The 382,521-nt window shown below is 70.3% G+C and carries 328 protein-coding genes, 3 tRNA genes, 1 pseudogene and 1 riboswitch (1 of these 333 running past the window's edge); of the genes and pseudogenes, 113 read left to right on the top strand and 219 right to left on the bottom strand.

What is annotated here, in order from left to right:
- Positions 1-195 (bottom strand): annotated as a pseudogene (locus tag FB561_RS34095) (thiamine-phosphate kinase); the annotation flags it as partial.
- 138 nt (positions 196-333) lie between these two features.
- On the opposite strand from FB561_RS34095, the gene FB561_RS34090 reads away from it, so the two are divergent.
- The 4 genes from FB561_RS34090 to FB561_RS34075 all read left to right on the top strand — a co-directional run bounded on the left by FB561_RS34090 (position 334) and on the right by FB561_RS34075 (position 2,788).
- On the top strand, positions 334-570 hold the full coding sequence (locus FB561_RS34090) for an Lrp/AsnC family transcriptional regulator (protein WP_184806149.1): 237 nt from the start codon (positions 334-336) through the stop codon (positions 568-570).
- Positions 549-1,037, top strand: coding sequence for a DUF3515 domain-containing protein (locus FB561_RS34085; protein WP_145814134.1), 489 nt, complete (start codon positions 549-551; stop codon positions 1,035-1,037). The genes FB561_RS34090 and FB561_RS34085 overlap by 22 nt, the downstream gene beginning before the upstream one ends.
- Positions 1,038-1,153: 116 nt before the next feature.
- Complete coding sequence (locus FB561_RS34080; RefSeq protein WP_170284922.1) at positions 1,154-1,570, top strand: YciI family protein; 417 nt, start codon at positions 1,154-1,156, stop codon at positions 1,568-1,570.
- 9 nt (positions 1,571-1,579) lie between these two features.
- A complete protein-coding gene (locus FB561_RS34075; protein ID WP_145814133.1) occupies positions 1,580-2,788 on the top strand; it encodes an RNA polymerase sigma factor in 1,209 nt (402 codons plus the stop codon).
- A 9-nt stretch (positions 2,789-2,797) separates the two neighbouring features.
- On the opposite strand, the gene FB561_RS34070 is transcribed toward FB561_RS34075, so the two are convergent.
- Positions 2,798-3,928, bottom strand: coding sequence for a D-alanine--D-alanine ligase family protein (locus FB561_RS34070; RefSeq protein WP_145814132.1), 1,131 nt, complete (start codon positions 3,926-3,928; stop codon positions 2,798-2,800).
- 144 nt (positions 3,929-4,072) lie between these two features.
- Between FB561_RS34070 and FB561_RS34065 the strand changes: the two genes are divergently transcribed.
- On the top strand, positions 4,073-4,675 hold the full coding sequence (locus tag FB561_RS34065; RefSeq protein WP_145814131.1) for a TetR/AcrR family transcriptional regulator: 603 nt from the start codon (positions 4,073-4,075) through the stop codon (positions 4,673-4,675).
- 99 nt (positions 4,676-4,774) lie between these two features.
- Positions 4,775-5,881 (top strand): trans-sulfuration enzyme family protein, encoded by a 1,107-nt coding sequence (locus tag FB561_RS34060; RefSeq protein WP_145814130.1) that lies wholly within the window; start codon positions 4,775-4,777, stop codon positions 5,879-5,881.
- Here the strand turns inward: FB561_RS34060 and FB561_RS34055 are convergent.
- Both FB561_RS34055 and FB561_RS34050 read right to left on the bottom strand, forming a co-directional pair.
- Entirely contained in the window at positions 5,863-7,068 is a 1,206-nt protein-coding gene (locus tag FB561_RS34055) for an MFS transporter (RefSeq protein ID WP_145814129.1), read from the bottom strand. The genes FB561_RS34060 and FB561_RS34055 overlap by 19 nt on opposite strands.
- On the bottom strand, positions 7,065-7,886 hold the full coding sequence (locus tag FB561_RS34050) for a DeoR/GlpR family DNA-binding transcription regulator (RefSeq protein WP_145814128.1): 822 nt from the start codon (positions 7,884-7,886) through the stop codon (positions 7,065-7,067). Before FB561_RS34050 ends, FB561_RS34055 begins: the two co-directional genes overlap by 4 nt.
- A gap of 107 nt (positions 7,887-7,993) precedes the next feature.
- Between FB561_RS34050 and FB561_RS34045 the strand changes: the two genes are divergently transcribed.
- Together FB561_RS34045 and FB561_RS34040 are read left to right on the top strand one after the other, a co-directional pair.
- Positions 7,994-9,151, top strand: coding sequence for an MFS transporter (locus tag FB561_RS34045; RefSeq protein ID WP_145814127.1), 1,158 nt, complete (start codon positions 7,994-7,996; stop codon positions 9,149-9,151).
- Complete coding sequence (locus FB561_RS34040) at positions 9,144-10,346, top strand: MFS transporter (protein ID WP_145814126.1); 1,203 nt, start codon at positions 9,144-9,146, stop codon at positions 10,344-10,346. The genes FB561_RS34045 and FB561_RS34040 overlap by 8 nt, the downstream gene beginning before the upstream one ends.
- Before the next feature lie 15 nt (positions 10,347-10,361).
- Here FB561_RS34040 and FB561_RS34035 read toward each other — a convergent pair whose 3' ends face one another.
- Both FB561_RS34035 and FB561_RS34030 read right to left on the bottom strand, forming a co-directional pair.
- Positions 10,362-11,369 (bottom strand): sugar phosphate isomerase/epimerase family protein, encoded by a 1,008-nt coding sequence (locus tag FB561_RS34035; RefSeq protein ID WP_145814125.1) that lies wholly within the window; start codon positions 11,367-11,369, stop codon positions 10,362-10,364.
- A gap of 45 nt (positions 11,370-11,414) precedes the next feature.
- Positions 11,415-12,503 (bottom strand): Gfo/Idh/MocA family protein, encoded by a 1,089-nt coding sequence (locus tag FB561_RS34030; RefSeq protein WP_238335290.1) that lies wholly within the window; start codon positions 12,501-12,503, stop codon positions 11,415-11,417.
- A 77-nt stretch (positions 12,504-12,580) separates the two neighbouring features.
- Between FB561_RS34030 and FB561_RS34025 the strand changes: the two genes are divergently transcribed.
- Positions 12,581-13,726 carry an ROK family transcriptional regulator gene (locus FB561_RS34025; RefSeq protein WP_145814123.1) on the top strand — a complete coding sequence of 382 codons (1,146 nt, stop codon included), beginning with the start codon at positions 12,581-12,583 and terminating at the stop codon, positions 13,724-13,726.
- A gap of 15 nt (positions 13,727-13,741) precedes the next feature.
- Here the strand turns inward: FB561_RS34025 and FB561_RS34020 are convergent, their stop codons facing one another.
- The gene (locus tag FB561_RS34020; RefSeq protein WP_145814122.1) at positions 13,742-14,746 is read right to left on the bottom strand and encodes an NAD(P)H-dependent glycerol-3-phosphate dehydrogenase; all 1,005 of its coding nucleotides are present in this window, start codon (positions 14,744-14,746) and stop codon (positions 13,742-13,744) included.
- A complete protein-coding gene (locus FB561_RS34015; RefSeq protein WP_145814121.1) occupies positions 14,743-15,567 on the bottom strand; it encodes a lysophospholipid acyltransferase family protein in 825 nt (274 codons plus the stop codon). The genes FB561_RS34020 and FB561_RS34015 overlap by 4 nt, the downstream gene beginning before the upstream one ends.
- 16 nt (positions 15,568-15,583) lie before the next feature.
- Here FB561_RS34015 and cofC point away from each other — a divergent pair, with 16 nt between their 5' ends.
- Positions 15,584-16,255, top strand: coding sequence for a 2-phospho-L-lactate guanylyltransferase (cofC, locus tag FB561_RS34010; protein ID WP_145814120.1), 672 nt, complete (start codon positions 15,584-15,586; stop codon positions 16,253-16,255).
- 12 nt (positions 16,256-16,267) lie between these two features.
- On the opposite strand, the gene FB561_RS34005 is transcribed toward cofC, so the two are convergent.
- The 6 genes from FB561_RS34005 to leuC all read right to left on the bottom strand — a co-directional run bounded on the left by FB561_RS34005 (position 16,268) and on the right by leuC (position 21,251).
- Positions 16,268-16,474 carry a hypothetical protein gene (locus tag FB561_RS34005; RefSeq protein ID WP_145814119.1) on the bottom strand — a complete coding sequence of 69 codons (207 nt, stop codon included), beginning with the start codon at positions 16,472-16,474 and terminating at the stop codon, positions 16,268-16,270.
- 149 nt (positions 16,475-16,623) lie between these two features.
- Positions 16,624-17,220, bottom strand: coding sequence for an HU family DNA-binding protein (locus FB561_RS34000; protein ID WP_145814118.1), 597 nt, complete (start codon positions 17,218-17,220; stop codon positions 16,624-16,626).
- Positions 17,221-17,453: 233 nt separating this feature from the next.
- Entirely contained in the window at positions 17,454-17,639 is a 186-nt protein-coding gene (locus FB561_RS33995) for a hypothetical protein (RefSeq protein ID WP_145814117.1), read from the bottom strand.
- 45 nt (positions 17,640-17,684) lie between these two features.
- A complete protein-coding gene (gene corA / locus FB561_RS33990) occupies positions 17,685-18,851 on the bottom strand; it encodes a magnesium/cobalt transporter CorA (protein ID WP_145814116.1) in 1,167 nt (388 codons plus the stop codon).
- Between the two features lie 356 nt (positions 18,852-19,207).
- Positions 19,208-19,807 carry a 3-isopropylmalate dehydratase small subunit gene (gene leuD / locus FB561_RS33985; protein ID WP_145814115.1) on the bottom strand — a complete coding sequence of 200 codons (600 nt, stop codon included), beginning with the start codon at positions 19,805-19,807 and terminating at the stop codon, positions 19,208-19,210.
- A 13-nt stretch (positions 19,808-19,820) separates the two neighbouring features.
- On the bottom strand, positions 19,821-21,251 hold the full coding sequence (leuC, locus tag FB561_RS33980) for a 3-isopropylmalate dehydratase large subunit (protein ID WP_145814114.1): 1,431 nt from the start codon (positions 21,249-21,251) through the stop codon (positions 19,821-19,823).
- A gap of 109 nt (positions 21,252-21,360) precedes the next feature.
- On the opposite strand from leuC, the gene FB561_RS33975 reads away from it, so the two are divergent.
- Positions 21,361-22,080: an IclR family transcriptional regulator gene (locus tag FB561_RS33975; protein WP_012922430.1), complete on the top strand. Its 720-nt coding sequence runs from the start codon at positions 21,361-21,363 to the stop codon at positions 22,078-22,080.
- Positions 22,081-22,092: 12 nt separating this feature from the next.
- Here the strand turns inward: FB561_RS33975 and FB561_RS33970 are convergent, their stop codons facing one another.
- Together FB561_RS33970 and FB561_RS33965 are read right to left on the bottom strand one after the other, a co-directional pair.
- Complete coding sequence (locus FB561_RS33970) at positions 22,093-22,617, bottom strand: 2'-5' RNA ligase family protein (RefSeq protein ID WP_145814113.1); 525 nt, start codon at positions 22,615-22,617, stop codon at positions 22,093-22,095.
- 13 nt (positions 22,618-22,630) lie between these two features.
- Positions 22,631-23,014 (bottom strand): VOC family protein, encoded by a 384-nt coding sequence (locus FB561_RS33965; protein ID WP_145814112.1) that lies wholly within the window; start codon positions 23,012-23,014, stop codon positions 22,631-22,633.
- Positions 23,015-23,109: 95 nt separating this feature from the next.
- Here FB561_RS33965 and FB561_RS33960 point away from each other — a divergent pair, with 95 nt between their 5' ends.
- Both FB561_RS33960 and FB561_RS33955 read left to right on the top strand, forming a co-directional pair.
- Positions 23,110-23,922 carry an alpha/beta fold hydrolase gene (locus FB561_RS33960; RefSeq protein WP_202880990.1) on the top strand — a complete coding sequence of 271 codons (813 nt, stop codon included), beginning with the start codon at positions 23,110-23,112 and terminating at the stop codon, positions 23,920-23,922.
- Positions 23,923-23,931: 9 nt separating this feature from the next.
- Positions 23,932-24,774 (top strand): AraC family transcriptional regulator, encoded by an 843-nt coding sequence (locus tag FB561_RS33955; RefSeq protein ID WP_238335289.1) that lies wholly within the window; start codon positions 23,932-23,934, stop codon positions 24,772-24,774.
- Here FB561_RS33955 and FB561_RS33950 read toward each other — a convergent pair.
- The 7 genes from FB561_RS33950 to FB561_RS33920 form a co-directional block, all read right to left on the bottom strand.
- A complete protein-coding gene (locus FB561_RS33950) occupies positions 24,765-26,651 on the bottom strand; it encodes a multicopper oxidase family protein (RefSeq protein WP_145814111.1) in 1,887 nt (628 codons plus the stop codon). The genes FB561_RS33955 and FB561_RS33950 overlap by 10 nt on opposite strands.
- Positions 26,648-27,100 (bottom strand): DUF6220 domain-containing protein, encoded by a 453-nt coding sequence (locus FB561_RS33945; RefSeq protein WP_202880989.1) that lies wholly within the window; start codon positions 27,098-27,100, stop codon positions 26,648-26,650. Before FB561_RS33945 ends, FB561_RS33950 begins: the two co-directional genes overlap by 4 nt.
- 106 nt (positions 27,101-27,206) lie before the next feature.
- Positions 27,207-27,282, bottom strand: a tRNA-Glu gene (locus FB561_RS33940).
- A gap of 82 nt (positions 27,283-27,364) precedes the next feature.
- Positions 27,365-27,436 (bottom strand) — tRNA-Gln (locus FB561_RS33935).
- 115 nt (positions 27,437-27,551) lie between these two features.
- Positions 27,552-28,529 (bottom strand): CPBP family intramembrane glutamic endopeptidase, encoded by a 978-nt coding sequence (locus FB561_RS33930; protein WP_145814110.1) that lies wholly within the window; start codon positions 28,527-28,529, stop codon positions 27,552-27,554.
- A 4-nt stretch (positions 28,530-28,533) separates the two neighbouring features.
- Positions 28,534-30,069 carry a glutamate--tRNA ligase gene (gene gltX / locus FB561_RS33925; protein ID WP_145814109.1) on the bottom strand — a complete coding sequence of 512 codons (1,536 nt, stop codon included), beginning with the start codon at positions 30,067-30,069 and terminating at the stop codon, positions 28,534-28,536.
- Positions 30,062-30,850, bottom strand: a complete 789-nt coding sequence (locus FB561_RS33920; protein WP_145814108.1) for a fumarylacetoacetate hydrolase family protein — start codon at positions 30,848-30,850, stop codon at positions 30,062-30,064. Before FB561_RS33920 ends, gltX begins: the two co-directional genes overlap by 8 nt.
- A gap of 68 nt (positions 30,851-30,918) precedes the next feature.
- On the opposite strand from FB561_RS33920, the gene FB561_RS33915 reads away from it, so the two are divergent.
- Together FB561_RS33915 and FB561_RS33910 are read left to right on the top strand one after the other, a co-directional pair.
- The gene (locus FB561_RS33915) at positions 30,919-31,407 is read left to right on the top strand and encodes a GNAT family N-acetyltransferase (RefSeq protein ID WP_145814107.1); all 489 of its coding nucleotides are present in this window, start codon (positions 30,919-30,921) and stop codon (positions 31,405-31,407) included.
- Positions 31,404-32,285 carry a 3-methyladenine DNA glycosylase gene (locus FB561_RS33910; protein ID WP_145814106.1) on the top strand — a complete coding sequence of 294 codons (882 nt, stop codon included), beginning with the start codon at positions 31,404-31,406 and terminating at the stop codon, positions 32,283-32,285. The genes FB561_RS33915 and FB561_RS33910 overlap by 4 nt, the downstream gene beginning before the upstream one ends.
- Here the strand turns inward: FB561_RS33910 and FB561_RS33905 are convergent.
- Positions 32,278-32,973: an ABC transporter permease/ATP-binding protein gene (locus FB561_RS33905; RefSeq protein ID WP_145814105.1), complete on the bottom strand. Its 696-nt coding sequence runs from the start codon at positions 32,971-32,973 to the stop codon at positions 32,278-32,280. The two genes, FB561_RS33910 and FB561_RS33905, sit on opposite strands and share 8 nt — an antisense overlap.
- A gap of 114 nt (positions 32,974-33,087) precedes the next feature.
- Here FB561_RS33905 and FB561_RS33900 point away from each other — a divergent pair, with 114 nt between their 5' ends.
- The gene (locus FB561_RS33900) at positions 33,088-33,585 is read left to right on the top strand and encodes a MarR family winged helix-turn-helix transcriptional regulator (RefSeq protein ID WP_145814104.1); all 498 of its coding nucleotides are present in this window, start codon (positions 33,088-33,090) and stop codon (positions 33,583-33,585) included.
- Positions 33,586-33,702: 117 nt separating this feature from the next.
- Here FB561_RS33900 and FB561_RS33895 read toward each other — a convergent pair whose 3' ends face one another.
- A complete protein-coding gene (locus tag FB561_RS33895) occupies positions 33,703-34,671 on the bottom strand; it encodes an IS481 family transposase (protein ID WP_145808826.1) in 969 nt (322 codons plus the stop codon).
- A gap of 299 nt (positions 34,672-34,970) precedes the next feature.
- Entirely contained in the window at positions 34,971-35,861 is an 891-nt protein-coding gene (locus FB561_RS33890) for a class I SAM-dependent methyltransferase (RefSeq protein ID WP_238335288.1), read from the bottom strand.
- A gap of 312 nt (positions 35,862-36,173) precedes the next feature.
- Here FB561_RS33890 and FB561_RS33885 point away from each other — a divergent pair, with 312 nt between their 5' ends.
- The 4 genes from FB561_RS33885 (at position 36,174) to FB561_RS33870 (ending at position 42,371) form a co-directional block, all read left to right on the top strand.
- Positions 36,174-37,454, top strand: a complete 1,281-nt coding sequence (locus tag FB561_RS33885; RefSeq protein ID WP_145814103.1) for a Fic family protein — start codon at positions 36,174-36,176, stop codon at positions 37,452-37,454.
- 76 nt (positions 37,455-37,530) lie between these two features.
- A complete protein-coding gene (locus FB561_RS33880) occupies positions 37,531-38,112 on the top strand; it encodes a DinB family protein (protein ID WP_145814102.1) in 582 nt (193 codons plus the stop codon).
- Between the two features lie 83 nt (positions 38,113-38,195).
- Positions 38,196-38,311: riboswitch (cobalamin riboswitch) on the top strand.
- 242 nt (positions 38,312-38,553) lie between these two features.
- Complete coding sequence (locus FB561_RS33875; RefSeq protein ID WP_238335287.1) at positions 38,554-41,304, top strand: ribonucleoside-diphosphate reductase subunit alpha; 2,751 nt, start codon at positions 38,554-38,556, stop codon at positions 41,302-41,304.
- The gene (locus FB561_RS33870; protein WP_145814101.1) at positions 41,301-42,371 is read left to right on the top strand and encodes a ribonucleotide-diphosphate reductase subunit beta; all 1,071 of its coding nucleotides are present in this window, start codon (positions 41,301-41,303) and stop codon (positions 42,369-42,371) included. The genes FB561_RS33875 and FB561_RS33870 overlap by 4 nt, the downstream gene beginning before the upstream one ends.
- Positions 42,372-42,476: 105 nt before the next feature.
- Here the strand turns inward: FB561_RS33870 and FB561_RS33865 are convergent, their stop codons facing one another.
- From FB561_RS33865 to FB561_RS33855, 3 genes are all read right to left on the bottom strand, one after another.
- Positions 42,477-42,746 (bottom strand): hypothetical protein, encoded by a 270-nt coding sequence (locus FB561_RS33865; protein WP_145814100.1) that lies wholly within the window; start codon positions 42,744-42,746, stop codon positions 42,477-42,479.
- Positions 42,743-44,332: a citramalate synthase gene (gene cimA / locus FB561_RS33860; protein ID WP_145814099.1), complete on the bottom strand. Its 1,590-nt coding sequence runs from the start codon at positions 44,330-44,332 to the stop codon at positions 42,743-42,745. Before cimA ends, FB561_RS33865 begins: the two co-directional genes overlap by 4 nt.
- A 224-nt stretch (positions 44,333-44,556) precedes the next feature.
- Positions 44,557-44,955: a hypothetical protein gene (locus FB561_RS33855; protein WP_145814098.1), complete on the bottom strand. Its 399-nt coding sequence runs from the start codon at positions 44,953-44,955 to the stop codon at positions 44,557-44,559.
- Between the two features lie 103 nt (positions 44,956-45,058).
- On the opposite strand from FB561_RS33855, the gene FB561_RS33850 reads away from it, so the two are divergent.
- Positions 45,059-45,550, top strand: coding sequence for a hypothetical protein (locus FB561_RS33850; protein WP_145814097.1), 492 nt, complete (start codon positions 45,059-45,061; stop codon positions 45,548-45,550).
- Between the two features lie 47 nt (positions 45,551-45,597).
- Here FB561_RS33850 and FB561_RS33845 read toward each other — a convergent pair whose 3' ends face one another.
- From FB561_RS33845 to FB561_RS38080, 3 genes are read right to left on the bottom strand one after another with little or no spacing between them, the layout of a single operon-like run.
- Positions 45,598-46,689: a branched-chain amino acid aminotransferase gene (locus tag FB561_RS33845; RefSeq protein ID WP_145814096.1), complete on the bottom strand. Its 1,092-nt coding sequence runs from the start codon at positions 46,687-46,689 to the stop codon at positions 45,598-45,600.
- Positions 46,690-46,729: 40 nt separating this feature from the next.
- A complete protein-coding gene (locus tag FB561_RS33840; protein ID WP_145814095.1) occupies positions 46,730-47,779 on the bottom strand; it encodes a 3-isopropylmalate dehydrogenase in 1,050 nt (349 codons plus the stop codon).
- Positions 47,776-47,940, bottom strand: coding sequence for a hypothetical protein (locus FB561_RS38080; RefSeq protein ID WP_170284921.1), 165 nt, complete (start codon positions 47,938-47,940; stop codon positions 47,776-47,778). The genes FB561_RS33840 and FB561_RS38080 overlap by 4 nt, the downstream gene beginning before the upstream one ends.
- Before the next feature lie 250 nt (positions 47,941-48,190).
- On the opposite strand from FB561_RS38080, the gene FB561_RS33835 reads away from it, so the two are divergent.
- The gene (locus tag FB561_RS33835; RefSeq protein ID WP_145814094.1) at positions 48,191-48,757 is read left to right on the top strand and encodes an O-methyltransferase; all 567 of its coding nucleotides are present in this window, start codon (positions 48,191-48,193) and stop codon (positions 48,755-48,757) included.
- 28 nt (positions 48,758-48,785) lie between these two features.
- Here FB561_RS33835 and FB561_RS33830 read toward each other — a convergent pair whose 3' ends face one another.
- The 10 genes from FB561_RS33830 to FB561_RS33785 all read right to left on the bottom strand — a co-directional run bounded on the left by FB561_RS33830 (position 48,786) and on the right by FB561_RS33785 (position 61,678).
- Complete coding sequence (locus tag FB561_RS33830) at positions 48,786-50,318, bottom strand: DUF222 domain-containing protein (protein ID WP_145814093.1); 1,533 nt, start codon at positions 50,316-50,318, stop codon at positions 48,786-48,788.
- Positions 50,319-50,569: 251 nt separating this feature from the next.
- A complete protein-coding gene (serA, locus tag FB561_RS33825; protein WP_145814092.1) occupies positions 50,570-52,168 on the bottom strand; it encodes a phosphoglycerate dehydrogenase in 1,599 nt (532 codons plus the stop codon).
- A gap of 118 nt (positions 52,169-52,286) precedes the next feature.
- Positions 52,287-53,465 carry a S1 family peptidase gene (locus FB561_RS33820; protein WP_145814091.1) on the bottom strand — a complete coding sequence of 393 codons (1,179 nt, stop codon included), beginning with the start codon at positions 53,463-53,465 and terminating at the stop codon, positions 52,287-52,289.
- A gap of 100 nt (positions 53,466-53,565) precedes the next feature.
- Entirely contained in the window at positions 53,566-54,585 is a 1,020-nt protein-coding gene (ilvC, locus tag FB561_RS33815; protein WP_145814206.1) for a ketol-acid reductoisomerase, read from the bottom strand.
- A 42-nt stretch (positions 54,586-54,627) separates the two neighbouring features.
- Positions 54,628-55,284, bottom strand: a complete 657-nt coding sequence (gene ilvN / locus FB561_RS33810) for an acetolactate synthase small subunit (protein ID WP_145814090.1) — start codon at positions 55,282-55,284, stop codon at positions 54,628-54,630.
- Positions 55,284-57,032, bottom strand: a complete 1,749-nt coding sequence (locus FB561_RS33805; RefSeq protein ID WP_145814089.1) for an acetolactate synthase large subunit — start codon at positions 57,030-57,032, stop codon at positions 55,284-55,286. The genes ilvN and FB561_RS33805 overlap by 1 nt, the downstream gene beginning before the upstream one ends.
- A 400-nt stretch (positions 57,033-57,432) precedes the next feature.
- Positions 57,433-59,121 carry a dihydroxy-acid dehydratase gene (ilvD, locus tag FB561_RS33800; protein ID WP_145814088.1) on the bottom strand — a complete coding sequence of 563 codons (1,689 nt, stop codon included), beginning with the start codon at positions 59,119-59,121 and terminating at the stop codon, positions 57,433-57,435.
- Positions 59,122-59,263: 142 nt separating this feature from the next.
- Positions 59,264-59,548, bottom strand: coding sequence for a ubiquitin-like small modifier protein 1 (locus tag FB561_RS33795; protein WP_145814087.1), 285 nt, complete (start codon positions 59,546-59,548; stop codon positions 59,264-59,266).
- Complete coding sequence (locus tag FB561_RS33790; protein ID WP_145814086.1) at positions 59,545-60,636, bottom strand: WD40/YVTN/BNR-like repeat-containing protein; 1,092 nt, start codon at positions 60,634-60,636, stop codon at positions 59,545-59,547. The genes FB561_RS33795 and FB561_RS33790 overlap by 4 nt, the downstream gene beginning before the upstream one ends.
- Before the next feature lie 112 nt (positions 60,637-60,748).
- Entirely contained in the window at positions 60,749-61,678 is a 930-nt protein-coding gene (locus FB561_RS33785) for a 2-hydroxyacid dehydrogenase (RefSeq protein ID WP_145814085.1), read from the bottom strand.
- A gap of 120 nt (positions 61,679-61,798) precedes the next feature.
- Here FB561_RS33785 and FB561_RS33780 point away from each other — a divergent pair, with 120 nt between their 5' ends.
- Positions 61,799-63,178 (top strand): FAD-binding oxidoreductase, encoded by a 1,380-nt coding sequence (locus tag FB561_RS33780; protein ID WP_238335286.1) that lies wholly within the window; start codon positions 61,799-61,801, stop codon positions 63,176-63,178.
- 44 nt (positions 63,179-63,222) lie between these two features.
- Positions 63,223-64,461 (top strand): cyclopropane-fatty-acyl-phospholipid synthase family protein, encoded by a 1,239-nt coding sequence (locus FB561_RS33775; RefSeq protein WP_337692337.1) that lies wholly within the window; start codon positions 63,223-63,225, stop codon positions 64,459-64,461.
- A gap of 103 nt (positions 64,462-64,564) precedes the next feature.
- On the opposite strand, the gene FB561_RS33770 is transcribed toward FB561_RS33775, so the two are convergent.
- The gene (locus FB561_RS33770) at positions 64,565-65,020 is read right to left on the bottom strand and encodes a DUF4240 domain-containing protein (protein WP_145814083.1); all 456 of its coding nucleotides are present in this window, start codon (positions 65,018-65,020) and stop codon (positions 64,565-64,567) included.
- A gap of 355 nt (positions 65,021-65,375) precedes the next feature.
- On the opposite strand from FB561_RS33770, the gene FB561_RS33765 reads away from it, so the two are divergent.
- Both FB561_RS33765 and FB561_RS33760 read left to right on the top strand, forming a co-directional pair.
- Complete coding sequence (locus FB561_RS33765) at positions 65,376-66,341, top strand: PQQ-dependent sugar dehydrogenase (RefSeq protein WP_238335285.1); 966 nt, start codon at positions 65,376-65,378, stop codon at positions 66,339-66,341.
- Between the two features lie 210 nt (positions 66,342-66,551).
- Positions 66,552-67,001: a general stress protein gene (locus FB561_RS33760; protein WP_145814081.1), complete on the top strand. Its 450-nt coding sequence runs from the start codon at positions 66,552-66,554 to the stop codon at positions 66,999-67,001.
- A 54-nt stretch (positions 67,002-67,055) separates the two neighbouring features.
- Here FB561_RS33760 and gatB read toward each other — a convergent pair whose 3' ends face one another.
- The 3 genes from gatB to gatC are packed head-to-tail and all read right to left on the bottom strand — an operon-like array spanning position 67,056 to position 70,350.
- Positions 67,056-68,552, bottom strand: a complete 1,497-nt coding sequence (gene gatB / locus FB561_RS33755) for an Asp-tRNA(Asn)/Glu-tRNA(Gln) amidotransferase subunit GatB (RefSeq protein ID WP_145814080.1) — start codon at positions 68,550-68,552, stop codon at positions 67,056-67,058.
- Complete coding sequence (gatA, locus tag FB561_RS33750) at positions 68,549-70,054, bottom strand: Asp-tRNA(Asn)/Glu-tRNA(Gln) amidotransferase subunit GatA (protein WP_145814079.1); 1,506 nt, start codon at positions 70,052-70,054, stop codon at positions 68,549-68,551. The genes gatB and gatA overlap by 4 nt, the downstream gene beginning before the upstream one ends.
- Positions 70,054-70,350 carry an Asp-tRNA(Asn)/Glu-tRNA(Gln) amidotransferase subunit GatC gene (gatC, locus tag FB561_RS33745; protein ID WP_145814078.1) on the bottom strand — a complete coding sequence of 99 codons (297 nt, stop codon included), beginning with the start codon at positions 70,348-70,350 and terminating at the stop codon, positions 70,054-70,056. The genes gatA and gatC overlap by 1 nt, the downstream gene beginning before the upstream one ends.
- Before the next feature lie 213 nt (positions 70,351-70,563).
- Between gatC and FB561_RS33740 the strand changes: the two genes are divergently transcribed.
- Positions 70,564-71,211, top strand: a complete 648-nt coding sequence (locus tag FB561_RS33740; protein WP_145814077.1) for an ACT domain-containing protein — start codon at positions 70,564-70,566, stop codon at positions 71,209-71,211.
- A gap of 58 nt (positions 71,212-71,269) precedes the next feature.
- Here FB561_RS33740 and FB561_RS33735 read toward each other — a convergent pair whose 3' ends face one another.
- From FB561_RS33735 to FB561_RS33705, 7 genes are all read right to left on the bottom strand, one after another.
- A complete protein-coding gene (locus FB561_RS33735) occupies positions 71,270-71,491 on the bottom strand; it encodes a hypothetical protein (protein WP_145814076.1) in 222 nt (73 codons plus the stop codon).
- A gap of 78 nt (positions 71,492-71,569) precedes the next feature.
- Entirely contained in the window at positions 71,570-73,015 is a 1,446-nt protein-coding gene (locus FB561_RS33730; RefSeq protein ID WP_145814075.1) for a hypothetical protein, read from the bottom strand.
- Positions 73,016-73,120: 105 nt separating this feature from the next.
- On the bottom strand, positions 73,121-75,250 hold the full coding sequence (gene ligA, locus FB561_RS33725) for an NAD-dependent DNA ligase LigA (protein ID WP_145814074.1): 2,130 nt from the start codon (positions 75,248-75,250) through the stop codon (positions 73,121-73,123).
- Positions 75,251-75,308: 58 nt separating this feature from the next.
- Complete coding sequence (locus tag FB561_RS33720; protein WP_145814073.1) at positions 75,309-76,295, bottom strand: uroporphyrinogen decarboxylase/cobalamine-independent methonine synthase family protein; 987 nt, start codon at positions 76,293-76,295, stop codon at positions 75,309-75,311.
- Between the two features lie 36 nt (positions 76,296-76,331).
- On the bottom strand, positions 76,332-77,420 hold the full coding sequence (gene mnmA, locus FB561_RS33715; protein ID WP_145814072.1) for a tRNA 2-thiouridine(34) synthase MnmA: 1,089 nt from the start codon (positions 77,418-77,420) through the stop codon (positions 76,332-76,334).
- Positions 77,420-78,622, bottom strand: coding sequence for a cysteine desulfurase family protein (locus tag FB561_RS33710; protein ID WP_145814071.1), 1,203 nt, complete (start codon positions 78,620-78,622; stop codon positions 77,420-77,422). The genes mnmA and FB561_RS33710 overlap by 1 nt, the downstream gene beginning before the upstream one ends.
- A gap of 60 nt (positions 78,623-78,682) precedes the next feature.
- A complete protein-coding gene (locus FB561_RS33705) occupies positions 78,683-81,403 on the bottom strand; it encodes an ATP-binding protein (protein ID WP_145814070.1) in 2,721 nt (906 codons plus the stop codon).
- 114 nt (positions 81,404-81,517) lie between these two features.
- Here FB561_RS33705 and FB561_RS33700 point away from each other — a divergent pair, with 114 nt between their 5' ends.
- Positions 81,518-82,105, top strand: coding sequence for a dihydrofolate reductase family protein (locus tag FB561_RS33700; RefSeq protein WP_145814069.1), 588 nt, complete (start codon positions 81,518-81,520; stop codon positions 82,103-82,105).
- A gap of 10 nt (positions 82,106-82,115) precedes the next feature.
- Positions 82,116-82,601, top strand: coding sequence for a pyridoxamine 5'-phosphate oxidase family protein (locus tag FB561_RS33695; RefSeq protein ID WP_145814068.1), 486 nt, complete (start codon positions 82,116-82,118; stop codon positions 82,599-82,601).
- Between the two features lie 680 nt (positions 82,602-83,281).
- On the opposite strand, the gene FB561_RS33690 is transcribed toward FB561_RS33695, so the two are convergent.
- Entirely contained in the window at positions 83,282-84,229 is a 948-nt protein-coding gene (locus FB561_RS33690) for an electron transfer flavoprotein subunit alpha/FixB family protein (RefSeq protein WP_145814067.1), read from the bottom strand.
- A 14-nt stretch (positions 84,230-84,243) separates the two neighbouring features.
- Complete coding sequence (locus FB561_RS33685; RefSeq protein ID WP_145814066.1) at positions 84,244-85,026, bottom strand: electron transfer flavoprotein subunit beta/FixA family protein; 783 nt, start codon at positions 85,024-85,026, stop codon at positions 84,244-84,246.
- Positions 85,027-85,168: 142 nt separating this feature from the next.
- Here FB561_RS33685 and FB561_RS33680 point away from each other — a divergent pair, with 142 nt between their 5' ends.
- Together FB561_RS33680 and FB561_RS33675 are read left to right on the top strand one after the other, a co-directional pair.
- Positions 85,169-85,891 (top strand): class I SAM-dependent methyltransferase, encoded by a 723-nt coding sequence (locus FB561_RS33680; RefSeq protein ID WP_145814065.1) that lies wholly within the window; start codon positions 85,169-85,171, stop codon positions 85,889-85,891.
- Positions 85,892-86,050: 159 nt separating this feature from the next.
- Positions 86,051-87,316: a delta-60 repeat domain-containing protein gene (locus FB561_RS33675; RefSeq protein WP_145814064.1), complete on the top strand. Its 1,266-nt coding sequence runs from the start codon at positions 86,051-86,053 to the stop codon at positions 87,314-87,316.
- A gap of 86 nt (positions 87,317-87,402) precedes the next feature.
- Here FB561_RS33675 and FB561_RS33670 read toward each other — a convergent pair whose 3' ends face one another.
- The 9 genes from FB561_RS33670 to FB561_RS33630 form a co-directional block, all read right to left on the bottom strand.
- Positions 87,403-88,365: a hypothetical protein gene (locus tag FB561_RS33670; RefSeq protein WP_238335284.1), complete on the bottom strand. Its 963-nt coding sequence runs from the start codon at positions 88,363-88,365 to the stop codon at positions 87,403-87,405.
- Entirely contained in the window at positions 88,358-89,242 is an 885-nt protein-coding gene (locus tag FB561_RS33665; protein WP_145814062.1) for an acyltransferase, read from the bottom strand. Before FB561_RS33665 ends, FB561_RS33670 begins: the two co-directional genes overlap by 8 nt.
- Before the next feature lie 20 nt (positions 89,243-89,262).
- Positions 89,263-90,210, bottom strand: coding sequence for a class I SAM-dependent methyltransferase (locus tag FB561_RS33660; RefSeq protein WP_145814061.1), 948 nt, complete (start codon positions 90,208-90,210; stop codon positions 89,263-89,265).
- Positions 90,210-90,989 (bottom strand): enoyl-CoA hydratase/isomerase family protein, encoded by a 780-nt coding sequence (locus FB561_RS33655; RefSeq protein ID WP_145814060.1) that lies wholly within the window; start codon positions 90,987-90,989, stop codon positions 90,210-90,212. The genes FB561_RS33660 and FB561_RS33655 overlap by 1 nt, the downstream gene beginning before the upstream one ends.
- A 468-nt stretch (positions 90,990-91,457) precedes the next feature.
- On the bottom strand, positions 91,458-92,501 hold the full coding sequence (locus FB561_RS33650) for a Gfo/Idh/MocA family protein (protein ID WP_145814059.1): 1,044 nt from the start codon (positions 92,499-92,501) through the stop codon (positions 91,458-91,460).
- Entirely contained in the window at positions 92,498-93,568 is a 1,071-nt protein-coding gene (locus FB561_RS33645) for a Gfo/Idh/MocA family protein (protein WP_145814058.1), read from the bottom strand. The genes FB561_RS33650 and FB561_RS33645 overlap by 4 nt, the downstream gene beginning before the upstream one ends.
- Positions 93,569-93,589: 21 nt before the next feature.
- A complete protein-coding gene (locus FB561_RS33640; protein WP_145814057.1) occupies positions 93,590-94,465 on the bottom strand; it encodes a carbohydrate ABC transporter permease in 876 nt (291 codons plus the stop codon).
- On the bottom strand, positions 94,458-95,414 hold the full coding sequence (locus FB561_RS33635; RefSeq protein WP_145814056.1) for a carbohydrate ABC transporter permease: 957 nt from the start codon (positions 95,412-95,414) through the stop codon (positions 94,458-94,460). The genes FB561_RS33640 and FB561_RS33635 overlap by 8 nt, the downstream gene beginning before the upstream one ends.
- Positions 95,411-96,700 carry an ABC transporter substrate-binding protein gene (locus FB561_RS33630; RefSeq protein WP_145814055.1) on the bottom strand — a complete coding sequence of 430 codons (1,290 nt, stop codon included), beginning with the start codon at positions 96,698-96,700 and terminating at the stop codon, positions 95,411-95,413. Before FB561_RS33630 ends, FB561_RS33635 begins: the two co-directional genes overlap by 4 nt.
- 233 nt (positions 96,701-96,933) lie before the next feature.
- Here FB561_RS33630 and glgX point away from each other — a divergent pair, with 233 nt between their 5' ends.
- Together glgX and FB561_RS33620 are read left to right on the top strand one after the other, a co-directional pair.
- Positions 96,934-99,030: a glycogen debranching protein GlgX gene (gene glgX / locus FB561_RS33625; protein WP_238335283.1), complete on the top strand. Its 2,097-nt coding sequence runs from the start codon at positions 96,934-96,936 to the stop codon at positions 99,028-99,030.
- A gap of 79 nt (positions 99,031-99,109) precedes the next feature.
- Positions 99,110-100,096, top strand: coding sequence for a hypothetical protein (locus FB561_RS33620; RefSeq protein WP_145814053.1), 987 nt, complete (start codon positions 99,110-99,112; stop codon positions 100,094-100,096).
- Here FB561_RS33620 and FB561_RS33615 read toward each other — a convergent pair.
- A complete protein-coding gene (locus FB561_RS33615; protein ID WP_145814052.1) occupies positions 100,028-101,050 on the bottom strand; it encodes a hypothetical protein in 1,023 nt (340 codons plus the stop codon). The two genes, FB561_RS33620 and FB561_RS33615, sit on opposite strands and share 69 nt — an antisense overlap.
- A 91-nt stretch (positions 101,051-101,141) precedes the next feature.
- Here FB561_RS33615 and FB561_RS39065 point away from each other — a divergent pair, with 91 nt between their 5' ends.
- Both FB561_RS39065 and FB561_RS33605 read left to right on the top strand, forming a co-directional pair.
- A complete protein-coding gene (locus FB561_RS39065) occupies positions 101,142-102,002 on the top strand; it encodes a MerR family transcriptional regulator (protein WP_145814051.1) in 861 nt (286 codons plus the stop codon).
- A complete protein-coding gene (locus tag FB561_RS33605; RefSeq protein ID WP_145814050.1) occupies positions 102,002-102,886 on the top strand; it encodes a transglutaminase-like domain-containing protein in 885 nt (294 codons plus the stop codon). The genes FB561_RS39065 and FB561_RS33605 overlap by 1 nt, the downstream gene beginning before the upstream one ends.
- A gap of 56 nt (positions 102,887-102,942) precedes the next feature.
- Here the strand turns inward: FB561_RS33605 and FB561_RS33600 are convergent, their stop codons facing one another.
- Entirely contained in the window at positions 102,943-104,262 is a 1,320-nt protein-coding gene (locus FB561_RS33600; protein ID WP_145814049.1) for a helix-turn-helix domain-containing protein, read from the bottom strand.
- Positions 104,263-104,468: 206 nt separating this feature from the next.
- Between FB561_RS33600 and FB561_RS33595 the strand changes: the two genes are divergently transcribed.
- Complete coding sequence (locus FB561_RS33595; protein ID WP_202880988.1) at positions 104,469-105,323, top strand: fumarylacetoacetate hydrolase family protein; 855 nt, start codon at positions 104,469-104,471, stop codon at positions 105,321-105,323.
- A gap of 12 nt (positions 105,324-105,335) precedes the next feature.
- Entirely contained in the window at positions 105,336-106,364 is a 1,029-nt protein-coding gene (locus FB561_RS33590; RefSeq protein ID WP_145814048.1) for a Gfo/Idh/MocA family protein, read from the top strand.
- A gap of 3 nt (positions 106,365-106,367) precedes the next feature.
- On the opposite strand, the gene FB561_RS33585 is transcribed toward FB561_RS33590, so the two are convergent.
- Both FB561_RS33585 and FB561_RS33580 read right to left on the bottom strand, forming a co-directional pair.
- Positions 106,368-107,984 carry a twin-arginine translocation signal domain-containing protein gene (locus FB561_RS33585; protein ID WP_145814047.1) on the bottom strand — a complete coding sequence of 539 codons (1,617 nt, stop codon included), beginning with the start codon at positions 107,982-107,984 and terminating at the stop codon, positions 106,368-106,370.
- Between the two features lie 73 nt (positions 107,985-108,057).
- Positions 108,058-109,359: an aspartate aminotransferase family protein gene (locus FB561_RS33580; protein WP_145814046.1), complete on the bottom strand. Its 1,302-nt coding sequence runs from the start codon at positions 109,357-109,359 to the stop codon at positions 108,058-108,060.
- Positions 109,360-109,510: 151 nt separating this feature from the next.
- Here FB561_RS33580 and FB561_RS33575 point away from each other — a divergent pair, with 151 nt between their 5' ends.
- Positions 109,511-112,678 carry a heparinase II/III domain-containing protein gene (locus FB561_RS33575; protein ID WP_145814045.1) on the top strand — a complete coding sequence of 1,056 codons (3,168 nt, stop codon included), beginning with the start codon at positions 109,511-109,513 and terminating at the stop codon, positions 112,676-112,678.
- A gap of 78 nt (positions 112,679-112,756) precedes the next feature.
- On the opposite strand, the gene glgP is transcribed toward FB561_RS33575, so the two are convergent.
- Entirely contained in the window at positions 112,757-115,351 is a 2,595-nt protein-coding gene (gene glgP, locus FB561_RS33570; protein WP_145814044.1) for an alpha-glucan family phosphorylase, read from the bottom strand.
- Between the two features lie 229 nt (positions 115,352-115,580).
- Here glgP and FB561_RS33565 point away from each other — a divergent pair, with 229 nt between their 5' ends.
- Together FB561_RS33565 and FB561_RS38390 are read left to right on the top strand one after the other, a co-directional pair.
- A complete protein-coding gene (locus FB561_RS33565; RefSeq protein ID WP_145814043.1) occupies positions 115,581-117,569 on the top strand; it encodes an alpha-1,4-glucan--maltose-1-phosphate maltosyltransferase in 1,989 nt (662 codons plus the stop codon).
- A gap of 79 nt (positions 117,570-117,648) precedes the next feature.
- The gene (locus FB561_RS38390; protein ID WP_202880987.1) at positions 117,649-118,308 is read left to right on the top strand and encodes a hypothetical protein; all 660 of its coding nucleotides are present in this window, start codon (positions 117,649-117,651) and stop codon (positions 118,306-118,308) included.
- Positions 118,309-118,315: 7 nt separating this feature from the next.
- Here FB561_RS38390 and FB561_RS33555 read toward each other — a convergent pair whose 3' ends face one another.
- Entirely contained in the window at positions 118,316-118,945 is a 630-nt protein-coding gene (locus FB561_RS33555; protein ID WP_145814042.1) for a winged helix-turn-helix domain-containing protein, read from the bottom strand.
- Between the two features lie 314 nt (positions 118,946-119,259).
- Between FB561_RS33555 and FB561_RS33550 the strand changes: the two genes are divergently transcribed.
- Both FB561_RS33550 and FB561_RS33545 read left to right on the top strand, forming a co-directional pair.
- Entirely contained in the window at positions 119,260-123,630 is a 4,371-nt protein-coding gene (locus FB561_RS33550; protein WP_238335282.1) for a S8 family serine peptidase, read from the top strand.
- Positions 123,631-123,942: 312 nt separating this feature from the next.
- Positions 123,943-124,791, top strand: a complete 849-nt coding sequence (locus FB561_RS33545; protein ID WP_145814040.1) for a hypothetical protein — start codon at positions 123,943-123,945, stop codon at positions 124,789-124,791.
- A 1-nt stretch (position 124,792) separates the two neighbouring features.
- On the opposite strand, the gene FB561_RS33540 is transcribed toward FB561_RS33545, so the two are convergent.
- Both FB561_RS33540 and FB561_RS33535 read right to left on the bottom strand, forming a co-directional pair.
- Positions 124,793-125,329: a winged helix-turn-helix domain-containing protein gene (locus FB561_RS33540; RefSeq protein WP_145814039.1), complete on the bottom strand. Its 537-nt coding sequence runs from the start codon at positions 125,327-125,329 to the stop codon at positions 124,793-124,795.
- Positions 125,330-125,591: 262 nt separating this feature from the next.
- A complete protein-coding gene (locus tag FB561_RS33535; RefSeq protein WP_145814038.1) occupies positions 125,592-126,869 on the bottom strand; it encodes a glycoside hydrolase family 18 protein in 1,278 nt (425 codons plus the stop codon).
- A gap of 258 nt (positions 126,870-127,127) precedes the next feature.
- Here FB561_RS33535 and arfA point away from each other — a divergent pair, with 258 nt between their 5' ends.
- The 7 genes from arfA (at position 127,128) to FB561_RS33500 (ending at position 133,274) form a co-directional block, all read left to right on the top strand.
- Complete coding sequence (arfA, locus tag FB561_RS33530; protein WP_145814037.1) at positions 127,128-128,153, top strand: channel-forming protein ArfA/OmpATb; 1,026 nt, start codon at positions 127,128-127,130, stop codon at positions 128,151-128,153.
- A 76-nt stretch (positions 128,154-128,229) separates the two neighbouring features.
- Positions 128,230-128,871, top strand: a complete 642-nt coding sequence (locus tag FB561_RS38385; protein WP_202880986.1) for a sunset domain-containing protein — start codon at positions 128,230-128,232, stop codon at positions 128,869-128,871.
- 56 nt (positions 128,872-128,927) lie between these two features.
- On the top strand, positions 128,928-129,140 hold the full coding sequence (locus tag FB561_RS33520) for a hypothetical protein (RefSeq protein WP_145814036.1): 213 nt from the start codon (positions 128,928-128,930) through the stop codon (positions 129,138-129,140).
- Positions 129,140-129,520 carry a type II toxin-antitoxin system HicA family toxin gene (locus FB561_RS33515; protein WP_145814035.1) on the top strand — a complete coding sequence of 127 codons (381 nt, stop codon included), beginning with the start codon at positions 129,140-129,142 and terminating at the stop codon, positions 129,518-129,520. Before FB561_RS33520 ends, FB561_RS33515 begins: the two co-directional genes overlap by 1 nt.
- Positions 129,521-129,581: 61 nt before the next feature.
- Positions 129,582-129,788 (top strand): hypothetical protein, encoded by a 207-nt coding sequence (locus FB561_RS33510; protein ID WP_145814034.1) that lies wholly within the window; start codon positions 129,582-129,584, stop codon positions 129,786-129,788.
- 352 nt (positions 129,789-130,140) lie between these two features.
- The gene (gene treS / locus FB561_RS33505) at positions 130,141-131,862 is read left to right on the top strand and encodes a maltose alpha-D-glucosyltransferase (RefSeq protein WP_145814033.1); all 1,722 of its coding nucleotides are present in this window, start codon (positions 130,141-130,143) and stop codon (positions 131,860-131,862) included.
- The gene (locus tag FB561_RS33500) at positions 131,859-133,274 is read left to right on the top strand and encodes a maltokinase N-terminal cap-like domain-containing protein (protein ID WP_145814032.1); all 1,416 of its coding nucleotides are present in this window, start codon (positions 131,859-131,861) and stop codon (positions 133,272-133,274) included. The genes treS and FB561_RS33500 overlap by 4 nt, the downstream gene beginning before the upstream one ends.
- 42 nt (positions 133,275-133,316) lie before the next feature.
- Here FB561_RS33500 and FB561_RS33495 read toward each other — a convergent pair whose 3' ends face one another.
- Positions 133,317-133,685 carry a PH domain-containing protein gene (locus tag FB561_RS33495; RefSeq protein ID WP_145814031.1) on the bottom strand — a complete coding sequence of 123 codons (369 nt, stop codon included), beginning with the start codon at positions 133,683-133,685 and terminating at the stop codon, positions 133,317-133,319.
- A 153-nt stretch (positions 133,686-133,838) separates the two neighbouring features.
- Between FB561_RS33495 and glgB the strand changes: the two genes are divergently transcribed.
- Positions 133,839-136,118 (top strand): 1,4-alpha-glucan branching protein GlgB, encoded by a 2,280-nt coding sequence (gene glgB, locus FB561_RS33490; RefSeq protein ID WP_145814030.1) that lies wholly within the window; start codon positions 133,839-133,841, stop codon positions 136,116-136,118.
- On the opposite strand, the gene FB561_RS33485 is transcribed toward glgB, so the two are convergent.
- From FB561_RS33485 to FB561_RS33470, 4 genes are all read right to left on the bottom strand, one after another.
- Positions 136,115-137,422, bottom strand: a complete 1,308-nt coding sequence (locus tag FB561_RS33485; protein WP_145814029.1) for a hypothetical protein — start codon at positions 137,420-137,422, stop codon at positions 136,115-136,117. The genes glgB and FB561_RS33485 overlap by 4 nt on opposite strands.
- A gap of 84 nt (positions 137,423-137,506) precedes the next feature.
- On the bottom strand, positions 137,507-138,817 hold the full coding sequence (locus FB561_RS33480; protein WP_145814028.1) for a hypothetical protein: 1,311 nt from the start codon (positions 138,815-138,817) through the stop codon (positions 137,507-137,509).
- A 9-nt stretch (positions 138,818-138,826) separates the two neighbouring features.
- On the bottom strand, positions 138,827-140,110 hold the full coding sequence (locus FB561_RS33475; RefSeq protein ID WP_145814027.1) for a hypothetical protein: 1,284 nt from the start codon (positions 140,108-140,110) through the stop codon (positions 138,827-138,829).
- Positions 140,111-140,177: 67 nt separating this feature from the next.
- Positions 140,178-141,497: a hypothetical protein gene (locus FB561_RS33470; protein WP_145814026.1), complete on the bottom strand. Its 1,320-nt coding sequence runs from the start codon at positions 141,495-141,497 to the stop codon at positions 140,178-140,180.
- Between the two features lie 103 nt (positions 141,498-141,600).
- On the opposite strand from FB561_RS33470, the gene FB561_RS33465 reads away from it, so the two are divergent.
- Positions 141,601-142,626 carry an NUDIX hydrolase gene (locus tag FB561_RS33465; protein WP_238335281.1) on the top strand — a complete coding sequence of 342 codons (1,026 nt, stop codon included), beginning with the start codon at positions 141,601-141,603 and terminating at the stop codon, positions 142,624-142,626.
- On the opposite strand, the gene FB561_RS33460 is transcribed toward FB561_RS33465, so the two are convergent.
- From FB561_RS33460 to FB561_RS33440, 5 genes are all read right to left on the bottom strand, one after another.
- The gene (locus FB561_RS33460) at positions 142,596-143,402 is read right to left on the bottom strand and encodes a hypothetical protein (RefSeq protein ID WP_145814025.1); all 807 of its coding nucleotides are present in this window, start codon (positions 143,400-143,402) and stop codon (positions 142,596-142,598) included. The two genes, FB561_RS33465 and FB561_RS33460, sit on opposite strands and share 31 nt — an antisense overlap.
- Positions 143,403-143,453: 51 nt before the next feature.
- Positions 143,454-144,338, bottom strand: coding sequence for a phosphotransferase family protein (locus FB561_RS33455; protein ID WP_202880985.1), 885 nt, complete (start codon positions 144,336-144,338; stop codon positions 143,454-143,456).
- On the bottom strand, positions 144,335-144,718 hold the full coding sequence (locus tag FB561_RS33450) for a DUF4870 domain-containing protein (protein ID WP_238335280.1): 384 nt from the start codon (positions 144,716-144,718) through the stop codon (positions 144,335-144,337). The genes FB561_RS33455 and FB561_RS33450 overlap by 4 nt, the downstream gene beginning before the upstream one ends.
- Before the next feature lie 7 nt (positions 144,719-144,725).
- A complete protein-coding gene (locus FB561_RS33445) occupies positions 144,726-145,970 on the bottom strand; it encodes an RNA polymerase sigma factor (protein WP_145814024.1) in 1,245 nt (414 codons plus the stop codon).
- Positions 145,971-146,052: 82 nt separating this feature from the next.
- Complete coding sequence (locus FB561_RS33440; protein ID WP_145814023.1) at positions 146,053-146,418, bottom strand: YciI family protein; 366 nt, start codon at positions 146,416-146,418, stop codon at positions 146,053-146,055.
- Positions 146,419-146,617: 199 nt separating this feature from the next.
- On the opposite strand from FB561_RS33440, the gene FB561_RS33435 reads away from it, so the two are divergent.
- Positions 146,618-148,060, top strand: coding sequence for a flavin-containing monooxygenase (locus FB561_RS33435; protein WP_145814022.1), 1,443 nt, complete (start codon positions 146,618-146,620; stop codon positions 148,058-148,060).
- A 12-nt stretch (positions 148,061-148,072) separates the two neighbouring features.
- Here the strand turns inward: FB561_RS33435 and FB561_RS33430 are convergent, their stop codons facing one another.
- Positions 148,073-149,215 (bottom strand): citrate/2-methylcitrate synthase, encoded by a 1,143-nt coding sequence (locus tag FB561_RS33430; RefSeq protein ID WP_145814021.1) that lies wholly within the window; start codon positions 149,213-149,215, stop codon positions 148,073-148,075.
- Between the two features lie 75 nt (positions 149,216-149,290).
- Here FB561_RS33430 and FB561_RS33425 point away from each other — a divergent pair, with 75 nt between their 5' ends.
- Positions 149,291-150,463: a citrate synthase gene (locus FB561_RS33425; protein ID WP_145814020.1), complete on the top strand. Its 1,173-nt coding sequence runs from the start codon at positions 149,291-149,293 to the stop codon at positions 150,461-150,463.
- Here the strand turns inward: FB561_RS33425 and FB561_RS33420 are convergent.
- Positions 150,460-151,842 carry a hypothetical protein gene (locus tag FB561_RS33420; protein WP_238335279.1) on the bottom strand — a complete coding sequence of 461 codons (1,383 nt, stop codon included), beginning with the start codon at positions 151,840-151,842 and terminating at the stop codon, positions 150,460-150,462. The two genes, FB561_RS33425 and FB561_RS33420, sit on opposite strands and share 4 nt — an antisense overlap.
- Positions 151,843-151,875: 33 nt before the next feature.
- A complete protein-coding gene (locus tag FB561_RS33415; RefSeq protein ID WP_145814019.1) occupies positions 151,876-152,760 on the bottom strand; it encodes a MurR/RpiR family transcriptional regulator in 885 nt (294 codons plus the stop codon).
- Positions 152,761-152,878: 118 nt separating this feature from the next.
- Here FB561_RS33415 and FB561_RS33410 point away from each other — a divergent pair, with 118 nt between their 5' ends.
- Together FB561_RS33410 and FB561_RS33405 are read left to right on the top strand one after the other, a co-directional pair.
- Positions 152,879-154,015, top strand: a complete 1,137-nt coding sequence (locus FB561_RS33410; RefSeq protein WP_145814018.1) for an L-talarate/galactarate dehydratase — start codon at positions 152,879-152,881, stop codon at positions 154,013-154,015.
- The gene (locus FB561_RS33405; protein ID WP_170284920.1) at positions 154,015-154,722 is read left to right on the top strand and encodes a FadR/GntR family transcriptional regulator; all 708 of its coding nucleotides are present in this window, start codon (positions 154,015-154,017) and stop codon (positions 154,720-154,722) included. The genes FB561_RS33410 and FB561_RS33405 overlap by 1 nt, the downstream gene beginning before the upstream one ends.
- 3 nt (positions 154,723-154,725) lie before the next feature.
- On the opposite strand, the gene FB561_RS33400 is transcribed toward FB561_RS33405, so the two are convergent.
- Genes FB561_RS33400 through FB561_RS33390 form a run of 3 tightly spaced genes read right to left on the bottom strand, consistent with a single transcriptional unit; the run spans position 154,726 to position 157,716 of the window.
- The gene (locus tag FB561_RS33400; protein ID WP_145814017.1) at positions 154,726-156,225 is read right to left on the bottom strand and encodes a tripartite tricarboxylate transporter permease; all 1,500 of its coding nucleotides are present in this window, start codon (positions 156,223-156,225) and stop codon (positions 154,726-154,728) included.
- A gap of 10 nt (positions 156,226-156,235) precedes the next feature.
- The gene (locus FB561_RS33395; RefSeq protein WP_238335278.1) at positions 156,236-156,694 is read right to left on the bottom strand and encodes a tripartite tricarboxylate transporter TctB family protein; all 459 of its coding nucleotides are present in this window, start codon (positions 156,692-156,694) and stop codon (positions 156,236-156,238) included.
- A gap of 14 nt (positions 156,695-156,708) precedes the next feature.
- Positions 156,709-157,716, bottom strand: coding sequence for a Bug family tripartite tricarboxylate transporter substrate binding protein (locus FB561_RS33390; RefSeq protein WP_238335277.1), 1,008 nt, complete (start codon positions 157,714-157,716; stop codon positions 156,709-156,711).
- 112 nt (positions 157,717-157,828) lie between these two features.
- Here FB561_RS33390 and FB561_RS33385 point away from each other — a divergent pair, with 112 nt between their 5' ends.
- The 3 genes from FB561_RS33385 to FB561_RS33375 all read left to right on the top strand — a co-directional run bounded on the left by FB561_RS33385 (position 157,829) and on the right by FB561_RS33375 (position 161,125).
- Positions 157,829-158,749: a LysR substrate-binding domain-containing protein gene (locus FB561_RS33385; RefSeq protein ID WP_145814014.1), complete on the top strand. Its 921-nt coding sequence runs from the start codon at positions 157,829-157,831 to the stop codon at positions 158,747-158,749.
- A gap of 139 nt (positions 158,750-158,888) precedes the next feature.
- Positions 158,889-159,800 (top strand): 5-dehydro-4-deoxyglucarate dehydratase, encoded by a 912-nt coding sequence (kdgD, locus tag FB561_RS33380; protein WP_145814013.1) that lies wholly within the window; start codon positions 158,889-158,891, stop codon positions 159,798-159,800.
- Positions 159,801-159,802: 2 nt separating this feature from the next.
- Entirely contained in the window at positions 159,803-161,125 is a 1,323-nt protein-coding gene (locus tag FB561_RS33375; protein WP_202880983.1) for an enolase C-terminal domain-like protein, read from the top strand.
- Position 161,126: 1 nt separating this feature from the next.
- On the opposite strand, the gene FB561_RS33370 is transcribed toward FB561_RS33375, so the two are convergent.
- The 4 genes from FB561_RS33370 to FB561_RS33355 form a co-directional block, all read right to left on the bottom strand.
- Positions 161,127-161,942 carry a tetratricopeptide repeat protein gene (locus FB561_RS33370; protein ID WP_238335276.1) on the bottom strand — a complete coding sequence of 272 codons (816 nt, stop codon included), beginning with the start codon at positions 161,940-161,942 and terminating at the stop codon, positions 161,127-161,129.
- A gap of 199 nt (positions 161,943-162,141) precedes the next feature.
- Positions 162,142-163,980 (bottom strand): NAD-binding protein, encoded by a 1,839-nt coding sequence (locus tag FB561_RS33365; RefSeq protein ID WP_145814010.1) that lies wholly within the window; start codon positions 163,978-163,980, stop codon positions 162,142-162,144.
- Positions 163,901-165,574 (bottom strand): coenzyme B12-dependent isobutyryl-CoA mutase large subunit, encoded by a 1,674-nt coding sequence (locus FB561_RS33360; RefSeq protein WP_145814009.1) that lies wholly within the window; start codon positions 165,572-165,574, stop codon positions 163,901-163,903. The genes FB561_RS33365 and FB561_RS33360 overlap by 80 nt, the downstream gene beginning before the upstream one ends.
- A gap of 166 nt (positions 165,575-165,740) precedes the next feature.
- Positions 165,741-166,241, bottom strand: a complete 501-nt coding sequence (locus tag FB561_RS33355; RefSeq protein ID WP_145814008.1) for a MarR family winged helix-turn-helix transcriptional regulator — start codon at positions 166,239-166,241, stop codon at positions 165,741-165,743.
- Between the two features lie 29 nt (positions 166,242-166,270).
- Between FB561_RS33355 and FB561_RS33350 the strand changes: the two genes are divergently transcribed.
- The gene (locus FB561_RS33350; protein ID WP_145814007.1) at positions 166,271-166,717 is read left to right on the top strand and encodes a DUF4231 domain-containing protein; all 447 of its coding nucleotides are present in this window, start codon (positions 166,271-166,273) and stop codon (positions 166,715-166,717) included.
- 36 nt (positions 166,718-166,753) lie between these two features.
- A complete protein-coding gene (locus FB561_RS33345) occupies positions 166,754-167,500 on the top strand; it encodes a maleylpyruvate isomerase family mycothiol-dependent enzyme (protein WP_145814006.1) in 747 nt (248 codons plus the stop codon).
- A gap of 13 nt (positions 167,501-167,513) precedes the next feature.
- Here the strand turns inward: FB561_RS33345 and FB561_RS33340 are convergent, their stop codons facing one another.
- The 8 genes from FB561_RS33340 to FB561_RS33310 all read right to left on the bottom strand — a co-directional run bounded on the left by FB561_RS33340 (position 167,514) and on the right by FB561_RS33310 (position 174,723).
- Entirely contained in the window at positions 167,514-167,984 is a 471-nt protein-coding gene (locus tag FB561_RS33340) for a carboxymuconolactone decarboxylase family protein (RefSeq protein WP_145814005.1), read from the bottom strand.
- Positions 167,985-168,057: 73 nt separating this feature from the next.
- Entirely contained in the window at positions 168,058-168,918 is an 861-nt protein-coding gene (locus tag FB561_RS33335; RefSeq protein WP_145814004.1) for a sigma-70 family RNA polymerase sigma factor, read from the bottom strand.
- Between the two features lie 67 nt (positions 168,919-168,985).
- On the bottom strand, positions 168,986-169,702 hold the full coding sequence (locus tag FB561_RS33330) for a PH domain-containing protein (protein ID WP_145814003.1): 717 nt from the start codon (positions 169,700-169,702) through the stop codon (positions 168,986-168,988).
- Between the two features lie 99 nt (positions 169,703-169,801).
- Positions 169,802-169,960, bottom strand: a complete 159-nt coding sequence (locus FB561_RS38075; RefSeq protein ID WP_170284919.1) for a hypothetical protein — start codon at positions 169,958-169,960, stop codon at positions 169,802-169,804.
- 302 nt (positions 169,961-170,262) lie between these two features.
- Complete coding sequence (meaB, locus tag FB561_RS33325; RefSeq protein WP_145814002.1) at positions 170,263-171,219, bottom strand: methylmalonyl Co-A mutase-associated GTPase MeaB; 957 nt, start codon at positions 171,217-171,219, stop codon at positions 170,263-170,265.
- A 21-nt stretch (positions 171,220-171,240) separates the two neighbouring features.
- Positions 171,241-172,458: an acetyl-CoA C-acetyltransferase gene (locus FB561_RS33320; protein WP_145814001.1), complete on the bottom strand. Its 1,218-nt coding sequence runs from the start codon at positions 172,456-172,458 to the stop codon at positions 171,241-171,243.
- 43 nt (positions 172,459-172,501) lie between these two features.
- Positions 172,502-173,872: an AMP-binding protein gene (locus FB561_RS33315; protein WP_145814000.1), complete on the bottom strand. Its 1,371-nt coding sequence runs from the start codon at positions 173,870-173,872 to the stop codon at positions 172,502-172,504.
- On the bottom strand, positions 173,872-174,723 hold the full coding sequence (locus FB561_RS33310) for an SDR family NAD(P)-dependent oxidoreductase (RefSeq protein ID WP_202880982.1): 852 nt from the start codon (positions 174,721-174,723) through the stop codon (positions 173,872-173,874). Before FB561_RS33310 ends, FB561_RS33315 begins: the two co-directional genes overlap by 1 nt.
- Positions 174,724-174,791: 68 nt before the next feature.
- Between FB561_RS33310 and mce the strand changes: the two genes are divergently transcribed.
- The 8 genes from mce to FB561_RS33270 all read left to right on the top strand — a co-directional run bounded on the left by mce (position 174,792) and on the right by FB561_RS33270 (position 186,306).
- Positions 174,792-175,229, top strand: coding sequence for a methylmalonyl-CoA epimerase (mce, locus tag FB561_RS33305; protein ID WP_145813999.1), 438 nt, complete (start codon positions 174,792-174,794; stop codon positions 175,227-175,229).
- A 116-nt stretch (positions 175,230-175,345) separates the two neighbouring features.
- A complete protein-coding gene (locus FB561_RS33300; RefSeq protein WP_238335275.1) occupies positions 175,346-176,215 on the top strand; it encodes a sensor histidine kinase in 870 nt (289 codons plus the stop codon).
- 158 nt (positions 176,216-176,373) lie between these two features.
- Positions 176,374-177,705: a crotonyl-CoA carboxylase/reductase gene (gene ccrA / locus FB561_RS33295; protein WP_145813997.1), complete on the top strand. Its 1,332-nt coding sequence runs from the start codon at positions 176,374-176,376 to the stop codon at positions 177,703-177,705.
- Between the two features lie 222 nt (positions 177,706-177,927).
- The gene (locus FB561_RS33290) at positions 177,928-179,724 is read left to right on the top strand and encodes a transposase (protein WP_238335274.1); all 1,797 of its coding nucleotides are present in this window, start codon (positions 177,928-177,930) and stop codon (positions 179,722-179,724) included.
- A complete protein-coding gene (locus tag FB561_RS33285; protein WP_145813996.1) occupies positions 179,721-181,112 on the top strand; it encodes an AI-2E family transporter in 1,392 nt (463 codons plus the stop codon). Before FB561_RS33290 ends, FB561_RS33285 begins: the two co-directional genes overlap by 4 nt.
- Positions 181,113-181,123: 11 nt before the next feature.
- The gene (locus FB561_RS33280; protein ID WP_238335273.1) at positions 181,124-182,047 is read left to right on the top strand and encodes a GNAT family N-acetyltransferase; all 924 of its coding nucleotides are present in this window, start codon (positions 181,124-181,126) and stop codon (positions 182,045-182,047) included.
- A gap of 163 nt (positions 182,048-182,210) precedes the next feature.
- A complete protein-coding gene (locus FB561_RS33275; protein ID WP_145813995.1) occupies positions 182,211-184,679 on the top strand; it encodes a DUF4091 domain-containing protein in 2,469 nt (822 codons plus the stop codon).
- 16 nt (positions 184,680-184,695) lie between these two features.
- Positions 184,696-186,306, top strand: coding sequence for a hypothetical protein (locus FB561_RS33270; RefSeq protein WP_145813994.1), 1,611 nt, complete (start codon positions 184,696-184,698; stop codon positions 186,304-186,306).
- A gap of 36 nt (positions 186,307-186,342) precedes the next feature.
- Here the strand turns inward: FB561_RS33270 and FB561_RS33265 are convergent, their stop codons facing one another.
- The 10 genes from FB561_RS33265 to FB561_RS33220 all read right to left on the bottom strand — a co-directional run bounded on the left by FB561_RS33265 (position 186,343) and on the right by FB561_RS33220 (position 196,161).
- Positions 186,343-187,035, bottom strand: a complete 693-nt coding sequence (locus tag FB561_RS33265) for a PIG-L deacetylase family protein (protein WP_145813993.1) — start codon at positions 187,033-187,035, stop codon at positions 186,343-186,345.
- Between the two features lie 17 nt (positions 187,036-187,052).
- A complete protein-coding gene (locus tag FB561_RS33260; protein WP_145813992.1) occupies positions 187,053-187,931 on the bottom strand; it encodes a carbohydrate ABC transporter permease in 879 nt (292 codons plus the stop codon).
- Positions 187,928-188,833 (bottom strand): carbohydrate ABC transporter permease, encoded by a 906-nt coding sequence (locus tag FB561_RS33255; protein ID WP_238335272.1) that lies wholly within the window; start codon positions 188,831-188,833, stop codon positions 187,928-187,930. The genes FB561_RS33260 and FB561_RS33255 overlap by 4 nt, the downstream gene beginning before the upstream one ends.
- Positions 188,834-188,868: 35 nt before the next feature.
- The gene (locus FB561_RS33250; RefSeq protein WP_145813991.1) at positions 188,869-190,143 is read right to left on the bottom strand and encodes an extracellular solute-binding protein; all 1,275 of its coding nucleotides are present in this window, start codon (positions 190,141-190,143) and stop codon (positions 188,869-188,871) included.
- 1 nt (position 190,144) lies between these two features.
- A complete protein-coding gene (locus tag FB561_RS33245; RefSeq protein WP_145813990.1) occupies positions 190,145-191,110 on the bottom strand; it encodes a GNAT family N-acetyltransferase in 966 nt (321 codons plus the stop codon).
- Entirely contained in the window at positions 191,107-192,246 is a 1,140-nt protein-coding gene (locus tag FB561_RS33240; protein WP_145813989.1) for an exo-beta-N-acetylmuramidase NamZ family protein, read from the bottom strand. The genes FB561_RS33245 and FB561_RS33240 overlap by 4 nt, the downstream gene beginning before the upstream one ends.
- Before the next feature lie 185 nt (positions 192,247-192,431).
- Positions 192,432-193,199 (bottom strand): alpha/beta fold hydrolase, encoded by a 768-nt coding sequence (locus FB561_RS33235; protein ID WP_145813988.1) that lies wholly within the window; start codon positions 193,197-193,199, stop codon positions 192,432-192,434.
- A gap of 22 nt (positions 193,200-193,221) precedes the next feature.
- Entirely contained in the window at positions 193,222-193,521 is a 300-nt protein-coding gene (locus FB561_RS33230; RefSeq protein ID WP_145813987.1) for a hypothetical protein, read from the bottom strand.
- Between the two features lie 74 nt (positions 193,522-193,595).
- Complete coding sequence (locus FB561_RS33225; RefSeq protein WP_145813986.1) at positions 193,596-194,987, bottom strand: M28 family peptidase; 1,392 nt, start codon at positions 194,985-194,987, stop codon at positions 193,596-193,598.
- A gap of 118 nt (positions 194,988-195,105) precedes the next feature.
- Entirely contained in the window at positions 195,106-196,161 is a 1,056-nt protein-coding gene (locus tag FB561_RS33220) for a fatty acid desaturase family protein (protein ID WP_145813985.1), read from the bottom strand.
- Between the two features lie 236 nt (positions 196,162-196,397).
- On the opposite strand from FB561_RS33220, the gene FB561_RS33215 reads away from it, so the two are divergent.
- The 4 genes from FB561_RS33215 to FB561_RS33195 all read left to right on the top strand — a co-directional run bounded on the left by FB561_RS33215 (position 196,398) and on the right by FB561_RS33195 (position 201,083).
- Complete coding sequence (locus FB561_RS33215) at positions 196,398-197,699, top strand: sensor histidine kinase (protein ID WP_145813984.1); 1,302 nt, start codon at positions 196,398-196,400, stop codon at positions 197,697-197,699.
- Entirely contained in the window at positions 197,651-198,298 is a 648-nt protein-coding gene (locus FB561_RS33210) for a response regulator (protein ID WP_145813983.1), read from the top strand. The genes FB561_RS33215 and FB561_RS33210 overlap by 49 nt, the downstream gene beginning before the upstream one ends.
- A gap of 242 nt (positions 198,299-198,540) precedes the next feature.
- Complete coding sequence (locus FB561_RS33205; RefSeq protein WP_145813982.1) at positions 198,541-198,957, top strand: YciI family protein; 417 nt, start codon at positions 198,541-198,543, stop codon at positions 198,955-198,957.
- An 839-nt stretch (positions 198,958-199,796) separates the two neighbouring features.
- Positions 199,797-201,083: an IS256 family transposase gene (locus FB561_RS33195; protein WP_145806194.1), complete on the top strand. Its 1,287-nt coding sequence runs from the start codon at positions 199,797-199,799 to the stop codon at positions 201,081-201,083.
- A gap of 897 nt (positions 201,084-201,980) precedes the next feature.
- Here the strand turns inward: FB561_RS33195 and FB561_RS33190 are convergent.
- The 4 genes from FB561_RS33190 to FB561_RS33175 all read right to left on the bottom strand — a co-directional run bounded on the left by FB561_RS33190 (position 201,981) and on the right by FB561_RS33175 (position 205,365).
- Positions 201,981-202,724: an amino acid ABC transporter ATP-binding protein gene (locus tag FB561_RS33190; RefSeq protein WP_145813981.1), complete on the bottom strand. Its 744-nt coding sequence runs from the start codon at positions 202,722-202,724 to the stop codon at positions 201,981-201,983.
- Positions 202,721-203,602, bottom strand: a complete 882-nt coding sequence (locus tag FB561_RS33185) for an amino acid ABC transporter permease (protein WP_145813980.1) — start codon at positions 203,600-203,602, stop codon at positions 202,721-202,723. The genes FB561_RS33190 and FB561_RS33185 overlap by 4 nt, the downstream gene beginning before the upstream one ends.
- Positions 203,603-203,615: 13 nt before the next feature.
- A complete protein-coding gene (locus tag FB561_RS33180; protein ID WP_145813979.1) occupies positions 203,616-204,485 on the bottom strand; it encodes an ABC transporter substrate-binding protein in 870 nt (289 codons plus the stop codon).
- Positions 204,486-204,549: 64 nt separating this feature from the next.
- On the bottom strand, positions 204,550-205,365 hold the full coding sequence (locus FB561_RS33175; protein WP_238335271.1) for a helix-turn-helix domain-containing protein: 816 nt from the start codon (positions 205,363-205,365) through the stop codon (positions 204,550-204,552).
- Positions 205,366-205,456: 91 nt separating this feature from the next.
- On the opposite strand from FB561_RS33175, the gene FB561_RS33170 reads away from it, so the two are divergent.
- Positions 205,457-206,245 carry a phytanoyl-CoA dioxygenase family protein gene (locus FB561_RS33170; protein WP_145813977.1) on the top strand — a complete coding sequence of 263 codons (789 nt, stop codon included), beginning with the start codon at positions 205,457-205,459 and terminating at the stop codon, positions 206,243-206,245.
- A 12-nt stretch (positions 206,246-206,257) separates the two neighbouring features.
- On the opposite strand, the gene FB561_RS33165 is transcribed toward FB561_RS33170, so the two are convergent.
- The 8 genes from FB561_RS33165 to FB561_RS33130 all read right to left on the bottom strand — a co-directional run bounded on the left by FB561_RS33165 (position 206,258) and on the right by FB561_RS33130 (position 213,405).
- Positions 206,258-206,551, bottom strand: a complete 294-nt coding sequence (locus FB561_RS33165; protein ID WP_145813976.1) for a DUF1330 domain-containing protein — start codon at positions 206,549-206,551, stop codon at positions 206,258-206,260.
- A gap of 33 nt (positions 206,552-206,584) precedes the next feature.
- The gene (locus FB561_RS33160; RefSeq protein ID WP_202880981.1) at positions 206,585-207,973 is read right to left on the bottom strand and encodes an MFS transporter; all 1,389 of its coding nucleotides are present in this window, start codon (positions 207,971-207,973) and stop codon (positions 206,585-206,587) included.
- A gap of 40 nt (positions 207,974-208,013) precedes the next feature.
- On the bottom strand, positions 208,014-208,376 hold the full coding sequence (locus tag FB561_RS33155) for a MarR family winged helix-turn-helix transcriptional regulator (RefSeq protein WP_145813975.1): 363 nt from the start codon (positions 208,374-208,376) through the stop codon (positions 208,014-208,016).
- A 180-nt stretch (positions 208,377-208,556) separates the two neighbouring features.
- Positions 208,557-210,335, bottom strand: a complete 1,779-nt coding sequence (locus FB561_RS33150) for a 3-hydroxyacyl-CoA dehydrogenase family protein (protein WP_145813974.1) — start codon at positions 210,333-210,335, stop codon at positions 208,557-208,559.
- 130 nt (positions 210,336-210,465) lie between these two features.
- Positions 210,466-210,951 (bottom strand): NUDIX domain-containing protein, encoded by a 486-nt coding sequence (locus FB561_RS33145; protein ID WP_202880980.1) that lies wholly within the window; start codon positions 210,949-210,951, stop codon positions 210,466-210,468.
- A complete protein-coding gene (locus tag FB561_RS33140) occupies positions 210,915-211,826 on the bottom strand; it encodes a class I SAM-dependent methyltransferase (RefSeq protein WP_145813973.1) in 912 nt (303 codons plus the stop codon). Before FB561_RS33140 ends, FB561_RS33145 begins: the two co-directional genes overlap by 37 nt.
- Before the next feature lie 159 nt (positions 211,827-211,985).
- Positions 211,986-212,441: a hypothetical protein gene (locus FB561_RS33135; RefSeq protein WP_145813972.1), complete on the bottom strand. Its 456-nt coding sequence runs from the start codon at positions 212,439-212,441 to the stop codon at positions 211,986-211,988.
- Positions 212,442-213,081: 640 nt separating this feature from the next.
- Positions 213,082-213,405 carry a TfoX/Sxy family protein gene (locus FB561_RS33130; RefSeq protein ID WP_145813971.1) on the bottom strand — a complete coding sequence of 108 codons (324 nt, stop codon included), beginning with the start codon at positions 213,403-213,405 and terminating at the stop codon, positions 213,082-213,084.
- A gap of 109 nt (positions 213,406-213,514) precedes the next feature.
- On the opposite strand from FB561_RS33130, the gene nucS reads away from it, so the two are divergent.
- From nucS to glmS, 3 genes are all read left to right on the top strand, one after another.
- Positions 213,515-214,174 carry an endonuclease NucS gene (gene nucS, locus FB561_RS33125; protein ID WP_145813970.1) on the top strand — a complete coding sequence of 220 codons (660 nt, stop codon included), beginning with the start codon at positions 213,515-213,517 and terminating at the stop codon, positions 214,172-214,174.
- Between the two features lie 892 nt (positions 214,175-215,066).
- Entirely contained in the window at positions 215,067-215,342 is a 276-nt protein-coding gene (locus FB561_RS33120) for an HU family DNA-binding protein (RefSeq protein ID WP_145813969.1), read from the top strand.
- 27 nt (positions 215,343-215,369) lie between these two features.
- Positions 215,370-217,190: a glutamine--fructose-6-phosphate transaminase (isomerizing) gene (glmS, locus tag FB561_RS33115; protein WP_145813968.1), complete on the top strand. Its 1,821-nt coding sequence runs from the start codon at positions 215,370-215,372 to the stop codon at positions 217,188-217,190.
- Here the strand turns inward: glmS and glsA are convergent, their stop codons facing one another.
- Positions 217,191-218,537: a glutaminase A gene (glsA, locus tag FB561_RS33110; RefSeq protein ID WP_145813967.1), complete on the bottom strand. Its 1,347-nt coding sequence runs from the start codon at positions 218,535-218,537 to the stop codon at positions 217,191-217,193. It abuts the gene before it with no gap.
- A 202-nt stretch (positions 218,538-218,739) separates the two neighbouring features.
- Here glsA and FB561_RS33105 point away from each other — a divergent pair, with 202 nt between their 5' ends.
- Together FB561_RS33105 and FB561_RS33100 are read left to right on the top strand one after the other, a co-directional pair.
- Positions 218,740-219,825 carry an esterase-like activity of phytase family protein gene (locus FB561_RS33105; RefSeq protein WP_145813966.1) on the top strand — a complete coding sequence of 362 codons (1,086 nt, stop codon included), beginning with the start codon at positions 218,740-218,742 and terminating at the stop codon, positions 219,823-219,825.
- Positions 219,826-219,907: 82 nt separating this feature from the next.
- On the top strand, positions 219,908-220,834 hold the full coding sequence (locus FB561_RS33100; RefSeq protein WP_145813965.1) for an FAD-dependent oxidoreductase: 927 nt from the start codon (positions 219,908-219,910) through the stop codon (positions 220,832-220,834).
- Here FB561_RS33100 and pdxR read toward each other — a convergent pair.
- Positions 220,831-222,219, bottom strand: a complete 1,389-nt coding sequence (gene pdxR, locus FB561_RS33095) for a MocR-like pyridoxine biosynthesis transcription factor PdxR (RefSeq protein ID WP_145813964.1) — start codon at positions 222,217-222,219, stop codon at positions 220,831-220,833. The two genes, FB561_RS33100 and pdxR, sit on opposite strands and share 4 nt — an antisense overlap.
- A gap of 46 nt (positions 222,220-222,265) precedes the next feature.
- Between pdxR and FB561_RS33090 the strand changes: the two genes are divergently transcribed.
- The 3 genes from FB561_RS33090 to FB561_RS33080 all read left to right on the top strand — a co-directional run bounded on the left by FB561_RS33090 (position 222,266) and on the right by FB561_RS33080 (position 224,525).
- The gene (locus tag FB561_RS33090) at positions 222,266-222,724 is read left to right on the top strand and encodes a carboxymuconolactone decarboxylase family protein (RefSeq protein WP_145813963.1); all 459 of its coding nucleotides are present in this window, start codon (positions 222,266-222,268) and stop codon (positions 222,722-222,724) included.
- Positions 222,725-222,763: 39 nt separating this feature from the next.
- The gene (locus tag FB561_RS33085) at positions 222,764-223,468 is read left to right on the top strand and encodes an isocitrate lyase/PEP mutase family protein (RefSeq protein WP_145813962.1); all 705 of its coding nucleotides are present in this window, start codon (positions 222,764-222,766) and stop codon (positions 223,466-223,468) included.
- Positions 223,469-223,565: 97 nt separating this feature from the next.
- Positions 223,566-224,525, top strand: a complete 960-nt coding sequence (locus FB561_RS33080) for an RNA polymerase sigma factor (protein WP_238335270.1) — start codon at positions 223,566-223,568, stop codon at positions 224,523-224,525.
- Here the strand turns inward: FB561_RS33080 and FB561_RS38865 are convergent.
- Genes FB561_RS38865 through FB561_RS33060 form a run of 4 tightly spaced genes read right to left on the bottom strand, consistent with a single transcriptional unit; the run spans position 224,522 to position 228,186 of the window.
- A complete protein-coding gene (locus FB561_RS38865) occupies positions 224,522-224,683 on the bottom strand; it encodes a hypothetical protein (protein ID WP_238335269.1) in 162 nt (53 codons plus the stop codon). The two genes, FB561_RS33080 and FB561_RS38865, sit on opposite strands and share 4 nt — an antisense overlap.
- 40 nt (positions 224,684-224,723) lie before the next feature.
- Positions 224,724-226,646, bottom strand: coding sequence for a hypothetical protein (locus tag FB561_RS33070; RefSeq protein ID WP_145813960.1), 1,923 nt, complete (start codon positions 226,644-226,646; stop codon positions 224,724-224,726).
- A 38-nt stretch (positions 226,647-226,684) separates the two neighbouring features.
- Positions 226,685-227,671, bottom strand: coding sequence for an NAD-dependent epimerase/dehydratase family protein (locus FB561_RS33065; RefSeq protein WP_145813959.1), 987 nt, complete (start codon positions 227,669-227,671; stop codon positions 226,685-226,687).
- Positions 227,668-228,186 carry a cupin domain-containing protein gene (locus tag FB561_RS33060; RefSeq protein ID WP_145813958.1) on the bottom strand — a complete coding sequence of 173 codons (519 nt, stop codon included), beginning with the start codon at positions 228,184-228,186 and terminating at the stop codon, positions 227,668-227,670. The genes FB561_RS33065 and FB561_RS33060 overlap by 4 nt, the downstream gene beginning before the upstream one ends.
- A gap of 143 nt (positions 228,187-228,329) precedes the next feature.
- Between FB561_RS33060 and FB561_RS33055 the strand changes: the two genes are divergently transcribed.
- Positions 228,330-228,830 (top strand): pyridoxamine 5'-phosphate oxidase family protein, encoded by a 501-nt coding sequence (locus FB561_RS33055; protein WP_238335268.1) that lies wholly within the window; start codon positions 228,330-228,332, stop codon positions 228,828-228,830.
- 6 nt (positions 228,831-228,836) lie between these two features.
- On the opposite strand, the gene FB561_RS33050 is transcribed toward FB561_RS33055, so the two are convergent.
- Positions 228,837-230,813, bottom strand: a complete 1,977-nt coding sequence (locus tag FB561_RS33050) for a protein meaA (RefSeq protein ID WP_145813957.1) — start codon at positions 230,811-230,813, stop codon at positions 228,837-228,839.
- Positions 230,814-230,922: 109 nt separating this feature from the next.
- Positions 230,923-231,270 (bottom strand): STAS domain-containing protein, encoded by a 348-nt coding sequence (locus tag FB561_RS33045; protein WP_145813956.1) that lies wholly within the window; start codon positions 231,268-231,270, stop codon positions 230,923-230,925.
- 121 nt (positions 231,271-231,391) lie between these two features.
- Between FB561_RS33045 and FB561_RS33040 the strand changes: the two genes are divergently transcribed.
- From FB561_RS33040 to FB561_RS33025, 4 genes are all read left to right on the top strand, one after another.
- Positions 231,392-231,724, top strand: coding sequence for a hypothetical protein (locus FB561_RS33040; protein ID WP_145813955.1), 333 nt, complete (start codon positions 231,392-231,394; stop codon positions 231,722-231,724).
- A 95-nt stretch (positions 231,725-231,819) separates the two neighbouring features.
- Positions 231,820-233,823, top strand: coding sequence for an RCC1 domain-containing protein (locus FB561_RS33035; protein ID WP_145813954.1), 2,004 nt, complete (start codon positions 231,820-231,822; stop codon positions 233,821-233,823).
- Between the two features lie 55 nt (positions 233,824-233,878).
- Positions 233,879-234,703 (top strand): ATP-grasp domain-containing protein, encoded by an 825-nt coding sequence (locus FB561_RS33030; protein ID WP_145813953.1) that lies wholly within the window; start codon positions 233,879-233,881, stop codon positions 234,701-234,703.
- A gap of 55 nt (positions 234,704-234,758) precedes the next feature.
- Positions 234,759-237,263 (top strand): DEAD/DEAH box helicase, encoded by a 2,505-nt coding sequence (locus tag FB561_RS33025; RefSeq protein WP_145813952.1) that lies wholly within the window; start codon positions 234,759-234,761, stop codon positions 237,261-237,263.
- 3 nt (positions 237,264-237,266) lie between these two features.
- On the opposite strand, the gene fabV is transcribed toward FB561_RS33025, so the two are convergent.
- The 3 genes from fabV to murA all read right to left on the bottom strand — a co-directional run bounded on the left by fabV (position 237,267) and on the right by murA (position 240,214).
- Positions 237,267-238,451, bottom strand: a complete 1,185-nt coding sequence (fabV, locus tag FB561_RS33020; RefSeq protein ID WP_145813951.1) for an enoyl-[acyl-carrier-protein] reductase FabV — start codon at positions 238,449-238,451, stop codon at positions 237,267-237,269.
- Between the two features lie 38 nt (positions 238,452-238,489).
- Positions 238,490-238,843 (bottom strand): hypothetical protein, encoded by a 354-nt coding sequence (locus tag FB561_RS33015; protein WP_145813950.1) that lies wholly within the window; start codon positions 238,841-238,843, stop codon positions 238,490-238,492.
- Positions 238,844-238,924: 81 nt separating this feature from the next.
- Positions 238,925-240,214 (bottom strand): UDP-N-acetylglucosamine 1-carboxyvinyltransferase, encoded by a 1,290-nt coding sequence (murA, locus tag FB561_RS33010; RefSeq protein ID WP_145813949.1) that lies wholly within the window; start codon positions 240,212-240,214, stop codon positions 238,925-238,927.
- A gap of 50 nt (positions 240,215-240,264) precedes the next feature.
- On the opposite strand from murA, the gene FB561_RS33005 reads away from it, so the two are divergent.
- A complete protein-coding gene (locus FB561_RS33005) occupies positions 240,265-240,849 on the top strand; it encodes a cob(I)yrinic acid a,c-diamide adenosyltransferase (RefSeq protein ID WP_145813948.1) in 585 nt (194 codons plus the stop codon).
- 49 nt (positions 240,850-240,898) lie between these two features.
- Here FB561_RS33005 and FB561_RS33000 read toward each other — a convergent pair whose 3' ends face one another.
- Positions 240,899-241,807 (bottom strand): helix-turn-helix domain-containing protein, encoded by a 909-nt coding sequence (locus FB561_RS33000; RefSeq protein ID WP_145813947.1) that lies wholly within the window; start codon positions 241,805-241,807, stop codon positions 240,899-240,901.
- Positions 241,808-241,912: 105 nt separating this feature from the next.
- Here FB561_RS33000 and FB561_RS32995 point away from each other — a divergent pair, with 105 nt between their 5' ends.
- On the top strand, positions 241,913-242,725 hold the full coding sequence (locus FB561_RS32995) for a phytanoyl-CoA dioxygenase family protein (protein WP_145813946.1): 813 nt from the start codon (positions 241,913-241,915) through the stop codon (positions 242,723-242,725).
- A gap of 170 nt (positions 242,726-242,895) precedes the next feature.
- Positions 242,896-244,131 carry an SGNH/GDSL hydrolase family protein gene (locus FB561_RS32990; protein WP_145813945.1) on the top strand — a complete coding sequence of 412 codons (1,236 nt, stop codon included), beginning with the start codon at positions 242,896-242,898 and terminating at the stop codon, positions 244,129-244,131.
- A 6-nt stretch (positions 244,132-244,137) separates the two neighbouring features.
- Here the strand turns inward: FB561_RS32990 and FB561_RS32985 are convergent, their stop codons facing one another.
- From FB561_RS32985 to FB561_RS32930, 12 genes are all read right to left on the bottom strand, one after another.
- Positions 244,138-245,079: an MBL fold metallo-hydrolase gene (locus FB561_RS32985; RefSeq protein ID WP_145813944.1), complete on the bottom strand. Its 942-nt coding sequence runs from the start codon at positions 245,077-245,079 to the stop codon at positions 244,138-244,140.
- Positions 245,080-245,082: 3 nt separating this feature from the next.
- Positions 245,083-245,856 carry an enoyl-CoA hydratase/isomerase family protein gene (locus FB561_RS32980; protein ID WP_145813943.1) on the bottom strand — a complete coding sequence of 258 codons (774 nt, stop codon included), beginning with the start codon at positions 245,854-245,856 and terminating at the stop codon, positions 245,083-245,085.
- Positions 245,857-245,860: 4 nt separating this feature from the next.
- Positions 245,861-246,985, bottom strand: coding sequence for a carbohydrate ABC transporter substrate-binding protein (locus FB561_RS32975; protein WP_145813942.1), 1,125 nt, complete (start codon positions 246,983-246,985; stop codon positions 245,861-245,863).
- Positions 246,982-248,220: a CaiB/BaiF CoA transferase family protein gene (locus FB561_RS32970; RefSeq protein WP_145813941.1), complete on the bottom strand. Its 1,239-nt coding sequence runs from the start codon at positions 248,218-248,220 to the stop codon at positions 246,982-246,984. Before FB561_RS32970 ends, FB561_RS32975 begins: the two co-directional genes overlap by 4 nt.
- A gap of 25 nt (positions 248,221-248,245) precedes the next feature.
- Positions 248,246-249,004 (bottom strand): SDR family NAD(P)-dependent oxidoreductase, encoded by a 759-nt coding sequence (locus tag FB561_RS32965; protein ID WP_145813940.1) that lies wholly within the window; start codon positions 249,002-249,004, stop codon positions 248,246-248,248.
- Between the two features lie 5 nt (positions 249,005-249,009).
- Positions 249,010-250,941 carry a right-handed parallel beta-helix repeat-containing protein gene (locus FB561_RS32960; protein ID WP_202880979.1) on the bottom strand — a complete coding sequence of 644 codons (1,932 nt, stop codon included), beginning with the start codon at positions 250,939-250,941 and terminating at the stop codon, positions 249,010-249,012.
- Positions 250,942-251,095: 154 nt separating this feature from the next.
- Positions 251,096-252,967, bottom strand: coding sequence for a right-handed parallel beta-helix repeat-containing protein (locus FB561_RS32955; RefSeq protein ID WP_145813939.1), 1,872 nt, complete (start codon positions 252,965-252,967; stop codon positions 251,096-251,098).
- A gap of 33 nt (positions 252,968-253,000) precedes the next feature.
- Positions 253,001-253,804, bottom strand: coding sequence for an RraA family protein (locus tag FB561_RS32950; protein ID WP_202880978.1), 804 nt, complete (start codon positions 253,802-253,804; stop codon positions 253,001-253,003).
- Positions 253,805-253,850: 46 nt separating this feature from the next.
- Positions 253,851-255,806 (bottom strand): DUF8034 domain-containing protein, encoded by a 1,956-nt coding sequence (locus FB561_RS32945; RefSeq protein ID WP_202880977.1) that lies wholly within the window; start codon positions 255,804-255,806, stop codon positions 253,851-253,853.
- Positions 255,803-256,687 (bottom strand): carbohydrate ABC transporter permease, encoded by an 885-nt coding sequence (locus tag FB561_RS32940; protein WP_145813938.1) that lies wholly within the window; start codon positions 256,685-256,687, stop codon positions 255,803-255,805. Before FB561_RS32940 ends, FB561_RS32945 begins: the two co-directional genes overlap by 4 nt.
- On the bottom strand, positions 256,684-257,580 hold the full coding sequence (locus FB561_RS32935; protein WP_145813937.1) for a carbohydrate ABC transporter permease: 897 nt from the start codon (positions 257,578-257,580) through the stop codon (positions 256,684-256,686). Before FB561_RS32935 ends, FB561_RS32940 begins: the two co-directional genes overlap by 4 nt.
- Complete coding sequence (locus FB561_RS32930) at positions 257,577-258,845, bottom strand: ABC transporter substrate-binding protein (protein WP_145813936.1); 1,269 nt, start codon at positions 258,843-258,845, stop codon at positions 257,577-257,579. Before FB561_RS32930 ends, FB561_RS32935 begins: the two co-directional genes overlap by 4 nt.
- A gap of 174 nt (positions 258,846-259,019) precedes the next feature.
- On the opposite strand from FB561_RS32930, the gene FB561_RS32925 reads away from it, so the two are divergent.
- Genes FB561_RS32925 through FB561_RS32915 form a run of 3 tightly spaced genes read left to right on the top strand, consistent with a single transcriptional unit; the run spans position 259,020 to position 263,558 of the window.
- Entirely contained in the window at positions 259,020-260,252 is a 1,233-nt protein-coding gene (locus FB561_RS32925; protein ID WP_145813935.1) for a GntR family transcriptional regulator, read from the top strand.
- Positions 260,245-261,075: an amidohydrolase family protein gene (locus tag FB561_RS32920; RefSeq protein ID WP_145813934.1), complete on the top strand. Its 831-nt coding sequence runs from the start codon at positions 260,245-260,247 to the stop codon at positions 261,073-261,075. The genes FB561_RS32925 and FB561_RS32920 overlap by 8 nt, the downstream gene beginning before the upstream one ends.
- Positions 261,076-261,116: 41 nt before the next feature.
- Complete coding sequence (locus tag FB561_RS32915; protein WP_145813933.1) at positions 261,117-263,558, top strand: glycoside hydrolase family 95 protein; 2,442 nt, start codon at positions 261,117-261,119, stop codon at positions 263,556-263,558.
- A gap of 155 nt (positions 263,559-263,713) precedes the next feature.
- Here the strand turns inward: FB561_RS32915 and FB561_RS32910 are convergent, their stop codons facing one another.
- Genes FB561_RS32910 through FB561_RS32860 form a run of 11 tightly spaced genes read right to left on the bottom strand, consistent with a single transcriptional unit; the run spans position 263,714 to position 275,082 of the window.
- Complete coding sequence (locus tag FB561_RS32910) at positions 263,714-264,751, bottom strand: LacI family DNA-binding transcriptional regulator (RefSeq protein WP_145813932.1); 1,038 nt, start codon at positions 264,749-264,751, stop codon at positions 263,714-263,716.
- Positions 264,748-265,833 (bottom strand): Gfo/Idh/MocA family protein, encoded by a 1,086-nt coding sequence (locus tag FB561_RS32905; RefSeq protein WP_145813931.1) that lies wholly within the window; start codon positions 265,831-265,833, stop codon positions 264,748-264,750. Before FB561_RS32905 ends, FB561_RS32910 begins: the two co-directional genes overlap by 4 nt.
- On the bottom strand, positions 265,833-266,681 hold the full coding sequence (locus tag FB561_RS32900; protein ID WP_145813930.1) for an amidohydrolase family protein: 849 nt from the start codon (positions 266,679-266,681) through the stop codon (positions 265,833-265,835). Before FB561_RS32900 ends, FB561_RS32905 begins: the two co-directional genes overlap by 1 nt.
- Positions 266,678-267,166: a VOC family protein gene (locus FB561_RS32895; protein WP_145813929.1), complete on the bottom strand. Its 489-nt coding sequence runs from the start codon at positions 267,164-267,166 to the stop codon at positions 266,678-266,680. Before FB561_RS32895 ends, FB561_RS32900 begins: the two co-directional genes overlap by 4 nt.
- Before the next feature lie 3 nt (positions 267,167-267,169).
- A complete protein-coding gene (locus FB561_RS32890) occupies positions 267,170-268,342 on the bottom strand; it encodes an ABC transporter permease (protein WP_145813928.1) in 1,173 nt (390 codons plus the stop codon).
- Positions 268,332-269,873: a sugar ABC transporter ATP-binding protein gene (locus tag FB561_RS32885; RefSeq protein WP_145813927.1), complete on the bottom strand. Its 1,542-nt coding sequence runs from the start codon at positions 269,871-269,873 to the stop codon at positions 268,332-268,334. The genes FB561_RS32890 and FB561_RS32885 overlap by 11 nt, the downstream gene beginning before the upstream one ends.
- A 4-nt stretch (positions 269,874-269,877) precedes the next feature.
- Positions 269,878-270,876, bottom strand: a complete 999-nt coding sequence (locus FB561_RS32880) for a sugar ABC transporter substrate-binding protein (RefSeq protein ID WP_145813926.1) — start codon at positions 270,874-270,876, stop codon at positions 269,878-269,880.
- Positions 270,873-271,889 carry an alpha-ketoacid dehydrogenase subunit beta gene (locus tag FB561_RS32875; protein WP_145813925.1) on the bottom strand — a complete coding sequence of 339 codons (1,017 nt, stop codon included), beginning with the start codon at positions 271,887-271,889 and terminating at the stop codon, positions 270,873-270,875. Before FB561_RS32875 ends, FB561_RS32880 begins: the two co-directional genes overlap by 4 nt.
- Positions 271,882-272,850, bottom strand: coding sequence for a thiamine pyrophosphate-dependent dehydrogenase E1 component subunit alpha (locus tag FB561_RS32870; RefSeq protein WP_238335267.1), 969 nt, complete (start codon positions 272,848-272,850; stop codon positions 271,882-271,884). Before FB561_RS32870 ends, FB561_RS32875 begins: the two co-directional genes overlap by 8 nt.
- Positions 272,843-274,294: a class-II fumarase/aspartase family protein gene (locus tag FB561_RS32865; protein WP_145813924.1), complete on the bottom strand. Its 1,452-nt coding sequence runs from the start codon at positions 274,292-274,294 to the stop codon at positions 272,843-272,845. The genes FB561_RS32870 and FB561_RS32865 overlap by 8 nt, the downstream gene beginning before the upstream one ends.
- On the bottom strand, positions 274,294-275,082 hold the full coding sequence (locus tag FB561_RS32860) for an SDR family NAD(P)-dependent oxidoreductase (RefSeq protein ID WP_170284918.1): 789 nt from the start codon (positions 275,080-275,082) through the stop codon (positions 274,294-274,296). The genes FB561_RS32865 and FB561_RS32860 overlap by 1 nt, the downstream gene beginning before the upstream one ends.
- A 223-nt stretch (positions 275,083-275,305) precedes the next feature.
- Here FB561_RS32860 and FB561_RS32855 point away from each other — a divergent pair, with 223 nt between their 5' ends.
- On the top strand, positions 275,306-278,086 hold the full coding sequence (locus FB561_RS32855) for a glycosyl hydrolase family 95 catalytic domain-containing protein (RefSeq protein WP_145813922.1): 2,781 nt from the start codon (positions 275,306-275,308) through the stop codon (positions 278,084-278,086).
- On the opposite strand, the gene FB561_RS32850 is transcribed toward FB561_RS32855, so the two are convergent.
- From FB561_RS32850 to FB561_RS32830, 5 genes are all read right to left on the bottom strand, one after another.
- Entirely contained in the window at positions 278,059-279,033 is a 975-nt protein-coding gene (locus FB561_RS32850) for a TRM11 family SAM-dependent methyltransferase (RefSeq protein WP_170284917.1), read from the bottom strand. The two genes, FB561_RS32855 and FB561_RS32850, sit on opposite strands and share 28 nt — an antisense overlap.
- A 180-nt stretch (positions 279,034-279,213) precedes the next feature.
- Positions 279,214-282,186: a glycoside hydrolase family 2 TIM barrel-domain containing protein gene (locus tag FB561_RS32845; protein ID WP_145813920.1), complete on the bottom strand. Its 2,973-nt coding sequence runs from the start codon at positions 282,184-282,186 to the stop codon at positions 279,214-279,216.
- Positions 282,186-284,252 carry a beta-galactosidase gene (locus FB561_RS32840; RefSeq protein ID WP_145813919.1) on the bottom strand — a complete coding sequence of 689 codons (2,067 nt, stop codon included), beginning with the start codon at positions 284,250-284,252 and terminating at the stop codon, positions 282,186-282,188. Before FB561_RS32840 ends, FB561_RS32845 begins: the two co-directional genes overlap by 1 nt.
- Before the next feature lie 93 nt (positions 284,253-284,345).
- Complete coding sequence (locus FB561_RS32835) at positions 284,346-285,362, bottom strand: LacI family DNA-binding transcriptional regulator (RefSeq protein WP_145813918.1); 1,017 nt, start codon at positions 285,360-285,362, stop codon at positions 284,346-284,348.
- A 34-nt stretch (positions 285,363-285,396) separates the two neighbouring features.
- The gene (locus tag FB561_RS32830) at positions 285,397-286,809 is read right to left on the bottom strand and encodes a glycoside hydrolase family 28 protein (protein ID WP_145813917.1); all 1,413 of its coding nucleotides are present in this window, start codon (positions 286,807-286,809) and stop codon (positions 285,397-285,399) included.
- A gap of 166 nt (positions 286,810-286,975) precedes the next feature.
- Here FB561_RS32830 and FB561_RS32825 point away from each other — a divergent pair, with 166 nt between their 5' ends.
- From FB561_RS32825 to FB561_RS32815, 3 genes are read left to right on the top strand one after another with little or no spacing between them, the layout of a single operon-like run.
- Positions 286,976-288,376 carry a glycoside hydrolase family 28 protein gene (locus tag FB561_RS32825; protein ID WP_145813916.1) on the top strand — a complete coding sequence of 467 codons (1,401 nt, stop codon included), beginning with the start codon at positions 286,976-286,978 and terminating at the stop codon, positions 288,374-288,376.
- Between the two features lie 31 nt (positions 288,377-288,407).
- A complete protein-coding gene (locus FB561_RS32820) occupies positions 288,408-289,850 on the top strand; it encodes a glycoside hydrolase family 28 protein (RefSeq protein ID WP_202880976.1) in 1,443 nt (480 codons plus the stop codon).
- Positions 289,847-291,157 carry a glycoside hydrolase family 28 protein gene (locus FB561_RS32815; RefSeq protein ID WP_145813915.1) on the top strand — a complete coding sequence of 437 codons (1,311 nt, stop codon included), beginning with the start codon at positions 289,847-289,849 and terminating at the stop codon, positions 291,155-291,157. Before FB561_RS32820 ends, FB561_RS32815 begins: the two co-directional genes overlap by 4 nt.
- A 148-nt stretch (positions 291,158-291,305) precedes the next feature.
- On the opposite strand, the gene FB561_RS38070 is transcribed toward FB561_RS32815, so the two are convergent.
- Together FB561_RS38070 and FB561_RS32805 are read right to left on the bottom strand one after the other, a co-directional pair.
- On the bottom strand, positions 291,306-292,568 hold the full coding sequence (locus tag FB561_RS38070) for a hypothetical protein (protein ID WP_170284916.1): 1,263 nt from the start codon (positions 292,566-292,568) through the stop codon (positions 291,306-291,308).
- A 4-nt stretch (positions 292,569-292,572) separates the two neighbouring features.
- A complete protein-coding gene (locus FB561_RS32805) occupies positions 292,573-295,062 on the bottom strand; it encodes a pectinesterase family protein (protein ID WP_145813914.1) in 2,490 nt (829 codons plus the stop codon).
- A gap of 187 nt (positions 295,063-295,249) precedes the next feature.
- Here FB561_RS32805 and FB561_RS32800 point away from each other — a divergent pair, with 187 nt between their 5' ends.
- Positions 295,250-296,704 (top strand): glycoside hydrolase family 28 protein, encoded by a 1,455-nt coding sequence (locus FB561_RS32800; protein WP_145813913.1) that lies wholly within the window; start codon positions 295,250-295,252, stop codon positions 296,702-296,704.
- A 40-nt stretch (positions 296,705-296,744) separates the two neighbouring features.
- Positions 296,745-297,779: a LacI family DNA-binding transcriptional regulator gene (locus tag FB561_RS32795; protein WP_145813912.1), complete on the top strand. Its 1,035-nt coding sequence runs from the start codon at positions 296,745-296,747 to the stop codon at positions 297,777-297,779.
- Positions 297,780-297,975: 196 nt separating this feature from the next.
- On the opposite strand, the gene FB561_RS32790 is transcribed toward FB561_RS32795, so the two are convergent.
- Both FB561_RS32790 and FB561_RS32785 read right to left on the bottom strand, forming a co-directional pair.
- On the bottom strand, positions 297,976-300,702 hold the full coding sequence (locus FB561_RS32790) for a glycoside hydrolase family 78 protein (RefSeq protein WP_238335266.1): 2,727 nt from the start codon (positions 300,700-300,702) through the stop codon (positions 297,976-297,978).
- Entirely contained in the window at positions 300,699-302,423 is a 1,725-nt protein-coding gene (locus tag FB561_RS32785) for a glycoside hydrolase family 127 protein (RefSeq protein WP_145813911.1), read from the bottom strand. Before FB561_RS32785 ends, FB561_RS32790 begins: the two co-directional genes overlap by 4 nt.
- A gap of 123 nt (positions 302,424-302,546) precedes the next feature.
- Here FB561_RS32785 and FB561_RS32780 point away from each other — a divergent pair, with 123 nt between their 5' ends.
- The 3 genes from FB561_RS32780 to FB561_RS32770 are packed head-to-tail and all read left to right on the top strand — an operon-like array spanning position 302,547 to position 306,146.
- Positions 302,547-303,566 carry a zinc-dependent alcohol dehydrogenase gene (locus FB561_RS32780; RefSeq protein WP_145813910.1) on the top strand — a complete coding sequence of 340 codons (1,020 nt, stop codon included), beginning with the start codon at positions 302,547-302,549 and terminating at the stop codon, positions 303,564-303,566.
- Positions 303,563-304,825: a RuBisCO large subunit C-terminal-like domain-containing protein gene (locus FB561_RS32775; protein ID WP_145813909.1), complete on the top strand. Its 1,263-nt coding sequence runs from the start codon at positions 303,563-303,565 to the stop codon at positions 304,823-304,825. The genes FB561_RS32780 and FB561_RS32775 overlap by 4 nt, the downstream gene beginning before the upstream one ends.
- Positions 304,818-306,146 carry a four-carbon acid sugar kinase family protein gene (locus tag FB561_RS32770; RefSeq protein WP_202880974.1) on the top strand — a complete coding sequence of 443 codons (1,329 nt, stop codon included), beginning with the start codon at positions 304,818-304,820 and terminating at the stop codon, positions 306,144-306,146. The genes FB561_RS32775 and FB561_RS32770 overlap by 8 nt, the downstream gene beginning before the upstream one ends.
- Here the strand turns inward: FB561_RS32770 and FB561_RS32765 are convergent.
- Genes FB561_RS32765 through FB561_RS32710 form a run of 12 tightly spaced genes read right to left on the bottom strand, consistent with a single transcriptional unit; the run spans position 306,111 to position 323,256 of the window.
- Positions 306,111-307,256, bottom strand: coding sequence for a glycoside hydrolase family 28 protein (locus FB561_RS32765; protein WP_145813907.1), 1,146 nt, complete (start codon positions 307,254-307,256; stop codon positions 306,111-306,113). The genes FB561_RS32770 and FB561_RS32765 overlap by 36 nt on opposite strands.
- On the bottom strand, positions 307,256-309,310 hold the full coding sequence (locus FB561_RS32760; RefSeq protein WP_202880973.1) for a hypothetical protein: 2,055 nt from the start codon (positions 309,308-309,310) through the stop codon (positions 307,256-307,258). The genes FB561_RS32765 and FB561_RS32760 overlap by 1 nt, the downstream gene beginning before the upstream one ends.
- Positions 309,310-310,542 carry a DUF5605 domain-containing protein gene (locus tag FB561_RS32755; RefSeq protein WP_145813906.1) on the bottom strand — a complete coding sequence of 411 codons (1,233 nt, stop codon included), beginning with the start codon at positions 310,540-310,542 and terminating at the stop codon, positions 309,310-309,312. Before FB561_RS32755 ends, FB561_RS32760 begins: the two co-directional genes overlap by 1 nt.
- Complete coding sequence (locus FB561_RS32750) at positions 310,539-311,975, bottom strand: DUF5060 domain-containing protein (RefSeq protein WP_238335265.1); 1,437 nt, start codon at positions 311,973-311,975, stop codon at positions 310,539-310,541. Before FB561_RS32750 ends, FB561_RS32755 begins: the two co-directional genes overlap by 4 nt.
- A complete protein-coding gene (locus tag FB561_RS32745) occupies positions 311,972-313,063 on the bottom strand; it encodes a sialidase family protein (RefSeq protein WP_238335264.1) in 1,092 nt (363 codons plus the stop codon). Before FB561_RS32745 ends, FB561_RS32750 begins: the two co-directional genes overlap by 4 nt.
- Positions 313,060-314,610 (bottom strand): ABC transporter substrate-binding protein, encoded by a 1,551-nt coding sequence (locus tag FB561_RS32740; RefSeq protein ID WP_145813905.1) that lies wholly within the window; start codon positions 314,608-314,610, stop codon positions 313,060-313,062. The genes FB561_RS32745 and FB561_RS32740 overlap by 4 nt, the downstream gene beginning before the upstream one ends.
- Before the next feature lie 42 nt (positions 314,611-314,652).
- Positions 314,653-315,717: an ABC transporter ATP-binding protein gene (locus tag FB561_RS32735; RefSeq protein WP_238335263.1), complete on the bottom strand. Its 1,065-nt coding sequence runs from the start codon at positions 315,715-315,717 to the stop codon at positions 314,653-314,655.
- Positions 315,714-316,712: an ABC transporter ATP-binding protein gene (locus tag FB561_RS32730; protein WP_145813904.1), complete on the bottom strand. Its 999-nt coding sequence runs from the start codon at positions 316,710-316,712 to the stop codon at positions 315,714-315,716. The genes FB561_RS32735 and FB561_RS32730 overlap by 4 nt, the downstream gene beginning before the upstream one ends.
- 9 nt (positions 316,713-316,721) lie before the next feature.
- Positions 316,722-317,861, bottom strand: coding sequence for an ABC transporter permease (locus FB561_RS32725; RefSeq protein ID WP_145813903.1), 1,140 nt, complete (start codon positions 317,859-317,861; stop codon positions 316,722-316,724).
- 6 nt (positions 317,862-317,867) lie between these two features.
- Positions 317,868-318,866, bottom strand: a complete 999-nt coding sequence (locus FB561_RS32720; protein WP_145813902.1) for an ABC transporter permease — start codon at positions 318,864-318,866, stop codon at positions 317,868-317,870.
- A complete protein-coding gene (locus tag FB561_RS32715; RefSeq protein ID WP_145813901.1) occupies positions 318,867-320,861 on the bottom strand; it encodes an ABC transporter substrate-binding protein in 1,995 nt (664 codons plus the stop codon).
- Between the two features lie 22 nt (positions 320,862-320,883).
- Positions 320,884-323,256 carry an Ig-like domain-containing protein gene (locus FB561_RS32710; protein ID WP_145813900.1) on the bottom strand — a complete coding sequence of 791 codons (2,373 nt, stop codon included), beginning with the start codon at positions 323,254-323,256 and terminating at the stop codon, positions 320,884-320,886.
- 286 nt (positions 323,257-323,542) lie between these two features.
- Here FB561_RS32710 and FB561_RS32705 point away from each other — a divergent pair, with 286 nt between their 5' ends.
- Complete coding sequence (locus FB561_RS32705; protein WP_145813899.1) at positions 323,543-325,417, top strand: glycoside hydrolase family 127 protein; 1,875 nt, start codon at positions 323,543-323,545, stop codon at positions 325,415-325,417.
- A 74-nt stretch (positions 325,418-325,491) separates the two neighbouring features.
- On the opposite strand, the gene FB561_RS32700 is transcribed toward FB561_RS32705, so the two are convergent.
- Together FB561_RS32700 and FB561_RS32695 are read right to left on the bottom strand one after the other, a co-directional pair.
- Complete coding sequence (locus FB561_RS32700) at positions 325,492-326,433, bottom strand: sugar phosphate isomerase/epimerase family protein (RefSeq protein ID WP_170284915.1); 942 nt, start codon at positions 326,431-326,433, stop codon at positions 325,492-325,494.
- 176 nt (positions 326,434-326,609) lie between these two features.
- Complete coding sequence (locus FB561_RS32695; protein WP_202880972.1) at positions 326,610-327,617, bottom strand: sugar-binding transcriptional regulator; 1,008 nt, start codon at positions 327,615-327,617, stop codon at positions 326,610-326,612.
- A gap of 141 nt (positions 327,618-327,758) precedes the next feature.
- Here FB561_RS32695 and FB561_RS32690 point away from each other — a divergent pair, with 141 nt between their 5' ends.
- From FB561_RS32690 to FB561_RS32675, 4 genes are read left to right on the top strand one after another with little or no spacing between them, the layout of a single operon-like run.
- Positions 327,759-328,640, top strand: a complete 882-nt coding sequence (locus tag FB561_RS32690) for a transketolase (protein ID WP_145813897.1) — start codon at positions 327,759-327,761, stop codon at positions 328,638-328,640.
- Positions 328,637-329,611, top strand: a complete 975-nt coding sequence (locus FB561_RS32685; RefSeq protein WP_202880971.1) for a transketolase family protein — start codon at positions 328,637-328,639, stop codon at positions 329,609-329,611. Before FB561_RS32690 ends, FB561_RS32685 begins: the two co-directional genes overlap by 4 nt.
- Entirely contained in the window at positions 329,598-331,082 is a 1,485-nt protein-coding gene (locus FB561_RS32680; RefSeq protein ID WP_145813896.1) for an FGGY family carbohydrate kinase, read from the top strand. The genes FB561_RS32685 and FB561_RS32680 overlap by 14 nt, the downstream gene beginning before the upstream one ends.
- Positions 331,079-333,961, top strand: a complete 2,883-nt coding sequence (locus FB561_RS32675) for a glycoside hydrolase family 2 TIM barrel-domain containing protein (protein ID WP_145813895.1) — start codon at positions 331,079-331,081, stop codon at positions 333,959-333,961. The genes FB561_RS32680 and FB561_RS32675 overlap by 4 nt, the downstream gene beginning before the upstream one ends.
- Positions 333,962-334,495: 534 nt before the next feature.
- On the opposite strand, the gene FB561_RS32670 is transcribed toward FB561_RS32675, so the two are convergent.
- The 26 genes from FB561_RS32670 to FB561_RS32545 all read right to left on the bottom strand — a co-directional run bounded on the left by FB561_RS32670 (position 334,496) and on the right by FB561_RS32545 (position 360,784).
- Complete coding sequence (locus FB561_RS32670) at positions 334,496-336,145, bottom strand: HNH endonuclease signature motif containing protein (protein WP_145813894.1); 1,650 nt, start codon at positions 336,143-336,145, stop codon at positions 334,496-334,498.
- Positions 336,146-336,208: 63 nt separating this feature from the next.
- Positions 336,209-337,654: a cellulase family glycosylhydrolase gene (locus FB561_RS32665; protein ID WP_145813893.1), complete on the bottom strand. Its 1,446-nt coding sequence runs from the start codon at positions 337,652-337,654 to the stop codon at positions 336,209-336,211.
- Positions 337,655-337,715: 61 nt separating this feature from the next.
- A complete protein-coding gene (locus FB561_RS32660; RefSeq protein ID WP_202880970.1) occupies positions 337,716-339,302 on the bottom strand; it encodes an FAD-dependent oxidoreductase in 1,587 nt (528 codons plus the stop codon).
- Between the two features lie 27 nt (positions 339,303-339,329).
- Complete coding sequence (locus tag FB561_RS32655) at positions 339,330-340,355, bottom strand: LacI family DNA-binding transcriptional regulator (protein ID WP_145813892.1); 1,026 nt, start codon at positions 340,353-340,355, stop codon at positions 339,330-339,332.
- The gene (locus FB561_RS32650; RefSeq protein ID WP_145813891.1) at positions 340,352-341,392 is read right to left on the bottom strand and encodes an ABC transporter ATP-binding protein; all 1,041 of its coding nucleotides are present in this window, start codon (positions 341,390-341,392) and stop codon (positions 340,352-340,354) included. Before FB561_RS32650 ends, FB561_RS32655 begins: the two co-directional genes overlap by 4 nt.
- On the bottom strand, positions 341,389-342,429 hold the full coding sequence (locus tag FB561_RS32645) for an ABC transporter ATP-binding protein (protein ID WP_145813890.1): 1,041 nt from the start codon (positions 342,427-342,429) through the stop codon (positions 341,389-341,391). Before FB561_RS32645 ends, FB561_RS32650 begins: the two co-directional genes overlap by 4 nt.
- Positions 342,426-343,337 (bottom strand): ABC transporter permease, encoded by a 912-nt coding sequence (locus FB561_RS32640; protein ID WP_145813889.1) that lies wholly within the window; start codon positions 343,335-343,337, stop codon positions 342,426-342,428. Before FB561_RS32640 ends, FB561_RS32645 begins: the two co-directional genes overlap by 4 nt.
- Before the next feature lie 7 nt (positions 343,338-343,344).
- Positions 343,345-344,355 carry an ABC transporter permease gene (locus FB561_RS32635; protein WP_145813888.1) on the bottom strand — a complete coding sequence of 337 codons (1,011 nt, stop codon included), beginning with the start codon at positions 344,353-344,355 and terminating at the stop codon, positions 343,345-343,347.
- A 131-nt stretch (positions 344,356-344,486) separates the two neighbouring features.
- Complete coding sequence (locus FB561_RS32630; RefSeq protein ID WP_202880969.1) at positions 344,487-346,022, bottom strand: ABC transporter substrate-binding protein; 1,536 nt, start codon at positions 346,020-346,022, stop codon at positions 344,487-344,489.
- A gap of 343 nt (positions 346,023-346,365) precedes the next feature.
- Entirely contained in the window at positions 346,366-346,875 is a 510-nt protein-coding gene (locus FB561_RS32625; protein WP_145813886.1) for a hypothetical protein, read from the bottom strand.
- A gap of 18 nt (positions 346,876-346,893) precedes the next feature.
- On the bottom strand, positions 346,894-347,169 hold the full coding sequence (locus tag FB561_RS32620; RefSeq protein ID WP_145813885.1) for a hypothetical protein: 276 nt from the start codon (positions 347,167-347,169) through the stop codon (positions 346,894-346,896).
- 40 nt (positions 347,170-347,209) lie between these two features.
- Positions 347,210-348,871, bottom strand: coding sequence for a signal peptide peptidase SppA (gene sppA / locus FB561_RS32615; protein WP_145813884.1), 1,662 nt, complete (start codon positions 348,869-348,871; stop codon positions 347,210-347,212).
- Between the two features lie 35 nt (positions 348,872-348,906).
- A complete protein-coding gene (locus tag FB561_RS32610; protein WP_145813883.1) occupies positions 348,907-349,824 on the bottom strand; it encodes a hypothetical protein in 918 nt (305 codons plus the stop codon).
- 97 nt (positions 349,825-349,921) lie between these two features.
- Positions 349,922-350,353 carry a DUF2550 domain-containing protein gene (locus FB561_RS32605; protein ID WP_145813882.1) on the bottom strand — a complete coding sequence of 144 codons (432 nt, stop codon included), beginning with the start codon at positions 350,351-350,353 and terminating at the stop codon, positions 349,922-349,924.
- 98 nt (positions 350,354-350,451) lie between these two features.
- The gene (locus FB561_RS32600) at positions 350,452-350,856 is read right to left on the bottom strand and encodes a F0F1 ATP synthase subunit epsilon (protein WP_145813881.1); all 405 of its coding nucleotides are present in this window, start codon (positions 350,854-350,856) and stop codon (positions 350,452-350,454) included.
- 1 nt (position 350,857) lies between these two features.
- Entirely contained in the window at positions 350,858-352,312 is a 1,455-nt protein-coding gene (gene atpD / locus FB561_RS32595) for a F0F1 ATP synthase subunit beta (protein ID WP_145813880.1), read from the bottom strand.
- 5 nt (positions 352,313-352,317) lie between these two features.
- On the bottom strand, positions 352,318-353,229 hold the full coding sequence (locus FB561_RS32590) for a F0F1 ATP synthase subunit gamma (RefSeq protein ID WP_145813879.1): 912 nt from the start codon (positions 353,227-353,229) through the stop codon (positions 352,318-352,320).
- Positions 353,230-353,235: 6 nt separating this feature from the next.
- A complete protein-coding gene (gene atpA / locus FB561_RS32585) occupies positions 353,236-354,873 on the bottom strand; it encodes a F0F1 ATP synthase subunit alpha (RefSeq protein WP_145813878.1) in 1,638 nt (545 codons plus the stop codon).
- 89 nt (positions 354,874-354,962) lie between these two features.
- Positions 354,963-355,760 (bottom strand): F0F1 ATP synthase subunit delta, encoded by a 798-nt coding sequence (locus tag FB561_RS32580; RefSeq protein WP_145813877.1) that lies wholly within the window; start codon positions 355,758-355,760, stop codon positions 354,963-354,965.
- A complete protein-coding gene (locus FB561_RS32575) occupies positions 355,760-356,329 on the bottom strand; it encodes a F0F1 ATP synthase subunit B (protein ID WP_145813876.1) in 570 nt (189 codons plus the stop codon). Before FB561_RS32575 ends, FB561_RS32580 begins: the two co-directional genes overlap by 1 nt.
- 29 nt (positions 356,330-356,358) lie before the next feature.
- Positions 356,359-356,595, bottom strand: a complete 237-nt coding sequence (atpE, locus tag FB561_RS32570) for an ATP synthase F0 subunit C (RefSeq protein WP_145813875.1) — start codon at positions 356,593-356,595, stop codon at positions 356,359-356,361.
- Positions 356,596-356,665: 70 nt separating this feature from the next.
- A complete protein-coding gene (gene atpB / locus FB561_RS32565; protein ID WP_145813874.1) occupies positions 356,666-357,448 on the bottom strand; it encodes a F0F1 ATP synthase subunit A in 783 nt (260 codons plus the stop codon).
- 97 nt (positions 357,449-357,545) lie between these two features.
- Positions 357,546-357,758 carry an AtpZ/AtpI family protein gene (locus FB561_RS32560; protein ID WP_145813873.1) on the bottom strand — a complete coding sequence of 71 codons (213 nt, stop codon included), beginning with the start codon at positions 357,756-357,758 and terminating at the stop codon, positions 357,546-357,548.
- Between the two features lie 114 nt (positions 357,759-357,872).
- Entirely contained in the window at positions 357,873-358,337 is a 465-nt protein-coding gene (locus FB561_RS32555) for a Cg1360 family ATP-synthase-associated protein (RefSeq protein WP_145813872.1), read from the bottom strand.
- 237 nt (positions 358,338-358,574) lie between these two features.
- Complete coding sequence (locus FB561_RS32550) at positions 358,575-359,693, bottom strand: glycosyltransferase family 4 protein (RefSeq protein ID WP_145813871.1); 1,119 nt, start codon at positions 359,691-359,693, stop codon at positions 358,575-358,577.
- Positions 359,693-360,784, bottom strand: a complete 1,092-nt coding sequence (locus FB561_RS32545; RefSeq protein ID WP_145813870.1) for an L-threonylcarbamoyladenylate synthase — start codon at positions 360,782-360,784, stop codon at positions 359,693-359,695. Before FB561_RS32545 ends, FB561_RS32550 begins: the two co-directional genes overlap by 1 nt.
- Before the next feature lie 118 nt (positions 360,785-360,902).
- On the opposite strand from FB561_RS32545, the gene FB561_RS32540 reads away from it, so the two are divergent.
- The 5 genes from FB561_RS32540 (at position 360,903) to FB561_RS32520 (ending at position 367,701) form a co-directional block, all read left to right on the top strand.
- Positions 360,903-361,913 carry an adenosine deaminase gene (locus tag FB561_RS32540; protein WP_145813869.1) on the top strand — a complete coding sequence of 337 codons (1,011 nt, stop codon included), beginning with the start codon at positions 360,903-360,905 and terminating at the stop codon, positions 361,911-361,913.
- A 26-nt stretch (positions 361,914-361,939) separates the two neighbouring features.
- Positions 361,940-362,845, top strand: a complete 906-nt coding sequence (locus FB561_RS32535; protein ID WP_145813868.1) for an endonuclease/exonuclease/phosphatase family protein — start codon at positions 361,940-361,942, stop codon at positions 362,843-362,845.
- 64 nt (positions 362,846-362,909) lie between these two features.
- Positions 362,910-363,731, top strand: a complete 822-nt coding sequence (locus tag FB561_RS32530; RefSeq protein WP_145813867.1) for an endonuclease/exonuclease/phosphatase family protein — start codon at positions 362,910-362,912, stop codon at positions 363,729-363,731.
- 84 nt (positions 363,732-363,815) lie between these two features.
- Positions 363,816-366,680 (top strand): AfsR/SARP family transcriptional regulator, encoded by a 2,865-nt coding sequence (locus FB561_RS32525; protein ID WP_145813866.1) that lies wholly within the window; start codon positions 363,816-363,818, stop codon positions 366,678-366,680.
- Between the two features lie 46 nt (positions 366,681-366,726).
- A complete protein-coding gene (locus FB561_RS32520; protein WP_145813865.1) occupies positions 366,727-367,701 on the top strand; it encodes a 2-succinylbenzoate--CoA ligase in 975 nt (324 codons plus the stop codon).
- A 3-nt stretch (positions 367,702-367,704) separates the two neighbouring features.
- Here the strand turns inward: FB561_RS32520 and prmC are convergent, their stop codons facing one another.
- The 12 genes from prmC to FB561_RS32460 form a co-directional block, all read right to left on the bottom strand.
- Entirely contained in the window at positions 367,705-368,538 is an 834-nt protein-coding gene (gene prmC / locus FB561_RS32515) for a peptide chain release factor N(5)-glutamine methyltransferase (protein WP_145813864.1), read from the bottom strand.
- A complete protein-coding gene (prfA, locus tag FB561_RS32510; RefSeq protein WP_145813863.1) occupies positions 368,535-369,611 on the bottom strand; it encodes a peptide chain release factor 1 in 1,077 nt (358 codons plus the stop codon). The genes prmC and prfA overlap by 4 nt, the downstream gene beginning before the upstream one ends.
- 96 nt (positions 369,612-369,707) lie before the next feature.
- The gene (gene rpmE, locus FB561_RS32505) at positions 369,708-369,914 is read right to left on the bottom strand and encodes a 50S ribosomal protein L31 (RefSeq protein WP_145813862.1); all 207 of its coding nucleotides are present in this window, start codon (positions 369,912-369,914) and stop codon (positions 369,708-369,710) included.
- Between the two features lie 177 nt (positions 369,915-370,091).
- Positions 370,092-372,236 (bottom strand): transcription termination factor Rho, encoded by a 2,145-nt coding sequence (gene rho / locus FB561_RS32500; protein WP_145813861.1) that lies wholly within the window; start codon positions 372,234-372,236, stop codon positions 370,092-370,094.
- 304 nt (positions 372,237-372,540) lie between these two features.
- A complete protein-coding gene (thrB, locus tag FB561_RS32495; RefSeq protein WP_145813860.1) occupies positions 372,541-373,473 on the bottom strand; it encodes a homoserine kinase in 933 nt (310 codons plus the stop codon).
- A 1-nt stretch (position 373,474) separates the two neighbouring features.
- Positions 373,475-374,539, bottom strand: a complete 1,065-nt coding sequence (gene thrC / locus FB561_RS32490; protein WP_145813859.1) for a threonine synthase — start codon at positions 374,537-374,539, stop codon at positions 373,475-373,477.
- Positions 374,540-374,541: 2 nt separating this feature from the next.
- Entirely contained in the window at positions 374,542-375,840 is a 1,299-nt protein-coding gene (locus FB561_RS32485) for a homoserine dehydrogenase (protein WP_145813858.1), read from the bottom strand.
- Entirely contained in the window at positions 375,837-377,240 is a 1,404-nt protein-coding gene (gene lysA, locus FB561_RS32480; protein WP_145813857.1) for a diaminopimelate decarboxylase, read from the bottom strand. The genes FB561_RS32485 and lysA overlap by 4 nt, the downstream gene beginning before the upstream one ends.
- On the bottom strand, positions 377,237-378,895 hold the full coding sequence (argS, locus tag FB561_RS32475; protein WP_145813856.1) for an arginine--tRNA ligase: 1,659 nt from the start codon (positions 378,893-378,895) through the stop codon (positions 377,237-377,239). The genes lysA and argS overlap by 4 nt, the downstream gene beginning before the upstream one ends.
- 69 nt (positions 378,896-378,964) lie before the next feature.
- Entirely contained in the window at positions 378,965-379,456 is a 492-nt protein-coding gene (locus FB561_RS32470; RefSeq protein WP_145813855.1) for a hypothetical protein, read from the bottom strand.
- Between the two features lie 60 nt (positions 379,457-379,516).
- Complete coding sequence (locus FB561_RS32465; RefSeq protein WP_145813854.1) at positions 379,517-380,044, bottom strand: hypothetical protein; 528 nt, start codon at positions 380,042-380,044, stop codon at positions 379,517-379,519.
- A 61-nt stretch (positions 380,045-380,105) separates the two neighbouring features.
- Entirely contained in the window at positions 380,106-380,291 is a 186-nt protein-coding gene (locus tag FB561_RS32460; RefSeq protein WP_145813853.1) for a PspC domain-containing protein, read from the bottom strand.
- Between the two features lie 187 nt (positions 380,292-380,478).
- Here FB561_RS32460 and FB561_RS32455 point away from each other — a divergent pair.
- Positions 380,479-380,550 (top strand) — tRNA-Arg (locus tag FB561_RS32455).
- Between the two features lie 78 nt (positions 380,551-380,628).
- Here the strand turns inward: FB561_RS32455 and FB561_RS32450 are convergent.
- A complete protein-coding gene (locus FB561_RS32450) occupies positions 380,629-381,996 on the bottom strand; it encodes a DUF2252 domain-containing protein (RefSeq protein ID WP_238335262.1) in 1,368 nt (455 codons plus the stop codon).
- Positions 381,997-382,158: 162 nt separating this feature from the next.
- Between FB561_RS32450 and htpX the strand changes: the two genes are divergently transcribed.
- On the top strand, positions 382,159-382,521 hold the 5' portion of the coding sequence (htpX, locus tag FB561_RS32445; RefSeq protein WP_145813851.1) for a zinc metalloprotease HtpX. The gene runs 534 nt beyond the window's last position; the window shows 363 of its 897 coding nt (coding positions 1-363); its start codon is at positions 382,159-382,161; its stop codon lies beyond the right edge, outside the window.

Here is a 382,521-nt window from a genome sequence, read left to right as displayed (position 1 = left end):
CGCCGACGACCAGTCCTGGCGGAAGTGCCGGCCCTCGACCAGCAGGTCCGTAGTGATCACCATCCGGCCGTCCGGGACCGCCACCACGGCGGCGTCGTCGCCGGGCCCGACGAGCACGTCCTCACTCTTGGACAACCCCCGGGTGACGGCCGCGATCAGGCCGAACTCGCCGGTGCTCCCCAACGTCTCTGTCACGTCAACAGACCTCCCATGTACCCACCCGGAGTCTAGGCGGTACGGTGACCGGGCAACGAAGAGTACGCCCGGCCGCTCCGCAGTACGCTCGCGGAGTCACGCCCGGTGCCAGCTGAGGACGACTGAGTGGAGAACGCCGTGGTGGTCCAGGCCTACATCCTGATCCAGACCGAGGTCGGCAAGGCGGCCGACGTCGCAGCGCAGATCGCCGAGGTCCAGGGCGTCACCCTGGCCGAGGACGTGACCGGTCCGTACGACGTGATCGTCCGCGCCGAGGCCCGCAACGTCGACGAGCTCGGCAAGCTGGTCGTCGCCCGGGTGCAGAACGTCCCCGGGATCACCCGCACGCTGACGTGCCCCGTCGTCCACATCTGATCATCCACCGGTTCGTCACCGCCGTCGCCGCGGTTCCACTCCTCGCCCTGCTCGCCGGTTGCGGCTCCGACCCGGTACCCGTCGCGGTGCCCGAGCCCGCACCGGAGGTCGCCGACGCCTGCGCCGCGCTGGTGAAGGCGCTGCCGGAGAAGGTCCTGGACGCGGAACGCCGCGACACCGAGCCGGTCAGCCCGTTGACCGCGGCGTACGGCGACCCGCCGATCGAGGTGACCTGCGGGGTCGCCCCACCGGCCGGGATGGCGCAGGCGCAGTCGCAGTGTTTCGAGGTGAACGGCGTCGGCTGGTACGCCCAGGAGGTGACCAACGGCGTCCTCTTCACCACGATCGGGCGCCGGATCTACCTGGAGATCGCGGTGCCGTCCAAGTACCGGCCGGAGGCGAACGCGCTCACCGACGTGTCGGACGCGGTCAAGGCGCACAACACCCTGATCACGCCCTGCACCTGAGGTTCGCGGGCCGGGGAAAGTTCCTGCTGAGGGCATGTCCGGTTCAGGCTGAGGTCATCGACGTCCCGGGTGAGCAGGCGCCACAGTGGTGTCACTCGCAGAGACGGGAGACCGCGATGAAGTACATGATCCTGACCTACGCCTCGCAGCAGGACTACGACGGCATGGCCGGCAAGGAGACTGGCAAACCGGCCTGGACCGGCGAGGACTTCGCCGCCATGGGCGCGTTCATGGAGAAGTTCAACGCCGACCTGGCCGAGTCCGGCGAGCTGGTCGAGACCCGCGCCCTGGCCGCGCCGGTGCTGACCCGCCGGCTCGGCTCGAAGGACGGCGCCTCGGTCGTCACCGACGGGCCGTACGCCGAGACCCAGGAGGTGCTGGCCGGCTACTGGATCGTCGAGTGCGACAGCTTCGATCGCGCCACCGAGCTCGCCGCCCGGCTCGCCGACACCCCGGCCCCCGAGTTCGTCCGCGCCACGGCGTACGCCGACGTCCGGCCGATCGTCGAGGGCAGCGGCGACCTGCTGGACTGAGGTTCGGCGATGGGTGCGGGTGACCTCGAGGACGTCCTGCGGCAGCTGGCGCCGCAGGTGCTGGGCGCGCTGGTCCGGCGGTACGGGCACTTCGACACGGCCGAGGACGCCGTGCAGGAGGCGCTGCTCGCCGCGGCCCGGCAGTGGCCGGACGAGGGGTGGCCCGACAACCCGCGCGGCTGGCTGATCACGGTCGCCTCCCGGCGGTTGACGGACCTGCTCCGCGGCGAGCAGGCGCGGCAGCGCCGGGAGGACCAGGTCGCCGGGTGGCGGACGGTGCCGCCGGAGCCGGTGACCGATTCGGACGACACGCTGATCCTGTTGTTCCTCTGCTGCCACCCGTCGTTGTCACCGGCTTCTCAGATCGCGCTCACCCTCCGCGCGGTCGGCGGTCTCAGCACCCTGGAGATCGCCCGTGCGTTTCTGGTGCCTGAGGCAACGATGACGCGGCGGATCACCCGGGCGAAGCAGAGCGTGCGGGACAGTGGGGCCCGGTTCTCGCTGCCGCCCGACCACGCCGACCGGCTCGACGCGGTGCTGAAGGTCGTCTACCTGATCTTCACCGAGGGCTACACCAGTACGGCCGGGCCGCGGCTGCACCGGGTCGAGCTGTCGGCCGAGGCGATCCGGCTGGCGCGGATGATCCGGACGCTGCTGCCCGACGATCCCGAGGTCGCCGGGTTGCTCGCCCTGATGCTGCTCACCGACGCACGGCGCCCGGCCCGGGCCGGTCCGGGTGGCGAGCTGGTGCCGATGGACGAGCAGGACCGCTCGCGGTGGATCCGCCCGTTGATCGACGAGGGGATCGCGTTGATCACCGAGACGCTCCCCCGCGGACCGGTCGGGCCGTACCAGCTGCAGGCCGCGATCGCGGCGGTGCACGACGAGGCCGCGTCGGCCGGCGAGACCGACTGGCCGCAGATCGTCGCGCTGTACGGGGTGCTGCTGCAGTTCAGCGACAACCCGATGGTCGAGCTGAACCACGCCGTCGCGGTGGCGATGGCGCGGGGTCCGGCGGCCGGGCTGGAGCTGGTCGGCCGGCTCGAAGCCGGCGGCCGCCTCGCCGACGACCACCGGCTGTACGCCGTCCGGGCCCACCTGCTGGAGCGATCCGGGGATCACGCGGGCGCCCGCACGGCGTACGAGCGAGCGGCGACCCTGACGACCAGCCTCCCGCAACAGCGCTACCTCAACACCAAGGCCGCCGCCATGGGGTGATGCAAAGGGTCAGCGGAGACCGGTGGGGCGGTCGAGGGCGAGGCGGAGGAGGCGTTCGACCAGGGCGGGGTAGTCGATGCCGCTGGCGGCCCACAGCCGGGGGAACATGCTGGTCGGGGTGAAGCCTGGCATGGTGTTGATCTCGTTGATGATCACCTTGCCGTCGGCGTCGACGAAGAAGTCGACCCGGGCCAGCCCTTCGCCCTCGATCGCGTCGAACGCGGTCAGCGCCTTCGCGCGCACCTCCGCGGCCAGCTCCTCCGGCAGCTCAGCCGGCACCGAGAGCGCGGTGTACTCCTCGCCCTCCGGCAGATACTTGGTCTCGAAGTCGTAGAAGTCGTGGCCGCCACCGTTCACCGCGACCTCGCCGCAGACGCTGACCTCGGGATTCGCGCCGTCGAGACCGCCGAGCACGCCGACCTCGATCTCGCGCGGGTTCTTCGCGGACGCCTCGACGATCACCTTCGGATCGTGCGCGCGCGCCTCGCCGACGGCGGCGTCCAACTCGTCGAGGGAGTTCACCTTGCTGATGCCCAGGCTCGACCCACCCCGGGACGGCTTCACGAAGACCGGGTAGCCGAGCCGGTCGACCGCCTCCCGGCAGGCCTGCGGGTCCCGGCGCCAGTCCCGGTCCCGGATCACCACGTACGGCGTGACCTCGAGGCCCGCCGCCTGGAAGACGACCTTCATGTAGTGCTTGTCCATCCCGACCGCGCTGGCCAGCACCCCGGACCCGACGTACCGGATGTCGGACATCTCCAGCAGGCCCTGCAGTGTGCCGTCCTCGCCCCACGGGCCGTGCAGCAGCGGGAAGACCACGTCCACCTCGCCGAGGGTGCCGGGCACCTGGTCCGGCTCGGTGACGACCAGTTCGCGGTCCGCGCCGAACAGCACCGGCAACGCGGTCACGTCGACCTCCGGGAGCTTGCCGTCGGTGATCGACAGCCGCTCCGGGTCACCGCTCTCCAGCACCCAGTGGCCGCCGGTGGTGATGCCGATCGGTACGACCTCGTACTTGTCCCGGTCGATCGCCTGCAACACGTTGGCCGCGGTCACGCACGAGATGGCGTGCTCGCTCGACCGGCCGCCGAACACCACGGCGACGCGGGGCTTGCTGGGTTCCCTCGAGTGCTTACTCACCGGCTCGACGATAGCGGCACGGCCGTGGCCGCTTGACCGGGGTTTGGTAAAGAAGTCTTCAGATTGCTGTCAGTGACTCCCTCGCGGCACGAGCCGGACCCGGAGCGTCGGTAGGCTGCGCGGCACCGCGGACGAGGGGGTGGGATGGGACTACGCGAACTCAAGCGGGAACGCACCCGGCGGCTGATCGCCGACAAGGCGTTCGAACTGTTCACCGACCACGGCTTCGGCCGGACCACGGTCGAGCAGGTCGCCGCGGCCGCGGAGGTCGGGCCGAGCACGGTGTACCGGTACTTCCCGACCAAGGAGACCCTGGTCCTGGAGTTCGTCGAGCAGAGCCTGTTCGGCGCGCTCGACTGGTTGCGCGAGCAGCCGGCCGACCTCGCGCTGCCGGTGGCGCTGGAGGAGGTGATCGAGCGAGTCCTCGACCACTTCGAGCGCAGTCCGGACCGGGTCCGCGCCGTCTACGACCTGGCCGAGCAGACGCCGTCGCTGGGCGCGCACCTCACCGACGCGATCTGGCGCTGGCGCAAGGAGCTGACCACCGAGCTCGGCCGGAGATTGTCCCTCGCCGACGGCACGGCAGAGCTGACGGCAGCGCTCGCGGCCGGCGTGACGATGAACATCATCGAGATCACCGTGCACCTGTGGGTCGGCAACCCGGACGGCCCGACCGCCAAGGAGCTCACCGCGCAAGCGCTCACCCTGCTCCACAACGGACTGCCCCTGCCCGGCTCCCGCGGCTGACCCTTCCCGCGCCCCAGCCAGGCCGGCCCGGCGGACCGCGGTCGGCCCGGCATCGGACCTGGGCGCCGGCGGCGATGCCATGGTTGACACAATCCGGGCATGACCCCTGACCTGGATCCCTCCACCGTCGTCGTGCACGCCGGCCGTCCCGAACGGGTGCCGAACGCGCCGCTGGGCGAGTCGCCGGTGTTCAGCTCGACGTACATCGCCGGTGGGGATCGCGGGTACGGCCGGTTCGGCAACGACGCGTGGACCGCCTTCGAGGAGACGCTCGGCGCCCTTGAAGGCGGCCGGGCGCTGACGTTCGCGTCCGGGATGGCGGCCGCCGCGACGGTGTGCGACCTCGTCCCCGTCGGTGGTCGCGTCGTCGCGCCGCAGCACGCGTACAGCGGGGTCCTCGCGATGCTCGACCAGCAGGCGGAGTCCGGCCGGCTGACCGTGGTCCGGGTGGACGTCTCGGACACCGAGCGGGTCGTGGCCGCCGTCGCCGGTGCGGACATGCTGTGGATCGAGTCGCCGACGAACCCCGCGATGGAGGTCGCCGACCTGCCCGCACTCGCGGCGGCCGGGCACGCGGCTGGTGCGACGGTCGTCGTCGACAACACCTTCGCGACGCCGCTGCTGCAACAACCGCTGAGCCTGGGCGCGGACATCGTGATGCACTCGGCGACCAAGTTCATCGCCGGTCACTCCGACGTCGTCCTCGGCGCCGTGATCACCGCGAACGACGACCTCTGGGCCGCGATCGAGCTCCGCCGCCGCTCGGTCGGGTCGATCCCGGGACCGATGGAGGCCTGGCTCGGACTCCGTGGGCTCCGCACCCTGGCCCTGCGGCTGGAGCGGGCCCAGTCCAACGCCGCGTTCCTCGCCGACCGCCTGCTCGCCCATCCACGGGTCAGCCGGGTCCGGTACCCGGGCCTGCCGGACGACCCCGGTCACGCCCGGGCCGCGGCGCAGATGTCCGGGTTCGGCGCGATCCTCGCGATCGAGCTGGGCGGTGACGCCGAGGGCGCCCAGCGGGTCTGCGAGAGCACCCGGCTCTGGGTGCACGCGACCAGCCTCGGCGGCGTCGAGTCGATGCTGGAACGCCGCCGGCGCTGGCCGATCGAGGTACCGACGATCCCCGAGGACCTGATCCGGCTGTCGGTCGGCATCGAGCACCCGGACGACCTGTGGGCCGACCTGGATCAGGCGCTCAAGGTCTGATCCACCTTCTTCTCCTCGGCCGGTACGCCGGACTTCAGCACCGGCGCCGCAATGAAGGTGAGCACGCACAGCACGACCGGCAGCACGAACGCCACGTTGAGCGGCATCCAGTGCGCCAGTCCGCCGATCACGGCCGGGCCGGCGAGCAGACCGACGTACCCGAGTCCGACGACGCGGGCCATCAACGCCCCCGACGCGCGGGTGTCCAGGTTGCCCGCGGCGGTGAACAGCTGCGGTACTCCCCCGGCCAGGCCGAGGCCGAACAACGCCCAGCCGACCAGCGCGACCGGGATCCACGGCACCACGATCACCGTGGTCAGGCCGATCGCGGCGAGGCCGGCGCCGTACCGGACGATCGCCGCCGGTCCGATCAACGCGGCCACCCGGTCGGTGGCGAACCGTCCGATCGTCATCGCGACCGCGAACGAGCCGTACGCGTAGGCCGCCGTACTGGTCGAGGTGCCGAGCACGTCGCGGAAGTGCAGCGCGGCCCAGTCGTTCGCGACACCCTCGGCGAGCATCAGGCCGAAGGCGAGCGCGCCGAGCTGCCAGACCAGCTTGGCCGGCGTCTTCGCGCGCGGCTCGTCGGTCTCCTCGACCTCGGCCGGTGCGGGTTCGTCGGCCTCGATCAGGAACCGCGCGGTCGCCAGCGACACCACGATCAGCAGGACGCCGCACGCGCTCATCGAGACCGCGGTCGGCACCCCGGCCTTCAGCGTGGCCGCACCGATCAGCGCGGCGAAGGCCCCACCGATCGACCACATGGCGTGGAAGGCGGCCATGATCGGCCGCGGGTACGCCCGCTCGACGACGACCGCGTGCGCGTTCATCCCGACGTCGAGGGACCCGTTCGCGAAGCCGAGCACCAGCAGGGTCAGCCCGAGCGACCACCAGCTGTCGGCGAGCCCGGGACCGAACAGGGACAGGCCGAGCAGAACCCCGGCCGCTGGGACCAGGCGGCGCTGGCCGACCCGGTCGGCGAGCGGCCCGGCGACCTGCATCCCGGCGAACGCGGCGCCGCCGAGGACGAGCAGGAGCAGGCCCAGAGTGCTGTGCGAGATCCCGGCGGCGTGCTCGATGTTCGGGATGTGCACGACCCACAGGCCGATCGCGAAACCGTTCAGGGCGAAGTAGACCCAGGTCGCCACGCGCGCCGCACGGGGAAGGGCCGAAACGGCGGTGGTCAACGGGAAGTGCCTTCCAGCTCTCGGGTGGGTTCTGACGAAATTCCGGTGCGGAGTTCGGCGCCGACGACCTCGACGAGGACGCCTCGCTGGGACAGCGCGGCCCGTTGCTCCTCGGGCGCCGCGGTGTCGGTGACGATGACGTCCGGCCGGTCGGCCGGACAGATGTAGGCGAGCGCGGACCGGTCCCACTTCTCGCCGTCCACGAGCACGATCGACCGGGTCGCCACCTCGAGCGCCTGCCGCTTGACCTCGGCGTCGCCCAGGTCGTACGCGGTCATCCCGTTGTCCAGGCTGTACGCGCAGGGGCTGAGCACCGCGACGTCGAACCGCAGCGCCCGCAACGACGCCAGGGTCAGCGGACCGACCAGCGACAGCTCACCCCTGCGCGGTTCGCCGCCGGGGACGAGCAGCCGGATCCCCGGCGCGTCCGCGAGCTCGTGCGCGATGTGCAGGGACAGCGGCATCACGGTCATCGAACGGTGCCGGAGCAGCCGGGCGACCTCGAGCGCGGTCGTCCCGCTGTCGAGCAGGATCGTCTCGCCGTCGCGCAACCGCTCGACCGCCGCGGCCGCGATCGCCCGCTTCGACGCCACGGCCGCCTCGGACCGGGCCGCGAACGGCGGCTCGGCGCCCGACGGCAACAACGGCACGGCGCCACCGTGGACCCGCTTGAGGATCCCCTGTGCGGCCAGGTAGTCGAGATCGCGGCGCACGGTCATATCCGACGCGCCGGTGGCCTCGACCAGCTCGGCCACGGCGACGCGCGGGACCTCGCGCAGCCGGTCAACGATCACCTGGTGTCTCTCGGCACTTCTCACGTTCGAAAAATCTAACATCTGGATGTTCGATCAAACAAAGCCGGGTCCGGGGTAAGGTCTCCGGTGGTTCGTGAGTGAGAGCGTTTTCCGTGGAGAGAGTTCGCCAGATGGCCGACGAGGTACGCCGGGCCCGGGTCGCGGTCGCGGTGGTCTTCGCAGTACACGGCGCGGTGACCGGATCGTTCGCGACCCGGGTGCCGTGGATCCAGGACCACGCCGGCGTCAGCGCGGGCCAGCTCGGGATCGCGCTCGCGTTCCCCGCGCTCGGCGCAGCGTTGGCGATGCCGCTCGCGGCCGGGGTGAGCCACCGCCTGGGCAGCCGCGCCGCGCTCCGCGTCCTGCTCGCGCTCTGGACCCTCGCGCTGGTGCTGCCGTCGCTGGCGCCGAACCTGCCCACCCTCTGCGCCGCCCTGCTGGTGTACGGCGCGACCGCGGGGATGGCCGATGTCGCGATGAACGCGCTCGGCGTCGAGATCGAACACCGGATGGCCAAATCGATCATGTCCGGTCTGCACGGGATGTGGAGTCTGGGCGCCCTGATCGGTTCGGCCGTCGGCACCGTCGCCGCCCACCACGAGCTCTCCGCGCAGGTCCACCACGTCGCGGCCGCCGCCGTCCTGACCGTGGTCGGGATCGTCGCCTGCCAGTTCGTGCTCAACCTCCGGCCGACCGAGGACGAGGAAGCGCCGCCGCGGTTCGCGCTGCCGCCGAAGTCGGCGCTGCTGATCGGCGCGGTCGGCTTCTGCGCGGTGTTCGCCGAGGGCGCGAGCCTCGACTGGTCCGCGGTGTACCTGGAGGACGTGCTGACCAGCTCGGCCGGAGTGGCGGCTGCCGCGACCACCGGGTTCACGTTGACGATGGCCGTCGCGCGGCTCGCGGGTGACTCGGTGATCGACCGGTTCGGCGCGGTCGCCACGGTCCGGGTGAGCGGGGTGATCGCGACACTGGGCGGCCTGCTGGTCGTGCTCGCACCGCATCCAGCGGTCGCGATGGCGGGCTTCGGCCTGCTCGGCCTCGGGATCGCGGTCGTCGTCCCGCTCGCTTTCGCCGCCGCCGGGCACACCGGTCCGAACCCGAGCCAGGCGATCGCGGGCGTCGCCACCGTGACGTACGCCTCCGGGCTGGTCGCGCCGTCGATCATCGGTGGCATCGCCGAGGCGAGCAGCCTCGTCGTCTCGTTCGTCGTGGTCACGATCCTGACCCTCGGCCTGTCCCTGTTCGCCCAGGTCCTGCGCACCCGAACCCGTACCAGCGTCGATGGCTGACCTGAAGCCGGAGACGGTGACACGCTGGGCCCCGGTCGTCACGGCGACCGTGTTCCTGGTGGCGCTGTGCCTGCGTCCGGCGCTCACCGCGGTCGGTCCGGTGCTGCCGCGGATCGGCGCCGACGAAGGCCTCGGCGAGGCGGCGCAGGGCGTACTGGGTGCCCTGCCGCTGCTCGCGTTCGCGGCCGCGTCGCCGTTGGTCCACTTCGCCTCCCGGCGGATCGGGATGGAGCGGACCGTGCTGGTCTCGTTGGTCGTGCTTGCGGTGAGCAGTGTGCTCCGCGCGTACACGGGGCAGGCCGGGCTGTGGATCGGGACTGTCGTCGTCGGCGCCGCGATTGCCGTTGGCAACGTTCTCGTCCCGGTCATCCTGAAACGCGACTACGCCGCCCACGTGTCCCGGGCGACCGGGATCTACACGGCCTTCATCACCGGTGGCGCCGCACTCGCCTCGATCCTCGCCGTACCGATCGCCGACGCGGTCGACTGGCGCCTCTCGCTGGCGGTGTGGGGTGGGCTCGCCGTCCTCGCCGCGGTGATCTGGTTGCCGCGATCGATCCGGCCCGCGCCCTTGCCTGTCACGACGACCGAGGACGCCGCTCCCCCGGTGAGCGTCTGGCGACAGCCGATGGCCTGGCTGGTCACCGGGTACATGGGACTGCAGTCGACCAGCTTCTACCTGCTGGTGAACTGGTTGCCGACGATCGAGATCAGTCATGGCGTCGCGGAGCGGACGACCGGTGTGCATCTGTTCCTGTTCCAGGGGTTCGGGCTGATCGGCGGGCTGACCATCCCACGGCTGATGCGGCATCCGCTCGACCAGCGCGCGGGCACGATCACGGCCAGCGTCCCGATCGTGATCGCCTTGCTGGGGCTGTTGCTGGCGCCGGAACTCGCGGTCGTCTGGGCGATGCTGGCCGGCCTCGGTCAGGGCGCGGCACTGGTCGCCGCGCTCACGCTGATCAGTCTGCGCGGCCGGAGCCACCACGAGACCACGCAGCTGTCGGGGATGGCGCAGGCCGTCGGCTATCTGCTGGCCGCGACCGGGCCGGTGATCGCGGGGTACCTCGCCGAGCGGACCGGGGGCTGGGACGCGACGCTGATCGTGTTCGCCTGCCTGGCCGCGGTCCAGGTCGGGCTGGGGATCGCGGCCGGTCGCGACACCCGCGGTACCGCGCAGGTGTCGCGACCGTAAGCCGCTGATGGTGCCTTACTTGTCGGTGGCGAAGGCCGCGTCGAAGGCCGCGGTGGGCTTGTCGAAGGCGAGCTTGCGGATCACGTCCACCGCCTCGGCGGCGCCGACCTTGCGCTCCATCCCGGCGTCCTCCCACTCGACCGAGATGGGGCCCTGGTAGCCGATCGAGTTCAGTACCCGGAAGCAGTCCTCCCAGTTCACGTCGCCGTGACCGGTGGAGTAGAAGTCCCAGCCACGCCGCGGGTCGCCCCAGGGCAGGTGCGAGCCGAGCCGGCCGTTGCGGCCGCCGCCGGTGCGCATCCGGGTGTCCTTGCAGTCCACGTGGTAGATCCGGTCCTTGAAGTCCCACAGGAACGCGACCGGGTCGATGTCCTGCCAGACCATGTGGCTCGGGTCCCAGTTCAGCCCGAACGCCTCCCGGTGCCCGATCGCCTCCAGGGTCAGCGTGGTGGTCCAGTAGTCGTACGCGATCTCCGACGGGTGCACCTCGTGCGCGAACCGGACGCCCTCGGTGTCGAACACGTCGAGGATCGGGTTCCACCGGTCGGCGAAGTCGGCGTACCCGGCGTCGATCCGGTCGGCCGGGACCGGCGGGAACATCGCGACGTACTGCCAGATCGAGGACCCGGTGAAGCCGATCACGGTGTCGACGCCGAGCTTGGCCGCGGCCCGGGCGGTGTTCTTCAGGTCCTCGGCCGCGCGTTGCCGGACCCCTTCGGCGTCACCGTCGCCCCAGACCCGGGACGGCACGATCGCCTGGTGCCGGAAGTCGATCGGGTCGTCGCAGACCGCCTGGCCGACCAGGTGGTTCGAGATCGCCCAGACCTTCAGGTTGTACTTGTCCAGGATGTCGCGCCGGCCCTGCACGTAGGAGTCGTCGTCGATCGCCTGCTGGACGTCGAAGTGGTCGCCCGAGCAGGCGATCTCGACCCCGTCGTAGCCGGACTCGGAGGCGAACTGGCAGACCTCCTCGAACGGCAGGTCGGCCCACTGGCCGGTGAACAAAGTGATCGGGCGTGGCATCCGCGCGTTCCTCTCGGTCTGGCAGTACTGGGGTGATGGACGGGGCTAGTGCTCGACTGCGGTCCAGGTGGCGTCCGCGGCGGCGGAGCGCAGTACCGCGTCGACGATGCGGGCGGAGCGGGCACCGGCCGCGAAGTCCGGGAGACCGTCCGGCCGGTCGTCCTGCTCGACCGCGGCGTAGCTGTCCGCGACGAAGAAGTCGAAGGCGTCCTGGTACCCCTGGGCGTGGCCGGCGGGCAGCCGGTTGATCCGGGCGGCCGGCGGGCTGAGCGTCTCGGGATCGCGGAAGAGCACCTGGTTCCCGGCGCGCCGGCCGACCCACAGCCGGTCCGGGTCCTCCTGGTCGAAGCCGAAGCTCGCGTCGGTCCCGGACACCTCGAGGTACAGCCGGTTCTTCCGGCCGGCCGCGACCTGGCTCACCACGACCGTGCCGACGACGCCGCCCTCGGTCCGGAACTGCGCGGTCGCGAGGTCCTCGGTCCGGACCTCCACGCCACCGCGGTTCGCGCGGACCGTGCGGGTCTGCGCGCTCACCGCCACGATCCGGTCTCCGGTGACGAACTCGGTCAGGTCGCACCAGTGCGAGCCGATGTCGGCGAACGCCCGGGACGGTCCACCCGCGGCGTCGTCGACGCGCCAGTTGTCGTCGTCGGCCCCCGCGAGCCAGTCCTGCAGGTAGCTGCCGTGCAGGCTGGTGATCTGCCCTGCCTCACCGGCGGCGACCTTCGTCCGCAGCTCCCGCACCATCGGGTGGTAGCGGTAGACGAACGGCACCGTGGCGACCAGGCCGGCCTCCTCCGCGGCGGCCAGCAGCCCGGCCGCGTCCTTGGCCGAGGTGGCCAGTGGCTTCTCGCAGATGACGTGCTTACCCGCGTCCAGCGCCTGCAGGGTGACCGGCAGGTGGGTGTTGTTCGGCGTACAGACGTGGACCACATCGATGTCGGCGGCCAGCAACTCGTCCAGGGTGGCGAATCCGCGCTCGGCCCCGGTCGCCGCGCGAGCGGCCTCGGCCCGGTCCGGGCTGGAGCCCACCGCCCCGACCACCGTCGCTCCCGACACCAGCGCGGCTCGGCCGTGCACCTGGCCCATGAATCCGCCGCCGACGATCCCGACCCTCAGCTTGTCTGTGGACACGCTCGGGACGCTATGTGACACTTTTGAACCCTGTCAAGCAAAAGTCCAGCGACCTCGTGACGAAAGTGGCCCGGCCGATGACCGACCTCAGCAGTTCCGCCGCCGACGCGGGTTCCCTGCTGCGGTGGTTGCTGGACGGGCAACCCCGGACCCGGGCCGAGCTCATCGACCTCAGCGGCCTGGCCCGGTCCACGGTGACCGGCCGGATCGAGGCCCTGCTGGCGACCGGTCTCGTCGTACCGTCGGGCGAGGCCGCGTCCACGGGTGGCCGGCCGCCGGCGCGGTTCCGGTTCAACCCGGTCGCCCGGCTGGTCCTCGCGGCCGACGTCGGTGCGACCCACCTGTCGGTCGCGCTCACCGACCTGACCGGCGAGCTCGTCGACCGGACCACGATGCCGCTCAACATCGCCGAAGGACCCGAGGCCGTGCTCGGCGCGATCACCCGGACCGGACGTGATCTGCTCGCCGCCGCGGGCCGGGCGACCGGCGACCTGGCCGGCGTCGGCGTCGGGCTCCCCGGTCCCGTGGACCACCGGACCGGGCGGCCGAACCACCCGCCGATCATGCCCGGCTGGGACTCCTACGACGTGGTCGGCCGGCTCGTCGAGGACTTCGCCGTCCCCGTCCTGGTCGACAACGACGTGAACGTGATGGCGCTCGGCGAGCACAGCACCCAGTACGCCGAGGTCGAGCACCTGCTCTTCGTCAAGGTCGCCACCGGGATCGGCGCCGGCGTGGTCAGCGGTGGCCGCCTCCATCGCGGAGCGCAGGGCGCGGCGGGCGATATCGGCCACATCCAGGCACCGGGGCAGACGGCGCAGTGCCGCTGCGGGAACGTCGGTTGCCTCGAGGCGGTCGCATCAGCGGCGGCGATCGCCCAGCAACTCCGGGCCGAAGGGCTGGCCGCCGAGACCAGTCAGGACGTCGTCGACCTGGTCCGGGCGGGCAACGCGACCGCGACCCAGGCGGTACGGCAGGCAGGACGCGAGATCGGGACCGTCCTCGCGGCCTGCGTCAGCCTGCTGAACCCGTCGGTGATCGTGATCGGCGGATCGCTCGCCCAGGCCGGGGACAGCCTGCTGGCCGGGATCCGGGAGGCGATCTACGCGCGATCGTTGCCGCTGGCCACTACCGAGCTGCGGGTGGAGCCGTCCCGGGCGGCCGGCGACGCCGCGGTCCGGGGCGCGGCGACGATGATCCTGTACCACGCCCTCGGACTCTGAGAACTCGCCGGGAACTCAGCCCCAGCGTTCGGACTTGGCGGACCGGGAGACCAGGCTGAACAGCATGTCCTTCGGCGTCATCTCGCCGGCCACCACCTTGGTGACGTGTTCGGCGATCGGCATCTCGACGTCGTGGTGGTGGGCCAGCTCGGTGATCGACGAGCAGGACTTCACCCCTTCGGCGACCTGCCGGGTGCCACCGGCGATCTCGGCGACCGTCATCCCCTGGCCGAGCTTCTCCCCGAAACTCCGGTTCCGCGACAACGGCGACGAGCAGGTCGCGACCAGGTCGCCCAGCCCGGCCAGCCCGGAGAACGTGTGCTCGTCGGCGCCGAGCGCGGTCCCCAGCCGGGCCGTCTCGACCAGGCCGCGGGTGATCACCGAGGCGCGGGCGTTGTCGCCGAAACCGAGACCGACCGCCATCCCGACGGCCAGCGCGATCACGTTCTTGGTCGCACCACCGAGCTCGCAGCCGATCACGTCGTTGTTCGTGTACGGGCGGAACGCCGGCGAGTGGCACAGCTTCTGCAACCGGGTCGCCGTCCCCTCGTCCGCGCAGGCGACGACGGACGCGGCCGGCTGACCCTCGGCGATCTCGCGGGCCAGGTTCGGGCCGGAGACGACCGCGATCCGCTCCGGACCGGCGCCGGTGAGCTCGGCGATCACCTCGCTCATCCGCAGGGTGGTGCCGACCTCGACGCCCTTCATCAGGCTGACCAGCGGGACCGCGGACGGCAGGACGTCCGCCCACTCGGCCAGGTTGTCCCGCAGCGACTGGCTCGGAACCGCGAGCACGACGGCCTCGGCTCCCTCGGCCGCGGCGGCGGGATCATGGGTCGCGGTGATCGCGTCCGGCAGCCGGAGACCGGGCAGGTAGTCCGGGTTCTCGTGCCGGCTGTTGATCGCCTCGCACAACGACTCCCGGCGGCCCCAGACCGACACCTGGTTCCCGGCGTTGGCCAGGACGGTGGCGAAGGCGGTCCCCCAGGATCCGGCGCCGAACACCGCGACCTTCGTCATACGTTCTCCTCGTCCTCACGGTTCTTCCGGTCCTGCTCGGCCGCCTTCTCCTCGGCCCGGGCCCTGCGCAGGTCGTACAGCTCCTTCGGCGGCGTCTCACCGCGCAGTTCGCCGACACCGGCGGCGACCGCCTTCATGATCACCTCGGTTGCCTCGTGCAACAGCTCGTTGGTGATCGGCCGGTCCCGGAAGGCACTCAGGTCGACCGGCGGCCCGGCCTTCACCCGCATCGTCTTGCGCGGCAGCAGCCCGATCCGGATCCGCTTGCCGTAGGACTCGAACACCTCCTGCGCGCCCCAGTTCGCGATCGGGATCAGCGGGCAGCCGGTCATCAGCGCGATCCGGGCGGCGCCGGTCTTGCCGGTCATCGGCCACAGACCGGGATCGCGGGTGATCGTGCCCTCCGGGTACACCCCGACGCACTCGCCCTTCTCCACCGCGGCGACCGCGTCCCGGAACGCGTCCGCGGCCTGGGCCGAGTCGCGGTACACCGGGATCTGGCCGGCGCTGCGGATGATCCGGCCGGCGATCGGCAGCTTGAACACCGACGCCTTGCCGAGCAGCCGCGGGATCCGCCGGCACTCCCAGATGAAGTAGCCGAGCACGAACGGGTCGAAGTGCGAGATGTGGTTGGTGACGAACACGACGCCGCCGCTGCGCGGCATGTTCTCACGGCCCTGGAAGTCGGTCCTGGTGAAGACCAGCATGAACGGCTTGACGATCGCCACCACCAGGCCGAACCAGAAACCCCGCCGCGGCCTGGGGTCCTTGTGCTGGCCGTCCACTACTGCCTCCTGGTGCTCGTCACTGCCCTGACTCATGGGAGAATCCTGCCTGATGGCAGACCTACAGGTCGCGCCCTGGATCCTGGTGATCCCGGTGAAGCGTACGGCGATCGCGAAGAGCCGGCTCGCTGCGGCCTACCCACAGCACCGGCCGGAGCTCGCCCGCGCCTTCGCCGCCGACACTACTGCGGCCGCGCTGGCCTCTCCCCTGGTCGCCGCTGTTCTGGTCGTCACCGACGATCCCGTGGTCGCCACCGATGTCACCGCCGCCGGGGCGAAAGTACTCCCGGACGTACCGGCCGCCGGTCTCAACGAAGCGCTCGAGCACGGCGCCGCCGCGGCCGCCGCGGAGTACAGGGGGCATGGTGTGGTGGCGTTGTCGGCCGATCTGCCGGCCCTGCGTCCGGCCGAGCTGACCGCCGCTCTCGCTGCCTGTGTGGCCGACCGGAGCTTCGTCGTCGACCTGCCCGGCACCGGGACGACGTTGCTCGCGGCGCGACCCGGGGTCGAGCTCGATCCGCGGTTCGGGGTCGGTTCGGCGCTCGCGCACCAGGCGTCCGGGGCGGTCCCGCTCGGACTCACGGCGATCGACTCGGTCCGCCGCGACGTCGACACCGCGGCCGATCTCGCGCACGCGGTCCAGCTCGGGGTCGGGCCGCGGACGGCGGACGTGATGTCGCTGGTTCTCGGTGCCGCGACCGGGACCGAAGGCCTTGCCTGCTGAGCCTTCCGGCGGTCAGGGCATCGTGATGAAGTACACGGCGGTGATCGCCAGACCGGCGCCCGAGCCGGTCGTCTCCAGCCGGACGCGCTGACCGATCCGCAGCGACCGGAGCGACGTGGAGGTCAGCTCCTCGGCGGAGAACGGCAGCTCCACACCCTGGTCGGTCAGCACCGCACCGGACCGGGTCCCGGCGTCGTAACGGCTCACGGTTGCCTGCATGGGTTCACGGTATCCCGGCACCCTGCCGTCCGCGACAAGTTGCCCACGACACCCTTCCGCCGGTGCTGCTCCGGACACGGCGAAGGCCGGTCGCCCCTGGAGTGGGGAGACCGGCCTTCGCTGGTACTGCGGTGTCGCGGTGCCGAAGGTCAGCGCGACGCGGCGCGCTTGGCCGTCGTCTTCTTGGCCGTCGTCTTCTTGGCGGGGGCCTTCTTGGCCGGCGCCTTCTTCGCGACGGTCTTGGCCGGAGCCTTCTTCGCGACGGTCTTCTTGGCGGCGGCCTTGACCGGGGCCTTCTTGGCCGGGGCCTTCTTGGCGACCGTCTTGGTGGCGGCGGCCTTGGCCGGCGCCTTCTTGGCGGCGGTCTTGGTCGCGGCGGCCTTGGCCGGCGCGGCCTTCTTGGCCGGAGCGGCCGCCTTGGTGGCGGTCGCGGCCGGCTTCGGAACGACGAGCTTCGGCAGCTTCTTCGCACCGGAGACCACGGCCTTCAGCTCCGCACCCGCGCGGAACTTCGGAACCACGGTCTTCTTGGCGCGCTTGGTCTCGCCGGTCCGCGGGTTGCGCACCATCCGGGCGCCGCGCTCGATGGCCTCGAACGCACCGAATCCGGTGATGGCGACCTTGCCGCCCTTCTTGGTCAGCTCACGCTGGACGGTGTCGATCACCGATTCCAGCGCGTGCTGGGCCTGGCGGCGGTTTCCGTCGAAGTGCACTGCGAGCGCTTCGACCAACTGGCTCTTGTTCACTGCTTCCCTCCGTGAACGTAGGCGTCGAGCACAGCGCTCGATCTCACAGGAACGTTATGGACTCAACCCGCTGTTCACAAACACCAACGCGGCAATTCGGCCTTGTTTTGGGCGATTTTGGCCCGAAAAAGCCCCGATTCGGCCCCGATCGGCCCCGGATTCCCTGCTCAGCAACGATCCGGCGACCTTCGGTGACCCCGTCCGAAGGGCCCCGAAGAGCCGCCCCGAGGGCCTCAACGACCCTTGCCGCGCAGGGTCCGAAGACCCGATCGGGCAGTGTCGAGGCCCTTGGTCACAGTGCTTTCACCGCGCCGTTCGCGCAGTGCCGTGCTGACCTTGCCGAGCAGCCACTCCAGCAACGGCACCGCGATCGCCAGCACGGCCCACATGATCAGCCGTCGCCGTAGGAACAACCACATCGCAGTCTCCTCGTCGTAGGGGTTGCCCGAAGAGTACCGCTCGGCTCACAGCCAGCCGCGACGCTTGAAGATCCGGTGCAGGCTGCCGCAGACGACGCCCATCAGCCCGACGGCGAACGGGTACCCGAACTGCCAGTGCAGCTCCGGCATCACGTCGAAGTTCATCCCGTACACCGTGCCGATCAGCGTCGGCGCGAACAGGATCGCCGCCCAGGCCGAGATCCGCTTCACCTCTTCGTTCTGGGCGTTGCTGGCCACCGCGAGCGACCGCATCTCCTCGTTCTGCTGCTGGGCCACCAGGGTCGCGTTCACGGTGAGGATGTCGCGCAGCAGTTCGCGGAACCCGTCCACCTTCTCCACCACCTGGGTGACGTGGTCGGCGACGTCACGGAGCGACCGCTGCAGTTCCTCGTCCACGCCGTACTTGTCGAACCCGGCCCGCAACGAGTCGAGCATGCCGACCAGCGGCCGGGTCGCGCGCTGGAACTCGATCACCTCACGGGACAGCTCGTAGATGCGCCGGGACACCTGCGGGTCGCCGCGGAACACCTCGGTCTCGATCTCGTCGATGTCGTTCTCCAGCCCGGCGACCACCGGCGCGTACCCGTCGACGACCTTGTCCATGATCGCGTACAGCACGGCCTCGGTCCCCTGCCGGAGCAGCTCGGGATCGCGTTCCACCCGGCGCCGGACGGCGGCCAGGTTCGGCGCTTCGGCGTGCCGGACCGTCACCACGAAGTCCGGGCCGACGAACACGTGCACCTCACCGAACTCGACCTCCTCGGTCGCGTCCCGGTAGCGCGCGGCCTTCAGGACCACGAAGAGGGTGTCGCCGTAGCGCTCCAGCTTCGGCCGCTGGTGGGCCTGGATGGCGTCCTCGACGGCCAGCTCGTGCAGGTCGAACTCCTGCGCCAGCGAGGACAGTTCACGCCGGTCCGGCCGGTACAGGCCGATCCAGGCCAGACTCCGCGGCGCCTCGTGCAGGACCTGGTAGGTGTCCGCCAGCGACTCCGGCGACGCGACCCGGGAACCGTCGCAGTAGATGGCGCTGTCGACGACGCTGTGGCCCTTGGGCTTCGGGCTGCCGGCATGGTCGGCCGGCTTGGTCTCCACGGCGGACGGCGCGGCCGTACCGGAGTAGCGACGGGCGGCGGCGCGCAGGGACGGCGTACGGCTGAACGCACGGAGCGTGCGCAGGCGCAGGTCGGACATGAGTCCTCCAGGAACGTGATGCGGTGGTGAAGTGATGGGCGTCGTCTGCCCGGCCCCCGCGGCTCACGGCCGCGCACCACAGCACACCCCTCGGCGATCTCGCGCCGGGGTGGGCTGACCTGGAAGAGGAAAGTTCAGTTGCCTCGAGGTCGAGCGAGATCGGTATGTCTGGAGGGGTCGCTCATGGGCGCCTCACCTCCTGGATCTCGCAAGCCTTGTCCGGACAACCACGCAAGGGTAACACCGGAGTTATCGCTGTTCATGTGCACTCCGTTACGCCGAGGTTTCCGGCGGACGGACAACAGAACGCCCGGACCACAGTGGGTCCGGGCGTCCGTTGCCGGAACTGCCGTGGATCAGGCCTTGGCGGGCAACGTGGCCGGCTTGAACGACGGCCGGGTCGCCTCGTACGCCTCGATCTCGTCCGCGTGCGACAGCGTGATGCCGACGTCGTCGAGACCGTTCAGCAGCCGGTAGCGGGTGTAGTCGTCGATCTCGAACGGCGCGGACACGTCACCGGCCGACAGCGTCTTGTGCTCCAGGTCGACGGTCACCTTGGTGCCCGGGTCGGCCTCGATCGCGGCCCACAACTGCTCGACCACGTCCTGGGTGACGAGCGCCGCGAGCAGCCCGGCCTTGCCGGAGTTGCCCCAGAAGATGTCGCCGAACCGGGACGACACGACGACCCGGAACCCGTAGTCCATCAAGGCCCAGACGGCGTGCTCCCGGGACGACCCGGTGCCGAAGTCCGGACCGGCGACGAGCACCGAGACCCCGCCGTACTCGGGCTGGTTCAGGACGAAGGCCGGGTCGTTGCGCCAGGCAGCGAACAGGCCGTCCTCGAACCCGGTCCGGGTGACCCGCTTCAGGTAGACGGCGGGGATGATCTGGTCGGTGTCGACGTTGCTGCGGCGCAACGGGGCCGCGGTGCCGATGTGCTGGGTGAAGGCTTCCATGGTTCCTCTGTCCTCAGACGTTCTCGGGTACGGCGACGTTCAGCGGCTGCAGGTCGGCCGGCGCGGCCAGGGTGCCCTGGACCGCGGTGGCGGCGGCGACCAGCGGCGAGACCAGGTGGGTCCGGCCGCCCTTGCCCTGCCGTCCTTCGAAGTTCCGGTTGGACGTCGAGGCACTGCGCTCCCCCGGGGCCAGCTGGTCCGGGTTCATCCCCAGGCACATCGAGCAGCCGGCGCCACGCCACTCCGCGCCCGCGTCCTTGAAGATCACGTCCAGGCCCTCGGCCTCGGCCTGCAGCCGGACCCGGCCCGAGCCCGGGACCACCAGCATCCTGGTGCCCTCGGCAACCTTCCGGCCGGCCAGCACCCCGGCCGCGGCCCGCAGGTCCTCGATCCGGCCGTTGGTGCAGGAACCGAGGAAGACGGTGTCCACCTTGATCTCGCGCATCGGCGTCCCGGCGGTCAGGCCCATGTACTGCAGCGCCCGCTCGGCCGCGACCTTGTCGTTCTCGTTGTCGAAGTCGTCCGGCGACGGCACCCGCTCCGACAGCGGGATGCCCTGGCCCGGGTTGGTGCCCCAGGTGACGAACGGCGCGATGTCCTCGGCGCGCAGCACGACCTCGCGGTCGAACGTCGCGTCCGCGTCGGTGGCCAGGCTCTTCCAGTACTCGACCGCGGCCTCCCAGTCGGCCCCCTGCGGCGCGTGCGGCTTGTCCTGCAGGTACGCGAACGTGGTCTCGTCCGGCGCGATCATGCCGGCCTTGGCGCCCCACTCGATCGACATGTTGCAGATCGTCATCCGGGCTTCCATGCTCAGCGACCGGATCGCCTCGCCGCGGTACTCCACGATGTACCCCTGGCCGCCGCCGGTCCCGACCTGCGCGATCAGCGCCAGCACCAGATCCTTGGCCGAGACGCCGTCGGGCAGGACGCCGTCGACGGTGACCGCCATCGTCTTCGGCCGGGCCTGCATCAGCGTCTGGGTGGCCAGCACGTGCTCGACCTCGCTGGTGCCGATCCCGAACGCGATCGCGCCGAACGCGCCGTGCGTCGAGGTGTGGCTGTCACCGCAGACCACGGTCATCCCGGGCTGGGTCAGGCCGAGCTGCGGGCCGATCACGTGCACGACGCCCTGGTCCGGGTCACCCAGGGTGTGGATCCGGATACCGAACTCCTCGGCGTTCTTGCGCAGCGTGTCGACCTGGGTCCGCGAGACCGGGTCCGCGATCGGCTTGTCCACGTCGAACGTCGGGACGTTGTGGTCCTCGGTGGCGATCGTCAGATCCGGGCGGCGGACCGGCCGGCCGGCCAGCCGGAGCCCGTCGAACGCCTGCGGACTGGTCACCTCGTGGACCAGGTGGAGGTCGATGTAGAGGAGGTCGGGTTCTCCGTCGGCTTGGCGCACGACATGTGCGTCCCAGACCTTTTCCGACAACGTCCTACCCATCAGACTTCTCCTTCGAGGTGTGTGGTGCGGTGTTCTCTCGCTCACACTGCTCCGGATTGGTGCGCACAAGCGACTTGCGTTCCACGATTCGAGACGGCAATATCGTCTCATGGACAACTCTAGCGGAGTCGGCGTTCTCGACAAAGCAGCTCTCGTTCTGTCCGCCCTGGAGTCCGGCCCGGCGACCCTGGCCGGTCTGGTGGCGGCGACGGGACTGGCCCGGCCGACGGCGCACCGGCTGGCGGTCGCGCTCGAGCACCACCGGCTGGTCGGCCGCGACATGCAGGGCCGGTTCGTCCTCGGCCCCCGGCTGAGCGAGCTCGCCTCGGCCGCCGGCGAGGACCGCCTGCTCGCCACCGCCGGCCCGGTGCTGGCGAGGCTCCGCGACATCACCGGGGAGTCCGCCCAGCTCTTCCGCCGCCAGGGCGAGTACCGCGTCTGTGTCGCCGCCGCGGAGCGCCCCTCCGGTCTCCGCGACACCGTCCCGGTCGGCAGCCAGCTCACCATGGCCGCAGGGTCGGCAGCCCAAATACTGCTGGCCTGGGAGGACCCGGAGCGGATGCACCGCGGCCTCCACAACGCGACCTTCAACGCGGCCGCCCTGGCCGGCGTCCGCCGCCGCGGCTGGGCCCACTCCGTCGGCGAACGCGAACAAGGCGTCGCCTCGGTCTCCGCCCCGGTCCGCTCCCCCTCCGGCAAGGTGATCGCCGCCGTCTCCGTCTCCGGTCCGATCGAACGCTTGTCCCGCCAGCCCGGCCGCATGCACGCCCCCGCTGTGATGGCGGCCGCCGAGCGCCTCTCCGAAGCCCTCCGCCGCGCCTCCGAGTAGTCAGGCGTGTAGTCAGGGCAGGTGGTCGAGCAGCCACCGCTGCCCCGTACCGCTGTCGATGAGGGCGGCGCGGTCCGCCTCCACCTCGAGCGGCAGTACGTCGTACACCGCGGCCGCCAGGACAGGGAGCGCACTGAGCGGTACGCGCGGCGCGAGGGTGCAGTGCGGCACCCAGACGCCTGGTTGGTAGTGCCGGTGCAGATCCGCGCCGGTCTCGACGACAGCTGACACCGCGCGCTCCTGGCGGGTCAGAACGTCCGCCGTGACGGCAGGGACGAGCCAGGCACGGCCACGGCGGAAGGTGCCCAGCGCATCGAAGTGCAGGCGGACCGATCCACCGTCCGGCAGCCCCGCGGCGGCCTTCGCCACCGCGTCCTGCCGCCACTCCCGCAGAACCGCCAGCGACAGGTGTGGCACGTGCCGACCGTGGGTGTGCGACCGCAGCGTCGGGACGCCGAGCTCCTCCAGCCGGACCCACAGGTTGCGGAGCATCCGTTCGGACCGCCGGTCGAACAACCAGCACACCGCGAGCGCCACAGCGCTCAGGCCTTCACTGCCCGCCGCCGTACGGCACGGTGAGGATCTCGAGGTTGTGTCCGTCCGGGTCGTCCCAGTAGAGACCGCGCCCGCCGTCGTTGGTGTTGATCTCTCCCTCGTGCCGGTGGAACGGGTCGGCCCAGTACGTCAGGCCACGCTCGACGATCCGCCCATGGATCTGGTCGAACTCCTCCTCGCTGACGAGGAACGCATAGTGCTGCCGGTGCGGCCGACCGTGGTCGTCGGCGAAGTCCAGCGTCGTCCCGTTCCCCAGCTGGACGACGGCGAACGGCCCGTAGCTGGTCGGATCGCCGAGTCCGAGGATCCCGGCCAGGAAGCGTGCGGACGCCTCTTTGTCACTGCAGCTCACGATGGTGTGGTTGAAGTCGACGGCCATACCTCAGCGTAGGGGGCGCGTCGTGCCTTCGGGTACGACGAGTGAGCGGACATTCGTCCAAGACCGGCCGGCGGCAGCCCTTTAACGTCTCGCGCATGGTTCGACATGTGCCCAGAATGCAGGTGGTCCACGACGGCCCCGAGAACGCGTCGCCGTTGCTGCTGATTCATGGATCGGGGGCTTCCGGCGCCACCTGGGCCCCGATGGTCGGCACACTCGCCGGCCGGCATCACGTCCTCCGGGTCGACCTTCCCGGATGTGGGCAATCGTCACCGGCACCGACGTACGACGTACCCGATCAGGCGGCTGCGATTGCTGCGCTGCTCGACGACCTCGCGCTGCGGAACGTGCCCGTGGCCGGGCACTCGAGTGGCGGCTGGGTCGCGATCGCGCTGGCCGACAAGCGCCCCGACCTGGTGGGCTCGCTGGTGCTGATCAGTACAGCGACCGGACTCGATGCTCAGCAGCCGCAGCCCTTCATCCTGCGCGCCCTGCTGGCGCCACCCTTCGGGCCACTGCTCTGGCCCCTGCGGTCGGACTCGATGATCCGCAAGGGCATCGGGGCAACGACAGCTCGCCCGGTGGAGATCCCGGACGACGCGATCGCCGATCTGAAGAACATCACCTACCGCACGTTCCGGAAGGTCCTACGCTGCAACGGCGCGTACGTCGCCGAGCGGAGCACGCCCGATCGCCTCGCCGACCTCGACGTCCCGGTGCTCGTGATCTTCGGCGCCGCCGACCCGCGGTACTACCCGGAGTCGGCGCGGCAGTACGAGGCGGTACCGAACACGCGGCTCGAGATGCTGCCCGGCGTGGGGCACATCCCCATGCTCGAAGCGCCCGAGGCGACGAGCGAACTGCTGCTGGGCTTCACGGCGGCGGCCGCGGACAGTCCCACTTCGTAGACTGATCACGTGCTGTCGACCGAGGCATCGCCCAGCTGGAGCTGGTCGGACGTGGACATCACCCTCCCACGCCTGTCCGCTCGGCTGCCGGGCATCAGCATGGCCGGGTTCGGCGTCCGTTCGTCCGCGTTCGTGGACATCGCGATGGTCGCGCACCCGTCCGTCACCCTGATCGTCGATCTGAGCGACGCCGGCGGCATCGTCTACGACGCCGAGGGTGGGCGCCGACGGGGCAGCGTCGTCGCTGGCCTGCTCCCCGGTCAGCTCCGGGCCGGCGGATGGCGCGGAGAGTGTCTCCAGATCCGGTTGTCGCCGGTCATCGCGGCGGCGGTGCTCGGCGCCTCGACCGAGCTCACCGGGACCGTGGCCGCCCTGGACGAAATCTGGACCCGCGATGGCAGCCAGTTCGAGGACCGACTGCGCTCCACCACCTCGTGGGCCGAACGGTTCACGATCGCCGCCGACGTCCTCAGCCGCCGGCTGGACGCGCGGCCGTCGGTCGATCCGGAGGTCGTCCACAGCTGGCAGCGGACTGTCGCGCACCGAGGTCGGGTCCGGGTCGACGGCCTGGCCGACGAGGTCGGCTGGAGCCGGCAGCGCCTGTGGTCCCGCTTCCGGTCGCAGCTCGGGCTCACGCCCAAACGCGCCGCGCAACTGGTGCGCTTCGACCACGCCGCACACCTGCTCGCGGCAGGTCACCCGCCCGCGAGCGTCGCCGCCCAGAGCGGGTACGTCGACCAGTCCCACCTCCACCGCGACGTCAAGGCCCTCACCGGAATCACTCCCGCTGCCGTAGCCACAGCGCCCTGGCTCGCGATCGACGACCTCGCCTGGCCCGCACGTCACCTGTGACCCGTCCCCGTGTGGGCGAATGGTGACGTGATGGCGTCGTAGCCGAGGCGAAGCATCATTCCCTGATCTGCGTGCGGCAGGTTGTGGCAGTGGTTCATCCACAGGCCGGGGTTCGTGGCTCGGAACGCGACCTCCCAAACCTCGCCCGGCCGGACGTCGAAGGTGTCCACCCACAACGGACTTCCGGTACTGCGCCTGCCGTCCCGGGACAGGATCAGCACGGGGTGTCCGTGCAGGTGCCACGGATGATTGGCGAGGCCGCGGTTCACCACTGTGAACCGGACGAGGTCGCCCTCGGCGACCAGGTGATCGGGGATCGACGGATGACCCCGCCCGTTGGCGTACGCCGGCCGCCCGTCGACCATCGCCAGCCCTCGGTCCAGGACCAGGGTGAAGTGCCGATCAGTGGCGAACGGCGCGGCTGTCCGCGTACCGTATCCGAGCAGGTCGAGCTCAGCACCGGTCCGGTACGACGGTTCGGCCGTCGCGTCGTCCTCCGGCCGCAACAGCAGCCCCTGGCGCGGGTCGTCGTCGACCACGAGAGCCACCGAGGTGGAGGGCATGGCGAACGTGACGTCGTACCGGCCGCCTGCGGGCAGACGGAGGGCCACGTCGCTGACTTCGCCGGGTCCGTCGAGGTCTCGTCCGTCCACCGCGACGACCCGGAACGGAGTGCCGGCCAACCCGAACCGATGAGGCTCGGAATCGGTGTTGACCAGCCGCAGCCGAACCGCGGTACCGGGCGTGATGGTGCGCTGCATGCGACCGTCCTGCCCTCCGATGAGCAGCGTGCCGTCGAGGGTGTGGACCGGCAGCGTCAGGTCAACGGACTCAGCAGGCGGAGTCCGCGGACGGACCACGAGAGTGCCGTACAGCCCCATCCGCACACCGACGGCAGATGCCTGGTGGGTGTGGTACCAGTACGTCCCCACCTGGTCTGCCCTGAAGTGGTAGACGAACTCCTGGCCTGGAGCCACCCAGTCCTGGGTGAGACCTGGAACGCCGTCCTCGCCACAGGCCACGTCGTAGCCGTGCCAGTGGATCGTGACGCCGTCGTCGATGTCGGCGTTCCGGAGAGTCACCTCGATCAGGTCGCCCTGGTTCGCTGTGATCGCGGGCCCGGGCAGTTGCCCGTCGTACGTCCAGGCCCGGAGCCGGCGGCCCGACGGAAGTCGCACCGTCGTCTTCTGGGCGGTGAGGACATGGCGTCGAGTAGTGCCGCCCAGAGCCGGAGTGAGCTCTCCGCGCAGGTCCGCCACCGACAGCAGGTGATGGTGAGCAGGGCCTTTGGCCGACTGAGGAGCCCTGAGAGACAACGCTGCCCCACCGGCCACGACCACACCTCCGGCCAGCGTCAGGACCTGCCGACGGGAGAAACGGGGCGTCTTGCCGGAGGTTGGGGCCGTGTCGCCGTCCAGGACACGAGCTGTCAGCAGGACGGCGAAGCCGACAAGCGCGACGGTGATCAGGGCTGCGCCCCACGTGAGCGGGTAGCCGACGAGATAGGTCACCGCGAGCCCGGCCAGCGCGGTATAGGCAGCCGTCAGCAGCGCCAGGACGCCGCCCGCCGGTACCTCGCTCGTCCCGGCCCGCCAGGCCGCCATGAGCGGCCGCCCGGCGGACAGAGCGGCCACCAGGGCGGACGCTACGAGCAGCGGCAGGCCGAGCAGCACCTTGTCCTGGACGAACCACCAGCCGGCGCTCGCAAGTGCGGCAACACTCGCCGCTTTGGCCACCGTGGTGACCAGAGCCGCCGCGAGCAGGGCCAGCGCCGGCCGCACCCGGCCGAAGGCGGTGGTGATGCCGGCGGCGAACCAGAGCGCGACGTTCAGCACGTCGATGCCGTTGGCCAGCAGCATCCAGTGCAGCGTCGTCATCGCGCCGGCCGGGCCGACCGCTCCCGCGATCGGGTCGGGCTCGGTTCGCCACCCTTGCCGAGTGCGCCGACCTGGGCCTCGACCCGGCTGATCGTGAAGGCGATGGCGACGGCGTTGATCGCATGCAGCCCGAAGACGAGTTTCGCCGTCGTGCTGGTGGTGCCACCGGAGCCGTCGATCGCTCCCGCGGTGACCGCGATCACGATCTGGAGCAGCACGAGACCGGCCACCAGGCCGGTCCCGCCGATCAGCCGCCCTGGCAAGCGGGCCGCGGCGGCCAGCAGGGTGAGGAGGACAGCGATCAGCAGAATCCCGTAGCCGAGCGCGCGATGTGGCGCGAACGACTCGTCGCGGCCGGCGGCGTCGAAGGCGCCCATCCCGGCGAGGAAGAACTGCAGGACGATCGCGAGGACCAGCAGCGTGGACAGTGCGGAGAAGAGCTTGCGCATGGCAGCCATGCTCAGGGCCGGACCGGCTGCCTGGCTTGGACGAATGTCCACCCCCGCGGACAAGACAACAGCCGGATCCCCTAAGGGATCCGGCTGTTACTTTCTCTGGTAGCCCCGACGGGATTCGAACCCGCGCTACCGCCTTGAGAGGGCGGCGTGCTAGGCCGCTACACAACGGGGCCAGAGGGTTGTTGTCCGGACCCTTGCGGGCCGGGCAACGAGGATGGACTCTACCGATTTTCTTCGGCTGGGTCCAATCGCTCGCTGGGGTACTAGGACTCGAACCTAGACTAACTGAACCAGAATCAGACGGGCTGCCAATTACCCCATACCCCAAGGCATTTCACCGTGGTTGAGAGTTTGTTTCCGCCCTCACAACCTGGCTCGGAGAGCATACCCATGTCGGGGCCCAGACAGCAAAACGAGCCCCGCCCGGCGATTGTCACTCCCGTCACACCAGCCTCTTGCCGGGCCCGTCCAGGCCCTTCCCGCCGAGCGGCGCCGGGACCAGCGGCAGGTCGCACGTGGTCGCCAGCCGCTGCTTGCGTGCCAGCCAGATCGCCACCGCGCCGAACAGCGCGAACTTCGCCACGTCGACCGCCACCAACGACCAAGGCGCGTCCTGGGCTCCCAGGCTGTCGCCCACACTGTCGGTCAGGGCCGCGTAGATGAAGGTGATCACGTTGTTCGCCGCGTGCGCCGCGATGGCCGCCTCCAGACCGCCGGTACGGACGACGAGCAGCCCGGCCACCAGACCGAACGCGAACCGATCCAGGAACAGCGCAGGGCTCTCCCAGGGCCAGATCCCGTGCGCCATGGTGAACAGCACCGTGGTCACGAGTACGGCGACCAGCGAGCTGCGGACCAGGGTGCCGACGGCCTGCAGCAGGTAGCCGCGGAAGAAGTACTCCTCCCCCGCAGCCTGGAAGGTCGACGTGAGCAGCGTCACCGCGATCACGGCCGCGGCGTCCGACGCGACCCCGCCGCCGCTGCCGCTGTTGTCGAGCAGGGCGACCCCGCCGACCTTGATGACGCCGAGCATCACCAACTCGATCGCGACGGCCGCGACGGCGAACCAGGCCAGCGGCTTCCACCGCAGCCTGGCGGTCACCGACGACAGCAGGCCCGGGGTCTGATGGTTCAGCCGGGTCGCGACGAGGAGGCAGAGCGGGATCAGCGCGATCAGCGACAGGTTCGTCGCGAGCAGGCCGAACCACGACACCGTGCCCTCGGGATCGGGGCGGATCGCCTGCTGGATCGACAGGATCACGACGCTGGCGAACATCCAGCCCGCCAGGATCGCGAACGCGCCGAGCACCACGGTCCAGGACGCCGTGACCGGATTGCGGAGCAGCCGGTGGTACGGCTGCGGTCCCGCGTCCCGGACGTCCGTCGTGGACCCGGGACGCGGTGTCGCGTCGTACGCCATCAGGTCACTCCGCCGGCAGCAGCGCGCGGGCCTGCTCGAGCCGGCGCAGCGCGCGCTCCCGGCCGAGCAGTTCCAGCGACTCGAACAGCGGCGGCGAGATCCGGCGGCCGGAGATCGCCACCCGGACCGGGCCGAACGCGTTCTTCGGCTTCAGCCCGAGTCCCTCGATCAGCGCGGACCGCAGCGCCGCCTCGATCGCCTCGGTCTTGAAGTCGGCCAGCTCGGACAGCGCCTTCTCGGTCGCCGCCAGCACCGCGCCGGCGTCGTGCGTGAGCACCTTCGCGGCCGCGTCCGGGTCGATCGTGAACGCGTCGTCGGCGACGAACAGGAAGCCCACCATGTCGACGGACTCCGACAGCGTGTTCATCCGCTCCTGCACCAACGGCACCGCGGCCGCGAGGACCTGGCGCTGCTCGTCGGACGGATCGGCCGGGAGCACCCCGCCCTTGGCCAGGAACGGGATCATCCGCTCGGCGAACTCGGCGGCCGGCAGCAGCCGCATGTGCGCCGCGTTGATCGCCTCGCACTTCTTCGGGTCGAACCGGGCCGCGTTCGCGTTCACCTTGCGGATGTCGAACGCGGCGACCATCTCGTCGATGGTGAACACGTCCCGGTCGTCCGCGATCGACCAGCCGAGCAGGGCCAGGTAGTTCAGCAGCCCCTCGGGCAGGAAGCCGCGCTCCATGTACTCGCCGAGGCCGGAGCCCGGGTCGCGCTTGGACAGCTTCTTGTTGCCCTCGCCCATCACGAACGGCAGGTGCCCGAACAGCGGGGTCCGGCCGTTGCCGACACCGATCTCGGCCAGCGCCTCGTACAGGGCGATCTGGCGCGGCGTCGACGGCAGCAGGTCCTCGCCGCGCAGGACGTGGGTGATCTCCATCAGCGCGTCGTCGACCGGGTTCACCAGCGGGTACAGCGGGTGGCCGTTGGCCCGGACCAGGACGTAGTCGCCGAGGTTCTCCGGCAGGAAGGTGATCTCGCCACGGACCAGGTCGTCGAACGTGATCGGCCGGTCCGGCATCCGCAAGCGGACGACGGGGCGCCGGCCCTCGTCGACGTACGCCTTCACCTGCTCCTCGGTGAGCGTGCGGCAGTGACCGTCGTACCCGCTGTGCTGGCCGGCCGAGCGGGCGGCCTCACGGCGCTGGTCGAGCTCCTCCTGCGAGCAGTAGCAGTGGTACGCCTTGCCGGCGGCGAGCAGCTTGGCCACGACGTCGGCGTACACGTCCATCCGCTCGGACTGCAGGTACGGCCCGTACTCGCCGCCCACCTCGGGGCCCTCGTCCCAGGTCAGGCCGAGCCAGCGCAGCGAGTCGAGCGTGTACTGCAGGGCTTCCGGGGTGTTGCGCGAGGTGTCGGTGTCCTCGATCCGCAGCACCAGCTTGCCGCCGTAGTGGCGGGCGAAGGCCCAGTTGAACAAGGCGCTGCGGATGTTGCCCACGGTCAGCAGACCGGTCGGCGACGGTGGGAACCGCACTCGGACCTGGGTCGGTTCGATGCCGCCGGGAACGTCGTCGGTCGGGGCAGGCCGGTCAGTCACGCACGATCACCTTGTTCGTCAGAGTTCCGATTCCTTCGACGCCGACCGACACCTCGTCGCCGGGCAGCATCGGACCGACACCCGCGGGGGTACCGGTGAGCACCACGTCGCCGGGCAGCAGCGTGGTGAAGGAGGTGATGTAGGCCAGCACCTCCGGGATGCCGAAGATGAACTGCGACGTCCGCCCGTCCTGCTTCAGCTCGCCGTTCACCTCCGTGGTGACCCGCAGGTCGGACGCGTCCAGCTCGGTGCTGATCCACGGGCCGAGCGGGCAGAACGTGTCGTACCCCTTGGCCCGGGCCCACTGGCCGTCGGACTTCTGCAGGTCGCGCGCGGTGACGTCGTTGCCGATCGTGTAACCGAAGATCACCTCGTCGACCCGTTCCTTCGGGACGTCGCGGCAGATCCGGCCGATCACGATCGCGAGTTCGCCCTCGAAGTGCAGCTCGTTGGTCTGCTCGGGGTAGACGATGCCGTCGCGCGGGCCGATCACCGAGGTGTTCGGCTTGTAGAAGATCAGCGGCTGCGCCGGGACCTCGTTGCCGAGTTCCTCGGCGTGCGCGCGGTAGTTGCGGCCGACGCCGACCACCTTGCTGCGCGGGATCACCGGGGCGAGCAGCCGGACGTCGGCCAACTGCAGCTTCTCGCCGGTGAACTGGACCGGCCGGTAGAGCGGATCCGAGTCGAGCACGCTGACGGTGCCGACCAGTCCCTCGGGGTCGTCGGTCTCGACGACGCCGTACTTCGGTTCGTCGTCGACGGAGAATCTGGCGATACGCACGGGAGGCCTTCAGTCAAGGGAATGAACGGCCCGAGCCTACCGCCGTGCGGGGATGAGACAGTTATCCGGTGACGACTGACATCCGGCTCGCCCGGCCGGCCGAGTACGAGGCCGTCGGCGAGCTCACCGTCGAGGCGTACTCGAGCGACGGCTTCATCCCGGTCCGGTCCGAGTACCGCCTGACCCTGCTGGCCGCTGCGGACCGCGCGGAGAAGGCCGAGTTGTGGGTTGCCACGAACGGTACGCAGTTGCTCGGCACGGTCACTTTCTGTCCCCCGGGCTCGGTGTACCGCGAGATCGGCGCGGACGACGAAGGCGAGTTCCGGATGCTCGGGGTCTCGTCGAAGGCGCGCGGCCTCGGCGTCGGTACGGCGTTGTCCGAGCACTGCGTCGAGCGGTCCCGCGAGCTCGGTCTGCGCCGCGTAGTGCTGTCCAGCGCGACCTACATGACCACGGCTCACCGCATCTACGAGCGGCTCGGCTTCACCCGTCTCCCCGAGCGCGACTGGTCGCCCGTCCCCGGCGTCGACCTGTACGCCTTCACCCTGGACCTGTGACCGTCTTCACCGACCAGCAGGTCCTGGCACCGCACGAGTGGGAGCCGCTCGCCGCCGCGCACGCCGCCCGGGTCGACGACCTGATCGCCGGTCACCTCGCCCGACGGAAGCGCCGTGAGCCCCATCCCGTCGAGGACTTCCTGTTCACCTACTACCCGACCCGGCCGAACCAGCTGAGGATCTGGCACCCCGGACCCGGGATCCGCCTGCTCGGCGCCACCCGGTACGAGGGCAAACGCGGCTACCGGTACGCCGAGGGCGCGGCGCAGCTGGATCCGGACGAGGTGACGCGGCGCGAGGACAGCATCCGCTGGATCCGCCGGCTGCTGGCGTCGACACTGGATCGCCCGGCGCAGTTCGGGTGCTTCGGACTGCACGAATGGGCGATGGTCTACCGGCTGGAGCCAGGTGAGGTCCGGCACGAGAAATGGCCGCTACGGTTGGGATCCGACGGCACGGACCGGGTGGTCGAGTCCCACAAGATCGGGTGCTCCCACTTCGACGCGTTCCGCTTCTTCACCGCGCCGTCCCGGCCGCTCAACCTGCTGCAACCGGCCCGGGAAACCCAGCCCCAGTTGGAACAAGGGGGCTGTCTGCACGCCAACATGGATCTCTACAAGTGGGCGAGCAAGCTGATGCCGTTCACCCCGAGTTCGCTGGTGCTGGACTGCTTCGAACTCGCCAAGGACATCCGCACCCTCGACATGCGCGCGTCCCCGTACGACCTGTCCGCGCTCGGGTACTCGCCGGTGCCGATCGAGACCCCGGCCGGCAAAGCGGAGTACGCCGCGGCCCAGCGCGGGTTCGCCGGCCGAGCGCGGCCACTCCGGCTGCGACTCGTCGACCTCTGCGACGAGCTGCTCGCATCGATCAGCTGATCGTGGCACCGATCGTGCGCTCGTCGCGGTCGGTGATTCCTTGCTGGGCCTGGCGATGCGCGGGCCGCAGGAACGCCGCGATCAGGAACAGCACGAACATCACCATGAGCAGTGCCCACCGCGGATCGTCGAGCATCAGATCGCCGGCCGCCTGAGTCCGATCGGCCGGGGTGAGTACCTGCGTCGAGTGCGCGGAGTCCGCCCAGTCCAGGCGAGCGGGAGCGAACGCGACGTACGTCCAGACCCGCATTCCGAAGTAGAGCGCGGCCGCCGCGAGGATCAGGATCCGGCGCCGCCCGGGACGCCAGGAGACGTACAGGACCAACGGGATGATCAGCATCTCCAGCAGGCTGTTGACGATGATGTAGTACGGGATCGAGGGCAGGAACATCTGCTCCAGCGCCTCGCCGCTGAGCGACGTGCTCCTCATGGCCCCGTTCAGCAGCAGGATCGCCATCAGGCCCCCGCAGGCCGCGAACGCGAGCGCGGTGGTGGCGACGCCGATGAGGACGTCCTCGGACCAGCGGCCGCGGCGCGGATTCCGCCGGAGCCAGTGAGCGATCAGGCCCATCAGGAGCGCCCACGCCGCGCCGATCAGGATCGCCGGCGGCCAGGGCACCACCTTCCCGGCGTTGAACAACCCGGTGATCAACGCGCTGAACGGAACCACCAGCAGGTACGGCTTCATGACACCGTCTCCTCTCTCTTGTCGATACGAGGAGTCAAGCATTTCGCTGCTTTAAGCAGCTACTGCTTGGAGCAGTTACCAGGGTGTGGTCAGGGGAACCCGTAGGTTTGGCTCATGGCGAGCAAGCGGTCGGACCTGCGGGAAGCCCTGGCCCAGGAGATGCCCCAGTACGTCTCGGCCGCGGTGCGCTTCCAGATCGCCGTCGCCGATCAGCTCGGGATGCCGCTGACCGACGTCCACGCGATCGGCGCCCTGCTCGAGCTCGGCCCGTCGGGCGCACGTCAGCTCGCGGACCTGATGGGCCTGACCACCGGCGCGGTCACCCGCCTGCTCGACCGGCTCGAACGCGCCGGCTACGTCCGCCGCGAACCCGATCCCACCGACCGCCGCCGCATCCTCGTCCACGTCGTCCCCGAACGCCTCGACGACATCGCGGAGTACTACCGCTCGATGGACGACCGCTGGCGCAAGCAGGTCGCGCAGTACTCCGACGACCAGCTGGAGTTCCTCGTCGACTTCCTCCGCCAAGGCCGCGATCACGCCAACGCCGAAACCAGAACCCTCCGCACCGAAGGCCGCCCCCACGCCACCCGCCGCCGCCCCGCCCCATAACTGTTCGGAGCACCTCAGCACCGGCGGCGTCGAGCCCCCCGCCACGACTAGCAGGTTGTTCGACGACTGACGCGTTGCAGGGCGTCAGCCATCAAACAAGGCGCTAACTGTACCCGGTCATGAGGTTGGTTGCAGTCGGGTGATGGGTGGGTGTCCTCCGAGTGCGGTGTGTGGGCGTTGAGTGTTGTAGGACTCGAGCCAGGGTGCAAGTGCGGCGGTGCGTTCGGTGTTGGTGGTGAAGACCTGCCGGTAGGCCCACTCTGTTTGCAGGGTCCGGTTGAGGCGCTCGACCTTCCCGTTCTGCCAGGGGCAGTGGGGTTTGATGAATTTCTGGGTGATGGCGTGGGTGGCGCAGACCTCGCGCAGTGACCAGCGGTAGGACCAGGCGTTGTCGGTCATCAACCGTTCGATCCGGGTGATGCCGTGCGCGGCGAAGAAGGCGATGGCGCGGGTCAGGAAGCCGGCGCAGGTGGGGCCTTTCTCGTCGGGCAGGATCTCTGAGTAGGCCAGCCGGGAGTGGTCGTCGACGAGTGAGTGCACGTAGTCGAACCCGACCCGGGTGCTGCGGTCGCGGCGGGTCGAGGCGCTGGCGCGGCCGTGTGCGCGCCAGCCGCCGCCGTCGGGGATCCGGCCGATCTTCTTCACGTCCATGTGGACCAGTTCGCCTGGCCGGTCCCGCTCGTACCTGATCGCGGTGGTCTTGGAGGCCCGGATCACCTGACCGGTGATCGGGTCACACACGGCCAGATGCGGCACCCGGTGGCGGCGCAGGATCCGCGACACCGTCCGGGCCGGTACCCCGGTCTGGGCCGCGATCGGTTCCGGACCGAGCCGCAACCGCTCCCGCGCGTCCAGGACCCGCTGCTCGACCTCGGCCGGCGTACGCCGCGGACACCGATGCGGCCGCGACGACCGGTCCCGCAGACCCGCCTCGCCTTCAGCCTCGTACCGATCGAGCCAGGTCTTCACACACTTGCGCGACACACCCATCGCCTTCGCGATATGCGCCTGCGCCCACCCGGCCCGGTGCCGCTGCACGATCAGCAACCGGCCATGAAACGTCGTACGCGCGTTACGGTGGGACACGAGAACCTCCGGTGAGTGTGAAGCCTTCGACAAGCCACACCCCAACCGGAGGTTCTCCTCACGTCAACCCCACCCCACCTGCCACCAACGTCTCGACCCGGTACAGCTAACCGCCCGATAACCCGCCAGCGGCCACACCGGAGCCCCCGGGCCGACGCGAGCAGCGACCGGCGCGCGGCGACGCGGCGGGCGCGCGGCGATGCGGCGGGCGCGAGGCGATGCGGCGATGCGGCGATGCGGCGATGCGGCGATGCGGGCGCGAGCGCTCCAGCCGCCGGGCGCGGCAGCGCGGCTCGTGTTCAGATCTTGGTGGCCTTCAGGGCGAACAGGAGAGGGATGCGGGGTGCTTCGTCCGGCAGGCGCCACCAGCCCTCGGGGGTCTGCACCATGGAGGGCCAGCGAGGCCACTGGAGTACCTCGGACTCGCGCAGCACGTCGATCCGCAGACCCGCGGCAGCGAGGGTGGTGACGAGTTCGCCGAGACCGTGCATCCACTCGTAGCTGCGCTGGCGCCCCGGGACGACGTCGCCCGTGTACGTGACGTCGGAGTCGTGCGCGATCGGACCACGACCCTCCAGGTAGTCGTTGCGCAGAACGAGATCCTCGGACTCCCCCGGCAGCGAAACCGGCCGCAACGAGTTGAGCAGCGGATGGAACTCCGCGATGTAGACGAACCCACCCGGCTTGAGCAGTCGCGTCACCACGTCGGCCCAGCGAGCGAGATCGGGGAGATAGCAAAGCGCACCCTTGCCCGTGTAGACGACATCGAACTGCCGTCCACCCAGAGCACCCGCGGCGTCGTACACGTTGGCGTGCACGTAGTCGACGTCCACGTCGGCCGCCGCTGCGATCCGTCGAGCTTCGTCCAGCGACTTCGCCGAGAGGTCCAGACCGGTGGTGTTCGCACCTCGGCGGGCGAACGCGATCGTCTCGGTCCCGAGGTGGCACTGCAGATGGACGATGTCGCGCCCGCGCAGCTCGCCCAGGTCCTCCCACTCGTAGTCGGCGAACCAGTACTCGGCCGGCCGGCCGTAGAACGCACTGGCCGCGTGCAGAGGCGCCCGCGCATCCCAGTCCGCCTCGTTGGCCGCGACCATGCCCAACACCTCAGCGCCCAGCACCCCGGCATCCAGCGCATCGGCGTCCAACCCCACCGCGCCCGCACTCGACCCGTTCGCGTCCGACCCCACCGGTTCCTCCGTCCGTCGGCTGTCCACCTCCGTCCAGTGTTCCCAAGCCCAGGTCCACACGTCCGCACTCAGACTCATCGCCCAATCACTTTCTGTGACGATCTCGATCCGGTGCGGAGCCGATCCGCACGGTTCATCCGAGAGTTCCTCCCCATTAACCCGGCGAAAGCCACCGCGATCCACGCGATGTCCCCCGGTTCGTTCACGCTGGGTAACTCTACCGGGCTCGACCACGCTCAGTAATCACGGGCTGATCTCGATCCGTCTTGTTCAAGGTTGCCAGCCAACCTTGAACAAGCGATCATCGAAGTCATGGCACGCGTGGAGCTCCACCGCTGGCCGGGACACCCCGACGGGTTCACCCGGGCCGAGCGCCTGGGCGGCTCGTACGAGCTGTACTTCCCGGATCCGCTGGTGGGCCGGGAGTTCGACCTGAGCGCGGAGGTCGTGGCCGCCCTGGAGGACGCGGCCGGGGACCTGGCCAGGCTGGACGCGACGGCGGCGGTCCTGACGAACAGTGAGGCGCTGGCGCGACTGCTGTTGCGGGCCGAGGCCGTCGGCTCGTCGCAGATCGAAGGTCTCGTCGTCGGGGCCCGCCGGCTGCTCAAGGCCGAGGTGTTGCGCGGGACCGCGCGGCACCACGACGTCACCGCGGAGGAGGTGCTCGGCGCGGTCGACGCGATGACCTGGGTGACCGAGTCGGTGCGGGCCGGCGACAAGCTGGAGGTCGAGCATCTGCTCGAGGCACACCGCCGGTTGATGGCGCATTCGCCGACGCCGGAGCTGGGCGGCGAGATCCGCTACCTGCAGAACTGGATCGGTGGCCGCTCCCCCGCCGAGGCGTACTACGTGCCGCCGCCGGCCCACCTGGTCCACGAACTGCTGGCCGACCTGATGCAGTTCGTCCGGGAGGCGCCGCTGCCGGTGCTGGCGAAGACCGGGATCGCGCACGCCCAGTTCGAGACGATCCATCCCTTCGCCGATGGCAACGGCCGGACCGGGCGGGCGCTGATCCACCTGATCCTGCGCGCCGAGGGACTGGTCGAGCGCACGGTGCCGCCGGTCTCGCTCTCGCTCGCCACGCACGCGACCCAGTACGTCGAGGCGCTCACCGCCTTCCGGCACACCGGGCGGGCGACCAGCTCGCGGGCGCGCTCCGCCGCCAACCAGTGGCTCGTCATGTTCGCCACGGCCTGCAGTCACGCCACCGCGGAGGCGGCCCGGTTCGAACGGACCGCGGCCGAGCTCAAGACCGCCTGGCGCGAACGAGCCGCTCCGGTGCGGGCCGGGTCGGCCACCGAACTGCTGATCGAAACGTTGCCTGCGGCCCCTGTCTTGACGCTCGCGGCGGCGGCGCGCCTGATCGACCGCTCGGCGCAGGCCGCGAACCAGGCGCTGACCCGGCTGGTCGAGGCCGGCGTGCTGCGCGAGGTGACGGACGGCCGCCGCAACCGCGTTTACGAGGCGCCCGAGCTGATCGACGCCTTCACCCTGCTGGAGCGGCGGTTCGCCAGCCCGGTGGCCGACACCCGGGCCGAACCGCCTAACAGACCAGCACCTTCCGCGCCAGCACCGACACGCACCGTTCATTGACTTTCTCCTCCCCGGCGGGACACAATTCGAACACGTGTTCGATCGTGAGACAAATCGGGGAGCGTGAGGATCTGTGATGCCGGAGCCGTTCGACTGGGACATCCTGCAGCGACCATCGGCGATGGCGATGGTGCGCGGCCAGCTCGGTTTCAGCTGGATGGTGCTGTCCGGCCGGCTCGCGCGGCTGACCGACGAGGAGTACTTCTGGCGCCCGAGCTCGGAGGCGCTCACCGTCGTCCGGCGGCCGTACGCCGGCCGGTTCCGCTCCCTCGGGTCGGGCGAGTGGGTGGCGCAGTGGCCGGACGAGCCGGACCATCGCGGCCCGCGGACGATCGCCTGGCTGATCGCGCACCTGACCGAGACCTTCTTCTGGCGCTGGGAGTGGACCTTCGGCGAGAGCCGGCAGGGTCGCGCCGACATCACCCTGCACGGCAACGCCCAGGACGCGGTCGCCTGGCTGACGCACTGGGTCGACGCCTGGCAGCACTCGATCGCCGAGCTGGACGAGGAGCAGGCGATGACGGTCGGGCTGAGCCAGGCGACCGAGCTGGACGCCGCCGAGCCGTTCGGCCACGTCGTGCTGCGGCTCAACCGCGAGCTCATCCACCACGGCTCCGAGATCATGACGCTGCAGGACCTCCATGCCCTCGCCGCCTGAGCCTCTCCGCCGATTTCGTGCCGGACACCACAAGATGTGCGACATGCGGCGTGTCGCGACACAAGATCTGGGGGTGCCGCCCTAGTCTCTTGCGTACTGGTGGTCAGGGGAATCCGGTGGAACTCCGGGGCTGCCCCGCAGCGGTCAGCGGGGAATGTGCCCCGTGAGCCCGAATACCTGCCACCGGCGCGCGTACCGCCGGTACGCGCTGTCCGAGGCCTCGAGGGCGGGCCGCAGGGCGTAACAGGAGCAGATCCACATGACCGCTGGTCCGGGCTCTGTGCTGCCTGTTTCGTCGTGCGCTCGCCGCGGGTCCCGGTCGATCAAGAGACTCGCGTGGAGAGAGCGCTTGTGACCATTGCTTCAGCAACCCAGTCAGGCCCCGGCCGGACAGCCGCGGACCCCGCGGATCCGTCGGCGGCCCCGATCCAACTCACCGTCGTGCGTCGCGACGGCGGCAGTACCAGCTTCGACCAGACCAAGATCTCGGTCGCGCTCAGCAAGGCCTTCCTCGCTGTCGAGGGCCCCGAGGCCGGTGGCAGCCACCGGGTCCGGGACCTCGTCGTCGAGCTGACCGAGCGGGTCGTGGCCGCTCTGACCTCCCGCGGTGACGCGCGGCGCAGTGTCCAGGTCGAGGACATCCAGGACCAGGTCGAGCTCGCCCTGATGCGGGCCGGCGAGCACCAGGTCGCCCGGGCGTACGTGCTCTACCGCGAGGAGCGCACCAAGGCCCGCACCCCGGAGGACGCGGCCGAGCTCGGCAGCGAGCGACCGGGGCTGACGGTCCGCGCCGCCGACGGCAGTACGGCGCCGTTGGACGTCGAGCGGCTGCGCGTCGTCGTCGCCGAGGCGGCCGCCGGACTCGACGCGGTCGACGCCGAACTGATCCTGAACGAGACCCTCGGCTCCTGCTACGACGGCATCGCCCAGCACGAGGTCGAGCTCGCGCTGGTGATGGCGGCCCGCTCGTACGTCGAGACCGAGCCGGAGTACAGCTACGCCGCCTCGCGGTTGCTGCTCGACCAGATCCGTCGCGAGACGCTCGGCCGGGTGCACGGTGAGCCCCGGCAGGCAAGCCAGGCCGACATGGCCACGGCGTACGTCGAGTATTTCCCGCGGTACATCGAGACCGGGATCGAGGCCGGGCTGCTCGATCCGGAGCTGGCCACGTTCGACCTGCCCAAGCTGGCCGCGGCGATCCGGCCCGAGCGGGATCTCGACTTCGCGTTCCTCGGTCTGCAGACCTTGTACGACCGCTATCTGCTGCACATCGACAAGGTGCGGTTCGAGCTTCCGCAGGCGTTCTTCCTCCGGGTCGCGATGGGGATCGCGCTCGAGGAGGACGACCGGGAGGACCGGGCGATCGAGTTCTACGAGTTGCTCAGCTCGTTCCGGTTCATGTCGTCCACGCCGACGCTGTTCAACTCCGGGACCACCCGGCCGCAGCTGTCGTCGTGCTTCCTGACCACGGTCGACGACGACCTGGCCGGCATCTTCGCCGGGATCCGCAACAACGCCCTGCTGGCCAAGTACTCCGGTGGCCTGGGCAACGACTGGACCCCGGTCCGCGGGATCGGCGCGAAGATCCGCGGCACCAACGGCGAGTCCCAGGGCGTCGTGCCGTTCCTCAAGATCGCCAACGACACCGCCGTCGCAGTCAATCAGGGAGGAAAACGTCGGGGTGCCGTCTGCGCGTATCTGGAGACGTGGCACCTGGACATCGAGGAGTTTCTCGATCTCCGCAAGAACACCGGGGACGAACGCCGCCGGACCCACGACATGAACACCGCGAACTGGGTGCCCGACCTGTTCCTGCAGCGGGTCGAGGCCGGCGGCGAGTGGACGCTGTTCTCGCCCGACGAGGTGCCGGAACTGCACGACCTGTACGGGACCGCTTTCGCCGAGGCGTACGTCGGGTACGAGCAGGCAGCGGATCGTGGTGAGATCCGAGTGCTCCGGCGGATCAAGGCCGTCGAGCTGTGGCGCCGGATGCTGACCGTGCTCTTCGAGACCGGGCACCCGTGGATCACCTTCAAGGACGCCTGCAACCTGCGGTCGCCGCAGCAGCACGACGGCGTCGTCCACTCGTCGAACCTGTGCACCGAGATCACCCTGAACACGACGGTCGACGAGACCGCGGTCTGCAACCTCGGCTCGGTCAACCTGGTCGCCCACCTGACCGGGTCCGGCCTCGACGCCGACCTGCTCCGCGCCACGGTGAAGACCGCGGTCCGGATGCTCGACAACGTGATCGACGTGAACCTCTACACGACCCCGGAGTCCGAGCGGGCCAACCAGCGGCACCGTCCCGTCGGACTCGGCCTGATGGGCTTCGCCGACGCGCTCTTCGCGCTGCGGATCCCGTACTCCTCCGACACCGCGGTCGCGTTCGCGGACAGCTCGATGGAGCAGATCAGCTACCACGCGATCGAGGCGTCGAGCGACCTGGCGGCCGAGCGCGGCCGGTACGAGTCGTACGACGGGTCGCTGTGGAGCCGGGGTGTGCTGCCGGTCGACTCGATCGAGCTGCTGCGGGAGGCCCGGGGCGGTGACCTGACCGTCGACACCAGCCGGCAACTCGACTGGGACACGCTGCGCGCCAAGGTCCTGCGGGACGGGATGCGGAACTCGAACGTCCTCGCGATCGCCCCGACCGCGACCATCTCGAACATCTGCGGCGTGAGCCAGTCGATCGAACCGATCTACCGCAACCTGTTCGTGAAGTCGAACATGTCCGGCGAGTTCACCGTCGCCAATCCGTACCTGGTCGCCGACCTCAAGGCACGCGGGCTGTGGGACCAGGTGATGGTGTCGGACCTGAAGTACCACGACGGGATCCTGTCCCGCATCGACCGGGTGCCGGCCGATCTACGCGAGCTGTACGCGACCGCGTTCGAGGTGGAGCCGGCCTGGCTGGTGAAGGCGGCGTCCCGGCGGCAGAAGTGGCTGGACCAGGCGCAGTCGCTGAACCTGTACATGTCCGCCCCGTCCGGCAAAGCGCTCGACGAGCTCTACCGCTCGGCCTGGCGGCACGGGCTGAAGACCACGTACTACCTGCGCTCCCAGTCCGCCACCCACGTGGAGAAGTCCACCCTGAAGGGCACCGACGGCCGCCTCAACGCGGTCCCGGTCACGCCGGAAACACCCGCTGTCTGCAAGATCGACGACCCCGACTGCGAGGCCTGCCAGTGACCACCACCAGCAGCAACGTGACCGGACTGGGCGAGATCGCCGTCGGCGCGTCCCGGATCGAGGTCGCCGACAAGGCGATGATCAACGCCCGCGCGGACGTGAACCAGCTGCTGCCGCTGAAGTACCAGTGGGCCTGGGACAAGTACCTGGCCGGCTGCAACAACCACTGGATGCCGACCGAGGTCTCGATGCAGGCCGACATCGCGCTGTGGAAGAGCACGGACGGCCTGACCGAGGACGAGCGGCTGATGCTGAAGCGCAACCTCGGCTTCTTCGCCACCGCGGAGTCCCTGGTCGCGAACAACATCGTGCTCGCGGTCTACCGGCAGCTGACCAACCCCGAGTGCCGGCAGTACCTGCTCCGCCAGGCGTTCGAAGAGGCCGTGCACACGCACACCTTCCAGTACATCTGTACCTCGCTCGGACTGGACGAGGGCGAGCTGTTCAACATGTACCGGGAGGTGCCGTCGATCTCCGACAAGGACGCCTGGGCGCTGAAGTACACCCGGCACCTGGAGGACCCGGACTTCAAGACCGGGACGCCGGAGTCGGACACGGACTTCCTGCGGGACCTGATCGCGTTCTACGTGGTGTTCGAGGGGATGTGGTTCTACACCGGGTTCGCGCAGATCCTGTCGCTCGGCCGGCGCAACAAGATGGTCGGGATCGCCGAGCAGTACCAGTACATCCTGCGCGACGAGTCGATCCACCTGAACTTCGGCATCGACTGCATCAACCAGATCAAACTGGAGAACCCGCACCTGTGGACCACCGCGTTCCAGGCCGAGGTGCGGCAGATGCTCACCGAGGCGTGCGAGCTCGAGGTCGCGTACGGCCGCGCGACGATGCCGAACGGGATGCTCGGCCTGACCGCGGACCTGTGCGAGCAGTACATGCACTTCGTCACCGACCGGCGCGCCGAGCAGATCGGCCTGGCCCCGATCTTCGGCGAGACCCGGAACCCGTTCGGCTGGATGTCGGAGGTGATGGACCTGAAGAAGGAGAAGAACTTCTTCGAGACCCGCGTGATCGAGTACCAATCGGGCGGCGGCCTCAGCTGGGACTGAGCCTAGATCTGTGAGGGCGTCGGCGGACCAAAGTTCGCCGGCGCCCGGGGATCAGGCGGGCGTCCTCTCCGGCCAGGGGGATCAGGCCGGCATCGAAGCTCGAGCTCAGTGCGAGACCGTGACGTCCAGCACGCCGACGACCTTGTCCAGCCGGGCAGCGACCCGCCCGGCGTCGAATCCGGCGCCCTCGACCGCGACGTACAACGTGCTCTCGTCGAGCGACAACCTCAGCTCGCGCACGTCGTACGGGTTCAGCAGCACGGCGATCCGGGCGATCAGGCCGCGCGTCTCCACGACCTTCGCGGTGAAGACCGTGACCGTGCGCTCGACCAGCGCAGGGCGCTCAACCTCGGGTTCGGCGATCACCAGGCTCACCGGACCACCTCCTTGTGCCGGAGCAGACCGAACGTGACCCCGTCGACGAGCGCCTCCCAGGACGCCTCGACGATGTTGTGCCCGACGCCGACCGTGACCCAGGACCGCTCCCCGTCCGAGGTCTGGATGAGCACTCTGATCACCGCGTCCGTGCCGTGGCCCTGGTCGAGGATGCGGACCTTGTAGTCGACCAGCTCGAACTTGTTCACCACCGGGTACGCCCGCTCGATCGCGACCCGGAGCGCGTGGTCGAGCGCGTTGACGGGACCGTTGCCCTCCCCGGTCACCACCTCGCGCTCACCGCCGGCGACCAGCTTGACCGTCGCCTCCGACACCGCCTCGCCGTCCGCGCGGGACTCGGTGATCACCCGCCAGGACTCGACGTCGAAGAAGCTCGCCCGGTGGCCGGCGACCTCCTCGCTGAGCAGCAGCTCGAACGACGCGTCGGCAGCCTCGAAGGTGTAGCCGCGGGACTCCATCTCCTTCACCCGGTCGGTGACCCGGCTGACCAGTTCGCGGTCGTTGCCGAGGTCGAACCCGAGCTCCTTGCCCTTCAGCTCCACGCTCGCCCGGCCGGCCATCTCGGACACCAGCATGCGCATGTCGTTGCCGACCAGGCCCGGATCGGTGTGCTGGTACAGGTCCGGGTCCACCTTGATCGCGCTGGCGTGCAGCCCGGCCTTGTGCGCGAACGCGGACAGCCCGACGTACGGCTGGCGGGCCGACGGTGGCACGTTCGTCACCTCGGCGATCGCGTGCGCGATCCGGAACGACTCGGCCAGGTTGCCTTCGGGCAGCAGCTTCATCCCGCGCTTGAGTTCCAGGTTCGCCACGACGGCGAGCAGGTCGGCGTTGCCGGTGCGTTCGCCGTACCCGTTGACGGTGCCCTGGACGTGGGTCACGCCGGCCTCGACCGCGGCGATCGAGTTGGCGACCGCGCACCCGGAGTCGTTGTGGCAGTGGATCCCGAGCCGCGCGCCCGTGGACTCCAGCACGTCACGGACGATCTCCTGCAGCTCGCGCGGCAGCGTCCCGCCGTTGGTGTCGCAGAGCGCGACCACGTCCGAGCCCGCCTCCGCGGCGACCCGGACGACCTCCAGCGCGTACGCGCGGTTGGCGCGGTACCCGTCGAAGAAGTGCTCGGTGTCGAGGAAGACCCGCTGCCCGTTCTCGCGGAGGTGCCGGACCGTGTCGGCGACCATCGCCAGGTTCTCGTCCAGGCTGGTCCGCAGCGCCCGCTCCACGTGCGCGTCGTGGCTCTTGGCAACCAACGTGACGACCGGGGCTCCCGACTCCCGCAACGCGGCGACCTGCGCGTCGTCGGCCGCCGCGACCCCGGGCTTGCGGGTCGCACCGAACGCGGCGAACGTTGCGTTGCGCAAACGCAGCTCGGTTTTCGCACGGGCGAAGAACTCGGTGTCTTTCGGCACCGCACCCGGCCAGCCACCCTCGATGAATCCGACGCCCAGGTCGTCCAGGTGCTGCGCGATGGCGATCTTGTCGGCCACGGACAGCGCGAGCCCCTCCTGCTGCGCACCGTCGCGCAGAGTGGTGTCGTAGACGTGGAATTCGTCGGATGTGCTCATGGTCGCCTTCCGATGGGCTGAGGAGTGCCGCGGGCAAACAAAAAACCTCCCGCAAGGTGCGAGAGGTCTGCGCGCTCAGGTACTGCCGGCTGAGCGCGCCTAGATAATGATGCCCCGGTGGTTCTTCATGACATTTCGCAGTCTGCCACAGCTGGTCCGCGAACAGGACTTTCTGTCTCGCGAAGCGAACATCCAGTACTCGGAGGTCACCGAGAGTTCAGCTGTCAGGCGGTGAGGGACCATTCCGGCGTGTCCCAGGCGGTGTAGAAGTCCTCCCGGTCGAGCGGCCGCAGACCCCACTCGTCCCGGTCCAGCGCGTCGTCGGTGAGCGAACCCTCGTCGTCCTCCACCCGCTGCCACCAGTACCGCCGGATGGTGCCGTCCTCGGCGACCTGGAGCTGGCGGACCACGACCCACTCCCGCTCGTGCCAGACCGCCTCGTACAACCAGTCGGTCCCGTCCTCGTCCGCGCGGGCCCCGAACGTCCGGGCCGCGGTGCTCCGGTCGAGGTCGCGGATCAACTCCACGGTCGAGCGGAAGGCGTGGGCGGTGTCGCCCTGCCAGCCTCGCCGCTGGGCGAGTTCCGCGTAGTACGTCTCGACCTCGTCCGGAAAGCCGCTCATGTCGCCAGACCCTATCGAATCGAAGCGAAGAGGCCGACCAACTGCCCAACCCCTAAACCTGAAAAGATGCTGTGAGTTCGACACCGCGAGAAGGGACGTACCTGTGAGCGAGGCCGGCAGTCATGGCACCTCCGAGGAAGACCTCCGTACCGCGCTGTTCCGGCCCTCGGGCACGCTCAGCCGGCTTCAGTTCCGGCTGATGGGATTCGGCATCGGGCTCGCATTGCTGGTGACGCTCGCACCGACCTGGCTCATCAGCCGGACGGGGTCGAGGGACGAGATCCGCCTCTACAGCGGGATCAGCTTGCTGGGCCTCACTCCGGACAGCAACTCGCCGATGGACGCCCAAGGCACCATCCTCTTTCTGCTATACCTTCTGTCGGCGCTCGGGTTCCTGCTGGTCCGGCCGGAGACCGGTGCCACGGTCCTGATGGGCATCGGCGGGCTGGCGGTGACGATCGTCATCGTCGCGAACCAGCCGGACGACACCTTCCGGACGTCGGTCTCCTGGACCGGCGCGCCGGCCGTCGCCCTCGGCCTCTGGTCCATCGCGACCGTCGTCTCTGTCGTCGCCCTCAAGAAGATCCGCTCCTGACAGCAGACGGCCCGGCACAGCGCGCCGGGCCGTCTGGGGATCGGAGTTCAGCAGATCCGGGTCATCCAGCCGTGCGGGTCGGCGGTGCGGCCGTACTGCAGGTCGAGCAGCGCGGCGCGGACCGCGGCGGTGACGGGGCCACCGTTGCCGTCGGCAACCTGCACCTCGCCGTCCTTCCACTTCAGCGACGCGACCGGCGTGATCACCGCGGCGGTGCCGCAGGCGAAGACCTCGCGGATCCGGCCCGAGGCGGCACCCTCGCGCCACTCGTCGATCGAGATCTTCCGCTCGGTCACGTGGTGGCCGAGATCGGTGACCAGCTTGAGGATCGAGTCGCGGGTGACACCCTCGAGGATCGTGCCGGACAGTTCCGGGGTGACCACCGAGTTGTCGTCGAGGACGAAGTACAGGTTCATCCCGCCGAGTTCCTCGACCCACTTCTTCTCGATCGCGTCGAGGAACGCGACCTGGTCACAGCCCTGCTCGATCGCCTCGGCCTGGGCGAGCAGCGACGACGCGTAGTTGCCGCCGGTCTTCGCCGCGCCGGTACCACCGGGGGCCGCGCGGGTGTACTCCTCGCTGAGCCAGATCCGGACCGGCTTCACGCCGTTCGCGAAGTACGAACCGGCCGGCGACGCGATCACGCAGTACGTCACCCGGGCGGACGGGCGGACACCGAGGAACGGGTCCGAACCGAACATGAACGGCCGCAGGTAGAGCGACGTCTCCCCACCGCTGGGGACCCACGCCTTGTCGATCTCGACCAGCTTGACCAGCGACTCCAGGAAGGCGGACTCGGGCAGCTCCGGCAGCGCGAGCCGCCGCGCGGACCGGGCGAACCGGACCGCGTTCGCCTCCGGCCGGAAGGTGTGGATCGAGTCGTCGGGATGCCGGTAGGCCTTCATCCCTTCGAAGATGGTCTGGGCGTAGTGGAACACCGAGGTCGCCGGAGACAGCTCCAGCGGCCCGAAGGCGGTGATCCTCGCGTCGTGCCAGCCGTTCTCCTGGGTCCAGGTGGCGATCGCCATGTGGTCGGAGAAGTACTGCCCGAATCCCGGGTTCGCCAGGATCGTGGCGCGCTGGTCGTCGCTGGCCGGATGGGTGTTTGGCTCAACGGTGAAGTGCAGATCGGCGCTCATGAGCGCACCGTACCTCTTGGCCGAGTGGTCATGCGAGTACTCAGCCGGCCGCGCGCTTGGCGATGGCGTCGCCGATCTCGGCGGTCGCTCGCGGGGCGCCGGTGCGCTCCTCGATGTCCGCCGTCACGGCCGCCTCGATGGCCGCGGCCGCCTCGGTCAGGCCCAGGTGGTCCAGCAGCAGCGCCGCCGACAGGATCGCCGCGGTCGGGTCCGCCTTCTGCTGGCCGGCGATGTCGGGGGCCGACCCGTGGACCGGCTCGAACATGCTCGGCGCGGTCCGGTCCGGGTTGATGTTGCCGCTCGCGGCCAGCCCGATTCCGCCCGAGATCGCGGCCGCCAGGTCCGTGAGGATGTCGCCGAACAGGTTGTCGGTGACGATCACGTCGAACCGGGCCGGGTCGGTGACCAGGAAGATCGTCGCGGCGTCTACGTGCAGGTAGTCCACCGTGATCTCGGGGAACTCCGCGGCGACCGCGTCGACGGTGCGCTTCCACAGGTGACCGGCGTGCACGAGCACGTTGTTCTTGTGGACCAGGGTGAGCTTCTTGCGCGGCCGCGCCTGGGCCCGGGCGAACGCGTCGCGCACGACCCGCTCCACGCCGTACGCGGTGTTGACCGACACCTCGGTGGCGATCTCGGCCGGCGTGCCGACCCGGAGCGCGCCGCCGTTGCCGACGTACGGGCCCTCGGTGCCCTCGCGGACGACGACGAAGTCGACCTCGCCCGGGGCCGCCAGCGGGGAACCGACGGAGGGGTAGATCTTCGACGGGCGCAGGTTCACGTAGTGGTCGAGGGCGAACCGCAGCTTCAGCAGCAGGCCGCGCTCGAGCACGCCGGACGGCACCGACGGGTCGCCGACCGCGCCGAGCAGGATCGCGTCGTGCTTGCGGATCTCCTCGAGCTCCGCGTCCGGCAGCGTCTCGCCGGTCGCGTGCCAGCGCTTGGCGCCGAGGTCGTACTCGGTCCGGGTGAAGGTCACACCGTGGACCGCGCTCACCGCGTCGAGCACCTTGAGTGCCTCGGCGGTCACCTCGGGCCCGATCCCGTCGCCCCCGACGACGGCCAGCGTGAAGGTCTTCTGCGTGCTCACTTCTTGGGTTCTCCCCCGTTGTCGCGGCGGTTGATGGCTTCCTGGACCGCGCGGACCTCGGCCCGGCGGTCGGCGTTGTTCGGTACCGGGCGGCGGCGCCGGGCCGCCTTGCGTTCGCGCCCGTCGACGGCCGGCCAGTTGGCCGGGTACATGTCGTACATGCTGGTCTCCCGTTGATCTCGCTGTGTGAGGAACGGCCGACAGCTGCGGGCGGGGGAACGCCTCGACTCCGCGCCGGGTGGGTCGGCCTCAGCGAACCCCGGCGCGGCAGCGAATGAGACGTACCGCGAACTGCATGATGGGCTCGAAGATACTCTGACGTCCGACTAATTCGCCACAATGCGGGCAGTCTGTCCCGAAATGTGAGATACCAGTGACACCACTGGACCGAAGCTGTGCAACTCTCACCCCGTGAGCGCTCCTCCAGAACTGCCGCCGCTGGTTTCGGCGGCCCTCAGCCTGTCCGGCCGGCGCGGATTCGTCAGCTCGACCCGCAACGAGACCGGCCGGCTGCTCGCCACTTTGGCGGCGTCCCGGACCGGCATGCTCGGCGAGATCGGCACCGGTTGCGGTGTGGGCTCGGCCTGGCTGCGCAGCGGCGCGGCCGAGGGTACCCAGATCCTGACCGCCGAGAGCGACCCGCAGCTGGCCAAGGCCGTCGCGGAGCTCTTCGGCGACGACCAGCGGATCGAGGTCATCGAGGCCGACTGGACCGCGCTGATCGAGCGCGGGCCGTTCTCGCTGCTGTTCGTGGACGCGCGGGAGGCGAAGCTGTCCGCGCGGGACGTTATTGCCGAGGCGGTCGAGCCCGGCGGTTTCGTGGTGCTCGACGACTTCACCCCGTCGGCGGTCTGGCCGCCGATGTACGAGGGGCGCGTCGACACGCTGCGCCAGGAATGGCTGCAGGACAAGCGCTTCACGACCGTCGAGGTCATGGTCGCGCCCGACGCTGCGGTACTGCTCGCCACCAAGCGCTGACCCCGACAGAAGCTGGCGCACAACGCTCTCACCCAGAGCGTGGGTCAGCGCGACGGGTGCCCGTGTGGTCGACGTGAAAAGCGAACCCGCTGGGGCTGGTCCATTCCAGGACGCCGTCGGGACTCCTCCGCACCTGCCAGCGGCCGTGCGTCTTCACCCGGTGGCCGAAGCGCCGCAGGGGAACGAGGTTGGTGGTACTGGTCTGACCCGGTGGGCCGTTCGGGTCATACGGTTCGACGTGATCGAGGTCGGTGCCAAGCCTGGTTTCCACAGTTCCGTACGGGAACTGCTCGACCGGATGGATGAGCGCGAGTTGTTCGCGCAACCTGCGGGGGATTTCGTAGGCGTCGACGCTGATCTTGTCGTTGAGGTCGATCACCGGCCGCACCGCGTACGGGCGATGACCGATCAACTCGGTGAGCTGGGAGGCGAGCAGCGGGCCCGCGCCCTCGACACGGACGACGCCTTCGCCGGCCGCCAGGGTGTGGTCGGTCAGGTGTACGTACAACTCGGTGCGACTCGACCGGCCACCCGCGATCCCGTCCAGCTGAGCCAGCTCGGCGTTGAACGCCCGGCGTGCGAACGCGTCGGTCGAAGCGGCCGCCCGGCCGTCGTCAGTGCCGGCATCCCACGGCTCGCGCTGCTCGGCCCCCGAAGGCAGATCCGGAACGGGCGGCACGTCGCTCAGCGATGACGCGGCGTCCGGCGGCACGGAGGCGATCTGCGCAGCCCCGCCAGCAGTCGGCGGCAGGACTGTGGCCCCGGCCTCCGCCGGTTCGGCCTGAGATTGGTTGGCCGCGCGGCCGGCAGCGAGGATCGCGAGGGCATGAGCCGGGTCGGCGAGGATCCCCACGGCGCGAGCTCGGCGGAGGCGCAGCGGGTCGGGGTCGCCCAGCGCCTTCAACGCCCGGGCCAGCGAGTGGATGGTGGCGTCGAAGCGCAACACGTCACCGGTCGCTGCCAGGATCCACACAGACTTGGTGCCGTGGTCATCGGCGCGGCCGACGTACACACCGCGCTCGCGCGCCTTCCGCTCGGCGGCCGCGCGAGCCGCCTCCCGGTCGGCCTGGAACTTGGCCGCCGTGACGATCTTCTGCAACCGGATCGGCGTCACCGTGTCCACCAGCCCAACGACCCGTTCGTCGACGATCGCGACAGCGTCCTCGGACAGCTCCAGGCACGCGGTGGCGATCTTGCAGGCCTTCCAGGGCGTCGCCTCCCCCGCCAGCACTGTCGCCCAGATCCGCGGCAAGCGATGGCGCAGTGCCAGCGCCTGACCGATGTACGCCGACGCCGCGCCGGCGGAGATCCCGAGCATCGCGCCGAACTCCACCGGCGCGAACTCCGCAATCGCGGGACATCCCGCACCACCGAACACGACGGCCCGCTCCCGGCCGTCCCGGCGATCCCCGAGCGGCAACCCGGCGGCGCCGTGGAGGTCGGCGAACCGCTGAGCATGCAGAAGAAGACGCGCCTCGACCCGATCCCGCTCGGCACGATGCTCCGCGGCCGAGGTCAGCACCTCGGTCGCGTCGAGCTCGGCGACATCCCCTTCGAACATGTCTTCGATTCTAGATCACGCAGCGTAGTCCCACGCAAATCCGTCATCCACAGACCCCTTGAAATGCAGGTGGGCCCGAGCCCATCCCCGGGTGGGGACGAACTCGGGCCCTGGCCGGCCGCCATGCGCCTGCGGGCGGCAGGCCGGTCTTGTGCTTCCAGTGTGGTGCTTGCTCAGGTCACCCGCTCATCTGCGAGTGTCCGGTGGTCCCGGACGACCTGCGGTGAGCAGGTAGCCCGGGACCGATCGACTCAGAGCTCCAGGTCGACCGCGCGCGCGGTGTCGGCCTGGACGGCCTTGGCGATGTCGTCGAGCACGGTCGTCGCGATCGTGGAGTCGACGGCCAGCGCGACCAGCGCCTTGCCACCCTTGCGGTCCCGGCTGACCTGCATGCCGGCGATGTTGACGTCGGCGTCGCCGAGGATCCGGCCGACCTGGCCGACGATGCCCGGACGGTCCTCGTAGCTCAGGAACGCCAGGTGCGCGCTCAGCTCGATCTCGACGTCGAAGCCGTCGATCTCGACCAGCCGCTCGGACTGCTTGACGCCGACCAGGGTGCCGGAGACCGAGACCTGCTCGCCGTCCGCGAGGGTGCCGCGCAGCGTGATCAGGTTGCGGTGCTCGGGGCTGTCGTGGTCGGTGACCAGGCGGACCTCGAGACCACGCTCGGCGGCGAGCAGCGGGGCGTTCACGTACGAGACGTTGTCCTCGACGACGTCGGCGAAGACCCCCTTCAGCGCGGCCAGCTCGAGCACCTTCACGTCGTACTGGGTGATCTCGCCGCGGACCTCGACGTCGAGCTGCTGCGCGACGCCGCCGGCCAGCGCGGTGAAGATGCGGCCGAGCTTCTCGGTCAGCGCGATGCCCGGCCGGACGTCCTCGGCGATGACGCCGCCCTGGACGTTGACCGCGTCCGGGACCAGCTCGCCCGACAGCGCGAGCCGGACGGACTTGGCGACCGCGATGCCGGCCTTCTCCTGCGCCTCGTCGGTGGAGGCGCCCAGGTGCGGGGTGGCGACGACGTTCTCGAACTCGAACAGCGGGGAGTCGGTGCACGGCTCGGTCGCGAACACGTCCAGGCCGGCGGCCGCGACGCGACCCTCCTTCAGCGCGGTGTAGAGCGCCTGCTCGTCGACGATGCCGCCGCGGGCCGCGTTGACGATGATGACCTCGGGCTTGACCTTGTGCAGCTGCTCGTCACCGATCAGGCCGATCGTCTCCGGCGTCTTCGGCAGGTGCACGGAGATGAAGTCGGACGCGGCCAGCAGCTCGTCCAGGGAGGCGAGCCGGACCCCCATCTGGGCGGCGCGGCCGGCCTGCACGTACGGGTCGTACGCGATCACGTTCATGCCGAAGGCGGCCAGCCGCTGCGCGACCAGGACGCCGATCCGGCCGAGGCCGACGATGCCGACGGTCTTCTCGAACAGCTCGACGCCGGTGTACTTGCTGCGCTTCCACTCGCCGTTCTTCAGCGACTGGTCGGCGGCCGGGACCCGGCGGGCCGCGGCGAGCAGCAGCGCGACGGCGAGCTCGGCGGCGCTGGTGATGTTCGAGGTCGGGGCGTTGACGACCATCACGCCGGCCTGGGTGGCGGCCTTGACGTCGACGTTGTCCAGGCCGACCCCCGCGCGGGCGACGACCTTCAGCTTCTTCGCCGCGGCCAGCGCCTCGGCGTCCACCTTGGTGGCGCTGCGGACCAGGATCGCGTCGACGTCGGCGATGGCGGGGATCAGTTCGGCGCGATCGGCGCCGTTGGTGTGCCGGATCTCGAAGTCCGGGCCGAGGGCCTCGACGGTGGCCGGGGAGAGCTCTTCGGCGATCAGGACGACGGGTCGGGTGGCGTCAGTCATGGGAAGACAACTCCTGCAGAAGCGGTAGGGGCTCGAAAGGTCAGAGCACCGCGCTGTGCCCGCTGGCTCCGATGCTACCAGTCGCCCGGTGGCACCTTCGGGCGCGTGTCAGTCCGTGTCAGTCCGTGTCACAGCCCGGGCTGCCGGTGAGGGTGGCGGTGCTGTCGATCCGCAGCCGCTGCTGCTCGCGGACCAGGTGGTACCGGATGTCCAGCCGGCTGCAGGTCTGGCCGCGGGCGCCGGCGCTGTTCGGCGAGAACAGCACCGTGAAACTCATCCGCGCGTCCGCCGCATCGCCACCGTCGCCCGCCGTGACCTCGGTGATCACGGCACCGAACGCGTACGACGTCCCGTGCTTCCTCGCGTCCACCTTCGCGTCACCGCGGTCCTTCAACCGCTCCGAATACGTGTCCTGCATCGCGTCGAAGTCGTGCCGGTTCAGCGTGTCCAGGTACTCCCCCAGCGTCGCCCGGACCTCGCCCGCCAACGGGGTGTTCGCCACCGCCAGATCCGGCTCGGCGGCGTGCTGTGGTCCGCGGGCGAACTGGCAGCCGCCCGTCGGTTCCGGCGTGATCGCCGCGTCCGGACCGGCGTACCCGCGCAGCTCGGTCAGGCCGATCACCTTGCCGGTGGCAACGGTCTCACCGGCGAGCAGGCCGATCACGTCGCCGTCGTGGTCGACCAGGGGCGCACCGAGGGCGCCGTCGTCGAGGATGTCGGTGAGCGCGCGCGGCCGGTTCGCGGTACCGGCCTGGCGGATCACCTGGTCGCCGTCCCCGTCGTACGCCACGAACGCGCGCTCGGCCGCATCCCGGGGCGGCCCTTCCGCGATCGTGGCCGTCGGGAACTCGAGCCGGCCACGGACCCGCAGTACGCCGATGCCGTCGCGGGTCACCCCGAGGACGTTGGCCTGCCGGACGCGGCCGTTGTCGGTGAGCAACGCGACCGAGACCGGGGTACGGATGGCCGAGGCGGCCGTGAGGACGAGTCCGCCGGGCAGGAGTACGCCGGACGCCTGGCCGGTGCCGTCGCACGTGGTGGCGAGGACGCGGACCACACTCGGTCCGGCCAGGCCGAGCACCTTCTCGGTGTCCAGGCCGAGGCTCTGCTCGCGGACCAGCCAGCCCGCACCGGCCCCCAGTACGAGCACGAACACGACCAACGGGACCAGGAACCGGAACCGCAGCTTCGGCGGTAAGGGCTCCGGTGAGACCGGGCGGCGTGGCTCGATCGTGGTCTGCGGCCCACTCGGGATCCGCCGAGGTGGCCTGGGCAGCTCGCGCCTGCCGTCCCCCATCAAGGCCTCCCCCGCACGCTCCGTGCCCTGATTCTGTCAGAAACGAGCAGTTGGCCCCCACCGTGTCGCACGGTGGGGGCCAACGTCACGCTGCCGGTGCTCAGCGAGCGGCGGTGCCTTCGGTGTAGTCGTCGTCGTGCGACTTCACCCACGCCATCAGGGCGCGCAGCTCGCGGCCGGTCGCCTCGATCGGGTGCGCCTCGCTCTTCTTGCGGAACTCGGCGAACTCCGGCGCGCCGGCGTCCTGGTCCGCGATGAAGCGGTTCGCGAAGGTGCCGTCGGTGATGTCGGACAGCACGTCCTTCATCCGGGCCTTCACCGAGTCGTCGATGATCCGCGGGCCGGACACGTAGTCGCCGTACTCGGCCGTGTCGGACACGGACCAGCGCTGCTTGGCGATGCCGCCCTCGTACATCAGGTCGACGATCAGCTTCAGCTCGTGCAGGCACTCGAAGTACGCGACCTCCGGCTGGTACCCGGCCTCGGTCAGCGTCTCGAAGCCGGCCTGGACCAGCGCCGACACGCCACCGCAGAGGACGGCCTGCTCACCGAACAGGTCGGTCTCGGTCTCCTCGGTGAAGGTGGTCTTGATGCCGCCGGCCCGCAGGCCACCGATGCCCTTGGCGTAGGACAGCGCGACGTCCCAGGCCTTGCCGGTCGCGTCCTGCTCGACCGCGACGAGCACCGGCACACCCCGGCCCTCGGAGTACTCCCGGCGGACCAGGTGACCCGGGCCCTTCGGCGCGACCATGAACACGTCGACACCCGCCGGCGGCTTGATGTAGCCGAACCGGATGTTGAAGCCGTGACCGAAGACGAGCGCGTCGCCGTCCACCAGGTTCGGCTCGATGGCCTCCTTGTAGAGCGCCCGCTGGGCCGGGTCCGGCGCCAGCACGACGATCACGTCGGCCTCCTCGCAGGCCTCCGCCGGGGTCAGCACCCGCAGCCCCTCGGCCTCGGCCTTGGCCCGGCTCTTCGAGCCCTCCGGCAGACCGACGCGCACGTCGACCCCGGAGTCGCGCAGGGACAGCGCGTGGGCGTGGCCCTGGCTGCCGTAGCCGAGCACGGCCACGTTGCGGCCCTGGATCACCGACAGGTCGGCGTTGTCGTCGTAGAACATTTCAGCTGCCACTGGTAGAACTCTCTCCTCGATATCGGCTGCTCAGGCCTGGGTAGACGCGGACTGGGCAGTACTGCTGGGTGCCGCGCGGTGACCCGGCGGCGGCGCCGGCACCGGGTGATGGGGACGCTCGGCGGGCTTCGCCTGCAGGACGGGACCGCCGGTCGCCACGTGCGGCGGCGGGACCGGGACCGGGCGCAGGGTGCGGTCGGAGATGGAGCGGCCGCCCCGGCCGATCGCGACCATGCCGGACTGGACCAGCTCGCGGACGCCGAACGGCTCCAGCACCCGCAGCATCGCCTCGAGCTTGTCCGGGTTGCCGGTCGCCTCGATCGTGATCGCGTCCGGAGCCACGTCCACCACCTTGGCACGGAACAGCTGGACGGTCTCCAGCACCTGCCCGCGGGTGAGGGTGTCGGCCTTCACCTTGACCAGCAGGAGTTCCCGTTGGACGGTCTGGGTCGGCTCCAGCTCGACGATCTTGATCACGTTCACCAGCTTGTTCAGCTGCTTGGTGATCTGCTCCAGCGGCTGCTCGTCGACGCTCACCGCGATCGTCATCCGGGACACCTCGGGGTGCTCGGTCGGGCCCACCGCGAGCGAGTCGATGTTGAACCCGCGCCGGGAGATCAGGGCGGCCACCCGGGCCAGCACACCGTGCTTGTTCTCGACCAGGATGCTCAACGTGTGCTTGGTCATCACAGCTCCTCGGAGTCCCACGTGGGGGCCATGTCGCGGGCGATCTGGATCTCGTCGTTGCTGACGCCGGCGGCAACCATCGGCCAGACCATCGCGTCGCGGTGCACGACGAAGTCGACCACGACCGGCGCGTCGGTGACGGCCATCGCCTTCTCGATCGTCGCGTCCACGGAGTCCTTGTCCGAGCAGCGCAGCCCGACACAGCCCATCGCCTCGGCCAGCTTGGCGAAGTCCGGGATCCGGGTCGAGTGCAGGTCGGTGTTGGAGTACCGCTTGTCGTAGAACAGCGTCTGCCACTGCCGGACCATGCCGAGCGACTGGTTGTTGATCACCGCGACCTTGATCGGGATGCCCTCCAGCGCACAGGTGACCAGCTCCTGGTTGGTCATCTGGAAGCAGCCGTCGCCGTCGATCGCCCACACCGTGTTCTCCGGCCGGGCCACCTTGGCGCCCATCGCGGCCGGCACCGAGTACCCCATCGTGCCGAGACCGCCGGAGTTCAGCCAGTGCCGCGGCTTCTCGAACGGCAGGAAGTGCGCGGACCACATCTGGTGCTGGCCGACGCCCGCGGTGTAGATCGCGTCCGGGCCGGCCAGCTGACCGATCCGCTGGATCACGTACTGCGGGGACAGCGTGCCGTCGGCCGGCTCCTCGTACCCGAGTGGGTACTTGGCCTTCACCGTGTCCAGCTGCTTGCGCCAGGCGTCGTACGACGGGGTGCTGCCGGCCGCGCCGATCTCGGTCCGCAGGGCGGCGATCAGGTCGGAGATGACCTCCTTGCAGTCGCCGACGATCGGCACGTCGGCGGCCCGGTTCTTGCCGATCTCGGCCGGGTCGATGTCGGCGTGGATCACCTTCGCCTCGGGCGCGAACGAGTCGAGATTGCCGGTCACCCGGTCGTCGAAGCGGGCGCCCAGCGTGATCAGCAGGTCGGACCGCTGCAGGGCGCCGACCGCGGAGACCGAGCCGTGCATCCCCGGCATACCGAAGTGCAGCTCGTGCGTGTCGGGCAGCGCGCCGCGAGCCATCAGGGTGGTGACGACCGGGATCCCGAGCAGCTCGGCGAGCTCCTTCAGTTCGGCCTCCGCCTGGGCCCGGATCACGCCGCCGCCGACGTACAGGACCGGCTTCTCGGCCGCGACGATCAGCCGGGCCGCCTCGCGCACCTGCTTGGGGTGCGGGCGGGTCACCGGGCGGTAACCGGGCAGCGACAGCTCGGTCGGCCACTGGAAGTCGACCTTGGCCTGCATCGCGTCCTTGGTCACGTCCACCAGGACCGGACCGGGCCGGCCGGTGTTGGCGATGTGGAACGCCTCGGCGATCGTGCTGGCGATCTCGTTCGGGTCGTTCACCAGGAAGTTGTGCTTGGTGATCGGCATCGTGATGCCGCGGATGTCGGCCTCCTGGAACGCGTCCGTGCCGATCGCCGCGCTGGCGACCTGACCGGTGATCGCGACCAGCGGCACCGAGTCCATGTAGGCGTCCGCGATCGGGGTGACCAGGTTGGTCGCGCCCGGGCCCGAGGTCGCCATGCAGACGCCGGTCTTGCCGGTGGCCGCGGCGTAGCCCTGGGCGGCGTGGCCGGCGCCCTGCTCGTGACGTACCAGGATGTGGCGGATCTGGGTCGAGTCGAGCATCGGGTCGTACGCCGGGAGGATCGCCCCGCCCGGGATGCCGAAGACGGTGTCCACTCCGGCATGTTCCAGTGCGCGGATCAGAGCCTGTGCCCCGGTCAGCTGCTCACTCATGAGTGCCTTCCCTGTTCGCTGTCACGCTTGCTGTCACGGTTGCTTTTCGCGACCGATCCGTCCTCGACCAGTGGCCTGTCGTCGCCGCGGTCCGGGGTGTGGAACCGTGCCCTGACAACAGAAAACCCCCTCCGCCGGGTGGGCTGAAGGGGGCGCGCTCGACTCGGGGTCGCGTCAGTCGGCGCGCCGCACAAGTACGAGGAGAATCGATCGCATGCAGTCACCATTGCCGACTCCCCTCGATCCGGTCAAGCGTGCCGCCCGACTGTCCCACTGAGTGAGACGGGCGTCTTACTTCTGATCAGTCTAGGCCGGGCCCCCGAAGCACGGCGCCGCCGGGGGCCTCCGGGTCACCAACCAGTACTGGCCGGTATCACGCAGTACTGCGGTGGGTTCGCGGTCAGATGCAGACCGCGCCTTCGGACGCCGAGCGGACCAGCCGGGTGTACTTGCCGAGCACGCCCTTGGTGATGTTCGGCGGCTTCGGGGACCAGCCCTGCCGGCGGCGCTCGAGCTCCTCGGGCTCCACGTGCAGTTCCAAGGTCCGGTTCTTCACGTCCAGGGTGATCCGGTCACCGTCCTGGACGAACGCGATCGGCCCGCCGTCGACGGCCTCCGGGGCGACGTGGCCGACACACAGGCCCGTCGTACCGCCGGAGAAGCGCCCGTCGGTGAGCAGCAGCACGTCCTTGCCGAGACCGGCGCCCTTGATCGCCCCGGTGACGGCGAGCATCTCGCGCATCCCGGGACCGCCCTTCGGCCCCTCGTACCGGATCACCACCACGTCGCCGGCCTTCATCGACCCGTCCTCGACCGCGTCCATCGCGCCGCGCTCGCCGTCGAACACGCGGGCCGTGCCCTCGAACACGTCCGAGTCGAAGCCCGCGCTCTTGACCACGGCGCCCTCCGGAGCCAGCGAGCCGTGCAGGATCGTCAGGCCGCCGGTGTGGTGGATCGGCCGGTCCAGCTCGCGGAGGATCACGCCGTCGAGGTCCGGTGGCGCGATGTCGGCGAGGTTCTCGGCCATCGTCTTGCCGGTGACGGTCAGGCAGTCGCCGTTCAGCAGGCCCGCGTCGAGCAGGGCGCGCAGGACCACGGGGATCCCGCCGACCCGGTCGACGTCGGTCATCACGTACCGGCCGAACGGCTTCAGGTCGCCGAGGTGCGGAACCTTGTCGCCGATCCGGTTGAAGTCGGACAGCCGCAGATCGACGTCGGCCTCGCGGGCGATCGCGAGCAGGTGCAGCACCGCGTTCGTCGAACCGCCGAGCGCCATCACGACGGCGATCGCGTTCTCGAAGGCGCCCTTGGTGAGGATCTGCCGCGCCGTGATCCCCTGCCGGAGCAGGCCGACGACCGCCTCGCCCGACCTGCGCGCGTACCCGTCGCGGCGCCGGTCGACCGCGGGCGGCGCCGCCGAACCGGGCAGCGACATCCCGAGCGCCTCGGCGGCTGCGGCCATCGTGTTCGCCGTGTACATCCCGCCGCACGCGCCCTCACCGGGACAGATCGCCCGCTCGACGGCGTCGACCTCCTCCCGGGTGATCAGGCCGCGGACACACGCTCCCACCGCCTCGAACGCGTCGATGACGGTGACGTCCTTGTCGCCCAACCGGCCAGGCATGATCGACCCGGCGTACAGGAACACGCTCGCCAGATCGAGACGCGCGGCCGCCATCAGCATGCCGGGCAACGACTTGTCACAACCGGCCAGCAGGACGGAACCGTCGAGCCGCTCGGCCTCCATCACCGTCTCGACCGAGTCGGCGATGATCTCCCGGCTCACCAGCGAGTAGTGCATGCCGACGTGGCCCATCGAGATGCCGTCCGACACGCTGATCGTGCCGAACTCGAGCGGGTACCCACTGGCCGCGTGCACGCCGTCCTTGACCGCCTTCGCGAGCCGGTCGAGGGACAGGTTGCACGGGGTGATCTCGTTCCAGCTGGACGCGACGCCGATCTGCGGTTTGGCCCAGTCCTCGTCGCCCATCCCGACCGCCCGGAGCATGCCCCGGGAAGCGGTGGCCTCGAGCCCGTCGGTGACCGTCCGGCTCCGCGGTTTGATGTCGGGTTCGCTCTGCGCAGACATGGGACTCACTCTAGGACCCCACCTTCCGCAGTCAACGAACTACCCAGGGTTGCGTTCTTGGTGAACTCGACCTCCCCGACCACGGACGCGCCGACGTGGTAGTTGCCACCAGCAACGGCTGGGTCTCCGCCGAGTAGCCGACTCAGCCGCCTGCCACGCTGGGGAGGATCAGCAGTTCGGCGCCGTCGGGGAGTGGGGTGTGGAGGCCTTTCAGATCGCGGATGTTGTCGCCTGCGAGGAAGACGTTGACGTGGCGGCGGAGTTCGCCTTGGTCGTCGGTGAGGCGTCGGCGGAGGGCCGGGTGGTCCTGCTCGAGCTGGGCGAAGACCGCTCCCACCGTCGCGTCGCCGTCCAGGTCCAGTCGCACGCACTCGGCGCCGCCGGCGAACGGTCGCAGGACGGTCGGGATCTTGACGGCGACGGTCATGGCAGCACGGCCGCGCGAACGGTGAGGACGTCCGGCAGGTGCCGTGCGACCTCGGTCCAGGTGTCGCCGGCGTCGGGGCTCGCGTAGACACAGCCGTCCCGCGTCCCGAGGTACACGCCGGCCGGGGTGCCCTGGTCGACACAGAGCGCGTCGCGCAGCACCGGGGCGTACGACGGGACGTCCGGCAGGCCCTTGGTCAGCGGCTCCCAGGTCGCTCCGGCGTCGCGGGACCGGAACACGCGGCAGCTCGCGTCGGTGGGGATGCGGTTCCCGTCGGCGATCAGCGGGAAGACGTACACGGTGTCTGGCTCGTGCGGGTGGACCGCGATCGGGAAGCCGAAGTCCGACGGCAACCCGTCCGCGATCGACTTCCAGATGGCGCCACCGTCGTCCGAGCGGTACACGCCGTGGTGGTTCTGCGCGAACAGCCGGTCCGGGGCGTCCGGGTGGCCGGCGAGCTTGTGCACGCACTGGCCGAAGTCCGGGTCGGGGTCGGGCATGAAGTACGCCTTGATGCCGTGGTTCGCCGGCGACCAGGACGCGCCGCCGTCGGTGGTCTGGTACACGCCGCCGGTCGACATCGCCACGCTCATCCGGTCCGGGTCGGTCGGATGCGGCAGCACGGTGTGGATCGCCTGGCCGCCGAACCCGGCGCCCCAGTCCTGCCGATGCGGGTGGTCCCACAGCGCGCGGACCAGGTCGAACGTCACGCCGCCGTCGGTCGACTTCCACAGCGAGGACGGCTGCGCCCCCGCGTACACGACACCTGGCTGGTCCGGTGGCCCCGGCTGGATCTGCCAGACCCGCTCGACCGAGGCGTCCGCGTCCGCGGGGAAGCCGATGGAACCCTGCGGCGGCTCGTCCCAGGTCTTGCCGAGGTCGTCGGAGTGGAAGACGGCCGGACCCCAGTGCTCGCTGGTCCCACCGGCGAACAGGCGCGGCTGCTCACCCCGGGTGTCGATCCCGACCGAGTAGACGCCCTGCATCTCGAACTGCGGGCCCTCCACAGTCCAGAGCCGGCGAGCTTCGTCGCTGCGGCCGATCCAGAGCCCCTTCTTGGTGCCGATCAGCAGTACGGTCTCGGACATCGTCGTCCACTCCCCTAGGTCGTCGTCCAGGTTGTCAGGGGTACGTCGGAGCACCCGTACCCTGATTCGACAAACCTGCCACGACCCGCCGACATTTTCAGCCGGCGACGACCTACCGTTGCGGGCCGGCCACCACGTTGATCAGCGGCTCACCCTTCGCGTACCGCTCCAGCTGGGCCTTCACCAGCCGGGCGACCCGTGGCGCGAACGCGGTCGAGGCGCCGCCGCGATGCGGGTTGATCAGCACGTTCGGCGCGGACCATAACGGGTGCCCGGCCGGCAACGGTTCGGGGTGGGTCACGTCCAGCGCGGCCCGGAGCCGGCCGGTCGTCAGCTCCGCCAGCAGCGCGTCCGTGTCGACGATGACACCGCGAGCGACGTTGACCAGCAGCGCCCCGTCCTTCAGCCGGCCGAGGAACTCGGCATCCACCAGCCCCCGGGTCTGCGGAGTCGCCGGAGTCAGCAGGACGACCACGTCGGCGCGCGGGAGCAACGCGGGCAGGTCGGTGATCGGCGAGACCCCCTCGCGGGCCCGCCGGGCGACGCGGATGACCTCGCACTCGAACCCGGCCAGCCGCCGCTCCAGCGCCTCACCGATCGAGCCGTACCCGAGGATCAGGACCGTCCGGTCCGCGAGCGAGTCGTCCAGCCCGGGCTCGGCCGGCCACAGCCCCTGCTCCTGGTTTTGCACGGCGCGCGGCAGGCGGCGGTACATCGCCAGCGTCAGCGCCACGGCCAACTCGGCGGTCGACGCGTCGTGGACGCCGCGGGCGTTGCACAGCGTCACGCCCTCGGGCAGGTGCTTCTCGAAGTTCTCGTACCCCGCGGTCTGGGTCTGCACCACCTTGAGCGACGGCATCTCCGCGACGATCTCGACGACCTCCGACTTGCCCATGTAGTCGGGGACGTAGAACTCGACCTGGTCCAGCGACGCCGGCCGGTCACCGCCCGCGTAGTACTCCGTGTCGAGTCCCACCGGAACCCCGCCGAGGAAGCTGTCCGGGTCCTCCCACGGCAGCCACGTCTTCACCGCATCAGCCATGCTCCGAACCTACCCCGCCGACCCGGACCCGTTGCCACACAGCCCGAGGACCGGACCGGCCTGGCGATGGGTGACTGGTAATCACGTGCCGCGTCCGGAGCGTCGTCGTACTCTGAATGGGTGCCTTCGACATCGGGTCTGGCGTCGAGTGTGGAACACGAGCAGGCGGTCGGGATGCTCCGAGCGTCCTACCAGCGCATTCCCCCGGGCGATCCGGTCCGGCTGGCGAAGCGCAGCTCCAACCTCTTCCGGCCCCGGACCGCGGTGGACTCTCCCGGCCTCGACGTCTCCGGCCTGACCGGCGTCGTTGCCGTCGACCCCGTCGCCCGGACCGCCGACGTGCAAGGCATGTGTACGTACGAGGACCTGGTCGACGCGACGCTCCCGCACGGCCTGGTACCGATGGTGGTGCCCCAGCTCCGCACGATCACGCTCGGCGGCGCCGTGACCGGTCTGGGGATCGAGTCGTCGTCGTACCGGGCCGGGTTGCCGCACGAGTCGGTGCTCGAGCTGGACATCCTGACCGGCGCCGGCGAGGTGATCACGGCCCGGCCGACCGGCGAGCACGCGGACCTGTTCCGGACCTTCCCGAACTCGTACGGCTCCCTCGGGTACGCGACCCGGCTGCGGATCGAGCTGGACCGGATCTCGCCGTACGTCGCGCTCCGGCACGTCCGGACCGGGCTGGACGAGCTGGCGCCCACGATCGAGGAGATCATTGCCGCAGGCACCTATGACGGTGCGCCGGTGCACTTCCTCGACGGGGTCGCGTTCAGCCCGTCCGAGGCGTACCTGACCCTGGGCCGGAATAGCGACACCGCGATCCGTCCGAGCGACTACACCGGGCAGCAGATCTTCTACCGGTCGATCCAGCAGCGCCCGACCGATTCCCTCACCGCGTACGACTACCTGTGGCGCTGGGACACGGACTGGTTCTGGTGCTCCCGGGCGTTCGGCGCGCAGGTCCCCTGGGTCCGCCGGGTCTGGCCGCGGCGGTGGCGGCGCAGTGACGTGTACTACAAGATCGTCGCCTTCGAGAACCGTCATCAGGTTGCCGCCGGCATCAATCGTCGTCGCGGCCGGCCGGACCGGGAACGCGTCGTCCAGGACGTGGAGATCCCGGCGGATCAGCTGGCCGGGTTCCTGCGCTGGTTCGACGCCGAGGTGGGGATGCGGCCGGTCTGGCTGTGCCCGTTGCGGCTGCGCTCGGACCAGGCGTGGCCGCTGTACCCGCTGGCTCCCGCGACGACCTATGTGAACGTGGGCTTCTGGGGCACGGTACCGATCGTGCCCGGCGCCTCCGACGGTGACGTGAACCGGCGGATCGAGGCAGCTGTCGCCGACTTCGGCGGCCACAAGTCCCTGTACTCCGACGCCTACTACGACCGGGACACGTTCGACCAGCTGTACAACGTCCCGGCCCTCACCGAGGTGAAGCACAAGTACGACCCCGACGCCCGGCTCACCGGGCTCTACGAGAAGGCGGTGACGCGCCGATGACTGCTACAGCGACGCAGGTCTCGATCGCAGGCGCACTCACACGGGTGGCGCCTGACGGACTCCCTTTCCGGTTCACGGCGTACGACGGCAGCGCGACCGGGCCGGCGGACTCCCCGATCCACATGCACCTCGCCACCGAGCGAGGTCTTTCGTACATCTTGACCGCGCCGGGCGACCTGGGGATGGTCCGGGCGTACGTGATGGGCGACCTGGAGATCGAGGGCATCCACCCCGGTAACCCGTACGACCTGATGAAGATGATCCTCAACCAGGTCCACTTCGAGCGCCCGACTCCCGCGGAGGCACTGCGCATCGTCCGCGGCCTCGGCTGGTCGCACCTCAAGCCACCGCCGCCCCCGCCGCAGGAGCACCTGCCGAAGTGGCGCCGGACGTTCGAGGGACTGCGGCACTCACGGACCCGGGACAGGGCCGCTATCCATCACCACTACGACGTGTCGAACGCCTTCTACGAGTACATCCTCGGCCCGTCGATGACGTACACGTGTGCCGTCTTCCCGACCGCCTCGGCTTCACTGGAAGAGGCGCAGTACGAGAAATACGACCTGGTCGCGCGCAAGCTGGACCTCAAACCCGGCATGCGGCTGCTCGACGTCGGCTGCGGCTGGGGCGGCATGGTCCGGCACGCGGCCCGCGAGTACGGGGTGAAGGCGCTCGGCGTGACCCTCTCGTCGGCACAGGCGGAGTGGGCCGCCGACGCGATCAAGCGCGAGGGCCTCGACGAGGTGGCCGAAGTCCGCTTCAGCGATTATCGCGACGTCACCGAGTCCGACTTCGACGCGATCAGCTCCATCGGCCTGACCGAGCACATCGGTGTCCGCAACTACCCGGCGTACTTCGGCTTCCTGCTGGACCACCTGAAACCGGGCGGCCGCCTGCTGAACCACATGATCACCAGGCCCGACAACCGCCACCGCCCCACCGGCGCCTTCATCGACCGCTACATCTTCCCCGACGGCGAACTCATCGGCTCCGGCCGGATCATCGCCGAGGCCCAGGACGCCGGCTTCGAGGTGAGGCACGAGGAGAACCTCCGCGAGCACTACGCCCTGACTCTGGCCGGCTGGTCCAGAAACCTCCAGGCCAACTGGGACGCGGCCGTCGCCGAAGTCGGCTTCGCCACCGCCAAGATCTGGGGCCTCTACCTAGCCGCCTGCCAAGTAGGTTTCGAAAGAAACAACACCCAACTCCACCAGATCCTCGCCGTAAAACTGGACGACGACCACAACGCCCATTTTCCTTTGCGCCCCACGTGGGGCAGCTGAAGAAAATCAGCCCGCCAGGCTTAATTCCGAGGCGGCTACCGCACCTCAGCGCCGACGGACGTCCTTCCGCTGGCATCGTCGCAACGACCCGCTTACGGCGGGCCTACTCGGTCCAGCCTTGGACATTCGATGTCGACTCAAGAGGAAACATTGCCTTCAAGCTCGATTCTTCGCCGACCTTCTTCTCGTATGTCCCGGAGGCCAGATAGAGAAGTTCTTCCGCGGCCTGGGCGTACGGCCGGACGAACCGGGAGAACTCTGACGCGGCCAGCAGAACGGCGTCGTAGGCGTCCTGGCCGGACAGAATGCAGGCACAACGCGCGTACAGGAAGTGATCGCTGGTTTGAGGCAGTTCCAGTCCACCCGCCAATGACACCGGGATCTCAGCGAGTTCCCGCCTGTCGATCGTATGAGGAGCCTCGCGGAGCTTCCCCTCGAACTGGACCAGACCGTCCGGATCCAGCTCGCGAAGTTGCCCGGAGACCTGCTCAAGGGCCGACTGCACCTCACTGGCCGACCGCACGGAGTTCGATCCGACGATGCGCCAGAAAGCGGTCATCTCTCCACAGCTCCACCTGCTGAGGTCCTGTCTCGGCGAGGGCCGAGTCTCCGGGCTTCTCCGTCAGGCACGCTCGGGAGACTACGCAATGCCGCCCTTGGGGGAACCTTCGGTTGGTTTTCGGTGGGGGTCGTTACCTTGGGGGGAGGTTCCAGCTGGCGAGGGAGATGGCGTGAGGGTTGGCGCTCGTACTGCGGGTGTTGTGGTGGTTGTGGGGTCTTTGGTGGCCGGTTGCTCTGGTTCCGGGGACGGGGACTCGGGGGCCGCGCCTTCGATGACGCCGCCGGTGAGCAGTGCTACCCCGTCGGGTACGCCGTCCTCGCCTCCCGCTTCCAGTCAGGCGCCGCAAGGTCCGGTGAAGCTCGCCGTGGCCGGGACCGTGGCTACTGGGATCGAGGTGCCGTGGGGGCTCGCGTTCCTCCCTGACCGGTCCGCGTTGGTGACTGAGCGGGACTCGGGGAAGGTCAAGCGGATCGCCAACAACCAGGTGACCGAGGTCGGCACGGTGGACGGGGTGGATCCGTCCAGCGAAGGCGGGCTCCTGGGTATCGCCGTGGACCCGCAGTACCCGGGTCGCCCCTACGTCTACGTGTACTACTCGACGGGTGACGACAACCGGATCGCGCGGATGACGTACCAGGGGAATCGGCTCAGTGATCAGCAGGTGATTCTCGACGGGATCCCGGTCGCGGCTGTGCACAACGGGGGCCGGCTTCGGTTCGGGCCGGACGGGTACTTGTACGTCGGTACCGGGGACGGCCGTGAGGAGCCGAACTCGCAGAACGACGACTCGCTCGGCGGGAAGATCCTGCGCATCACCACCGACGGCAAAGCGGCACCCGGAAACCCCGGCAACAAGCTGTGGTTCTCCAAGGGGCACCGCAACGTCCAGGGTCTCGCGTTCGGAGGGAGCCAGTTGTACGCGGCCGAGTTCGGGCAGGACACCTGGGACGAGCTGAACGCGATCACCAGCGGGGCGAACTACGGGTGGCCGGCGGCCGAAGGGGTGAGCAACCTCGACGGGATGGTCGATCCGATCGCGCAGTGGAAGACCGACGACGCGTCGCCGTCCGGGATCGCGTTTGCCCAGGGCCACATCTTCATGGCCGGGCTCCGGGGTGCGCGGTTGTGGGCGATCCCGGTCGAGAACGGGAAGCGCACCGGGGAGCCGCAGGCATTCTTCACCGGCGAGTTCGGGCGGCTGCGGACCGTGGAGACGGCGCCGGACGGGTCCCTGTGGCTGACCACCTCGAACACCGACGGCCGCGGGGACGTCCGCGCCGGCGACGACCGCATCCTCCGCATCACCATCAGCCGCTGAGGCCGCGAAGGCCAATGATGCCGCTGGCACGCGACGGCGCGCGAAGTTGTTCACCCAGGTGACGTACGCCGCCTCCCGCACCGATCGCTGACGTTTCACCCTTCCGTGCTCTGGTACTAGTGGAAGGAACTCGTCGGCGATTCCAGGGAGGGGAACGTCTTGCGGCCCAGCAGGCCCAGTAGGGAGCCCATCGTCCACACCACCGTGCTCGTGTCCGCCAGCAGCTTCGGCGAAGCGCAGCAGACGGTCGAGGAGTTGCACGCGGCCGGGATCGGCCGAAGCAGCCTCGACATCGTCGGCGCCGATCTCCGGCTGGCCGACAGACCGAGCCGTGGGACCGTCTGGCGCTCCACCCGAACAGCCGCGGCGTACGGCGCCGCGGTCGGCCTGCTGCTCGGCGTGTTCATCACCCTGGTCGCCGAGACCAGCCTGACCGGGTTGTACGTGGTGGCCTGGGGCCTCGTGTACGGCGTGCTGCTCGGCACCCTCTTCGGGTTCTTCCACGGGCTGATCCGCCATCGCCCGGACCTGGAGAACCAGGAGGTCGTCGCGACCCGCTACGAGGTCCGCTGCGTCGAGGCGGAGGCGTCCGTAGCGAAGGCGGTCTTGCTCACTTCACGGCACGAGCCCACGGACGACAGCCTCACCGACGCCGCATAAACGAACGCCGGGCCCGAGGAGTACTCCCCGGGCCCGGCGACACGCGGTACGAACTCAGATCCCGAGCTTGGCGTTCAGCAGCTCGCGGACCTTGGCGGCGTCGGCCTGGCCACGCATGTCCTTCATCACCGCGCCGATCAGCGCGCCGGCCGCGGCGGGCTTGCCGGAGTTGACCTTCTCGACCACGTCCGGGTTCGCCGCGATGGCACGGTCGATCGCCTCGATCAGCGCCGAGTCGTCCGACACCAGCGCGAGCCCGCGGGCCTCGATGATCTCGGCCGGCGTGCCCTCGCCCTTGAGCAGGCCGTCGAAGACCTGCCGCGCGAGCTTGTCGTTCAGCGCGCCCTCGTCGACCAGCTTCTGCACCTCGGCGACCTCGGCCGGGCCGACCCCGAGCGCGTCGAGCTCGGTCCCGGTCTCGTTCGCCGAGCGGGCCAGCTCACCGAGCCACCACTTCTTCGCCGCCGCCGGGGTGACCCCCAGCTCGACGGTGGCGACGATCGGCTCGAGCGCGTTGCCGTTGACGACGTCGCGCATCTCCAGGTCGGTGAAGCCCCACTCCGCCTGCAGCCGGGCCCGCCGGGTGGACGGGGCCTCCGGCAACGTGCCACGGATCTCCTCGACCCACTCGCGCGACGGCGCGACCGGGACCAGGTCGGGCTCCGGGAAGTACCGGTAGTCCTCGGCGTCGGACTTCTCCCGGCCCGAGGTGGTGATGCCGGTGTCCTCGTGCCAGTGCCGGGTCTCCTGGACGACCTTGCCGCCCGAGTTCAGCACCGCGGCCTGCCGGGTGATCTCGTACGTCACCGCGCGCTCGACCGAGCGGAACGAGTTCACGTTCTTGGTCTCGGTCCGGGTGCCGAAGGTGCTGGACCCGCTCGGCTTGAGTGACACGTTCGCGTCGCAGCGCAGCGAGCCCTGGTCCATCCGCACGTCGGACACGCCGAGGGCGAGCAGCAGGTCGCGCAGCATGCTCACGTACGCCCGGGCGACGGCCGCGGCCTTCTCCCCCGGGACCTCGATCGTCTTGGTGACGATCTCGATCAGCGGGATCCCGGCCCGGTTGTAGTCGACCAGCGAGTGCGAGGCACCGTGGATCCGCCCGGTCGCGCCGCCCACGTGGGTCGACTTGCCGGTGTCCTCCTCCATGTGCGCGCGCTCGATCTCGATCCGGTACGTCTCGCCGTCGACGACGACCTCGGTCCAGCCGTTGAACGCGATCGGCTCGTCGTACTGGGAGGTCTGGAAGTTCTTCGGCATGTCCGGGTAGAAGTAGTTCTTCCGGGCGAACCGGCACCACTCGGCGATCTCGCAGTTCAGCGCGAGACCGATCTTGATCGCGGACTCCACGGCGCGCGCGTTCACCACCGGCAGCGCGCCCGGCAGCCCGAGACAGACCGGGCAGGTCTGCGTGTTCGGCTCGGCGCCGAACGTCGTCGGGCAGCCGCAGAACATCTTCGACACGGTGTTCAGCTCGACGTGGACCTCGAGGCCCATCACCGGGTCGTACTGCGCGAGCGCGTCGTCGATCTCGACCACGTCCACGGTCATCGGGTCACCTCCAGCTCCGGAGCCTTCGTCATCAGCACGCCACCCCATTGGTCGGCCAGCGCGGCCTCCAGCGCTCCGCCGACCTGGTAGCACAGGTCGTCGCGCAGCACCGGCGCCATCACGTGGAAGCCGACCGGCAGGCCGTCCTCGTCGGCCAGGCCGCACGGGAACGACGCGGCCGCGTTGCCGGCCAGGTTGGACGGGATCGTGCAGAGGTCGTTCTTGTACATCGCGATCGGGTCGTTCACCCGGTCGCCGATCGCGAACGCCGTGGTCGGGGTGGCCGGCGAGACCAGCACGTCGACCTGCTCGTACGCCTTCTCGAAGTCCCGCGCGATCAGCGTGCGGACCTTCTGCGCCTGACCGTAGTAGGCGTCGTAGTACCCGCTGGACAGCGCGTGCGTGCCGAGCATGATGCGCCGCTTGACCTCGGCACCGAAGCCGGCCTCCCGGGTCAGGCTCATCACCGTCTCGGCGCTGTTCGTACCGTCGTCGCCGACCCGCAGGCCGTACCGCATCGCGTCGAACTTGGCCAGGTTGGACGAGGCCTCGCTCGGCAGGATCAGGTAGTACGCGGGCAGCGCGTACTGGAAGTGCGGGCAGGACACCTCGACCACTTCGGCACCGAGCTTGGTGAGCAGCTCGACGGCCTCGTGGAACCGGGCCTCGACGCCCGGCTGGTACCCCTCGCCGCCGAGCTCCTTGACGACGCCGACCCGCAGGCCGGCGACGTCGGCCCGGCGGGCCGCCTCGACGACCGGCGGGACCGGCTGCTCGATCGAGGTGGAGTCCATCACGTCGTGGCCGGCGATCACCTCGTGCAGCAGGGCCGCGTCCAGGGTGGTGCGGGCACACGGACCCGGGGTGTCCAGGCTCGACGCCAGCGCGATCAGCCCGTACCGCGAGGTGCCGCCGTAGGTGGGCTTGACGCCGACCGTGCCGGTGAACGCACCGGGCTGCCGGATCGAGCCGCCGGTGTCGGTACCGATCGCGAGCGGTGCCTCGTACGCGGCGATGGCGGCCGAGGAGCCACCCCCGGAACCACCGGGGATCCTGGTCAGGTCCCACGGGTTGTGGGTGGTGCCGTAGGCCGAGTTCTCGGTGGAGGAGCCCATCGCGAACTCGTCCATGTTGGTCTTACCGAGGATCACGACGCCGGCCGCCTTCAGCCGCTGCACGACGGTGGAGTCGTACGGCGGCTTCCAGCCCTCGAGCATCTTCGAGCCGGCCGTGGTCGGCACGCCCTCCTGGGTCAGCACGTCCTTCAGCGCCAGCGGGACACCGGCCAGTGGGCCGAGGTGCTCACCAGCCGCGCGCTGGGCGTCCACGGCGGCGGCCTGCGCGAGCGCGCCCTCGGAATCGACGTGCAGGAACGCGTGCACCGCACCGTCGACGGCCTCGATCCGGTCCAGGTGGGCCTGGGTGATCTCCACCGCGCTGGCCTGCCCGGACGACATCAGCTCGGCCAGCTCGACCGCGGTCTTGCGGATCAGGTCGTTCATCAGTCCTCCTCCAGGATCCGCGGCACCCGGAAGCGCTGCTCCTCCGCGGCCGGCGCGCCGGACAGCGCCTGCTCCGGCGTCAGGCACGGCACGTTCACGTCCGCGCGCATCACGTTGGTGAGCGGCAGGGCGTGGGAGGTCGGCGGGATGTCGTCGGCGGCCACCTCGCTGACCTGGCCGACCAGGGCGATGATCTGGTCGAGCTGGGGTGCGAGGTGGTCGAGCTCGTCGTCGGTGAGCTCGATCCGCGCCAGTCGCGCCAGATGCGCGACCTCTTCGCGGGTAATGGATGGCATGAACGTGATCCCAAAGGTGCTCGAGGAAAACACCGAGAGGTTCCCGGTGTCACCCGAGCAATCCTAGAGGGCGCGGGTCGCGGGTCCGCACCGAGTTCCCCGGTGAATGGTTCACCAGCTGAACGGGCCCGGCGTGTCACTTTGTTCCGCTCTGTAACATTGGCCGCGACAGGGTGTGATGTGCGTGGTACAGGGCTGGGAGATGATCGTTCGGTGTTCCTGCTGCGATTGATTCTCCCGGACCGTCCCGGGTCGCTCGGCACGGTGGCCACCGCCCTCGGTGCGGTGAACGCCGACATCCACGCGATCGAGATCGTCGAGCACCGGCGTGAGAACGGCACCGCCGTCGACGACGTCGTGGTCGACCTGCCACCCGGCGTCTTGCCCGACCGGCTCGTCTCGGCCTGCAACAGTGTCGAGGATGTCGAGGTGATCTGGTTCTCCCGGTACGGCGCCGGCGGTGGCCTGCACATGGACCTCGAGGCCGTGGAGCAGATGACATCCGCGCCGCGTGAGGCGATCGACATCCTGGTCGAGCAGGCGCCCGCCGTCCTGCACGCCGACTGGGCCGCGCTGCTGGACGGTACCGGCGGCGAGGTGAAGGTGGCGCTGGAGACCAGCGCGACACCGGAGTTCGACGGCCTCGCCGATCCGTGGCTGCCGTTGGCGAAGGCGACCACCCTCGCCCCGCCCGCCAACCACAAGGGCCTGTCCGAGTCGGTCCTGGTCGCGTCGCCGCTGGAGTCCGACCAGCGCGTCCTGGTGATCGGCCGTCGTGGCGGGCCCGAGTTCCTCGGCTCCGAGGTGGCCCGGCTGAGCTACCTGGCCAGCCTCGCGGTCACCATCCACACCACCGCCTGAACCCCCGACGAAAAGAAGGCCTCCTGTCGGCGACAGGAGGCCTTTTCCGTGGCTGTGATCAGGTGAACTTGAAGTAGGCGAGGGTCCAGAGCCCGGCGATGACCAGCAGCACGAACGTGCCGACCAGCGCCACGATCAGGATCGCCTGGCTGTTACCGCCCCGCTCGGGCAGATCGAACTGGGTCGGTCCCCAGGGTCCGCCACCGTCGACCCGGTGCAGCGCCTCGGGCGGCGGCTTCGCCACCTCGCGGGACTCCCGCTTCTCCCGCTCGAACTTCATCCTGCCTCCCGGTCAGCGGAACGCCCGCCGGCCGGGTCCCGGTGGTGGTACCGCTGCACCACCACCGGGCCGGGCCGATCAGACGTAGAACGACTCGTAGCCGATCTCGGCTTCCATCGACAGGTAATCGCTCGAACTGTTCCGAGCGGTCACCTCGACGCGCCAGCCGGCCACGTACCCAGCGTACGACTTGCCGTCCTTGCGGGCGTCGAACCAGGCCTTCAGCGCCGCCTGGTCCGGGCTCTTCACCGCGCCGAACGCGTCGCCCAGCACCGCCGGGTACGCCGGCTTCGCCTCGCTCGCGTTCCCGGAGACCCGGGCGCTGAGGATCCGGATGCCACCGCTGGAACCGATCCCGGAGATCGACTGCGAGCCGTACTCACCGATCTTCTTGCGGCACAGCACCTGGCAGTCGTACTTCTTCGCCCGGAGCGCGGCCTGCAACTGCGCCGCGGTGGTCTGGAACTCCTTGCGCGGCAGCTCGAACGAATCGGAGCCGGACTTGCCGCCGGCCAGCTGCAGCCGCTCGCCGTCGTTGCGCAGCTCGAACTCGCCCCAGGTGCTGCCGATCTTCTGTTCCTTCTGGCCGCTCTTGACCGCCTGCTGCACCTTGGCGACCTCGGACCCGCCGAAGGCGTCGTTGCCGACCGCCTGCAGCGCGGCGTCGAAGGTGACCGCGGCGTTGTTGACGTTCTCGGAGTCGTCGGACTTCAGGATCACGCCGATGATGGTGCCGTCGGACTGGAACTGGAAGACCGCCTCGGCCTGGGTCGGGCCGTCGTACTTGAAGCACCCGCGGTGCGCACCCTGCGCGCCGTTGAACAGGTCGCTGCACTGGTACCCGCTGCCCTGCAGCTTCTCGGTCGCGGTCTTCGCCTGACCGGTCGCGTTGCCGAGCTCACCGGGCGGCGCGCTGGTCGGGTCCTCCCCCGGGGACTCCGGCGCGTCCGTCGGCTGCGTGTTCGTGGTCTCCGGACCGGCCTCCGGCTCGTCGTCACCGCCGAGTGCGCGGATGCCGAGGAAGACGAGCAGACCGATCAGCACCACACCGATGACACCGCCACCGATGAACAGCGGCATCTTGTCCTTGCCGAAGCCGCCACCGCCGCCGGGACCGTTCGGCCCGTTGGTCTTCCACGGCTGCTGCTGTTGCTGGTGCTGCCAGCCCTGCTGCTGACGGTCCTGCTGGCCCCACGACTGCTGCTGGTAGCCACCCTGCTGAGGGCTCTGCTGGCCGGGGCGCTGGCCCCAGCCGCCACCCTGCTGACCGCCTTGCTGGCCACCCTGTCCGGGTTGGCCCTGCTGTGGCTGTTGCGGCTGCCCCTGCTGCGGCTGCTGGTGACCGGGCTGCTGACCCCAACCGCCGCCTTGCTGCGGCTGCTGCGGCTGCTGGCCCCATCCACCCTGGCCGGGCTGCTGTGGCTGTTGTCCCCAGCCGCCGCCCTGACCCTGTCCCCCTTGCTGCCCGCCCGGCTGGCCCCCCGGCTGCCCAGGACCCCACGGTCCCTGTGGCGGCGTCGTCATAGTCTCTCCTTCGGAAACCCACGTGTAGACGTTGCAAACTAACAGTCCGACGGGCCAGCACTCCCGCCGGATCCCTTCAGAAGCAAACTGTTGACCGAACCGGTATCAGCCGTCGCCCGGCTCGGGCCGGACCGCCACTTCCGCGGCGGCGTCGGAGCCCCGCTCCAGCAGCACCCGGAAGCCGGCCGCGTCCAGGATCGGCACGCCGAGCTGGACCGCCTTGTCGTACTTGGATCCGGGCGAGTCGCCGACGACCACGAACGAGGTCTTCTTCGACACCGAGCTCGCCGCCTTGCCGCCCCGGGACACGATCGCCTCGGTCGCCTCGTCCCGGCTGAATCCCTCGACCGTGCCGGTGACCACGACCGACAACCCGGTCAGCGTCTGCTCGACAGTGGGGCCGGTCCGCTCCTGGCGCAGCTGGACGCCGGCCGCCTTCCACTTCCGCACGATCTCGGCGTGCCAGTCCACTCCGAACCACTCGATCACGGCGTGCGCGATGGTCGGCCCGACGCCCTCGATCCGGGCCAGCTCCTCCTCGCTCGCGGCCTCGATCGCGTCGATGTCGTCGTACGCCGCGGCGAGGGCGGCGGCCGCGGTCGGTCCGACATGGCGGATCGACAGCGCGACCAGGCCGCGGGACAGCTGCTGGGTCTTGGCCTGGTCGAGGTTGGCGAGCAGGCGCTTCGCGTTCGCGGACAGGGCGCCGGCCTTGGTGGTGAAGAAGGCGCTGCGGTTCAGGTCCTCCTCGGTGATGCCGAACAGGTCGCCCTCGTCGGTGATCAGGTCGTCGCCGATCAGCGCGTCGGCGGCCTTGAACCCGAGCACCTCGATGTCGAACGCGGACCGGCCCGCCAGGTGGAACAACCGCTCCCGCAGTTGCGCGGGGCAGGACTGCGCGTTGGGGCAGCGGATGTCCACGTCCGCTTCCTTCATCGGCCGCAGCGTGGTCTCGCAGGACGGGCACTCGGTCGGCATCACGAACTGCCGCGCGTCGTCCGGCCGCAGCTCGACCACCGGGCCGAGGATCTCCGGGATCACGTCACCGGCCTTGCGCAGCACCACGGTGTCGCCGATCCAGACGCCCTTGCGCTCGACCTCCTGCGCGTTGTGCAGGGTCGCGAACTCCACCGTGGACCCAGCCACCCGGACCGGTTCCATCCGCCCGTACGGGGTGACCCGGCCGGTACGGCCGACGTTCACCTCGATGTCGAGCAGCTTGGTGGTGACCTCCTCCGGCGGGTACTTGTACGCGATCGCCCAGCGCGGCGCGCTCGACGTGGACCCGAGCGCGCGCTGCAGGTCCACCTCGTCGACCTTGACCACGACGCCGTCGATCTCGTGGTCGACGGAGTGCCGGTTCTCCCCGTAGTACGCGATGAACTCGTTGACCTGGTCGAGCGTCTCGACCTTGCGGGCCCGGTCGCTGACCGGCAGCCCCCACGCCTTCAGCTGGTCGTACGCCGAGGAGAGCCGGCCCACGCGGTACCCCTCGACCTTGCCGAGGCCGTGGACGACGAAGCGCAGCGGGCGTTGGGCCGAGACGCGCGGGTCCTTCTGCCGGAGCGATCCGGCGGCGCTGTTGCGCGGGTTGGAGAACGGGTCCTTGCCGGCCTCGACGAGCTGGGCGTTCAGCTGCTCGAAGTCCTCGACCCGGAAGTACACCTCGCCGCGGACCTCGAGGAACGCGGGCAGGTCGTCGCCGTGCAGCTCGTTCGGGATGATCGCGATGGTGCGGACGTTCGGCGTGACGTCCTCGCCGGTCCGGCCGTCGCCGCGGGTGGCGCCGCTGACCAGGACGCCGTCGCGGTAGATCAGGTCGAGCGCGAGACCGTCCACCTTGAGCTCGCAGAGGAACCCGGAGTCGTGGATCTGCCGGCCGGTGACCTCGCGCTCCAGCCGCTTCGCCCAGGCGTCCATCTGCTCGGCGGAGAACGCGTTCGCCAGGCTCTCCATCCGGGTCGGGTGCTCCACCGGGGCGAACAACGTGGAGATCGGCACCCCGACCTTCTGCGTCGGGGAGTCCGGCGTCCGGAGCTCCTGGTACTCCTCCTCGATGCCCTGCAGCTCGTGCATCAACGCGTCGAAGTCGGCATCGGAGATCGTCGAGGTGGCCAGGTAGTAGCGGAACCGGTGCTCCTCGATCTCCCGGCTCAACGCGGCGTGGCGCTGCCGCACGTCGGGCGGAGCGGCCGGCTGGTCGGCGGCGGAAGTCTCGGGGATCTCCGTGCTCATGGGGAGAACTTACCGCCGACCACCGACGAAACCGGTGATCCTGGTCCGGCCGGAACTCCTACTCCTCGGCGGCTTCGGCGACCACGTCGGCCGTCTTGCGCAGCAGGTCGAGGCGGGTCCTCGCGTCGGCCGGTGACGGAGCGCCAGCAAGTCCGCACGCGGGGGTGATCACGACCCGCTTGAGCAGCTCGGGATCGAGGCCGAGCTGCCGCCACTTGCGGATCAGCGGGTCCGCGGCCTGTTCCTGGTTCGGGATCGTGCCCGTGGTCGGGACCACCCCGGCGTACAGGGTCTTGCCGGCCTCGACCGCGATCGCGATCTGCTCCCAGGCGGGCTCGGTCAGCAGGGCGAGGTCGACGGCGATGCCCTCGGCCTCCGCCTTGGTGAACACCTCGATCGGCGGACGCGCGGCGCAACAGTGGACCACGGTGTGCGCCGGTGCGGCCGCCTCGATCACCCGGGTCAGCAGGTCGACCGCACCAGGGCCGTCCACCGAGCGGTGCTTGCTCCACCCACTCGCCGTCGGCACCGCGCCCGCCAGTACCGCGGGGAGCCCGGGCTCATCCAGTTGGACGATCAGGTCCGCACCGGGGACACGGCGACGTACCTCGGCCGCGTGCTCGTTCACCCCGTACGCGAGCGCCTCGGCCAGGTCCCGCCGAGCGCCGTGGTCCGCGAGCACCTTGTCACCGCGCGGAAGCTCGACGGTCGTCGCCAGGGTCCACGGCCCGGTCAGCTGGATCTTGAAGGGGCCCGTGTACCCGTCGGCCAGCTCCTCCAGGACGTCGAGGTCCTCCTGCACCAGGGACCGCGCCCGCCGTTGGTCCAGGCTCGCCCGCGGATCCGTCCCACCCGTCAACCGCCATCCGGCCGGCTGCAGGTCCACGGCGAGCTCCGTCAGTACCGCCACCGTCCGGCTCACCATGTCGCCGTACGGCCGGGCCGGAAGCTCCGGGAGGAACGGTGTGTCGACCGCCTCGAGCACCACCTTGATCCACTCGCGGATGTCCTCACCCGGGAGCGAACCGAGTCCGGTGGTGGTCATGGGCGGCCCCTTCGCGGAGTGCGGGTCACGGCTGGGTCAGACCTTGGCGGCGGCGCGCTGGATCGTGTCGATGGTGGCGGACCCGATCACGCGGGTGCCGTCGTACAACACGACCGCCTGGCCGGGCGCGACCGCGGACGCGGGCTCGTCGAAGTCGACCAGGACGCGGTCGTCCGCCAGCCGCGCGGTGACCGCGACCTCCTCGCCGTGGGCGCGCAGCTGGGCCTTCACGTGCAGCGTCCCGGCCGGGGTCGGACCGCACCAGCGCGGCTTGGACGCGGTCAGGCTCTCGACCGCGAGCTCCTCGCGCGAGCCGACCGTGACGGTGCGCTCGACCGGGCTGATGTCGAGCACGAACCGCGGCTTGCCGTCCGCGGCCGGGGTGCCGATCCGCAGTCCCTTGCGCTGGCCGACGGTGAAGCCGTGCGTGCCCTGGTGCTCGCCGAGCTTGTTGCCGTCGGAGTCGACGATGTCGCCGGGCGCCTCGCCGAGGTGCTTGCTGAGGAATCCCGGAGTGTTGCCGTCGGCAATGAAGCAGATGTCGTGACTGTCCGGCTTGGCCGCCACCGACAAGCCGCGGCGCTCGGCCTCGGCCCGGACCTCGGACTTGGGGGTGTCGCCGAGCGGGAAGAACGCGTGCCGCAACTGCTCCTGGGTGAGCACGCCGAGCACGTACGACTGGTCCTTGCCGTGGTCGACCGCGCGGTGTAGCTCACGGCCCTCGGGCGTCTCCACGATCTGCGCGTAGTGGCCGGTCGCGACGGCGTCGAAGTCCAGCGCGAGGGCCCGCTCGAGGACCGCGCTGAACTTGACCTTCTCGTTGCACCGCAGGCACGGGTTCGGCGTCCGGCCGGCCGCGTACTCAGCGACGAAGTCCTCGACCACGTCCGCGTGGAACCGCTCGGCCAGGTCCCAGACGTAGAACGGGATGCCGATCACGTCCGCGGCCCGCCGGGCGTCCCGGGAGTCCTCGATCGTGCAGCAACCACGGGCGCCGCTGCGGTACGACTGTGGGTTGCGGCTCAACGCCAGGTGCACACCGACCACGTCGTGCCCTGCCTCGGCCATCCGCGCCGCCGCGACGGCGGAGTCGACCCCGCCCGACATGGCTGCGAGTACCCGCATCAGCTGTTCCTTCCCACGTTCTGCAGTCCCGCGGACATCGCCCGCTCGACCACCGGTCCGATCGTCGTCAGGACCGCGTCGATGTCCGCCTGGGTACTGGTGTGTCCCAGGGTGAAGCGGAGCGACCCGCGCGCCCGCTGGTCGTCGTACCCCATCGCCAGCAGCACGTGACTCGGCTCCGCGACCCCCGCGTTGCACGCGGAGCCGGTGGACACCTCGATGCCCCGGGCGTCCAGCAGGAGCAGCAGCGAGTCACCCTCGCAGTCCTTGAACGACAAGTGTGCGTTACCGGGCAAGCGGTGCACCGGATCGCCCGACAACTTCGCGCCCGGCACCGTACCGGTGACCCCGGCAACGAGCGCGTCCCGCAGTACCGACAACCGCGTCGCCTCGTCGGCCTGGTGCTTCACCGCGTACTCGGCCGCCACCGCGAACCCGGCCGTAGCGGGCGCGTCCAGCGTGCCGGACCGTACGTCGCGCTCCTGGCCGCCGCCGTGCACGATCGGGACCAGCTGGGTCTCCTTGTGGACCACCAGCGCGCCGATTCCGTACGGACCACCCAGCTTGTGCGCGGACACCGTCATCGCGTCGACGCCCAGCGCCGCGAAGTCCACCGGGATCTGCCCGACCGCCTGGACCGCGTCGGTGTGCACGGGGATGCCGTACTCCGCGGCGAGCTCGGCGACCTCGCGGACCGGCTGCAGCGTGCCGACCTCGTTGTTCGCCATCATCAGCGTGACGAACGACACGGACGCCGGGTCCGTCGCGATCGCGGCGCGGACCTCGTCCGGCCGGACCCGGCCGAGCTCGTCGACTCCGAGCCACTCGATCTCGGCGCCCTCGTGCTGCCCGAGCCAGATCGCCGGATCGAGGACCGCGTGGTGCTCGACGCCGCTGAGCAGGATCCGGCGGCGCTTCGGGTCCTCCTTGAGCCGGGCCCACCACAGGCCCTTGAGCGCCAGGTTGTCCGCCTCGGTGCCGCCGGAGGTGAACACCACCTCGCTGGGCTGCGCGTTGAGCGCGGCGGCGATCGTCTCCCGCGACTCCTCCACGGTCCGCCGCGCGGCCCGGCCGGACCCGTGCAGGGACGACGCGTTACCGGTGCGCGCGAGGTGGTGGGTCATCACCTCGATCGCCGCCGGCAGCATCGGAGTCGTCGCCGCGTGATCGAGGTACACCGTGCGGCGGTCGGAAGCAGTCATGTCGGTTTCAAGGGTATGTCCGGGACCGTTGTTCCCGCGCGCCGGGCCGTTCCTGAACCGTTACCAGCCCACCGGCCGTACCCCACCCAGGTCCTCGGCGGCCCGGTCGTCGCCGAGGAGCAGCAGCGTGCAGGCGTACTCGAAACGCGCGCCGATCCCCTCGAATCGGCTCGCTGCCTCGGTCAACAGCGCCTCGTCCCCGGTCAGCCGCCCACGGGCGCGCAGCAGGGTCGCGGCGGCCCAGTCGTTCTCCCCGGCCGTGGTCACCAACTCCAGGTACTGCGCCGGATCCGGCAGGCCGGCCGCGATCGCCAACTCGGCGCCGGCCGCTTGCGCGTACGGGACCCACCACGGTTCGAAGAAGTCCTCGAACGTCCGCGCGACGACCTTCTCCGCATCGTCCGTCCCGAGGTGAAGGGCCAGCCGGGCATCGACGAACGCGGCGGGGGCCGCCAGAGCGGGCGCCTCGGCCGCGTCGCCGACCCGGGCGAGCTCCAGCGCTCGTTGCCGCCAGACCGGCGCCTGCCCGTCGCCGAGCAGGCCGTGCGCGAGTGTGGCCGACGCGGCGGCCGAGGCCATCCACTGCGCGGGCGGGCACCCGGCCGCGCGCCAACCGGTCCACATGATGTCGGCCTCACGAACCGCCTCGTCGAGAAACCCGCTCAGCGCGAACGCCCGGATCCGCCGCGGAGCCGTGATGTACGGATGCCCGCGGACCGGATCGTCGATCCCCCTTGCCAGCCGTACCGCCTCGGTCAGCGCGCCCACGGACACGGCCGTGGTCGACGCGACGTGGAACGCGTCCACGATCTCGGCCACCGCCCGCGGATCGTGCCGCGGCAACTCGGCGGCCAGGGCCAGCCGCTCCTCGGCCGCGCGCCGCGCCTCCCGCAACCGACCGGCCGACGCCGCGGCGACGCAGTACGCGTCGAGCGAACTCATCACCACCAGCGCATCCCCCGTACTCCGTGCCGCGGCAACCGCTGCCTCCGCCGGCGCGAGCTCGGGCCGATCCACCCAGGCGCGCGCGATCGCCGTCAACGCACTCCCGGTGTCGCCCTGCTTGGTCGCGAGAAGTGCAGCACCTCGGTCTGGGAGTTGGTGCTCCTCGACGTCGTACCGGTTGACCGCCGTGACAGCCAGGGCGAGGGCATCGCTGCTGAGGCGCTCGTCGTCGAGCTCCGCGGCCCGCCGCAACAACTGGTACGCCAGGCCGCCGTTCGCCACGACCAGCGCTGCCTCCGCCGCGTCCCGCAGGTCCTCGTACTCCTCGGCCGGTGACGCGGCCAGGTCGGCCGCGGTCAGGTAGTGCTCGCGCGCCTCGACGAACCGCTGCCGCGCGAACGTCAGATGCGCGAGCCCCCGCGCCAACCGATGCCCCTGCTCGTCCGCTTGCTCGGCCGGGTTGGTGAGTGCCGGCTTCGGGGGCGCCGGCTTCGGGAGCGCCGGCTTCGGGAGTGCCGCCTGGGTGAGGGCGGCGCGCAGGTCGCCGGTGACCTGGTCGAACTCGGCCTCCCACTCCCCCGTCGTCAGCCGCAGCTCCAGCCGCTCGACGGTGCCGAGCGCCCACGCGAGGTGCCGAGCCGTGGCCTCCGCCGCCTCGCCGCTGCCGGCCAGCTCCTCGGCGGCGAACGCCCGGACCGTCTCCAGCATCCGCCAGCGGCTGACCGCGCCCTGCTGACCACGGCGCAGCAAACTCTTGTCGGTCAAGCGGCCGAGCAGATCGCTGACCTCACCACGGGACCGGGACGGATTCACGGCGACCGCGGCATCCAGGTCGAACCCGCCGACGAACACCGCGAGCCGCCGGAACACCGCCCGCTCCGCCTCGTCCAGCAACGCGTAACTCCAGCCGATCACCTGGGCCAGCGACCGATGCCGCTCGTCCGGGCCGCGTCCTCCCGCGAGCAACCTGAGCCGGTCGTCCAACGCGGCCAGCAACCCGTCCGGCCCGAGCGACCCGGCCCGCGCCGCGGCGAGCTCGATGGCCAGCGGTACGCCGTCCAGCCCGGCGCACACGTCGGCGGCGAGCTGCGGGTCGATGGCGAACTCCGGTGGGACCCGATCCGCGAACAGTTGCTCCGCGTCCGACCCCAACGCCAGCGGCCCGAGTCCGACCGAGCGCTCCCCGACCACCCCGATCCGCTCGCGACTCGTGACGAGCAAGGTGGTCTCCGGCGCCTGGGCGAGAATCCGGGCGAGCAGGACGCCGACTTCCTCGACCAGGTGCTCGCAGTTGTCCACGACCAGCAGGGTCCGGCCGAGCCGAAGCCGGTCGAGCAGCGATTCCACCGGCTCCTGCGGCGGTTGCTCGGCGACCCCCAACGCGGCGGCGACCGCGGCCACCACGAACCCGGGCCGCACCGGAACCAGGTCGACCACGGCCCCGCCGTACGGGAAGCGCGGGCCGAGTTCGGCGGCGACCTGCAGAGCCAGGCGGGTCTTGCCGACGCCCCCTGGTCCGAGCAGGCTGACCAGACGGTTGCTGCCGAGCGCACCGATCACCTCGGCGCGTTCCCGCTCCCGGCCGACGAAACTGGTGCCCTGGTTCGGCAGGCCGGTGAAGGTGATCTCGGTTTGCTCGGAGCCGGCCACCTCGGCCAGCCGGGCGAGTTCGCGGCGGTCGGTCACGCCGTACTTGCGCAGCAGCGACGAGACGTGGCTCTCGACCGTCCGGACGCTGATCTGCAACCGCCGGGCGATCTGCGCGTTGGACCGGTCGCCCGCGAGCGCCGCGAGTACCTCGGCCTCGCGCGCCGACACCTCCCTCGGACCCGCCATGCGCCCATCATGCCCGCCGCCGGGCCGACTCCGTGGTGAATGGGAGGCGAGCACGGAGGACAGTCCGTACCGCGCGGCGCCAGCCTGGGCGGGACAGCAACCAAGGAGGACATCATGGGACGCGTGATACTCGACATCACCGTGTCGCTGGACGGTTTCGTCACCGCACCCGGCGCGGATCTGGCCCACGGCCTGGGCGTGGGCGGCGAGCCGATGCACGACTGGGTCGTCACCCCGACCGACGCCGACCGGGCCGCCCTGGAAGGAACCGCGGCCGCCGCGGGCGCCGTCCTGATGGGCCGCCGCACCTTCGACTTCATCGACGGCCCGCACGGCTGGGACGCGGAGACCGGCGAAGACGGCAGCCTGCCGCCGATCTTCGTGGTCACCTCGCACCGACCGGCCCGGACCCGCCTGGGCGACCGGTTCCGGTTCGTCACCGACGGACTCGAGGCGGCGCTGAAACTGGCCCAGGAAGCGGCCGGGACGAAAGACGTGGTGATCATGGGCGGCGGCCACCTCTGCCGCCAATACCTCTACGCCGGGCGCACCGACGAGGTCCGGATTCACCTGGCGCCGATCGTGCTCGGCGACGGCACCCCACTGTTCGAACGGACCACGATGCCGCCGATCAAGCTGATCCACCGCGCCACGGTGACGACACCGAACGCCACCCACCTGACGTACGACGTCGCGGCCTGAGGAGAACGCCATGACACAGGAGATCCTCGACCAGCGGGCGGCCGCGGTGATCGACGCCAACAAGTACATGACGCTCGGCACGATCTGCGCCGACGGCACCGCCTGGGTCACGCCCGTCTACTTCACCCCCGACGGCCACAGCTCGTACTACTGGGCGTCCTCGCCGGAGTCCGTGCACTCCCGCAACCTCGCCCGCGACCCGAGGGTGAGCATCGTCATCCACGACTCCAGCGTCGCCATCGGCAAGGCGTCCGCCGTCTACCTCACCGCCATCGCGGAACTGGTCCCCGCCGAAGAACTGGAGGACCGCGCCGCCTTCTACAGCTCGCGCTACCCCGAACTCCGCGGCTTCGAGGTCGACGAACTCCGCGAACCAGAAGGCCTCCGCCTCTACCGCGCCAACTCCCTCGACCACTGGATCCTGATCCGCGGCAGCGACCCCGACCACGGCACCGGCACCGGCACCGACTCCCGCCACCAAGTCTGGCCCACCTGAACCCGAACCCCAGCCCCAGCCCTCACCAGCCAAGCAGATCCCCCACCCCGCTCGCCCACCCCACCTCACCCGGACTTCGCTCACCGCACCACCTCACCCGGCCCCCTCCCCTCACTCACCGCCCCCCACTTTGTGCACGTGCCAACCACCACTCTGAGCACGCACCAGCCACGGACGCCGACCTTGTTCGCGAACCAGCCAACCCACCGCGCCCAGCACGACCGGCCGACGCACAAAGTCGCCACGGTGGCGGGGCGGCCAGAGGCGACGGGGTGGTTGAGGGGTTGCGCACCTGCCGACGTCCACGTTGTGCACGCACCAGCCACCGGCACCGACCTTGTGCGCGAACCAGCCAACCCACCGCGCCCAGCACGACCGGCCGACGCACAAAGTCGCCACGGTGGCGGGGCGGCCAGAGGCGACGGGGTGGTTGAGGGGTTGCGCACCTGCCGACGTCCACGTTGTGCACGCACCAGCCACCGGCACCGACCCTGTGCGCGAACCAGTCGGCTCGCCGCGGCCCCAACGACTGACCGGTGCACAAAGTCGCCAGGGTGGCGCGGGTGTGAGCGACACGTGGGTGGGGCGGACGTGGGTGTGAGGGACACGTGGGCGTGGGTGGACGTGGGTGGACCCGGCTCGTCGGGAAGGACGGGCCGGGTCCGGGGGTGGTGCTGGGGTCAGGACTTGCGCTTGGTGACTTCTTCGGTGGCGGCGGGGAGGACCTTGTGGAGGTCTCCTACGACGCCGAAGTCGACCAGTTCGAAGATCGGTGCTTCCTCGTCCTTGTTCACCGCGACGATGGTCTTCGAGGTCTGCATGCCGGCCCGGTGCTGGATCGCGCCCGAGATGCCGGCCGCGACGTACAGCTGCGGCGAGACCGTCTTGCCGGTCTGGCCGACCTGGTACGCGTGCGGGTACCAGCCCGAATCGACGGCGGCCCGGGACGCGCCGACGGCCGCGCCGAGGGAGTCGGCGAAGGCCTCGACCGGGCCGAAGTCGCCGCCGGTGCCGCGACCACCGGAGACGATGATCGCCGCCTCGGTGAGCTCGGGACGCCCGGTGGCCTCGCGCGGCTTGGAGTCGGTGATCTTCGCGGTCTTCGCGGCGTCGGAGACCGACACGTCGAACTCCTCCACCTCCGGCGAGGTCTCGGCCGCCTCCGGGGTGGCCGAGTTCGGCTTGACCGTGATGATCGGGGTGCCGTGGGTGACCTTGGCCTGGACCGTGTAGTTGCCCGCGAACACCGACTGGGTGGTGACCGGGCCCTCCTGCACGTCGACCGCGTCGGTGATCAGGCCGGAGTCCAGCTTGACCGCCAGCCGGGCCGCGATCTCCTTGCCTTCGGCACTGGACGAGATCAGGATCGCGGCCGGCTCCAGCTTGGCCGCGACCTGCTGGAGCGCCTCGGCCTTCGGCGCCACCAGGTACTGGGTCAGGTCGGGGTCGGTCAGCGCGATCACCTTGGTCGCGCCGTACTGGCCGAGCGCCGGCAGCGCGTCGGAGACCCCTTCGCCGATGAACACCGCGACCGGCTCACCCAGCCGGCGCGCGATGGTGAGAAGCTCCGCGGTGGTCTTGCGGACCGTGCCGCCGGTGTGGTCGACGAGAACGAGAACGTTCGACATGGTTCGGTGGCTCCTCAGAGGAACTTGTTGGTGGACAGGAACTCGACGAGTTGACCGGCACCCGAGCCGTCCTCGTCGGCGACGATCGTGCCCGCGGTCCGCGCCGGTCGCGCGGTCACCTCGACGACCTCGGTCCAGGCGGCGCCCGCGCCGACCTGGTCCGGCGCGATCTCCAGGTCGGCCAGCGACCAGGTCTGCACCGGCTTCTTCTTCGCGGCCATGATGCCCTTGAAGGACGGGTAGCGCGGCTCGTTGGCCTGGTCGCTGACGCTCAGTACCAGCGGCAGCGTGCCCTCGACCGTGTCGCTCGCGGTGTCGCCGTCCCGGCGGATCTTCACCGAGGTCCCGTCGACGGTCACCTCCGAGCCCAGCGTGACGGCCGGCAGCCCGAGCCGCTCGGACACCATCGCCGGGACGACGCCCATGCCGCCGTCGGTCGAGCTCATCCCGAACACGACCAGGTCGGCCTCGAGCTTGCCCAGCGCCTTGGCCAGGATCAGCGAGGTGGCGACCGCGTCGGATCCGTGGATGCCGTCGTCGAGCACGTGCACCCCCGCGTCGGCGCCCATCTGGAGGCCCTTCTTCACCGCATCGGCGGCCTGCTCCGGCCCGACGGTGAGCACCGTCACCTCGGCGTCGCCGGCCTCTTTCACGGTCAGCGCGGTCTCGACGGCGTACTCGTCCAGCTCGGACAGCAGCCCGTCGACACCGGCCCGGTCGACCGTGTTGTCCTCGGAGCGGAAGCGGCGGTCCGCGGTGGCATCCGGCACGAACTTCGCGCAGACGACGATCTTCATAGCGTGTGGGACCCCTTCTGGTTTGCGGTCTCTCCCAGCCTGCCACGGATGTTACTCGCGAGAAACATAAGACGCGTGCGAGTCCCATCACAGTCCGGATCCACGTTCCCGCGCGGACCGGACGCACCCCTAGTGTGGCGGGGTGACCGAGACGTTACCGCTCACCGGCGAGAGAACCGCGCCCGGGATCTGGCACGAGAACTACTGGTTCGCGCGCCACGACGCCGCCTACCGCTGGATCACCGCCACCCTGCCCGTGACCGGCCGCGTCCTCGACGCCGGCTGCGGCGAGGGCTACGGCGCGGAGCAGCTCCGCCTGGCCGGGGCGGACTCCGTGACCGGTCTCGACTACGAAGGTACGACTCTTCGCCACGTCCAAAGGGTTTATCCACAGGTCGAAGTGGTGCAGGGCAACCTCGTCCAGACCGGCTTCCGCGACAACACCTTCGATCTGGTCACGTCCCTGCAGACGATCGAGCACCTGTGGGAGCAGCCGCGGTTCGTCGCCGAGTGCGCCCGCATCCTCGCCCCCGGCGGCACCCTCGTCCTCAGCACGCCGAACCGGCTGACGTTCCCGAGCGGCAACTGGTACCACACCCGCGAACTCACCGCCGCGGAGTTCGTCGAGCTGGTCGAGCCCGAACTGGAGATCACCCACGTCCTCGGCCTGCAGCACGGCGATCGGCTGCGCACCTGGGAGGCGCAGCACGGATCCTGCGTGAACCAGCAGTTGGCAACCGATCACGACACGTGGGACGACGAGCTGGTCCGCCTGGTGACCGGGACGACCCATCAGGATTTCGATCTGCGGAGCGGCGACCTGGACGACTGCCTGGACCTGGTCGTCGTCGCACGGCGAGCGTAATCTTACGCTGCGTGTGCGTTACACAGTAGGGCATTACGTTCTGTTACCTATCCCGTAACCATCGGGCCAAACTGTCTTCCTCGGAAGCCACCGACTGTGCAACAGTCGGCCACCGGCAGCCGCTCGGCGCCCCTGTGATCACGGTTTGGAAGTTGCCGTATGAAGAAACATCTCCTGGGGCTCGGTGCGGTCGTCGCCGCCGCCTCCCTGACGCTGGTCACGGTGCTGACCGGCGGACCCGCGACCGGGTCGCCGATCGCGCACACCGCGGTCGTCTCCCCCAACCCGTCCGACCTGACTCCGCGGGTCCAGGACGGCGCGGTGTACAAGATGCTCCAACTCGGCGGGATCATGTTCGCCGGCGGCCAGTTCAGCCAGGTGAAGCCGTACACGAACGCGGGCACGATCAACCGCAACCGGCTGTTCGGCTTCAACCCGGTGACCGGCGGCCTGACCGCCTTCCAGGCCAGCTTCAACTCCGAGGTCTGGGCGCTCGCCACCGACGGCCGCTCGCTGTGGGTCGGCGGGTACTTCAACTCCGTCAACGGCGTACCGCGGACCGGCGTGGTCAAGCTCAATCCGTACACCGGCGCCGTCGATCCGGCGTTCAACGCCCGGCTCACCGGTTCGGTCACGGACATGGCGATCGTCAAGGGCCGGCTCATCCTCGGTGGCACGTTCAGCAAGAAGCTGATCGCGGTCAACCCGGCCACCGGCGGCGACACCGGATACATCAAGCTCGCGATCACCGGCGCGCCCGGCGGGACCAACGCGGGCCAGACCAAGGTGTTCCGGTTCGCGCCGAACCCGGCCGGCACCCGGCTCGCGATCGTCGGCACCTTCACCTCGGTCGGCGGCCAGGCCCGGCGGCAGGCCGCGATGATCAACCTCGGCGCCTCGTCGGCCACGGTCAGCGGCTGGTACTCGCCGCTGTTCGACAAAGCCTGCTACACCGCCACCCCGACGTACTCGCGGGACGTCGACTTCTCCCACGACGGCACGTACTTCGTCATCGTCACCACCGGCGGCGGCTTCCCGAACGACCGGACCCACCTGTGCGACTCGGCCACCCGCTGGAACACCAGCGACGCGCGCACGACGTACCCGGTCTGGGCCAACTACACCGGCGGGGACACGCTGCTGTCGGTCCAGGTCACCCGCGCGGCCGTGTACGTCCAGGGTCACCAACGCTGGATGAACAACCCGGGCGGCCGTGACTTCGCCGGACCCGGTGCGGTCTCACGGCCGGGGATCGCGGCGCTCAACCCGCACAGCGGCCTGGCGTACTCGTGGAACCCGACCAAGGACCGCGGCGTCGGCGGGTACGACCTGCTGCTCACCGCGCAAGGGCTCTGGGTCGCGTCCGACACCACCCACATCGGCGGCGAGGTGCACGAGCGCATCGCCTTCCTGCCCCTGCCCTAGCCACTGCGCTGGTCACCAGGGCCCGGCAAGACCCGGCGGGTGAGCGGCTGCTACCGCTCACCCGCCGACTCCCGATCAAGCAGTGATCAGGGCCGGACGAAGCGCTCGACGATCTTGCCGGCGATCAGGTAGACCAGCGCCGCGATCCCCCAGTTCACCAGCAGGGTGTTCTTCGCGGTCTCCAGCCGGAACAGGTCCTTGAACGGGCCGACCAGATCCTGCCCGCGTTCCAGTACCCAGCGGACGATCTCGTTGCTCTGGTTCGTCTGGTCCAGCGCGGTGAACAGCGCGCCGAGCGCGAGCACCGCGGCCGCGAGGACCGCGAGCAGCCAGATCAGCGAGGCGATCAGGTTCCGCAGCCGCTTCACGCCGGAGCCGACGGTCGACAGCGCGGCCTTGCCCTTGGGCTGCCCCGCCGATCCCTTGCCCGTGGTCGATCCCTTGCCCGCGGTCGATCCCTGGCCTTCGCGGGCCGCCTTCGCCGCCGCCAGCGGGTTGGCGCCGATCGGCTTGTCCTCCGCCGCTTTGTTGCTGGAGGCATCGGTCTTCGGCCGGGTGACGGTCCTTGTCACCGCGGTGTCGTCCGCGCCGGCGGACTTCGCGGCCGCTTCCCGGGCCCGTTGCGCGGCGACGATCTCGGCCGCGGTCTGGGGTTTGGCCTTCGTGGCCGTCGCGCCGCCACCGGCCGTCTGCTCGGCCCCGGCCGGCGTCGCCGCCTGCTCGGCGTCGCCGTCGGTGGCCTTGGCCGCCTTGTCGTCGTGCGTACCCACGTCGTCCATCTCCTCAGCCGGGGTCGGTTCCTCGTCCGTCTCCGTGACCTGCGGCACCGGTTTCCTCCGCCGGTTGCCCGGGACCGGCCGCGGCGCCAACCGGCGTCGCACCCCGGCGGCCGGGCGGTCCTGACCGCTGTCCCTGCTCTCCAACGTAGCCAACTCGGGACCGTCCGTCACGATCGGCACGGGATCCACCACCTGGTGCCGGGCCGGTGTGATCGAGTCGTCGGCCGCCGCCTGGTCCAGCGCGGACCCCAGATCCGGCCGGTCAGCCACGCTGGATCTCCTCTTCTCCGACGACTTCCGGGACATACTGCCCGACTGACGAGTAACTTGAGAACCCCTCAGGTTCAACTTCGTGACCCGTCTCCGTACCGCCCGCCTGCACCGAACCACCCGTTCGTTCCGTCTCGGCCTGGACCTCCGCGTCCGGACCCGCCGTCTCCGGACCCGCCGCCGTCTCCGGCTCCGGGACCGCCCCGGCGCGCAGCCTGGCCGCCGTCGCCTCGTTGTCGCGGGCCAGGCCCTGCAGGTACGCGCGGCGCTCGGCGTCCGCGGCGTACCGGGCGACCCGGTCGCGCACCACGACGGCCGGGATGCCGGCCGCCACGGCGTACTCAGGAATGTTGCCACGGGCAACGCTGTTCGCGCCGATCACCGCGCCGCGGCCGATGTCGGTTCCGCGGGTCACGGTCACCTTGGTGGCCAGCCAGCAGTCCGGGCCGATCCGGACCGGGGACTTCACCAGGCCCTGGTCCTTGATCGGCAGGTGCAGGTCGTCGGTCTTGTGGTCGAAGTCGCAGATGTAGGTCCAGTCCGCGATCAGGGTCGAGGCACCGATCTCGATGTCCAGGTAGCAGTTCACCGTGACGTCGCGGGCGAACACCACCTTGTCGCCGATCCGCAGCGTGCCCTCGTGCGCGCGCAGCCGGGTCTCGTCGCCCAGGTGCACGAACCGGCCGAGCACGATCCGGCCGTGCCCGGGCCGGGCCACGATCTCCAGCTTCTTGCCGAGGAAGACGAACCCCTCGGTGACCACCTGCGGATGCCGCAGCTTGAACCAGGCGAACCGCCAGTAGCGCTTCAGGTAGTACGGGGTCCACGCCCGGTGGCGGACCACCCAGCGCAGGTTCTCGACCGACAACAACCGCATCCGACCAGTATCTACACCGGCTACTTCGCCACGCCGGTGATCGACACGTTGTAGTAGAGCTCGTCCGGGACGACCGAAGACAGCACCTTGTCCACCTTGGACAGCTGCAGCCAGGACTTGTACGCGAACATCCGCCAGCCGAAGCCGAGCTTCTGCTCCGGTACGGCCGCCTCGAAGGTCCGGATCGGCCAGCCGACCCAGGCGGCGAGCAACTCCTCGGTGACCGTCTTCACATCGGTCGCGCCGGCCCGCTCAGCCATCCGGGCCAGCGTGTCCGGGTCGAACGTGTGCAGGTCGACGACGGCCTCCAACGCGGCCGCGCGGGACGACTCGTCCAGCTCCTCCTGCGGCCGGCGCCAGTGCGTCAGCGCGGGCAGCCGGGTGACGTTCGTGGTGGCCCACCAGGTCAGCCGGGACAGCCGCCGCGCCACGTAGTCGCCGTACCGGGTGGGCTCGCCGCAGATGACGAAGCGGCCGCCCGGCTTGAGGACGCGCAGCATCTCGCGGAACGCCAGCTCGACGTCCGGGATGTGGTGGATCACCGCGTGCCCGATGACCAGGTCGAACGTGTCGTCGTCGTACGGCAGCTTCTCCGCGTCCGCGACCTTGCCCTCGACCGCGAAGCCGAGGGTGTCCGCGTTGCGCTCGGCCGCCTCCACCATGCCCGGCGACAGGTCGGTGACGTGCGCCTCGGCGAGGACGCCGGCCAGCTTGAGGTTGAGGGTGAAGAAGCCCGTCCCGGCGCCGATCTCGAGCGACTTGCCGTACGGCCAGCCGTCCTCGCCGGCGATCGCGGTGAACCGGTCCCGGGCGTAGGTGACGCAGCGCTCGTCGTACGAGATCGACCACTTCTCGTCGTAGGTCGAGGCTTCCCAGTCGTGGTAGAGCACCTGGGCGAGCTTGTTGTCGTTCCAGGCTGCCTCGACCTCTTCGGCGGTCGCGGCCGGCTTCTCAGCGGAGGTGGTCATCAGATTCCCTTGAACTCGGCCTTGCCCGGGCCGTTCTCGACGAAGGACTTCATCCCGATCGCGCGGTCCTCGGTGGCGAACAGCGCGGCGAACTGCTGCCGCTCGATCTCCAGGCCGGTGTGCAGGTCCACGCCCAGGCCGGCGTCGATCGCCTCCTTCGCGGCACGCAGAGCGAGCGCGGCACCCCGGGAGAACTGGGACGCCCACGCGACGGCGGCGGGGTAAACCTCGGCCGCGGGCACGACCTGGTCGACCAGGCCGATCCGCAGCGACTCGCCGGCGTCGACGAAGCGGCCCGTGTAGATCAGATCCTTGGCCTTCGACGGGCCGACCAGCCGGGACAGCCGCTGCGTACCGCCGGCGCCGGGGATGATGCCGAGCAGGATCTCGGGCTGGCCGAGCTTGGCGTCGTCGGCGGCGATCCGGTAGTCGGCGCAGAGCGCGAGCTCACAGCCACCACCCAGGGCGTACCCGGTGATCGCGGCGACCGTCGGCTTCGGGATCGCGGCGACGGCGGACAGGGCGGACTGCAGCGGGCCGGAGCGCTTGACCATGTCGGCGTAGGACATGTCGGCCATCTCCTTGATGTCCGCGCCGGCCGCGAACACCTTCTCGCCGCCGTAGATCACCACCGCGCGCACCTCGTCGGAGTCGGTCGCCTCGTGGGCGGCGGCGCGGATCTCCTCCTGCACCTGGACGTTCAGCGCGTTCATCTTCGGCCGGTCGAGCCGGATCGTGCCGACGCCGTCGGTCACTGTCAGCGTGACGAACTCGCCCATCGCCTCACTCCTCCAGTCGTCGCGACTACCCACGAGTCACATCCCCGGCACCGTACCGGACCAGGCGATCACCTAGTACTACCGGGGAGGCGCCACCGGGCGAGGTCAGGCGGGTGGACCGTCGGTGCGTGTCGGGGTAGCTCCCTCCGGGAGCAGGTGGTGAGAGGGCGGGTATGCGCGGAGTTACCGATGATGGGCACAACAAGACGGGACCTCGGACAGGCTATTTCCTGTTCGAGGTCCCGGGTTGATGGTCAGGCGCGCCTACACGCGACGGAGGACGTGCAGCAGGTACCCAGCTCCCCGAGCCCAGCTGCTCCCGGAGGGAGCTACCTCCCGCTGCGCCCGCCCGCAGTACGCACGCCTCGCCCCGGTGGCACCCGTCGGCACAAGAAGCCGGGACCTCGGACAGGTTTTTTCTTGTCCGAGGTCCCGGGTTGGTGTTCACGTGCGGCTGGATCCGCTGTTCTACAGGTCGACGGGTTGGCCGGAGGTGGCTGAGCGGCGGGCTGCGTCGACGATCTTGAGGGTTCGCAGGCCTACGGCGCCGTCCGGTTGGGGGATGACGGCCGGGCTGGTTCCCGGGACCGGCTTGCCGGACTTGCGGACCGCTGTGAGGAACTCGGTCAGCAGGGCCGCGTCGAGGTTGCCGCCGACGGCCAGGTAGACCTCGCCGGCGGGGTCGGTGCCGCCTACGTGTTGCTGGAAGGGTGCGATCTCGACCGAGCCGTTGGTGCCGGTGACCTGGAGGGTGACGCCGCCCCAGGTCGGGCCGTTGTCGGGGACGCTCCAGGAGCAGTCGATGGTTGCCAGCAGCCCGTTCTCGTACGTGATCGTGACCAGGCCGCCGGTCTCGACGTCGACGCCCTTGTCCTGGTGCAGCACCCGGTTCGCCACCGCGTGGACCCGCGCCGCCTCGACCCCACCGGTCAGGCCGTCGATCAGGTCGGCGCAGTGCACGGTGTGGTCCACCAGCGCTCCCCCACCGGCCAGCTTGGCGTCGGTGAACCACTGCCGCTGGGCGTACGGGATCTTCCCGTTGTTCGTGCCCAGCACCGCGAACACGTCACCGAGGCGACCCGCCTCCACCGACGCCTTCAGCCGCCCGTACGACGGGGCGAAGCGGACCGGGTACGCGGTCATCAGGATCACGCCCGCCGCCTCACACGCGGCCAGCATGGCCTCGCCGTCGGCGACCTCGGTGGCGAGCGGCTTTTCGCAGAGCACGTGCGCGCCGACCGCGGCGGCCCGCTCGACCAGTTCGCGGTGCAGTGCGTTCTCGCTCGTCACCACGACCGCATCCGGGCCCCACCCGAACAGCTCGTCGTACGTGTCGACGTAGTCCACGCCCAGCGACGCGGCGAACTCGGCACCGCGCGGACCGCTGTCCGGAGCGGCGGCGCCGTCCGGGTCGGACGCCAGCACCTCTACATCGGGCAACGCGGCGAGCAGCGACGCGTACGACGCGGCGTGGGTGTGCGCGAACGAGGCGATCGCGACCTTGAGGCTCATGCGACAACTCCTGCGGGGTCAACCTGACCCCGGTGGTGGGACGGGGAAGGTTTCCAGGTGGTCATGTCGATCGTGGCCCCGGTGGCCATCGACTCGCGGGCCGCCTCGGCGAGGTACACCGCGGTAGCGCCGTCGGCGGCGGTGACGCGCGGCTCGGGTCCACCGCGCAGCGCGGCGGCGAGCTCGCGCAACTGGATCAGGTACGGGCTCTCACCGAGCGTGGACGCCGGGATCAGCAGGTCTCCACCGGTCGCGCCGTCCTGGAGCTCCTCGGCGTACCCGGTGTCCTCGGCCGACGAGTACTCCAGCACGCCGGTCGACCCGGCGATGGAGAAGCCGGACTTGAACTGCGTCCCGGTCGCGCCCCAGGTCGCCCGGAGGTGGCTGATCGCACCGGAGGCGTGGGTGAGGGTGACGTGCGCGGCCACGTTGACCGGCGAGATCCCGTCCACGGTCGGCGGACTCTGCACGGCGTACACGCTGGTCACCTCGCCGCAGATCCACCGGGCCTGGTCGAGGTCGTGCACCATCAGGTCCATGATCACGCCGCCGGAGCGGGCCACGTCCCGGTACCAGCCGGCGCCCGCGGGCGAGCTCGCCTGCCGGAAGAACCGGGCCACCGCGACCTCGCCGATCCGGCCGCCCCGGACCGCGGCGTACGCGGCCGAGTACGCCGGGAAGAAGCGGACCACGTGCGCCGGGTAGATCCGCACCCCGGCGGCCGCGGCGGCCTCGAACAGCTCGTGCGAGTCGGCCGCGGTGAGCGTGAGCGGCTTCTCGCAGATCACGTCCCGGCCGGCCTTGATCGCGGCCAGGGTGAGCTCCTTGTGCGTCGCCGACGGCGTGACGATGTCGACGAACTCCACCTGGGCGAGCACCTCGTCGAGCGAGTCGACCGCCTCGAAGCCGTACTGCTCGGCCACTTCGGCGGCGCCCGCGTGCGAGTGCACCAGCACCCGGGCGCCGAGTGCCTTCCACGCGGCGGCGTGCACGTGCGAGATGTTGCCCGCGCCGATCAGGCCCACTGTCGGTCCGGCGGTCGGACCGGACAGGTCTGGTTCACTCATCAGTTTCCTTCTGCTCGAGAACTACTTCAGTCCGGAGAACGCGATCCCCTCGACGACCCGGCGCTGCAGGACGACGAACAGGATCAGCACGGGAGCCATCGCCATCAGCGCGGCGGCCATCAGGACACCGGGCGAGATGCTGCCCTGGTACCCGCTCAGCGTGGCCAGGCCGACCGCGAGCGGCATCTGCTCGGGCGACGAGGTGACCACCAGCGGCCAGAGCAGGTCCGCCCAGGAGGCCAGCACGGTGATGATCGCCAGCGAGATCAGCCCCGGTTTGGCGACCGGCAGGACGACCTTCCAGAACGTCTGCCACGGGTTGCAGCCGTCCAGCCGGGCGGCTTCCTCCAGCTCGGCCGGGATCGACTTGAAGAACTGCATCATCAGGAACGTGCCGAACGCACTGAAGATGCCGGGGGCAACGATGCCCTGGATCGAGTCCAGCCAGCCGAGCTGCTGGACGATCTGGTACTGCGGGATCAGGTACACCTGGCTCGGCACCATCAGGATCGACAGGATCAGCGCGAGCATGACCCCCTTGAACCGGAAAGACATCCGGGCGAACGCGTAGCCGGCCATCGAGCACAGCACCAGCTGGCCGATGGTCCGGCCGGCCGTGACCGCGACCGACACCCAGAACTGATCCAGGAACGGCAGCCGCTCGAACACCTCGGTGAAGTTGCTCCAGCGCAGTTCGCCGGGCAGCAGCTTCGGCGGGATCGCCTGGATCTCGGCCTGGCTGGAGAACGCCATCTTCAGCTGCCACAGGAACGGGAACATCATCACCAGGCTGCCGAGGATCAGCACCACGTGCGCGACCCGGTTGCTGCCCAGCCTGGCCTGGTCGGCCCGCCGGGACGAGCGTGCCGAGGAAAGCTTCGGGGACAGCTCAGCCATAGTTCACCCACCTCCGCTGGAACCGGAACTGGAACAGGGTCAGCACCCCGACCACGGCCAGGATCAGGATCGCCACCGCCGCGGCGTACCCGCGGTCGTTGCCGACGAAGGCGGCGTCGTAGAACAGGAACACCAGCGACTGCGTCTTCGGCATCACCGGGTTGGTCGGGCCGAGCAGCGCGAACAGCTGGTCGAACAACTGGAACCCGGCGATCGTGGTGATCACCGACAGGAAGAAGATCGACGGGCTCAGCAGCGGCACCGTGATCTGGCGGAACTGCTGGGCCGAGCTCGCGCCGTCCAGCGACGCCGCCTCGTACAGCTCGCCGGGGATGCCCTTCAGCCCGGCCGACAGCACGATCATGTTGAAGCCGATCGACATCCACAACCCGAGCAGCGCGACCGCGATCAACGCGAACCACTCCTGCGTGATCCACGACGGCCCGTCCACGCCGACCACGCCGAGCACCTGGTTCAGGACGCCGTAGTCACCGTTGTAGATGAGTCGCCAGACCAGCGAGATCGCGGTCGGCATCGCCACGTACGGCAGGAAGAACAGCGTCCGGTACACCATCGCGAAGCGCAGGTTCGGCCGGTTCAGCAGGCTCGCGAACAGCGTCGCCAGCGGGATCCCGAGCAGCACGATCGCGGTGTAGACGACCGTGTTGACGATGGCCCGGTACACCTCGCCGTCGGTCACCAGCGCGCTGTAGTTCGCCGCGCCGGCCCAGGTGCTGCCGCCGAACGGGCCGGTGTCGGTGAAGCTGGTGTACAGCGTCTTGACCAGCGGCCAGAGGTAGAAGACGACGACGCCGAGGAAGGTCGGCAGGACGAACAGCCACGGCCACCCGCCGTCGCCGGCCGGCCGTCGCCGGACCGGGGCGCGCCGCCCGCCGTCCGGCCGGGTGGTCCGGCCGGACGAGCGGGTCACGTCGGTGGCAGAGCTCATTTCTCCTTGCCCAGTGCCTCGTCCATCTGCTTCGCGACCTCGGGGCCGATCTCGGACATCGGCTTGTCCCCGCCGAAAGCGGCCGCGATCTGGTCGGTCTCCAGCTTGTTCCACACCGCGGTGTCCTTGGAGACCGGGTACGGCTCGGCGTACTGCTCGGCCGCCTCGATGTAGGTCTTCAGGTTGTACCCGGGCACGGAGTTGACGAAGTCGCCCTGGGTGCCGGTGAAGGCCGGGTTGGCGGCGCCCGCCTTGGCCTGGATCAGCGCGGCGTCCTTGCCGCCGAGGAAGGCCAGGAACGCGGCCGACGCCTCGGGGTTCTTGGTCTTGGCGCTCATCACGTTGGCGATCCCGTGGATCACCGTCTTCCGCTCGCCACCGGGGGCCTTCGGCAACGGAACGACGGTGAAGTCGTCCTTGTGCTGGGACTTGATCGCGGCCGAGACGACCCAGTTGCCGTTCCACATCATCGCGGCCTTGCCGTCGAAGAAGCGGTCCTGGCTCTTGGTCTCGGCGTTCTGCGCCGCGGTCGGGGTGTAGCCGTTCTTCACCATGTCGGACCAGAACTGCAGCGCCTCGACCGACTTCGGGTCGCCGTAGCCGGACTTGCCGTCCTTGATCACGTAGCCGCCGTTGCTCAGCATCGCCGGGTAGTAGTCGGCCTGGTTGCCGAGCGTGTCACCGGTGGCGAAGATGCCCTTCGGGCCGAGCGCGGCCTTCAGCTTCGCCGCGGCCGCCTTGTAGTCGTCCCAGGTCCAGTCCGCCGTCGGCGGCTGCACCTTGGCGTCGGCGAAGAGCTTCTTGTTGTACCAGAGGGCGACCGTGTCGTAGTCCTTCGGGACGCCGTACTGGGTGCCGTCGAGCGTGTAGAGGTCGTTCAGCGCCTTCGGGTAGTTCGCCGGGTCGAGCTGCTTGGCCTCGGTCAGGCCGTCGAGCTTGGCGAGCTGGTCGTTCGCGGCGAACAGCTGGAAGTTCGGGCCGTTCATCCAGAACACGTCGGGCAGGTTGTCGGACGTGCCCTGGGTCTTCAGCTTGGTGAAGTACTGGTCGAAGGTGGCCAGCGAGATGGACACCTTGACGTTCGGGTACTTGGCGTTGAACGCCTTCACGATCTCCTGCATCGCGGGCTGCTGGTTCACGTCCCAGATCGCGTAGGTGATGTCACCCTTCACCTGGGACGGGTCGTCGGGGACCTTCGTGTCGCCGGCCTGGTCGGTGCCCCCGCCACAAGCGGTGAGCGCGGTGGCGGCCAGCACGAGTCCGGCCACGACTGATGGGATTCGCATTCTTCTCCTCGGCTCCCCTGGGGAACGTGTCGGGTGGCGACGCCGGCCAGGAGTAGGGCCGGCCAACCTGTCACCTGACGTAGGGTGGGTCAGGTAACTTAGTAACGGTCTTTGCGTTTCTATCATTGCGCACAGGCGTTCGCAACCAGCCTCTCCCGCACATCAGCAAATCGTTACGTGCATCTCAGCACACCCCTGCAGCTTCTTTGACAGGTCATGGGCAGAATGTGCCGGTGACCGAAGCCCAGGCCGCCCCGAACGCGCTCGGCCCCTCCCCCGGACCGGACCCCCGGCTGGGGGCGGTGGTCCAGTCCGACGGCACCACCTTCACCGTGTGGGCGCCGGCCGCCGAGCGGGTCGAGCTGACCCTGATCGACGCCGACGGCGGCCAGCGCAACCTCGACCTCGCGCACACCGGCGAGTACTGGACCGGGTTCGTCGCCGGCGTCGGCCACGGCCAGCGGTACGGGTACCGCGTGCACGGGCCGTTCGACCCGGCGCAGGGGCTGCGGTTCTCCCCGGCCAAGCTGCTGCTCGACCCGTACGCCCGGGCCGTCGACGGCGAACTCGACCACGGCAGCCCGCTGATCTACGACTCCTCCGACGGCGACTCGGCTGGGCACGTCCCGGTCGGCGTGGTGGTCGCGGACTCGCCGCCGCCCCCGCCGATCAGCCGGCCGGTGACGTGGAGTGAGACGGTCGTCTACGAACTGCACACGAAGGGCTTCACCAAGCTCCACCCGGACGTGCCCGAGCACCAGCGCGGCACGTACGCCGGGCTCGCGCACCCCTCCGTGATCCGGTACCTGACCGACCTCGGCGTCACCTCGGTCGAACTGCTGCCGATCCACCACTTCCTCACCGAGCCGTCGATCGCGGCCCGTGGCCTGCCGAACTACTGGGGCTACAACTCGCTGAACTACTTCAGCCCGCACGCGCCGTTCTCGTCGGCGGGTTCGGCCGGTGAGCAGGTGGCCGAGTTCAAGGCGATGGTGGCCGCGTTCCACGCCGCCGGGATCGAGGTGATCCTCGACGTCGTGTACAACCACACCGCCGAGAGCGGGACCGACGGCCCGACGCTGAGCTTCCGCGGCCTGGACAACCGGGCGTACTACCGGCTCGCCCACGGCGGCGCGATGTACGACGTGACCGGCACCGGCAACTCGGTCAACACCGCGCACCCGCAGGTCCGCCGGCTGGTGATGGACTCGCTGCGGTACTGGGTCGAGGAGATGGGCGTCGACGGGTTCCGGTTCGACCTGGCGGTGACGCTGATCCGCAACGAACGGCACGAGGTGGACACCCTCGACCACCCGTTCCTGGCCGAGGTGGCCGCGGATCCGGTGCTCGGCCGGGTCAAGCTGATCTCGGAACCGTGGGACGTCGGCCCGTACGGTTACCAGGTCGGCAACTTCGGCACGCCCTGGTCGGAGTGGAACGGCAAGTTCCGCGACAGCGTCCGCGACGTCTGGCGGAACTCCTCCGACGGCGTCAAGGACCTCGCGTACCGGCTGTCCGGCTCGAGCGACCTGTACGGCGACGACGGCCGGTACCCGTACGCGTCGATCAACTTCGTCACCGCGCACGACGGGTTCACCCTGCGCGACCTGGTCTCGTACGACCACAAGCACAACGAGGCGAACCACGAGGACAACCGCGACGGCACCGACGACAACCGGTCCTGGAACTGCGGGGTCGAGGGCGAGACCGACGACCGGGCCGTGATCGCGCTGCGCAAACGCCAGATGGCGAACCTGATGTCCACGCTGGTGCTGTCCACCGGCGTGCCGATGATCACCGCGGGCGACGAGTGCGGGCGGACGCAGTACGGCAACAACAACGCGTACTGCCAGGACAGCGAGCTCTCCTGGTTCGACTGGTCGCTGCCGGCGCAGTGGGCGGATCACCTGGCGCTGACCAAGAAGCTGCTCGCGCTCCGGGCCGCCCATCCGACGTTGCGGCAGTGGCACTACTTCTCCGGTCAGCCGGTGGTCCCGGGTGGGCGCAAGGACCTGTCCTGGATCGCGCCGCACGGTGGTGAGATGACGGATGCCGACTGGTTCGACGGGAGCCTGCGCACGCTCGGGATGTTCCTGGCCGGCGACGCGCTCCGCGGGACCGATGTCGAGGGCAACGTGTTGGTGGACCACTCGTTCCTGCTGGCGCTGAACGCGACCCCGGAAGCGCGCCAGGTCGTCGTCCCGGACGCGTCCTGGGCCCCGGCGTACGAGGTCGTCCTGGACACCTCCGAGTCCGGCGTCACCGAAGTGGAAGCCGGCGCCGTCGTACCACTCGCACCCCGCTGCCTGGTCCTGCTCCGCGCGCTGTGACCGCGGTCCCTCGCGCGGGTGAGATACGGCACTCGCGGGAGGGAAGTACCGCGCGGTGGGCGGCGACAGACTCGGTGGGGTGAACACCGCCACGGCCAGAGCGATCGGCTACCTCACCGTCGTCGCCATGCTGCCCTACCTCAGCCTCAAGACGGCCTGGCTCCTCGGCAGCGACCTGGGGCTGGCCCAGCCGGACCTGATGAGCTCGCCGGCCTTCGTGACGGGCAACCTGCTGACCGCGGCGATGGAGCTCGTCGCGGCCGTGCTGACGCTGGCCCTGGTGCGGGACTGGGGACGACGGCTGCCGGTGTGGTCGTTGCTGTTCCCGATGTGGGTCGCCGCCGGACTGCTCGCCCCGGTGATGCTGGCGGCGCCACTCGGCCTCGCCGCCGAACTGATCACCGGTGCGGGCACCGCGAGTGGGGATCCGGAGAACGGCCTGCGGGGCTGGGTGTACGCCATCGTGTACACCGGGTTCATCCTGCAGGGCCTCGGGCTTGCCGCCGCCTTCGCCCACCACGTCCGCGCCCGGTGGGGACGGACGCTCAGCGAGCGCGGGGAGTACAGCCCGGCTCGTGAGGTCCAGATCCTGGTGACCGTTGCCGTCGGCATCCTTACCGCCGTGGTCGTCGCCCTGCGGCTGTACTGGGCCCTCGGTGGGCAGGCGGGGCTGCCGGTGGCGGACCGCGATCTTCCTCAGCAGGCGATGGACGCGGCGTCGGCCGTGCTCGCATTCGCCGGACTGTTCGGGCTGGGCGTCCTGGTCTCCGGCCGGAGTCGGCGCATCTGGTGGCCGCTCGGTGCGGCGTGGATCGGCTCCGGCTCGATGCTCTGCTCGGGCCTGTACCAGGTCGTCATCCTGCTCGCTCCGGGGTCACCGTTCGACGCGGCCGGTGGGGGCGGGCTCGCTCTGGTCCTGGTCGCCCAGGTACTGGCCGGGGCGCTCGCGGCGGCCACGGGAGCGTTCCGCCTCGTCGAACTCCGGACGCCGGATCGCTCAGGCCGAGAGGCGGGACCAGCTGGTCGGGTGGGACCAGATCGCGTGCGGGCCGAGGTAGGGCCGTAACAAGGTCGTCAGGGTCGGGTCGCCCTCGCCTCGGAGCTCCGCGGTGGCGATCTGCCGGGCGGCACCGGCCAGCAGGTCGGCGACCTGGACCCGGGGATCGGTCCGCGAGTCGGCCTGTTCGAGGGTGAGCAGGCTGTCCGACTCCACCGTCAGCAGCTGGTTGAGTTGGGCGATCCGGTGGACCGTCAGGGCACTCTGCTCGTCGTGGATCACCGCGACCTGACGGCCCGGACCAGCCCAGTGCAGGCTCGTCTCCAGTAGCGCGGGGATCATCACCTCCAACGGCGGGATCAGGGTCCGGTCGTCGAAAAGCCTGTCCTGCAAGGCGAGCAGGCGCGGCCGGCCGGTCCGGATCAGCCGCAGCGGCTCGCTGATCGGCAGCGCCTCGTCCGCCTCGTACTCCGCGGCGACCGCGAGGAACGCCTCGGTCCGGGTCAGGTACTGGCCGTGGTTCTTGGCCCGCAGCAAGCTGATGAATGCCTTGAGCAACGACTTCCACCGGACCGGACCGAACGTCGCCGGACCTTGATGGTGCAGCACCCGCGCGAGCGCGACGGCACGGTGGTCCCGGTCCAGGCTCGTCCCGGTGACGTAGCTCAACTCCCCGGCGAACAGGCCGCTGATCCGTCCCGCGACCAGGAACCGCTTGTCTGTCAGCTGCACCGCCGCCTGCCCGAGCAACGGTCCGTCCGGACCGAGGAACCAGCTCAGGACCGGCCGCTGGTCGGGCCGCAGCAACTGGGCGGACTTGTACTCCCGGACCGGGTACGGCGAGCTGGCCCGGAGCAGGGCCACGCAGTCGGCGGCCGCCTCGTCATCGATCCGGACGCTGGCGTGCGCGAGTACCCGGGCGTCCTGGTCGAGCAGATTGGTCCCGGAAAACCCGGACTCGTCACAGGCGATCTCCACCACCTGCGCTGGTCCGCACTGCTCGCCTACGGGCTCGGCGGCCATGCACCCCATCATCGACCGGACCCGCGGACTTGACCACGGGTTTTGCGGCCGGACTTCACTTTGCCCCAGGGGCAGGGTGTTGAGTAGGCGCATGGCACAGGTTGTCGAGCTGACGATCAGCGAGTTCGGCCGGCGGGCGGGGCTGTCCCACAAGGCGCTGCGGTTGTACGACGTGTCCGGGCTGCTCGCCCCGGCCCGCGTCGACCCGGTCAGCGGCTACCGCCGGTACGACGAGTCGCAGCTGGAACGGGCCCGCCGGATCAGCGTGCTCCGCCAGCTCGACATGCCGCTGAGCACGATCGCGGAGGTGCTGGCCGGGTCCGACGAGGAGGCCCTGATCCGGCTGGACCGGTGGTGGGCGGCCGAGGAGGCGACCAGCGCGTCCCGGCGGGCGACGCTGGAGTACCTGCGAGACCGGCTGATCCGGGCCGGCTCACCGGGGTTGCCGCCGCGGCCGGTCCGGCTCCGCGAAGTACCGGAGACGAAGATCGCCGCGATCCGGGCCGACACCGACCAGCAGTCGCTGATGGGCGTGATCGTCACCTCGACGATGGAGATCCGGGCCCATCTGGAGGCCGCCGGCGCGGAGCTTCCGGGTGGGTCCTGGGTGATCTACCACGGCTCGGTCACCCCGGAGAGCGAGGCGACCGTCGAGGTGTGCGTCCCGTTCACCGGACTGGTCGACCCGGCCGGGCCGATCACGATCCGGGTCGAGCCCGCGCACACCGAGGCGTACTGCACGATCACCAAGGACGAGTGCGCGTATCCGCGGATCATGCTCGCCTACGACCTGCTCCAGGACGAGGTCCGCCGGGCCGCCTGGCCGGAGACCGGGTCCGTCCGGGAGATCTACCACCGGCACTTCCGCGAGCTGGCCGGCTCCGACCCGGCCGTCGACATCGCCCAGCCGATCCGGGCCGACAGCGCCCGCCCGAACCGAGGAACCGCCTGATGGACCACACCCGCCAGACCGCCTACAGCGACCCCGGCCGGTACGCCGGACTGCTGGACGCGGTCCCCACCGACATCGCCGGCCTGACCGACGTCGTCCGCAACCTGCTGATCCACTACCGAGGGGGCGAGGTCGAGTTCACCCCTGATCGGTTGGAGGAGGTGAACCACCGCTGGGTCGACGAGATCCTCGCCTGCGACCAACAGCGCAACGCGGTCCCGTTGACGACACCCCGCGAGCCGGTCGACCGCGTCGCCGGCTGCTGCCGCGACTTCACCTTGCTGGCCGTCGCGATGCTGCGGCACCAGGGGATCCCGGCCCGCAGCCGGATCGGGTTCGCGTCGTACTTCACGCCCGGGTTCCACCACGACCACGTGATCGTGGAGTACTTCGACCGCGGCCGCTGGAACCAGGTCGACCCGCAGATCGGCCCGGCCGAGCACTGGGGGTTCGACGTGCACGACATCCCGGCGGGCCGGTTCCGGTCGGCGGCCGAGGTGTGGCTGGCGTTCCGCGCCGGGGAGATCGACGGCGACCTGTACGGGGTGGCGCCGGACCTGCCGATCCGCGGCGGCTGGTTCATCCGGGACTACGTGTTCCTGCAGCTCGCGCATCTGCGGGGCGACGAGCTGCTGTTGTGGGACGGGTTCGGCGCGATGGCCGACGACCTGTCGATGGACCTCGGCCCGACCGACGAACTGGCCGCGCTACTGGTCGCCGCCGACGCCGGCGACCGGTCCGCGGACACGAAGCTGGCCGACCTGTACCGGATCGACCCGGACCTCCACCCGGGCCGGCTGATCGAGGTCCGCTCCCCCACCGGCACCCCGCCCTACCGGATCGACCTGGGCACTCGGCGGAAGCTGCCAGGGTTGTCGGACTGAACCGCCCTTTGGTCACGCCGTAAAGCCTTGAGTGGTCGGGCCGGTGAAGTTCAGGGCTACTCGAGGACGAGGCGGAACTGCTGCCGCGGGCGGCCGCCCCGGGAGGACTGGACCGACGGCATCGGCCACGCCAGGCCGGCGTCGACCAGGGTGACGAGCATGCGGCGAGCGCTGCGAGGGGTGACGCCGAGGCCGTCGGCCACGGCTTCCGCGTCGACCACGACCGGTTCGCCTGGTTTCAGCGACAGTACCTCGACGATCCGGGCCAGCGTCTCGGCGGCCTTCGACCAGCTCGTCGGCGGCTCGCTCGAAGCCGGCTGATCCGGCGGACCCGACAGGGCCGTCGCGCTGCCGTCCGGACGGACGAGGTACGCGGGCGCGTCGGTGGACGCACGGGATCGCGCCAGCGCGGCGTACGCGTGCTCCTCGGCGGCCCGGGGCGTCTCCCCTACACCGACACCGAGGTCGGTGATGATGCCCGTCTCCGCGCGGACCCGGTCGACGAACCGCGGCGACTGCAGCCGGTCGGTCAGCTGGGCGAGCGAACCACGGGTCGCCGTGATGACGAACGTGTCCGCGTCTCGCTGGGCGATGGCGACGCCGAGTTCACCGAGCTCGGCGAGCAGCAGCTGGTGCAGGCCGAGGATCAGCTCGAGGTACCGATAGCCCTGCGGCCCGCTGCTGACCGGGCGCGAGGACGGCGCGACCTGGACGACCACCATGACGATCTGCGAGTCGCCGCGGATACTGCCCGCGCCGAGCAGCGCCGCGGTGTTGAGTGCGATCCGGATCGTGTTCGCCGGCGGGATCAGCCGCAGCGCCGGGACGTCGACCTCGCTCAGCCGCTGGGCGACGGACTTCACCGTCGTCAGCGCGGTCGACGTCAGGCCCTCCTCGGACAGCTTGCGGTGGAACTCGACGAACTCGTCCACCGACCCGGTGTCGCGGTACTCCAGGGTGTGCACGCGCTCGGTGCTGACGCCGATGTCGGCGTACGCGACCTCGACCTCGGCCGCCGAGATCGAGTCGATGCTCACCCGGGACGGATCGAGGGTGCCGGCCATCAGGCCCCGGATGATGCTGGAGTACAGCGACGCGCCGCTGACCGGGACGAACGTCGACGGCACGGTGAGCTCACCGGCCTCCCGTGCCAGGTCGTACTGCAGCGGGCCGGTGAACAGGATGACGTCGACACTGCCGGCCACCTTCTGGACCTGGTCGTACGCCTGCCGTTCCCGGTCGTGCGCCGCACCGACCAGCCGCCAGTTCCGGGCGCCGGCCGCCTCCTCCATGAGCAGGATCTGCTGGACCATGTCCCGCGGGCCGACGACGCCGATGCTGACCGGCTCGTCCTCCGTCCCCCGATGCCACTGCAACTGCCGGCGCTCCTCTCTCGGACTGCCTCGGACAGTACTATCCCGGCCGCGCTCCGCCGGTCCCGGCGCGGAGGTGTCGCGGCCGATCATTTGACGGACGTCCGAAATTCCTGAAAGATCCGTCCCTAAGCCTAGGCAGTTCGGCGAGGCGGGGGCAAGAACGTCCCGCGGGACTCGGCCGGACCGACCCGTACGAGGAGGCATCCGTGCAGTTCGCCCGCGTTCGCAGAGCTCCCGGCCACGAGGTGGAGCTGGTGTCCCGCCAGTCCGACGGGAAGCTGGTCCCGCTGTCCGCGCTCGACCGTAGCGGCCTGGCCGACCCGGTCGCGCTCATCGCCCGGTTCCCCGGCGACGAGCTCGCTCGTGCGGTCGAGGAGCTGGGCGCCGCCGAGCTGCTGGACGCGGAGCAGGTGCTGTTCGAGCCGCCGGTCGCGACCTGTACCAAGGTCTGCTGCCTGGCGCTGAACTACCGCGACCACGCCGAGGAGAGCAACCTCGAGGTACCGGTCGAGCCGGTGCTGTTCTTCAAGCCGCCGTCGGCGCTGACCGGGCACCGGACCACCGTGGTCGCGCCGCGCCGGACCCGGCACCTGGAGCACGAGGTCGAGCTGGCGGTCGTCATCGGCCGCCCGACCCGGGACCTGCCGGCCGAGCGCTGGGCCGAGGCGGTCGCGGGGTACACCGTCATCAACGACATGACCGCGCGCGACCTGCAGCTGGTGAACATCGAGCGCAACGTGCCCTGGGACCAGTCCAAGGGATTCGACACCTTCGCCCCGCTCGGCCCGTACCTGGTCACGCCCGACGAGATCCCCGACCCCGGCGCGCTGCAGATGCGGCTCGAGGTCGGCGGGGCCGTCCGGCAGCAGGCGAACACAGCCCAGATGGTCTACGGCATCCCCGAACTGATCGCCAACCTGTCCGACGGCATGACGCTGCTGCCCGGTGACGTGATCGCGACCGGGACCACGGCCGGCCTGGCGCCGCTGGCCGAGGGCGACGTGATGCGCGCGACGATCGACGGCCTCGGCACGCTCGAGAACGACGTCCACTTCGGCTGAGAGGACGCCGCCATGGAGCAGGTCCGGTTCGGGCTGGTCGGGACCGGCGCGATGGCCGCCCTCACCGGCAAGGTCCTCGCCCAGACCCCGTACGCAACCGTCACCGCGGTGAGCAGCCGTACCCGCGCCAGCGCCGACGGGCTCGCCGCCGAGCAGCAGGCGTTGCAGGGCAGCAAGGTGACCGCGTACGACGACTACGAGGCCCTGATCGCGTCCGGTGAGTGCGACGCGGTCGCCGTGATGACGCCGGACCACCTGCACGCGGATCCGACCGTCGCGGCCGCGGCGGCCGGCCTGCACGTCCTCATCGAGAAGCCGCTGGCGACCTCCCTCGCCGACGCGGACCGGATGGTGGCCGCCGTCCGCGACGCCGAGGTCAAGGCGATGTGCCTGTACAACCATCGCTGGCTGCCGGTGAACGCGAAGGCCAAGCAGCTGCTCACCACGATGGGCGCCCCGATCAGCGGGTACTCCCGCAAGCACGACACCATCGACGTCCCGACCTCGATGCTGCGCTGGGCCGAGCGGACCACCTGCGCGTGGTTCCTGTCCGGCCACGACATCGACCTGGTCAGCTGGCTGTTCGGCAGTGAGGTGACCGAGGTACAGGCGATGGGGCGGACCGGGTTGCTCGCGGCCCGTGGGATCGACACCCCGGACGCGATCGTCATCCAGGCCCGGTTCGGCAACGGCGCGGTGGCGACCTTCGAATCGGGCTGGGTCAATCCGGAGACGTTCCCGACCATGATCGACAGCTACCTCAGCGTCGTCGCCGAGGGCGGCACGGTGCACGTGGACCGGCAGAAGGAGGGCGTGCTCGCGGCGACCCCGGAGTCCTTCAGCTATCCGCGGACGATGATCGAGAGCGAGATCCACGGCGTCCTGCGCGGGTCGTACCCGTTCGCCGTCGAGCACTTCGTGGACTGCGTCCGGACCGGCCGCGAACCGCTGGCCGGGATCGAGAGCTCCCGCCACGTCACCGCCGTGCTGGCGGCCGCGCACGAGGCTCTCGACACCGGCCATCGCGTCAGCGTCGGCTGACCGTCAGGCGCCGAACTTCGCGCCCCAGTTGAGGTAGGCGACGTTGCCGAGCAACCAGCCGAACCCGATCGCCTGCTGACCGTCGACCTCGGGCGTCGGCCGGTACCGGTCGTACAGCGCGAGGCTGTGCCGGTGCACCTCCGGGCTCCATGGCGCCACCTGCATCCAGCGCGGCGCCTGGTGCGCGACCGAGGCCGCACCCGTCCCGGTCCCGGCGACCGTGGTGTGGATCGAGGGCAACCCGGCCGCGTCGGTCATCGCCACGTTCTGCGTGTATGTCCGGGCGAGCCGGACCATGTCCTGGCCGGTGAAGCCCAGCTTGGCCCGGAACGCCCGGACCGCGAACTCGACGTCGATCGCACCGTGGCTGATGTCCTCGAACTGCTTCGCGCCCCGGCCCTCCGGCGTGAAGACGGACACGTCGGTCGCCGGCGAACCGGTCTTGGCGAACCCGTCGTAGACGTGACCGCCGGCAGGCCAGTAGTGCCAGCTGTACGCACCACCGGCGTCCACGGCGAGCTGCCGCGACAACATCTTCGCCATCGCCGCGACCTTGCGCCGGTACGTCGGGTCGCCGGTCACGATCGCCAGCTCGACCAGGGTCTGGCCGAGCCCGACCGACTGGTTGAGCGGCTGCTCGCACCCGTCGTACGGCAACGGCTGGCTCTTCGGCCAGATCAGGCACCCCTCGCCGTCGGTCTCGCGGTACTCCCAGTCGTGCACGGCGACCGCGTCCCGGACCGCGGCCAGGTACTCGGCCGCCTTCGCCCGGTACCGCGGATTCGCGAGCAAGGGTGGGCTCTGCCGGACGATCCGGACGAAGCTCGCGATCGGGTACGTGATCATGCCGGTGTGGACGGCGAAGATGACCGGTGCCGACAGCAACGGGAAGCTCCCGGTCACCGGATCGCCCGCGGCCGCCGGACTCTCCCGGACATCGCGAACGGTCACCATCAGCGGGCCGATCGGCGCCTGGTACACCCGCGTGACCGCGTAGTCCGGGCTCGACGGGTCCATCGTCAGGTTCGCAGCCGTCTCGGTCCGGTTGGTCTGCGTGTTCACCAACTTCAGCGTGAAGGTCCCGGCCCGGGACCCGGCCTGGACCGACACGGTCGTGGTGTCGGCGTACGACAAGCCCGACCGGACCTCGAGCGTCGGCCGGCCGTCGGCGTCCTTCAAGGTGGTGAAGCCGACCGTGTACGGGTGGTCGGCGCGCCAGGCCGGTTCGGACCGGCCGCGGTAGTCGGTCACGCCGCGCTCGCTGTCGCGAACCGACAGCACCTGGTCGATGTTCTCGATCAGCCGGTCCAGGTAGTACGGGGCCTTGTAGGTCTCGTACATCCGGACCAGGCCGAGCAGCACGTACGACTGGCTCCACGCCAGCATCCCGGACCGGCCGTCGGCGTTGGTGTTGTCGTTGGGCTGGTCCGGCTGACCGGGTGACCCCTGCTGGAACAGGCGGTCCCAGTCGTCGAAGGTCCGGCGGGCGGTGTAGTCGACCGTCGCGGCGTGCGCGGACGGGGTCAGCAGACTAGAACCGGCCATCACGCCAGCGGCGGTCAGGCCGCTCACGCGCAGGAAGTCACGGCGGTTCGGTCCGGATGGGCGGAAGGACTGCATCGGGCTACCTCCAGCGGATCGGGGTACGGCAGAACTCGAAGGGAACGGCTTCGGTACTCCCCCGTGATGACCGTCAGAGCGCGGCCAGGGCGGCGGTCACCGCCCGCAGCGTCTCCTCGATGTCGTCCTCGGTGTGCGCGGTCGACAACAGCCACAGACCGCGCGGCACGATGTTGACCCCGCGGTCCTGCAGTTCGGCGTGGAACCGGGCCGCCAGCGCGCGGTCGATCCCGGCGAAGTCCCGGTAGTCGCGCACCTCGGTGGCCTCGGTGAAGTAGGTCTGGAACGCGGCCCCGACTCCGTCGACCAGCAACGGGATCCCGGCCGCGGCGGCGGCTTCGCGCAGCCCGGCCATCAGCCGGCGGCCGTTCGTCTCCAGCCGGCCGTACAGCGCGTCGCGCTGCTCGTCCAGGATCGTCAGGGTGGCGTTCGCCGCGGCCATCGCCACCGGGTGCGAGTTGAAGGTACCGGCGTGGCCGACCTTGCCGGACGCGATCGTCTCCATCACGGCGGCGCGGCCGACGAGCGCCGACGCCTGCATGCCACCGGCCATCGCCTTGCCGAAGGTGGCCAGGTCGGGCGTCACGCCGAGGAGTTCCTGGGCGCCACCGGGTGCGACCCGGAACCCGGTGATCACCTCGTCGAAGATCAGCAACGTGCCGTGCTCGTCACACAGGTCCCGGACCCCTTCGAGGTAGCCGGGCGACGGCAGGATCGCGCCGCTGTTGCACAGGATCGGCTCCATGATCACGGCCGCGAGCTCGCCGCGGTGCTCGGCCATGGTGGCTTTCAGCGCGTCGAGGTCGTTCCAGCGGACCACGACGAGATCGCCCTCGGCCGACGGCGGCTGACCGAGGGTCCCAGGCACCGGGACGGGCGCGTCGGCGGAACCGGCCTGGTCGAGCGCGGGGTGCAGGGAGTACAGCACCGGGTCGAACCAGCCGTGGTAGTGCCCCTCGAACTTCAGCACCTTCGGCCGCCCGGTGTGGCCCCGCGCCAGCCGCAGCGCGCCGTGCACTGCCTCGGACCCGACGCTGTTGAACCTGACCAGCTCGGCCGACGGCACCATCGAGCAGAGCCGCTCCGCGACCTCGATCTCGAGCCGGTGCTGCGCGGCGTACGACATGCCACGGCCGGCCTGGTCGGCGACGGCCCCGACCACCTCGGGTGGGCAGTGTCCGAGGACGGACGGGCCCTGGCCCAGCACGTAGTCGAGGTAGGAGTTGCCGTCCACGTCCCAGAGCCGGGACCCGGCCGCGTGGTCGACGTACAGCGGCGTCCCGGCGGAGCGGCGGGCGTCGCTAGATACCCCACCGGCGATCACCTTCCGCGCCGACCCGAACAGGGCCGCGGCGTTCGTCAGATTCCTTGCCATGTGCAACTACTCCTCGTCGGTCGAGCCCGGGCGGCCGGCCCGGCGCGAGCAGCCTGGTGGGAATAATGCGCCCGACACATTGCCTGTATCGGTCGTCCGTAATAGCGTCACACTGCCATCCGTAACTCACTCGGGTCAAGGAGTCCAGCAGATGACTCACGAACCTCCCCTCTCCCGCCGCACGGTCCTGCGCGGCTCGGTCCTGGCCGGCGCCGCCGCGGCCGTGCCGAGCTGGACCGTCCTCGGCACCGCCACCAGCGCAGCCGCCGCCGGACTTCCGGCCACCCCGGCGGCCGGACCGGTCAAGACGGCCACCACCTACTACACGGCCGAGCGGGTCCGTGCCGCCCGCGAGAACGTCGCCCGGTACGCCTGGGCGCAGCAGCTCCGCGACACCGCGGTGACCGGCGCCGACCGGTTGCTCGGCAAGGGCGACGACTGGATCTGGTCAGCGGTGACCACCCAGGGTCTCCCCCGCAGCTACGCCGTGAACCAGCTGCTCGGCTCGCCGATCACGGGCACGGACATCTACGAGTTCGGCAACTACCCGTGGCGGGCGGACCCTTACGGACGTCCGTGGAAGCTGGTCGACCCGTCGAGCGACTACGTGTTCCCCACCAACGACTTCTGGGCGTTCTACCAGAGCGGCCTGGACGAGCACGGCAACTTCGACCGCGACCGGGGCGACCCGCAGTACCTGGTGAACACGCTCTACCCCGAGCGCGGCCCGGACTGGGGCGTCGAGGACGGGTTCGGCTGGATCGATGCCGACGGCAACAAGTGGACGTTCGCGGCGTACTACAACCACTGGTTCGCCTGGTACGGGCCGACCTCGGTGGTGGGCCATCTGGCCACGCTGCGGGACGCGTACCTGCTCACCGGCGACCTGCGGCACGCCCACGCGGGCCTGGTGATGCTGGACCGGATCGCCGACGTCTACCCGGCGATGGACACCGCGCCGTACCCGCGCAGCGAGGGGTACCTGCACTCCGACGGCCTGACCGGTCTCGGCAAGGTGATCGGCTCGATCTGGGAGACCTCGCTGATCCGGGACGTGGCCGCGGCGTACGACGCGTTCTTCCCCGCGATCGCGACCACGGACGAGGCCGGTGTGGTCCCGTTCCTGGCCGCGAAGGCGACCGGGTACGGGCTACCGGCCAAGGACAGCCCGGCCGCGATCCGGGCCAACATCGAGACCGGCGTGCTGCGCCAGATCGAGCCGGCCGTCCGGGCCGCCAAGATCCGCGGCAACTTCGGTATGCACCAGTCGACGCTCGCGATGGCGGCCGTGGTCCTCGACGACCCGGTGGCCTCACCGCAGTGGATCGACTTCGTCTTCCAGCCCGGCGAGTTCATCAACACGCCGACGCGCAAGGAGATCACCGGCGGCGACGTGTCCGGGACCCTGGTCGACGACGTGGACCGCGACGGCAACGGCAACGAGGCCGCGCCGCACTACAACGACCTGTGGATCGACCAGGTCAAGGGCATCGCCGACATCCTGGCCGGGTACTCGCGCTACCCGACCGCGGATCTGTACGCGCATCCGAAGTTCGCGATGATGCACCGGGCCCGGCTCGCACCGACCATGCTGAACCGGTACGTGCCGCCGATCGGGGACAGCGGCTCGACCGGTAACCCGGGTCTGCTCGGCACGGCCCGGGACCACGTGCGCGCCTTCGAGCGGTACCAGCGACCCGAGGACGCGCAGGCGGCGTACCTGCTGAACGGGAACAGTGCCGACGGGCTGTACGGCGATCTCTACAGCACCGACGTCGCCGGGACGGCCGAGAAGATCCAGCAGATCGTCGAGCACACCGGTCCGCTCGCGCTCAAGAGCCACAACCACACCGGGTACGGGTTCGCCGCACTCCGCGACGGCAGCGATGCGCAGGGCCGGGCGGCGAGCCTGTACTACGGGCGCACCGCCGGGCACGGGCACAAGGACACCCTCAACCTGGGGCTGTGGGCGTTCGGCGTCGACCTGCTCCCCGACCTCGGCTACCCGGAGTTCGCGGACCGGTCGAACCGGCGCGCGGAGTGGAACGGCAACACGATCGCGCACAACACGGTGGTGGTCGACGCGTCCCCGCAGAAGCCCAACATCGTCGGCCTGCCGATGGGGTTCGCCGACGGGGAGAACGTGAAGTTCGCCGACGTCGCGGCCCCCGCCGTGTACTCGCAGGCGTCGCTGTACCGGCGGGCGACGGCGCTGATCCGGGTGGACGCGCAGAACGCGTACGCGGTCGACGTCTTCCGCGTTGCCGGAGGCAACCAACACCACTTCTCCCTGCACGCCGCCGAGGGGCCGGTGACCAGTACCGGCCTCGACCTGGTCGCACAACCGACCGGGACGTACGCGGGACCCACCATCCAGCAGCCGCCCGACACCGCGCCCGCCCGGCCGACGGCGAACGGGTTCGACTGGCTCGGCAACGTCTCGCGGGCGACGGCGCCGGCTCCCGGGTTCACCCTCGACTACGCGGTCAAGGACACCTGGAACGTGCATCCGACCGACCCGGACCTGCATCTGCGGGCAACCCTGCTGACCGAGTTCGAGGAGGTCGCGCTGGCCGACGGCGTGCCGCCCCGGAACAAGCCGGGCAACCCGAAGAGCCTGCGGTACCTGATCGGGCGGCGGCGCGGGACGAATCTGGCCAGCCAGTTCGTCACGGTGTTCGAGCCGTACGTCGGGACCCCGGTCATCAGCCGGATCAGCCGGGTCCCGGTGACGTCCGACGACGGCACCTGGGCCGAGCACGAAGTGGCCGCGGTGAAGGTGGAGCTCGCCAACGGCCGGACCGACTACGTGATCGGCTCGCTGCGGACCGACCTGACCTTCCGGGTCGACGGGCAGTTCACCTTCCGTGGTTCGTTCGGGGTGCTCGCGGTTCGGCAAGGGCGTGGGGAGTTCGCGTTCAGCCACGGGTCGACCTTGCTGAATCCGGGGCTGCCGGCTCCTGGTGCCGCGGCCGCGATGACCGCTCCGGCACCGGCTCTCACGGGGACCGTGCAGGACTTCACCCGGGAGCTGAGTTCCACCAACCGGCTGGTCCTGACCCTGCCCGCGAAGCCGCCCGCCGGGACGATCGCCGGTCTCGCCGGGCAGTACGTGTACGTGGACAACGACGGGGTCCGGAACGCGGTGTACCGGATCGTGGGTGCGCGCGAATCCGGTGGCCGGACGGTCGAGCTGGATCTCGGCGAGACCACGTTGATCCGCAGCTACCTCGGGACGGACCCGGACGCCGGCTACCGGTACGACGTCGCCGTCGGCGCGGCGGCCCGGATCCCGGTCACCCGGCAGTGGAGGGCGTGACCACGGCAACCGTGAGGACATGCACGAGGGGCGCCACCCCCGTTGTCGGGTGGCGCCCCTCGTGGTGCATGGGACCTGTCAGAACTCCGAGCCGGCCGGCAGGTCCGGGGACTCCGGGTCGTCGGGGTCGGACGGGCCGGCGGCCAGACCGAGCTCGGCGGAGCTGGCCAGCATGCCGTTCTTCGGCAGCACCCGGACGGTGTAGCCGAACGGGCCGGTGCGGTCCAGCTTCAGCTCGCCCTCGAACCGGTGCCGGTTGCCCTCGTAGGTCTCGGCCAGCCGCAGCGAGACGCCGACCGCGTCCTTGATCTCGTCGGCCGAGTCGACCCGGCCGTGCAGCGCCTCGACGTCGATGTCCTCGGGCGTCAGCTCACCCAGCGACACGAACGCGCGGATGCCGACCGTGGTGCCGAGCTGCGGCACGTCGCCGAGTCCCTGCAGCTCCACGTGGTCGACCCGGACCTGCGGCCAGGCCTCGCGGACCTTGCGCTTCCAGCCGGCCAGGTCCCGAGCGCCGTCGTACGTCGCGTTCAGCTGCCGCGACGAGCGCGCGGCCGGGACGTACAGCTGCTCGACGTAGTCGCGGACCATCCGGGTGGCGAGCACCTTCGGGCCGAGCTCCTTGATCGTGTGCCGCAGCATCTCGATCCAGCGGCCCGGCACCTCACCGTCGTAGAACCGCGGCGCGACCTGCTTCTCGATCAGGTCGTACAGCGCGTGCGCCTCGAGGTCGTCGCGGCGGTCGGTGTCCTCGATCCCCTCCGCGGACGGGATCGCCCAGCCGAACTCGTCGTCGTACCACTCGTCCCACCAGCCGTCCCGGATGGACAGGTTGAGCGCACCGCACAGCGCAGCCTTCATACCGGACGTGCCGCACGCCTCGTACGGGCGGAGCGGGTTGTTCAGCCAGACGTCGCAGCCCGGGTACATCGGCTGGGCCAGCGCGATGTCGTAGTCGGGCACGAACACGATCCGGTGCCGGATCTCCGGGTCGTCGGCGAACCGGACCATCTCCTGGATCAGCTTCTTGCCGCCCTCGTCGTGCGGGTGCGCCTTGCCCGCGATGACGATCTGCACCGGCCGCTCCGGGTGCAGCAGCAGCGCCTTCAGCCGGGCCGGGTCGCGCAGCATCAGCGTCAGCCGCTTGTACGACGGGACGCGGCGGGCGAAGCCCATCGTCAGCACGTCCGGGTCGAGGATCTCGTCGACCCAGCCGAGCTCGGCCTCGCTGGCGCCCCGGTTCAGCCAGGACGCCCGGACCCGGGCCCGGGTGTCGTCGATGAACCGCTGCCGCAGAACCCGCTTGGTCTCCCAGATCTGCGCGTCGGTGGTCTTGTCCAGGCCCTCGAAGATGCCGTCGGACTCGGCCGTGTCGGTCCGGGCGTAGGTCAGGTCGTGGATCTCCCGGGCCACCCAGGTCGGCGCGTGCACGCCGTTGGTGATCGAGGTGATCGGCACGTCGGCCGGGTCGAAGCTCGGCCACAGCCCGGAGAACATCCCCCGGCTGACCACCCCGTGCAGCTTGGACACGCCGTTGGCGCGCTGGGCCAGCCGCAGGCCCATGATCGCCATGTTGAACACACCCGGGTCGCCGCCCTCGAAGTCCTCGGCACCGAGGCCGAGGATCCGGTCGATCGGCACGTCGCCGAACACGTCCGGCGAGAAGTGCTGCTGGATCAGCTCGACCGGGAACCGGTCGATGCCGGCCGGGACCGGGGTGTGGGTGGTGAACACGGTGCCGCCACGGGCCACCTCGAGCGCGGTGTCGAAGTCCAGGCCCTGGTCGGCGGCGAGCTCGCGGATCCGCTCGATGCCGAGGAAGCCGGCGTGCCCCTCGTTGGTGTGGAACACCTCCGGCGCCGCGTGGCCGGTGATCCGGCAGTACGTCCGGACCGCGCGCACGCCGCCGACGCCGAGCAGCAGCTCCTGCAGCAGCCGGTGCTCGGTATTGCCGCCGTACAGCCGGTCGGTGACCTCGCGCTCGGCGGGCTCGTTCTCCTCGATGTCGGAGTCGAGCATCAGCAACGGCACCCGGCCGACCTGGGCGACCCAGATCTGCGCGTGCAGCTGCCGGCCGCCCGGCAGGGTCAGGGTGACCGTGGCCGGCTTGTCGCCATCGCGGAGGAGGGTGATCGGCAGCCCGTCCGGGTCGACCAGCGGGTACCGCTCCTGCTGCCAGCCCTCGCGGTTCAGCGACTGCGCGAAGTAGCCGTGCCGGTAGAGCAGCCCGACACCGATCAGCGGGACGCCGAGGTCGCTGGCGGCCTTCAGGTGGTCGCCGGCCAGGATGCCCAGACCACCCGAGTACTGCGGCAGCACGTGGGTGATGCCGAACTCAGGGGAGAAGTACGCCACCGAGCTGACCGGGGAACCCGCGTCGGCCTGGAACCAGCGGTGGTCGGACACGTACCCGGTCAGGTCGGACACGGCCAGCTCGAGCCGGCGCAGGAACGCGGGGTCGTTCGCCAGCTCGTCGAGCCGGGCCGCCGGGACCTCGCCGAGGAGCTTGACCGGGTCGCCACCGGTGCTGCGCCACAGCTGCGGGTCGACAGCCTCGAAGACGTCCTGGGTCTCGGGGTGCCAGGCCCAGCGCAGGTTGTTCACCAGGGTGCCGAGGCCGGTCAGCGGCTCGGGCAGGACAGGGCGGACGGAGAATCGTCGTATCGCTCGCACCGGGACACCGTACCGGCCCAAGGTGCCCCGGGCACCCTCGGGATGCATCGATTTTGCAACGCGAGCAAGTTCTTGCAGGCTTCGTCGCGGGGTGTGAGCGACGACGTTCCGCAGTGTGGACCGAACCGTGATGCCCGCATGACGTGGTCTGCGTCCGGGAACCGATAACGTCAGACCTGTCACTGCCGTTGTTCCATCCGCGAGTCGGAAAGCGAGTTCATCGACCACCATGACTGGGCGCATCCCGATCACCGACGTCACCCCGACCGTCGACGCCGGAGCGTATCCGGCCAAGGCCTCGGTCGGCGAGACGTTCACCATCGCGGCCACGGTCTTCCGGGAGGGCCATGACGCGGTGAACGCGAACGTCGTGCTGACCTCCCCGTCCGGGCAGACCCGGCGGATGCTGATGAGCCCGGTCGGCCAGGGCACCGACCGCTGGACCGTCGAGGTGACCCTCACCGAGCAGGGCGCCTGGACGTTCGCGGTCGAGGGCTGGAGCGATCCGTACGGGACCTGGCGGCACAACGCCGAGATCAAGGTGCCGGCCGGGCTCGACGTCGACCTGATGTTCGCCGAGGGCGCCGCCTTCTTCGACCGGGCCGCGGCCGGGGTACCGCCGGCGGTGCGGCTGGACCGGGCCACCCTGACCGACGCCGCGCACGCCTTGGCCAACGGCGCGCTGCCGCCCGAGGCCCGGCTCGCCGCCGGCATCTCGCCGCAGGTCCGCGCCGCCCTCGGCCGTTACCCGGTGCGCGAGCTGATCACGTCGTCCGAGACGTACCCGGTCTGGGTGGACCGCGAGCGCGCGCTCTACGGCAGCTGGTACGAGTTCTTCCCGCGGTCGGAGGGCGCCGAGTTCGACGAGTCCACCGGTGCGTGGAAGTCGGGCACCTTCAGGACCGCGGCGAAGCGGCTCGACGCGGTCGCCGCGATGGGCTTCGACATCCTCTACGTGCCGCCGATCCACCCGATCGGGACGGCCTTCCGCAAGGGCCCGAACAACACCCTCGACCCGAAGCCGGGCGACCCCGGGTCGCCGTGGGCGATCGGCTCCGAGGACGGCGGCCACGACGCGATCCACCCCGAGCTCGGCACCTTCGAGGACTTCGACCACTTCGTCGCCCGGGCCCGCGAGGTCGGGCTCGAGGTGGCGATCGACCTGGCCCTGCAGGCGTCCCCGGACCACCCGTGGGTCAAGGAGCACCCGAAGTGGTTCTCGGTCCGCGCCGACGGCTCGATCGCGTACGCGGAGAACCCGCCGAAGAAGTACCAGGACATCTACCCGATCAACTTCGACAACGATCCCGAGGGCATCTACGCCGAGGTGCTGCGGGTGGTGAAGCTGTGGATCTCGCACGGCGTCACCGTGTTCCGGGTCGACAACCCGCACACCAAGCCGGTGAACTTCTGGGAGTGGCTGCTCGGCGAGGTCCGCAAGACCGACCCGGACGTGGTCTTCCTGTCCGAGGCGTTCACCCGCCGGCCGATGATGCGGGAGCTGGCCAAGGTCGGCTTCCACCAGTCGTACACCTACTTCACCTGGCGCAACGAGAAGTGGGAGCTGGAGGAGTACCTGCGCGAGCTGACCGAGGAGACCGGGCACGTCCTGCGGCCGAACTTCTTCGTCAACACGCCGGACATCCTGACCGCCTACCTGCAGTACGGCGGGCCGGGCGCGTTCAAGATCCGGGCCGCGATCGCCGCCACCTCGTCGCCGGCCTGGGGCGTGTACGCGGGGTACGAGCTGTTCGAGCACGTCGCGCTGCGGCCGGGCTCCGAGGAGTACCTGGACACCGAGAAGTTCCAGCTCCGGCCGCGGGACTGGGAGGCGGCCGAGCGCGAGGGCCGCACGCTGGCGCCGTACCTGACGCTGCTCAACAACGTCCGCCGCCGGCACCCGGCCCTGCAGCAACTGCGCAACCTGAGCCTGCACAACGTCGAGGACGACGCGATCATGTGCTACTCCAAGCGCGTGACCGGCGCCGACGGCCACACCGACACCGTCATCGTCGTGGTCAACACCGACCCGCACTCGGTCCGCGAGTCGATGGTGCACCTCGACATGGCCGCGCTCGGCATGCGTCCCGAGGACACCTTCACCGTCTACGACGAGGTCAGCGGCGCCACCTGGCGCTGGGGCCAGCAGAACTACGTCCGCCTCGACCCGAACGGCGACCCGGCGCACATCCTCGCCGTCCGCCGCGGGCAGGCGTAGGCACAGCAAGATCCTGCGGATCGGGGCAGGTCCCTGCCAACAGCGGGGACCTGGCCCGCCGCGTCGCTAGTCTCACCGCATGCACGTATCGAGGCGGTCACGGAAGGCGATGGCCGCCGTGGTGGCGATCGGTGTCGTCCTGGCCGGTACGGCCTGCGGCTCGGACTCCGGCGCGGCGCCTCCGCCGTCGCCCTCGACCCCGACCCCGTCGCCCACCCCCAGTCCTCCGCCGACCACGTCCGCCTTCGATGCGGCCCGGCACGCCGCGTGCGGAGGACAGCCCTTCAACCCGCGCGCCGTCCGTCCGCTCAGCCGCCGGATGCGCGCGTACAAGGGCTCCGGGATCCACCCGGTGCAGCTCGTCCAGATGTACTCCTACGACTTCTCCCCCGAGCTGCCACTGGCCTGGAACGCGGCCAGCGGGCCGATCATGGCGACCCAGCTGGTGCTCTGCGAGTACGTCGACGGCAAGTACCGCGGCAAGATCGTCGACCAGTGCACGTACCAGCAGGCCGACGGGACCACGAAGACGGTGAACGTCCGGCGGACCCGGTTCCTCTACCGGTTGTTCGAGGCGTCGACCGGGCGGCCGGTCACGACCTTCACGGTGATGGGTTCGCAGTCGGCCTGTCCACGGTCGCCGCAGACCACCGCGAAGGAGTATCCGCAGTACGTCGACGGTCCCGACCTCGTCACCAAGCTCAAGCCGTACGCCACCGGACCGGCCCGGCACGCTTGACCTGCCGTCAGCCGGCGCGCAGACCCCTGATGGCCGGCCGCTGGTGATCGGCCAGCCGGAACCCGGTACCGCGGACGGCGTCGATGGTGACCGTCGTGCCCAGCTCGTCCAGCTTGCGCCGCAAGCGCTTCACCAGTGAGTGCACGTCCGCGGTCCCGCGCTGATGCCGGTTCCGCCAGACCGCCTGATGCAGCGCCTCGTACGTCCAGACCCGCACCGGCTCGGTCATCAACCGGGTCAGCAGGTCGTGTTCGAGATCGGTCAACGGCACCTCCCGGCCCCGCCACTGCGCGACCGACCTGGCCGAGTCGATCGCGAGCACGTCCGGTCCGGCCCGGTGCGCGGGTCCCGGACCGCGGGCAGCCGTGGGCCGGGCGACCGGTTCGGCCTCGGGCTCGGGCTCGGGTGGCTCGGGCTGCTCGGGCGGCACCGGGGGCTGGGTGGCCGGCGTGAGGAGTTTGCGGAGTTCGTCGAGGCTGGACACGAGCAGCAGCGGCGCGACGTCGTCGACGAGTTCGGCGAGCCGGACACGTTCGTCCAGCGAGGCGGCGACGGCGATGAGCAGCGGGAACGGCTGCTGGGTCGAGCTGAGATCCAGGGCGCCGTCGCTCGGGGCGGGAACACGGGCGGTGACCATTCGATCACGATGTCAACCGCTGCCTCGAATCGTCAACGGATTGCCAAACTCTGACCGAACTTGCCCAGAATGCCCGAACCGCTAGTGACATCTTGCTCACGAACTGTGCTTGTTCACGTTCACATCTGACACATAAGGTCCCAATCGGGTCCGAGGCGTCACACCTCGCGACCTGGGGGGCACGGTGCGTTCGCAGAACCGGTTCAGCCTGCGAACCCCGATCCTCCGCACGTTGGCTCGGGGGCCGACTCGGGGATGTCAAGTGAGGGGCTGCAATGTCACATCAACGACGAAGGGGACTCGCCAGATCACTGGTGGGTGCCCTCGCGGCGGTCGCGGTCGTCACGACCGGTCTCGCCGCGTCCGGCCTGGCCGCCCAGGCCGCACCGCCCACGAAGCCGGAGGCCACCCCGGCGAGCAAGATCAAGCCTGAGGTGATGGCCAAGCTCGAGGGCAAGGACGCCAAGGAGGCGACGGACTACTGGGTCCGGTTCACCGCCAAGGCCGACCTCAGCAAGGCGAGCACGATCACGGACTGGACCCAGCGGGGCACCGCGGTCGCCGCGGCGCTGAAGAAGACCGCCGCGGAGAGCCAGGCCAAGGTGAAGGCCGAACTGGACTCGCAACACGTGAAGTACCAGGCGTTCTGGGGCACCAACGCGATCCGCGTCTCCAGCGGCTCGCTGACGCTGGCCCAGAACCTGGCCGGGCACGCCGAGGTGGAGGGGATCTACAACCCGACCACGATCGAGGTCCCGAAGGTCACCCAGGGCAAGGACGAGCGGCAGATCAACTCGCTCGAGTGGGGCCTGGCGAACATCAACGCCGACGACGTCTGGTCGCAGTACGGCGACAAGGGCGAGGGCATCGTCATCGCCAACATCGACACCGGCGTCCAGTACGACCACCCGGCGCTGGTCGGCTCTTACCGGGGCAACCTGGGCGGCGGCCAGTTCGACCACAACTACAACTGGTTCGACGCGGCCGGCACCTCGCCGAGCGCGCCCGCCGACAACAACGGCCACGGCACCCACACGATGGGCACGATGGCCGGGGACGACGGCGCCGGTAACCAGATCGGGGTCGCCCCCGGGGTGAAGTGGATCGCCGCGAACGGCTGCTGCCCGAGCGACGCCGCGCTGATCACCTCCGGTGAGTGGATGCTGGAGCCGACCAACCTCGCCGGGCAGAACCCGGACGCGAGCAAGCGGCCGAACATCATCAACAACTCGTGGGGTTCGACGCTGCCCTCCAACGACCCGTTCATGGAGGACATCACGCTGGCCTGGACGGCCTCCGGCATCTTCGGTGCCTGGTCGAACGGGAACAGCGGCCCCGCCTGCCAGACCAGCGGCTCTCCGGGCAGCCTGGTCAGCAACTACTCGGCCGGCGCCTACGACATCAACAACAACATCGCGTCGTTCTCCGGCCGTGGGGTCGGGCAGAACGGTGAGATCAAGCCGAACCTCTCGGCGCCGGGCGTCAACGTGCGCTCCAGCGTTCCGGGCAACGCGTACGCGAGCTTCAACGGCACCTCGATGGCGTCCCCGCACCTCGCGGGCACCGTCGCGCTGCTGTGGGCCGCCTCGCCGGCACTGAAGGGCGACGTCACGGCCACCCGTGCGCTGCTCGACAACTCGGCCGTCGACAAGGCGGACAGCCAGTGCGGCGGCACCACGGACGACAACAACGTCTACGGTGAGGGTCGGCTGGACGCGCTCGCGCTGCTGAACGCCGCCCCGATCGGCGACACCGGCACGCTGTCCGGCAAGGTCACCAAGACCGACGGCAGCGCGCTCCCGGGGGCGACGGTCACCGTCACCGCCGAGGGCCAGCCCGACCGCGCCCTGACCAGCGGCACCGACGGCGCGTACTCCGCCGTCCTGCCCGCCGGTGAGTACGGTCTGACGATCGCCGCGTTCGGCTACAAGGGCCAGACCGCGACCGCGACGATCACCGCGAACGCCACCACCACGAAGAACTTCAGCCTCGAGGCCGCTCCGACGGTCAACGTCGGCGGCACCATCACGGACGGCTCCGGCCACGGCTGGCCGCTGTACGCGAAGGTGAGCGTCGAGGGCCCCGGTGGCGTGTTCGACTACACCACCCCGACCAACGGCCGGTACAGCTTCAAGGTGCCGTCGAGCGCGTCGTACACGCTCAAGGTCGAGGCGCAGTACCCGGGCTACCAGACGGTCAGCCAGCCGATCGCGGTCGGCACCGGCAACCTGACCAAGAACGTCGCGGTGCCGGTCCGCAGTGACGCCTGCACCACCGCCCCCGGTTACAAGTACGGCTCCGACGGGGTCTACGAGACGTTCGACGCGAAGACGACGCCGAGCGGCTGGACCGTGGTGGACAACAAGGGCAACGGCCAGACCTGGAAGTTCGAGGACCTGGGCAACCGGGGCAACCTGTCCGGCGGTTCCGGCGGCTTCGCCATCGTCGACAGCGACGAGTACGGCTCCGGCCAGCAGCAGGACACCTCGCTGGTCAGCCCGGTGATCGACCTGACCGACGTGGCCACCCCGGTGGTCAAGTTCAACCAGGACCTGAACTGGCTCGGCGGCGAGAAGGCCGACGTGGACCTGTCGATCGACGGTGGGACCACCTGGACCACCCTGGTCAGCCAGGCCGCCGACACCCGCGGCGTCAAGGAGATCGCGATCCCGCAGGCGGCCGGCCAGGCCGCGGTGCAGGTCCGCTTCCACTACTACGACGCCCAGTACGAATGGTGGTGGCAGGTCGACAACGTCCTCGTCGGCAGCGCCGTCACCTGTGAGCCAGTCGGCGGCGGCCTCGTCGTCGGCAACGTGAAGGACGCCAACACCGGCGGGTTCGTCAACGGCGCCGTCGTCACCCGTGACGACAAGGCGACCGAGACCGCGACCACGGTCGCGACGCCGGACGACAGCGGCCTGAACGACGGCTTCTACTGGCTCTACTCGGCGGACTCCGGCGCCCACGGCTACACCGCCAAGGCCGGCAACTACGTCGCCTCGAGCCAGAGCGTCGACGTCGAGGCCGACTGGGTCACCGCGGCCGACTTCTCGCTCGCGGCCGGCCGCCTGTCGGTCACCCCGGGCGCGATCGACGCCACCCTGAAGATGCCCACCGGCAAGGTCACCAAGTCCTTCACGGTCAAGAACACCGGCGGCGCGCCGGTGGACGTGAAGTTCGGTGAGCGCGACGGCGGGTTCGAGATCGAGAACGCGGACGGCAGCAGGACCACCAAGGCGGACGTGCTGTCCGGCGACGGTGCCCCGCTGCAGCGGCTCGCGGTGGAGACCTCGTTCGCCAACCAGCTGGCGGGCAAGATGGCCGGCAAGCCGGCCGTCGCGAAGCCGCTCGCGGCGCCGTGGGCCGACATCGCCGACTACCCGGCCACCGTGATGGACAACCGGGTCGTCAACCTGGACGGCAAGATCTACTCGATTGCCGGCGGCAACGGGAGTGCGTCGACCGCGAACAGCTACGTGTACGACCCGGCCACGCTGGCCTGGACCGCGATCGCCCCGCTGCCGGGCGCGCGGAACGCGATCACCGTCGGCGCCGTCGGCGGCAAGATCATCGCCAGCTCCGGTTGGGGCGCTTCCGGACCGGACGCCGGCACCTGGGCGTACGACCCGGCCGCCAACACCTGGACCGCCCTCGCCGCCAACCCGGCGCCGCGGGCCGCCGCGGGCCAGGCGGTCCTGGACGGCAAGCTGTACGCCGTGGGTGGCTGCACCACGTCGTCCTGCACGCCGATGTCCAACACGGTCGTCGCCTACGACGCCGCCAGCAACATCTGGGAGACCAAGGCCAACTACCCGAAGTCGGTGGCGTTCGCTTCCTGCGGCGCGATCGACGGGCAGCTGTACTGCTCGGGTGGTAACGACGGCTCGGCCGCCCACAAGGCGTCCTACGTGTACGACCCGAGCGCGAACTCCTGGTCGCCGATCGCCGACGCCCCGGCCGACCACTGGGCGGCATCCTTCGCCGTCGCCGGTGGCAAGCTGCTCGTCGTCGGCGGTGTCCAGACCGGTGCCGTGACGAACGCGGGCTTCGCGTTCGACCCGGCCGCCGGTACCTGGGCCGCGCTGCCGAACGCCAACATGCCGCGGTACCGCGGTGGGGCGGCGTGCGGCTTCTACAAGGTCGGTGGTTCGTCCGGCGGCTTCACCGCGACCGTGGACAGTGAGGCCCTGCCGGGTCTCGAGGACTGCTCCGAGTCGTCGGCCGACGTCAGCTGGCTGAGCATCGACAAGACCGAGGCCACCCTGGCCCCGGGTGCCAGCACCACCGTCAAGGTGACGCTCAACGCCAGCGTCGACCAGCCGGGCAAGTACCTCGGCTCGGTGACCATCGGCGAGAACACCCCGTACTCCGTGGACGCGGTCGGCGTGACCATGAACGTCACCCCGCCGAACACCTGGAGCAAGCTGCTGGGCACCGTCACCGGGGTAGCCACCTCCGGCGCGACCGCCCCGCTGCCGGGTGCGATCGTCCAGGTCGACTCCTGGGCGCAGTCGTACACCTTCATCACGGACAACCAGGGCAAGTACGCCTACTGGCTGGACCGCCGCAACAACCCCCTCACCCTCATCGCCGCCAAGGACGGCTACAAGCCCCAAACCCGCACCACCCGCCTGCTGGCAGGCGAGCCGGTCGTCGAGGACTTCGCCCTGAAGTCCATCAAGTAACCACGACCTAGCACTCCCCCGGCCCCACCCAGGCACGTCCTGGGTGGGGCCGGGGCCTTTGTCCCTCGCGGCTACCACCACCGCACTCCCCACCACTCGCTAGCGCGTTGTTTCGCCGATAGCGCGTTACACCACGCCATCCATCCAACAACCCGCCATCGGCGCAACTTCGCGGCAGCAGCCAGCAGTCTTCGCGTATCCCCCGCCGCCTTCGGTAGGCGCTGCTCAGATCTGGGCAGCCGGTCGGTCTCATCCTTCCTGGGTGATCCCCGGACGACCTGGTGGGCGTGGAATCCAGGGGGGAGGTCGCCGATGACGCAGTACCCGCTGCCGCCGCCCGGGTCCGCTGCCGTGGAGAGACGGTCGGCCGGTCCGTTCCTGACCCGGGTCACCTACGTGCGGCCCGACGGTTCCCGGGTTCGGTGGAGTTCGCGGGCGCATCGCAAGCACGCCTCGCTGTTGTCGCGCGCCCGGGCCGACGGGGACCACCTGCTCTGGGCCCCGCATCGTGCGTCCTGGTGGATCGCGATCCTCTTCGCCATCGGCTCGCTCTGCTTCGTCGTTGCGCCGTTGCCGTTCTTCCTCGAACTGGTCGGCGGGGACGCGGACGGGATGGTCTTCTTCGTCGGGTCCGTCTTCTTCACCACGGCGGCCGCGCTGCAGTGGCTCGAGACCGTCAACGCGGATCGTGGTCCCGTCGGACATCGGACTCGCCGATTCCGCCTGGTGCGCTGGGAGCCCCGGCGGATCGACTGGTGGAGCAGCGGGATCCAGTTGATCGGCACCGTCTACTTCAACGTCACCACGTTCCGGGCGCTGAGTACCGCGCTCGACTCGTCCTCGTACGACCCGCTGGTGTGGCGGCCGGACGCGGTCGGGTCGGTCTGCTTCCTGGTCGCGGGGTATCTCGCTTTCGTCGAGGTCGCCGGAGGTCTTCGGCGGCTGCCGGCGTGGACCCTCGAAGGCGCGATCGTCAGCGTGAACTTCTTCGGTTGTGTGGCGTTCGGCGTCTCGGCGCTGGCGGCGTACGTGCTGCCCTCGACCGGTGCGCTCGCCGACGCGACCGTGGCGAACGCGGCGACGTCGATCGGCGCATTGGCGTTCCTCGTCGGTTCCGTCCTCCTGCTGCCCGAGGGCGTCCAGACCCAACCAGGGCAGTGACTCAGGCCGCGGGGAGCAGGTGGAAGCCCACGCCGCGGACCGCGTGGATCGTGACGGCGGCGCCGAGTTCGGCGAGCTTCTGGCGGAGGCGTTTCACCACCGAGTGGATGTGCGAGCCGTGGCCGAGGTGTTCGTTGCCCCAGACGGCGTGGTGGAGTTTCTGGTACGTCCAGACCTGGCCGGGATGCCGGACCAGGCAGGTGAGGAAGTCGTGCTCCAGCCGGGTCAGCGGGACCTCGCGGTCCTTCCAGCGGACCACCCGGCGCTGGTCGTCCAGCCGGAGTCCGGCCGGCAGTTCGACGACGTCGGCCGCGTAGTCGGTCTCGTCCTCGTCCGCCGGACCGACCTGGGCGACCAACTCGGCAACCGGTCCGACCGGTCCGGCCGCGGTCGTCAGGTCGAGGAAGGCGCGGGCCTGGTCCGCGCTGGACACGAGCAGCAGCGCCTCGGCCCCGCTCAGCAGGCGGGTCAGGTGCACCCGCTCGGCGGTGGACGTGGCGACACCGATGATCAACGACGAGTCCGGCAGCCTCTCCATGGAGCCCCTCCATCCATCCACGTACCGGGTCAGCGCAGCACAAGTACGCTCAACCGCGAAGGGCAAGTCAAGGGAAAGCCCGCGGACCCGGGTGGCACATATGCGACCTGTCCGACTCCGGCCACCGCTTCGCCCGCGGCACGCCGGGACGGCCGCCGATCCCACGCCGGCCGTAGTAGTGGCGCAACGACCAGCGCCCGATCCCTTGACCAGTTTGGGTCAGGAGGACCGGGCGCCGGATCGGTACCGGGCCGGTGACCGATCAGCCGACGGTCTTGACCGCGGTGATCAGCTCGCCGTTTCCGGTGTCACCGGACAGCTCCCAGAAGAAGGCGCCGCCGAGACCCTGCTCGTTGGCGTACGACATCTTGCCGCGGATCGTGGCCGGGGTGTCGTACCCCCACCACTGCCCGTCGCAGAAGGCGTACGCCGTCCCGCCGGCCGTGCCGTTCGACGGGCACCGGGTGGAGATCAGCTTGTAGTCCTCGATCCCCGCCTCGTACTTGCCGGGCGCCGCGCCGGTCGCCGTACCACCGGGCGCGGCCTGGGTGACGCCGGTCCAGCCGCGGCCGTAGAAGCCGATGCCGAGCAGCAACTTCGAGGCCGGGATGCCCTTCGTCTTCAGTTTCTGGATCGCCGCGTCGCTGTGGAAGCCAGGCGTCGGGATCCCGTCGAACGACGTCAACGGCGAGTGCGGTGCGGTCGGGCCCTGGGCGTTGAACGCGCCGAAGTAGTCGTACGTCATCGGCATCACCCAGTCGAGCTTCTGCGCCGCGGTGGCGTAGTCGGTGGCGTCGATCTTGCCGCCGTCGGTCCCGTCGGCCGTGATCGCGGCCGTCACCAACGCGGACGAGCCGAACCTGGTCCGCAGTGCGCCGACGAGGTTGCCGAAGGCGTCCGGCCCGGACGCGTCGCAGCTGAGGCCGCAGGCGTTCGGGTACTCCCAGTCGATGTCGATGCCGTCGAACACGTCGGCCCAGCGCGGGTCCTCGACCAGCGCGTGGCACGACTCGGCGAACGCGGCCGGGTTCTTGGCCGCCTCGGTGAAGCCGCCGGACCAGGTCCAGCCGCCGAACGACCAGACCACCTTGAGGTTCGGGAACTCCTTCTTCAGTTTGCGCAGCTGGTTGAAGTTGCCGCGCAGCGCACCGGTGTCCCAGGTGTCCGCGACGCCGTCGACCGACCCGGCGGCGTCGTAGAACTTGTCGTACGCCGCGTAGGCGTCACCCATCGAGCACCTGCCACCGGTGGTGTTGCCGAAGGCGTAGACGATCGTGGTCAGCTTGGCCGCCGACCCGCTCGTCTTGATGTTCTTCACGTGGTAGTTGCGGTCGTAGACACCCCACTCGGTGAAGTAGCCGACGACGTGTTTGCCGGCCGCCGGAGTCAGGCTCTGCTGTCCGGTGTCCTGCTGGGCGGCGACCAGGTCCGGGCCGGAGCGGCCGGCGTCGGACGGGGTGGCCGCGGTGGCGGCCGGGACCACACCGGCCCCGAGCAGCGCGATCGCCGCGAGCAGGGTCGGGAGGGGACGGATTCTCATAGTTGTTCCTCCTGGGGGGCGGAGAGGGACAGAGCGCACACTACTCAGTACGAGCGGTTAAGAAAAGAAGCAACACAAATAAAAATGGTCGCGCGTTCATCTCTCGCTTCTCCGGCAACCCCGGCAGCCCGGTTTCCGGACGCTCGGCCAGGCGGGACCTCGGAGCGGTCTCATCACGGTGGTTTCACGTGCGGAGCAGGCGCTCAACGGAGTAGTGTCACCGCGCACGGTCACACCTGACCGCTCGACGGAGGAACAGTGCCTGGATCCGCGGACGACAGCCGGTCCGACACCACTCCGGCCACGGCGAGCAGCAAGCTCGCCCGGCGGCCCGGCGTGGTCTGGCTGCTCGCTCTGCTGATCGTGCCGCTGGTCCTCACGACGCTGCTGGTCGCCTGGAAGGGCGAAGGTCTGCGCGCCGCCAGCGCCGACGACCGGGACACCGGCAGCACCGAAGCCCAGGCGACCTCGACGCCCGTACCGTCCACGCCGGCGCAATCCTCTCCGGCGCAGACGACGGCATCGGACGAGCGGACTATCGCGCCTTTCGCGGTCCGGCGGACCGGGTCGACATTCACCGTCCAGGCCGTGGTCCGGGACCAGGCCGCCAAGGAGACGGTCCTGGCCGACGTGAACTCGTTGCTCCCCGAGGGCACCGAGTTCGTCGACCAGGTCAGCGTCGACGAGGCGACCGGGCTGCCCAGCACGATGGCGTTGTCCGCACTCGTCCGCGCGCTGTCCGCCGCGAAGGGCGACGCCTCGGTCAGCTACGACGGCTCGACCGTCACGCTCAGCGGGCAGGTCGCGGACCAGGCCACGAAGGCGACCGCCGCCCGGGCCGCCGCGAAGGCCGCGCCGGGTGCGGTGATCGCCAACCAGCTGCGGGTGCCGGGGACGGGCAAGCCGCCGGTCAGCGAGGCGTGCCGGACGTTCGAGACCCGGCTGGCCCGGCTGATGAGCCGGAACAAGATCGTCTTCCTTTCCGGGACCGCCCTCGTCAACGAGGCGTCCCGGCCCTCGCTCCCGCGGGCGGCGGCGCTGATCCGCAGCTGCCCCACCGCGCGGATCGAGATCGCCGGTCACACCGACAACCTCGGGGACCCGGCGACCAGCAAGCCGCTGTCGCAGCGGCGGGCCGACACCGCGAAGGCCACCCTGGTCCGGCTGGGTATCCCGGCCGACCGGCTGATCAGCCGCGGGTACGGCGAACTGCTGCCGCTGGCGTCCAACCGGACCGCCGCCGGCCGGATCGCCAACCGCCGGGTCGAGATTCGAGTGCCGTAAGGACTGAGATGAGTTGGCTGTTCGCCCAGGTGTGGTTCCTGCTACTGGCCGCCTTCGCCGCCGGCAGCGCCGCCGCATGGCTCGCGTACCGCATCGCGCCGTCGCGGAACGCCCGGTGATGGGCGGCCTGCTCCGGCAGAACTGGCCATGGGAGCTGCTCGCCTTCCTGCTCGGCGCCGCGATCACCTGGTTCCTCCTCAACCGCCGGCCCCACCCGACTCCGACCGCGCCCGTCGCCCAGGAGGCCGCGGAGGAGAAGGTCCTCGTCGGCGCGGGGATCGCCGCGGGCTCGGCGCCGGCCGCCCGACCCGAGGCGACGGCGCCTGCGCGGGAAGAGCCGGCGCGGGAAGAGGTCGTGCGACCGGTCTTCTCTCGGCGGATGGAGGTACCGGTCACGCCCGAGCCCACGTTGTTCGACGACCCGGCCGAGCTGCTCGAAGACGTGCCCCCGGACATTCCAGCGGAAGCACCGACGGCCGACGAGGTACCGCCCGGCAAGTACGGCCCGGGGTCCGCGGATGCCGTTCCGCACCAGGGACCGCCGGACGGTTTCACCATCAAGGGCAACGCGGGCTCGATGCTCTTCCACACCCCCGATTCGCCGTACTACGGCCGGACCAAGCCCGAGGTCTGGTTCCGCACCGAGGCCGACGCCGAACGCGCCGGATTCACCAAGTACGTCCGCAAACCGCGCAAGTCCCCGCCACGCCGGGATTGACCCCGGCGCCGACCTACGATCTCCGGCAAACAGAGCAGCTGAAGTAGGAGGCGGAAGTGCAGCGTGACATCACGGTTTCCTTCCTCGTCGTCGAGGACGAGAACGGCACCTGGAGTGCCGAGGCGGCGTTGACGCCGAAGTCGTTCGCGAACGGCGAAGGCGCTACCCGCGAGGCCGCGATCGAAGACCTCAAGGAGGCCATCGCCGCGCTCGCCGACGTGGTCGGTGTGCCCGAGCAGCTCACCGTGACCGTCGAGGTGAACGGCTGATGACTCCACCCAAGAAACGCAAGGATGCCGAGAAGGAGCTCAAGGACGCCGGCTTCTCCAAGCTCAAGGATCGCGGCAAGGGCAGCCACGAGGTTTGGCAGGACGAGAAGGGCACGTCGGTCACCGTCCCGAACCACGGTAAGGAGATCAACGGCAACACCTGGAAATCCATCCAGCGCCAAAGCGGCATGGGCAAGGGGGCCGACGACCAGCTGGTGCTCGGGAGTGGGAACGAGCAGGAGGTCGACCACGCCATGCGGCTGGCGAGCGACGGTATTCCTCGGGCCGGCAGCGGCCAGGGGCGCGGTGGCTCCGGCGAGCAGAGCCGTCAGCACGGCGGCCCGTCGTCCCGTGGCCAGGGCCAGGGTCTAGGCGGCTGAGGTTTCGGGTCCGGCGCCGCGCGGGCGCCGGACCCACCGTCACGAACAAGGAGGTACCGGAGTGCAGGAGAACGCCGAGGACTCCGGGAAGAAGCCGGCCGGTCAAGGGTCGGTCGGGAAGAAGCCGGCCGAGGAGAAGGCGCTGGATCCGCGGGACGGGGTCGCGGACGCCCGGGGCGCCACCCGCAAGGGCGCGGGACGGCTGCGGTCCGGTGGCCGGAAGGCGGCCGGACGGATCGGGCGCAACCGCGGTGAGCGAACCCGCTGAGCCGTCCCACGCCGCGAAAAGTGCCCTAGAACAACGGCCGGCGGAGCGAAAAGCAACGCGAATCAGATAACGAATCGATGCCGTGTCAAGGTCTCCGAGCGCCTATTTGCTTGTACTGGCAAAGCACCGTCACACTTGGCGGAACGCCGGCCCGGGCCGCCCCTCCCACGGCGTCAACCACCCACCACGGACACCCTCGGAGTGCCGTGCTGCGGGTCCCCTTTTGAAAGCCCGGCGACCGGGTACGGGAACCGGAGCACCCCTCGGCGCGGTGTCCGCCCGCGCGTCGCCGGTAGCCCCGGTGGCCGCAGCCCGCAGTACCGCTAGGTTTGGACCGAGGGGATGACACCCGATGGAGGTGAGCGTGACCGACATGCTGCCGGAGCAGCACCACGGACTGACGAAGAGTGACCCGCTGTGGTTCAAACGGGCCGTCTTCTACGAAGTCCTCGTGCGGTCGTTCAAGGACTCGAACGCCGACGGCATCGGCGACCTGCAAGGCTTGACCGAGAAGCTCGACTACCTCGAGTGGCTCGGCGTGGACTGTCTCTGGTTACCCCCGTTCTACCCATCCCCGTTGCGGGACGGCGGGTACGACATCTCCGACTACACCAACGTGATGCCCGAGGTCGGCACGATCGCCGACTTCGCCGCGTTCATGGAGGCCGCGCACGCGCGCGGGATCCGGATCATCGTCGACTTCGTGATGAACCACACCTCGGACCAGCACCCCTGGTTCCAGGCGTCGCGTACCGATCCGGACGGCCCGTACGGCGACTTCTACGTCTGGTCCGACGGCGACGACCAGTACTCCGACGCCCGGATCATCTTCGTCGACACCGAGACCTCGAACTGGACCTGGGACCCGGTCCGCGGCCAGTACTTCTGGCACCGGTTCTACTCCAACCAGCCCGACCTGAACTTCGAGAACCCCGCCGTCGGCGACGCGATGATCGAGGCGCTGAAGTTCTGGCTGGACCTCGGCGTGGACGGCTTCCGGCTGGACGCGGTGCCGTACCTGTTCGAGGAGGAGGGCACCAACTGCGAGAACCTGCCGCGGACGCACGAGTTCCTCAAGCGGGTCCGCAAGGAGGTCGACGCCAACTACAGCGACCGCGTGCTGCTGTGCGAGGCGAACCAGTGGCCGGCCGACGTGGTCGAGTACTTCGGTGACCGCGAGGGCGGCGGCGACGAGTGCCAGATGGCGTTCCACTTCCCGGTGATGCCGCGCATCTTCATGGGCGTGCGGCGCGAGTCGCGGTTCCCGATCTCGGAGATCCTGGCGCAGACCCCGGAGATCCCGGACACCTGCCAGTGGGGCATCTTCCTGCGCAACCACGACGAGCTGACGCTGGAGATGGTCAGCGACGAAGAGCGCGACTACATGTGGGGCGAGTACGCCCAGGACCCGCGGATGAAGGCGAACATCGGCATCCGCCGCCGGCTCGCGCCGTTGCTCGACAACGACGTGAACCGGATGGAACTGTTCACCGCGATGCTGCTGTCGCTGCCCGGCTCGCCGATCCTCTACTACGGCGACGAGATCGGGATGGGCGACAACATCTGGCTCGGTGACCGCGACGGGGTCCGGACCCCGATGCAGTGGTCGCCGGACCGGAACGCGTCGTTCTCCACCGCGACCCCCGGCAAGCTCAGCCTGCCGGTGATCATGGACCCGGTCTACGGCTACCAGGCGGTGAACGTCGAGGCCGAGATGGAGAACTCGTCCTCGCTGCTGCACTGGACCCGGCGGATGATCCAGACCCGCAAACAGCACCCCTGTTTCGGGATGGGTACCTTCACGGACCTGGGCGGTTCCAACCCGAGCGTGCTCTCGTACGTGCGCGAGTTCGGCGACGACGTGGTGCTCTGCGTCAACAACCTGTCGCGGTTCCCGCAGCCGATCGAGCTGGACCTGCGCCAGTGGCAGGGCGTGGAGCCGATCGAGATGCTCGGCGGCGTGCACTTCCCGGCCATCGGGGAACTGCCGTACCTGCTCACCCTGGGCGCCTACGGCTTCTACTGGTTCCGTCTGCCGGTGAACCCGGCTGATCGTGAGGAGAGCTCTTCGTGACTTCGCATCTGGACCAGGTCCAGTCCTTCTGTGCCAACCAGCGCTGGTTCGGTGAGAAGGGACACGACGTCCGCGTCGACGCGATGGCCACGTCCGCGTGGCTGTCCGGCGAGGGCGTCTGGCCCGCGGTCCGGATCGGATTCGTGTACTGCTCCGGTCCGCCCGGCGCCGAGTTCCCCATCCGCGTGTACCAGATGCCGCTCAGCTATCACCCGGCGCCGGCCGAGCACCTCGGTCACGCGCTGGTGGGTGACTGGGACGAGCAGGATCTCGACGACGCCCAGGTCTGGGTGTACGACGCGCTGCACGACAAGGAAGCGACGCCGTACTGGCTGGACGCGGTGACGCACGGGCGGCAGCTGGACGGGCTGGAGTTCCATCCGGTGCACTCGCCGGAGCGCACGATCGTGGTCCCGGACGACGCGCAGTCGCTGGTGCTCACGGTCGAGCAGAGCAACACGTCGCTGGTGTTCGGCGACACCGCACTGCTGAAGGTGTTCCGCCGGCTCGAGCCCGGGAGCAATCCCGGCGTCGAGATCGAGTCGGCGCTCACCGAGGCGGGGTCCGAGCTGGTCCCCGAGGTGCTCGGCTGGGCCCGCGGTTCGTGGCCGCGGGCCGGTGGTGGCACCGACACCGGTGACCTGGCGATGATGACGGCGTTCCAGAAGAACGCGACCGACGGCTGGTCGTACGCGACCACCTCGGTCCGGGACCTGTACGCCGAGGCGGACCTGCACGCCGAGGAGGTCGGCGGCGACTTCGCGGGTGAGTCGCACCGGCTCGGGGCGAGTACGGCCCAGGTGCACGCGGAGCTGGCGAAGGCGCTGCCCACCGACGTGTGGGAGCCGAGCCAGATGGTCGAGCACGCGGCGGCGATGCAGCGCCGGCTGGACCACGCCGCGGCGCAGATCCCCGAGCTGCAGCCGTACGTCCCGGGGTTGCGCCGGGCGTTCGACGCGCTGGCGGCGTACGGGCAACCGGTGCCGGTGCAGCGGATCCACGGTGACTTCCACCTGGGTCAGGTGCTGCGCACGATCGAGGGCTGGAAGCTGATCGACTTCGAAGGGGAGCCGGCCAAGTCGCTGCCCGAGCGGCGGGCGCTGGACACCACGATCAAGGACGTCGCGGGCATCCTGCGCTCGTTCGACTACGCGGCCCGGTCGTTGCTCTCCGATCACCACGGCGACCAGCAGATCGCGTACCGCGCGGCCGAGTGGGCGAACCGCAACCGCAACGCCTTCTGCGACGGGTACGCCGAGGTCGCGAACACCGACCCGCGCGACCAGGGCGTCCTGCTCAGCGCCTTCCTGGCCGACAAGGTCGTCTACGAAACCCTGTACGAGGCCCGGAACCGCCCGACCTGGCTGCCGATCCCGCTGGCGGCCGCGGCCCAGCTCAGCGCGGCCGAATAGACGATCCCCGGACGCTCGGCGCGGAGCGTCCGGGGCCGGTGCTCAGCGCATGATGTTCCACAGCACGATGTTGTGCGCGTGCACCGCCTTGTCGTGACTGCGGAACTGCACCTCGTGCAGCGCGCCGCCCACCTGGACGGCGATCGTGCTCGACGACGCGAACTTGCCGAGTACCGACTTGTCCGACACGTAGGACACGGATTGCACCTGCTGGTACGGGATGCTGGTCAGCGCCGTCCGCTTGCCGACGAACGAGTTGTCCTGGATGACGATGCGCTTGTTCGTCAGGCCGATGAACCCGGTCCCCGCCCCGATCGCGTCGTACACCGCGAGCACGGACTCCCCCTGCAGCAGGCCGGCCTCGACCTTGTCGAGCTGGTCCTGCTTGTCGAAGACAGGTTGCTGGTTCACTGAGCTCCCTCGGGCCGGGCGTCGTTTGCGCGGCACGGTACCAACGGTGGCGAGGTGACGACAGAGCGGACCCGGCGCCCGGTTCTGTGTGGTGATCGGCGACTCGGGTACCGGAGCAGGAACATCGAGCTATCGATCGGGCAGGATGTGTTCATGGGATCGAGGGAGCACGACGCCGAGGCGCGAACGCCTTTGTCGGCGGAGATGAGCGAGCCGGCGGTACGGGCGAAGGACGAGGGGCCGCGGGTGGTGCCGGTGGAGCGCGGGGTGCTCGAACGGCTGGTCGCGGGCGTCTACCACGATCCGCACCAGGTGCTCGGTCCGCACGTCGGCGACGGTGGCGTGACGTTGCGCGTACTGCGCCCGTTCGCCCGCAGCGTGGTCGCGGTGTACGACGGTGAGCGCGTCGAGCTGGAGCACGAGTACGAAGGTGTCTGGGTCGGCGTCCTGGCGGTCGACAAGGTGCCCGACTACCGGCTCGAGGTGACCTACACCGACGGGCCCGCGGTCGAGGTGGACGACCCGTACCGCTACCTGCCGTCGCTCGGCGAGATGGACCTGCACCTGATCGGCGAGGGCCGGCACGAGGAACTGTGGACCGTGCTCGGCGCGCACGTCCGCCGGTACGACGGTCCGGCCGGCACCGTGACCGGCACGTCGTTCGCGGTCTGGGCCCCGAACGCGCAGGGCATCCGGCTCACCGCCGACTTCAACTTCTGGGACGGCCGCGCGCATCCGATGCGGTCGCTCGGCGGCAGCGGGGTCTGGGAGCTGTTCGTTCCCGGCGTCGGCCCGGGCACCCGGTACAAGTTCGACATCTGCGGCCGGGACGGCGTCTGGCGGCAGAAGGCGGACCCGATGGCGAACCTGGCCGAGACGCCGCCCGCGAACGCGTCGGTCGTGCACGAGTCGCGGTACGAGTGGCAGGACGCGGACTGGATCGAGCGGCGCGCGTCCTGGCAGGCGTACAAGGAACCGATGAGCGTCTACGAGGTGCACCTCGGGTCCTGGCGCAAGGGCCGCTCGTACCGGGAGCTGGCCGAGGAGCTCGTTGCCTATGTCAACGAGATGGGCTTCACCCACGTCGAGCTGATGCCGGTGATGGAGCACCCGTTCGGCGGCTCCTGGGGCTACCAGGTCACCTCGTACTTCGCACCGACCTCGCGGTTCGGCGACCCGGACGACTTCCGGTTCCTGGTGGACTCGCTGCACGCGGCCGGGATCGGCGTCATCGTCGACTGGGTGCCGGCGCACTTCCCCAAGGACGCCTGGGCGCTGGCCCGGTTCGACGGCACGCCGCTGTACGAGCACCCGGACCCGCGTCGCGGTGAACAGCCCGACTGGGGCACGCTGGTGTTCGACTTCGGTCGGCCGCAGGTCCGCAACTTCCTGGTGGCGAACGCGCTGTACTGGGCCGAGGAGTTCCACATCGACGGGCTGCGCGTCGACGCGGTCGCTTCGATGCTCTACCTGGACTACTCGCGCCAAGAGGGCCAGTGGGTGCCGAACCAGTACGGCGGCCGGGAGAACCTGGAGGCCGTCTCGTTCCTGCAGGAGATGAACGCCACCCTGTACAAGCGGGTGCCGGGCGTCATCACCGTCGCCGAGGAGTCGACCTCGTGGCCCGGCGTCACCCGGGCGACGCATCTGGGCGGACTCGGCTTCGGCTTCAAGTGGAACATGGGCTGGATGAACGACTCGCTGCGCTACCTGGAGCACGAGCCGGTGCATCGCCAGTACCACCATCACGAGCTGACGTTCTCGATGATGTACGCGTACTCCGAGAACTACGTGCTGCCGCTGTCGCACGACGAGGTGGTGCACGGCAAGGGGTCGTTGCTGCGCAAGATGCCGGGCGACCGCTGGCAGCAACTGGCGAACCTGCGCGCGTACCTGGCGATGATGTGGGCGCACCCGGGCAAGCAGCTGCTGTTCATGGGCGGCGAGTTCGGCCAGGAGTCGGAGTGGTCCGAGAAGGGCGAGCTCGACTGGTGGCTGCTGGACCACGCCGACCACCAGGGCCTGCACAAGCTGGTCAAGGACCTGAACACGCTGTACCGGGAGACCCGCTCGCTGTGGGGCACCGACACCGCGGCCGACCGGTTCTCCTGGATCGACGCGAACGATGCCTCCAACAACGTCTTCAGCTTCGTCCGGTTCGGCGACGAGGGCGACCCGACGCTCGCCTGCGTGGTCAACTTCTCCGCCGTCCCCCACCACGGGTACCGCCTCGGCCTGCCCTTCGAGGGGTACTGGCAGGAGGTGCTGAACACGGACGCCCACGAGTTCGGCGGCTCCGGCGTCGGCAACTACGGCGGCGTGGAGGCCAACGGCACCGGCTGGCACGGCATGGCCAGCAGCGCCGAGCTGTCGGTTCCCCCGCTCGGCGCTGTCTGGCTACGCCATCACACCGGCATCCAGCAGGCCGACTAACGCACGGTCAGCGTGAACGGATAGGTGTACCCCGCGTCGACCGGCAGCCCGGTGCTCCCGGTCGACGCGGCCACCCACCAGCGGAACTGGTGCGTGCCCACCCGGTTGAAGGCGAACGGCCCGCTCTCCGCACCACCCCCCACCAGCGTGCGGTACATCAGCCCCTGCCACTGACCACTCGCGTTCTTGAACTGCAGCGCGACCTGATGCGATCCGTACGGCGCCACCACCACCGTCGCGTTCGGCTGCTGGCCGAGCGCGATCTCCGGCTCGACGAAGCGCGCCTCGATCACCTGCGGGATCGCCCGGGTCACCTTCGGGGTGCTGATGCTCTGGTAGTTCGCCAGCCCGGCGCCGGCACTTTCCTTGAGCACCGCCCGGTACTCCCGCGCCCCGGTGTTGGCGATCACGAACGTGTACTTGCCCTGGGCATCGGTCTTGGCGACGCCGATCACGTACCACGGGCTGGTCGCGCTGTTCCGGCCGTGCAGCACCATCTCGCGTCCACCCAGACCGTTCATCCCCGGCGGGAGCGTGCACTCCCCCGGGCCGGTGTGCGCGAGCTCCTGCAGCGAGATCGCGCCGCTCATCGTCAGCCGGCCCCCGTAGACCCCGGCCGCCGGCGTACTGAACGTCGTCGAGGACGTCCGGACCCGCACACTCGCCAGCTTGCTCTCGCCCCATTCGTTCGCGAGGACGAGATCGGCGGTGTACGCCCCGGGCTGTCGCGGCACGGTGCCGCTCAGGCCGGTCGTGGCCGGGAGCGAGACCGACTCGCAGCGGCCCGCGTCGGACCGGAGGAGCCGAGGCTGGATCCGGCCGGGATCGCTGACGTCCAACGGGTCGTTCGGCGTCGTGTCGGTCGCGGTGTCGGGCGCGAACTGCCACTGCAACGCGCCGGCCGTCATCATCGGCGCCAGCGCGGTCTCGCCGCGAACGTACCGGTCGAAGGCCGCCGACGAGGCGCCCGCCGTACTCGGATCCTCGACGTAGATCCGCGCTGTCGAGGCTGGGTCGTGCGACGGCTTCAGGGCCGAGATCGGCACGATCAACTCGTTCGGCGCAGTCGCCGAGGTGACGCCGATCCGCTCGGTCTGCCCGGCCGTCTTCAGGAAGATCGAGTTCTCGCGACCGGCCGGCTCGGTCCAGCTGATCCGCACCTTTCCGGCCCCCGCCCAGGCGAGCCGCACGTCCGCGACGGCCGCCGACGACGGTGCTGCTGGGGCCGCCTGGGCCGCTTGGGCGACCGTCGGCACCGCGAGCGCACCCACCACGGCCATCGCCGCCAATGACTTCTTCACCATGCTGTTTCCCCCAGGTCCGATGAATGCCCCCAAGTGGAGGCACTGACTCAGACGCCGTGAGGGTGAGCAAAGGTTGATAACGAATCAGGTGACTTTCAGGCTGAAGACTCCCGAGTACACCGGGTCGGCCTTCAGCCCGGTCCCGGTCGTGCTGCCCGGCACCCACCAGCGGAACTGGGTCGTGCCCCGGCGGTTCCACGGGAAGGACAGCAGGCCGCGGCCGGCGTACAGGGTCTTGGAGGAGATGCCCTGCCAGGCACCGCTCGCGTTCTTGAACTGGAGCGCCGCCTGCTGGGTCCCGGCGGGATCCACCCACAGGTACGCCTGCGGTTTGGTGCCATAGGCAACCACCGGCTGGATGAACTTGGCCGAGACGACCCGCGTCGAGGCCTTCACCGAGTGGACCGGTGAGGCGGCGCCGTACGTCGCCGAGTTGTACTCCGCGGAGGCGGCGATCACGGCGCGGTACTCGCGGGCGCCGGGGTTGCGGACCGTGAAGGTGTACTTGCCGGTGCTGTCCGTCTTGGTCGTACCGACGACGTACCAAGGGCCGGTCGTGGTGTCGCGCGCGTGCAGGATCACGGTCCGGCCGGCGTAGGTCGCGCCGTTGACCTCGCGACAGGCCGGCGGCATGCCCGACTGATAGATGAAGCACGTGCCCGTGGTCCCGGTCAGGGTGATCGGAGCGCCGAACCCGGTCGCGGCCGGCGCGGTCATCGTGACGGACGACGTGCCCGTGGAGGAGATCGACCCGAGCCGGCCCGCCGGACTCCACTCGTTGACGCTGTACATCATCAGGGAGTACGGCTTGCTCCGATTCGCCACGACACCGGTCAGGGCCGTGGTCGCGGGGAGGTCCACCGCGCCACAGTCCATCACTGTGTGCGGCAGCTCGTCGAGGAGGAGCTGGACCCGGTACCGGGTCGGCTGGTCGACGTCGAGCGGATCGTCCGGCGTGGTGTCCGGGCCAGGCTCCGGTGGGATCGTCCAGCGCACCCCGCCGTCCGTGGTGAAGGTGAGGACCGGATCCGGGAGGTCGCGGAGATATCGGTCGAAGTCGGCCGACCGGGCCTCGTCGCCGCTCGGTTCGGAGACCACGATCCGGGCGACGTCGGCCGGATTCCCGTTCGGTTGCAGGGACGAGCTGGCAACGAGCAGCTCGTTCGGCTGGTCGGCCGGCAGGGTCCCCAGTCGCCGGTCGTCGGTACCGGGGCGTTCGAGCACGATCGTGTTCGGCGCCGGCGCGGTCTCGGTCCAGGTGATCCGGACCTTCTGGTACGTGCTGTCCACCCACGCCACCTGGACACTGGCGGCGAGGATGTCGACCTTGGGGGAAGGTGGTGCGGTGACTCCGCCGCCCAGCAAGGCCAGCGCCACTACGGAATGCGTCAGCATGGTTTCCTCCTAGCGGACGGTCAGGGAGAACGTCGGACTGTAGACAGGCTCGACCGGGAGCCTGGTGCTGGTGGTGCTCCCCGGCACCCACCAGCGGAACTGCGTGACACCTCGACGGTTCCACGGGAAGCTCAGCAGCCCGCGCCCGGAGGCCAACGTCTTGTACGAGACGCCCTGCCAGACCCCGTTCGCGTTCTTGAACTGCAACGCGGCCCGTTGCGAACCAGGCGGGTCCACCCACAGGTACGCCCGCGGTTTGGTGCCGTAGGCAACCGCCGGCTGGATGAACTTCGCCGCCACGACCCGCGTCGTCGCCCGCACGGTCTGCTGGGCGGAAGCGCCGTACCGGACCCCGTGGAAGATCAGCGCGTCGGCGCGGGCGACCCGGTACTCGCGGGTGCCCGGGTTGCGCAGGTCGACGGTGTAGCGGCCGACCGGGTCCGTCTGGACGGTGCCGACCACGTACCAAGCGGAGGTGCTGGAGTCACGGGCCTGCAGGACGAGCTTCTCCTGGTAGACCGACTGGCTCTCCGCGGTGCAGGTGATCGTGTCGTTGAGGGTCACGGTCCGCACCGCACCGGTCAGCCGGAGCTGGGACCCGTACGCCGTGGCGGTCGCGCCGCTCACCGTCACGGTGCTGTGGTCGATCCGGAAGTCGAGATAGCCGACACCACGCGGATTCCACTCGTTGGCCGCGTCGACGGCGAACAGGGCGGACCGTCCGTCGTCGGGGATCGTGCCCGTCTCGTCCCGGATACTCGGGAGCTTCCTGACCTCGCACTTGCCCGACTCAACACTCTGCAGCAGTCGAGGGGTGTATGTGGTCGACGCGGCCAGATCGAGTGGGTCACCGGGGTTGGGGTCCACCGGTGCGGGTGGCAACGTCCAGCGCGCCGATCGGTCCGCCGCGAAGGTGATGGTCGGCCAGGTGACCACTCGGAGATACCGGTCGAACGGGACCGACTGCGCCTCACCACCGGCCGGGTCCGTGACGACGATCCGCGCGTTCTCCTGCTGGGTGCTGTAGCCGAGGTAGCTGGTGTTGATCAGCACCTCGTCGGCGCCCGTGGCCGCGGTGGAGCCGAGATCCAGCCGGGGCTCGCCGCCTTCCACCTCGAGCCAGAGCCGGTTCGCGACCGGGGTCGTCTCGGTCCAGCTGACCCGGATCTTCGCGTGCGACGCATCCGCCCACGCGATCCGTACCCCCGAGATCCCCGGACTCGCCGCACCGGCCGGGAGGGCGGGTGCGGCGAGCAGTACGACGAGTCCTGCCAGCAACGCGGTCTTCTGCATCGGTGATCCCCCAACGGTGAGTCCTTACTCACCCCGATGCGGAGGATCGACCGAAAGTTGCGGCCTGCTACTTCACGGTCAGCGTGAAGACCGGGCTGTAGGTGGCGTCGGCGCCACCGTAGGCCGGGACCCACCAACGGAACTGGAAGGTGCCGCGGGTGTTCCAGGTGAACGGCAGCAACCCGCGCCCGGCGTACAGGGTCTTGTACGACAGGCCCTGCCAGGCGCCGCCGGCGTTCTTGAACTGCAGCGCGGCCTGCTGCGTACCGGCCGGGTCGACCCACAGGTACGCCTGCGGCTGGGTGCCGGACGTGATGGTCGGCGTGATGAACTTCGCCGACACCACCACCGTCGTCGAGCGGACCGCCGTGCTGTCCGACGGCGCTCCCCCGTACGCCGCGAAGCCGACGCCGGCCGTGTTGGAGCGGAGGACGCGGTACTCGCGGTAGCCCGGGTTCTTCACGACGGCCGTGTACTTGCCGGTGGCATCCGTCTTGGTGGTGCCCACCACGGTCCATGCCGCCGTACTCGACGTCCGCTGCTGCAGGACGACGGGCTGGTTCTGCACGGGCGAGGTGACCTCGTCACAGGCCGGCGGGCTGCCACCGATCGGGAGACCCCGGCCGGTGACCTGGCCGGTGATCGTGGTGTTCGACCCGTACTGCGTACTGGCCGGCGCGCTGATCGTGATCCCCGTGGTCACGGTGACGTCGACGGACGGGCCGAGCCGCGCACCCCATTCGTTGTCCGGGTTCACGGACAGCACGGACGGCTTCCCGTTCGAGGTGGCGAGCCCGGTCGGTCCGGCCGCGACCGGGAGATCCTCGGTCTCGCAGTCGACCGACGCCGCGGCCGGATCCGGGTCCGTCCGCCGGATCGGCAGGTACCGGTCCTGCCCGGCCGGCAGGTCGAGCGGGTCGTTCGGGGTGCCGTCGACGCTGGTGTCCGGCGGGACCGTCCAGCGGACCTGGTTGTCGGCGGTGAACGACGCGGTCACGGACGCCGGCTGGTACAGGTACCGGTCGAAGTCCACCGAGCGCGCCTGGACCGCCGGCGTCGCGCTGTCGCCGACCACGATCCAGCTCTTGGACGCGCGGTTCGCGGTGTTGCCCAGGCTGGCCGAGTCGATGATGAACGAGTTGCCCGCGTCGGCCGGGACGGTGCCGAGCTCGGTCGGCGGCCCGCTGTCGGTGACCAGGGCGACCGTGTTCGCGGCCGGGCTGTCCTCGGTCCAGGTGATCTTGAGATTGGTGTGTTCCGGATCGGCCCAGCTGACCTGGACCGCGCTGATCGCGGTGACGCTGCGCGAGTCCGCCACAGCGGTCTGCGAGCCCACTCCCCCCAGCAGCGCGGCGACGCCGGCCACTGCGATCGACCTCTTCAGCATCAATGCTCCTTCCCTCTCCCCACGCCAGATGCCGCCTTCCCCCAGAAGGTTGCGGACAGTCTGCCAAACGGGTCCGCTTCGGTCGTGCGGTACCGTGCCAGCCGTGACTGGTGTGCCGCCGCAACCGACACTGACCGATGGTGAGCTGACGCTCCGCCCGTGGCGGGACGAGGACGTCGACGTCGCCCACGAGCTGGCCGACGACGAGATGGTCCGGTGGTTCGGGCTCCCCGCGAACGCGCCGCGGTCCCGGCTGGCCGCGGCGGTCGAGCGCTGGCGGCAGGGATACGCGGACGACCGCTCGGTAGTGAACTTCGTCGTCGAGCTGGCCGGGGCGACCGGTCCCGTCGGCTCGGTCCAGATCCGGCGGCTGTCGCCCGGCGTCGGCGGCGTCACCTGGACGACGTACAAGCCGTACCGCGGACAGCGGGTGGCCCAGCGCGCGGTCCGGCTGCTGGTGGTCTACGCGTTCGGTGAGCTCGGGCTGGACCGGCTGCAGGTCGAGGTGGATCCGGAGAACCGCGCGTCCGCCCGGATCGCGATCCGGTCCGGGTTCCGCCGGGAAGGGCTGCTCCGCGGCGGCGCCTTCCGGCACGGCGAGCGGCGTGACGTCGCGGTGTACGGGCTGCGTCGTGACGATCCACGCGCGGACACGTTGTCCGGCTGGACCGCGTTGATGGACTCGGTGCTGCCGAAGAAGCGGGTGATCGCGCACGTCGTCGTCCGCGACACCGGCGGCCGGGTGCTGCTCTGCCAAGTCAGCTATAAGAAGGACCTCGAACTCCCCGGTGGCGTGGTCGAACCGGACGAGGATCCGGCGACCGGTGCGACCCGGGAGATGGAGGAGGAGCTCGGCGTCGCGCTGCCGATCCAGGGCATCCTGGCGATCGACTGGCTGCCGCGCTGGGAGGGCTGGGGCGACGCGATCGAGATCCTCTACGACGGCGGTGTCCACGCTCCGGCCCTGCTCGAGGAGTTGCAGCCCGACGGGTTCGAGATCCTCGGCCTCGGCTGGTACCGGCCCGAGGACCTGGCCGGTGTGGTCTCACCGTTGAACGCTCGCCGGCTCCCGTCCCTGCTGGCGAATCCGGGTGCGCTTCACAACTTGCGGGACGGCTCGCCCTTCTGACTCACGGCGAGCCGGTACCGCCCGAGCGCGAGCCCGAGCACCGCCAGCACCGCGACCCCCACGGCCAGGTAGGTCAGGCCGTGCGCGAACGACAGGTCGACGTAGCCCAGGTTCCGGCCGGCGCCGGGATCCTCGGTGTGGATGGCGTACTGCGTGCCGTTGTCCAGCACCGCGTACACGTTGATCGCCGGGAGCCACTGGCCGATGTGGTTCATGGTGCTGCCGCCGGTCCGCTCCGGCTCCCAGACCGTCATCAGCTCCACCGCGGCCCCGAACCAGACCAGGAAGACCACGACGATCGTGTACCGCCAGAAGATCAGGCTGATCAGGACGCCCAGCCAGGACGCCACGACCGTGAGCACCACGATCCCGCCGCCCATCGCCAGCAGCTCACCGGTCGTCGTCACGGCAGGCTTGGCCCCGTTGCCGGCCAGGATCGCCGCGGCCACCGCGGTCGCGACGAGCGTCGGCACTACCACTGCGACCGTCACCACCGCACTCGTCCCCAGCTTGGCGACGACCGTCCGCCAGGGATGCGCCGACGGCTTCACCCCGAGCGGGAGCTTGGGCGCGGACACGCACACGCCGAGCGTCAGGGCCACCAGCATGAGGAAGTAGCCCTGGCCCGGGAAACCCATTTCGAGCTGGCGCCGGAACGGTTCACCGGGGCGGAAGTCGGGCGCTTCCACAGCACAGAGGATCCCGACCAGCACCAGTCCGCCGAGCACCCACGGCAGTCTGAACACCCGCCGCAGATCGTCACCGAACTCGCCCATCTCCGCCTCCCGCCTCGGCCTTCAAGGTAAGACCGAGCAGGTTCACTTCGATCAGAGCGCGGCGCGAACGTCCGGGCGGTTGAGGTTGCCGACGCACCAGGCGAAGTGACCGTCACTGCCGTCCGCGTTGTAGACGGTCGCGGTCGTGATCGCGTACGCCGCGCGGTACAGCAGCATCCGCTCGCGGGAGTGCCCGTCGGCCTCGAAGCGGGCCAGCAGCTCGTCGTCGACCGTGCGGGCATCGGGGCCGTACATGTCGTAGAACCCGGCGGCCGTGGCGGCGTCGAAGGTGTTGTCCCCGGCCGTGGTGAGGAAGCCCCAGTCCAGCACCGCGGTGAGCCGGCCGGTGTCGCCGACCAGGAGATTCGGCGGGCAGATGTCGCCGTGCACCACCCGCGGCGTCTCGACCACGATCTCCGGCAACCGGCGAGCGACCTGGTCCAGCAGCCCGGCGAATCCGTCGACGGCATCCTCCAGGAGCGACCGAGACAGCTGCGCCCGCCGGAGGACCAGGTCGGCGAAGGCCTCACCCCACGGTTTGCGGAACGGCTCGTCCAGCATCGGGAGCGCCGCGGTCGCGGGACCGGCCTCCGTCCGGCCGAGCGCCCGCACCACCTCGGCGAAGGCGTCGAATCCTTGCTCCTGCGTCACGGATCCGTCGGCGAGCGCCTGGTCGAGCGGCCGCCCGGCGAGCTTCGCCTCGACGCTGACGGCGCGCCCGTCCTCGGTCGCGACCGCCCGCAGGTCCGGGGTCCGGAACGGCAGCCGCTGACCGAGCAGCTCGTGCCCGAACGCCTGCAGGGGAAGGACTTCCGTCGCTGTCCGGGTGAACCACCGCTTGCCGACCAGGTCTCCGCCGAGATCGTGGACGGCGCCCTCCATTCCTTGTCCGATCGGCCGGACCGGGCCCTGCGCGTACGCGTCGAAAAGTCTCACTTCACCATCCGGAGGGTCAGCGGGTAGCGGTAGTCGCGGCCGTTCGACGCGGCGACGGTGGCCAGGATGATCAGGACCAGGGCCGCGATCGCGCCGATCGCGGCCAGCGGCAGCACGACGATCACGCCGAGGCCGAAGGTGATCACGATCAGCAGGCCGGCGACGACCGCGTAGATCAGCAACGAGAGCTGGAAGTTCAACGACTCCACCGCGTGCCGGCGGACGAACTCGGAACGGGACCGGTAGAGCAGCCAGACCACCAGCGGACAGAGGAAGCCCATCGCGAACCAGGCCGCGACCAGCACGCCGATGTGGGCGACCATCCCCCACGTCCGCTCCTCCGAGGGCGACAACGGCGCCCCCTCGCCGGGATAGCTCATATCTCAGTCAATCACCCGCTGCCGCCACCGGCAACGCGTTTCGCCGCCGGCGCAGGAACCGTTGCTCCGCCTCGTTCGCGGTCAACGCCACCGCCTCGTCGTACGCCGCGGCCGCCTCGTCCGCGCGGTCGAGCCGGGCCAGCACGTCGGCGCGGGCGGCCGGCAGGTACGCGTAGGACCTCAGCGCCGGTTCGTTGCCGAGAGCATCGAGCTCGGCGAGGACCGCGGCCAGGTCGGCACCGGGGACCAGGCTGTGCGCGGCCGCGCGGTTCAGCGCGACGATGGGCGACGGCCAGCTCAGCAGCATCGCGTCGTACATCCGGACCACCTGGTGCCAGTCGGTCTTCTCCCAGGACGGCGCGGTGACGTGCAACCCGGCGACCGCGGCCTGCAACGCGAACCGGCCCTGCCCCCGCCGCAACGCGCCGGTCGCGCGGGCGACCCCTTCGGCCAGCATCCGCGCGTCCCACCGGGTTCGGTCCTGGTCGGCCAGCAGGACCAGCTCGCCGTCGTCGCTCAGCCGGGCGTCACCCCGAGCCTGGGTCATCAGCAACAACCCCAGCAACGCCTGCGGTTCCGGCTCGGCCGGCATCAGCCGCACCAGCATCCGCGCGAGCTCGATCGCCCGGCCGGTCAGGTCCGCCCGGGTCAGGTCCGGCCCGGCCGCGACATGCCCGGCCGTGTAGACCAGGTGCACCACGGTGAGTACCACGTCAAGCCGCGCGGGCAGTTCCTCGTCGGCCGGGATCCGGTACGGGATACCCGCGGCCGCGATCTTCTTCTTCGCCCGGGTGATCCGCGCGGCCGCCGTCGGCTCGCTGATCAGCAACCCGGCCGCGACCTCCGGCGTACTCAGGCCGCAGATCAGCCGCAACGTCAGGGCGACCTGCGCCTGTCTGGCCAGCGCGGGGTGGCAACAGGTGAAGACGAGGCGCAGCGGATCCGTCGGTTGCTCGTCGTCCTCGCCGGCCGACGGCTCCTCGATCAGCAACGGCAACTTGCGGCGCAGGTTCGTCTCGCGCCGCAACCGGTCCAGCGCCAACCGGCGGGCCACCGTGGTGAGCCAGCCGCCGGGGTTGCGCGGGATCCCGTCCGGCCAGGTCCGCAGCGCCTGGACGAACGCGTCCTGCGTGCAGTCCTCGGCCAGGTCCAGGTCCCGGGTGAGGCGGACGGTCGACGCGAGCACGGTCGACCAGCACTCCCGATGCGCGGCGTCGACCTGCTCGACCACCTCCCGGGCACTCGCGCTCACTGCTCACCTCCTCGGTCCACCTCGTCACGGGAGGGGACCCACGACCGCTCGCGGGTCCCCCACCCTCCCTCCCGGAAGATTCTCAGGCCGGCGGTCCCGCACCCTCCGACGTGTCCATCAACGGCCGGACCTCGACGTTGCCCGCCGGCACCAGCTTGGCCAGCTCGAGCGCCTGGTCCAGGTCCTTGGCCTCGATCAGGTAGAAGCCGCCGAGGGCCTCCTTGGTCTCGATGAACGGCCCGTCGGTGACGAGCGGCTCGCCGCTGCCCTGCCGGACCGTGCTCGCGGTCGACGACCGCTGCAGCGCCTCCCCACCGAAGACCCTCGCACCGGCTGCCTCCACGGCCGCGGAGAACTCACCGTGGAGCTTCATCTGCCGCTCCCACTCCTCGGCGCTGATGTTGTCGTAGTCCTCGGAGTCGTACAGCAGGAACATGTACTGCGTCATGACTGGCTCCCCTTTTCTCAGGCTCTGTCTCAAGCGCTGTCTCGGGCTTCTTCTGACATCTTGCTGACGATCCGCCCGGGACGGAATCGACAGCGCCGACGAAGAACTTTCGGTACGGATTCCGTGACCTCGCGTACACCGCGATCCGGGCGGGTCGCCTACTGTTGAGGAAGCACTCAACAAGCCCCCGGAGGTACTCGTGGAGCACCTGGATGTCCTCGTCGTCGGCGCGGGCCTGTCCGGGATCGGCGCCGCCTACCGGCTGCAGACCCAGGCACCGCACCGCTCGTACGCCGTGCTCGAGGCGCGCGAGGGCCTGGGCGGGACGTGGGACCTGTTCCGCTATCCGGGGATCCGGTCGGACTCGGACATGTTCACGCTCGGCTTCCCGTTCCACCCGTGGAAGGCGGCGAAGGCGATCGCGGACGGCCCGTCGATCCTCGAGTACCTGCACGAGACCGCGGCCAAGTACGGCATCGACCGGCACATCCGCTTCGGCCAGCGGGTCCTACGGGCCTCCTGGTCGTCCGGCGACGCGCTGTGGACCGTGGAGACGAACGCGGGGACGTACACCTGCAGCTTCCTCTACGTATGCAGCGGGTACTACGACTACGACCGCGGTCATGTGGTCGACTTCCCCGGGATCGGCGAGTTCGAGGGTGAGGTCGTGCACCCGCAACACTGGCCGGACGACCTGGACCACGCCGGGAAGCAGGTCGTCGTGGTCGGCAGCGGCGCGACCGCGGTCACGCTGGTCCCCGCGATGGCGGACAGCGCCGCGCACGTGACGATGTTGCAGCGGTCCCCCAGTTACATCGCGTCCCGGCCGGCCCGGGACAAGGTCTCCGACCGGCTCCGCGCCGTCCTCCCCGAAGGCCTGGCGCATCGGGTGATCCGCGGCAAGAACGTTGCCTTCAGCACCCTGGTGTACTCCGCGTTCCGGCGCTGGCCCGGTCCGGCGAGCCGGTTGCTGCGGAAGGGGATCGCCAAGGAGCTGCCCGACTCGATCCCGCTCGACCCGCACTTCCGGCCGCGGTACCTGCCGTGGGACCAGCGGCTCTGTCTGGTCCCCGACGCGGATCTCTTCCGGTCACTCCGGGACGGCACGGCCTCCGTGGTGACCGACGAGATCGACACCTTCACCCCGACCGGGATCAGGCTGCGTTCCGGGACCGAGTTGCCCGCCGACGTCGTCGTCACCGCGACCGGGCTGCGGATGGTGGCCCTGGGCAAGATCGAGCTGACCGTCGACGGCCGGTCGGTCGACGTGCACGACACGTTCGTCTACAAGGGCATGATGCTCAGCGGCGTCCCCAACCTGGCCTGGTGCATCGGCTACACCAACAACTCCTGGACGCTGCGCTCCGACCTCACCTCGCAGTACGTCTGCCGGCTGCTGAACCACCTCGGCCGCACCGGGGCGGCGTACTGCGTCCCCGAGGTCGACGCAGCCGAGTACTCCGCGCCGGCGCGGCCGGTGGTCGACCTGTCGTCGGGCTACATCCGCCGCGCCGCCGCGATCCTGCCGCGCCAGGGCTCGTACGGGCCCTGGCGGTTGCGGCAGAACTACCCCCGCGACCTCGCCGTGCTGCGCTTCGGCCGGATCACCGATCCGGACCTGCACTTCCACCCGGCGGCATGACCGGGGCCGCCGTCAGCGCCGCGGCGGCGGGCCGACGTAGCGGGCGATCGGGCGGATGATCTTCGCCTCGGCCGCCTGCTCGAGGATGTTGGCGGACCAGCCGATGATCCGGCTGGCGGCGAAGGTCGGGGTGAACATGCTCCGCGGCAGCCCACACAGCTCCATCACCACGCCGGCGTAGAACTCCACGTTGGCGTAGAGGTTCCGCCCAGGCTTCAGCTCGGCCAGGATCTCGACGATGCGCCGTTCCACCGTGGTGGCGAAGTCGACCAGGTCGCCGCCGAGTTCCTCGGCGATCCCGCGCAGCATCAGCGAGCGCGGGTCCTCGGTCCGGTAGACCGCGTGCCCGAATCCCATGATCCGGTCCCCGTCGGTGACCTTGCGCCGGACCCAGGCATCGATCCGGTCCGGCGTCCCGATCTCGTCCAGGCTGGCCAGCGCGCGATCCGGCGCACCACCGTGCAGCGGACCCGAGAACGCCCCGATCGCGCCCGCGACGGCGGACACCACGTCGGCGCCGGTCGACGCGATCACCCGCGCGGTGAACGTCGACGCGTTGAACCCGTGGTCCACCGTGGCGATCAGGTAGTGCTCGATCGCGCGCGCCTCGGCGGCCGACGGCTCCCGCCCGGTGACGAGGTACAGCCAGTTCGCCGCGGTACCGAGGTCCGCCCGTGGTGCCAGCGGGTCCAGACCTTCGCGGAGCCGGTACAACGCGGCCAGGATCGTCGGGGTCACCGCGCAGACGAGCATCGCGTCGGCCTTGCGCCGGGCCGGATCCACGTCCCACAACGGTGGCAGCTCCCGCGCCGCGGCCAGCACCGACAACGCGGTCCGCAGACCGGCGAGCGGGTTGAACGACGGTCCCGCCTTCGCCACCGCGGGCAGGATCTCCTGGACCTCGTCCGGCAGCACCCGCAACGGCGCGAGCTCCGCGCCGAACCGGGCCCGCTCCTCGGCGCTCGGCAGGTGTCCCTCGAACAGCAGGAACCACACGTCCTCGACGGTCTTCGTGGTCGCCAGCTCGACCGCGGAGTACTGCCGGTAGTGGTAGAAGCCCTCCTGGCCGCGGACGTCGCCGAGCTCGGTCTCCGTGACGACGACGTTGCGCAGGCCGGGCGGGACGTCGATGGGGTGATCAACAGTGATGGACATGGGCTCAGCGTTGATCCGCGAATCAAGTATTGTCAATGTTGATCAAGTCAATGTCAGAGCCTCCGGGAGCGTGGGATGCCGCCGCCGAGTGACGAGCATTACCTGACCACGGCCGAGGTCGCGGCCCGGCTCAAGGTGAAACCCGAGACCGTGTACGCGTACGTCAGCCGCGGCCTGCTCACCAGTGTCCGGGCTCGCGGCCGCCGCGGCAGCTTGTTCGCCGAGGCCGACGTCGAGCGCCTGGTCAGCCGGACCGTGGACCATCCGGGCGCGATCGAGCGGATCGAGTCCGAGCTCACCCTGCTCACAGCGGACGAGCTGTACTACCGGGGCCGCCCGGTCCGCGAGCTCGCGACAAGCCAGTCGGTCGAGGCAGTGGCCGGACTGCTGTGGTCCGGCGACACGTCTCGCGACCTGTTCGGCGATGAGCCGTTCCCCGGACCACCCGACGCGGTGGAGCTGGCCCGGTCGGCGATGGCCGTGGCCCCCGAAGGTGCCCGGCTGACCGACCAGTTGCGCATCGCCGTCGCCGTCCTCGGTGCGGCTGATCCGTTGCGGTTCGACCTCGCCCCCGACTCGGTCGAGGCGGCCGCGCGCCGGCTGCTCGGCGTCCTCGTGGCCGCGCTACCCGGTCCGGACGGTCGCGGCAGCTTCGGCGCGAAGCTCTGGCCGAAGTTTTCGGGTGCGCGCCCTGGCCGGCCGGAGTTGCTGGACGCCGCGACCGTCCTGCTCGCGGATCACGGCCTCGCGGTGTCCACGGTCGCCGCCCGCGTCGCCGCGAGCGCCCGGGCCAACCTGTACGCCGTGGTCTCGGCCGGGCTCGGCGCACTCGACGGGCACCTGCACGGAGCCGCGACCACGCACGCGTACGAGTTCCTCGGCCGGGCGTTGCAGGATCCCGTGGTGGCACTGTCGGACCAGCTCCGCTCGGGCGAACCGGTCCCCGGGTTCGGGCACAAGGTGTACCGGGACCGGGATCCCCGGGCCGCCGTACTGCTCGAGCTCCTGGGCGACGGGCCGGTCGCCGAGACGGTTGCCGTGCTCACCGAACGGCTGCCCGGCTTCCCGAACAGCGACCTGGCCGTGGCCGCGATGATGCACGCGTACGACTTCCGGCCGGATGCGGGCGAGGCCTTGTTCGCCCTCGCCCGCACCATCGGCTGGACGGCGCACGCCCTGGAGGAGTACGCCCAGCCCGCCTTGCGGTTCCGTGCTCTCGGCGTCTACACGGGACCGCAGCACCTCTAACGAACGTGCAGGCGGAGCAGCTGGGCCGCACCCGGAGCCAGCGTGAGCGGGACCGTCGAGCCGCGGGTCGCGCTGTACTTGCTGGAGACCGGCTGGAAGAAGTCGACCCCGGTGACCTGGTCCGCGTTCAGGGTGAGCGTGGCTCGCGTGGACGTGGAGTGCGAGCGGTTCGCCACCAGGAGCCAGCGGTCCTTGACGGCCGAGTCGCGGCTCCGGAAGGTCCCGATCACCACGGGCTGCCCGCCGACCCCGGTGACCAGGTCGGTCGGCTGGAATCCCGCGGTCCCGTTGGGCAGCGGGGTCTCGTTCGCATGCTCGACGGTCTCGGAGACGAGCGGCTTGAGTTCGCGGCCGACCTGGTGCAGCCAGGTGGTGTTGATCTTCTTCGCCGCCGCGTACCGGGCGGTGCGCTTGCCGTCGACGGTGATCAGGGCCGGACCGAAGCCCTCGCCGCGCGCGGCCTCCGGGGTCCAGTAGGTGAAGTACTGGATGCCCTTCGCACCGTAGGCGAGGCTGATGTTGACCTGCCAGAGCAGCTCGGCCGCGGTCGGTTCCCGATGGTTGTTGTAGGCAAGGGTCTGGATGAACACCCAGGCCGGGACGTTCCCGCGCAACGCGGCGTTGCGGACGATCGCCCAGTTGTGGAAGTAGTTCGCGTCCTCCCGCCCCTCCGACAGCAGCGGGTACCGGTCGAACGAGACCAGCGACGGCTTCACCACGTCCACGAACGCGTCGTAGTACGCCGCGTCGTCGGACGGGAACAGGTTCACGTACGGCAGCAGTTGCGGCGCGAGCTCGCGGGACACGGCCAGCGCCTTCGCCAGCGTGCCGAACCAGCCGGCGCCGGGTTCGTCGTAGAAGTTGAACCCTGCCAGGGACGAGTACGGGCCGTACGCATCCCTGGCCCGGGTGAAGAGCTCGCGCGCCTCGGCCGGGGTGACGCTGAGGTGGTCGGCCGGGTTGTCCGAGATCGAGAACCAGCGGGCCATGTTCCGGATCTGGATGTCGTCGGAGATCAGCATCTTCAGCCCGGCCGTCCGGGCCAGGTCCAGCTGGTACTGGAAGATGTTGCCGTCGCCGGCGTAGTTGCCGGAGATGACGAAGTCGAAGCCGGCCTCGGCGATCTCGGCGAACCGCTGCGGCGTGCTCGCGTACGGATGCGGCGGCCAGAACAACCCGATCGGGAAGTCGGGCCCACCGGTCAGCGGCAGCGTGTCGGGCGACGGGATCGCCACGTCGGCGGCCGCCTGCGCCATCGAGGTCGCCGCGGTCGTCGCCGCCGCGGTCTGGGTCGCCGCGAAGGTCGCGGCGGCGGTGGCACCGGCTCCGAGCAGGAGGGTGCGGCGGCTCGGGGCAAGGCTGTGGTGCGGGCTCTGCATGGTTCCTCCAGGGCGGTGGGGATGTGCGGGGGATCAGCGATGCGGGGTCCGGTGACCGGCGACGGCGTCGGCGGTCAGGTCGAAGGCCTGGGTGGCCAGGGGGTAGTCGCGCTGGGCGACCCCGAGGTAGAGCGCGTCGAGCACGATCATCTGCGCGTGCCGGCCGGCCAGCCCGCCGGTCCGGAAGGTGACGTCGCGGGCCGCGGTGACCAGCACGATGTCGGCGGCCCGGGCCAGCGGCGACCGCGGGTAGTTGGTGATGGCAACGGTCTTCGCGCCCTGCCGGCGGGCCCGGCCGAGCGGTTCGAGCACCTCGTTGGTCTCACCGGTGTGGGAGATGCCGACCGCGACGTCACCGGCCCCGAGCAACGCCGAACTGGCCAAGGCGGTGTGCACGTCGCTCCAGCAGTTCGCACCTCGGCCGATCCGGTGCAGCCGGAGCCGCAGGTCCTCCGCGACCGACGCGGACCCGCCCACGGCGTAGAGGTCGATCCGGCGCGCGTCGGACAGCTCCCGGACGGCCTCACCGAGAGCGCGGACGTCCAGCTCGGCCACGGTGTCCTCGAGCGCCCGGGTGTCGGCGCGCAGCAACGTCTGCAGGACCTCGTCCAGGCTGTCGTCGGGTCCGACCTCGGCACCGGTCCCCCGCTCCCAGCTCGTACTGCTCCGGCCGCTCTCCGCCGCGAGCGCGAGCCGCAGCTCGGCGTACCCGGCGAGTCCGAGGGCCAGGCAGAACCGGGTGACGCTCGGCAGCGACGTCCCGCAGCGGGTGGCCAGTTCGCCGATCGTCGAGGACGCGACGCCGGCCGGATCACGGAGTACTTCCTGCGCGACCAACGCCTGCGCAGGGCTCAACGCCGGCAGCAGCCCGCGGATCCGGGCCTCCAGACTCGGCGGCGGCGACGCGGTGGCACTCATGTGAATGATTCTCAATACGGCTGTGAACGAGTGTCAATCGCTCACAGCCGATCAATCGCTGACCGGATCCGGTCACCGCAGCTTGTCGTACAAGTTGGCCACTCGTATGATCACTTGCATGCCGACCGCCAGCAGTGACCGCATCCGCCATGTCCAGTTGTCCTCCGTCGTCCTGCCGCTGGAGCAGCCGATCAGCGACGCCAAGGTGCTGACCGGGCGGCAGAAGCCGATGACCGAGATCGTCCTGTTGTTCGCGGAGATCCGCACCGAGCAGGACCGGCACGGCATCGGCTTCAGCTACTCGAAGCGGGCCGGCGGACCGGCGCAGTACGCCCACGCCAAGGAGATCGCCGGCAACCTGATCGGCGCCGACCCGTCCGACATCGCCAAGATCTACGACCAGCTGCTCTGGGCCGGCGCCTCGGTCGGCCGGTCGGGCGTCGCCACCCAGGCGATCGCCGCGCTCGACATCGCGCTGTGGGACCTGAAGGCCAAGCGGGCCGACCTGCCGCTGGCCAAGTTGCTCGGCGCGCACCGCGATTCGGTCCGCGCGTACAACACCTCCGGCGGATTCCTGCACGCGCCGCTGGACGAGGTCAAGGAGCGGGCCACCAAGTCGCTGGCCGACGGGATCGGCGGGATCAAGATCAAGGTCGGCCAGCCCGACACCCGCGAGGACCTGCGCCGGGTCCGGGCGGTCCGCGAGCACCTCGGCGCCGACGTCCCGCTGATGGTCGACGCCAACCAGCAGTGGGACCGCCCGACCGCGCTCCGGGTCGGCCGCGCGCTGGAGGAGTTCGACCTGGTCTGGATCGAGGAGCCGCTGGACGCCTACGACGCCGAGGGGCACGCGCACCTCGCCGAGCAGCTGGACACCCCGATCGCGACCGGCGAGATGCTCGGCAGCGTGACCGAGCACGTCCGGCTGATCGAGGCCCGGGCGGCCGACATCATCCAGCCGGACGCGCCCCGGATCGGCGGGATCACGCCGTTCCTGCGGCTCGCGACCCTGGCCGACCACCACGGCCTCCAGCTCGCGCCGCACTTCGCGATGGAGATCCACCTGCACCTGGCCGCGACGTACCCGCGGGAGCCCTGGGTCGAGCACTTCGAGTGGCTGAACCCGTTGTTCAACGAGCGGCTGGAGACCCTCGACGGCCGGATGCTGGTCCCGGACCGGCCCGGCCTCGGCTTCACCACCAGCGAGCAGTGCCGGGCCTGGACCGTCGACGCGGCCGAGTTCGGCACCGCCTGATGACCGAGCTGGACCGGGCGGCCGGCCGCGGCCTCGCGCACGAACTGGTCGAGGCGCTGAAGGCGAAGATCCTCGGCGGCGAGATCGAACCGGGCCGCAAGCTGCCGGCCGAGAGCTCGCTGATGGCCGAGTACGCCGTCAGCCGGACCGTGGTGCGCGAGGCGATCTCGCGGTTGCAGGCGGCCGGGCTGGTCGAGACGTTCCAGGGCCGCGGCTCGTTCGTGCTGGCGGTGCCGGAGCCGAGCCCGTTCTCGCTGCCGGCCGACCGGCTCCGGTCCCACCGCGACATCCTCGACCTGCTCGACTTCCGGCTCGGGCTGGAGGTCGAGGCGGCCGGGCTCGCCGCCCAGCGCCGGACCGAGCACCAGTTGAAGGCGATCGAGCGCGCGCTGGGCGACTTCCGGCGCGCGGCCGACAACCCGGCCCAGGCGGTGGAGGCCGACTACGCCTTCCACCTCAAGGTCGCGGCCGCCTCCGGCAACCACTTCTTCACCGAGCTGCTCGGCTCGCTCGGCCCGATGATGATCATGCTCCCGCGGACCCGGCTGGACGCCGCCTACTCCTACGACGACGCCGCCCACTTCACCCGGGTCACGCTGGAGCACGAGAACATCCACGACGCGATCGCCCGCGCCGATGCCGAAGCCGCGCGCGCCGCGGCCCGCGTACACCTGGCCAATTCCCGGCATCGTCTGCAGGAAGGCTGACCGTCAGAACGAACTGCGTCGCCGTTGCTTCTTCAGGACTAGCTTGACCACCGGCAGCAGCAGTACGGCCAGCAGGATCGCCAGCACCGTGCCGCTGATCGGCCGGGTGACGAAGCCGGTGACGTCGCCCTCGAAGATCAGCAGCGACTGCCGGACCGCGGTCTCCATCACGCTGCCGAGGACGAACGCGAGCACCAACGGCCCCGGCTCGAACCCGAACTTCTTCATCAGGTAGCCGATCACGCCGAACACGATCACCAGGAAGATGTCGAACACCTGGTTGTTCACCGTGTAGACGCCGAGCAACGTGATCAGCACCGTGATCGGGGCCAGCACGGCCGGCCGGATCCGGAGGATGCGGACGAACAACCCGACCATCGGGATGCTCATCACCAGCAGCAGGATGTTGCCGATGTACATCGAGTTGATCACCCCCCAGAACAGGTCCGGGTGGTCCGAGACCAGCTGCGGGCCGGGCGGGATGCCCTGGATCAGCAGCGCGCCGAACATCAGCGCCATCGTCGCGTTCGCCGGGATGCCCAACGTCAGCAGCGGGATGAACGACGAGGTCGCGGCGGCGTTGTTCGCGGTCTCCGGCGCCGCGACGCCCTCGATCGCGCCCTTGCCGAACCGCTCGGGCTGCTTGGCCCGGCGCTTCTCGGTGGCGTACGCGACCAGCGACGACAGGGTCGCGCCACCGCCCGGAAGGACACCGAGCACGAACCCGATCACCGAGCCGCGGCCGATCGCGCCCCGGGCCTCCCGCAGTTCCGCCCGGGACGGCCACACGTTCGCGACCTTGGCCGGCGCCTGCACCTTGTTGTGCCGCTCCTCCAGGTTGTAGAGGATCTCGCCGAGCCCGAACAGGCCCATCGCGATCGGTACGAAGTCGATGCCGTCGGCAAGGTTCAGGCTGTCGAAGGTGAACCGGTTGGCGCCGGTGAAGGTGTCCCGGCCGACCGTCGCGAGCAGCAGCCCGATCGCGGCCGCGATCACCGACTTGGTCTTGCCGCCGTTGCCGACGGTCGCGACCAGCAGCACGCCGAGCAGCGCCAGCGCGGCGTACTCCGGTGGGCCGAAGTCCAGTGCGACAGCGGCCACGATCGGGGCGAGCAGGGTCAGCCCGACGATGGAGATAGTGCCGCCGACGAACGAACCGATGGCGGCGATCCCCAACGCGGTCCCGGCCCGGCCCTGTTTGGCGAGCGCGTGGCCGTCGAACACCGTGACGACCGACGAGGCCTCACCGGGCAGGCGGAGCAGGACCGACGTGATGGTGCCGCCGTACTGGGCGCCGTAGAAGATGCCGGCCAGCATGATGATCGCCGACACCGGCTCCACGCCGTACGTGATCGGCAGCAGGATCGCGATCGTGGCGGCCGGGCCGAGACCGGGCAGAACGCCGATCAGCATGCCGATCACGACACCGACCAGGCAGTACAGCAGGTTGGCCGGTTCGAGCACGACGCCGAAGCCGCCGACGACCGGGGTCAGGAAGTCCATCGCCACCCCCTCAGATCAGCCGCGGCAACGGGATCCGGAGCAGGATCACGAAGACGACGTAGAAGGCGACGACGGTCAGCACGCTGATCACGATCGACGACCGCCAGGACTCCTTGCCCAGGACCCGCAACCAGCAGAAGGTCAGCAGCAAGGCCGGGATCTCGAACCCGATCAACGGCAGCGCGATCGCGAGCAGGACGAGCGTGACGACGGCGAGCGCGGTCTGCACACTGGACCGGGTGAACCGCTCGGTGTCGAGCGCGGACCGCCCGGTGAACGCGAGCACGATCGACAGCACGGTGATCACCACGCTGATGACGAACGGCCACAGCCCGGGACCGGGCGCGGTGAGCTGCCCGAGCCCGAGCCGGACCGAGCCGATCAGCCCGGCGACGCCGATCCCGGTGGCCACCACGGCCGCCGCGAGCTGCGACCTCGGACCGGCCGGCGCGGGCCGGTCGGTCTCCATCGAGGTCTCCATCGCTACGCGGCACCCAGCTTGATGCCGTACTGCTGGATCTGCGCCTGGTACTTCTTGGTCGCGTCCGCCAGCATCTTCTGCACCTCGGCCGGCGGGACCTCGACCGGGGTGAGGAAGTTCGCCTCGTTGAACTTCTTGTAGGCGTCCGTCCCGTACGTCTTCTTCGCCGCCTCGAGCAGCTTGCCCTTCACGTCCTCGGGCGTGCCCTTCGGCGCGGTCAGGAAGCGGTACTGCGACACCACCACGTCGTACCCCTGCTCCTTGGCGGTGGGCACGTCCGGCAGGTACTTGATCCGGTCCGGCGAGAACACCGCCAGCGGGACGAGCTTGCCCGCCTTCACGTTCTCGATCCCCTCACCCAGCTGGAAGGTGGCGACGTCGACCTGCCGGCCGAGCAACGCGGTCATCGCCGGCGCGCCGCCGTCGAACGGCACGTCGGTGGCGGGGATCCCGGCCACCTTGAAGGTCAGCGCGGACGCGAGCTGCGCCCCGGTCCCGACCCCGGTGGTGCCGTACTTGATGTTCTTGCCCGCCTTCTTCAGGTCGGCGATGGACTTGAACCCGGAGTCGGCGTGCGCGGCGAGCATGTAGTCGTCCTGCGACACCCCGCCGATCAGGTCGAAGCTGTCCAGCTTCACCGCCTCGGCCGCGGACACGGCCAGCGGGGTGATGGTGAACAGGGACGCGTTCTGGACGGCGATCTTGTACCCGTCGGCCGGTGCGGCCTGTAGTTCCTTGGCGTTCAACGCGCCGTTCGCGCCGGGCTTGTTCACCACCGGCACCGAGACGCCCAGCTCCTTGCCGAGGCCCTCCGCGATCGCCCGGGTGATCAGGTCGGTACTGCCACCAGGCGAAGCACCGACACTCATCTGGATGTTCCCGGTCGGGTAGTCACCCTCACCGCTGCCCGACGACGTCGTCTTGACCCCGCCGCACCCGGCCACCAACGCGGTGACCGTGAAGCCCGCCGCGGCCAGCACGACGGTACGGCCGATCTGTCCGGATCTCACCTTGTGTTCCCTCCTTCGGACCCCGTGGAGCGAATGAATCCGTGGAGCGTATGAGGGGGCTGTAATGCCAGTCCAAGGCCGTTTGGGTATTGAGTGATACCTTCCGTGAATCATGTTCTCGCTCGACCAAGTCAGCGCGTTCGTCGCCGTCGCCGAGGAACTGCACTTCGGCCGGGCCGCCGAACGGCTGCGGATGACCCAGCCGCCGCTCAGCCGGCAGATCCAGAAACTCGAACGCGCCGTCGGCGCCAAGCTGCTCGAGCGGGACAACCGCCGGGTCGAGCTGACCGAGGCCGGCCGCGCCTTCCTGGACGAGGCACGCCGGCTGCTCGCGTTGGTGGACACGGCCGGCGACCTGGCCCGCCGGGTCGACCAGGGCGCGGCCGGGACGTTGCGGCTCGGGTTCACCGCTGCCTCCGCGATCCGTACGCTCGGCCCGTTGCTCCGCCGGCTCTCCGACGCGCTCCCCGGCGTCGACGTGATCCTGCACGAGCGGGTCACACCGGCCCAGGTCGACGCCCTGCGCCGCGGCGAGCTCGACCTCGGACTGGCCCGGCCGCCGTTCGACTCCGAGCTGCTCGACTCCTTGGTGGTGTTCCGCGAACCGCTGATCGCGGTCGTGCCCAGCGACCACCGGCTGGCCGGGCTCCGGCGGCCACTCCGGCCGAGCGACTTCTCCAACGAGCGGGTGATCAGCTACTCCCCCACCCAGGCGCGGTACTTCCACGAGCTGACCGTGCGCTTCCTGACCAACGCGCATCCGCGGATCGACGAGCAGGTGCAGCAGATCCTCACCGTCGTGCTGCTGGTCGCCGCCGGTCGCGGGATCGCCCTGGTCCCGGCGTCCGCGCGGACCCTGGGGATCGAGGGCGTCCGGTACCGCGATCTCGTCGACGGCGGCAGCGAGTCGGTGGCCGACGCCGAGGTCCCCGGGCTGCCGGTCGAGCTGCACGCGATCTGGCCCCGGGACGCGGCCGGCCCGTTGCTGCGCCGGGTGCTCGCCCTGTTCGACGACCTGCCGTCCACAGGCTGATCGAACGATGCTCTGAGGGCATCACTGCATACAGAACAGGTCTTGGACAGGCATCGCTACGGCTTTCTACCCTTTCGGCATCCCGACTCCCCCGGCGCTCCGCGGAACCCGCGGCCCCCGACCAAAGGATCCGTACAGCGTGACGCTAAGCCCCGACGCCCTCGCCGCCCGGCTCAAGACCGGCCTGTTGTCCTTCCCGGTGACCGCCTTCGCCGCCGACCTCAGCTTCGACGAGGCCGGGTACCGTGACCACCTGGCCTGGTTGAGCCAGTACGACGTGGCCGGGTTGTTCGCGGCCGGCGGGACCGGTGAAGGGTTCTCCCTGACCACGGCCGAGATCGACCAGGTGGTCCGCGCCGCCGTCTCCGAGGTGGCCGGCAAGGTCCCCGTCCTCGCCCCGGCCACCGGTGGGACCGCGACCGCGATCGGGCAGGCCCAGGCCGCCGAGGCCGCCGGCGCCGACGGCCTGCTGCTGTTGCCGCCGTACCTCACCGAGGCGGGCCAGGACGGCCTGGTCGAACACGTCTCGGCCGTCTGCCGCAGTACGAACCTCGGCGTGATCGTCTACAGCCGGGCGAACGCGATCCTCGACGACGTGTCCGTGGCCAAACTGGCCGACCGGAACCCGAACCTGGTCGGCTTCAAGGACGGCGTCGGCAACATCGAGATGATGACCCGGATCTACGCCCGGATCGGCGACCGGCTCACCTACATCGGCGGGCTGCCGACCGCGGAGACGTTCGCGCTGCCGCTGCTGCAACTCGGGGTGAGCACGTACTCGTCGGCGATCTTCAACTTCGTCCCCGAGTTCGCGCTCGGCTTCTACCGCGACGTCCTGGCCCAGGACCGCGACACCGTGTACCGCAAGCTGAACGACTTCGTGCTGCCCTACCTGGACATCCGGGACCGGCAGAAGGGGTACGCGGTGTCGATCGTCAAGGCCGGCCTGACCGCGATCGGCCGCCCGGCCGGCCCGGTCCGGCCGCCGCTGCAGGACCTGACCGCCGCCGAGCTGGCCCAACTGGTTGCCCTCATCAACAAGATCGGCTGACGATGACTCCCACCATCTCCTCCGTCGAGGTCGTCCCGGTCGCCGGGTACGACAGCATGCTGCTCAACCTGAGCGGCGCGCACGGCCCGTACTTCACCCGCAACGTGGTGATCCTGACCGACAGCGACGGCAACACCGGACTCGGTGAGGTCCCGGGCGGCGAGAAGATCACCGCGACGATCGCGGAGGCGGCCGACCTGGTCGTCGGGCAGGACCTGGCCCACTACCGGCAGGTGCTCCGCTCGGTCGCGCGGCAGTACGCGGACCGGGACTCCGAGGGTCGTGGTCTGCAGACGTTCGACCTGCGGACCACCGTGCACGCGGTGACCGGGCTGGAGAGCGCGTTGCTCGACCTGCTCGGCCAGCACCTCGGCGTACCGGTCGCGGAGTTGCTCGGGGACGGACAACAGCGTGACAGCGTCCCGATGCTCGGATACCTCTTCTACGTAGGCGATCCGGGCGCGACGAACCTGCCGTACCGCACCGGTGACGGGGACGGAGATCGCTGGTCGAAGCTGCGCCGGCAGGAGGCGCTGACCCTGGAGGCCGTGGTCGCGCTGGCCGAGGCGGCGCAGGAGCGGTACGGGTTCACCGACTTCAAGCTCAAGGGCGGCGTCCTCCCCGGGGAGCAGGAGCTCGCCGCGGTCACGGCGCTCGCCCGGCGGTTCCCGGAGGCGCGGATCACGCTCGACCCGAACGGCGCCTGGCTGCTCGCGGACGCGATCGAGCTCTGCACCGGCCGCGGCGACGTGCTCGCGTACGCCGAGGACCCGTGCGGCCCGGAGGACGGGTACTCGGGCCGCGAGACGATGGCCGAGTTCCGCCGGACCACGGGCCTGCGGACGGCGACGAACATGATCGCGACGGACTGGCGGCAGCTCGGCCACGCGATCCGGGCCGAGGCGGTCGACATCCCGCTCGCCGACCCGCACTTCTGGACGATGAGTGGGTCGGTCCGGGTGGCCCAGCTCTGCGAGGACTTCGGCCTCACCTGGGGCTCGCACTCGAACAACCACTTCGACATCTCGCTGGCGATGTTCACCCAGGTCGGCGCCGCGGCGCCCGGCGAGATCACCGCGCTGGACACGCACTGGATCTGGCAGGACGGCCAGGCCCTCACCACCGACCCGCTACGGATCAGCGGCGGCCGGGTCGAGGTCCCCCGGGCGCCGGGGCTCGGCGTCACGCTGGACCGCGACGCCCTGGGAACCGCGCACGAGCTGTACCTCAGCCAGGGCCTGGGCGGCCGCGACGACGCGGCCGCCATGCAGTACCTGGTCGACGGCTGGACGTTCGACCCGAAACGCCCTTGCCTCGTTCGATGATCTAGAACAGCGCCGTCATCAGCCGGCGGCGGGCGCTCGTCACCCGCTCGTCGTCGGCGCCGACCACGTCGAACAGCTCCAGCAGGTGCAGGCGGACGGTGTTCCGCTCGTCGCCCGCGGTCTGCTGGATGGTCCGGATCAACCGGTCGAACGCGTCCTCGACGTGTCCACCCATCAGGTCGACATCGGCGACCAACTGCTGCGCCTCGATGTCGGCCGGGTTGTCAGCCGCCCTGGTCCGCACGTCCGCCGGCACGTCGCGGGTCCGCTGCACCAGTTGCGCCCGGGCCAGTCCGACCTTCGCCTCGGCGTCGGCCGGGTTCTCCTTCAGCAACGCCTCGTACGCCGCGATCGCGCCGTCCAGGTCACCGGCGGCCAACGCGTTCTCGGCCGGCTCGTACCGCGGGTCCGGCTCGGGCTCGGCCTCCGCGTCGGCAGCCGGAGCGCCCGGGCCGACCGGCTCGGCGCGCCCGGTGATGCCGTTGGCAACGGCCACGGTGAGCAGCTGCTCGAAGTACTGCCGGGCCTCGTCGTCGCCGACCGCGCCCTGGAACAGCGGCACGACCTGGCCGCGCAGTACCGCGATCACCAGCGGCACCGTCTGCACGCCGACCGCCTGGGCCAGCTGCGGGTTCGCGTCGATGTCGACCCGGACCAGCAGGAACTTGCCGGCGTTCTCGTCGGCCAGCCGGGCCAGGATCGGGCCGAGCGCCTGGGACGCCTGCGACCGCGGCGACCAGAACTCGACCACCACCGGGTGCTGGACCGAGCGCTCGATCACGTCGGCCTGGAAGGTCGCCTCGCCCACGTCGAGCACGTACGCACCGCCGGCGCTCGGCGCCCCGGGTCCTCCGGCCGGAGGTCCACCGGCTGGTCCTGCTCCGGCGGGTCCACCAGGACCGCCGGCCGGACCGGCCGCGGGCGGCCTGCGCAGGGACGAGAGATCGATCGCTCCGGGTCGGGAGAAGTTCGGCTGGCTCACCGCTGACCCCGCCTTCCGGTCACTACGTCACGGTTCATGGTCCTATCCTCCCCGACCGCCCCGGCCGATGGGGAGCGCGGGTCGCCAGCAGCAGTCTGGCCAGCCCGCTGCGGGTGCCGGCGACCGCGATCCGGACGCCCTCGGCCAGTGACTGCTCGAAGTCCGGGGTCCAGTCCCACTCGGCGCCGTCCTGCCGGGCCAGCACCCGCAGGCCGCCCGCCTCGTCCAGTTCGCCGAGCCGCTTGCCGACCGCGACCGAGTCGCGCTCGACGGTGACCTCGGTGAGCAGCAGGACGCGGCGGCCGGCCGACACGGTCGTCTGGCTGCGCCGGTTCGCCACCGCGGCCGCGATCGCCGGCGCCACCAGCATCGACACCGACCGGCTGGACCCGAGCCCGAGCTGCCGCTCGACCCGCTGGGCCAGATCGTGGTCGAACATCCGCATCGTGATCCGGGCCTGGTCGTTCAGGTCCCGGATCACCATCGCGGTCTCCAGGTTCGTGATGTCGCCGTCGGTGAGGGCCAGCACCGCCTGGGCCCGGTGCGCGCCCGCCGACCGCAGCGTCTCCTCCTGGCTGCTGTCGCCCATCACCACCGGGATCCGCAGCCGGTGCGCGGTCTGGACGCCGGGCGCCTCGTCGTCCTGCTCGACCCCGACCACGGCGACCCCGCGCTCGGCCAGGATCTCCAGCACCCGGGCCCCGACCGTCCCGAGGCCGCAGACGATCACGTGGTTGCGGGGCCGGCCGCGGACGCCGCCGATCACCCGGGACAGCCGGGCCCCGATCAGCGAGTCGACGATCACCGCGGTGAGCAGCGCGACCAGCACGATCCCGGTGAGCTGGACGATCACCCCACCGACCTTGGCCCACGGTTCCGCGTCGGCGAAGACGTCGTCCTCGATCCCGGCCGAGGTGACCGCGCCCAGCGCGAGGTACAACGCGCGCCACCAGGGCACCCCGGCGATGTAGTGGGTCAGCCCGGTCCCGATCAGGACCAGGCCGGCCATCACCGCCGCGATCACCCGGACCCGGCGGTCGAGGACGTCCCTGGTCGCCATCACCCAGCCGGTCCGCCGGACGTCGCGGCGCCGCCAGACGTTGCGCATCCCGAGTCCGAGCACCACGTCCCCGGTCGGATCCGTACTGGACGCCGGCAGCAGGTCCGGGGTGGCGGACGAGGTGGCGTCGGCCAGGACGGTGACGGGTTCGCGGATCAGGTCGGCCGGGCCCGCGACCATCCGGCGGCCTCCGAGCTCCAGCCAGGTGAGCTCGTCGTCCTCCAGCGCGTCGGCCACGAACGCGGGAGCCGCCAAGGACGGTCCCGAGATGACCACGCAGTCACCCAGCAGCGAGTGCAGCTGGGCGCCGAGTCGTGGGTTCACCATCTGCACGATGATCCGCAGGTCGGGATCCATCTCGCGGGCGGTCAACGCGGTGTGGACGTTGTGCACGTCGTCCGCGTCGAGCAGCACCAGCGCCCGCGCGGTCGACGGTTTCTTGCCGTCGGCGTCGATCCCGGCGCGGCGCAGGATGGACTCGCTGACCACCCGGACGCCCATCACCTGGGCGCCCAGTTCGCCGATCCGCTCGAAGTGCCGCGAGGCCGGGTTGACGACCGCGGTCACCTGCTCGCCGGAGCCGACCAGCTCGGTGACCACCCGGAGCATGGTGCGATCGGAGCCACAGACAACGACCCCGCGATCGTCCGGGGTCGTGCTGGTCGTTGCCTCGTCGACCTGGGTCGAGGCCCGGCCGCGCCGTCGCCCCGGGGTCGCCGCCTTCGGGGTGGCCTCAGAACCGGGCGGGCTCTCGGTACTCGCCCCATTCGTCCCGAAGAACGTGACAGATTTCCCCCATCGTGGCTTCCGCACGCACCGCCTCCAGCATGGGTTCGATCAAGCCGCCGGTCCCTCTGGCCGCCTCGACCAGCGCGGTTAGCGTACGACGCACACGGTCCTCGTCGCGTTGCGCTTTGCGCGCCGCGAGCACCCGGCACTGCTCGATCTCCACCTCATGGCTGACCCGGAGGATCTCCAGCTCCCCCGCGACGGTGTCGGTCAGCGTGTTCACGCCGACGATCTTCTTCTCGCCCTTCTCCAGCTTCTGCTGGTACTCGAAGGCGGCGTCGGCGATCTCGGCCATGAACCAGCCCTCCTCGATGCCGTGCAGGATGCCGCCGGTCATCGAGCCGTCCGCGCTCATCTCCTGGATCCGGGCGAAGATCTGCTCGGCCTCCGCCTCGATCGCGTCGGTCAGCGCCTCCACGTACCAGGACCCGCCGAGCGGGTCGGCGACGTTGGTGACACCGATCTCCTCCATCAGCACCGACTGGGTCCGCAGCGCGATCTCGGCCGACTCCTCGGTCGGCAGCGCCAGCGTCTCGTCGAGTGCGTTGGTGTGCAGCGAGTTGGTCCCGCCGAGCACGGCCGCGAGCGCCTCGACCGCGGTCCGGACCACGTTGTTGACCGGCTGCTGCGCGGTCAGCGACACCCCGGCGGTCTGGGTGTGGAACCGCAGCCACTGCGCCTTCTCGGTCTTCGCGCCGTACACGTCGCGCAACCACCGGGCCCAGATCCGCCGGGCCGCGCGGAACTTCGCGATCTCCTCGAAGAAGTCCAGGTGGCTGTCGAAGAAGAACGACAGCCCGGGCGCGAACACGTCCACGTCCAGGCCCCGGCTCAGCCCGAGCTCGACGTACCCGAACCCGTCGGCGAGCGTGAACGCCAGTTCCTGCGCGGCCGTCGAGCCGGCCTCGCGGATGTGGTACCCGGAGACCGACAACGGCTTGTACGCCGGGATCCTGGTCGCGCAGTACTCCATCAGGTCGCCGATCAGCCGCAGGTGGGGCTCCGGTGGGAACAGCCACTCCTTCTGGGCGATGTACTCCTTGAAGATGTCGGTCTGCAGGGTGCCGTTGAGCTTGCTCAGGTCGGCGCCCTGGCGCTCGGCGGCGACCAGGTACATGCAGAACGCGGGCACGGCCGGGCCGGAGATCGTCATCGAGGTGGTGACGTCCTGCAGCGGGATGTCGCGGAACAGCAGCTCCATGTCGGCCGCCGAGTCGATCGCGACCCCGCAGTGCCCGACCTCGCCGAGCGACTTCGGGTCGTCGGAGTCGCGGCCCATCAACGTCGGCATGTCGAACGCGACCGACAGTCCGCCGCCCCCGCCGTTCAGGATCATCTTGTACCGCGCGTTGGTCTGCTCGGCGTTGCCGAAGCCGGCGAACTGCCGGATCGTCCAGGTCCGGCCGCGGTACCCGGTCGGGTAGAGCCCGCGGGTGAACGGGTACTCCCCCGGCCAGCCGATCCGCTCCATCCGCGGGTCGTCGTACCCCTCCGGCGGGCCGTACACCGGGGCCACCTCGGACCCGGACAACGTGGTGAAGTCCGCCTCCCGCTTCCGCGCGGCGTCGTACCGCTGCTGCCACCGGCTCCGGCCGTCGGCGATGCCCTGCGCGTCCATCACGAACCTCCGTTGGTCGACCTGCCCCCCAAAATACTAGGACGTCCTACTAAATACCATCCCGGACGCCCAGCACTCACCAAGCTCCCGTCCACCCGCACGGCGGCGCTCCGGCCAGCTGGAGCCGCGGGCCGGTGGAGAGGTTGGTGAGTGCGGGGCGTCCGGGTCAGAAGTCGCCGGCGTTGTGGCGGAGTGGCTCGAGCACGGACCAGAGCATCTTCAGCTGGTCGTCGGTCAGGCCGCGCAGGGCGAAGTCGGCGGCGACCAGGTCGGCGGTGGCGCGTTCGACCAGCTCGCGGCCGGCGGGGGTGATCTCGCAGAGCACCGCGCGGCCGTCGTCGGGATGCGGGGTCCGGGTGACCAGACCGGCCGACTCCAGCCGGCGCACGATCGAGGTGACCGAGGTCGGGTGTACCTGGAGCCGCTCGCCCATCTTGCCCAGCGGCAGCGAACCGCGGCGGGAGAAGGTGAGCAGCACCAGCGCCTCGAACCGGGCGAAGCTCAGCCCGTGCCCACGCAGGATCTCGTCGAGCTCGCCGATGACGATCTGCTGGGCCCGCATCAGCGAGGTGACGGCCCGCATCTGCTCGACCGCACCCCAGCGCCGCCCCCACTGCCGGGACGCCTCGTCGATCGGGTCGAACGGCAACGGTTTCTTCCTCGCCATGACCGGAAGGTTATCTACTGTGACTGCCCATGGCAGGTTCATCCGACCCGGACTTTCCCGCGCTCGGCGAAGCGGTCGCCGCCGAACGCCTGATCGGCATCCGCTTCCGGTGGTACTCCCGGCAGGCCCGGCGCACCCGAGCCGCGTACCTGGGCCTCGGTCTGGTCCAGCTCGTGGCCGCGTTGCTGATCGCGCTGTCGGTCGCCCTGGACGTCCCCGTCTGGTTCGCCCCGGCGCTCGGTGGCGCGATCGCCCTGGCCGAGGGCGTCCGCACCTTGTTCGGTCTCCGGGACGAGTACCCGACGTACCGGCGGACCGCCGAGGACCTGCGCAACGAGGCGTGGCTGTACTCCCAGCGCGCCGGCCGGTACGCGGAGGCGGCCGATCCGGCGTCGTTGCTCGCCGAGCGCGTGGTCGAGCTCAGCACCACGGAAACCGCGCACTGGGCGAGCGCGGTGCGGGAGCGGAGTACCTGATTTCGCCCTGTCGGTGGGACCTGCCATGCTCGCCGCATGCCACTGCCGCCGGAGCGCGCCGCGTTCTACCTCGCTCACCTGACCTCGGACTCCGACCGGCTCGCCGAGGTGGCCCGGCTCGGGCTGACCGCGGCCGTTCCGAGCTGCCCCGGCTGGACCGTCGACGACCTGGTCCGCCATGTCGCGACCGTCTACCTGCACAAGGTCGAGGTACTCCGGACTGGCCGACGGCCCGACCCGTGGCCGCCGGAGCTGACCGGCCGCGGCACCCTCGACCTGTTGACCGAGTCGCGGGACGCGGTCGTCGCCGCCCTCACCGAGGCCGGGACGGACAAGCCGACCTGGACGTTCTTCCCCGGCGACCAGACATCCGCCTTCTGGTACCGCCGGATGGCGCTGGAGACCGTGGTGCACCGGGTGGACGCCGAGCTGGCGCACGCGGTGCTGGCCCCGGTCGACAAGGACCTCGCCGTCGACGGGATCGACGAACTGCTGGTCGCGACGCTCGGCGGACCCTGGTGGGAGGACGGTGACACCGAGCACCCGGTCGACGCCGCGGTCCGGATCACCACGAACGGCAACTCCTGGACCGTCAAGCTCACCGCGACCGCCGCCGAGGTGACCGCGGGCTCGGACGGTGACGTCGACGCCGAGATCTTCGGCGAGCCGGCCGCCGTGTACCTGTGGCTGTGGGGCCGTGCCGACCACAGCGTGGTCCAGCTCGCCGGCGACGAGTCGGTGGTGGAGGAGTTCCACCACCGCCTCGCCGAGTGCACGACCTGACCGGCCTGGCCGGTCAGTGCAGCTGGCCGACCTCGTAGTTGCCGCCGACCTGGCGGGTCATGACGTTGAACCGGTTGAACGCGTTGATCAGCGCGATCTGCGCGACCAGCGCCATCAGCTGCTCTTCGTCGTAGTGCTTGGCCGCGGTCTCCCACACCTCGTCGGAGACGCCGCTGCCGTCGGCCAGCCGGGTGCCGTGCTCGGTCAGTTCGAGCGCGGCCCGCTCGGGCTCGGTGTACACGGTCGTCTCCCGCCAGGCGCCGACCAGGTTGATCCGCAGCGCCGTCTCGCCGGCGTGTTCGGCCTCCTTGATGTGCATGTCCAGGCAGCCCGAGCACCCGTTGATCTGACTGGCCCGGATGTTCACCAGCTGCGCGGTCGTCGCCGGCAACGCCGTCCCGGCGACGACCTTGTGCGCCGAAACCATGTACTTCGCGAACTTCGGGAAGAAGTCGGTGCCGAAGGGGTTGATACGAGCCTGCATGAGAGGTCTCCCTTTGCGTCCGTCCTGGGGTTGTACTCCCTTGGACGAGAGCGCCGGACCAGAGGTAACAGCTCTACCGCAATCCCATCTCGGCAAGGCGTTCCGGGTCGCTCACCGACACGATCCCGACGATCCGGTCGTCGACGATCGTGCACGCCATCACGCCGAGCAGCTCGCCGTCCGCCCGGAAGACCACGACGCCCGGTTCGCCGTTGACGAGTGCGGGACGCGCGTCGGCCGTGGCCCGGGCACCACGCTGCGCCCGGACGGCGACCTCGGCCGCGCCGATCCGGACGACCTCACCCCGCGAGGTGTGCGAGTGCCAGGTGACCTCGGGGTCGAGGACACGCAACAGGCCCTCGAAGTCACCCTGCCGGGCGGCCGCGAGGAACGCCTCGACGACCGCACGTTTCCGCGGCTCGTCGGTGGGCCGGTCGGTGTCCTGGACCTTGCGCCGGGCCCGGCTGGCCAGCATCTTGGTGGCATCCTCGGAGCGGCCGATGATCTGACCGATCTCCGCGAACGGCACCGCGAACATGTCGTGCAGGACGAAGGCCAGCCGCTCGGCCGGCCGCAGGGTGTCGAGCACGACCAGCAGAGCGAGCCCGACCGAATCGGCCAGCAGCGCGTCGTCCTCGGGCTTGCCGGCGTCCTCGATCACGACGACCTCGGGGACGTCGTCGTACGAGGCCTCCGGGTGGGCCTTGCGCGAACGCAGCACGTCGATGCAGACCCGGCCGACCACGGTGGTGAGCCAGCCGTTCAGGTTGCCGATCGATGACGCGTCCTGCCGGGCCAGCCGCAGCCAGGCCTCCTGGACCGCGTCCTCGGCGTCCGCACGCGACCCGAGCATCCGGTACGCCACGGAGATCAGCCGCGGCCGCTGCGCCTCGAAGGTCGCGACCAGCGCGTCGTCAGGCCCGGTTCCGGTCATGGTGTCACCTTCCTCGATCGATCACCGTCATTGCTACGACGGGATCGCCGGGACGAAGGTAACGGGGTCAGTCGTCGTGGTCCTGGTCGGACCAGTTGCCGCGCTCGCTGTTGAAGATCGACTTCGTCCCGCCGCCGGCGACGCGGGTCTGGACCGGGGCCGGGCGCGGGATCGTGGTGGTGACTTCCTGGGCGGAGTCCATCCCGATCGGGCCGGTGCCGTCGTCGTCGGTGTCGTCGTCGTCACCCTGGACGACGTCGACGCTGGCCGAGGCGCGCAGGCCGGTGCGCTGGATGACGCGCTGGATGGTCAGGTCACGGTCGTCGGGCCGGCTGACGAACTTGATCTCGCGGAAGCCCTGGTCCTGCGCGGCGGACTCGAAGATGAAGTGCCCGTATCCGAAGACGCGACCGACGAGCGGCTTGGCCAGGGTGATGTCGAGGATCCGGGCGATCGGGGTGGTCGCGACGGTCTGGGAGAAGACGCCGCGGATCCGCATCACCCGCATGTTGGTGACGACGAACCGGTCCCGGTGCTGGGTGAGGAACTGCCAGAACGCGTGCCCGAGCAGCACCAGCACGATCGCCAGCAGCACCACCCCCGCGCCGGGGGTCTGCCACAGCATCACCGCCAGCAGCGCGGCCGCGAGGAAGACCTCGAGCATCGGAACGATGAACACCACCCAGTGATGGCGTACCTCGTCGATGACGACCTCGCCCTCGTCCGAGATCAGATGCCGCCGGACCTTCGGGTCGAAGATCCGGAACAGGCCTATTCCGGCCATCCACTCACTCCCCTGTTCACCCCGCTGTCGGCCCCTCGGCCACGTCTACAGCCAAGTGTCCCGCACGATCTCTCGCGACGGGACACTCGACACCAAGACTCAGTTGAACAGCGCGGTGAGGAAGGTGATGACGCTCTGGAAGCCGTCACCGACGGCCGAGAACGCACCTCCCACGGCGTCAGCGGCACCTGCCGGCTGGGTGAAAAGATAGAACCCGGCAAAGGCGATGACCGACCAGATCAACAGCTTCTTCGGCATGCCACCACTCCTCGTTCTCAACCTACGGTCGACAGTGTTGTATCACGGATAGTCACCGATTGTCACTGACTGAACACAGCCCACCGCACAATGCTCACCAGCTACAAGACCCATTCTGTAACGGATGGAGGGCCACGGCAGAACCCGGCGCGCCGCCGTGAGACGCACATCGCCCCCTCGGCCACTCGACACGCCGATCCTGCCCGATTCCGGCACCGTCACACCGACGGGCGTTGTTGTGACAGAGCGTGTCGATCTGTCACAGCGACGGCCCTCGACGGACCGAGCACAGAGCGTCGCGATCAGAGCGCCGAGATCAGCTCGTCGGCCGCGGAGTACGGGTCGGTGTCGCCGGTGACCACCTTCGCGGCCAGTACGTCGAGCCGGGCGTCGCCGTGCAGGTGGGCGAACCGGGACCGCAGCGCCGTCATCGCGATCGCCTCGATCTCGTCCCGGGCCCGGCTCCGGCGGCGCTCGTCCAGGACACCGTTCGGCTCCATCCAGGCGAGCCGGTCCTCGATCGCGGCGACCACCTCGTCGACGCCCTCGTTCCGGCTGGCCACGGTCTTCAGGATCGGCGGCGCCCAGGCACCCTCCGGCCGGTCGGCCAGCGCCAGCATCGCGCGCAGGTCCCGGGTGACGTTCTGGACGCCGTCGCGGTCGGCCTTGTTCACCACGTAGATGTCGCCGACCTCGAGGATGCCCGCCTTCGCGGCCTGGATGCCGTCGCCCATCCCCGGCGCCAGCAGGACCAGCGTGGTGTCCGCCATCCCGGCGATCTCCACCTCGGACTGGCCGACGCCGACCGTCTCCACCAGCACCACGTCGAACCCGGCCGCGTCCAGCACCCGCAACGCCTGCGGGGTCGACCAGGACAGCCCGCCGAGGTGACCGCGGGACGCCATCGACCGGATGAACACCCCGCTGTCGGTCGCGTGGTCCTGCATCCGGACCCGGTCGCCGAGCAGCGCGCCGCCGGAGAACGGCGACGACGGGTCGACCGCGAGCACGCCGACCCGCTTGCCGGTCTTGCGGTACGCCGAGACCAGCGCGGACGTCGACGTGGACTTCCCGACCCCGGGCGATCCGGTGATTCCGATGATGTGCGCGCGCCCCGCGTGCGGGGCGAGGGCGGCCATCACCTCCCGGAGCCGGGGCGACTGGTCCTCCACCAGGGAGATGAGCCGCGCGACGGCCCGGGACTCCCCGTCCCGGGCGCGCTCGACGAGTTCGGCGACGGGTGCGGTACGGCGTGGCATCAGGTCAGTATCGGCGCGCCGTCAGCCGGCCGTCGGTACCTTGACGATCAGCGCGTCGCCCTGGCCACCGCCACCGCAGAGCGCGGCCGCGCCGACCCCGCCGCCCCGGCGCTGCAGCTCGAGTGCGAGGTGCAGGACCAGCCGGGCACCGGACATGCCGATCGGGTGGCCGAGCGCGATCGCGCCGCCGTTCACGTTCACCTTGTCCTGATCCAGGTTGAGCTCGCGGCCACTGGCGATGCCGACCGCGGCGAACGCCTCGTTGATCTCGACCAGGTCGAGCGTGGCCGGGTCGATGCCCTCCTTGGCGCAGGCCTTCACGATCGCGTTGGCCGGCTGGCTCTGCAGCGACGAGTCCGGGCCGGAGACGGAGCCGTGCGCGCCGATCTCGGCGATCCAGCTGAGCCCGAGCTCCTGTGCCTTCGCCTTGCTCATCACGACCACGGCACAGCCGCCGTCGGAGATCTGCGAGGCCGAACCGGCCGTGATCGTGCCGTCCTTGCCGAACGCGGGCCGCAGCTTGGCCAGCGAGTCCACGGTGGTGTCGCCGCGAATGCCCTCGTCGGTGTCGACGACGAGCGGGTCGCCCTTGCGCTGCGGGACCTCGACCGGGACCACCTCGTCGGCGAAGACGCCGTTCTTCCAGGCTTCCGCGGCCAGCTGGTGCGACCGGGCGCTGAACTGGTCCTGCTCCTCGCGGGTCAGCCGCAGACCGTCCGCGTTCGCCTGGTCGGTCAGCGATCCCATCGCCTGGTCGGTGAACGCGTCCCAGAGCCCGTCGTAGGCCATCGAGTCGACCAGCGCGGTGTCGCCGTACTTGAAGCCCTCGCGCGACTTCGGCAGCAGGTGCGGCGCGTTCGTCATCGACTCCATCCCGCCGGCCACCACGATGTCGTACTCGCCGGCCCGGATCAGCTGCGACGCCAGCGCGATCGCGTTCAGCCCGGACAGGCAGACCTTGTTGACGGTGATGGCGGGGACGTTCATCGGGATGCCGCCCTTGACCGCGGCCTGGCGGGCGGTGATCTGGCCGCCGCCGGCCTGCAGGACCTGGCCCATGATCACGTACTCGACCTGGTCCGGCGCGAGGCCGGCCTTGGCCAGCGCGCCCTGGATGGCGAAGCCCCCGAGCTCGGCGCCGGTGAAGCCCTTGAGGCCACCCAGCAGCCGCCCGATCGGGGTTCGCGCACCGGCGACGATGACGGTTTCGTTCTGCGAACTACGCGCGGCGTCAGACATGTTTGTCACGATACCTGCGGGGACACTGGTACGCGCCTGTCGATCAGGTCACACGCCGCGCCGGTTTGCCGGTCGAGGTGATCGGCACCACGGCCACGCAGCGCACCGACCGCGGCACCTTGTGGCGGGGCAACCTGGTCCGCGCGTAAGCGAGCAACTCGTCCACGTCCACGGGCGATCGCAGCACCACCGACGCCGCCAGCCGGGTCCCGTACTCCTCGTCCGGTACGCCGTCCACCCGCGCCTCCGCGATCGCGGGATGGGCCAGCAGCACGTCCTCCACCTCGGCCGGGAAGACGTTCTCGCCACCGGTCACGACCATCGCGTCGGACCGCCCGGCCACGAAGAACCGCCCGGCCGTGTCCTGGTACCCGAGGTCGCCGGAGTCCGCCATCCCGCCGAGCCGCGCGCGCCGTCCGCCCCCGGCGTACTGGGCGAACTCCAGCCGGCTCGCGATGCACAGGTGCCCGATCTCCCCTGCCCGCAAAGGGTTTCCGGCCTCGTCGAGGACGGCGACCCGGATCCCGGCCGCGGGTCGCCCGATCGTCCCGGGCGCCGCCGCGAGGTCGTCCGGGGTCGCGATCGTCGACCAGCCGTCCTCGCTCGACCCGTACAGGTTGAACAGCACCGGCCCGTACGCCGAGACCAGCCGCGCCGCGACGGCGGGATGCAGCATCCCGGCCCCGCTGACCACGGCCGCCGGCTCGGCGCGACCACCCGCCCGCTCGATCTTGGCCAGCACGGGCGGTACGCCGACGAGGACGCAGCCGGGATGCGTACCGACGTAGTCCGCCACCTCGGCCGGGTCCCGCAGCAGCACCACCGGCATCCCGAAAGCCAGCCCCACCGCGAGGAACCCGAACCCGAACCCGTGGAACAACGGCGGCGTCACCACCAACGGCGACCCCGACCGCAACGGCAGCCGCCGGACCAGCGTGCTCACCGGGATCCCCTGCGTCGACCGCACTCCCCCGCGTTCGACACCCTTCGCGGTCCCCGTACTCCCCGACGTGAGCAGGATGACCTGGCCCCGTTTTCCGCGCCTCGGTCCCAGCTCTACCTGGGGCGCCGGGGTCCGTGGATCGAGCAGCACCACATCGGCGTTCCCGCGCAGTCCGGCGGCGACCTCGACGACGAACGAGCGCGAGTCCGGCTCGTTCACCGTCCACCGCGGTTCGTCGATCTCCGCGGCCCGGCGATCGACCAAGTCGTCCAGCTCCGCACAACTCACCGGTCCTTGCGCGTCGACGATCGCGGTCTCCTCCGGACGGCGTCGGGCCGCGATCCCGACCAACGCGCTGAAGGTCAGCCCGTCCCGGCGGAGAACGCTTTGCACACCAGGCCGCCAAACCGGGACGGCACCGAGCAGCCGCGTCAGGCCCACGGTCACGTCCACCGCCGCCGCGCGTCGCATCACCGGCTCCGCAGCATCCGGAGCACCCGGGCCTGGGCCGCCTCATAGGGGCCCTGGGCAACGTTAGCGAGCGCCGCCGCCGGTCGTGCCCACCACGGCACCAGCAGCCGCGGCCGGCGGACCAGCGCGCGCCCGATCACCTCCGCCGCCGCCTCCGCGGTCAGCCCGGGGACCCGTGGGTGGTACGTCGGCGCGCTCATCGGCGTGTGGACCAGGCCGAAGTGGATCGAGGTGGTCGCCACCCCGTCGACGCGGATCTCCGGGGCCACGCACCGCAGCCAGGCCTCGAACGCGGACTTGGACGCGCTGTACACGGCCCACTCGGCGAGCGGGAGGTCGACGTTCAGCGTGCCCACGTTGACGACATGACCGTTGCCCTGGGCCCGCATTCCGGGGAGCAGGCCGGACAGCAGCCGGACCGGGCCGAGGTAGTTCACCGCGTTCGTCCGGGTCACGTCGTGGAACCGGTCCACGGTGTCGGCGAGCGACCTGCGGATCGACTTGCCCGCGTTGTTCACCACGACGTCCACCCGGCCGTGCTCCGCGAGCACGCCGGCGACCAGCCGATCCACCGACTCGGGATCAGCCAGGTCGACCGGGTACGGCACCGCCGTACCGCCTCGTGCCGCGATCCGTTCGGCCACCTCGGCCAGCCGATCACCTCGCCGGGCCGCGAGCAGGACCGTCGCCCCGGCCGCGGCCACCAACTCGGCCGTCCGCTCGCCGATCCCGGACGACGCACCGGTCACCAGGACCACCCGGCCGCCGACGGCCGATTCCAGCCGTGCCGGGTCGACCCGCGCCCATCCGGGCCCGAGCAGCCGGCGGTACATCTCGTTCTGCAAAGCCATCGGATCGTCCAGTGTCGCATCGGCCACTTTCGATGGCATTCCGTCCGGGGACGAGACACTCTGGCGGCATGGAGCAGCGGACCGCCACCGAGACCTTGTTCGAGGCCATCGACCATGTCGGCATCGCCGTGGCCGACTTCGACGAGGCGGTGCGGTTCTACGCGGAGACCTTCGGGATGACGGTCGCGCACGAGGAGGTCAACGAGGAGCAGGGCGTCCGGGAGGCGATGCTCTCGGTGGGCGACTCCGGTTCGTCGATCCAGCTGCTCGCGCCGCTGTCCGAGGACTCCCCGATCGCGAAGTTCCTGGACCGCAACGGCCCCGGCGTCCAGCAGGTCGCGTACCGGGTCCGGGACCTCGACGCGGTGTCGGCGACCCTGCGGGACCGGGGCGCGCGACTGCTCTACGAGGAGCCGAAGCGAGGGACGGCCGGATCGCGGGTGAACTTCGTCCATCCGAAGTCGGCCGGCGGCGTCCTGGTGGAACTCGTCCAGCCCGCTCGCTGACAGACGGTGAAATCGGCCGCAAAAACCATCCGCAGACGGTTACCACCGGTGAGACTCGGAGTTACTGTGGTGCGGTGCTGATCGACAGCGCTTCTGATTCTCGCCAGCAGGGGCCCGTGGGGTTCGAGCACGACGCCTTCGTGTATTCCGACGACGACGACTTCCTCGACCAGGCGGCACCGTTCCTTCATCGCGGCCTGACGGCCGGTGAGACCGTCGTCGCCGCCCTGCCGGAGCTCCGCAACGACCTGCTCCGTGGCGCGCTGGGACGACGCGCGGACCAGGTGATCTACGTCGACATCGCCGACGTCGGCCGCAATCCGGCCCGGATCATCCCGCTCTGGCGCGCCCTGCTCGACCAGGCGCCGGGGATCCCGCTGCGCGGCCTCGGCGAGCCGGCCTACCCGGGCCGGTCCGCGGCCGAGCTGGACGAGGCGATCCTGAACGAACTCCTGCTCAACGTGGCCTTCGGGCGAGCCCGGTCGTTCCGGCTGCGCTGCCCGTACTCGGCCAAGGTCGACGCCGATCCGGCCGGCCTGCACCCGTCGACCGACGCCACCCGCGCCGCGGCCGCGACGACGTTCTGTACGCCATTGTCGCCGGTTCCGCTCGGCGCGGTCCGGATGCCGTTCGGGCTGGCCGACCTCGGCGAGATCCGGCAGACCCTCGAAGCCCAGGCCCGGCCCCGCGGTCTCGACGGCGACCGGCTGGACGACCTGACCCTGGCGCTGCACGAGATCTGCACGAACAGCATCCGCTTCGGCGGCGGCCGCGGGCGGCTGTCGCTATGGGCCGAGGGCGGGATGCTGGTCTGCGACGTCGCCGACCACGGCCGGATCGACGACCTGCTGGTCGGCCGGGTACTGCCGCCCACCGACCGGCTCGGCGGCCGCGGTGTCTGGATGGCCAACCAGCTCTGCGACCTGGTCCAGGTGCGCTCCGGCGGCAGCGGGACCCAGGTCCGCCTGCACGCCGTCCTGCGCTGACATCGAAAGCCAACGTCGCGATAAGACCACTGATCCCGGTGGACTGGAAAAGTGACGGTCGTCTCAACGGCCGCGAACTGTGTCACAAGGCACAGCCAGGACGGCATACTCGTCGGTAGATTCCGCTCACCCCGACCGCCGTTCCTGGAGGTTTTGACGTGAAGCAGATCCTCGACGCGATCCTTGCCGGTGACAGTGCCGCCGTCGGCGGGCTGGAGGTACCGGACCACTACCGCGGGATGACCGTGCACGCCGAAGAGGCGGACATGTTCGAGGGTCTGACCAGCAAGGAGAAGGACCCGCGCAAGAGCCTGCACCTGGACGACGTGCCGACCCCCGAGCTCGGCCCGGGCGAGGCGCTGGTCGCGGTGATGGCGAGCGCGATCAACTACAACACGGTCTGGACCTCGATCTTCGAACCGGTCTCCACGTTCGCGTTCCTCAAGCGGTACGGGAAACTCTCGCCGTTGACCGCCCGCCACGACCTGCCGTACCACGTGGTCGGCTCGGACCTGGCCGGCGTCGTGCTGCGGACCGGGCCGGGCGTGAACGCGTGGAAGCCCGGCGACGAGGTGGTCGCGCACTGCCTGTCGGTCGAGCTGGAGTCCCCCGACGGGCACAACGACACGATGCTCGACTCGGAGCAGCGGATCTGGGGGTTCGAGACCAACTTCGGCGGTCTGGCCGAGCTGGCCCTGGTCAAGTCGAACCAGCTGATGCCGAAACCGGGCCACCTCACCTGGGAGGAGGCCGCCTCGCCGGGCCTGGTGAACAGCACGGCGTACCGGCAACTGGTGTCGGCCAACGGGGCGAACATGAAGCAGGGCGACGTGGTGCTGATCTGGGGCGCGTCCGGCGGCCTCGGCTCGTACGCGACCCAGTTCGCGCTGAACGGCGGCGCGGTCCCGGTCTGCGTGGTGTCGTCGGAGGAGAAGGCGGAGATCTGCCGGGCGATGGGCGCCGAGCTGATCATCGACCGGTCCGCGGAGGGGTACCGGTTCTGGATCGACGAGCACACCCAGGACCAGAAGGAGTGGAAGCGGCTCGGGGCCCGGATCCGCGAGCTGACCGGCGGCGACGACCCGGACATCGTCTTCGAGCACCCGGGCCGGGAGACGTTCGGTGCGTCCACCTTCGTCGCGCGCAAGGGCGGCACGATCGTCACCTGCGCGTCCACCTCGGGGTACATGCACTCCTACGACAACCGGTACCTGTGGATGAACCTGAAGCGGATCATCGGCTCGCACTTCGCCAACTACCGGGAGGCGTGGGAGGCCAACCGGCTGATCGCGAAGGGCATGATCCACCCGACCGTGAGCAAGGTGTACCCACTGGAAGAGACAGCCCAGGCGGCGTACGACGTGCATCGCAACCTGCACCAGGGCAAGGTCGGCGTCCTCACCCTGGCCCCGACCGAGGGCCTCGGCGTCCGCGACGAGCAACTCCGCGCCCGCCACGTCGACAAGATCAACCGCTTCCGCAACCGCTGACCCGCGCGACCGCGGATCCCCACCACTCACCAACCCGGTCGCGGAGGTGTCCGCGCGCGCTCGGCAGGCGTGGATCGGGGCCGCGTCCGGGGTTGGGGAGTGGTGGGGATCCGGTCCGGCGGAGCGTAGTGTCGATCGCACTCCCGGTTAGGTGGGTGGGCCTGAGTTCTGACAGGCTTACGCTGGGGGATTCACACGAGCCGCCAGAAGGGACATTCAGCGATGGCTGACGAGTCGAGCCTGCCGTTCTTCGACCGTACGGCGACCGCCGCCGGGGGCTTCCCCGTCGCACGCCGGGGGTACGACAAACACGCGGTGGACGACTATGTCCGGGCGCTGGAGGCACAGCTCGCCGAGGTCCGGGCCAAGGTCGACGAGCTGACCGGGAACCAGGCGCCGCTGCAGCGCCAGCTGGAGGAGGCCAAACGCCAGCTCGAGGCGAGCGCGAACCCGTCGTACGCCGGGCTCGGCGACCGGGCCGCGCAGATCCTCCGGCTCGCCCAGGACCAGGCGTCCGAGGCGCTGGAAGAGGCGCGGCGCGAGGCCGAGGAACTGCGCGCCACGGCGGCCAAGGAAGCGGCCGCGGCCCGGTCCACCGGTGACCGCGAGGCCGAGGACATCCGGACCGTCGCGCTGAACGAGTCGGACAGCATGCGTCGCACCGCGGAGGGTGACGCAGCCGAGATCCGCCGGACCGCCGAGACCGAGGCCGGCGAGGTGCTCGCCGCCGCTCGCCGCAAGGCCGAGCAGTTGCAGCTCACCGCCGAGTCCCAGGCCAGCACGCTGAAGAACGGCGCGCTGCACGAGGCGGAGAAGATCCGCACCGCGATCCAGCGTGAGTCCGCCGCGCTGCGGGCCCGGCTGGCCGACGAGCGCGAGCAGCAGGCGAAGGAGCTGGCCGACAAGCACCAGCAGATCGCCGCCGACACCGAGAACCTGACCACCCAGATGCGCGAGGCGGCCGAGCAGTCCGAGCGCCGGGTGGCCGAGGCGACCGAGCAGGCCCGCAAGATCCGCCAGGAGGCGGACGCGTCGGCCGAGCGGACGCTGACCCGGGCCCGCCGGGAGGCCGAGCAGGTGCTGATCACGTCCCGGTCGCGCGCCGAGGCCGAGCTGGCCAGCGCTGCCGACGAGGCCGAGCGGTCCCGCACCCTGATCGCCCGGGAGACCGAGCGGTTGGCCAAGCGCCGGGACGGCATCCTGGCCCAGATCGCCGGGCTGAACGACATCGCCAGCAACATTGCCCGCCAGGCCGCCGAGCTCGACTCCGAGACGGCCACCCCGGCGTACACCCCGTTCAACGCACCGGGTCAGGGCGCCGCCCAGAGCAGCCCGTTCACCGGCCCCTCGAACCAGGGCCCCTCGAACCAGGGCCCGGCGAACCAGGGTCCGGCGCAGGGCCAGGCACAGAGCCAGTCGCAGGGGAACAACCCGTTCGCCCGGCCGGCCGAGAGCAGCCCGTTCGCGGCCGCGCCGGAGTACCCGGTCCCGGCCGAGCCGTCCGCGACCGAGTACCCGGCGCCCACCGAGCCGGCCGCGGACGCGCCGACGTTCGGCCGGACGACTGGTGGGCAGAGCGGCGCTTTCGGCGGGCAGAGCCCGTTCGTCGGGTCGACGGCCGGTGGTGCGCGGGTCGACGAGACGACGATCGACACCGACCTGCGGGTCGACCCGGCCGTGCTGGCCACGCCGGCCGACAGCAAGCCCACCGAGCCGGACACAGCCCAGAAGACGACCGCTGCCAAGGCGCCCGCCAAGGCTGACGACAAGGCCGATGCCAAGACTGTCGCAAGCGCCGACGACAAGGCTGACGACAGCGCCGGCACCAAGGCTGCCGGGAAGCCGGCCGCGCGGGAGCCGCGGGACGAGACCCGGATCGACGAGTTCCGGCTCGAGGACCTGGCCAACGAGGAGACCCGGGTGAGCGGGGAGAGCCCTTTCAAGGGGGACAGCCCGTTCAAGACCGAGCCCGGCGACAGTGACGACAAGGCCAAGTCCACCGCGAAGGACCGGAAGTGACGCCAGCCGGCGACGACAACTCAAGCCCCACCGAGGGCAGCGCAGGAACCAGAACCGTCGACACCGCCGAGGAGGCCGCCCGCACGGCGGAAGCAGCGGCGGAGGCGGCCGAACGCGCCGCGGAGCACGCCGACGAGTCGGCGGAGGATGCGGGCGACGCGGCCCAGCGGGCCGGCGCGGCGGCGGAGCAGGCTGATCTCGCCGATGCGTCGGCGGAGCAGTCGGCGCGGCGGGCCGCTTCGGCGGAGGCTGCTGCTCGGCAGGTGGACGGGGTCGGGGAGCTGCAGCAGACGCCGGTCGGTGATCTGCTGATCGACGAGCGGCATCCGTCCGAGGGGATGGGGGCTCCTGGTCCGCCGTTGCGGCGGTCGAACCCGTTCGTGTTCGGGTTCTTCGCGGCGCTGGGCGTCCTGGTCGCGTGGGGCCTGTGGAACGCGCTCGGCCAGGCGAAGTCGGTCATCATCCTGCTGGTCGTGTCGATGTTCATCGCGGTCGGTCTGAACCCGCTGGTCGAGTGGTTCATGCGTCGCGGTCTGCGCCGTGGGTTCGCGGTCGGTGTGGTGTTCCTGCTGATGATCCTCGCGGTGGCCGGCGTCGGCTTCGCGATCGTGCCGGTGGTCAGCGAGCAGATCAACAACCTGATCGAGAACGCGCCCGACTGGCTGAACCTGCTGAACAACTCCAAGACCGTCAACGACCTGGACAACCGGTACCACTTCATCCAGAAGGCGACCGAGTACGTCCAGGACCCGGCGCTGGCGCAACGCGCCTTCGGCGGCATCCTCGGCGTCGGCAAGGTGGTCGCGAACGCGCTGTTCAACACGTTCACGATCCTGATCCTGACGCTGTACTTCCTGGCCTCGCTGCCGAGCGTCAAGCGGGCCGCGTACAGCCTGGTCCCGGCCACCCGGCGGCCGCGGGTCTCGATCCTCGGCGACCAGGTGCTCAGCCGGGTCGGCGGGTACGTCAGCGGTCAGTTCCTGGTCGCGCTGTGCGCCGGCGTCTTCATGTTCATCTTCCTGGAGATCGTCGGGCTGCGTGACTACGCGGTCGCGCTGGCGATCGTGGTGATGTTCACCGCGTTCATCCCGATGGTCGGTGGCCTGATCGGCTGCGTCATCATCACCGCGATCGGTTTCACCGACGGGCTCTGGGTCGGCATCGCCTGCCTGGCGTACGGCGTGATCTATCAGCAGGTCGAGAACTACGTGATCGCCCCGCGGATCATGCGCCGCGCGGTCGACATCCCCGGCGCGGTCACCGTGGTCGCGGCCCTGCTCGGCGGCGCCCTGCTCGGCGTGGTCGGCGCGCTGCTGGCGATCCCGAGCGCGGCCGCGCTGTTGCTCATCATCCGCGAGGTCTGGGTCCGCAAGGCGGACGCCTCCTGACCTCGCCCGAGGTGCCGACGGCCGCCGAGCTGGCGCAGTCCGGCTTGGCGGCCCAGCACCCGGTCACCCGAGGCTGGGCCCCCGACGAGGTCCGGCTCGGCCGGCTGGAACGGCAGTTCGCGTTCGACGTGCGGCTCGCGACCGACCTCGACATCGCCACCCAGCGCGCGGCCCGCTACGCGCCGGGGCGACCGCCCGAGGTGATGCTCAACGAGTGGGTCCAGGTCGCTCCCGACCTGCAAGCGATGCTGAGCATGCGGTACGAGGGCGGCGCGGCCGACAAGCCGTTCGTCGACGCCACTCCCCTGAGCCGTCCCGTCGAGGCGGCCGACCTCGCTCATCTCGCCGCCGCGGCCCAGGCCCGGTACGGCGAACTGCGCCCGCGGTACCTGCGGCTGTGGAGCCGGCACCCGGCCGGGTGGTTCGACGGCACCGCGCTGGACAAGCGCTACCTGGCCGCGCCCCTCGCTTCGTTGCGCGGGGCAACTGTTGCGGCCGGGCTGACCGTTGCTCCGGCCGAGTCGCTCGACCGGTACGACGACGCGCGGCAGGCGTACGCCGCCGTGGACGCCGCGTACCCCGACCACCCCGACCAGGCTGCGTTGCAGAGCGCCGACAACCTCGCCGAGACCCTGGCGAACGGGCTGCTCTTCGACGTCCGGGTCGACGGCGAGTGGGCCGGGTACGTCGCCGCGATGACCGGGGACGACACGCTCGGCCTGCCCGCGTACATCGTCGAGGAGCTGATCCTGGCCCCGGCGTACCGCGGCCGCGGCTACGGCAGCTCGCTCTCCACGTTACTCGCCGACGCGCTGCCGACCGACCTCGACGTGCTGCTCGGCACGATCCACGCGGCCAACCGGGGCGCGATCACGGCCGCCACCCGGGCCGGCCGGATCGACGTCGGCGGCTGGTTCCAGGTCCCGCTCCTTTAGACCCACGTCGAAAAGCCCCCGCACAGGCCTGGCGCAGAAGCGTCATGGCCGGTGGCGCTCGTGCTGGGACCTTGACAGCCGGGAGCGGCGATCGTACTTTCGGGCCAGTCCGTAATTCGCCCTTCGGCCGTCCGAAACTCCTGCCCGCTCTGGGAGGTCCTCCATGCGTGGTCCCTTGCGGTTACTCGTCACCGCCGTCCTGCTCGCCCTCTTCGTCCCGTCTTTGGTCGCCCTCCCGGCCGCCGCCGCGGACGACATGGTGCTGGCCGACTTCGAATCCGCCGACGCCCTCAAGGGCGCGACAATCCTCGTGCCAGGTCTCGACCAGGCGACCGTCACCGACACGTTCGCGAGTACCGGGCGGTCGGCGATGGCACTCGACCTCGGGCCGATGAAGTCCAAGCAAGGCCAGGTCTTCCCGCGCGTCTGGCTGAACGTCGGCTCGACCCTGCCGGACGTTGACTGGACCCAGTGGCAGTACCTGCACGTCGGGGTGGCGAACGCCTCGGCCGAGCCGGCCACGCTGTACCTCGTCGTCTTCGACAAGGCCGGCAAGTACGTGCAGCGGTCGATCGCCGCGCAGCCGTTCGCGTACCACGTGTTCCAGCTCAAGGTCTCCGACATCGCCGCCGCCGGGGTGAACCTGGCCGATCTGGCCAAGGTGCAGCTCAGCTCGGAGCGGTCGGTGAACCCGAAGCGGCTGCTCGCCGACGACCTCCGGCTCACCAACACCGCGACCGACATCCCGGCCGAGGTGGCCCGGGTCGCGCCGAAGCTGATCGGGTCGATGAACCTGAACGGCCTGCACGCCGACGCGGCCCAGGCGCTGGAGCAGGTACGGCGCGGGATCAAACCCGGACCGCTGGGGCCGGACCAGCACCTCAAGAAGCAGGCCGCCTCGATCCGTACCGAGCTGGACGCCCTGAAGACGCGGATCGGTGCTGTCGGCAACGATGCCGACGAGGCCCGGGCGATCTGGTTCGCGGTGCGCGACGTCGGCTGGGAGGTCAAGCGGCTGGCCAGCCTGGTCAGCGCCCGGAAGGCCCAGCCGGCGGCCCCCGTCGGGCTCGGATTCGCGGACGCGATGACCCGGGTGTACCCGCGCGACCTGCCGTGCGACTGCAGCTTCGCGAAGCCGACCGTGGATGCTGTCCGCGGCGAACACGAGGGCCTCCAACTGGTCGCGATCCCGTACGGCGCCGCGCTGACGGACGTCGGCGTCAAGGTCCGCGCGCTGCGGCCCGGTATCACCGTCGACGCGCACCCGGTGTTGTCCTTCGACATGAAGCCGCCGGTCAGGCAACACCCCGCCACCCCGACCGCGTTCCGGCCGAGCAACTACACCGGCTGGACCCCGGACGCGATCCAGACCGGGTACGACACGGTCGACACCGAGGCCGGCGACCTGCAGGCGTTCTGGGTCTCGATCGAGACCAGCCAGGCCACCCGGCCCGGGGTGTACCCGGTCGTGCTCGAACTGCGGGCCGCCGGACTGCCGCCGCAGCTGACCCGGTTCGACGTGAAGGTCCACGACACCACGATCGCCCGGCAGTCCGGGCTGCGGACCGCGATCGGCCACGACCCCAAGGCCTACGCCGAGCCGTACGGGGTCACCGATCCGGCCGAGGTGCGCAGGCTGGTCGACGAGGAGTACGACTTCCTCGACCGGTACCTGCTGCAGGGGGACAACATCTACCGCAAGGTGTACGAAACGGCCCCGCCGTCGGTGGAAAGCCTGCGCAAGATCGAGGCGCGGCCGGGTGGTCTGCGGCAGTTCAACATCTGGTACTTCGACCCGCGGGTGTTCGACCGGACGAAGCCGGACACCTGGGCGGCGCAGGCGGACGAGTTGTTCGACCTGATCCAGCCGTACGTCGAGCAGTACCGGGCGGCCGGGCTACTGGACAAGGGTTACCTGTACTGCTGTGACGAGACCCGTGCCGAGCACACCGAGCTGGTGAAGTTCGTGCTGACCCGGTTCAAGGCGCGGTTCCCGGGCGTCAAGGTACTGACCACGATCATCGACGACCAGATGGGCCGGCAGTCCGGGCTGGACAAACTGATCGACTGGTGGGTCCGGGACGTGCCGTGGTTCGAACCGGACGTCATCGCCGAGCGGCACGCGGCCGGCCGGGAGGCCTGGTGGTACCTGCACGCCGGCAACCGCAACCCGACCCCGAACGTGTTCGTGAACTACGACCCGGGCCAACTGCGCACCCTGCTCGGCCCGATGGCCCACCAGGCCGGGGTCGACGGCTTCCTCTACTACCGGGTCGACCGCTGGTACGGGCACCCGCTGCTGGACGACGACCCGACCACGTCGTGGGACCCGCAGACCTGGAACGACCTGGCCGGTGACGGCTCGCTGCTCTATCCGGGTCCGGACGGGCCGGTGCCGTCGATCCGCCTGGAGAACATCCGGGACGGGCTCGAGGACTACAACCTGCTCGACACCCTGCAGCAGGCGATCGACACCGCGCCGCCGGCGACCGACCCGCGACTGATCGCCGAGGCGAAACGCCTGCTCAGCGGCAAGGACGTTGTCACCAGCAACTACGAGTACGTCCAGGAGCCCGCGAAGTACCGCACCTGGCGCGCCAACGTCCTCACCACACTCGACCGACTGCGCTGACGGGAGGCGATGACCGATGACCGCGATCTCGAGCAGACGGGACTTCCTCCGCCGGACCGGGCTCATCACGCTGGCCGGGTCGGTCGGTCCGACGATGAGCGTGCTGCCCGCGGCCGCCGCGGGTGGCTCCGGCTACCTCGACCGGGCGACCTGGGACGGCTGGCTCGCGCAGTTCTTCACCGAGCGCAAGGACGGGATGCCGGACCAGCCGAACGACGACACCGCCACCGGCAAGTCCGGCGGCCTCGGCTGGGGCGCGTCGTACCTGCTCGCGGGTTTCCTGCGGATGTACCACGCGTACGGCGACACCCGGTACCTCGACCAGCTGATCGAGTCCATCGACGCGGTGCTGTCGGTGCGGGACAGCAAGCGCGGCGTGACCGACTACCGCGGCCGGTCGCTGCCGGCCTGGCGAGCCAACCACCCGTACACGGTGGGCGCGGTCGACCTGAGGGATGCCGACGGTCGCCCGACGCTGCAGGTACGGGCGGGCCGGGTCTACAGCAGCACCACCTCGGTCACCGTGATGCCCGGTCCGGAGCCACACCTCTTCGGCTTGGACGTCCGGCACGCGCAGAGCGGCAACCGCCATGTGTACTCGTGGCTGTCGATGGACCCGGCCAGCCCGGACTACGCCGTCAAGCGGTTGTACAACGACTACCCGGCCGTGGTGCTCGCCACCGCGCTGGATCTGCGGGAGACGCCGGCCGCGGCAGGCGTCCCCGCGCCCGGCACGTACCGGATGACCTCGTTGCCGACCATCTTCGCTGTGCACACCGGGATGATCACCTACCCGATCGCGCAGTTCGTGCGCACCGTGCTGACCACCCCGAAGCTGCTCGCCCGGCGGCACTACCGGACGAAGGCGTTGGAGTACCTGCTGGCGGTGCGGGCCGCGGTCGCGGTGCACGACGCCGAGTACCAGCTCACCGAGCGCGGTGAGGGCACGCTGATCTGGCTGAAGGGATCGCCGCAGCAGTGGGACGGTTCCGAGCAGCCGATCAACCAGACGCTGGGCTGGGGCCAGACGGTGTCCGAGCTGGCTCGGATCACCGGCGAACGCACGTACCGGGAGCGGACGGCCGCGATGACCGCGATGTTCCGCGGCCAGCTCGCGCTGGACGCCACCCGGGGCTCGTACTCGTGGCGCTACTGGCCGACGTTCGGCACCATCCACAACGGGTACGCCAAGACGGGTTCGCCGGACACCGACGTCTCCGTCTACAACCCGAACCTGGCGACCCCACAGCGGCAGGTCGAGGACGTCTCGCACGCGGCGATCTCGGTCGAGTTCGCGGGCGCCGCGTACAAGGCCGGCCTCGGCCTGACGAAGCCGGAGATGGAGCGGCTCACCCGCACCTACACCCGCAACGTCGCGACCGAGCGGGACGGGTTCGGCGCGACCACGTTCCTGCGGGTGAACGGGACGGGCACCACCGACTTCGGCTACGCCGGGCAGGCGCCGCGCTGGATGCAGCTCGCGGCGTGGGACCCGATGGTCTACGAGCACTCGCTCGCGGTGTTCGACGCGTACCAGCCGACACCGGAGAACCAGGGCGGCGTGTTCGGCTGGATGCTCGGCAACCTGGCCTATCTCCAGCAGTACCACCGCCGCCACCGCGTCTGACTCCGGGCCGGCTCACGGGCCGGCTCACGGGCCGGCTCACGGGCCGGCGAGCTTGGTGACCTCGGGGCCGCGTGGATCCATGAACGCGCAGGCCCTGGGGTAGCCGGCCAGGCAGCCGCGCATCGTCATCAGCGCGGTGTAGTAGTCGATGTAGCGGAAGCCGTACGTCTCGCCGCGGGCGAAGGCCTGGTGCCGGATCGCGCCGACCCAGCGGTAGAAGGCGTCGTCCGGGATCGGCACGTACGTGGTCGGCTGGAACCCCTCCATGTCCTCCCAGTTCTCGGCGTGCAGGAAGGTCCGGACCGAGTGCCGCGGCAGCTCGTGGTCCATCGGCAACCCGGCCAGGAACCGGGCCCGCTCGGCCAGCTTCGCGGCGTACTCGTGGTCGCGGTGGATGCTGTGCTTCCAGTGCGTGATCAGCGTGTCCGGCTGCTTCTCCCGGATGATCGACGCCAGCTCCAGCGCGACCTCGTCGGTGTCGGGCAGGAAGCCGTCGCTGTGGTCGAGCGCGATGAAGTCGGCACCGATCGCGGTCGCGAACGCCTCCCCCTCGGCCAGCTTCTGCGTCTTGTACTCCGCCGGGGACAGCCGCGGGTGCCCGCGTTCGCCGTAGGTCAGCGCCACGATGGTCGCAGAGGCGCCTTCGCCGACGAGCTTGGCCAGGGTGGGACCGGCGGTGAGATCCATGTCGCCGATGTGACCGCCGATGGCGAGGACCGATCTGTTCATCCGTTACTCCTGACTGGCTACTTGAGACCGCTGAGCACGACGCCGCGGACGTAGTACTTCTGGAAGGCGAGGAAGACAGCGAGCACGGGCAGCGTGCTGATCACCAGGCCGGCCATCACGATCGGCATCGTCCGGTCCGGGTCGAGGAAGCTCTGCAGCAGCTGGATGCCGACCGGCAGCGTCTGCAGTTCGGGGCTGGACGAGGAGATCAGCAGCGTCCAGATGTACTCGTTCCAGGTGCCGATGAAGGTGATCAGGCCGAGCGTGATCGCGACCGGTTTGGTCTGCGGCAGCACGATCAGCCGCCAGGTCTGCCACTGGTTCGCGCCGTCGATCCTGGCCGCCTCCAGCATCTCGTCCGGCAGCGAGACCATGAACTGGCGCATCAGGAAGATGCCGAACCCGCTGACCGTGAACGGCAGGATCAGCGCGACCAGGCTGGTGGTCAGCCCGCCGTCGCCGCCTCGGCCGAGCAGGTCGTTGCCCCCGGCCAACGGCCAGTTCAGCATGATCAGGAACGTCGGGATCAGCAGCAGGAACGGCGGCAGCATCATCGTCGCGAGGATGAACCGGAAGATCACCGCGCGACCGCGGAACCGCAGCTTCGCCAGCGCGTACCCGGCCAGGCTGGACGTGATCAGCACGGACACGGTGACGCTGACCGTGACGATCACGCTGTTCCGGAACAGCCGGACCAGCTCCAACTGCTCGAACGCGGCCCGGTAGTTGTCCAGGCCGAACGACTCCGGCAGCAACCGGTACGGGATGACGCCGTACTCCCCCGCGCCCTTGAACGAGCTCATCACCATGTCGAGGAACGGCATCACCATCGCCACCGCGCCCAGGATCACCACCAGGTACGCGAACCACGGGAACCCACCGCGTCGTCGTCTCACGAGGTCTCCTCTCCCCGGCGCCGGGCGATCCACAACTGCAGCAGGGTGATCGCGAGGATGATCACGAACAGCACCATCGCCATCGCGCTCGCCGTCCCCCAGGCGCCGAACTTGAACGCCTGCTGGTACATCTCGAACGCGGCCACGTTGGTCGAGTTCACCGGGCCGCCGTCGGTGGTCATCACGATGATCAGCGCGAACGACTGCAACCCGCCGATGAACTGGGTGATCAGGACGAACAGCAACGACGGCCGGAGCAGCGGCAGGGTGATCTGCCAGAACATCCGCCAGCTGTTCGCACCGTCCACCTCGGCCGCCTCGTAGTACATCTCCGGGATCGCCTTGAGTCCCGCGGTCAGGATCAGGACGGCGCCGCCGATCGACGCCCACGCGTGCACCACGGTCACCGCCGGCAAGGCGTAGCTGGAGTCGGAGAGGAAGCCGATGCTGTTCACGCCGAGCTTGTTCAGCACGCCGTTGATCAGGCCGGCCGGCTGGTACATCATCTTCCAGACGTTGCCGATGGCCACCACCGTCGCGACCACTGGCAGGAAGTACAGCACCCGCCAGAAGCCCTGGAAGCTGAGCCGGTCGATGCAGTAGGCGACCAGCACCGAGCCGAAGGTGGCCAGCGTGACCGAGCCGACCGCGAACAGCAGCGTGTTCACCAGGATCGGCCGGACGAAGCTGCCGTCGAAGCGCAGCACGTCGGCGAAGTTCGACACCCCGGCGAACTCGATGGTGCCGAGGTCGAAGCCGCCCCAGTCGGAGAACGCCAGCACCACCGCGAACAGGAACGGCAGGACCAGGAACACGCAGAAGAACAGCAACGCGGGCGCGAGGAACAGGTACGCCGCGCGCCCGTCCCGATGGATGCCCCCACGGCCGGGAGCGGCCGCCACCACCGCTCCCGTCGGCAAGGTGCTCGACGTGGCCGTCACTGCGGCTTGACGGCCTTCGCGGCCTGGGTCAGCGCCTCGTCCGGACTCTTGCCGTCAGCAAGCACCGTCATGATGGCGTTGTGCAGCGCGGTCTTCGCCTCGTAGGCGCCGGCCAGGTTCGGCTCCGGCATCGCGTACTCCGCGGCGTCGTAGATCGGCACCAGGTTCGGGTCGTCCAGCGACTTCTTCAGCGTGGCCGCGTCCGCGGTCCGCGGCGGGATCAGGCCCATCCCGGCCAGGTACTCGCCCATCCCGGTGACGCCCGCGGAGCCCTGGTGCTCGTTCAGCCAGGTGAGGAACTTCCATGCCTCGTCCGGGTGCTTGCTGCGCTGGTTCACGCCCATGAAGAACCCGTACGCCAGCGAGCCCTTGCTCCCGGCGGCCGGTCCCGGGATCGGGGCGACGCCGACGTCGGAGTACTTCCCGGCCATCTGCGTCTTCAGGCTGCCGACCCACCAGCCGGCCTGGATCGCCATCGCGACGCCTCCGCTGCGGAACTGCTTGGTCGGCATGATCGACGGGTCGGTCGCCTTCGCCCCGGCGAGGTCCGCCTCCAGCCCGAGTGCCGCCTTGCCCTGCTCCCCGGCGAACTGCGCAGTCCCGTCCTCGCCGAGGAAGGAGCCGCCGGCCGCGTCCAGCAAGGACAGGAACGGGTGCGCCGACTTGTTGTCACCGTCCTGGATCAAGCTCAGGCCCTCGACCTGGACGTTGCCCTTCGCGTCCCGCTTCGCCACCTTCTTCGCGGTGTCGGCCAGCTCGGCCCAGGTGGCCGGCGGCTTGGTCACCCCGGCCGCGGCCAGGATCTTCTTGTTGTAGAACAGCGCGTACGTGTTCAGCTCGGTCGGATAGCCGAGCAGGGTGTCGCCGGTCGTCACCGCGCCGAGGGCGGCCGGGCTGTAGCTCGCCTTGATCTTCTGGGCCACGTCGTCGGGCACCTTCGCGACCACGTTCGCCTTCTGCAACTGGCCGCCCCACAGCCCGTACGCGCTGACGATGTCGGCGCCGCGGCCGCCGGTCTGCCGGACGGTGAGGGTGGTCAGCAGGTCGTCGAACTTGACCACCTCGGACTTCACCTGGACGTCCGGGTTCTCCTGGTTCCACTGCGCGATCATCTTGTCCAGGCCGGCCTTCGCCGGGTCGGAGCCGTAGTGGCTCAGCACGGTCAGCTGGACCTTGCCGTCGCCGCCCGAGCCGTCGCCGCCCGAACAGGCCACGCCGGTGGCGAGGAGGCCGAGTACGACCGCGAGCCGGACACCGTGATGGAGTCTCATGTCAGTCCTTCCGGTCGGCCGGGACCAGCGAGGCCCGGAGGATCGAGAACTTGCGGGTGATCGTGAAGCCGGTCTTCAGGTACAGCTGGCCGGCGGCGGACTGCTCGCCGGTCCACAGGAACCAGGCGCTGTGCGCCCCGAGTCCGACCATGCGCTGCAGCGTCAGGTGCAGCAGGACCTTGCCGAGCCCGGTCCCCCGGCTGGCCGGCAACACCCCGAACGGGCCGAAGCGGTCCAGCACCCCCTCGTACGTGCCGTGCATGGCCCAGCCGAGCACGGTCCGATCCGGTGCGTACGCCGCGACGATGCGGTCCAACGGCATCCCGGCCACCACGGCTTCGCGGATCGCGCGAGCCCAGTCCGGGTTGAACTCCGACCTGGCGATCGCGATCAGCTCGGTCAGCTCGTCCCCGGTCGGAGTCCCGAAGCGGTAGCCGTCGGCCTCGAGGGTCCGGATCCGCTCGCGCACGTCGTCTGGGATCGCGTAGCCGACCAGGCCACGGTCCATCGCGACCGCCTGGTACTGGGTCCGGAAGCCGAGCTGCTCGGTCAGCGCGAGCGCGGCCGGGTACCGCACGACGTCGAGGCCGGGCAGGAAGTAATTCGGCGTGTACGACGAGAAGAACACCTCGGTCCGGCCCTGGTCGCGCAGCCAGTCCATCGCCTTGGTCAGCAACTCCCGCCCGAGGCCGCGGCGCCGGTGGTCCGGGTGGACGAAGAAGAACGGGATCCACCCCGATCCCGGCTCGAGGTCGGCACCGTCCGCGGCGATCAACCGGCGCACGGCGTACGCGGCGCCCACGATGTCGCCGTCCTCCTCGGCGATCCACAATCCGGCCGGGTCGAAGTTGCGGTCCAGCAGGACGAGGTCGCGGAGCCGGTCGTACCCGATCGGGTCGGCCGGCGCCGCCGCGGTCCAGGCCGCCGCGATCCCGGGCCCGTCGCCGGCTGCGAACGTACGGATCATCCGATCCCTCCTTCGTAGAGCAGCACACCCGGCTCGGTCCAGCCGTCCGGGCCGATCGATGCCGGCAGCAACTTCTCCGGGTCCTCGCCGGCGGTGAGCGTCTTGCGCAGCGAGTCAGATCCCCACAACCGGTCCAGCTCTGGGCGGAACTCGAGCTCGCCGGGATACAGCTCGCGCAACACCGCGAGGATCACCAGCGCGGTGCGGACCGGTTCGAACGTGACGCGATCGGTGAGGTGCAGCTGGACGCCGGGCAGCACCTGGCCGGCGTACTTGCTGAACGTCGGCTGGAACCACGTCCCGCGGAACGTGACCCCGGGCAGTTCCCGCTCGCGCAGGGCGGGCACCAGGCGGCCGTCGAGGAAGGGCGCCCCGATCGTCTCGAAGGGCCGGGTGGTCCCGCGGCCCTCGCTGAGGTTGGTCCCTTCGAACAACCCCGTCCCCGGATAGACCAGGGCGCAGTCGGGACTCGGCATGTTCGGCGACGGCGGCACCCAGGGCTGACCGGTACCGGGGCCGCGGGTCCAGCCAGACAGCGTGATCACGTCGAGCTCGGCCGGGCGGTCCGTGGTCGCGGTGAACTGCCGCGCGAGCTCGCCGACGGTGAGGCCGTGCCGGACCGGAATCGGCGCGCGGCCGACGAAGCTCTCGAACCCGGGCTGCAGCAACGGACCCTCGACGGTCCGGCCGCCGAGCGGGTTCGGCCGGTCGAGGACGATGAACCGCACACCGCACCGGGCCGCCGCCGCCAGGCAGTCGAACATGGTCCAGATGTAGGTGTAGAAGCGGGTGCCGATGTCCTGGATGTCGAACAGCAGCGTGTCGACGCCGGACGCGGTGACCAGGGCGTCGAGGTCGGCGCCGGCCCGGTGGTACGTGTCGAAGACCGGCAGCCCGGTCTCGGGATCGGTCCTCGCGGACTCGCTCGCCCCGGCCTGCGCGGTGCCGTTGAGTCCGTGCTCCGGACCGAACAACGTGATCAGCGGAAGCCCGGCTTCGAGGAACGCGGTTCGCTGTGGGCGCAGATCCGGGAGCACCCCGGTGAAGTTGGTGACGAGTCCGAACCGGCCGCCACCGGCCAGTCCGGGCTCGCTCGCGAGTCGCTCCGCGCCGGTCCGTACCGCGTCGGTCGCCATCGTGCGCCTCCACCCAGTCCGCCGGATCATCGATCGTGCAGGAACTGGGTAGAAAACTTACCGAGCTGTTCGCATGAGGGTCAACAGGTTACGGGCAAGCGTTTGTCCGGACAGCTTCGCGCAGCGCGGTCACAGGCAGCACGACCACGGTCACCGCCTGGAGGCGAAAACGGCCCCGAACCGAGTCAGGCGAGGAACGGCGTGACCGCGGCGAGGAAGTCGTCGAGGCGCTCCGCGTGGACCCAATGGCCGGCCTCGGGGACGACAGCGTACCGGACGTGCGGGAAGTACGCCTCGATGGTGGCCCGGTGGTCCTGCTGGACGTAGTCGGACTTGCCGCCGTAGACGAAGAGCGTCGGCCCGTCGTACGAGCCGGTGACGCCGTCGGGCCAGCCGGAGATGTCGCCGAGCGCGGCCTCGATCACCGGCAGGTTCGGCCGCCAGCGGGCGCCCTGGTCGTCGAGGATCAGGTTCTGCAGCAGGAACGCGCGAGTCCCCGGCGTCGGGACCGCCTCGGCCAGCTGAGCGTCCACGTCGGCGCGGCGGGTCACGTTCCTGAGGTCGGCGGTCCGCATCGCCTGGGCGTACTGGACGAAGGCGGGCGGGTAGCTCACCGGTGCCGCGTCGACCACGACGAGCCGGTCGACGACGTCGGGGTGGTCGATCGCGGTCAGCATCGCGGTCTTGCCGCCCATCGAGTGACCGACCAGCGCGACCGGGCCGACCCCGAGCCCGGTGATCGTCTCGCGGACGTCCTCGGCCATCTCCGGATAGCTCATCGTGGGGACGTGCGGAGAGCTGCCGTGGTTGCGCAGGTCGAGCGCGAACACCCGGTGCGACGACTCGGCCAGCCGGCGCGCGGCCGTCATCCAGTTCCGCCCGGACCCGAACAGTCCGTGCATCACCACGACCGGCGACCCGCTGTCGCCGTACGACGTGACCGGGAGCTTCATCCTTGCGGTCCTTTCCGGAGCGTCAACGGCGGCGTTGCCAGCAGGTGGTGTGCCAATGCCGGCGCTCGTCCAGCGACTGCCCGCCGCCGATCGCGGCCAGCAGACTCGGGTCCTCCGGCCACACGACCACGTGCGGCGTGTTCGGCAGGATCAGCTGGTCGCATCCCGGGCAGCGATAAGTCTTCGTCGACGCGGTCCCGCTGACCCGGCGGACGATCCAGTCCCCGTCGCCGCGGCTCACCCGCTCCTGCGTACCACCCAGCAACGGCCGGTCACTGGCCGGCCGGGTGTGCTTGGAGGGCTTGCGCCTACGAGGTGACATGACACCCCGGAGCCTATCCGGCCACCGCCGGGAGACCGCGGACGGCCTCCCGGCGGTGGTCCGGCGATGCAGGGTCAGCGGGGGCGGGCGACGGCGTACGCCGCGGTGCCGATCAGCTCCATCGAGACCTGGAGGCGTTCCAGGCTGACGTTCTTGGCGATGGTGTCCTCCGGCGAGTGGTACGGCGGTTCCAGCAGGGCCGGCGACGACTCCCCGCGCCAGGAGAAGTTGGCGGCCGCGATCCCGACCTCCTGGAAGGACTGGTGGTCACTCGCCCCGCGTTGCACGGGACCGACCATCTGCGGGTCGTACCCGAGCCGTTTCCCGGACGCCAGGACCGAGTCCGTCGCGGCGTTCGCCATCCCGTCGAACGAGAGCAGCCAGTAGACGATGGCCGGGTCCCAACTGGTGGCGACCATGTCGTTCTGGAACACCGCCCGGTACCGGTCGCGCTGGTCCTGCGGCAACTGCGCGACGTGGTACCGCGAGCCGATCAGCCCTTGCTCCTCCGAGCCCCACAGCGCGAACCGCAACGTCGCCTCGACGGGGACCTTGCTGAGCACCAGGGCGACCTCCAACGTGAGGACGGTACCGGAGCCGTCGTCGTTCGCGCCGGGTGCGCCGATGACCGAGTCGTAGTGGCCGCTGACCATGACGATCGGCGAGGTGGCGCTCTTGCCGCGGCGTTCGCCGATCACGTTGTTCGAGATCAGGCCGCGGTGGGCCGCCGTACTGATCGACAGCGGCAACGAGGTGACCACGGCGAGGGCCTCACGCAACAACCTCTTCTGGACCTGCGCGACCCCGATCACCGGGATCGGCGCATCCACCAGACCGCTCGGTGAGAATGCGGACGCGCGCCGCGGGAACACCTGGTCGGCCGGCAGCAGGATCACGGCCACGGCTCCCCGCGCGGCAGCCTCCGCGACGAAGCCGGGCCGAGCCGCCGCGGTGTCGTCGGCGAGGACCACGGCACCGGACACGTCCGCCGGCCACACGGGTGCCGTCGCCGGACCGACATCGCGAGCGAGTCCTTGCACCGTGACGTCCAGCTTGCCGCCCGGAGCCGCGCCGGCCTGCCAGCACACGTCGTCGGGCAGGACGTTGCGTACGTCCCCGATCTGGGCGAGGAACTTGTCCGCGACCGGGAAGGGTTCGAGCCGGGTCCGGTACCCGAAGCGGTCCAGCTCGTCCGCGAGGTAGTCGGCGGCCCGCTTCTCGCTCGGCGTCCCACCGATCCGGGGGCCGATCTGCTCCGACAGCACCTGGAGGTGCCGCAGGGCGCGTTCGGAGGACAGTCCGTTGACGACCTGCCGGTCGTACCTGTCCAGCGTCGGAGGCCGGACGGCGCCGGGCCTCGGGTCGTCGGCTGCCCACGCCGGAGCGGCGGGCAGGGCGGTGGCGGCGGTGACTCCGGCGACGGCGCCGAGCAGGCCACGACGACTCAAACCGCTCGATTCGGTCATGCGGATCTCCCTCACAGGTCGGCTCACAGGTCGGCCCCGAGACAGCCGACCGTAGCCGAACCGTCCCGGGGCCGCTGCCCGGCGCGGAGCGCCGCGCCTGCTTTGCCCAGATTCCCGCTCAGGTCCCGACGCGCTCGGAGGCCTTCTGGTCGCGGAGTTCGCTGCCGACCTCGTGCATATGGCCGAGGCCCATCCGGTACGACTCGATCAGCCCGGTGCTCAGGTACGGCATCCCGATCCGCTCGCAGTACGCCCGGACGATCGGCTGCGCGAACCGCAGGTTGGCCCGCGGCATGCTCGGGAAGAGGTGGTGCTCGATCTGGTAGTTGAGGCCGCCCATCATCCAGTCGGTGACCAGGCCGCCGTTGACGTTCCGCGAGGTCAGCACCTGCTTCTCCAGGTGGCCCCAGTTGCTGTCCTCGTCCGGCATCTCCATGCCCTTGTGGTTCGGGGCGAAGACGCTGCCGAGGTGCAGGCCGAACAGCGCGTGGTGGATGACGGCGAACAGCACCGCCTTGCCCGGCGAGAGCACGGTGAACAGCACGCCGAAGTACAGCACCAGGTGTGCGGCGATCATGCCGAGCTCCAGCTGGGCCTCCTTGCGCGGGCGGCCGAGCAGGTACCGGATGCCGGAGACCTTCAGGTTCAGCCCCTCCAGGGTGAGCAGCGGGAAGAAGATCCGGGCCTGGTGGCGGGACAGCCAGCCGTGCAGGCCGGTCCGCCCCTCGGCCTGCTCCAGGGTCCAGACCAGCACGCCCTCGCCGACGTCCGGGTCCTTGTCGGTGTGGTTCGGGTTCGCGTGGTGCCGGTTGTGCTTGTCGTTCCACCAGCCGTAGCTCATCCCGGTGACCAGGTTGCCGTTCAGCAACCCGAGCCAGTCGTGCAGCTTGCGGGACCGGCCGATCTGCTGGTGCCCGGCGTCGTGACCGAAGAACGCGGCCCGGGTGGTGAGGATCGCCAGCGGCACCGCGAGGAACAGGGTCCACCAGCTGTTGCCGAGCGTGACCACGCCGGCCCAGATCACGGCCAGCAGGGCGACGTTGATCGCGATCGCGATCGCGTACGCCGCGGTCCGGCGGTCGAGCAGTCCCGCGTCCTTGATCTCGCGCAGCAGCGGGGCGAAGTCGCTCCCCTTGCTCCGCTGGGTCCGCGGCGGTTCGGCTGCCAGTGTCATTCGGGGCCTCGTTTCGGCGTCGGTCGATCGGGTCTCCGGTCCGCGGCAATCTGCCCCTGACCGGTGTCTCTCAACCATCGCCGGACACGGTCGTCCGGTCACCGGTGCCAGCTCCCGTCTCCGCCCGGGGGTTTCACCTCCCGGCAGTGGTGGACCTAACACTACTGAGGTCGTCCAGTCCCTCGGTCATCATGGAGGGGCGGGCCGGTCCGGCCCACCGACACGGGAGAGAGACGATGACGACCATCCAGACCGCCGCCCCGGCACCGCCGCTGCGGTACCCGCGACTCGCGCAGCCCTTCCTCGCGCTCGGGCTGGCGATCCTCGCCGAGGTCGGCATCGCCTTCTTCGTGCTGAACGTCGTGTCGGTGCCGCTGATCGCGGTCTGGGTCGGGATCCCGATGCTGCTGGTCTTCGTCCCGTGCACCCGCTGGTTCGCGAACTGCCACCGCCGGATGCTGGCCGGCTTCCTCGGCGCGCCGATCACCCGGCCGTACCGGCAGCCGCCGATGAAGGGCCTGCTGATGCGGCTCCGGACGATCCTGGCCGACCCGGCGACCTGGCGGGACATCGTCTGGCTGCTGACCAACGCGGTGCTCGGATTCACCCTGAACCTGCTGTCCGCGGTGCTGTTCCTGGCCTCGGTGTTCTACCTGATCTACCCGTTCCTGGTCTGGGTGACGCCGCCCGGGGTGTTCGACCAGCCGTTCGGCGGGCTGTTCACGCTGAACGTGGCGACCTCGTTCCTGATGGTCCCGCTCGGCCTGGTCGCGTTCCTGATCTGGTCCGCCTCCGGCGAGCGGCTGCTGAAGGCGAACGCGCATCTGGCCAAGTCGCTGCTCGGGCCGACCGAGAGCGCCCAGCTGGCGATCCGGGTCCGCGAACTGGCCGAGTCCCGGGCCGAGACCGTCGACACCCAGGCGGCCGAGCTGCGCCGGATCGAGCGGGACCTGCACGACGGCGCCCAGGCCCGGCTGGCCGCGTTGAGCATGAACCTGGGCATGGCCGAGGAAATGGTCGCCCGGGACCCGGCCCAGGCCGCCGCGCTGCTGACCGAGGCGCGCGAATCCGCGAGTACGGCACTGGCCGAGCTGCGCGACCTGGTCCGTGGGATCCACCCGCCGGTCCTGGCCGACCGCGGGCTCGAGGGCGCGGTCAAGGCGCTCGCGATTAGCTGCCCGTTCAAGGTGGACGTCAGCTTCGACCTGCCCGGCCGTCCGCCCGCGCCGGTGGAGTCCGCGGCGTACTTCGCGATCGCCGAGGCGCTGGCGAACACGGTCAAGTACGCGGCCGCGACGAACGCCTGGATCCAGGTCAGCTACGAGCAGGAGAAGCTGCACCTGCTGGTCGGTGACGACGGGGTCGGTGGCGCCACGGTGGTGACCGGTGGAGGTCTGTACGGTATCGAGCGGCGGCTGGCCGCCTTCGACGGTACGTTGACCCTGGTCAGCCCCACCGGCGGACCCACCACCGTGATCATGGAGTTGCCTTGCGAGTCGTCATCGCTGAAGACCACGCCCTCCTCCGGGACGGCCTGATCCGGCTGCTCGAGGCCCACGACTTCGAGGTCGTCGAAGCCGTCGACAACGGTCCCCGGCTGGTGCCAGCGCTCGTCCAGCACCGGCCGGACGTGGCCGTCGTCGACGTCCGGCTGCCCCCGACGTTCACCGACGAGGGGCTGAAGGCCGCTATCGAGGCCCGCCGCCAGGTCCCCGGACTCCCGGTCCTCGTCCTGTCGCAGTACGTCGAGCAGCTGTACGCGCGCGAGCTCCTCACCGGAGGCGGCGGCGCGGTCGGGTACCTGCTCAAGGACCGGGTCTCGAACGTCGCCGAGTTCCTCGACTCGGTCCGCCGGGTGGCCGGCGGCGGGACCGCGATGGACCCGGACGTGATCGGCCAGCTGCTCGCCCGCAACACCCGGGACGAGCCGATCGGGCGGCTCACCCCGCGCGAGTCCGAGGTTCTTGGGCTGATGGCGGAAGGCCGCTCGAACGCGGCGATCGCGAGCGCACTGTTCGTCACCGAGAAGGCGGTCAGCAAACACACCAACAACATCTTCGCCAAGCTCGACCTGCCCCCGTCGGAGGACGACAATCGCCGCGTGATGGCGGTCCTCACCTACCTGTCGTCACGCTGAACCGCCGGAGTCGGCGGGGTTGGCGGGGTCGGTGGATCGGCGTGGGTCGGTGGGGTCGGCGGGTCCGTGGATCGGCGGGGTCGGCGGATCGGCGTGGGTCGGTGGGGTCGGCGGGTCCGTGGATCGGCGGGGTCGGTGAGGTTGGTGGAAGTTTTCGTCGAGGTGATGTCGAGAGCGGGGGCCGTGCTTCGTCCCCCGGGTGAGAGCGCCCGACCGGGGCGCCGGTCCGAAAGGTTTGTGCGATGACGAAGTTCCTGCTGATCGTGGACTACAGCCCGGGCGCGGTCGAGACCCCGATGCTCGAATGGGACCCGGCGGACATCAAGGCCCACATGGACTACTACCGCGACCTCAACCACCAGCTGACCGAGAGCGGCGAGCTCCTCGACGTCGCGGCGCTGACCTGGCCCGACCAGATGAAGAAGGTCACGTCCGACGGCGTCACCGCTCCCGTCGTGACTGACGGCCCGTTCCCGGAGTCGAAGGAACTGCTGGCCGGCTACCAACTGGTCGACGTCGAGTCCGAGGAACGCGCCCTCGAGATCGCCGCCCTGGTCTCCCAGGTCCCCGGCCCCGGCGGCGTCCCCCTTCAGCAACCCATCACCGTCCGCCGCGTCATGGGCCCCGCCGACATCGAAGAATTCAACCCCCTCGACTAACCCACCCCAACACTCCACCCCGCCCCCCGCGCCTCACCCCCAGCGCACGCTGTACCTCGCGCACGCCGCACTCCGCGCACGCGGTACCTCACGCACGCCGCACTCCGCGCACGCGGTACCTCACGCACGCCGTACCCCGGCGCACGCCGCACCCCGCGCGCGCCGTACCTCGCGCACGCCGTACCTCACGCACGCCGCACTTTGTGCACGGAGCAGCCACCCGAGCCATCCACAGACGACCAGCCCACGCACAAAGTCGGCGGGGGCTCGGCTGACCCGCGCACAAAGTCGGCACACAGAACCCGATCCCCGCCCCAACCCCCGCCAGCCGTAGCCGGGTACGCGGGGTCAGAGTCGCGTTAACGTGGGACACGAAGGCCTCCGGTCAGGTGAAGCGGTGAACTAGACAGCTCCACTTCACAACCGGAGGCCTTCACCTGTCACCCAGACTCACCGCCGCAAGGCGGGACAACCTCCCTGGACATCACAGCTAGCGACCGCCCACAACAAGCGCCACCCCGCACTTTGTGCACGCTCCAACCGCGCGAGCCAGCCGCGGACAACCAGCCCACGCACAAAGTCGGCGCAGAGGACCCGACCCGCGTCACCAACCCCGCGACCCCGCACCTTGTGCACCGGTCAACCGCCCCAGCCGCCGCGGACAACCAACTCGCGCACAAAGTCGGCACACAGAAGCCGACCCCGCCCTAGCACCCGCCAGCCCGCACTTTGTGCACCGGCCAGCCAGCCCAGCCACCCGCGGACAGCCGGGACTGTCCGTCTAACGGTGTTTCTGGCCCGACGCGCCGACTGTGGTGGTTGGTGGGAAAGGTGCGGCAATGACCGCGACACTGCCGGATGTGGCAGGTAAGAAGAAGCAGGGTAAGGCGTCGGCCGAGGAGCTTGCTGCGGCTGAGTTGGTGCGGCTGGCGAAGGAGCAAGGGCTGTCGCTGACGGGCCCGGACGGGTTGTTGAAGCAGCTGAACAAGGCGGTGCTGGAGACCGCGTTGAACGAGGAGCTGACCGAGCATCTGGGTCATGAGAAGCACGGCGAGCCGGTGGCGGGCAATGTCCGTAACGGCACCCGGTCCAAGACGGTGCTGACCGAGACGTCCGGCCAGGTCGAGCTGGAGGTGCCGCGGGACCGGGCCGGCACGTTCACTCCGCAGATCGTGAAGAAGCGGCAGCGCCGGTTGAACGGTGTCGACGAGGTGGTGCTGTCGCTGTATGCCAAGGGCTTGACCACGGGTGAGATTTCGGCGCATTTCGCCGAGATTTACGGTGCCTCGGTCAGCCGGGAGACCATCAGCCGGATCACTGACAAGGTGATCGAGGAGATGACCGAGTGGGCGAGTCGGCCGCTGGACGAGGTGTATGCGGCGGTGTTCATCGACGCGATCGTGGTCAAGGTCCGCGACGGGCAGGTCGCGAACCGGCCGTTCTATGCCGCGATCGGTGTCACGCTGGCCGGGGAGCGCGAGATCCTCGGGTTGTGGGCTGGGACTGCGGGCAGCGGTGAGGGCGCGAAGTTCTGGATGGCCGTGCTCACCGATCTGCGCAACCGGGGCCTGCGGGATGTGTTCTTCGTGGTCTGCGACGGGTTGAAGGGGCTGCCGGAGGTGGTGGCGAACGTGTGGCCGCCGGCGATCGTGCAGACCTGCATCATCCACCTGATCCGCAACACCTTCCGGCTCACCTCCCGCAAGTACTGGCCCGAGCTCAAAGGTGACCTGAAGCCGATCTACACCGCCGTCAACGCCACCGCCGCCCGCGCGGCGTTCGACGACCTGACCGAGAAGTGGGGGCAGCGCTACCCGGCGGTGATCCGGCTGTGGGATAACGCCTGGAACGAGTTCATCCCGTTCCTGGACTACGACGTCGAGATCCGCCGGGTGCTGTGCTCCACGAACGCGATCGAGTCCCTGAACGCCCGCTACCGGCGCGCGATCAAGGCCCGCGGCCACTTCCCGACCGAACAGGCCGCGCTGAAGTGTCTCTACCTCGTGACCCGGTCATTGGACCCCACCGGCACCGGCCGGGCACGATGGGCGATGCGGTGGAAACCAGCACTCAACGCGTTCGCGATCACCTTCGGCGACCGATTCCCGGCAGCCGAAACCTACTGATGAACACCGCCGGAAACACCGTTAGCGAGATAGACCCCCGGCCGTGCACAGAGTCGGCGGGGTCTAGCCGGCCTGCGCACAAAGTGCGCCCGGAGCGGGAGTGGGCCGGACGCAGGCGCGGCGTGGGCGGGGCTCGGCGTGCGCGGCCGGGGCGGGGCGCGGCCGGGGCGGGGCGCGGCCGGGGCGGGGCGCGGGCGGGGCTCGGCGTGCGCGGCCGGGGCGGGGCGCGGGCGGGGCTCGGCGTGCGCGGCCGGGGCGGGGCGCGGCCGCGGCCGGGGCGGGGCGCGGCCGGGGCGGGGCGCGGGCGGGGCGGGGCGCGGCCGGGGCGGGGCGCGGGCGGGGCTCGGCGTGCGCGGCCGGGGCGGGGCGCGGCCGCGGCCGGGGCGGGGCGCGGCCGGGGCGGGGCGCGGGCGGGGCGGGGTCGGGGCGCGGGCGTGGGTGTGGGTGCGGGGCGCGGGCGTGAGTGTGGGGCGTGGGCGGGCTCGGCCGGGCGTGGGCGGGCGGGGCGTGGGCGGGGCACGGGCGTGGGCCGCCGGCAGCGGGCTCGGCCGGGCATCGGCCGCCGGCAGCGGGCGTGGGCGGGGCGCGGGTGTGGGCGCGGGTGTGGGCGAGCGAGGGGCGTGGGCCGGCGGTAGCGGGCTTGGCCGGGCGTGGGCGGGGCGCGGGTGTGGGCGGGCGCGGGGCGTGGGCCGGCGGCAGCGGGCTCGGCCGGGCGTGGGCCGGGCGCGGGTGTGGGCGGGCGCGGGGCGTGGACCGCCGGCAGCGGCTCGGCGGGGTGGTTGCGGGGTGGTGGTTCAGGGCGGGTTGGGCGCGACGGGGTGTGGGTGATGGGTGTGGGTGACGGCGCTTGGTCGCGTCTCCAGCTCGGGGTGGTCGGCGGTCTCCTGGGGGCTGGGGTCAGAGGCGGCCGGATTGGAGGATGCGGGTGAGGAACTCTCGGGTGCGGGGTTCGGTCGGGTTGGTGAGGACCTGGTCGGGTGGGCCTACTTCGAGTGGGCGGCCTTGGTGCAGGAAGCAGACCTTGTCGGCGACCTCGCGGGCGAAGCTCATCTCGTGGGTGCAGATCAGCATCGTGATGCCGTCGGACTTCAGCTCGCGGAGCAGGTCGAGGACCTCGCCGACCAGTTCGGGGTCCAGGGCCGAGGTGACCTCGTCGAGCAGCATCAGCTTCGGCGAGTTGACCAGTGCCCGGGCGATCGCGGCGCGCTGCTGCTGACCACCGGACAGTTCGTCGGGTTTCGCGGCCGCCTTGTCCGCCAGTCCGACCCGGTCCAGCATCTCCAGGGCCCGCGCCCGCGCGACGTCCCGGCGTACGCCGTGCACGCGGATCGGGGCCAGGGTGACGTTGTCGAGCACGGTGAGGTGCGGGAACAGGTTGTACGACTGGAAGACGACGCCGATTCCCGAGCGGATGCGGTCCACGTTCGCCCGCGGGTCGGTGATGTCGGTGCCGTCCAGCTCGATCACGCCGTCGTCCACGGTCTCCAGCAGATTTACGCAGCGAAGCAACGTGGACTTGCCCGACCCGGACGCGCCGATCAGGACGATGCACTCCCCTTGCTCGACGTCCAGGTCGAATCCGTCCAGCACGACCGTCGAGCCGAACGCCTTACGAACTCCGCTGATCGACAGCAGGCTCACACCGGACCACCTCCCCCGCCGTACCAGCCTTGTCGCCGCGCCACGTAGTCGGTGAGTCGGGTGAGCGGGATCGTCAGCGCGACGAACAGGATCCCGGCCACGACGTACGGGGTGAAGTTGAAGTCCTCGGCGGTCTCCAGTTGCGCGGCCCGGATCGCGTCGATCACGCCCAGCACCGCGATCAGGCCGGAGTCCTTCTGCAGCGAGACGAAGTCGTTCAGCAGCGGCGGCATCACCCGGCGGACCGCCTGCGGCAGGACGACGAACCGGAGCGTCTGCCGATGCGTCAGGCCGAGCGATCTCGCCGCCGCACGCTGGGACGGGTGTACCGATTCGATCCCGGCACGGAACACCTCGGCGACGTACGAGGAGTACGTGAGGACGAGCGCCGCGCCACCCCAGATGACGGCCTGGTTCGGCAGACCGCGTAACTGCAGTGCGGGGACGCCGAAGCCGAGCAGGAAGATCACCAGCAACAACGGCAGTTCGCGGAACACGTCGGTGTAGGCGGCGGCGAACATCCGCAGCGGGAAGAACACCGGCCCGCGCAGCGTCCGCAGGATCGCCAGCGTCAGTCCGAAGATCACGATGAGTATTGCGCAGACGATCATCACGCGGATGTTCAACCAGAGGCCCTGGGCAACGACCGGCAACGCCTCCCAGCCCCGGTCGACGTCGAAGAACGTCTCCCGGACCCGCGGCCAGCCAGGCGTCGACCCGATCCCGACGACCACGAGCACCAGAACGACGACCGTACTGACGCCCGCGATCAGCCCCGACCGGACCGTCTGCCGGCGCCGATAGGCCAAGCGTTCCTGCTGCAGCCGTGACGGCCGCCATCCGTCGGCCGTCACCGCCGGCTCATCGGGGTTCCTCATCACGCTCCCGCGCCTAGCGCGTCAGTTCCCGGCCGGAGGCGGTTTCCGTCGTCAGATGCTCCTGCCGCAGCTTCGCCAACGTCCCGTCGTTCTTCAGCGCGTCGACGGCCTGCGAGACGCACGGTGTCAGGGCCGAACCCTTCTCCAGTACGAACCCGAACTGCTCGGTCTCGCCGCCACCCGGGAGCTGCCCGACGATCTGGCCGTCGTCCAGTTGTGCGTTGACCATGTAGAACCCGGTCGGCAGGTCGACCACGATCCCGTCGAGCTGCTTGTTCTTCAGCGCCTGCACGGCCAGGTCGTTGGTGTCGAAGACGCCCGGGGTCTGCTTCGGCTTCACCACGTCCCGCAGCACGGTGTAGCTGGTGGTCCCGACCTGGGCACCGAGCTTGGCGTCGGCGAGATCCCCGATCGAGCGGGCCTGCGCGATCTTGCTGCCGGCCGTGGTGATCACGGCCTGGTCGACGTCGTAGTACCCGGTGGAGAAGTCGACCGCCTTGCGCCGCTCCTCCGAGATCGAGATCTGGTTCACGTCGACGTCGAACTTCTTCGGCCCCGGGGCGAACGCGGCGTTGAACTGCACCGTCTGCCACTTCACCTGGTCCTTGCCGAACCCGAGCTTCGCCGCGACCGCGTACGTCACGGCCGACTCGAACCCCTTGCCGTTCGTCGGGTCGTCGCCGGAGAACCACGGCTCGTACGCCGGCTTGTCGGTCCCGGCCGTGAACGTACCGGGCGTCTTCAGCGCGAGCTTGTCCTTGCTACAGGCATCGGCCGAGGACGGGGTGGGCGCGGCGCCGGACGACTCGTCCTCCGGGGCGCAGGCGGTGATACCGACGACGAGCGCAGCGGCCAGCACGGCCACGGCAGTACGAGGATTCATGGCAGCAGCGTAGAGGCTGACTGTGTCGTCCACGGTCGCCGTCTCGTCAGCAGATCCGGTCGTGTCAGCGGTTCCGGTACCCCGTGGGGCTGGTGCCGGTCTGGCGGCGGAACCTGGTGGAGAAGTACAACGGGTCCGGGTACCCGACCTCGGCCGCGACCGACGCGATCGGCCGGGTGGTGAGTTCGAGCAACCGGCAGGCGGCGTCCAGGCGGCGGCGCTCGACGAACCGTTGCGGGGTCACGCCCAGCTGCTCGCGGAACAGATGGGCGAACCGGGACGCGGACAGGTTCACCGCGCGGGCGAGTCGCGGGACGTCCAGGGTCGCCTTGAGATCATGGTCGATCAGCTCGATCGCCCGGAGCAACCGGTCGTCGATCCGCAGGGCCTTCGGGTTCTGGGTGTCGCACCAGAGCAACGCGGCCTCGAGGCTGTTCAGGCTGAGCTGCTCGCCTTGTGGGAGGACGCTGCGCTTGTGCCTCACCGCCTCGGCCAGGCTGTGCGCGATCCGCTCGGCCGCCTGGCTGGTGGGGCGCAACTGGAGTATGCCGGGGGCAACCTCCGGCCAGTCGAGCAAGGGCAGCCAGTCGGGGCGCGGATGGAAGTGCGCGTAGCGGAAGTGCCACCGCTTCAGCTCCGGCTCGACCCCGTAGTCGTGCAAGGTGCCCGACCGGATCAGCGTGACCATGCCCGGATCGGCGAAGACGTCGCGGGGCTGGCTCGTTCTCGTTTGGGCCTTCGTCGGTCGGGTGGGCGTGATACCGAAGCGGCCGCGGCCGTGGAGGGTGTGGAACAGCAGCCAGTCGGTCGTACCGCGCCGGCGGTAGGTGTCGTAGCCCGGTCCCTCGTCGAGTTCCCCGGTGTCGAGCCGCCGCACCACCGGGGTGAACGAATCGGGTCTAGCAGGATCTCGAAGGTTCACAGCTCGATAGGCTATCCCCCGGCGCGGTGTCCGCGCGGATCCTGGAGACATGACGAGCACACTCGCCGACATCTACCGCCGGGACGGCATCGTCCAGGTACCCGGCCTGATCGAGCCCGCCGAGATCGAGCGCATCCGGTCGGTCTTCATGGACCAGGTCGCCGTCGACCACTCCCTGGCGATCGACGACGGCGTCCCCGCGGGCGATCCGCTGGCCCGCTTCCCCCGGTTCGTGCACCCGCACCGCACACCCGACCTGGCCGCCGGGCAACTCGCCCTGGAGCTCATGCTCGACAGCCGGATCCTCAATGTGGTCACGCAGCTGATCGGTCCCGCTCTCGGCGCCCAGTCGATGTTCTACTTCAAGCCCCCGGGCGCCCGCGGCCAGGCGATGCACCAGGACAACACGTTCCTCCGCGCCGACCCGGAGACCTGTCTCGCCGCCTGGATCGCGGTCGACGACGTGGACGCCGAGAACGGCGGCCTCGCCGTGGTCCCTGGCTCGCACCGCACCGAACTGGTCTGCCCCGAACCGGCTGACCTGACCGAGTCCTTCACCGACGCCGAGGTCCCCATCCCGGACGGCCTGACCAGGATCCAGACCAGGATGAAGGCCGGCGACGTCCTCTTCTTCCACGGCAGCGTCGTCCACGGCAGCCGCCCGAACACCAGCGAGAACCGCTTCCGCCGCTCCCTCATCTTCCACTACATCCCCGAAGCCAGCACCGAGATCGCAGCCTTCTACAACCCCCTCGTACGCCCCGACCGCGAAACCCTCACCATCCCCGAAGCAGTAGGCGGCGGCCCCTGCGGCGACTACGCCACCGCCGAACCGTAAACCGAGCCTCGGTCACTCGATGCCTTCGACGATGCGGAAGTCGCGCTCGACGCCGTCGGAGAGTGCGGCCAGCGCCTCCTGGTAGGCCGCACTCTCGTGCGCCGCGACGGCCTGCTCGAAGCTGTCGAACTCGACCAGGACCGTGCGCTCGGCAATTCCGGCGTCATACGCCACGACCCGGCCGCCGCGGACGATGGTCCGTCCGCCCGCAGTCCGGACGGCCGGACCGGCCAGCTTGTTGTAAGCAGCCAGCTTCTCGGGATCTGAAATGGTGCGGTACACGCTGACCCAGTAGCCCTTGGGCATGGAACCTCCAGTGGTGGGATGACTGCAGCTGACTTACGGGGTGGTCTCGGACGAGCGGCGGCGAGCGAGAGCGAGGCTGGTCAGCGTCGTGATCGCCATGGCGCCGATGCCGACCAGCGCCGCGGTGGTGTAGGCGCTGTCCTCGGGGAAGAGGTGACCGGGGACGGTGCCCGCGGCGAGAATCAAGCCGCCGATGGCGCTGCCCAGGGAGTACCCGACACTGCGGACGACGTAGTTGAAGCTCATGGCGCTCGACGTCTCGCTCTGCGGAGTGACGGCCAGGATGACGCCGGGCATCGCTGCCGAGAAGCCGCCGACGCCGAAGCCGAGCACTCCCATCGCCACGAACAGTTCGGCCAGGTCCGACCGGGCCGCCGCGAACAGGGCGAACCCGCCGCCGACCACGACGGCGCTGCCGGCCAGGAGCAGGGGGTCGGCGAACCGCGTCCGGACCCGCGGGGTGAGCTTGCCGGCGACGAACCCCAGCACCGAGAACGGGATCAGGACCAGCCCGGCGACGAAGGTGGTCAGCCCGTAGCCGTAGCCGGCGCCGGGCGGCGTCTGCGCGTACCGGGTGATGAGCGTGAGCAGGAGGTACATGCCGATCCCGCCGACGAACATGGCGAGGTTCGCCCCGGCGACCGCCGGGTGCCGGACCGCCCGCACATCGACCAGGGGTGTCGTGCTGCGCAGCTCGATGACGGCCCAGACCCAGAGCAGCACCACCGCGACGACGGCGAGGCCCGCCGCCAGGGCGAGGTGCCGGCTCCACAGAGCCCGTTCGCCGGCGAGGAACAGCACCAGGACCAGCGCAGCGGCCAGGACGACCGCACCTGCCACGTCCACACGGGCGGAGCGGCCCTCGGGGGCTTCGGGCATGGACCGCCACGCGGTCAGGAGGGCGGCGGCGGTGACGACCAGGCCGAGGCCGTATGCGGCCCGTACCCCGCCGAGCTCGGCGAGCAGTGCGGCCAGCGGATAGCCGACGCCGGCCCCGATGATCGAGACCACCGAGATCAGGGCGATCACGGCCGCGCTGCGCTCCTCACGGAGGTGGTCCCGGGCGACGCCCATCATCAGCGCCGTCAGCCCGAGCCCGGCACCCTGGGCCGCCCGGCCGGCCAACAGCCACGCGAACGGCAGCGGCAGCACGGTGAGCGCGCTACCGACGACGACGATCGCCAGCGTGGCGAGGATGGTGGCCCGCCGGTGCGGGCCGGCGCCGAGCCGGCCCAGGACCGGCGTGGCGACGGCGCCGCTGAGCAGCGCGATGGTCAGCGTCCACTGGGCGCTACCGAGCGAGACGTCGAACGAGGTCGCCACGCTGGTGATGAGCGGCGTCCCGAGGCTGGCGACCGCTGCCACGACCAGAGCGATGAAGATCAGGGCGGGGACCAGCAGCCGCGCCTCGGAACGCTCCACCGGGACCGCCTTCACCACGACCCCACCGACCGGCTGCCCGTCACCGCTTCGGCCCTTCGCGGTCCTGGCTTTCGAGCTCTGCCAGATGCTTCAGCGCCGGAAGGGCCGCGACCAGCGCCTCGACCTCGTCGCCGGTGAGCTCGTCGATCAACCGCTCGAACGCGTGGACGCCCGCCTCGCGCCGCTTCCGGACGTAGGAGGCGCCGGCCTCGGTCAGGCACACCAGCGTGACCCGCTTGTCGGACGCGTCGCCCCACCGCTCGACCAGGCCGGACTGCTCCATCACCCGGACCAGGGCGGTCATCGCGGGCTGGGTGACGCCCTCGACCGCGGCCAGATCGGTGATGCGCTGCGGGCCGGTCCGGTCCAGGGTGGCCAGGGTGGCGGCAGACGTCAGGCTCATGTCCCGGGGCAAGCGTCTCGTGGCCCTGGTAGCCAGGCCGTAGAGGGCAGCCCCGATCGCGGCTGTGTCTTGACGGCTCACGTACGAAGCATAGCACTTTTATATACAGGCTTTATGTACATGGTCGAGCAATATCAGACCCACCGATCAGCAGACGGATCCTGCTGTGGCTGCTTGCGGTCAGTTGGTGTAGTCGCGGAAGCCTCGGCTGGTTTTCCGGCCGAGGTAGCCGGCTGTGACGAGGTGTTCGAGGAGGGGGGCCGGGGCGAAGCCTGGTTCGCGGAATTCGAGGTAGAGGGTCCGCTGGATCGCCAGGGAGACGTCCAGGCCCACTACGTCGAGGAGCTCGAACGGGCCCATCGGGAGGCGGCAGCCGAGTTTCATCGCGGCGTCGATGTCGTCGACACCCGCGTAGTGGGCTTCGAGCATGCGGACGGCGTCGTTGAGGTACGGGAAGAGCAGGGCGTTGACGATGAAGCCGGCGCGGTCTCCGCAGCGGACCGGGTGCTTGCCAGCGGCAACGGCCAGGGCGGCGACGGTGTCGGCGACCTCGGGGGCCGTGCTGACCGTGCTGACCACCTCGACCAGCTTCATCACCGGGGCCGGGTTGAAGAAGTGCAGGCCGACCACGTCGGACGGGCGCTTGGTCGCCATCGCCAGGTCAATCACCGGGAGGCTCGACGTGGTCGTGGCCAGGATCGCGCCGGGCTTGCAGATCTCGTCGAAGGTCTCGAACAGCGCCTGCTTGACGCTCAGCTCCTCGACCACGGCCTCGATCACCAGGTCGGCGCCGGCCAGGTCGTCCAGCTTCGCGGTACCGATGATCCGCGTCAGGGCGTCGTCGCGCTCCTCGGACGACAGCTTGCCACGCTGGACGCCCTTCTCCAGGGAGCGTTCGAGGGCGGCGCGAACGCGGTCGACCTTCTCGGTGCCGCGGGCCACGTAGAGCACGTCGTACCCGGCCTTGGCGCAGACCTCGATGATGCCGACCGCCATCGTGCCGGAGCCGACCACGCCGACCTGCCGGATCGGGCGGACCGCCTGGTCGTCGATGCCGGACCTCGGGGTCAGGTCGTCGTCGACCACGACCGGGGAATCGGGCGCCTCGTAGGTGTAGAAACCGCGGCCGGTCTTGCGGCCGAGCAGGCCCGCGGTGACCATCTGCTTGAGGATCGGGGCCGGGGCGTGCAGCCGGTTGCGGCCCTGCTTGTACATCGTGTCGAGGATCTCGTACGCCGTGTCGAGGCCGATCAGGTCGAGCAGTGCCAGCGGACCCATCGGGTACCCACAGCCGAGGCGCATCGCGGCGTCGACGTCCTCGCGGGTGGCGTAGTGCGACTCCACCATCGAGACGGCGTGGTTCAGGTACCCGAAGAGCAGCGCGTTCGCGATGAAGCCGGCCCGGTCCGCGGCGACGACCGGGACCTTGTCGAGTCGCCGGGCAAGGGCCTGCACGTCGTCCACCACATCCGGCTCGGTGACGACGGTCCGGATCACCTCGACGAACTCCTGCACCGGGGCCGGGTTGAAGAAGTGCAGGCCGACCACGCGGCGCGGACGCTCGGTGGCGACGGAGATCTCGGTCACCGACAGGGACGAGGTGTTGGTGGCCAGGATCGCATCCGGGCGGACGATCTTGTCCAGCGCGGAGAAGATCTCCCGCTTCAGCTCGAGCCGCTCGATCACCGCCTCGACGACCAGGTCGCACTCGGCCAGCGCCTCCAGCTCGGTGGCGAACGTGACCCGGTCGAACAGCGCCTGCTGGTCCTCGACCGACAGCTTGCCCCGCTTCACCGCGCGATCGGTGGAGTGCTGGATGTGCCCGCGGCCGCGCTCGACCGCCTGCTCGTCCCGCTCCACGCCGACAACGGTCAGCCCGTTGCGCGCGAACACCTCGGCGATCCCGGCACCCATCGTGCCGAGGCCGACCACTCCCACTGTCTTCAGATCGCGACCCATGCCTGGAAGTGTGCCAGTCCCCGCAGTGGTCTGCCCATGAACTGGATCACCACCCACCAGGAACTCTTCGTGCACCGAAGCGCCCCCACCAGGACCCCACCATGACCTTTCCAGGACCCCGACGAACGACTTACCGCTCCTCGAAAGCCACCGGCCCCCGCAGCCACCCGGCCAGCAACCGATCCGCGTCCGCCGCCTCCTGCAGAGCCGCCGCCACCGGCTTGGGCCGAAGATTCCGCGCGACCAGCTCGCGATGCGGCAGCCACACCGGCCGATAACTTCCCCGCTCGGACTCCGCCAGGCTCGCCATCTCGGCTCCGCTCCCGGTCCCGAACTCCCCGCCGAGTACCGAGGCCAGGAAGTACTGCTGCTGCCGCAACCCGAAATGCACGACCGCGACCAGCCCGTGGATCCGGACGATCAGCCCGAGTTCCTCGTACGTCTCCCGCGCGGCCGCCTCGGCCGGAGTCTCACCGTCCTCCACCTGGCCACCCGGCAGCACGTGGTACGTCTGCCCGTCCCGCACCCGCTCGATCGCCGCGATCCCCGCCTCGGACCGCAGCACCACGCCCGCCCGCATCACGTGGACGAGCGCCGTGCGAGTACGTGGAACCACCAGCCGGCCCGAGTCTCCCCACGATTCACGCGCACCACGTCCCACCCGGTGGACGCGAGCAACTCCCGCAACGGCCCCTCCTGCCACAACGTGAAATGTCGCGGCAGATCCAGGAACCGCGTGGACCACTCCGCACCCTCCCCCTCGCGCGTCGTGAAGGCCAAGTACGGCGCCGCCTTCACCGCTTTCCGCAGTACGTCGGCCAGCTGGTCCGCCGTGAAGTGGAGGAACACGGCGTCCGCGAACACCAGGTCGTACGGACCACCGAGCTCGTCGGTCAGCACGTTCACCTGGTCCGCCGCGACGCCGTCCGCCCGCAGCATCTCCACGAACGACGCCGCCGCATCCGTACGCCGTACCCGGTGGCCCCGGCGTTCCAGCTCGGCCGCGTCCCGGCCCGTACCGCTGCCGATCTCCAGCACGTCCGCACCCGACGGGAACGCCTCGTCCACCAAGGAGATGAGGTTCTCGTTCGGTTCCCGCGGGATCGACGACCGGAACAACTCGGCGGCCTGTTCGTACGTCGACACCGTGACCTCGTTGGCCAGGACCACGGGACCGGGGACCAGCGCCCACCCGTCACCCGTGTGCTCCACGATCGAGGGCACGGGCGGCCCCGACTCGACCCCGGAGGTCAGCACGACGACGGTCTCACCCCGATGGAGATCCGCGATGTCCCGGAGGTCGAAGGCCCGGCGTACCGGCTCGGCGAGGACGACGAGGCGTACGCCCAACCGCTCCGCCAACTGCGCGGCCCCGTCCAGTACAGGCGGCCCCGTGTAGACCTGCGCGATCCGCTCGTCGGCGAGGCTGTCCACCCACACCGTCGAACCAGCGGGCAGCAGCACCAGCCGAGCCGGACACATCAGGTTCATCCGCGCACGTACCCCAACGCCCGCACTCGCGTACTCACCGTCTGCATCACCCGGCCAGCCTCACCCGATCCGCACCCACTCCGCAAGCACTGCCCCTGTCACGCCCCTGCTGCGAGCACGGCCTGGCGAACAGATCGACAACAGACCTGCTCCCGACACTCAGAGGAAACGAGCGATCACCTTCCGTATCGCTCGTAACCGCAGAGGAGCTTGGATGCAATCACTTCGACCCGCCATGGCCTTGTCCCGCACGACAAGGACGCGCGCCCGCCGAGTCGCCGGATCGATCGCTGTGACCTCGGCCGCATTGATGCTCGGCGCATCGGTCACCCCGGCCGCCGCCGCCCCGGCGCCCGCAGCGGTCACCGCAACACCGGCCGCGGCCGGTGCACAACAGATCTGCGCCACCACCATCCGCGATGACGGGCGTGCTGTCGCCGCCGCCTGCGAGCCAGGTGCGGGCGGCACGCAGTTCAGAGTCGTGGTGACGATCTGCGGAACCTCTTCCTGCCAGCAGGCGAGGGGCCCCTGGTGGCCGCGGGATTCCGTCTGGCGCGTCTGGTCGAACTCGGGCACCGCCGTCAGCGTCGACACCATCGAATTCAGGTAGTCCACGACTCAAGGATTCCGCACGGTCGTGACGACCTGCGGCGCCGGCTCGTGCCGGTTGGTCCGTGGACCGGTCTGGCCGATGGACGGCTCCTGACACGAGTGGCGGCCCGGCGGCTCCATCGCCAGCGTCGAGCTCGTGTACTGACGGGCCCTCTAACTGCGCGCGATCGCCTTGGGAGTCGATCGGCGCGAACGACGATCAAAGGAGTCCCGGGATGCAAGTTGGTCGACGGATCAGCGTCGAGTCAGTCAGAGCCAGTGCACGCCCTCGCCGAGTCGCCGGCGCGATCACAGCGGCGTCGGCAGCACTTCTGCTGTGCGCCGCTATAACACCGGCTGCTGCGGTCCCGGCGCCGGAAGTACCGGCAGTCGTTCCTGCCGAGTCGGCCCCGCAGCAGGCTTGCGGGGCCGACATCATCCGCGACGGACGGGCGATCGTCGCTGCCTGCCCACCGGGCCCGAGCGGCAACTGGTTCAGGGTGGTCGCGACCCTGTGCGGACCCACCTCCTGCCAGCAAGCGCGTAGCCCCTGGTGGGTGCGGAACTCGATCGCCCAGATCTGGGAGACCTCAGGCCGCGTCGCGAGCATCGACCGGTACGAGTTCGGGTCTCCGTACTGACGTACCGGCGGACAGCAGGGCCGTTACTCGCGGACGTACTCCAGCGCCAGCTCCGCGAACTCGGGCCAGCTGTCCGCCTGGGCCAGCGGAACCAGGACCCACTCGCGCATCGCGCGGCCCATCCCCGGGTCGAACGGTTGCGCGCCGGGCAGGTCCAGGGCGCGTTCGCGGGGCTCGGGTGGCAGCTTGAAGACCATCGCGTCGCCGAACAACCCGGCGACCATCTTGCGGCCGATCTTCAGACACGGGTTGCCGAACATGGACCCGGTCACCACGCCGGCCGATTCCAGCCCGGCGGCGACCTCGGCGTACTCCGCGCGCGCCTGCTCGCTGATCCCCGGATTCATGTCTGGCAGCTTCTCACCAACCTCCGGCACCCGCCACCGTCCCACCCGTACCCCCGCCCCGGCACGGCGACGTCGAACCAGCGGCCGCGTTCGACTACGGTGTCTCCTCGTGCGCTTGGTGATTGCTCGTTGCTCTGTGGACTACTCCGGCCGGCTGACCGCCCATCTGCCGATGGCGCCGCGGTTGCTGATGGTGAAGGCGGACGGGTCCGTGCTGATCCACGCGGACGGTGGTTCGTACAAGCCGCTGAACTGGATGTCGCCCCCGTGCACGCTGACCGAGGAAGAGGGTCAGTGGCGGGTGGTGAACAAGGCTGGTGAGGAGCTGCGGATCACGCTCGAGGAGGTGCTCAGCGACTCGGCGTACGAGCTCGGGATGGACCCCGGGCTGATCAAGGACGGCGTCGAGGCGCACCTGCAGGAGCTGCTCGCCGAGCACGTGACGACGTTCGGCGAGGGCTGGACGCTGGTGCGCCGGGAGTACCCGACCGCCATCGGCCCCGTCGACCTGCTCTGCCGCGACGCCGACGGCCAGCACGTCGCGGTCGAGATCAAACGGCGCGGCGAGATCGACGGCGTCGAGCAGCTCACCCGGTACGTCGAGCTGCTGAACCGCGACCCGCTGCTCGCACCGGTCCGCGGAATCTTCGCCGCCCAGCTGATCAAGCCCCAGGCCAAGGTCCTCGCCACCGACCGCGGCCTCGAGTGCCTCACCGTCGACTACGACGCCCTCCGCGGCATGGAATCAGACGTCCTCCGCCTCTTCTAGACCGCAGGGTGCCGGTAGCCCGGCGCCGACCGAGCGACTTTGTGCACGCACCGGCCGGATCTCCGCCGCGAAGGCGGCTGGCCGACGCTCGAAGTCGGTCGGTGCCGCGGACGAGGCCGTCTTTGTGCACGCACCGGCCGGATCTTTGCCGCGAAGGGGCTGGCCGGTGCTCAAAGTCGGTCGGTGCTGGGGTCGTTGGCGGGTTGTGTGACGGATGGCGTGCTGCAACCCGCCAGCGAGCAAGCAACCCCGGCAGCCGCGAAACAACCCGCCACCCACCAGGTCGCCTCGCCACTTTTGCGCCGCGTCCACACCATCACCTCGCCACCACACCCGCCTCCGCGGGCCCCAGCCCGAACCGTCTTTGTGCACACACCAGCCAGATCTCCACCGCGGACGTGGCTGGCCGGCGCTCAAAGTCCGCCAGCACCGCGACCGGGGCCGTCCTTGTGCACACACCAACCGGACCTCCACCGCGGACGTGGCTGGCCGGCACTCAAAGTCCACCAGCACCGCGACCGCGGCCATCCTTGTGCACACACCAACCGGACCTCCACCGCGGACGTGGCTGGCCGGCGCACAAAGTCCACCAGCACCGCGACCGCGGCCATCCTTGTGCACACACCAGCCAGATCTCCGCCGCGGAGGTGGCCGATCGGGGCTCAAAGTCGGCGGGTGCCGCGGCCGGGCGCAGCCGCGGCCGGGCGCAGCTGCGGCCGGGCTGGGCGGCGCAGCGGCGGGGTGTTGGTGCGGGAGGTGACGGGGTGGGTGGCGGAGAGTAGTGTCCGGCGGCGGTTCTGGTCTAGGTGTCGGGTGACGGAGCAGGTAGATTTGCCCGATTTCGGGCAGATCCTTGGAATCGGCTCTGGATGCACTGCAGAGTTGTCGGGTGATGAGTGAGGCGGCAGACCCCGGTGACGAGCTGGCCGATCAGGTGAGCCGGACCACGGGACTGACGCCGGAGGACGCGCGGCGGGTCGTCGCGGACGTGCTGGCCTACTTCACCGAGACGACCGAGGAGTACGTCCGGCGCCGGCACCGCGAACTGCAGACCTACGGGGTCCGCAACGACGAGATCTTCGCCCGGCTCGGCACCGAGCTGCGGCACCGCCCGGTACGCTCCCCCGCTCTCTCGGCCCGTCAGCTCCGGCGGATCGTCTACGGCTGACCACGAACAGCGTCGAAAGGGAACCACATGTGCGGAATCGTCGGGTACGTCGGCACCAAGCCGGCCGCGCCCATCCTGGTGGACGGCCTGGCCCGGCTGGAGTACCGCGGCTACGACTCCGCGGGCGTCGCCGTGGTCGGCTCCAGCGAGCTGAAGCTGCACAAGGACGCCGGCCGGGTCCGTGAGCTGGAGGCGTCGCTGCCGAAGCGGTTCGGCGGCAAGCTCGGGATCGGGCACACCCGGTGGGCCACCCACGGCGGCCCGAGCAAGGACAACGCGCACCCGCACGCCAGCGGCAACCAGCGGATCGCGGTCGTGCACAACGGCATCTTCGACAACGCGGGCGCGCTCCGGGCCCAGCTGGAGGAGGCCGGCGTCAAGCTGCGCTCCGAGACCGACACCGAGGTCCTCGCGCACCTGATCGAGCAGGCCGACGGCGACACCCTCGAGGACAAGGTGCTGGCCAGCCTGCGCCGGATCGAGGGCACCTACGGCATCGCCGTGATCGACCTGGACTTCCCGGACCGGATCGTGGTCGCCCGCAACGGCAGCCCGCTCATCCTCGGCGTCGGCGACGGCGAGATGCACGTCGCGTCCGACGCGGCCGCGCTGATCCGCTACACCCGCCAGGTCGTGTACCTGGACGACGGCGAGCTCGCCACCGTCCGCGCCGACGGGTACCGCACCTTCACCCAGGACTCGCGCACCACCACCAAGACCGAGAAGACGGTCGAGTGGGACGCCGAGGAGTTCGAGCGCGGCGCGCACGAGCACTTCATGGTCAAGGAGATCCACGAGCAGCCCGAGGCGGTCCAGCGGGTGATCCGCGGGCGCCTCGACGAGCGCTTCCACGCCGTCCACCTGGGCGGCCTGAACATGGACGCCCGCGAGGCCCGGGAGATCAAGCGGGTCAAGATCCTCGGCTGTGGTTCGGCGTACTACGCCGGCCAGCTCGGCGCGCAGTTCATCGAAGAGGTGGCCCGGATCCCCGCCGACGCCGAGCCCGCGTCGGAGTTCCGGTACCGCAACCCGGTGGTCGAGCGGGACACCCTGTACGTCGCGGTCAGCCAGTCCGGCGAGACGCTGGACACCCTGGTCGCCGTGCAGGAGCTGAAGCGCAAGGGCGGCCGGGTGATCGGTCTGGTCAACGCGGTCGGTTCCAGCATCGCCCGTGAGGTGGACGGCGGGGTGTACCTGCACGCCGGTCCGGAGGTCTCGGTGGCGTCGACGAAGGCGCTGACCAACATGGCGGTCGGGTTCGCGATGCTCGGCATCCACCTCGGCCGGATCCGGGACGTCTCCCCCGCCGACGGCCGCCGGCTGATCGAGGGGCTGAAGAAGATCCCGGCGCAGATCCAGGCGATCGTCGACACCGAGCAGGAGCTGGCCGAGATCGCCGGCCGGCTGTCCCGGCACGAGAGCCTGTTCTTCGTCGGCCGGACCCGTGGCTACCCGGTCGCCCGGGAGGGTGCGCAGAAGCTGAAGGAGATCTCCTACCGGCACGCCGAGGCGTACCAGACCTCCGAGCTGAAGCACGGCCCGCTCGCGCTGATCTCGCCGGACGTACCGACGGTCGCGATCGTGCCGGACGACGAGCTGCTCGACCGCAACATCGGCGCCCTGCACGAGATCGCGGCCCGGTCCGGCCCGCTGTACGTCGTCACCCACCCTGGCGTCGAGGTCCCGGACGGCGCGGCCGCGGTGATCGTGGTGCCGAAGAACGAGCCGGAGCTGGACCCGATCCTGCTGACGATCCCGCTCCAGCTGCTCGCGTACCACGCGTCCGTTGCCCTCGGCCACGACGTCGACAAGCCCCGGAACCTGGCGAAGTCGGTCACGGTCGAGTAGTCAGAGCTGCAGTTCGCCGGCCCTCGTCGCGGTCTTCGCGCCGGGGGCCGGCGCCTGGTACCGGCCGGTGCTGCCCGTCCCGGGCCGGCTGACGCCGTCGAAGGCGCGCCGGGCCGCGTCGGACATCTCGACCCCGCGTTCGGCGCCGAGGCTCTTGAACGGATGCAGGCCGAAGTCGTTGACCAGCCGCTGGCAGACCTCGACGCCGCGGACCGAGTTGCCCGCCTCGTCCAGTCGCGGCGAGAACGTCACCACGGCGAGTCGCTGGTCCGGGACCACCATCATCACGTTGCCCGAGACACCGCTCTTCGCCGGCAGCCCGACCGCGTCGGCGAACTTGCCAGAGTCGTTGTACATCCCGCTGTGCCCCATCACCGACAGCACCCGGCCGGCCGTCTCCGCCGAGAACACCCGCTCCCCGGTGTACGGCGAGACGCCGCCGTTCGCCAGCGTGGCCCCGGCCGCGGCGAGCCGGGTCGCGTCCACCTCGAGCGAGCAGACCGCGAAGTAGAACTCGGCCGTCTTCTGCGGGGCGTCCCGGTCCCGCGGGTCCACGTTCAGCATCTCCTTGGCCGCCATCAGGTTGGCCAGTCCGCGGTTGCCGTGCCCGGTGTCGCGCTCGGCGAGGAACGTCCGGTGGTCGAACCCGGGCGCCTCCCCCATCATCCGCGTCCAGGTCTGCTCGACCTTGGCGAACCGCTCGGACACGTCGGCGTCCGGCTCGACCAGCGCGAGCGTCGCCATTGCGCCGGCGTTGATCATCGGGTTCTGCGGTTTGCCGTTCGCGTCCAGCGACAGCCGCGGATCGTTGAACGTGCCGCCGCTCTGCTCCTGCCCGATCCACCGGTGCACCTCGGGCGCACCCTGCTGCTCCAGCGCCATCGCATAGCTGAACGGCTTCGACGTCGACTGCACGCTGAACGCGGTCGTCGCGTCGCCGACCTGGAACACCTGGCCGTCCGCGGTACAGATCGCGATCCCGAACCGTTCCGGATCCGCGTCCCGCAAGGTCGGGATGTACTGCGCGACCTCGCCGGACCGTTCGTCCCGCAGGTCCGCGTAGATCTGCTCGACGCCGCGGGACAGCTCCGCGAACTCGGCCGGCGACACCGCGAGGTCGCCCTGCAACGCCCGGGCGATCACCGGCTCCCGGACCACCGCGGCGAACTGGTCGCGGTCGAGCCACTCGGGTTGCCCTGGTTCGAACGGGGCGCCGGCGTCGAGCGTCCAGGTGACCGCCCGCTGGACCCGCGGATCGTCGGCGCGGAGTCCGGCCTGCCGCAGTTCCTCGAGCAGCTTCCACTTCCAGACCACGTTCGCGCGATCGGTGTCGAGCGACCGGAACATACCCTCAACGTCGAATTCGGCCATACCGCTCAGCCTCTCCGGACCGTGTTACCAGGCCGGTTCTCCCGCGTTACGCCGACATCACGGCCGCGCGGCACCGAGTTGGCAGCTTCCGGACAGTGGACGGGATCCTCGGGTTCAGCTCGCGTTCGGCTGGATAGGTTCAGGTGGCAAGGTGATTGGCGAGACCCGGAGGAACTCGATGCGTTGGCAGATCCCGTTGGCCGCGACTGTTGCCGTGGCTGCCCTTTCCACCTCGACCACGTCGGCGGCGGCCGCCGATCACCCCGGTGGTGGGGCCTGCTCGCCGGACGCCCGGTTGCTCGGGTTCAGCGACAGCCTCGACAAGACGACGTACGACGGGTTGCCGGTGGCCGGGCTGTCGGCGCTCAACGTGACCCGGCCCGGCCACGGGGTCGCGTTGGTGGACAACGTGGGGACCACGCCGGCCCGGGTGTTCGACCTAGAGATCGGGGCCGGGCCGAAGGTCGCGGTGGACGGTGTGACAATCCTCCGGCGGCCCGACGGTACGCCGTACACGGGGACCGACTTCGACGGTGAGGGCCTCGTCGTCGAGCGGGGTGAGCGGTCGATCCTGGCCACGTCGGAGCGGGAGCCGTCGATCCGCCGGTTCCGGTTGTCAGACGGCAAGGAGGTCGCCTCGTTGCCGGTCCCGTCACGCTTCCAGGTCGCGCCGGCCGGGCAAGCGACGAACAACGCCACCTTCGAATCGCTCGCGGTGAGCCGGGACGGGCGGTCGCTGTTCGCCGGGATGGAGGGACCGCTCAGCCCGGACGGTACGGACGCGGACGGGCGTTCCCGCAACCGCATCCTCAAGTACTCGGGCCTGCCGGGACGTGGGTACCAGGTGGCCGCGCAGTACGCGTACAAGACGGACCCGGGTCTGTCGCTGGTGGAGCTGGCTGTCGCCGGCCGGGACCAGCTGGTGTCGCTGGAGCGGACCTACGTCCCCGACGTCGGCAACACGATCCGCGTGTTCACCGTGTCACTGCGGCACGCGGCCGACGTCTCCGCGCGGGAGTCGCTCGTGGATGCCCCGGAGCAGGTGTACCTGGACAAGAAGCTGCTCTTCGACGTGGTCGACTGCCCGCCGTCCGGCGCCGTCGCCAAGCAGCCGCAGCCGAACCCGTTGCTCGACAACATCGAGGCCCTCGCCCTCGGCGGCCGCCTGCCCGGTGGCAAGCACCAGCTCTATCTGCTCTCCGACGACAACGCCGGCGCCAACCAGATCACCCGCTTCTACTCCTTCGCCGTCGACCTGCACTGAACCGGTCCCGCGACGGGGCCGGGGGCAACCACCTGGCCCGGAGCGGTAGCGGGATACGGCCCCGGTCGGTGAGAATCGGGGGATGCGCGTGATCGTGGTGGGTGCGGGCGTGATCGGGCTGAGTTGTGCGGTCCGGTTGGCCGAGGCGGGGTACGAGGTCGGGGTACTGGCGCGGGATCTCCCGTTGGAGACCACGTCGGCGGTCGCGGCCGCGGTCTGGTACCCGTACCTGTCCGCGCCGCAGGACCGGGTGGCCGCCTGGTCCCGGACGACGTACGCCGAGTTGGCCGGGCTGGCGGAGTCCGAGTCGTCCGTGCGGCTGCGGCGCGGCAAGGAGTACCTGGTCGAGACGGCACCCGATCCGTGGTGGGCGGACGCGCTCAGCGACCTCGAACGGATCGGCTCGCCGCCACCCGGGTTCAAGGACGGCTGGTCCTTCACCGCACCGGTGATCGAGATGCCCGAGTACCTGCCGTACCTGGTCGAGCGCCTCAAGGCCGCGGGTGGGACGCTGACCCGGTCCGCGTTGTCCGCGTTGCCGAACACGGCCGACATCGTGGTCAACTGCGCGGGTCTGGGTGCTCGGTTGACCGCCGGGGATCCGACCGTCACGCCGGTCCGCGGCCAGGTGCTGACGGTGGAGCAGTTCGGGCTGTCCGAGTGGGTGATCGCGGACCGCAGTCCCGAGGAGCTCACGTACCTCGTCCCGCGGTCCCACGACGTCGTCATCGGCGGTACCAGCCAGCCGGACAGCTGGGACCTCGCGGTGCACGCCGAGCAGGCGAAGGCGATCCTCGACCGGGCCGCCGAACTGGTCCCCGCGGTCCGCCGGGCCAAGGTGATCCGTCATCGTGTCGGACTCCGCCCGGCCCGTCCCGCCGTCCGCTGCGAGAGCGTCCGCTCCGGGGACCGCGTGATCGTGCACTGCTACGGCCACGGCGGCTCCGGCGTCACCCTCTCCTGGGGCTGCGCCGACGAGGTCCTCGGCCTGGTCAAGAACGTGTCCTAGACCCCGAGGATCTGGCAGAGCAGGTCCAGGGCGCCGGAGTACGCGTGGTCCGGCGGGGTGCCGTAGCCGACGACGAGGGCTTGGCGTTCGTCGTCGGTGGTGGCGAAGTGGTACCGCGCGAGCGTCGCCAGGGCGAGGCCTTGCCGGGCGGCTCGGGTGACCAGTTCGTCGGCGTCGCCCGGGACGTCGAGCAGGACGTGCAGGCCGGCCGAGATCCCGGCGACGCGGACACCGGGAGCGCGTTCGGCGAGGAGTTCGACCAGGCGGTCGCGGCGCCGCCGGTAGTGCAGGCGGCTGCGCCGGACGTGCCGGTCGTAGTGGCCTGAGGCAATGAACTCGGCGAGCACCAGCTGGTCCAGCGTCGCGGTCTGCAGATCGGTGGTCCGCTTCGCCGCGAGAACCGGCTCGATCAACCGTTGCGGCAGCACCATCCAGGCGAGCCGCAGCCCCGGCGCGAGCGTCTTGCTCGCCGTCCCCACGTACACGACGCGCTCGGGATCCAAGGCCTGCAACGCACCCACGGTCTGCCGGTCGTACCGGAACTCGCCGTCGTAGTCGTCCTCGATCAGTACCGCGCCCGTGGCCCGCGCCCACTCCACGGCAGCGGTTCGCCGGATCGGTGCGAGTGGGACTCCGATCGGCATCTGGTGCGCCGGGGTGAGCAAGGCGGCGTCACCCGACAACCGATCCGCACAGGCCCCGAGCTCGTCGATCGGTACCGGGACCGGCTCCAGCCCGCGCGACCTGATCACGTCCCAGTGCAGGTTGTACCCGTACTCCTCCACCGAGATCGTCGAGGCTCCCCTTCCCCGCAACGCCTCCCCCAGCAAGGCCAGCGCCTGCACGTAGCCCGAGCAGATCAGGACGCGCTCCGGATCCGCCCGGACCCCGCGCGCCCGGGCCAGGTAGTCGGCCAGCATCCGGCGCAGCTCGATCCGGCCGCGGGGATCGCCGTACCCGAACGCCTCGTTGGGCGCGACCACGAGCGCCTTCCGGGCGGCCGCGAGCCACTCGGTCCGCGGGAAGGTGGCCACGTCGGGCGAACCGGGCGCCAGGTCGTACCGCAGCTTCTTTGCTTGGGGCAACGGAATCACGGCGGCCGGCGCGGGTGGTTGCCGGGTGGCGACGACGGTCCCGGAGCCCTGGCGCGCGGTCAGCCAGCCTTCGGCCACGAGCTGGCCGTACGCGTCGGCGACCGTGTTCCGGGCGATCCCGAGGTCCTTGGCCAGCGAGCGCGACGACGGCAGCCTGGTCCCGGCGGCGAGCCGGCCGCCGCGGATCGACTCGTGCAGCGCCCGGACCAGCTCCGCGCGCCCTCGCCCGGCGGACAGGTCGAGGTGCAGATCGGCACCGCTCGCCGGCCAATTGGCCCGTGGATCCTCCATAGAAGTGGACCATACACCTGGGCCGATTCACTTTTACGCTGATCGAATGAACACCACGAAGCGCAGGATCAAGATCGCCACCCTCGCCCCGGACTTCTACCGGGCCATGATCGAACTGGACGCCCAGTCCGCGACCGGGCTGGACCCGCTGCTGGTGAACCTGGTCCGGATCCGCGCGTCCCAGCTGAACGGCTGCGCCTACTGCCTGGACATGCACACCCTGGACGCCCGGCACGAGGGCGACACCGAGCAGCGGCTCGCCCTGCTGCCGACCTGGCGGGAGGCGCGGAAGTTCTACTCCGAGCAGGAGCAGGCCGCGCTCGAACTGACCGAGTCGATCACCCTGATCAGCCGGACCCACGTCCCCGACGACGTGTACGAGCTGGCCTCGAACGCCTTCGAGGACAAGGACCTGGCCCAGCTGATCGGCCTGATCGTCACCATCAACGCCTGGACCCGGATCGGCGTCACCACCCGGCTCGAACCCGGCCACTACCAGCCCTGACCACAAGCCCTGACCACGACGGCTCAGCAGAGGAGACGGATGAGCAAGGCAGAGCAGTTCCGCGCGTTGCACCACGCGCCCACGCCCCTGGTGCTGCCGAACGCCTGGGACCCGGTGAGCGCGCGGATCGTCGCCGACGCCGGGTACCCCGCGATCGCCACCAGCAGCGGGGCGGTCGCGCGGGTGATCGGGTACGACGACGGCCGGACCCCGCCGGCCGAGATGTTCGCCGCTGTCGCCCGGATCGCCCGGGCGGTCGACGTCCCCGTGACGGCAGACCTCGAAGCGGGGTACGGACTCGACCCGAAGGAGTTCGTCGAGCGGCTGCTGGACAGCGGGGCGGTCGGTTGCAACCTGGAGGACTCGGTCGGCGGCCGGCTGGTCGAGCCCGCCCGCCAGGCCGAGTACCTGGTCGAGGTCCGCGCCGCGGCCGGGGCCGACCTGGTCGTGAACGCCCGGATCGACACCTTCCTGGCGGGCGGGGACGTGGCCGACGCGATCGAGCGCGGACGGCAGTACCGCCGAGCCGGTGCCGACTGCGTGTACCCGATCTTCGCGCCGGTCGAGGTCCTCGCGGAGCTGAAGCAACAGATCGGCGGCCCGCTCAACGCACACGCCGATCCCGCCGGCCCGACCACGCCGGAACTGGTCGAGCAGGGTGCGACGCGGATCTCGTTCGGGACCAGCGTGCACAACCACCTGATGGGCGTTCTCCGCGAGTTGCTGCCGAAACTCGGCGCCTGATCACCACCCGCCGATGTCGATTTCGTCACCGCGAGATCGACGTTGTCAACAGTGAGGGATCTTCCTTCGCTGTCGATGCGGAGGGATGGGTGAGCTGATGCCGGGACCTGGGGACGGATTCGCCGACGACGAGCGGCTGCGGCTGGCCTTCCTCTGCTGCCATCCGGTGCTGCCGTTCGACGCCAAGGTCGCGTTGACCTTGCGGATGGTGTGCGGCCTGTCCACCGCCGAGGTCGCGCGCACCCTGCTCGTCCCGGAACCGGCCATGGACGCGCGGATCAAGCACGCTCGGACCAGGCTCCGGCTCGCCGGGATCTTGTCCGAGCACCCGCCGGCCGGCCGCGTGCAAACCGTCCTCGACGTCGTGTACCTGATCTTCAGCACGGGACACACCGCGCCGTCCGGGACCGACCTCGTCCGGTGCGACCTGGTGGAGAGCGCGGTCGACCTCGGGCGGCGGCTGCATCGGTTCCTGCCGACCGACGCCGAGGTGACCGCGCTGCTCGCGTTGATGCTGCTCATCGACTCGCGGCGAGCGGCCCGCGTGTCCCCCGACGGAAAGCTGGTGCTCCTGCAGGCCCAGGACCGGACCCTGTGGGACTACCGCCTGATCAGGGAAGGGAAGGCGTTGCTGACCGACGCGCTCAGCCGCCGGTCGCCGACCCGGTACGCCGTCGAGGCCGCGATCGCCGCCGTGCACGCCGAGGCCCGGACCTGGACGGACACCGACTGGACCGAGATCATCGCGCTGTACGACGTGCTGCTCCGGATGTTTCCGAGTCATGTGGTCGAGCTCAACCGGGCCATCGCCATCGGCCTGCGGGACGGACCGGCGGCCGGGCTCCGCGCGCTGGAGCCGTTGACGATCGAGCCGGGCCTGGCCACCTACGGGTACCTGAGCGCGGCCCGCGCCGACTTCCTCCGCCAGCTCGGCCGATGGGAGGAAGCTGCGGACGCGTACGAGGAGGCGCTCGCACTCACCGCCAACGAGGTCGAGCGCGCCTTCCTCACCAGCCGGCTCGACGAGGTCCAGGATCGCCTGGACGACGTCAGTTAGCTGCCCAACATGGTCAGCGTCTGCTGGCGGCAGGTCTTCCAGGCTTCGTGGCCGGGGTCGATCAGCTCGAAGTGCCCGACAGCGACCACCTTGCTCGTGCCGATCCGAGGCTGCTCGGCCAGGGCATCGATCGCGGCCGCCACGTCCTCGAAGGTCATCGGCCAGCCACCACCGTTCCCGACCCGGCAGCTCACGGAATCACGTCAGGCCGAAGCGCAACGCGTAGACGAGGGCCCAGTCCTGGTCGTTGGCGAGCGGGTCGGCGACGTGGGCCGGGCGGTTGTTGACCGCGCTCGGGTAGACGAAGGCGCAGGTGGCGGAGCCGTCGGGTTTGAAGTTGACCAGGTTCGCCCGGAGGATCGCGTCGCCCGCCTCGCGGAGCCGGCCGGCATCTTCCGGCGAGACCAGGTCCTCAGGCCAGGACAGGTACACGGCCGCGCTCAGGACGGACCAGTAGTGCGGGAAGACGTCGCCCCACATCCGCAGCAGGCCGAACCAGTACCCGTCCCAGTGCCGGATCGGGATGTGCCGCAGCCGGACGTCGGGCTGGTCCGCGGCGAACGCGGTGAGCCACGGCAGCCGCTGGGCCAGGTCGTCCGGGGTCACCGCGGACGGGTCGAGGTGGTGGGCGGCGAGGAGGAGTTCGAGCAACGGGGCGACCATCGACTGCTCGTAGTTCACCTCGTGCGGGGGGAGGTCGTCGCCGTACGCCAGGAACGATCGCGCGTGCCGGACCAGGTGCTCGCGCATCCGGGCCCGTACCTCGTCGTCACCGCGGTCCGCGAGCTCGGCCAGCAACGGGCCGAGGTCGAACGCGAGGAAGTGGTCGCCACCGAGTTCGTAGTACCGGTCGATGATCCGTACCGCGCCGGCCACGTCGCCCTGGCCGAGCAGGAACCGTACGAACCACGGGAAGTTGTACAGCCGGGTCCGGCTCTCGTGCAGGCTGTCGTCGGCGACCGTGCCGTCGGCGGCGACCAGGTGGTCCCGGACGAACTCCTGGTACCCGGCGAGCGCCTCGTCCAGCTCGGCCCGGTCGCCCCAGCCGCGATCCCTGGTTGCCTGCAGCAACAACGCGGTACCGATCCGCTCCCGCGCGTCGGACCAGTCCCGCCAGCCGCCGGACAACACGGTCAGCCCGGTGTCGTTGTCGTACGGCACGAACGCGAACCGCCGGCTGTCCACGAGCTCGGCCGGGCGCTGGTGATCCAGGACGAACCGGACCCGGCCTTCGACGAGTTCGCGCAACGGCTTGTGGAAGAGCACGCCGATCCGCGACCGCCGCCGGCCGTCACTCGCCTCGGCGTACTGGACCCCGTGCGCCGACGAGGTGAGCTCGGCCGGACCGTCCACGGTCTCGATCGGGAGGGTCTCCCCCACCTCGGCCGTCAACCGGGGCGCGTCGAGCAACGGCTGCCAGCTCGCCCGGAAGTCGGCGAGCGTGTCGAACCACTCCAGCTGCCAGGTCCAGCGGTACGACTCGCCAGGCCCGAGCACGATCTGCGGCTGACCGCCCATCGCGTGCGGGGCGCGGGCGTGGTCGGTGGGATGCAGATAGAGGTGGCCGCGGAGGTTGCTCCCGGAGCTGCCCTCGCGCGACTCCACCGAGTACGCCCACAGCTCGCCCTCGGTCAGCCGCAGCCCGAGTCCCGGTCCGCTGCCGTCCATCGGGACCGCCCAGGTCCACGCATCCGCGCCACCGGTCCACAGGTGCGCGTGGACGGCGCCGTTGAGGCTCTCCTTGCTGGACCGATAGACGTCGCGCCACGGCGTACTGATCGCGATCGAACCCACCTCGACGGGCGACTCACTCGCGTTCCGCAGCTCGTACGTCTCGGTCCACCGCTCCCCGAACCGCCGCCCGACCCGTAGCTCCAGGTCGCCGAGTTGGTACAGCAGATCGATCCCACTCTGCCGCCACCGCGTGAAAGCCGGCGCGTCGAACCGGTGGCTGCCCCGGGACGTGATCACGAACCCCTTGCCCCAGTAGTGCGTGGGGTCGTGGATCACCCCGTCCTCGAGCAACATCGAGTGCCCCCGGGACGGATGCAGGACCGCGGCCACGGCGCCGTCCTCCGACAACTCGACCTTCCCGGCCCCGAAAGCGAAAGATTCGTGCATTCCGTCAACCTATCGAGGCCGGGGACCGCGTCGCCGGGTCAGCTCGTGTACACCCCGGTCGGGACGGCGTGGTACCCCTTCACGCCGATCAGCTTGGCCAGGTCGCTGCGCGGGTCGCCGGTCTCCGCGGTCCGCTGGACGGCCGTGGTGAAGTCGTACCGCGGGGTCCAGCCGAGGTCGTCGCGGGCTCGCTGGTTCACGTACACGCGATCGAGGCTCGGGAACATCCGCCAGCCCCACTCCTGGTACTGCTTCATCGCCTCCGGGAAGAGCCGCTCGACAACGGCCGGCGCGTCGGCGGCCAGGTCGGCCAGGTCGTCCCGGGTGAACGGGGTCGTCGCGCTGACGATGTACCGGCCGAAGCCGAGGGCACCGGCTCGCTCGGCGGCCAGCAGGTGCGCCGAGACCACGTCTTCCACGTCGACCCGGCGATAGAGGTACTCGTTGACCTTCAGGTTCGTGTCCGCGTACGCGGTCCGGACCTCGTCCCGGTCGTCGGCCTCGGGGAAGAACCGCGAGGTCCGCAGGACGACGACGGGCAGGCCCTGGTCCCGGGCGGCCAGCTCGCACAGGTCCTCGGCCGCGGTCTTGGTCGCGCCGTAGATATTGCGGACCACGGGGCGGACGTCCTCGGTGATCCAGGTCGCGGGCTCGCCCGGCCCTGGGGTCAGCGCACGGCCGAACGCGCTCGTACTGCTGGTGAACACGAACCCGCCGACCCCGGCCGTAGCGGCCGCTTCGAGCAGGGTCAGGGTGCCGGTGACGTTCACGTCGACGAAGTCCTGCCGCGGGTGCGACGCCACGTGCGGCTTGTGCAACGTGGCCGTGTGCAGGACGAAGTCGGCCCCGTCCATCGCCGCCTCGACCGCGTCCTTGTCGGTGATCGACGCGGTCACCGTGGTGTGCGGCCCGGCCTGGACGTCGAGCCCGACGACGCGGTGCCCCTGGTCGCGGAGTACCCGGGCGATGGCCTCGCCCAGGTGCCCCGAGGTCCCGGTGACGAGGTAGGTCCGGACGTCGCTCACTTCTTCTTCTCCTTCGGGGAATTCAGGGGGATGGCCGCGAGCGCCCGCCAGAGCAGGCGCTGCACCGGGTCGGGGATGCCGTGCAGGTGGAAGGACAGATCGTGCTCGACGTTGATCCGGGCCAGCCGGCGCAACGGCGGGAACCGGCCCGCGTCGGCAAGGACGCGGAACTGTTCCTCGAGCTGGCTCGCCGGGGTCTCCTCGGTCCGGATCCGGGTCGGTTCGTCGGTCGGGTTCGAGAAGCCGTGCACCGTCCACGGCGGCACGATGATCGACTGGCCCGCGGTCAGGTCCAGCCGCTCCGAGCCCAGCCGGACCCGCAGCGTGCCCTCGAGGACGTGGAACGTCTCCGTCTCGGTCCGGTGGCGATGCGGAGGTGGACCGGACAGCCGAGGCGGCAGGACGGCCTCGACGGCAAACTCGGCGCCACCGGTCTCCGCGCCCCGGCGCAGGATCGTCAACTGCTCGCCGGTCGGCATCCGTAGCGACCGGTCCGGCTCGGCATGGAACGTCATCGTCGGCTCCTCGGGAGGGGTGCACCCATTCCTATCCGGTGGCCGCGAGATTTTCCCGGATTTTTCTCAACAGGATGTCGAGAGCCGCGCCACAGGTACGTCCCCCTGGTGAAAGCCACCGACGAGCAGAGGGATTCACCACCATGACCATCACCATGCCCCAGCACGAGATCGCGGAGATCCTCGCCAAGCCGTACTCGCAGCAGCTGCTGTTCGGCAGCCTGCCGGCCCGCTTCTCCTACGTCGGCGTGGACGGCGACCCGCGGGTGGTACCGATCGGCTTCCACTTCGACGGCGAGCGGCTGCAGATCTTCACCCTGCCCAAGTCGGCCAAGGTGAACGCCCTGCGCAAGCACCCCCGGGTCGCGCTCACCATCGACACGAACGGCTTCCCCCCGAAGGTCCTGCTGATTCGCGGCAGCGTCGAACTCCGCCTCGAAGAAGGCGTCCCCGAGGAGTACATCCTGTCCGGCCGCAAGGTGATGACGGAGGAGCAGCACGTCGGCTGGACCGCCGGCGTCAAGTCCCTCTACGACGAAATGCTCCGCATCACCGTCACCCCCGACTGGGTCAAACTCCTCGACTTCGAAACCACCCTCCCCCAGTCCGTCCAGGACGTCATCGACGCCCAACAGCAGGCCTGACCCGGGCTACAGCTGGTTCGCGGTGCGGATGACGTCGACGACGCTGGCCATCATGCCGGTGAGGTCGTAGTCCTTCGGGGTGTACACCGCGGCCACGCCGGCTTGGCGGAGGGCTTTCGCGTCGGCGTCGGGGACGATGCCGCCGACAACTACCGGGACGTCGGTGAGGCCGGCTTCGCGGAGTCCGTCGACGACGTGCGGGACGAGTTCCATGTGGGAGCCGGACAGGATCGACAGGCCGACGCAGTGCACGTCCTCGGCGACGGCGGCGGCGACGATCTGCTCGGGAGTCAGCCGGATGCCCTGGTACACGACCTCGAAGCCGACGTCGCGCGCGCGGACCGCGACCTGCTCGGCGCCGTTCGAGTGACCGTCGAGGCCCGGCTTGCCGACCAGGAAGCGGAGCCGGCCGCCGAGCTCCTCCGCGGTCGCGGCGACCTTCGCGCGGACCGCGGCGATCTCCTCCCCCGCACCGGACACGCCGACCGAGCCGGACACACCCGTCGGCGCGCGGTACTCGCCGAACATCTCCCGCAGAACGCCCGCCCACTCCCCCGTGGTCGCTCCCGCGCGGACACACTTCAGCGTCGCGGGCATGAGGTTGTCCGTACTCTTCGCTGCCGCGCGCAACGACGCCAGCGCATCCTCGACCGCCTGCGCGTCGCGCTCGGCCCGCCAGGTCGCCAGCGACTTCAGCGCGGCGGCTTCGGCGGCCGGGTCGACGGTCTGGATCGCGGTGTCCAGGTCCGCGGTCAACGGCGACGGCTCGGTGGTCTCGAACTTGTTCACCCCGACCACGACCTGCTCACCCGACTCGATCCGCTGCCGGCGTTCGGCGTGCGACGCGACCAGGGCCTGCTTGAGGTACCCGCTCTCGACCGCGACGACCGCACCGCCCATCCCCTGGATCCGGTCGATCTCCTCGCGCGCGCCCTCGACGAGTTCGGCCACCTTCGCCTCGATCACGTGCGAGCCGTCGAAGATGTCGTCGTACTCCAGCAGGTCCGACTCGTACGCGAGCACCTGCTGCATCCGCAACGACCACTGCTGGTCCCACGGTCGCGGCAGACCGAGCGCCTCGTTCCACGCGGGCAGCTGAACCGCGCGGGCCCGGGCGTTCTTGGAGAGCGTGACCCCGAGCATCTCCAGCACGATCCGCTGCACGTTGTTCTCGGGCTGCGCCTCGGTCAGGCCGAGCGAGTTCACCTGGACCCCGTACCGCAGCCGCCGCGCCTTCGCGTCGGTCACGCCGTACCGGTCCCGGGTGACTTCGTCCCACAACTGCACGAACGCGCGCATCTTGCAGGTCTCCTCGATGAACCGCACCCCGGCGTTCACGAAGAACGACACCCGCTGCACCACGTCCGCGAACCGTTCCGGCGGGACCTGACCGGCATCGCGCACCCGGTCGAGGACGGCGATCGCCGTCGACAGCGCGAACGCCAGCTCCTGCACCGGGGTCGCGCCGGCCTCCTGCAGGTGGTAGCTGCAGATGTTGATCGGGTTCCACTTCGGGATGTTCGAGACCGTGTACGCGATCAGGTCCGTCGTCAGCCGCAACGACGCGTCCGGCGGGAATGCGTACGTCCCCCGGGACAGGTACTCCTTGACGATGTCGTTCTGCGTGGTCCCGGTCAGCTCGTCGGGCAACGCGCCCTGCTCCTGGGCGGCGACCTGGTACAACGCGAGCAGCCACATCGCCGTCGCGTTGATCGTCATCGAGGTGTTCATCCGCGCCAGCGGGATCTGGTCGAACAACGCCCGCACGTCGCCCAGGTGCGCGACCGGCACCCCGACCTTGCCGACCTCCCCCTTCGCGAGCGGGTGGTCCGCGTCGTAACCGGTCTGGGTCGGCAGGTCGAAGGCGACCGACAACCCGGTCTGTCCCTTCGCCAGATTGCGCCGGAACAGCGCGTTCGACTCCACCGCCGACGAGTGGCCGGCGTACGTCCGCATCACCCAAGGTCGGTCCTTCTCGGTCATGTACCCGAGAGTAGGACCGCGTGCGCTCGCGAGTCCCCACCTCGTGACCGGCGTCACCAGCGCCTTAGGTCACATCGGGCCCCGCGAGTTCACGCTCCCGGCCGAGGGGTCAGGCGGAGATCGGCAGGGGTGTTCGTTCCACGTGGAGGACGCGGTGGAGGCGGGTGACCGCGAGGATGCGGACCACGGCCGGGACCGGGTGGCGGAGGACGAGTTGGCGGCCGAGGATCTGGGTGCGGCGGTGGGTCGCCACCAGCAGACCCAGGCCGGTCGCGTCCACGGCGTCGACCTCGCCCAGGTCGACGACCACGTCGCCGTCGGAGTTGTCGATCAGTTCGTTGAGGGTTTGGCGGACGTCGCCGACCGAGCGGACGTCCAGGAAGCCGGCCAGCCTGACCACGTTCGGTCCGGCCGGGTGCTGACGATCGGGTCCTGCGTTGTGGGTCGGTGCGAGCATGTCCGTGCCCTCCGCTCTTCCGGCGACCCCCGAGTCGGCCGCGCTGCAGCGTGTGTTGGTAAAGACTCCCTGGGGACCCGCCAGGTTGCCAAGGTCTCGTCAACTTTCTTTTCGCGCGACAATGGTGGCTGTGTTCGCCGACCAGTACTTCCTCTTCCCGGTCGTGGCACTCGCGTTGATCGGTGGCATCGTCCTGCTGCTGCGCTGGGCCTTCTCGCGGCCCAAGGGCGGGTCCCTCGTGCGCAAAACCGATTATTCACCCGCCGATCCCGACACCTTCGGACTGCTGGTCGTGGTGGACACCGTGCCGACGTACAACCAGGCCCGGGTCCGCGCGGCGATGTTGCGTGATTTCGGGATCAAGGCGACCACGGCCCGGACCAGCGACGGCTGGTCCGTGTACGTGTGGCCCGCCGACGAGATCGCCGCCCGCGGTTTCCTCGACGCCTCCTGACCCTCTCGGTCTCGGCTGAATCCCCCTCGAGAGCTGCCCTGGACGGATGACCCCGCCCCGAGTACAACGGACAGGACGAGGGGGAGGGGGCGCAGATGATGCGCTGGGGACTTGTCGCTGTGGGGTGCCTGATCGCGGCCGGACTGCACCCGGCCGAGGCGAGCGCGGTGGAACCGGGGGCCGCCTGGACCTGGGGCGGGAACGGCACCGGCCAACTCGGCAACGGAACCACGACCGGCCGGGCGACCGCGGCCACGGTGCCGTCGCTCGGAAATGTGGTCAAGGTGGAAGCGGGACGCGAGCACTCCATCGCGTTGCGTTCCGACGGCACCGTGTGGACGTGGGGCTTCAACGAGATGGGCCAACTGGGCGACGGCACGACCACGAACCGGCTGTCACCGGTCCAGGTCGGCGGGCTCAGCGGAGTCGTCGACATCGCCGGCGGGCACTACCACAGCCTCGCCCTGCTGGCCGATGGAACGGTACGCGGCTGGGGGTACAACTCGTTCGGCCAGCTCGGCAACGGCGCGACGACGAGCGCGCAACGGACTCCGGTGACCGCGAGCCCGTTGACCGACGTGGTGGCGATCGCGGGCGGCCGGGACATGAGTTACGCGCTGCGCTCGGACGGTACCGTCTGGGGCTGGGGCCTGAACACGACCGGCCAGGTGGGTGACGGCACCACCACGATGCGGACGCGGCCGGTCCGGGTCGGCAGTCTGACCAACATCACCGCGCTCGCCGGTGGCCGCGATCACGGGCTGGCCGTCCGCGGCGACGGCACCGTCTGGAGCTGGGGAGACAACACCCAGGGCCAGCTCGGCGACGGCAGCCTGACGAACCGGCTCTCCCCCGTCCAGGTGACGGGCGTCGGCGGCGCGGTGGAAGTTGCCGCCGGCGCCTATCACTCGCTCGCGCGGCTGAGCACCGGAACCCTGCGGGCGTGGGGTTCGAACTCCAACGGCCAGCTCGGCGACGGGACCACGACACGGCGGACCCAGTCGGTCGCGGTGCCCGGCGTCACCGGGGCGACCGAGATCGCGACGGGCCGGCAGCACACCGTCGCCGTGATCGCGAACGGCGCCTTGCGGGCCTGGGGTTCGAACGCGAACGGCCAACTCGGCGACGGCACCCTGACCGATCGGACCAGCGCGATCACCGTCGGCGGAATCACCGGTGCGGCCGCGGTCTCGGCAGGTCGCGACCACACGATGGCGTTCGTCCCGGCCGCGGTGACCGAGCCGGACACCACCCCGCCGACCACGCCCGGGATCCCGACGGGACAGAGCAACTCCAGCTCGACCATCTCGCTGAGCTGGGCGGCCGCCACGGACAACGTCAGCACCTCGTTGCGGTACCAGGTGTTCGAGGACACCGCGACGAACCAGGTCGCCGAACTGACCAGCGCGTCCACCGGCACGGTCACTTACACGAGGTCCGGGCTCGCGGCCGGATCGACCCACACGTACTGGGTCCGCGCGATCGATGCCGCGGGCAACATCAGGCCGACCGCGGGTCCGTCCGCGCCGATCACCGTGCAGCAGGCATCCTCGGCGATCTTCGAGTCGGACTTCTCGGCCGGCTTCACCGGCTGGACCACGAACACCGGGCTCACCCTGGACTCGACCCAAGGCGCACCGTCTGCGCCGAGCCCACGGGGAAACCCGGTGGCGGCGCGGGCGTACGCGGCCCGCAACCTCGGCGCGACGTACCCGAGTCTGTGTCACAGCGAGCAGATCCGGGTGACGTCACTGGGGACGAGCATCGACCTGTTCCGGTTGCGCACGGCAACGGACGGCGGGATCGTGCGGGTCTACATCGACACCAACCGGGTGCTCTGGATCCGGTCCGACGCGGCCGGTACGCAACGGTCGTCGGGCGTCGCGGTCCCGTTGAACTCGTGGCACACCGTCGAGCTCTGCGGCACCGTCGGTACCGCCGGGACCTGGACGTTGTCCCTCGACGGGACCCAGCGGGGTACGCCGTGGCAGAGCAACACCGGGACGACGCCGGTCGGCCGGGTCCAGATCGGCGACACCGCGGCCAAGACCTGGACGATCAACTTCGACGACGTCCGGACGGATCGGTCACCGAACTGAGGTAACGCGCGGAATCGGGAGGCGAAGGAGCCGGTCCTTCGGGAGAATGCGGTGCATGCTGCTGGTACCTGGGGACCCGCTCCACCCACGCCGAGCCGACCCGCACTTCGCCGCCCAGGCCGACGCCGCCCGGGACCTCGGGATCGCCGTGGCCCGGATCGACCATGACGCGCTGGACCGCCCGGCCGTCGCGGTCACCGGGGTCCCGGCCGACCCGGACGTCCTGTACCGCGGCTGGATGATGACGTCCGCCGAGTACGCCCAAATCGCCGCGGCGCTGGCGGATCGCGGTGTCCGGCTGCGGACCTCGGCCGACGAGTACCGCACCGCCCACGAGCTCCCCGGCTGGTACGAGGCGCTCTCCCCCGTCACCCCCGAATCCACCTGGACCGTCGGCACGGATCCCGGCGAACTCGTCGCCGCGGCCGGGCGGCTCGGACCAGGTCCCGCGGTGCTACGGGACTACGTGAAGTCGATGAAACACGATTGGGACGAGGCGGCGTACATCCCGGACCTGGCCGACACCGAGTCCCTCCAGCGGGTGGCGAAGCGCTTCCTGGAGTTGCGGGCGGACTCGTTCACCGGTGGCTTCGTAGTGCGCCGGTTCGAGGAGTTCACCGGGGCCGAGGCGCGGACCTGGTGGATCGGCGGCCGTTGCCGGTTGATCACGCCGCACCCGGACACCCCGGACGAGCTGCCGATCGGCCTCGACCTGGTCGAGATCGAACCACTGGTCGCCGAGCTCGCGCTGCCGTTCGTCACCGTCGACGTGGTCCGCCGGGCCGACGGCGCCTGGCGGGTGGTCGAACTGGGCGACGGCCAGGTCAGCGACTGGCCCAGCTCCCGGGACCCGGCCGCTCTGCTCGCCGCCCTCTACTGACGCGGACTGTAGACCGGCTGAAGACGCCGACGCCGATGCGGGACAATGGGCCACGATGACGCTGACCGAGAGATTGCCGGAGACCACCGACCCCGACGCGCTGTACGACGCCTTCGCGAGCTGGGTGGGTGAGCAGGGCATCTCGCTGTACCCGGCGCAGGAGGAAGCGCTGATCGAGGTGATGACCGGGTCCAACGTGATCCTGTCCACCCCGACCGGCTCGGGCAAGAGCCTGGTCGCCACCGGGTCCCACTTCGCCGCGCTCGCGGCCGGCCGGCGGACGTACTACACCGCGCCGATCAAGGCCCTGGTCTCGGAGAAGTTCTTCGCGCTCTGCGACGTGTTCGGCGCGGACAAGGTCGGCATGCTCACCGGCGACGCCTCGGTCAACCCGACGGCCCCGATTATCTGCTGCACCGCCGAGGTACTGGCGAACGTCGCGCTCCGCGAAGGCGCCGCGGCCGACGTCGGCCAGGTGGTGATGGACGAGTTCCACTTCTACTCCGAGCCGGACCGCGGCTGGGCCTGGCAGGTCCCGCTGCTGGAGCTGCCGAACGCGCAGTTCGTGCTGATGTCGGCGACGCTGGGCGACGTCGAGCGGTTCAAGATCGACCTGAACCGGCGGACCGGCCGCTCGACCGCGATCGTGGCCTCCGGCGAACGCCCGGTCCCGCTGATCTACAAGTACGTGACCACCGCGTTGCACGAGACGCTGGAGGAGTTGCTCACCACCCACCAGGCCCCGGTGTACGTCGTGCACTTCACCCAGGCGGCCGCGCTGGAACGCGCCCAGGCGCTGATGAGCATCAACGTCTCCAGCCGCGAGGAGAAGGACCGGATCAGCGAGCTGATCGGGAACTTCCGGTTCAGCGCGGGCTTCGGCCGGACCCTGCAACGGCTGGTGAAACACGGTATCGGCGTCCACCACGCCGGCATGCTGCCGAAGTACCGGCGGCTGGTCGAGCAGCTCGCCCAAGCCGGCCTGCTCAAGGTCATCTGCGGGACCGACACGCTCGGCGTCGGCATCAACGTACCGATCCGCACCGTGGTGCTCACCGCGCTGAGCAAGTACGACGGCCGCCGCCAGCGCATCCTCAAGGCACGCGAGTTCCACCAGATCGCCGGGCGCGCGGGCCGGGCCGGGTACGACACCTCCGGCACCGTGGTGGTCCAGGCACCGGACCACGTGGTCGAGAACGTCAAGGCGCTGGCGAAGGCCGGCGACGACCCGAAGAAGCAGCGCAAGGTCCAGCGGAAGAAGCCGCCGGAGGGATTCGTCACCTGGGGCGAGGACACCTTCGACCGGCTGGTCGCGGCCGAGCCGGAGGCGCTGCAGTCCCGGATGCGGGTCAGCCACGCGATGCTGCTGAACGTCATCGCCCGCGACGGCGACGCGTTCGCCAGCATGCGGCAACTCCTGCGCGACAACCACGAGGACTCGAAGAACCAGGTCCGGCTGATCCGCCGCGCGATCCAGATCTACCGCACCCTGCTCACCGCCGGGGTGGTCGAGCGCCTGGACGAGCCGGACGAGTACGGGCGGCTCTTGCGGCTCACCGTGGACCTGCAGAAGGACTTCAGCCTCAACCAGCCGCTGTCCACCTTCGCGCTGGCCGCGCTCGACCTGCTCGACCCGGAGAGCCCGGAGTACGCGCTGGACGTGGTCTCGGTGATCGAGGCGACGCTGGAGGATCCGCGCGCGGTGCTGTGGGCCCAGGAGCACCACGCCCGCGGCGAGGCGGTGAACGCGATGAAGGCCGAGGGCATCGAGTACGACGAGCGGATGGAGCTGCTCGAGGACGTCAGCTGGCCGAAGCCGCTGGAGGAGTTGCTCTCGGCAACCTTCGAGATGTACCGGCAGTCGCACCCGTGGATCGCGGACACCGGGCTGTCGCCGAAGTCGGTGGTCCGGGACCTGTTCGAGCGGGCGATGACGTTCGGCGAGTTCATCGGGTTCTACGGGCTGGCGCGGTCCGAGGGCATCGTGCTGCGGTACCTCAGCGACGCGTACAAGGCGCTGAAGCAGACGGTGCCGCCGCACAAGCAGTCCGAGGAGCTGACCGACCTGATCGAGTGGCTCGGCGAGGTCGTCCGGCAGACCGACTCCAGCCTGCTCGACGAGTGGGAGGAGCTGACCAATCCCGCGCCCGAGCAGGCGGCAGTCGCCCCGGAACCGGCCGGTCCGCGCCGGATCACCTTGAACAGCAGGGCTTTCCGCGTCCTGGTCCGGAACGCGCTGTTCCGCCGGGTCGAGCTGGTCGCCCTGCACCGTTGGGCCGAGCTGGGTCAGCTCGACGGCGATGCGGGCTGGGACGCCGGCCGCTGGGCCGAGGCGGGCACGGCGTACTACGCCGAGCACGACCAGGTCGGTACCGGCCCGGCCGCGCGGGGACCGGCGCTCTTCCTGGTCGAGGAGCACCCGGGGTACTGGGAGGTCCAGCAGATCATCGACGACCCCGAAGGCAACCACGACTGGCGGATCAGCGCGACCGTCGACCTGGCCGCCTCCGACGAGGCCGGCGACCTGGTCCTCGAAGTGGTGTCCTTCAAACCGCTGTAGGGGTCAGGCCTTCGCCGGCCAGTCCACGTCGACCTCGGCCGGGGCCTCGTAGTCGACGCCGGCCACGTCGAAGCCGTAGAGACGGCGGACCTCGGCGAAGAACCAGGCCGCGTCCGCCACGGTCGCGATGTTCTCCTGGGTCACCGCCTCCCACTGCTCACGAACCGCGTCCTGGACGGCCGGGTCGAGCTCCCAGCGGTCCAGCCGCAGCCGGCCGTCCTCGTCCAGATCGGGCGTGGTCTCACCGGTCAGCTGGTCCCACAACGCGATCGACTGCTGCATCGGGGACTGCATCCGGTCGCCGAGGACCTTGTGCAGCAGGCTCACGTACAACCCGATGCCCGGGATCGCCGAGCTCGCCTGCGTCACCGCGGCCCCGTTCACCGAGGTCAGGGCGCGGACGCCGTCGCGCTGGGACAGCTCGTGCGCGGTCTGTTCCAGGTGGGCCTTGGCCGCGCCGATCGAGCCCTGCCGGTAGATCGGGCCGGTCAGCTCGGAGCCGATGTACGTCAGCGCGACCGTGGTGAAGTCGTCCCGGAGCAGCTTGCGGTCGGCGAGCGCGTCGACCCAGCGGATCCAGTCCTCGCCGCCCATCACCTGGACCGTCTGCGCGATCTCGTCGTCGGTGGCGGCCTCGATCTCCACCTCCTGCAGCACTGGCTCCGTGCCCTCGAACGCGATGCTCTTGGTCCGGTGCGGCGCGCCGATCGACCGGAGCGCGGACTGGTACGTCGTGTCGGTGCGCGGGTCCACCCGGCGCGGTGCGGCGACGCTGTAGATGAGGTAGTCCACGCCTCCGTACTCCGCCTCGACCAGGTCCAGCACGTCGGACTTGGTGGTGTCGGCGAACGCGTCCGCGTTGACGAAGCGGAACGACCGGCCGAGCTTGTCCGCCAGCTCCGCGGTCGCCGCCGTCCGGTACCAGCCGGCCGTCGCGGTCCGACGAGCCGTCGGCGCCTTCTCGAACGACACCCCGACCCCGTCCACGCCGTACCGCGCCAGGCCCGCGATCGTCGCGGCCAGCCCGTACCCGGAGCTGGCACCGACGACGAGCGCCACCGGCGTCCGCTCCGGGCTGCGGACCTCGACCTGCTCGGCCAACTCGGCCACCAACCGCTCACACCCGGCCGGATGCGAGTCCAGGAACAGGAAGCCACGGCCGACAGGCTTGATCACGCGCTCAGTCATGAGCCCGACCCTAACCCGACCGAACAGCTACCCGGCAGTCAGTTGATGTGCAGGGTGTACAGCGTCACCTTCGGGTCGAAGTGGAGCGTCTGCTGCGCCTTGAAGTCCCGCATCACGTCCTTGCCACCGGGGATGTGGTAGATGATGTAGCCCGACCACTTGCCCGTGTTGATCTGGAAGACGTCCGGGTACCCACCGGTGAAGCCGTACTCACCGGCGCCCTCGAAACAGGCCATCTGGCCCGAGCCGATGCCCCGGATCACTCCCCAGGTGTCATCACCGGTCACACAGTTCGCCGGCTCGGTCGCCTGCGCCTGCGGCGTGGTCAGCACCGTTGCCGCCAGCGCTCCGGCTGCCGCAAGCGCTCCCATGGTCCAGCGTTTCGTCCTCATCGTCGTGTCCTTTCTGCTCATGGCTTTGGGGACACGAACGACGCTAGGCAGCCTCGCTTACAGATTGCTTTCAGCCGCGGGTCAGTTCCAGTACGGGTCGGCGTCGTCGGGCTCGACGACGACGTCGGCGCCGAGGCGGCGGAGGTTGCCGGCGAAGTCGGTGTAACCGCGGTGGACGTGGTGAGCGGCGGCGACGATCGTCTCGCCCTCCGCGGCCAGCCCCGCCACCACCAGAGCGGCACCGGCGCGGATGTCGCTGGCGACCACCGGGGCGCCTGACAGCCGCGGGACGCCGCGGATCACCGCGTGGTGGCCGTCGGTCTGGACCTGTGCCCCGAGCCGGGTGAGCTCCTGGGCGAACGTGAACCGGCCCTCGAAGAGGTTCTCGGTCACCATCGCCGCCCCGTCGCTGACCGCGTTCATGGCGATGCAGAACGCCTGCAGGTCGGTCGGAAAGCCCGGATACGGCAGCGTGACCACGTCGACCGACTTCGGCCGGTCCGGCATCCGGACACGGAAGCCGCCGGCAGCGGGGACGGAGATGTCCGCGCCGGCCTTGTGCAGCTTGTCCAGCGGCAACTCGAGGTGCTCGGCTCGACCATTCGTGACCGTGACATCGCCCTTGGTGATCGCGGCCGCGAACGCCCAGCTGCCGCTCACGATCCGGTCCGGCACGACCAGGTGGTCGACCGGGTTGAGCAGGCCCTGTACGCCGGTGACCTCGATCCGCGGCGAGCCGGCGCCCTCGATCCGGGCGCCCATCTCGATCAGCAGCTCGGCGATGTCCTGGATCTCCGGCTCGCGGGCGGCGTTCTCGATCACCGTCGTGCCGCGGGCCAGGACGGCGGCCATCATGATCGTCTCGGTGGCGCCGACGCTCGGGAAGTCCAGCCAGACCTCGGCGCCCTGCAGTCCCTGCGGCGCCTCGGCGATCACGAACCCGTGCTCGATGTGGACCTTCGCGCCCATCGCCTCCAGGCCGGCCACGTGCATGTTCAGCCCGCGGGAACCGATGTTGTCACCGCCGGGCAACGCCACCTCGGCCTGACCGCACCGGGCCAGCAGCGGTCCGAGGACCGAGATCGACGCGCGCAGCTTGCGGACGAGCTCGTAGTCGCACTGGTGACCGATCTCGGCCGGCACCGCGATCGTCGCCGTCCCGGTGTCGCCGTCGACCTTCACCGAACAGCCGAGCGTGTCCAGCAACTGGGCCATGAACGTGACGTCGAGAATGCCCGGCACCTGCCGCAGCGTCGTCGTCCCCTCCGCCAGCAGTGCCGCCGCCATCAGCTTGAGCACACTGTTCTTCGCGCCCGCCACCTCCACGGAGCCCTCGAGCCGTGCCTCACCTGCGATCCGAAACCGTTCCACCCGCTGACTGTATCGGCTGGCGGCCTGCGACTCTGCGTAGAGTGCCAGCCATGGCTGTGAACTTGACGCGGATCTACACCCGGACCGGTGACGCCGGCGAGACCCGCCTGGGCGACATGAGCAAGACCACCAAGACCGATCCGCGGCTGGCCGCGTACGGCGAGGTCGACGAGGCGAACTCGGCGATCGGGGTCGCGATCGCCGCCGGGCACCTGAACAGCTCGATCGCGGTGCTGCTGACCCGGATCCAGAACGACCTGTTCGACGTCGGTGCGGACCTGTGCAACCCGATCAGCCCCGACCCGGAGTATCCGCCGCTGCGGATCACCCAGGACTACATCGACCGGCTCGAAGGCTGGTGCGACGACTACAACAACCGCCTCACCAAGCTCCGCTCCTTCATCCTCCCCGGCGGCACCCCCGGCGCCGCCTATCTGAACGTGGCCCGCACCGTGACCCGCCGCGCCGAGCGCGCCGGCTGGGCCGCCATCGAGGCCCACGGCCCGACCGTCAACCTGCTCGCCGTCACCTACCTGAACCGCCTCTCCGACCTGCTCTTCATCCTCGGCCGGGTCGCCAACCTCTCCTCCGGCGGCGACGTCCTCTGGGTTCCCGGCGGCGAACGCGACAAGTAGCCCCCATCCAGAGCGACGAAACCGTGCGGGCGAGGTAGAGGGCGCGCGGTCAGCGGCGGGTGCGTGAGCGGTAATCGCTGGGTGTGAGCCCGACCAGGTCGCGGAACCGGCGGGCGAAGTAGGTCGGGTCGTCCCAGCCGACCGCCGCGCCTACCCGCGCGGCCGGTAAGTCGGACTCGACCAGCAACGTCGCGGCCCGCTCGGCCCGCAGCCGCGCGAGGTACCCGAGCGGGCTCAGCCCGGTGTCGCGCCGGAAGAGCCGGCTGAGGTACGCCGGGTCGAGGCTCACCGCCTCGGCCACTTCGTCGAGCCGCCATCCCTCCGCCGGCGCGGCCTCGAACCGCGCCACCGTCGCGGCCACCGCCGGATGCACCACCCGTTCAGGTCCGGCGTCCCGATCGACCCGCCCGTCCGCCAGCACTCCCAACACCGTCACCAACCGCCCCACCGCCCGCCCCGTCCCAACCCCACGAAGGCCCTCAGCCGCACGCGGGCCTCGGCCCTCATCGGCGTCTCGCGCGGCCCGGTCCAGGTCTTGGACGAGGCGTCCGATCTCGTCGATCGCCTCGTCGGCGGCTGCCGGTTCGACCTGCGTCATCGCCACCCCGTGCGGTCCACCGGCAACCGGTGTGGTCCACAACAACTCCCGAAGGATCGGGACCTGCTGGAGACCGGCGAGCTCGGAACGCAGCGCCTGGGCGGAGACACAGCAGTTCGCCACCACGAGATCGCGGCAGCGCCCGAACGCGTGCCACGCCCCCGGCCTCAGCACGAGCACCTGCCCCCGTCGTACCGCCTGCTCCCCCTGGCTCGTCCGATGCACGCCGCGCCCCGGCCCGACCACCGCGATCTCCAGGAAGTCGTGCGCGTGCGGCTCGACGTCCACGCTCAGCCGGTGCACCCCGCCCCACACCGGACCACCGTGGAACAGCCGGGACTCGTGCAGCGTCGTGGGCATGTCCGAATCGTACGATCATCGGCCCGGATCGCCCTGGCTCCCACCGGCCCGGATCGCCCAGTCTGGAAGAACCAGCCGATCACCCCCACGGGAGAGACCGACCTCATGAACACCGCAACCCAGCTCTCCACCGCGCTCCCCACCTCGGACCTCGACGCCGACGGCCGGGTCCCCGAGGACCTCGTCGCGGCGTACCGGCAGGACGGTTTCGTCCGAGTCCGCGGCGTCCTGACCGCCGACGAGGTCAGCCGGTACGTCGACCGCGCGGCCGGCTACCTCGAGGAGCACCGCGCCGACCGGCTCCAGCGGGACCGGATCTTCAGCCAGCTCGTCAACGTCTGGGAACACGACCCGATCCTGCGCGAGCTCACCCTGCATCCCGGGACCGCCAGGGTCGCCGAGCAGCTGGCCGGTTTCGGACTGCGGATCTGGCACGACCAGATGCTCGTCAAGGAACCGCGCAGCAACGCGGCCACCCACTTCCACCAGGACCGCCCGTACTGGCCGCACGCGAACGACCGGTTGCCGTTGTCCGCCTGGATCGCGCTCGTCGACGTTCCGCCGGAGCGTGGCTGCATGACATTCCTGCCCGGCACCCAGACCCGGACGGACCTGCAGCCGCAGGACCTCAGCGACGAGGAGGACCTGTTCGGCCGTGCCCCGGAGCTGCGCTGGTCCGAGCGGGTCACCGTCCCGCTGCGAGCCGGCGACTGCACCTTCCACAGCGGCTTCACCGGTCACATGGCCTTGCCGAACACCACCGACAAGGCCCGGTTCGCGCACGTGAACATCTACATGGACGAGGACACCCTCTTCTCCGGCGGGCCGCACGTGGTGACCGATCCGCTCGGCCTCACCGCCGGCGATCCCCTGGACGGCGACCAGTTCCCCCGGCCCGCGCAGTTGGACAGGAGGTAGTGCCCGCAGTCAGGTGGACGGCAGGGTGTCGACGCCCAGGACAGCCAGGCTTGGGCGGCGACATCCTGTCGATCCGCACGGACAACCGCTCGGCTCGGTAAACCAGCCGTTCGTCGCAGCGGCCGGGGTGAGCCGTTGCGGTGATATCTATTCACTCTTGACTTGTCACCATGACAACTTCCTCCCTGCGCCGGATCGGCGCGAGCATCCTGGTGACGGCGACGGCGGCGGCGGGGTACGTCGCCGCGCCGGCCGCGGTGGGAACGCCCGAGTCCGCGGGCGATCGCGGCACCCACCAGGTGACCACCTGGGGTGCGAGCGACGACATCGCCGGCGGCACCCTCAACGACGTGACCGTGCGGAACATCCTGCGGACCAGTGTCGGCGGCGACGACCTGCGGATCCGGTTGTCCAACGCGAACGGCGACCAGCCGCTGGTCTTCGACTCTGTCTACGTCGGCAAGCAGCAGGCCGGCGCGGCCGTCGTCCCCGGTTCGAGCCGGCAGCTGACCTTCAGCGGCAGGACCACGGTCCGGATCCCCCCGGGCGCGATGGCCGTCAGCGATCCGCTGCCGGGCCGGATCGGCGCCAAGGAGAGCCTGACCGTGAGCGCGCACGTGGTCGGCCAGAGCGGCATCATCACCGCGCACAACCGGGCCATGCAGCACAGCTACAAGTCGACTTCGGGTGACCACGCCGCGGACGAGACGGCGACCGCGTACCAGACCGAGTCGTCGGCCTGGTTCTTCCTGAACGCGGCGATCGTGACCGCGCCGCAGCAGGTCCAGACCGTCGCCACCCTCGGCGACTCGATCACCTCGTCGGTGGCGACCACGATCGACGAGAACCGCCGGTGGCCGGACATCCTGGCCAACCGGTACGCCGAGCTCCCCGAGCACCGGCGGCTCGCGATCTCCAACGAGGGCATCTCCGGCAACCGGATCCTGAACGGCGTCGCCAAGGCCGGCAGCGCCGGGGCGAACGCCCTGTCCCGCTTGGACAAGGACGTGCTGACCAAGCCCGGTGTCCGGACGGTGCTGGTGCTGGAAGGCATCAACGACATCTACGCCGGCGCGACCGCGGACGAGCTGATCGACGGCTACCGGCAGCTGATCACTCGCGTGCACGCGAGCGGCCGGTGCATCGTCGGCGGCACGCTGACGCCGATGGGCGCCTCGTTCGTCTACACGCCGGAGAAGGAGGCGATCCGGCAGCAGCTCAACGAGTTCATCCGGACCAGTCCCGAGCTCGACGGCGTGGTCGACTTCGACGCGGCGACCAGGGACCCGGCCGACCCGACCCGCCTGAAGGCCGAGTACGACCCGGGCGACGGGCTGCACCCGAACAACGCCGGCAGCGAGGCGATGGGCAACGCCGCGGATCTCGACACGTTGCGCTGCTCCTGATCGATCTCAGCCAGGGTGGTGCCAGCGCGGCTCGGCACCACCCTGGCGGGCCAGCAGCTCGAGGTGGGCGCGCGCCATCCGGACGGTCTGCAGGCAGATCCCGCCGAAGTCGCCGAGCTCGGTCCCGATCGCGCCGGCCAGGTCGCGCACCGTCAACGAGCCCTTGGTCCGCAGCCGGCCGGTGGTGAACTTGTGCACGTCGTCCACCCACTCCAGGCTCTGCTCGATCTTGCGCCGGCCCTGATCCGCGTCGAGCAGGTCGCCGTGGGACGGGACGAGCGCGTCGAAGTCCAGCTCCAGCAGGCGTCGCAGGCCACTGGTGTACCGCCCCACATCGGTGTACAACGGCGCCAGCCAGACCTTGCCGTCGAGGTACGGCTGGCCGCGGCCCTGGACGTCGTCGAACGAGAACAGCGTCCGGGTCCGTTCGTCCAGGACGGCGATGTGGCCCGGGCTGTGGCCGCTCGTCGTGATCACCCGCACCGGCCGGTCAGCCGCCGGTAGATGGTCCCCGTCGCGCAGCAGGACGTCGATGCGGACGCGGTCGCCGAGCATCTCGTACAGCTCGGCCCGCTCCGCGTCGTCGAGGTCCATCGCCGCCGGGTCCGAACCCCACAGCTCGGACACCAGCGCGTCGTTGTCCTCCAGCCAGCCCGCCTCCGTCGCCGGTGCGGCCAGCCGGGCGCCGCTGCGGTCCTTGAGGATCGCGTTGCCGCCCATGTGGTCGGGATGCGCGTGACTGTTGACGACCAGGGTCAGGTCCGCCAGGTCGAGACCGAGCTTCTTCAGTTCCGGTCCGGTCGCCGCCTCCGGGGTGGAGGCGATCCCGGCGTCGAGCAGGATCAGCTCGTCGCCTGCGTCGAGGACATGCAGCCACAACGGCAGGCCGCACACGTGGGGGTAATCGGTCGCGAGTCGGTGGATGCCGGGGGCGATCTCGGTGGGCACGGGTCACCGTCCTTCGAACGTGCCGGGTCGTTTCTCCGCGAAGGCCGACCGGCCCTCGTTCGCGTCCCGGGTCCCCATCGCGACGGCCTGCAGCTCCCGCTCGTACTGGATGGCCGGCTCGAGGCCCATCGAGAGGGCGGCGCGCAGGTTCGCCTTGGCGTGCTGGGCGGCGATCGGTGGCCGGGCCGCGATCCGGTGCGCGAGCTCGGTGGCCGCCGGCAACAACTCGCCGGCGGGCAGTACCCGGCTGACCAGGCCGATCCGCAACGCCTCGGCGGCGTCGATCGGGTCGCCGGTGAGCAGCAGCGTCGCCACGTCGCTCGCGGACAAGCTGGCCGCCAGCAACGCGGTCACCCCGCCGCCGCCGATCCAGCCCAGCTTGATCTCGGCGGCGGCGAACGTCGCCCGCTCGGAGGCGAGCCGGATGTCGCACGACAACGCGAGCTCGAGCCCGCCGCCGAACGCGTACCCGTTCACCGCCGCGATCACCGGGGTCCGCAGTCCGCGGAGCGCGTCGCAGTAGTCGAGCCTGTTCCGGAAGTGCCAGGGTCCGTCGTACCGGTCCAGCTCGGAGATGTCGCTGCCGACCGAGAAGGCCCGCTCCCCCGCGCCGGTCAGGACGACCGCGCGGATCTCCGGGTCCGCGTCGATCCGCGGGATCAGGTCGAGCAACTGCTCACTCATCGTCCGGGTCGCCGCGTTCAGCTTGGCCGGCCGGTCCAGCGTCAGCCGGCCGACGTACCCGTCCTGCTCGAAAACCACCTGGCCGTCGTCCATCGGTTCATCCCACCTTCGACGCGGCCGGTCCCCGGGCGCGATAGTCCGCTTCGATCCGGTCCACGGCGAGACCGGCGTCGTCGTCGTTGCCGAGCAGCTCCCGCACGCGCTCGGACAGCTCGTCCTGGAACGCGATCCAGCCGTCGAACCGTGGCCGGATGTACGACGCCGCGAGCGTGTCCCGCGTCGCCGAGTAGTGCCCGTTCCACGCGTTGTCCACGGCATCCGACTCCCACACGGCCGCGGATGCCGACTGCCCACCGACGGGCGAGACCACGTCCAGCTGGGTGCGGGTGTCGAGCAGGCCACGGGCGTACTTGGTGACCGCGAGGACCCGGTCGTACGCACGGTGGGTCACCGCGAGTCCGGTCCCGCCGAGGGTGCCGAGCCCGGGTCCGTCGGTCGCCAGCAACCGCGGTGCCGCGGCCCAGCCGAGCGCGCGCCGATCGTCGGCGGCGGTGCCGTAGTACGCGTAGCTGTAGACCAGCGGGCAGCAGGTCAGGTCGTTGCTGGCGGCAAGCAGCTCGTGGATCGCGATCGGGTCCAAGGCGGCGGCGGACCGGTCGCTGCGCCGCCAGACGTCCCGCAGGACCTCGATCGCGGTCACCGCTCGTCCGCGATCGAGCAACGTGGTGTGCGTGCGATCACCGGCCATCCCGAGCAGGCTGAGCCCCGCGTGTGGTCCGGCCACGCACAGCACGATCCCGGAGAGCCCGAGCACGTCGGTCCAGGTCGCCGGCGGCGGCCCGGTCAGCAGGTCCGGCCGGACCAGGCAGGTCTGGGTGGCGGCGTCCAGCGGCAACGCCCAGTTGCGGTCGTCGATCCGGTAGCTCGCCCACGTCGGCGGCATCGCCCGCGATCGCCAGACGTCCAGGTCCTCGGCCCCGAACACGTCGTCCACCGCGAGGACCGCCTCGGCCGCGATCGCCGCGCCCAGGCCCGGATGGTCGATCACGAGCAGGTCGTACTTCTCGGCCAGCCGGTCCAGCGGCTCGGACTCGAACCCGGACAACGGCTGCCGATCCCAACGCACCCGCACACCGTCGGCACCGCCCGCAGCCTCGAACGCCTCCAGCGGCCGGTACCCGCGCGGGTGGTCCCAGGTCAACCCGCGAAGCTCCACCGTCACGACGGCACCACGGCATCGCCAGGCCGAGCGTGCACCACCGCGTCGCTCGGCCGCGCGTGCACCACGCCCTGACTCGCCAGCTCGCCTCGGCGCTCGTCCGACAGACCCAGCTCGGTCAGCAACTCGTCCGTGTGCTCACCGGTGAGCGGCGCCGGCCGTCGGACCTCGGGTGGTGTCCGGCCGAAGGTGTAGGGGAACCCGGGTGTCGTCACGGTCCCTTCGGTCGGGTGGTCGTAGGTCACGAACGACCCGTTGTGCCGCACCTGCGGATCCACCTGGACAGCCGCGTAGTCGTACACCGGCCCGCACCAGACACCGCGTTCGCGCAGCTTCGTCAGCCAGTACTCCGTGGGCTCCCGGCGCAACGCGGTGGACACCGCGCCCGCGATCTCGTCGCGGCGGACGAACCCGTCCCGCTCGGCGTCCAGCCCGGCCAGCTCCGGCGCGTCCAGCACCTCGGCGAGCACGGACAGATCGGCGAACGCGAGTGAGAGGTACCCGTCGCGCGTCGTGAAGATCCCGTACGGCGCCCGGATGTAGCTGTGCGCGTGCACCTCCTCGGACCTGGTCTGCGGGATCCCGCCGACGGTGTGGACCGACAACTCCTGCATCTGCAGGGCGATCACCGCGTCGAGCATGTTCACCTGGACGAGCTGACCCTCGCCCGTCCGTTCGCGGTGCAGCAGCGCCGCGAGGACGCCCTCGAACGCGCTGTACGCGGTGACCGCGTCGGCGAGGAAGTACGGCGCGGCGACGGGTGGTTCACCTGGACGGCCGGCGCTGAACAACGCGCCGCTCATCGCCTGGACGAGCAGGTCCTGCCCCGGCCACTCCGCGTACGGCCCGGTTTCGCCGTACCCGGAGACGGACACGTAGACGAGGTCCGGCTTGATCGCGCGCAGCGTCTCGTAGTCGACGCCGAGCCGGGCCGCGACGCCGGGACGGTAGTTCTGCAGGAACACGTCCGCGGTCCGGACCAGCTCGTACAGCAGCTCGCGGCCGTCGTCGCTCTTCAGGTTCACCGCGAGGCTGCGTTTGTTCCGGTTGAGCGAGAGGAACGAGGCGTTCACCTCGGTCCCGGTCGCTCCCCCGGCCGCGGTGTGCCGCTGCCACTCGCCCGAGGTCGGTTCGACCTTGACCACGTCCGCGCCGAGATCGCCGAGGCGCATCGCGGCCAGCGGGCCGGCCATCGCCACCGAGAGGTCCAGCACCCGGTAGCCGTCCAGGATTCCCATACCGTCCAAGTTCCTTACTGTGTCGTCATTGGGCGGTCCAGCCCGCGTCCACGGGAAGCACCGCACCGGTGATGAAAGAGGCGTCGTCACTGGCCAGGAAGGCGATCGCCGCGGCGACCTCCTCGGGCCGCCCGATCCGGCCGAGGGCGTGGTGCCGGTCCACCATCGCCGCCATCGCGCCGGGGTCGTCCTCGCCGCCGACCTTGCCGTTGCGGATCAACGGGGTGTCGATCAGCCCGGGCGCCACGCAGTTCGCCCGGACGCCGGCCCGGCCGTGGTCCAGCGCCATCGCCCGGGTCAGGTTCTCCACGCCGGCCTTGGCCGCGCAGTACGCGGACCGGTTCCGCTCGCCGACGGTGCCGATCGCGGACGAGATCGTCACGATCGCGCCACTGCCGCGCGCGAGGAAGCCGGGCAGGACCGCGCGGCAGGAGTGGTAGACCCCGGTCAGGTCGACGTCGAGGATCGTCCGCCACTCGTCCGGTGTCGTGTTCGGCACGGTGTCGCAGACGTCCACGCCGGCCGCGCTGACCAGGACGTGCACGCCGCCGAACTCGGCCGTCACCGCCTCGACCACCTCCTCGGTCCGGGCGAGGTCGGTGACGTCGAGGGGGTAGCCGCGGCCGCCGAGCTCCTGGCCCAGCGCCTCGGCGGCCGCGCCGTCACGGTCGCAGACGATCACGGTGCCGCCCTCGGCGGCGATCCGGCGGGCCGAGGCCGCCCCGATCCCGGAGGCGGCTCCGGTGATCAGGGCGACCTGTCCCTGGAAACGGTGAATATCCATCAACCTCAGGGCTTCTCGTAGGGGAAGGACGGCAGCACGCCGATCCGGTCGTACTCCATCCGGGAGTCGTCGAACCCGTCCTCCCAGCTGACGTTCTCGAAGGTGTCGCAGGGACCCGCGGACGGGCCGTGGTACGGATCGCTCTCGGTGTTGGTCACCTTGACGTCGGAGAACGCGAACCCGCAGCCGCCGAAGTCCATGTGCACGCCGTACGGCTTGGCGTCCGGCATCGACGGGTCGGCGTTCGCGTCGTCGACGATCAGCTGGGACACCTTCGCGTCCGGGGTGTACGGCGGTTCGTTGCGGACGCCGTACGCGTAGAACGGTCCCGTGTCGCCGCTGTCCTTCGCCAGGTGGGACAGCCGGACGTGGTGCACCGTGTTGGCGCCGGTGTAGTTGTCGGCGTTCGGGATCTCGGGCCGCGACTCGATGCTGATGCCGTACCGGGCGCCGTGTTCGACGACGGTGTGGCTGACCTCGTTGCGGCCGGTGTTCATGAGCTCGACGCCGGCCGAGTCGCCGGGGACCAGCTCGCCGATGTGGTGGATGTAGTTGTTGGTGAAGGTGTTGTCGTGGGCCAGGTCACCCTCGCCGGGATAGCCACCCTCGACCTTGATGCCGTCGTTGCCGAGGTGCTCGAGCAGGCTGCCGGACACGGTCGTCTTCTCGTTCGCGAAGAGCAGCTGGATCGCGGTGAACCCGGTCTGCGAGATGTGCAGGTTCTCGAGCCGCACGCCCCGGGTGTTGGTCAGCGTGATCGCGCCGAACCGGTTCCGGGGCAGCTCGATCTGGGTGTCGTACCTGGGGTACTTGTGCTTGACACCGGAGTCACCGGTGCCGTTCCAGCCGTACCGGTACCACTCCACGAAGTCGGTGTTGCGGATCGCCAGCCCGTCCAGGGAGATGTTCTCCACCCGCCGGGACGCCGAGGCGCCGGCCAGCGAGAACACCTGGGTCTGGGTCGGCCGCTGCACCTTGACGCCTGCCATCGTGCCGCCGGCCGGCTTGTAGTACAGCTGCTTCGCCGCCCAGTCGAGGTAGTACTCCCCGGCCTGGTCCAGCAGGCTGAGCGAGTTCTGCACGAAGTACCGGGAGCCGCCGCCGGAGTTGATGAACCCGTAGCGCGCCGGGTACACCAGCGTCGTCCGCCGCTTGGTGTAGTTGATGTCGAGCATCGGGATCGTGTCGGTGAACCACGACCACGAACCGCCCGACCAGACCACGACCTGCGCCGGCCACGACGACCCGAGCCGCAGGTCCCAGGACGGGTCGATGTCCCCGGCGTTGAAGCCGAGCTGGTCCCGGACCGCTTCCTTGGTCGGGTCGAACAGGATCGAGCGCAGGTACGGCGCCCACTCCTCGTCTGACCGGCGGTTCGGGTACCGCGCGGTGGTGGCGCGCTTGCCGTCGACGTACAGCGTGTGGAACGGCTGGGACACGTCCACGGGGGCACGGAAGATCCCGTCCTTGTACGGCTGCCAGCCGGTGACCTCCTCGGCGGACTCGAACACCGCCTTGCCGGGTCCGTCCGCGCTCCGGTACACCACCTGGTGCCCGTTCGACCCCGAGTCGCGGTCGTCGAACGCGATCGTCTTGTCCACCTTGTACGTGCCGGCCTTGAGGTTGACGACCAGGTCACAGGTCTGCCGCTGGTTGAGGTTGCGGGCGCGGATCGTGTCGCGGGCATGCTCCACGGTGCGCCAGGGCCTGGACTGCGTGCCGTTCGCCGCGTCGTCGCCGTCCGGGGACACCCAGAACGACGGGCAGCCGGCGGCCTCCGACGCCTGATCGGCCTGGCCGGCGGTGCGGGGTGCGACGCCGAGCGCCGCTCCGCTGCCGAGGACGAGGGCGGGCAGGACGAGCCCGACGGCGGCGCCGAGGACCAGGCCGGACCTGGCACCGAGACGGGCTCTGGTACTGCTGCGTTGGCGGGACATCTGTGGCTTCCTTCCACTCGGGGCGGTACGTGGAAATAAGTACTGCTTTCGTGCGGTCCGCCGGCCTCCTTTCACCTCGCCTGTGGGTAAACCTTTGCCCGTGGGTCCGGGGAAAGGGCGCGACCGGTGCGGCCGCGCCCTTCCAGGGGTTGACTCAGTTCTTCGGGACGTCGTACGGGAAGCTCGGCAGGACGCCGATCTTGTCGTACTCCATCTTGCTCGCGTCGAAGCCCGTCTCCCAGTCGGCGTTCGTCACCTGGTTGCACTGGTACGACTGGTACTTCTGGTCGGTCACGTTGCCGACCTGGACGTTGCTGAACGCGTAGCCACAGCCACCCGCGTCCATGTGCACACCACGGGTGCCGCCGGCGTCCGGCATCGACGGGTCCGGGATCACGTCGCCGATCACCATCTGGTCGACGGTGTTCTTGATCGGGTGCGGATCCTGGTTGCCGACGCCGTAGCTGTAGAAGGAGCCCATGTCACCGCTGTCCAGGCCGGTCTCCTCCAGCCGGATGTACTTGAAGCTGTTGCCGTCGGTGTACTGGTCGCCGTCCTTCACCTCCGGCCGCGACTCCAGGCTGATCCCGTACCGGGCGCTGTGCCGGACCACGATGTTCTCGATCGTGTTGTTGCCGGTGTCCATCAGCTCGATCCCGGCCGAGTCGCCCGGCACCAGCTCGCCGATGTGCGAGATGTAGTTGTTCTTGATCGTGTGGTGGTTGTTCAGGTCGCCCTCACCCGGCCAGCCGCCCTCGACCTTGATGCCGTCGGCCCCGATGTTCTCCAGCAGGCTGTCGGAGATGTTCACGTGGTCGTTGGCGAACAGCAGGTAGATCCCGGTGAACCCGGTGTCGGACAGGTGCAGCTTGGTCAGGTCGATGTTGCGGGTGTTGGTCAGCCGGATCGCGCCGAACCGGTTCCGCGGCATCTCGATCTGCCGGTCGTACTCGGGGTACTTGTGCTCATCGCCCGAGTCGCCGCCGGCCACCCAGCCGTTGCGGTACCAGCTGACGAAGTCGGAGTACTGCACGCCGAGACCGTCGAAGGCGACGTCGTGCAGCCGGTCGTCCGCCGACGCGCCGGCCAGGTCGAGCACGGTCTTCACCGTCGGCCGGAGCACCTTGACGCCGTCCATCGATCCGCCGCGCGGTTTGTAGTAGACCTCGCCGGCCTTGTAGTCCAGGTAGTACTCGCCCGGCTGGTCGAGGAAGCTCAGCGAGTTCTGGAAGAAGTACCGCGACCCGCCGCGGCTGTTCACCATCGCGTACCGGGTCCAGTACTTCAGCGTGGTCTGGGTCTTCTTGAAGTTGGTGTCGAGCAGCGGGATCGTGTCGGTGAACCAGCTCCACGAACCACCGGACCAGATCGTCACCGACGCCTGGCTCATGTCCCAGCTCGGGTCCCAGTCACCAGGCTTGCCCCAGAGCCAGTTGTGCACGTCCATCTTGTCCTCTTCGTAGAGGATGGACGTCAGGTACGGCGACCAGGTGTCGTCCGTGCCGCGGTTCGGGTACCGCGCGTTGGTGGCCCGCTTGCCGTCCTCGAAGAGCGTGTAGAACGGCTTCGACGGATCGATCTTGGCCTTGTAGATGCCGTCCTTGTACGCCTGCCAGCCGGTGATCTCCTCGGCGCCGGACAGCGTCGCCTTGCCCGGGCCGTCGGCGCTGCGGTACACCACCTGGTGGCCGTTCGCGCCGGAGTCGCGCTGGTCGAACTGGATCGTGCTGCCGACCGGGTACTCACCGGCCTTCAGGTTCACGGTGATGTCGCAGCCCATCTTGGCCACGTCGTTGAGCTTCTTCTCGCGGATCTGGTCGCGGGCCCGGGTGACGGTACGCCACGGGTCGCTCTCGGTGCCCTTGCCGGCGTCGTCGCCGGACGGGGCGACCCAGAAGTTCTCACACTTCGCGGCGCCGGCGGGCTGGGCGCCGAAGTTGACGGCGGCGGCGGTCACCAGGGCCAGGGCAACCACCCCGACACCGGTACTCACCGCCGTCCGGCGTCGTTTCCACTGCTTGATCATGGGCGGGGGTCCTCTCGGGGGATGGGTCCGGCCTCACTCGGTGGCGTGGTTGCCGTTCTGCTGGTCACGCCAGGCCTCGTACTCGAGCCGGGTCCGTTCGTTCAGGGGGTAGTAGTCGCGCAGCGGGGCGCCCTCGTCGATCCGGCGCCGGCTGAACTTCTCCCACGCGTCGTGCTCGGCCGCGGCCTGCACCACCGATTCGGCCCGCCGCCGGGGCACGACGACGGCGCCGTCGTCGTCCGCGACCACGAGGTCACCGGGCAGGGTGAGGACACCGCCGACCGCCACCGGGACGTTGTACGCCCACGGGAACAGTTCGGACTGGGACGCGTAGTGGGGGGTGGCGCCGGTCGACCAGATCGGGACGTCCAGCTCGGAGACCCGGGGAACGTCGCGGATCCGGCCGTCCACCACGATGCCGGCACCGCCCCGGAGCTTGAAGTAGCGGACCAGCATGTCGCCGAAGCAGCCGGTGGTGTGGCTGCCGTAGGCCTGGACCACCAGGACGTCCCCGGGCTGTACCTCGTCGAGCACGGCCCACAGCGCCGTACTGCGTTCGATGTACTCCTGCGACTGACCGTCCGCGATGTCCTCGCGCTGCGGCATGAACTGCAGCGTGAGGGCCCGGCCGACGATCTTGCTGCCGGGGGACATGCTGGTCGGTCCGTCGACGAAGGTCCGGCGGATGCCCTGTCCGTGCAACCGGGCGCAGGCGGTGGCCGACCCGATCTCGGACAACCGCGACACCAGATCCGGGTCCGGGGACGGCGGGTTGTCGCCGCGGACCGGAAGATCCCAGACCGGCATCGCCGGTGCTTGTTCGATCCCGCTGCTCAAGATATGTCTCCTCGTGCTCGTGGTGGTTCGGTGAAGGGGAAGAAGGTCAGTCCGAGGCCAGCGCGACGTGCGCGGCCCGGTAGGCGTTCGGGGTCAGCCGCAGCTCCAGCCGGATGGTCCGGCCCGGCGGCAGGACCACCTCGAGGCGGTTGCCGTCAACAACGATCGTCTCGGTGCCGGCGGCCAGGACGGGCGCGGTGTACGCCGGGGCCGGGCCCGGGTAGGTACCGCTCGCCGTGGTCACCGTGGCCGTGTCGATCCGCTCGGTGCCGAAGCCGCCGGCCTGGACGACGACGCGCCGGGTCTGGGTGGCCGACAGGTTCACCAGTTGCAGTCCGGTGAGCTCCGGTTCGACCTTGTCGACCAGGGCGGCCACATCCGCGGGCAGGCCGGGACGGTTGCGCTCGGGATCGAGGTACAGCACCCGGAACGGCAGCAGGCCACCGTTGTACAGCAGCTGCGGCGTCCCCGTGGTCAGCTGCAGCAGCGCCTCGGTACCGACCGGGTTGTGCCGCTGCCAGTGGTGGACGTGCATGTCGGCGGGGTCGGTGCGGTCCGCCTCCATCAGGTCCATCCGGCGCTGCACCTGGGAGAGCGCGACGCCGAGCATCGCCTCCGGGTACCCGGGGTTGTCGCCGGCCAGGAACGCGAGCCACGGCGCCTCGTGCCCGGCGTCCTCCTTGTTGCGGAAGTCGTGGACGGTCCGCCAGTCGTAGCCGCTGCGCTCCCGCAACTGCCGGAGCCGGTCGCCGTCCGACGACTGGAACGCCACCTGGTACAGCCACATCGGCAGACCCAGCTGCGGCGGCTGGTAGTCGAACCAGCCCTCCTCGCGGTACCGGTTCGGGATCAGCAGGGTCGGCGTCGCGGTGTCGTCACCGAGCTCGGCCTGCCAGCGGTCCCGGATGCTCATCTCGGTCGCGTCGACCGTGCCGGTGATGCCGCGCTCGTACAGGTGGTCCAGCAGGTCGCGGGCGAGGTCGAGGCGGCTCGCGTCACCGGTCAGCAGGACGCCGTTGACCGCGGCGACACAGGCGGCCGAGCCGACGCTGTAGACACCGTGCGGCCAGGCCCAGCCGTAGTTCCCGCCGTGCCAGCGACCGTCGTGCAGCTCACCGACGACGCCGTTCGGCCCGACGTTGTCCGGGATGATGCCGCCGTTCGCGCGGGCCCGCTCCTGCCACGCGTCCAGGTACTCCAGCGTCCACGCGGCGAACCGGTCGTTGTGGTCGTACAGCCAGGCGTTGGCCGCGAGCGTGGTGGCGGCGAGGTTCACCGCCGCGTCGCCGGCCCCGAGGCGGCGCGTCATCTCCGCGCCCATCAGGTCCGCCTTGGCCGGATCCTCCAGGTCGGACCAGGTGTCGATCCCGGGGACACCGGCCAGCGGCAGCCCGAACGGCTTCATGCTGGCCAGGTTCGCGCCGAACGAGCGCCACTCGTCGTTGATCCCCCAGCGCGGACCGCCGGCACCGTTGTGCGGGGCGCGGATGATCCGGTGCACCGGGTCGTAGTTGGCCGTCGGCGATCCCGGCAGGTACAGCTCCGCGAACCGGTACGCGCGTTCGCGGAACACCTCGTCGGCCGGGTCGGCGGCGCACAGCGAGTAGAAGAAGATCATCGACTCGCCGAGGTGGAACCAGTCGTACCCGCGCTCGAACTCGTCGACCAGGAAGCCCAGGTCGGTGAGCTGGCGGGTGACGCCTTCCCAGTGCCACTTGGACACGTCCAGCAGGTCGTCGGCGCCACCGAGCTGGTACAGCACGGGCCAGTTGACGAACGCCTCGTAGAAGTCGTCGGCGCCGTCCCGGCTGGGCACCTCCCCCGCGTACCGGAGGCTGCCGTCGGGCAGGCAGTAGCGTTCCCGGAACAGCCACCAGCCCTCGTCCATCACGTCGAACAGGCGGCGCTGCATGATCGCCCACGCGGGCGGGCTGCCCACCGGGGTCGCCGCGACGACCCGGGGCGGTGCTGCGACTCCGGCGGTGCCGATCATCGTCGTCATCCCTTCGTCGCCCCCGCGGTCAGCCCGCTGATCACGTGCCGCTGCAGGAGGACGAAGACCACCAGCAGGGGCGCCACCGCGAGCAGCAGCGTCGGGAAGACGACCGTGTAGTCGGTCGAGTACTGGCTGACCGCCGCGTAGACGCCGGTGGTCACGGTGTAGAGACCGCTGCCCGGGCCGAGGATGATCTGCGGGTTCACGAAGTCGTTCCACACCGAGAAGGTGTTCAGGATGACCATCGTGACCACGGCCGGTTTCATCAGCGGGAACACGATCGACCAGAAGACCCGGTGCTTGCCGGCGCCGTCGACCGAGGCGGCCTCGTCCAGGCTGGCCGGGATCGTCATGATGTACCCGGCGTACAGGAAGATCGAGAACGGCAGCGTCAGCGTGGTCTCGAACAGCACGAACCCGGGGATCGTGCCCATCAGGCCGAGGTACTTCAGCGTGTAGACGACCGGAATCACCAGCACCTGGCTGGGGATGAACGTCCCGGCCACGAACAGCAACAGCAGCACCCGGAACCGCTTCTCGGTGCGCCGCGCGATCACGTACGACACCGGGCCGGCCAGCGCGACCGACAGCAGGTTCACCGACACCACGAACAGCGCGGTGACCGCGTACCCCTTGACGATGTTGAAGTCAGGGTTCGTCCAGGCCTTCTGCAGGTACTCGGTGGTGAGCAGGTCCGGCGACAGCGAGAACGGGTGCGCCAGGATGTCCTGCTGGGACTTGAACGCGCTCACCACCAGCAGGTACATCGGCACCAGCATCAGGATGCTGGTCACGGTCAGGAAGACGATCCGGCCGAGTCCGCGGACCTTGACCGGCGCCGGCTTGGCGACGTTCGTCCGGACCCGGGCGAGGCGGATGGCGCTCATCCCTTCACCCCCTGGTCGGCCCGGGACCGCAGCCGCGCGACGGTGAGGGCGAGGCCACCGGTGACCAGCATCAGTACCACGGACTGGGCCGAGCCGAAGCCGAGCGCGTTGTTGTGGAACGAGTCCCACAGGATCAGGTACGCCGCGGTCTGGGTCGACCCGGCCGGGCCTCCCCCGGTCAGCGACACGACCAGGTCGTACGTCTTCAGCAGGCTGACCAGGGAGAGCACCAGGTTCACCGTGACCACCGGCGCCAGGGCCGGCAGGGTCACGTTGAGGAAGGTCTGCCGCGGCGAGGCGCCGTCGATCCGGGCCGCCTCCAGCAGGTCCTTCGAGATCGTCTGCAACCCGGCCAGGTAGAGCACGACGTTGACGCCGAACCCGGCCCAGACCAGGACGCCGATCAGGGTGGCCAGCGCCCAGGTCGGGTTGGACAGGAACGGCAGCACCTCGGCGCCGCGCGTGGTCAGGAAGCCGTTGACCACGCCCGACGTGCCGAGCACCGCGCTCCACAGGAACCCGACGACCAGGGCACTGAGCACGTGCGGGTAGAAGAGCACCACCCGGAAGATCGAGTTCAGCCGGGACGCGCCGTTCACCAGCAGGGCGAACCCGAGGCCGAGCACGCTGAGCAGGATCGTGCCGACCCCGGCGATCACCAGGGTCACCCAGCCCGCGCGAATCGCCTCTTCGCTGCGGGCCAGGTCGAAGTAGTTCCGTAGTCCGACCAGGGCCGGGTTCGCGCTGTAGCCGTTCCAGTCGGTCAGGCTGAGATAGACCGACAGGCAGACCGGCACCACGAGCATGACGACGAAGAGCAGCAGCGCGGGACCGACCATGCTCGCGGTGGTCAACCGGTCCCGCAGGCGAGTGGCCGCTGCGGTCGCACTCATGACTTGGACCCCATCCAGCTGTCGATCCGGGTCGCCACGTCCTGCGCGCTCTTGCCGGTGTAGAGACTCTGGACGGCCTTGTTCCACTCGCCGTTGAAGCCCTGCGGCAGCGTCGTCGCGCCGTACCCCTCACCCTGGGCGACGTGCTTCGGCGCCTGGTCGAGGATCGCCTGGACCTCCTGGCCGAGCGGGGTCAGCCCCTCGGTGAAGCCCTTGCGGAAGTTGCCGTCCTGGGCCAGCTGGCTCTGCACGGCCTTCTGGTCGGTGACCAGGTACTGCACCAGCTTCAGCGACAGGTCGCGCTGCTGGGTCGACTTCAGCACCATGTACGGCGCCGCCATCGTGACGCCCTGCGGACCCGGGCTCGGCTGGCCGGTCTCGGTCGGCGCGGGGAACACGCTCAGGTCGAACTTCGGCTTCGCCTCCTCGGCGGTCCGGACGAACCAGCTGCCCATGATGTACATCGCGGACTTGCCGGACAGGAAGTTCGTCTGCGCGTTCACGTCGTCCAGGCCGAGCGCGTTCTTGTCGACGTACCCGTTCTTGATCCAGGACTGGTAGCGCTCCAGCAGCGGCTGCATCGTCTTGCCGACGGTCAGCTCCTTGCCGGCGACCTTCTGGTACCAGTCGGGGTGCGCCGAGGCGATCGACGGGTCGCTCAGCTGCAGCAGCTGCAACCCGGTCACGTAGTCGCCGGCGGTCTGCAGCGGCAGGTAGCCCGCGGCCTTCAGCTTGGCCATCGCCGCGGTCATTTCGTCCAGCGTCTTCGGCGGCGCGGTGATGCCCGCCTTGGCGAACGCGTCCTTGTTGTAGAACACCAGGGACTGCGCCTGCTGCCCGACACCGACCGTGTAGACCTTGCCGTCCAGCGCGGCCTGCTCGGCCAGCGGGGTGTCCTTGGTCCACGCCTGGTCGGTCAGTTCGAGCATCTGCGGCGCGAGCGTCTTGTCCGCCATCAGCGTCTCGACCACGTCCGGGGCGTTGCCGGCCGCGAGCAGCTGCGGGAGGGTGTCCTTGACGCCCTGCCCGGTCGGCGCCTCGATCTTGACGTCGACACCGGGGTTGGCGTCCTCGAAGGGCTTGACCAGCTCCTCCCAGTAGCCCTTGGTCAGGTTGGGCGTGATGTTGACGAGCATCCGGACGGTGCCGGTGCTGCCACCGGAAGAGCCTTCGCCCTCGAAACCTCCACCCCCGCACGACGCCGCGCCCACCAGGATCGCGGCTCCGAGAACGACGCCGAGACTACGGCGCACTGAACGAGACATCTGTCCTCCTACCGATCGCCCTGACTCCGGGGCGAGCCAGGCCTCACTAGCGATGGACAATGCAGGGGGCCACGCTCAAGTGTCAATCTATAGACGGCAAACTCGATGTTTTGAGTCATAAGTCCGTACCATTGCCCCTCGACAGATCGCCACTCGGGGGACCACTATGCAGCCATGCCCGATGCTGGACGCCCCAAGTCGCCGCTGACGCTGTCGGCGGCCGAGCGCGCCGCGCTCTCCCACCTCGCCGCCGGGTCCGCCACCACCCCGGCGATGCGGCTGCGCAGCCGGATCGTGCTCGCCTGCGCCGAGGGCCGCTCGAACAAGGACGTGGCGGACGCGCTGGAGGTCACGGCGGGCACCGTCGGCAAGTGGCGGCGGCGGTTCCTGCGGATGGGGATGGCCGGCCTCGACGACGGGATGCGCAGCGGCCGGCCGCGGATGGTGGACCGGGTCCGGCTGGGCGCCGTGACGGCCGGATCGATGGCCGATACCGGACAGGGTGGAGGCACGGGGTTCCAACCGGTCGGCCGGTCGGCGACCACCGGTGCGCAACCGTCCACGAACGGTGCGGATCCCGAAGACCTGGCCTGGGCCGCCGAGGTACTCGCCGACCGCCGGCTGTCGACGCGCGAGGTGGCCGCGGCGTACGGGGTGTCGCAGTCGACCGTGGTGCGCCGGCGCCGGGAGGAACTGCGCCACCAGCGGGCCGGGAGCGGGATCGCGCTGCGTTCCGTGCAACCCGCTCCGCCGCCCGCGAGTGAGACCGAGCTGCTGTCCGACCGGGTGTACGAGGCGATCCGCGGCTGGATACTGTCCGGCGAGCTGGCGCCGGGGATGCGCGTGGTCGAGTCCGAGATCGCCCGGGTCCTCGGGACCAGCCAGACCCCCGCGCGGGAGGCGGTCCGGCGGCTCGCGCACGAGGGGCTGGTGACGTACCGGCCGCGGCTGGGCAACTTCGTCACCGAGATCTCGCAGGTCGAGGCCCGGGAGGCGCGCGAGGTCCGGGTCCTGCTGGAGGCCGCGGCCGCGCGGCGGGCGACCGGGCATGTTCCGGAGCTGGAGCTCGACCTGCTCCGGGTCGAGGTCCGGCGGATGATCGAGGCGGCTCAGCATCACGACATCGGTGCGTTCCGCGAGGCCGATCTGCGGTTCCACCGGCAGGTGCTGGCGACCAGCGGCAACTCGATGCTGCTCAAGGTCTGGCGCACGCTCGAACCCGCGCTCTGGAGTTTGCAGGTCGTCTCCAACGCGATGTACGCGGGTGACTGGGGGCTGATGGCGCGCCGGCACATGGATCTGGTCGACGTGCTGGCCAGCACCGATCCGGAGGACGCGGCCCGCCTCTTCTCGGCCCACGCGCGTGGCGAGAGCTCCATCACCAGACCAGCGACCCGCCATGACTGAGCCAACGGTCGACGCGCATGTGCATGTTTGGGATACCTCGCGTCGGGAGTTGCCGTGGTTGCCGGTTGGGCATGCTTTGCGGCGGGACATCTCGCTTGCGGACTTCCGGGTGGCTGCCGAGGGCGACGTGCCGGAGATCGTGCTGGTCCAGGCGGATGCCGATCCTGGCGAGGTCTTCGACCTGCTCGACCAGGCCGCCGCCGACGACGCCGTACTGGGTGTGGTCGGCTGGGTCGACCTGCTCGCCGACGACGTCGAGAAGAAGCTCGCCAAAGCCTTGAGCTACGCCGAAGATCGCGGTGCCCGGCTGGTCGGGATCCGGTGTCCTCCGGCGGATCAGCACGATCCCGAGGCGGTCACGGCCCCCGCGTACGTGCGAGGTGTGCGCGCCGCCGCCGACGCGGGCCTCGCTGTCGACCTGCTGCTGCGGCCCGCCGCTCTGACCGGGGCGGCGCGGCTGGCTGCCCTCGTACCGGGCGCGCGCCTCGTGCTCGACCACCTCGGCAACCCCACCACCGCGGACGACACCTGGGTGACCGGGATGAAGGCGCTGGCCGACGTCCCCTCCGTGACCGTGAAGGTCTCAGGTGTCACCGCGCACCTGCCCGCCGGCGAGCTGGCGGAACTCCTCGACTTCGCGCTGGACCAGTTCGGCAGCGACCGGCTGATGTTCGGCTCCGACTGGCCCGTCTGCACGCTGCGATCCAGCCGTGCCGAGACGGTCCGCCGTACCACCGCTGTGCTGCCCGTCGCCGCGCACAAGGACGTGTTCCGCGGCACCGCCCGACGCACCTACCGGCTGGAGGTCACAGCCGGTCGCTGACAACTCCCCACCCGCCCGAACGACAGGGAGAACGACCGCTCATGACCGAATTCACCCGACGCCAGGTCCTCCGGACCGCCGGCGCCGCCGCCGGCACGGCCATCGCCGCCGGCACCCTGACCGATCCGCTGTCCGCCGCCGCCGAGACGACCGGGACCGCCGCCGGCGTCCCCGGCAGTGACACCAACCCGCTGAAGCTCTGGTACTCCCAGCCCGCTGTCGAGTGGCTCCAAGCGCTTGCCATCGGCAACGGACGGCTCGGCGCCATGGTGTACGGCGGCACCGGCACCGAACGCCTGCAGCTGAACGAGGACTCCGTGTGGGCCGGCGGCCCGCACCAGTACGACGACCCGATGGGCCGCGAGGTACTGCCCGAGATCCGCCGGCTGATCGCCGAGGAGCAGTACCTGGAGGCGCAGAACCTGGCCGACGAGCACTTCATGGGCCGCCCGACCGAGCAGATGCAGTACCAGCCCGTCGGCGATCTGGAGCTGACCTTCCCCGGGATCGACGGAGTGACCGGGTACCGGCGGGAGCTCGACCTGACCACCGCGATCACCTCGGTGAGCTACGAGGCCGGCGGCGTCCGGTACAGCCGTGAGGTCTTCGTCAGCCACCCGGCACAGATCCTGGTCATGCGGCTGACCGCGGACCAGGACGCGTCCATCTCCTTCAGCGCGACCTTCACCACCCCGCAGGCGGCCACCGTCGAGGGGTACGACGCCACCACCCTCGCGCTGAACGGGATCAGCGGGGAGGCCGAGGGGCTCAAGGGCGAGGTGAAGTTCTCGGCACTGCTCCGCGCCTTCGCCGAAGGCGGCAGCACGACCGTTGCCGACGGCAAACTCACCGTCACCGGTGCCGACGAGGTCACGCTGCTGCTCTCGATCGGTACCAGCTACCGCAACTACCTCGACGTCAGCGACGACCAGCTCGCCAAGGCGCTCGCCCCGCTGACCAAGGTGGGCCGGCCGGCGTACGGGAAGATCCGGCAGGAACACGTCGCCGACTACCGGCGGCTGTTCGGACGGCTGGACATCGACCTGGGCACGTCCGAGGCGATCGCGCTGCCGACCGACCAGCGGATCACCGCGTTCCGCAACGGCGGCGACCCGCAACTGGCCGCGCTGTACTACCAGTTCGGCCGGTACCTGCTGATCTCCAGCTCGCGCAGCCCGGGCCAGCCCGCGAACCTGCAGGGCATCTGGAGCTACAAGATGCTGCCCGAGTGGCAGTCGAAGTTCACCCTGAACATCAACGCGGAGATGAACTACTGGCCGGCCGGCCCGGCGAACCTGGCCGAGTGCTGGGACCCGATGTTCCAGATGATCGCCGAACTCGCCGAGTCCGGCGCCCGGACCGCGGAGCTGATGTACGACGCGCCGGGCTGGGTCGCCCACCACAACACCGACGGCTGGCGCGGGACGGCGCCGGTGGACTTCGCGTACTACGGGGTCTGGCCGACCGGTGGTGCGTGGCTGTCCCTGCTGTTCTGGGAGCGGTACGAGTACACCGGTGACGTGGCGATGCTGCGGCAGTTCTACCCGGTACTCCGCGGCTCGGTGGAGTTCTTCCTGGACCAGCTGCAGACCGACGCGGCGACGGGCTATCTGGTGACCAGCCCGTCGCACTCGCCGGAGCTGAAGCACCACGACTACGACAACGTCGGGGTCAGCATCTGCGCCGGGCCGACGATGGACAGCGAAATCCTGCACGACCTGTTCAAGGTGTTCGGCCAGGCGGCCGCGCTGCTCGGCGAGGACGCGGCGATGGCGACCCAGGCCGCTGCTGCCCGGGCCAAGCTGCCGCCGATCCAGATCGGCTTCCTCGGCCAGATCCAGGAGTGGCTGATCGACTGGGAGGAGGCCGCGACCGAGACCAGCCGGCACGTCTCGCACCTGTGGGCGGTCTTCCCGAGCGACCAGATCACGCCGCGCCGGACGCCGGAACTGGCCGACGCGGCCCGCAAGTCGCTCGAGCTGCGCGGCCCGGCGGTCACGGCCGGCTGGTCGCTGGCGTGGAAGCTGAACCTGCGGGCCCGGCTGCTCGAACCGGACAACGCGTACAAGCACCTGACCCAGTTGCTCGCGCCCGGGCGGACCGCGCCGAACATGTTCGACCTGCACCCGCCGTTCCAGATCGACGGCAACTTCGGCGGCGTCTCAGGCCTCACCGAGATGGTCCTGCAGAGTCACTCCGGCGAGGTCGCACTGCTGCCGTGCCTGCCGTCCGCGTTCGGGGAGGGCAGGATCAGCGGACTCCGGGCGCGGGGTGGGTTCGAGATCGAGCTCGCGTGGTCCGGCGGCAAGCTGACCGGCGCGCGGATCAAGTCCCTGCTGGGCAACCGGCTCCGCCTCCGTACCCCGCAGCGCGTCGACGTGAAGTCCACCAAGGGTCCGGTGGCCTTCGCTCGCCCGGAGGACGGTGTGGTCGAGTTCCGCACCCAGGCGGGCGTCGACTACCTGATCGAGCCGCGGGCGTGACCGTGGCCAACAGCACCAACCGGAAGCCGGGCTGAGGCGGACCTCCACCACTCACCAACTTCGCCACACCCGCCGATCAACGCCGAGTCCACGCTCACCAACCACCCAGCGCGCCTCACGCGGGTGTGTTGGTGAGTGGTGGAGGTCCGGGACCCTCAGCGGCGACGGCGGGCCGGTGCGGTCGACTTCCTGATCACCAGCTCGATCGGATCGCGGACCACCTCGGCGACGGGCTGCTGCGGATCGTTCTCCAGCAGCAGCTCCGTCGCCCGGGCGCCAAGAGACCGCAGCGGCATCCGGACGGTCGTCAACGCTGGCACCAGGTGCTCGGCCAGCGGCAGATCGTGCACCGCGACCACGGACACGTCGTCCGGCACGGACAGGCCGCGCTCGCAGACCGCGGTCAGGACGCCGATCGCCGAGGCCACGTTCGCCACGAACAACGCGGTCGGCCGCCGACCGGACGCGAACAACGCGGACGTGGCCTCGTACCCACCGGCCGGGGTGTAGTCCGCGGCAGCCACCAACGCGGTCTCCGGCTCCAGGCCCGCGGCCCGCAACGCCTTCCGGTACCCCTCGCGGCGACGGCGTGCCGTATCCGCGCCCGCTGGTCCGGCGACATGCGCGATCCGCTGGTGGCCGAGCTCGACCAGGTGGTTCACCGCCACCTGCGCGGCCCGGTCGTCGTCGAGGACCACGTGCCGCGTGGTCGCCCGGCCGCGCCGGTTCACCAGCAGCCACGGCAGTCCCTGCGCGTCCAGCGTCTCCTGCTCGGCCTGGGAGATCGGGCCACCCGCGAGCAGCAGCCCGTCGACCCGGCCCTCCCCCAGCGTCTCCAGGTAGTCCCGGGTCCGGTGCCCGGCGACCGCCGACGAACCGACCATCAGCACGTACCCACGGGCGAGTGCGGCCGTCTCGGCACCGGTGATGATCTCCGCGTAGACCGGGTTGGCGAAGTCGGGGATGAACAGGCCGACGGCACCGGTACTCGCGGTCCGCAGCGAGCGGGCCGCCATGTTCCGCCGGTAGCCGAGGTCCTGGATCGCCTGCAGCACCCGTTCCCGGGTCTCCGGCCGGATGCTCACCGCCTTCTGGTTGACCACCCGGGAGACGATCGCCTTGTCCACGCCGGCCAGCGCGGCGACGTCGCTGATCGTCACCCGGCCGCCGCGACCGGTCGCCGCTGGGGTCATCCTGCCTCCACCACTCGTGCCTCGCCGTCGTCGATCGAACCGTACAGGGCATGGACGAGCGCGAGCGTGCGAATGTTGTCCGCGGCCGCCGTCGGCGCCGGGGTCCCGTCGGCGATCCAGGCGAGCAGCCCGGCCATCGGTCCGCCGAACGCCCACGGGATCCAGCGCTGTGTCACCGGGTACGCCAGCCAGCCGTCGGTCGGGACCACCCGGCTGTACACCTCCAGCGTGTCGGGCCGCCCGTGCGGGTAGTCGTACAGCAGGCCGAGCGTGCCGCGGATCGCACCCTCGGTGCCGTCGATCCGGAACTCGGCCCGCTGGTCCCCACCCTGGTTCTCGTGGTTCACGTGCAGCACGGCCCGGGTGTCCCCGTCGTACACGAGGGTCGAGATCGTCCGGGTCTCCCCCGTCGCCACCTGGCCGCCTCGCCGAGACGCCGTCGCGAACACGCGGCGCGGATCGCCGAGGATGCTCCGGACCGCGTCGAGGTAGTGGATCGAGTGGTACATGATCTCGAGCCGGTCGGACCGGACCAGCCAGTCCCACGCGGTCCAGTCGGTGCTGATGTCCACCGTGAAGGACATCGTCGTCGGCGTCCCGATCCAGCCCGCCCGCACCATCTCGCGCGCCGCGGCGATGCCCTCGTCCCAGCGCAGTTGCTGGTTCACCGCGACCTTGACGCCGGCCGCGTCGGCCAGGCCGATCAGCTCCCGCGCGGTCGCCAGGTCCGGGGCGAACGGCTTCTGCCCGAGCACGTGCTTGCCAGCGGCAATGACCTGACGGAGCACGTCCGGCTGGGCCCACGGCACCACGGCGACGTCGACCACCTCCACCGCGTCGTCGGCGAGCAACTCCTCCAACGAGGAGTACACCCGCTCGATCCCGAACTCGGCCGCGAGGTCGCGGGCCCGGTCCGGCTTGACGTCGTACACACCACGGAGGTCGAGGCCGAGTCCCTGGTACGCCGGGAGGTGGGCGACCTCGACGATCGCGCCGGCCCCGACCAGCGCGATCCCGCGGCGATGACTCGCCGGGACGTCGATACCGACCCGGGCCGCGATCGGTGCGAGCAGGTCCAGCATCAGGCGGACACCCCTGGGATCCGGTAGAACTCGGCCGCCGTCCCGCCGAGGACCAGGGCGCGTTCGTCCTCGTCCAGATCGGCCAGCACCCGCCCGGTCTCGGTCCAGACCCGCTCGTACTCGTCGGCGAGCGTGGCCACCGGCCAGTCACCGCCGAACATCAGCCGCTCCGGGCCGAAGACGCGCAGCGCGTGCTCGACGTACGGACGCAGGTCGTCCGCGGTCCAGCCCGGCTTGGCCGCGGTGTTCAGGCCGGACAGTTTCGCGTACACGTTCGGATGCCGGGCCGCGCGGGCCAGCAGGTCCGCCCACGGTTGCCACGGACCGGCCGCGATCGGCGGTTTGGCCAGGTGGTCGATGACGATGCGCAGCGACGGATGCTGGGCCGCGATCACCGGGACATGGGCGAGGTGGCGTGGCGTCACGGCGACCACGTCGAAGGTGAGGTTGCTCAGCGCAAGCACCTCCAGCCCGGCCCCGACGTCCTCGCGGAGCAGCCAGTCCTCGTCCGGCTCGTCGTGGATCAGGTGCCGGACGCCGACGAACCGCGGATCCTTGGTCCGCTCCGCCACGGCCGCGGCGGCCGCGTCCGGATCGGTCAGCGGCACCCAGCCGACCACGGCCGCCACCCGGGACCAGCGGTCCGCGACCTCGAGCATGAAGTCGGTGTCCTCGGCCGAGTCGAGCGACTGCACCAGCACCGTCCGGTCCACCCCGCAGGTGGCGAGCAGGTCGTCCAGGCCGGTCTCGTCGTAGCTGCGCCGCAACGGCTCCAGGCCGTCGGCGTCCAGCCAGGGATAGGCCAGCCGGTCCAGGTCCCAGAAGTGCTGGTGGGCGTCGATGATCACGCGTCCTCCAAGGTGTCCGTCAGCCGGTGCGGCGGCGGCTGCACCAGTTCCAGCGTGATGTCGTCGGGGTCCAGCAGGTAGCAGCACCAGCCGCCCAGGTTGACGCCGGCCTCGATCCGGTTCGGCGGTGACACGAACCGGACCCCGGCTGCCGTCATCCGGTCGTAGGTCGCGCGCAGATCGTGGACCACGAACGCGAGATGCGCCGAGCCCGGGTGGTACCGGGCCGGGTCCTGCCGGGTCCCGGCCGGCGCGAGGTACTGGACGAGCTCGACGTCGTGGCTGCTGACGCCCGGCCGCTCCCCCGGGACGGCGAGCTGGGCGACCCGCAGCCGGGCGTCCGGGTACCCGACCAGCTTGCGGGTGTACGGGTTGTCCTGGTCCTGGACGTGGACCAGCTCGAGCCCGAGTACGTCGCGGTAGAACGCGATCGAGCGGTCCAGGTCGCTCACGTGCAGGCCGGTGTGCCAGATTCCGGTGGGCATGGGCTACTCCGTCGTCGCGCGGACCGTGGGCCGCCGGGTCGAGACCGTGTACATCGCGGCGGCCACGATCAGGACCAGGCCCTCGATCAGGCCCTGCCAGTTCGCGCCCAGGTTGAGGATGTTGAACCCGTTCTTCAACGTCACCAGGATCAGCGCGCCGGCCAGCGACTTCAGCACACTGCCGACGCCACCGAACAGCGCGGTCCCACCGAGGATGGCCGCGGCCAGCGCGGTCAGCTCGTACCCGGTGAGCCCGGTCGGGTTGATCGAGCCGATGCGGGCCGAGTACAGCACGCCGACGAACGCGGCCGCCGTCCCGTTCAGCACGAACGCGAGCACCTTGTACCGATTGACGGCGACCCCGGCCAGCCGCGCGGCCTCCGGGTTGCCACCGGTCGCGTACAACCGCCGCCCGACCGTGGTGAACCGCAACACCCACGCCGCGACGGCCACGAGCACCAGCAGGTACGTCGTCCGCTGCGTCAGCTGGACCGTGAAGATCAGCACCGGTGACGCCGCGACCAGCACGATCCCGGCGATGCCCGGTACGAGGACGGCCTTGCTCCGCAGTGCCGCGTCACGGACCCCGATACTGCGTCGGGTCCACAGCCGCCAGCCCGCGAAGAGCAGAAGCGCGATCCCCGCCACCAGGTAGAGGTTCGGCGTGATCCAGCGGCCGGCGTCGATCGCGCGCAGGGCGTTCGCACCGTCCCCGGTCGGCGGGGTCACGGTCCGGCCGTCGGTGACGATCAGCACCAGCCCGCGGACCCCGGTCATCGTGCCGAGCGTGACGATGAACGCGTTGATCCCGACGAACTGCACCACGACGCCGTTGAACAGCCCGACCAGCGCGCCGGTCGCCAGCGCCACCCCGAACGCGGGCCAGAACCCGATCGGGCCGATCAGGCTCAGGCACAACGCGGCACCGAGGGCCGCCACCGAGCCGATGGAGAGGTCGAAGTTCCCGCTGATCAGCACGATCGTGGTCGACACCGCGAGGATGCCGAGCAGCGCCGTCTGGTCGAGGATGTTCGACACGTTCATCGGGTCCAGGTACGGCGCCCGGCCCTGGGCCGCGCTCGCCACCGTCAGCACGGCGACCAGCGCCACCAGCGCGTACACCACTCCGGCCCGGGACAGCTTCAGGCTCTCCGGCCACCGTCGTTCAGCCGGCATCGCGCACCGCCGGTGTACCGAGACCCTGGGCCAGCATCATCAGTTCCTCCTCCGACGTCTCCGCCGCCGTCCGCTCGGCGACCACCCGGCCGCGGCGGACCACCAGTACCCGACTACAGACCGCCAGCAGTTCCTCGAACTCGCTGGTCACCACCACGACCGCCTTGCCGTCCGCGGCCAGCCGCCGGACCAGGCCGAGCAGGTCCGCCTTGGCGCCCACGTCGACCCCGGCGGTCGGCTCGTCCAGCAGCCACACCTTCGCGTCGCCGTACAGCCACTTGGCGAAGGCGACCTTCTGCGCGTTCCCGCCGGACAGCTGGGCCGGCGTCGTTTCGATGCCCGCGGCAACGATCCCGAGATCGCCGACCGCGCGCCGGGTCTGCGCCCGTTCGCTGTCCACCCGCGGGACCGCGCCACCGCGGGAGTACGACGCGAGGTACGGCAGGCTGACGTTCTGCCACAGCGGCAGGTCCACGTGCAGCCCTTGCCGGACCCGGTCCTCCGGCACGTACGCGATCCCGGCGGCGACCGCGTCCCGTGGTCCCCGGTCGCCGCCGAACCCACGGCGGTGCGCGTGGATCCGCCGGTCCTCGACCCGGATCGTCCCGGTCGCGGCCGGGTCGTCGCCGAACACCGCGGCCAGGATCTCCGACCGGCCGGACCCGAGCAGCCCGGCCAGGCCGAGCACCTCACCGGCCTGGACCTGGAACGACACGTCCGCCAACCGGCCCGGTGACGACAGCCCGGCCACGTCGAGCCGGACCGGCGCCGATCGCTCCGGGACCAGGGCCGGTACCGCCTCGGCCGCCTGCAGTTCGCGGCCGGAGATGGATCGGACCAGGATCTCCTCGTCCACGGCGGCGGTCGGGTCGTCCAGCACGACCCGCCCGTCCCGCAGCACGGTGACGTGACCGGTCAGTTCGAGGATCTCGTCGAGGAAGTGCGAGATGTAGAGGAACGCGGTGCCCTGTCCGGACAGCCGGCGGACCGCGTCGAACACGATCCGGCGTTCGCCCTCGGACAGCGACGCGGTCGGCTCGTCCATCACCACCAGCTCGGCGCCGGCCGCGAGCGCCTGCAGGATCGCGACCATCTGCCGGGCCCCGATCGGCAGGTCGCCGACCAGGGCGTCCGGATCGACCGGGTACCCGAGCCGGTCGACCAGGTCGGCGAACTCCGCCCGCCGGCCGGCCGGGGTCCGGCGGAAGCCGCCGCGGTCCAGGAAGACGTTCTCGAGCACGCTCAACGCCGGGACCAGCGGGATGTGCTGGTGGATCGTGGCCAGCCCGGCCCGGCGGGCGGCGCCCGGATCGCGCCAGGTCCGGCCGATCCCACGCCAGGTCAGCGTTCCGGTCGTCGGCGGGTGCACCCCCGCGATCACCTTGATCAGCGTGGACTTGCCCGCCCCGTTCGCCCCGACCAGTCCGTGCACGGTGCCCGGGGCGACGCGGAGCGACACCCCGCGCAGTGCCCGGGTCCCGTTCGGGAACGTCTTGGTGACGTCGGTGAGTTCCAGCAGCGGCTCGGTCATCGGGTCACCACTGCGGGGCGCAGTCCGCCACGTTCGCCTTGGTGATGCCGGGCGTGTCGTACGTGACGAACTCGGCGTCCCGCTTCTTCGCCCCGGTCAGCTGGTCGTACAGCACCTGCAGGGCGAGCGCGCCCATGTCCTTCGGCTTGTAGCAGACGGTGCCGTAGATGTCGCCGCCGCTGACGCCCTCGACGCCGAGCTTCGACCCGCCGACGCCGATCACCTTCGCCTTCGACCCGGCGGCCTTCACCGCCTTCGAGCAGCCGACCGCCATGTCGTCGCTCTGGTTGTAGATCAGCGCGACGTCCGGGTGCGCGGCCAGGATGTTCTGGCAGGCCGACTGGGCCTTGTCCGGTACCCAGTCGCCCGGCTGCCGCGCGACCACGGTGAGGTCGACGCCCTTGGCCTGGGCCGGCGCGAGGAACTCGGCCGATCGGGTCTTCACCTCGGCGAACCCCGCGGTGCCCTCGACGATCGCGACCTTGCCGCCGCTCGGCAGCGCCTCGACCGCCAGCTCACCGGCGATCCGGCCGGCCTTGACCTCGGCCTGGGTGACCAGGGCCACCAGCCCCGGGTACACGTCCTCGATCTTGCGGCCGGCCGGGTCACCGACCTGGGAGGCAACGGCGACGGTGGGGATACCGGCCGTCTTCAGCTGGTCGGCGAGACCGGTCGCGACACCGGAATCGACCGGGAGCAGCAGCACGCCGCTCGGCTTCTGGCCGATCAGGTCCTGCACGTCGTTGGCCTGCTTCTCGGCCGTGCCCTGGGCGTCGACCTGGACCAGCTTGACGCCGAGTTCCTTCGCCTTCTCGTCGATCCCGCCGACGATCGCGGCCGGGAACGGGAAGTTCTTGCCCAGGTTGGACACGCCGATGGTCAGGTTCTTCGCGTCCGGCGCGGCGTCCGCGGGCGCGCTCGAGGTGTCGGTCGCCTGCCCGCAGCCGGCCGCGGCCAGCGCGACAACGAGGGCGGCCAGGGGGATCCTTCGCTTGCCTGTCATGGTTTCTCCTGCACGAGCTTCGTGAGCTGTGCCGCGATCGCGTCGACGGAGGGCACGAGCGCCTCCGCGAGCGACGGCGCGGCGGGAATCCGGCTGTCCGGGGTACCGATCCGGACGGGCGCGGTGGACAGCGGGACACCGGACTCGGCGACGCGGGCGAGAACCTCCGCGCCGAAACCGCCGGTGACGTTCGCTTCGTGGACCACGGCCAGCCGGCCGGTCCGGCCGAGACTGTCCAGGACCGCGGTCAGGTCGAGCGGGTTGAGCCAGGTCAGCTCGACCACCTCGACCTCCAGGCCGTCGGCGGCGAGCCGCTCGGCGGCGGCCAGGACACGCGCGGTGATCGCGCCCCAGGTCGCCACGGTGACGTCCCGGCCCGGCCGCCGGACGGTGGTCCAGCCGGCCGGACGCGGTGATCCGTCGATCCGGACCTCGGTCTTCTCCCCCGCGTACAACGTGCGGTTCTCGATCACGATCACCGGGTCGTCGCTGTGCCCGGCCGCCAGCAGCGCGTCGTACCCGTCCTGCGCGGTCCACGGCATCACCACCCGCAGCCCCGGGACGTGCAGGAACAGCGCCTCCAGCGACTGCGAGTGCTGCGCGCAGGCGCCGGGCGCGTTGCCCTGCTGGGTCCGGACGACGATCGGCGCGGGCGCCTCGCCCCGGGACACGTACCGGGCGTTGGCGGCCTGGTTGACGAGTTGGTCGAGGGCGACCAGGGAGAAGTCGGCCCACATGATCTCGACGATCGGGCGGCGCCCCATCAGCGCGGCGCCGATCGCGCTGCCGAGGATCGCGGACTCGCTGATCGGGGTGTCGAAGACCCGGTCGCCGAACCGTCGGCGCAGGCCGCGGGTGACGCCGAACACGCCGCCCGGCTTGGCCACGTCCTCGCCGTACAGCAGCGTCTCGGGGACCTCGGTGAGCAGCCGGACCAGGGCCGCGTTGATCGCCTCGCCGTACTTCAGCGACAGCGCGGCCGGGGCCGGGGCCGTGGTGGTTGCCTCAGGCATAGATGTGCTCCTTCGCGGTCGCGCCGTCGGCGATCGGGGCGGCCAGCGCGGTCCCGGCGGCCTGCTCGATCTCCTCGCGGGCGCGGCTCTCGCTCGCGTCCAGGTCGGCGTCCGTGACCCCGGCCGCCGCGAGCGCGGCCCGGAGCCGGACGATCGGCTCGGCCTGCTTCGCCCGCTCCACCTCACCCGGTGGGCGGTACTGCTCGGCGTCACCGATGTAGTGGCCGACCAGCCGCTCGGTCATCAGCTCGAGCAACGTCGGTCCCTCGCCGGCCCGGGCGCGTTCGACGGCGCGGCGGGCGGCGTCGCGGACGGCCGCGGGGTCGTTGCCGTCGACGCGTTCGCCGGGCATCCCGTACGCCGCGGCGCGCTTGTGCAACTCCGGTTCGGCGACCATGTCGGCGATCGGGGTGAGCTCGGAGTACAGGTTGTTCTCGCAGACGAAGACGACGCCGAGCTTGAACGCCGCGGCGAAGTTGAGCGCCTCGTGCGTCGCACCCTGGTTCAGCGCGCCGTCACCGAACACCGTGACCGCGATCCGCCCGGAGCCGTCGTACTTCCCGGCCAGCGCGGCACCGACGGCGATCGGGGCACCGGCGCCGACGATCGAGTTCTCCCCGTGGAAGCCGTAGCGCGGCGCGGTGAAGTACGCCGAGCCACCGCGGCCGCCGTTCAGCCCGGTCGTCCGGCCGGCCAGCTCGGCCAGCATCGCGTCGGCCGGGACCCCACGGGCGAGCGCCCAGCCGTGGCCGCGGTACGTCGCGAACACCGCGTCGTCCGCGCCGAGCTCGGTACAGACGCCGACCGGGCCGGCCTCCTGCCCGATCGCCAGGTGCACGGAGCCGACGATCTCGCCGGACAGCCGCAGCTCGCGGACCTTCTCCTCCAGGATCCGGATCCGCCACAGCCCGTGCAGATCGGCCAGTCCTCGCGTGGTGTCCAGCACCTGCGCGTCACCCACCACGCACCTCCTCGCTCCCCGGCACCCGCCGGTCCTCGTCGCCCGGCACCCGCCGGCTCTCGTCGTCAACCGGCCTCAGCCGGTCCTCGTCGCCCGGTTCTCGCCGGGCCTGCCAGTCGGCGACCGCGGCGGCCGCCATCGCCGGCGCCTCACCGACGTACTCCTCGGCGCCCACCTGCGCGCCGTCCAGTTGGGTCTCCCCCGCGGCGGCCAGCTCGGCGGTCACCTCCGCCATCACCTCGGCGAGGTCCCGGCCGGAGTCGCGCGCGCTGATCGCCGCGGCGTACACCAGGTCGTGCGCGCGGTCCTTGCCCAGCACCGGCGCCAGCCGCATCATCAGCGCCTCGCTCATCAGCAGCCCGCCGTCCCGGCTGAGATTCGCCCGCATCACCTCGGGGAACACCCGCAGCGTCGTCGCGGTCCGCCCGGTCAGCAGCAACGCGGCCGCCGTGTACTCCGCGACCTGCGGCACCGCCAGCCACTCCAGCTGCCACTCGCCCGCGCTGCGCTCGTGCCCGGCTTCCATTGCCCGCAGCAACGTACTGGCCGCCGCCCCGGCCGCGACCCCGAAGCCGACCACCGACTCGGAGCTGACCGGGTTCTGCTTCTGCGGCATCGTCGACGAGGCACCGCGGTGGTGCCCGTCCTCCTCGCGGACCTCGGCGATCTCGGTCCGGGACAGGTCGACGACCTCCCGCGCGAACCGCACACAGGTCGCCGCCAACGTCGCGCACACCGCACCGAACCGCGCGATCCGGTGCCGCGACACGTGCCACGACACGTCCCGGTCCGACAGCCCGAGCCGGCGCGCGAGTACCCGGCGGACCTCGGGACTCGCTGGGCCCATCGCCGCGTTCGTGCCGCCGGCGCCGTACAACGACACCAGCCGGACGTCGGCGGCGACCCGGCGCAGATCGGCCAGTTCGTCGGTGATCTCCGCGAGGAACACCCCGACCTTCGCGCCGAACGTGGTCGGGACAGCCTGCTGCGCGTGCGTCCGGGCGGCGATCACCGTCTTCTCGTGCTCGGCCGCGAGCTCCGACAACGCGTCGCCGAGCAGCACGGTCAGCTCGATCAGCCGATCGCTCGCGGCTCCGAGCTGCAGCGCGAGACCGCTGTCCATGATGTCCTGCGTGGTCGCGCCGTAGTGGACCCGGCCCGCCGGTCCGGGCGGAAGCGCCGCGGACAGCTGCCTGGTCAACGCGAGGATCGGGTACCCGACGACGCGGGACGCCTCCCACAGCTGCCCGGCGTCGATCCGCTCCGGCCGGCAGACCGCGCTGATCGCGTCCGCGTCGGCCTGGCCGATCACGCCGACCTCGGCCTGCGCCTGCGCCAGTTCGGACTCGACCCGGACCCAGGCGTCGATGGTCGCGCGTTCCGACCAGACACCGGTCATCGTGTCGTCGCCGTACAGCGCGGTGAGCAACCGGAACCCCGTCATCAGTGCATCTCCAGTCCGCCGTCGACGTTGATCGCCTGGCCGGTCACGAACGAGGCCAGGTCGCTGAGCAGGAACGCCACCACCGCGGCCAGCTCGGCCGGTTCGCCGACCCGGCCCAGCGCGGTCCGGTCGGTGACCGAGCGCAAGTACTCCGCGCCCGCGCCGGCACCGAACGCCTTGTCGCGGTCGGCGAGGATCCCGTCCCACATCGGGGTGAGGAAGATTCCGGGGCAGACGGCGTTCACCCGGAGGTCAGGACCGAGCGCGAGCGCGGCCGACTTCGTCAGGGACAGCAACCCGGCCTTCGAGGCGGCGTAGTGCGCGGCGTCCGGCCGCCCGGACCGGCCCGCCACCGAGGCGATGTTCACGATCGAGCCGCGGGACATCACGGCCGCCGCACCCTGCGTGACCTGGAAGACCGAGTTCAGGTTGACGTCGATCACCCGGCGCCATTCGGTCCCGCTCAGCTCGCGCAACGGCGCCGTCCGCATCACGCCGACCGCGTTCACCAACCCGTCGAGGCCGCCGAGCCCGGCCGCGGCCGTCCCGGCGAGGTCGGTCGCGTAGGTCTCGTCCGACAGGTCACCAGCGAGCAGGACAGGCTCGGCACCGTCGGGAAGGACTGCCGCGGTGGCCTGCAGACCCTCGGCGCTGAGGTCGGCCAGGGCCACCGAGGCACCGAGGTCGAGCAGGCTGCGGGCGACGGCTCGACCCAGGCCGCCGGCGGCTCCGGTGACGAGCACGCGGCGGCCGCTCAGGGTGAGGGCGGCGTCGTGAGGGGCGGTCACGCGATCTCCGTTCAATCGATTGACCGGAACCATAGTTGCCGAATCGGTGCGAGTGCAAGACCCGATCTGAGCGGCGGAACGCAGGTCCACCGAACTCTTGTCACGGTCCCGGCGCCCGTCTATCGTGCAATCGATTGACCAGTGCAAACGTTCGCACAGATCGGCCGCCGAGGCCATGGTCAGGACTCACGGACCCGGTCCGCCCATCCGAAAGGTTCACGTGATGCAGCCAGTTCGATGGACGCTGCCCCTACTCGCGACCCTGCTCGCCGTCAGTGCCGGTGCGATCGGCACCAGCTCCGCCGCCGCCGAACCCGACGCCCCGGCCGACCGCGCCACCACCGCGTGGCGCGACGGCGCGTTGCGGACCGACCCGGCCGGCCTCGTCGCCCGCTCCGACCTGGTCCAGGAAGGACCGGCGTGGCGCGCATACCAGGCGATGCCGGTCGGCAACGGCAAGCTCGGTGCCGCCGTCTGGGCCGAGAAGGGCTACAGCGCCCAGCTCAACCGGGTCGACACCTTCCCCCTGCTCAAGTCCGCCGGCCGCCTGGTGGTGCCGGGCCTGGACCCGTTGATGCGCGCGGGCGACTACTCCGGCCGGCTCGCCCTGTACGACGGCCAGGTGGTCCAGCGCGGCGGTGGGATGTCGGCCCGCAGCTACGTCCGCGCCGACGCCGACCAGTTCGTCCTGGAGGTCACCGGCGCCGATCCGGGAAAGGAGCAGACCGCCGACCTGAAGCTCTGGGACGGCCGGACCCCGAAGGCGAGCGCGGCCAAGACCGTCGCCGCCCTCGCCGAGACGTTCCACGACGCCGCGTCCGGCAGTACGACGGGTGCCGTGGCCGCGATGACCGCCAAGGCGCGCGACGTCTCCGCCGAGGTGGTCGACCCGTTGACGGTCCGGCTCACCTTCCGCCCGAACGCGGACGGCTCGTTCCGTCTCGTCGTCGGGGTGCCCTACTACACCGGCGGTGACGTCGCCGCGGCCGCGCAGAAGGCGGTGAAGGACGCCGACGATCCGCGCACACCCCAACGGCACACGGACTGGTGGCACGCGTTCTGGGCCAAAGCCGCGCCGCTGCGGATCACCTCGGCGGACGGCTCCGGCGAGTACGTCGAGAACCTGCGCACCGTCCAGCTGTACACGATGGCCGCGTCGATGCGGTCCGCGGTCCCGAGTACGCACGGGGCCGTGGTCCGGATGTTCAGCTCGGCCAAGGACCAGGCCGACTGGGCCCAGGACTCGTACTGGCACTTCAACCTGCGGATGCTGGTCTCGTCGAACCTCGGCGCCGGGATCGCGGAGTACAACGCGCCGTACTTCCGCTTCTATCTCGACCGGGCCGACCTGATGAAGCAGTGGACCAAGGACCACTGGATCGGCGGGAAGGGTACCTGCGTGCCCGAGTTCCTCCGGTACGACGGGACCGGGGACGGCTGCGACAACACCGGCGAGCCGGGCTGGGTGAAGCGGATCCTGAGCAGCGGACCCGAGCTCGTGAACAACATCTGGCAGCAGTACCGGTTCACCGGTGACCAGGCACTGCTCGACCGCGCGTACCCGTTGATGCGCGACATCGTCGAGTTCCACCTGTCCGTCCTGAAGCCCGGGAGCGACGGCTACCTCCACCTGGAGAACGTCAACGCGCTCGAGGTGCAGTGGGACACCGACGACCCGACGCCCGACCTCGCCGGCATGCGGGTGGTGTTCCCGATCGTCGCCGATCTCGCCGCCGCCCGGGGGGACACCGCGATGGCGACGCGGTTGCGGGACGCGGTGACGAAGCTGCCGCCGTTCCGGACGATCGAGCGCAACGGGGAGCAGGTCCTGGCGTGGTCCGGGACCGACGAAGCCCCGCAGAACACGCAGAACCCGGAGATGGAGGCGCTCTGGCCGTGGGGCCAGTTCGACGAGAACTCCGAACTGCTGCAGGCGACGTACCGGCAACGGGTCTACCCGCAGGACAAGGACTGGGGGATGGACAGCACCTGGGCCGCGCGACTCGGCCAGGCCGACGAGGTGAAACGGATGCTGCTGAAGGGGATCCAGGACTTCCAGATCTTCCCGAACGGCTTCACCGTGCACCGCACCGGCCGCGAGGCGGTCCGCCAGCAGAGCTTTTACAACGAGTGGGGCGGCGTCCTCACCACCGGTCTCCAGGAGGCGCTGGTCCAGGCGTACGACGGCGTCGTGCACGTGGCTCCTGCGTGGCCGGGTGACTGGGACGTGGCCGGGTCGGTCCAGATCGAAGGCGGCCACCGGATCAGTACCGAGGTCAAGGGCGGCATCCCGAGCGTGGTCGGGATCCAGGCCGGCAGCAAGGACTCGCTCCGCGTCCGCAACCCGTGGAAGGGCGAGCAGGTCCGGGTCGTCGACCAGCGGACCGGACGGACCGTGGTCGCGCCGACGTCGGACGAGATCGTGACCGTCCCCGTCGTGCCGAACCACGGGTACGTCGTGGAGCGGGTCGCCGTACCGCTGTCCTCGTTCGGATTCGCGCCGTTGACCGGTCAGCCGGCCGACCAGGTGAAGACGGTGGGTACGCGGATCCTCGGGGTCCAGAAGAGCGAGCCGCCGCTGCGGAGCGACCTGGTCACCGTTCAGAAGCCGGAGAAGCTGCAGAACCTGGTCAAGGCACAGCCCGGTGCCCAGATCTACGTCGACCGCAGCTACACGATCACGGACCTCCCGGCGCCGTTGACCGGGCAGGCCCTGATCCCGGGGGCGAACGACGACTCGAAGAACACCAGTACCGACTACCTCACCTTCGACGTGAGCCGGCCGGCGACCGTGTACGTCGCGTTCGACGCCCGCGGTGAGGGGGTGTGGTGGCCGGAGTGGCTGAAGTCCTTCACCCGCACCGGCGAGACGGTCGGCACGACGGACCAGCGGCTGATCCTGTTCCGGCGCGACGTCCCGGCCGGTGAGGTGAAGCTCGGCGCCAACTCCGGTGTCGCCGACAAGGGGAACTCGACCTACCTCACCTTCGTCACCCCGCGCTGACGGAGTCCGGCCACCAGGATCCGGGGATGCTGCCCGGCGACCGCGACGTCGTACTCGTCGAGGATCTGCCAGGCGGCGTCCCCGCCGATCCGCTCAGCCTGCTCGTGGTTCACGATCGCCACGAGCAGGCCGTCCGGGCGAAGGACCCGGCGCCACTGCCGCAGGTACGGGCCGAGAGGGCCGATCCCGAGCCGGACGTCCCATGGTGGATTCGTGAGGATCCGGTCCACCGATCCCCGCACCTGCCTCGCATCTCCTTCCTGCCAAGCGATCTCCGCGCCGTACGGTGTGTTCGCCCGCGCCGCCGCGATCGCGGCCGGCTGCCGATCGATCCCGCGGTACGTCGCCCCCGGTTCGACGGCGTGCGCCTCCAGCAGCAACGTGCCGGCACCGCAGAACGGGTCGAGGACCTGGAGGCCCGGCGCCAGGCGTCCCAGCCGCGCGATCGCCGCGGCCACCGGCGGGTGCAGGCTGCCGGTCACCGTGTGCCGGCGCCACTCGCGACGGTGCAACGGAACGGCGAAGGGCCGCCTCCCGACCCAGAGCGTCTTGCCGTCGAGGACGACGCGCCAATCGACGCGATCGACCGGCGGCGTCACGCCCTCGCGACGTGAGTGGTACCGACCGCCGGTGAGCTCGCGGAGTCGCTCGCCGACAAGGTCCTCGATGTCGTACCGGTTGAAGTTGCGCCGGCCCTGGAACGACGCCGTCACCGCGAAGTCGGCCGGCTCACCGGTCAGCTGGATCGCGGGGACGGCGTCGGCCAGCGCCTGCCGGGTATGCCCCGGATCAGGGACCGCATCGTGGATCAGGAACAGGTCGTCGGCCAGCCTGGGTGGACTGGTGACGACCGTCGCGTCGTGGGGTTCGATGACGAGTTGCCGTCTGGACAGGTCGATCACACGGTGCTGGGCAGCGGCCAGTTCCTCGGCCGCCAACTGCTCCAACCCTGTGACTGTCCGCACAAGGACCAACAAAAGAAGAGCTCTCCCGGGCAGCAGTCGGGAGCGGCCGGACGGACCGCTCCCGCCTCGCTGGCTGCGGGCGATATGCCTCGGGACTGGCCAGCGGGAGCTAGCTCAGTCGGAAGAAACTCTTCATGCCGCCGAGGATGTCACACTCGGTGGTCAGCGGCCACCGAATTGTCGCCAGGTCAGCCCGAACGTGTACGCCGCGACGTCGAGCGTGTGGTCCGCGGTCGCGGCCGGACCGCAGGACGCGGAGCCGAGACCGTTCTGGGCCAGGTCCAGGTTGACGTACAGGCGGTCGTGCGGGGTCAGATCCGAGCGATGCTTGGCCTGCTCCAGGTCCTCGGTGGTCCAGCGTCGCGCGGTGAGCTGGAAGTACGGCGCGCCCTCCACCCGGATCCCGTTGCCGTCGGCATCGGTCAGTTCGGCCCAGCGGACGTCGATCCGTGATCCGTTCTCCTGCGGGACGACGTACGGCGTCTGCAGACCGTCGACGGTCCTGGTGTGCCGCGTGACCCGAGCGGCCGCGCGGCTGTCGGCGTACGCCTCACCAGGTCCGCCGCCGAACCAGCGCACCGTGTCCAGGCTGCTCGGCAGGCTCATCCGGACGCCGAGACGCGGCCAGTTCTCGCAGGGTTGCGTGATCGCCGACCCGTTCCACGGACCGTCGGGGACGACCGCCACCGTCAGGCTCAGCGCGTCGTCGTTCGCGGTCCAGTGGTACGTCGTCCGGACCCCGTGGCCGAGTCCGTCGGGAGCGACGCGGGTCCGAACGGTCAGTTCGTGGTCGGTCACCTCGACCTGGTCGACGCGGTGCTCCAGCCGGTCGAGGCCGGCCGCTCGCCAGGCGGTGACCGTCGCGTTCCGGCCGCCTTGGCCGTTGTCGTTGTCGGTCGGCGCGCGCCACAGGTCCAGCCGAGGACCGTCGGTCGGCAATCCGAACAGCCGCGTCAGCTGCCCGGTCCGCGCGTCGAACTCACCCCCACCGAGCCGCAACCCGTCCCCACTCCGCTCCGGCTGCCGCCTCACGGCGGCCGTGGCGGGCTGAGCGGGGTCGGCCGCCCGGGCCGGCTCGGCGAGCTCACCGGGTTGAGCGGAATGGGCGGGCAGTGGGAACTGGGCCCACGCGACCTCGTGGCCGGCCGCGGCCCAGGGCTCGTCCTTCGCGAGGACCGCCCGTACCGTCAGCCAGCGCTCCCCCGCCCCGTCGGCGGCCGGCTCGACCGGCACCGCCGCCTCGACCGGCAGCGGCAGTTCGGCCGACGCGCCCGGCTCGATCGCGGGTACCTCCAACCGGCCGGACCGCATCTCCACCCCGTCCACTTCCTCGGACCAGACGAACTCCAGGTCGTCCAGCGGCGCGAACGACCGCAGGTTCTCGATCGTCAGCGACCCGGCCCCGCTGATCCGGACCGGCTCGATCACCTTCTTGTACTCGATCAACCCCGGCGACGGCGTCCGATCGGGGAACAGCAGCCCGTCCAGGCAGAAGTTCGCCCCGTGCACCTTCTCCCCGAAGGCACCCCCGTACACGTGATCCGTTGCACCGGGCAACAACAGCCCGTGGTCGATCCACTCCCAGACGAACCCGCCCTGCAACCGCGGGTACTTCTCGAACACGCGCTGGTAGTCGGCCAGCCCGCCCGGCCCGTTGCCCATCGCATGCGCGTACTCGCACAACACGAACGGCAGTGCCCGCCGTCGCGCCTCCAGCTCGGGGTGGTCGGCGGTCTCCTCGGGGACCTCCTCGGTCCGGCTGCCGATCCGCTCCAGCTCGTCGAGCGGGGTGTACATCAGGCTGTAGAAGTCGGAGAACGCGTAGCTGCGATCGCGTTCGTAGAACAGCGCCCGGCCCGGATCACGCTCCCGGGTCCATGCCGCGAGGTCACCGAGGACGCGGCCGCGGTGACTCTCGTTGCCCAGCGACCAGATCACGATGCTCGGGTGGTTCTTGTCCCGCTCCACCGTCCGGCGCATCCGGTCCAGCAGCATCGGCGCCCAGGCCGGATCGTCGACCGGGTTGCCGACCCAGTCGGTGTAGATGAACCCGTGCGTCTCGATGTCGCACTCGTCGATCACCCACAGGCCCAGCTCGTCGCACAGGTCGAGGAACGCGGGATGCGGCGGGTAGTGCGCGGTCCGGACGGCGTTCACGTTGTGCTGCTTCATCAGCACGAGGTCCTGCCGCATCGTCTCCTCGCTGACCGCGCGGCCCCGGTACTGGTCGTGCTCGTGCCGGTTGACGCCCCGGAAGAACAGCGGCCGGCCGTTGACGGTGAGCTGGTCGTCCACGATCGTGACCGTCCGGAAGCCGATCCGCAGCGAAACCGTCTCCCCCGGCGTCACCACGGACGCGTCGTACAACCGGGGAATCTCGGCCGACCACGGCTCGACCGCGGGAACGGTCACCGACTCCCCCGGCGCGAGGTCGAGGCCGAGCTCGGGGACGAGCACACGGGCCGGCCCCGTGCTGACACAGTCGACCTTGATCGTGCCGGCGCCGGTGACGTGGTCGAAGTCCGCGTGGACGAAGACGTCCTCGATCCCGTCGGCCGGCCGGCTCCGCAGGGTCACGTCCCGGAAGATCCCGGGCAGCCACCACATGTCCTGGTCCTCCAGGTAGCTGCCCGAGGACCACTGGTGGACCCGGACCACGAGCAGGTTGCGCCCGGGTCGCAGGTGCGCGCCGACCTCGAACTCGCTCGGCAACCGGCTGCCCTTGGACGTCCCCAGCTCCACGCCGTTCAGCCAGACCTTGAAGCAGGAGTCGACGCCCTCGAACCGCAGGATCGTTCGCGCGTCCGGCCAGTCCGCCGGCAGCTCGAACCAGTGCCGGTGATCCCCGGTCGGGTTGGCCGCCGGGGTCCGCGGCGGGTCGATCGGGAACGGGAAGGCGGTGTTCGTGTACCGCGGCCGGTCGTGCCCCTGCAGTACCCAGTGCCCGGGCACCGTCAACTCGTCCCAGCCGTCGTCGGCGAACTCGGGCGTCATCACGTCGGCGGGCGCCTCGGCCGGTCCCGCGGACAGCTTGAAACGCCACTCGCCGTTCAGGCTGAGCACCGGAGCGGACGAGTGCAGCCAAGCCCGCGGCTCGCGGCGACCGGTCCCCGGCTCGAGGTCCTCGTAGTACATCAGCGTTCCTCTCTCAGGACACGGACGTCCCGGGCCGCCAGCTCGAACGACTCATCAGACGCCACCGGCTTCTCGGTCAGCACCTCGGTCACCGCGAACGGCACGGTCACCTCGACCGGATCGCCCGACCAGTTGTGGACGAACCACAGCCGCCGGCCCGCCGGATTCACCGCGGACATCGCCGTCACCGACTCCGGCAGGCCCGTCCACGCAGGGACCGCCGTCAGCTCGGCGATCGACCGAGCCAGGACGGGATCAGGCACAGACCCCACGTACGTGACCTGCCCCTCGCCGTACCGCTTCGTGGTGACTACAGGTCGGCGACCACCACCGGGATGCTCGTACCAGGCCAGCGTCTCCGCGTCGTCCAGGACCAGGTCGTCGGCCCAGCGCGTCGCGTGTCCGCCGGGAGCCACGGTGCCGTTGACCGGTTGGGGGTCGAGCAGGTTCTCGTACTCGAGGTAGTGCACCCCGGCCGCGTCCCGCAGCGGCCCCGGCGCGATCTCGGTCCGCGCCCGCGCCTCCGGATCGGCGTACCCCGTGCGTGGACCAAGAACGAGATGGCCACCGGCCCGCGCGTACTCGGTCAGCACGGCGAGCTCGTCGTCGGAGGCGACGTAGAACGCGGGCACGATCAGCACCGGGTACCGAGCGGCCAGCGCGGCCGGATCGGTGAGATGCTCGGCCGCCAGGATCCCCGGTCGCAGCCCCGCGTCGACGATGCCGGTGTAGAAGGCCGTCACCATCGCCCGGTAGGACGCCTGGTCAGGCACGCCACCCGGATGCGCGAGCGGCGGCTGGAACTGCAGCGCCCACTCGCTGTCCGTCGACCAGAGCACCGCCACGTCCACGTCCGGCTTCAGCTCGGCGACCTCCTCGCCGGCCCGGCCGAGCTCCGCACCGATCGCGGCGACCTCCCGGTACACCCGGCCCGGCTGCAGCGAGTGCCCGAGGATCCCGCCCCAGTACGTCTCGGCGCCGTGGTGGATCGAGTGCCAGTGCCAGTACTGGATCAGCCGCGCACCCCGAGCCACCATCGCCCAGGCGAGCTGCCGCAGCTGCCCGTCGTACGGCGGGTGGTTCAGCTGGGAACCGCCGATCGACGTCGCGTTCGTCTCGGTGACCAGGAACGGCCGCTGCTGCGAGGCGTGGATGCGGTCGGCGGAGAGGAACAGCTCGGGCACGGTCCGGCCGAACCAGCCCGGCTCGAACCGCTGCGGCCCCGCCGGCCGGTCCAGCCCGTCCTGGACGTGCACATAAACGTTGCCAGACGCAACATCCAGCCGCTCGGTCAACGGCACGTCGGCCACCGCGGCCCGGCCGTACGCCAGACAGGTGGTGACGAACTGGCCCGGCCGCCGCAACTCCCGGACCAGGTCGGCCTGCCAGCCGATGAACTCGGTCGTCCGGCGCGCCTGGAACCGCCGCCAGGCCAGGTCGTACGACGGCGTGCTGTTGCCGTCCGGCCGCCACAGTTCGGACCAGTCGCTCAACCGGTGCGACCAGTACGTCAGGCCCCACGCCTCGTTGAGCGTGTCGACATCGCCGTACTCCGCGCGTAACTCGGCGACGAACGCCTGGAACGTGCTCTCGTTGTGCGGCAGCAACAAGCCCGGCTCGTTGTCCACCTGGTACCCGGTCACGGCGGGATGGTCGCGGTGGTGCTCGACGATCCGCCGGATCACCCGCTCGGCGTGGAACCGGAACGCGGGCTGGTGACAGTCGACCTCCTGGCGTACTCCCCACGGCACCCGCTCACCGGTCCGGCGCTCGGCCGCGATCTCGGGATGCGCACGCTGCAACCAGGGCGGCACGGCGTACGTCGGGGTGCCGAGCAGGACCTCGATCCCCCGCTCCGCGGCCCCGTCGAGCACCGGGGTCAGCCAGTCCAGCGCGAACACGCCGTCGCGCGGTTCCCAGCTGGACCAGACCGATTCGCCGACCCTGATCACGCCGATCCCCGCGGCGGCCATCAGATCCAGGTCGGTCCCGATCCGGCCGGCCAACTCGCGCGGCAGGTACTCCGGGTAGTACGCCGTCCCCAGCAGAACCCGTGACGGCAGCATGTCCCGAACCTAACCCACGGCCACCGTCCGGGTCACCGGGGTGTCCGCATGGTGAAGTCGCGTGCAATCGTTTGCGACAAGGGATCCCGTGGCTCAGCCGTGCGCGCGGATCCGGACCCGCCGACGCGCCGGCCCGGTACTCGCCCGGGCCACCAGCTCCGGCGCGAGCAGATCCGGCCGCGGCCACTCGGCACCGGCCAGCCGTCCGGCCAGCTGCTTCCAGGCCAGCTCGCCGAGCCGGGCGCGCTCGTTCCGCAACGAGGTGAGCGGCGGCCGGGAGTACGCCGCGATCGGGATGTCGTCGTACGACGCCACCGACAGCTCGGCCGGGACGTCGACGCCGTTGTCGTGCAACCAGCTGAGCAGGCCCACGCCGACCAGGTCGTTGAAGGTGATCACCGCGGTCGCCCGGCTGCCGACGACGGTCGGGCCGGCCTCGTACCCGTGCCGGCCGGACCAGCCGCCTTCCATCTCGTCCAGCGTGACGTCGAGCGAACGCGCCGTCCTGCGCAGCGTGCGACGGCGCTCGGCGTCGGACCAGGACGAGGCCGGGCCGCCGACGTACAGGATGCGGCGGTGTCCCAGCCCGGTGAGGTGGTCGAGCAGGAGCCGGCTCGCGGCTCGGTAGTCGATGGCGACGGCGCCCGCGTTCTTCACCGTCCGGTTGATGCACACCACCGGGACGGGCAACGCGAGCGCCTTCTCCAGACCGCCGCGGGTGAGCCGCGAACTGCAGAGCACCAGGGCGGCGGAGTGGTCGGCGATCTCCTCGACCAGCCGCAACTCCTCCTCGGGATCCTCGCCGCTCTCACCGATCAGCAGCCGGTGACCGTCCGTCCGAGCGGCCGCGGCGAGCCCCTTCAGTACCTCGGAGAAGAACGGGTTGGCCAGATCCGGCACGGTCACGCCGACGGTCCGCGGCCGGCCGAGCTTGAACTCCTGCGCCCGCCGGTCCGCGCGGTACCCGAGCTCGTCGGCGACCGCGCGGACGTGCGCCACCACCTGCGGCGAGATCAGCTCCGACCCGTTCAGCGCCCGCGACACGGTGGAGACCGACGTGCCCGCCTCGCGCGCCACGTCGATCAGCCGGACCCGTCCGCTCTCCGTCACCGATCACCTCTCGCCCGGTCCGGGCGGGGCCTGGTCACCCCACTCGGGTGTCGCCGATCCGTACGTTCCGGATCATCACGTCGTCGGCGTACTGTACGACAGCTTCCGCCTCGACCACGTCGAAACGACTGTTCGTGACCGCGACCGAACGGATCGGCATCGACTCCACACCGACGATCCGGTACGCCCGCTCCGCCCGCGCCACCCGGACGTCGTCGAACCGGATGTCGCGCACGTCCGGGAACAACGTCTGGTTGCCGCCGCCCTGATAGCTGAACGTGATCTCCAACGGACGATACGTCCAGGCGCGGCAATCCACATCGTGCACGTTGATGTTGCGCACGTACCCGCCGCGGGTGGAGGTGGACTTCACGCACAGCACCCACTGCTGGAACGCCTCGTCGGCGGCCGGGTCGGCGGGCATCCACAGCCGGCGGACCCAGACGTCCTCGATCCCGCCGCTCATCTCGCTGCCGATCGCGACCGCGGCGCCGCCGCTGAGGAACGTGCAGTCCTCGACGATGATGCCGCGCGACGGCAGCCCGAGCCGGCGGCCGTCGGCGTCCCGGCCGGACTTGATCGCGATGCAGTCGTCGTGGGTCTCGAAGGTGCAGCCACGGATCAGGACGTCGGTACACGACTCCGGGTTGCAGCCGTCGCCGTTCGGGCCGAGGTTGTGCACCTTGACGTCCTTGACGGTGACGTTGCCGCACTCCAGCGGGTGGATCGTCCACATCGGCGAGTCCCGCACGGTGACTCCCTCGATCAGCACGTTCCGGCAGCGGAACGGCTGGATGAAGCTCGGCCGCAGGTAGTGCCCCTGGCCGAAGACCCGCTGCTCGAGCGGGACCTGCTCGTTGTTCATCCGCTCCAGCTCGGCCCAGTCGGCCCGCTGGTTCGGCATGCCCTTCTTCCAGCCGTACTGGCCGCTGCCGATCAGGTACCACCAGTGCTCGTTGTCGCCGGCGCCGTCCAGGGTCCCGGACCCGGTGATCGCGATGTCGGTCTGATCCTCGGCCCGGATCAGCGCCGAGAAGTTGTACACCTCGACGCTCTGCCACCTGGTCCGGACCAGCGGGTAGTCGGCCGGGTCGGTGCTGAACCGCAGCGTCGACCCTTCCTCCAGGTGCAGGTCCACGTGGCTCAGCAGCTGGATCGCGCCGGTCTGCCAGACCCCGGCCGGAACGACGACGTGCCCGCCGCCGGCCGCGTTGCACGCCTGGATCGCGGCGGCGATTCCCGCCGTGGCGTCGTCCGGCGTGGCGCCGTACTCGGTGATCGGGAACCAGCGGTCCGGGAACCGCGGCGGCCGGATCCGGGACCGCAGGGACTGCTCGCGGTCGCTGTCCGCGACCGCGGCGACCGGTGCCAGCAGGCCCGATCCGATGCCTGTGGCAACCACTCCGGAGAGACCGAGGCCGAGGATCCGGCGGCGGCTGGGGTTCATGGGCGGGACCCTTTCGACGGGCGGGGTAAACCTTTGCACGCAAGTATCCAAGAGATTTCGGGCCGGTCAAGATCTCGTGGCGACGAGCCGTTGACACACCGGACGGACCGGTGGACGATCGGGTGCAATCGTTTGCACTCCCCTGCGGTCCGAACGGAGCACAACCATGAGCGAGGAACTTCACCGGCGCGGCTTCCTACTGGCCGGCGGTGCGGTGGCAGCTGGACTGGTCCTCAGCGGCGGTACCGCCCCGGCCGCCGCCGCGGAACCGGCTGCCGACGCCCAGGTCGCCCGGATCCTACGGCGGATCCGGGCGCCGCGCTTCCCGAACCGGTGGTTCGACATCACCCGGTACGGCGCGGTCGGCGACGACGCAACCGACTGTACCGCCGCGATCCGGGCGGCGATCGAGGCCTGCCACGCCGCCGGCGGCGGCCACGTCCTGGTCCCGGCCGGCGACTTCCGGACCGGCGCGGTGCACCTGCTCAGCGGCGTGGACCTGCACCTGGCCGAGGGCTCCCGGCTCGCGTTCAGCCAGGACCCGGCCGACTACCTGCCGGTGGTCCCGACCCGGTACGAAGGCACCGAGTGCTACAACTACTCGGCCTTCGTCTACGCCTACCGGCAGCGCGACATCGCCGTCACCGGCAAGGGCGTCCTGGACGGCCGCGCCGACGCGAACCACTGGTGGGACTGGACCGGCGGCCCGCCGCCCAACGAGGGTCCGGACAAGACCCTGCTGCTCAAGCAGGCCGCCGACGGCGTCCCGGTCGAGCAGCGGGTGTTCGGCGAGGGTCACTACCTGCGGCCGAACCTGCTCCAGTTCAACCGGTGCGAGAACGTGCTGCTGGAAGGCATCACCGCCAAGGACTCGCCGATGTGGAACCTGCACCCGGTGCTGTGCCGCAACGTCACCGTCCGCGGCGTCGTCATCGACAGCCCGCACGGCCCGAACAACGACGGGATCGACCCGGAGTCGTGCACCGACGTGCTGATCGAGGGCTGCACGATCTCCACCGGCGACGACTGCATCGCCTTCAAGGCCGGCAAGGACGCCGACGGCCGCCGGGTGAACGTCCCGACCCGGTACGCGGTCGTCCGCGACTGCGAGATGGCCGACGGGAACGGCGGCGTGACCATCGGCAGCGAGACCACCGGCGGCGTCAGCGACATCTTCGTCCGCGACTGCACAATGAGCAGCCCACGGCTGGAACGCGCCATCCGCATCAAGAGCAACCCGCAGCGCGGTGGCACGATCGCGAACTTCGACGTCCGCCGGGTCCAGGTCGGCCAGGCCGCCGACTCGGTGATCGAGATCGTGCTCAACTACGCCAACGTCACCACCGGCGACTTCCCGCCCGACCTGCACGGCATCAGCATCAGCCAGCTGACCGCGGCCGGCGCACCGCGTGCTCTGAACCTGCTCGGCCTGCCCACCGTCCCGCTCCGCGACATCCGGCTGCAGGCCTGCCGGTTCGACGGGATGGAGGAGGAGAACCTGATCCAGTACGTGGACGGGTTGCGCCTCGACCAGGTCTGGATCAACGGCGTCCGGGTCGACAACTGACCGCTCCACCCACGACCTGAGGAGAAATCCCGTGGTGCAAGACAAGTTCAGCCGCAAGAACTTCCTCCGGATGACGGCCGGCGCCGCCCTGCTGCCGACCGTGGCCGCGATCGCGACCGGCGAAGCGGCCGCCGGTCCCGTCGCCACGGCCGCGCCGCCCGGTACCGACGGGTTCGGCGGTCCCGGCTGGGGCCAGCTCGGCGAGATCATGCGGGTCACCAAGCCGCCGAAGTTCCGCGACCAGGACTTCCCGATCACCGCCTACGGCGCGGTCGCGGACGGCACGACCGACGCGACCGCCGCGATCCGGGCCGCGATCGAGGCCTGCCACGCGGCCGGCGGTGGCCGCGTCGTCGTCCCGGCCGGGTCGTTCCTCACCGGCGCGATCCACCTGAAGTCCAACGTGAACCTGCACGTGTCCGAAGGCGCGACGCTGCTGTTCAGCACCGACCCGGAGCAGTACCTGCCGGTGGTGCTGACCCGGTTCGAGGGCATCGAGCTGATGAACTACTCGCCGCTCATCTACGCCCGCGACTGCGAGAACATCGCGGTCACCGGCACCGGCACGCTGGACGGCCAGGCGGACTGGGACAACTGGTGGTCCTGGGTCAACCAGACCAGCACCGACTTCGCGAACCTGAACGCGATGGCCGAGGAAGGGACCCCGGTCCCGGAGCGGGTGTTCGGCGCCGGCCACTTCCTGCGGGCCGCGTTCATCGAGACGTACCACTGCCGCAACGTGCTGATCGACGGGGTGAAGCTGCTCCGGTCGCCGTTCTGGGAGATCCACCCGGTGCTGTCCCGCAACGTCACGGTGCAGAACGTGCACATCGACAGCCGCGGCCCGAACAACGACGGCGTGGACCCGGAGTGCTCGCAGTACGTGGTGATCCGCAACTGCGTGCTCGACGTCGGCGACGACTGCATCGCGATCAAGTCCGGCCGGGGTACCGACGGGCTGCGGGTGAACGTGCCGTCGGAGAACATCCTGATCGAGGACTGCACGCTGAACATCCGGTACGGTGCGATCACCATCGGCAGCGAGATGACCGGTGGGGTCCGCAACGTGTTCGTCCGGAACTGCAGGATCGGCAGCGCGAACCAGTACTTCGGGCTGTACATCAAGACGAACTCGACCCGCGGCGGGTTCGCCGAGAACATCTACCTGAAGGACCTGGAGATCTCCAACCTCACCAAGGAGGTCGTGTCCTGCAACTTCTACCGCGGTGAGGGCGACACCGGTCCGCTGACGCCCCGGGTCCGCAACGTCGAGCTGCGCAACGTCACCGTCGGCCATGCCCGCAACGCGTTCTCGATGACCGGGTACCCGCGCTCGCCGATCCAGGACTTCCGGGTGATCGACTGCACGTTCACCAGCATCGACGCACCGAGCACGATCAAGGACGTGCAGATGAAATTCACGAACTTCACCGTGAACGGGCAGAAGATCACCGACCCGGCGCAGCTCCTGTGAGCCGGCAGACCGCTGCCGGCTGGGACGACGTGGACCGGATCCTGGCCACCGTCCGGCCGCCCGTGTTCGCCGACCGGGACTTCCCGATCACGGCGTACGGGGCGGTCGGGGACGGCCGGACCCCGGCCACCGAGGCGATCCGTACGGCCGTGGCGGAGTGCGCCGCGGCCGGCGGGGGCCGGGTCGTGGTTCCGCCGGGCACCTTCCTGACCGGCGCGGTGCACCTGCGGTCCGGGGTGAACCTGCACGTCTCCGAAGGGGCCACGCTGCTCTTCAGTTCCGACCCGGTCGACTACCTGCCCGTCGTACGGACCAGGTACGAGGGCGTCGAGGTGTTCAACTACTCGCCGATGATCTACGCGTACGGCTGCACCGACATCGCGGTCACCGGCACCGGCACGATCGACGGCGGCGGTGACTGGGACACCTGGTGGGGCTGGTTCCACCGGTGCGACGACGACTTCGTCAAACTGCGGCAGCAAGGTGCGGACGGCGTCCCGGTGGACGAGCGGATCTACGGGCCGGGGTACCACCTGCGGTCGAGCTTCATCCAGCCGTACGACTGCGTGAACGTGCTGATCGAGGGCGTGAAGCTGGTCCGGTCACCGTTCTGGCAGGTCCACCCGGTGCTCTGCCGGAACGTGACGATCCGGGACCTGGAGATCGACAGCGAGGGCCCGAACAACGACGGCGTCGACCTCGAGTCCTGCCGCTCGGTGGTCGTCCGCGGCTGCCGGATCACGGCCGGCGACGACTGCATCGTGGTCAAGTCCGGGCGCGAGGCCGACGGTCTGCGGGTGAACGTGCCGTCGGAGGACATCGTGGTCGAGGACTGCACGCTGACGGTGAAGTACGGCGCGATCACGGTCGGGTCGGACATGACCGGCGGCGCCCGCAACATCTACGTCCGCGACTGCGTGATCGGCAGCGACCGGCTGTACTTCGGGCTGTACCTGAAGACGAACTCGATCCGCGGCGGCTTCGCGGAGAACATCTACCTGAAGGACCTGACGATCTCCACGCTCACCAAGGAGATCGTCCAGTGCAACTTCCACCGAGGCGAAGGCGACACCGGCGACCTCACCCCGCGCGTCCGCAACGTGGAACTGCGCAACATCACGGTGCAGAAGGCCCGCAACGTCCTGCACGTCCGCGGGTACGAGCGCTCCCCCGTCCAGGATCTGCGCCTGGTCGACTGCAGGTTCGACGGGATCGAGGCGCCGAGCACGATCGAGCACGCCGAGGTCCACCTCGACAACGTCACCGTCAACGGCCATCCCGTCAGCAAGGCCGCCGAGCTGCTCTGACGCTCGGTCCACCTTGATCACCTACCGGGGATCTCGAACAGGGTATTTCCTGTCCGAGGTCCCCGGTCGGTGTTCACGCCGGCCGCGGGACGGCGTGCTGAAGCGGCAGCGCCCGCGGCCGGTTCACCCCGGACCCAAGGGGGTGAGCTCAGGGAAGGTGGGCGCAGTGCTCGTCGAGGTCCCAGAGGATCACCGACAGCGCGTACGGGCTGATCGTGTGGTCGCCGTGGGTGGCGTCCTCGAGCAGCTCCCAGTGCCCGTTCGCCTCGTTGCTGGTGGCATCGGTCCCGATCACCGCGATGCGCTGCCGGACCGCGGCCTCGTAGCTGCGGTGCCCGACACCGTTGAAGCAGCACTCGTCGAAGCGGTTGAGGATCTGGACCTGCCGCCGGTTCTTCCCGACGGCGGCGAGGGCGTAGATGTCCGGGAAGTCCGCCAGCCCGTAGAACCCAGGCTGCTTGTCCTGCCGCTGTTCCCAGTCACCACGGGTCGGGCTCGGCTTCGGCGACCCGGGCCGGACGAAGAACGGCAGCGAGCCGGCGGTCGGGTACGACCGGGTGATCCGCGGATCCAGGGCCGGGTAGATCGTGGTCGCCCAGCCACCGCCGGACAGCCCGATCATCTGCACCGAGGACGGCCGCTCGGTCGCCTGCACGTGGTTCATCGCCACCGCCAGCGGCTCGAGGAACAACGCCAGCGGCGAGTACTCCGCGGACTCCCACAGGTTCAGGTCGTTGTGCGAGGGCTGCTGCTGGACGGTGGGATCCGCCGGGTCCTGCAGGGTCTTCGGGTTCCAGTGGTAGAACGGCATCGCGAACAACAACACCGTGTACCCGTGGTCGAGCAGGCCCTGCGTGGTCCGCTGCAACGTGTCCAGCGGTTCGCCGTGACCGTTGTGGTAGAACGCGATCCGGCGATGGGTCCGCTGCACCGGCTCCACCAGGAACACCGTCGCGACGTACCCGAACCGCATCGCCACCTCGAGCTTGTCGTACCGGCGGACGCCGGTGAACGCGGGCAGCTCGGCCGGCGTCCCGACGTCACGGTGGACGGTCGGCAACCCGGTCGGCAGGACGCCGGTGTCCTTCCACACCTGCGCGACCAGCTGCGGGCGCAGCGCCTCGGCGTCCTCGGCAGTGTGGATCTTCATCAGATCCTCCACGTCGACGCCGACCACGACCTGCGGCAGCGTCTTGTACGCCGCGGTGTGCGCGGCCGCGATCTCGGCGTTCACCGGCGCGACCGGACGCGGCGCCGGCTGCGGGCGGGCACCGTTCGGAGTCTCGGTCACAGCGCCTCCCGCGTCGGTCGGGGTCCCGGCGGCGGCCGCGGTCGCGGTCCAGCCGGTGGCAGTGGTCGCCGCCAGGGTGCCGAAAGCACCAAGCACGGACCTGCGCTTCATTGCGGACATCGTTTCACCTTTCGGAGCGGGAAGTCGGGACGACGGGGTGCCAGCCGCTCAGCACGGCGGCCGGGTCGCGCAACGGCGCGGCCTCGTCGGCGCTGAGCTGGCGGGAACACGCGAGCCGTCCACTGGTGTCGAGCGGCTGACCGGCCAGGTCGGTGCTGCCGTACTCCCAGAACCGCAGCTGACCGGCCGCGGCGCAGTCGTTCGGGCTGGTGACCTGGAACCCGGCGGTCTTCACGTGCTTGTCCATCGCGGAGTCGACGAAGACCACCTGGCTGGTCGGGAACCGGCTCAGCTCGACCCGGCCGAGGAACACGCTGTCGTCGGGCGCGTCCGGGCCACGGGTGAGCTTGACCCGGACGAACACGTTGCCGGGGCCGTTGTCGGAGTTGCGGACCTGGTTGTAGTACCCGGCGTGCAGGGCCTTCAGCTCGGAGTCCTGGACGAAGACGCCACCGGTGCCCCAGATGAAGTCCACGTCACCCTCGACGTAGCTGTCGGTCACGAATCCCTTGCCCTGCAGGCGCAGGCTGTCCTGGTACCCGAGGATGCGGACCCGGCCGAGCACGATCCGTTCGCCGTTGCCGCGGAACGCCTCGGCCTGCGAGCCCCGGTACGGCGTCAGGTTGCGGACCGTCACGTCGGTCATCGAGAAGTCGTCCGCGTCGACACCGAACGAGGCCCGCCAGCAGTTGAACCGGTCCGGCTGGGGCAGCACGCGGCGCGGGCAGTACGCCTGCTCGATCGGCACGTTCGCCATCGCGTAGTCGCCGTTCAGCAGGTTGTTGTTCGGGTAGCTGATCTCGGTCCGGCCGGCGCCGGCGCCGACGATGGTGACGTGCGGCTTGGTCTGCGGGACGTAGACGAGCTCGCGGTACGTCCCCGGCGCGACGTCGATCCGGACCTCCTTGTCGTTGCCCTCGGCCACGAAGTCGACCGCGCCCTGGACGGTGCAGAAGTCGGCGTCGCCACGGCCGTCGACGGTCAGCCGGGAGGTGCCCGCCTTCGGGTCCTGCTGGGTCCGGAACATCCACTCGACCGGCGAGCTGATGCCCGGGTGCCCGGCGAAGAACCCGGGGTCGACCGTCACGGAGTACACCTGGCCGGCCGCGAGTCGCTGGTGCGGGTGGATCGAGACCGTCCGCCCGTCCACGACGACCGGCTGGTACGTCCACTTGTGCAGCTCACCGAAGTCGGAGCGGGCGCCCCCGACGTACCGCTGGTACGTCGCGGTGTCGCCGAGGTCGATCGTGTCGACGACCTCACCCCCGGCCCGGTGGATCCGCAGCTTGCCCTGCCGGCCGACCTCGACCGGCCCGTCGAACGTCAGGCGCAGCGGGGTGTCCGCACACGTCGCGTCCGCCACGCCCTGGGGCGCGAGCTTCGGGGAGACCGTGTCGCCCGGCCGGGAGGACCGCCAGCCGGTGAGCTTCTCCAGCACCTTGATCAGCTTGCCGGAGGCGACCTGGTGACCCTGGACGCTCGGGTGTGAGCCACCGTTGTAGTCACCGGGGGCCAACCAGCCGGTGGTGTCGACGTACACGATCCGCCGGTCCCTCGCCTGCTCGACGGACGCCTTGATGTCGGCCGCGTGCGTGCCCGTGAACGGCCGCAGCGCGAGGATCAGCGCCTTGGGGTTCGCCGCCCGGACCTGCCGCAGGTACGCCAGGTACTTCGGCGCGAACTCCTCGCTCGGGTACGGCGCGTCGTTGGTACCGAAGTTGACCACGACCGCGCCCGGGTCGAACGGCTCGGCGGGGAGGCCGGCCAGGTGGTAGCCGAACGACTCCGACGCCGTCCCGACGTTGCCGTGGCCGGGTTGGATGATGCCCTGCTTGCCGAAGCCGACCTGGTTCGTCGAGGCACCGAACGCGTTCCCGACCAGGTGCGGGTAGCTCTTCGTCCCGTCGGCGCAGTCGATCCCGAGCCGCGGGCACAGCGCCATCACGCCCTGGGTGATCGAGTCGCCGTAGAACTCCAGCCGCCGGTCCGGGATCGACGGCAGCGGGACCAGCTTCGCGCCCGGGCCGAGCTCGATCTTGGCCAGCACCACGCCGGACTGGACCGGCGTGATCCACCGGTTCTCGTACTCGTCGACGTCCTTGACCGCGATCTCGGCGGTGTGGATGGCGTTCGGGTCGAGGCCCTCGGCGAAGACCTTGTGCTCCTCGTCGACCTTGACCAGCTTCGGTTCGCCGCCGTCGACGGAGATGTACAGCTGCGCCGGGACGGTGATCGACTCCGTCTCGAACCACGCCCCGACCTGGCCACCGGTGAACCGGAACCGCAGCGACGAGCCGGAGTTCACCGTGGTGGCGAGGTCGTCGTCCTTGGCCCAGTGCCCCTGGTACTCGATCCTCGGGTCGAACGGGCCGAAGGTGGCCGGGTTCGCGGCGGCCGCGGCCCCGGCGGCCTGGGCGGCGGGCACGGTCAGCGCGCCGGCGGCGAGGCAGGCGGCCAGACACAGGCTGACGAGGTACAGGCGGAGCTGACGCACGGTGGTCTCCCTCGCGCAGGCCACCGCGGAGGAACCCGGGGCGGCGGGCAGGTAATCCTTTTCCTGGCTACCGTCGCAGTGCGAACGAAGCGCGTCAAGACCTTGACCCGGAGTTGTCCGCTGAAATAGGAAAAGGTTTGCAGCCCTGCAGCAGCAGGGATTCCGCCCCCGTGGTGAGGAGACGACGATGACCGAGCCCACCCGACGCCTGTTCCTCGGCGGAGTCGGCGCAGCCGGCTTCGGCCTGCTGGGACCGAACCTCAGTACCGCCGCCGCGGTCGGCGCGCCACCACAGGCCGCTGCCGCGGACGGCCCCACCTCGCCGTGGGCGCGGGCCGAGTACATCTCGGCGAAGGTGCGCGGACCGCGGTTCCCCCGCCGCTGGTTCGACATCACCGACTACGGCGCCGTCCCGGGCCAGGACGCGACCGACGCGATCGCGACCGCGATCACTGCCTGCCACCGCGCTCAGGGTGGCCACGTGGTCGTCCCCGCGGGCAACTGGCCGACGGGGCCGATCCACCTGCTCAGCAACGTGGATCTGCACGTGTCCGAGGGCGCGACGCTGCTGTTCAGCACGGACCCGACGGACTACCTGCCGCTGGTGCTGACCCGGTTCGAGGGCGTCGAGCTGTACAACTACTCGCCGCTGATCTACGCGTTCGAGCAGGAGAACATCGCGGTCACGGGTACCGGCACCCTCGACGGCCAGGCCGACGACGACCACTGGTGGCCGTGGAAGGGCCAGACCGCGCACGGCTGGGAGCCTGGTGAGCCCCGCCAGGCCGAGGCCCGCGCGCTGCTGTTCGAGCAGGCCGAGCAGGGCGTCCCGGTCCGGCAGCGCCAGTACGGCGAGGGCGGGTACCTGCGGCCGTCGTTCATCGAGCCGTACCGCTGCCGGAACGTGCTGATCGAGGGTGTCACGATCCTGCGGTCGCCGATGTGGGAGATCCACCCGACGCTGAGCGAGTCCGTCCTGGTCCGCGGCGTCACGGTCCAGTCGCACGGCCCGAACAACGACGGCTGCAACCCGGAGTCCTGCCGGATGGTGGTGATCCGGGATTGCACGTTCGACACCGGCGACGACTGCATCGCGATCAAGGCCGGCCGGAACGCCGACGGCCGACGGGTGAACACCCCCACCGAGGACGTGCTGATCGAGGGCTGCACGATGCGCGACGGGCACGGCGGCGTGACGATCGGCAGCGAGATGACCGGCGGGGTGCGGAACGTGTTCGTCCGCGACTGCGACCTGTCCAGCCCGAACCTCGACATCGCGCTGCGGTTCAAGACCAACTCGGTCCGCGGCGGGTTCATCGAGCAGTTCCACGCCAAGGAGCTGCGGATCGGCCAGGTCGGGTCGTCGGTGATCGACATCAACTTCTTCTACGAGGAAGGCCCCGGGCACGGCTTCAACCCCCGCGTCTCCGACCTGGCGGTGACCGGCCTGACCGTCGGTACCGCGCGCCGCAGCCTGAACCTGAAGGGGTACCCGGACGCGCCGATCAGCGGCGTCCGGTTGCAGCACGTGGACTTCGGCACCACCAGCCAGCCACCGGTGGTGCAGGACGTCACCGGGCTGGTGCTGACCGACGTGACCGAGAACGGGCAGCCGCTGGTGCTGGACGCACCGGTCCGGTGACCTGCGCCACCGGTCCGGCCGGACATGATCCAATGACTCGGTGAGCAAGACGTCCAGAGGTGGCGCGGCGCCGTCCGCGGGCCGGGCCACGATCCACGACGTGGCCCGGATCGCCGCGGTGTCCACGGCCACGGTCTCGCGGGTGATGAGTGGCGGCAAACCGGTCTCCACCGAGGTCACCGACCGGGTCCGCGCCGCCGCCCGCGAGGTCGGCTACCGGCCGAACCCGGCCGCCCAGACGCTGCTGCGCGGCCGGAGCCAGACGATCGGCGTGGTGGCGCCGGACCTGGGCAACCCGTACTTCGCGGAGATCCTGAAGGGGGTCGCCGCGGAGGCCGCCGAGGTCGGGCACCACACGCTGGTCGCCGGCACCGACGAGGACCCGGAGCGCGAGTACCGATCCGCACTCGAGCTGGCCCGCTGGGTCGACGGTCTGCTGCTCTGCGCACCCCGGATGAGTACGCCGCGGCTCAAGGAGGTCGCCGCGGCGAGTCGCTCGCTGGTGCTGATCAACCGCGTCCTGCGGCACCCGTCGATCGGCGCGGTCGTGGTCGACTACTCCGAGGGCGTCAAGGTGCTGTGCGAGCATCTCGCCGGCTTCGGGCACGAGCGGATCGTGTACCTCGAAGGACCGCCGAACGCGTGGTCGGACCGGCAGCGCCAGCGCGGGTTCCGGACCGCCGAGGCGCTGGGCCAGACGGTGATCCCGATCCCGTGCGGCTCGGCGATGCAGGACGGGTACGCGACCGCCGACGAGGCGCTGAAGCACCAGCCGACCGCGGTGATCGCCTTCAACGACCACGTCGCGCTGGGCGTCTTCACCCGCTTGCGCGAGCTGGGCATCGACGTCCCCGGTGAGCTCTCGCTGATCGGGATCGACGACGCGCCGATGAGCGCGCACACCGATCCCGGGCTGACCACGTTCGCCGTCTCCACGGTCGACCTTGGCCGGCTGGCGTGGCAGAAGTTCACCAGCGACCCGGGGGCGGGGGTCGTCCACCTGTCCGGCAGCCTCGTCGTCCGCGGCTCCACCGGCCCCGCCCCGCGCAAACGTCGCCGCGCCACCAAACGCTGAACCCCGCCGCCGAACGCCCACACCCCTCAGCAACCCCGCTCGCCCTCGGCCGCCGCACTCCACAGCCGATCCCGCGCCCAATGGCAGGTTGTTGGGCCACTAGCGCGCTACAACCCGCCAGCGGCTCAACAACCCGGCAGTGGGTACTTCGCGCGCGACCCGTGGGCGGTCGGGTGCGGGTGGTCGGGGGCGGGGGTTAGTGGTCGGCGGTGAAGGTGTAGCGGCCGGAGGGGATGCGGCAGACCAGGACGCCGTCGGCCGGGCCGACGACCTCGATTCCGTCCTGCTCCGCGACCGGGCGGCCGGACTCCTGGACCGACGCCGGGTCGTTGGTCGGGACGTGCACGGTCGCGGTCGTGCCGGGCGGTACCTCGACGTCGAGACCGAGCCGGCCGTCCGCGGTCTCCCAGTGGGTGGTGACCCGGCCCGACGGGGTGTCGTACGCCGCCTGCGCCCAGGTGAGCCGGCCACCCGGACGGGGGCGGATCACCAGGTCCCGGAAGGCGACCGACGACGGCGCCTGGGCGATCCCGGCGACGTCGGAGTACAGCCACTCGCCGACCGAGCCGAGCGAGTAGTGATTGAAGGAGTTCATCGCGACCGGACCGAACCCCTTCTCCTCGGTCCAGCCGTCCCAGCGCTCCCAGACCGTCGTCGCGCCGTGCCGGATCGAGTACCCCCAGGACGGGTACCGGTCGTCGTGCAGCAGGTCGTACGCCAGTTCCAGCTGGCCGTACTCGGCCAGGATCGGGCAGAGCAGCGCGACCCCGGCGAATCCGGTGGTCAGCGAGCGGCCCCGGCGTTCCAGGTCGGCGACGAGGTGCTTGACCGCCTCCTGCTCCAGGTCGGCCGGCAACAACCGGTACGCCAGCGGCAGCAGGTACCCGGTCTGGGTGTCGCCGCGGACCTTGCCCTCGGCATCCACGAACTCGGCCACGAACGCCGCCGCGATCCGGTCCCGCAGGTCGCCGTACTTCTTCGCCTCGTCCTCAAGTCCGAGCACCCGTGCCGCCGAGGCGGTGAACTCCGCGCTGCGGGCGAAGTACGCGGTGGCCAGCACGTCCCGGTCGGTGACCACGTCGACCTGCAGCCAGTCGCCGTAGTGACCACCGGTGCGGTTGCGCCAGATCAGGTCGGGGTTGGCCCGGTGCACGAAGTCCACCCAGCTCCGCATCGACGACCAGGCCTGCCGGAGCACGCGCTCGTCGCCGTAGCTGCGGTACAGCGTCCACGGCACGATCGTGGCCGCGTCGGACCACGCGGGTGTGCCGTGGCGGCCGGTGATCAGGTGCGGGATCACGTCGGGGACGGCGCCGTCCGGGGTCTGCGCGACCGCGAGGTCCTGGAGCCAATTCGCGAAGAACGTGTGCACGTCGGCCTGGTACGCGGCGGTGGGCAGGAAGATCTGCGCGTCGGCGGTCCAGCCGAGGCGCTCGTCCCGCTGCGGGCAGTCGGTGGGCACGCTGACGAAGTTGCCGCGCTGGCCCCAGCGGACGTTGCTGAGCAGCTGGTTGACCCCGGCATCGGAACACTCGAACCGGCCGGCGACCGCGGTGTCGGAGTGCAGCACCCGCCCGGTCACGTCGGCCACGGTGAGCTCACCCGGGTACCCGGCGATCTCGACGTACCGGAACCCGTGCACGGTGAACGCGGGCTCGAAGATCTCCTCACCGGCGCCGGCGCTGACGAAGTAGTCGGTCGCGTCGGCGGTCCGCAGGTTCGCGGTGTACACCTCGCCGTCGGACTGCAGCATCTCCGCGTGCCGGAGCCGGATCCGGTCACCCTCGGCCGCACCGCGAACGCGCAGCCTGATCCGGCCGGCCAGGTTCTGCCCGAGATCGACGACGTACCGGCCGGGCTCGCGCCGGTCCACCGACACGGCCGCCACGTCCTCGGTCACCCGGACCGGTTCGGTGCTCGCGGCAACCAGGGTGGACACGTCGGACCCGACCTCACCGGCCGGTTCCCAGCCGGTCCCGAGCTCGTACCCCGGGCTGGCCCAGTCACCGAGCTCCAGCCGCGCGTCGTACGACTCCCCCATCAGCAGGTCCGCGAACCGCAGCGGCCCGGTCCGCTCGATCCAGCGCGCGTCGGTGCCGATGATCGTCTGGCTGCCGTCGGCGTGGTCGACGACCAGCTGGGCGAACAACTGAGGCTTCTTGCCGTAGTGGTGCGCCTGGCTCCGGGTGTCCCAGCCGACGTACCCCGACCACCAGCCCTCGGCGATGACCGCGCCGAGGACGTTCTCGCCTTCCTGCAGGAGCTCGGTGACGTCGTACGTCTGGTAGGCCAGCCGGGCGCGGTAGTCGGTCCAGCCGGGGGTCAGCTCGTCGGCGCCGACGCGGTGGCCGTTCGCGGTCAGCTGGTACAGGCCGTGCGCGGTGGCGTAGACGCGAGCCCGGGTGACCGGCGCCGTCAGGTCGAACGAGCGACGCAGGTACCGCGGCGCGGCGAGGGTGGCGGAGCGTTCCGTCCTCGGCTCGACCTTGCGGCGCTCGTCGTTCGGTGGCTCGAACGGCGGCTCGGTGTCGTAGTCGTGCTCGATCCAGCGCGCCTGCCACTCCTCGGGGTGGAAGATGCCGGTGGCGAAGGTCGCCGACGCGCTCGTCACCGCGCCCGCGGCGTCCCGGACCTCGACGGTCCAGCTGTAGTCGGTCTGCGAGGTCAGCGGCGCCCCACCGTGATCAGCGAACGTCGCGTCGTCGGACCGCCAGCCGCTGTCCCAGACCTGGACGCCACCGCGCTCCAGCCGGATCCGGAACGCGTCCTGCCGGTCACCGCGCACCGGCGAGGCGAGCCGCCAGCTCAGCCGCGGCCGCGCGGAGCCGATACCGAGCGGCTCGACCAGGTGCTCGCACCGCAGGTCGTACGGCGTCAGCGCCTCGGCGGTCGGGGAATCGGTCAGCACCCAGCCTGTAGTCACCAGGACCACTCCGTCTCAGGTCGGTGGAGGTCGTACTCGCGGAGCCCGCCGGCGTGTTCCGGCCGGTCCCCGTACATCGGTCGGGCGTGTCCCTGCGGGTCGATCGCGACCACGTCGTCGCCTCGCCAGTGCGCCCGGAACTCGTTGCCCGCAGCAAATTCGGTGGTGGTCGACTCGACCGTCGGGAAGGTCACGGTGATCCGCTCCCCCGGCTGCGTCCGCGGGATCGACAGGTACCCGTCGGGCGCCCAGATCCGCTCGGCGCCGGTCCACTCCCGGTCCTCGGACCCGCCTTCGCGGCGCAACGCCAGCCGCGCGTACCCGGCCCAGTCCGGCACCCGGACCCGCAACTCGTCGACCGGCTCGTTGACCAGCAGCTCCACCTTGCCCTCGACCGGCAGGTGGCTCACCACGTCGACGAAGCGGTGCGCCCTGGACAGCAGCAGGTTGACGCGGGCCAGCGACCGGTCACCGGTGACGATGCTGTTCCAGGCCCAGAACAGCCCGCGTACCCCGGAGCCGACGCAGCAAGCCTGCACATCGTTGGTGTGACCGCGGCCGAGCGGGACGTCGGACACGTAGTCGTTCGGTGCGCCGTACCCGCAGAACGCGCCGAGGACGCGCTCGCCGACGTTGACGTGGGTCCGCCAGCCCGGCTCGTCACCGGAGCGGTCGGCCGCGGACTGCACCCAGCTGACGTCCTGCAACTGCGACGCGGCCAGGTGGTTGCGGACGAACCGCTCCACCACGGGCCAGTACTCGGTGAGCCCGCTGCCGCCGAGCGTGGACCCGAGGCCGATCAGGTCCACCAGCGAACACGTCTCGTGCTCGTACCGCTGGTCGGCCAGGTCGCCCGGGGTCCAGCCGAAGCCGGTGGCCTGGGTCAGCACCCAGTCGTAGCTGCGCCGGACGAACTGGGTCAACCCGTGGTCACCGGTGTGCTGGGCCAGCCGGGCGAGTCCCTCCAGCGTGCCGACCCGGGTGTGGAAGTGGCCGCTGCGGAAGACGCGGGCCGGGTTGAAGCTGCCGTCGGGCAGGTAGACGCCGCTCTTCTCGACGATCAGCCGGGCGAACCACTCGCACAGCTCGAGCGCGTCGGCGTTGCCGGTCGCCTGGTGGTAGCGCAGCAGCGGCATGATCAGCCGGCCCGAGAACGACGCCGGGTCCGGCGCCAGGTGCAGGTCGATCGCGTTCGACGACGGCCAGCCTGCCGGGGTGTACTCCGAGGCCGGGTAGAACCAGACGTCGCGCTCCTTGATCGCGATCCGCTTCAGCGCGGCGACCTGGCGGTCGGCGGCCGCCTGCGCGACCGGATCGCCGGTGGCGACCACGGTGGTGGTCAGCGCGAGCAGGGTCGCTCGCTGGTCGATCAGGTTGGCGTGCGCCTTCCAGTGCCCGAGCGGGTGCTCGCGCCGGTAGGTCAGCCCGTCCTCGCCGAGCAACGCCAGCAGCGTCTCCCGGTACCGGTCGGCGACCGTGGTCCAGCCGGGCTCCCAGTCCTTGCCGCCGGTCATCTGCCGGGCCAGCAGGATCGCGTCGGTCAGCCGGCCGTGACTGGACCCGTAGTCCCAGTCACCGTGTTCGAGCCGCGCCGGCCTGGCCAGCAGGTTCGCGCTGAAGAACGGAATTCCGTCCTGCTCGTCGTCGGCCAGGCCCACCACCGCGTTCATCGCGAGGGCGGCTCGTTCTTCCAGCAGCAGCGTCGCCGGGATCATTGCCATAGGAAAACCTTTACCTCATCGGGGTACGATGTCAACGGCCCAACCACGCGCCGGGCACGGATCCGCCTTGTTTTCTTGACGATTCGCCCCGCGCGTGTCCGGTTCCGGACAAGGAGGACCCCGATGAGAGCAGCGATGCTGCAGCAACCCCGGCAGGTCTCGGTGGTCGAGGTGGACCCGCCCGCACCCCAGCAGGAGCTGCTGCTGCGGATGCGCGCGGTCGGTCTCTGCGGCTCCGACCTGCACACCTGGCGCGGGCATCACCCGTTCCGCAAGCCGCCGGTCGTGCTCGGCCACGAAGGCGCCGGCGAGGTGGTGTCGGTCCCACCAGGCGAGACCCGGTTCGCCGTGGGCGATCGCGTCGCCGTGCTGCCGGCCCTGTCGTGCTGGGACTGCACCCGCTGCGAGGCCGGGCATCCCCACCTGTGTGCGCACAAACGCGTCCCCGGCGGCGGCTGGCCGGGCATGCTCAGCGAGTACTTCGCGGCGCCGGCCCGGGTCCTGGTCCCGCTGGCCGACGGCATCGGCTTCGACGAGGGCGCGATGATCGAGCCGGTCGCGGTGGCCTGGCACTCGACCGGCTCCGGCGGGATCACCGCGGGCGAGTCGGTCGCGGTGCTCGGCGGCGGCGCGATCGGGAGCCTGGTGGCCGCGGTCAGCCGGTTGCGCGGGGCCGGCACCGTGCTGGTCAGCGATATCAAGCAGCACAACCGCGACTTCCTGAAGACGCAGGGCGTCGACCACGTGATCGACCCGCTCACCGCCGACCTGGTGGCCGTCGGCGCCGAAGTCACCGGCGGCGACGGGTTCGACGTGGTGATGGTCGCGTCCGGTCATCCCAGCTGCGTCGAGGAGGCGCTGGCGTTGTGCCGGCCGCGGGGCCGGGTGGTCCTCCTGCCGATGTTCGCCGGACCGCTGACCGTCGACCTGAATCCGGTCGTCCTCAAGGAGGTCACCATCCAGGGCTCGACGATCTACACCCCCGCGGACTTCGGGGCCGCTGCCAAACTTGTGAACGAGCGCGTGCTCGACGTCCGGCCGTACATCAGCGACGTCGTCGGCCTGGACCGGGTACCCGAGGTGCTGGTCGCGATCGACGGCGGCGCCGACCACCTCAAGACCCAGATCGACCCGACCCGATGAGCGGCCGGCCGGAAGTCGTCGCGACGTACCTGGTGGAGACGTACCTGCCGTTGGAGCAGGCGGCCGCGACGATCGCGGGCGAGCAGTCGACCGGGACGTTCGTCGCCGTGGCCCGGGAGACCGCGGAGCTGCGGGACCGGTTCGCCGCGCGGGTGGTCGCGATCGAGGAGCTGCCGCCGACCGGGACCGCGGACCTGCCCGGCACGATCCGTCCCGAGGGTGCGCAGCGGCGGAGCGCGCGGATCCGGATCGCCTTCGGCCTGGAGAACTTCGGCCCCTCGCTGCCGAACCTGCTGGCCGCCGTCGCCGGGAACCTCTTCGAGATCCGCCAGGTGGCCGGGATCCGGCTGCTCGACCTCGAGCTCCCGGACGCGTTCGCCGCCCGGTACCCGGGTCCGCGGTACGGCGTGACCGGGACGCGGCAGGTGCTGGACCGGCCCGACGGGGTGCTGCTGGGGACGATCGTGAAGCCCAGTATCGGGCTGCCGGTCGAGGAGTTGCGGGTCGTGGTCCGCGAGCTGGCCGAGGCCGGGATCGACTTCGTCAAGGACGACGAGCTGATGGGGAATCCGCCGCACTCCCCGTTGGCCGACCGGGTCGCCGTGGTCACCGAGGAACTGGACCGGGTCGCCCAGCGGACCGGGCGGCGGCCGATGTACGCGTTCAACATCACCGACGACCTGGACCGGATGGCCGCCAACCACGACCTGGTCCGGGACGCGGGCGGGACCTGCGTGATGGTCTGCGTGAACCTGGTCGGCCACACCGGGCTGGCCTGGTTGCGGGAGCGCTGCGAGCTGCCGATCCACGGCCACCGGGCGATGACCGGGGTCTACACCAGGGCCCCGCAGCTCGGTATCGACTTCGTCGCCTGGTCCAAGCTGGCCCGGCTGGCGGGGGCGGACCACCTGCACACGAACGGGTTCTCGAACAAGTTCTACGAGACCGACGACGAGGTGTTGCGCTCGATCGAGGCGGTCCGGCGGCCGTTGCTCGGCGGGTACGAGACGCTGCCGGTGCTGTCCTCGGGTCAGTGGGCCGGCCTGGCGCCCGAGACGTACCGGCGGACCGCGACGACCGACCTGCTCGTGCTCGCGGGCGGCGGCATCCACGGTCATCCGGACGGCGCGGGCGCGGGGGTCGCCGCGATGCGGGCCGCCTGGGACTGCGCGGTGTCGGGTGGCGAGCTGGAGAAGACCGCGCGCGAGGTGCCGGCGTTGGCGCGGGCGCTGGAGACGTTCGGGGCAGCCCGTGGTTGAGGCGGCCTTCTACGGCGACGACTTCACCGGCTCGACCGACGCGCTGCTGCAGTACGAACGACTCGGTCTGCACGGCGCGTTGCTGGTGGAGTTGCCGCCTCTGGACGAGCTGCGGAAGCTTGCCGCGCAGTACGACGTGATCGGGGTCGCCGGGATCGCGCGCTCCCTGCCGCCGGACGAGCAGGAGGCGGAGATCCGGCCGATCCTCAGCGCTTTGCGCGAGCTGGATCCACGGGTGGTGCAGTACAAGATCTGCTCGACCGCGGACTCGTCGCCGGTCCTGGGCAGCCTCGGGCGCGCGCTCGAGGTCGGCCGCTCGCTCTTCGGTCCGGCGCCGGTTCCCGTGCTCGCGGCGCAGCCGGAGCTGGGCCGGTACACGGTCTTCGGGCACCACTTCGCGGCCGAGGCGGGTGTGGTCCATCGCCTGGATCGGCAGCCCACGATGGCGAACCACCCGGCGACGCCGATGCACGAGTCCGACCTGCGCCGCCATCTCGCGGCCCAGACGGACCTACGGATCACGTCGCTCGAGCTGACCGGGTACGGCGAGCTCGGCGCGCGGTACGCGGAGATCGACGGCGACGTGGTGGTGCTGGACGCGCTCACCGACGCGGATCTGGTCGCTGTCGGTCGGGCCGTTCTTGCTGGTGGCAACGGTGGGCCGTTGTTCGCGATGGGTTCGGGGGGTCTGTCCCGGGCTTTGGGTACTGCGCTCACAGATGGAGGACGCCGGTCCGGCGTGGTTCGTCATGGGGTGGGGGATTCGGCGCCGGAGCAGGTGCTGGTGGTGTCGGGGAGTCAGTCGCGGAGGACAGCCGAACAGATCGAGCTGGCGGTCCGCGCCGGCTGGACCTCCCTCACCCTCGACGCCGACGCCGCCCACCTGGCCGTCGAAGCCCTACGAGCCGGAGCACCGGGCGTCGTCGTCCATACCGGCCGCGCAGACGGAGTACCGGGAGCAGTCGGCCACACGAGCGGGCTGCCGGGGAGTGGCGCGCACGCAGCCGGTGGGATCGGCGCCGGTGTGCTGCCGTTGCTCGCCGAAGGTCTCGCTGAGGTCGTACGGGCGGTTGCCCAGGGCACCGAGGTGCGCAAGGTGATCGTCGCCGGCGGCGACACCTCCGGCCGAGTCCTGCGCGAGCTCGACATCACCGCGGTCGAGCTCGCCACCGACCCCACCCAGGATCAGGACGGCTTCGGGCCCGGGGTCGTTCTGTGCCGGACGCTGGCCGCCGATCCGTGGCTGGACGGGTTGCTGGTGATTCTGAAGGGCGGGCAGGTGGGCTCAGTGGAGTTGTTCGAGGTTCTCCGCGTCAGCTGACTGCACCGTCAGGTCGAGGACCGGGGAGAGCGGCGCGTCCCGGACCTCCACCAACCGCGGTGCCGCCCCGACGGCGAGGCCGGTCACGCTGATGCCGCGCACGGTCGGATGGTGGTTGCCGGTGATCCCGGGGTCGGCGTGCCGGACGTCGATGAGCACGGCGGCGCCGTTGACGGTCTCGACGACGAGGTCGCGGACCCGGATATTCTCGATCACGCCACCGCGGTGCGAGTTCGTCTTGATCCGGACCGCGTGGTCCAGGTCGGCTCCCGTGGTCCGCAGGTCCCGCGCCACCACGGTCCGTACCCCGCCGCTGACCTCGCTGCCGATCGTCACCGCCCCGTGGCCGGCGCCGAAGCGGCAGTCCTCGATCACCACGTTCTCGCAGGCCCGGCCGACCCGGCGGCCGTCGTCGTCGCGGCCGGACTTGATCGCGATGCAGTCGTCCCCGGTCTCGAACGAGCAACCGCTGATCACCACGTCCCGGCACGAGTCCGGGTTGCAGCCGTCGTTGTTCGGGCCCCGGCTGTCGACCGAGACGCCGCGGACCAGCACGTCGGAGCTGAGCACCGGGTGGATCACCCACATCGGCGCGTTGACGATCCGGACGTCCTCGATCCGCACCCGGCGACAGGCGTACGGCTGGACGAAACTCGGCCGGAACCCGTGCCCCGGCGCGAACACCCGCTCCTCCACCGGCACGTCGTCGGCCACCATCCGGAGCAACCGCGTCCAGTCGTCGACCGGCTTGGTGTCGCGCCACCAGGTGTCCGGTGTCGCCCCGCCGTCGAGCGTGCCCGGCCCGGTGATCGCGACGTTGACCTCGTCGTAGGCGTAGATCAGCGGCGAGTGGCTGTAGCACTCGATGCCCTGCCAGCGGGTCCGGACGATCGGGTACGCCGCCGGGTCGGGGTCGAACTTCAGCGTCGCCCCCGCCGAGATGTGCAGCTCGACGTTGCTCCGCAGCCGGATCGCCCCGGTCCGGAAGCGTCCCGGCGGCACGACCACGCGGCCGCCGGTGAGCTGGCACGCGTTGATCGCCCGCTCCAGCGCCGCCGTACTGTCGGCGCCCGCGTGAGCGCCGTACTCGGTGATCAGGTGGTCGGTCATCACTCGTCCTCGATCCGCAGCGCGTTGGCGAGCACGAGCGCGATCACCCAGGACGGGTTCCACGTGTTACTCGTCCCCCGCCGCTGCCAGTACGTCTGGAAGACCGCCTCGCCCTGTTCGCCGACGACCTGGAAGCCGTACTCCCCCGGGCGTTCGGCGATGCCTTGGCCCATCGCGCCGAGGGTGGTCCGGGCGGCGTCGACGTACTCCGGCCGGTCGGCCGCCCGGCCGAACGCGAGCAACTCGGCGGTCGGGAAGAACACGTCCAGGTGGTGGTTCTGCACACTCACCGTCGGCCAGCCGACCGCGCTGAACCCGGCCTCGCGCAACGGCGATCCCACATCCTGCACGGGCGACCACACGTAGACGAAGGTGAGCAGCCAGTCCGCCGCCACCTCGGTCCAGTCGGCGTACCGCTCGTCGCCGGTCAGCCGGAACAGCTCGTACGCCGCGAGGAAGTAGTACATCCCCGCTTCCTTGTCCTCGCAGGCGGCGTCCAGCGTCGACCGGGAGAACGGCCGGTCGAACGTCCGGGCATGCTGGTCGTGATAGCGACTCAGCCATGTGGTTGCCTGAGACAACAACCCGGGATCGTCGAGGACGGCCACCGCCTTGAGCGCGGCGAGCACGCACGGGATCCCGGCAGCGGAGACGATCGACGCGGCCGGGGATCCGTCGAGCCGCCAGCCGATCGGGAACGTCCCGTCCGGCAACAACGCCGACCGGAAGAAGTCGAGCGCCTCGGTCAACGCGGTGATCCACGCGTCCGGTACGGGCTCGTCGTGGGCGCGGAACAGCGCGACGATCTCGGCCAGGTCGGCCACGGTCTCGCCGTACGCCCGGCTGGACACCATCGGACGGCCGCCCCACTTGAAGCTGGTCCACCGCTTGCCGCCGAGCTGGTACGAGTTGTGCCGCAGCCCGCGAGTCCTGGTGGAACTCCCGGCCAGGTAGAACTCCACCACGGCCCGGCAGCGTTCGACCCGCTCCGGCTCACCGTGGTCGAACCCGAGCCGCGCGTCGCACCAAGCCAGCTTCAGCGCCTGACCCGTCCAGCCGTAGAGGAAGTGCCGCGGCTTGTCCGGACCGTTGCCGACGACATCGCTGAACTTCAGGTACCCGGCGACGGTGCCGGCCCGGAAGTAGCGGCTGTCCATCGCGGCCGTCTTCAGCGCGACCAGCTCACCCAGGTTGAGCGGCGCCTCGCCTGGTTCGTCGAACAGTTCGCGGCCGGTGCGGACCAGGTGCCGGAACGCGTGCCCGCGATGCTCCTGCGGTCCCCAGTCGAGGACGAGGTGCTGGTCGTAGACCTCGTTCGGCAACAGGGTGAGGTACCCGTCGTCGGTCGACTCGGTCTCCGCCTTGCTGATGTACCGCACGTCCTGCTTGCCGTCGAACATCAGCACGCCGCTCAACGCGGCGACCACCGGGCCCTCCCGGCGGAGGACGCCGAGGGACCCGTACCGCACCGCGCCGTCGGCGGACTGCCGTGGGACCGGCCGGGAGAACACGCTCAGCCGGCGGCGTTCACGGCCGGCCCGCCATTCCAGGTTGACGCCCGGGATCGGCAGCCGGTCCTCCTCGGCGACGAACCCGCCACCCGGTGCCGGGCCGACCCGTGGGACCGGCCGGGCCGGATCCGCGGACGGGTTGTCGTTGTAGATCAGGCCCGGCACGGTGATCTGGCTGTCCGTGAGCCGGCCGAGGTCGAGCAGGATCCCGATCGCCAGGTCCCCGAGCCGGCGATGGCCGCCGTTGCGCCAGCGCAGACCGAGGGACAACCGGCCCTGCTCGTCGAACGACAGCGTCAGCTCGACCGCGAGCGGCCCGGCCCGGCACCCGGCGCGCAGTTCGTCCCGGCGACGCGACATCCACCAGCCCTCGGGATCCACCGGGAGCTGCTGCCAAGGCCGGCCCGCCGAGAAGGTCAGCAACTCCGCCACCGGCCGGTCCACGAACGCCGGCTCCACACCGGTCAGGCCGAGCCGCAGGACCACGCCGGCCGGGGTCCGCACCAGTTCCGCGGTCCGGCCGTTCGCCTCCAGCACGGCCATCAGCTCGCCCGGCGAATCTGGACCGCCTGGTACTGGGTGCCGGGCAGCTTCACCGTCAGGGTGTCGGTGACCTTCTCCTCGACGCTGGCGACCGTCTGGTTCCAGACGTCGAGCACCTCCACCTGGTACGTCCCCTCGGGCAGCGTGAACGTGCGCTCGGGGAAGCAGTGCTCGCCGAGGTACTGCAGGTAGTAGCTGCCCGGGACCGCGAGGGTCGGCGCGTCCCGGTAGTCCTCGATCGGCTCGACGCCGTCGGGCATCGCGTCCAGCACGTGCCGGAGCAGCAGCAAGCGCTGTGCGACCGTACCCGTCGGGCGGGACCCACCCGCCGACCACGGCCCGTCCTCGGCGTCGACGTACCACTCGCCGTGGGTGACGTTCGCGCCGCGGACCGTGCCTTCCCAGATCCGGGTGAGCATCTCCGGCCCGGTGAGACTGGTGGCGGGGTCGGATCCGTTGCCCTCGTACCCGCAGACGTCCACGTGCACCGGCTTGGCGTAGTCCCGCCGCAGCGCCGAAACGCCGCGCAGGTTCTCCAGCGGGACGCTCAGGTGGGTGAGCCAGGGCGAGCCCGGGTCCACCGACACGGGTGCGGCGGTGACGCTGATCAGGTGCCGGCCCGAGTCGTACTCCGCGACCAGATCGGCCTCGCGCCGCCAATCCCGCAGCTCACCGTCGTCCTCGAAGCTCCACAGCACGTTCCGGTACGCCGCGAGCCGGCTGACCAGGTCGCGCAGGAACTCCTCGCCGGTGTCCGCGATCACGACCTCGGCCCCGACCCCGGCGGCCAGCAGGTCCCGGACACGCTGCTCGAGCCGGGTCACCTCGTCCGGCCGGGCCGCGAGCCGGACCCGGTCGAACGGCGACGCCGCGATCGCCCGGCACGCTTCGGCCCAGCGATCCGGGCCACCCGGCGCGTCGAACCACGTTGTCGTCAACGGCCGGTACGCGGTCCCGTCGGCCCAGCGCAGCTCGGAACCGGCGCGGCGGACCGGACCGTGGTTCGCCCCGGTGGCGGGCGTGGCGACCAGCCGTCGGGTCTCACCGGCGAGCTCGAAGGACCACTCGCCTTCCAGGTCCGGCATGAACCGGACCACCTGCCGGCCGTCGGCGCCCGGGAACGACTCGACGTACGCCGCGTCGCCGTCCGGGTGCCGGAACTCGACGGCCACCCGGCCGCCGTCCACGGAGGTCTCGAAGACTCCCCAACGCTCCACCTCGGCCACCGTCATCGCACACCTCGCAGAACCAGATAGGGACGTTGCGGCAACGGGATCGTCGAGCGCCCGCGGAACCGCCCGGGCACCTCCTCGACCGTCATCGCGAACGTGTCGATCAGCTCGACCCGGTACTCCGCGTCCGCCGGCAGGTCGAGCTCCACCGAGGCGGGCTGCCGGTCACCGACGTAGTGCAGTACGCACCGCGCCGGGTCCACGTCGCCGTTGGCGAGCCGGGGCAGACCGGCCATGAAGTCGCGCAGGAACGCCAGCCGCGGCGAGCTCTCGCCGTACAGCCGGCCGCCGATCGAGATCCAGGCGCGGGTCTCCCGGTCGACGAAGGACTCGCCGTGCCCGACGTACCCACCGAGCGTCATGCCCTGCCAGAACCGGTGCACCAGCTCCTGCGCGGTGAGGTTGCCCCACCGGCGGCCGGCGTTGCCCTCGTAGCCGATCTCGTCGAGCACCACCGGCTTCGGGCACGCCCGCCACGCGCCCACCTCGCCGCCGTCCCAGTGCTGCACGCTCTGGTGCGTGATCCACGGCTTGGTGAAGTCGTACGGGCTGAAGATCTCGTACATCTTGGTGCCGTTGTGGATCGACCGCAGCCGCTGGTACGGGTCGTGCCGCTGGACCAGCTGGAGCAGCCGGTCCCAGTCGGCGATCGTCTTGTTGCGGTTGAAGTCGTACTCGTTCGACAGCGACCACCAGACGTTGCGGTACGCGCCCAGCCGCGCGACCACGTACTTCAGGAAGTGCGCGTCCTGCTCCGGGGTCAGCCCGTCGAAGCCCCAGAACCCCTTGTCGTACGGGTGGAACAGGATCAGGTCCGCCTGGATCCCGAGCGCGAGCAGGTCCGCGACCCGGCCCTCGAAGTGCCGGAAGAACTCCACGTCGAACCGGCTGACGTCGACCTGGCCCGGTTCGTTGCCGACGAACGGCAGCCGGTCCGGGCGCATCCCGTTGGTCGGCAGCAGGCACATCCGCACCTTGTCGAACGGCGAGCCGCGCAGCCCTTCCAGCGTGAGCTCCTGCAGCTCCTGCGACTCGTACGTCCAGTGGTAGCAGGTGGTGCCGATGCAGTCGTACCGCGTGCCGTCCGCGTAGGCGAAATGGTGCGCGCCGTGCACCCCGACGGGCCCGTGGTTCCCGGGACCCGGCGGGGTGCACAGCAGCTCACCCCGATGACCGTCCAACTCCGGTGCCGAACTGCTGGTGACGTACTCCCACCGGCCTTCGCGGTCCGGCATGAACCGGGCCCGGTACACGCCGTCGCCGTCGTAGAAGCCGTCGACGGTCACGACCCGGTTCCTGAACCGGTACGTCACCCGCAGCTCCACGTCGGCGAACGGGTTCCCGTCCGCCGGTCCGGGCAGCGCGAGTTCGTGCACCGCCCACCGTTCCACCTTGTCCGACACCGCCGTCGGTCCGGTCATCGGTTCAGTCATGCCGTTCGGTCTCCCGCCTCGATCCACTCCGGGTCCATCACCACGTGCTTGATCGTCTTGCGCAGGTAGGAGTACGCGATGTGCAGCTTCCCGTCCCGGGTCTGCAGCAACGTCGGGTACGAGTAGCCGAACTCGTTGTCCCGGTACTCCTCGTCCTGGACCTGCAGGTTCCGCCAGTACGGCCAGGTCTCGCCGTTGTCCTCGGACAGCGCCAGCGTCAGCGGCGTCCGCAGCGTCTTACGGCGTACCCCGCCCTTGCCGTCCGGCACCCAGCGGAACTGGTCCCGCTCGGCGCTGGAGTCGTTGAACACCAGCACCAGCCGGCCGTCTTCGAGCCGCAGCACCTGGATCGCCGAGTTGTTGTTCGGCAGCGTCGTCTTCTCCGGCGCCGACCAGGTCAGGCCGGAGTCCTTCGACACCGACTTGTGGATCCGGTCCGCGGCCCGGCTGCGGAACAGGCCGAGCAGTTCGCCCGGCGCCACCTCCACCGCACTCAGCTGGACCTGACCCAGGCCGTCCGGGATGTCGACCGGCGTCCAGCCGCGGCCCTGGTCCGGGCTGAGCTGCACCACGGTGCCCTCGCCGGCCGGGTCGCAGTGGTACGCCGGCAGCAGCCAGTCACCGTTGCTCAGGACAACGATCGGGTTGCGCAGGAAGCTGCCCGCCCGGTCGAACACGACCGAGCTCGGGCCCCAGGTCAGGCCGCCGTCCGAGGACAGCCGGCGCAGGACCCGGGAGGACGTCTGGTCGTGCGGCTCGTTGGACGTGTGCAGCAGCCAGACCTCGCCGGACGGAGCCACGAAGAGCAACGGGTTCTGCTCCGAGCGCTCCGGGTCGTCCGACATCACCTCCGGCTCGGTCCAGGTGTCCGACCCGGCCGGCAGCCGGGACAGCACGATCCGGGTCTCCTTGTCGCCCTCACCCGGTCCGTTGAACCAGGCGCAGAGCAGGTCACCCGCCTGCGTCTCGACCAGGGTGGCCGCGTGGCTGTCGCCCGGATGGAGGGTCGGCAGCAACGCCTCTTGCACGTCCGGCCCGGCGGCCGCCTGCTTCAGGCGGCCGTCGAACCTCGGATCGATCGGGTTCACCACGTGAAGCCCGCGGCCGCCTGGGCCTTGATGTAGTTCGGGATGTCGAGCTGCTCGGCGACCTGCAGGGCCGAGTCGACGTCCATCCCGTCGATCAGCACGTGCTGGCGGAACACCTTGTACAGCGGGATGTCCCAGTACTCGGTGTTCTGGTAGTTCTTCACGACGGCGTTGTCGCCCCAGTACACGGCGGACGTGTCGATGTTCTTCAGCTCCGGGATCGCGGTACCGAACGCGGCCTTCACCGCGTCGGTCGCCAGCACGCCCTTCACGCCGTACGACGAGATCCGCGTCTGCGCCTCCTCCGAGATCAGGTACTTGACGATCTCGAGGGCCTGGTCCTTGTGCGCCGACTGCGGCGGGACGAACGCGGCCCGCGTGTTCGGCTGGTAGATCGCGGTGGAGCCGCGGCTCAGCACCGGCATCGAGGTGACGCCGATCGTGACGCTCTTGGCCCACTCGGCGAACTGCTCGGCGTCGTCCTCCTCGACGTACAGGTCGCTGAGGGCGTACGCGTTCAGCTTCGACAGCGTGTGCACCGCCATCGCCAGGTGGCCGGGGAAGCTCATGTCCCCCTTGAAGAAGTCGTCCACCGTGGTGAAGGTGTTGCCCGGCAGCTGCAGGAACCGGTTCATGTTGTAGGAGATGGACTTCCACTCCGCGCTGGTCAGGTTGACCTTCACGTCCTCCGGTGCCGGCTGCTCCGACGCGCCCGGGACGAACGGGTACAGCCCGGCCTGGTTCAGCGCCAGGTAGTTGTCCGGGTGCTGCATGAAGCCCTTGTAGTGGTCGATCCCGTCCTGCCGGGTCAGCTTCCGCGCGGTCTGGTAGATCTCGTCGTAGGTCGAGCCGACCTTCGGGTAGCGGGACCCGAACTTGTCGAAGATCTGCTTGTTGTAGAGCAGCACGTGCTCGTCGATGAACAGCGGCACACCGTACAGGCCGCCGTCCGAGCGGGACTTGACCAGCTCGACGGTGCTCGGGTTCAGCGTGGACAGGTCGATACCGGCCCGCTGCAGGTCCGCGGTCAGGTCGGCGACCCAGCCCAGCGGCTCCAGGTCGCGGTCGATCCGGGTCCGCGGGTCCTCGATGATCAGGTCCGGCACCCGGCCGGCCCGGGCCAGGTCCTCGTAGCGGATCGGGTAGTCCCAGGTCGCGTACTTGATCTTCACCGCGGGGAACTTGGCCCGGATCGCGTCACCGAAGACGGTGTCGAAGTACCGGGTCGACTCCCGGCCGGCGTCGTCGCCGCCGAGCTCGAACGGCTTGAAGTTGACCGCGAAGATGAACAGTTCGTCGTCGTCGACCGAGAACGGCTTGCCGTACTTGTTCGGGATGTCGACGGTGCCCTGCGCCGACCGGGCCCCGGCGCGCGGGACGGCCGACGTGGAGCTTGTGGTGGCCGCGGCCGCGGTCCCGGCCGGCAGCCCGCCGGCCAGCGCCGCGAGCCCGCCGAGCAGGGCGCCGTTGCGGAGCAGGCCGCGGCGGGACACGCCGGGCGAGCTCTGCTCCTGGCCGTGGTCAGGGGTGTTCTGTACTTCGGACATGGTGAGCCTCTCTACTGACTCTCTCGGGGCGGATGGTGCCGGTCACGCCTCGACGGCGGCCGCGACACCCTTCAGCTCCAGCTGATCGGCGAGATGGCAGGCGACCTTGCGGCCACCGATCTCGCGCAGCTGGGGTACTTCGGTCCGGCAGCGCGCCTCGGCGTAACCGCAGCGCGGGTGGAACGGACACCCGGGCGGTACCCGGGACGGATCCGCGATCTCACCGCGGAGCACGATCCGGGAACGCTTCCCACGCGACCGGGGATCAGGGTCGGGCACCGCGCTGAGCAGTGCCTCGGTGTAGGGATGCAGAGGACGGGTGTAGAGCTCGTCGGTACTGGCCGTCTCGACCAGCTTGCCGATGTACATCACCGCGACGTCGTCGGCGGCGTGCTCGACGATGCCGAGGTCGTGGGAGACGAACAGGTAGGTCAGCCCGGACTCCTCCTGCAGGTCCTTCAGCAGGTTCAGGATCTGGGCCCGGACCGACACGTCGAGCGCGCTCACCGCCTCGTCCGCGACCACCAGCCGCGGATCGAGGGCGAGGGCGCGGGCGATCACGACGCGCTGCCGCTCACCGCCGCTGAACGCGTGCGGATAACGGTGCGCGTACTCGGCCCGCAGCCCGACCCGGCGGAGCAGGTCGGCGACCCGGTCGTCGATCTCGGACCGGCTGCCGCGCTCGTGCACCCGCAGCGGTTCGGCGATCAGGTCCCGCAGCGTCTTGCGCGGGTCGAGCGACGAGTGCGGGTCCTGGAAGATCAGCCGTACCTCGGCCCGGTACGGCTTCAGCTGCTTCTCCGACAGCGTGGCCAGGTCCACCTCGGTCCCGTCCACGCCCTGGTACCGGATCTTGCCGGCGGTCGGCTCGTACGCGCGGACGATGCACCGGCCGAGGGTGGTCTTGCCGCAGCCGGACTCCCCCACCAGGCCGAGGGTGCGGCCGGTCTTGATCGCCAGGTCGACGCCGTCGACGGCCTTCAGCACCCCGCGGTTGCGGCCGAGGAAGCCGCCGTGCAGGGGGAAGTGCATGCTCAGGCCCTCGGTGGTGAGCAGGTTCCGGCCGGTCGCCTCGGTGGTGTCCGGGCTGATCTCCGCTGTGGTCACTGGTCCTCCTCGCCGCCGTAGAGCAGACAGGCGACGTCGATGTCGTCGCTGCGCACCCGGGACGGTTTCGTCTTGTCGCACGATCCGGCCATGAACGAGTCGCAGCGTGGGTGGAACCTGCACCCGGACGGCCGCTCGTACGGCGGCGGCACGGTGCCGCGGACCGCCTTGAGCACACCGGCGCCGCGCAGGCCGAGCCGCGGGACCGACCGGACCAGGGCCTGGGTGTAGGGGTGTTTGGGGGCCGTCAGCACCGACAGCGCCGGACCGTGCTCGACCACCTCGCCGAGGTACATCACCGCCACCTCGTCGGCGACCTGGGCCGCCACCCCCAGGTCGTGGGTGATCAGCATGATCGCCATCCCGAACTCCTCCTGCAGGTCCTGCAGCAGGTCGAGGATCTGGGCCTGGGTGGTCACGTCCAGCGCGGTGGTCGGCTCGTCCGCGATCAGCAGCCGCGGCCGGCAGGACAGCGCCATCGCGATCATCGCGCGCTGCCGCATCCCACCACTCAGCTCGAACGGGTACGAGTCGACCCGGCGTTTCGGGTCCGGGATCCCGACCCGGCCGAGCATCTCGATCGCGCGTTCCTTGGCCACCGCCTTGCCGACGTTCTCGTGCAGCCGGATCGCCTCGATGATCTGGTCGCCGATCGTGTGCACCAGGCTGAGCGAGGCCATCGGCTCCTGGAACACCATCGCGATGTCGGCCCAGCGCACCTCCCGCAGCCGTTTGTCCTTGGCGGCCAGCAGGTCCAGCGGCTCGCCGCCGGACTCGTCGTGCAGCAGCACCTGGCCGCCGACGATCCGGGCCGGGCTTTCCACCAGCCGCAGGATCGACCGGGCGGTGACGCTCTTGCCGCAGCCGGACTCGCCCACGACGGCCAGCGTGCGGCCGCGGGGGACGGTGAACGAGACCCCGTCGACGGCCTTGACCACGCCGTCGTCGAGCTCGAAGTGGGTCCGGAGGTCTCGGACTTCCAGGAGAGGTTGCACGAGGTACTCCTACTTGTAGGGATCCGCGGCGTCGCGGAGACCGTCGCCGACGAAGTTCATGGCCAGGACGACGACCACGACCGCGAGACCCGGCGTGAGCAGCCAGGGCGCGGTGGCGACCGCACGGATGTTCTGCGCGCCTTCGAGCAGCACGCCCCAGCTGACCGCCGGCGCCTGCAGACCGAGGCCGAGGAAGCTCAGGCTGGTCTCGCCGAGGATCATCCGTGGCACCGCCATCGACACCGACGCGATGATGTGGCTGGCGAACGAGGGCACCATGTGGCCGACGATGATGCCGCGCTGACTGACCCCGTCGAGCCGGGCCGCCATCACGAAGTCCTCCTCGCGCAGGCTGAGGAACCGCCCGCGTACGTCCCGGGCCAGCCCGGTCCAGCCGATCAGTGACAGGATCACGGTGATCGCGAAGTATCTGGTCAGTGGTCCCCAGCTGTCCGGCAGCGCCGCCGACAACGCCATCCACAGCGGCAGTGTCGGGATCGACATGATGAACTCGATGACGCGCTGGATCGCGTTGTCGACCCACCCACCGAAGTACCCGGAGATGCCGCCGATCAGGATGCCGAGGACGAAGCTCGCGGCCACGCCGACCAGACCGATCGACAGCGACACCTTGGCGCCGTGGATCAACCGGGACAGCAGGTCGCGGCCGGACTGGTCGGCGCCGAGCAGGAAGAACGGCTCGCCCTTCACGGTCGGGCCGATCAGGTGGATGTCGCTCGGGATCAGCCCCAGCACCTTGTACTCGTCGCCACGGACGAACAGGCCGACGTCGACGATCTTGTTCTTGTCGACGGTGAACGTCTGCTCGAACGTCTCCTGGTTGCGGGTCGACGAGTACCCGTAGACGAACATGCCGTGGTCACTCGAGATGTGCACCCGCTGCGGCGGCGCGTACGGGAGCGACGTGTGCGCCGAGTCGCTCGCGGCCGGAGCGAAGAAGCCGGAGAAGACCGCGATGAAGTAGATCGGGAGCAGGACGAACAGGCCGATCAGCGCCAGCCGGTGCTTGCGGAACTGCCGCCACATCAGCCGCCACTGCGGGAGCGCGCCGTGGTCCCGCAGGCTCTTCACGACCTCGGGTTCGGCCGGCTCCGGCGGTGCGGGTTGCTCCTGGATTGTCTGAACCATCAGGCCCTATCCCTTCGACAGCCGGTGTCGGATCCGCGGGTCCCACCAGGACAGCGCGAGGTCGCTGAGCATCGTGCCGATCACCGTCAGCGCACTGAGGATCAGGACGAAACTGCCGACCAGGTACATGTCCTGGCTCTTCACCGCACTGAGCAGCAGCGGGCCACTGGTCGGCAGGCTCATCACGACCGACACGATCGTCTCGCCGCTGATCAGGCCGGGCAGCAACCAGCCGACCGTGCTGAAGAACGGGCTGAGCGACATCCGGACCGGGTACTTGAGCAGCAGCTTCCACTCCGGCAGCCCCTTGGCCCGCGCGGTCGCGACGTACGGCTTGTGCAACTCGTCGAGCAGATTGGCCCGGGTTATTCGGATCAGCCCGGCGGTGCCGGCCACGCCGACCACCACGATCGGCACCCACAGGTGCGATATCAGGTCGATCAGCTTGCCCAGGTTCCAGGCCGCGTCGGCGTACTCGGGTGAGAACAGTCCGCCGACGCTCTGGCCGAAGTACCGGAACCCGACCCACATCATCACCAGCGCGAGCATGAACTCCGGCACCGCCATCCCGATGAAGCCGAGGAAGGAGGCGACGTAGTCACCCGGCGAGTACTGCCGCAGCGCGCTGTAGATGCCGATCGGGAACGCGATCGCCCAGACGAACAACAGACTGCCGAGGGACAGCAGGATCGAGAGCAGCACCCGGTTGCCGATCAGGCTGGCGACCGACTGGTTCCAGGCGAACGACTGGCCGAGGTCACCGTGCAGGACCACCCCCGAGATCCAGGTCCAGTACTGCACGATGAACGGCTTGTCGAGGCCGTAGTGCCGTTTCAGCTCGGCGATCTGCGAGTCCGGGATGTCCTGGCCCCGGGCCTCGGCGTTCGCGATGACGGTGCTGGTGTAGTCGCCCGGCGGCAGCTTGATGACGACGAAGGTGACGAACGAGATCGCCGCCAGCGTCACGACCATCCAGAGCAGCCGCCGGACGAGGTAGCGCAGCATCTACTGCCCGATCGCGAACTGCTCGGGGTGGACGATACCCGGGGCCACCGACTCGTTCATCTGCTCGGGCACGTTGTGGAAGTCGTTCTTCACGACGCCGTACGTGTTCGGGACCGTGCTGATCCCGATGTAGTAGAACTGGTCGGCCGCGATCTGCAGGATCTCCTTGCCCAGCTCGAGCGTCTTGGCCGGGTCCGGCTCCTGCCGTGCCTTGGTGAACAGCTCCATCTGCTTCTTGATGTCGGCCGGCGGTTCGATGCCCTCCTCGCCGTCCGACTGGTACCACTGGGCCCAGCCGATGCCGTAGCGCGCGCTGCCGTCGTTGGTCGGCACCCAGTAGTGGTCACCACCGGTGCCGGTCGGCAGCACGAAGGTGCCGCTGGTCCAGGTGCCGGCGTCGTGGTCGTTGGCCTTGACCCGCTCCTTGTAGAGGTCCTCGCTGAGCGGCTGGCTGCGCAGGTCGATGCCGACCGCGGCCCAGCGCTTCTTGACGAACTCGATCGCCTCGACGTGGTCCGGGAACGACTCGCTGATCTGGACGGCGACCGAGACCGGCTTGCCGTCCGCGCCGAGCCGTTTGCCGTCGGCCGACTTCTTGGTCAGCCCGGCGGCGTCCAGGAGCTGGTTGGCCTTGGCCACGTCGAACTCGGTGAACTGGGTGGCCAGCTGCTCGTTGTAGTACGGCGAGTCCTTCGGCGGCGAGCTCTGCCAGGGCTCACCCTGACCGGCGTACACCGCGTCGATGACCTCCTTGCGGTTGATCGCGTGCGACAGACCGGCGCGGAAGTCCTTGTTCGCGAACAGGGCCCGCTTCGCCGGGTCCTTGTGGTTCTGGTTGATGCCGATGACCATCGTGTTGGTCAGCTGGGTCGGCACCTCGATGATCTTGTAGGCGCCCTTCTCCCGGTTCTGCGCGACCACCGGCTTGTTCTGCGGCGTCCCGAAGTTCCGGTACTGCATGCCGAACTCGCCGTTCATCACCTTGAGCAGCTCGACCTGGACGTCCTGGACGACCTCGACGCGGCAGCTGTCGATGTACGGCAGCTGCCGGCCGGCGTCGTCGACCTTCCAGTAGTACGGGTTGCGGGTCAGGGTGACCGCGGAACCCTTGCCGAGCGGGGTGGTCACCTTCCACGGCGCCAGCGTCGGCTGCTCCGGGTTGGTCCACGGGTTCTGCTTCTGCGCGAAGAGGTCGATCCAGCTGCCGACGCCGGCCTTCTTCGCCAGCGCGTTCGCGTTCTTGTTGTACTTCAGGTGGAACTGCTGGAAGTAGTGCTTCGGCAGCAACATCCCGTAGGCACCCTCGCGCTCGAAGATCGCGTCGGCGATCTGCCCGAGCAGCGACGGCTGCGGTGCGGTGTAGGTCATCTTGACCGTGCGCGCGTCGACCTTCTCGACCTTGGCGAGTTTCTCGGTGTCCGGGGACAGGAACGCGTCGTAGATCCCGTCCGGGTGCAGACCGGTGTCGCACTGCACCTCGAGGATCGTGAACATCATGTCGTCCGCCGTGCAGGGCTTGCCGTCGGACCACTTCAGGCCGTCACGGAGCGTGAAGGTGAAGACCTTGCTCTCGGCATCGACCGTGAACTCGACGGTGTTCGCCTCGATCTCGTCGTACCCGGGCTTGCCGGTCTTGTCCGGCTTCCAGCGGACCAGCGGCTCGTAGCGCAGCGCGTACCACAGCCACTGGGTGTCCTCCTGGGTCAGCATCGCCGAGCGCCAGGTGCCGCCGTAGACCGCCTTACCGGCGAGCGGCTTGATCACCGGCGGGTTCTTCGGGATCCGGTCGGCCAGTGGGGGCAGGGAGCCCTTGTCCACCAGGGCCTTCAGCATCGGCGACTCCTTGTCGCCGGCCGCCACCGCCTGCGCGCCCGAGCCGGCCGGCTTGGTGTCGAAGAAGCCGCAGCCGGGCACCGAGGCCACCGCCGCCAGGGCGAGCCCACCCTGCAAAAGCCTGCGCCGGTCGATCCGACGTTCCTGCATACCTCTGGACATCTCTCTACTCCCTGGTGTCGGGTCAGTGCTCGACCGTGATGGCGCTGAATCGCGCGGTGCCGTAGTCGACGAGGGCGTTGGTGGTCTGCCCGCCGTCGATGGCGAAACCGATGTAGAAGGTCGGACTCGGCATCACGAGACGCTCGTAGCCGAACCGGTCCCACTTCGTCTTGTCCTCGGAGATGAACGCCTCGAACTCGACCTCCCGGGACTGCGGGCGCTCGCGCCGCAGCAACCGGAGCCAGTACTGCTTGGCCGGGTCGAGGTACTCGCCCTCGTCCCACGGCCACGGGCCGACGCTCGGGGTCGGACCGTCGGTCTGCATCCGGATCGCCTGGGCCTTCATGCCACCGTCGTCGGTGACACTGCCCGTACCACCCGGGTCGTTGATGGTGCCGAACCCGCCGGCGACGCCGAAGCCGAGTCCGCCGTACATGAACGGCGCGGCCGGGTCGAGGCTGTCGCGGATCATCAGGCCCGCGGTCAGGCCGTTGGCCACCTTGGCGAGCGAGTCGAGCCGGGCGGTGACCTGGGCGACCGAGCCGGCGCCGCCGACGCTGAGCTTCTGGTAGACGTAGTGGAAGTTGCTGGTCCGGCCGAGGATGCGGCCGGAGCCCTTGATGGTGAGGATCCCGCTGTCCAGGCTGCCCGAGCCCGGCACCGGCGGCTTGCCGATCGACGCGGACGTCCAGCCCGGCGTCCCGGCCTGCACGTTGACGTGCAACTGCCGCGGCGTCGACTGGGTCGCGGTCCCGAACTTGTCGGTGGCTCGCGCGGACACCCAGTAGGTGCCGTCAGCAACGTTGTTCCAGCTGATCCGGTACGGCGCCGCCGTGGCGGTACCGACCAGCTTGTCGCCGGCGAAGAACTCCACCTTCGCGAGCTGCCCGCCCTTGGCCGGGGCCGCGTCCGCCGACAGTGTCAGGTTCGGCGCGGTCCGGCGGGCGACCACCTCGTTGTCGGCCGGGCTGGTCAGCCGCACGGTCGGGTTGCCGACCGGGTTCGGCACGATCGAGTTGAGGTAGTTCTCCAGGTAGGTGTAGCCGTTCGGGGCGATCTTCTGCGCGTCGGACGGGTCGTTCGGGTTCAGCCCGTTGGCCTGCTCCCACCAGTCCGGGATGCCGTCGTGGTCGGAGTCGACCGGGGCTTCCGCCGTCACCAGCGCCGGAAAGCCACCGACCTCCTTCTGCGAGTTGATCAGCCGGCCGGTGCCGTTGCGGACGTCGTTGACGACCCGGGCGTCGGCCGCGTCGCGGCGCGGCAGGATCGCGCCGGCGTTCGCCAGCACCGCCTCGTACGCCTTGGCCGCCGCCTGCACCTCGACCTGCTCGGTCAACGGGAACGGCTTGTCCAGCTCCCGGATGCCGCCGATCGGGTACCGGATGCCGCGGCGGTTGTGCGCGGTCACCTCGGGGTGCCCGTCGACCTGGTTGCCGCCGACGTACCAGGCGCCGCCGCGGTTGGCGGACAGCACCACCGGGGCCACCTCGGGCAACGTGGTCGGGCCGGGCTTGTAGTAGTTCCCGACGATGTTGATGCCGTTGGCCCACTCACCGCCGTACACCGAGGTGTAGCCGTGGTCGTAGATCACGTTGTTGGAGTAGTCGACCTCGAGGTTGAGGTTCTCGGTGTACCCGAACCGCGGCTGCCGGCCACCCTGGTGGGCGATCAGGTTGTGGTGGTACGTGTTCTGCTGGCCGCCCCAGATCCCGCCGTACCCGTGCCGGCTCTTCGGGTGCGCCGACAGCGCCAGCCCCTCGGAGACGATGCACCACTGCACGGTGACGTCGTAGTTGCCGTACGGGGACAGGCACTCGTCGACCGCCCAGCTGAACGAGCAGTGGTCGATGATCAGGTTGCGGATCTCCGGGCTGACCGAGCCGGGCACGTTGGTGTTGAAGGCGTCGTCCGCGACCGCGGTGGCGTCGCCGAGGCGGAACCGCAGGTAGCGGATGACGATGTCGTGGGCGCCGCCCTTGACCCCGGTGGAGTGGCCGGACAGGCAGATGCCGTCGCCGGGCGCGGTCTGGCCCGCGATGGTCAGGTTGTTCCCGGCGATCAGCAGCTGGGACTCCAGCTGGATCGTGCCGGACACCCGGAACACGACGGTCCGGTCGGAGCCGGAGACCGCGTCCCGCAGCGAGCCGGGACCGGAGTCGTTCAGGGTGGTCACCTCGTAGACGGATCCGCCGCGGCCGCCCTTGGCCCACTTGCCGGCGCCCTCGGCGCCCGGGAAGGCGGGGATCCTGTCGCCGGCCGTGGTCACGGCCCCGGCGGCCTGCGCGGCCGGGGTGGACCCGATGCCGATCGCGGCGGCCGTGCCGACCGCGGCCGCGGTGCCGACGAAGCCTCGCCGGGTCCAGCCGGTGACCGCGTCGGGGGAGGTCTCGGTCATCTTCACGCCTCACTTCTCGCTGCGGCGGCGCTGAGCGGGCCGACCGGGGCGAACGATTGGTGAATATCTAGTCATTGCCGAATGAAATGACGCCCTCATGGTTGCGGAGGTTACGACGGGGTGTCAAGAGTGTGTCGCCGACCGGGTTCGGACGCCGGAAAGTGCCGCAGCAATCGTTTGCATCCACCCTTGCCCGGGCCCGGCGTGGGCAGCTACGATCCCGGCCAGCCCGCCCAGCCGACCGGTCACGTGTCCGGTCGTGCCGACAGGAAGGTGCTTCTCACCCATGCCCTCATCGCAGCCGCTCGATCGATCGGCCGCCGTCGCCCCGCTCGCGAGTACCGCCCTGCGGCCGTTGCCGCTCGGCGCCGCCAGGATCACTGGCGGCTTCTGGTCCGAGCGCCAGCAGATCAACCGCGAGGCCACCATCCCCGCCGCCGGCGACCGGCTGGAGGAGGCCGGGACGCTGCGCAACCTGCGCCGCGCCGCCGGTCGCGAGCCCGTCGCCGACGGCTTCACCGGCCGCCCGTTCGCCGACTCCGACGTGTACAAGTGGCTGGAGGCGGTCGCCTGGGAGCAGAGCCGCGAGCCGTCGGAGGCCTACGCCGCCTGGCAGAGCAGCACGAGCGCCCTGGTCGCCGAGGCGCAGGAGCCGGACGGCTACCTGAACACCCACATCCGGCTGGCGATCCCGGACGGCCGCTTCACCGACCTGGAGAAGGGTCACGAGCTGTACTGCGCGGGCCACCTCCTGCAGGCCGCGGTCGCGCAGTACCGGGCCACCGGCGACCGGACCCTGCTGACCGTCGCGACCCGCTTCGCCGACCTGCTGGCCGGGTACTTCGGCGCCGATCGCACCGAAGGGATCGACGGCCACCCGCTGATTGAGATGGCGCTGGTCGAGCTGTACCGCGCGACCGGGACGAAGACCTACCTCGACCTGGCCCGGTACTTCGTCGAGGCCCGCGGCCACGGTCTGCTGGTCGTCCCGGGGCACCACGGCCCGGCGTACTTCCAGGACCACCAGCCCGTCCGCGACGTGCGGATCCTGGCCGGCCACGCCGTGCGCGCGTTGTACCTGGCGTCGGGTGCCACCGATGTCGCGGTGGAGACCGACGACACCGAGCTGCTCGACGCACTCCGCGAGACCTGGCAGACGATGGTCGACAGCCAGGCGTACCTGACCGGTGGCGTCGGCTCCCGCTGGTACGGCGAGGCCTTCGGCGATCCGTTCGAGCTGCCGCCGGACGCGGCGTACTGCGAGACCTGCGCCGCGATCGCCAGCGTGCAGTGGAGCTGGCGGATGCTGCTGGCGACCGGCGAGAGCAAGTACGCCGACCAGCTCGAACGCACCCTGTACAACGCGGTGATCTCCGGCGTCTCGCTGACCGGTGGCGAGTTCTTCTACGTGAACACGTTGAAGGTGCGCGACCAGGCGTTCGCGGACGACCAGCGCTCCGCGGTCGCGGGACGGCAGCCCTGGTACGGCACCGCCTGCTGCCCGCCGAACGTGATGCGCACCCTGGCCTCGCTCGACCAGCTGGTGGCGACGTCGAACGACGACGGTGTCCAGCTGCACCTCTACGCGCCGGCCAAGGTCGTTGCCGAGGTCAACGGTGCGGGAGTCGGGCTGGACGTCGGCACGCGGTACCCGTGGAAGGGCACCGTGACGATCACCGTCAGCGAGACGCCGGACCAGCCGTGGAAGCTCGACCTGCGCATCCCCGCTTGGGCCGAGGGATACACGCTCACGGTCAACGGCGACGCGGAGCCGGTCGGCGAGGTCGGCCGGACCCAGTCGCTGGAGCGGACGTGGCAGCGCGGTGACGTGGTCGTCCTGGAGCTGCCGGTCCGCGCGCGGCGTACGGTGCCGGACGATCGGATCGACTCGGTCCGTGGTTGTGTCGCGATCGAGCGCGGCCCGTTGGTGTACTGCTTCGAGCACGTGGACCAGCCGGAGGGCGTCGTCCTGGACCAGGCCGCGCTGCTGCCCGGCGACTTGGTCGAGACCGAGCAGGCCGACTTGCTCGGCGGCATCACCACGCTCGCCGTCCCGGCCCGGCGCCGGGACGGGACCGAGGTCTCGTTGACCGCGATCCCCTACTACGCCTGGGCGAACCGGGCCGTCGGGCCGATGACGGTGTGGATCGACGCCCGATGACCGCACGATGACCGCACGATGATCAGGAGGCTCCGGCGATGACCACGGCACGGGTCGTCGCCGGAGCTCCGGCATCAGGAGAACAGCGCCGTCCGGACCACCTTCTGGGCGGCCATCGCGTCGTGGTTCGCCTGGGCCGCCCGCAACTGCTCCAGGTCGAGCTTGGCCGCCCGCGTCTCCAGCTCGCGCAGGGCCGCGACGCTCTCCCGGACCGCCTCGCCGGCGTCCTCGCGGTACGGGAACAGGTCCAGCTTGAGCGGGCCGTCCCAGCCGATCGTGCGGACCACGTGCAGGAACTCCAGCGTCTCCACCAGGTGCAGCGATCCCGCGGTCAGGTCGTCGTCCCACTCGCGGTAGTTGTCGTCCACCTCGATGTCGACCAGCCGGCCCATCCCGTGCGCCAGGCTGAGCGCCTCGGCCGGGTTCTCCTTGGCGAACAGCGAGTGGCCGAAGTCGATCACCAGGCCGACGTTGTCCACCTTCATCTGCTCGATCGCCAGCAGACTGGCCGTCGCGGTCCCCCAGAACAGCCGGTTCCGCGGTTCCTTCAGCTTGTACTCGATCCCGAACGTGACGTCGGGGAACGCCCGCGCGACCGCGCCGATGCCGTCGATCGCGTGCTTGCGCAAGGTCGGGTAGTCGGTCTGGAACGGGTAGTCGTAGCCGTCCTGCCCGGGCCAGAACTTCACGTACCGCGCGTCCAGGTCGGCGGCCACCTGGACCGCCTCGTGGCCGAGTTCGATCGCCTGCCGGCGCAGGTCCGGGTCGGCGCTGGTGAAGGAGCCGCTGCGGAACCGCCGGTCGTAGATCACCGGGGTCACGCAGACCGCCGCGAGGCTGTGCTCGGCCAGCGCCTTCTTGACGTCGGCCACCTCGACGCCCGGGTCGAAGGGGTAGTTGAGATCCAGGCCCTGCAGGCCCGAGGCGGCGGCCAGCTCGATCGTCTGCAGGGTGCCGACCACCGGGCCGTAGCCGTCGGTGGCGTAGCGATCGATGATCCGTCCGAAGGTCCACATGCCACCGGTGTAACCGCGTGCGCTCGTCGTCATCGCATCCGCATTTCTATTCAGAGTATGGGAATCCATTCAGAGCGTGACCGTAGGACGGCAGGTGCACGGTGTCAAGGGTGCTGCCGGGACAGTGAGTGCCGGTTCGGCCCTGAGTGCTTCTCGGTCCTGAGTGCTGGTGGGGCTCAGTCGGCGGCGAGTTGCTCGGCGACGGTGCGGTCGGTGATCAGCACGTCGACCCAGCCGCCGAGCAGGGCGGCCCGGATCGCGGCGTACTTGCGCATGCCGCCGGCGACGCCGACGCTGCGCAGGTCGTCGTTGCGTACCTGGGCCGCGCTCAGGCCGAGGACGCGCTGGTCCAGCTCGGAGCGGACCGGCTTGCCGGCCGCGTCGAAGAAGCGCAGGCAGATGTCGCCGACGGCGCCCTGGTCGCGCAGCACCTTCTGGTCCTCGGCGGAGATCGCGTTGCCGCTCTCCTTCAGCAGCGGCGACGGCTCCAGGCTGCCGATCCCGACCAGCAGCAGGCTGAGCCGGGTCCAGGCCGCCATCACCTCGCTGACCACGCCGTCCTTCATCAACGTCCGCTTCGCGCTCGGGCTGCCGACCAGGCCGGGCACCGGCAGCTGGACCGGCGCGGCACCGGTCAGATCGGCCAGCCGGCCGACCAGCCGCGCGGCCTGGGACTGGGCGGCCGGATTGCCCACGCCGCCGAGGATCTGGACGACCTCCTCGGCCACCCGGGTCGGGCGCGGCGTCATCGACTCCACCGTCGCCAGCAGGGTCGAACTCCACGACGAGATGCCGATCCGGTCACCGCCGGTGAGCGTGGTCTCCAGGTACACCGCGGCGGCCGCGCCGAGGGCGGGGATGATGTGCGCGTCGTCCTCGCCGCTGGCGTCGACGACGATCACCTCGCGCAGGCCGTACTTCTGCTCGACGGCGTCCTCGAGCTCGGTGTGCACACCACCAGGCGGAATCACCACGGTACGGACGATGCCGGCCATCACGGCCTGTTTGAGCAAGCGGGAGACGCGGGGCTGGGAGATGTGCAACTGGGCCGCGATCTGCGGCTGCCGGATGCCCTGCTCGTGGTACAGCTTCGCGACCTTGGTGAGCAGCCGCAGATGGTCGGCCGACGGCTGGCGCTGGGCTCCTGCCCGCGCTCCCGCCCGGCCCGCGTTCGCCATCGTCATGCCGATCCGTCCCTGTCTCGAGTCCTGGCTAGAGCATGACACGTTCGGCCGGTACCGGACTCGGCAGGCGGGCGGGCGTTGACGCATCCGGCGGGTGCCCTGCAGAATTGGAACATCCATGCGCTAGTGAATAGGTATTCTATGTTGACCTCGAGCCGCCCGCAAGTCGACCACTGGCGAGCGTTCCGGGACCGCGTCCGCGACGCCGGCCGGGACGAACGCGCCAACCTGCTCGCCACCGCTTCCGCCCAGGTCCGCCGCGATGTGCTCACCATGATCGAGCGCGCGGGACTCGGGCACGTCGGCGGCGACTTCTCCGTCACCGACATCCTCGTCACCCTGTACGCCGCGGTGCTCTCGGTCGAACCGGCCGAGCCCGACTGGCCGGACCGGGACCGCCTGATCCTCAGCAAGGGCCACAGCGCGGCCGCCTTGTACGCGACGCTGGCCTCCTGTGGGTACTTCCCCGCCACGGAGCTCGCCACGTTCATGGCGCCGCTGTCCGCGCTGAACGGACACCCGGACCGCACCAAGGTGCCCGGGGTCGAGACCAACACCGGTCCGCTCGGCCACGGCCTACCGGTCGGGGTCGGGACGGCGTTGGCCGCCCGCCTCAGGGGCAGTTCGGCGCGTACCGTGGTGATTCTCGGCGACGGCGAACTGCAGGAAGGCAGCAACTGGGAGGCCGCGATGTACGCCGCCCACCAGCAACTCGGCTCGCTCACCGCCGTGATCGACCGCAACGGTCTTCAACAAGGCGCGCGGACCGAGGACACCAACGCGCTCGAGCCGTTGGCGGACAAGTGGCGCAGCTTCGGCTGGACGGTCGCCGAGGTCGACGGCCACGACCACGCGGCCCTCGCCGACGTGTTCTCGGCCAGTACGCCGGACCGGCCGACCGCCGTCATCGCCCATACCCAGAAGGGACACGGGGTGTCTTTCATGACCGATCGAGTGGAATGGCATCACCGGGTCCCGACCGGCGAGGAACTCGCCCTGGCCCGGGCGGAGTTGAGCAGATGATCGAGTCCACCAATCTCCGCCCCGCCGACCGGACGATGTACGACTGCCGCAAGGCGTTCGCCGACGAGCTGGCCACGCTGGCCCGGGCGGACGAGCGTATTGTTGCTGTCTGCAACGACTCGGTGAGCTCCAGCAACCTGGCCGCGTTCCGCGACGAGTTCCCGGACCGGCTGGTGAACGTCGGGATCGCCGAGCAGAACATGGTCGGCGTCGCGTCCGGACTCGCCAACGGTGGGCTGCTGCCGTTCGTCTGCGCGGCCGCTCCGTTCCTCACCGGCCGCGCGCTGGAGCAGATCAAGGCGGACATCGCGTACGCCGATCGGCACGTGGTGCTGTGCGGGATGAGCCCGGGCGTCGCCTACGGCCAGCTCGGCCCGACCCATCACTCGATCGAGGACCTGTCCTGGTTGCGCGCGATCGCGAACCTGCCGATCGTCGTCCCCGCCGACCCGACCCAGACCCGGGCCGCGATGCGCTGGGCGGTCTCGACCGAGGGACCGAGCTACCTGCGGATCCCCCGCTCCCCCGTGCCCGAGCTGTTCGCGCCGGACACCCCGCTCGAACCGGGCCGCTTCGTCCCGTTGACCGACGGCGACGACGTGACCTTGGTTGCCGCGGGCACGCTGGTCTGGCGGGCGGTCGAGGCCGCCTCGCTGTTGCGGATCGAGGGGATCTCCGCCCGGGTCCTGGCCGCACCGTTCGTCGAACCGCTCGACGAGGCGGCCGTGATCGCGGCGGCGCGGGAGACCCGCGGGATCGTGACGGTCGAGGAGGCCACGGTCAGCGGCGGCCTCGGTGCCGCCGTCGCCGGAGTGGCCGCCCGGTACTGCCCGACGCGGGTGCGGGTGCTCGGCATACCGGGGGTGTTCGCCCCGACGGGGGATGTCGAGTTCCTGCTCGAGCACTTCGGTCTGACCGCGACCGGGATCGCCGACTCCGCGCGCTCGGTCCTCGCCGATGCCGGCCGCTGAACCGCTCGTCCTGGCCGTCGACCAGGGCAGCAGCGCGACCAAGGCGGTCCTCGTCGACGGATCCGGTCAGGCGGTCGCGACCGGCCGGGCCGCCGTCTCCGAGCGGCATCCGGCGCCGGGACATGTCGAGCAGTCCGCGCACGAGATCCTCGCCAGCGTGCACCAGGCGGTCGCCGACTGCCTCGACGGGTACGACGCGACGCGGGTGGTCGCCGTCGGTCTGTCCACCCAGCGTGAATCCGTCGTGCTGTGGGACTCCGAGGACGGCGAACCGGTCGGCCCGGTCCTCAGTTGGCAGGACCGCCGGACCGTTGCCGACGTCGCCGAACTGGCCGAGCGGGAGAACGTCCCCGAGCTCGTTCTTCGCCGGACCGGGTTGCCGTTGGACCCGATGTTCTCGGCGTCGAAGGCGCGGTGGTTGCTGGAACACGTCGATCCGCGCGCGGTCCGATCGGGGCGGCTCCGGGTCGGCACGATCGACGCCTGGTTGCTGCATCGGCTCACCGGTGAGAACCGGACCGAGCTCGGCAACGCGTCCCGGACCCAGTTGCTCGGACTCGAGGGCGCCGACTGGGACGACGACCTGCTGAACCTTTTCGGTATCCCCCGCGCCTGTCTCCCCGAAGTCTCGCCGTCGGCCGGGCCGCTCGGCAAGTGCCAGGGGCTCGCACCCTTGCCGGACGGCGTTCCCGTGACGGCCGTGCTCGGTGACTCGCATGCGGCGCTGTTCGCGCACGGTGTCAGCGAGCCCGGGACGGTCAAGGTGACGTATGGGACCGGTTCGTCGGTGATGGGTCTCGTCGATCCTTCGACCGAGGTCGCCGCCGGGTTGTGCCGGACGATCGCGTGGGCGGACCCGGAACCGCGGTTCGCTGTCGAGGGCAACATTCGTGCGACCGGGGCGACGATCCGCTGGCTGGCCGGGTTCCTCGGCAGCAGTCCCGCCGAGGTCGTTGCCCTGGCCGCCGAATCGAGCAGCAACGGGATCCACCTGGTCCCCGGCTTCACCGGGCTGGGTGCGCCGTGGTGGGACGGATCGGCCGTCGGTCTGGTCAGCGGTCTCACCCTCGGCTCCACGCCGGCACAGCTCGCCCGAGCCGCGGTCGAGTCGATCGCGTACCAGGTCGAGGACGTGCTCGCCGCGGTGGACGCGCTGGGGACTCCGGTGACGACCGTGCTCGCCGACGGCGGTGGCACCGTCGACGACGGGCTGATGCAGCTCCAGGCCGATCTGAGCGGCCGGGTCGTCCGGCGATCCACGGACGGCCAGCTCTCCGCTCACGGCGCCGCGCGACTGGCGGGTGTCGGGTGCGGGCTCTGGTCGGCGGCCGATCTGCCGGGCCTGGCCCCGGTGTACGACGACTTCCGGCCGGCCCTCGATCCCGACCTGCGGGAACGACGGCTGGCCGACTGGCACGACGCGGTGGACCGATCGCGCGGGACGACCCGACCAGCGGGAGGAGCACGATGACGTACTACGAGGACCCGGGCCCGGGGTACGGCGCCCTCGCACCACGCGCCGCCGTCCGGTCGGACGCGCCGCGGCTGAGCCTGAACGGAACCTGGCGGTTCCACCTGGCCGAGTCGGTCGCGGAGGCGCCGGCCGGGTTCGAGCAGCCCGACTTCGACGACGCCGGCTGGGACACGATCGCGGTCCCGTCGAGCTGGCCCATGCACGGGTTCGGGCGGCCGGCGTACACGAACCAGCCGTACCCGTTCCCGGTCGACCCGCCGTTCGTACCGGACGAGAACCCCACCGGGGACCACCGGCTGGAGTTCGAGCTGGACGCGACCTGGTCCGGCGTCCCGGCGGTGCTGCGGTTCGACGGGGTGGACTCCTGTGCGCGGGTCTACCTGAACGGGGCCGAGCTCGGGGTCAGCCGGGGTAGCCGGGTGCCGGTCGAGTTCGACGTCAGCGCTCAGCTGCTGCCGGGGAGGAACGTGCTCGCCGTGCGGGTGCACCAGTGGTCGTCGGGGAGTTACCTCGAGGACCAGGACATGTGGTGGCTGCCGGGGATCTTCCGCGACGTCACCCTGCTCGCGCGACCGGCCGGTGGCGTGGCCGATGTGTTCGTGCATGCGGACTACGACCACCACACCGGTACCGGCACGCTGCTGGTGGAATCGGTGCCTGGGGCAACGGTAAGGATTCCGGAGCTGGGGCTCACCGCCGAGGCGGGTGCGCCGCTCACGATCCCGGGGGTCGAGCCGTGGTCCGCCGAGGTGCCGCGGCTGTACGACGTGGTGGTGGCGACCGAGGCCGAGTCGGTGGACCTGCGGGTCGGGTTCCGCACGGTCGCGATCGAGGACGGGGTACTCACCGTCAACGGGCGGCGAGTGCTGTTCCACGGGGTGAACCGGCACGAGCACGATCCGGTCCTCGGCCGCGTGGTGCCCGACCACCGGCTGCGGCAGGAGCTGCTGGTGATGAAGCAGCACAACATCAACGCGATCCGGACCAGCCACTACCCGCCCGACTCGCGGCTGCTCGCGCTGTGCGACGAGCTCGGGTTCTGGGTGATGGACGAGGCCGACTACGAGACGCACGGGTTCTTCCTGCTCGGCTGGGAAGGCAATCCGGCGGACGACCCACGGTTCGAGGCGGCGTCGCTGGACCGGATGCGGCGGCTGGTCGAGCGGGACAAGAACCACCCGAGCGTGATCATGTGGTCGCTGGGCAACGAGGCCGGCACCGGGCGCAACCTGGACGCGATGGCCGCCTGGACCAAGGACCGGGACCCGTCGCGGCCGGTGCACTACGAGGGCGACCTGTCCTGCCGATCCGTGGACGTCTACAGCCGGATGTACGCCTCGCACGCCGAGGTCGACGCGATCGGGCAACGCACCGAGGAACCGCTGGACGACCCCGAACTGGACGCCCGCCGACGCGCGATGCCGTTCGTCCTGTGCGAGTACTCGCACTCCGGCGGCAACGGTCCGGGCGGCTTGCCGGAGTACGAGGAACTGTTCCACCGGTACCCGCGTTGCCAGGGCGGCTTCCTGTGGGAGTGGATGGAACACGGCATCGCCCGGCCGGACGGCGGCTACGCGTACGGGGGCGAGTTCGGCGAAGAGCTGCACGACGGGACGTACGTGCTGGACGGGCTGGTCTTCCCCGACCTCACGCCGCAGCCGGTCCTGGCCGAGGTACGCAAGGCCTTCGAACCGGTGCTGCTGACAGTGGACGTCGACGCCGGGGTACTGCGGATCGCCAACAAGTACGACACCGTGGACACGTCCCACCTGGCTCTGCAGTGGGAACTGGCGGACGACGGCGTCACGGTGGCGCAGGGTGTACTCGCGATGCCGGTGGTGGAATCCAGGGCCGAGGCAACCGTCGGTCTGCCGAAGGAAGCGCTCGATCTGCCCGGGGAGTACGCCGAACGCTGGCTGACGGTCCGCGCGACTCTGGCCGCCGATACACCTTGGGCTTCGGCCGGTCACGAGATCTCCTTCGCCCAAGGTCAAGTTGCCACCAACAGCCGGCGACCCACCACCGCCGTTGCTGGTGTGCGGCGGACTGCGGTACCGGGGTGGGGTGACGGCTCGATCGTGCTCGGGCCTGGGCGGTTCAACCCGCGCAACGGGCGGCTGGTGGGGCTGCACGAGTGGTCGGTCGAGCATGTTCCGCTGGAGTTGTGGCGTGCGCCTACGCAGCACGACGCCAGGACGTGGGACGCGACCACGCTCGACCGCAAGGCTCGCTGGGCGAACGCCGGCCTGCATCGGTTGCGCTACCGCACCGTCTCGGTCGACTCCGATGGCGATCGGCTGACCGTGGTCACCAAGGTCAGCGCGGCACAATCCGCCGCGGGCGTCCTCACGACGTACCGCTGGAGCACGACAGACGGCCACCTGACCGCCGAGGTCGAGGTCGAACCGGTCGGCACCTGGACAGTCCCGTGGGCGAGGGTGGGTGTGACCCTAGGTCTGCCGGCAGGGCTCCGGGAGGTCACCTGGTTCGGCCTCGGCCCCGGCCCTGCGTACCCCGACTCCCGCTCCGCCGGCCGAGTCGGCCGCTACACCGCGACCGTGGAACAACTGCAGGTGCAGTACCTCTACCCCCAGGAGAACGGCGCCCGAGGAGACGTCCGCTGGGCCGAACTCTCCGGCCCCGCAGGCCGCCTGACGGTCGCAGGTGATCCGTCGTTCGCCCTCACCGCCAGACGCTGGACCACCGCGCAACTAGCCGCCGCGGACCACCCAGAGGACCTGGTCCCAGGCGACCACCTCTGGCTCACCCTCGACGCCCTCCAACACGGCCTCGGCAGCCCGACCAGCGGCGCCCCGATCCTCCCACCCCACGACCTCCAACCCAGACCCCACACCTTCAGCTTCACCCTGAGCTGACAGTTCAAGCGGACCTCCCGGCCGGACGGGACTGCCACGAGTCAGCTGAACTCGGGGCAGTCCCCATGCACGTGACGGATCCGTCAGCAGCTGCACAACAGCACGCGCACGTCTGGCGGTTCCACGGCGGACTGACAACGTCCCTGCCGGCGGATCTGGGTGACGGCCAGGAGGGTGATCGCCCCCGGGTTGTCGGTTTGCGCAGGCCGCCATCGGTTACACAACCGATGCCGACGCCAGCGATGGGCGTGCCGGTCAGACGGTGTACTCGAATCGGACGAGGTATGAGCCAGGGGCCTCTGCTGCCGTCCCTCCCCGACTCTGCTCGCCGCACCACGGTGCCGAGGCAGAGGTCTAACGCTCCCGCCCTTCGCCTGATCGACCCGCCTCGGATCGGTGCGGATGATCCTTTGGCGTCCCGGGCGGGTGCGTGCGGTGCGGGTACGGTGCGGGTGCGCGCAGGGGTGTACTGCCTCAGGCGTGATGGTTGCCTGGGGCAATGCACCCAGTTGGCCAGGCCCGGCGTGGTGACGGTTACGGGGCGCGGGGGCTCGCTGGGCTGCGGGGGTGTGGGCCTGAAGGTGTGCCGAGCTCTGGGTGGCCGGCGCTCGCAGATCGGCAAGCGGAGCTGGGGTCGCCTCCGCTGGCATTTCGGACGCGGTGACCGGCGTTCGATTCTCCCTGGTATACGTCAGAATCTCGCCCGGCGGCGGTTTGGTTCCGGTGGTGGGTGCTCAGGTCGCGAGTGTCCGCGCTGGAGTCACGCCAGTACATCCCTGGGTCGCGGCGGGCCCCGCTCTCTTCCCGATCGTTCGTGTCCACGCCCCGGCGGCAAGCACCCGGCTTCTCATCGTCGGTGTCTTGGTGCCGCCGGTCGAGGCTTGGGTCCAAATGGTTCGCGTTCCCGCGCTCGGGGTTTCGCTTCTGGGCATGGGTGGGTGCGGCCCAGGGCCTGAGGGCAGGGTCGGTTCGGGTGGCCGGTGACCGGGTCGGGTTGTCTGGTGTGGGTGTGGTCCAGGGTGGGGTGGTGACGGTGGGGCGGCCGTTGGTGACGGTGATGGTGTAGTGGCCTTGGTGGACGGCTATGTGGTGGGCTTTGCAGAGCAGGGCCAGGTTGGTCAGGTTTGTTGGGCCGCCTTCGGTCCAGTGGCGGAGGTGGTGGGCTTCGCAGATGGCTGGTGGGGCTCCGCAGACTATGCAGCCTTTGTCGCGGGCGTTGAGGGCCCGGCGGAGTGCTCTGTTGACGAAGCGTTGCTGGGTGCCGAGGTCGAGGGGTTCGGAATTGCTGCCCAGGACCAGGGGAATGATGCCGGCGTCGCAGGCCAGGCGGCGGATCGCGCCCGCGGAGAGGGTGCCGCCGTGGGCCAAGGTGCCGACGCCCTCGCCCTGGCGGAGTGAGTCGTAGTCGATGGTGACGGTGATGTGCGGCTTGATGTCGCCGTGGGACGGGACCGCGGTACCGGTGGTCGCGGCGCTGGTGAGGATCGTGGTCAGCGCGTCGGCCTGGCGCTTGCCGCAGCTGCGGGGGTCGCGGTGGCCGTCCTTGGTGCGGTGGGGTTTGGCGGCGGCGAAGACCAGGGTCCGGAGGAGTTCGCCGTTCTCGCAGGCCAGGAAGCCGCCGAACTGCACGCCAGTGTCGAGCTGCTTCAACCAGAGGGATTCGTTGCGGTAGGCACGCTCCTCGGCCGGTTCGGTGCCGTCGGTGTCGAGGGTGTCGCGGACCCGTTTGCCGAGCCGGCGCAGGTCCGCCGGCGGCAGCAGCTGTCCGGCTTTGACCAACTCGGCTTCGGCGACTCGGAGATCCTCGACCGGGACCGTGGTCGGGGGGATCCGCTCCAGCGCGGTGACGATCGCCTCGGCCTGGGCCGCATGCAATGCGCGCGCGGACAAGGCGGACTCGACCGTCGGGTACTTCGCCAGTGCCGTGGCCAGTCGCAGGTCACGACGGACAGCGGTGGCGTCGAGGTGATGCCGGGTCGCGACCAGTTCCGCCGTGTCCCGGGCGCCTACCTCGGCCGCGTACCCGATGCTGTCCAGGGTCGCGAGGAGGTTGAGCCGGTAGGTCTGGAGCCGGTTCAGCTCACGTTCGACCTCGTCGATGGCGGCCAGCACCTCGGCACCGCCCATCGACCACATCGGCCGCTCGCACACCGGACTCATAACTTGGAGCGTAGCCACCCCCACCGACAGTTCCGGCCAGATTCCCCTTGCAGGCAAGGAAAAACTGGCCGGAACCGGACAAACCACTCAGTGCGCGGCCACCTCGTACACCCGCGCGATGTCGGGCGTGCTGTCGGACGGATCGGTGATCACCAGCCGGATCTGGTCGATCGTCGCCGCCGGGCCGGGAGCCGACACGATCGGCCGGGTGTTGCCGGTGAAGGTGCCGGCCTGGACCCAGCCGGACGCCGTGTGCGCCTCGATCCGGAACGTCCGCAACACGGTGCTGGTGGCAACGTTCGGGAACCCGTACCCGCTGTAGACGTCGATCTGGTTCACGTCCTTGTACGAGCCCAGGTTCAGCGTCAACGTCGGCGCCGTGTCACCGGCCGCCGACATCCAGCGGCCGGAATCCTGGCAGGACCCGTCCACCGCCTTCCCGGCCCCCGAGGACGCGTCGTAAGTCGAGGACGCGGTCGCCGTCGCGCCACGGGCCAGGTGGTCCGAACACGGCGAGACCGCGGGCGCCCCGGCGAGCCAATCGCGCACGAAGGCGCCCTGGTACTCCCCACCGAGCAGGTTCCAGAACTTGTCGAACATCACCGGCGCCCAGAAGTTGTCGAACACCCACGCCATCCAGCCGATCTGCGGCCGCACGTCGAGGTACTGGCGCAACGGCAGGCCCCAACCGGAGGTGGTTCCCGCGATGACCTGGTTCGCGCCCGGCGCCGGGTCCCAGCCGAACTCGGTCAGCACCACCGGCAACTGGGCCGAGGCGTTGCCGAACTTCGGGTCCAGATTCACCGCCGTGGCCGGGCCCTGGTTCGGGTAGAGGTGGTAGACGTACGCGATGTTGCCACCGGCGATCGGATCGGTCAGGGCGCCGTTGAGCCGGGTGCTCCAGGACGGGCTGCCCATCAGGATCACGTTGTTCGCGACCGACCGGATCGACGTCACCACCGGCTGGATGTAGGCCTTCCAGGTCGCCCAGCTGTCCGGGTTGATCGGCTCGTTGAACACCTCGAAGAGCACGTTCGGGTGGTTCGCGTACCGCGGCGCGATGAAGTCCCAGAACGCCTTCACCTGCGACTGCGGGACCGCGCCGGCCGTGTCGCCGTAGTTCCGGACCAGGTGCAGGTCGATGATCACGTACAGGCCCTTGGCGATCGCGTGGTCGACGTAGGGCCTGATGTACTGCGCGTCGTACGCGGCGAGGTCCTTGCCGAGGGCCTCGGTCACCAGCAGCCGCAGGACCTTGGAGTTCCAGCCGTTCGCCACGGTCATGTCGATCAGTTCGTCGATCGGCTTGGAGTTGCAGTCGGTGCAGACGTCGTTCTGTTCGGGCGCGATGACGGACAGGCCGCGCAGGGTGACGTTCGCGCCCGCGCTGTTCCTGATCCGGTTGCCTTCGGTGTGCAGCGCCGGCAAGGCAGCAGTCGCCACCGGGTCGGGGGTCGAGGCCGCGGCGTCCACCAGGACGGTCGTGGCGAGCAGAGCGGCGGAGCAGAGTGCTACCAGGGATTTCCTGACCACAGGTTTCTCCTTCGTGCGTTGACCACCTGGAGTTTCCGGCCCCGGGTGCGTCGTCCTCCTCTCAGTCGCGATGGGTGCGGATGTGGTCCGGCCAGGCCAGCGGGATCCGCAGTTCGCCGGACAGCAGCCGCTGGTAGTCGGCCAGCAGGGTGGGATCGGTACGGACCTTGCGCGGGCTCGCACCACGGTCGAGGCAGAACCCGGCCAGCGCGCCGACCGCCTCGCCGATGCTCCACTCGACCGGGTGCAGCCGGTAGCACCCGTTGGTGACATGGGTGCTGCCGATGTTCTTGTTGGCCGGCAGCAGGTTGTCCACCCGGACCGGGATCAGCGCGCCGAGCGGGATCTGGAAGGGATAGGCCTCGATGTCGACATAGGTCCGCCCGGCCGTACTCGGGTGCAGGTCGATCCTGTACCGGCCAAGGCCGACGCTGTCCGCGAACACCTCGCTCCCGGCGCCGTCGGGCCGCGCCTCCACCCCGACGTGCTGCTCCAGCACGGTGAACTCGGCCACGATCCGCCGGGACTCCCGGATGTACGGCGCCTTCGCCAGCCCGTCCGGCGCCCCGGTGATGTCCGGCCGCAACCGCAGCCCCGGGTACCCCGTGCCGCCGTCGGGCCGCGGCGCCTCGGCCTGCATCCAGTGCAGGAACGACAGCGACAGCTCGCGACTCGCAGCCAACGCGGCAGCGGGGTCCGGACCGCCGAGCAACGGCTGTTCCCAATAGTCGATCTGCGGCCAGTTGACCACCGTCACGTCGGACTCGACGGTCCCGGCCTGGAAGTTGCTCTTGGCAAGGATCCGGCGGAAGTCCCAGAGCGGGAAGTGCGCGTGCTGCTCCGGACCGCGCTCGAACAGCTTCCACTCGCGCTGTTGCAGGGTGATCGGGACGACGTCCGTCCAGGACAGCTGCGGTCCGGGCCAGAACGGTGCCACGTGATCCCGCCAGTGCGCGTACCCGGCCGGGCGATCGACAGTGTGGTCCTCCCCCGGCCGGTAGTCCAGCGCGAAGCACCACGACACGGCCTGCTGGTCGAGCGGATCGGCGACCTCGGGCGCGTGCAGCTCGCCGGTGTCCTCGCGGCTCTCCGCCCCGACGACGTGCTCGACGCCGGCCAGGTCCAGCAGGTCACCGAGCTCGGTCGCGTCCACGACGTACGCCGCGGTCACGGTCAGCTCGGACCCGGTCCGCCGGTCGAGAAGCGTGACCGCCTCGATCTCGTCGCCACCCGAGTACGCCGCGACCGGCTCGTGCTCGAGGTGCACGGTGATCCGGCCGCCGGCACGCCACGGCGCGAGCATCTCCTCGATCACCGCCGCGGCCACCCGTGGTTCGTGGCAGAACCGGCTGACGATGCCCCGGCCCGGGTCGAGCAGCGGGTCGGCGGCCACTTCCGGCCGGAGCGGGTAGTTCCGCCGGTAGTAGTCCCGGATCCGCCGGCGCAGGTCGGCGTACCCGGGCGCGGCGTACTGCTCGATCCAGGGGTGCTCGTCGGGCGGTACCGCCTGGCTGGTCAGCTGGCCGCCGAGCCAGTCGGTCACTTCGGTGAGCACGACGCGCCGGCCCAGCTTGGCCGCGGTCAGCGCCGCGGCGACCCCGCCGAGACCGCCGCCGACGACCAGTACGTCCGTGGACAGTTCCACCATCGACTCCTTGGATCGGAAGTAGTGGGGTCAGCGACGCGGCGCGGCGACGGTCTCGCCGGCCACCAGGTCGCAGGCCACCAGTTGGCTCGTGGGCGGTTCGTCCGGGTTCTCCACCCGGGCGACCAGGGCGTCGATCGCGATCCGGCCGATCTGCCGGCGTGGGATCACCAGGCAGTCCCAGCGGTGCCCGGGCTCGTCGCCGGACCCCTCCAGCACCGCGATGGACAGGTCCTGCGGAATCTCCAGTCCGCGCTCGGCCAGCCCGCGGCGCAGATCCTCGGCGAGCCGCACGCTCTCGGCGACCACGGCCGTCTCAGGTCCGCGGACCAGCTCGTCCAGCCACTCCTCGGTCAGCCACGGCTCGCCCCGGTACCCGGGTGACCGGTCCTGCAGGCCGAGGCGCTCGACGGCCGCGCGGTACCCGGTCCGACGGTCGGCGTACGACTCCTGCTCGATCCCCTCGCGCAGGTACGCCAGGTGCCGGTGACCGCGGTCCGCCAGGGACTCCACGATCCGTGCGGCCGCACTCTGGTAGTCGGGCACGATGCACGGGATCTCCGCGCCCGGTACCTCGCGCCGGCCGATGTGGACGAACAGGTAGCCGTCGTGCCAGAGCCGGGCCAGCTCCTCGCGGTCGGTCGCGACACCGAGCAGGACGCTGCCGTCGGCGAGGTTGAGCCGGTTCGTGCCGTCCCGGTAGATCCGGCGCCGCCCGTCGCTCGTCCCGGTCGAGGTGAACAGCACCAGGTCGTACCCGACCTCCTCGGCACGTTCCTCGATGCCGAGCAGGAAGTCGAAGTAGAAGTTCTCCCGCGCGTGCGGAAAGACCGCCTCGAACGTGTGGACGCCGAGCAGCCGGTTGCGCTTGTTCCGTAGGTTCCGCGCGGCCGCGTTCGGCACGTAGCCGAGCTCCTTGACGGCGTCGAGCACGCGTTGCCGGGTCTCCGGCGGGATCCGGTCGACCTCGCCGCTGATCACCCGGGACACCGCCGACTGCGACACCCCGGCGAGCCGGGCGACGTCGGACTGCCGTGGTGCGGGTCGGCCGTTCATGAGTTCTCCTTCTCCGTACTCCGCGCAGCCCCTGCGGCGGTGAGGTCGCCGGCGCGGCCTTCCTGGTGGAGCCAGCAGTGTGTCCACTGACCGTTCGGCAGCTCGGTCCGGGGTGGGACCTCGGTCCGGCAGACGTCCAGCGCGAACGGGCAGCGCGGGTGGAACTGGCACCCGGCCGGCGGGTCGATCAGGCTCGGCGGCTCGCCCAGGTCGTCGGCCGCTTCGTCGAACAACGCGTCCCGGTCGTCCAGACCGCGCTCCGGATCGGGCGAGGACTCGATCAGCAGCTTCGTGTACGGGTGCTGCGGCGCCGCGATCACGTCCTCCTTGGGACCACCTTCGACCATCCGGCCGGCGTACATCACCACGATGTCGTCGCACAGGTACCGCGCGCTGGCGATGTCGTGGGTGATGTAGAGCAGCGCCAGCCCGTCCTCGGTGCGGAGCTTGTCGAGCAGGTTGAGCATTTCCAGCCGGATCGACACGTCGAGCATCGAGATCGGTTCGTCGCCGAGCAGCACCTTCGGCTCGACGGCGAGCGCCCGGGCGATCACGACGCGCTGCCGTTGCCCGCCGGACAGCTCGTGCGGGAACTTGTCCAGGTACTGCTCGGCCGGGGTGAGGCTGACACGTTCGAGCAGCTCCACCATCCGGCGTTCCCGCTCGGCCTTGGCCCGGATCCCGTGGTGCAGCCGGAGCGCGCGATCGAGGTTGTACCGCACCCGGTGGAGCGGATTCAGCGAGCCGAACGGGTCCTGGAAGATCAGCTGGACGTCCCGGTAGTACGCCCGGTCCTTGCCCTGTACCGGCTCGCCCCGGAGCCGGATCTCACCGGTCGTCGGCGGGTAGAACCGGGCCAGCAGCCGGGCCAGTGTGGTCTTGCCGCTGCCGCTCTCGCCGACGAGCGCGACGATCCGGCCGGGTCGCAGGACGAGATCCGCGTCCTCGACCGCCCGGACCACCGCGGTCCGCCCGGTCCCGGTCCGGACCGGGAAGTGCTTCGAGACCGCGCGGGCCTCCAGGACGGGTTGGCTCATGGTCGATCATCTCCCGACGGGTGGAGCCGGCAGGCCACGGCGTGACCGGCGATCGTGAGCAGCGTTGGTTGCTCCTGATCACAGCCCTCGAACCGGTCGGCGCAGCGCGGATGGAACGGGCAGCCCGGTGGTGGGTTGCGCAGGTCCGGTGGCGTTCCCGGGATGCCGGTCAGCTTGCGCAACGGCGAGCGCAGTGGCGGGAACGAGTCCCGCAGACCGCGGGTGTACGGGTGCAGCGGGTCGGCGTACAACGCGGCCGAGGTCCCGATCTCGACGATGCGGCCCGCGTACATGATCGCGATCCGGTCGGCGAGTTCGAGCAGCAGCGAGAGGTCGTGCGTGACGAAGACGACCGAGAATCCCAGCTCGCGCCGCAACCGCAGGACCTGGGCGAGGATCTGCCGCTGCATCACCACGTCGACAGCGGTGGTCGGTTCGTCCATCACCACCAGCTCAGGACCGCAGGCGAGCGCGAGCGCGATACTCGCCCGCTGCCGCATCCCGCCGGACAACTCGTGGGGATAGCTGCGGACCCGGTCCGCGGAGATGCCGACCATCCCCAGCAACTCGGCCGCCTTGGCCCATGCCTCCTTGCGACCCAGGCGCTTGTCGTGGGAGCGCAGCGCGTCGACGAACTGCGCCCCGACCCGCATGACCGGGTTCAGCGCGTCCATAGCGCTCTGCAGGACGATCGCGAGCGAGGTCCAGCGCAACGAGCGCAGCTCGGCCGGGGTCAGGCCGACCAGGTCGATCGGTTCGGCGCCGTTCTTCGGGTGGAACTCGATGCTGCCTTCGGTGGTCACCGCGGGCGGCCGCTGCAACCGGGTCAGCGCGGTGATCAGGGTCGACTTGCCCGAACCGGACTCCCCCGCGACTCCGAGGATCTCGCCGCGGCGCAGCGTGAACGAAACGTCGTCGCACGCTCGCACCGGCGCATCACCGGTCACGTAGTCGACCGTCAATCCGCGGACATCCAGGACCGTCGTACCGGCGCCGGTAGCCGAACTGACTGGGGCAAGGGCGGAGTCGGTGATCATCGGGTCTCACCTCCGGCGGTGGCGGGGCGCGGCGCGCGGCGGGTACGGGCGACGACCGAGCGACGGGCCAGCCGCAGTTTGGGGTTGGACAGTTCGTCGACGCCGAAGTTGACCAGCGTCGCGGCCGTGCCTATCAACGCGATGCACAGCCCGGGTGGGACGAACCACCACCAGAAGCCCCGGAGTACGGCGCTCTGTTGCTGGGCGGACTGGATCATCGTGCCCCAGCTGATCGAGCCGGAGTCCGAGATGCCGAGGAACGCGAGCCCGGCCTCGGCCAGCACGCCGCCGATCATGCCGTGCAGGAACATCGCCGAGATCCAGCCGGACAGATGCGGGAGCACCTCGCAGAAGATCAGCCGGCGATGGGGTTCGCCAAGCATCCGCATCGCCAGGACGAAGTCGCGGCTGCTCAAACTCAACGCCTGCGCCCGCAGGGTCCGGGCCCCGCCGGACCAGCCGAACAGGCCGATGATCAACGCGATCACCCACATCCCCGTGCCCTGCACGTACCCGGCCACGATCAGGATCAGCGGGAGGACCGGCATCACCAGGAACAGGTTGGTGAGGAAGTTCAGCGCATTGTCGACCGAGCCACCGAAGTACCCCGCCGGGACGCCGACCGCGATCGCGATCAGGGTGCCGATCCCGGCCGCCAGGACCCCCACCAGCATCGACCCGCGGGCCCCGGCGATGGTCTGCGCGAGCACGTCCTGGCCGAACTGGGTGGTGCCGAGCAGATGCGCCGTACTGGGCGGTGACGCGATCGCGCCGATGTCGTTCGCGCGTGGATCCACGCCGAGCAGGACCCGGTTGATCCACGGGCCGAAGATCGCGAGCAGGACGAACAACCCGAGCACACCGAGACCAAACCGGACCTTCCAGCTGGTCAGCAGACTGGCACGCATCCCCGCCTCACCCCCTCGCCCTGATCCGCGGATCGAGCACGACGTACGCCAGGTCGGCGACCAGGTTCGCCAGCAGGACCGCCAGCGTGATCAGCAGGAAGACACCCTGCATCATCGGGTAGTCCCGCTTCTGCAGCGCCTCGTAGAGCAGGTAGCCGATGCCGGGATAGCTGAACACGATCTCGGTCAGCAACGCCCCGCCCACGACGCCACCGAGCGCCATCGCGAACCCGGTGAAGCTCGGCAGCATCGCGTTCCGCGCGGCGTACCGGAGCATCACCCGGCCCGGGGACAGCCCCTTCGCCTGGGCGAGCAGGACGTAGTCCTCGCGGACCGTCGTCACCGTCATGTTCCGCATCCCGAGCAGCCAGCCGCCGAAGGCCGAGATGATGATGGTTGCCGCTGGCAACGCACCGTGGTGCAGCACGCTGACCGCGTACGCGAAACTGAAGCCCTGCGGGAGATCCGCGTCGTATCCGCCGGACAACGGGGTCCAGCCGAGGACGAAGCCGAACACCCACAGCGCGAGCAGGGCGACCCAGAAGTACGGCACCGAGGACAGGAACGTGGTGAACGGGGTGAGCAGCGCGTCGAACCGGCTGCCCGCCTTCCACCCGGCGACGACGCCGAGCAAGGTACCGATCGCGAACGCGGCGACCGTCGTCGTCCCGACCAGGAGCAGGGTCCACGGCAGCGCCTGCCAGACCAGATCGGCGACCGGGACGGGGAAGTTCACCACCGAGACGCCGAGGTCGAAGTGGCCGAGCTGGCGCAGGTAGTCGACGAACTGCTCGGCCAGGTTGTCCGACGGGTTGCCGAAGATCGCCCGGATCGACATCAGCGTCTCGGCCGGGACCTGCTGGCCGCTGACCCGTTCCAGCTCCTCGACGATCGCGGACGACGGGTCGCCCGGCATCAGTCGCGGCAGCAGGAAGTTCAGCGCGACCGCCGCCGCGGCCGCGGCCAGGTAGAACCCGAGCCGGCGGACCAGGAAGGCCCAGCGCCGCGATGCTCTCATCGCCGTCTCTCCTCTCGGTTTCCTCGGTGCTTGGGTTTCTGGGGGATTTGTCGCTTCGGGGATTTGGTTGCTTTAGGCCCCTGGTAGGACTGCGGGGCGCGCGGGGCCGGAGACGCGCGCCCCGCAGTGCCTCAGTTCCCCCGGCGTTGCAGCTTGAGCAGGGTCAGGATCGTGTCCGGGCCCATCCCGACGAAGGGGATGTGGTCGAAGTTCTCCGGGGTCGGCCAGCCGGTCCACCGGGTCGCGTTGATCTCGACGAAGTAGTAGTTGTTGTAGATCGGGCTGAACGGCACCTTGTCCACGACGATCTGCTGCAGTTGCTTGCCCAACGTCTTCAGCTGGTCCACGTTGTCGGTGCGCTGCATCTGCGCGATCACCTGGTCGGTCTGCGGGTCGGACCAGCGGCCCTGGTTCAATGTGGCCGACTTGCCGAGCGGCTGGCGGTACGAGCTGCTGAGGAAGTTGTACACGCCGTACACACCCGCGCCGCCGGTGGACGCGGCGACCAGGTCGAACTGGCCGAGGTTCTGCTTGTCGTAGTACCCGGCGCTCGGCTGGCCCGCACCCTTCACCTCGAGCCCGAGGGTCTGCTTCCAGGTGTTGATCAGGATGTCGGCGTAGTTGCCCCAGCTCCAGTCGGAGTTGAACAGGATCGACGGCTGGTACCGCTTGCCGTCCTTGACCAGGGCGCCCTGCTCGACCGTGTACCCACCGGCGGCGAGCTCGGCCTTCGCGGCGTCCGCGTCGACCTTCTGCACCTTGCCCTTGTACTGCGGGTCCAGCCAGTCCGCGAACAACTGGTCCGAGAGACCGGTGGGACCGGCTTCCGTCCCGGGCCGCTGCAAGGTGGTGACCACGGCCGTCCGGTCGATCGTCAACGCGAGCGCCCGGCGGACGTGCACATCGTCGAACGGAGCCTTCGCGGTGTTGAACAGCACCGACATCGCGCCGCCGTTGGAGTACAGCTGGTACAGGTGCTTGTCCGGGTCCTTGGCGACGTACTCCTTCTCGCCGTTGGCCCAGGAGTTCGAGGCCCAGTCGACCTCGCCCTTCAGCAGCTGGGCCTTCAGCGCGTCCGGGCTGGTCGGGATGATCTTGTACGTACTCATCGGCAGCTTGCCGCCCCAGTAGTCGTCCCGCGCCTTCAACGTGATCTGCTGCGGCTTGAACTCGGCCAGCGTGAACGGCCCGGTCCCGACCGGCTCGGGATTCGTCCAGGTGTTGAGGTTCTGGGTCGACCAGACGTGTTTCGGCACCATCGGCAGCAGGATGTTCGCGAACTGGGTAAGCGTCGCGTAGGCCGGCTCGGCGAACCGGATCGCGAGCTGCCGGTCGTCCACCTTCGTCACCGACTTGTAGGTGATCCCGGCGATGCTGAAGTCCGGCTTCTCCAGCGGCAGCGTGAGCGAGTACAGCGCGTCGTCGACGGTGAAGGGCTTGCCGTCGGAGAACTTCACGTCATCGCGAAGCTTCACCGTGAGCAGCTTGCCGCCCTCGCCGAACGTCCAGCTCTCCGCAAGCCAGGGCTTCACCACGGCCCCGTCCCCGTAGTCGATCCGCAGCAACGGCTCGTACACGAGCTCCATGTTCGGTGCCTTGTCGGTGGCGGGCCCGAGCACGTTGTAGTTCCGGACGAACGTCGTACCCCCGTCCGTCTTCCCATGCACGATCGTGTCCCCCACAGCCTTCGCGGCCTGCGGCGAACCAGCCGGCCCCGAACACCCCACGAGAACCGCGGATACCAGGACCGCCACCGCGGCCAGAGCCCGTCGTCCACCGAATCCACTGCGCATGTCACGTCTCCCAATGCCTAGGGCAGCTGCACGTTCATACGTATGAGCACTCGCTTACAGGCAACCGGGGTCTGCTCTTACGTATGCGCAGAACCGTAGAGTTGTTAATTCCGCGCGTCAAGACCATGACGGTTCCGGAACTCACCCCACCCGCGCCGGCTACTCCCCAACCGGCATATACTCCACCCCGCTCAGCCTCGCCGACGGCGGCCGAGGGTCAGCTACTTACCACCGGACCATCATCCAGGCCAGCGAGGGGCAGGGCGTACGCACGCAGTTTGGCGAGGCTTTCAGGGCTGATCGGGTCGAGGGGGCGGTCAGGCTGAAGTGGGCAGTCGAATTCACCCGACGCCGCAAGCCAGGCGAGGACGCCATCCGCCAGGCAGGCTTCTTCGAAGAGCAGCGGTGGGTCACAGAACGGCAGACCCTCGGCGCCCACCCACGCCACGACGCAGCCGGCGGCGATCATGCCTTCGAGCGTTCGGCGTATGGCGCTGGTGAACTGCTTACCGACCGGCCAGGTCGGCAGCTGAAGCTCCCAAGCGAGAACCTCCCACCCATCACCTCCAAGCCGAACCGCAACCGGCTCCGTAGACGCCGGCCACAGCTTCTCGGAGTATCTGACCTGCGCCAGACAGCTGTCCGGCCGAAGCCCGTAGACGATCAGCCCAGGCATGAGTTCACCGTTCACCTCGACCTGTAGGAGGCTGCGTGCCGAGCGATCCATGGTGGTCCTCCCGGAGATTCAGGTCATGGATTCGATCAGAGATCGAAGCTGATCGAGTCTGAGGACGGCGGCTGAATGCTGCTCCCCCGCGAGGACCGCAAACTGAATCTTCTCAAGGTCAGCTTCGGCGAGTCGCACCACATCAGCCACTCCAGAACCGTCGTTCTTGAACAACGGAATCGCGGCCTGTAGCGACGCTTGGACCTCGCCGAGGTTCACGCGCCCGACGTCAAAGCTCTCAATTGCGAGTGTGAGGCGCTCCACGATCGAGGAGTTGTACGCGGAGAGCTTCATCGTGTGATCACGGTGAAGACGATATCTACAGCCGGGCTCCTCAGCTGAGGTGCCAGGTGAGGGGCATGGTGAGGGCTCCGGTGGGTGGGAGGCCGAGGGCTGTGTAGAGGGAGTGTTTGAGGCCGTCGATGGTCAGGGGTTGGGTGGTGACGGCCAGGTCGTCGGTGGTGGTGGGTGGGCGGAGGCGGTCGACAAGGGTGCGGTGGGGGGCGATGGTGACGGCGATGTTCTCGCGGTCGAGGCCGGCTCGGACGCAGGCTCTTTGCAGGGCTTGTTCGAAGCCGCCGAGTTCGTCGACCAGGTGGTGTTTATGGGCGTCGGCGCCGGTCCAGACGCGGCCTCTTGCCAGGGATTCGAGCCGGTCTTCGGGGAGGCCGCGGTCCTGGGCCGCCTTGGCGACGAAGTCCGCGTAGATCCGGTCAAGGGTCTGTTCGAGGCGTTCCCACTGCTCGGTGGAGAACTCCTCCTGGGCCGAGTACATCCTGGCGTTCTCACCTTCCGACACGGCCTCGGAGGTGATACCGATCCGGCCGAGCGCATCGCGGACCACGCCCTTGCCGGACAGTACGCCGATCGAGCCGGTGATCGTCCCCGGTTGCGCGACCACGACGTCCGCGGGCATGGCGACGAAGTACCCACCCGACGCCGCGACGCTGCCCATCGACGCGATCACGGGCTTCCCCGTCGCACGGAGCCGGAGTACCTCGTGGCGGATCGCGTCGGAGGCCGCGTACGAACCACCTGGGCTGTCGACGCGGAGTACGACGGCTTTCACCTTGTCGTCCTCGGCCACGGTGCGCAGGGCGGCCGTGATCGTGTCGGAGCCGGCCCGCGGACCACCGACCGGCCCGCCGCCGGAATTGCGGCCGACCACGATCCCGCCGGACACGCGGACCACCGCGACCACCGGCTTCTGCGGCCAGGGCAGGCTGTCGAGTGCCTCGTGGACGGACCGTGGTCCGCGCCGGTGATACCGCTCGGCGAGCAACGGCCGCATGTCCTCGCCGAAGCGTTTGTGCAGCTCGTCGTACACGTCGGAGCGGTAGCCGATCCGGTCGATCAGCCCGGCCTCCTGGCTCGCCTCGACCGACAACGGCGCGCTGTCGACGAGCTCGCGGACCCGCGGCTGCTCGAGCCGGCGGCCTTCGGCGATGCCCTCGACGATCTGCTCGTACGCCGATTCGGCCAGCCGCGCCGCCATCTCGCGACCGGGGCCGGTCATCTCCTTCTCGGTGAAGGTGTCCGCGGCCGTCTTGTACTCCCGGCGCTTGCCGAACTGCGGGATCACGCCGGCCTTGTCCAGCGCCCCACGGAGGAACGTGGCCTGGACCGACACCCCGGTGACCCCGAGCTCGCCCGAGGGCTGGACCCAGATCTCCTCGAACGCGGTGGCCAGGTAGTACGGCACGGTGCCGCCGCCGACCTCGCCGAACGACTCGGTCCACGCCACGGTCGGTTTGCCCGAGGCGGCGCGGAACGCGACGACGGCCGCCCGCAGTTCCTGAGTCTGCGCCAGCGACAGCGCGGGACCGCCGAGATGCGCGACCAGCCCGACGACGGACTCGTCCTCCGCACCCTTGCGCAGCGCATGCACCAGCTCACGCAGTGTCGGCAGATGCCGCGCCCGGAACGCGGCCAACGGTGACCCGGGCGGCGTCTCGAGCACACCCCGGGTGAGATCCAGTTCGAGCAGTGTCCCCATGACCCGACCCTAGACGCCCCGGTCAAGCGACGCGGTCAGGACTGGTCCAGCGCCCAGAACTTCCAGTCCGGCGGCGCGGGCGGCCACTCGGGATCGGGCAACCAGCCGGGCGGCGGCTCCCACCCGATCGGCGCGGGCGGCCAACCAGGCGCGGGGACGAAGGTGATCCCGGGCTTCCGCGGGACCACCCCGATCGACGCGAACCCCAACCCGGCGAGCGGGGCCAGGGGTACCAGGGCGTCGGCAGCAGCGATCCAGTCCGCGGGAAGCTGGTCCGCGGTGGCGCAGTACAGGGTGATCTCGGCCCGGAGGTGGTTCCCGCGGATCTTCGCCGTCGCGACCGCGGTCAGGCCGTGCGGTTCCAGGTGCCGGATCGCCGGGAGCAGGTCCCCGCTGGCCCGATCGGTCAGCTGCCCTACGCGGTGGCCGTCGACCCGTATCTCGACCAGGTCCACCGCGGCCTCGTGCAGCGTGGCGTACACGTGCCCCTCCCCCGCTCCGCCGAGGAACGGGTCGATCGCCGCCATGCACTCGTCTTCGCCGGTCACCTGGATCGCGGGGCCGTCCGGCAGCTGCAGGTACGGAACAGGTGGTCGCTGGTTGAGCGGGAGACACAGGTGCGGCGGTCCCAACGCGATGCGCACGCGGACCCGTGAGTCCTCGACCCGGATCCGGCAGGGAACCTGGGCGACCTGGCCCCGCTCGGCGAGCTCCGCGAAGCAATCGCGGTACAGCTCGACGACCTCGCCGGGAAGGTGACCGACTGTCATGCCCCGGACCTGGACAGCGACGACCACAGGATCGACCACATCGGGCAGCAGCACCGCGCTCGTGTCGATCGACCGTTCGAAGCAATCGACCGGAACGCCGACGACCTCCTGGTGGTACCCGCCACCACCCCACAGCGCGAACGGGGTCAGCTCCCCCGCCGCGAACCGTTTGCCGTGTTTCATCACGCGCCCCCCTCAGGTCACGTCACCACGAGCGTAATGAGGAGGGAGGTGCCACGGCCACTACCGCGGCGGAGCCGAGCGGGTACTCAGCGAGAACTCAGTGGTACGTCTGGCTGCTGGGTGGGGCCGATTCCATCCAGGCGAGGACGCCGGTGAGGGCCTCCTCAGTCATCGCGAAGTGCACCGTCCGGTCCCGCAGCTCGGCGTCGACGATGACGTGGCCCGCGTACGTGACCAGGGGCTCGTTGCCCATCGGGCGACGGGTGGTGACGCTCTCCAGCTGCCGGCGGTTGACCACCAGCTTCGGCCACCAGGCCAGGCTGAAGACCCGGAACCACTGCAGGTCGTCGCCGACGTAGCGGGCCAGGCCGAGCGCCCAGCCGCGGCCGTGATCCTTCTCGGCGAGTTGCAGGCTGCAATCGAACGTTCCGCCGTCCCTGGACAACCAGCGACGGCGGAACGCGAAAAGAACGATCAGTAGTACGGCAGCAAGAAAACAGACCCCGACCACATCGAGGACTGTCCTCATATGCCGACCTCATTCCTGGTGCCTCGAGCGGCGTACCGCGACAGTGCCCGACCCGAACCGTACTGACTGGTGACGCTGTTCAATTATGACAGGAGGGGTCAGACCGCCTTCTCGGCGGCCCTCACCCTCGCCTCGGCGAGCCGGACCTCTTCGGCGTCCACGTCGGTGTCGATGCCGGCCGCCTGGGCCCGCTCGAGGTCCCGCCGCGCCTCTTCGAGGTCGATGTCGTGACCCATCTCGGCGTTCTCGGCCAGGATCGAGACCCGGTCGTTGGCCACCGAGACGAAGCCGTCGGGTGCGGCCGCGACGAAGTACTCGTCGTCGACGGTCCGCACCTGGACGGTGCCACCCTGCAGCAGACCCAGCAACGGCGCGTGACCGGGCAGGATACCCACGTCACCGTCGGTGGTCCGGGCGATGACGATCTTCGCCTGGCCCTCCCACACCGTCCGCTCGGCCGCGACCAGGGCGACCTCGAGGTGCTTGCCGGATTCGTCCGCCATATCAGCTTTCCTTCTGCAGCTCAGCCCACTTGCGCTCGACGTCGTCGAGGCTGCCGACGTTGAAGAACGCCTGCTCGGCGATGTGGTCGCACTCGCCCTCGGTGATCTTCTTGAAGGACTCGATGGTGTCCTTCAGCGGCACGGTGGAACCCGCGATGTTGGTGAACTTCTCCGCCATGTACGTGTTCTGCGAGAGGAACTGCTCGATCCGGCGCGCCCGGGCGACGGTGATCTTGTCCTCTTCGGAGAGCTCGTCGACACCCAGGATGGCGATGATGTCCTGCAGTTCCTTGTTCTTCTGCAGGATCTGCTTCACCCGGACGGCCACGTCGTAGTGCTCCTGGCCGATGTACTGCGGGTCGAGGATCCGCGACGTGGAGGTCAGCGGGTCGACGGCCGGGTACAGACCACGCGACGCGATGTCGCGGGAGAGCTCGGTGGTCGCGTCGAGGTGGGCGAAGGTGGTCGCCGGCGCCGGGTCGGTGTAGTCGTCCGCGGGCACGTAGATCGCCTGCATCGAGGTGATCGAGTGACCCCGGGTCGAGGTGATCCGCTCCTGCAGCACACCCATCTCGTCGGCCAGGTTCGGCTGGTACCCCACGGCGCTGGGCATCCGGCCGAGCAGCGTGGAGACCTCGGAACCGGCCTGGGTGAACCGGAAGATGTTGTCGATGAAGAGCAGCACGTCCTGCTCCTTCACGTCGCGGAAGTACTCCGCCATCGTGAGGGCCGACAGGGCGACGCGCAGCCGGGTGCCCGGCGGCTCGTCCATCTGACCGAAGACCAGCGCGGTGTCCTTGAAGACGCCGGCCTCTTCCATCTCGTTGATGAGGTCGTTGCCCTCACGGGTCCGCTCGCCCACGCCGGCGAACACCGACGTACCACCGAAGTTGTGGGCGATCCGGTAGATCATCTCCTGGATCATGACCGTCTTGCCGACGCCCGCACCGCCGAACAGGCCGATCTTGCCGCCCTGGACGTACGGGGTGAGCAGGTCCAGCACCTTGATGCCGGTCTCCAGCATCTCGGTCTTGGACTCGAGCTGGTCGAAGGTCGGCGCCTTGCGGTGGATCGGCCAGCGCTCGGCGATCTCGAACTCGGACTCGTCCTGGTTCAGGCACTTGCCGGTGACGGACCAGACCCGGCCCTTGGTGACGTCGCCGACCGGGACGGAGATGGCCGCACCGGTGTCGCGCACCTCGGCACCGCGGACCAGGCCGTCGGTGGGCTTCATCGAGATCGCCCGGACGATGTTGTCGCCGACGTGCAGCGCGACCTCGAGGGTGATCGTCTGGGTGGTGTCGCCCAGGGTGATGTCCACCTCGAGCGCGTTGTAGATGTCGGGCATCGCGTCAGCAGCGAACTCGACGTCGACGACCGGGCCGATCACCCGGGCGACGCGACCGACGCCCGGGGCGCCCGCCTCGTTGTTCTTCTCGGTAACCGTGGCAGTCATCTCTCTCACTCGCTCCCGGCGTTCGCGTCGGCGAGCGCACTCGCGCCACCGACGATCTCGCTGATTTCCTGGGTAATTTGCGCCTGACGCGCCTGGTTGAACTCCCGCGTCAGGGACTCGATCAGGTCCTGCGCGTTGTCGGTCGCGGACTTCATCGCCCGCTGCCGGCTGGCCAGCTCGGAGGCCGCCGCCTGCAGCATGCAGAAGTGGATCCGGCTCGCGACGTACTTCGGCAGCAGCGCGTCCAGCACGTCCTCGGCGGACGGCTCGAACTCGTACAGCGGCAGGACCTCGTCGGCTTCCGGTGGCTCCTCGCCCTCGACGACCTCCAGCGGCAGCAGCCGGATCACCTCCGGGCGCTGCGTCAGCATCGACACGAACCGGGTGAAGACGATGTGGATCTCGTCCACGCCGCCCTCCTCGGTCGGGGTCAGGAAGGCCTCGATCAGCGAATCGGCGACCTCCCGGGCCCAGGCGAAGCTCGGGGCGTCGGACTCACCACTCCACGACTGCGCGACCTCGCGCTCGCGGAAGGTGTAGTAGGCGATCGCCTTGCGGCCGGTCAGGTACGGCACGATCTCCTTCCCGTCCTCGCGGAGCAGCTGGGTCAGCCGCTCACCCTCGCGAATGACGTTCGAGGAGTACGCGCCGGCCTGGCCGCGGTCCGAGGTGATCAGCAGCACCGCGGCCCGTCGGGGGTTCGGCTTCTCGGTGGTCAGCGGGTGGTCGACGTTCGAGAACGTCGCCACCGCCGACACGGCACGGGTGAGCTCACGCGCGTACGGGCCGGCCGCCTGGGCGCGTTGCTGCGCCTTGACGATCCGGGACGCCGCGATGAGCTCCATCGCGCGGGTGAGCTTCTTGATCGTCGAGACCGAGGCCCGACGCTCACGAAGCTCCCGCAGACTGGCTGGCACGGTCGATCAGCCCCGCTTCTGCCGGACGATCTGCTCCTGCTCGACGTCCTCTTCGTCCATCGCCTCAGTCTCCTCCTTGCCGACCAGCAGCTGGCCTTCGGAGGTCTGGAAGGTGGGCTTGAAGGCGTCCAGCGCGGACGTCACGGCCTGGGCCGCGTCATCGTCGAACTGGCCCGACTCGCGGATGCTGTCGAGCACCTTGCTCTCCCGCCGCAGGTAGTCCAGGAACTCACGCTCGAACCGGAGCACGTCGTTGGTCGGGACGTCGTCGAACTTGCCCGTCGTACCGGACCAGATGGAGACCGTCTGCTCCTCGACCGGGTACGGCGAGTACTGCGGCTGACGGAGCAGCTCGACCAGCCGCCGGCCACGGTCCAGCTGACGGCGCGAGGTGGCGTCGAGGTCGGAGGCGAACATCGCGAACGCCTCCATCGCGCGGAACTGGGCCAGGTCCAGCTTCAGCGAGCCGGAAACCTTCTTCATGCCCTTGACCTGCGCGGCGCCGCCGACCCGGGACACCGAGATACCGACGTCGATGGCGGGGCGGATGTTGGCGTTGAACAGGTCCGACTGGAGGAAGATCTGGCCGTCGGTGATGGAGATGACGTTGGTCGGGATGAAGGCCGAGACGTCGTTCGCCTTGGTCTCGATCACCGGCAGACCGGTCATCGAGCCGCCACCGAGCTCGTTCGACAGCTTCGCGCAACGCTCGAGCAGCCGGCTGTGCAGGTAGAAGACGTCACCCGGGTACGCCTCACGGCCCGGCGGGCGACGCAGCAGCAGCGACATCGAGCGGTACGCCTCGGCCTGCTTGCTCAGGTCGTCGAACACGATCAGGACGTGCTTGCCCTGGTACATCCAGTGCTGGCCGATCGCCGAGCCGGTGTACGGCGCGACGTACTTGAAGCCGGCCGGGTCGGACGCCGGGGAGGCGACGATGGTGGTGTACTCCATCGCGCCGGCCTCTTCGAGCGCACCGCGCACGGAGGCGATCGTCGAGCCCTTCTGGCCGATCGCGACGTAGATGCAGCGCACCTGCTTCGTCGGGTCGCCGGACTCCCAGTTCGACTTCTGGTTGATGATCGTGTCGATCGCGATCGCGGTCTTGCCGGTCTTGCGGTCGCCGATGATCAGCTGACGCTGGCCGCGGCCGATCGGGATCATGCCGTCGATCGCCTTGATGCCGGTCTGCAGCGGCTCGCGGACCTCCTGGCGGTCCATCACGCCGGCCGCCTGGAGCTCGAGCGGGCGGGTGCCCTCGAGGTCCTTGATCTCGCCGAGGCCGTCGATCGGCCGGCCCATCGGGTCGACGACGCGGCCGAGGTAGCCCTCGCCGACCGCGACCGACAGCACCTGACCGGTCCGGCGGACCTGCTGGCCCTCCTCGACGCCGTCGAACTCACCGAGCACGACGACACCGATGTCACGGACGTCCAGGTTCAGGGCGATGCCCTGGGTGCCGTCCTCGAACTCGAGCAGTTCGTTGGTCATCGCCGAGGGCAGACCCTCGACGTGCGCGATGCCGTCACCTGCGTCGACGACCGTGCCGACCTCTTCCCGGGTCGCCGTCTCCGGCTCGTAGCTGGAGACGAAGCGATCCAGGGCGTCCCGGATCTCCTCCGGCCTGATCGTGAGCTCCGCCATTTGCTCTTCCCTGCTTCCTTGACCTAGCTGGCCTGTCGTGTGGCTCCCGAGGCGTTGCCGGGCCTGGAAGCCGGAGATGTCGTTGGGGGTCAGCCCGCGATGCGCCGCTGCGCCTCGTCGAGTCTGGCCGCGATCGTTCCGTCGATCACTTCGTCACCGATGTCCACCCGGACGCCGCCGACGACGTTCGGGTCGACGATCACGTTCAGCTGGATCTGCCGGCCGTACTGCCGGCCGAGGATCTCGGCGAGCCGGGTCCGGTCCGCCTCGGTGAGGTCGGTGGCCACCCGCACGGTCGCGATGCTGGCGTTCTTCCGGGCCGCCGCGGCGACCTGGTACGCCCGCAGCGACGCCGCGAGGCTCCGGCCCCGGCCGTCCACCGCGCGCCCGGCCAGCCGCACCGTGGTGACGTCGGCCTTGCCCTGCAGCAGATCGGTGATCAGCTCCTGCCGAGCCGCTACCGGGATGCTGCGGTCGCCCAGCTTGCCGGCCAGCGTCCGCTCGGCGGCGAGGACCCGGTCCAGCCGGAACAGCTCGTCCTCGACCTCGTCGAGCTTGCCCAGTACCGCGGCGTGCGCCACGTCGGCCTGCACGCTCAGGTCGTCCAGGGCGTCGGCGAGGTCACGACTGCTGACCCAACGGCCGTTGACCGCGGCCGAGAGGATCTGCTGCGCCTGCGCGGAGACCTTCCCGGTGAACAACTGCTCGGCCAGCCCGGACCGGCCCGCCGCCGACCGCGACGGGTCGGTCAGCGCCCGGCGCAGCGCGCCGTTGCCGTCCAGCACCTTCGCGATCGAGAACAGCTCGGTCCCGAGCCCCTCGGTGACGGTGACACCCGCCAGGGCCTCTTCGGCCCGGGCGAGTGACTCCTGCGACGCGCCGCGCATCAGCCGTCCGTTCCGACGGCCTGCCGCGCGGACTCCTGCGACTCCAGGTCGGTCAGGAATCGCTCGACGATGCGACGCTGCCGCGCCTCGTCCTCGAGCGACTCACCGACGATGCGGCCGGCCAGCGACGTGGCCATCGAGCCGACCTCGCCGCGCAGCGACGCGACGGCCTGGGTCCGCTCGGCCTCGATCTGGGTCCGGGCGTGGCTCACGATCCGCTCGGCCTCGACATTCGCCTGCTCACGCATCTCCGCGATGATCTGCGCACCCTGCTCACGCGCGTCCTCACGAATCTTCGCGGCCTCCTGCCGGGCCTCGGCCAGCTGCGCGTTGTACTTCTCCAGCGCCGCCTTCGCCTCGGCCTGCGCCTGCTTGGCCTCGTTCATCCCGCCCTCGATCGCCTGCGTCCGATCGGCATAAGCCTTCTCGAACTTGGGCACGACGATCTTGGCGAAGGCGATGGCCAGCAGGATCAGGAAGACGAAGCCGAAGATGATCTCGGCGGTGTGCGGCATGAGCGGATTCGGCTCCGCACCCGCCTCACTCAGCGGTAGCACCATCGTCGTCATGTCTCAGTCCTGTCAGTCAGGGGGGTTGGTCAGGCGCCCGAACGGAAGACGAAGGCCAGGGCGATACCGATGATCGCCAGAACCTCGGTCACGCCGAAGCCGATCCACGCGATCGACTGGAGCTTGCTCTGCGCCTCCGGCTGGCGGGCGGTGCCGTTGATGACGGCGGCAAAGATCAGACCGACACCGACACCCGGGCCGATCGCGGCAAGGCCGTAGCCGAGGACGGCGATGTTGCCGGAGATCTCGAGAGCGATGTTGCTCATTGCGATGTGTTCCTTTCGGTACGGATAGGGGCTATCCGGGTTTCCGTTACTACCGGTCAGTGGGGGTGGGTCAGTGGTCCTCGGCGATGGCGCTGCCGATGTACTGCGCGGACAGCACGACGAAGATGTACGCCTGGATGCACTGGACGAACAGCTCCAGGCCGGCGATCGCCAGACCCATCAGCAGGGTCAGGATGCCGACGCCGCCGAGCGCGATGCTGCCGGAGTGCAGCAGCATGTACTCGCCGCCGAGCACGAACACCAGCAGCAGGATGTGGCCGGCGAACATGTTGGCGAACAACCGCAGGCTCAGCGAGACCGGCCGGACCAGGATGTTCGAGATGAACTCGATCGGGATCATCAGCGGCATCAGCCACGCGGGCACACCGGCCGGCATCGTCTGGTGCTTCAGGTAGCCCAGGAAACCGTGCTTGCGGATGCCGACGGCGTTGTAGATGACCCAGCTGAGGATCGCGGCCGAGTACGCCCAGCCGATGTGGCTGAAGGTCGGGAACTGGACCAGCGGCACCGTGGCGGCGACGTTGTTCAGCAGGATGAAGAAGAACAGGCCGCACAGGTACGGCACGTACTTCATGTACTCCTGGCTGCCGATCGCGTCCCGGGCGATCGAGTTCCGGACGAAGTTGTAGCCGAGCTCACCGGCGAACTGCAGCTTGGTCGGCACCACCGCGGCCTTGCGGGAAGCGCCCCAGAAGAACCACACGATGAGGACAACCGACAGGGCAGCCACCAGGACGGGCTTGGTGAACCACTCGACGCCGTCGATGATCGGCGGAAGGTTGAAGTCATCGGGACCGGGCGGGTTGAACTCGGTCGAAACGCCGGCAATCACCGGGTCTCCTCTCGCGTCGTGCTCAAGTCGTTCGCCGTGAGGCTCAGGGCAGGGCGGCTCGGAACATGGCGGTCAAAAACATCAGACCTGGCAGGGCTCAGGAACGCCCGTACCGGAAATGCAGAAGTGCGATGGTGAGCCCGGCACCGAGCACGATGCCCACCGGAAGCAGGAACTGGGTGCCCAGCCAGCGATCCAGACCGAACCCGATAGCGCCGTAGACCAGGACGCCACCGATCAGGTAGGACAGAACCCGCCAGCCGTCGGCCGAGGTGTTCGGCGACGGGGTCGGTTTCTGCTGCTCGCTCATGGGCACCCGAAACGTACCAGTCGGCGACACGCCGGGTCACATCGGCATCCGTGCACTGCGCCACAGTGTTGGTCACGGTTCGGAAACGGCTTGCCCGGCCGGCACGCAGCGTACTCATGCCGTCACCTCTTGGTCGAGGTCGTAGATCGGAATCCGCAGCCGGGACCAGGCCCAGATCTCGCCGGCCATCCAGCCCATCACGACCACCAGCGCGCTGATGCCGAGCGCGGTGAGGTTGACGTTGGCGGCGAGCGAGTCGGAGTTCAGCGCGAGCGCCAGCAGGCCGCCGAAGATCGCGATCCGGCCGGTGTAGGAGGCCATCGCGATCCCCAGCTGCGCGGTCGGGCTGGTGTGCCGGGACAGGTGCAGCGCATAGAGACCGGCGCCGGAGAAGACGACGACCATCAGCAGGCCGAGCAGTGCGCCCCACAGACCTTGGAGGCCCGCGGCAACGGTCGCGACAGCGGTTGCGTTCACGCCGACGACCACGGCGGCGACCAGAGCGCCGCGCAACATGGCCAGGGCCGGGTGCCGTGTGGCTTGGCCGGCCGGCCGCTCGCTACTTCCGTGGGGAGCCATCTGGTGGTTCCGTCCTGCTGGCGACCGAAGTCCTAGCCTCGGTCGTCGGGTGGGCGGGGTCAGGGGTGAAGCTGCGTTTCGTTGGTGCTTGTGAAAACTAGCACAAAGTCTTCGGTGTCAGCAAAACGCCCAGCGAACGAGGTCCTGCCCCGCTGTACGGGGCCACCCTATCGGTAGGCCAGACAGCCCACTGGTCTGGTCCCCCCGGAACGATTCCAAGCGGACTGCGCGAAACCGTCAGACCTTGGCGAGCGGTGGGGACTCGCGGCGCGGGATTCCGGTGGTGAGCAGGATGGCTGTGACGGCCACCGCGACGACCAGGAGGACCGTCCACCAGGAGAGGAGGAGGCCCAGAACCACTACGCCGAAGGCGATCAGGGCGGTCCAGAGGTACATCAGCAGGACCGCCCGGCGGTGCGAGTGGCCTCTCTGCATCAGGCGGTGGTGAAGGTGGAGTTTGTCGGCGGCGAAGGGGCTGCGGCCGGCTTTGGTCCGGCGGATGTAGGCCATCGAGAGGTCGAGGGCCGGGATCGCCAGGACCGCGATCGGCAGGATCAGCGGGAGCAGCGCCGGGAGCAGGCTGGAGCCACCGACCTCGTACGGGACGGCGTTCGGGTCCATCTGGCCGGTCAGGCTGATCGTGGACGCGGCCAGCATCAGGCCGATCAGGAGCGACCCCGAGTCGCCCATGAAAACCCTTGCTGGAAAGAAGTTGTGCGGCAGGAAGCCCAGACAGGCACCGGCCAGCGCGACCGTGATCAGGGTCGAGGTGGTGGCGCGGTCGAGGTTCTGCTCGACGTTCAGCAGGTACGAGTAGGTGAAGAACGCGGCGGCGCCGATCGCGGTGACGCCGGCGGCGAGACCGTCCAGGCCGTCGACGAAGTTCACCGCGTTGCAGGACACCAGCAGGATGCCCGCGGTGACCACGGCGAGCTGGGCCGGTGGTGGGGACAGGATGCCGCCGGGGAGCGGCAGCCAGTACAACTGGATGCCTTGGACAACCATCACGCCGACCGCGAGGACCATGCCGGCCAGCTTGGTGATCGGGTCCAGCTCGTACAGGTCGTCGACGACACCGACGGCGCAGATCACCACTCCGCCGATCAGGATGGCGCGGGCGTCGTGGGCGACCTGCAGGCTGTTGCCGAGGAACGGCAGGCTGGAAGCGACCGCGAAACCGGCGATCAGGCCGCCGAGGATCGAGACGCCGCCGAAGTACGGGATCGGCACCTTGTGCACGTCCCGGGCCCGCACCTTGGCGACCGCGCCGTACTTCAGCGCGATCTTGCGGGCCACACCGGTCAGCAGGAACGTCGTGGCCATCGCCACGAACAGGACCAGCAGGTACTCACGCACTAGTCCGCAGGCCTCACATCGGTCGTCTTGCCGTCCGGCCGCTCCACCGGCTCTTCTTTGGACGCCGCAACCGGCCCCTCGGTTGGCGTCTCCCCCACAACCTTCTCGCCGGCAGGCTTCTCGTCCACCGGCTCCTCCACGGCGGCAGGCTTGTCCTCGACCGGCTTCTCGTCGGCGGCTTCCTCGCTCACCGGCTTCTCGGCGGCGATCGTCTCCTCCGCCGGCTTCTCGGCGGCAGGCTCGTCAACCACCGGCTTCTCGTCAGCCGGCTCCGGCTCGGCGGACTTCTCGTCCGCGACCTTGGCGTCAGCAGGCTTCTCGTCGGCGGGCTTCTCGTCCGTGGGCTTGTCGGCGGCCGGCGCCTCGTCCGTGGGCTTGGCTTCGTCCGTGGGCTTGGCTTCGGCCGCGGGCTTGGATTCGTCGGCTTCGGCCGGCTTGGGGTCCGGCTCGAGGTCGGTGGTGGCTTCGGGGACGATCTTGCGGATGTCCGTCATCGAGAGGGCCCCGAGGCGGACCACGTGCGGTACCTCGCCGGTCAGGTCGACGATCGTGGAGGGCTCGCCGCCGGTCGAACGGTCGCCGTCCAGGTAGACCGCGACGGTGTCGCCCAGTTGCTCCTCCGCGTCGTACACGTCCAGCGCCGCCGGCTGGCCGCTGCGGTTCGCCGAACTGACGGCGAGCGGGCCGGTGCGGGAGAGCAGTTCGCGGGTGTTCTCGTGGTCCGGGACGCGGAGCGCGACGGTGCCGTGGGTCTCCCCCAGGTCCCACATCAGCGAGCTCTGCGCGTGGCAGATCACCGTCAGCGGCCCCGGCCAGTACTCCTCGCAGAGCTTGCGGCCGGCCTCGGGGACGTCGGTGGCGAGCGCGTCCAGCGACTCGACGACCGAGATCAGCACCGGCGGCGGCATGTCGCGTCCCCGGCCCTTGGCGTCCAGCAGCCGCTGCACGGCGTCGGCCTTGAAGGCGTCCGCGGCGATCCCGTACACGGTGTCGGTCGGCAGCACGACCAGATCGCCGGCCTCGATCGCGTCCACCGCCGCCCGGTACGCCGGCGCCAGCTCGTCTCCGGTGAAGTCAAAGCGCTCACTCACGAGTGAATCGTGCCACTCCCGTGGTGATCGGCTCCACTTGGCCTCCCTCCGAGCATTCCTGACAGATGATTGTCAGGAATCGCGCCCGGTCCCCGATCGGCTGCATAGGATCCCGGCCATGACCCTGACCCGCGACTTCCTCACCGGTCTACCGAAGGCCGAACTGCACGTCCACCACGTCGGCTCCGCGTCGCCGCGGATCGTCGCCGAGCTCGCCGCCCGGCACCCCGGTTCGCCGGTGCCGGCCGACCCGGCCGCGCTGGCGGAGTACTTCACCTTCACCGACTTCGCGAAGTTCATCGAGATCTACCTGACCGTCGTCGACCTGATCAAGACGCCCGACGACGTCCGCCTGCTCACCTACGAGATCGCCCGTGAGATGGCCGCGCAGAACGTCCGGTACTCCGAGCTCACGGTCACCCCGTACACGTCGGTGCTGCGCGGGATCGCGGCGGAGGCGTTCTGCGAGGCGATCGAGGACGCCCGGACGGCGGCCGAGAAGGAGCTGGGCGTCACGCTGCGGTGGATCTTCGACATCCCCGGTGAGGCGGGGCTGCCGGCGGCCGAGGAGACCTTGCGGATCGCGACCAAGATCCGCCCGGACGGCCTGGTCGCGTTCGGTCTGGGCGGCCCCGAGATCGGCGTCGCGCGGCCACCGTTCGCGCCGTACTTCGACGCCGCCCGCGCGGCCGGTCTGCACAGCGTCCCGCACGCCGGGGAGACGACCGGCCCGGAGACGATCTGGGACGCGATCCGGGTCCTCGGCGCCGAGCGGATCGGGCACGGCACGTCCGCGATGCGCGATCCCGAGCTGGTCGCGTACCTGGCCGAGCACCGGATCCCGCTCGAGGTCAGCCCGACGTCGAACCTCGCCACCCGCGCGGTCCCGTCGTACGCCGAGCACCCGCTGCCCGCGATGGTCGACGCCGGGCTGGTCGTGACGATCAACTCCGACGACCCGCCGATGTTCGGCACCGACCTCACCAACGAGTACATGGTCGCGTCGGAGCTGCTCGATCTGGACGAGCAGGGCGCCGCCGAGCTGGCCCGGACCGCGGTCCGCGAGTCGTTCGCCGACGACGCGGTCAAGGCGAGCCTGCTCGCGGAGATCGACGAGTACGTGCGCTGACCCTGTCCGGCCACCATGATGCGCGGGTGGACGAACTCCGCGTCGCCTTCGCCAACGTGGCCGGTGGACGCCTGGTCGGCCCGGACCGGCGCTACCTGGCCGAGGACCGCACCGCGGACTTCGGCCGGGCGCTGGCCGGACTCGCTCCGGATGTCCTGATCGTGACCGAGCTGAACTGCGACGGCGACCAGCTCGAACAGCTCAGCGCCGCCGCAATGCCCGGCCGGAGGGCGAACGTGATCCGGCACGCCTGGTCCGACTCGCACGTCCCGGGGGTCGACCGGCTCGGGGTCGGCATCGCCTCGCCGTACCCGTTGCAGGAGCTGCCCCGGATCGACCTGCCGAACCCGTCGTTCGAGATGTTGCACTGGTCGACCGGCGACCGGCTCGACTGGCACGAGAAGGGCTTCCTGGTCGCCCGCGGGGACTTCGGGCCGCTCGGCCAGGTGGACATCGTCGGTGGCCAGATCTGTCCGGTCCACATGGCCCGCAGCGCCGACGGCGTGGAGTACTCCTATGCCGAGGGCCCCGGGCGCGCGTTCGGTCAGGAGATGACCGCGTACCTCGGCCGGGAGCTGGCGGCGCGGGGCGTCCAGCGGGCCGTGATCGCGGGCGACCTGAACATGCCGAACCCGGGTGACTTCTTCAGCCGGCTCGGACCGCTGGAGCTGGCCGACGGTTTCGGCGAGCCGGCCCCGGCCACCACCCCGGACGGCAGGTCGATCGACCGGGTGTTCCTCACCCAGGACCTGCTGGCCCGCGACGCCGAGGTCCTCCGGTTGCCGGGGGCGGATCATTTCCCCTGCGCCTGCCGGGTCACCAGCCGCGACGGCGGACGGAGCCCGCTCGGCGCGATCCGTGAACAGGACCTGACCCGGCCACCCACCCGCCCCGGTCCGCCGGCCGGTCGGCGGACCTTCGGCCGAGGGTGAAGTGGCCGTCGGCAAGGAAGAATGATGACAGCGGACTGAAAGGTGCGGGTGATTGGCTTCGGGCGTGAAGAAAATCTCCCGCCGCGTGTTCGCCGCTTTGACCGGACTGCTGATGCTGACCCCCGCTGTGGCCGCTGCCCAGCCCGACCAGGAGGTGACCACGCTGAAGGCGATGACCTTCAACATCCATCACGGGGCGGGGGTGCTCGACGGTCTGGTGAACCTGGAACGGATCGCCCGGGTGATCTCGCAGTCCGGTGCCGATGTGATCGGCCTGCAGGAGGTCGACGTGCACTTCGACCAGCGGTCCGGGTTCGCGGACCAGGCCGCCTGGCTCGCCGACCGGCTCGGCCTGCAGTACCGGTTCGCCGCGAATCTCGACCTGCCGCCGCTGACGGAAGGCCAGCCCCGCCGGCAGTACGGGACCGTGGTGCTGTCGCGGTTCCCGATCACCGAGTTCACCAACACCCTGTTGCCGCTGCACCCTGGTAGCGAGCAGCGTGGCGTCGCGGTCGCGACGATCGACGTGGACGGCCGGCCGGTGCGGTTCGTCAACACCCACCTGTCCAACGCGAGCGCCGCCGAACGGCAGGACCAGGCACGGAAGGTGGTCGAGCTCCTGACCGGCGCCACGACGCCGACGCTGGTGGTCGGCGACCTGAACGCCGTGCCGACGTCCGTGGAGATCAAGACGCTGACCGCGGTCTGGGCGGACACCTGGGCCGAGAAGGGCCTCGGGTTCGGTTTCACCAGTCCGTCCCTCCTGCCGACGTCCCGGATCGACTACGTCCTGCACTCCGCGGCGCTGCGGGCCCGGTCGGTGTCGACGCCGCTCACCCTCGGCTCCGACCATCTGCCGGTGGTCGGTGCGTTCGAGCTGGGCTGACGGTTCCGCGCAGCGGCCCGGTCCGGATACCGGCGGCGACGGCTGCGTCACGGTGAGCGCGTTATCCTGCAGCATGACCAGTGCGTGGGTGAGACGCCGGCCGTGACCTACAACCTGAGGCTCGCTCTGCTCGGGCCTCTGCGCGGCTGGTCCGGCGGGGAGGCACTCGACCTGGGACCGGGTCGGCTGCAGGCGTTGCTCGCCGTGCTCGCCCTCCGGGCGAACCAGGTGGTCTCCGCGGACGAACTGGTCGAGCTGGTGTGGAGCGACGCGCCCCCGTCGACCGGGGCGAAGATCGTTCCGCCGTACGTGTACCGCTTGCGCAAGCTGTTGCCCGAGGACGTGGTGACGCGCGGCCGGGACGGGTACTCCCTGCGGCTCGATCCGGAGGCGCTGGACCTCTCCCGCTTCGAACAGCTCGTCACGGCCGGGCAGAGCGCGCGCCAGGACGGTGAGCTGGACACGGCCGCGGCGAGGTTGTCGGAGGCGCTCGCGCAGTTCCACGGCGAGCCGTTGAGCGGACTGGCCGGGCACTACCTGGCGGTGCAACGCCATCGGCTGACCGAGCGGCGGTTGAAGGTCCTTGCCGAGCGGATCGACCTGGACCTCGACCGCGGCCGCTCCGCCGACCTCGTACCCGAGCTGGTCGAGCTGGTGGACGAGGACCCGTTGCGGGAGCAGTTCGCGGGGCAGCTGATGCTCGCGTACTGGCGCAGTGGCCGTAGTTCCGAGGCGCTGGAGACGTACGGGCGGGTCCGGCGTGAGTTGGTCGACCAGCTCGGCGTGGAACCAGGGCCGTACCTGCGCGAGATCCACCAGCGCATCCTGCACAACGAGGCACCGCGCCCCGCGGTTCGCGACGAGCTGCCGTACGACGGGTCCACGTTCGTCGGGCGAGAGCGGGAGCTCGGCGAGGTGGTCACCGCGCTCAGCCCGACCAGTACGGGGCTGCCAGTGGTCGCGATCGACGGGATGGCCGGGGTCGGCAAGACGGCGCTGGCGGTTCGGGCGGCGCGACGGCTCGCGGACGTGTACACCGACGGGCGGTTGTTCATCGACCTGCACGGCTACACCCCGGGCCGCGAACCCGTACCCCCTGCCGAGGCGCTCGACCGGCTGCTGCGGACTCTGGGCGTGACACCGGACCGCATCCCGGCAGACCTCGAGGAACGCGCCGCACTGTGGCGTTCCGAGCTCGCCGGGCGACGCGTGCTCATCGTCCTGGACAACGCGCCCGACGGTACGGCGGTGGGGCCGTTGCTGGCGGGGAGTCCGACGTGTGGCGTCCTGGTCACCAGTAGGCGTCAGCTGACCGAGCTGGACGCGACAGCGCGGGTGGCACTCGACGTACTCGATCCGCGTGCTGCCGAGGAGCTGCTGACCGCGATGGTTGGGCCGGAGCAGGCCGCGGACTCGGACGCGGCAGCCGCTGTCGTGGGGTACTGCGGCTACCTGCCGTTGGCGATCCGCGTGGCCGGGTCACGCCTGCGGCATCGGCCGAGCTGGACCGTCGAGCACCTGAGCAGCCGACTCGGTGCGCAGGACCGGCGGCTCGCGGAGCTCAGTACGGCGAGCGGTGGGGTCTCCCCCGCGTTCGCCTTGTCCTACGAACACCTCTCCGCGGACGAACAACGGTTGTTCCGGCTGCTCGGCCAGGTGACCGCGCAGGACGTGGAGCCGTACGCCGCTGCCGCGGTGGCCGAGGTGGAGCCGACGACCGCCGAGGACCTGCTGGAGCGTCTGGTCGACGCGAACCTGCTGCTGGAGTTGCGGTCCGGACGGTTCCAGTTCCACGACCTGCTGCGGCAGTACGCGCGCTCCCTGGGTGAGCCCGAGACGGACACCACGGAGCGGCTGGCGGACTACTACCTGCACGCTGCCGCCGAAGCGGGTGCCGCCATCTTCGGGACCCGGATGACCGAGATCCCGTCGCCGGCCATGGCGACGCTGCCCTCCTTGGAGACCCCGGCCGACGGTCTCGCGTGGGGCGACGCCGAGGGGACGAACGTGCTCGCCACTCTCCGCCGGACCGACGCGCTCGGCCTGGACGAAGCCACCTGGCGGCTCGGGCTGGCGATCGCGACGTACTTCTACCAACGGGCCCGGCCGGACGAGATGGACGAGGCGCTGGAGCTCGCGCTCGGGGCGGCCCGACGCGACCCCGCGGACAACGGCGAGGCCGAGGCCCGGGTACTGCTGTCCGTCGGCAGCCTGGGCCGCTATCGGCAAGGCGCCGAGCAGAGCCTGCGGCCGTTGCGGGAGGCGCTCGACCGGCTCCCACCGACCGGTGACCTGGTACTGCGAGGCCGCTTGCTCGCCGCTCTCGGCTACACGCAGGCGAAGGTCAGTCCCGACGACGAGGCGCTCCGGTTCCTGCAGGAGGCGCTGGAGGTGGCCCGCCGAGTAGGGAACGCCAGTCTGGAGTCACGGGTGCTCGCGTACATCGGTGTCACGCACGGGGACCGGCTGGAGTTCGCCGACGCGCTCGCGGCGTACGAGGACGGGCTGCGGCTCGCGAAGAAGGCGGGCGACGACGGCGTCCAACCCGAGGTACTGAACGGGATCGGTGAGTGCCTGCTGGAGCTGGACCGCGTCGACGAGGCGCTGGACGTACTGACGACCGCCCGCACCCTCGGTGTGGAACGCGGAGCCGACTACAGCCTGATCTACTCGCTCGCCTTCCTCAGTACGGCGTACTCCCGGCACGGCCGCTGGACGGAAGCGCAGGAGGTCGCCCGGGAAGCGCTGCGCCTCGCGATGGACAGTGGTTCGCGGCAGTCCGAGCTGAACGCGCGACTACGGCTCGCGCAGACCCTGTTGGCGTACGGCGATCCAGAGCAGGCGCGGCCGCATTTCGTCCGGGCCTTGGACCTCGCCCTCGACGAAGGACAGGAGTCCGTGATCGGCGCGGCGGCCGCCGGACTCGCCGACTGCGACCGATCGGCCTGACACGCGCCGAGGTTGCCTGTCGGTCAGACCGTGGTTCCCTGGTGCGGTGCCTTCTTCCCGCCAGCTCCCCTTCCTCACCGCTGCGGCCGCTCTGCTCTTCGGCACCGTGGTCGCGTGCAGCGACACCTCGGCGGACGCGGGCCCGACCCCGTCCCCAGGCCGTACCCCTAGTGCGAGCCCCACGACACCGGCCCCACCGAACCCCGATGCACCCGCCGTACCGGCCAAGGGTGAGCTGCCTCGTGGCGGGACGAAGCTCTTCCCGCAGCACCAACTGATCGGGTACGTGGGCTTCCCCGGATCGAAGGCGCTCGGCCCGCTGGACAAGGACCTGGAGACCAAGGCGGCCCGGCTGGAGAACCTCGCGAAGTCGTACGCGTACCAGCGCACGCCGTTGCCGGTGATGGAGCTCATCGTGGTCGTCGCGAACGGGCACGCCGGCCCGGACAGGCAGTACCGCAGCCGCTTGGGCGACGACAAGATCCAGGAGTACCTCGCGGTCGCCCGCAGACACCGGATGCTGTTGCTGCTCGACGTCCAGCCCGGTCGCGCCGACCCGCTGACCGAGGTGAAGCGGCTGGAGAAGTGGCTGAAGGAACCCGACGTCGGGCTCGCGTTCGACCCCGAGTGGGCGGTCGGGCCGGGCCAGGTCCCGGGGCGCGTCTTCGGCCGGACCAGTGGGACCGAGCTGAACAGCATCGCGGCGTACCTGTCCGGGCTGGTGGCGAAGTACAAGCTGCCCGAGAAGGCGTTCGTGTTCCACCAGTTGTCGACCCGGATCCTCAGTGGCGAGCAGGCGTACCGGCAGCATCCCGGGGTCGCCACGATCAAGTCCGTGGACGGGATCGGCGCCCGGACCGACAAGGTGAAGACCTGGGGCAAGCTCACCCCGACGATGGCGCCCGGGGTGCACGCCGGGTTCAAGCTGTTCTACGAGGAGGACACCCGGCACGGTCCGCTGATGACGCCCGCTCAGGTGATGGCACTCAAGCCACGACCCGAGTTCGTGGTCTACGAGTAAGGGTCAGATCCGGCGGCCGGTACTGAACCGGTGCCGGCCGGCCAGGTCCAGGTTGTCGCGGACCTCGGCGAACAGCCCGGTCGCGGCGAACACGGCCGGCGCGGACTCCCCCTGGACATCGGCGTGCTCGCAGCCGAACCAGCCACCCGGCTTGAGCAACCGGCCCGCGGTCGTGGCGACCACCTTGATCTCGTCCAGCCCGTCGTCGCCCGACCACAAGGCCAGCGCGGGATCGTGGTCGCGGACCTCGGCCGTCACCGACTCCCACGCCGTCAACGGGATGTACGGCGGGTTCGAGATCACCGCGTCGACCTGGCCGTCGAGCTCCGGCAGACACCCGTCGATGTCACCCTCGTGCAGGATCGCGCCGGTGCCCTCGAGATTGCGCCGGGCCCAGACGACAGCGTCGGACGAGAGCTCCACCGCGTGCACGGTACTGTCCGGCCGCTCGGTCGCCACCGCGCCCGCGATCGCACCCGACCCGCTGCACAGGTCGACCACGAGCGGCGCCTCGACGTCCCGCAGTTTGTCGAGGATCCAGCCGACCAGGACCTCAGTCTCCGGCCGGGGAACGAATACCCCGGGACCGACCACGAGCTCCCGGTACCGGAAGGCGGCGACCCCGGTCAGGTGCTGCAACGGTTCCCGCTGAGCGCGACGGTCCACCAGCTCGTCGTACCGGGCCTGCTGCTCGTCGGTCACGTCGACCAGGTTGAGCTGGAGGCGGGAAACGCCGCAGACGAAGGCGAGCAGCTCGGCCGCGTCGTACTGCGGTGACGCGACGCCGGCTGCCTCGAGCCGGGCGGTCGCGGCGGCGAGCAACGATCGAGGGTTCACTGCGATTCGACGGCCTCCAGCCGGGCGGCCATGTCGGCGTCGGTCAGCGCCTGGATCACCGGCGCCAGCTCACCGCCGAGCACCTGGTCCAGGTTGTGCGCCTTGTAGCCGACGCGGTGATCGGAGAACCGGTTCTCCGGGAAGTTGTAGGTCCGGATCCGCTCCGAGCGGTCCACCGTCCGGATCTGCGACCGGCGAGCGTCCGACGCCTCCTGGTCGGCGGCCTCCTGCGCCGCGGCGAGCAACCGGGCCCGCAGCACCCGCATCGCCTGCTCGCGGTTCTGCAGCTGGGACTTCTCGTTCTGCATCGACACCACGATCCCTGTCGGCAGGTGGGTGATCCGCACCGCCGAGTCGGTCGTGTTCACGCTCTGCCCACCCGGACCGGACGACCGGAACACGTCGATGCGCAGGTCGTTCTGGTCGATCTCGACGTCGACGTCCTCGGCCTCCGGCAGCACCAGTACCCCGGCCGCCGACGTGTGGATCCGGCCTTGCGACTCGGTCACCGGCACCCGCTGGACCCGGTGCACCCCGCCCTCGAACTTCAGCTTCGCGTACGGCGCCTCGCCCGGCTCGGGGTTCCCCTTCGCCTTCACGGCCACGGTGATCGACTTGTAGCCGCCGAGATCGGACTCGGCCGAGTCGAGCACCTCGGTCTTCCAGTTCTGCGCCTCGGCGTATTTCAGGTACATCTTCAGCAGATCGCCCGCGAACAACGCCGACTCGTCGCCGCCCTCGCCCGCCTTGATCTCGAGGATCGCGTCCTTGTCGTCCCCGGGATCCCGCGGCACCAGCAGCAGCCGCAGCTTCTCGGCCAGCTCCTCCCGCCGGGTTTCCAGCTTCGCCGCCTCGTCCGCGAACGCCGGGTCCTCGCTCGCCAGCTCCCGCGCGGCCTCGATGTCGTCCGCGGTCTGCAGCCACTCGTCGTACGTCCGCACCACCGGCGCCAGCCCGGCGTACCGCTTGCCGACCCGGCGCGCGTTCGCCTGGTCGGAGTGCAGCTCGGGGTCCGCCATCTGCCGCTCCAGCTCGGCGTACTCGGCCTTCAGCGACTGCACGGCTTCGAACATCTGACACTCCTTCCGGGAAATCTGCGGGGATACACAAACCGCGCGCCGGTCCGCGAACCCCGGGAACGGGGCGCGAACCGGCGCGCGGTGAGACGGCTACTTCTTGGCGTACCGCTTCTCGAAGCGGGCGACCCGGCCACCGGTGTCCAGAATCTTCTGCTTGCCGGTGTAGAACGGGTGGCACTGCGAGCAGACGTCGGCGTGGATCACGCCGTTCTCCGCCGTCGAGCGCGTCTGGAACGTGGCGCCACAGGTGCAGGTCACCGTGGTGTCCACGTAGGTCGGGTGGATGTCGCTCTTCATGGATCTCCTAGGTCTCCGAGAGCCCCGGGTCGCCTGCTTGGTGCTGGGACGTGAACCGGAACCAACAGACAAGTCTGCCATGCCCGTGGTTCCGCTCCAAAACCCGGGTCGGTGGCCGGGAAAACACCCGAGGGCTGGGCAGCTGCCCAGCCCTCGTGCTCTTGCTTTTGCTTGGCGTCAGTTGCCGTCGTCGGTGTTGCGGCCGCCGGCCGAGGGGGTGGTCTTGTTGACCTGGAGGAGGAACTCGATGTTCGACTTGCTCTCCTTGAGCTTGCCGATCAGGAGTTCCAGGGCCGCCTGGCCGTCGAGGGCCGACAGGACGCGGCGGAGCTTCCAGACGACGCTGGTCTCCTCCTTGCTCATCAGCAGTTCCTCGCGGCGGGTACCGGAGGCGACCACGTCGATGGCCGGGAAGATCCGGCGGTCGGCGAACTCGCGGCGGAGCCGGAGCTCCATGTTGCCGGTGCCCTTGAACTCCTCGAAGATGACCTCGTCCATCTTCGAACCGGTCTCGATCAGCGCGGTGGCCAGGATGGTCAGCGAGCCGCCGTCCTCGATGTTGCGGGCCGCGCCGAAGAACCGCTTCGGCGGGTACAGCGCGGACGAGTCCACACCACCGGACAGGATCCGGCCGCTGGCCGGGGCGGCGATGTTGTACGCCCGGCCCAGACGGGTGATCGAGTCGAGCAGGACGACCACGTCGTGGCCGAGCTCGACCAGCCGCTTCGCCCGCTCGATCGCCAGCTCCGCGACCGTGGTGTGGTCGTCGGCCGGGCGGTCGAAGGTCGAGGCGATGACCTCGCCCTTGACGGTGCGCTGCATGTCGGTGACCTCTTCGGGCCGCTCGTCCACCAGCACGACCATCAGGTGTACTTCGGGGTTGTTCGTGGTGATCGCGTTCGCCAGCGCCTGCAGCACCATCGTCTTACCGGCCTTCGGCGGCGAGACGATCAGGCCACGCTGGCCCTTGCCGATCGGGGTGACGATGTCGACGATCCGGGTCACCAGCACACCCGGCTCGGTCTCCAGCCGCAGCCGCTCGGTCGCGTACAGCGGGGTCAGCTTGTTGAAGTCCTGCCGCTGCTTGGCGGTCTCCGGGTCCGACCCGTTGACGGTGTCGATCCGGACCAGCGGGTTGAACTTCTCCTTGCGCTCACCGTCCTGCGGCTGCTTCACCGCACCGGTGATCGCGTCGCCCTTGCGCAGGCCGTACCGCTTCACCATCGACAGCGCGACGTACACGTCGTTCGGGCCCGGCAGGTAGCCGCTGGTCCGGACGAAGGCGTAGTTGTCGAGCACGTCGAGGATGCCGGCCGCCGGCACCAGGACGTCGTCCTCGTTGATCGTCGGCTCCGGGTCGAACCGCTCGCCGCGGCCCCGGTTCCGGCCACCGTCGCGGCCGCCGCCGCCATCGCGGTTCCGGTCGCGGTCGCGGCCCCGGCGACGCCGCCGCCGGCCGTCACCGTCGTCGTTGCGGTCGTTCCGGTTGTCGTTGCCGCGCTGGTTGTCGTTGCGGTCGTTCCGGTTGTCGTTCCGGCCGCCGTCGCGGTTGCCGTCCCGGCCCTGGTGGTCGCGCTGGTTGTCGCGCCCCTGGTTGTCCCGGCCGCCCTGGTTGTCGCGGTCGTTCCGGTTGTTGTCGCGGTTGTCGCGCTGGTTGTCGCGGCCGCGGTTGCGGTCCCGGCCCCCCTCGCGGTTGCCGCCGCGGTCGTCGGAGCGGTCCTCGGACCGGCCGCCGTCGCGTGCTTCGGTGCGCTCGTCGCGCTGACCGCGTCCTTCATCGGAGCGGTGGTCGTCCGAGCGACCCTGACGCCCCTCGGCGCGGTCGCCGGACCTGGCCTCGGTCCGGGCCTCGGCCGGAGCGTCGGTACGAGCCTCGGCCGGCGCGGTGGTCCGGGCCTCGGCCTGGGCGCCGTTCTGCGCGGCGACCTGCGGGGCCGGCTGCGCCTCCGCGGTGACGCCGCTGGGGGCGCCGGTGCCGGCGGCGGTGTCCGCCGCGGCCGCGCGGGACCGGCGAGTGCCGCCCTCACGCGCCGGAGCCTCGGCCTTCGCCGGCTCCGCGGCCGCCTCGTCCAGCGTCGGCTGGCTCGACCGCGAGCGGGAACCGCCCGCCGAGCCGCCACCCGCCTGGGCGGCCTTGATCGCCTCGATCAGCTGGCCCTTGCGCAGCGCGCCGGTGCCCTTGATGCCGAGCGTCCCGGCGAGCTGCTTGAGCTCGGGGAGCAGCATGCCCTCGAGGCCGCCTCCGGTCTTCCGGCGGCGCGTGCTCGCAGCCGCCTCGGCCGGCGCCACGGCGCCGCTGGAGGCTTCAACAGTTTCTGTCACGTGAGGTCCTTCCCACACGGATGGACGATGTCCTCAGGTCATCGCCCGGAATCATCACCCACGTCCGATGAAACGGAATCGTGGGCACAAGAGGTTCTCGCTGAATCCGGTCCCCCGGAAATCTCCGGCGCAGGCGGCGCAAGTCATTCACAGGGAGATCGCCACGCACACCTGGGAGCCGGAAGCACTGTCCGGATGCGGCGAGAGGTTCACCGATCGCCTGGAGGGGATCGGGTGAGTCGAGACTAGCACCACTCGGGGTCCTTCTGCTGACTCGAGGGGTACAACGCGTGTCCGGTCCGGATCATTCCGCCGAGGGCGAACTTTCTCCGGACCAGACCTGTACCCCCACTGGATCGATCCCGAGCGGGTACCGCCGCCAGCCGTCGGGCGGCTCCGGAAGGTCACCGCCCGGCTCCGCAGAGGTCTCACCTGGGCCGCCCAGCAACAGGACGGTCGGCCCGGCCCCGCTGATCACAGCGGGCAACCCACTCCCCCGGAGCTTGTGGACCAGCGCAAGGCTCTCCGGCATCGCGGGCTCCCGGTACTCCTGGTGCAGCAGGTCCTCGGTCGCCGTCAGCAGCAACTCCGGCCGCCCCGTGATCGCCGCGACCAGCAGCGCGGCCTTGCCCGCGTTCGCCGACGCCTCGGCATGCGGTACGGCGGTCGGCAGCAGTCCCCGCGCCTCCTTGGTGAGCACCCGCGTCCCCGGGACGTACGCCCAGGCCCGCAATCCGGTGACCGCGTCCAGCCGGATCGCCCGACCCGCATCGCCCTCGGTCCACGCCACGGTGAATCCGCCGAGCGCGCAGGCGGCAACGTTGTCCGGATGGCCCTCGAGCTCGTGCGCCAGCGCGACCAGCTTGTCCCGGTCCAACGGAGTCCCGGTCAGTCCGTACGCCGCCGCGAGGCCGCCGACGATCGCGGCCGAGGAGGACCCGAGCCCGCGGCCGTGCGGGATCCTGTTCTCGCAGAGCAGGCTGAACCCGGGCACATCGGCGCCGAGCGACTCCAGCCCGGCCCTGATCGCCCGGACCACCAGGTGCGACTCGTCCAGCGCCACCTCGCCGGCGCCCGAGCCGATCACCTCGACCCGGACCCCGGACTCGGCCGGCACCACCGTCAGCTCGTCGTACAGGGTGAGCGCGAGCCCGAACGCGTCGAACCCGGGTCCGAGGTTCGCGCTCGTGGCCGGTACCCGGACCCGGACAGCCTCGGCGGCCGGCCCGGGGGTCATCTCAGACCAGCCCGGCGACGCGGGCGACCTCGTCGGTGTCGGCCGGGGTGACCGGCGACTCGACCGGCAGCGCCGACGACAGCGCGGTGTCGATGTCCTTCAGGCCGTGCCCGGTCACCGTGATGACGACGGTCTGGCCGCCGTCGAGCGTGCCGGCCTCGCGGGCCGCGAGCAGACCGGCGACCCCGGCCGCCGACGCGGGCTCGACGAAGACGCCCTCACGGGCGGCCAGCTCGCGCTGGGCGGACAGGATCTGGTCGTCGCTGACCGCCTCGATCAGGCCGCCCGACTCGTCCCGGGCCGCTTCCGCGAGGGTCCAGGACGCCGGGTTGCCGACCCGGATCGCGGTCGCCTTGGTCTCCGGCCGCTCGACGATCGCGCCGCGCACGATCGGCGCCGCGCCTTCGGCCTGGAAGCCCCACATCCGCGGCGCCCGCGAGGAGACCTTGTCCTTGGCGTACTCCTGATAGCCCTTCCAGTACGCCGCGATGTTGCCCGCGTTGCCGACCGGCAGCACGTGCAGGTCGGGGGCGTCGCCGAGCGCGTCGCAGACCTCGAACGCGGCCGTCTTCTGGCCTTCCAGCCGGACCGGGTTGACCGAGTTCACCAGCGCGACCGGGTAGTTCTTGCCGAGTTCGCGGACGATCCGCAGGCAGTCGTCGAAGCCGCCGTCGATCGAGACCAGCTTGGCGCCGTGCACGATCGCCTGGGCCAGCTTGCCCTTGGCGATCCGGCCGGCCGGGATCAGGACCAGCGGCAGCATCCCGGCGCGGACGGCGTACGCCGCGGCCGAGGCGGAGGTGTTGCCGGTGGAGGCGCAGACGACCGCCTTGTCCCCGGCCTGCGCGGCCAGCGAGATCGCCAGCGTCATGCCGCGGTCCTTGAACGAACCGGTCGGGTTGTTGCCCTCGACCTTGAGCCAGACCTCGCACCGGGTCTGCTCGCTGAGCCACTGCGCGGCCACCAGCGGCGTCCCGCCCTCGCCGAGCGTGACCACGGGCGTGTCCGTCGAGACCGGAAGCCGGTCGCGGTATTCCTCGATCACGCCTCGCCACTGGTGGGCCATCGCTAGTCTCCTTCTACCCGCATCACACTGCTGACTTCCCGGACGATGTCCATGTCGCGCAGGGTCTCCACGGTCGCGGACAACGCGGCGTCGGTGGCGGTGTGGGTGACCACGACGAGCTGCGCGTCACCGCCCCGGCCCTCCTGGCGGACGGTCTGGATCGACACGTCGTGTTCCGCGAAGGCGTGGGCCACCGCCGCCAGCACCCCGGCCTTGTCGGCCACGTCGAGCGACACGTGGTAGCGGGTCCTCGCGTCCCCCATCGGCCGGACGGCTCGCTGGGTGTACGACGACTCGCCGACCCCCGGCACGCCCTTGAGCCGGTTGCGCGCGGCGGACACGAGATCCCCGAGGACGGCACTGGCCGTCGGGGCGCCGCCGGCACCACGACCATAGAACATCAGCTCGCCGGCCGCTTTGGATTCCACGAAAACGGCGTTGTACGCGTCCCGCACGCTGGCCAGCGGGTGCGCGGCCGGGATCATCGCCGGGTACACCCGGGCGCTGACCGAGTCGGTCGCCTCGTCCAGCTCGCAGATCGCCAGCGACTTCACCACGCAGCCCATCTCCCGGGCCGAGGCGATGTCGGTCGCGGACACCTCGGTGATGCCCTCGCGGTGCACGTCCCCGATCGAGACCCGGGTGTGGAACGCCAGGCTGGCCAGCAGCGCCGCCTTGGCCGCGGCGTCGAAGCCCTCGATGTCGGCGGTCGGGTCGGCCTCGGCGTACCCGAGCGCCTGGGCCTCCTCGAGCGCCTCGTCGAACCCGGCGCCGGTGGAGTCCATCTTGTCCAGGATGTAGTTCGTGGTGCCGTTGACGATGCCCATCACCCGGACCACGTCGTCGCCGGCCAGCGACTCGCGCAACGGCCGCAGGATCGGGATCGCGCCGGCCACGGCGGCCTCGAAGTACAGGTCGCGCTGGTACTTCTCGGCGGCCGCGAACAGCGTCGGGCCGTCCTCGGCGAGCAGCGCCTTGTTCGCGGTGACGACCGAGGCGCCGTGCTCCAGCGCGGTCAGGATGAGGCCACGGGCGGGCTCGATCCCGCCGATCACCTCGATCACCAGGTCCAGGTCGTCGCGGCTCACGAGCACGTGCGCGTCGGTGGTCACCAGCGACGGGTCGACGGCGATGTCGCGCTCGCGGCCGGCCCGGCGGACCGCGATACCGGCGATCTCCAGCGGGGCGCCGACGCGGGCGGCCAGGTCCTCGGCCTGGGTGGTGAGGATCCGGACCACCTCGGTCCCGACCACGCCACAGCCCAGCAGCGCGACCTTCAAGGGTTTGTCTGTCGGTTTCACTCGGCCCCCATGTCCAGGAGGAGCATGTCGTCCTCGGTCTCCCGGCGGACGACGACCCGGGTCCGCCCGTCCTTGACCGCGATCACCGGTGGCCGCGGTACGTGGTTGTAGTTGCTCGCCATCGACCGGCAGTACGCGCCGGTGCCCGGGACGGCGACCAGGTCACCCGGCGTCAGGTCGGACGGCAGGAACTCGTCCTTGACCACGATGTCGCCGGACTCGCAGTGCTTGCCGACCACCCGGGCCAGCGTCGGCTCCGCGCCGGACTGCCGGTTGGCGATCGTGCAGGAGTAGTCCGCGTCGTACAGCGCGGTGCGGATGTTGTCGCTCATCCCGCCGTCGACCGACACGTACGTCCGGGCCGCGCCGGCGTCCAGCGCGACCTCCTTGACCGTGCCGACCGTGTACACCGTGCAGACCGCCGGTCCGACGATCGCGCGGCCGGGCTCGATCGAGACCCGCGGTACCTCGACCCCGAAGGCGCGGCACTCGTGCTCGACGATCTTGCCCATCTCGGTGGCCAGCTGCGCCGGGTCGGACGGATCGTCCTGGGTGGTGTACGCGATGCCGAAGCCGCCGCCCAGGTCGAGCTCGGGCATGTCCACGCCGAGCTCGTCGGAAACCCTTGCGTGCAAGGCGATCACGCGCTTGGCCGCCACCTCGAAGCCGGACGCGTCGAAGATCTGCGAGCCGATGTGGGAGTGCAGGCCGAGCAGTTCGAGCCGGTCCGACTCGTTGACCCGGGCAACGGCTTCGAAGGCGTCGCCGGCGGTGATCGAGAAGCCGAACTTCTGGTCCTCGTGCGCGGTCGCGATGTATTCGTGGGTGTGCGCCTCGACGCCGGCCGTGACCCGGACCATCACCGGGGCGACCACGTCGCGCTCCTGCGCTAGGGCGATCAGCCGGGTGATCTCGTGCTGGGAGTCGACGATGATCCGGCCGACCCCGGCGTCCAGCGCCCGGGCCAGCTCCTGCTCGGACTTGTTGTTGCCGTGGAAGCCCAGCCGCTTCGGGTCCGCGCCGGCCCGCAACGCGACCGCGAGCTCGCCGCCGCTGCAGATGTCGAGGTTGAGCCCCTCCTCCATCACCCAGCGCACGACCGTGGTGCACAGGAACGCCTTGCCGGCGTAGTACACGTCGAAGTCCTTGAAGGCCTGCTTGAACGCGCGCGCCCGGGCCCGGAAGTCGTCCTCGTCCAGCACGTACGCCGGGCTGCCGTGCTCGGCGACCAGGTCACGGACGTCGACCCCGCCGACCACCAGCGCGCCGTCCTCGGTCTTGGTCGCCGTGGCCGACCAGAGCGCCGGGACCAGGTCGTTGACGTCGCGCGGGGAGCGGAGCCAGGACGGACCGCGGTGCCCGATCTCCGCGTGCAGGGCGCCCGCCTCGTGCGCCCTCACATCCGCTCCGGGGCGGAGACGCCGAGCAGGTCGAGCCCGTTGGCGAGGACGGTCCGGGTGGCGCCGACCAGGGTGAGCCGCGCCTTGTGCACCGGCTCGACCTCCTCGTCGCCGCGCGGGAGGACCCGGCAGGAGTCGTAGAACTTGTGGAACGCGGCGGCCGTGTCCTCCAGGTACCGCGCGATCCGGTGCGGCTCGCGCAGCTCGGCGGCGGTCGCGACGATCCGCGGGAACTCGGCCAGCGCGCGGAGCAGGTCGCCCTCGCGCTCGTGACTGAGCAGGCCCGGGTCGAACTCGTCCAGCTTGATCCCGAGGTCGTCGGCGTTGCGCAGGATCGACGCGAGCCGGGCGTGCGCGTACTGCACGTAGTAGACCGGGTTCTCGCTGACCTGACGGGTCATCTCCTCGATGTCCAGCGTCAGTGGCGAGTCGACCGGGTACCGGCACAGCGTGTACCGCAGCGGGTCGACCCCGCCCTCCTCGACCAGCTCGGCCAGCGTGACGATGGTGCCGGCCCGCTTGGACAGTTTCATCTCCTCGCCGCCCTTGAGGATCTTCACCAGCTGGCCGATCAGGATCTCGATGTTGTGCTCGGGGTCGTCGCCGGCACAGGCCGCGATCGCCTTCAACCGGTTCACGTACCCGTGGTGGTCGGCGCCGAGCAGGTAGATGCAGACCTCGAAACCACGCTCGCGCTTGTTCACGTAGTACGCCGCGTCGGAGGCGAAGTACGTCGGCTCGCCGTTGGACCGGATCAGCACCCGGTCCTTGTCGTCGGTGAAGTCGGTGGTCCGCATCCACAGCGCGTCGTCGGCCTCGTACAGGTGGCCCTGGTCGCGGAGCTTGCCGATCGCGTGCCCGACGCCGTCCTGCTCGTGCAGGCTGCGCTCGGAGTACCAGACGTCGAACTTGGTCCGGAAGTGCTCGAGCTGGCCCTGCTGCTCCTGGAGCTGACGCTCGTACCCGGCCTCGCGGAACGCGACCAGCTGCTCGGCCTCGGGCAGCTCGGTGATCCCGGGGACCTCGGCGACGATCCGCGCGGCGAGGTCGTTGATGTACTCACCGTGGTACCCGTCCTCGGGCACCGGCCGCCCGTTCGCGGCGGCGGCCAGGCTGGCGCCGAACTTGTCCATCTGGGCACCGCGGTCGTTGATGTAGAACTCGCGGGTCACGACGGCACCGGCCTTGGTCAGTACCCGGGCCAACGCGTCGCCGACGGCGGCCCAGCGGGTGTGACCCAGGTGCAGCGGGCCGGTCGGGTTGGCCGAGATGAACTCGAGGTCGATCGCCTGGCCCTGGAGGCTGTCACTGCTCCCGTACCGAGCGCCCGCCTCGACGATCTGCGCGGCCACCTGGCCCTGCGCGTCGGCGGCGACCCGGAGGTTGATGAAGCCCGGTCCGGCGATCTCGACCGCGGTGATCGCCGCGTCGTCGCGCAGCCGGGTCGCCAGCAGCTCGGCGAACTGACGCGGGTTCAGCCCGGCGCGCTTGCCGAGCTGCATCGCGACGTTGGTCGCGTAGTCCCCGTGGTCGGGGTTCTTGGGTCGCTCGACCTTCAGCTCGCCCGGCAGCCCACCGTCGACGGTGATGCTGCCGTCGTCGACGAGCGAGGTCAGGGCCGTGAGGATCTTGTCAGCGAGCTGTTCCGGAGTCACCGGCCCAGCCTAATGGGCCGCCCACCCGGCCCCGTCCCCAGCATCCACCGCTCGGAACCGGGCCACCTCTCAACTGGTCCGCAGCCGCAGGATCGCGAGCGGCGGGTTGACCGCGACGGTGGTGATGTCGAGCCCGTTGAGCCGCGACCGGGACCCGGCCCGCTGGCCACTGGCGCTCACGCTGATGTTCGGCGTCCTGCCGCCGAACGCGACACCGGTCGCGGCGACTTTGCTGACCACGAGCGTGGAGAAACCGGCCACGCTGCGCTTCACCGGCACCTTGGACCCGGTCTTCACGTACACCTCGCAGACAGCGTCCCGGCACGCCTGGTAGTCGAACCCGTCCGCCGCCCGCGGCTCAGCGGGCTTAGTCGGGCTCGGCTTACTCGGGCTCGGCGTGGCCGGGCTCTGCGAGGTGGTGGTCGGGGCCGGAGTCGGCGAGGCCGTTGTCGGCGTGCCGACCGGAGCGGCGTCCTGAGCCGTACTGCCGGGGTCGGTCGAGGAGCAGGCCACCAGCGCGAGGAGGAGGGCGGCGCCCGGGAGGAGCCTGAGGGTTCGCATGACAGCAGCCAACCGGAGCCGAGGGTGACCGGCGGGTGATTGCCAGCTTCCTGCCACCGGTCAGTGCGTCGCGGCGACCTCGATCTTGGCGTCGCGGGTGAGCTTGGTGTCCCAGGCGGCCGGTTCGCCGTTGACCTTGACCTGGACGGACTCGCAGGCGTCGCCCAGGCAGGAGCCGTCGTAGCGGACACCCCAGAGCGCGAAGAGCTGTTCGAGAGTGGGCCGTTCGGCGGTGGTCTTCGCCTCCACGTACACCAGGCCGTCGGCGGTGTGGGTGTGGATCGCGGCCTGCTCGGCGCGGACCCGGTCGACGCCGATCCCGGCCGGGACCTCGACGGGCCGGCCGTCGATCGTGACGGTCAGCCGCAGGGTGTACGGGGCCGGGCCGCTGAAGTCGAGCGGCAGCCGTTCCATCCCGGCCTCGTCGATGTACGAGACCGCGTCGCGCGGGGCGTCCCACGGTGGCGGCCCGGTCCGGCTCTCGGCGGGACCGGGCGGCGCCGGGCCGACCTGGCAGGCGCTCACGACCGGGAGCAGGCCCACCAGGGCGGCGGCGATCGCCGCACCCGCCCGGCTCCCCGCTCTCATGGGCAGCAGGGTGTCATGGGCCGCCGGAGCGCCCGGACGCCGGGGCGGGGTACTCGTCGCGTCAGTCTTCCGACGGCATCAGGATCCAGAGCGCGATGTAGATCAGGAACTGCGGGCCCGGCAGCACGCAACTGATCACGAAGATGAGCCGCATCACGTTCGCCGAGATGCCGAAGCGGCGGGCCAGGCCGGCGCAGACACCACCGATCCAGCGGTTGCGGGTCGGACGGACCAAGCTGGTAGCCATGAGGTCAGTTTTCCTTTCAGCTCTTGGGCTTACGACCACTATGACGGGTCCGGCGGCGGCATCGATCCCACCACGCGGCAGACCCAGGGTCGGTTCAGGGAGACCCCTGCCCACGCTCCGTGACGCACCGGGTGGGGGCCGATTCGGGACCTGCCGCATTTCCTGCTACTGTTCTGCTCGTTCCTGAGCCCCCGTAGCTCAGGGGATAGAGCACCGCCCTCCGGAGGCGGGTGCGCAGGTTCGAATCCTGCCGGGGGCGCCTTGTGACAGCAGTGCCCCGGACCTCCTGGTTCGGGGTTTTTTGGTGGCCGACAACGGCTGCCGGGCCGCATCGATCTCAGACTCCGCTCACGGCCTGGACCCGCCCCGACTCCACCGCGGCGGCCAGCGCGCGATGGTCCCGATCGTTCACGTCGGCGTAGCTGACAGCGAATTCGGCGATCGCCTCGTCGAACACCTCGCCCCGGCCCAGGTACCCCGCGATCGCGACCTCGTCGCCACCTCGGCCGTGCGCGCGGGCCAGCGTCCAGCCGCACAGCGCGCCGTACACGCCGAGCCCGCCGTGCGTCAGCTTGGTCGGGTCGATCGCACCCTTCATGTCCCACAGTTGCCGGACGTAGTAGTCCCGTCCGTCGGGGGCTTCGGCCCAGCCGAGGAACGTGTCGGGCAGGGCTTGCAGCAGACACTGACCGCCCACCACCCGCTGCCCGTGGTTCCGCGCTCCGTGGTCGCCCAGGTGGGCCTCGAGGACGCTCGGCTCGGCCTGCTTGATCTGCAGCACCAGCATGTCGTCCGGTCCCTTGCCGCGCAGCAGGACGACGAAGCAGCGGGTCCCGACGCTGCCGACGCCGACCACCTTGCGGGCCAGGTCGACGATCTCGAACTGGTCGAGCAGTGCCTGCCGATCGGACCGCAGACTGGCCCGGTAGCTGTCGACCGTGAACCCGAGCTCGGCGGCCGCCGCGCGGACGTCGTCGGCCGGCCACAGTTCGCGGAGCGGGACCAGCAACGGCGGGCGACTGGCCAGTCGCACATTGCCGCGATAGGGCTCGGCCAGCTTGCCGTACGCGGTCAGGCTGTCCCGCGTCCGCGCCCGGGCGAAGACCTTCTCGAGCCGCCTCGGCGACAACTTCGGCGCCTGGACCCCGAACTCCTTCTCGAGCTGCTCGGCGACCTCGATCAGCTGTTCCGACGACAGATGCAGATACCACAGGTCGAGCGTCGCCAGCCGCGCGAACCCGAGCATCGCCTCCCGGTACCCGCGGACCGTCTGCCGGGCGACGTCGTGCTGCCGGCTCCGCGGGAAGCCGTTCTGCCGGGCCGCGACGGCGACACTCGCGGCCAGCCTCTTCACGTCCCACTCCCACGGCCCGGGCAGCGTCTCGTCGAAGTCGTTGACGTCGAAGATCAGGTCCCGTTCCGGCGAGGCGAACAGACCGAAGTTGGCCAGGTGCGCGTCCCCGCAGGTCTGCACGGTCAGGCCGGTGTCCGGGCTGCCGGCCAGGTCGTTGGCCATGATCGCGGGGCCACCGCGGAAGAACGCGAACGGCGAGGACAGCATCCGCCCGTACCGGACCGGGACCAGGTCCTGCTCCCGGGTCCGCGCCTGGGCCTCGAGCAACTCGATCGGGTCCGGCCGGTCCGCGGCCGGCTCCCAGCACCCGTGCGACCGGCGCGGCAACCGGCGCCGGGCCGCCTTCCCCACGGCCTTCCGATCCTCAGCAGTCCGCCCCCGAGGGCCTCCCCCGCCCATGCCGCCAGACTGGCAGGCCCGCCGGGGATCGGGCAATGGCGCGAACCGCTGGGGTGCGGTTGGGGGCACGGCATACGCTGTCATTCAGGAGTACTGGAGGCGGGGTGTGAACCGATGAAAACGCGCTTCAAGCCCGACCGGGGGCTGTCCCGGCGGATGGTGGCGACCGGGTTCCTGCTCGGGTTGCTCTACGTCGTGTTCGTGGCCGTGCTGATCGCACTGACCCGGAGCGCATTCGTGGCGATCGTGATCGCCGGGGCGCTGCTGTTCGGGCAGTACTGGTTCTCCGACCGGATCGCGTTGTACGCCATGCACGGCAAGGTGGTCACGCCGGAGCAGGCGCCGCAGTTGCACGGCGCGATCGACCGGCTCTGCGCGCTCGCCGACATGCCGAAGCCGACCGTCGCGATCGCCGACTCCGACTTCCCGAACGCGTTCGCGACCGGCCGCAGCCCGAAGAAGGCGGTCATCTGCGTG

It is taken from the genome of Kribbella amoyensis, assembly GCF_007828865.1.
Lineage (GTDB): Bacteria > Actinomycetota > Actinomycetes > Propionibacteriales > Kribbellaceae > Kribbella > Kribbella amoyensis.
The sequence above is the reverse complement of the archived record's forward strand: the minus strand, read 5'-3'. Positions and strand labels throughout refer to the sequence as shown.

What these genes read in the sequence shown, in the direction of transcription:
- FB561_RS34080 (WP_170284922.1), top strand. Translation starts at nt 1,154, where the DNA reads ATGAAGTACATGATCCTGACCTACGCCTCGCAGCAGGACTACGACGGC.
- FB561_RS34075 (WP_145814133.1), top strand. Translation starts at nt 1,580, where the DNA reads ATGGGTGCGGGTGACCTCGAGGACGTCCTGCGGCAGCTGGCGCCGCAG.
- FB561_RS34065 (WP_145814131.1), top strand. Translation starts at nt 4,073, where the DNA reads ATGGGACTACGCGAACTCAAGCGGGAACGCACCCGGCGGCTGATCGCC.
- FB561_RS34060 (WP_145814130.1), top strand. Translation starts at nt 4,775, where the DNA reads ATGACCCCTGACCTGGATCCCTCCACCGTCGTCGTGCACGCCGGCCGT.
- FB561_RS34045 (WP_145814127.1), top strand. Translation starts at nt 7,994, where the DNA reads ATGGCCGACGAGGTACGCCGGGCCCGGGTCGCGGTCGCGGTGGTCTTC.
- FB561_RS34040 (WP_145814126.1), top strand. Translation starts at nt 9,144, where the DNA reads ATGGCTGACCTGAAGCCGGAGACGGTGACACGCTGGGCCCCGGTCGTC.
- FB561_RS34035 (WP_145814125.1), bottom strand. Translation starts at nt 11,369, where the DNA reads ATGCCACGCCCGATCACTTTGTTCACCGGCCAGTGGGCCGACCTGCCG.
- FB561_RS34025 (WP_145814123.1), top strand. Translation starts at nt 12,581, where the DNA reads ATGACCGACCTCAGCAGTTCCGCCGCCGACGCGGGTTCCCTGCTGCGG.
- FB561_RS34020 (WP_145814122.1), bottom strand. Translation starts at nt 14,746, where the DNA reads ATGACGAAGGTCGCGGTGTTCGGCGCCGGATCCTGGGGGACCGCCTTC.
- FB561_RS34015 (WP_145814121.1), bottom strand. Translation starts at nt 15,567, where the DNA reads ATGAGTCAGGGCAGTGACGAGCACCAGGAGGCAGTAGTGGACGGCCAG.
- cofC (WP_145814120.1), top strand. Translation starts at nt 15,584, where the DNA reads ATGGCAGACCTACAGGTCGCGCCCTGGATCCTGGTGATCCCGGTGAAG.
- FB561_RS34005 (WP_145814119.1), bottom strand. Translation starts at nt 16,474, where the DNA reads ATGCAGGCAACCGTGAGCCGTTACGACGCCGGGACCCGGTCCGGTGCG.
- FB561_RS33995 (WP_145814117.1), bottom strand. Translation starts at nt 17,639, where the DNA reads ATGTGGTTGTTCCTACGGCGACGGCTGATCATGTGGGCCGTGCTGGCG.
- corA (WP_145814116.1), bottom strand. Translation starts at nt 18,851, where the DNA reads ATGTCCGACCTGCGCCTGCGCACGCTCCGTGCGTTCAGCCGTACGCCG.
- leuD (WP_145814115.1), bottom strand. Translation starts at nt 19,807, where the DNA reads ATGGAAGCCTTCACCCAGCACATCGGCACCGCGGCCCCGTTGCGCCGC.
- leuC (WP_145814114.1), bottom strand. Translation starts at nt 21,251, where the DNA reads ATGGGTAGGACGTTGTCGGAAAAGGTCTGGGACGCACATGTCGTGCGC.
- FB561_RS33975 (WP_012922430.1), top strand. Translation starts at nt 21,361, where the DNA reads ATGGACAACTCTAGCGGAGTCGGCGTTCTCGACAAAGCAGCTCTCGTT.
- FB561_RS33965 (WP_145814112.1), bottom strand. Translation starts at nt 23,014, where the DNA reads ATGGCCGTCGACTTCAACCACACCATCGTGAGCTGCAGTGACAAAGAG.
- FB561_RS33960 (WP_202880990.1), top strand. Translation starts at nt 23,110, where the DNA reads ATGGTTCGACATGTGCCCAGAATGCAGGTGGTCCACGACGGCCCCGAG.
- FB561_RS33950 (WP_145814111.1), bottom strand. Translation starts at nt 26,651, where the DNA reads ATGACGACGCTGCACTGGATGCTGCTGGCCAACGGCATCGACGTGCTG.
- FB561_RS33945 (WP_202880989.1), bottom strand. Translation starts at nt 27,100, where the DNA reads ATGCGCAAGCTCTTCTCCGCACTGTCCACGCTGCTGGTCCTCGCGATC.
- FB561_RS33930 (WP_145814110.1), bottom strand. Translation starts at nt 28,529, where the DNA reads ATGGCGTACGACGCGACACCGCGTCCCGGGTCCACGACGGACGTCCGG.
- FB561_RS33905 (WP_145814105.1), bottom strand. Translation starts at nt 32,973, where the DNA reads ATGAAGCCGTACCTGCTGGTGGTTCCGTTCAGCGCGTTGATCACCGGG.
- FB561_RS33900 (WP_145814104.1), top strand. Translation starts at nt 33,088, where the DNA reads ATGGCGAGCAAGCGGTCGGACCTGCGGGAAGCCCTGGCCCAGGAGATG.
- FB561_RS33885 (WP_145814103.1), top strand. Translation starts at nt 36,174, where the DNA reads ATGGCACGCGTGGAGCTCCACCGCTGGCCGGGACACCCCGACGGGTTC.
- FB561_RS33880 (WP_145814102.1), top strand. Translation starts at nt 37,531, where the DNA reads ATGCCGGAGCCGTTCGACTGGGACATCCTGCAGCGACCATCGGCGATG.
- cimA (WP_145814099.1), bottom strand. Translation starts at nt 44,332, where the DNA reads ATGAGCACATCCGACGAATTCCACGTCTACGACACCACTCTGCGCGAC.
- FB561_RS33855 (WP_145814098.1), bottom strand. Translation starts at nt 44,955, where the DNA reads ATGAGCGGCTTTCCGGACGAGGTCGAGACGTACTACGCGGAACTCGCC.
- FB561_RS33845 (WP_145814096.1), bottom strand. Translation starts at nt 46,689, where the DNA reads ATGAGCGCCGATCTGCACTTCACCGTTGAGCCAAACACCCATCCGGCC.
- FB561_RS38080 (WP_170284921.1), bottom strand. Translation starts at nt 47,940, where the DNA reads ATGTACGACATGTACCCGGCCAACTGGCCGGCCGTCGACGGGCGCGAA.
- FB561_RS33830 (WP_145814093.1), bottom strand. Translation starts at nt 50,318, where the DNA reads ATGTTCGAAGGGGATGTCGCCGAGCTCGACGCGACCGAGGTGCTGACC.
- serA (WP_145814092.1), bottom strand. Translation starts at nt 52,168, where the DNA reads ATGACTGACGCCACCCGACCCGTCGTCCTGATCGCCGAAGAGCTCTCC.
- FB561_RS33820 (WP_145814091.1), bottom strand. Translation starts at nt 53,465, where the DNA reads ATGGGGGACGGCAGGCGCGAGCTGCCCAGGCCACCTCGGCGGATCCCG.
- ilvC (WP_145814206.1), bottom strand. Translation starts at nt 54,585, where the DNA reads ATGTTCTACGACGACAACGCCGACCTGTCGGTGATCCAGGGCCGCAAC.
- ilvN (WP_145814090.1), bottom strand. Translation starts at nt 55,284, where the DNA reads ATGACCAAGCACACGTTGAGCATCCTGGTCGAGAACAAGCACGGTGTG.
- FB561_RS33805 (WP_145814089.1), bottom strand. Translation starts at nt 57,032, where the DNA reads ATGAGTGAGCAGCTGACCGGGGCACAGGCTCTGATCCGCGCACTGGAA.
- ilvD (WP_145814088.1), bottom strand. Translation starts at nt 59,121, where the DNA reads ATGTCTGCGCAGAGCGAACCCGACATCAAACCGCGGAGCCGGACGGTC.
- FB561_RS33795 (WP_145814087.1), bottom strand. Translation starts at nt 59,548, where the DNA reads ATGACCGTCGCCGTCAAGATCCCGACCGTCCTGCGACCGTTCGCCGGC.
- FB561_RS33790 (WP_145814086.1), bottom strand. Translation starts at nt 60,636, where the DNA reads ATGTCCGAGACCGTACTGCTGATCGGCACCAAGAAGGGGCTCTGGATC.
- FB561_RS33785 (WP_145814085.1), bottom strand. Translation starts at nt 61,678, where the DNA reads ATGGCTGATGCGGTGAAGACGTGGCTGCCGTGGGAGGACCCGGACAGC.
- FB561_RS33770 (WP_145814083.1), bottom strand. Translation starts at nt 65,020, where the DNA reads ATGACCGCTTTCTGGCGCATCGTCGGATCGAACTCCGTGCGGTCGGCC.
- gatB (WP_145814080.1), bottom strand. Translation starts at nt 68,552, where the DNA reads ATGACCGTGGACGTGGTCGAGATCGACGACGCGCTCGCGCAGTACGAC.
- gatA (WP_145814079.1), bottom strand. Translation starts at nt 70,054, where the DNA reads ATGAACGACCTGATCCGCAAGACCGCGGTCGAGCTGGCCGAGCTGATG.
- gatC (WP_145814078.1), bottom strand. Translation starts at nt 70,350, where the DNA reads ATGCCATCCATTACCCGCGAAGAGGTCGCGCATCTGGCGCGACTGGCG.
- FB561_RS33735 (WP_145814076.1), bottom strand. Translation starts at nt 71,491, where the DNA reads ATGAAGTTCGAGCGGGAGAAGCGGGAGTCCCGCGAGGTGGCGAAGCCG.
- FB561_RS33730 (WP_145814075.1), bottom strand. Translation starts at nt 73,015, where the DNA reads ATGACGACGCCGCCACAGGGACCGTGGGGTCCTGGGCAGCCGGGGGGC.
- ligA (WP_145814074.1), bottom strand. Translation starts at nt 75,250, where the DNA reads ATGAGCACGGAGATCCCCGAGACTTCCGCCGCCGACCAGCCGGCCGCT.
- FB561_RS33720 (WP_145814073.1), bottom strand. Translation starts at nt 76,295, where the DNA reads ATGACCACCACCGGACTCGGTTCGCTCCCGGGTGAGGACATCCGCGAG.
- mnmA (WP_145814072.1), bottom strand. Translation starts at nt 77,420, where the DNA reads ATGCGGGTACTCGCAGCCATGTCGGGCGGGGTCGACTCCGCCGTCGCG.
- FB561_RS33710 (WP_145814071.1), bottom strand. Translation starts at nt 78,622, where the DNA reads ATGACTGCTTCCGACCGCCGCACGGTGTACCTCGATCACGCGGCGACG.
- FB561_RS33705 (WP_145814070.1), bottom strand. Translation starts at nt 81,403, where the DNA reads ATGGCGGGTCCGAGGGAGGTGTCGGCGCGCGAGGCCGAGGTACTCGCG.
- FB561_RS33700 (WP_145814069.1), top strand. Translation starts at nt 81,518, where the DNA reads ATGGGACGCGTGATACTCGACATCACCGTGTCGCTGGACGGTTTCGTC.
- FB561_RS33695 (WP_145814068.1), top strand. Translation starts at nt 82,116, where the DNA reads ATGACACAGGAGATCCTCGACCAGCGGGCGGCCGCGGTGATCGACGCC.
- FB561_RS33690 (WP_145814067.1), bottom strand. Translation starts at nt 84,229, where the DNA reads ATGTCGAACGTTCTCGTTCTCGTCGACCACACCGGCGGCACGGTCCGC.
- FB561_RS33685 (WP_145814066.1), bottom strand. Translation starts at nt 85,026, where the DNA reads ATGAAGATCGTCGTCTGCGCGAAGTTCGTGCCGGATGCCACCGCGGAC.
- FB561_RS33675 (WP_145814064.1), top strand. Translation starts at nt 86,051, where the DNA reads ATGAAGAAACATCTCCTGGGGCTCGGTGCGGTCGTCGCCGCCGCCTCC.
- FB561_RS33665 (WP_145814062.1), bottom strand. Translation starts at nt 89,242, where the DNA reads ATGCGGTTGTTGTCGGTCGAGAACCTGCGCTGGGTGGTCCGCCACCGG.
- FB561_RS33660 (WP_145814061.1), bottom strand. Translation starts at nt 90,210, where the DNA reads ATGACCACCTCCGCTGAGAAGCCGGCCGCGACCGCCGAAGAGGTCGAG.
- FB561_RS33655 (WP_145814060.1), bottom strand. Translation starts at nt 90,989, where the DNA reads ATGGGCGAGTTCGTCACGCTGACAGTGACCGACGGCGTCGGCACGATC.
- FB561_RS33650 (WP_145814059.1), bottom strand. Translation starts at nt 92,501, where the DNA reads ATGAGCCTCAAGGTCGCGATCGCCTCGTTCGCGCACACCCACGCCGCG.
- FB561_RS33645 (WP_145814058.1), bottom strand. Translation starts at nt 93,568, where the DNA reads ATGAGTGAACCAGACCTGTCCGGTCCGACCGCCGGACCGACAGTGGGC.
- FB561_RS33640 (WP_145814057.1), bottom strand. Translation starts at nt 94,465, where the DNA reads ATGGCTGAGCTGTCCCCGAAGCTTTCCTCGGCACGCTCGTCCCGGCGG.
- FB561_RS33635 (WP_145814056.1), bottom strand. Translation starts at nt 95,414, where the DNA reads ATGAGCTCTGCCACCGACGTGACCCGCTCGTCCGGCCGGACCACCCGG.
- FB561_RS33630 (WP_145814055.1), bottom strand. Translation starts at nt 96,700, where the DNA reads ATGCGAATCCCATCAGTCGTGGCCGGACTCGTGCTGGCCGCCACCGCG.
- FB561_RS33615 (WP_145814052.1), bottom strand. Translation starts at nt 101,050, where the DNA reads ATGGCCGCCGAGCCCGTAGGCGAGCAGTGCGGACCAGCGCAGGTGGTG.
- FB561_RS39065 (WP_145814051.1), top strand. Translation starts at nt 101,142, where the DNA reads ATGGCACAGGTTGTCGAGCTGACGATCAGCGAGTTCGGCCGGCGGGCG.
- FB561_RS33605 (WP_145814050.1), top strand. Translation starts at nt 102,002, where the DNA reads ATGGACCACACCCGCCAGACCGCCTACAGCGACCCCGGCCGGTACGCC.
- FB561_RS33590 (WP_145814048.1), top strand. Translation starts at nt 105,336, where the DNA reads ATGGAGCAGGTCCGGTTCGGGCTGGTCGGGACCGGCGCGATGGCCGCC.
- FB561_RS33585 (WP_145814047.1), bottom strand. Translation starts at nt 107,984, where the DNA reads ATGCAGTCCTTCCGCCCATCCGGACCGAACCGCCGTGACTTCCTGCGC.
- FB561_RS33580 (WP_145814046.1), bottom strand. Translation starts at nt 109,359, where the DNA reads ATGGCAAGGAATCTGACGAACGCCGCGGCCCTGTTCGGGTCGGCGCGG.
- FB561_RS33575 (WP_145814045.1), top strand. Translation starts at nt 109,511, where the DNA reads ATGACTCACGAACCTCCCCTCTCCCGCCGCACGGTCCTGCGCGGCTCG.
- FB561_RS33565 (WP_145814043.1), top strand. Translation starts at nt 115,581, where the DNA reads ATGACTGGGCGCATCCCGATCACCGACGTCACCCCGACCGTCGACGCC.
- FB561_RS38390 (WP_202880987.1), top strand. Translation starts at nt 117,649, where the DNA reads ATGCACGTATCGAGGCGGTCACGGAAGGCGATGGCCGCCGTGGTGGCG.
- FB561_RS33555 (WP_145814042.1), bottom strand. Translation starts at nt 118,945, where the DNA reads ATGGTCACCGCCCGTGTTCCCGCCCCGAGCGACGGCGCCCTGGATCTC.
- FB561_RS33545 (WP_145814040.1), top strand. Translation starts at nt 123,943, where the DNA reads ATGACGCAGTACCCGCTGCCGCCGCCCGGGTCCGCTGCCGTGGAGAGA.
- FB561_RS33540 (WP_145814039.1), bottom strand. Translation starts at nt 125,329, where the DNA reads ATGGAGAGGCTGCCGGACTCGTCGTTGATCATCGGTGTCGCCACGTCC.
- FB561_RS33535 (WP_145814038.1), bottom strand. Translation starts at nt 126,869, where the DNA reads ATGAGAATCCGTCCCCTCCCGACCCTGCTCGCGGCGATCGCGCTGCTC.
- FB561_RS38385 (WP_202880986.1), top strand. Translation starts at nt 128,230, where the DNA reads ATGGCTCGCGTACCGCATCGCGCCGTCGCGGAACGCCCGGTGATGGGC.
- FB561_RS33515 (WP_145814035.1), top strand. Translation starts at nt 129,140, where the DNA reads ATGACTCCACCCAAGAAACGCAAGGATGCCGAGAAGGAGCTCAAGGAC.
- treS (WP_145814033.1), top strand. Translation starts at nt 130,141, where the DNA reads ATGGAGGTGAGCGTGACCGACATGCTGCCGGAGCAGCACCACGGACTG.
- glgB (WP_145814030.1), top strand. Translation starts at nt 133,839, where the DNA reads ATGGGATCGAGGGAGCACGACGCCGAGGCGCGAACGCCTTTGTCGGCG.
- FB561_RS33485 (WP_145814029.1), bottom strand. Translation starts at nt 137,422, where the DNA reads ATGGTGAAGAAGTCATTGGCGGCGATGGCCGTGGTGGGTGCGCTCGCG.
- FB561_RS33480 (WP_145814028.1), bottom strand. Translation starts at nt 138,817, where the DNA reads ATGCTGACGCATTCCGTAGTGGCGCTGGCCTTGCTGGGCGGCGGAGTC.
- FB561_RS33475 (WP_145814027.1), bottom strand. Translation starts at nt 140,110, where the DNA reads ATGCAGAAGACCGCGTTGCTGGCAGGACTCGTCGTACTGCTCGCCGCA.
- FB561_RS33470 (WP_145814026.1), bottom strand. Translation starts at nt 141,497, where the DNA reads ATGCTGAAGAGGTCGATCGCAGTGGCCGGCGTCGCCGCGCTGCTGGGG.
- FB561_RS33460 (WP_145814025.1), bottom strand. Translation starts at nt 143,402, where the DNA reads ATGGGCGAGTTCGGTGACGATCTGCGGCGGGTGTTCAGACTGCCGTGG.
- FB561_RS33450 (WP_238335280.1), bottom strand. Translation starts at nt 144,718, where the DNA reads ATGAGCTATCCCGGCGAGGGGGCGCCGTTGTCGCCCTCGGAGGAGCGG.
- FB561_RS33440 (WP_145814023.1), bottom strand. Translation starts at nt 146,418, where the DNA reads ATGACGCAGTACATGTTCCTGCTGTACGACTCCGAGGACTACGACAAC.
- FB561_RS33430 (WP_145814021.1), bottom strand. Translation starts at nt 149,215, where the DNA reads ATGTCCATCACTGTTGATCACCCCATCGACGTCCCGCCCGGCCTGCGC.
- FB561_RS33425 (WP_145814020.1), top strand. Translation starts at nt 149,291, where the DNA reads ATGCCGCCGCCGAGTGACGAGCATTACCTGACCACGGCCGAGGTCGCG.
- FB561_RS33420 (WP_238335279.1), bottom strand. Translation starts at nt 151,842, where the DNA reads ATGCAGAGCCCGCACCACAGCCTTGCCCCGAGCCGCCGCACCCTCCTG.
- FB561_RS33415 (WP_145814019.1), bottom strand. Translation starts at nt 152,760, where the DNA reads ATGAGTGCCACCGCGTCGCCGCCGCCGAGTCTGGAGGCCCGGATCCGC.
- FB561_RS33410 (WP_145814018.1), top strand. Translation starts at nt 152,879, where the DNA reads ATGCCGACCGCCAGCAGTGACCGCATCCGCCATGTCCAGTTGTCCTCC.
- FB561_RS33405 (WP_170284920.1), top strand. Translation starts at nt 154,015, where the DNA reads ATGACCGAGCTGGACCGGGCGGCCGGCCGCGGCCTCGCGCACGAACTG.
- FB561_RS33400 (WP_145814017.1), bottom strand. Translation starts at nt 156,225, where the DNA reads ATGGACTTCCTGACCCCGGTCGTCGGCGGCTTCGGCGTCGTGCTCGAA.
- FB561_RS33395 (WP_238335278.1), bottom strand. Translation starts at nt 156,694, where the DNA reads ATGGAGACCGACCGGCCCGCGCCGGCCGGTCCGAGGTCGCAGCTCGCG.
- FB561_RS33385 (WP_145814014.1), top strand. Translation starts at nt 157,829, where the DNA reads ATGTTCTCGCTCGACCAAGTCAGCGCGTTCGTCGCCGTCGCCGAGGAA.
- FB561_RS33375 (WP_202880983.1), top strand. Translation starts at nt 159,803, where the DNA reads ATGACTCCCACCATCTCCTCCGTCGAGGTCGTCCCGGTCGCCGGGTAC.
- FB561_RS33360 (WP_145814009.1), bottom strand. Translation starts at nt 165,574, where the DNA reads ATGGACGCGCAGGGCATCGCCGACGGCCGGAGCCGGTGGCAGCAGCGG.
- FB561_RS33355 (WP_145814008.1), bottom strand. Translation starts at nt 166,241, where the DNA reads ATGGCGAGGAAGAAACCGTTGCCGTTCGACCCGATCGACGAGGCGTCC.
- FB561_RS33350 (WP_145814007.1), top strand. Translation starts at nt 166,271, where the DNA reads ATGGCAGGTTCATCCGACCCGGACTTTCCCGCGCTCGGCGAAGCGGTC.
- FB561_RS33345 (WP_145814006.1), top strand. Translation starts at nt 166,754, where the DNA reads ATGCCACTGCCGCCGGAGCGCGCCGCGTTCTACCTCGCTCACCTGACC.
- FB561_RS33340 (WP_145814005.1), bottom strand. Translation starts at nt 167,984, where the DNA reads ATGCAGGCTCGTATCAACCCCTTCGGCACCGACTTCTTCCCGAAGTTC.
- FB561_RS33335 (WP_145814004.1), bottom strand. Translation starts at nt 168,918, where the DNA reads ATGACCGGAACCGGGCCTGACGACGCGCTGGTCGCGACCTTCGAGGCG.
- FB561_RS33330 (WP_145814003.1), bottom strand. Translation starts at nt 169,702, where the DNA reads ATGGCCGGAATAGGCCTGTTCCGGATCTTCGACCCGAAGGTCCGGCGG.
- FB561_RS38075 (WP_170284919.1), bottom strand. Translation starts at nt 169,960, where the DNA reads ATGCCGAAGAAGCTGTTGATCTGGTCGGTCATCGCCTTTGCCGGGTTC.
- meaB (WP_145814002.1), bottom strand. Translation starts at nt 171,219, where the DNA reads ATGCCACGCCGTACCGCACCCGTCGCCGAACTCGTCGAGCGCGCCCGG.
- FB561_RS33320 (WP_145814001.1), bottom strand. Translation starts at nt 172,458, where the DNA reads ATGTCTGACGCCGCGCGTAGTTCGCAGAACGAAACCGTCATCGTCGCC.
- FB561_RS33315 (WP_145814000.1), bottom strand. Translation starts at nt 173,872, where the DNA reads ATGCGACGCGCGGCGGCGGTGGACGTGACCGTGGGCCTGACGCGGCTG.
- FB561_RS33310 (WP_202880982.1), bottom strand. Translation starts at nt 174,723, where the DNA reads ATGGCTTTGCAGAACGAGATGTACCGCCGGCTGCTCGGGCCCGGATGG.
- mce (WP_145813999.1), top strand. Translation starts at nt 174,792, where the DNA reads ATGGAGCAGCGGACCGCCACCGAGACCTTGTTCGAGGCCATCGACCAT.
- FB561_RS33290 (WP_238335274.1), top strand. Translation starts at nt 177,928, where the DNA reads ATGGCTGACGAGTCGAGCCTGCCGTTCTTCGACCGTACGGCGACCGCC.
- FB561_RS33275 (WP_145813995.1), top strand. Translation starts at nt 182,211, where the DNA reads ATGCGTGGTCCCTTGCGGTTACTCGTCACCGCCGTCCTGCTCGCCCTC.
- FB561_RS33270 (WP_145813994.1), top strand. Translation starts at nt 184,696, where the DNA reads ATGACCGCGATCTCGAGCAGACGGGACTTCCTCCGCCGGACCGGGCTC.
- FB561_RS33265 (WP_145813993.1), bottom strand. Translation starts at nt 187,035, where the DNA reads ATGAACAGATCGGTCCTCGCCATCGGCGGTCACATCGGCGACATGGAT.
- FB561_RS33250 (WP_145813991.1), bottom strand. Translation starts at nt 190,143, where the DNA reads ATGAGACTCCATCACGGTGTCCGGCTCGCGGTCGTACTCGGCCTCCTC.
- FB561_RS33245 (WP_145813990.1), bottom strand. Translation starts at nt 191,110, where the DNA reads ATGATCCGTACGTTCGCAGCCGGCGACGGGCCCGGGATCGCGGCGGCC.
- FB561_RS33240 (WP_145813989.1), bottom strand. Translation starts at nt 192,246, where the DNA reads ATGGCGACCGACGCGGTACGGACCGGCGCGGAGCGACTCGCGAGCGAG.
- FB561_RS33235 (WP_145813988.1), bottom strand. Translation starts at nt 193,199, where the DNA reads ATGAAGCTCCCGGTCACGTCGTACGGCGACAGCGGGTCGCCGGTCGTG.
- FB561_RS33230 (WP_145813987.1), bottom strand. Translation starts at nt 193,521, where the DNA reads ATGTCACCTCGTAGGCGCAAGCCCTCCAAGCACACCCGGCCGGCCAGT.
- FB561_RS33225 (WP_145813986.1), bottom strand. Translation starts at nt 194,987, where the DNA reads ATGACCGAATCGAGCGGTTTGAGTCGTCGTGGCCTGCTCGGCGCCGTC.
- FB561_RS33220 (WP_145813985.1), bottom strand. Translation starts at nt 196,161, where the DNA reads ATGACACTGGCAGCCGAACCGCCGCGGACCCAGCGGAGCAAGGGGAGC.
- FB561_RS33215 (WP_145813984.1), top strand. Translation starts at nt 196,398, where the DNA reads ATGACGACCATCCAGACCGCCGCCCCGGCACCGCCGCTGCGGTACCCG.
- FB561_RS33205 (WP_145813982.1), top strand. Translation starts at nt 198,541, where the DNA reads ATGACGAAGTTCCTGCTGATCGTGGACTACAGCCCGGGCGCGGTCGAG.
- FB561_RS33195 (WP_145806194.1), top strand. Translation starts at nt 199,797, where the DNA reads ATGACCGCGACACTGCCGGATGTGGCAGGTAAGAAGAAGCAGGGTAAG.
- FB561_RS33185 (WP_145813980.1), bottom strand. Translation starts at nt 203,602, where the DNA reads ATGAGGAACCCCGATGAGCCGGCGGTGACGGCCGACGGATGGCGGCCG.
- FB561_RS33180 (WP_145813979.1), bottom strand. Translation starts at nt 204,485, where the DNA reads ATGAATCCTCGTACTGCCGTGGCCGTGCTGGCCGCTGCGCTCGTCGTC.
- FB561_RS33170 (WP_145813977.1), top strand. Translation starts at nt 205,457, where the DNA reads ATGACGAGCACACTCGCCGACATCTACCGCCGGGACGGCATCGTCCAG.
- FB561_RS33165 (WP_145813976.1), bottom strand. Translation starts at nt 206,551, where the DNA reads ATGCCCAAGGGCTACTGGGTCAGCGTGTACCGCACCATTTCAGATCCC.
- FB561_RS33155 (WP_145813975.1), bottom strand. Translation starts at nt 208,376, where the DNA reads ATGAGCCTGACGTCTGCCGCCACCCTGGCCACCCTGGACCGGACCGGC.
- FB561_RS33150 (WP_145813974.1), bottom strand. Translation starts at nt 210,335, where the DNA reads ATGGGTCGCGATCTGAAGACAGTGGGAGTGGTCGGCCTCGGCACGATG.
- FB561_RS33140 (WP_145813973.1), bottom strand. Translation starts at nt 211,826, where the DNA reads ATGAACCTGATGTGTCCGGCTCGGCTGGTGCTGCTGCCCGCTGGTTCG.
- FB561_RS33130 (WP_145813971.1), bottom strand. Translation starts at nt 213,405, where the DNA reads ATGAATCCGGGGATCAGCGAGCAGGCGCGCGCGGAGTACGCCGAGGTC.
- FB561_RS33120 (WP_145813969.1), top strand. Translation starts at nt 215,067, where the DNA reads ATGAGTGAGGCGGCAGACCCCGGTGACGAGCTGGCCGATCAGGTGAGC.
- glmS (WP_145813968.1), top strand. Translation starts at nt 215,370, where the DNA reads ATGTGCGGAATCGTCGGGTACGTCGGCACCAAGCCGGCCGCGCCCATC.
- glsA (WP_145813967.1), bottom strand. Translation starts at nt 218,537, where the DNA reads ATGTTCCGGTCGCTCGACACCGATCGCGCGAACGTGGTCTGGAAGTGG.
- FB561_RS33105 (WP_145813966.1), top strand. Translation starts at nt 218,740, where the DNA reads ATGCGTTGGCAGATCCCGTTGGCCGCGACTGTTGCCGTGGCTGCCCTT.
- FB561_RS33100 (WP_145813965.1), top strand. Translation starts at nt 219,908, where the DNA reads ATGCGCGTGATCGTGGTGGGTGCGGGCGTGATCGGGCTGAGTTGTGCG.
- pdxR (WP_145813964.1), bottom strand. Translation starts at nt 222,219, where the DNA reads ATGGAGGATCCACGGGCCAATTGGCCGGCGAGCGGTGCCGATCTGCAC.
- FB561_RS33090 (WP_145813963.1), top strand. Translation starts at nt 222,266, where the DNA reads ATGAACACCACGAAGCGCAGGATCAAGATCGCCACCCTCGCCCCGGAC.
- FB561_RS33085 (WP_145813962.1), top strand. Translation starts at nt 222,764, where the DNA reads ATGAGCAAGGCAGAGCAGTTCCGCGCGTTGCACCACGCGCCCACGCCC.
- FB561_RS33080 (WP_238335270.1), top strand. Translation starts at nt 223,566, where the DNA reads ATGCCGGGACCTGGGGACGGATTCGCCGACGACGAGCGGCTGCGGCTG.
- FB561_RS38865 (WP_238335269.1), bottom strand. Translation starts at nt 224,683, where the DNA reads ATGACCTTCGAGGACGTGGCGGCCGCGATCGATGCCCTGGCCGAGCAG.
- FB561_RS33070 (WP_145813960.1), bottom strand. Translation starts at nt 226,646, where the DNA reads ATGCACGAATCTTTCGCTTTCGGGGCCGGGAAGGTCGAGTTGTCGGAG.
- FB561_RS33060 (WP_145813958.1), bottom strand. Translation starts at nt 228,186, where the DNA reads ATGACGTTCCATGCCGAGCCGGACCGGTCGCTACGGATGCCGACCGGC.
- FB561_RS33055 (WP_238335268.1), top strand. Translation starts at nt 228,330, where the DNA reads ATGACCATCACCATGCCCCAGCACGAGATCGCGGAGATCCTCGCCAAG.
- FB561_RS33050 (WP_145813957.1), bottom strand. Translation starts at nt 230,813, where the DNA reads ATGACCGAGAAGGACCGACCTTGGGTGATGCGGACGTACGCCGGCCAC.
- FB561_RS33045 (WP_145813956.1), bottom strand. Translation starts at nt 231,270, where the DNA reads ATGCTCGCACCGACCCACAACGCAGGACCCGATCGTCAGCACCCGGCC.
- FB561_RS33040 (WP_145813955.1), top strand. Translation starts at nt 231,392, where the DNA reads ATGGTGGCTGTGTTCGCCGACCAGTACTTCCTCTTCCCGGTCGTGGCA.
- FB561_RS33035 (WP_145813954.1), top strand. Translation starts at nt 231,820, where the DNA reads ATGATGCGCTGGGGACTTGTCGCTGTGGGGTGCCTGATCGCGGCCGGA.
- FB561_RS33030 (WP_145813953.1), top strand. Translation starts at nt 233,879, where the DNA reads ATGCTGCTGGTACCTGGGGACCCGCTCCACCCACGCCGAGCCGACCCG.
- FB561_RS33025 (WP_145813952.1), top strand. Translation starts at nt 234,759, where the DNA reads ATGACGCTGACCGAGAGATTGCCGGAGACCACCGACCCCGACGCGCTG.
- fabV (WP_145813951.1), bottom strand. Translation starts at nt 238,451, where the DNA reads ATGACTGAGCGCGTGATCAAGCCTGTCGGCCGTGGCTTCCTGTTCCTG.
- FB561_RS33015 (WP_145813950.1), bottom strand. Translation starts at nt 238,843, where the DNA reads ATGAGGACGAAACGCTGGACCATGGGAGCGCTTGCGGCAGCCGGAGCG.
- FB561_RS33005 (WP_145813948.1), top strand. Translation starts at nt 240,265, where the DNA reads ATGGCTGTGAACTTGACGCGGATCTACACCCGGACCGGTGACGCCGGC.
- FB561_RS33000 (WP_145813947.1), bottom strand. Translation starts at nt 241,807, where the DNA reads ATGCCCACGACGCTGCACGAGTCCCGGCTGTTCCACGGTGGTCCGGTG.
- FB561_RS32995 (WP_145813946.1), top strand. Translation starts at nt 241,913, where the DNA reads ATGAACACCGCAACCCAGCTCTCCACCGCGCTCCCCACCTCGGACCTC.
- FB561_RS32990 (WP_145813945.1), top strand. Translation starts at nt 242,896, where the DNA reads ATGACAACTTCCTCCCTGCGCCGGATCGGCGCGAGCATCCTGGTGACG.
- FB561_RS32980 (WP_145813943.1), bottom strand. Translation starts at nt 245,856, where the DNA reads ATGGACGACGGCCAGGTGGTTTTCGAGCAGGACGGGTACGTCGGCCGG.
- FB561_RS32970 (WP_145813941.1), bottom strand. Translation starts at nt 248,220, where the DNA reads ATGGGAATCCTGGACGGCTACCGGGTGCTGGACCTCTCGGTGGCGATG.
- FB561_RS32965 (WP_145813940.1), bottom strand. Translation starts at nt 249,004, where the DNA reads ATGGATATTCACCGTTTCCAGGGACAGGTCGCCCTGATCACCGGAGCC.
- FB561_RS32960 (WP_202880979.1), bottom strand. Translation starts at nt 250,941, where the DNA reads ATGTCCCGCCAACGCAGCAGTACCAGAGCCCGTCTCGGTGCCAGGTCC.
- FB561_RS32955 (WP_145813939.1), bottom strand. Translation starts at nt 252,967, where the DNA reads ATGATCAAGCAGTGGAAACGACGCCGGACGGCGGTGAGTACCGGTGTC.
- FB561_RS32945 (WP_202880977.1), bottom strand. Translation starts at nt 255,806, where the DNA reads ATGACGACGATGATCGGCACCGCCGGAGTCGCAGCACCGCCCCGGGTC.
- FB561_RS32940 (WP_145813938.1), bottom strand. Translation starts at nt 256,687, where the DNA reads ATGAGCGCCATCCGCCTCGCCCGGGTCCGGACGAACGTCGCCAAGCCG.
- FB561_RS32935 (WP_145813937.1), bottom strand. Translation starts at nt 257,580, where the DNA reads ATGAGTGCGACCGCAGCGGCCACTCGCCTGCGGGACCGGTTGACCACC.
- FB561_RS32930 (WP_145813936.1), bottom strand. Translation starts at nt 258,845, where the DNA reads ATGTCTCGTTCAGTGCGCCGTAGTCTCGGCGTCGTTCTCGGAGCCGCG.
- FB561_RS32925 (WP_145813935.1), top strand. Translation starts at nt 259,020, where the DNA reads ATGCCCGATGCTGGACGCCCCAAGTCGCCGCTGACGCTGTCGGCGGCC.
- FB561_RS32920 (WP_145813934.1), top strand. Translation starts at nt 260,245, where the DNA reads ATGACTGAGCCAACGGTCGACGCGCATGTGCATGTTTGGGATACCTCG.
- FB561_RS32915 (WP_145813933.1), top strand. Translation starts at nt 261,117, where the DNA reads ATGACCGAATTCACCCGACGCCAGGTCCTCCGGACCGCCGGCGCCGCC.
- FB561_RS32910 (WP_145813932.1), bottom strand. Translation starts at nt 264,751, where the DNA reads ATGACCCCAGCGGCGACCGGTCGCGGCGGCCGGGTGACGATCAGCGAC.
- FB561_RS32905 (WP_145813931.1), bottom strand. Translation starts at nt 265,833, where the DNA reads ATGCTGGACCTGCTCGCACCGATCGCGGCCCGGGTCGGTATCGACGTC.
- FB561_RS32895 (WP_145813929.1), bottom strand. Translation starts at nt 267,166, where the DNA reads ATGCCCACCGGAATCTGGCACACCGGCCTGCACGTGAGCGACCTGGAC.
- FB561_RS32890 (WP_145813928.1), bottom strand. Translation starts at nt 268,342, where the DNA reads ATGCCGGCTGAACGACGGTGGCCGGAGAGCCTGAAGCTGTCCCGGGCC.
- FB561_RS32885 (WP_145813927.1), bottom strand. Translation starts at nt 269,873, where the DNA reads ATGACCGAGCCGCTGCTGGAACTCACCGACGTCACCAAGACGTTCCCG.
- FB561_RS32880 (WP_145813926.1), bottom strand. Translation starts at nt 270,876, where the DNA reads ATGACAGGCAAGCGAAGGATCCCCCTGGCCGCCCTCGTTGTCGCGCTG.
- FB561_RS32875 (WP_145813925.1), bottom strand. Translation starts at nt 271,889, where the DNA reads ATGCCTGAGGCAACCACCACGGCCCCGGCCCCGGCCGCGCTGTCGCTG.
- FB561_RS32865 (WP_145813924.1), bottom strand. Translation starts at nt 274,294, where the DNA reads ATGACGGGGTTCCGGTTGCTCACCGCGCTGTACGGCGACGACACGATG.
- FB561_RS32855 (WP_145813922.1), top strand. Translation starts at nt 275,306, where the DNA reads ATGCAGCCAGTTCGATGGACGCTGCCCCTACTCGCGACCCTGCTCGCC.
- FB561_RS32845 (WP_145813920.1), bottom strand. Translation starts at nt 282,186, where the DNA reads ATGTACTACGAGGACCTCGAGCCGGGGACCGGTCGCCGCGAGCCGCGG.
- FB561_RS32840 (WP_145813919.1), bottom strand. Translation starts at nt 284,252, where the DNA reads ATGCTGCCGTCACGGGTTCTGCTGGGGACGGCGTACTACCCGGAGTAC.
- FB561_RS32830 (WP_145813917.1), bottom strand. Translation starts at nt 286,809, where the DNA reads ATGAACCCCAGCCGCCGCCGGATCCTCGGCCTCGGTCTCTCCGGAGTG.
- FB561_RS32825 (WP_145813916.1), top strand. Translation starts at nt 286,976, where the DNA reads ATGAGCGAGGAACTTCACCGGCGCGGCTTCCTACTGGCCGGCGGTGCG.
- FB561_RS38070 (WP_170284916.1), bottom strand. Translation starts at nt 292,568, where the DNA reads ATGTCCGCAATGAAGCGCAGGTCCGTGCTTGGTGCTTTCGGCACCCTG.
- FB561_RS32800 (WP_145813913.1), top strand. Translation starts at nt 295,250, where the DNA reads ATGACCGAGCCCACCCGACGCCTGTTCCTCGGCGGAGTCGGCGCAGCC.
- FB561_RS32785 (WP_145813911.1), bottom strand. Translation starts at nt 302,423, where the DNA reads ATGGCAATGATCCCGGCGACGCTGCTGCTGGAAGAACGAGCCGCCCTC.
- FB561_RS32780 (WP_145813910.1), top strand. Translation starts at nt 302,547, where the DNA reads ATGAGAGCAGCGATGCTGCAGCAACCCCGGCAGGTCTCGGTGGTCGAG.
- FB561_RS32775 (WP_145813909.1), top strand. Translation starts at nt 303,563, where the DNA reads ATGAGCGGCCGGCCGGAAGTCGTCGCGACGTACCTGGTGGAGACGTAC.
- FB561_RS32765 (WP_145813907.1), bottom strand. Translation starts at nt 307,256, where the DNA reads ATGACCGACCACCTGATCACCGAGTACGGCGCTCACGCGGGCGCCGAC.
- FB561_RS32760 (WP_202880973.1), bottom strand. Translation starts at nt 309,310, where the DNA reads ATGGCCGTGCTGGAGGCGAACGGCCGGACCGCGGAACTGGTGCGGACC.
- FB561_RS32755 (WP_145813906.1), bottom strand. Translation starts at nt 310,542, where the DNA reads ATGACGGTGGCCGAGGTGGAGCGTTGGGGAGTCTTCGAGACCTCCGTG.
- FB561_RS32750 (WP_238335265.1), bottom strand. Translation starts at nt 311,975, where the DNA reads ATGACTGAACCGATGACCGGACCGACGGCGGTGTCGGACAAGGTGGAA.
- FB561_RS32740 (WP_145813905.1), bottom strand. Translation starts at nt 314,610, where the DNA reads ATGTCCGAAGTACAGAACACCCCTGACCACGGCCAGGAGCAGAGCTCG.
- FB561_RS32725 (WP_145813903.1), bottom strand. Translation starts at nt 317,861, where the DNA reads ATGGTTCAGACAATCCAGGAGCAACCCGCACCGCCGGAGCCGGCCGAA.
- FB561_RS32720 (WP_145813902.1), bottom strand. Translation starts at nt 318,866, where the DNA reads ATGCTGCGCTACCTCGTCCGGCGGCTGCTCTGGATGGTCGTGACGCTG.
- FB561_RS32715 (WP_145813901.1), bottom strand. Translation starts at nt 320,861, where the DNA reads ATGTCCAGAGGTATGCAGGAACGTCGGATCGACCGGCGCAGGCTTTTG.
- FB561_RS32710 (WP_145813900.1), bottom strand. Translation starts at nt 323,256, where the DNA reads ATGACCGAGACCTCCCCCGACGCGGTCACCGGCTGGACCCGGCGAGGC.
- FB561_RS32705 (WP_145813899.1), top strand. Translation starts at nt 323,543, where the DNA reads ATGCCCTCATCGCAGCCGCTCGATCGATCGGCCGCCGTCGCCCCGCTC.
- FB561_RS32700 (WP_170284915.1), bottom strand. Translation starts at nt 326,433, where the DNA reads ATGTGGACCTTCGGACGGATCATCGATCGCTACGCCACCGACGGCTAC.
- FB561_RS32695 (WP_202880972.1), bottom strand. Translation starts at nt 327,617, where the DNA reads ATGACGATGGCGAACGCGGGCCGGGCGGGAGCGCGGGCAGGAGCCCAG.
- FB561_RS32690 (WP_145813897.1), top strand. Translation starts at nt 327,759, where the DNA reads ATGTTGACCTCGAGCCGCCCGCAAGTCGACCACTGGCGAGCGTTCCGG.
- FB561_RS32685 (WP_202880971.1), top strand. Translation starts at nt 328,637, where the DNA reads ATGATCGAGTCCACCAATCTCCGCCCCGCCGACCGGACGATGTACGAC.
- FB561_RS32680 (WP_145813896.1), top strand. Translation starts at nt 329,598, where the DNA reads ATGCCGGCCGCTGAACCGCTCGTCCTGGCCGTCGACCAGGGCAGCAGC.
- FB561_RS32675 (WP_145813895.1), top strand. Translation starts at nt 331,079, where the DNA reads ATGACGTACTACGAGGACCCGGGCCCGGGGTACGGCGCCCTCGCACCA.
- FB561_RS32660 (WP_202880970.1), bottom strand. Translation starts at nt 339,302, where the DNA reads ATGGTGGAACTGTCCACGGACGTACTGGTCGTCGGCGGCGGTCTCGGC.
- FB561_RS32655 (WP_145813892.1), bottom strand. Translation starts at nt 340,355, where the DNA reads ATGAACGGCCGACCCGCACCACGGCAGTCCGACGTCGCCCGGCTCGCC.
- FB561_RS32650 (WP_145813891.1), bottom strand. Translation starts at nt 341,392, where the DNA reads ATGAGCCAACCCGTCCTGGAGGCCCGCGCGGTCTCGAAGCACTTCCCG.
- FB561_RS32645 (WP_145813890.1), bottom strand. Translation starts at nt 342,429, where the DNA reads ATGATCACCGACTCCGCCCTTGCCCCAGTCAGTTCGGCTACCGGCGCC.
- FB561_RS32640 (WP_145813889.1), bottom strand. Translation starts at nt 343,337, where the DNA reads ATGCGTGCCAGTCTGCTGACCAGCTGGAAGGTCCGGTTTGGTCTCGGT.
- FB561_RS32635 (WP_145813888.1), bottom strand. Translation starts at nt 344,355, where the DNA reads ATGAGAGCATCGCGGCGCTGGGCCTTCCTGGTCCGCCGGCTCGGGTTC.
- FB561_RS32625 (WP_145813886.1), bottom strand. Translation starts at nt 346,875, where the DNA reads ATGGATCGCTCGGCACGCAGCCTCCTACAGGTCGAGGTGAACGGTGAA.
- FB561_RS32620 (WP_145813885.1), bottom strand. Translation starts at nt 347,169, where the DNA reads ATGAAGCTCTCCGCGTACAACTCCTCGATCGTGGAGCGCCTCACACTC.
- sppA (WP_145813884.1), bottom strand. Translation starts at nt 348,871, where the DNA reads ATGGGGACACTGCTCGAACTGGATCTCACCCGGGGTGTGCTCGAGACG.
- FB561_RS32610 (WP_145813883.1), bottom strand. Translation starts at nt 349,824, where the DNA reads ATGAAACACGGCAAACGGTTCGCGGCGGGGGAGCTGACCCCGTTCGCG.
- FB561_RS32605 (WP_145813882.1), bottom strand. Translation starts at nt 350,353, where the DNA reads ATGAGGACAGTCCTCGATGTGGTCGGGGTCTGTTTTCTTGCTGCCGTA.
- FB561_RS32600 (WP_145813881.1), bottom strand. Translation starts at nt 350,856, where the DNA reads ATGGCGGACGAATCCGGCAAGCACCTCGAGGTCGCCCTGGTCGCGGCC.
- atpD (WP_145813880.1), bottom strand. Translation starts at nt 352,312, where the DNA reads ATGACTGCCACGGTTACCGAGAAGAACAACGAGGCGGGCGCCCCGGGC.
- atpA (WP_145813878.1), bottom strand. Translation starts at nt 354,873, where the DNA reads ATGGCGGAGCTCACGATCAGGCCGGAGGAGATCCGGGACGCCCTGGAT.
- FB561_RS32580 (WP_145813877.1), bottom strand. Translation starts at nt 355,760, where the DNA reads ATGCGCGGCGCGTCGCAGGAGTCACTCGCCCGGGCCGAAGAGGCCCTG.
- FB561_RS32575 (WP_145813876.1), bottom strand. Translation starts at nt 356,329, where the DNA reads ATGACGACGATGGTGCTACCGCTGAGTGAGGCGGGTGCGGAGCCGAAT.
- atpE (WP_145813875.1), bottom strand. Translation starts at nt 356,595, where the DNA reads ATGAGCAACATCGCTCTCGAGATCTCCGGCAACATCGCCGTCCTCGGC.
- FB561_RS32560 (WP_145813873.1), bottom strand. Translation starts at nt 357,758, where the DNA reads ATGAGCGAGCAGCAGAAACCGACCCCGTCGCCGAACACCTCGGCCGAC.
- FB561_RS32555 (WP_145813872.1), bottom strand. Translation starts at nt 358,337, where the DNA reads ATGGCTCCCCACGGAAGTAGCGAGCGGCCGGCCGGCCAAGCCACACGG.
- FB561_RS32540 (WP_145813869.1), top strand. Translation starts at nt 360,903, where the DNA reads ATGACCCTGACCCGCGACTTCCTCACCGGTCTACCGAAGGCCGAACTG.
- prfA (WP_145813863.1), bottom strand. Translation starts at nt 369,611, where the DNA reads ATGTTCGAAGCCGTGCAGTCGCTGAAGGCCGAGTACGCCGAGCTGGAG.
- rpmE (WP_145813862.1), bottom strand. Translation starts at nt 369,914, where the DNA reads ATGAAGAGCGACATCCACCCGACCTACGTGGACACCACGGTGACCTGC.
- thrB (WP_145813860.1), bottom strand. Translation starts at nt 373,473, where the DNA reads ATGACCCCCGGGCCGGCCGCCGAGGCTGTCCGGGTCCGGGTACCGGCC.
- thrC (WP_145813859.1), bottom strand. Translation starts at nt 374,539, where the DNA reads ATGGCCCACCAGTGGCGAGGCGTGATCGAGGAATACCGCGACCGGCTT.
- FB561_RS32470 (WP_145813855.1), bottom strand. Translation starts at nt 379,456, where the DNA reads ATGCGAACCCTCAGGCTCCTCCCGGGCGCCGCCCTCCTCCTCGCGCTG.
- FB561_RS32465 (WP_145813854.1), bottom strand. Translation starts at nt 380,044, where the DNA reads ATGAGAGCGGGGAGCCGGGCGGGTGCGGCGATCGCCGCCGCCCTGGTG.
- FB561_RS32460 (WP_145813853.1), bottom strand. Translation starts at nt 380,291, where the DNA reads ATGGCTACCAGCTTGGTCCGTCCGACCCGCAACCGCTGGATCGGTGGT.